The sequence below is a fragment of the Candidatus Leptofilum sp. genome (assembly GCF_965223525.1).
Lineage (GTDB): Bacteria > Chloroflexota > Anaerolineae > Promineifilales > Promineifilaceae > Leptofilum.
In genome coordinates, this window is the sequence record NZ_CBDCWX010000005.1 from 1,497,420 (window position 1) to 1,958,792 (window position 461,373).

The window sequence follows — 461,373 nt, forward strand, 5'->3', positions numbered from 1 at the left end:
AAGTTGTTTCTCAGGCTGATTTTGAACAATTCTTGATTGATTCAGCCTTCCGCTACTCCGATCTCTCAGATGAGGCCCGTGGCGAGCAATTTTATTTTGATCTGGGTTGTAACGGCTGTCATTCGCTGGACGGCTCGGTAAACGCAGGGCCGACCTGGCAAGGCGTTTATCTGCGTGAAGAACTATTGGATGACGGAACAACCGTGATTGCTGATGATGAATACATACGAGACTCTATTTTAAATCCTGATGCTCAAATCGTTCAGGGATTCAATCCTGGTATCATGTCGGCACAAGATTTTGTCACGCGAATTGCTGACTTAGAAGCGGAAATTCTAAGAAATGAAGGTGTAGAAATTGATGTCATTGCTGACCTAATTGCCTTCATGCAGACGTTGGATCAATAAGTTCTAGAGGAAAAATCTATGACTACGTTACTAAAAATTGTTCGTTCAAGATTTGCCTTTGCGATAGTCGCAGCTCTGTTTGGCGGCGTGGTTGGCCTAGTGCTGGCCGCATTGGTGCAGGCAATATTCACTTTAGAACCAATCGCTGCCTTTGTGAAGTTTATGCTGGGATTTTTGTTGATTCCAGCCTCTGCGCTTGATACCGCTTACCCAATTGTTATCAATGTTATCGCTGTCTTGATCATCATTGGCCACGTTGTCGTTGGTTTTGGTAGCGGTTTAGGCATGTTCCAAAATACACGGCTAGGCCGCTTCCTCTACTACTCATCTGAAACCTCCGTCGTGTGGGGATTGATTGGTCAAGCTATCTCCTTTGTTGCGGGCAATGCCTTTATCAACCTGTTCCGCATATTGGGTGGTGCCCAATGGGACTGGATGAACGAAGGCGCTGTTGTCTTCGGAGCCATCATCAGCATTATTGGCTCACTGTTGGGTGCTGGCGTACTTACTGACTGGCTGTTGTGGATTGGCGGGCATAAAACCCCGCTACGCCACGGCACACCAGAAGGCAAGCCAGAATGGTTCCGTTACTTCGGCGTTGATGTTAACCACAAGGTAATTGGCATTCAGTATGGCGTTACCAGCCTCTTTGTGTTGTTTGTGGGTGGTATTTTTGCCATCATCTTCCGGCTTGAGCTTTCTCAACCGGGGATGCAATTTTTGAACTTTGACCAATACAATACTCTTTTTAGTGCCCACGGCATTGTCATGATCGTCAGCATCCTGTTGGGTGTTGGAGCCATGAGCAATTACCTTGTGCCGTTGATGATTGGTGCTTCCGATATGGCTTTTCCGCGCTTGAATGCCTTTAGCTTCTGGATTGGCGTTCCCTCAATCGTTCTTGTTCTAGCGGGTATGGCGGTTGGCGGTTGGGATACTGGTTGGGTAGCCTACGCGCCACTTTCGTTGCGGGCTCCTCTTGGCGTACAGCTTTTCTTGCTGGGCTTTTACATGAATGGCTTCTCTTCTATTGCTAGCGCTATCAACATCATCGTTTCTACGTTTACCATGCGGGCCAAAGGCATGTCGCTGTTCCGAATGCCAATTTTTGTGTGGGGCGCTTTGGCTGCAGCCATTATTCAGTTTACCGCTACGCAAACAGTCGGTGTTGCTTTAAGTATGACAATTGCCGAACGAACATTGGGTTTCACATTTTTCGACCCGGCAAATGGTGGTGATCCCCTCTTGTACCAGCATCTGTTTTGGTTTTATTCGCACCCGGTTGTATATGTATTTGTTTTGCCTGGTTTGGGCATTATTAGTGAATTGCTACCCGTCTTTTCACGGAAGCCGCTATTTGGCTACCGTTGGATTGCGCTTTCCAGTTTAGGCATTGCGTTGGTGGGCTTTTTGGTTTGGGCACACCATATGTTTGTGGCGGGCATGAGTGATACGCTGCGTATCGTTTTTATGATTTCCACCATGTTTGTCGCTATTCCAACAGGCGTTAAGTTTTTCAGTTGGGTAGCCACAATTTGGGAAGGGAAGCTCTCGTTTGAAACGCCTATGCTTTTTGTGCTTGGTGCCATATCTGTATTTTTGATTGGCGGCGTAACGGGGCCAATTTTGGGAACAATCCCCACTGATATGCACTTGCACGATAGTTATTGGGTAGTCGGTCATTTCCATGCTACCATGTTTGGTGGCTTTATCTTTCCTTTCTGTGCTGCACTTTATTATTGGTATCCAAAGATTACCGGGCATATGTACAAAGAATCTTTGGGTAGGCTCCATTTTTGGTTGATGGTGCCTGGTTTTTGGGTGATGAGTTTTGGCCAAATGAGCATTGGGATTTTGGGCATGAACCGTCGTTATGCCGATTATGAACCGGGTTTAGGCATTGGCAATACCCAAATTTTAATTACCTTAACGGCCTTGGTAATTGGCTGGTCGTTGCTGATTATGGTTTATAATTTTATTGCGAGTGCCCGTACGGAACCCGTGGCAGACACGAACCCGTGGCGTTCGCGTTCACCAGAATGGCAAACGCCAACGCCGATTCCAGAATTCAACTACGATGTTCCGTTTGAAGTTGTGGGCGAACCGTATGACTATGGGTTAGCCTCGGCGGATTATTTGAATATGACGCCAGCTCATACTGGAGACTAGTGTTCCGTACTAGTACAGTCCGGCGAAAATCCTTATCAGGTTATTATGTTGAGTGCGCCGGACTGTTTAAGTATTGCGCCTCATTCGAAACCTGATACGAGTCTTTGGAGCGCAATACTAGAGGGTCAAGTTTGGAAACTTGACCTCAAGTGGAGAAGATTATTGTGACTGACGCAAAGAAAGCTGCACAGCGCACAGGGTTTTATGTTTTTCTGGCGTTGCTGGTTTTAACTATTGTTGAATCCATTGTGGGTGGATTGGAAACACCGATTACGGTCTTGCTGCTGATTATTGCTTTGGTGAAGGCCGCTTTGATTGTTTACTTTTTTATGCACGTATATCGTTTATGGCGTGAGGAGAGTCATTGATGAGTTCAGCAACTGCAGAAACGCATCATGATGATGGTCATGCTCACAGCCACGAGTTGCCCTGGCCCCAACAGCTTCGGGCAAACCGGATGGGGCTCTGGCTGTTTTGCATCTCGGAAATTTTTCTGTTTTTAGCACTGCTGGCGGCTCGTTTTTACCTGTGGGGTGGCGAACGGCCGGAATTGAGCCAGGGGCTGGGTTTAATTACCACAACAGTGCTGTTGGTGAGCAGTTATTTTGTGTTCCGTGGTGAAACAGCGATGGAGCATGGTGACCGGAAGACGTTTTTGAGCAGCTTTATGGTTGCGGCCGTTTTGGGATTTATCTTCTTCATCGGCGTGGTTGTGATGGAGTGGAATATCTTTGGCCTGGAGCTGGAGCTCTTTGGCATTGAATGGTTTGGTCACCTGAAGCCCACCGATGGTGTGTTTGGCGGTGTCTTTTTTGCCATGACGGGTATGCACGCCCTGCATGTGTTGAGCGGCTTGGTGCTGATCTTGTTTGTGTGGAACCTGGGCCGCAAGGGACATTTTTCAGCAGAGAAGCATTGGGGCGTTGAGGCTTGCGCCATTTATTGGCATTACGTAGACGTGGTGTGGGTCTTTTTCTACCCAGCGCTGTATTTGATTGGTACGGCCGTTCACTAACAGTATTCAGTAAGCAGTGTTCAGTAAACAGTTTGCTGGGCACAAGTGAGAAAAAAATGGATCCCATTACGAAAGCAATTTTGCTCTCCTGGGATTGGAAGATTGAAGTGATTATCGTCCTGGCTTTGGCCGGGACGCTTTATTCTAGGGGGTGGTGGCTGCTGCGCCAGCGGGCTGGTGGGTCGATGCGTCGTTATCGGCGGACGGGGCGATCGCGCTGGCGGCTGGCAGTAACTTGGCGACTGGTGGCTTACTGGGGCGGGCTAATTTCTGCAGCATTGGCTTTGCTTTCACCAATTGATGCTTTGGGGCAGCAGCTCTTTTTTATGCACATGATTCAACATCTGCTGCTGATCATGGTTGCGCCACCGCTGCTGCTGATTGCCAACCCAATGCCATTTGTGCTGTGGGGGTTGCCAACTGGATTGCGCCGCAGGGTTGGGGGCTGGTTTAGCCAGGCGTTGCATCGGGAATCTGGTTTTCGGCGATGGTTGCGGACGTTAACCCAGCCGGGCATTGTGTGGATGGTGTGGGTGATTTCCCTCATTGGCTGGCATGATCCGGGCATGTACAATGCCGCCTTGCGCTATGAATGGGTGCATGATGTGGAGCATCTGACCTTTTTTATTGCCAGCGTGCTGCTGTGGTGGCATCTAACGGGTGCTGGGCCGCGTGTGCATAAGCAGTTTGGTTTGCTAGGGCGTATTGGTTTGGTGATTTCGGTGGTTCCGCCAAACATGATCACGGGCATTGTGCTTTCGTTTGCCGAGCAGGGTTACTATTCCTACTATGAAAATGTGCCGCGCCTGTGGGGTTTTGATGTGTTGATGGATCAGCAGTTGGGTGGCCTGATTATGTGGGTGCCGGGGAGCATGATGTATATTGTGGCGGCGTTGATTTTGATCGGCCGTTATTTGAGCCAGGAAGATCGCAAGCCGCCATTGCCAAAGTCGGAATGGGCTTCGCAAGAGGTGGCAGGTGCGCCTGGTTTGGAACGGTCTTAAGGCTGGTGGGGAAGCGTTGAGCCAAGCATGGATTTGATCAAAAAATTATTTAGCCGCCGCTGGGTGGGCGGCACGATATTGGTTTTTGTTGCCATTGGTTTGTTTGTGCGCTTGGGTATCTGGCAGCTAGACAGATTAGAACAGCGACGCGCCGAAAATGCGGTGTTGCAGGTGGTGCTGGATTCGCCGCCGCTGGATTTAGCAGAGCCGCTGCCAGATGCACCAGAAGCTTTGGAAAATCGGCTGGCAACGGTGACGGGACGGTATGATTTTGCCCATGAGTGGGTGCTTTTGCTGCAAACGTGGCAGGGGCGACCAGGCGTGCAGTTGGTGACGCCGTTGATGATTGAGGGTAGTGAAACGGCCGTTCTCGTCAACCGAGGGTGGGTACCGCAAGCAGATTATGATGAAGGTGCATTCGACCAATATCGGGTGGAAAGTGGCGTGGTTCAGATTGAGGGTTATTTGGCACTGAGTCAGCCAAGCCGGGGAGAGGGCAATGAGGCGGCCGGGAGCGAACTGTATCGTATAGAAATTCCAGCCATCCAGGCTGCGCTGCCGTATGAATTGTTGCCTGTTTTCCTGGTGGAATCACCCGGCGAAGACGTTGAACTTAATCCGCCGCTGCGGGCAGCACGCGAGGTGGATTTATCGGAAGGGCCGCATTTGGGCTATGCCGTGCAGTGGTTTATTTTTAGCCTACTCACAGGTGGACTTTACCTGGTTTTTGTGCGGCGTTCAGAGCGGGAACGGCCGTCCTCCCCAAAAAACGAATCATGATTACAAAATTTATGAGGATTGCGGTGAGAAAATGGCAATGGCGTTTGTTGATAACGCTGCTGCTTTGCCTGTTGCCACTTAGCCAGTTGCTGGCTCACGGGGGCGGTGAGCTTAAAGCGGGCAATGTACCAGTTGGTTTCTACCTGGTTTCTGTTTGGGTTAATCCGCCGACGGTGCAGGCTGGGCAGGTGATTCACGTAACCGTGGGCATTGCTGATGAAAGCACAGGAGAACCCGTGTTGGATAGTTCGGTGGATGTGCTGATTGTGGATGAAGCGGGAGAGGTGGTGGTATGGGCTGTTGCCACGACTGAGCAATCTGTCAATCGGCTATTTTACGAAGCAGATTTGGTGCCTGTTATAACCGGCATTTACGAAATGCACGTCGTTGTGACGGGGAGCGGAGGCGCAGGAGATATTAACTTTCCGCTAGAGGTTGTGCCTCGTGCGATTTTGCCCTGGGTGGCAGGTATTGTTGCTGGTGCAGTCGTAATTGGTTTGATTGTGCGTAGCTGGCGGCAGGGGGCTTCAAGAGAGAGGGGGCGTGGGGGAACGGCCGTACCACGAAGACATCCTGTAGATTAAGCGTCAATGAAGCGTTGGTTGTTTAGGTGACATTTCGGTGACAACCATTTATAATCCCCGATGAGAAGAAGCAATAAAAAATCGCCAGGGATGTTAAGATGCAAATACGACCACGATTACAAGAAGGATGGTCCACCCTCCTGTTACTTTGGGCCATGATCCTCGTTTCTGCCATGGCCATTGCCCGTGCGGATCTCATTTTTGGTCTGCACGTCATTCCAATGGTTGGCTCCATTGCTTTGTTGGCAGGCCTCCTGCTGGCTAAGAGCCAATTTTCCCCGAATCGCGCCCATTTGTTTTCATTTGTATATGGTTTGTTTGTCGTCTTTGTCATGGTTGGCACCGTAGACACCTTTGCCACTATGCCGTGGCGAGACCGCATCCTTGATCCAGAAAATGGCATCGTGATGCGCCAAATAATTTGGCTGCAAAAGCTAATTGATGGCGGCACCAGCCGCGATGGGCTGATTTTTGTGTTCCAGACCTCTATTATTTACTGGTTGCTGGGGTATACGGCCGCTTGGTACACCTTCCGTAAGCCCCGTGTTTGGTGGGCTGTGGTGCCAACCGGATTGGTACTGCTGAGTGTGGTTTATTACTACGCTGGGCCACGGCCATTGCAAATGTATCTGGCAGTATATATGTTGCTAGCACTCTTGTTTGTGGCTCGTACCTACTTGGTAGAGCAGGAAAAAGGATGGTTGTCTGGAGCCGTGCGGTATGAAAAGCGCATCTGGTTTAACTTTGTTCGCGCTGGTTTCATTGCCTCGCTATTGGCGCTCATTTTTGCCTGGGGGTTGCCACCGCTTTCTGCCAGTGCAACGGTAGGGGATGCGCTCAACGGAGCCAGAGGGCCGTGGCGTGAGTTTCAGGATAACTGGACGCGCATGTTTTCTGCGCTCCGTTCCTACGGCACCACGGTGAGCGACCCATACCAGGACATATTGGTGCTGGGCGGCCCAAGAACGGTGGGGAATACGGCCGTTATGGACATTTTTGTTCCCCAGGAACTGCCTTACGTTTACTGGCAGGCCAAAGTGTACCATGCGTATGAAGACGGGGGCTGGCAAAGTATCGAAGAGCCATATACTGAATATTTGCCTGAGGACGGCGCGATTGATTTGCCCCTTACCGATGATCGTGAACTGATAACCCAAACCGTCGTTACCTACCTGCCCAATTCCAGCTTAATTTACGGCGCCCCCGATATTGTCAATGTGGATCGGCCAATCAACGTATATGCCAGCCCAGATGGCAGAGGCAAGCAACTGGTAAGCCAGGTACGTGCTAAATATGTTTTGCAGTTGGGTGATGAATACCAAGTAATTTCTCGCCTCTCGTTGGCCGATGCCGCCAGCCTGCGAGCTGCTTCCACCAATTACCCGGATTGGGTTACGGAAACGTACCTGCAACTGCCAGAAAGCCTCACACCAGAAACGCTGGCTTTGGCAGAAGAGCTAACTGCGCCGTTCGATACTCCCTTTGATAAAGCGATTGCCGTTCGAGATTATTTGCGGGACAACATCTCTTATAACGATCAAATTCAGGCGACACCGCAGGGTATAGACCCCGTGCATTACACTTTATTTGTTAGTCAGGAGGCCTATTGCAACTATTACGCCTCGGCAATGGCGCTGATGCTGCGCTCGCAGGGTGTGCCATCGCGGGTGGTCAGTGGCTATGCCCAGGGTAGCTTTGATGAAGAAACCAGCTCTTACCGGGTGCAGGCTAGCAATGCCCATACCTGGGTAGAAGTCTATTTTCCAAGTTATGGCTGGATACAGTTTGAGCCAACCGCGTCTATTCCTGCTTGGGATCGGCCAGAGGAGGTTGATAACAGCGGCGGCGGGGATGCGTTTAGCCAATTTTCCGCACAATCGTTTTTGGACCGCGAGGAGCTGCTGGAAGAGTTTTTAGAGCCAGAAATTCCTTTTACGGACGAGCTATCGCCAGATGATTTGCAGGCTGATGCGCCTCTGCCCACTGTAGAACCTTCATTTTGGGATACGTTCCCGGTGTGGCAAGCAGTGGGAGCAACATTGGTACTGTTGGTTGCTGTGGTGCTTTCGGTATCTGCCAATGAAATGAATAAGCGCGTTGAGGGAGATGTAGACCGGAGCTTTAGCCGGTTGCGAAGCTGGTCTGGCTGGCTGGGATTGTCTACGCGGGAAACCAATACGCCATATGAGCAAGCTGAAATTTTGGCAACGGCCGTTCCCAAAGGCAAAGAACCCATTCGCACCCTAACCAGACAGTTCGTCCTCAAGCAGTTCAGTGCCGCCAAAGAGTTTGATTTTGGCTTTAACCCGCGCCTGGAATGGAAAAAACTGCGCCCGGTACTCATAAAGCAAACGCTGGCCAAGAAGCTGCAAAACTTCCGTAATCGCTTCTCCCGCCAGCAAGACGATAAAACATAAGAGATTGGAGACTGGAGATTAGATCGCTCGTAATCCCCAGTCTCTAATCTCCCTTTCCCCATCGCCAATTTTCGCCTAAAATAGCTGGCATGATCCAGTCCAAACTCAAACAAATATTCGGCTACGACAGCTTCCGCCCATTGCAGGAAGAAATTATTCAAAACGTGCTGCGTAAGCAGGATTCGCTGGTGGTGATGCCTACCGGCAGCGGCAAATCGCTATGTTACCAGCTACCTGCACTGGAGTTCCCAGGGTTGACAGTCGTGGTTTCGCCACTGATTTCGTTGATGGAAGACCAGGTGATGCAACTACAGGCATTGGGGGTAACGGCCGTTTTCCTCAACTCTACTCTCGATCATCATGGCTACGACTGGGTTGCCGACCAACTGCTGGCTGGCTCCGCCAAGCTGCTCTACGCTGCGCCAGAAACGCTTGTGCAGCCGCGCACGCTGGAGCTGCTAGCCAAATGCCGCGTGGATTGCCTCACCATTGACGAAGCCCACTGCATCTCTGAATGGGGCCACGATTTTCGGCCGGAGTACCGTCAATTGGTGGCCTTGCGCCGCCGCTTTCCCGATGCGGTTTGCCTGGCCGTCACCGCTACCGCCACCCAACGGGTGCGGGAAGACATTAAAACCAGCCTGGAGATTCCGTCGGCGCATGAGTTTGTAGCCAGCTTTAACCGCGAAAACCTGATGCTGGCCGTCGAGCCGAAAACAGACGGCCTGGCCCAAACCATTCACTTTTTGCAGGCACATCCCGACGAATCCGGCATTATTTATTGCAACACGCGCAAGCAGGTGGACTTTTTGGCGGGTGAGCTGGCGCGGCGCGGCTGGTCGGTGCTGCCCTACCACGCCGGTTTGGACGACGTCACCCGTCGCCAAAACCAGCAGCAGTTCATCCGTGACGACGTGCCGATTATGGTGGCAACCATCGCCTTTGGCATGGGCATCAACAAGTCCAACGTGCGCTTCATCTTGCATTATGATTTGCCTAAAAATTTAGAGAGCTACTACCAGCAAATTGGCCGGGCCGGGCGGGATGGCCTGCCGTCGGACTGCTTGCTGCTATTTAGCTATGCCGACGTGCAGACGATCAACTACTTCATCAGCCAGCAGGAGCCTAGCCAGCAGCAAGGGGCGCGGGCGCGGCTGGAAGCGATGCTGGGGTTTGTGGAAGGGAATGATTGTCGGAGACGGCCGTTGCTCAACTACTTCGGCGAGTCATACCAAACCGAAAATTGTGAAACCTGCGACAACTGCACTACCGAGGTAGGCGATCTGGTGGATTTGACTATCCCGGCGCAAAAATTCCTCTCCTGCGTTAAGCGCACCGGGGAACTGTTTGGCATCAACCACATCATTGATGTGCTGCGCGGGTCGCGGAGCCAAAAGGTGTTGCAGCGCGGGCACGATAAGCTATCTACCTACAACATCGGCCTGGAGTTTAGCAAGAAGGAGTGGCAATATTTGGCGCGGCAGTTTGTGCAGCAGGGGCTAATGACGCAGGATATGGAGTTTGGCAGCCTGAAGCTGACGCCCAAGGCGTACGCCGCCTTCAAAGGGGAACCCGTGCGCGGCACGTTGCCAGACAAGCCGCAGGCCGCGCCCTCGGCTACCGATTATGCCAATTACGATCAGGCTTTGTTCCAGCAGCTGCGCCAAAAGCGCAAAGCCCTCGCCGATGCGGCGGGGGTACCGCCTTACGTCATCTTCTCAGACCGGACATTGGTGGAGATGGCGACGTACTTCCCGCAATCGCGCACCAGTTTTGGTACTTTGTACGGCGTGGGTGAGGCGAAGCTGAACAACTTTGCCGATGAGTTTTTACCTGTGGTTCAGGCGTATTGCGCGGAAAATGGGATCGAGGAAGTGCAGAAGTCGGTGCCGACCCGTGTTTCCAAAAGCAGCAGCACACCGGGTGGTCGGACGCTAGAGGTGCTGAATTTGTTTAATAACGGCCGTTCCCTTCCAGAACTGTGCCAGCAGTACAACGTCAAGCGCAGCACCATTGTCGGGCACCTGTGGGAAGCGGTGCAGGCTGGCGAAACGGTGCGGGAAAGCAACCTGCTCGAACATTCAACCCTCACGCCTGACCAGCAGCAGCAAGCCCTCGCCGCCTTCGCCAAGCACGGTACCGACTACCTGCGCCCCGTCTACCTCGCCCTCAACGAAACCGTCGATTACGAAGAGCTCCACCTCCTGCGCCTCCACTTCGTTAGCCAATCAGCATAACAGAACAGAACATTGATAGACCTTCATTCTCTGTCGATTGGGCTAATTGGGGTTCACTATTCTCGTCCCCGTAGGGGAAAAGCAAATTGTTACATCTTGAATTTTGCCTAATTGTACAAGAAAGATTATAGTCTTTTAGGTTGAGTCGGTTTGCGTGTTAGGTATATTTGCTCATCAAGTAAAAGGAGGGTTGAATATGCGTGCTGCTATATTTAATTATGTAAAGGAGCATTCGATTGTTGCTTCCATTATCGGTGCCCTCGCTCTTATTGTTACTGCCCTTATAGCTTATAACGCAACGTTAGAATCCATTCGCATTTCGGCAACTGCAACAAAACAGGCAGAAATATCTGGAACAAGTTTAGCAATTAATGTTCACGAGACAGTCAATGCAATTCCGCCAGAAGTTGTTGAGATCGATGTTACCCGATTAGTCCCCACAATAGAAGAAGTGGAAGTTACACGGGAAGTAGAAATTATACGAGAAGTAGAAGTTACGCGACTTGTAGAGACTGAGCTCGAAGTCACAAGACTCATCACTGTTGAAGTTACTGTGCAGGGGGATCCCCCTCCCACCGTTGATCCACCGGAACCTCAAAATCCAATAGTGAAGGTAAACGCTACAGCCAATATTCGGTCAGGGCCAGGAATAAATTATCCAGTGGTGGCAACTGCTAGTGATGGTGATGAGTTTGAAATTATAGGAAAAATTTGTGATAGTAGTTGGTGGCAAATATCTCTCACAGACGACCAACTCGGTTGGATTCATAATAGCGTTGTAGATGCTTCCAATCTATCGGAGGACATACCGTGTATAACGCCAGACCCGCCGCCGATAACTATACAAATCACGAATCCAAGCAATGGGTCTACTGTTGACATGAACACGAATGTTACCTTCAACGTGGTAGGTGAAATACCTGTTGGATATCGCCCTATTATCTTAGTGCATCCTTTGCTTATCCCGCCGGAAAGCGTTACATACCCTTACTACCCACATTGGCAACCCGATTCAGTAGGTTTGGGCGGATGGATCGAACCTACTGAAATTGGTGGCCCTTCCGATTCTGGTAGACAATTTGAAATCTATGTTCTCATAGTCAGTGAAAATAATATAAGTAACGCAACTGAATTAACCAATCTGCTCCCAAGCCTTGTAAGGTCTGTTGTTACAGTTACACGTCGGTGATATGTGAACATGCACAGTTTGCTATCCTTGGTCAAGGATTCAAATCGACTAAAGGTAGCTATTTTGAGGAGATATGGTGTCTACGGGTTTCTCTAAGCAACTACCAAGTCCTTATGCTAAAGTGACTAATCCATGGTTGATACTCATCATGTTATTGTTTGTGTGCTTAGGTTGCCGACAGCAAAGTTATAGCCAAGATGGTATTGATCTACAATTTACATCTACCAATGTAAATACTCCAGAATTACTACCAACATCTACCTTACGACCAGCTTCAGCGGAGAGCAACATTCCCAACTTTCCAGAGATACCAGAAAATACGGATATTCCCAATATTGAGCCGACAGTTACAACACCACAGGCACCCGTTGCTGAAAACGGTGATGCAAGTGAAGTTGATGAGGCGAAGAACTTAGATATTGATCCTACAGAGCAATTGCTAGAAGACATAGCACAACGCGCATTTGATTTCTTCTGGCAAGAAACGAACCCCGATAACGGTCTAATTAAGGATCGGGCAAATAACTTTAGCACAGATAGTTATGACGTTTCTAGTATTGCGGCGATTGGTTTTGGTCTTACGTCTCTATGTGTTGCGAAAGAGCATGGCTGGATTACAGAAAATGATGCTTATGATCGCGCTCATACGACACTTCTTACCTTTGCTAATGATGTCGAAAATGTCAATGGGTGGTTTTATCACTTTTTGGATATGGAAACTGGTCAACGCGTTTGGGAATCTGAAGCCTCCAGCATCGATACCGCCCTTTTTTTGGCAGGTGCACTAAGTGTGGCTCAATGCTTTCCAGGCACGGAGGTTGAGGTATTAGCTAATATAATTTATGAGCGTGTTGACTTTATGTGGATGCTGACAGATGGCGGTTCACTGCCTGATGAGCAGCTATTAGGACACGGCTGGAAACCTGAGACTGGATTCCTCCCATACCGTTGGGATCAGTACAGTGAGCATATGATACTTTACATCCTTGCTCTCGGTTCTCCCACGCACCCGATTCCCAGCAGTAGTTGGGAAGCATGGGAACGGCAAATTGGCACATATGCTGGTTACACAACCTTTGCTCAAGGCCCTCTTTTCACGCACCAATTTAGTCATGTATGGATTGATTTTCGCAACATGAGAGACAGTCTTCGATATGATTATTTTGAAAGCTCGGTAAACGCAACACTCGCTAATCGTCAATTTGCAATAGACAATATAGATGCGTGCGAAACTTATGACGAAAATGTTTGGGGTTTGACGGCCAGCGATGGGCCGGATGGGTATATGGCTTATGGGGCTCCTCCAGGAACCATTGTCCACGATTGTACAATTGCCCCTTCAGCTTCTGCCAGTTCCATTGTCTTTACCCCAGAACTTTCAATTGCTGCACTTGAAACAATGTATGAACTTTATGAAGATGAGATTTGGGGACGCTATGGCTTCAGTGATGCTTTTAATGTAGATAGAGCGTGGTGGGATACAGATATTATTGGTATAGATCAGGGAAACACCTTGCTCATGATTGAAAATTACCGCAATAATGGATTCGTTTGGCAAACCTTTATGTCACACCCAGCGGTTAGGTTGGGTTTGCAGAAGGCAGGGTTTACATATTCTATCTATCTTCCTCTCGTTGAAAATTGATTCGCGGCATTGAGAGAGTTTAGATGGCTTTATAAAGCGCGGGGAGTGGTGCGTCAGATACGGCCGTATTTCATCGCTTCCAATTTACCAGTGCGAAGAGTTTAGTTCAGTATCGGGTAGCACAAATTATGAGGCATCCGATGCCGATTCAGAACCTGCGCCGTTGGTGAATTTGGTGATAAGGCTGGGGGGCGTACGGCCGTATTCTCCCACAAAAACCTTATTCAACGCTTCAATAACCTGTGGCACCGCCTCATCCTCAACCAAAACCTGTAGAAATCCACCGCTGCCCAATTTTGCCCCGACGCAGCCGAGCGTGGCCCAGGCGGTGGCCGCTAGCAAGTCGAGGGCAGGATTGCTGCATTCGTAATTGTCGCGGGCGCTAAGATGGGATTGGCGCAGGAGGCGACCTAGCGCAGCGAGATCGCCATCTCGCAGGGCGGTGGCGGCGGCCTGCACGCGAGCGCATTCGCCGACGACGTGGCTGGCACGACGGCGCAGCGTCTCTGGCAGGTGGTGGCCGAGCAGCTCCAGTTCATCAGAACTTACGTCGCGCAGGGTTTTGATGTGGGGGAGGTGTGGTTGCAGAACGGCCGTTGCTTCCGCACATTCCCGCGCTCTTTGTTGCCAAACGGCCGTTTGCCCCCGCTCACCTGAATCTACCAACACGAGCGACACGTTTGGCGGCAAGGGGAGCAATTCATGGGTGAAGGTACGGCCGTCTACAAAAATCAGTTGGTTGGCGTGGCTGGCGGCACAGACGAATGGTGTGAGCAAGCCAGCCTGTGCTCCGACATAATCAGCTTCTGTTTTTTGCGCCAAATGCGCTCGGCTGAGGGTATCTAGTTCAAATCCAGCCAACGCTTCCCAAGCGCGGATGAAAGCAAGCGTAACCGCTGTTGACGAACCCAGCCCTGCACCCTGCGGCAAATCACTCACGAGCACAGCGTCCATCCCCACCAACGCCTGCCTTGCTTTTTGCAGTGCCCAGGCTGCGCCCATCGGGTAGTTGATCCAGTTGCCGCCCACGCTGGAGGCAAATAGTTCAAGGTGGGGGAGTTGGAAAGCGGCCGTTTCGCCAAAATTCAGCGCATGTACAGTTACTCGGTTATCGGTTGTTGGGGCAGCAGCCAGCCACACAGCCGCTTCAATTGCTCCACCCAATGCCCAACCTTCGCTTGGTTCCAATTCGCCACCCAGCAGCTTCACTACCCCCGGCGCACGCACGATCATGCTGGGGTTTCTCTCCACTAGCTCACGAAAAATATGCTGCACCTGCTCAACTTTTGTTGACATAAATAAAATGCGATCCAGCTTTCCTTGTCAATTTTAAATCGCTCTTTTTTGTGGGCAAATTGTGTGAAGTTGACTACGAGGTTTTTTCCATGCGTGTTGCCAAACGATCAATGAAGAGGATAACACCGATACCTATGAGTGCCAGCACGACGGCGAAAGTAAATTCGGTGAGTCCCGCGCTGCTGCCTAAGTCTGGCAGCACGTTGGCCTGCTCGATAACAATTTCATGGCCGTCGCTGTCTAGCACAAAGTTACCCGCCGCATCACGCAGCCAGTCCAAATCCATCTTCCATGGCCAGATTTTGCGTAGACTGCCCACCATCAGGCCAATCAGCAGGGCAACGGTGAGGTCATGGTATCGTTTGAATAGCCAACTGAGGATTTGAGCGAAGCTTACCAGCCCTAGCACCGCCCCAATGCCAACGAAGATCAGCGGAACGGCCGCATTCATGTCGCCGCCTCGTGCATCATTAACCGCCCCCAGAACGAACTGATACTTACCCAACAAAACCAGCAAAAATGCGCCGGATACGCCTGGCAAAATGAGGGCGCAGCTAGCTACCGCGCCGCTAAGAATGAGGAACCACCAAGCATCTGGCGTTTGTACAGGGACGAGCCCCACCAACAAATAAGCTCCCAAAGCACCAATGAGCAGCAAACCAAATAGCACAGGCTTCCATTGTTTGACGCGCTTGCTCACGACCAGTACCGAGGCCAGAACCAGTCCAAAGAAGAAGCTCCACAGGTAAACGGGCTGGTTTACCAACAGGCTTTCTAGTGCGCTAGAAAGGGCGAGGATGGCGATGAGAATGCCAATGGCGATGGAAAGTAGAAATTCCCAATTGAGAATTTGAAATACATCTTTGATGCGGAATTTGAGCACGGCCTGGATAAAGTTGGGACGGCCGATTGTGCGGATAGAGTCAATCAGCTCTTCGTAGATACCGAGGATGAAGGCCATCGTGCCACCGGAGACGCCCGGCACGATGTCTGATGCGCCCATGCAGATGCCCCGGGCAACAATGCCCAGATATTGGGGAATGGTGCGGCGTTTTTTGGTGGAAACGGCCGTTTCTTGCGATGTCGTATTTTGCATAAAGTTCTCTTTACAGTTGTGAATTTTAATCAAACAAAGCCGGAATTATAGCACAGTCGTTGCGGGCTACGAGTTGACCCATAAACTGCCTGAAAAAGAGGAGAGCTCCGGGGGAGGGGGGCCCGGAGCTCTTGATAAAAGGAGAAAAAGTTGTGTGTCCTTGCGTGCTTTGTATTATACGGATCGCCCCTTTACCGTAAATGGGACAATCGCACTAGGACATTGGTAACCAGTAATCAGTGAACGGTAAGCCATAAACCGATTACCGATTACGGATAACCGAATACCGACTACTTGCGGAATAGTTCGCGGACGATGATTTCCCGCTGAATTTGGCTGGTGCCTTCGTAGATTTGGTAAATCTTGGCGTCGCGCATCAGCTTCTCGACGGGATATTCCGACATGTAGCCGTAGCCGCCAAAGATCTGCACGGCATCGGTGGCAATCTTCATCGCTTTGTCGGCAGCGTATGCCTTGCCAAAGGCGGAGTAAAGCGTGTTGCTCACACCCTCGTCCACCGCCCAGGCAGATTTCCAGACGAGCAGACGGGCAGCCTCCACTTCCATTGCCATATCGGCAATCATGTGACCGATGACCTGGTGCTTCCAGATGGGCTGGCCCTTCACCACGCGCTCTTTAGCATAGCGAATTGATTCATCAAGCGCACGTTGGGCGACGCCCACAGCCCCAGCAGACGTGGGCGGGCGGCTGCGGTCGAACACTTTCATAGCGATGAGGAACCCTTTTCCTTCTTCACCCAGCAGGTGCGTGGCGGGTACTCTTACGTTGTCGAAGATGAGTTCAGCCGTGTCGGAGGCGTGCTGCCCCATTTTGTTGAATGGTTTGCCCACGCTCACGCCTTCCCAGTCGCGGTCAACGACGAAGCAACTCATGCCATTATACCGTTGCTCGATGTCTGTGTAGGCAAAAACGGTGAAGAAATTAGCGACAGTGGCTCCGGTGATAAATGTTTTGGAGCCATTCATGATGTAATGGTCGCCCTCTTTACGAGCTGTGGTTTTGATACCTGCTACGTCAGAACCGGCCTCTGGCTCGGTGAGGCCATAGCTGGCCATCTGCCCATCGGCCAAACGGCCGCAATACTCTTGTTTTTGCGCTTCATTGCCGGCAATGAGGACGGGGAGAATTGCTAGGCCGTTGACGCCCATCGCGGTACTCATGCCAGAGCAGCCCCAGGCAAGTTCTTCTGAAACCATGCACTCTTCAAACAAGCTGAGGCCGAGGCCACCATATTCTTCTGGCACGTTGAGGGTAGTAAAACCAAGCTCCTGGGCCTTTTTGATGACGGGCCAGGGATATTCGTGGGATAGGTCGTAATGTTCGGCCGCGGGTGCCATTTCGTTGCGGGCGAAATCGCGGGCGAGCTGTCGGATCATCTTTTGTTCATCATTGAGGGCGAAGTGGACTGTGTTGCTCATAGGTTAGCTCCTTTTGTGAAAATGAAAGCGCCCGGGCCAAGAAATTTTCAGCCACGGATTGCGCGGATTTAAGACTTCAAAAGTCTTGGTTATGTCGTGTTGATCGATTAGACAATAAGACTTTTGAAGTCTGCATGGCAAAATCTGAGTTATTTATTCGGAAGCTTCTTCCTCGGTTTCTGATTCTGCTTCTGCCTCTTCAGGTGCGGGTTCGTCGGCTGGTTCAGCGATAATCTCAATTTCTTCGGGTTCTTCAGATAGAGGGGCAGGAACGGGGTCAGCGGGGGCTTTTTCCTCAACCGCGCCGGGATTCTCGGCTTTGGTTAGGTCAACGGTCATCACGCCATCATCGCCGCCTGTGTCAATAACGGCCGTTCGCGGAATCGTCCCATTTTTCTCGATGGGGCCTTCTACATAAACACGGGAGAGCGCAAAGCCAGTGATATTGCCTTGTTCGCCCAGAATGATGTCGCCGATGTTGGCCACTTTGGTGCCGCCGGGGGTATCAATCTCGCGCTTGTTGAGCTTGCTCAGACGTACCCAGGACACCGTTTCTGGCATCTCGTTTTCTTCCCCCACAACGTCGCTGTTGCGTACCAAAATGGCATCAATGCCAAAGACGACGACATCGCCACGATTGATGAGGAAATGTTTCCGCTTGATGAGCCCCTCCGAGCCAAGATAGATACCGGTGACGTCAGTAAGCTCGCTGTTCATGTAAATATCTTTGGCGTTGCCGAGAGAACGGCCGTCTGTGATGCTAATGATCTGTTTGCCGACTAAATCTTTGCCTAAACGCATGGTTTTGCCCCTTTCTTTGAGTTTTCAGGTATTCAGGTGTGCAAGTTTGCCAATGGGCGAGGTTTTATTTGCCACTTGCAAACTTTTATGACGCATTGCGTCTTAAGAGATTATAGTGCGAGACGGGAGTTAGGTAAAGTGGGGATTTGATCTTGCACTGTGCTACTGCATTTAGTATCATTTCTTCGTAGGCAAAGCAAACGAAATTCTAAGCAAAATGCAAAATAATCCGCGAGATTGGCAGATAGATAGCCTGAAAACCGTTGCACGAGCCAATGAGATTGAATGACGGCAGCGCGGTACCAGCCATGTGGTTTTTATTCGCTCAGACGGGCAAACCTTGCCTGTGCCTGCTCGTCGCCCGATGAAGCCTATTTATGTCAAAAAGTTTATTGAGTTTGTGTTGGAATAAATTATGAGAGACTTAAAACAGTATCCATTTGAAATTCAAATTTTATCAGAAGAAGATGGCGGCGGTTATCTTATTTCTTTTCCAGACTTTTCTGAGTGCATTTCTGACGGTGACACTATTGAAGAAGCCATTCAGAATGGACTGGATGCGCTGGAAGAGACGATTGCTGCTTTGGAAAGCATGAAGTTACCTGTGCCGGAACCAGGGAGTGGCGGCAGCTACAGTGGAAAATTTGTGCAGCGTGTCCCTAAAAGCCTACATGCTCGTCTGGTGGCCCGTGCCAAGCAGGAAGGCGTTAGCATGAATACCCTGGTAAATACTTTTCTGGCCGAAAGTCTGGGCAAGAAAGAGCCTGCCTGATTACTGGCCGGGTTTCCATGATTTCTGACCTTGATCTGGCTGTACGAACGTTTGTTTACCAACATTTTGTGCAAACTGCCCGCCCGCCATCGGTGGCGGAAACGGCCGTTCATCTCAACCTGCCCCCAAACGACATCGAAAAAAGCTACCAACGCCTGCACGACAACCACTTTTTCTTTCTGGAACCGGGCACGCTTTCTATTCGGATGGCAAACCCATTCTCGGCAATTCCCACAAAATTCAAGGTACATATTGGCAAGATAACTTACTGGGCAAACTGCGCCTGGGATATGCTGGGGATACCCGCCGCAATGCAGCAAGATGCGACAATGACAGCAATTTATGAAGATTCGGGGGAAATAAGCAAATTCACTGTGAAAAATGGGCAGCTTCAACCCGGCGAGGGCGTTATTCACTTCCCGCTGCCGGTGAAGCAATGGTACGACGATTTGATTTTGACTTGAGCAACCATACTGCTCTTCCGGTCGGAAGTGAGCATTGCAGCGTGGTGCCAACGCCGCAAGATGCCTTTTGGTCAACTGCTCACTCTGCCGCAAGTTTGGCATTTATCGCAGCTTTGGTACGCAGATCGTTTATCGCCACAGTTTAACGGCCGTTCAGCAGCGGAAGTTGGGGCGATTTTCAAGCAGGTGGGTTTAACTAGCTCATTTTGGGATTTATGACCAGCCAAGCGTAAAAATGGGCTTTGGTTTGGTGCGGGAACGGCCGTTTCCAAGAAAAATCACTGTCATTTGTATGTGGTAAAATTCCTCCAACTTACTTTCACAAACAAAATTATTTCAAATCATGAATCCAAAAGAATACAAAATTGAGTCCGAAGAACAGCTAAAAAAGTTCGTTGAGAGTTTACAAGTTTATGTAAGCACAGATGATGGACAATGGACTGTGAAGGGGTTCATAGACGTTTTTCAAAACGTGTATACGATTTCCTCCGACACAAAAATTGTCTCAAAGATTTTGGAAATCCATTTGTTCCCCAAAATCTTGGACTTCGCCAAACAATACGGTTGCAAGATCGTGTTGGCTGAGCATCAAAATTATTACCCCGACATCTCATTGGTAAAAGCTGAGAATGAAAAAATCAAGTTTGTGGTAGATTTTAAGACAACATACCGTTTGCCACATAAACCCTATCTTTGTAACGGTTTCACACTTGGCTCACATGGTAAATACTTTGAAGATCGAAGTAGCACCAAGAATATACAGTTTCCTTACGGTTCGTATACTGGTCATTTTTGTTTAGGTATTATTTATAACCGCGTTGATAATGCCACGATTGATGAAACCCGATCATATGATCTAAGCGAACTCCAGTCGATCACTTCTGTTATTCAAGACTTCCAATTTTTTGTCGCAGAGAAATGGCGCATTGCCAGTGACAAAAGCGGTAGTGGCAACACCGCAAATATCGGTAGCATCAATAACATTGAGGATATCATCAATGGGAGCGGAATGTTCTCGAAATTGGGTGAAGAATGGTTTGATGATTACTGGATGAACTACCGCAAAATCACGGTTCCCGATGGCAAAGGAGGAACCCAGAAAATATCAAACCTCAAGGATTTTGTTAGTTATCGCAGGGGAGACACTTCTCTAATTGTTCCAAAACGTAATCGAGTACCTAAGGGAGACAGCCAATGAAAGTACGGGTGCCACCCATTAAATCACAAGGCATTAAAACGAAATTAGTGCCTTGGATAAATAGCGTCATTCCTAATGATTTTGACGGCGTGTGGATTGAGCCATTTATGGGTACAGGTGTGGTTGGATTTAATGTTGCAACACAACATGCTTTGATGTGTGATATAAACCCTCACCTAATTAAATTTTATACGGCTATTTCTGAAAAAAGAATAACCCCTGGAATTGTACGGCAATACTTAAATGAAGAAGGATCAAAATTACTTGAGGTTGGCGAGTCGCATTATTATGCGATTCGCAATAGATTTAACAAATATCATGAGCCCTTAGATTTTTTGTTTTTAAGTCGAGCAGGTTTTAATGGGATGATTCGGTTTAATCGCAAAGGAGAATTTAACATTCCTTTTTGCCGCAAGCCTAATCGTTTTGCTCCAGCTTACGTTACCAAAATTGTGAACCAAGTTGCTTCTGTCTCAAAATTGCTGAGAATGAAGGATTTTACCTTCAACTGTCAGGGTTTTGAAGAAACAATAAGTATGGCAACTGCATCAGATATTATTTACTGTGACCCGCCATATATTGGCCGCCATGCTGATTATTACAATGGCTGGGACGAAGTACATGAGAAACGATTATTTCAAGCATTGTCGCGTACTGATGCAAAATTTATTTTGTCCACCTGGCATCACAATGATTACAGAAAGAACGAGTATATAGATTTGTTATGGAATAGATTCAACATTCTTACACGAGAGCATTTCTATCACGTCGGTGCCAGCGAAAATAATCGAAATCCTATGATTGAAGCTGTGATAACGAACTTAGACTTATCACAATACCAATATATTGATGCGCCAAAACCCGTTCAGTTGCAATTGCTTGAAGAGTCTACAGATTACGGCAACAGTTGATCATCATCTTTATATTCTCACGGTTTTTCTACAATTTATGTTATGAGTTTACCTGTTGATTCTTCACTTCTTCCCTTTTTTGAGCCGAAGGGTATTGTGCTGGTCGGTGCGTCGCGGAACCCGATGAAGCTGGGCTTTGGTTTAGCGCGGAATCTGGTGCAGAGTGGCTACGAAGGCGCGATCCATTTTGTGAATCCGGGTGGGGGGACGTTGCTGGAACGGCCGTTGTACCCCCAAATTTCCCACGTCCCCAACCCCGTTGATCTGGCCGTCCTGCTCGTACCCGCCCCCGCCATGCCCCAAGCCATCGCCGACTGTGGCGAACGCGGCATTCGGGCGGCGATTTTGGCAGCGGGTGGCTTCCGCGAAACTGGGGCGGCGGGCGCTGCGCTGGAGCAAGAATGTTTGCGCGTGGCGCAGCAGTTTGGCATCCGCCTCATCGGGCCAAACTGCATTGGTCTGCTGGACACACACCTGCCGCTGGACACCACCTTTTTGCCCCCGCCTGGCCCCACGCCGGGCGCCGTCGCCTTTATTTCCCACTCCGGCGCGATTTGTGCGGCGGTGATTGATTGGGCGCGGGGGCAGGGGTTTGGCCTGTCGCGGCTGGTCAGCTTGGGCAACCAGCTTGATGTGCAGGAGACGGATGTGCTTGCGGCCGTTGCCGCCGATCCGCACACGCGCGTGGTCACTTTGTATTTGGAAGGGGTATCAGACGGCCGTCGCTTTGTGCAGGTGGCGCAGCAGGTGTCGCGGGAGAAGCCCGCGCTGGCGCTGAAGGTGGGTCGCTTTGCCAGCGGGCAGCGTGCCGTCGCCTCGCACACCGGGGCACTGGCTGGGGAAGAATCTGCCTTCGATGCCGCCTTTGCCCGCGCGGGTGTGATGCGCGCTGAAACCAGCGAGGAGCTATTCGATTGGGCCAAAGCTCTCGCCTGGTGTCCACTGCCGCAGGGGCGACGGGTGGCGGTGCTCACCAACGCGGGTGGCCCCGGCGTCACCGCTGCCGATGCACTGGAAGCCCACAATTTAGAGCTGGCCACCGTTGCCCCTGAAACGGAAGCGGCACTGCGGAATGTCTTACCAGCCGCGGCCAGCTTCCAAAATCCGGTGGACATGCTGGCGGGCGCATCGCCGGAGCAGTACGCTACCTGCCTGCGGATTTTGCTGGAAGATGGCGGCGTGGACAGCGTCATGGTCATTCTGCCGCCGCCGCCGATGTACTCTGCCGGGGGCGTGGCCAAGGCCATGCTGCCCATCATTTACGCCACGGGCAAGCCAGTGGTGATTGCCCTCATGGGCGAGAAGATGATTCAGGAGGCGGTGGAGCATTTTCGGGCGGCCAAAGTGCCGGAATATCGCTTCCCCGAACGGGCAGCGGCGGCTTTGGCGATTTTATCGCGCCGGGCTGAATTTTTGCAGACGGCATGTACTGAACCGGAACGGCCGTCTCCTACCGCCACTGCCAAAGCCCAACAAATTTTGGCTAATTGTGATGTAGAATCGGGGACTTTTTTGCCAACGGCCGTTTGCCAAGAGCTTCTCGCCGCCTACGACATTCCCGTTCCTGGTAGCGGCCTGGCCACGACGGCAGATGAAGCGGTAGCGATTGCGCGGCAGGTGGGGCTGCCCGTTGCGCTCAAAATTGCCTCGGCAGACGTGCCGCATAAGTCGGATGTGGGTGGGGTGGTTTTGAATGTTCGCACGGAAACGGCAGTCTCCACTGCGTTTACAAAAATGATGATGGATGTGCAAACGGCGTTGCCCCATGCCAAATTAGATGGCGTTCTCATCCAGCCCATGATTCCCGACGGGCAAGAGGTGATTGTGGGCGTGGTGCGCGACCCGCAGTTTGGCCCGGTGCTGATGTTTGGCTCTGGCGGGGTGGAAGTGGAAGGATTGAAGGATGTGGCCTTTGCCCTGGCGCCGCTGACGCAAGCCGAAGCCAAATCGCTGCTGCAAAATACGTGGGCGGGGCGCAAGCTGGCAGGGTATCGCAACGTGGCGGCTGGGGACGAAACGGCCGTGCTGCAAACCATCCTCCGCCTTGGCCAACTCGCCGCCGACTGCCCCCAACTCGCCGAAATCGAGATCAACCCCCTGCGCGTGCTGCCTACCAGTGCACTCGCCCTTGATGTCCGGGCGCGGCTGGATTCAGCTTATTGAAAATTACAACCTCAACCTTTTGTTTTTAGAGACACGTTCGATGATTATTTGGCTGTCAATCTCTAACTGCCTCAAGAAGAGAATTGTTAAGAAAACTTGCATACGTTTACATGCAACAATCATTTCTTGATAACTTAGACTTTTCTTTTTGCCCTTTTCATCATAGTGAGTGAAGTAATTTCTAGTAGCAATTATTTCTGAAATCAGTGTAGCGTAGTCTGGACTTACAAGGTCTTGTAGCGATGTTTCTAGATCTGAAAAAAGATCCTCTAATCTCTCTCGAAGTGACACTTTTTTTCTGCGTGAATAATTCTTACCCTTTATTGAGCGGTGGTAACTTTCCAAAGCTTGGGCCAAAGCTAGAAACTTAAATTCAAGGTAATTGTCAGGTTTATACAAATAGCTAAAAAAGAGATCATATGCAGGTCGGGCTTCTTCAATATTTATCAACCACCTATTAAGAATTGCAGGAAAATCTGTTGCTAGCTGAGGATATGCAAGTAACATTTCCCAGCGGTAAATATCTTTACTTTTTCTTTTCTCATAAATTCGAAAAATATCGATCCGTTTCCGATTTTCGCCACCAATATCAATGTATACTTCGATTCGACGAGGAAATGTAACGCTTGTAAACGTAAATATTAAAAACCGTTCGATGTCGAAAAAGAAGCGATTAAACCAGTCCAATTCTTGTGATGCAAATGGCCTGACTACCAAAAACGCTTGGTTTTTGATGGTAAAAGATCGGTTTCTTTCCTCCGCATTATTAAAGGCAAAACTAATATTGAGAACACCTTTTCGAGAAGGCAAAGGAATATCTACTGGCTTTGGCCGCTCAAATTTGACATTGTATCCTGAAAAGAAGCCTTCAGTATTTAACAAATCGGTCTTGTACAAGCGTTCGCCATACCACTCTTCCAAATGTTCATAACTCACGGCAAATGAAGAAAATTGCAAATCACTTTTTGTATTGAAATGATGCCCAACCATTAAATATCGCGATTCAAAATGCTGGGTCTCAAATCCAGGATACCCTCGACGAGATCCCACTAGCATACAATCAATAAGAGTGAATAAGTGTCCTTCTGTAGAGATACCTAGCATTATTGTGGGATCAATTGGATTGTCGCTGTCGATCTGGTCAAATCTTCCTATTAATTCCAAAAGGATTGAATCGTGTGCGCTATAGCTTATTCGCCCAGCAACCACATCCTCTGGAAATTCAGATAGCCACCATTTCCCAATAAACTCAAAATTGTCCAATAATGAAAGGTTGATATTTTTCATAATTTGCCTGTTCTACTCCAAACCAATTTTTAACTTCTATATGCAAGCATGGGCAACTTAATTGATTAAGAATTCAGGGTGGGTCTTGACGAATCGTTGGACGGCCATGCCAAAATATTGCGTTTCTTCAGCAAATTGCATGCCCAACTTGGTTAGCACACGCTGTGAGGCGATGTTTTCTGGATGGACGATGCCCACAATGAGCGATTGATTCAACGTTTCAAAGCCGTATTGCAAACTGGCTTGTCCCGCCTCCGTGGCAAATCCGCGTCCCCAAAATTTGGGACTCACGATGAAATCAATTTCAACTTCGTCAGTTTCCGTTATGTGCTGCAAGCCGCAGCGACCGACCAGTTCGCCGGTGGCGCGTGATTCTAATGCCCAAAGTCCGTACCCTTTTACTTGCCAATGGTCGAGCAGTCGGTTGATGGAGCGCTGCACTTGCGCCACGGTGAGCGTTCGGGGGCCAGGAAAATATTTCAACACATTCTTGGTGTTAAATATTTGGTGCATGGCGGTGGTGTCTATGATGGAAAACGGCCGTAATCGCAAATTATCTGTTTCAAGCGTAGGGATTTTCATTTTGGCTCCAAATCACTCCAGCAAAATGCCCGCAATGGACACAAGCGACTCATCTTTTTCATCGGCGGGGCAGTGGTCATAGGCAACCTGGATGCCTTCGGTGCCTTGCAGGTAGCGCAGCAGCAGGTAGATGGGGGAGAAGCCGCACACCTTGTTGCGATCTTCCACGGCAGCGATCTGGTCGTAAAAGCTGGCGTCGTCGCCGCGAATGATGGCCTGGACGAGATTTTGGTCGGTTTGGCGCAGGGCGGCGCGGCGCGTATTGTCCATAATGTAGTTGTCGTCAAAAGCGGGGCCAACGTGGGCAAAATCCACCGAGGCAACGGTGAGCACCTTTTTCCCGGCGGTGGCGCGTTGCAAGGTGGTGACGGCCGTTTCCAACAATTCATCTTCCGCCGGATGCCCCCCATTCATCACAAAATGATGAAACGAGCCGCATAAAATGGGCACCATTGGCTGGGGTTTTACCCCAGCTTGCTGGTAAATGTAATGCAGCCAAACGGCCGATAGCTCAACCGAGTGCTCCCGACGATGGTTCAACTCCTCAGCAAAAGCGGCTTCTTCACCGATGGCGGCTGCCAGTTCATCCACCAAATTGGTGTCGGTGGGCAAGACGCCGTAGGGGGTGGCGTAGGGCTGACGGGTAAGCGTGAAGGTTCCCAACCCACCTTTGTGATCGGTGCCTAAAATGATGACCAGATCGGCTTCGAGAACGGCCGTTTGCGCTCGCCGCCATACTTTTGAGTACACCTCGCCGCCCCGCTGGTAATCAATGTGCGGCGAAATGATGGCTCGGCCCCGCCAGGGCTGCCAGCCATTCAGATTATCCTCTTGGCCGTACGCATCCAGCATCATGGTAAGCTGGCGCGGGTTGGCCGGGTAGCTCAAATCGGCCAGGGCTGGGGTGCGATGAGGCTGGCTGCGAAAATCAATTTTTTGCTGCGCCAATGCTTGCGCGGCGCGTTCATTGTCTAGCAGGTAGGTGGCATCTAGCTGGGCAATTGCCTGCTCAGTAATGGCAAAGTCGAGCGGCTGGCCGATTTGCTGGCAAAAGGCGGCGTGAATTTGCTGAGGGGTGCGACGGCCGTCTAAAAACAGAAGCATTTGCGCCAGGGCGGGTGGCACAATTAGCTGTTCAGTGGACAGTTCCAGAGGGTCACGCAGATACCACATCTGTTCTCCCTGGTGGTACACTGGCTGAAAATCAAGTTGACGCAAGCGCGGGTTTTTGGTCAATTTACAACTCCTGTTGCGAGTGGTTGGCGGATAGTGGCTGGTTGCGACTCACTAACCACCAGCCACTAATTTGTTAATGCTTGATAGGCGTCATTGGTTAATCCGTTGACTTTTTGCCACTGCCAGCACAGTATGGGGAAATGAAGATGAAAATGCAAGCACTCCAAGCGAAGGTTAAGATAAACAATCCACAGATTACACAGATTACGCAGATTTTTTTGATCTTGGGATTTTTGTTGATTGGCTGTGGTGAAGAAACTGTTGCCCCTCCTACGCCAATTCAAGATGAGCCAATTCCTGCGATTTTTGCTACGCCGACGCTGATTGTTTCGCCAACGGCCGTATCACCCAATACCGCAGCCCCCACAGCCACTGCCCCGGCAGATGGATTATCCATTGGCGATCCATACGCGCCGGAATTGGGCAACACGGGCTACGATGCCCAACATTACACGCTGCAAATGACGTTAGACCCAGCCATCACTCACATTGAGGCCACTGTTCAGATTGAGGGCATCGTCACGCAGCCAAATCTGGCGGCACTCTCATTTGATTTGGTAGGGTTTGACATTGCCGACGTGTTGCTGAATGGCGAGCCAGTTTCATTTGCCTACGAAAATGACAAGCTCATTTTGTTCCCGGCACAGCCTTTGCCAGAAAATAGCCAATTTGTGGTTTCGGTTGCTTATGCAGGTGCGCCGGTGGAACGGCCGTCTCCCTACGTCGGTTTTGCGGCTTCTTTGGGCATGAGTTTTGTGAATGGTGAAAGCATTTATGTGCTGTCAGAGCCGGATGGCTCCCGTTACTGGTTCCCCAACAACGACCACCCCCGCGACAAGGCGACCTATCGCTTTGAGATTACGGTGCCGGCTGGGTTAACGGCCGTTGCCAACGGTCTCCTCATCGAGCAAATTGACAGTGAAACGACCAGCACCTTCGTTTGGGAGCATGATTTTCTGATGGCATCGTACCTGGCAACGGTAGTGGTAGGCAACTTTGAGCGGGTGGAAGAGAGGTCGCCTGACGGAGTGTTGCTGCGCCATTACGTAACAGAAGAAGCGATGGCCGAATTTGAAACGGCCGTTGCCGATGTGGGTGAGGCGATTGATTGGATGAGCGACCGTTTTGGCCCCTATCCATATGAAGCGTTTGGCTTTGTCACTGCCGATGTCTCTAGTGTGTCGCTAGAGACGCAAACAATGGTACTGCTGGCCAACAACATGATTGGCCAGCGCACGGTGATGCACGAATTGGCCCACATGTGGTTTGGCAACTGGGTGAGCCTAGATTCCTGGCAGCAAATGTGGCGCAACGAAGGCTTTGCCACCTACGTGCAGCTCATGTGGGAAACGGGGGATGATCCAGAGGATTTGCAGCTAGTGATTGAATCGTTTCGTTCGGCCGTAGAGGAAAACGGGGATGATTTTCCGCTAGGTAATCCGCCACCGGCACAGCTATTTAGCTTTAATACTTACTTTGGCGGGGCGGTATTTGTGCATGAACTGCGGCAAGAGATGGGGGATGAAGCGTTTTTCAGTGGCTTGCAGACCTATTTTGCCACCTATGGCGGCGGCACCGCCAGCGATGATCAGTTTCGGGAAATGATGGAAGCGGCTCATGGCGCACCGTTGGATGACTTTTTTGCGGAGTGGCTGGAATGAAGGGGTGAACGGGTGACAAGGTGAGGAAATCACCCGTTCACCTTGTCATATCTTTATTCGTCTAGCTCAAGAATCGGCTGATCCCAATCGGAATCTTTCACTTTTACGGCCGTTTCTGTCAAAACTGTATTCGGCACCACCAACCGCTCTTCGCCAACGCGAATTTCTGCGTTGAGCGTGCCAATCGCTTCTAAAATGCCCTCTTGGCCATCTATGACGATGCGATCCCCCATTTCGTACTGCTCGCGGGCATAGTAGCCAGCCAGCACGCCCCGCGCCACGTCGCGGCCACCCAGGCCAAACGCCAACGCCAGCCCGGCTACAATGATGGTGATCACATTGGTGAAAATATTGGTCATGATGGCGGCATTGATGCCCAACTGCTCTAGCACCACAATGACAATCATGATGATAAGCAGCACGTTGACGCCTTGCCCCACTTCCTGATGGAATTCCACCCCCATGCCACTCATGGCTGCCTGGGCGGCTCTGCCCAAAAACTGAGCCAGCAACACCCCGGCCGTCAGCGTGGCCAGCGCTGCTAGCAGCCGAGGCAAGAAAGCAATCAGGTTTCGCAATGGGTCTACGGCCGCATTCAACCCAAGACTTTCTAACCCAATGAGGATGAAGTTCAGGAAGATTATCCAGAAGAGTAATGTGCCCAATAGTTGAGTGCCAGAGCGGTTAATTTGGGCGCGTTCCAGGCCTGCTTTAATCCCCGTGCGCTCCAGTAAATCTTCCAGTCGTAGCTTTTCGCCCAATCGCTGCACCAGGCTAGAGACGCCTTTGGCCAACAGCCAGCCAACAAACAGGATGATGAGGGCGGTAACCAGACGCGGCACATAATCAATGGCGTTGGCTACCAAATTGCTAAAAGCATTTTGAATAATCTCTAAATCAATCATTTCCTCTGCGTCTCCTTCGGTTTCTTCGTTCTCGTGTTGGGTTATCCAACAACGGCCGTAACAAACTCATTGCGACATTGCTAAAGCCGCCAGTTCCCATCTTGACCACATTTTTAGCCAGGTCAGACCGATGAATTCGGTGAATGAGGCGGCGACGTACCCGCTGGGCACGTTCTGGTTCCAAGTCTGGTAATTCTACAACGGCCGTTTGCGATAGCTGTTCTTCCCACAGAGCATCCGCAAGTTCCAGGCTGGCATCATCTTCTGCTAGCTGCGCCAAAATCGCTTCATTTTCTGCATTGTTCAGCTCACCGGCCACAAAGCGGCGTAGTAGCTCTTTTGATAGTGGTTTTGGATTATTGGTCATATTCATTCACCTGCCAGCATTCGATATTGAACCTGCAAAGCTAGCCTAGCCCGCTGTACGCGCATTTTGGCAGCGCTTACACCAATGTCTAGCATGTTGGCAATCTCGTTGTACGGTCGTCCCTCCATATCCTTCATGTACAAAATCTCGCTCACGTCAGGGTCCAGATTCGCCAGCGCCTCAGCCAACATTTCTCGCTTGTATTGCACCTGGTACGCTTTTTCTACCGATTCGCTCGATGGCATAATCTCAGCAATTGTCTCCATCTCCGTTTCTGCTTCCTGTGGCCTTCGTCCACGGCGCCGAATTTCATTCTGGCAGGTGTTGATGGCTACCCGGTAAAGCCAGGTTTTAAATGAAGAACGCCCTTCAAACTGGTGCAAACTGCGATAAACCTTAAAAAATACATCCTGCGTTAAATCTTCCGCGTCTTCGCGGTTTCGCATATAACTGTAGCAAACGCGCCACACCACAGATTGATACCGCCGAAACAGTTCCTGAAACGGCCGATCGTCTTTGGTGCCACGTTGCTGACAAACTTCTATTAACGCAACATCCGATAAGTCTACAAGAGCCTGTTGCTCCATACCGATGACAATACCCCTCACAAATTGCTAGCTGCTCCCGCAACCAAGCTGCCAACCCGATGCAAGCTTGAATACACCCAGCGTAAAATCGCCAATACAGGTATTCTATTCGATTATTCTTGTCTACGCTGCTCATCGCTGCACCGCTTAGTAAAATTTACACTTTTGAACTTTTTGCATCATGATGCAAAAAGTTCAAAAGTCTTCAAGATTGGTAAGAAAACTGATTTACTTAATCGCCACTGCTGCTTTCTTCACCGCGCAAGTTGGCAACCAGCCTTTCCACCTCGCGTCCGGCAACTTCTCGGCTGCCCAGGCCAAAGGCCAGTGCTGCTGCTACGCCCAATGCGCCTAGCATAATGCCAAACGCCATATTTACAATGTCGTTGGCCACGCCAAGCTGCCGCAGCGCCATTGCTGTGGTAAGCACTAAAATAGCCACACGCGCCAGCGTCGCGGTGAAGTTGGCTTGGTTCCCACCCGCGCTCAAAATGAGATTGCGAGCCAGGTTAGCCAGGTAAAGACCAATGGCAAAGATAATTACTGCCAAGATAAGCTGCCCGCCAAAGCCAATGAACGTGGCTAAAATGTCAGACAGGAAGTCTGAGCCTAGCAGTTCGGCGGCAGACAGGGAAGCAAATAGCATGATGCCCACAATAATGAGGTAGCTCACCAGAGCGGTGGGTTGGCGTGTGCCGCTCCAATTTAATCCCAGCTTGGTGGGAATCTCGTCAAATCCGACGCCGCGCAACAGGTCGGTGATGAGATTGGCAATCATACGGCCGATATAAAACGAGATAACAAGCACCAGTGCAGCCCCAAAGATGTTGGGCAGGGCGTCTATGAGGGTTGTGAGCATCAGTGTGGCGGGTTGGGAGATGGCTTCGATGTTTAGAGAATCCAGCGCCGAAATGATGGCAAACAGCAAAATGAAGGTGTACAGAACGGTGCCAACCATTTTGGAGAGTGACCGCTCGCCGCTGAGACCCAGCCGCTCACCGAAGCTATCGCTGCCCAGGGCGGCCAAGAGGTTAGAAACAACTTGGCGCACCACACGGGCAATAAACCAGCCAATGAGCAGGGTAACGGTCGCACCGAAGATGTTGGGGATGTAGCTTAGGAACTCTTCAAACACGTTTTGGATAGGGGCAGCGATGGCCTGCACGCCGAGGGCATTTAGAATGGCAGGCAAGAAGAGCAGGAAGATAAACCAGTAAACGGCCGTTGCTAACGATTCAGCCACAGAAACCTGTTCGTCATCTTCCAGGCTGGCGTGTTTGCTGAGCCAACTGTCTACATTGAGCATGGCTGCGCCGCGCCGCACCAGCGTACGCAGCACGGTGGCAATAACAAACGCGGCCACTAGCAGCAAGGCGGCAGAACCGAGGCGAGGCAAGTATTCGGTGGTGATGCGGTCTAGCAAAGATTGCAATGGTACGGCCACGCCGGGCAAATTGATTTGCTGCAAAAAGCCAACAATAAAGAAGAGGAAGATGAGCCAGAACACCAGCTTTGCAATCACATCTTCAACGGAAAACGGCTGTACCCCATCTTCACCTTCAAACCATTTGGCTGCCCGATTATCCAGGTTGGTGCGCTTCAGCAGCCGCCGCACCAGGCTGGCAACCAATCGCGCTACGAAATACCCAACAATGAGCAATAGCACGCCACCCAAAAACGCTAAAATGGGTGCACCAACGGGGGTTGCAAAAAACTCTTGAATCTGTTCCATTTTGGTTACTCCTTCACGAAAACTTTGGTAAAATTGACCTGAAATTACAGACACCCGCATAAAATGTAGGTCACAAAACAGTTGCCTTGCACCTGGTAGTTCGATCAAAAATGGGAAGAGACGAACCAGTTCAACTGTTGTGACACAAAATTCCGCCGGATTTCAACAACGACAACAAAGAAGAACGGGATAAAAACGGTCGTTTTCATCCTAATCCTCGCTGCCAAATAATATGTGACTAATTTCCTATGCCCGTGTCTTACTTTTGTGGGTGCGTCGGGAGCATCGTTGCTTGATTTATTAACCTGGCAATTTGCCTAACCATGTTGTAGTGATTTTTTATCTTGAGGAGGTTGTAATGAATTTTTGGGTTGGCTTGATCATTGGTTTGATTTTAGGTTGGGTCATAGAGTGGGTCATTGATTGGCTCTTTTGGCGGCGCGAAGATGAGGGAACGGCCGTTGCCAGCAGGACAATGGACATAGATCTGCAAGGTAAATTGGCGGCAGTCGAGGCCGAAAAAGAGTCGCTGGCAGCCCGCTTGCAAGAAGCGCTCAGTAAAGAACCAGAAGTAATTGTGCAGGAAGTAATTAAAGAAGTGATGGTAAAGCAAGATCGTCTGCAAAAGATTCACGGCATTGGCGATGTGTTTACGCGTCGCTTTAACGAGGCTGGTGTTTATAGCTTTGCTCAACTTGCTGCGATCACGCCAGAACGCGCTCGTGAAATTATTGATCCAGAAGAGTGGCAGAACATCGAACCAGAGCAATGGATTGCTGAAGCCAAGCAGTTTGCTGAAAAAGCCCAAAATAGCTAGTACTGAAGCAAACTTTTTTTGACAGACACTTTATTTGCAAATTGCTTCAGTAAAGGATAACTAAATGATTCATCACAGAGAAAAAGGCGAAGTGAGACGCTTCGATATTTTCAAATTGATAGTTTTGATCATCCTCATTGCCCTGCTGCTGTGGTTTTGGCTATCCCCCCCGGCGTTTGTGCAAGGGACAGATGCGGGTGTAGAGGATACGGCCGTTGCCACCGATACCACCGATGATGCAGACACGAGCGCGGCCGTAGATGAGCCAATGGACGAGGCGATGCCCGAAATCGCCGTCCCCGAACTGGAAGACCCCATCCTGAGCGATGGCCAGGAACCCGGTACCGTGAGCCTGAGCGGCAGCGGCACCCCCGGCTCCACCGTGCGCCTCATTTTGGATGGTGAAGAAGTTGGCACCACCGAAGTAGATGCCGACGGCAGTTGGACTTACGACCTCGACTTGGAAGTCGGTTCCCGCTCCCTTACGCTGGAAGCGCTAGATGTAGATGGCAGCGTAGCCCACACCGTAGACCTGCCACCATTTCAGGTAGCACTAGACATCCCCACGCTGGATCTGCCGGAAGGCGACCTGCTTGCTGGGCCAGTTCGCCTGAGCGGGACGGCTACCCCCGGCAGCGAAGTGGGGATTGTCATAGACGATGAGCTGGTAGGCACCGCCACCGTTGGCGCGGACGGCACATGGTCGTTCGACACAGAATTGGCAGCGGGACTTCATGGTCTGCACGTGCAGGCTATTGACGCCAATGGAAACGTAGCTGGCGAGTCAGAAGGCTTTGGGTTGTCGTTGTCTGAGCTGACCTTGCCCGATTTTGACCTGCCCAGCCTTGACTTTAGCGCAGGGGAGGTAGATTTTGGCGGTGTCGGAACCCCAGGCAGCACGGTGGAATTGGTAGCAAATGGCGAAGTGGTGGGGACGGCCGTTGTTGGCGCAGACGGTACCTGGATGATTCCGGTTGATCTGCCTGTTGGTGATTATGATCTGAGCTTGCGTATGTTAGATGCCGACGGCAACGTATTGGCCGAATCGGAAGGGCGCAACGTAACGGTTGCTGCCACAGCACCCGCTTTTGCTTTGCCAACGTTTGATCTGCCAGAAGCAGATTTGGCGGGAGGTGATGTGACGCTGACCGGTACCGGCACGCCTGGCAGTGAGGTGGAAATTGTGGTCAACGGCGAGGTTGTGGGTACGGCCGTTGTGGCCGACGACGGCACCTGGAGCTTGCCCATCAATTTGCCTGCTGGCGACTACGAGCTGGCTCTGCGGACAGTAGATGGTGAAGGAACGGCCGTTGAGACCGATCCGTTTGCTTTCTCCCTAGCGACTGCCGCGCCGACGCTGGATGAACCCGCCGACGGCAGCAGCGCCGATGGTGGTGAACTCACCTTTAGCGGCATGGGCGAACCCGGTAGCGAGGTTGAGATTCTGGACGGGGATGAGGTTGTGGGAACGGCCGTTGTGGCCGATGACGGCACCTGGAGCTTTAGCTACACGCCTGCCGCAGGCGACCACACCTTTGGCGTGCGCGCCGCTGGTGTCAGCGAGCCTGCCGCAACGAGTAGCGTTACCGTTGCCGAAGCTTCCGATTCATCTGCTAGCAGCTCTACCGGTGCAAGCGGCAGCAGCGACGGTGCGGAAGCCTCTGTGCCAGCCGGTTTTTGCAGCGAAGCAGGGCCGGGCATTGACCAGGGCGATACCTACGTGGTGGCTCCCTGTGAATGGCTCACCAAAATTGCCAATCGGCTGGGCATTCCCTACGCCGATCTCATTAGCGTGAACCCGCAAATTGCTGATCCAAACCTGATTCATCCGGGTCAGGTCATCAATTTGCCGCCGCGATGATGAACAAAGTTAGGTGACAGGCACTTCAAAAGTGCCTGTCACCTTTTGCAACATTTGACCTGCCAAACAAACTGGCAGGTCTTTTTTGTTTAGGGGCAAGCGGGGTTAAAGCCAACCGGGCCGAGGACAGTTTCCCAGAACGGCCGTAATCCCCCACAATACAACAACTCCCCCTGTTGGTAGCTGTCTAGGAAGAAGACCGTCCCCACGCACAGCACACAGGCCAGCACCAGCAAACAGCCACAGCCAATGAGAATGCGGTTTCGGTTGGGGGATACGGCCGTTTCTGGTTCATCAAATTCGTCAAAAGTGGGGGGAGGAGCGGGGGTTGGTTCCAGCAAATCGGCTGGCTGGGCGTAGGCAGGCACCGGTTCTGGCGGCAATGCTGGCGTCACCACATCATCCGCCGGATTATAGATCACCTCTGAGGGCATCCCCGCCGCCCAAAAGCGCAGTTGCACCGTGTCGCCAAACTCCACCGAGTCGCCGTGATTCAGCATTGTGGGCTGCTCCAGGCGCAGTCCGTTTACAAATGTGCCGTTGGTGCTGCCCAAATCTTCCAGCACGTAACTGTCTGCCTGTGGGGTCAGTTGGGCATGGCGGCGAGAAATTTCTGCATCGTTGATCACAATGCCATTGTTGGCCGAACGGCCGATTGTTTGCGGCGCATTGCCTACCGTAAAGGTTTTGTCCGGCTCTGGCCCTTGCTCCACAACTAGGCGGGCAGGCAGTTGGGCAGATGGATTGTCAGCCATAGCAGTCTCCTGGAAGGTGGTGACAAAAAGATGGGGGAGTATAAAAATAAAGAAGGATGTTTGTCAATGCCATATTGCCTTGACATGACGGCAATAGTTCTGTATTCTACCTTTACCAGTATTCTTCCTGTAGTAGAATACCAATGAGGAATTTAGAATGCCAAATTTAGATGAATTGCTTGCCAAGTGGGAAGAAGGATACAAAAAAGGATTATTGTCATTCTGGATTCTGCTTCTGTTGAATCAGGAGGAGATGTATGCTTATGAAATGACGGCCGTCATCGCCGATATGAGTCAACAAACTGTATCTGTTGATGAGAAGAGCATTTACCGTGCGCTCAAGCGTTTTGAAGACAACCAGCTTATTCAAAGTGATGTACGTAAGTCGGATAAGGGGCCGCCGCGACGGTATTTTCGCCTGACTGAAAACGGCCGTCTTTTATTGGCAAAGTTTTGTGAGCGAAATATTTTAATCTTTCAAGAGCCTCGTGTCGCCGCTGCTATCCTGAAAGCTATTGCTGCTGATGAATAAAAAAGGACAAAATGATGAAACAAAATATGACTTTCTCCGATTATCCAGAATTGAATGACAAAGCAATTGCAACTGCCGCCAGCTTGCAAAAATGGCAACATTTTCTATTGATTGGTTTAGGAGCCGTCATTACTTACGCAATATTGGGAACCAGTACACCAGATAATCTCTTTGACACATTTTCCTCGGTGCTTCTATGGTTGCTGTTGCTATTGGCACCCGCAGTTGGGGGGATTGTCATCCTGAAATTCCCAGCCTGGCAGTCGCTAGCCTTGAGCCAGCGCAAAGAGACTATTTTATACTCTTTTGGCTTGAGCCTTTTAACTTTGAGCACTGTTGCTTTGTTTGGCTATCGCTTAAATCCTTACGATGTTGGCTACATATTGGTGAGTTCTCTCGTTCCGCTGGGTTACGGGCTGTTCATTCTGCGGCTGTATTTTCGCTTAAGCCAGCAGGCAGAAGCTGAGGAGGGCGATCTATTCCCGTAAGCAATATTTGGTTGGGGAACTAGCGGGGGCTAATCGTAGAAATAAAACGGCCGTTTGCCATTGAACCTCTCTCGGCGATAATCTGCAGATGATTATTTTGCACATTATGACAGAGACGGCGTGGCAAACGGCCGTTGCCGTTGGCGAATACCGTGCCGATTCATTAGAGAGCGAAGGCTTTATTCATTGCTCCACCGTTGAGCAGGTGCTCATGCCCGCCAACCAGATGTTCGCCGGGCAAACCGACCTCATCTTGCTCATGATTGATCCTACCAAACTGACGGCCAGACTAATGTACGAAGATTGTTACGAAAGCGGCCACCAATTCCCCCACATTTACGGTCCGCTTAATTTGGATGCCGTGACTGGTTTTGTAGCCTTCTCGCCCGATGCAGACGGCCGTTTCTCATTGCCAAAATCGCTCAGGAGTTCGTGAAATGAAGTTTGTACAAATTTTTCAGCAGAATCGCGCTTACATTGAACAGATTATTGACACCATGTCTGATGAGCAGATGTTGGTGATGCCTGCCGGATTTGATAACAACATCGCCTGGAATCTGGGGCATCTTATTGTGGTGCAGCAATCGCTTATTTACCGATTGTGTGGACTGCCAACGCTCACTCGGCGGGCGCATGTGCGGCTGTTTTCCCCCGGTACGTCCCCTGCCGATTGGCAAGACACACCAGATTTGGCCGAAGTACGGCGGCTCCTCACTGAAACCACCGCCCAAACCATCGCTGACGCTGCTGCCGATCGGTTCCAAAACTACAGACCCTACACCACGACGACCAGCTTTGATTTGCCCACCTTTGAGGATGCCACTGCTTTCAACTTGTACCACGAGGCGCTCCATTTTGGGGCAATCATGGCGTTGCGGAATGTGATCAGGGCGGAGTAGATGGGGAGGGTACGGCCGTTATCCTAACTGTTTTGCAATCATTTTCCCTTCCCGTCTGGTGTTTACGGTAGGGGCGCATCCCCGTGTGCGCCCAAACTGGGGCAGACACGGGGGTCTGCCCCTACTGAAAATCGTTGGCCATCTCACCACTCGCCACATATTTTCCCACCAAGTTTAGCTCTTCATTATAAATTTTGCGCGAAATGGTGGGCGTGATGAGCTTCTCGATGAAGCCCCGGACGCCGGGTGCGGTGCGGGCGCGGGTGTGCAGCGTCACTTTTGACGCCTGACCGTTGTTTACCGGGTCAACGGTAAAGGTGGTGAGAACACCGGCTTCCTTGTCCTCTTCTTGCAGCACGCGTCCCGGCTCTGGCTCGGTGACCACCATGTGGTAGGTGGCTTTAGCTCCCATCACGTTCATGTGTACGGTGATCTCCGTGCCTGCGCCAGTGCCGCCTTTTTCTACCGTCATTTTGGTGAAGTATGGTTTTGGCAAGATGGCATTGTGGCTGTGATGATAGTCGGCAAAAATGGCGTAGACGACTTCGGGTGGCGCATCTATCACGCGGGATACGGAAACTTCATACTGGTTCATGTTTACCTCCAAATTGGGCAATCATTTTCTCGACGACCTCGGCCAGTGGGTAGTTGGCTGGGTCTAATAAATATTGTTGAATCGCGCCTTCGATGACGCTGTACAGGTAATATCCTTCTAACTCTGGCTGTGGCCAGCCTGCTTGCGCCAGTTCTGCCACAAAGCAGCTACGCAGCATCGCTGTTCGCTCCCGAAACGCATCTCCCAAGACGGCCATGATGGCTGGCTGGGTACGGAGCATGTAAAAGAGTGACCAAAATTCCGGCTCGCTGGCCAACAAATCGAAAATGGCGTGTAGCAGGTTGGGTAGTACTTCACCGGGGGGGCTGGTTTGCAGAACGGCCGTTATTCGTTCATCAATCCGCGCCATCACAAAATCAAACACGGCCTGCAGCAAACTTTCCTTGTTGGCAAAGTAATGGTACATGAGCCCCACCGAGAGTCCTGCGGCCGTGGCGATGTTGCGAGTGGTGGTGTGGGCATACCCTTTTTGGGCAAACAGGCGCATGGCGCTGTTGAGAATATTGGTTCGGGTCGCTGCCCGAATCGCTTCGTTTTGTTTTTCAGTTCTTGGCATAGTTTTCTATTGAGCAAGCGTTCAATCAAAATATACACCTTCCCAATTTTTCTGTCAAGTAACCAGGCGATTAACGATTGTGTCGGTAGGGGTAGACCCCCGTGTCTACCCGCTTTTGGGCGCACACGGGGGTACGCCCCTACAAATGGTATATTTCTAAAACTGTCATTTTTTTAAGGTCACGCAAAATTGGCCAGAAAATCATCAAATCGTAGAATTGCGACATGAGCGTGATTACTTTTATTGCATCTGGAACGCGGGGAGATGTGCAGCCAGCAGTAGCGGTGGGCAAAGCGTTGCGCCAGCATGGCCACACGGTTCGGGTTTTGGCAGGGGCTAACTTTGCCGATTGGATTCAGCAACATGGCCTCATTCCGCTGCCCACTCAGATTGATATGCAGGCGATGATGGCCAGCGAGGGCGGGCGCGACTGGGTGGAAAAGGGGCACAATCCGGTGCTGCAATTGCGGATTATGGGGCGGCTTTTGGCAAAGCACGGGATGCAAATTGCCAGCGACGCCTGGGACGCTTGCCAGGGCAGTGACCTGATTGTGAGCAGCTTTACCTCGGATGTGTACGCGGTGGGGATGGCGCAAAAATTGGGCGTGCCGCACGTGAGTGCGCCGCTGCAGCCGACCTTGTTTACGACGCGAGACGGCCGTACCCTCCTCAATGCCCCGCTCCCCAACCGATCTAGCTGGATCAACTATTGGTTTGGCAAATTTTTCATCGAAACGGCCGCTTGGAGCCTGTACAGGGATATTGCCAATCGCGTTCGCAAAGAAATGCTGGGGATGCCTGCCCAAACCCGCGCCGAAAACCGGGAAGATCGGCGCAAAATGACGATTATTCACGGCTACAGCCCCAGCGTGGTGCCGCATCCAGCCGATTGGCCAGACAACTTCCATACGGCTGGCTACTGGCTTTTAGACGAAAATGAGCAGTGGCAGCCGCCTGGCGAACTGCTCGATTTTTTGGCGGCGGGCTTGCGGGCGGGCGTACCGTCTATTTTGGTGCCGCACTTTGCCGACCAGCCGTTTTGGGGGCAGCGGGTGGCTGCGCTGGGCGTGGGGTCAAAAGCAATCATGAGGCATAAGCTGACGGCGCATAAGTTGGCGGCGGCGATTGACGCTGGCGTTTCCAACCAAACCATGCGCCAAAAAGCAACCCAACTGGGTCAAAAAATCCGCGCAGAAGATGGCATTGCCCGCGCCGTGACGCTCATCGAAGAAGAATTGTGAATGAGTTGACCGGAAACACGAACCTGTGGTTGCTAATTGACGAAATTTCATTGGGCAAAGAAGCGGCGCGGTGAGACGCCGTGCCGCAGCCAACCATGAAGACCCGCCTAGAGCAGGAATGTATGGTTTATAAAGCTATCTGCTTAACCCTACCCGTAAGCCATCTTCGGTAAATTGTCATCAGTTATCGTTTGGAACGCAGTGCCAGTTTGAACAAAACCCAGGAGGTAAACATGAAAAATAGGCGTGTCCGCAAGATCATCATTGGAGTAGCTGTTTTTTTTAGCCTTTGCTGCGTTGGATTTATTGCTATTGCTTTGCTTCTGCCTGATCCAGAGCCCGGTGAGGCCACGGCTGTATCTGTTGAAGAGAGAAGTGAGCTAGCTGAAATTGTAGATGATGACCCTGTAGAAGAAGATGTCCTCGAAGAGGAAAACGAAACTGAAAATAATTTAGTTGCTGAAGAACCTGTCGAAACGTCAGCGCCATCAACCAATACCCCAGAGCCAACAGTAACCAGTACCCCAGAGCCGACTGTTACCAATCCCCCAAAAGCTACCGAAACTCAAGTCGTTACAGAAACGCCTGTGCCAACAGATACCCCAGACTCTAACGTGCTTACAGTGGAAGAAGAAGCTTATATAGATGCCATTTTGGATATTGCTTCGGTTTACGGTGAGGCATTGAATATATTAGGCGTTCAACTTTCAGCTGCCGGGGCCGACGTCAGTTTAATGTTCGATGATGATTGGAAAATTGAAGTAGTGACAGCACTGGCCTTTCTTCTTTTTGCTGGCGATGAAGTTCGCTCGTTGGAAGCACCAGAACGATTTGAGACGCTCCATGAGCATTGGTTAAACGCAGCCGAGCATTACGATTTAGTCGCTGAGTTATTAGCTGAAGGAATAGACGAATTCGACACAGATAAGATCAACAGGGCCAATGAGGAGATGTCTGCTGGCCAAGAGGATATATCGTTAGCAATAGATGAAATCGAACGTCTATCCGATGAAGGTGTTGATTTTTCCTCACCATAGAGTTCGCTTCCCTGTCCTAGCGCGGTTTTCGGCTAGCATGGAACTTGTTTGGCTGCGGCTCGGCCTCTAGCCGCGTCGCCTGCTTTGTCATGTTGAACTCTCGAATTTTAGCATAATCTGATTGGCAACGACTGCACATAGCGAAACCGAAGCAGGGCTTTTCAATCGTCACGATTTTAGGACGCGGACGAGCGCGGATGACACGGAAAGGTGTTTCAGGCCAACCAATGCGCCCAAAAGCAGCCAAATTCGGCGAAAAAATCTGTGCAGAAGATCGCATTGGACATTGTAATGGAACAGTGCTGTGCGGCCCTCCAATCTTTCAGCACATAATCTCAAAATATATTCAAACAAACGGTAGAGCAAACGGTAGCCTCTTATCTTTTAGCTCAAACATAAGTTTGTAGTTTTTCTTTTAAGAGATTCGCGCTTCAACTCCTCATTATAGTTTCTACATTTTAGCTGCACCGAATTGGGTGTATGGAGGTTACAGAAATGAAAAGGCAGGCTTCTTTAACGTTACTGATAGCAGTATTCTTGGTTTTTGTTCTGGGAATTGGCTCTGTGTTTGCAGATAGCGGAGGCAACGGCCGTACGGATGGGCCTAGTTTCGAAAAAGTAGGTCAAGATAGCAGCTTTTCCTGCTACTTTATTCAACAAAGTCCGTGCGATGGTGTTACCTATGAGGTCACTGGAAAATGCACACTCGGCGTGCGGGGAAATGTCTCAAATGCGAGAGTAGAAGAGGCACTGATTGGCATTAGATTTATCGGTCAGGGGGATGGGTACACCGTCAGAATCTCCCACGGGCAAGAATATGATGCCATCGAAGATAATTACTTTGTAGAAGGGGTGCATTATGAGTGGGACGGCAATGGGCGGCTACCTGACTTTGAATCAACCAGTTCCGGTACGGTGTTTACATCTAACGGCGTCGTAACTGGATTGAGCCTTTACACCACATCTGCTCAATGTACTAATTAATTGCCATGCTTTGCTATGGTTCAATGTAAATATGAATCCAGCGACACGGTCTTTTGGCCGCGTCGTTTTATTATCAACGATTGAAATAATCTGATTTGCTAACGGCCGTTTCCTCACTCATCACTCTCAAAAATGCGACACGGATCGGAGGGTAAACACGGATAAAAATTTGTTCAATCCGTGTTCTAAACCTCTTTATTTTGCCAGCAGTTGACGGAAGTGATAGATACGCCGTTTCTAACCAAACCATGCGCCAAAAAGCAGCCCAACTGGGCGAAAAAATCCGCACAGAAGATGGTATTGCCCGCGCCGTAATACTTGCCGTAATACTTATCGAACAAGAATTGTGAATAAGTTGACCAGAATCACGAAACGATGCAGGCTGCATTACAAGCTTGTGGTGGGTAAATAGCAGAACCAACTACACAATATCTGAGCGTTTAGCGTTTCATTCCTTTGGTGTGAAGCTCGTAATTATTAGGTTAAACTCGCCAATAAGATTATCATACTGCTCCTGCGTGGTACGGAGAGTAAAAATAATCATATCATTTTGGCGAGCTAAATATACATCTTCATCTACAGCATTACGTATGTCAACACGGTAAATTCTTCTTAAGACAGGATAGTCACCAATCATTTCTTTCTGTAAATCTGAGACCTCAAATCCTTGATAGGTTCTGTTAAGTCGCCAGCCATCCTCTCTTCGTAAATCTTTACCCCATTCAGCAACCTCTTCAAGTGTTGGGTTATTTGCTGGTTGTCGGCTAATCCTGATCCCATTGAAATCAGCAACCAAATCGCTGCTTATAATAAAGACGACTGTTTCATCGCCTCGGTATCCTCCATCGGCATATTGGCGGGCATCCCAAATTCCGGGATGAGTTACAGAAAAACCGAAGGCAGGGCTAGACGTGTTTTTCCTCTCACCTGTGATCCAAGCAATTGGGTGAAAGTCAGTAAAGATGAGCAAAAGTAAAAGTGCAAATCCAATTAAACCAGCGTATTTGGTATGTTCTTTGCTAAATTTCATTTCTTTTCCTAAATTTAGTAGAAGTTGGCTGGCATCCCATCCAACACCCTCAAAAACGCGACTGGAACATAAGCACGAATAAAAGCTCGTTCAGTCCGTGTTCTAATTTTGCCAGCAACTGGCGTGGAACTGGAGCGCCTGGACGCCAATTTGGTTGTACAGTTGGCCAAAGTTGTGGGGCACGTCAGGGACGATTTGTAGCTGGTGGGGGATGCCTAGCTGGGTGAGGAGGCCGGCAACGGCCGTACTTGCATTGACCGCCCGCATATCCAATTCACCCACCGCCAGGAACACCTCTAAACCGCTGTTTAGAACGGCCGTCGCGTTTTCTTCCCACAGGCTGGTAGCATCATCCACGCCGCTTTCTGCCAGGGGCATCGTGTTGCAATACAGGTCGGGTCGTTGGGCAGCGTAGCGCATGGCGCCGGCGGCCCCGAGTGAGAATCCTACCAGGGAACGGCCGTTCCCGTTCGGAATCGTGCGCCAGTTGCCATCTACCGCCGCAATGAATTCCTGCGTCACCAATGCTTCATTTGCCGCATTCCAGGCACCATCGGGCCGTCTGGGAGCCGCCACGATGAACGGTGGCAGCTCGCCGCTGTTGATAAGCTGCGACAGCCACGCGCCCGCATCCTCGTTGGCCGCTTCAACCTCCCGACTAATCGCATTCCAAAATAAAATGTGGCTGCCCTGGCTGCCATGCAAAAAGTAAAGCACGGGGTAATGCTGATCCGATTGATCGTAGCCGGGGGGGGTGTAGAGCGTGAAGAAGATTTCTTGTTGGCGCGATTGGCTAAAGAAGCTGTATTCCGCCACGCCTTGCCAGCGCACGACGGTAGATTGTTGGGTGACGGCGGGAATGGCCGTTTCGGGTTGGCTTGGTGTGGGTGTTGCCGTTGGCAGCGGCGTGGGGCTAGGCGTTGCCGTGGGCGTATCGCTGGGAACGGGCGTTGGCGTATTCGTAGCCGTAGCGGTTGGTGTGGGGCTAGGGGTGTTTGTGGGGAGTCGTGTCGGCGTTTCGGTGGGTGGTATGGGGGTGGCAGATGGTGTGGGTGGGGACGGCCGTTCTTCCGCCCCGCAGCCTAGCAAAAAGATCAGTAACAAAATCAGCCCCCACCGTTTCATAAATACTATTTTAGTGGCGGAAGATGCGGAATGCCAGCCCCGGCCGCCGCAAATAGCTAATTGTGTCCCGAATGCGAGCGGGCTGAAAGCCAAATTGGCGATAAACGGCGTCGTGGTCGGTAATGTCTGGTACAAAAAAGCGATCCATAAAGTAGCGGCTAACGGCAGGCCAATACCACCAGCGGAACAGCATGGGGGTGATGGGGCGGAAAATCAGCATTGGTACGGGCAGGGGCAGGCGACGGTAGCCCGCTACGTCCAGCAGCTGCTGCACCAGCGTGGCGTAAGGCAGCTGCTCGCCGCCTGCAATGGTAAGGGTTTTGCCGATGTGGGTGGAGCGACTGAGGCTTTTGGCCAGGCAACGCACAAAATCTTCTACCCACAGCGGCTGCATCATCATTTGGCCGCCGCCGGGCAGCCACACAACCGGCCATGTCCAGATGGCCAGCCCTACAATCAGTTCAAAGAAGCGGTCGTTACGGCCGTACAGCGACGAAGATCGCAAAATGGTGTACTCCAGCCCACTTTGCTGGATGAGCCGTTCCACTCTTCCCTTAGCCTGGAGCAGTGGGTGCATACTGAGTGGGTCTGCGCCAATGCGGCTGGCAAAAATGATGCGCCGTACGTTCGCCCGACGTGCTTCTTCCACTAGCCGCTCGCTGCCGTCAATATCCACATGGTTCAGCAGCCGGTTGCGGCCCCGCGCTTCTGAACTGGCCAGATGCACTACGGTGGCAACGCCTTCCAGCTCTTCGCGCAGAGTAATGGGATCATTCATGCGGCCTTCATAGCCGCGTGCGGCAATGCCTTCCCGCTCAAGCCAAGCCATCAAAGAACGGCCGACAAAGCCGCTGGCACCAGTGACAAGAATCATGGGAAATTAAATTGTAACTGTACGGGTAGCCTTACCCCCTCCCTAGCCCTCCCCCTCACAGGGGGAGGGGACTGCTCCCTCTCCCTTGAGGGAGAGGGTTGGGGTGAGGGTGAAGAGGTACACATCTGCATAACTTCAGTTTTAAGGCAGGTCTGGCACATCGCCGGGGGTTCGGTCTGGAATGCGGTCTTGCTCCATCGTTTGCTTATACACGTCCATCAGCAGCGCATACTCTTTGTGGCGCGTGCCGCGCCGCCGCCGCCGCTGCTGCTGCAGCATATTTTCCAGTTGAGCAAAGATGTCGCTTTGGATGACGCTGGGGTAGGGAATATCTTCAAAGACGAGGTTGCTTTCGGCACCGGCTGTTTCAATTTCTACATTGCCGTAGTTAAAAATGGTGTGGATGAGACCCGGTGTGAACGCATTCACATTTTGGATATTGCTCAAGAGCGCCTGTTTCCGACTTTCGCCAAAGCCAAACGGCCGTCTGTCAATATCTACAATCAGCCTGTCTGTTAGCTGGAACATATCGTTGCGCCAATCTTCCACCCGCCAAATAAGCCACAGCAAATCAATCGAGTAAAACAAGATAAGCGCAGGCAGTAGCTGCTGGAAGGTGAACTCGAAGAAGCGAATTAAGACGAAGGCAACAACGGCCCCCAGTAAAGCCAGCCCCAACGGAATGACCGATTCAATAATAACCACCAAAAAATGTTTGCGGTAGATGATGGCATTTTCTTCTTCCACCCGCCAAAAATACCGCTGTCTTAGCCGCCACCAGAGCGTATCGCGGCGAGTGGGCTTTGCCGGTGGTAATATCGTTGCTTTTTCGCCAACGGGTTGATATTGAGGCTTCACCGCAAAATGGTCGCTAAATGTTTCGCGCAGCATTGACTGTTCTAAGCTGGCATCGAGTGATTTCACTCTTTTGCTTTGTCGATCCAGCGTCTCTTTAACTTCAATGGGATTGTCAATATTGTCGAAAAAGATGGTGCCAAAGGCAGAGGCGGTGGTGATGCGGGCGGTGCCAAAGTTAAACAGGTTCGTGATAAATGTTGGTTTGGCAATTTCCACGCTTTGCACCTGGTCAATACGTGCTGTTTTTATGTCAACTCGGAAGGTGCGGAGGTCAAACTCCCGATGGACCACGCGCTTGTTGGTAATCACAAAATAATCGTTGGACCAATCAAGCGTTTGGAACAACACTACCAGCAGCAAAATCACAAAAAAGATACCCGACACCCAGTAGCGCAGGTTGAAAAGGAAGGAGTCGGCAGGCTGTGAGTTGAAGAAGGTAAAAATAAGAAGGGGCAGCAGTAGCATGGCCAACACCGGGAAGAAGGTTTGCACCAGCAGGTAAAGGCGGCTGCGCCGGGAGCTGTATTCCACCAGTTCGTCTGGCAAAATGCTGATGACGGTGCGTCTACGTTTGGCAGTGGAGAAGAGCTTTTGCGCTTCTTCGTAGGCGTATGGCGACAAGCCAGCGACGGTGACAATTTGGCCGTCTATTTCCTCTTCCTCGGTTTCCAGCAACGGTAGGGCATCTGGATATTGCAGCAGGAAGCGAACAAAGTTGGTGCCGCTGATGATGAGTACGGTGGCGGGCTTGTCGCGGTGGGATTTGGCCTTGACGTTAGCAGGATGGACGTTTGGCTCGAACAGCCAATCATCCTGGAAGTAGTCATTGACTAAGTAATCTCTCGTTTCGACGACGTAGGAGTTGTTTTCGATGTCATCCTGGCGGGTTTCGGCGTATAAACGGCCGCTTTTAACAATGTACAGGCTATCCGCCACATCCCTCTGGAACGCCACCATGCCACCATTTTCGTACTGCGCCTCATCTGTAATTTGGGCGAGGGCTTCTATATGGTAATCTTCCAATTCTTTAAACAGCGGATGTTTTTGTAAGAACTCTGCCTTTGTGGTCATACATCTTTCCCAGAGTAAATATACATAACGTTGGCAGTCATTTTAACATAATCGCCAGCGGCTGGGAAGTCGTGTGGCACAGATGCACATGGATACTTCGACTTTGCTCAGTACAAGCTTACACAGACAAAGGCAAAATCAGTGAAAATCTGTGTTTGTCAATGTCCAGTTTTTACTCATCAAACAGTTGTGCAAGTTGGCTCAGTTCGGCCGTTTTTGCCTGAATTTCGTCGGGTGAAGGGTTTACAACTTTGTATTCGTACAGCAAGAAACTAGTGGCTCCAGCCATCACCTCTGGCGCATTAAACACGTCGGTGGAAGCGCCTTCACGGTCACCCAGCCAGATGGTGCAGCCGGGATTTTGCTCGGCAAAGGCGAATAATGCCGCCTGCTGGCTGCTGGTGAGCTTGCTGGCATTTTTGGCGTTGAACGCCGTATCAAAACTGTCTAGTGGGGCGCGCTTTTTAGACCAATTTTCATGGCGGAAGATGTTGAGGTCTAACGGCCGTTCCCGCTTCACCTCAATCACCAACCGCGCTGCTGACACATGCGTGCGCCGTCGCCGTCCTTCATTATAGTAATGACGATGGAAAATGATGGGAATGTAGGCGATGAGACGGCCATTGCTCAAACGCCCCTCGTACCACTGCATTTGTTTGGCTTTGGCAGTGGGCTGCAAAAAGAGTGCCTGGGCAATCGCCTCGCTGCCTTCGCGCCGCTGCTTGTTGCGGTACATCACAAAGCCAATCGGCCCGCCGATGGCCAACGGAGGCAGGCAGCACACCAGTACAAAAATGAAAAATCCACCAAAAAAATCGTCCATAGCCACATCCTTTTAGCCTGTGGGATTTATCCCCAGATTTTTGTATGGTAACGGCCGTTCGATCAGAAACCGATCCAACACGTGTAGGGGCAGGTCTCAGACCTGCCCCTACAGACCTGCCCCTACACACACCAAACAAAATTTATGCTAAAATGCACCCACGCCGCTTATTCTCAACAATGGGAACAATAAATGCCATACTTGAACCTCAAAACAACCCACAAACCAGTGCGCGACTATTACAAAGCACTCAAAGAAACCCAGCAGCTTAGCCTGCTCCACGAAGGAGCGGTGGCTCCTGCCTTTGCCAACCTGCTTCGCGCTTGCGCCAGCCGCATGAACTGGACCTTGGCCGAGCAGTACGCCATCCCCCGCAAAGGCCGCCGTCCGCTCCGTGCCGATGGGGTCTTTCTGGACGAGTTTAAGCTGCGTCACGGCGTCTGGGAAGCCAAAGACACGGATGATGATCTGGCCAATGAGGTGAAAAAGAAGTTCAGCGACGGCTATCCCAAGGACAATATCCTGTTTCAGGCTCCTGACCGAGCGATTTTGGTGCAAAACGGCCGTACCATCTTCGATGAACCAATTACCGACCCCGACAGGCTGGTAGAAGTGCTCAAACTGTTTTGCGAATACCAGCCGCCCGAATTTGAGCAGTGGGATGTGGCTGTGGAGGAATTCAAGGAGCGCGTGCCGGAGCTGGCCCAAAGCCTGCTGGAACTGATCGAAACCGAGCGCAAGCAGAACCGCGCCTTCCGCGACGCCTTCGGCAGCTTCACCAACCTGATGCGCGACGCCATCAACCCCAACCTGTCCGACAAGGCCGTGGAAGAGATGCTCATCCAGCATTTGCTTACCGAGCGCATCTTCCGCAAAGTGTTCAACAACCCGGACTTTGCCCAGCGCAACATTATCGCCCGCGAAATTGAGAAGGTGATTGAAGCGCTCACCAGCCGCCACTTTAGCCGCCACGACTTTTTACGCAGCCTGGACCGCTTTTACGGCGCCATCGAAACCACCGCCGCCACCATCGAGGAGTTTAGCGAGAAGCAGGACTTTTTGAACACGGTGTACGAGAAATTTTTCCAGGGCTTTAGCGTCAAGGTGGCCGACACGCACGGCATTGTCTACACGCCGCAGCCAATTGTGGACTTTATGGTGCGCTCCGTGGACGATATTTTGCGGCGCGAGTTTGGCAAAACCGACGGCCTCGCCAGCGACGGCGTGGCCATTCTGGACCCGTTTGTGGGGACGGGCAACTTCATTTTGCGCGTCATGCGCCAGATGCCCAAGAGCAAACTGCCCCACAAATACAAGCACGAACTGTTTTGTAACGAGGTGATGCTGCTGCCCTACTACATTGCCAGTATGAACATTGAGCATGACTATTACGAACTGACCGGCCGCTACGAACCGTTTGACGGCATCTCCCTGGTAGACACCTTTGAACTGGCCGAAGGGCGGCAAATGCCCCTTTTTGCCCCGGAAAACACCCAGCGGGTTCAGCGGCAGAAAAACACGCCCATCTTCGTCATCATCGGCAACCCACCCTACAACGCCGGGCAGGTCAACGAGAATGACAACAACAAGAACCGTCAATATCCTGTAATTGATAATCGTGTATCCGAAACTTACGCTAAAGATTCAAAAGCGACCCTTGTCCGCAAGCTCAATGATCCCTACGTCAAAGCAATTCGATGGGCAACCGATAGGGTAGGAGATGAGGGAATTGTTGTTTTTGTTACCAATAGCAGTTTTATTGAGGATATTTCTTTCGATGGGATGCGAAAACATCTAAATCAAGATTTTGAGCGAATCTATATTCTCGATTTGAAAGGAAATATTCGCAAGGATTCTATGAAAGATGGCATACCATTAGGGGAAAAACATACGGTTTTTGGCCTTGCTGCAATGGTAGGGATTACTGTGACATTTTTTGTCAAAAGCCCTAAATTTACAGACAAAAAGCTTTATTATCATGCGGTTAATTTTAGAGCAACCCGTCAAGAAAAGTTTGATTTTGTAGATGAAGTCGGAACAGCAATAAATATCAATTGGCAGGAACTCACACCAGACAAAAAACATAATTGGCTTACTGATGACCTGAGTGATGATTTTGACACTTTTGTTCCGATGGGTACGAAAAAGCTGAAAAAATCTAAAGGACTTGATGTTGAGTCTATTTTTAAGACTTTCTCATTGGGAGTAGCAACTAATCGTGATGATTGGTTATACCTTTTTACAAAGGAAGAACTTGAAACCAATGTAAAAACATTGATCCAAAATTACAATTATGAAGTTTTTAGGCTACAACAAGCTGGGAAAGTAAATAACGTAGATGATTTTGTAAACAATGATCCAAGTTTCGTAAAATGGACAGATCGCCTTAAAAAAGCTCTTGAACAAGGTCAAACCCTTCAATTTGAGTCTAGTCAAATCCGTGCTTCTCTTTATCGTCCATTCGTAAAACAACATCTTTACTTTGATAGCTTACTAAATCAACGCCAATATCTCCAACATAAAATATTTCCAACGCAACAAACTCATAATCGAGCAATTGGAGTTGTCAATCATTCACAAATCCCTTTTGTCGCTCTGATGGTTGACGCTGCTCCGTGCCTAGATGTTGGCGGACGCCCAACGCAATGCTTCCCCTTCTACACCTACGAAACCGCCGGTAGGGGTGGGTCTCAGACCCACCCCTACAATGACGGCACTTCCCACCCCCACAATGACGACACCCCGTCATACACCCGCCGCGAAAATATCACCGACTGGGCGTTGGCCCAATTCCGCACCACCTACGCCACCGCCCAACCGTCGGTAGGGGCAGGTCTCAGACCTGCCCCTACGATGGATGACGGCGCGAATTCCACAGAAACGCCGCCACCTGCCCCCGACGAAATCAATAAATGGCACATCTTCCATTACGTCTACGCCCTGCTGCACCACCCCACCTACCGTGAAACGTACGCCGCCAACCTGCGCCGCGAACTGCCGCGTATCCCCTTCGTCCAGCCCCAGCAGTTCTGGCAATTCGTCCACGCCGGTGAACGCCTCGCCCAAATCCACGTCCACTACGAAGCCCAACCTGAATACCCCCTGCAACACACAGAAAACCCGGACGAACCATTGGATTACCGCGTCGAAAAAATGCGCCTCAGCAGAGACAAAACCAGCCTCAAATACAACGACTTCCTCACGCTAAACGGCATCCCGCCCCAGGTGTTCGACTACAAACTGGGCAACCGCTCCGCACTGGATTGGGTCATCAACCAATACCGCGTCAAAACCGACAAGCGCAGCGGCATCACCAACGACCCCAACAACCTCGACGACGAAACCTACATCCTCCGCCTCATCAAGCAAGTCATCACTGTCAGCCTAGAAACCGTCGAAATCGTCAATAACCTGCCGCCGTTGGAGATTATCGAGGCGTAGAGTGTGTCGTAGGGGCAGGTCTCAGACCTGCCCCTACCAAACCCGCCCCTACAAACGTACATACGAAATCGGAGAAGAATCATGCCATATGATCCATACAAACATCATCGTCGTTCAATTCGCCTGAAAGGGTACGATTACAGCAGCGCGGGCGCGTATTTTGTGACGATTTGCGTGAAGGGTGGCGAGTCGGTTCTGGGTGAAGTGGTGGATGGCGAGATGGTTTTGAATGAATACGGCCGTATCGTCCAAGCATGCTGGCAAGATTTGGTCAACCATTACAAGCGTGTGATTCTAGATGCTTTTGTCATCATGCCCAATCACATCCATTTTATCGTTGTCTTTGTAGAGGGTGGTCACGTAGGGGCAGGTCTCAGACCTGCCCCTACAAACAACCGAAAACGACACGGCCTGCCCGAAATCGTGCGGGCGCTGAAATCATTTTCGTCGCGCCGAATCAACGAATTGCGTGATACCATAGGCACACCATTTTGGCAGCGAAATTATTACGAACGTATCATCCGCAATGAGCGTGCCTTGAATGCCATTCGGGAGTACATTCAAAACAATCCGGCCAACTGGCTGGAAGATCAACTTCACCCGGCAGCATCACCGAATCCGTTTAACCGCAAGTAGGGCAGGTCTCTTAGGGGCAGGTCTTAGACCTGCCCCTACAATGGCAAAAATCTTATGAAAAACGGCCGTTACGTACACATTTTCTTCCTCGATGGCGTGGGATTGGGTGGGGATGATCCCACTGTGAATCCTTTTGTCACTGCCAAACTACCCAATTTGGCTGGGCTGTTGGGTGATGGCTGGTACCTCACGCGTGAGCCGATCATGACGGAGTATGCCAGTTTAATCCCCACAGATGCCAATTTGAAGATGCCTAAGAAGCCGCAAAGCGCCACCGGGCAAGCGACGATTCTCACCGGGCGCAACGTGCCGCAGCTGGTGGGGGAGCATTACGGCCCCAAGCCAAACCCCGCCGTGCGTGCTGTCATTGCCGAGGGAACGCTATTCCAGGAAGTAGTGGACGCAGGTGGACAGGCGGGACTGATCACGCCATACCCGCAGGGCTATTTTGATGCCATAGAAAGTGGTAAGCGGCTGCTCTCGTCCGTGCCGTTGGCGGCCACAGAGGCGGGTTTGGCTTTGATGACGGCAGATGATTTGCGGAACGGCCGTGCCGTTAGCCCCGGTTTTACTGGGCAAGGCTGGCACGATCATTTGGGCTATGATGACATCCCGCTGCTCACCCTGGCGGAAGCCGGGCGGCAAATTGCCCACATCGCCCCCAACTACCAGTTCAGCTTTTTTGAGCATTGGCCTAGTGACCGCGCCGGGCATCGCGGCACGTTGGCAGACGCCGCCGCCCATTTAGAGATGATTGATGCCGTGCTGGGCGGGCTGCTACACGCCTGGGACGATTCAAATGGACTGTTCATCCTCACTAGCGATCATGGTAACATTGAAGAGAAAAACCAGCGGCAACATACGCGCAATCCAGTGCCAACGTTGCTAATTGGCCCCGGACACGCTGAATTGGCTGCCCACATTCACGATTTGCGAGACATTGCCAAGATAACGCGCACCTTTTTAGGGTTACCAATTCCCAACTATGTGTAAGGGATGCTGTAACATTTTTATCCTACTGTCGCTTGACGACTATCTATTCGTTTGTAAACCACTATTTTGCAGGTCAGTTTACATCGAATTTCTTTTGTGATTTACACAACAACCAAAGGATTTATTATGACTGTTACTTCAGAGAAATACCGCGAAGCGTTGCGCCAATTTCCAGCGGGCGTCACGATAGTGACGATTAAAACGCCTGACCAAGAGCAACCACACGGCCTCACCGTCTCTGCCTTTGCTTCTATTTCCCCGGAGCCACCCCTCATCATGATTGCCATTGACCACCGGGCATCTGGTTACAAAATGCTGGAGCAGGAAGGCACGGTGTTTGCCGTGAATATTTTGTCACAGGATATGAGCGAGCTGTCGAATCGGTTTGCTTGGATCAAGGATGAGGATCGGTTTGCCATGGGAGATTGGGGAACGGCCGTTACCGGCGCACCTATCCTGAAAAATGCCCTGGCTTGGCTGGATTGCACCATTCACAATCGGTACGAAGCTGGCTCGAATACGATCTACATTGGCAAAGTAGAGGCGTCTGGCACGCCCGGCGAAGGTGAAGCCCCGCTCATCTACTGGAACCGGGGATACCGCTACCTGAAAACTGGCGAAGAACCTACTGACTAAAAATAAATAGGCATGAGCGAGCAAGAAGCGTGGCCCATAAAAATTATACGCAGCAAAAAGCGCAAAAAGACCGTCAGTGCCGAGTTGAAAAATGGAGAGTTGGTGGTGCGTGCGCCCGCCCGCATGAGCAAAAAAGAGCTCAACGGCATCATTGAGAAGCTGCAAAAGCGGCTGCAAAATAAAATGGGGCACACCCCCAAAACAGACGAAGATTTAGAAGCGATTGCCCAGCAGCTTAACGAGACTTATTTTAACGGCCGTCTTCAATGGCAATCCATTCGTTACGTCACCAACCAAAACAAGCGGTTTGGTAGCTGCACCCCCAGTTTAGGCACCATTCGCATTAGCCACCGCCTGGCAACGATGCCTGACTGGGTGCTGAAATACGTGGTTGTGCATGAACTGGCCCATTTGGAAGAGTCCAATCACGGGCCCAACTTTTGGGCACTCGTGAACCAATACCCCCTCACCGAACGCGCTCGTGGCTACCTCATGGCCATCGGCCTGGAAGAAGACGCCCCCAATTAGGTACTTGCCAACAAAATTCTTATAGTAGAAAACAAGAAAACCTGTTGATAACAAGGCTTACACAGTTGCTCTAGCCGTTCTGGGTATATCGCTTGGCCAATGAGCAGTTGGTTCGGGAGACGGTTTTGTGTGGGCGCAACGGCCGTCATGCAAACTGGATTAAATGCGTTCACCGCCTTGCCCAACGTGGAGAAAATCTCCACCACATCTGCAAACCCACCTTGCCGCAGGGCTTGCGCCACATTGGGTTGGACGGCGCAAACATTCATGTTGCTGACAGGCTCATCTACAAAAGCATCGGCCATGGTGTAAATAGCGTTCCAGCCACCCTCAGGATTGGCAGGCTGCTGATTTTTTGCCAGCGCCACCAAACTATACAACGTAAACAGCGTCGTCAGGTTGAGCCGAGGAACCCCCAGCATTTCTACAACAAGATGCGTGTGTCCAGTTGCCAAATAAGATTTGACGGTTGTGATAATTTCTTCGTAGGTTGAAGGCGTGATTGATTCATGCAAGGTCAAGATGATGGCAGATTGCTTTTTTACATTGCTAACGGGAATTGTGTTAACGGCATAACTGTTCATGATTTTCCCCTTTTACAATTATGAATTATGAGGGATGAATTATGAAAATCTGCGAAGCTGATTTTCGTTCGTGATGTTTCCTTCATAACTAAATCGTTATTGCAAAACCAAGATGGTGACGTGGGCGGCGATGCTGTCTTGCTCGCATTCGTTGAAAACTGAGACGCGATGGTGGCCGTCTTGTACATAATACTTATTGCCAACGGCAACCAATGAGATGGGGGGCAAGGAAGCGAGCTGCTGACGGGCGCGGCGTACGCCATCCAGACGACTGCGGTTGTGTTTATTGGTCATGTGGAAGTTGGCATCGAAGTCATGGCTACGGCCGTCGCTGGCGGTGCCTACGATTTGGCTCAGCGGTACTTGGCGGATGCCCTGGTAATTGCTTTCGGCGATAGAGCGGCCTGCCATTGCTTGGGACAACGTGGGCAGTGCGGTTGCTTTTTGGGCAAAACGGGAGACAACTTTGCTAACCCAGCTTGTTGATTTTTGTGTGTTGTTGGTGATTGCTGAAAACATGATTTTGTCCTTTACTTGCCAAATTTTGTGCTGAACCGTTATCTGATTTGCAGGATACGGCCGTTCCGTGACGCCAACGTGACACAATCCCTACCATCAGCTAAAATGCAGCCAATCCCCAACAACAACTCATAGATTTGTGCAAAGGACACCCTGACGCCATGCACCTGACCCTCAACTTTTTTGGTGGCTTTCACGCAGCAGTTGATGAACAACCAATCTCCGAATCACGCGCCAAGCGGATAGAAGCACTGCTCATCTTTTTGGCGATGGAGGCACACCGCCCCCACCGCCGCGAGGTTCTCATTGGCCTGCTCTTCCCAGACATGCCCGACGAAGCAGCCCGCACCAACCTGCGCCAGACGCTCAGTCGCCTGCGCCGCGCCATCAGCGATGCCAAAGCGGAGACACCCTTTTTGCACACCTCCCGCGAATCTACCCAGTTCAACCAGGCCAGCAGCCATGCGCTAGACGTACGACACTTTCAGGCGGGGCTAACCGGGTGCGAGGCGCATCGGGGTAGCCGGGACAGTGGTTGTTCAGATTGCATAGCTTTGATGGAAACGGCCGTTTCTCACTACAAAGGGTCGTTTTTAGACGGCTTCTTTTTGGAAGATAGCGCTGCTTTTGACGAGTGGGTGCTGGGCTACCGGCAGCAGTTTCAGGCAGATGCGCTGGCCGTGCTGGATGAGCTGACGCAATATCATGAGCGGCGCGGCGAATATGAGCAGGCGGCGCGATTTGCCCGGCAGCAGCTAGCCATCGAGCCGTGGCGCGAGGCCGCCCAGCAGCAACTTATGCGGGTGCTGGCGCTGCTGGGTGACCGGAACGCTGCCCTGATGAGCTATGACGCTTTTTGCCAAACGTTGCTGGATGAGCTGGGGGTGGACCCAATGCCGGAAACGGCCGCTTTGGCAGAACAAATTCGGGAAGCCACAGCGGAACGGCCGTTCCAGTTACCACCTCAAGCACAACAGTTGGTAGGGCGAGGTGAGGAGCAAGCGCAGTTGAGTGCCCAGCTAGCCAATCCAGACCAGCGGCTGCACACCATTGTAGGGCCGGGGGGGATTGGCAAAACCAGCTTGGCGCTGGCGCTTGGCTGGCAGGCGGCCACTGCCCACCTGGGACCCTTTTTGCACGGTGTCTATTTTGTGCCGCTGGCCGACGTGGCCCTGGTTGATTCTACTGAGTTTAACCCGCTGGTAACGGCCGTTGCCGAAGCGATAGGGTTCACCTTTGCCGGGTCGCGTGATCCACAAGCGCAGCTAATGGGCTATCTGAAGAACAAAAAAATGTTGCTGCTGCTAGACAATTTAGAGCATCTGATGGCGGCGGGGCGGCAGCTTATCTTGCAACTTTACCAGCAATCGCCTGAAGTGAATATTTTGGTCACCTCGCGGGAGCGGTTGAATTTGGTGGGTGAGTGGGCGCTGCCGCTGGCTGGTTTGCCTACAGACAGCGCTGACGCAACCAGCCCAGCGATGACCCTGTTTGTGCAGCGCGCGCAGCAGGTGGAAGCCCGGTTTTCGCTCACAGACGTGGGAGATTGCCCGGAAACGGCCGTTGCCCGGATTTGCCAATTGCTGGAAGGGCTGCCGCTGGCTATCGAGTTGGCTGCGGCTTGGGTGCGGCTGCTTTCTTGCCCGGAAATTTTGGATGAATTGCACCAAAATCTGGATAGCTTGGGCAGCAGCAATGTCGCCCAGCCTGCCCGCCACCACAGCCTGCGCGCCGTCTTTGACTACTCCTGGCAGCTTTTGACCTACGACGAGCAGCAAACATTGGCTCGACTTTCTGTGTTCCAGGGCGGGTTTGATCGCAAAGCGGCGGCCGAGGTGGCACAGGCTAAATTGCCGCAGCTTTCAGCACTGCTGGATAAATCGTTTTTGCGGCGGCGGGTGGGTGAAAACGGCCGTGCCGCCGCTTCCCGCTACGAGATGTTAATGGTAGTCCGCCAATTTGCGGCAGAACATTTGCCGGGTGGTGAGGCGTTAAAAGCGTTACAGGGGAGATACGGCCGTTACTACCTCGATTTAGTTGCTGCCCAGGAAGCTGATTTGCAGGGTGGCAACCAGCAACAAGCGCTGGCCATCATCAACCAGGAGATGGACAATGTGCGGCAGGCGTGGCGTTTGGCGGTTTCTCAGGGCGATGTGGCTGCTGTGGATCGAGCGACGGCCGTACTTTCCCTCTTTTTATATATGCGTAGCTGGTTCCGCGAGGGATTAGCACTGTTTACCCAGGCCGTTACTGAGCTAGTAGCGCAGGCACCCAGAGCTGTTTTGGGTAAGCTGAAGGCGCGCCAGGGTTGGTTTGCCTTTTTGTTGGGTGACCGCGGCCGAGCCGAGCGATTATTGCAAGAGAGCATTGACACGCTGCGTGTGGACGGCGAGCCGGCGGCATTGAGTTATGCGCTGAACTATTTGGCAGTGGTTCAATACGTGCAGGACAACTATGAAACGGGCTGGGCTAGCTGCCAGGAGGCGCTGGCCATTGGTGAGCAGCATGGCCTAACCTACAGTCAGGCGATTAGCAACAATATTTTGAGCCAGATAGCATTTTTGCAAAAGCGGTACGAGGTGGCGTTAACACATTCTCAAACGAGTTTGCGTTTAGAGCAAACGTTGGGCAACCGCTGGAGCATGGGTTTTTCGCTGGTGAATTTGGGACGGGTGGCTTACGCTTTGGGAGATTTTGCCACTGCCCAAACCCGCTACGAGGAAAGTTTGGCTATTCGCCAAAGCATGGAAGATGCGCGGGGGCAGGGGCTGTGCTATCTCTATTTGGGGGATACGGCCGTTGCCAGCCAAAACCTGCCCGAAGCAGAAGCCCATTACCAAAAAAGCGTCGCCATCTTCCGCCAAATCGGAGATCAGGTGACGGTAGATAGATTAGAAGAACGGTTGATGAACATCAATCAACAGCCCGGTGAATAAAGGTTGGGGGGTGAGTACTAACTAAATGAGCGCGGCGTCTGAACCTGACTTTTTGACAAAACTAAAGCGTGAACTTTCGCCCAAATTGTTGATTCCTGCTTTTGTCAGTGGCAGCATCGTTGCCCTGTTTGAAGTGGTGTTAGCAGTTTCTTTTGCTGCGCTCATTTTTACTGGCCCTCTGACGCCATTTGTGGCTAGCGGTATTGGGCTGGCATTGTTTGGGGCGATTGTCACCGTTGTGGTGACGACTCTGTTCGTTTCTTTGCCGGGCACTGTTGCTGGCAACCAGGATGCCCCTGCTGCTGTTTTAGCGGTGATTGCAGGGGCCATCGTTGTGCGTGTTTCGGGGGGGGAAGAAGCTGCTTTTGTTACGGTGGTAACGGCCGTTGCCCTCACAACACTTTTCACTGGCTTGCTTTTTTGGGGATTAGGAACGTTTAAAGCCGGCCGCTGGGTGCGCTTTTTGCCATATCCGGTTATTGGTGGGTTTTTGGGTGGCACTGGCTGGCTGCTCGTTTCAGGAGCCATTGGCCTGATGACCGACTTGCCGACAACCTGGCAGGCGTTGCCACTTTTGCTACAAGGGGATTCTTTGCTGCGCTGGCTACCTGGCTTGCTGCTGGCGTTAACCCTCTTTTTTGCCAGTCGCAGATTTACCCACTTTTTGCTGTTGCCAGGGTTGATTCTGGGCGGTGTTCTGTTGTTTTACATCGTGATTTGGTTGTCTGGACTGACCGCTGCAGATATGGCAGCAGATGGTTGGCTTTTAGGGCCTTTTCCGGATCAAAGTTTGTGGTTGCCGCTTACCAGGCTGGATTTTGCCCAAGTAGATTGGCGTGCCCTGGCTGGGCAGATTGGCAGCACGCTGACGGTACTTATAGTGAGCGTTGTATCGCTGCTTTTAAATGCCGGGGGCTTAGAGTTGAGCACGGCTGAAGATGTGGATTTGAACCGAGAGCTGAAAGCGGCTGGTTTGGGTAACATGCTTGCCAGTCTTGGGGGTGGCTTGATAGGTTACCAACAGCTAAGTTTGTCGGTTTTGAATATTAAACTTGGTGCTGCCACGCGCCTGACTGGGTTGTTTTCAGCACTTTTTTGTGCTGTTGTGTTGTTTCAGGGGGCGGCGGTGCTGGCTTTTATGCCCAAGGTGATCCTGGGAGGATTACTACTTTATTTGGGTATTGAATTTTTGGCAGAGTGGGTTTTGTCATCGTGGAGGAAGTTGCCCACCGCTGATGCGCTGATTATTGTGTTGATTGTGGTGGTCATTGCCACGGTTGGCTTTTTGCAAGGTGTTTTGCTGGGACTGGTAACGGCCGTTATTTTGTTTGGGGTAAATTATGGTCGTACCAATGTCGTGCATCATGAACTTTCTGGGCGACATGTACGCAGCCGGGTGACGCGCTCTGTGACCCAGCGTAGGCAGTTGCAAACGCTATCGGAGCAGATTCATGTCTGGCAGCTACAAGGCTACATCTTTTTTGGCACGGCCGATTCGCTGCTAAATATAATCCGTAGCCGCGTTGCTACCGATGAGCCTGCCCGTATAAAGTTTGTTGTTCTAGATTTTCAGCGGGTGACGGGATTGGACTCGACGGCCGTTTTTAGCTTCCAAAAATTGCAGCAAGTGGCAGATAAACAGCAAATCACCGTTGTGTATGCAGGCTTGATGCCGCAGTTCCAACGGCAGTTGCAAAGTGCGGTTGACGCAGAAAACAGACAGGTTTGCTGGTTTGCCAATCTGGATGAGGGGCTGGAATGGTGCGAAAATGCTTTGTTGCAGCTAGTTGAGGGTGGCGAAAACGAACCGGCAACGCTCAGGGAGCAGTTACAACAGCTTTTGCCAGACAGCCAGCTATTGGATGCGCTGTTGCCATTTCTTGCGCGACGAGACGTGCGGGCGGGTGATGTTTTGATGAGCCAGGGCAGTGCGCCAGATTCTCTCTTTTTTATTGAGGCGGGACAGGTAACAGCACAGCTAGAACGGCCGTCTAAAGACCCAATTCGCCTGGAAACGATGGGCAACGGCCGTGTGGTGGGGGAAATGGGTTTCTATTTAGAGCAGGTGCGTACCGCTTCGGTGGTGGCCGACGTGCCCAGTGTGGTGTATGAGCTGACTCGCCAAAAGCTGGCCCAAATGGAGGCAGAAGCGCCAGAAGCTGCGGCGGCGCTGCATCGCCTTATTGCTCATCTGCTAGCCGAACGGGCAACCCACTTAGTTGAAACGGTTGAAGCTTTGCAGCGATAAATTTTTTTGCCACAGAGGGTTTTGAGGGGTAGGTTCATTTTTTAAAGGCAGATGTTTAGGGCCGTTCCTTTTGGTACTGTGCCGGGCTGTCCAAATCGCGCAAAACTGAGTCTGTGGGAACTTGCACCAAATGCAATTTGTCGGCGTGGCGGCGGAGCAGGGTGCGGGGGGCATCGCCAGGGGGGAGGGCGAGCAACTCTGCAAAGTAGCGGCGTCCGATTAGCACTGGGTTGCCGCGTTTGCCTGCGAAAGCAGGTGCAATGAGATCGCCAAGACCTTGCCAGTATGCTGCTAGCAGCAAATCCATCGTGGCCGGTTCAACCATCGGCTGGTCGGCCAACACAACCAGAACGGCCGTTACCGATTCATCTAATACGCGAACGGCCGTTTGCAAAGACGAAAGCATTTCTCCGGTAGCATAATTCGAATTATGTAAAGTTTCGATTCCTGCTACCTGAGCAACTTGGCGTACTGCTTCTGCGTCATGCCCGGTGACGATGAGATGATCGTGAACGGCCGTTCCCTGCACATTCTCAACTGTTTGCCCCAAAACGGTTGTGCTGCCCCAGCGAAGTAGCTGCTTAGTTTGCTGCCCCATCCGCTTGCCTTCACCCGCCGCCAGGATAACGGCTGCCACCCGCTGATGCACCTCGCGCACCGGCTTCTCGCTTTTCACCGCCCCAATAACCACGCGCTCGATGCGGGGTGTTTGCAGCAGTTGGTGGGCAATTTGGCGGGCGGCGGTGAGCTGTGCGGCCGTTTCCACCTTGTTGATGAACGGCACCACCCGCGCCCTATCTGGCACGCCTTTCAGCCCACCCTGCGGATGCACAATCAGCCGAGCCACATCATTTACTGATAACTGATTACCGATTACTGAATACTGAAGCAATGCTTCTGCAATCTCTGGCCTGTGTGTAACTTGAGAGAAACGGCCGTCCAGCGCATCAATCCCGACTACAGGCACCACTAGCGTTGTTTTGGCCGGAATCACTGGCTCATGAGGAGCCGGAGCTTTGATGGGGCGCATTCGTGAGCCATCAGCCTCTACCAATACAAAATCCACATCTGGCCGCGCCAGCCAGCCATCGGCCATCTGGGGAGGTATCCCCGTTGCCTTTTCCCCTACCACCTCACCCACCACCAAACAGCTTCCCCGCCGATCCAACGCTGCACCAATCTTTTTCTCATTTTCCTCTGTGCCCTCTGTGGCAAAAATTAATTCTTGCGCTTGGCTCATTTGGACCGTAAAGATGCGGGTGGTGGTAGTGAGGATGCGTCGTCCGGGCAGGGCTGCACCCAGCGCAAAAAGCAGGCTGGTTTTGCCACCGCCGCCCACAAACGCGATCATCTCTTTCTGCGATTGCAAATTAAACGCGGTGAGAAGCGTGTAACGGCTCATAATTTTTGGTTTAGGTGGGTGAGAACAGCTTCCAGCACGCCCCCGCCAATCGCCAGTGCTTTGTCCGAGATGGTGAAGCAGGCAGATACGTCTGCTCGCGCATCCAAATCGCCAATTTTGAGGCCAGCGCGCACTTCAGTGCTGGGGGCAATCAAGCCACGCAGCACGCCAGCAAACGGTGCCACAATCGTTTTTCCTGCTACATTGCCAATAATTTGCCCTTTCGTCACTAAATCCCCAATCTCCAATCTCCAGTTCACCTTTCCTGCTGCTGGCGCACGCAAAACCCGCTCTGCCCCTTTGCCTGCCACAATGCCTGGCGTGCCGGTATTGGGCAGCGCACTGCCTTGCCAAATGACGCGCCCTAGCGTGTGTCCGCGCATCGTCTCAATGACGGCATGGCAATCTACCCCGGTGGTAAAACCAGGGCCGAGCGCAATTACCAAATTAGCTTGTTCCATGTTGGTGTCAATGTTGCGCTTGGCCATGCGCGCGTCAACCAGTATTCGGTAATGTCGCTGCGCGACCACTTCGTAAACAGTATTCAGTAATCGGCGTTCAGTAACCAGTGATGGTTGACTGATTACTGAATACTGTTTACTAATAACCGATAACTCAGGGGCTACTAACACAGGAATCGTTCCCAAGTGGGCGAGTTCAATAGCTTGTTCAACCGTTTCGGCGCGTTGGGCATGGAGGGTTTCGATTTGGATGTGGCCTTCGAGAACGGCCGTTGCCACTGCCACTTTTCTGCGAACGACGAGCGGCCGTTCTAGCTCCAAAACGATGACGGGAAACCCAGCATGGTGCAGGCGGAACGCCACGCCCGTGGCCAGATCACCGCCGCCGCGCAAAATGACAAGCTGGTTTGGAAATAACATGTGCTGATCTTACCTGAGGTGTAACTTTGGTGGCAAACTGTTGCCAAACTGTTGCCAAACTGTTGCCAAAATATACAGAGGCTTATGAGTTAGCGCGTTTGAGACTTTACTTTGTGGGTCAGAGTTCTGTATAATGCCGATCAGTTGCGCTCGTATTGGTATTCCTTTTTTAATTGTAGTGGCCAAATTTAATCGTTAAGTTGAAAGGCTGTTTTGGTTTGAAACGGCCAATTTTGGGGAAAGTGTGTTCCTGTTTCTCCGTTATTGAAAGCGGTTATTTTACATAACCAACCATCCGAAGAGCGTTCTGTTATGACATTGCAGACTTTTGGCCGCTACAAAATTTCCCACTTGATTGGGCAGGGGGGAATGGCTGAAGTATACGCAGCAGAAGACCCAAAGTTGGATCGACTGGTTGCACTCAAAATTATTCTAAAGCGTTTCTCCGAAGCCCCTAGATTTCAGGCTCGCTTCTTGAATGAAGCTCAAACGATCGCTGGTCTGGAACATCGTGCCATCTTGCCAGTATATGATTTTGGTCAGGATGAAAGCACCCAAAACCTTTATTTGGTCATGCGTTTGATGCCGGACGTTTTGCATGATCGTTTGGAGCGGGAGAAATTCATCCCTTTGGCAGATGCCAGCCTGATTTTAAATCGGCTGGCGGTGGCGCTAAATCGTGCTCACAGCGAAGGGATTGTGCATCGGGACATCAAGCCTGCCAACATTTTGTTGGATGAGGAAGGGACCGTTTTTCTGGCTGATTTTGGCCTGGCGGCACCACTAGACAAGATGGAAGCGGGCATTGTGCCGCAATCGTACGGTGGCTCGCCATTTTACATGGCACCTGAACAGTGGCGCGGAGAAACGGCGCAGCCCTACACGGATATTTACCAGCTTGGGGTGACGCTTTTTAAGATGATTACTGGTGAACTGCCGTTCCCTAACCCGGATCGTCGTGTTTTGGTGGAGCAACATTTGAACGGCCGTATTCCCAATGCCTGCGAGCTCAATCCCAAACTGCCGCCCAAAATTCAACCAATTTTGGAAAAGGCAATGGCTAAAGCGCCCGCTGAACGGTACAAAACGGTGCTAGAGCTGGCAGATGAAGTGGCAAATTTGTTGCGCCCCAAATTGATCAAACGTCGCTATGAGATTAAGGAGGAGTTGCAACACGGCCGTTTTGCCACCGTGTACCAGGCGCAAGATTTAATTGATGAACAGTTGATTGCTCTGAAGATTTTGAAGCAGCCGTTGATGCCCAATCATAAATACCAAAAAGAGTTTGTGCGGCAGCGAGCGGAGCTGCTACGTTTACCGGCCCATCCAGCTATTGTGCCGGTTTACGAAGTAGATTTGCATGAAGAAAAACCATTTGTTGCCATGAAATTTGTAGACGGCCCTTCGTTGCGAACCCGTTTTCGTAAAGAGGGCAGGCTGTCTGTGAATCAGGTTTGTGAAATTGCCAAAAGTTTGGCAGATGGCTTGGATGCTCTGCATGAAAATGAGCAGGTTCATGGCGACATCCACATGGGCAATGTGCTCATTGGATCAAACAATGAATGTTTGCTGACTGACTTCCAGATAACGGCCGTTACTGAATTAACTACGCTTATGATGGAGGAAGAGGCTCCGTTAGGGTATCTGGCGTGTCTGGCACCAGAGCAGTGGGCCAGAGGGTCGTTGGTTCCGCAAACAGACATTTATCAGTTTGGCATGTTGCTGTTCGAACTGCTGACGGGGCAACGGCTGTTTACCCAAACCGACTTGTTAGAACTGGAAGAGGCAATCGCTAAGGAGCCCCTGCCCCCAATTACATCATTGGCACCAGAACTGCCGACACAGTTTGATGCGATTTTTGCCAAAGCGTTGGCCAAGCGGCCAGAGGTGCGCTATGCGTCTGCTGGTGAGCTTGTGCAAATGTTAAGCGAAGCATGGCAAAGTCATGCTTTCGACTCTTCAGTGCATGAAGGAGTCATTCAGTATGAGGCCAAGCAGTGGGACGCGGCCATAGAGGCTTACAAGCAAGCACTCAAAATCAAGCCAGACAGCGGGGCTGTTGCCGATGCCCTAAGCCGAGCCGAGCGGCGCCAACAAGATGAGGTTGTCTTAAACCAGTGCCGTGAAGCAATGGCTAATGAACGCTGGCGCGACGCAGATTACTTTTTATCGCAAGCGTCTGATTCGCCAGAAAAGAAAGCATTGCAAGAGCAGGTTCAGCGCAAAATTCAAGTTGAGCAATGGTATAGCGAGGGTAAGGTTGCTATGCAGCAGCAAGATTGGCTCAAGGCCCAAAAGCTGCTGGATGAAGCCGATTCCCTAGAGCCCAACTACTTGGACATAAATGCGCTGCTGGGCGAGCTGGCAGAGAAGATTGAAGCGCATCTGCAACAAGCCCGTGAGGCCATTGCCCAGAGCGAGCATGATAAGGCGCTGATATTGCTAAAACCGGTGGCTGAACATGAAACGGCCGTTGCCCTCCGCCACCTGATTGACGAGAAAAGAAAACCTGTACCAATTATGCCTGTCAATGATACGCGTTCTCGTCGGAATTGGTTTGGGTGGGGTGCAGTTGGCTTGCTAAGTATCGTTGTCGCTGTCTTTTTTATTCTCAATGGCAGGCTGACGGATGAAGAAAAACTAGCTTGTTTGCAAACGGCCGTGCCCGAACTGCACATAAACCGACCTGGCGAGCCTGAACTTGTCTTGCCGCAAAATACCTCCGCCACTATTTCTAGCAAATGGTTAGAACTAGGCCTTTCTGTAGAGTGGACGCCAGATGAATTATCCAATGCGTGCCAACAATTTATAGCCAATGATAGCAGCATAGAAAGTAGCTGGTCGTCCGATGCTGGCGAAATTGAGAAGCAAGGAAGGTGGGAAGTCGCGTACTTATTGTCATCTTCATCAGCTAAAACCGACAGAATTGTTGTGACTTTGTTATATGATGGTCAGCCGCTGACAAATGTGTTCTTGCTACACTTTCAACCATAGCGGAATGTGTAAAAGCGGGAAAGAGCTAGATACCAAGTAAAATTGTTTCCCCTGCTTTTACTCAAGTAATCGGCCAAAATCATGGCTTGCCAAATCCTTATGCCGATTACAAAGCCAACATGGGGAAATCATGACAAAAAAAGCGAAGCATCTATTTTTGACAATTGCCACCCTCTTGTTAATTGGTTGTGGAACAGATTTGCCTACACCCACATCGCAATCAGATTCGTTGACAACGGCTCAGGCAATTGCGTGTACGTTTTCCATTCCTATCAATGAAGTTCCTGATCCGAGCCCTGGTGATACGGTCTACCTTGTGCCACAGATTGAAGAAAACACCCTGGGCTGGACATTTAGCTGGCGAGCCGAGCCAGATGTTTTGCTCGATGACGATATTGTTTCAGCCACGTTGATTGTGCCGAACGATGTGTCACAAATTGAGGTTGATTTAGAAGCTGTAAATGCCGAGGGTTGCCCTGGTGTAGGCTCTTTGCTCATTACTGTGGCTCAACCAACGTCTGCTGCCACCGAAGCTGTCGCAACTGAAAATGGGACGGAATCGGTAGCAACACTTGTGCCTACAGAAGAAGCGACGCTGCAGCCAACGGCTGTTCCCACCGATACGCGAGCGCCTTCCCCAGAACCTACGCAGGCACCAACTGCAACAGAGACATCAACCAGCGAGCCGCTGCCGACCTCGCCACCCCAACCAACAGCTACATCAATCTCTCCGCCCATTATTACCGACCTGGAATTGCTGCCCTCCGGTGCCGTCGTCGTGCGTTGGATTTGGAATGGGCAACTAACACCAACGCAAAACTTCGCCGTCCGCTTTTGGTCTGAACGCGATCCCCGTCCCGAAGCGCGCTTTAGCATCACCTGGACCAAAGAGAATCAGTATGCCTTTAGTGTTAACAATGTAGATTATCCTATTGGCACTTACTTCGTCAATGTAGCTGTAATGGAAGGGCCAAGCAATGGTGTTCATACAGAAGTCACTCGTTCAGAAGATAGACCGCTATTTGTAGATGCTCCAGACCCAACGACAACCCCACCACCGCTTCCATAAGACAATACCGTTGGCGAGGTTTGTCATGTAAGGAGCATTTGCTAACACCTTAATACCGTGAGTTTACAGGCTAGGCAGAAATTGGAATCATTTATAGCAAGGCCAGCGAAAGCGTATAAGCTTATTGCTGGCTTGTTTTGCGCTTCTTTTATGCTGGCGCTAACCTTCTTTTTGCTTCGCCCGTTGACACCAAATGCTCAAAGCTCTGGTGAAACACTTTATTTACCACTGGTTTCCCAGCCCCTTTTTGAACCATTACCGAGCGATCAGCAAGATCATATCCAATGGGTGTTGGATGAGGCTCCGTATCCTGCGGTTTCTGCTCAGGCTGTTACCCTGAGTGTAGGTGAGCATGAATATTTATTTTTGCTTGGCGGTGCAGAACAGTTTAACCCTCAAACGAAGCGCGTGGAGCAAACCAAGCGTGTGACGCGCGTGGAGCTGCATGAAAATGGGGATTTGGGCAGTTGGAGCAGTGTTGGCGATCTACAAGAACTGCCGCGACGTCTTCATGGGTTTACGGCAACGGCCGTTAATAACAGAATCTATGTGCTGGGCGGTATGTATTATCCAGCCGGTGGCGGGCTGCCGAAATTTAATAACACGGCTTACTGTGCAGAGATAAATGAAGATGGCACGTTTGCACGCTGGGAAGCAAAGCAACAGAATTGGTATTTCGATGATGGCGCTTCGTACAATTATGAAAAAAGCATGGCGTATCATGCGGCCGTTTACCTGAATGACCACCTTTATGTGATAGGTGGGCTGCGTAGAGGTCTCTATTTCAGCCAGAGCTGGGATGCCACCAAGTTTGTGTTTTCAGCAGAAGTCGGCGACAGTTGTGATGCTTTAGATTGGCAGCAAGAGCAGGGTTTGCCAGAACCACTTAGAGGCCACTCTGCCGTTGCATTGGAGCGAGCTTCAGGTTCAGAACATGACATTTACCTTTTTGGAGGGATAACAAATAACCAAAATAATCCAACGGCCGTTAGCTTACGGGCAAAGGTAGGCGTAAACGGAATAGAGGGATGGACAGATCAGCCAGTTATCCCTGGTAGCGCAGGCATTCATGCAGGTACGGCCGTCCGCTCCGACGAGTACGTGTACTTCATTGCAGGAACCACCCAGTATGATGCCACGCAAGGCCCTGCCAGAGACAATGTGTATCGAACGAAAATATTGCCCGATGGAGAGCTTCAGCCGTGGCAAGAGGCAAACAGCTTAGCACATCTTTATGGCCATGCCGCCGCCGTTTCTACTTGGGATCGCCTTTACATTGTCGGTGGGGCCATAATTACCAATAGTACACAGCTACCCACCCCACAAAACACAATTTATTGGACGCCGCTTTTGTTTTTTAGCAAAGAAAGCGAACCAGCAGGTGCTGTATTTCCTGGAGAAACAATCCAGTTCAGATTCACCATTAGAAGCAACAATGTTCGAGACTTGCCTAGTCTGGTCATTTCAGACACCCTACCGAGCAATCTGGAACTCGTTTCAGCGCCCAATTTTGTTCAGAATGGCCGATTATTGCACTCAATTTCCATTACCTTGCCTGTAAATAGCCAGGCATGGCAAACGTTAACGGCCGTCGTCATCCAACCAGAAACGCCTGTTTCAAACGATAGCCCCTCTGCCACAGCAACCGAAACTGCATTACCAACAAACACCGCCACGCTTACGGTTACTTCCACTCCTACGGCAGTTCCCCCAACAGCCACACCGCCCATTCGCCCAACGGACGACAAATCTTGTGTGCTGCCAGAGGCTGCTCCAGACAGCGGCACACCTCGCCCCAAACCAACCTGCACCCCTACGCCGGTTGTCACAGTTTCTGTCATGCCCACATCTACCATTACCGTCACGCCTACCGAGACAGACACTCCACCGCCTATTCCCACTGATACTACCACGCCAACGACCGTACCCGAACCTGTCGTGGTTATTAACGTGGCCCAACTCTGTTTTGAAGGACGCTGTATTTGGACAAGTACGGTCATCAACGCGGAGAATCGCCTGTTTCTTCCCCAGATTGCAAAATAAAAGGAGGCGTTTCAGCACCTCCTTTCAGTTACAAATTTTCGATTGCGAGCAGCAAAAACCTCAATGGTGAATGCCAGCTTCTTGCAGCTTGGCCACGACGCGGGCGGGCGCGAGCGGAATTTCGTCGAACCAGACGCCGGTGGCATCGTGAACGGCTGCTACAATGGCAGGCGCTAGTGGCAAGAATGGCATCTCCGCCATGCCCCGCGCCCCCCAGGGGCCAATGGGGTCTGGCACTTCCATGATGACCGACTGCACAATCTCTGGCACGTCTTTAATGCCGGGGATGAGGTATTGACTGAGGAAGGGGTTTTGGATACGGCCGTCTTCCACCACCAAATTTTCCATCAGCGCATACCCGTGTGCTTGCGCTACTGCCCCCTCAATTTGCCCTTCAATTTGGACTGGATTGATTGCCTTGCCCACATCGTTGGCGCACACTACTTTGTCAATCTGAATATGCCCCGTTTCGATATCCACTGTCAGCTCCACCGCTTCAGCCACATAGCCGTAAGAGAAGTTAGGCATACAAATGCCGGTTTCAGCATCATATGGCTCTGTGCCAGGTGGCCTGTAAATATGGTGGCCGATGGCTGGGCGATCCTCGTTGGTCCAGGCAGTGAGCGCCGCTTCAGCCGCGCCGCGAATTGAGTTGCCTGCCATCCACGTCAGGCGCGATGCTGATGCTGAGCCAGAGTTGCCGCTGGTAGCTGTGTCAGACATATCTAGCTCCACCAGTCTCACATCCACACCCACGGCGGCGGCAGCCATCTGCTTGAAGGCCGTATGCGCCCCTTGGCCAACGTCGGCGCCAGCGTGGCGTAAAATCACACGCTCGACTTCTGCCTCGCCATGTAGTTCAATCGTCGCTTCACAGTTCTCTGGGAAGCCAAATGAAAAACCCACATTCTTAAACGAGCAGGCAATTCCCCGACCCTTACGCAGCACCTCGGAATTTACCGGCAGCGACTGAATACTGCTAAACTGATTACCGTTTACCGATGACTGAATACTGTTCGCTGAATACTGCTCACTGTCCCAGCCCGCTTCTGCCGCACACCGCTCCACGACCTCCGCCATGCTAATGCCGGGCGGGGGCGGGGTTTGTACAGTGAGTAAACTGCCTTCGCGCAGCACATTTTTCAGGCGGATTTCTACGGGGCTGATGCCCAGCGCTTGCGCTAGCTTGTTCATCTGCATTTCGGCGGCAAAGGCGCCCTGCGGCCCGCCAAAGCCTCGGAACGCACCGCCAGGCACGTTATTGGTGCTGATGGCGTAGCTATCCAGATGGGCATTGGGAATTTCGTACGGCCCCGTGACCATGAGGTGGAAGTTGCCTAGCACTTTGGTGCTGGTATAGGCGTAGCCTCCACTGTCTAAGTAGCCGGTGGCGGAAACGGCCGTAATCTTCCCCTCTTTCGTTGCACCCCATTTGGTGTGTACAGTGGCCTGGTGCCGCTTGTGGTGGCCCACAATACTCTCTTCCCGCGTCCAGATGATGCGTACCGGGCGGTCAATGCCCTGCTCGTGCAGCCGTTTAGCGGCTAAACCCAACACAATTTGCAAGGACATATCTTCCTTGCCGCCAAACGCGCCGCCGATGGCCGGGTAGATGATGCGGACTTCTTCCTCCGGCAACCCCAGCGAATGAGCCACCTGTTGCCGGTCTTCGTGCGCCCACTGGCCACCAAATTCTACCGTCACGCGCCCGCGGTCGTCTATGTAGCTAACGCCCGCTTCGGGCTGTAAAAAGGCGTGTTCTTGATATGGCAAACGGTAGGTGCCTTCGATGATGATGTCCGCTTCATTCCAGCCAGCGCCCATGTCGCCTTTGCGAATCTGGTACTTTTTCAGCACGTTGCTACCGTGCCAGGGCTGGACGATCACCTCGTCTTTTAGTGCCTCTTCCATGCTGCTGACAATGGGCAGCGGTTCCCACTCAATTTGGATGAGGCTCCGGGCTTTGGCAGCGGCCGTTTCGCTTTCTGCAATGATCACAGCCACCTGATCCCCTTCCCAGCGGCTCACATCGGCATGGGGGTTGCTGCTGCCCAGCCCCACCAGCACCGGCTGGTCTGGCAGAATGAGACCATACTCATTTACGGGCACATCTTTGGCGGTGAGGATGGCAACCACACCAGGCACGACTTCGGCTGCCCTTGTGTCCATCGAAATCATGCGGGCGTGGGGCTGGTTGCTAAAAAGCACCTTGCCGTGCAGCAAATTATCTGGCGTAATGTCGCCAGCATACATGGTTTCTCCGGTTACTTTGCCGGGTGCGTCTACGCGGTAAACAGATTGGGCCTCAAGCATACTTTTTCTCTGAGTAAATCACTATTTTGCAGGTCAGCAGTTTACATCAAATTTCTTTTTGTGATTTACAAATCGTATTAACCAAAACGGTCATCAAATGGATCTTTATTGCGTGAATACATGGAGGCATCCCCCGTGCGGCGGCGACCTTCTGGGCTGGCAATGATGAAGCCAATGGAAAAGACAATTTGCATGACGATGACCAGCCCGAGGACGACAATTAGCTTGAGCCCAATTTCTGGCACAGAGCGGGGGATAAATAGCTGGTTATAAAAAATGCCGGGTCTGAGAATCTCTTCAGCGAACAGGTAATTGACAAAGAAGTAGGCCAACGTACCCGTGAAGAGCAGCCAAATGACCTGAATGATGGTTTTTCCTGTGAGACCTTTGCGTTGTGCTAATCTTTCTTCTTGTTTCTTTTCTAGGCGCATAAGGGATTACCTCCATTTGCTATTCGGCAACTTTCTCAACAGCTTCGATGATTTTGTAGTAGCCGGTGCAGCGGCACAGATTGCCGCTAAATGCTTGTAAAATCTGCTCGCGGTTGGGAGACGGCCGTTCCTCCATCAACTTGGCTCCCGCTACCAAAAATCCAGGAATGCAAAAGCCGCATTGGACTGCGCCCGTCTCCACAAACGCTTGTTGCAGTGGATGCAAGGTAGCGTCCTCAGCACCGTTTGCCAATCCCTCGATGGTCACAATATTGGCCCCGTGAGCGCGAGGGGCGGGCACCAGGCAAGACATCACGGCCATACCATCCAGAATGACGGTGCAGGCACCACATTCGCCCTCGCCGCAGCCTTCCTTGCTACCTGTAAACGACGCTCCGGTGAGCGTACCTTCTTCGCGCAGCCAACGCAGCAGCGTTTTGTGGTTGCCGCCTGTGGCTGTGATCGTTTTGCCGTTTACGGTGGTGGTGATCGGCGTGTCTGGGAGGTGGGTATGGCTGAATTGGGTGCCGGTGGGGAAACGGCCGTTCGTCTCTCCCCACAGCATGACCGGCTCTTGCGGCCATTGGCTGCGCTCGCTGCCGTCTCGCAAGGCAATTAGACCGCGTTTGGTGAGTACGCGCACCATTTGCTGGCGATATTCGGCCGGGCTACGTACATCATCAATGGGCGTCGCGGCAGCGGCAGCCAAATTGGCAGCATGGGCGATCACATCATCGGTGAGTGTTTTGCCCACCAAGTATGCCTCTGCGCTGGGGCTGTTGATGATGGTGGGCGCGACGCTGCCCTGGGTGATAGCCGCGCTGCTGATAGTGCCATCGTCAGCAAAGTCGAGCACAAAAGCAAGATGCACTACAGAAATGGCCTGAGCACGACGCAATCCCAGCTTAACAAAAATGCCGCGTGCCGATTTTGGCAGCGGGGCAAAGGCGATGTCGGTCACCATTTCGTCTGGTTCCAGCACCGTTTGGCGCACGCCGGTATGGAAATCGGCCAGAGAGACGACCCGCTCACCACGCACGGAGGCGAGGGTGAGGGTGGCATTAAGCGCGCGCAGTGGGGTGATGGTGTCATTGGCAGGGCTGGCGGTGATGAGATTACCGGCCACGGTGGCCCGGTTGCGTAGCTGTGGCGAAGCAACTTCCAGGCTGGCCTGGGCCAGCGGCAACGCTTTTTGCACGAGCAGCGGCGAAGCAACAACCTGGTTATGTGTCACCAGCGGCCCTAGGTGAATGGTGCCGTCCTTATCTTCGCTGATCTCTGCCAGGCTAGGAATGCGGGTGATGTCAATCAAAATATCTAGATCGGGACGGAGGCCACGTTCTATTTCTAGCAGTAAATCGGTGCCGCCAGCCACAAGGCGGGCGCGACGGCCGTATTGGGCCAATAGTTCCAGGACGGCCGTTACCGACGTGGGGGTTTCATAGTGGGAAATTTGTTGGAAATGGGTGTGCATAGGCTAAGTATAAAGTTGTGAATGGAAAGTTGGCAAGCGAATAACGATATGTAATTGGGTACTGAGCAACTAATCCGGCAAATTACTCAATTACTGGTTTTATCGTTCGGCGCAGTTGCTACGTACGACGTAGCTTGATAATTTCCGCCATGATGCTAACGGCGATTTCTTCTGGGGTTTCTGCCTGAATTTCCAGGCCGATGGGCGACTGCACCCGCGCCAAATCCTCAGCCGAGAGGCCGTCTTCCATGAGCAGCTTTTTTGTTTCTGCCCAGCGGCGGCTGCTGCCCATCATGCCGATGTAGCGGGCAGGGGAGTGAATAATTTGCGGCACAATTTCCCGGTCTACCAGGACATTGCGCGTCACCATGATGACGTAGGTTTGGGCGTTGATGGGGCTTTGCGCCAGGGCGTTGGCAAAGCTACCGGGCAGGTGCAGGTCAGCATTGGGGATGACGTCTGGGCTGGCTAAGGCTTCCCGGTCATCGGTAACGACGATGCGGTAGCCGAGAAAGTGACCCAACTCTGCCACCGCTTGCCCCACATGGCCGCAGCCGACCACCAGCAGCGTGGCGGGTGGGGCGTATGGTTCCAAGTAAATTTCCACTTCACCTCCGCAAACGCCGGGGTCGCCCCGACTAGGTTCCACTAGCGAGTAGGGCAGCACGCGGGTACGGCCGTCTTGCAACGCCCCTAACGCCTCATTTACCACCCGCGACTCCATCTCGCCGCCGCCAATACTGCCAGAGATACGGCCGTCTTCATACACCAACATTTTGCTGCCACTGTGGCGCGGCACCGAGCCACGCGCCTTGATAACCGTAGCTAAAACCACAGGAATGCCATTTTGCTGCGCGGCCAAAAGCGCTTGAACAATGCGTAAATTATCACCCATGATGAATTTATTGGTTTAGATTAACACAACTGCCTGCTACCCAATTATTGGGCCCTCCGCCCGTGGGCTGAACGGCGTAGAAGGTTAGCGTGCCCAGTGTGCCGTTGGCGTTGGTGATGTTGCGGATTTGCTCACCAGCAATAAGGATAGCACTTTCGTTTTCCAAAATGGCATTGTGATCGCGGAAGGTGGGTTGGCCGCTGTGGGCGAGGATGACGGTACGGCCGTCTGCTGCTGCGCCGCATTGACCCTGGCTTAAGCAAGATTGGCTGCAAGTGAGCGTTCCGGTTCGCTGTACAGCACCTTCCGGCGGGGCAGCTTCCTCACTGCCGCCAAAGCAAGCGGTGAGCAGCAACAAAATGAGCAGCAGGCCAGCATAAAGGCCAAGCTGCCCTTGCCGGAGATGTTTTCTCGGTATGACCTTATTCACTTGAACTCCAGTTGAAAAATGTTAGCGCGTTTCCCAAAGGCGCTCGCCGTTGAGAACTCGCTGAACCTGATTGGCAAATTCGGCGGCGCGTAGCGGTTTGCTAATAAAGCCATCGAAGCCAAATTCGCGGATGCGCCCGGTGTCATGCTCCAGTGTGCCAGCGGTTACGGCTACAATCAATGCCCCTTGCAAGCGTTCGTGCTGCCGAACTTCGGCTAGTAGATCGAAGCCGCTTTTTTGGGGCATGTTGATGTCTACCAAAAAGAGATCGACCCGGGGCAGCTTTTCAGCAAAGGCAATGGCAGAATCAACGCTGCGGCGGGAGTAGCATCGGTTGGCCCCACCCATTCGCAGCAAGTCCAGGGCTACCAGTTGGGCGTTGGGATCGTCTTCTACAAGAATGATGGTGGCGTTGGCTAATGGTATGGACATTGGTTACCTGTGTGCTTGGAGTGTATCAAAACGGCCGTTCCGGGGCAATGGTTGGCGTGTGGTTACGGCCGTTGGGTTGAATTGTGTTTGCTAGCGGCAGGGTGATGGTGAAGGTGCTGCCGTGGCCGGGTTTACTGTGAAGGGTCAGCGTGCCGCCATGCCGCTCGATTAGGTGGCGGCTGATAGACAGCCCCAGCCCCGTGCCAATGCGACGGCGGGCACTGGTTTCATACAGTTGGCGAAACTCTTGAAACACCGCCTCGTGGTGCGCCTCTGGAATGCCGATACCGGTGTCTTCTACGGCAAAGGTGGCGGCTTGCTCATGGCTGCGGACACGCAGCGCAATGTGACCTTCGTCGGTGTATTTGGCGGCGTTGCCCAGCAAATTTAGCAATGCTTGCTGGAACCGTTTGGGGTCTACTAAAACCTCAGGCCACACGTCTGGGTAGTCGCGCACCAGGGCAATCTCTGGGCTACGCAGCAGGCTGCGGACGCTGGCCATTGCCTCTTCACAAACTGAATGTAAATCTACCAGCTTCATTTTTAGGTGAAATTCGCCAGCGTTCATCTGGGCCAAATCAAGCAGGTCGTTGAGGACGCTCATGGAGTGCCAGCCAGATTTTTCGATGCGGCCCAGGTAATCTACCTGTTGGTCGCTGACGTCGCCTAGCTCACCCTGGCCCAAAATGTGGGCAAAGTTAACAATGGTGTTGATGGGGGTGCGTAGCTCGTGGCTCACCTGGTGCATGAAGCGCGTGCGTAGGTCTCGTTCAGAAACGGCCGTTTGCCTGGCATTTTCCAGTTCTTCATTGGCACTGTGCAACTTGGCATTGGCCAGACGCAGTGCTTCCTGAATGGCAAATAGTTCGTCCCGCCGCTGCTGGGCTTTAAGATGAAGCGAGCTCACCGATTCAACCGCCACCTGCCATTCCAGAGCTGAAAAATAAGCAGCACCAGCCACAAAAAAGTTCACAATGATGGGGCTGCTGATCTGTTGCAGTAACGCTGTTATCCCCTCGGTATGTGCGCTAATGCCAATGGTCGTGAGCAAGGTAGCAATGCCCCAAACCACGAAGCTGAAATCTGGCTGAATGAACATACTGCTGGCGATGATGAGTATGGCATATAGGTATGGCAGTGGGCTGCCGGGCATCCAGTTTTTGTAGATGATGAGGAAAAAGATGAGCAGGTGAACGGTCGTAAAAACGACAGTCCCTACAATCCGCCGCTCTTGCTTGAGGGCGCGCCAGCCAAACAAGCCGCTTGCGGTTGCCAGCACCACACTCAGCCACAAATGCCAGCTTGCCACAAAATCCTCTACGATAATGGCAGCAAACAGTGCGGCAACGGCTGTGGCACCAGCAATGAGTGGGATGAGAAGAACGGCCGTGTCGGCACGCAGTTCTTTGGAATATGCCTGATCCATAATAGAACATTGTAAAAGTTCTGGGGCAAGATAGCCGTATAAATTGTGTTAAGTTAACTCAAGTTGCTACCTTAAAAATATGGCTGACACTCTCAGCCAGAACAAATAATGCGATTTTCAGCTCAAAGCCTGCGGCTGTGACTGCATGAATGCTCCTCGGCATCCTGCGTGCAATGGATGACCCTGTCGTCTCCACAATCTTGCGATGCAGTTTTATCCAATAAGCGCGCCACGGTGGATACGGCCGTTTGCTGTTTTTCTTGCGTACAGGACATAGTTTCACCTGTCTTGTCTCATTGATTAAGTCTTCCATGGTGTAATCATTGTAGATTTTGTCCGCATAGATTTCTGAACCCGTCGGTAGGTCAAACTGAAAGGAGCGCAGGTGAGTCACATCGCTTTCAGAACCCGGTGTTAGGAAGAACTCAACTGGTTGACCCTGACTGGTGACCATCAAATGTAGTTTGAGTCCATAGAAGTAGCGGCGTTTGCTCGCAATCTTGCCGCGATACTTCTCTTCTCGATAGAGACGACAGCGGCGAATGCGCCAATTGTCACACACCACAATAGGAAAGGTATCGATCACGTAAATCGAATCGCTACTGACCCCTTTCCAGTGGGCGCCCAACATCTCGATAAAGGTCACGATGTAATGGCTCACTCGATGCAGACGACGTGAATACCGACTTTTGCTCAACATGGTTGGTATGTAGCCGCCTTGATGCAAGAAGGCACGGGCAAGTTCATAATTGCCGCTAAAAAACAGAGCAGCCACGATTGCTGTGGTGATGACCTCGGAATCGTTCATGCGGCATTGACTGTTTTCATGATGACCTAAACCAAGCAAAAGGTCGTTAACCAGCGTGTAAATCGCTACAATTTGTTCGTCCATGATTGTCCTCGTAAAAATGGTTTGGTGGTTCAAACCCACTTTACTTGGCTTTCATGGACTTCACCATTTTTGACTGTTAAGGTAGCAACTTAGGTTAAGTTAGTAGCCGCAGTTTCTTACTGCGTTTCCTAGTCGCGGAAGAAATCCGTAAACTCACTCATCAACCTGCCAGCCCAGAGCCTCCAGGTTAGCACTGGCTAGAATTTCGGCGGGCACGTCGGCCAGGGTCATGGTGGCTTCGGCCGCGACGGTGCCATCGGGCAGGCGGATTTCGCCTACGGCTTTGCCCAGTCGCCCGCGCAGCCGCACAATGCGGCCAACGGCCGTTAGCTCCGTCTCTGTCGGTATGGGATGGCGATATTTCACTTCTAGCTTGACAGACATCATAAAGTGGTGCGGATCGCCAATCATGGCCACACGAGCGACCACTTCATCCAGCAGAGCCGCCACAATGCCGCCATGCACCACGCCGGGGTAGCCCTGGTAGGCTTCGGGGATGGTGTGGGTGGCGGTGACTTCGTTACGGCCGTTGTCGTAAAAAGTCACATACAAGCCGCGCGGATTATTACGGCCGCAGACAAAACAGTAGTCGGAGTTAGGTTGCTTGATCATATTTTGAGTGGTTGGTAGCTGGTGGTTAGTTATTTTACTAGCAACTAACCACCAACCACTTTTAAGTTATACTAATGGTGATGGACGCTGAACGATTGATTCCCGTTAACGCCGAGGTACAAATTCCGCTGGCGGAGTTGCGCTTTCGCTTTTCCAATAGCAGCGGGCCGGGCGGGCAGCATGTGAACAAGAGTGCTACCAGGGTGACGCTGCTGTTTAACGTTGCCAATTCGCCCAGCTTGCCTGAAGAGGTGCGGGAGCGATTGCTGAGGCGGCTGGCAAATCGGATTGACAAGGAAGGGGTGCTGCAACTGAATGTGCAATCTTCTCGTAGCCAGCATCGGAATCGGGATACGGCCGTTTCCCTCTTCCAACAACTCCTCGCCGACGCCCTCAAAAAGAAAAAGAAACGCCGCCGCACCAAACCATCCAAAGCGGCCGTAGAAAAACGCCTCGCCGAAAAGAAAAAGCGCAGCGAACGCAAACGAGACCGCAGCCAAAAATGGTAATCGGTAATCAGTACGTCAGTAATCAGTAAATGGTCTGAATTTACTGATTACTGTTCACTGAATACTGGTTATTGGGAACCGGCTGCCAGAATCTCCGTATCCTTCGCGTCGGCTACTGCTTTACCCTCTGCTACGTTTACACGGGAGAGCAAGAAAATGCCAATGGCAAAGAAGAAGAACAGGCTGGCCACGCCGGGGCGACTGCTGTCGAACAAGGCCACGGACAGTACAAATACCAGCGGACTGAGGAACGAAGCAAATTTAGACATGATGCTGAAGAAGCCGAAAAATTCACCGCTCATTGTCTTAGGGGTCATGGTAGCGTACAGGCTGCGGCTGAGTGCCTGGCTACCGCCCTGCACAATGGCCACCAGCCAGGCCAGGAACCAAAATTCCACTACAGAGTTCAAAAAGAAGCCCCAAATGGCAATGATGGCGTAAGCAGAGAGTGCCAAAATGATGCTGCGCTTCGTGTCTAGGCGGTCGGCGATGCCCTGGAAAAGGCGTGGCCCGGTGAGGAAGGCAAAAAGAATCGCCACCGCTTGTGTAGCCAGCAGCAAACCGATGATGCCGCCTAGATTGCTGCTTCGCAATGGCGGCAGCACCTCAACGCCTGCTACTGAAAGCAGGTTGCCGCTGCTGTTAGCGGCGCGTTCACCCGTGTTTACCAGCGAGAGCACATGTTCCCCCTCGGCGTCCGCTTGCAGTTCGGTGGTTACGTCGTAGCGCACGGTGCTTTGGTAAGCATCAATGAGAATTGGCTCACCTGTCTCGTCCAGCAGCGGCTGGCCATCTAGCTCTACGGCCCAAATGCCGTGATCTGGGCCAATGCTGTAAGTAATTTCGAGGGGTTGACCCTGGTAGGCGAAGTCGAGACGGCCGTTCCCATCCTCCGTAGTGGCATAGGTGGCAGCTAATTCAGCCTCATCACACCAAAAGGCATACCAAGCACAGGTTTCGCCCCGCTCCGCCCCAGAAACCATCATAGTGTCCCAACTGCCCGTGAGTGCAAACCCGTCGCCGTCCACTGTGTGTGAGCCTTGGCCAACGGCCGTATCCGTCGCCACAAAATCAGCCGAAGGCGTGCCGGTAAGGGTCTTGGGCAATCGGTATCGTCCCACAATGCCCACCAGCGGCAGGGCAATAATATTGAAAATCACAAAAGCCACATAAACCGTTTGCCGCCGATTGCTTTTGGCTGGCAAATTGCCAAACACTAGACTGTAAGGAATGCCCACAAACTGGACCAGCAAAATCGCAAGCACCAGTTCTGTCGTGCCAAAGCCCAGCTCTGCCCCATAAATAACCGCCACAGAAATGATGATGCCAATGCCGTCGTTGTAAATCAAAAAGGCAATCAAATATTTGAACAGTTCACGATATTCCGTAATTTCCTTTAGGGTTTTACGAATTTGGCTAAAGCTTTGCCGCACCAAATTGCTGCCTGGCGGCAGCATCTTTTGGCTAACCCCCATAGGCTCTGGAACCTGCCTGAAGATCGGAATAGAGAAGACGAGCCACCAAATCGCCACGCTAAACAACGACCAGCGCACGCCCCAATTTTCTGGCATCTGGAAAATCATCACCACGTTGATAGCCAACAAAATCCCACCACCCAGGTAGCCTAAGGCATAGCCATACGTCGAGATACGATCTTGGTCTTCTTCTTTGGCTACGTGGGGCAGCAGGGCATCGTAAAAAACGTTGGCCGCGCCAAAGCCAATGCGCCCGATGATGAAGAAGATGGAGGCCATCAGCCAATCACCCGTGTCTACCAGCACCAGCAAGCCTGTGCCGACCACGCCAAGACCTACAAAAATTGACAGGAATTTCTTCTTGCCGCGCATAATGTCGGAAACCGTGCCTAAGATGGGGGACAAAATGGCGACGATAAAGACGGAGATTGAGAGGGTGATGCTCCAATATTGAGTGGCCGTGGCTGCGCTGAGTAGGTTAGCTCCGGCCACACTGCTGTAATACGCTGGCAAAACGGCCGCTAAAATCGTCGTGGCAAAAGCAGAGTTGGCCCAATCATACAGAGCCCAGGCACGAATGCGCCGTTTATACTCTTTTTCGCTAAGCTGATGCAATGGCAGATCAACGGGGGTAGATGTCATGAGTTCCCTTCCTTAGTTGCTCACATTATGCCTCATGCTGAGAGATGTGCAATGAAATTAGGAAGGAATTTGAGGGAATGACACTTTTGCGGATTTTATTGGTTGATGAATTCCTGTGGCTGATAAAGTTGGTTCAGGCACGGATCATAATCTTCGCCCAGGATGACCTTGTATTCGTACTCAAAACTGTCGTCTTCTGCAAGCTGGATTTGGCTGCGGAACATGTCAAAAATCCAGCTAATCATCCAGTCAAATGAATCTTTGAAATTGGGGCGATAGTAAAACATTTGGGTGAAAGGCTCTGTTTCCGGTGTGTCTTCGCCGATGATGGGTACGAAGCCGTACCAGGCCAGATTATCAGCTGCGAGCAGGGCCATATCTGGATTGCCCGTGGCGTTGATGATCTCTACCGTAATGGGGCGGCGGCCAGCGCGGTTGAGTGCAGGCACGCGGAAGAGGCGGCTGAACGTTTCTTCCAGGTTATTTTCGCCTTCCCAGACGGGTAGCTGCACCTGGGCACCTCCGGGCGTTTCCCAAGGGACAATGCCGCGCACAAGATAAAGGTGCTGCACACCATTTTCCCGAATGCCGGGAGCCAGGGTTGCGAACTGTAACATACGGCCGATATCCATATCGGTTTCTACGTTGTCTTGATAAGCCTCCCACAGCGACGGAAATTGGGAAACCAGCCCTATATCAACCCCCTGGTTAAGCAAAGCGCGCAGTAGCTGCTGCTGGCGGCGGCCCCGGTCAAAATCGTTGGTAGAAAGGCGAGAGCGGGCAAACCACAGCGCTGTGTCGCCATCTATATGGTGCAGGCCAGGTTCCAGGGCAAATTGCTCCCAATTATCCTCATCTTCTGGATCAAGTTCCGGCGAGATGAGCCGCCAATCTTGCAAACGGCAGCTCACGGCAATATCCACACCGCCGATGGCATCTACGGCCGTTTCAAACCCCTGAAAATCCACCCGCGCATAATAATGGATGGGGATGCCAAAGTTGTACAGGATGGTTTGCTTGAGCAGCTCCACGCCACCCAGCGAGAGCGCTGTGTTTAATCGATTCATCGTTTTGCCGGGGATGTAGACGTACAGATCGCGCGGTAGGGAGATCATGGAGGCAGTTGGGCCATCCTGGTTTACAGAGACGATGATCATGGTGTCGGTGCGGGTGTCATTGGAACCAATGGCGGTGTCGCTGCCCAGCAGTAAAATGTTGGTGGTGGAATCGGGGACTTCAAAAGTGGGAACGGCCGTTGGTACGGCCGTAGATGGCGTGGGAATGCCTTCGAGCAGCTCAACAGGTGCAGTCACGGTGAGGACCGGGTTTAGCTGGGGTAAACTGGTGGGCGTGTTGGTGGGAACGGCCGTGTTGGTGGGTGTTGCCGTGGCTGTGTTAGAGGGCGTGGGGCTGGGGCCAGGCGTGTTTGTGCCTGCTGGGGTTGGTGTAGTTGAGGGGGTAGGTGTGTCGGTCGGCGGCTGGGGTGTGGTGCTGCTTTCATTGGCAGCGACTTCAATGGCGACAGTTGCCGCTAGCGTTGGCAGCGGGGGGCGTTGTCCCCCGGCACAACCCGCCAAAATTAAGACAATAGCATATAAAAGAATGGCTAGACCAGTAAATTTTGCTAAGAACTTTTTTGAGATGAATGCCATAATTTCAAACTTCTAAAGTAACTATACAGCCTCTCAGGCTGTGGCCGGCGTCCTCGCCGTGCCACCTGGCGGCTCGGTCAGGAGACCGGCCGCAGCACCTGTATAATAATTATCTTCTAAATTCCCTTTTGTAAGCACCGGGGGGCATTATAACATGGACGCTCAACCCCCCGAAACCGTGCAGTTGGAACGTACAAATTGGGTACAGAAGCCGTTGGGTGGCGGACAATTTATAGCTTTTCGCCAAAGAGATGTTCTGAACGACTAAACACAATGTAGCCAATGATGAAAATGAGTACGGCCGTAATAAACGTCCGCAACAAAGCCAATGGATCCATCGCCCCAGGGCCGCTGCTGCCCACGTTGCCCCACAAAACGGTGCGATAGCCGTCAATAATCGAAGCCATCGGGTTAACCCACCGCATGAGGCGAGCCGGATTAAACACCATGCCCCAGATTTCTGCCTGGTCGCCAAATCGTTCAAACGGATAGAAAACGGGCGTCAGGAAGAACCAGGCTAGCAAACCAACTTCCAAAATCATGAGCGTATCCCGGTAAAACGCTTGCAGCGTAGAAAAGATGTACGCTAGCCCCAGCAAAAAAACGATCTGCGTGAGTAAAATGAGCGGTACCCAGAGGGCATGAATGGTTAGACCAATGCCAAAGGCGTACAGCAAGATCAAAAGAATGATGGAGGCGAGCAAAAAGTTGACGAGATTGGACAACAATGAAGCAGTTGGCAGCAAAATCCTGGGAAAATAGACCTTCTTGATGATGGCAGCGTTGTTGACAATAGACCCCGTGCTGCTCATCATCGTACTGGCATGAAATTGCCAGGGAATAAGCGCCACCAAAATGAAGATTGGATATTTTTTGATGCCGTCATTGGGAATGAGTATCGTAAACAAAACTGTGTAGACGGCCATCATCAGCACTGGGTTGAGCAAGCTCCAAACAATGCCCAAAACGGAATTCTTGTACCGCGCTTTTAAGTCTCGGATGACCAAATTCTTTAGCAAATTGCGGTAAGCAACAATTTCACGCAGCTTGTCCCATTGGGATTGAATCTGATCAGAGTCAAAGCGGTTGGGGATGGTGCTAAGCGGCTGCGGTGGTTTGATTTCTAATGACATAGCGGCCTATTTTAGCGGGTTGCGCGGCTTTTTCAATGGGGGTTGCCAGAGGCTAAATGTTGGTAGCGTTGCCAAACTTTGAGCGGGGATGAAATTGGCTCCATGAGGGCGCGTAGTTCTTTGAGGGGAAGGGTGCGGCTTTGCTGGATTTTGCGTCTTTTTTGCCACATGGCTGGTAGCTTGGGGATGGCTTGCAAACGGCCGACCAGCGGCGAAACATCCCGTCTGGCAAGCAAGGCAACGGCCACAGCCCCCAAATCATAAAGCAAAATAGCGGGCAGGTAGAGCAGCAGCAGTTGCCAAGGGTAATTTTTCACAATCGTCCACACTTTGTTGCGGCCCAACAGCCTGTTTTTGAACGGCGAACCTTCGATGGCAGTAGCGGAGTGATGGTGGTGGATAACGGCCGTATCCACAAACAAACAGTCCCAGCCCGCCAACCTGGCTCGCCACGCCAGATCCACATCTTCTAAATAGGCGAAAAAATCTTCGTCAAACAGGCCAATTTGGTTGAGCATGGTGCGCCGATAGAGCGCCGCCCCGCCGCTGGCGCCAAACACAGGAACTGGTTTTGTTTGAGAGATTTCGTTGGGGTGGCCGCCTAGCCGATCCCAGGCAATGCCCGCCCGATCCAGGCAGATGCCTGCCGAGTTGATAACGTCTGGCCGATCCCAGAACAGCAGCTTGGCGGCACACATGCCCACGTTGGGGTTCGCTTCGGCCGTTTCCACCAATGCCGTTAGCCAGTTGGGGGCAACCTTTGTATCATTGTTGATGGTGGCAATGTAGTCTGCGTTTGAGGCGCGAATGCCCACATTGTTGCCCCTGGCAAACCCCATATTTTGTGGGAGTTCAATGAGCCGAACGTCTGGGAAATGGTCGCGCACAAACGTCTGCGAGCCGTCGGTGGAACCATTGTCAACCAGGGTAACCTCGAAGTTGGGGTAGGTTTGGGCAAACAAGGCGGAGAGGCATAGGTTTAGGTGGTGACGGCCGTTCCAGTTGACCACGATTATGGAGACAGATGCAGACACAGCCCAAATTGTGACATAGATATAAAAAATCTACAAGAAGCCAACCTCCCGCAGGTTCCATCCGCAATCAGCGTTCAAGAACAAACCTGCGGGAGGTTTTGCAGATGAGACCGTATGAAAAAAACAGCCCAATTTAATCCAGAAATATATGCGCTGCGCCCCTGGTACCACAACTTCAACAAGCTGGGCTTGCAGACCGATTTTGGTGACATGGCCATGAGCCGCACAGAGCAGCTACGACGGCTGATTCTGCTGCTTTCCCCCGTCAAACCTGCCGGATTTGTGGAAAAAGGGGAGAAGCTGTCTCTAAAAACGTTGCTCAAAGGGAGTCCCAACTCGCACCAAATTAACCAGCGGCACAAAGAAACTTTCCTGATTCCATTTTTGCAGCAGGCGTTGGCCGATTTGCCCACCGAACCCCGCTGCCTGGATCTGTTTTGCGCCGATGGCTATTACAGTTGCTGGATTGGCAAGACACAGCCAGATGCCCAAATAACTGGGGTGGATTTAGACGCTCAGGAAATTGAGCGGGCGCGATTGGCAGCATCGGTGCTGGGCATTGAAAACGCCACCTTTCGGGTGCAAGACATCTGGGAAGCGGTGCAGCAGCCCGAAACATACGATTTGGTAATGTGTGCCGGCGGACTTTACCACCTCGCCAAGCCGCGCGACCTTCTGGCGGCACTGCGGCCGATTACCACTGGGCATCTGGTTATTCAAAGTGCCATCACGCTAGAGACGGAAACGGCCGATTACTTTGTGTCGCCAGCACCGGGCTGGAAGCACGGCAGCCGCTTTACCCACGCCGGACTGAAGCAGTGGTTGGCAGAACTGGGCTGGGAAGTTGTGCAGGAGGGGCGGAATGAGCTAACGGGCAATCCCCGCCTGTGCGACCGGGGGTCGAGTTACTTTTTGTGTCGCTAGGGGCGGCGGTCAATTATCGGTAATCAGTTTTGTCCATTTCTGAAATTGCGCCAATAATTGTTCCTGGTTAAAAGCTGTTGCCCGTTCAGCTTGCCCGGCAATTACTTTTTCTCGCAAGGCAGAATCTGTAACCAGTAAATGGATGAGTTCGGCCAGGACGGGGTAATTTTTCTCCTGGAGCAGGATGCCTGCGTTGCCCAGTGTGCCGGGAACGGCCGTACTGGCATAAGCCACAATCGGCAGGCCAAAACGCATGCTTTCCACCAGTGGCTGGCAAAATCCCTCATGCTCACTAAGGCAGACGTAGACAGAGGCGGTGCGATAATACGCTGCCAACTGTGCCAACGAGACGTGTCCGCTAAACTGCACGGCCGTTTCCAAACCTAGCTCCTGGGCAAATGTGCGTAAGAAACGGCCGTAGCTACCCGCACCATCTTCAGAACCCACCAGCAGCAGCCGAGCCGTTGGGTCAATCTGCCGATAAAAATAGAGCGTTTTGAGCAAATCTTCCTGCCGCTTGTTGGGCGCAATTCTTCCTACAAAGAGTAAATTGGTACAGCCGTCATGAAGCTGGTTGAGTAGGTCGAGGTCAGGCTGGGTGTTAAACAAATCATTGGGCTGGATGAGGGGGAGAACGGCCGTTTTGGGGAACTGTGCCGCTGCTAAATCTTGTTCGTTAAAAGTGGAATCTGCCAAAGCCAATGCGGTGCGGCTGGCAAAAAGCGGTAAATCGCGCCGCCCTTTTGCCGCCCCGGCCCGCAGCCACGGATTTGCCCCAACCAAAAAATGCGGCGGCGTCACGTTATGGTAGCGCAGCAGTAGCTTTTGGGGCAGTGCCAGCAAATAATCAGACAGTGCCGAGCCGAGGCTGTAATGGAACAGCAACACGTCTTCTGACTGAGGGCGATATTGGTCATAGGGCGTGACCATCTTTTGCAGACTGGGGTGGATGTGCTCAGCAAAAATATCGGAGCGAATGCCCCAGCCTCGCAGTGCCTGCTGCATGATGAGTGCCTCGTTGTAAATGGCGTTGCCGGGCGTTGCGCCCGTGACGAATTGATGAATGGTGGGCATTTCAATTGAATTGGATTTTCCGAAATATCATTCTGATTTATTCAACTCGCTAATGAGTTGCGTGATGATTTGCCGCATTTGGGCATTAATTTCGTTTTGCTGCTGCCCCAGTTTATTGACATAAAAAACGACAAGCCGATGAAACGGCCGTTTCACCCAATTCAAAAACCGCTCCGTGGCCGTTTTGGCAGGAGGCAGTTCCGGGTCTAGCCAAAGCTGGCTGGATTGTTCGTTAAGCTGCGCCAACTTTTGCAGTAGCTCCGCTGAAAGCGACCCATTTTGGGGCAAACTGTCTACCTCCAGTTGGAAAGTGGGGAAGCTGGCTGGGCTGGTGAATTGGCGCTGCGCCAGATTTTGTTCAACTTGCTGTAGGACGGCCGTTTTATCAATGCGCGTTTCGTCTAGTTGAATGAGTTCGTCCAGTTTCATGATCCCCTCTGAAAATTATGAATTATGAAGGATGAATTATGAAAAATCTGCGAATCGGTTGATGGCCGCAATGCACGCTTCTCTGTAAACGGCCGTTACTGCCGCCCAAGTATACCGCGATTCTACCTTCTGTTTACCTGCTGCCCCCAGTTTTTCACGCAGCGATGGGTTTTGCAGCAGGCGCAGCAACGCCTGCGCCAACGCTTTGGCGTCATCCACGGGAACGAGCAAGCCGTCCTGCTCATCATCCACCAGCGCGGCCACGCCACCGACGTGGCAACCCACCACCGGCTTACCACAGGCCCACGCCTCCGCCAGCACCATGCCAAACGATTCGTGGCGCGATGGTAAAGCCAGCACGTCGCAGGCAGCCAGCAGGCCGTTTTTCTCGGCGTCGGGCGGGGCATCTAGCACCAAAACTTGCCGTCGCTGGGCAGGCGGAAGCTGCTCCAGGATGGCGTGGATGGTTTGGCTGTAGCCCGTGGGCTTGCCCGCGATGACCAGTCGTGCCGCCGGGAGCGCTTGCCAAATGTGGGGCATGGCTTGCAGCAGCCTATCAATGCCTTTGTGTGCCACCTGCTGCCCCACAAAGGCGATGAGGGGTTCGTTGGTTAGTTGGTGGGCGTTGCGCCAGGAACGGCCGTCTGCCTTTGCCAATTCCGCCACGTTCACCCCCGCCCCCAAAACGGTGATCTTGCTGGGATCAATGCCCCGCTCGGCCAGATAGGTTTTTTCAAACGAGGTGGCTGCCAAAAAACCAGTGGCGTCGGCAATGGAGCGGTAAATGAGCTGTCGCTCAAAGCCCCACACATCTTCTGGGTGCAGCGCACCAAAGTAGAGCAGCGGCTTACGGCTTTGCTGTGCGCCACGCCGGGCGTTTTGCATGTGCAGCAGCGGAAAAGCTGCCGCCGTCACCACATCGGCCTCAAATTTGGCGATGGCCTGCGTGAGACCCGGCACGATGGGACCATTGTGCCAGGTGCGCGCCCAATCATGGCCAGGCAGCCGCAGCTTGTACAGCAGACGCGCCAGGTTCAGGCGCACGCCGCTAAACCGATTGAACACAAGGAAGCGGCGCACGGTGACGCCGTTGATTTGCTCGGTGCCGACGGGCACGGTGTGGTCATCTTCCTGCCAAAAATGATAGTTGCTGTAGGCGTTGGTGGTAAAAACGGTCACCTCATCGCCGTAGGTTTGCACCAGCTGCTCCGAAAGCTCCTGAAACAGCCGTTGGGTGCCGCCCATGTTGGGCGGGTAGCCGTGAACAACGTGCAGAATTCTCATGGAGCCACGGCCGTTCCTGGCAAAAAATCTCCGCCAACCACGCTTTTGTAAAGGGCTAACGTCGCCTCAATAAATTGCTGCTGGCTAAAGTCGCGCTTACCCACCGCCAGCGCATTTTGTTGGTACGTGGCATACTGATTTTGTAGCTGGTTTAGGGCTTGGAGGATGGCTGGGGGGGAAACGGCCGTTACCACCACACCACACGCTTTTTCCATCACATAGTCAGCCAGCGCCATGGTAGGGCTTACCAATACGGGCTTGCCCGCCACTAGCGACTCTAGCAGCGAGTGGGGGAAGGCCTTCACCAGTGCGGGATCATCGGCTAGGACAACGCTGGCATGGACGCGGCTCAAAGTATCGTTAACGTCTACCCGCTCGTTAAGCAGGGTCACGCGCTGACCCAGGTTGGCCTGGGCAATGCGCTGGCGCATCTCGTCGGCCAGCAGGCCGCGCCACAAAAAGATCAGGTGCAGGTCGGGGCGTTCCTGAGCGGCGGCCAGCAGCGCGTCAATCCCTTTGCTGCGGAACTGGGCATTTGTCCAGGGGGCGGAGGCCATCATGAGGGTGAAGGGGGCGTCGGCGGGCGGTGGCTGGTACTGAAATTTGGTGGTGTTGATGCCGCTGTGGATGACGGCCGTATTTTCAATGCCCCAGGCTGCCAACCGCTGTTGGCCTGCCGCTGTGGGCAGGACGACGATGTGGACGCGCCGAGCCAATTTTTGTGCTGTTGCTTTAGACGTGTAGCCGAGACCGGTAACGGCCGTGTACACAATTGGCTTTCTTAACCCGCGCAGTACCGGGAAAGGAAACAAATCTGGGTTGAAGATGTGGTGCAGCTTTATTTGTTGTTCGGCGCGGCGCAGGCTAAGTAGCTGGGTCATGCCCCAAAGCTGGCGCGGCAGGCGCGTACCGGGTCGTTTGCCAGGATGCAGGTGGTTAATTTGGCTGCCGGGAATCTGTTTTTGCAACGCCTGCACGTCTTGCATGACGGCTTCCAGAGCAGCCAGAGGGCCAGCGGGCATGGTGAGATGAAAAAGGACGCTCATCTGATTTTACCCCGCGTGACCCGGGCGTTTTGCCCGCCGAAACGGCCGTGCCAGCCATCCCAGCAGGCCAACACCGCCGCCCGCGCTCGTGGCCAGTTGCGCTGTAACAGTGCCTCCAGCCAAATGTGTCCGCTGATCAGGCTCCAATAGAGAAACAGCCGCAGCCGCTGGCTGGCGTGGAACTTTTGCACGTACAAAAAGCGGTTGCGTAGTACGTAGTAAATATGTAACTGGTGCCGTTGCCCAGCCGAGCGCTCTACTTGGTGCTGGGCGCGCGTGCCGCCCAAAACGGCCGCACCGAACCCAGCTTGCCGCACACGGGCGCACAGGTCAGCCACCTCGCCGCCAAAAAAGTAATCTTCATCCAGCAGACCGACTTGTTGTAAAACGGCCGTGCGGATGAAGATGCAGGTTCCGGGAATATAAGCTACTTCGCGCATCTCACTGTTAGCCAATGGTTCTTGATGATGCGTGCCAAGTGTTAAGCCAATATCGCCACCGCCAGCGGAGAGCATTTGCTCACCGTCCCACAGTTCGGGGCCAACCATGCCCAGGTGCGGGTGTGTTTGCAGCAGGGTGAGGAGTTTGGTGACGGCCGTTCCGTCCACCGTCGCATCGTTGTTAAGCAGCAAAACCGTGTCATGTTCTGTTGCCAGAGCCGCTTGCAGCCCCAAATTGTTACCACCAGCAAAGCCCAGATTAGCGGGGCTAAAAATAAAAATGACCTCGTCCTGCAAAACCTGCCGCAATTTGGCACGGTCTTCCGGGGCAGAATTATTGTCTATGACCCAAATATGGTCTTCCGGTTGCCGCCACGCCTGCACAGACCGGACGCAATGAATGGTGTCTTCGGCTCGGTTCCAGTTGAGGATGAGAATTGCCAGGCTCATGAGGTTTGTGGCTTGCTCAGCCAAGCGCGGACGGAGAATTTGCGAAGCTGCCAGTATGGTTTGGTAAAGCGGTTGAGCCAGCGAAAAAGCTGTACGCGGTACGGAAACAGTGCGCCTTGTTGGGCAATTTGGGCTTGGAAGAGGGAACGGCCGTATGCGTAAAGCTCCTTGTCTGCTTGATTTTGCTCCGTCAGCAAAGCCAGCACCTCTTCATTGATTCGGCTCTTTTTAGGTCGGTTACTGCCCACATTTTGGCGTTGATACCACACATTTTGCCAGCTAAATGTTTTCTGCAACAATATCAATGATTCATCAAACTGCTCGGTAAGCCCCACGATCACAAAATGATTCTGCAAATGCCGTTTGGCTTTGGCTAGCAGCGTATCTGCCTCATCGCCGAACTCATACTGTGGGTAGCCACCGGTAAGCTGGCGCGTTTGGCCGTTGGCCATGAGTGGGTCAATTTGCTGGTTGGCAAATTCGTACAAACTGAGTTCGTTTGCTGCCTGGTGATGGGGATGCTGCGGCGTGCGTTGAATAAAAGCGTAGTAGGAAATCACCCGCTCGATTGGCTCACGCAGAAAAGTGAAGTAGACGGCTGGTTGGGGCAAAAATTCATGTAGTCCGTAATCCATATGCCCTTTTAGCAAGCGAATGTTAGCGAACTGCGTTTGTTTGAGCTGCCTGAAATGGTCAAAATTGTGCCCTTTGGCGTCGATGTTGTATACTTCTGCCGCAGCATATTGGCGTCGCAGAATGGCATGTAAAGTTGTTCCCGCTGTCTTGTGGATGTGCAAAAAGATGGCTGTTTGTTGTGAATTTGTGCTCATGTTGCTTGACATAAATTACCTGCACCCCTACAGGCCAGAGGATGCGGGTGATTTTATAAGCAAAAAGGTTGGGGAGCAATTTATTTTGTAATCATCGGCAAGTAGATATTGGCGATGTCGCCGACGTAGAGGTAGACGGTGGCGGTTTGTGGGCTACCCTGAACGGGGACGCCGTTGTTGGTTCCCGTGATGGTGATGGTTCCCAGGTTGTGCCACTGGTTTTGGGCGAAGCTGTCGGTGGTTACCGTAAAAGTAAGTTGGGTGCTGTCGCTTACTGTGCCAGAAGTGCTACTGACGGTTAGCTCGGCAATGCTTTCATTGAGGATCCAATCAATTTCATCCCCCCCGCTGTTGTGGATGGCTGTTTGAAGGACGGCCGTATTCCCTGTCCCTTGCTGGTGATAAAAGCGGAGTTCATCCGTGAAGGCTAAGCGCGGTGGCTCAAAGATGCCCGTTCGGGCCATATTTTGCTGGAAGGTGGGCCAGGGCAGGCTGTCGTTGTCATTTGCACCGGTTTCTTCAAAGATGTAAACGGCCGCTTGCCCATTGTTTTCTGCGCCCATCACCGTTTCTAATAAACCGTCGTTATCCACATCGGCAATGAGGGGAGCGGCCAGAATGGTGTTGCTGTTTGCCAGCAGTGCACGGGACAGATCCCCGCTTTGGCTGCCATTATGCTCAATGATGCGTAACGCGGTGGTGCTGGCCATTGTTTGGATGATTTCCGGCTGGTCGTCGTTATCAATGTCGGCCACAACGGATGGATAAGGTTGGGCACGCTGCGCGTTTGTGCCGTTGAGCGGCTGGATGGGGAAGCCGGGCACATTGCTGCCATCCCCTTGCCAGGCGTACAGATTTTTGCATTCCTGCTGAGATTCTGCGCCACAGCCAATAATCACATCCAGAACGTTGTCGCCATTTAGGTCGGCTAGCGCGGGAGAGGATGACATATTGCCGGCCGTAGTTCGTGGCCAGCCAGAAACGGCCGTCCCCGTATGGTGCCAGGCGTACACTTTGTAGCCGTTTGTGCCGCCAATGCCCAGACCCGTGCCAACCACAATTTCCAGATCGCCATCGCCATCAATATCGCCAACGGCCGGGGAAGATTGCACCTGCTGTTCGGTAATAGTGGGCCAGCCGGGCACAAAGCTGCCGTCGCCATTAAGTGCCCAGACGGTGGCTTTGGTGTAGTCGGGGCTGTTGTACTGGCTGGGGAAGGGGCCACTGCCGTCGTCGCCGTTCCAGGGAGGGCTGTCTGTGCCGACGATGATTTCCACCAGCCCGTCGCCGTCAATGTCTGCCAGGGCGGGGGATGACCAGCCGCCGCGCAGCAGGGGAGCGTTATCACGAGAGAGGGGCCAGCCAGAAACGGCCGTACCGTTATGCTCCACGGCGTAAATGCGACGGTCTAAACCCAGCGTCACGATTTCCAGATCGCCATCCCCATTGAGGTCGCCCAGTGCAGGGGAGGACCAAATGCCATCCCGAACGCCGTCTGGGGTAGAGCCGCCGGTGCCCTGGCCACCTTCATCCAAGGCTAAATAAGGCCAGCCAGCCTTTAGCGAGAGGGAAAGTCCACCGCTGACTTCATACACAATAATGCCGCCATGTTTGTTATCCACGGGATTTTGAGCGTCTGGGAAGCCCCCGGTGGTGACTACAATTTCCAGATCGCCATCGTTGTCTACGTCGCCGATGGCGGGAGCCGATTCAATGCGCCCGGTTGCCTGGTGTTCGCTGGCCGGGAGCTTGGTGTTGAGGGCATTAGCTACCTGAACCGTGTCGGCGACGTTCCAGTTTGAGCCATTAAAGGAGAGGAGGTTTAAACGGCCGTCGTAGCCACCCACTACAATCTCCAAATCGCCATCCCCGTTGAAGTCGGCCGCTGCTGGGGAAGCGTGCTTAATGGGCGCACCGCCCAGGGAGATGACAGTGTTGGTTCCTGCTAGCACACTTTTGTTGGCGGAGGTAGCTATCAGAGTAACGAGAGACGCCAAAATGAACAAAACAACAGCAAAACGCGGATGATTTTTACTTATTAAATGAACCATGATTTATGCCTTCAATACTTTAGGATTTACGCAGTTTTCGAGCTGTCGCCGGCGTCCCGCCGTGCCACCTACCGCGACTGCGTAGCCCAATACTTTTTACTTACAATCATGAACAATACGAACTTGCACCATTAAGGCAGGAATAGCCTCCAGTTTCAATGGCTTTTTTGTCCCTTTAAGAAGAATCTCATGTTGGGGCAAGGCGGGTTAAAGCGTTTGGAAGAACCGGACGTACTGCCGGGCAATATTGTCGAGGTGGTGATGCTGCTGGATGAAGGAACGGCCGTTCTCTGCCACCAATTCCCGAAATGAGGTATCAACCGCCAACTGGTGCAGCAATTCAGTTAGCATCGCTTCGGCATAATCGTCTGGGGCAATTTTTAGGCAGCTTCCCTGTGGCAGATCTTGTAGCGGTTCAATGTCTGAGGTGAGGGTGGCAATGCCCAGCCCCATGAGCCGGATGGGGGTGTACGGCGTGCCGCCAATGTGCGGGTGGCGCAGGTGAATGCCCACGTCCAGGGCAAACATCTGCTGCACAAAAGTCGCTGGTGGTTGCCACCCAGACATATGCACCTGGCCTTCTAACCCCATCTGCTTAATTTCTCCGGTCAGATCGTAGCTGTCAGCGGCAAAACCGCCCAAAAAGTAGTGAGTTTGGGGCGTGTGCCGGGTCACTTCTTTGAAAGCAGCCAGGCACGCGCGTAAATGTTTATTGGGCACAAAAATGCCAAATGAACCGACCACGAAGCTGTCTGGGGCAAAGCCGAAGGCTGTGCGCTGTTGGTCTCGCAGTTTGGCAGGATCGGCGTTGTTTAGCTCGCTGGGCAAGAAGTAGGGGTAAGGGATGACGTTTGTGTGGCTAGACGGCCGTATTGCCAAAACCTGCGACTCAGCAAAGTGGTTCTGCACAATCACGCTCTGGCTGCTGTCTAGAATGCGTTCAATAAGCGGAAAGCGCAGAAGTACCTCGTTGCCCAAGCCTGCACTAATTTGTTGGGCAATATGGGCGGCATCGTCGCGGTAGGCATACAGCAGCTCATCTACATACGCCTGGGGGTTGTTTTGCCCCACCGTGGCGGCCAAAATGCAGCGATGCAGCGTGGTGTCGTTGAGAATAACGATGCCAGGGAAGCGATGGACGTAATCAAGCATGTAGCCGTGGAAACGGCCGTTGTCCCCCAAAGAGTAAACCGTCGCATCATAGTCAGCCTGCCGCGCCGGGAAATTTGTGTGGGGTCGGATAGTGATTTTGTCGCTGATGAAGCTGGCTTCGGGTGCGTAATCGCCACTTACAAAAATATCTAGCGCCGTGACGTCTGGCAGTGTCGCCAGCCCTCGGATCAACCCTTCGGCAAAGTCGGCCAGGGCGGACTGAATGGGCGGCAGCGGTGTGAAAATGGCAATTTGCATGGCAGATGGCTAATCCGCTTTTTGCTCAGATTGTTGGGTTTGCAGCGCAGCCACTTCCTGAGCCAGCACGGTGATGGCTTGCAGGGTGGCCTGGTTGAACTGGTTTTGCTGCTGCACAATCGGGTCAATGTACCATTGCAGGGTGCGGCGCATCACTTTTTGAGCGGCGGCTTTGATTTTAGGAACGAGGCCGGGGGGCCAACTGGGCCAGGCAATGGGTTGGTGGCTGTTGATCCAGGCGGTTTGCTCCATTTTGTGGATGGACGGCCGTTTACCTGGGTCGGTGGCAAAAAATGTGGCTTGCCGGGCTATAACCTGCTGCCGTGTTTGCTCAATGGCTTCTGCTGCCTGTTGGATATTTTGGGATAAGTTGTCCATTATGCACCCACCATAATGCCTAACCGGGCTAGAATTGCCTTGAGACCTGCTTCCGCTTTGGCCGCATCCAGCTCTTCTAGCCGAGCATATTGTTTTTGAATGACCTGCTGCCGGACGGCCGTATCGCTCACCAAAATATGCCCCATTTCTGCGGCGGCTTCATACCCAAGTTCGGTAAACATCACGCCTGCGCCCCCCAATGTTTCTGGAATGGCGCTGCTGCGGCGGGTGAGGATGGGCAGCCCGTAGGCCATGCTTTCCAGCAGCGGTACGCAAAATCCCTCATGAAAACTGGCGGTTAGATAGAGATCGGCCGTTTCAAAAAAGCGTTGCATCTCGCGGGGATCATTTACATGCCCAAGAGGGCGGACGCAGTTTTGCAGCTCTAAATCCACAACCAGTTGGTCCAATGCCTGCACGTATTTAGTGAGGCCGCGAGACCCCACCACAATGAGCTGGGAATTTTTGTTGATGGTGTGATGGTACACGGCAAAGATTCGCAGCACATCTTCCACGGCTTTGTTCGGCACAACGCGGCCTACGCTGAGCCAGGTTACCTTCTTTTGCGGGTCCGGGGAAGCTGGCGGGCGAGTTGAGTCTGGTTTGGGCAGGGTGAGGAAGAGGGGGAGAACGGCAGTTTTCGCTGGATCAAACCCTGCCTCCACCAACTCTTGCCGATTGTAGTCAGAATCGCCAATAGCCAGATCGCAATCTATCATGGTTTGTAACGCTTGCCGCCCCATGTCGCACAGAGCTGCTTGCTGCGTATCCCACACGGTGAAAAATTTGGCGGGCGTGATGTTGTGGTAAATTAAAATTTTGCGCCCGCGATACGCTTTGAACAGCCGGATGTTGGGCGAATAGATGGAATAATGAAAAATCAGCAGGTCGTCCTGGCTATCCAGGTGCGGCAAAAAGCGAGAATCTGGCAAGACGCGCCCCTGAAGCTGGGGCGCAACGTGCTGGGCGTAAATGCCTGTCTCAAAGCCCCAGCGTCGCAGCGTGGCATCGGTGGCTAAAATGTTGTTGCTGATGGCATCACCCATGATCATGCCAAAGGTAAGTTGGTGAATTCGCATCTTCCTCATGTGATTTCTTCTTTCAGGTGGGCTTCTAGCTGGGCGATGCGCTGCGCGTCCAGCTCTTGCCTCTGCGCCAATTCATTCACCGTGAGCAGCAATTTGCGGTTAATTTCGGCCTGCTGCTGGATGATGGGCAGTACGTACCATTTTGTAGACATCCAGTTCCACGCATTGCGAAAAGCGACGATGAGGGGGCCAAGCAAGGGGACATTGGAGGCGAACGGCCGTTCCTGCAGCGGTTCTTGAGCCATCAAATCAATCATCAGGCGGTTGAGGGTTTCGGTGGTGGCGAGGTAAACGGCCGTCTTGCCGGGGCGTAATGATTCCGGGCCAACCTGCGCCACATCCCGCCAACTGCTACGGGCAGCCAGTGCGTCTGCCAAGCGTTGGTGAATGGCTGTTTGGTCTATGGCACTGTCCTGAATTTCAATGCGTGCTGCTTCTTCTTCGAGTGATCTCATGCTTCTTTTCCTCTAGCCGCCAATGTTTTACGATACGCTTCCTCCAGGCGGTCAGCCATTTGGTGAATGGTGTAGTTGGCTAGGACTTTGTTACGGCCGTTTTGCCCCATCTCTTGCCGCAATGCTGGGTTTTTGAGCAAGGTGGCCAGATGCTGCTGCACAGAGTCTGCACTATCCGGTTCTGCCAGCAGCCCATCCACACCGTCGGTAATGACATTGCGAACGGCCGTTATATCGGCACCAATAACCGGTTTACCCAGTAGCCACGCTTCAAGGTAGACAATGCCAAACGCTTCGCCCACGGAAGGCAACACTAACAAATCACAAGCCTGCAACAGATGCAGCTTTTCAGCATCCGTGACTTTATCCAAAACAGTGAGATCGTCCAACTTCTCGTAACGTAGCCACAACTCTTTCGATTCGTCCGTTTCAGGGCCGGCGGCGACCAAAAAAATGTCGGAAAACTCGGCCTGCAACCCCTCAAACGCTTCTAGCACCAATTTTAGACCTTTGTATTGTGACTTTCGCCCCAAAAAAAGCAACATCGTGCCTGAGGGGGGCAGGTTGAGCCGTTGCCGTGCTTGGCTTCGGCTCATCTGCGGATAGTTGGCGGGATTTAAGCCTACCCCAATTGTGCTAACTTTCTCGCTGTTTAATGCCAAATCCATTTCGAGAAGAAATGTATGTTCAGCTTTGGTGTCGGCCAGTATGTGATCTGCACCTTGCAAAACAGTGTGCTGGAAGCCGATGTCGTAGGTTACTGATTGCTCTGGATGTAGATGGGGCGTTACGACAATCGGCACGCCCAGCCATTTTGCTGCCCAGTAGCCATAGATGACGTGGGAATAGACGAGGCAGTTGAGGTGGATGAGGTCGTAGGAACGGCCGTTTCGCAGCATCTGGGTAAACATACCGGGGGCAATTGGCCCACCACCTAAAAAGATCAGCGGCTCATAAATCCAGGAGCGATTTTGCCAATAGTGGCGCAAGCCAAAATGGAGCATCCGCCAAACGGAGCCTCGGCGGTACAGGCTCCAAAAGCGGTGAACGTTGACGCCGTTTCTCTGCTCAAATGGTGGCAATTCGTTTGCCCAAGTGTGGAAATCCACCGAACGGGAGGTGTAAACGTCCACCGTGTGCCCCCGTTCCACCAACGCCTCAGATAAATCGGCAATATATTTTTCGGAGCCGCCAATGGCGGGGGGGTACTGGTGGGTGACGTGTAAATAGCGCATGGTCTAGTTCGTTAGCCAGTTCTCCAGGATATTTTCCAGGCGGCTGATGATACGAGGCCAGGTGTAATTTTGGTGGGTGTAGGTACGGCCGTTCTCCCCCATTTCTCTCGCTTTTTTCGGTTCGGCCAAAAGCAGGCGTGCGGCCGTTGCAAACTCGCCGTAGGTCGCAAAGGCCAATCCCCCCTGGCTGCGCCGAACATGCCCGCTGGTAACTGGGCATTTCTTATGTACCAAAACGGGGCAGCCAGCCAGCCACGATTCCAGCAAAACAAGCGAAAAGCTTTCGTTGAGTGACGGCTGTACCAGCGCGGTGGCTCCGGCAAGCAGCATTCGCTTTTCTTCTTCAGATACGAAGCCACGGAGCTCAAACGGGGGCTGCGCCGGGGGGGGAAACGGGCCTTCACCAGCCAGAACGAGTTTGATGGGAGAGCCTGAATCGGCTAATCGCTGCACGTAATCATAAAGCAGGGCCACGTTTTTGCCTGCTTCCAGCCGACCCAGCGTGAGCAGGTAGGGAGGGTTTGCTGGATTTCTGGTTATTGGGGCTGCTTGTTCAGAAACGGCCGCCCCCAAAATTGCCTGCCGCTTCAAGTTTGCTTTTAGTTGGTTATTGGTGAAGGCTTGTTCTTCAGGCGTCAAAAAAAGTACGCCAAATGCTCCTGCTAAGAGCAAGCGAAACAGGTCTAAATAGGCATACGATTCATTATGTAAACACGGAATGAGAATGGTACGTTCGGGCGCAATCCAGGCGGCCGTTTGCGCCAAAATTGCTTGGTAGGGCAGCACCAGCAGAGCATCATAGCTGCTGGCTTCCTGGCTCAACGCTTCGTACAGCGGTTGGCTATGGGCACCGGCGGCCAGCCAAGCTTTTTGCTGCGGCCAGCCTAGCCCCCATTGCTGCTCCAGCCTTTGGGACAGTTCAACAAAGTGTGGCGCGTTGTAGCTGGTGATGGGAAAGCGGCGCACCGTAACTCGGTTGTCTGTTGTGGTTCCCGCTGGGTACACATTTTCCCAGAGATAATACGCTTTGGCGCAGCTTGTCCACACATGAACTTCATGGCTGTGGGCAGCTAGCTGTTCGGCCAAATTGCGGGCAAATGTTTCCGCGCCGCCCAGCACTTCCGGGCCGTAGCGAGGGGTGATGATTGCCAGGCGCATTAGTTGTTAGTTTGGGAGGTGGCGGTGAGCTGGGCTTGCAGGGTTTGGATAGTGCGCTGCTGCTGTTGGGTAACGGCCGTTAATCGCCCCACCGCTTCCCATAACTGTTTATTCACCTGCTGTTGGTGCTGCAACGCCCGGTTTGTGTAAAAAAGAGCAATGCTGTGCAGTCCGTGGCGCACTTTTTGCACCAGCCCGCCGATGAGCGGCAGTTGGCTCCATTTTGTCTCGTTTAGCAGCAGGTCACGCTCAAAGTTGGGAATGATTTCGGCTGCTTGTTGCAAATGGTTGTAGAGGGCGACATCGTACCCAATGTCAGTCGGCTTGCCGGGGAAAACAACGGGGGGAGGGACGGCCGTATCCAACTGTTCACGCCTCGCAGCCGACTCAATACGTGCCTGTATTTCATTCCAGACGGGACTTTCCTCATTCATTATTGCGTCTCCTCCCAAACAGATAAGCTGGGATTGGTAGCCAAATATAGACTCTGCTTCAACCGATAATTCCCCTTTTTTGCCACTGTTGCCGAATCCAGTGCCGAACCGATACACGCCGGATTTTTTCCAGAGATGGATAGGTGCGTTGGTGCAACTGGTGCTGGATACGGGAGAGCCAAAAGGGGAACCGCATCTGCCTTACACGCTCCTCAAACTGTTTTTGGGCAAAGGCGTACAGTTCCAAATCGTAAGCTTGCGTTTTGTGAATGATCGCCAGCGTTTGGTCGTCCAACTGCTGGCGATTTGGCCGATTTTTTGTTACGTTGCGGGAACGATAATAGGGCAGACGGGGCCAGTTAAACTGATGCTTTAAGAGCAGCAGCGTCGTATCAAACTGCTCACTCAACCCCACTACCGAAAAATCCTGCAAAATATGCTGCTTTGCCAGAGATAAGGTTTTTGCTGTGCAGGGCAAATCTTCTAGCCAGGTTCCGGCTAAAAAGCGGGTCTGATTGTTGTGCCCCAAAATATGTTTGGCAAAATCGGCAATGCTGGTTTGCCGACCGGTCATTTCTTCATGGCGTGGGTGGTCGGGAGTACGCAGAATAAAATAGTAGTAGGAGAGTACGCGCTCAATTGGGTCACGCAGTATCGTGAAGTAGGTGGCTGGCTGCGGGAGCCATTCATGCAGACCATACTCAATATGGCCTGTTAGCAGCCGGATTGATTGCTTGGCTTTGTTGCTAAGCTGCTTGAATTGGGCAACGGCCGTATCAATATGTGGGTCGCCTTTTAGATGCAGCACCTGTTCAGGAGCGTAGATTTGATTGTGAATGGCGTGCAGCGTGCTTCCCGCTGTTTTGGGAATATGCAAATAGATAACGGTTGCGGGAGTTTCATTTTTATGCGCCATTGGTCAGGATTTTAAGAGTGATGTCATCCGCAGGCAACTACACTTGAGCAACAGCAGATAAATCTGCACCAACATCTGCAAAGCCTGCCTTCGCAGGCTGGGAACCATTGATTTTTTCAGTCCGCGTAGGCGGACTTTGTAGTGATTTTAATCGCTCGCCTTGTCCAGGTTAGGGTAGTGTGAGCGCATAAACGTCGAAGGGAACCTGAAAATGGTTGACTTGAACTGGAATATGATCGCGGGGGGTTTCCATGAGGGGCACGTTGATTGTTTGGCTGAAAGCAAGCTGGCGGTTGCCCTCAGACCAGCCCGGTGGGGTAGCCCCGTTGACGGCTAGCCAATAAACTGGGCGGCCGTTTGCCTGCCAGTGGGTTACGGCCGTTTGCAGCTCAGCGGCTTCCCGCACCTCTTGCTGAATCGTGAAAACAGTCTGGTCGAAGATAAACCACAGTGGCAAATCCAGCCGTTGTGCCTGATTTCCAGTCTCCATCAGCAAGACGGCGTCTGGGGGAAAGTGGTTGGTGAACTCGGTTAGCTGAGTGGTCAAGCCATCGTATTCCACCACGCCAGCGATGGCGCGTAGATGCTGACCAAATCCGGCCAGCAGCAGCAATAGCAACCCCAACGGTGCGGCGGCCACAAACCAGTGGGCTCGGCTACGCGGCCGTAGCTGCCAAATGAGCCAGGCCATCCCCAAAATAAACAGGGGAAACGCCACCGTAATAAATCGCCGCACCACCCAAAAATGGTCTAATGCCGTGCCTGCGCCCAACAGATAAAGCGGGGCCACATTGCCCAGCAAAATAAAATGGGCTAGGCGAACGGCCGTTGCCTCTGCTTGGTAAATAAGCAGAAGCAAGCCAATCCCACCCGCAAACAGGCCGGCACGAGTGAGGTAAAGGCGGGTAAGCTGCACCGCCTGTTCCGGGTCTGCCAGCATAGAGGGGGCTAAAGTTTGGTTGAGAACGGCCGTTCCCACAATCGCCAATCCCAATCCAGTAGACAGACCGATCTGCCACCGCCTAGGTTGCCCAAAGAGCCAAGCTAGCCCCTGCCTAAACTGAGCCTGACGGTAGCGCAGCAAAATGAGAATCAATGCCAGCAGCAGCGTTGCCAGCAGCAACGAGACCCAGTGGGCGGCAAACAGTCGCCCCAGCCAATCCAGCGGATACGGATAGCCGTTAGCCGCCGCTGCCAACGGTTCCGCCAAAAAACTAGGCAGCAGCGTCCGCACCAGATGGTCTACAAAGTAAATGGTGGCGATAAAGGTGGCATGCCAAAGGGCCTGCAAATTTAGCAAAATGTAAACGCCGACGCCCCACCAATAGGCCGGTTTGAAATGCTTGCTTAGCCACAGATACAAAAAGGTGGCGATGAGCAGCGGCGGAACCAGGATGGTGTCTAGCTTGGTGAGCGAGAGCAAACCAAAGCAAGCTCCGGTTAGAACGGCCGTTGCCCGATTCCCCGATTCCAGCAACAAAACCAGCGTGTATAGCCCGCCCCAAAAGAACAGTTGCACCATCATTTCAGCCGTGGGGTAGCCAGTGAACCAAACTTGCGTCACGCTGAAGGTGAGCAGCAGCAGGGTCAGCAGGCCAACGGGTTGGCTCCACAGGCGCGTAACCGTTAGGTAGATGGCCAGGCTACCCAGCAAGGCCAGAAACATGGTGGTAAACAGTGCCAACGGTACGCCGCCAGCCGCGTAAAAAACGGCAATCAGGGCTGGGTAAAGGTGGAAGGCGTGGGGCAGGTAGATGCCTGCGTCTGTGTCGCGGATGGTGAGGCCGCTAATGCGCTGGCCTTCGCTCCAGGGGCCGGGGAAGCCAGCTTGATACAGTCGCGTTTCTGGTCGTACCAGCACCGAGCGTACTGCTTTGGGGACGGCCGTTATCTCCGCATCATAAACCAGAATGCCGCCCGTTTTGGCAATGTGAATGCCCGTGTTGACATAAACGCCATGATCGCGCCCCCCGACGATGTATTCAGATGGTCGTCCCGACAAAAAAATGGCCGCCAGAAGCAGCAGCCCCACGACCAAGTCTGGCCAGCCCCATCTTAATTGGCGCAATGGCTGCCAGCGACGGCCGTTTCGCCAGCCAAAACCGATTAAAATAATGGTGATTCCGATTACCAACCCTACCAGCAACGGTAGCGAAAATAGCTCTAACTCGGCTAGCGTGATAGACAGCCAGCTTACCGTCGCTACCCCAGCTAGGAACCATAAAAAGAGGGCTTCCAGTCCGCGCAGCGGCACTTTTTGCGCGTTTCCCAGCGTGAACCAGGCGGCCATCCCTGGCAGCAGCAGTAGCAAAAGCAGCAGCAAGCTCCCCACGATGGTCATGGTTGTTGCTTCACCTGAGATTCAATTTGATCGAGGCGTTGGCGGAGCTTGCCCAGTTCCGCCAAGAGTGCGTCGGTTTCCTGTGCCTGAATTTGCGCCTGGCTGTGTAGCTGTTCAATCTGGCGCAGTAGGTGCTGATTTTGCCGATTTTGCTGCTGCATCAGGCTGCGTACCAGCCATTTGGCGGCGATACTGCTCCAGGTGCGGCGCAGTCCGGCGGCGATTGTGCCCAGCAGCGTGCTGCTTTCCGGGAATTCAAACTCAGTCAAGTTAGGAGGTGGCTGGTTGGCTTCTGCCTTGGCCTGGATGGCAACGCGGCGCAGGTGCAGGAGGGCATTTTGTACGGCCGTCACCTGCTCCACGGGTGCTTCTGGTGAGATTAGGGGCTGGGGAACGGCCGTAGCAAAATAGGCCAGACGTAGCTGGGCAAGCTGCGTCGGGGTGGGCGTTTCTGCCAAATAAGCGGCCTCGGCGGGCACAAAATCGTCCAAAAATTGGGCGAGCGTGTAATGCTTCAGCACGTAGCGTAGGCGATTTTGGTGTAGCGTTTGCAGCTTCAGGCCGCTTACCTGCGCCATCGTAGCCGACTCATCGTGCGTAGCCACGGCTTGGGGCGCAACCACCACCCGGAAGCCCGCTGCTCTGGCGCGGGTGCAAAAATCAACCTCTTCGTAATAAAAAGGATGGAACGCTTCGTCGAGCAGCCCGATTTGGGTCAACACGTCTTGCCGCACCGCCAGCGAGGCGCCCGTGACGTAGTGCACGTCGCGCACAGCGGCAATTTGGTTACGGTCTGGCTCTTTGTAGTGGAAGTGGTGGCTGTGGGCCAGCGGATAGCTAAGTTCAGCCCCCAGGTGCTGAATCGTGCCGTCGGGGAAAAGCAGCTTGGCGCCCACGATGCCGACGGTGGGGTCTTGGGCGAACGGCCGTACCATTTCCACCAACCACTCAGGCCGCACCAGCACATCATTGTTCAGCAGCACCACCACATCGGCCGAAATTTGGCGCAGACCCGCGTTGATGCCTCGGCTAAAGCCCAAATTCTCTTCGTTTTGGATGATTTGCACCTGGGGGTAGTTGGCCTGCACCCAGCCCACCGACTCATCTGTGGAGGCGTTGTCTACCAAGACAATTTTGTAGTTGACATAAGTTTGTTTGAGGAGTGTGGGGAGGCAGGTTTCTAGCAGGGAACGGCCGTTCCAGTTCAAAACTAAAACGGCAACGGATAAATCGCTTGGTGTGCTGCTAGCTGATTGCTGGCTCATTACTATTGGTCTGTTCCCTAAATTTTTCGCAAGTTTACCACCAACCAATTCCCCCTAAAAATCATTTTTGCGCCAAATAAAAACGCGCTTCCCAATGGTTGAGAAGCGCGTAAAAATTTTTGAAAAAGGTTTTTTACGATGACAAGGCTCTAACCAGTCGGTAAATTTGCTCAGGGGTTTGGCGGCCTTTTACTTTCATGGGCTCTAATGGCTCAACAATAGCCCAATCTTTCACCTGCTCGTAGGTGCTTTGGCTAATGAGGATTTCGTCGGCCTGGGCGTTTTCCTGAATGCGCTTGGAGAGGTTGACCGCATCGCCAATGGCTGAGTAATCTTTCCGCTGGCTGCTACCGACATTTCCCGCGACGGCTTCGCCCGTATGAACGCCAATGCCAAAATGCAGCCGCCGATCTTCTGGCAGTTCCGCCAAGTAGCGCTGCATTTTCTTGCGAATCATGAGGGCGGTGCGGATGGCGCGTTCGGCATGGTTTTCTTGCGGGTTGAGCGGCGTGTTGTACAGAGCCATCACCGCGTCCCCCATAAATTTATCGGTGAGCCCTTCGTATTCGTTAATGGCGTAGACAAATTCGGTGAAGTAGCCGTTGATGATCTGGATGAGCTTTTCCGGATCCAAATGTTCGCTAAAGGTGCTGTAGCCGCGTACGTCGGCAAATAGTACGCTCATGATGCTGCGTTGCGGCCGTTGCGCGGCGTCCAGGTCTCGAATTTGGTCAACCAAAGCGGGCGGCAGATAGCGGCGCACGCTTTCCAGACGCTTTTTCTCGGTCACATCGTCCAGCACCATGGCCACGCCCAGGGTGTCGCTGTCGTAGTCGCGCAGCGGGGTGAGGGTGAGGTTGAGCGAGGTAAGGCCAGACCGCTTGTTGACGGCAACATCTACTTCTGTGTTGTGTGCGCCGCCGTTGGTCCACACATCTTGGATGAGTGGTTCTACAGGCAGGCCGAGGGTTTCCAGAGCGGTGTTGTAGGTTTGGTGCATAACGGCCGTTTCCGGGAACCCCAAAATGCGTTCAGCCGCTCGGTTGTACAGCGCAATTCGCTCTTCATCATCAATGGTAATCACACCACTCGCGATGGAGGCAAACACATTGTCCATCAGATCGCGCATTTCGGTGATTTCAGTGAGATTTTCTTGAATTTGGCGGAAGAGACGGGCATTGTCAATGGCAACGGCCGCTTGGTTGGCAAACGAGGCAAGCAAATCCCGGTCGGTGTTGCCAAACACGCCAGCGGCAATGCGGTTGTCGGCATAAATGACACCGGTAATCTCATCTTTGATTTTGAGCGGCACGCACAAAATGGAGCGCAAGTTGTAGCTGATAATGCTTTCTTGCGCGGCAAAGCGGCTGTCGGATTGGGCATTCATCGTCACCACGGGTTCGCCAGTCTCCGAAACAGTTCGCACAATGCTGCGGCTAATCTCAAACGAAGAGGATTTTTCAATTGTTTCGCGGTCTACGTTGCGGTAAAGACGCACTTCTTGCTCGCCCGTTTCATCATCTTTCAGTAACAAGATGGCGCGTTCTGCCTTGGTGAGGTCAATAATGGAATCCATCACGTAAACCAGCACTTCGTTCAGGTCTAGTGAGGAGTTGATGACCCCGCCTATTTCTTGCAACGCCTGGAGCTGTTCTTGCTCTTTTTGCTGATCTTTGAAGCGGCGTTCCAAATCTTCCAGGTTGCGCCTTACGTGCACCAGCAGCCGCGCCAGCTCGTCGCTGGATTGCGTAGCGGCACGCTGGGCAATTTCGGCGCGAGTGGTGATGAGGGTTTGGTGCTGCTGGTTGACAGTGCTGCCAAGATTATCAATTAAATCTCGCAGTTGGCGGATATTTGTTTGAATTTGGGTAATTGAAGGTAATTCGTTCAACGCTGCATCCTCTGGCTGGCCCATTTAAATTAACTTGAGGCTATGACAGACTGCAACCTCTGGTAAAAAACCGCATTGGTATTTGCAAGGAGAAAGTTCAGGCGGTCTATAATCAGTATAGCAGGTTTTATTACAATTTAGCTGACTGTCTTCTTCATTGTACCAATATTTTGGTTCTTAACTGTGTTGGATGCGCGAAAATTTTTCATAAACGTTGGGTGAATGCCCTGCGGTAAGCGTTTTGTAATCTTCTGTTAAGCTGTATGAGGTACAGTTTTCGGTATTCAGTAGTCAGTGAATCAGTAATCGCAAACTGATTACTGGCTCGCTGATTACCGATTTCTGCAAAGGAGGTATGTTATGAGATTGAAGTTGCTGGTGTGGGGTACGGCCGTATTCATCCTCCTCATCCTCGTAATGACAGCTTGCACTTCAACCGCCGCCGAGGAAGCAAGCAGCGGCGAGGTGGAAGTATTGGCCAGCGGCACGGTGGTGCCGCCCACGCGCGGGGAGGTTGTGGTGGATTTACCAGACATGGGCGAAGCGCCCGAATTTTTGAATGAGGTTTGGTTGAACAGCGATGGCCAAGTGACATTGGCCGAGCAGCGGGGCAAGGTGGTGCTGCTGGAGTTCTGGACCTTTGGCTGAATTAATTGTCAACGGACGATTCCTTGGGTCAAGGAATGGCAAGCAGCATATGAAGGTGACGATTTTACGGTTATCAGCATTCATTATCCCGAATTTGCCTATGAGCGTGAGGTTGAAAACGTGCAGGACGCGATTGAGCGGTTTGGCATCACCTACCCAGTGGCGATTGACAATGACCGGCAAACGTGGCGGGCTTACAACCAGCGGTATTGGCCAACGACGTATCTGATTGATAAGTATGGCCGTATCCGCTACCAGCACATCGGCGAATTTACGCGCGGCTCTGATTTGGAAGCCGTGGCCGCTATTGAAGCACTCATGGCAGAGCCTGAGCCGCTTGAATCTACGAGTAATTAAGCAATTGGGTAATTGAGTAATTGGATGCTTGTCGAGCAAATTACTCAATTACCTATTTACAGCCCCCTGCGGTATAAATCCCGCATGAATTTATTCCGCTCCAAAGCCAAACCAGATGCCGACGGCTACTTCACAACAGTTGCCATTGATGCGGTGCAGGCCGACCAAATGACGGCCATTTCCATCAATCGTCACAAAATCATCCTCACCACTTGGGACGGCACGCTTTACGCCTTCTCCGCCGAATGTCCCCACGCCTCGGCCGATTTCAGCAAAGGGTGGGTGAGCCGCTACAAGGTCACCTGTCCGGATCATCAATATTGTTGGGATTTGCGTAACGGCCGTATCCTCTGGCCCGATGATGAAAATTACCGCCTCAAAATGTACCCTGTCAAAGTGGAAGATGGCATTGTGAAGGTGAAAATTGGTTAGGCCACAGAGATCACAGAGGGTTAAGAGGCTGGAGTGGAGCCTGACTGGGCTGGGGGTTCTTTTTGGGGTTGTTTTGGTTCTGTTGGTTTGGCAGTTGGGGCAAACGGCCGTTTCTGTACGAGGGAAAAGTGCGCCGTTGCCGCTGGAAACAGCCATCACTAGTGAACAGCAAACGGCTCAGGTGTTGGCTTTGGCCGATGCGCGGGTGAAGGAACTTACCAACGGACAGCGCAGCGAAGTGTTTGGGGTGCGCCGGATGGGGCAGCAATTTACTGAAAATAGCGCAGCTTGTGAAACGGCCGTTTGCTACCAGGTAGAAATTTACAGCTTCGATGAGAACTTCACGGTAACAGCCGTGGTGGATACCGATGCAGGCATTGTGCGCGACGTGCTGCACCAGCCTAACATGCAGCCCGGCATCAACCAGCGGCTGGCTAACCGCGCCCTCCAACTGGCCCTCAACGACCCTGGTGTAATTGAAGCCTTAGGCTTTCAGCCCGATGAAGCCGATATGGCTCCTGTCGCCGCTGGGCTGCGTGGCTCCACCTGTGATCAGGGGCATCTCTGCGCCGGGCCAACCTTCCGCGTGGGCAACCGCATCCTTTGGGCTATTGTGGACCTCACCACCGAAACCGTCACCGCCCTGCGCTGGACCAACGTTTCTGACGACGGCAGCTTCATTCCTTACGAACCGGATGGCAGCTTTTGTCCCGCACCTGGTACGGCTAATCGAGACGGCTGGTCACTCAGCTACGAAACCACTGGAACCGATGGCCTACGTATTTACGATGTGACCTACCAGGGGCGTGATGTTCTCACCAGTGCGTCCTTGCCAGAATGGCATGTGGATTACAATGGCGAGTACACTTTTCCCGGCTTTTTTGATGTAACGGGCTGCGGCGGCAGCGGGGGCGGCTTTCCCATCCCGCCCTTTGGTGAGACGGAAGTGCGTGATTTGCTAGACGGCAGCAAGGTTATTGGTTTTGAGGTCGTGCAAGATTTTCGCATGTCGGCTTGGGGAGCGGCATGTAATTATCGGTATGGGCAGCGATACCAATTTTTTGCGGACGGCCGTTTCCGCGTCGTCGTTGGGGCATACGGCCGTGGCTGTGGCGATGATGTGCAATGGGAGCAGCCTGTCTACCGTCCGGTGATCCGCATAGACATTGCCGTCAATGGGGATACCAGCGACAGCTTTGCCATTTGGGACGGCACACAATGGTCATTCCAAAACAGCGAGACGTATCGCACCCCGTACGATTCACCCGGATTTGGCCCGCACCAGCTCACTGCCGACAACGAAGCATGGCTGCTGGTTGATGGTAGCGGGCATGGCTACATCATTGAGCCAGGGCTGGGGCAATTTAACGACGGCGGCATTGACGATATACCATTTGTTTACATAACGCAACATAAACCAGAGGAAGGCGACACCGATTTGCCCATCTTTAGCCCGCCGGGGCCAAGCTACTGTTGCAACGATGACCATTTGCAAGGCCCAGACATCTTCGTGAATGATGAGCCGATTGGCGACAATATCGTCTTTTGGTATGTGCCACAATCTGCCACCGACCGCGTTCCCGCTGCCGAAGACGGGGATGGCTTTTTCTGCTGGACGGTGAATGGCGAGCCCACCCCAGAGACCTACCCCTGCTTTGCCGGGCCCATGTTCCATCCCTTTGAGCTAACTGAGAAGACGTATTTGCCGCTGGTGGAACGGCCGTAAATCATCCTCCTCCAACGCTTTCCAATAACCTCCTATTACAAACTTTTCAATACACCCCTACGATAGGTTTGACTTGAGTACCAATTTCAATTATTATTATTGCTGTCAGTTTTGGAAGAAACTTTAAACATTTTAAGATCAAATATCAGTAATCAACTAAATACCGATTGTAAGTAGTCACAATATTGCTACCGCACTAACTATGATGAAAATTAGCCCATTTTCATACTCCAGAATGCGTGTATAACGCAACGGGGTAGGTTTTTATTGGGCTTTGTTATCCTTTAAGGAGGGATTTTATGATTCAAAAGGTAAAATTGGGATATATATTCGTATTTGGTTTGCTCTTGATTTTTAGTTCAAATGTTATGGCAAATACAAGTTCTCAAAGCAGCAGGATGCAACTACAAAGCAATGAAGAAATTAGTGTTGTTAGCAAAATAATTTCGCAAAATGAGCAACAAGCAGCTCTTGAATTTTGGACACGGGAAGCTATTAGCAATGCTGAACCAATCGGATTATTAGTCCAATATGGAATGCCCGACCCCGAACCCCTGCTGGAAAGTACAGAAAGTGAAACAATAAGCCCTGTGGGAAGTTCCCCGGCTGGGCGGGCTTTGCCCGATGCTGATTTAATTGCACAGGTAGCTTATCCCCATGATTGGGAAGGGTTAGAGGTATCGAGCGGAGAATCAAATTCTCCATTTCGTGAAACAAATGGCGAGCAAATATATGTAGAAGGTTCGGAACCAACAGAAGTGTCTGGCACTAGCCAAGTTTTTTCAAGCTACAATATTAATTCGACAGCTTCTTTACAAAAAATGTATCCCCACAATTGGGTAGGGAGGCTTAGTTTTACAACCTCTTCGGGAACTAGCTATTGTTCTGCCACCACTATTAGCGGCAACAATATTGTAACGGCAGCTCATTGTCTTTACGACACTACAAATGATCAATGGTTCTCAAGTTGGGTATTTACACCTGCATACCGTGATGGGAATGCACCTTATGGTTCTTTTCCAGCATCAGCATGCTATATATTAACGTCTTGGGTAAATTTAACAGGGAGCTACTCTATCAACAGTTGGGCGCGTTTTGATCTTGGGGTATGTTCAATGAACTCAAACTCTGCTAGCCAAACTCTTAATCAGGCTGTAGGTTGGATGGGGCGTCAATGGAATGCTTCTTATACAAAACATTTTTATGACCTTGGTTACCCTTTTAAAAATTATAATGATGATTTTATCCCCAATGCTGGACTATATCTTCGCACCTGTGTCGCAGAAAGTTTCCGACAAGCATATAATGTTCGTGGGATGGGCTGCAACTGGGGAGGAGGGATTTCCGGTGGTCCTTGGATGGTAAATTATGGGATAAATCAAGTTAGGGGCAATGTAAGCGGTGTAAACTCTGGCATATTCATAGGTACTAGAAATATTTATGGTGTCAGATTTACAGACAACACCATTGTCCCTTTATGTGATGCAGCCGACTGTTAGCGTTATTTATATTGTAGGCAAATTTGAGTTGTCATAACTAAATAGAAGCCCGTTATGTATTAATGCGTAACGGGCTTTCCTTTATTAGTTTGGGAACATTCTCTTGCTTTGCAACGTTATTTATTATAGTTAGGAGTTTCGCAGATTTGACTGATTTAAGTCGCGAACGGTCTCCGTCCTAGTTAGTAGATTAGTCTAATCTTCTGGTAAATTGCGTAAGTCTAAATAGTAATTGGTAATACTAATTGTTGAGGGTAAGCTATGAAGATTAAAGTTTTGTTTTTCGTTTATTTGTTTATCGAGTGTTGTTTGATTTGCACAGTAGGATGTACTAACTTATCAGGGCAGCTTAATGAAACGGAAACATTATCATCTAACGAAAATGAGATTAACAAAGAGGACAGCATAATCGTTGATGCGGTATCAACATTAGAAAATGATTCAATGAGTCAGAACGAAAGCAATTCACCTCCAGGAGGGGCAAGTCAGGATAATCCCGATACTTTGGCAAACAGTAATGATGGAGCCGAATCAACGCTCACAGATATATATGAAAATGATATCTATAAATTTGAAATTGAATATCCGGCCAATTTTATATACCGTATCCAAGATGGTGAACAATTTGAACTCCTAAATCCGAGGCCAACTGTATCCATTAATTTTTTGAGCCCTACGAAGGCATCAAGTGAACTAGGAGACTTGGAACTCGCAGATCTTGAAATACGTGCATTTCCAATTGAGCAATCGATGTCATTGGACAATTGGCTGGCTTCTAATGTGCAATCTCAAGGAAACACATTGAAACCATTTCAAACAGCAAACATCATTGGCCGCGAATTATGCTCTTCAACTATGGCGTTTCCGAGATGTTCATATTTTGTTTTTGGTGAAAGTGGCTGGGTGTTTCAATTAATACCAACTTCTGTCGAAGGCGAGATAATGATAAATTCATTTAGGTTTTCAGAGTAATTTCCTATCGCTTATCTGAGTGACAAAATCATTGTCATTCAAACCGCAACTGCAAACTTATCCAAAGCATGTAAGACCTACTCCACTTCCCCTCATGATAAGTGGAAGATAGACAAATTGATCTAAAACGGCTCCGGTTGGTTTTGCGCCGCTGCTGGATTGAATTTGGTAGATGGTGCCGCTGTGGCTGGCCACGTACAGCTCCCCATCACAGCCTTCGCCAAAGGTGCTGGGATTGCTCACGCCAATGCCGCCCAGTGGCGTGATGTTCCAGCCACTGCTGTTTTGTGCTAGCCAAAAGTTTCCACTGATAAAATCGGCGTAAATGTAAATTCCATTGAGATCGGGGAAGTCATTGCCCCGGTAGACAAAACCGCCGGTAATCGAATTTCCTTCGTTCATGCCAAATGGAAATGAACCGTGTGGATAATCGTCAAAAGGAAATTGGTAATTTGAGATGTCTCCACAGTTGATGGTATTGAATGTCTGATTGCCTTCATAGCAACGCCAGCCATAATTTTCGCCGCCGCCGCCGCTGGCAGGCTGAAAGTTCACCTCTTCCCATAATCCTTGCCCGACATCACCAATATATAAATCTCCCGTGTCTCGATCAAAGCTGATGCGCCAGGGGTTGCGTAGGCCTAAAGCCCAAATTTCATCCAGCGTGGAGGCATCGCCAACGAAGGGGTTATCGGCGGGAATAGCGTATGGAGAGCCGCCGTCAACGTCAATACGCAAAATTTTGCCTAGCAGAGCCTGTCTGTTTTGCCCGTTGCCGTCGTCTCCCCACGGATCGCCCCCGCTGCCGCCATCACCGGTGGGTATGTAAAGGTAGCCATCTGGCCCAAAGGCAAGATCGCCTGCGTTGTGGTTGCCTGCGGGTTGGTCAATGCGAAGGATTTCGACGGCACTGTTGGGGTCTGCCACGTTGGGATCGTTACTGACGGTGTAGCGAGCAATGATCGTATCACCGCTGCCAGAAACGGCCGTATAGTTCACATAGAAATAAGGGGTGTTCGGATAATCTGGGTGGAACGCCAACCCTAGCAATCCCCGTTCACTGTGCGTTTCGCTGTCTACAATGAGATTGATGTCCAGGAAGGGATCGGGCAGCATGTTGCCGTCGGCGTCAATGATACGAATGATGCCGGGCTGCTCCACGATGAAGAGGCGGTCATCTCCGGCGTTGGTGATGTCTACGGGTTGGATGAAGCCACTTTCGATGGCAACGGCCGTAATTCCCACGCCTTCTGGTGCTTCTGGGGTGGTAAATGGTTGGGCAGAAACGGCCGTTCTGCTTGCCAACCCAACCATCAGTATAAACCCTGCAATCAAAATCCAATACAAATGCTTCTTCATGCCAATACTCCTTCGTAAATGTAGGTCAAGTTTGCAAACTTGACTTACAGTAGGCGGAATGCCTGTGCTCCATTTACACTCATTTGGTCAATTCAGGCTAATTACAAACCCCTGCTGGTGGGGTTGTAGTGGCTGGTTTTACAACGAGAGGGAGGTAGACAAACTCATCTGCCGAGCCCAGAATGATAGGGGCCGAGATGGCAGAGCTAGCAGCACTGAAGCAAGAGAAGTGGAAACCCAGGCCAACTGCCCCCGTCGCCTGATGATATTGTGACCATTCGTGGTTTGATACTCCTGACAAGTTTGGATCATATTCGTGAGAAATCCCTAGATTATTTAGTTGAATAGACAGATCGTCGATTCCACCACCTTGACCAGCTGCTCCATCATTTGTGGCATCAACTAACCGGATTTGTAATCCGTTGGATTGAATGGCAGCAGCGTTGTTGGCGGTGATGGTAGAGATTTTGTACTCTGTTGGCAGTTCGCCAAGGCGTGGATGGTCAGAGCCTGCAGAGTTGGGAATGGACTCGAAGGCGGCTCCGGCGTAGGCGATGGTGGAGCAGAATTGATCAGGGTAGTTGAAAGCCAGCTTTACCGCTCCGCGGCCGCCCATAGAAAAGCCTTCGATGGCACGGCCGTTTCGGCTGGCAATGGTGCGGAAATTGGCATCTACAAAGGGAATCACATCGTCCATGATGACCGTCTCAGCCAGGATGGGAAAACTAGAGCTGGGGCCGTTGCCCGTGCTGTCGTCCCAATCGTCGTAAAAACTGCCCCGGCCACCATTCACAAACACTAGAATCGCCTCATCTACCATACCGTTGTCTATGAGGCTCGGCAGACTGCCGCTGCTGCCGCTAAACACGTTACTGAAGCCATTGAAATAGTTGTACTCATTGCCGCTGACGCCGTGCAGCAAATAAATGACCGGGTAAGATTGGTTGCCGCTGCTGTAGTTAGGCGGCGTGTAGACGTTAAACCCCACCACGTTGTTCGGCGTTTTTAGATTATTGCTTTCCAGTGTGCAATGTTCCAAGTTGCCCTGGCTGGTACCGGATACCGGGAGGTTGCCCGCGTTCCAATATGTGTCGGGATTTGGCGGGAAGCCGCCAGCCTCAACCAGAAAGCTACCAGAAAGCAGTACGGTGAAGAGGCCAAACAAGACAATCAGGCTAAATTGTCGGGGTTTGAACTGTCGTGTCATGATGATACTCCTTGCGGTGATGAGTAAATTGGTGTTTAGGTGTTTAAATATTCAAGTGCTCAGGTGAGCTTGTGGGTTTTGCTAGAAAACGTGAACAGTCGCTCACTTGAACGCATTGATTACGGCCGTATCTGAAAAATCTGCCCGGTGCGTGCCACCACATACAGCTCGCCGTTAATATCCTCGCCAAAGCTGTTGATGGGCAAGCCACTTTCATGCACGATGGCCGATTGCCAACTGCCGTCCGCGTTTTGGAAGATGCCCCAGATAGTGCCGCTGCAAAAATCGGCAACAAAGTAGTTGCCGTACAAACTCAAGTATTGCTGCCCTCTGTAAATGTAGCCGCCGCTAATGGAGCAGCCCAGCGAATGGTTATATTCAAAAATGGCTGGAACAAACCCCGTTGAGTCGCAGTTTTGCAGGTAGCAATAATTTCCTTCCATTGGGTTCCAGCCAAAATTTTGCCCGCTGGGAGTGTCGCTGGCTAGCCAGCTTACTTCTTCCCAGGCATTTTGCCCCACATCGGCCACGAAAAAATCGTCAGAATCACGGTCGAAGCTGAAGCGCCACGGATTGCGGAAGCCATATGCCCATACTTCCGGGCGGGCATTGGTATCGTTGATGAAGGGGTTGTCGGCGGGGATGGTGTAGATGCCGTCAGCACTGTTCACATCCAGGCGGAGGATGCTGCCCAGCAGTGTACCGGGGTTTTGCCCATGATTTTGTGGGTCGCCCTGGCTGCCGCCGTCGCCCATGCCTACGTACAGGTAGCCATCTGGCCCAAAGGCAACCATGCCGCCGTTGTGGTTGGCAAATGGTTGGGGGATGGTGAGCAGGATTTGCCCGCTGGCGGGGTCGGCCACGTTGGGGTCGTCGCTGACGCGATACCGGGCAATGTTGGTACGGCCGTTCTCGTCCGTGTAGTTCACAAAAAAGAAGCCATTTTCCTGATAGTTGGGATGGAAAGCCAGCCCTAACAACCCTTGCTCATTGCTGTTGTAGCCCACAGGCCCCGTCAGGTCTATGAATGGTGTGGCCAGCAGTGCGCCGTTCTGGAAAATCTTAATGAGGCCATCCTGCTCCACAATAAAAAGACGGTCATCAAAGGCGTGGGTCAGGTATAGGGGCTGGGTCAGGCCGCTGATGACTGGCGCTAGGCTGATACTACTGACGGGATTTTCTGGGATGGGGGTGATGGTCGGCGTGGGGGTGGGCGGCGGTTCGGTAGGTGGGGCGTTGGTGGCGGTGGGTTGGTCTGGCGCGTTGGTTGGCAACTCTTCTTCAATGACGGGCGGGGGGGGCGGCGGTGTGTTGGTGGGGGGAACGGCCGTATTTACAATGGGTGGTGTGGGGCTGTTTTGGCTTTGAACGGCCGTTTCTCCCAATTCATTGCCCTGGCACGCCGCCAAAAAAAGCAGGGTCACGCTTAAGCAAAAGATAATGAATGTACGCATAAACAGTTCCATAACAAAACCCTTCGCAAAGTGGCAAAATAGCATGAAGCGAAGGGTTATTCACAAAATAAAATCGCGCGTAAGTATAGCACAGGACCCCTACCGTCCGGTGACACTACTTAGAATCTGATAATCCAAATAAAAAGACCCCCAGCAGGGAGCTGTGGATCTTTGTTTATTCTTTATTGCGTATTGCGTAAAACATTCACTACGCAATATTTGTCTATCCAACTGTGAAAAGTATTACTGTTCCGTTTCCCAACGATGGCCATACTGCTTCTCGTAATACTCTTTGAACGCGCCGGATTTAATTTTGCGCCACCACCATTCATTTTCGCGGTACCATACGGCCGTTTTCTGCACAGCTTCAGCAGAGGTATGTTGTGGTTCCCAGCCCAGTGCCTTAATTTTGTCAATGTTTAGGCTGTAGCGACGGTCGTGTCCTTCACGGTCTTTGACATGCTTGATCAGGTCGTGCGGCCGACTGAGCGTTTTTAGCAGAATCTCTACCATCTCCACATTTTCCATCTCTTCGCCCGTGCCGATGTTGTAGGCTTCGCCCAGCACGCCTTTGTGCAGCACCAGGTCAATCGCTTCGCAATGGTCCACCACGTACTGATATTCGCGCATCTGACGGCCGTCTCCATACAGCGGCAGCGGCTCTTCATCAATGGCGTTGGTGGCAAATAGCGGTACGACCTTTTCCGGGTATTGGTACGGGCCAATGTTATTAGAGCCGCGCGTAATGGTTACGGGCAGGCCATAAGTGATGAAGTACGAATTCACTAGCAGATCGCCGCTGGCTTTGCTGGCGGCATACGGACTGCGCGGGTCCAGCTTATCGCCTTCCACGCTGGAATACCCTTCCGGGATGTGGCCATACACCTCATCCGTGGAGATTTGATGGTAGCGCATACCGTGTTTCCTGGCGGCCTCGAGCAAAACGTAAGTGCCGTACACGCCCGTCTGGATAAACGCATCAGGGTTCATGATGGAGCGATCCACATGCGTTTCGGCCGCAAAGTTGACGATGGTATCGGCATCATATTTCTGGATGGTTTCCTCAACTTGTTCAGCGTCGCAGATGTCGCCCTGTACAAAGGCGTAGCGCGGATCGTCTTTTACGTCCAGCAGATTGTCCAGATTGCCTGCGTAGGTGAGCTTGTCGTAGACGATGATGTTGTAATCGTCATATTTGTTGAGCATGTAGAGAACAAAGTTCGCGCCAATAAAACCAGCGCCACCTGTTACGATAATATTTTTCACGAGTAGACCCCTTTTGTGCTTATTGGTTTCAGATTAAATAGCGGTGCCATTGTAACGAAGGCTATTTTCACAGCAAAGGTACGGTTGTGCTATACTTTTCCTACTAATTTGCAACGCTTTTGTAACGGCCGTACCAACATCCCAGTGTAATTACGCAATCATTCATATTTTCTTACAATCTATAAATTTCTTTTTGTGATTTACACAACATTTTGGAGTTCATTAGATGGCGCAAAAATTTAATTACTTGTTTTTGAGCGATTTTCATCTTAGCGAAGGGCGCAATCCGGCCAACGGGCTGATTCATCGCAACGAAGATTTCTTCCAGGACGTGCCTTTTGCCCAATTTATTGCCCATCACGTAAAACTAAGCCGCCGCGAAACGGCCGTAGAGTACCACAACATTCCCTGGAAACTGGTCATCAACGGGGACATCTTTGACTTTTTGCAGGTTGTCACGCTGCCGCCAGAAGGCGCAGAGCTTTTCGGGGTGAAAGGGGTACGCTCACACGCGGACCTGCGCGAAAATGATCGCAAATTTGGCCTCGGCACATCCTCGCCAGAAATTGTGTGGAAAGTAACCCAAATTGCCAAAGGGCATCCCATCTTTTTTCAGGCACTGGCCTGGTTTATGGCTCAGCCGGGCAATGAGCTGGTGCTGATGAAGGGCAACCACGACATCGAGCTGTATTGGCCTGATGTGCAGCTACGAATGCGGCAGTTGTTGCAAAAAGCGTATGAAGGTTGGTGGGAAACGGCCGTACCCAACGACACCCACGCCCTGCTGCCCCATTTTGATGACCTTCCCGAAGCCCTCGACCTGGAAAAGCTGCAAAAGCAAGTTAGCTTTCCCCCCGCATTTTTGTATGAGCCGGGGCTGTTTTATGCCGAACACGGCTGCCAATTTGAGCCAGCCAACGCCTTCCGCAACTTTGAAGACCCCCGCCTCACCATCACAGATGATTTTCCTGATGCTGACAAATACATCGAGCTACCGTCCGGCTCCCTCTTTGTGCGCTACTTTTTCAACGACGTGGAGCATATTCACCCCTTCGCCGACAACATGAAGCCGATTTCCCGCTACGTCTTTTGGCTGCTGCGTCATGCCCCCGGCGAACTCACCACATTTTTATGGACGCTGCTGCCGCAATACCTGCGGGCCCGGCGTGAGGTGAATAAAAAGCTGAAAAATCGTGAAGACAAAGCACCCCAACAGGAGATGGAAGACCCATTCTTGAAAGCAATCCATGATATCCAAATTCATAGCCGAGAGTCAGTTTCATCATCTACTTGGCAAACGGTAGGCCGACTGGTGGGTAGCCTCCTGCTGGTTTTGGTAGTGATTGCGCTTCTGTTTTTAGCGGTTCGGGTGGTTGCTTTGGGGGTTTATTGGCCCGCGATTATTGCGGTGTTGCTGGCGCTCATTTTTGGGTACACTGCCTCCGGCATGGTGCAATCGCTGGATGATTTACTGGAAGGGCATTATTTGTTCACCGGGGCTGGCAGCATTGCTCGCTTGCTCAATGGGGGAACCCATCCGGGCTATGGCAGCGTGCGCTACTTTATTTTTGGTCATAATCATGAGGCCAATGCGCTCTTGCTGCCGCCCACCGATAAAAATCGGCCAAATTACCGGCAATGGTATGTGAATACGGGGGCTTGGGTGCCAGTGTTTAGCGAATCGGAACGGCTGCTGCGGGAGGACGAGCAGCTCACGTTTTTGCGGCTGGTGCCGGGGCGTGTGCAGCACGGCGACGAGGCCAAGAACAAAGATATACCGGAACTGCTGCAATGGTCTGCCCAGGCAAACGCACCGATGCCCGTGCGCCTTTTTGGTGAATGATTAGCTATTCGCTGCAACAAACGCATCCACCAACCGCCGGGCAATGCTCATGCTGGAGGGTAAATTGGGGAGCGTGTCTACCGTAAACCATTGGGCATCTTCAATTTCTTCTTCTTCTAGCACAATGTCGCCGCTGGCGTATTCAGCCGTATAGCCGACCATGAGCGAATTGGGGAAGGGCCACGGCTGGCTGCCAAAGTAACGCACGTTTTTCAACCGAATCCCCACTTCTTCAAACACTTCCCGATGCACACACTCTTCTAACGTTTCGCCCGGCTCCACGAAGCCTGCCAACACGCTGTACCAACCTTTCCGCCAACGGCCGTTTCTCGCCAAAAGCAAATGAGGCACACTATCAATCACCCTGTCTACCCGCACAATAATGGCTGGGGAAATGCGTGGGTAGGTGGTGAGGCCGCAGTTAGGGCACTTTTTAGCGCGTTCGTAACTCAGGATTTCGTTGGGGGTGGCGCAGCGGCTGCAAAATTGGTGCGTGCGATCCCAATCAATAATTTGCACGGCGCGGCCTGCTAGCCACAGATGATCCATAGGCAGGCGATTAAACAGTTGCCGCAAACCGGTAAACTGCGTTCCCGTTGGCGGCTCGGTTTCTTCGGCAACCTCGGCGGCGTAACAGTGGGTTACGGCCGTTTCCCCCTCAATCTTGCCCAAATAATGCTGCCGCAACAGGGCGAGGTTGTGGTTGCCGGTTGGGAGGGCGGCCGTCTCGGCCGTTGCCGTTTCGCCATGATCAACCACCAGCAGTTCACTGCCACGAAAGATAAACCAAAAGGCAGACGTGATTTCTTCGGTTGGCGGGATGACGGATGGCGCGAATGGTAAGTTCATAGTTGCTCCGGGAGTGGTAATTTGTAATTAGAAATGGGTAATTGTCCACAAATTACCCAATTACCCAATTATGGGTAAGAGGAGGGTGTATTGGTCGGTGCGGGAGATGTAGGGCCGGGGTAGCCGCTGCCCGGTGTGGCGGTGACAAATGATGCACTCGTGGGGGTGGGGTCGGTTGGCTCGCTGCCGGGCGTTCTGGTGGCAGTAGGTGTTGATGTGGGTGTGGCTGTGCCGGGAACGGCCGTTGGCGTGCCAGGGCCGGGCGTGGGGGTGTTGGTGGCTGTGGCTAGACTGGTTGGGGTGAAGGTGGGGTTGCCAGGAACGGCCGTGCCAGCAATAGTCGGCGTGCCAACAGGGGTATTCACAATCACCGTGCTTACAATTGTCACGTTGGGGATGGGCGTGCCGACGAGCGGGGGTTGCGTGCCGTCGGGCGGCGTTGTGGGGGTGCCGGTGCCAGGGAAAGGCGGTGGCGTGACGGACAAAACGCCAACCGGGGTTGCTGTGCCTGCCACCAGCGGATTTGGCTCGATGATTTGCTCAACTTCCAAATACCACAGCCCGCGATCTGGCTCTTTGCCGCAGCCTGCCGGGCCGGGGTAACGCCGCCAAATGCCAATCACTGTCATGGGCGTGTTGGGTGGCACTAGCGGCAGCACAATCGTCTCAAATCCGGTGGCGTTGAGCTGCAACCCATCTGCCACCAGCCCCCACTGAATGCGCGGCCCGCTAAATTGGGCGCAATTCACTGGCTCTAGCTGCAAATAGTTGCCGCTAACGCGAATGCGCTGGTTGACATAATCGGAGGGGCTATCGTTCAAGGCGTCAAACTCAACGACAATAGCTTCGGGATTGAGGGTGCTGTTGGGGGATACGGCCGTATCTTGCCAACTCTTCAACGGGCGCGAGCCACTAAACGTGATCACCAGCCAAACCAGCAGCACCAAAGCCAAACCAGCCAGCACCCACCACCAGCGGGCTGCTGTTGTAGTTTGTTCGATTTCTTGGTTGGCTTGTTCACTCATAAAAAATTGCAATCAAAATATATAGATTTACACAATGGCAGTTTTTGTTGTTTATTTGCGAAAATCAAGTTCTACTTGATTTCTGCGCCTTATCCACTCTCTCTGAAAAACTTCGAACCCCCTTCTCTCTACATCGTCGAAAGGTTTTTTAGGCTTTGCTTTTTCATAAAAATCAGATATTTGATCTGAAAAAGCACAAATCGAAGTTTTCCAATCGGCTGATGAAACATTTTTTTCTTGCCCATTTTCAGTCTTGATCAAAATATCGCTGTCGCGATGAATTACATCAAAATTAATTCCATTTGGACATTCCACAATAAAACAATCATTGCTTTTTTCATCTTGGTACATTGCATGACCACAGCATGGGAAAAGGTGATCGCCGACTGGGGATTCTGAAGTGTGTGATTTAGATAAAGTTCTCAAAAGATGTAGGGCTGCTGCACTTACACACCAGTTTCCATCGTCAGGAGAAACAATCACCAAGTCACCGATAGAGAACTCAACAGAACCATGAGCGCATAAATCAATCGTTTCATCTTTTGTTATCCAATTAAGGTTGTGTGCTGTTAAAGTAATCATTTAGACGATTCATCTTCGGATACGATTAATTACAGAAATTGGTGGCAATTTTGGCCAGCGAGTGCCGCGATAGTGAACCCACCACTCCAAAATGAGCACGGCCACGGCGATGACTAGCAGCCAGGGCCATAGTTCGCGCTGGCCGACGTCGCCTTCATCTTCGGTTTCAACTTGCGTTTGCCCCACAACCAAATCTGCCACTGGCAAAATCCGAGATTCTGCTGGGCTAAATAGATTCACGGCAAAGCTGCCTGCGGGTCGGTCTGCCGCCGCGTCGCGCAGCAAGACGGTGTACAGACCCGGTGCGTCCGTCTCAGTGAAGAACAAATCTTCCTCGCCCACTTCGGCCGTCCAGCGACTGCCATCTGGTTTTTGTACGAGAACGGCCGTACTGCTCGCCCCCGGCACCACCGCCACCGGATCACCGGGCTGGAGTCCCGTGGGGGCATCAAAGGCGCGTCCGGGGCTGAGCCAGCCTGTAATATTAGCCATTAAGATGGGAAATGCAATTTGCAGCGGCAGGTCAGAATCTCGCAAATCAAAGGTGAGTAGGGCAATCCGGTAGCCGCCGCTCTCCCCGATTTGCACCAGCGGCCCGCCTTCTGCCGCCACCAACGTTTGCGCCCACGGGGCAGACACCCGCTGCGCTTGCAGCACATCCACCTCGCTCCACTCCACAAATTGCAGCAGCGGCGACTCCTCCAGCCGCGTGGTAATCGTGTTGGAAAATGCGCCCGTCACGCTAAACAGCCCGCCTTCGCCGCCCGCCTGCGGATTGATGATGAGCATATCGGCGGCAGGTGGCGGCTCCGGCAGCGGCACGCCGTCGAAGATGACGAAATCGTAATCAAATGTTTCGGCGTCGAGTAAATCGCTGCCGGGCGGCACTTTAAACGCCTCGATGCCGGGCAGAACGGTGAACACCTGCTCCAAAAAGAGATTCCCCTCCGTCACCAGCAGAGTGCGATTGCTCACGCCCCCCTCGTGGACGGCCCAGGCTACGTCGTCCAGCAGCAAAAAATCACCTTCATTTTCGCTGAGGTGAGCGCGGATGGTGGCCGTGCCGGGCGGCAAATCCCAGGTGACGTTGACGCTGCTGCCCGCTGGCACCGTCAGGCGGCGGGAGTCGAACAGCGTGCCGTCCAAGTCGATGCTCAGCAGCGTTTCGCGGTCAATCAGCCCCTCGTTTTGCACGCTGGCAAAGAGCTGGATGCTGCCTTCTAATTCGCGTGTGGCCAGAGCGGTGATGGCTAAATTCTCTCCGCTCTCGCCAATTGGTAAATAAATTGATTCGACAGGCAGAGGCGGCAAATCATCGGGTAAGCCCCCGTCAGAGATGATGACGATACGGCCGTCCCTGAAACCCTGCGCCGCCCCGGTAGCCAATGCAAAAGCAGCGTTCCAGGCAGCATCAGCCGGGTCAGGCTGTACGATTTCGAGGGCGCGTCGGAGCTGGGTGCGATCGTTGGTGGCGGCAGCCAGCACGGTAGGCGTTTGACCCACTTTGATCAGCGTCATCTGGCTGTCCCCGCCCAGATCGCTAATCAATCGGGCAACTTCCGCCTTGGCGGCATCAAATCGGGTTGGCTCCACGTCGGCAGCCTGCATCGAGGCAGAGGCATCGAGCAAAACGACCACGCTGCCGCTGATGATGGACGGTGTGGGTAGAAACGGCCGGGCCAGTGCAAACACTAGTGCGACCAAAATAATCAGTTGCAGGATGAGGAGCAAATTGCGGCGGAGCTTTTGCCAGGGGGCGTTAGCCTCGCGGTCACGCAGCAGCTTTTGCCAAAGTAGGGTACTGCTCACCATCACCTCGCGCCGCCGCAGCCGCAGCATGTACAAGATGATAATTGGTGCGGCCAGCAGGCCTAGCAGCAGGAAGAGGGGAGTTAAAAAAGACACGCTATTTGACGACGCCCTTTACGCGCAAAGTCTGCATGACGAGCTTTTCCCAGGGTAAATCGGTGGTGAGGGGGATGTAGTGGATGTGCCGGTTGGCACAGTAGGTGGCGATTTCGGTTTGCCACGCTTGCAGCCGCTCTCGGTATAAATCCAGCGTGGTTGGATCTAGCGTAATCTCTGCATCCGCGCCCGTTTCGATGTCTACCAGCTTCAAATCGCCCGTCACGGGTGGTTCCATCTCATCGGGACTGAGCAGGTGAATGAGGCCAACTTCGTAACCACGGGCTTGCAGGGCATTGAGGCCTTCCTGGTAGCCATTGGGAGAAAGCAAATCGCTGAGAACAAAGAGCAGGCCGGGTCGCCGCCCTCGCAGCGCGTAATTTTTAAGCGATTGATTCAAATCGGTAATGCCCTCGCCGCTGCCGGTTTCCAGAAATTGCAGCAAGCGCAGCGAGTTTTGCTGACCACGAAATGGCCCCCAGGTATGGTCGCCTCCGCTGCTGAGGAGGGTAACGGCCGTTAAGTCCCCAGCAGCCAACCCAATATGTCCTAACGCCCCAGCCAGCCGCAACGCATAAGCTAACTTGTTCTCCGATTGTTCACCGTCATCCGGCCAATTCATGCTGGCGCTGGCATCAACGAGCAGGTGGATGGCTAAATCTTCCTCTTCTTCGAGCAGCTTGATGAACGGCCGTTCCAGCCGTGCATACACATTCCAATCTAGCCGCCGCAGGTCGTCGCCTTTGGTGTAGTTGCGGTAATCGGCAAACTCAATGGAGGTACCGCGCTTGCTGCTGCGCCGATCCCCCTTCATCACGCCAACGCGCACGCGCTCGGCCACGAGGGTAAGCTGTTCCAGTTTGCGTAGGGTGGTTTCGTCAAATATGGGCATGGAAGATTGGAGATTAGAGATTGGGCGATTCATTTAATCTCCAATCTCAAAAAAATTATTCTTTTGGGATCGCCTGTAGCAAATCGGCAATCACGTTGTCGGTTTGGATGCCTTCAGCTTGGCCTTCAAAGTTGAGCAGAAGGCGGTGGCGCAGGGCGGCGGGAGCAACTGTGGCTACATCATCGAAACTGACATTGAGACGGCCGTCCAATAGCGCAGATATTTTCCCACCCAACACCAAAGCTTGCGCCCCACGCGGGCTGGAGCCATAGCGCACGTACTGTTCCACCAACGGCGCAGGGCTACCGCCCGGATGCGTGGCAACGACTAGCTGGCTGATGTATTCACTCACATGGCTGGGAATGGGCACCTGCCGCGCCAATGCTTGCATGGCGATGAGTCGCTCACCGTCGGCGGCCACACCTGCCGTGGGCGTGTTTTTGCCCGTGGTGCGCGCCAAAATCTCTGTTAGCTCATCGGCAGAAGGGAAGGGGACGTTAATTTTGAAGAGGAAGCGATCTAGCTGCGCCTCTGGCAGCGGGTAGGTGCCTTCTTGCTCGATGGGATTTTGCGTCGCCAAAACAAAAAATGGTTCTGGCAAGGCGTAAGTGTGGTTGGCAACCGTCACCGTTTTTTCCTGCATGGCTTCCAGCATGGCGGACTGTGTTTTGGGCGTGGCGCGATTGATTTCGTCGGCCAAAATCAGGTTGGCAAAGACTGGCCCTTGTTGAAAGCGAAACGCGCGACGGCCGTCTGCTTCTTCCATGATTTCGGTACCGGTGATGTCCGCAGGCATCAGGTCGGGGGTGAACTGGATGCGGCTGAATTCCAGCTTGAGCACCTGCCCCAGCGTGCGGATGAGCATCGTTTTGCCCAGCCCCGGCACGCCTTCTAGCAGCACATGCCCGCCGCTCAGAATGCCCACCAGCACATGCCGCACCACATCCGCCTGCCCGACGATAACTTTGCCGACTTCATTTTCAATGTTTGCTGCTGTCTCTCGAAAATCTGCTACCGAAAGTTCAGCCAACGCTGCGTCATCAATCATAAAAACCTCTTACTTTCTCTCGTTTCCACGCCAAATGTGGAACGAACTGTGATATTCATTAACCGATCATTTCCAAATGTACGTTTTGTCAATCAAATTCTTGGAAAGAAAAATCTATTTGGCCGCTGAATCGCCATTTATTGCTTGATCTTTCCCAAATATAAGTATTTGTCGATCCCCTTCTTGATTGGTAATGAACCTGAGCTTTCCGCTCTAGCGGAATTACGTTCACATCCCAAAACAAATTTAATGTTTCATCGGAAATTTCCATACCATTGAGGAATTTTAGAGAGTCACTAATAAACTCTGAATAGCTGTGATTCGCTTGATACGATTCCGACATAAATTCATATGCTGTCTGATAATTATTCTGGCTAAGAGCGTCAGCAAAGGCTTGATGTTGCTGACGCACGATTGATCGGGAAACAAATTCAACTGCAAACAAAAGACAGTAGGTAATCGTAATTCCTGAAATAATTTTCTTGTAAGACGCTCTAAGCTTTGTCCTGGGAATAGGTTCTTCACGGAGAAAAATATATGATCCCCCAAGAACACCCGCAATAGTCGCCGGAATGTAAATTTGATAAACGATAACTGTAATCAGCGGAAAATCAAACAGTGCAAAGAAGGCTGCGAGACCTAAAATTAGTGCAACAAGAATTCCACCCAGCAGGGCGCAAAATAATGTTCCCACCACGACAAAAAGTTTGTGTTTTGTTTTTCCTGTTGTTTGAATTGCAGGATTGGTCATTTTCCTAATCTGATTTGCTTTACTTGTCATTTCGAACGATAGTGAGAAATCTTTCTACTATCGTAGCTAGCTGGCTTATAAATGGGGGAAGGATTTCTCCCTTTGGTCGAAAGGACAGGTGGTGGTTGGTTTGCTCAGCCAAGTTTGGTTTCCTTGGGCGGCTCACAAAGAAAGCGCGGCTATGGTTCCAGGGATGAGAAGTAGTCCCGAATGTACCCTTTGAGGCCGAGCGGGATGTAATCGTCGGCGAGGGCTTCGTTGGCGGCGTTGCGGTAGTCGCCAAAGACCTGCTCGTAGGGAACGATGCTTTGCTCGTCGCCAAACTCGGTGGGGTTCTCACTGAGTAAGCCGCCACAGTCGGCTGGGTTGGCAATACATTCGGCAGGCAGTTCAATATCTTCTCCCTCGAATGCACTCAAATCTACCAAATCAGGCGCGTACACATTTTCGGCATGGCCACCACCTGGGCCGGGGCCACCTTGCCCAGTGCCTTGCTCACTGCCACTGCCTTGCCCGGAGCCTTGTCCCTGGCCTTGCCCTTGACCGCTACCTTGTCCAGACCCTTCGCCCTGACTCTGGCCTTCACCTTCACCCTCGCCTTGTCCACTGCCTTCGGCCTGTTCCCCTTGGCCAGATTGATTGCCTTGTCCCGCCTGGGCAACCTCTTGCTTCCCTTCGCCAAGTTCATTGGCGGCGGCGTTGGCTTGCCCGGCGGCGGCATTGCTTTGGGCGCGCTGCTGAAGCGTGCCTGCGGCTTGCTGGAGCGCTTGCTGCGCGGCGGCGACATCGCCATTTTGCAGGGCTTCGGCAGCGGCGGCGAGTTCGTTGGCTAGTTCGCTATCTACGTCTTGGAGGGAAGCGGCCGTTTCCAGCAAATCATCCGCCAATTCCGCCAACTCCCCATCCGACAGCGTCGGCAAAGAGTCGGCTAGCTGCGCGGCGGCCGCATCGGCCTGCGCCAAATTGCCATTTTGCAGATTTTGCCCCAGCGACTGGCTGTTTTGGTTTTCGGCCAGCGGCTGCCCGGCGTCTTGCAGGGATTGTTGCAGATTGGATTGGTCGTTGTTGGCGGCGAGTTCGCGCAGCTCTGCTTCTGCTTCTGACAGCGTGGCGACCGCTTCTTCCTGGCTTAAGCTGCCCTGTTCCAGCCCTTCCAGCGCGTTTTGGATCGGTTCCAGCAGTTCTTCTTCCTGCTCATCCGTTAGCTCTGGATTTTGGATAATTTCTTCTTCCAATGCTTCTAGCGCCTCTACCTGCTCCTCGATGCTTTCCTGGATGGCACGGCTTTTGAGCAAGGCAGATTCCTGGGCGTTGGGGAGAAGTACGGCCGTTCCCAACAAAATAATCGCCAGCAAAATAATCAGCCAATCCTGCCGGTTCACTTTGAAAGGCAGCATGGCTTGTGTGTCTACGTGCCGAACGGCCGTTAACGTGTCGTTCAATTGCAGTTTGGCAAAGGTGGGATTAGTTTCTAGCTGCTGGGTTTGGATTTCAACGGCCGTACTGACCCGCTCTTTTAGCAAAAATTGTCGGTCAGCAAACCGCGCCTGCTGCAGCAAATCATATCGGCGAGCCAGCAGCACAATTGCCGCCACCAGCAAGCCAACCAGCCCCACCCCCCCAGCCACTAATCCAACTTCCTGGTTGGTAAGCAGCGGGCGGAATCGAGCAATCGTGGCCACGACCACGCCCAGAAGCAACCCCAGCAGCAAGCCACGCGGCAACCAAAGCAGGCCATCACGCATCCGGCGACGGCCGTTCCACTGCCCCAACTGCTGCTTTAATTCCTCAAATCGTTCGTTCATATTTTTTGCCATAGAGGACATAGAGATTTGTGAAACCTTTTCACTTGGAGTTTTTTCTCTTTTTCCTCTGTGCCCTCTGTGGCCAATCTTTTTATTGCGTGGCAATCTTCCGCACTCGCCGCACGCAGGCGTAAAACAAAATTACCGACAGCAAAATGTACAAAATTAAAAAGAGCGGCCACGGTGAAAAGAGCCAAATAGTGTGGCTGCTGCCAGACGCGCCGCCAACGACGGTGCTGAAATACCAAAGTGAGCCTTCTTCCACCAGCACAATGTCACTCACAATCAGTGTGGCCGGTAGATTGGTTGCTGCCAGGAATAAGAGAACATACATCAAGGCAGCTTCGGCCGTCCAGGTTAGATAAGTAGCGCCAAACAAAAATGGCCCCAAAATCATGCTAAACAGCCCTACAATCACTGGAATGCCCACGGTGACAAACAGTGCCCCGGCAAAAGTCACCACGCTGGCCGAAAGCGTCGTCCGCATTCGGGCTGAGGCATACAATCCCCACAGAGCAAACGCCATAGCGCTTACCAGCACAATAATCTGCGACAAAACCAGTTCAATCACCGCTACGCCGCCCATCAAAAAGGCAATGCTTTGCAGCGGAATCGCCACAAAAATAAGCAGCAGCACGTAGCTCAATGCCGACACCAGCTTACCCGCCACAAACGATTTTGCAGATAGCAACGTGGTGCGGAGCAAATCATACGTTTGCCGCTCCTTCTCGCCGCTGATGGCTCCCGCCGTAAACGACGGCCCCACAAAAATGACCAGCATCACCTGCAAACCCAGCACTGAGCTGAAGACGACCTTGCCCACTTCACGGGAGTCGGGGCCAAACGGGCCGCTGGCGGCTGATGCGAAGGCAGAATAGACCAGGGCAATGAAGCCGCTCATCACCAGTAGATGCACGGTGAGCACCACAAAGGCGCGTCGTCCGCGCATCCGGCTGCGGAGTTCTTTTACGGTAACGGGATTTTCCCGCAGCCGCTGGATGAAGTTTTTCTTTTTTGTGATTGGTTCTTGTGCCAGTTCGGTCATAATGCCTCTAAAAATATCTTGCTCAGAAGTTCAACTTTTGTCAAAAGTTGAACTTCTCCAGTGCAGTATTACTCAATTGCTTAACTTTCTCGCTTGCCGCACAATGCCCCACCAAAGGAGGAGGACGGCCGTTCCATAAACGGCCGTTGGTGAAAACATACTGCCACCCACAGAAAGTAAGGTATCTGCATTAAACAGATTCCAAACGCCAAGCCAAATCAGGCTGCTGTTAAATAGCTTCATCAAAACCACGCTAACGTAGCTGGCAGCCAGGGCAAATGTAGAGGAGCGTGCCCAGGTAGACAGATACATGCCAATGAAGGCAGCAAACAACACCTCCACCCACGGCCGTAACCATGCCCCCAGCCCAATGAGCAAACTAGAAACGGCCGTAGCCTCACTCGGCACCACAGTAATGACCAGCAGCAGCATCAACGCCTGAAAAAAGCTTAATACCAACATCACCTTCCAGATATTTAGACGTGCCAGCCCGCCAAACAACTTTGCCAGTAAAATGCTAGACGTTGCGTGCGGCGTCAGACGCAAAATGTCCCACGTACCCCGGTTCACTTCCATACTGATGGTGGGTGCTGTCAGCGCTGGAGCCATAAACGAGCCATAAATTGTTAACATAGACAACATCCCGCCCGGTAAGCAGACCAGGCAAATAAAATTGAACAGCTCATCATCCTCAGTTGCCCCCAGCAGTGCCGGGTTCGTCCCCGCGCATAGCCCCAGCACAATTGCGCCCATCACCACAAAGGGCGAATAGCGGCGCAGCTTCTCGTAATATGGATTTGGGTTTCCCCAGCCGCCTTTCTCGCGCAAGTAAACTGGGTTCTCGTTCAGCGAACGAAACCAACGCCACCCTGCTCGTAGCCCCGTTGGGAACCCCCACTTCAATTCACAAGCCCTTTTGTTACCTGCAGGAACACATCTTCCAAATCGCCAGTCTCTTCCTGGAAACCAACCACCTGGAAGTTGTTGGCAATCAAGCTGGCTAAAAGCTGCCCCAACGCCTCGTCGTCGCCCGTAAAGTCAAAGCGCAGTGAATCCGAGGGAATATCTGCTTCCTCAGAGGTAATGATGCCATCCACTGCTTCGTGGCGCAGCAAGAACTCTTGCAAAGGCATCAAATCGCCCAGCGCGCGCACCTGAATGAGCCTGTGCGCCCGAAGCTGCCGCTTCATCTCTGCCATGTCGCCATAGGCTACCAGGCCACCCGCCTCTAAAATGGCGATGCTGGTGCAAATATCTGCCACTTCAGACAAAATGTGCGAGGAGAAGAAAATCGTCTTGCCCATTGTCTTTAGCTCGCGCAGCAGTTCCCGAATTTCGATGCGGGCGCGGGGATCCAGGCCGCTGGCTGGCTCATCCAGAATGAGCACCTGTGGATCATGGGCCAGCGTGCGCGCTAGGCAGAGACGCTGCTTCATGCCTCGGCTCAGGCTGTCTACAAACGCATCCTTTTTGTGGCTAAGATCCACCAGTGCCAGCAAATCATCCACCATGCCCAAGCGGGTGGTTTGGGGAATGTCGTAGCAGGCGGCAAAGAAATCCAGATATTCCCACACCTTCATATCGTCGTAAACGCCAAAAAAGTCGGGCATATAGCCAATGTTTCGTCGCACTGCGCGTGGATTGCCTATGACCGATTCGCCTGCTACCCACGCCTTGCCGCTGGTGGGCTTCAGCAGCGTAGTGAGAATTCGCATGGTGGTGGTTTTACCAGCACCATTGGGGCCAATAAAACCAAACACTTCCCCTTCCTGGATGTTCAGGTTGAGGTCATTTAGGGCGGTCAGATCGCCGTATTTTTTGGTGAGTCCTTGAATTTCGATGATTGTTGACATAAACACTCGTTAGCGTCATGCTTGCCCTCACCTTCGCGAGGATAAACTTGGCAGGCATCTAGTTTTCGTGACAAATAGATTCCCGCACAGGCGGGAATGACAGTTGGAAATTGGGTTATTCATCCAAATTACCTGTCAGGATTGGATAGATTTCGCCGATGCCCAGGCCGAACTGACTGTTGTTGTCTTGCAAGCGCAGGCGAACTTCGTTGTTGGGGCCAATGAATGGTGCAAAATCATTGATGATATTGTTACCCCAAACCGGATTTTCCACGATGCGCCAAACGCTGTCCTCAAAATCCCAAATGCGTACTTCTGGGGTGATTTGGCTAGGGTCTTCAAATTGCTGCGTCAGCGAGAATCCTAATTCGGTTACTTCCATATTTTGCAATTCTGGCCAGGGAGTGTAGGAAAATTCCACCCAGCCGCCGTTCAAGTACAAATCCTGAATGGTGGGATTGTAAACATTGTTATTGCCGATTGGTTCCCAGTTGAGCAAAGAAACGGGGATAGCAATGTTACGGCCGCTTACCAAATTTTGCTCTAGTGGAATCTCTATCAGGTACAGAGTGGTGCTTTCGCTGTCGAAGTTGTCCCCACCCAGGCTGGCGTTAAGTTGTGGCTCGTTGGACCAGGCGATGAGAACGGCCGTTTCCTGCGGAACAGCAAATGTACCAGGGCCGCCAAAATTGCTGCTCTCTAACGCTTGCAGCAGTTGCCAGCGGGGGTACAGTTCCCGGTCATTGTAATAATCAAACGAGCCCAGAATGGTCTCTGCATTGGCAGAAAGCGGCGCGTTAGAGCCAAAGCTGCCGCCAAATACAATCCCTCCCGTGGTGCCACCACTGCTGCTGCTGGCGCTTCCCATTGGTAAAGAAAGCGTGGTGCGCTCGTTAGGAGCGATTTCGCCTACTGATAGCGCCCGGTTGCCCACCAAAATGGAGGCTGTTTCCAGCGTGATGTCGCTGCTGTTTAGCACGTCTAGCGCCAAAATCAGGCTGTTGCCCTCGATGGTAAGCGTGGCCGAGCCGCTGACGTTTACCGCTGGCACGGCACTCTCTGCCAGGAAAACAGAAACCTCACCAATATCTACGCGCACATCAGAGATGGTAACTTCATTGCTGTAGGTAACAGCGCCAATATCGGCTTCATTACTGCTAAACGGTGAGCCGAAGTTTTGGTTATACGGCCGTGCCAGCGAATTTTGCGGCAGCACCAGATCATACGTCTTGCGCGAAGGTGAGTAGAGACCCAGCAGACTGTACACATCTGCCTGTTCCGCGTCAGTTTGGCTATAGGCCACCGAAATCTGGTTGATGATGGTGTCGTTGCCGCGTAGCTGGAAGCCAGTGAAGTAAGTGACTGCGCTAAAAATTAGCACCAACGCCGGAATGGTGATCCAGGCGCGTTCTAGCTGGTTGCGCCGCTTCAAAATTAAGTAATTGAGTGGCCCAACCACCATGGTGTAAACAAATAAAAAGCCAATGAGTTGCAAAATGCTGGGCAGCGCCAGCGTGGGCAGGCTAGAGACGGCTTCAACGGCCGCGTAGCTGTTTTGCGGCCCTAATCCCCAACTGCTCACGTCCGGGACGCGGCTAGCAATAGCGGCCCAAATGGCTTCGCTGCCGTCCCAATCCAGCAGGGGAGCTAGACGCGGGTCTAGCGCCAAAAAGTAAACAGAACCGCGCCCTACCGACTGCCGCGCCAGCAAGGGCAGCTCATCTTGGCGGAAAATCAGTTCGCCATTGCGTAGGCTGCTGGTGGCCACCACATACGGGCCGGGATCGCGGAACGGGATGCCGATGCGCTCACGCAAGCCAGGCAAATCGTCCACGGAGCGGCTGCCGTTTATGGTGACTGGGAGGAGATCGGTGAGGGCAGCGGCCGTTTTTTGCCAATTTGCCCCGCCCGTTACAATAAGCTGACCGCCGTTCTTTAGCCAAACCTCTAGTGCCCTGCGCTGCTGGCTGGTGAGCTGGCTACTGTCTGCATCGTTGAAAATCAAGACGTCGAGCGTGCTCCAGGCAACGGCCGTTTCTGGTAGATCATCTAGCGTCAGGAGGGCAACGGCTGCATCTGCCCGCCCACCGGGAATCCGCTCCAAAAAGGCAAATTCGGCCGCATCGGGGCTAACCACACCGTAGAGCAAGTCAGATGTTGCCCCTAGGCGGCTCAAGCTGCCGCTGCTGGCTTCAGCTACCAGGGTTCCGTCATTTTGATACAGTCTCGGCTCAAGCGCACTTGTGCCCGCTGGAGCTTTAACGTAAAGCGTGACGCGCTTGTTTGATTGTGTGGGTAGGCTGATCGGGCTGCGATAGGGCGTTCGCTCTTGGGAGCCACTCTCGCGCACCAAAATTTCGACATACCCTTCAATAGCTGGGCCATTGTTTGCGGCCGTTACCTGCACGGGAACCCAATAGTCGCTTTTGAAATAGCTATCGAAGCCCACGGCAACGTCTAGCGTGATGCCGTTTTCATCATCCTGAGCGGCAACGGGCGCAATTGAAATCCCATAGATTGCAAAAAAGAGGGAAAACAGGAGAAGAAACCGGATTTTTGAGGCACTTAGTTTAACCATAGTTTGTATACGTTTTAATGCTGCTATTCGTTCCATCTGGCCGATTATACCGAAGGGAGTGGTAGTTCACACGACGATTACTGTGCGGTTCCTCGTTTTTTGCCGCAGATTACGCAGATTATTTTGTTCACGGCAAACTTAACTCACTTTACATAATCGTTCAATCATCAGAGATTTAAGAAAGAATTTCAATCTCGTAATCGGCAATCGGTACGTCTGGGCGGTGGTTTTCTAGCCAGGAAACCGCTTTTTGTAGCTGGCTGTGCAGGTGAGCAGTATCGTTACCTACTGTTACCAGGGCAATGACGGCCGTTCCCCACACATCCTGATGCTCCACCTCTGCCACCGCCACGTTGAACTTTTGCGGCAATCGTTTGAGAACTGATTTGACAATGCTGCGCTTCTCTTTTAATGAAGAGACGCCTACTAATTCCAGGGTAACTACACAACTGGCTATAATCATGAGGAGAATTGTGAAGAAAGGGAGATAAGAAGTCAAGCACGCAGGTGCTGATACCCAAAGAGAAAGAATGAGGGCATTGTGTAAAATTCATTTTGCACAATGCCTTCATTTTTAGGCAAGTCAATTCGCCTTTTCTAGAATTTAACCATATTTGCGTAAAAAAGGATCAATTGATCTCGACATCAATCTCTGCACCGATTACACCGTCAACAACAACAAATGCAATAATGAATATTAGAATTCCTGCAACAGCTGCTAACCATCCAAACTTATATTTACTGGGGAGAGATTGATCAAAGCTACCATATTGAGCCTCAAGATTAAGAATTGTATTGTAATCTAATGTGATAACTTCATTGGCAGATAAAATGAAATCATTTTCTGCGACATAATTTTTTACTGCAACATATTCAATATTTGATTTGTAAATAGGATATTGCCAAAGAGAGATAGACTTGTACTTAATGGCCATAGAATACCCCTCTATCTGTGGATAGTCTTCGAGCAACAGATATTGATCACCCGTTTTAAAATTTAATCCAAGAATGCCTATAATTAGACATACTCCAACAACCACGATTTTGACAAAATTTTTCATGACTTAGCTTTCCTTTGTTTGAGTGTATTGGTCATTTTTGATATATCGACATTGAAGAAAGGGGGTAGTTTTATAAATAGACAGCATTGTGGGTTAATCCATGGCTTAGAGAATGATGCCCTATGCTTGGGTCGCTCTCTCAGAAACACACAGAACCTTTGAGGAAATTGTATTGAACTATGTTGGTAAGGTATGGGGCTTATTTTATTTAGAGCTAATGACTGTGGCACAAACAGTGAAAACTGACTGCCAACAGGCATTATAGCAGTTTGGTTTTGGGTCAGACAATTCAAGAATGTTATAGGTGCAGATAAGATTTATGAATGAAATCATAACTCGCAAGTATGTTGGCACGACAATTAGTATAGGAGTTAATTCAATTCTGAACACCATGACTTAGTTACCCAAAAGTACCAGATTGTGCAACGAAAACGGCCGTATCTACGTTTTAAGGGTGACGCGCCCGCCTAAATGCGCGTCAAAGTAATGGAAAAAGGGCAAAATTGCCGCAAAATCGCAATTTTGCAGGAGTGAAACGCAATGCTAAAAAAATTAGCGTACCTATTTCTAATTGTCTTTTTTGTAGCGGGTGCCATTGCCGCCTACACCTTTGTGGCCACTGTGAACAAGGCCCAAACGGTTGTTCAGCCCATTGGCGACTTTGTACAGCAGCTTGTGCTGCCTGCCACGCCAGTGGTTCTGCCCAGCTCCACCACCATCGTGCGCCAAATTAATGATTTGGCTCGCCTGGAAACTGCCTCGATGGAGCTGGAAAAAAACATCATTGCTGAGCGAAACAGTGACATCATGTGGGGCATGCTGGGCGAGACGCTTATCTTTGAGGCGCACGGCCTGGCCGTGGCCGGCGTTGATTTTGCCAATATGACTCCCGCCGACATCCAGGTGGTTGATCCCACCACGGTGATGATCCATCTCCCGCCAGCGACCCTCTTTGAAGATTTGCCGCTGCTGGACACGGAAACCTCCCGCGTGCTGGATCGTGACACGGGGCTGTTTGCCAGCGTAGACCCGCAGCTAGAAACGACGGTGCGGCAAGAGGCCGAAGCCGTCTTGCGTGAAGAAGCGTACGAGACGGATATTTTGGAAGTTGCTAATTACAATGCCCAAGATTTTATGTTAACCTTCATGCAAGGGTTGGGTTTTGAAACAGTCATTTTCACAGAAGATATTCCCCCCACGGTGGAGCCATACCAGCAGGAAATTCCGAAAGGGTATGTGTTGGTGACGCCGACACCGCTTCCGTAACAGGTAATCTGTAATCTGTGTTCAGTAGGTCAGTTTTACTGAATACCGGTTGCTGAACGGTGACTCGAATGGTTTTTCCCAAAAAAATTCCCGGTTTGCGGTTGCTGTTGGTTGTGTGGATTATGTATTCGGCCGTTTGGATTAGTTTGGAAGGCGCGTTGGTGCAGGTGATTGTGATGGGGACGGCAACGGCCGTATTGCTGGTGGGGTATGGCTGGCAGCAGTGGTTGGGGGGCAAAATCGTGGGGCGTGGGATGGGCGTGGTGGTTACGGCCGTATCTGGCGGGATGTTGGGGGCTGGTAGTGCTTTGCTCACCTTTGTCTTTATGGCGGTAAAAACCGGCCTGCACGCCCACGGCCCTGAATTTACGCAGGCGGAGATTACCTGGGTATGGAATATGCTGCCGCTGTGGACGGCCGTTTGGCTGCTGGTGGGTCTGGGTGCGGGGCTAATTTGGGCTGGAAGTGGAGAATAAACTAAAAAGGCATAACCTCTTTAAAACCTCTGTGTTCTCTGTGGCCAAAAAATTATTCCCTCAATCGGTTTTCTACATTTTTGAGTGCAGCTTCTAACTGTGCTTGGCGCAGGCTGTTGGTTACATCGCCGCGCGTGCGTTCCAGCACGGCGCGGACGGTGTCTGTGCGGCGGCGCAAGCCCCCGGTGATGCTGTCGTTAAAGTCAAAGGTGACAAGCTGGCTGTAAATCTGATCCATAATGTCTAGTAGCCGCTCCGCCTCGTCGCTGTGGCCGTGGCGGATGATGTCTAAAATGCGGCGGCGCAGTTCGGTGGCGGCTTCGGCGAGGCCGTTGAGCCAGGTGTTGCCTTCGGTGCCTAATTCATCGGGCGTGGGCAGGGGGAGACCGCGCACAAGGGCGTAGGTCAGGTTCGCTTCCACAAATTCCTTCACAGCATCTTGCGTATAGCCAGCGAAATAGAGATTGGGGTGATCTTTTACACCGGCTACCAATGTGTCTGTAGCACTTTTGGCTTCGGCGATGAGGGTTTCGGCCGTTTGCCACTCCTCGCGGTGGATGGCGCGGATAGAGCGAGCGCACAGGCTGATCAGTTTGCGAGAGCGTTGGTAGGCCTGGTCGCGGGCAGCATTGACTTGTTCAAATTTAGCCCGAATCTGGTCTGTGGTGTTGTCTAGTTGATCCACAAAAAGCTCCTTTAAAAAATAAATTTGCCACAGAGACCACAGAGAAAAAAGAAAAATTTGTTAAATCTGCGAAATCTGTTGATTTTGGAAAACTTCGAATCTTTGTCCCTTTGTTTCTTCGTATAAAATTTAGGATGCTAGCCAGCTTCTTGACGTCGCCGCAATAAAGCCAAGCAGGGCGGCAATGCCAGAAGTTGCGCCTTGTTCCAGGATGAGCTTTACAGGTAGCTGCCAACCGTATCCTGACAAAAAGGCTTCGACTAGATTGTGCCACATTATCCACGCTTCGCCACGACCGGCGGCTTGCAGCCAAGCGGCCGAGAGTTGAGTGGTGCGAGGCACGGCTGTTTCCACCACAAATTTCGCTAATTCTACAACCTCATCTTTTGGGCGCGTGGCCCACAAACCAAACAAAAATCCCACCAGAAAATCATCCCCAGCGGGGGTGAAGCCGGGGCCGAAGCCAGCCAGTTTGGCAACGGCCGTTCCCCATGCTTCCGAGTCTGATTCAAAGCGGACGGCCTGCATCCGGATAACGGCGGTCTGGAATTTCTGGTTAAAGTTGGCCGGACCAAGTTCACCCAAAGTGTCGAAGCGTTGGTTAACGGCCGTTTGCATCGCCGGCAGTACGCCCAACCAATTTCCTTGCCGTTGGTTCAATAAATGCCAGTTGGGGATGGGATTCCACAGTTTGGCAGAGCCACAATCAATCTCTAGCGAGCCGATGGTGAGGGTGGTGTCTGTTTTGGTAACTGAGGCGGAGGGATGAATGAGGGTGGGAAACGGCCGTTTCTCATCCACCAGCAGCGAAAACGGCCCCGGTTTAATTTGCGACTGCACTACAGAAATGATTTCGCCATCGGCATTTATCAGATTGATCACCTCATCGAATAAGTGCAGCAGCCTCACCGCTTTGGGTTTTTGTAGCCACTGTTGCACGCTTGGCGTGAGAACAGTGCCTGATAATTGAATTGATTCCATCGTGCCAATATTGTAACTGAGATTTCAGCCAATTCGGCAAAACAAGCGTCACCCACTAAAATCCGACGCGATATGACTGTTTACGACCAAATAGTGACCTTGCTGCAAAGCAACAAGGTTGATTTTGAGATGCACGAACATAAGCCAGTGCGAACCGTGGCTGAGATTGAGGAAAAGTTGCCGTTCTTACTAGACAAGATGCTCAAGACAGTGGCGTTTCGGGTGAAGGACGGCCGTTTCATTTTAGCAGGTCTTCGCGGGCACGATCGCATTGATTATCGTCAGTTGGCAGCGTATTGCGGCGTCAATCGGCGGGCGATTGCCAGCATGTCCCCCGATGCGGTAGAAGCAAAGCTAGGATTTGAAGTCGGTGGCGTGGGACCGTTTACCCTCCAGCCAGAGGTAACTGTGCTGCTGGATGAACAGCTTGCCGAGATGGGAACTGTTTACTGCGGAAGTGGTAAAAACACAGCGACACTTGCTATCCAGTTTACCGATTTGCTGCGCGTTTGTGGTGGCGAAATGGTGAGCCTGGCGCGGGTTGATTAGTGTATAACGTTGGTAGGAGCCGGTCTCAGACTGCCCCTACAGGAGAATTTTGTGCGAAGAAGTTTATCTGTATCTATGCCCGCCTTTAACGAGGCTGAAAATATTCCCGACATGGTGGCCGATGTGCTGCACGTTTTACCCCAATTAGCGGATGATTTTGAGATTATTGTGGTGGATGATGGCAGTTGGGACGATACGGCCGTTGTCACCCAACAACTCGCCGCCCAGCAGTCCCAACTAAAACTGGTGCAGCATGATGTAAATAAGGGGTATGGAACGGCCGTCCTCACCGGACTCACCCACTCCAGCAAAGAACTGGTCTTTTTCACCGATGCGGATCGCCAATTTGATTTGGCTGAAATTGAAAAGCTGCTTAAACATATTGAAACGGCCGATTTGGTAGTGGGCTACCGTGCGCCGCGCCGCGATCCATTCATGCGCCGCCTCAACGGCAAGGGCTGGAGTTGGCTGGTGACGCTGCTCTTTGGCTACACCGCCCGCGACATTGATTGCGCCTTTAAGCTAATGCGCCGCGAAGTGGTCACACAGCTGCATGAAGAAATCAGCTCCGGTGGGGCAACATTTAGCGCAGAATTTTTGGTGCGGGCCAAAAAAGCGGGCTTCAAAATCATCGAAGTGCCGATTCGCGGACACCGCCCCCGCGTGGCGGGCAGCCCAACCGGCGCAAATCTTCGCGTCATCACTCGTGCCTTTAAGGAACTAGTGCAGTTCCGCCTCAGCTTGTGGCGCGAGGCGCGGGTGCCTGTGCCTGCAAAGGTGAAGTCTGGGAGAGGAACGGCCGTTTAGGCAGCCTGCTCCTCTTTTGGTTCATATTCAGCCACAATGGCTTGCACCTGCGCTACTTCCTCGGCTGACATTGGCCCAAACTGCAAGGTGCTGGCGTTGTCTTTCACTTGTTGCACATTTTTGAAGCCAGGAATGGGTAGCATTCGTTCGTCCAGGCCCAAAATATAGCAAAGTGCCCCTTGCGCCATGGTGCGTCCCCCATCAGTGAAAACTTCCCGCAATGCTTCTACCGTTTTTAGCCGCCGCACAATGCGATCCTCCTCAAAACTAACCTGCGAGCGTATGTCATCTTGGGGAAAAGTAGATTGGCTGTTGTATTTGCCCGTGAGGATTCCTTTGTTGAGCGGATCTTTGTTCAGGCCAGCCAAGTTGTGCTCTGAGCAAAGTTGGCGCATCTCCGGGTTGTCTGCCACAGCGTTCAGGCGGAACTGGATGGAGGTGCAATGTTGCCCATCGGCAAAAACCTGGGCGCGATCTACCAAATCTGTGCTCCAACCATACCAGTGAATTTTGCCTTCTTTTACAAGTGCTTCCAGTTCTTCTCGCAGCGTCAATGCCAACTCCGGATCATACGCGGCCTCGTGAAGCTGATAAACGTCAATATACTCAGTTTGCAGTCGGCGCAGGCTGTTTTCTACGTCTTGCCGCACGTTCTTGAGGATTTGGTCGTTGTCGCCCGTAACGAACTTTTCTGCTTCATTCACAATGTGGCCAAATTTGGTAGCAATGACGGCTTGATCTCGGCGACCTGCCAACGCCCGACCCAAGACGACCTCGCTGTGGCCTGCGCCGTAATTTGCGGCTGTATCAAACAAATTAATCCCCAAATCTAAGGCTGCGTGGATGGCTCGAATCGATTCGTTGTCATCCATTTGTCCCCAGCCAGCCGGATACGACTCTTCTTTTGATCGCCCCATGCGCCACGGGCCGCCAATAGCCCAGCAGCCCATTCCTATTGCGCTGACTTCTAAACCGCTCTTGCCAAGTTTTCGCGTTAACATCCGCTCTCCTTTTGCGTTTATGAACTTTGTAGGTGTCTGATACTGAGAAGTATACAAAAGTGAGGAGAGGAGCATGATTACCCAGAAGGGTGCATCGCAGGGTGAAATTTTGCATGGGGGGTGCTTGATATCGGTTATACTTTTAAGCAAACCCCCGTGCTTGCCATGCCTGGTAAATGAGAATGGAGCCAGCAACGGCCGCATTCAGTGATTCCACATGCCCTTTTTGCGGCAGCATCAACCGAATGTCGCAGCTTTGGCGCACTAGGCGCCGCATTCCCTGTCCTTCATGCCCCACTACAATGCCCAGCGGCATGTTCAAATCCACCTGATGCAGCGATTGGGCATCTTCGGCCAAATCCATTCCCACAATCCACACGTTGCTTGCTTGCAGTTGGCGAATGGTTTGCACTAAGTTTGTCACCTGGGCAATGAGCAGATGCTCGGCTGCACCAGCAGAGTATTGCACAACGGTGGGGGTAATCTCTGGAGCGCGGCGATCCTGCACAATGACACCGTGCACGCCGCAAATTTCGGCCGTGCGTAGCAAGCTACCGATGTTTTGGGGGCCATGTAGCAAATCCAGCAGCAGCAAAAAGGGTTTCTCTCCGCGCTGCTCTGCCAATCCTAATATTTCATCAACTTCGCTGTAGATGTATGGTCCCACCTCCAGCGCCACCCCTTGGTGGCTGCTGTCTTTTGCCAGACGGCCGATTTTTTGTTTAGCGGCCGTTTGAATGCGAACTCCCCGCTTTTGTGCTGCCTGGCGCAACGGCCGTGCTAATTTCCTGTCTAAACCCTCTTGCAGCCAAAGCATATGCAGCTCCCGGCGGCTGCCGCGCAAGGCTTCTAGAACTGTGTTGCGGCGGATGAGGAATTCGGTCATCGGTGATCCGTTATCGGTAAACTGTAAACGGTTACCAAAAGTTTTTCCGATTACTGTTCACTGTTTACCGATTACCCTAATTTCCAAATGGTGCCATCTGCGCGATCTTCCAAAACGACGCCGAGGTCACGTAGCTGGTCACGGATTTGGTCGCCAGTGGCCCAATCTTTGTTGGCGCGAGCCTGGGCGCGCAGCTCAATAAGTAAGCGGATCAGCCCCGCTTCCCGCTCGGCGTTGCTGTCCTGGGCGGTTTCGTCGGGGATGATGCCTAATACAGTGCCACCCAGTTCACGGTAAAGCTCGTCCAGCGCAGCTAGCGATTCTTGTGAATGTGGCCCCTGCTCATTGAGCAGGCTGTTAACCTGGCGGGTGTAGTCTTGCAGCACGGCCAGGGCAGCGGGGGCATTGAAGTCGTCGTTCATCTTTTCGATGAAGGTGGCTTTGGTTTTGCTGATGAGCTCTTGGACTTCGTTGCTAATTTTGCCGGGAACGGCCGTACGCATCTGCTCTCTTACTAACGTTACCGCCCCCCACAAACGCTGCCAGCCTTTGGTAGCTGCCTCCACCGCCTCATCAGAAAAATCAATGGGGTTGCTGTAATGGCTAGATAAAATGAAGGCTCGAATTGCTTCGGGCCGCCACCTTTCCAGCGCCTCTTTGATGGTGAGCGTGTTGCCCAGGCTCTTGCTCATCTTCACGCCGTCCAGCGTCAGCGAGCCGGTGAGCATCCAGGTGCGGGCGAAGGTTTCGTCGTGAGCCGCTTCGCTTTGGGCAATTTCACATTCGTTGTGGGGGAAGATGTTGTCTATGCCGCCGCCGTGAATGTCGAAGGTTTGGCCCAAATATTTGTTGGCCATTGCTGAGCATTCCACATGCCAGCCGGGGAAGCCATCGCCCCAGGGGCTGGGCCAGCGCAAAATGTGTTCTGGCTCCGCTTTTTTCCACAGGGCAAAGTCGGCGGGGTGGCGCTTTTCGCTGCGGACGGCTTCGCGGGACCCGCCTTCTTGCTCTTCGATTTTACGGCCGCTTAATTTGCCATAGTCTGGGTAAGACGTCACGCTAAAGTAGACGGAGCCATCTACTTCGTAGGCGTGGCCTTTGTCAATCAGTTCTTGCACCATTTCGATTTGTTCGGGGATGTGGCCGCTGGCACGGGGGCTGATATCTGGCCGCTGTACGCCGAGGGCATCCATGTCGGCAAAGTAGCCACGCATATAGGTTTCTACCACCTGCATGGGCAGGGCAGAAAGTTGCTCTGCTTTGCGTAAGATGCGGTCTTCGCCGGTGGCCAGCATGTGGCCCACATCGGTGATGTTTTGCACGTAAAGCACATTGTAGCCGATGTAGCGCAGGTAGCGCACAATCACATCGAAGCCGACGTAGGTTTTGGCGTGGCCGATGTGGGAATGGTCGTACACAGTGGGGCCGCAAACGTAGATGGTGACACGGCCGTCTTGGAGCGGCTCGAATTTCTCTTTTTGGCGGCTGAGTACATTGTAAATTTTCAGTGACATACAAACTCCGGATTTAGCCACAGAGATCACAGAGAAAAAAGAGGCTTTGTTGGTGCTTTTGAGAGTTATTTATCAAAGATTTCGCAGATTCAAAAGATAAAGAATCTAGCCAATTTGCGGAATCATTGATTAGAAATGTAGCAAAAGCCCACAGTGTGACTAATAAAAATCTCTTAACCCTCTGTGTTCTCTGTGGCAAGTTTCTTATAATCGTAGCGCAATGGCGGCACGTTGCAAGGAACGTTACGGTTTGGCAAAAATCATGCGGCCAGCCGAGGTTTGCAGCACTTTGGTGACGGTGACGTTGAGTGTTTTGTTGATGAGGGAACGGCCGTCTTCCACCACCACCATCGTCCCATCTTGCAAAAAGCCCACGCCCTGGTCTGATTCGCGCCCTTCCTGAATGATTTTGACTTTTAGCTCTTCACCAGGCAAGGAGGTGATCTTCACTGCATTGGCCAAGTCGTTGATGTTGAGAACACTCACTCCTTGCAGTTCAGCCACGCGGTTCAGGTTGTAATCGTTAGTCATAATAGGGCAGTGTAGATGGCGTGCCAGGGCCACCAGCTTGCTGTCGGCATCGCGCACTTCGCTCACGTCCATATCGGTAATTTGGGTAGGGAGGGGTGTTTCGTTTTGCAGTTGGGTAAGCACCTCCAGCCCCAAACGGCCGCGTCCCCGGCGCAATGGGTCAGCGCTGTCGGCGATGTGTTGCAATTCAGACAGAATGAAGTTGGGAATGAGCAGTGTGGCGCGGATGAACCCGGTTTTGCTAATGTCGGCGATACGGCCGTCTATAATCACGCTTGTATCTAGCAAGATAAATTGGTCGTTGCCGTCAGCCGTCGCACTATGTTCGGACGCAGTTGGGATCATAGGTACTCGCAACCCGCTAAAGAACGCCTGCAAATCATTTTGGCGAGATACTAAAATGACCACGCTGAGGTAACACAGCACCCCCGCCGCTACCAGGGGCAAAATTTGGCGGAACGGGGAGCCTAACAGTGCTAGCGGCAGCGAGAGCAACGCAGCAGCGACCAGCCCAATGAACAGCCCCAGCACAATGGCAATGAGGCGTTCGGCGGGCATTTTGGCCAACCGGTTGCTGGCTGCACGCAACGGCCGTATCGTGATGTATGGTGTCAAGATTAGCCCAACCAAAAAGCCCAGCAAGATAAAGACAATCACATAGGCTTCTTGAGCCACGCGTAAATATCGGGCAATAGAGCTGCCTAAAAATGCACCACCAATAGCGGTGAGAATTGCCCCCACAATACGAAAAATAAATTCAGAGCTCATAATAATGATTCCTTGCAAAAAAAAGCGCCAACAAAACAAATAATGAAAGCACTTAGAGTAGCTTCCATACAAACAAGCTACAGTCGTTGCTGCAAGTTTGTCTTGTACGGTAAGCACTACCAATGATATTTATTATTTAGATGAATGAGTAAAAGGTGGGCAAAACTTACTTTGTCAAAATGGCCTGCCATTTAATAAGCGGAAGGCCATTTCTTGGCAGATTTGTTGGCTTAATGAGTTTGACGAAGGATAAGTCCCAAATAAATGCTTGGCGCTGCAATGTTGTTTCGTTTGAATGATTGGCGCTGCGATTTTGCATTGCCGCTTTATCGGCAATGGAATGGCGCAAGTATGGAACAACAAGTAAATTAAATGCACCACTCTGGAATAATTTGGTAAGTTTTTGCCAAATCCTTTGTTGAGCAAATTTTTAGATTTGCTCGTGAATCAATTGATATAAACAGGTATAAACAAAATAAATACAGTCTACATTTTGATGTTATCACAGCGATTATTGAGGAGCAATACAACCTGACAAATAAGGGGAGAGTATTAAGATCTTTTAAGACGGCCGTTTGAATAAAAGGGCCGTCTTAAACCAGGTTTACCGACGTGGTGGGCCACTAGAGTGGCCTGGTGCCTTCATGTCGGTTCGAGAAGGTCGGCTTGGGTTGGGACGGTTGTTCCGGCTTCTTGTACGGGGACGGCCGTTTTCACGTCGAGGTGCGGCACGCATGGGGGCTGGGTTGGGCCGATACGGCCGTCCGGTGGGGGTGCGTTGTGTGGTGGCAGACGGCCGTTGCTTAGAACGCTGTGCATGTTGTAGCAGAGAACCAGCAAACATATATTCCCCGGCCACAGAGATAGCTCCGATGAACAAGATGCGTGTTAGCCACACCAGGGTCGCTACAAAAAACGGCACCCAGCGTAGCAACTGCTCCCGACTCAGCACCTCATTGCCAAAATCGTGGGATAGCAGCGTTAGTGAGATGGCCCACCAAGTCATGACGGCGTTCATGGTAGCCCCCAACAGCCAAGCACCCATGAGGTACCAAACGGCCGTTGGCTCATCCTTGCCCCGTTCTGGGGTGAACAGCCGGGCCAGCCCGGCAAAATCAATCGCACAGAAGGCAATTGCCAAAATGGTCGCCCAACCGACCCCCGCAAAGCGCACGTCTCCCAGCAGGTTTCCTAGCGCGTACCGCGTGGTGTCAAAGTTAAACAGTTCAAACGCCACTAGCGCCACCACCAGGATGATGCCCATGATGCTTTTTTGCGGCAAATTGAGTCCTAGCAAAGCGTTGCTGTCGGATTGCGTAGGGCGTGCCGCCTTATTATTCGTTGCGCCCTTTGTGTTCATGTTCTTTCTCCTGCAAATACTACTGCACTCTCCGTTTCCGCAGAAACAAAAAAAATCCGAACCATAGGTTCGTAAGCTCTTTCCTCTGTGAATTTGTTTGTTGTGATGTCCCCAGTTGTTTATTTAATGAGAGAGGATGTGGCGCTGATAAGGGTCGCTACTCATCAGCGCCACGTTTTGAGGGGAAGAGGGTATGTGTAGAGAAGAGGGAAGAGGGTTCCGTATGTCTGCTAAGAATATTAGCACGGATGTTCTAAAAAGTCAAATGGAATTTAGAACAAATTTGGGCAATTTTTCAAAATGGCAAGAAGCTGTGAGGCTTTCAGATTTGGCGGAGCTGGCTGATTTTTTGCAGCGAATTTGCCCGAATTAGCGCAAATTTTCGTGGTAATTCGCGTTCATTCGTTGCTGCTTTTCAGTAATCGCCTTCAAATGGCAGCAGGACGCGGACAAGCGCGGAAAAACGCGGATTATTCGCTTCTTCCGTGCTATCCGAGCCGCATTTATTGACAACTGAAAAACCGTGCTTTCAGGGATCCCTAACCTGGACAAGCCAGAACCAAAAAGTTTTTTATCAGCAGATTACGCAGATTGGAAAGATTAAGAATCTGTTGAATCTGCGTAATCTTTGATTTTCTTGTTCGCTGTACAAGAAATTCATTGCTAACGGACTAAAAAGTCGGAAATATTATTGTGGCTGGGGCCAACGGCGGTATGGTTGGAATGTGTAATATTTGGGTCGTGAATCGAGCCGGACGTGCAGCCAGTACACGCCCAAACCAGAGGTGCTTACCCATAACGGCCGTTCCCCCACATGATTTATCACTGCCATTCCCACCCGCTGCCAAAACTGGTGCTGCTGGGCAAGCGGTGCGCTGCGGCTAAAGGTGGCTAAATGGGTAAACGCATCGGCTGGCGTTTGCGGACAAGGCACAACCAAATGCGCGTCTCCGCCCAAGTTGGGGAAATCAACAATTGGCTCCTGGTTGAAGTAGCTGGCAAAGGCACGCCGCTGAGCAGAGACGCGGGCGAGTGAGGGAGCGTTGACGAGGACAAATTCAAACGGCCGTTCCAGTGTACTCTTTGTAATTGGCGGCGTTTCCCAAAAGTAAGCGGTAAATGGTGCATCTGCCAGCAGCCCAATGAAAAGTGTGCGGAAAACATTATCTGTTTGCCACTTTTGTAGAACTTGGGCGGTGGTGAGCGGCCGTTCTCCATCGAGGAAAGTGTGGTGGTGGATACGGCCGTTTTGCAAAACCTCAATTTGCGCGTTCATGATTTCAGGATCGGATAAACTGACATGGTTAGGCACTAAAACTATTAGAGCTACATCCAGATATGTGTTTCATCTATGAAACCATGATAGATTCTTGTTTTCTGATCATCAGGTATATGCAATGCCGCCACCTTAGCTAAGTTAACTCAAGTTGCTACCTTAAAAATATGGCTGACACTCTCAGCCAGAACAAATAATGCGATTTTCAGCTCAAAGCCTGCGGCTGTGACTGCATGAATGCTCCTCGGCATCCTGCGTGCAATGGATGACCCTGTCGTCTCCACAATCTTGCGATGCAGTTTTATCCAATAAGTGCGCCACGGTGGATACGGCCGTTTGCTGTTTTTCTTGCGTACAGGACATAGTTTCACCTGTCTTGTCTCATTGATTAAGTCTTCCATGGTGTAATCATTGTAGATTTTGTCTGCATAGATTTCTGAACCCGTCGGTAGGTCAAACTGAAAGGAGCGCAGGTGAGTCACATCGCTTTCAGAACCCGGTGTTAGGAAGAACTCAACTGGTTGACCCTGACTGGTGACCATCAAATGTAGTTTGAGTCCATAGAAGTAGCGGCGTTTGCTCGCAATCTTGCCGCGATACTTCTCTTCTCGATAGAGACGACAGCGGCGAATGCGCCAATTGTCACACACCACAATAGGAAAGGTATCGATCACGTAAATCGAATCGCTACTGACCCCTTTCCAGTGGGCGCCCAACATCTCGATAAAGGTCACGATGTAATGGCTCACTCGATGCAGACGACGTGAATACCGACTTTTGCTCAACATGGTTGGTATGTAGCCGCCTTGATGCAAGAAGGCACGGGCAAGTTCATAATTGCCGCTAAAAAACAGAGCAGCCACGATTGCTGTGGTGATGACCTCGGAATCGTTCATGCGGCATTGACTGTTTTCATGATGACCTAAACCAAGCAAAAGGTCGTTAACCAGCGTGTAAATCGCTACAATTTGTTCGTCCATGATTGTCCTCGTAAAAATGGTTTGGTGGTTCAAACCCACTTTACTTGGCTTTCATGGACTTCACCATTTTTGACTGTTAAGGTAGCAACTTAGGTTAAGTTATCAATCTGCGCTTGTAAAATTGAATTTTCGTCAATAAATTCTAAAACAACTCTCCCCCAATAATCTGGACTTATTTTCATCAGATCGGATCCATTGCGTATTGCAAACCATGAGCTACGATCTTGTTTTATGTTTCGCATCCGTTCCCCTTTTGAAAATGACAAGAACTCTTCAATTTTTTCAGATGATGACGGAAAGACACTGTATGGTACAATTCTTCTTGTAGTTTCATCAAATACATCCAGATTGTTTTGTGGAAGTATATGTTCTATTTCATTAAATGGTCTTTCCAGAGGTAAGGTGGCATTTTGATGATTCATCCAAATAGCTTCTATTGCAAAACATTCACTTAATATTTCCCTGTGATACCCTTTTCGTTTAGCTAGCTTAATCACCTGTGATATTGAATTGTGATATGTGTTAATTTTTACGTCAGTTCGCAAAATGTGATCTCTTGTGTTGTCTTTGCTAATGCGAAAACCAGTATTTAGAAACTTTTTTAAATCAGCGAGTTGGCGTTTCTGACGGATGGCACGAGTGTTTCTACTGCTACTTCTTCCTGACTTATTTTCAATAATTTCTATCAAACCATTTGACCGTATTACCGTTAGATCTCCATGCAACAAAGTGCTTGTGAGATCATTTATCAATACCATGTCTCCTGAATTTGATAAAATTTGATGAGCTATCTCGAAATCAGATTTAATACTTTCGTCCAGATGACCAGTCTGCGGATGTTCTGAAAGCAACTGAATTAATACTCTGTCATAACGAAATGCTCTCCACACTAGGGCATCAGCAATTTTCTTCAAAATTAAGATCAAACGTTTGACAAGAACAAACCTCACATGGTCTTTATTTTTCTTGAATTCAGTTTTTCGTTCCTGCCACTCAATAAGTATCTCTCCAAGAGCCGCTTGCAGCCCGAGGAGCGTCTGTGCGTTACCATCCCATTGTCTTAAAGCCTTAAATATCTCAAATAGCCCTTCACACCTTTCTTGATAGGCCGGTGCAGCTAAAATTTGAGCTCTGACTTCAATCTCATCATTGAGTCGATTCATAATTTTTTATGGACTAAGAAATCGTATTACATTGGACATTAGGGGAATAAGGTTCTTCAGAATTTGCCGGGGCTCAACTGATTTTTGCATCGAATTTACGCGAATGAACGCTAATTTTCGTGTTAATTCGCGTAAATTCGATGCAAACCCCATGAAACCCCAAAGAGCTGGGAATAATTATTGAAAGTTGTCTAAAGAAGCATGAAATCTAGCGAGCATTTTGTGCTTCAAGTAATTTTTTCGCCACATCACGGGCAATTTCCAAAGTTTTAGTAATGGTTTGTCCCTGAGCTACCAATCCAGGAATATCATCTGAAGTTGCTAGAAAATACCCTTCAGGCAGTTTCTCAATATGTAATTTCGCAATTTTTCCCATGAATTTATCTGTACCTTTTCAGTTTGCTAGAATACTCTTATAAGTTTACATGTAGAATTATCGATGTAAAGTACGATTGGCCTTAGCGTGCCCAAAAATACTTAGAGCAGCCAAGCATTTTTTCTCCTGACTGCTCTAAGCTATGTATGATACTGTATTCGGCGTGGTGCAATAACAAGAATAATTTTTACGCTTGACTCGACTCGATATAAGCAGCTAGTTTCTCGAATGCTTGGTTCCAGCCACTTGCGCCGGGGGAATCGGCGGGAACGCCTGCGTGGGTCATGGTCATTTTGGTACGGCCGTTCAAATCCTCCAGCACCACCGTTACCTGCGTGGTTTCCGGCGTGCCTTCGGGCATGCCCATTGCTGCTGGTGATAGCACATTGCCATCTGCATCTGCCATGCTGTCTGTATAAACCAGCCGCGTGGTAGGCACCACTTCCAGATACTCACCCGTCGTCCACATTTGCCTGCTGCCGTCCGGTGTCTGCATTTCCATGCAAACCAGACGCTTGCCGCCAACCTGCACATCCATTTTGGCAACGGGTATGCTGAAGCCGTGCGGCCCGTACCACTGCTTAAAATGTTCTGCACTGGCCCACATTTGCCACACCAGGTCAATCGGTGCTTCAAAAATCCGCTCAACGACGACTGCATCTTTAGACGCTGTTTGTTCACTCACTGTTTTGCTCCTTTTGTTTGAGTTGTTGAAGATAGGTGTCCATCTGGTCAAAGCGCGCTTCCCAAATGTGACGATACTGCTCTGTCCAGGTGGCTACTGCTTGCAGGGGGGCTGCATCAATGGTGCAGGGCCGGTACTGCGCTTTTTGGCCCCGCTTGATAAGCCCGGCACGTTCCAATACTTTGATATGTTTAGAGATGGCTGGCAGGCTCATGTTAAATGGTTCAGCCAGTTCATTCACGGTTGCTTCCCCTTCTGCCAAACGAGCCAAAATGGCCCGCCGCGTACTGCTTGCCAGGGCGGCAAATGTCTGATCTAGTAATTCATCATCGCTCCTTGTCATTCTTATTGCCCTTATTTAACTAACTAGTTAATTAACCTTTTGGTATAATAAGCTCTTTTACGCTGTCTGTCAAGTCGGAAACCCATTGAGGCCAAAATCGTAAAACCTGATACGATCTTTTCAGGACAAGAGGAGCTACTTGATGAGTCGATCTGAATTCAGTGTCACCAACGCCTATCGCTATGACCATCGTTCAACATTTCGCTGGCTGCAATCCCACATTTTGCGCTACAAGGGGCTGCTGATCACCTTTTTGCTAACAACCGTGGGGATGGCGGCGTCGCAGAGCATGACGGCCGTTACCGTTGGCTGGGCGTTTGACAGCGTGATTCAGAACGAGGGGCGGGCTGGATTGATTTTGGCTGCGCTTTACGTGGTGGCCGCTTACGTTGGCTATGGCTTGTTCGACATCGTCAACAGCCTTTCGATTCGCGTGCTGGCGCAGCGGGTAGAGCGCAACGCCCGCGACGAGCTGTATTTGAGCCTGCTCAGCAAAAGCCAAACCTTCCACGGCCAGCAGCGGGTTGGGGATTTGATGGCGCGGGCCACCAACGATGTGCAGCAGATCAATCTGTTTGTAAGCCCAGCACTTGGCACCACGACGGAGTCCATTTTGACGCTGCTGGTGCCGCTGGTGACCATCACCACGCTGGACTACCAGCTGCTCATCGTGCCGGTTGTGTTCCTCATCACCACCTACTTTGCCCTGCGCCGCTACAACAATAACCTGGCTCCCGTCGCCACCCAGCTGCGCGGTACCTTTGCCGAGATGAACGCTGGATTGGCGGAAACAATTTCGGGCATTGAGGTGGTCAAAGGGTTTGCCCAGGAACCGGCCGAAAACACTCAATTCAGCCACAACGCCGGGGCCTACCGCGACGCCTTCGTGCGCGAGGGTGAGGTGACGGCGCGCTACCTGCCGCTGTTGCTCTACGGCCTGACGATTGGCTTGGGTTTTGGCCATGCGCTTTACCTGTTTATGCAGGAGATTGTGACTGTGGGACAGGTGATTGCCTTCATGGCCTTGTTGGGCACGCTGCGGATGCCAATTCGCTTTTTGCTGCGAAATGTGGCTACTTTTCAGCAAAGTTTTGCCAGCGCCCGGCGCATTTTGGAGATGATTCTGACGGAGACGGAGCTGGATCAAAATGAAGCGGGCGTAGCGCAGGAAATGCGTGGGGAAGTGGTTTTTGAGGATGTGAGTTTTGGGTACGGCGAGTTTGCCAGTGGCGAGTCTGCGAGTATTGATCCCCAGTTGGCTTTGCGGGGGATTTCGTTTCGGGCGAAGCCAGGGCAGACGATGGCGATTGTGGGGCAGACGGGGGCGGGGAAGAGCACGTTAACCAAGCTGCTGAACCGAACCTTTGATGTGGGAAACGGCCGTATCCTCATAGACCAGATTGACGTGCGCGACTGGAGCCTGGACAGTCTGCGCGGCCAAATCGGCACCATCGAGCAGGACATCTTCCTCTTTTCGCGTACGATTGCGGAGAATATTGCCTTTGGTGCAAAAAGTGACGTGCCGCAAGCAGAGATTGAGGCGGCGGCCAAGCAGGCCCAAGCCCACGACTTTATCATGAGCTTTCCCGACGGCTACCAGACGATGATTGGCGAGCGGGGCGTAATGCTTTCTGGCGGGCAGCGGCAGCGGCTGGCGATTGCCCGCGCCTTCCTGAGCGACCCGCGCATTTTGGTGCTGGATGATTCCACCAGTGCCATCGACAGCAACACCGAAGACCAGATTCAGCGGGCGATGCACAACGTGCTGGCCGGGCGAACGACCCTGCTCATCACCCACCGCCTGTCCCAAATACGGCGTGCAGATTTGATTTTGTTGATGAAAAACGGCCGTCTCATTGCCCAGGGCACCCACGAGGAGCTGATGGACAGGAGTGCGGTTTACCAGCAGATTTTTGTACGATAAATTGAGGGAAAAATGCGTATTACTGGTGGCATAAATCCAGAAGAGTACGACCGAACTTACAGCGACCGAGAGCTGGTGCGGCGGATTTTGGGCTACTTTCGGCCGCACATTGGCAAGGTGCTGCTGGTGGCGGCGATGGTGTCACTCATCTCCATTTTGGCAACGGCGACGCCAATTATCATCTCGCGGGGGATTGATATGCTGGCGGCCAATCCGCAGCTGCAACTTTTGCTGACGCTGGCAGCGGTTGTCACTGTTTTGGGTGGATTGAGCTGGTGCTTTAACTTTGTCAGCCTCTGGTTTTCGGCGCGGGCCGTGGGGGAAGTGGTGCTGGCGCTGCGCGAAGATGCCTTCCGAGCCGTCATGCGGCGCGATTTGTCCTTTTATGACCAATTTGCCTCTGGCCGCATCGTCAGCCGCGTAACGTCTGACACGCAAGATTTTGCCACTGTCGTCACCTTAACAATTGATTTGCTGAGCCAAATTGTGCTGGTTTTGGTCATCGGCCTGGTTTTGCTCACCCAAAATGTGCGGTTGGCGCTCATTACCTTTACGATGGGGCCGATTGTGGTAACGATTGCCCTCGTTTTCCGGCGGCTGGCGCGGAACGCCATGCAGCAGACGCAGCGGGCTTTGGCCACGGTCAACGCTACCATTCAGGAAACAATTAGCGGCATCGGCGTCGCCAAAAATTTCCGTCAAGAAGCGGCCATTTATGATGATTTTCAGGAGGTGAATGAGCTAGCGTACCGGGTGCAGCTAAACCGCGTGGCGGTATTTGGCAGCATTTTCCCGCTGCTCAACACCGTCTCTGGCGTCGCCGTCTCGGTGATTATTTACGTCGGTGGGCTGATGGCGATTGACCAGGAAATTTCAGTCGGGGATTGGTATTTATTTGTGCAGGGGCTGACGATTTTCTTCTATCCGATTACCAGTTTGGCCTCGTTTTGGAGTCAGTTTCAGCAGGGATTGGCGGCCAGCGAGCGGGTTTTTGCCCTGATTGACGATGAGCCGCTGGTGATCCAGACGGCGCAGGAGCCGGTGCCGTCTCTTCGCGGTGCGATCGCGTTCGACAAGGTGACGTTTAATTACAGCACCGGGCGCAGTACGGTCTTGCAAGATTTTTCGCTAAACATTCCGGCGGGGGAGACGCTGGCGATTGTGGGTCACACCGGGGCGGGCAAATCGAGCTTGGTGAAGGTGCTGATGCGCTTTTATGAGTATCAGGGGGGTGATGTGTTGGTAGACGGCCGTTCTATCCGCAGCCTCGATTTAAGCCAATATCGCCGCCAACTGGGGCTGGTGCCGCAAGCCCCCTTTTTGTTTTCGGGAACGGTGGCAGAGAATGTGCGATACGGCCGTCCTGCTGCGAGTGATGTTGAAGTGGAAACGGCCGCTCGGCAGCTAGGCGACGGCAGTTGGTTGGAAGATTTACCCGATGGCCTTCAAACAGACGTGGGAGAGCGGGGAGCGCGGCTCTCGCTGGGGCAGCGGCAGTTGGTGGCTCTGGCGCGGGTACTGCTGCAAAATCCGGCCATCCTGCTGTTGGATGAAGCCACCGCCAGCATAGACCCACTCACAGAAGCGCAGGTGCAGGACGCGCTGGCGACGGTGCTGCAAAACCGAACCAGCATTATCATCGCCCACCGCCTCTCCACCGTCCGCGCCGCCGACCGCATCATCGTCCTCCGCGACGGGCAGATCATCGAGGAAGGTAGCCACGACGCGCTGCTAACCCAAAACGGCCACTACGCCGAACTGTACACCACCTACTTCCGCCACCAATCGCTTGAATATCGGCCGTGGTAGAGTATCGTCGGACGACTTCAGCCTCCGTCTAGTTGTGGAAGCCTTTCGAGCTACAAAACAGGCACTTTGAACCTTTTCATACTCCGGCGAGGTCTTCGTCGAGTGCGAGATCTCACTTGGTTGCGGTTGACATTGGCGCAGGCAGGCACGGCCATTCCCCTCCCCAACCTCCTTTTCATCAAACACACCGATAGAAAACCTGTACCACCTGAACCAAAATCAGACTACTCCTCACTAAATAGTGGGACAGTGTTAATGGTAAATAGCACTTCTGCCCTATCCGTATAAAACTTTATCAAATCAATCGAAACGCCACCCTGCCATTTATATGAACCATAAATAATTCACGTAATTGCCATGTAACAGCAAATATAGCACCTTTTGTATAGACCGAGATTTTGATAGATTAATACTCAGGAGTATACTTCAAGTAAACATAATAAAGAAACCAAAATGGTTTAACTCTGCCTAAAGTCAGATTTGGAGGAATTAGATGAATAGAATTCAGTTAAAAGGTAACAGCAGTTTGTTGTCTACATTCTCCCAAGAAGCATTTCTGTTAGTTATAATAGGCATAATAGGTTATTTGGTATCCACTTGGCTAGGTTGGGATAATGACATTAAAACTATTACTATTGGAATTTTAATTCTGACAGGCTCATTAGCTTTTTCTTACTTTAAGAGAGGCATCAGATATTTTTCGGATGATCTCGGAAAAATGTATATGAGAGAGCGCACTGGTATTATAGAGATCTATGAAAATTTGAATCAGTGTAAGGAAGATATGCAAAAAGATTTCCACGAAGCAACCAATATTTGCCTCCTTCTCCAAATTGGTCGTAAGGAATTGGGGGATGGGGAATCGTCTTTTTTCTGGTCACTTGCAAAAGAAAAGAATAGTTCTGGAACTAGCATTCGTGTGCTACGTGCTGCCCCTAATTCTCCATTTTTATCCGAGGAAAGAGCCAAATTCAGAAACACTCCTGTTAAAAGATGGGGGGAAGATATTAGGCGTTTGGACAAGCAAATAGAATTACTCAAAGATACATACGATTACAATATTGAAGGACGGGAACACTCTGAACCTTATCTATGGCGGATTTTTATTTTTGATGATATAGCATATGTCAGTGGTTATTTACACACTAGCGATAACGATAAGCATGCTTTTGTATATAAACTTGAAGAGGGGCCAGATTCATTGTATATGGTTTTTAGTAAATATTTTGAATATTTATGGGTCAAGTATGAGCTTTCAAATGAAGACCTTGCTGAGAAATGGGCAACATGGCAATGAATTTGACCAACGAAATTGAATATACTACCTTAAGATTGCAAAAAGAAGCACAAAAATATCTCGTTCCTGAGCAATTATCTGTGCTAGAAATTGCTCTCGAAATATCTTTCTCATGCTTAAAAGATATTTCAAGCTTTACTAATAGCTTCTATTTACAATCTCTTAAAGTTACATTGGATTTGGCAAAATTAAGGTTGGAAATCCCGTATTTACTTAGTGCGATATTGTACTATCCTATACGTAGTAAAGCATTAAGTTTTCAGCATATTGAAAATCTCCATAAGAGCATAGTAAACATTATTAGAAATTTACTCGAACTTCATAAGTTTGAAATTAATCGCTGGAACGCTGAAAATGTTCAAAAAAGACGCGAGAAGAAAACTACGGGAAAAGTAGAAAGAAAAAAGGGGTTCTGGAAAAAACAAACAGATGAAGCTACTATCAGAGCTATATTGAGAGTTGCCAACGATACTAAAGTTGCCCTCATTATGATCCTAGAACGATTATACATTCTGAAATACTCAGAGAGTCATCTCGATCCATCTATATTGCTTGGTATGGCAGAAGAAACACTGGTAGTACATGCGATTATTGCAGAGATACTTGGTATCTGGTTTGTAAAATGGCAATTAGATGATATGGCCTTCAAGATAATAGATCGAGAAATGTACACCAAAATTAGCAGAGAGTTAGATGAGGGTCGAACAGAGAGGGAAAAAATAATTCAAAATGTAATATGGGGAATTAAAAATGATTTAGAGAAAGTAGGTGTTATGGCTATAAAAATCACAGGTCGCCCTAAGCATATATATGGTCTTTATAGAAAAATCAAGGAGCAACATCTGTCAATTCAAGAAATTAATGACAATTTAGCTATAAGAATAATTGTTGAATCTGAGAGGGAATGCTACGAAGTACTAAGTATATTGCTGGACTTTTTTGAATATACTGAAGAGATATATGATGGTAAACCATATCGTGACTGGATCGAAAAACCCAAACCAAATGGTTACCAATCAATTCATACAACTGTTTATTATCCCATTAGTCAAGACGACATCAGACTTCTAGAGATTCAAATACGAACAGAAGAAATGCACGAAAAAGCAGAATATGGGATAGCTGCACATTGGGTATACAGAATGGCGGGCAACACCTTAAAAAGACAACGCAAATATCATAGAGATATTCAAGATGTCGATATAGTAAATGTCCGCAAAGCATTTGAGGCGCATTTAGATTTACATAAAGGCAAGAATAACAAATAAGATGCTTTTACAAGTTTTTCGCCCACGGTCCACTAGGTAAATGGATACGGCAGTTCTCACCACTACATTCCCAGCTCGATCAAAGGCTTCCATACGGAAACTGTGGCAACCTGAGTCGGGGATCGGCCATTTCCCTGTTGCCTGGATAATCACCCATGTTCCGGTGAGATCTTCTGCCAGCAAAAAATAAATCGGCCTCTGTTTTGGCACGGTCTTCGGCAATAATGATGTGACGGGACGAAACCTTTGCCATACTTGTAACCACCTCTCCTGTCTCGGTGCCAGTTGGCTAGCCGGGAAATGGGTGCCGCAAACGGCCGTTCATCCACCACGACCATTCGAACTGGAACTGGCATCTTACGCGGAGGCAAGCACCTTCACTTCTTGTTTGAGGCGATTCCCCAGACTCATTTTTGCTTTCTCAATCTTGTAGCGGGTTTGGATACCTGTCTAAAACTCAATCGACATGCCAAAATAGCGGGCTAAACGCAGTGCCGTATCAGCGCTGATGCCCCGCTTGCCACGCACAATTTTATTAATGGACACGGGACACAATCAGAGTAACGGCCGTTCCCTTTTAAAATTAAGCAGGTATCAAAGGCTGGATACGAGCCACGTCGCTTTGAATTGCTTGGGCTGCATCCCAAAGGTCTACGGCACGCTGGGCATTCAGCCAAAACTCAGGCGAATTGCCAAATAACCGCCCCAGCCGCAGCGCCATTTCTGGGCTAACACGACGACGCTCGCGCAACAGTTCATTGATCGTTTGGCGTGACACCCCAATTGCTTTAGCCAATGTAGAAATAGTTAGGTCGTAGTCGGGCAAAAAATCTTCACGCAGCATCTCCCCTGGGTGAGTAGGACGTCGCTTCATACTTTCTGTGTTTGGAATACTCATTTTTACACCTCGTTTTAGTGATAATCACAAACTTCAACATCGTAAGCATCGCCATCCATAAAACGAAAACAGATGCGCTATTGATCGTTGATGGAGATTGAAAATTGACCTTCGCGGTTGCCTTTTAGAGCATGAAGCCGATTGCCTGGTGGAACTTTTAGATCGTCCAATTTGGTTGCTAAATGAACGTACTCAAGTTTACGTGCTGCCCGTTTTGCTATGTCCTGAGGGAATCGCCTAGCTTTGCCTGTAATGAACAATTCTTGGGTACGCTTATCAGCAAACGTCTTGATCATGCTAAAAATGTACTCTGTCACGTGACGCTTGTCAACCTCTGCCCGATTGCACCTCCTTAACAATTCACAATTCCCTCCCTCGTCGGCATCCCGTCAGGCAAGCAACGAACCAGCGTTGTGCAGCCTATGCAGGCAAAAGCGTATCCTATCCATTAACGGTAATCCGTAACCAGTTATTGGTAATTGGCAACTGATTACTGATTACTGCAATTCAGGGGGTACAATCATGAACCAGCGCTTACGTTTTTTGCTCATTTGCTTTGCCATCTTTACCATTTTGGCTGCTTGTCAGGGGGAGGATTCAACGCCGCCAACGCCCGCACTGAACGGAGAAGCGGCCGTTTCCACCCAGCCCACACCGTCCATTGCCAACCGTACAGAGACAGTTGAAAGTGCGGAACCCACGGCCGTTCCTGATTATCTCGCCTGGGAATATGTGGGTGACAGTGACTCTGGTGATCTGCCGCCCTACGAACCACTGCTGATTCGCTTTAACCAGCCGATGGCGGTCTCATTGCCTCGTCCCCTGCGCTTTTCCCCACCCGTGAGTGGCGAATTTAAGTGGAGCGATAACCGCACCCTGCTCACCTTCACCCCCAACAGTGCCTTTAGCAGCAACCGAGTGTACCGGGTCGAGCTAGACCCCCGCCTGGAAAGCGAAACGGGCCTGAAGCCAACGTCCGTTACCTGGCAATTTCACACCCAATACAGCCCCCGCATTACCAGCCGCACGCCCAACAGCCTCACTCTTACCGAGCGGCAGCCCAGCTTTGATCTCACCTTCATTCGCGCCATGAACCACGAATCCGTAGCTGAGGCGTTGCAAATGGAGCCGGCTGTGCCTTACGAACTGGCTTGGAATGATGACATTCTCACCCTCAGCCTCGCCGAGCCGCTGGATTTTGAAACTGAATACACCTTCACCATTGCCAACAGCGCTGCCGATGCGGACGGCCGTCGTCTGGCGCAACCTTACAGTTGGACGGTTCAGTTAGCCAGGGCAGTGAATGCCATCTCCTGGCCCACTGCCGCCAACCACCTGGCCCCCATCACCATCCAGTTCAACTACCCCATGAACCGCGCCAGTGTCAGCAGCGCACTCAAAATCGAGCCTGCCATTAGCGGCAAGTTTGCCTGGAACGATGATGACACTCGCGTCGAGCTAACGCCAAACAGCCAGCTTCCCGCCGACACTGCCTACACCCTTAGCTTTAGCGATGACCTGCGCGACGCCGCTGGTTTTAACATTCCCGCGCCAGAAGCGATGGCATTCACCACGTCGCCTGTCATCATCTCTGCCACGCCGCGCGGCAGCAGCAATCACCCCGCTGGCACCATCAGAATTCGTTTTGATCGGCTCATGGATGCCGCCACCACTGAGGCTGCTTTCCAAATTGAACCAGCCACCACTGGTAGCTTCCATTGGGAAGAAACCACGCTCATTTTCACGCCAGAAGATGGCTATCTGGCCGAAAACAGCCGCTACACCATCACCGTTGCCGACACCGCTCTTAGTGCCGACGGCCAGCAAATCATGAACAGAGCCTACAGCTGGGAATTCAGCACCAAAGAGCTGGAAGATGTGGCCAACTTTGGCTACGGTCCCAATGCCCAGGTTTTGGATATGAACGGCCGTCGTGCCATTCAGTTCCAGGCATTTCGCCGTAGCGAACTCCAGTTTGAATTTGAGCTATACCAGCTCACCATGCCCCAATTTTTAGATCGCTACAGCTCCGGTTTTCACGGCTGGCTGTGGCAAGATCAGGGGGATGAGGGCATCAATTTGGACGGCACGGAGCTGGTGGCCGCATGGCAGATGACCAGCACCGATCCGCTGCAAGAGTGGGCCAACGTGCAAGAAACCATCCTGCCCGATGAGATCGGCCCTGGCCTCTACATCCTCAACCTCATCGCGGGCAATGTGAACGACCAGCTCATCCTCATCGTGACAGAAAACGTGGTGGCGGTGAAGCAGGCAGACGAGCAGCTGCTGGTTTGGGTAACAGACATCAACGACGCGCCCGTGCCCAATACGGCCGTAACCATCTACGCACGCAATGGCAATGTTTTGGCTAGCGGGCAGGCTAACGAAGAGGGTTTGTTTGCTACTGAACTGCTACCGTTTGAAGAAGGTGGCCCGCCCGCCACAGAGCCACTCATCGTGGCGGCGCAGGTGGGTGACGACGTAACGCTCACCGGACTTTCTGGCGAGTGGCAAAGCAGCAGCGGCCAGTACGATTGGCAATCCCGCCGACCCCGTGACGCCCAATCTGCTGCCTTCGTCTTCACAGAACGGCCGATTTACAAACCGGGCCAAACCGTCTACTTCAAAGCCATCCTGCGCCTGGACGATGATGCTCTGCTCTCCGTGCCGCCGGAAGGAACGGCCGTTACCATTCGCATTCGTGATGCCCGCAACAACGTCGTGCAAACCCAAGAACTTACCACCAACGGCTTTGGCACCGTCAACGGCAGCTTCCAGATTGCCGAAGGCGCAACGCTGGGCGTCTATACCGTCGAGGCAACGCTGAACGGTGAGGCGCACAGCCAAATCTTTAAGGTAGAAGATTACCGCAAGCCTGATTACGACGTGAGCGTTACTACCGATGCCGCTGTTTACACTCAGGGCGACACGGTTGAGGTGACCGTAGACACCGCCTACTTCTTTGGCGAACCGGTAGTGAATGCAGAAATTACGCTGCGTCGCTTCCAGGTTGCGCCAGATTGGTACACGCCCGGCCTGTACAGTTGGTATGAGCTATACGGCGTGAGTAACTTGCGCGGCACGACGGATGAAAACGGCCGTGCCACCTTCAGCTTTCAACTGCGCGGCGATGGGCTGTACTTTGGCCAGCAAGATTGGCAAAGCAGTTTGGGCAAGGTGCAGTGGGGCATCGAAGCCACTGTAGACGACGGCAGCCGCCAAACCGTAAGCGGCCACGCCATCCTCACCATCTACGACGCGACCGAATACATCAGCGTGGATGCAGGCAGCTACGTGCAGGAACCAGGCGTTCCTTTTGCCGTCAACGCCACTGTGCAAACCATCTTCGATGAGCCAGTGGCCAATCGCCAACTGGAACTTACCCTGCGCCGCTGGAACCACAGCAGCTACGAATACGACATTGTTGTTCAATCTGTTGCCCTCTCCACGAATGAAAACGGCCGTGCCAACCTCAACTTCACCATTGAAGAACCCGGCTACTACCAACTTCGCATCGCTGGCACAGACGGCCAGGGCGAGCCAATGCACTACAACACTTGGGTCTATGCTTTCAGCAACTTTTACTCAAGCTGGTACGGCAGCGACAGCGGGAACCTGAACATTGAAGCCGACCAGCCTGAATACCGTCCCGGCGATGTGGCTCAACTGCTGGTGGAATCCACCTTCAGTGGCCCCGCGCTGCTTACCGTAGAGCGCGGCACCATTCGTCGCCAGGAGCTGGTTGAGCTAACTGCCCCGGTCACCATGATTCCGCTCACCATCGAAGAAGGGGACGTGCCCAATGTGTACGTGGCTATCAATGCCTGGCAGGAGCAGGAAACCGAGCTAACGTCAAACACCAGCAGCAACCTGCCAGACAGTAACTTACTGACGAGTTATGTCAATTTGTCTGTGCCGGCATTTACCAAGCAGCTCAACGTGACGATTACGCCCGACCAGGCAGAGTACGCCCCTGGCGAAGAGGCAACCTTCACCGTGCGCGTTACCAACTATCGCGGCGAGCCAGTTTCGGCCGAGGTGTCGCTGGCGTTGGTAGATGAGGCGATTTTTGCCCTCAGCCCAGAGCTAAATGGCGCGATGTACGACGATTTTTACTACGAGCGCAGCAGCATCGTGCGAACTTATAACGGCCTACAACCGATTCGCTACTTGTGGGAAGGTGGCTTTGGCGGTGGGGGTGATGGCGGACTTTCTGGTAATGGTCCGCGCCAGGATTTCCCAGACACGGCCGTTTGGGAACCTGTCCTGTACACCGATTTCAATGGTGAAGTGAGCGTTACCGTGACCCTGCCAGACAGCCTGACAAGCTGGCGCGCCACCGCCAAAGCTACCACGGCCGATACGCAGGTGGGCGAAGCGATTGCCAACGTCATTACCCGGCAAGATGTGATTGTACGGCCGTTGCTGCCGCGCATTCTCACTGCTGGGGACACGATGGCTTTGTCTGCGATTGTGCATAATTACAGCGATGAGGCGCAGACGTTGGAGGTTACATTGGAGACTGGAGATTTGGGACTGGAGATTGGTGGGGAGGCGATGCAAACGATCATCATCCAGCCAGGGCAGCAGCAAATTGTGGGTTGGCCTGTGGATGCGGTCGAAGCAGGCAAGGTGGATGTGGTGATTACAGCCGTTCCCACCTTCGGTTCTGGGCCGGGAGATGCCATCCTGCTGCCGCTCACCATCCAGCCGCTGGCCGTGCCAGACGTAACCACCGAGGTGGGGCAGTTCACCAGCCAACACGCAACCACCGTCATCGTACCCGCCGATGCCCTGCCAATGAGCCAAGTGGAGCTGCAACTCAGCCGTTCTATTGCGGGCAGCCTGTTGGAAGGGTTGCAATATCTCACGGGATACCCCTACGGCTGCGTGGAGCAAACGATGAGCAAAGCGCTGCCCAACGCCGTCGTCGGGCGCGCTTTGAACCAGCTTGGCGTGACCAATCCCACGCTGCAAGCAGAGCTACCGGGGCAGATCAACGCCAGCATCCAGCGGCTCTATGGCTTCCAGCACACCGACGGCGGTTGGGGCTGGTGGTACGACGATGCCAGCCACGATTACCAGACGGCATGGGTCATCTTTGGCCTGGCCCAGGTTGCCGACGCAGGTTATGAAATTGATCCGGGCGTGATTGAGCGTGGCGTGAGCTGGCTAAACCAGGAACGGCCGTACATGGATAGTCGCACTCGCGCCTTTGCCTTGTACGCAATGGCTTTGGCCGGACTGCCCAACGAGGAAGCGACGTTGGCACTGCACCGTGACCGGGATGAACTGAACGGTGATGAGTTCAGCTTGGCTGCGCTGGCGCTGACGCTGCACACTATCGGCGAAGATGGGTTGGCGGCTGAACTATTGGCAGAGTTGGAGGAAACGGCCGTTTCCGAGAACAACGACATCTATTGGGAAGGGTCATCTAGCGACGGTTACTACAATAATAAGGTCATGGCCTCCGATATCCGCACTACTGCCATCGCCCTGAGTGCCTATAGCCAGATTCAACCCAACAGCGAGTTAATCCCCGGCGCGGTGCGCTGGCTAATGGCTCAGCGGCGCAGCCAGGGTTGGGGCAGCACCAACGAAACTTCTTTCGCCATCCTAGGCCTGACGGATCACCTGCTGGCGACCAGCTTTAACGAAGCCGTTGCCAGCACAGGCTATACGGTGCAGGTGAACGGCGAAACGGTGGCCAGCGGTACGCTTGATCGCGGCGCACCAGCCGTTTCCCTAACAATTCCAATAGACAATTTGCAGGTAGGTGAAAATGAGATTGTACTGACCCAAGACGGTGGGGGACGACTCTACTTTGTGCTGAACGGCCGTATGTTCCTCCCGCGCGAACAGATTGAAGCAGCAGGCAATGTGCAAATCACCCGCACCTACCTGGATGCAGAGACGGGCGAGCTGCTAGAGACTATCGAGCCGGGACAGTTGGTGGAAGTGCGTCTGAAGGTAGATTTGCCTAGTCAGGGCAGCTACATCATCATCGAAGACCAGCTACCTGGTGGCCTGGAAGCACTCAACGAAGGCTTGGCGATCACCAGCCATGCGGTGGATGCGTATTCGTACGGTAGCCCAACTTACTCCTGGCAAGAGCTAGGCTACAACTACAAAGAGGTTCGTGGGGATCGGGTGACTTTCTTCATCACGGAGGTGGACGGCCGTCCCCGCACTATCACTTACATGGCTCGCGCCACCCAAACGGGCAGCTTCACCGCCATGCCCGCCGAGGTGTATGCGATGTACGATGCAACAGTTTGGGGCCGTTCTGCCAGCGACCAGATTGTGATTGCATTCCCAGAATGATCGGGTAGGGGCGAGGCAGCGCGGATTTAGCCCTGCTCAGCGAAGCAACGTTACCCGCGCTGCCTCGCCCAAATCTTACACAAACAATCGTTTGCAATTGGCAAAATATCTGGTAATTGCAACCAGGGCGAGGCGTTTGGAAAGAGCCGACCAACCCTGGTAGCAACGGCCGTTGCCAAACCTTTCAAACAATATTTACCGGAAAATCAATCTTTGCACCGTTTAACCATAGTGAAGGCGGTGCAATTTTTCTTTAGGGGTAGAGAAACACCGTATTCCCTAGCAAAAACTGTGCCGACCCTCAATGTATCCACTCTTTTACAGTATGTTTGGAGGTATTGTCATGTTAAACAATGTTGTTGTTGAAAATGGTGTGAATGAAGCGGTAGCCCAGCGAACGGCCGTCATTAACCCTTACGCTCTGGCCGAACTAGTTGTTAATCAGCGTATCAACTGGAAGGAAGTGCCCGATGTCCCCCGGCTGTTAGAAGATATTTTGCAGACACCCTACGAAGAACTGTTTGATCCAATTTATGAAGGTCCACTTTACATGGGCCTGCGCCTTAACGAAAAGTTGCAAATTGAACCAGTTCGCTCCCCGCTTCTGGATGTTGAGGTCAAAGTTGACGTCAGTGATTTAGAAGTAACCCTCGATACTGAACAGATTCACAAACTGGCTGATCTTGGCCCCCGATTTGCAGTTGAAGATGTTGGCACCATTCCTGTTGTGCGTGCGGAGGTTGCCAATTTGAATTACCTTCACCTCGTTTTGCGCCTGCCAGACAAAGAGCGCTGGCAGCGACTGGCCCAACTGTTTACCAAGGAGATTGTTGAGACCGTAGCACCAGACCCGGAGGAGCGAGGTCAATCAAAGGATTGGACACCGCCCAACGGCACCTGGGGTGACGGCGGACGATTTTTCAATGAAACCGCCGAATTCTTCGATCCGATCCAGGGCGCTGTGGCCAACTGTTACTATATTGCCGCCTTATCGGCCGTTGCCTGGGCCATGCCCAAGCACATCAAGCATATGACCCGTGCTACCGGCCTCGGACAGGAACAATTTACTAACGCAGTTAACTTTTACAAGCCAGATAGCAACGGTACGCTTGACAAAGAAATTGAAGTCACCGAGAGGGTTCCGCTGAACGCGAGCGGAAACTTTATCTATGCACGCTCCAGCGAAGCAGGCGAAATTTGGCCTGCGGTCTACGAAAAAGCGTACGCCAAGCTGGCAACAGGCACTTCTGGCGATCAGCCAGACATAACAGCCACGGCATGGGGTGATTGTGTATGGGCAACAGCGCAGCTAACTGGGGGCAAACGTCACTACTACAACACAACTAATTACTCTAGTGACGAACTGTGGAATCTAGTTCGCGCCAATTCGCTAAGTCGGCGTACGTTCAATCCCATGACCAGTTGGACGTACTCCTCTGGGACAGCGTCGAAGAAAAAGATTGTGTACGGCGATGCCAACATTGTAGCTTCACACTGCTATACAGTTTTGGGTTGGGAATATCGCAACGACCGCAAATACATTATTCTGCGTAACCCATGGGGCCAAACCGAGGCAACGGTGCAAACTCTGAATGGCACGGTTTGGTTGTATGACATTAGTTGGTGGCGACCCATCACGATGGCAGACATTGACGGCACATTTGCAATTGAAGCATCAGCGTTCAAGACTTATTTTGCTGGTTTAGGTGTAGTTAAGTAATCTCTGCCTAAATACTTGTCCGAATATTAGCCACAGGCTTGTACTGAGCAAAGTAGAAGCCTGTGGCTTTCTTAATTCATTTTGGCTAGAAGTGCCGTGAGCGCCCAATGGGCGGGCAAATAAAATGGATCTTCAACGAGGGCCTGTTTGTAATGCTGCATGGCGGTTTGATATTTGCCTAAATTTTGGTATGCCCGGCCTAAATTCATATACGGAAATTGGCGCGTTTCATAGCGGGGGGCTTTGGTGGCTTTTTTCAGCCACGGAATCGCTTCTTTCCACTTTTCCTTGTCAATCAAGTAGGCGCCGATGTCGTTGTATGGGTTGCCATAGCTGGGGTCAACCTCAATAGCTTGCTGGCACAGGGCAATTGCCTTTTCTGTATGCCCAATTTGGCTGTAGGTCCAGCCAAGAAATGTGTATGCTTCGGCCGTAGGGTAGGTGGCGATGGAGCGTTTGTATAGCACAATAGCATCACCATACTCGCTGTCCATTTGCTTGCGGTATGCTCGCTCAAAATAAACCTTCGCTTTTTCGCGGGTAATCTCGTCGTCGCTGGCCATGGGGCAAGTTTAGCAAGGGGGAAGGATGTTTCCAAGTGTTTACGTGTTCAAGTTTTCAAGTGTACAGGCGGCCAGCTGGCGAGTGGGCGAGTGGACTTGAAAACCTGAATAGTTGAGCGCCTGATCACAACTCCCAGGAATCTAACAACGGTAGTAGCTCTGCCAAGTTTTGGATTTCGGCGTCTGGTTCGACGCCATCTGGTTTGTGGAACCGCTGGCTGGAGGGGAAGTGGATGGTTCGCATTCCGGCGGCGTGTCCGCCTACTATGTCGCTGGCTGGGTCGTCTCCAACGTAAACGGCCGTTTCCGCCCCCATCCCCAGCGCATCCAACACATGCAAAAAGGGATCTGCATTCGGTTTCCACTTGTTCACGTCGGCTGAAAAGACGGTGGCATCAAAATGTGCCAGCAAACCAAAGCGAGCCATATCTTCTTTGTGCATCTCGCCGGGGAACATGGTGTTAGAAACCAGACCCACTTTGTAGCCTGCGGATTTTACGGCCGTTACCGCCTTAACCGCCCCCTCAATGACAAACGCCTGCTGCTGAATGGCACCGCCGTAAGCATCTGCTGCCGCCAGTAAATCATCATTGCTAAAACTATTAACGCCCAACGCCGCCAGCGACTCTCCGATGAGGGCGTGAACCTGCAAATTGGCCGTCGTGCGTGTGGCTGCTTGCCACATGCGGGGCAGATTGGCAAAGCCAGCGTCACGGAACTGGGCAAATGGAGGTAGGGCACGGCCGTTTTCCACCAAAATCTCATACGCAGCAGCAAAACCCGGCGTCTCCAGCTCCGGCCAATGTTCATATTTCCCCGCATACTCAATCAGCGTCCCGCCCAAATCGAAAATTACAGTTTCAACAGCCAAAACAATCTCCTTGTGAAAATCCACAGATTACACAGATTTATATTCTTTAATCTGTCTGTGTAATCTGCGAAATCTGTGGATAGATTTCCTAAATGGTTACGGCAAAAAATAAGTTTAGCAAAAGTGATCCATTTTAGGTATTGATATTGCTGTGTGGATATGGTACGATGTACAAACATTTGATTAATCTGATTTATTGGATCATTTGGATGAGTTTGCCCACACCCACTTCTACATACTGCTTGTTTTTGCCTGTCTGTTACGGCCGTTTTCCCCATGCGTCTCAACAAATTAGATTCTAATTTCCTACGGTACCTGGTAGAAAGCCAGGTGGCTCCCGGCGAGCGACTGCCCACGCTAACCCAGATTGGGCAAGAGCTGGGCGTGAGCGTTGGCAAACTGCGCGAGCAGCTAGAGATTGCGCGCAGCTTGGGATTGGTTTCCGTAAGGCCCCGTGTAGGCATTGTGCGTGAGCCATTCGATTTTTCGCAGGCGGTTTTGGCTGGCGTGTTGTTTGGCTTAGGCAGCGGCGAGGCGCACTTCAAGCAGTTTAGCGATTTACGCCAGGCGATTGAGGTTAATTTTTGGGATACGGCCGTTCGCAACCTCACCCCCGACGATAAGCAAAAATTACAGCAGTTAGTAGATAAAGCATGGACCAGGCTCAAAGGCAATCCCATCCACGTGCCAAATGAAGAACATCGGCAGCTCCACCTTACCATTTTTAGCCGATTAGATAATCCCTTTGTCAAAGGCATGCTGGCCGCCTACTGGGACGCCTATGAAGCCAGCGAACTGACCCGCTTTTCACCCTACAGTTATTGGTTGGAGGTGTGGAGCTACCACGAACGCATTGTTGCCGCCATTGTTGCTGATGAATTTGATGAGGGGCTGGCACTGCTTGCTGCCCATTTTGACCTGCTGCCCACACAGCCGGAACTTCCCATAAGCAATAATGATCGATAACTTTTTCTTAAAGCATTTGTTAACCGGGGCATCGTAAGGTGACACCCACAGGAGGATTACTCCCATGAGTTTGAAGGAAGAATTGATGAGCGAGCGTGTGTCTCACCTCGACTTGTCGAAATTTTGCCAGATTGCCAGCGGAACGGCCGTTCGCACAGCTCTGGCAGAAATGCGACAAAGCAAAACCAATGTTTGCCTCGTCACCAGCGGCGGTAAGCTGGTAGGTATTTTCACCGAGCGGGATGTGCTGACCAAAATTGCCACCGCGCCTGAAAAGCTGGACGCGCCGGTCAACGACATCATGACCGCCAGCCCCATCACCGTCACCCCAGATACAAGCGCGGCCGACGCCCTTTGGCTGATGGATGAAAAACAGTTCCGCAACCTACCCATTGTTGGCAGAGACGGCCAAATAAAGGGCAACATGACCCATCAAGCCGTCATCAGCTTTTTGGCCGCCCGTTACCCGGTAGAAGTGCTCAACCGCCCACCCCGCCCAGACCAGTTCCCACGCAAGCAGGAAGGCGGGTAGCGGTGATTAGTAACGAGTTATCAGTATTCTGACTACTGACCTACTGAAAACTGCCCACTAAATTCAGGAGATTATTATGAGTGAAGAAACCCAATTCAAAGAATTAGACTCAATTGTCATCCGCTTTGCCGGGGATTCCGGGGATGGGATGCAGTTAACCGGTACGCAATTTACCAACACATCGGCCGTTTTTGGCAACGACATCAGCACCATGCCAGACTTCCCCGCCGAAATCCGCGCCCCGGCGGGCACGCTGGCAGGGGTTAGCGGCTTTCAGGTGAACTTTTCCAACAGCGACATCCTGACACCGGGCGACTCGCCTCAGGTGCTGGTTGCTATGAACCCCGCCGCTCTCAAAGCAAGCCTCAGAGAGCTAGAGCGAGGCGGCACCATTGTGGTGAACACCGACGCATTTACCAGAACCAATCTACGCAAAGCAGGCTACGAAACAAATCCACTGGAAGATGAATCGCTAATTGGCTATCAGGTTATCGAAGTGCCGCTAACCAGCATGAACCGGGAAGCGCTCAAAGATATCGAAACCCTCTCAACCAAAGAGAAAGATCGTTCGCAAAACTTCTTTGCCCTGGGCATCGTTTTCTGGATGTTTGAACGGCCGATGGAAACCACCCTGGAATGGGTACAGAAAAAGTTTTCTAAGCGGCCTGATGTTGTCGAGGCAAATACCAGAGCCTTGCAAGCAGGCTTCTTTTTTGGCGATACAACCCGCACCTTCCAGCAGCGGTATCGCGTTCGTCCCGCAGAGCTATCACCTGGCACTTACCGCAAAGTAACGGGTAATGAGGCAATGGCGATGGGATTAGTAACGGCCGCTTACAAAATGGGCAAACCGCTCTTCTACGGTACCTACCCAATTACCCCTGCCAGCGACATTTTGCACGCGCTGGCACCCCTGCGCCATTTTGATGTCCGTACCTTCCAGGCCGAAGATGAAATTGCGGCAATGGGATCGATTATTGGGGCAGCATTTGGTGGCGCGTTTGCCGTGACTGGCACCAGCGGCCCTGGCGTGGCTCTAAAAAGTGAAGGCATGGGGCTAGCCATCGCCCTGGAATTGCCGATGATCATTGTTAATGTGCAACGGGGTGGGCCCAGCACCGGCTTGCCGACCAAAACAGAGCAGTCGGACTTGCTCCAAGCGATGTTTGGCCGCAACGGGGAAAGCCCTATCGTGGTACTCGCGCCACAAAGCCCGTCAGATTGCTTCGATATTGCCATAGAAGCGGCGCGGTTGGCTATGCGGGCTATCACACCCGTTTTAATTTTGTCGGACGGCTTTTTGGCCAATAGCTCGGAGCCGTGGTCCGTGCCGAACCCAGATGAGATTGCACCTATTCCGATAAGCCATCCTGCACCCAGAGACAACGGAAGCGACGAGCCATTCCTCCCCTATGCCCGCGACGAAGAGACGCTGGCACGGCCGTGGGCCATTCCCGGCACGCGCGGCCTGGAACACCGCATTGGTGGGTTGAGCAAAGCGCCGCTCACTGGCAACGTTTCTTACGATCCGACGCATCATGAGCAGATGACCCAAGACCGAGCTGAGAAGATTGCGCGTTTGGCAGAATTCTTGCCAGAGCAAGAGGTGTTTGGCCCCAGTCAGGGCGATTTGTTGCTGATTAGTTGGGGTGGCACATTCGGGGCGATTCGTTCGGCAGTTACCAAAGCGTTGGCAGACGGCCGTTCCGTAGCCCACATTCATTTGCGTTATCTCAACCCGCTGCCGCGTAACCTGCGCGACATTCTTAGCAACTACAAGCAGGTGGTGGTGCCAGAGCTGAACGGGGGCCAGCTTGCCTTTTTGCTGCGCGGCCGTTTTGCCCTCAACATCCAATCCTTCCCGAAGATGCACGCACGGCCGTTCAAAATCAGCGAAATTACCGACAAAATTGAGCAGCTACTTGGCTAGCGTTAGCTGTCAGATTGGTCCAATCTCAAAGATTAGACCAATCTAAGCCTAGATTTGGAGAGAATAATGACCATTCCCTTAACACTTACCCGCAAAGATTTCGTTTCTGACCAAACCGTTCGCTGGTGCCCCGGCTGTGGCGATTATGCCATCTTGGCCTCCGTGCAAAAAACATTGCCAGAGATCGGCGTTCCTAAAGAAAATATTGTCTTTATCTCCGGCATCGGCTGCTCTAGCCGCTTTCCGTACTACATGAACACCTACGGCATTCACAGCATCCACGGCCGTGCGCCCACATTGGCTACTGGGTTGGCCATCTCCAACCCAGAACTTAGCGTTTGGGTCATCACTGGCGACGGCGATGGGTTGTCTATTGGCGGCAACCACCTCATTCATGCCATTCGTCGCAACGTCAATTTGAACATTTTACTGTTCAACAACCGCATCTATGGCCTTACCAAAGGACAATACTCCCCCACCTCACGACAGGGACACAAAACCAAATCATCGCCAATGGGGTCGCTAGAGCAGCCGCTAAACCCCATTGCCCTGGCGATGGCTGCCGAATCAACCTTCATTGCCCGATCCATTGATGCTCATACCCAACATCTGGGTGAAGTGTTGTATGAAGCCTCGCAGCACAAGGGCGTTTCATTTGTAGAAATTTACCAGAATTGCGTCATCTTCAACCCAACTGAATGGGAAGGGCTGGATGATCGGCGGGTGCGGGATGAGAACATTTTGTACCTGGAACACGGCAAGCCGATGATCTATGGTAAAGATCATGACAAAGGTATTCGCCTTAACGGTTTCCGGCCAGAGGTGGTGCAGTTAGGCAATGGCATCACGGAAGATGATTTGCTGGTGCATGACGAGACTTCCACGCAGTTGGCCTTCATTTTATCCAGCATGGAGTATCCTGAATTCCCCGCGCCAATGGGCGTGATCCGCCGCGTAGAGAAGCAAACCTACGGCGAAGGGCTGATGGGGCAAATTGCCTCGGCGCAAGAAGCGAAGGGCAAGGGCGATTTGCGGACGCTGTATGAATCGGCCGATTTGTGGACCGTAACAGCCAAAGAAAAGCCGAAAACCAAGCAGACTGGTCGCCTGTCGCTGGAGGTAGATGAAGCGTATGTGGATGACATTGACAAAGAGCCAGAGCCAACCACCGACATCCAAGATCGGCTAATTGAGGACACATTGGCCACGCTGAACCCCAAACGGCCCATTACCATTGATGCGTCGGCGTCACTGGCGAAAGCAGTTCACCAGATGAACGGTCATCGCATTGGCTGCCTGTTGGTAACGAATGCACAGGACAAGCTGGTGGGTATCTTTACGGAGAAGGATGTGCTGCACCGGGTGGTAGGCTTGGTGGATGATATGGACACGGCCGTTCTCGCCGACTACATGACCCCAGACCCCATTGCCCTAATGTCTGACCTGCCAATTGCCCAGGCTCTGCACGAAATGCACGTTCACGGCTTTCGGCATCTGCCGTTAGTAGATGAGGAACACCGTCCCGAAGGCATCATTTCTTTCCGGGATGTGGTGCGGCATTTGAAGGAGTTGCTGGCCTAGCGGCCGCTACAGATAGTGCGTAGTGCCATAGGAGGGACGAAATACGCACTATTTATTCACTATAGAGGAGTTACATTATGGATGTACAACAAATTGCCCCAGACGAGACGACCGTTGCAGAACGGCCGTCTATCGTCAACGATTTTTCAATAGTCGCAGCCACCGCCAACGGCACCGGCAGCCAAACGGCTAATCTGGCCATTTTGCGAGCGCTGTTTAAGATGGGCATTCCCGTCAACGGCAAAAACATCTTCCCTTCTAACATTCAGGGCTTGCCCACCTGGTACCACATTCGCGTCAGCCACGAGGGGTATGTTGCCCGGCGCCACACCTCTGAGGTACTTGTTGCCTTCAACGCCGCTACCGTGGACGAAGATATCGAGACGCTTCCTGCGGGTGGCATCTGCCTCTACAATAGCGACTGGCGGGCGGTGCCGCAGCGGGACGACATTACCAGCTACGGCATCCCCGTCAATCAGTTCGTGCGCGATACCGGCCTCAAAGGGAAGCGCAAGGATTACGTGGCCAACATGGTGTACGTCGGGGCTTTGGCCCAGCTACTGGGCATTCCACTGCAAAAAATTGACGAGGCACTGGATTACCATTTCAAGGGACGGCGCAAGCTGGTTGAGTCTAACATGGGGGTGGTGCAGGCAGCTTTTGAGTGGACGGCCGTAAATATCCAAAAAAGCGATCCCTACCGCGTGGCTGAAATGAACGCCACCGAAGGCAAAATCATGATCTCAGGCAATGAGGCAGGCGGATTGGGGTCAGTATACGGCGGAGCCAGCTTTGTCGCTTGGTATCCCATCACGCCATCCACCAGCTTTGTAGACGCCATGAGCCATTACCTGGCCAAGCTGCGCCGCGACCCAGAAAGTGGCGAAAAAACATACGCTGTAGTGCAGGCAGAGGATGAACTCGCCGCCATCGGCATGATTCTGGGCGCGGGCTGGGCCGGGGCGCGCGCCGTTACCGCCACGTCTGGCCCCGGCATCTCGCTCATGTCTGAGTTTGCCGGATTGGGCTACTTTGCCGAAATTCCAGCCGTCATTTGGGACGTACAGCGGGTGGGGCCAAGCACCGGCCTGCCCACGCGCACCGGGCAAGGGGACGTCATCTCGACCTATTATTTGGGGCATGGCGACACCAAAAATGTCATTTTGCTACCCGCCACCGTGGGCGAATGTTTTGATTTTGGTGCCGCCTCTTTTGATCTGGCCGAAACGTTGCAAACCCCCGTTTTTGTACTGAGCGATTTAGATTTGGGCATGAATAACTGGATGACGGAGCCATTTAGCTACCCGGACGCGCCGTTGCAGCGGGGTAAGGTTCTCACCGCCGACGAGGTGCAGGAGAAAGGGTTTGCCCGGTACAAAGACATTGATGGTGATGGCGTGGGCTACCGCACGCTGCCCGGCAATGAGCATCCGCTGGGAGCTTGGTTTGCACGAGGCACCGGTCATGATGAACATGCTGTCTACAGCGAAAGGTCAGAAGATTGGCTGAAGAATATGGCTCGCCTGGAGCGTAAGTTTGACACGGCGCGTGAATCCGTACCTGCGCCGATGGTGGACCAGGTTGAAAATGCCAGCATCGGCATTATTGCTTATGGCACCACAATGTTTGCCATTGACGAGGCGCGGGATCGCCTAGCGGCAGACGGCACGGCTACCAGCTTTATGCGGTTGCGAGCCTTGCCTATCAACGAGGCGGTGCAGCAGTTTGTGGCTGACCACGACCGAGTTTACGTGATTGAGCTAAACCGTGACGGGCAGATGCACAACATTTTGCAAACCGAAATGCCGGAAATAGCCACGAAGCTGATTTCATTGGCGTACCTAGATGGGATGCCGTTAACGGCCCATTGGGTGGTTGAAGCAATTTTGAATGGGGAGGGAAAATAATTATGAGCACAAAACGACCAGCACGCGTGAATTTGATCGGGCTTTCCAAGACAGATTACAACGGGAGGCCTTCTACATTATGTAAAGGTTGCGGCCATAATTCTATTTCCAGCCAGATTGTGCAGGTTGCGTATGAGTTAAGCATTAAGCCACACGAGATGATTAAGCTGAGCGGGATTGGCTGTTCTAGCAAGTCGCCTGCTTACTTTTTGGGACGGTCGCATGGGTTTAACTCGCTGCACGGCCGTATGCCATCCATTGCCACTGGTGCGCTGATGGCCAACCACACGCTAAACGCCATCGGCGTGAGTGGCGACGGGGACACAGCCAGCATCGGCATGGGGCAGTTCAAGCATTTGATGCGGCGCAACATTCGCATGGTGTACATTGTGGAAAACAACGGTGTGTACGGCCTTACCAAAGGGCAATTTTCTGCCACGGCCGATGAGGGGCAGGAGCTGAAATATGCGGGTTCCAACGAGCTGCCGCCGATTGATATTTGCCTGGAAGCGATTATGGCAGGGTGTGGTTTTGTGGCACGCTCGTTTTCTGGGGATGCCAAGCAAGTTCGGGAATTGTTGAAGGCGGCGTTGAGTCATCGGGGAACGGCCGTTCTGGACATTATCAGCCCGTGTGTGGCCTTTAACAACCACGATACCTCTACCAAGAGCTATGGCTACGGCAGGGAGCATGAAGATCAGCTCCATGAAATCGGTTGGGTGCCTCCGGCAGAAGAAATTATGATTGACGACTATGCGCCGGGCGAAATGAAAGTGGTAGGGCTGCACGATGGCTCCCATTTGCAGCTCCGCAAGCTGGATGAAGATTATGATCCTACTGACAAGATAGGGGCTTTAAACCGCCTAATCTGGGCGCAGGAGACGCAGGAGTTTATCACTGGGCTGATTTACTTCGACAAAGATCGGGAAAATCTGGCAGAGGCGAGCCATTTGCCCCAGACGCCATTGGCACATTTACTTGAGGAGAAGTTACGGCCGTCAGCAGAGTCGCTTGATGAGATTATGACGGGTTTGATGTAATTGGGTAATTGGTAATTACGTAATTACCAATTACCCAATTACTTTCTTCAGCTTTCTTTTTAGAAGGCGCTTCCAGGGGGCGGCCAGTTCAGGAATTTCCAACAGTTGCCGGGCAATGAGTGGGTCAAGCGCGTGATGGGCTTGCTCGTTGATGCAGTGGATGGTGTGGGTGGGATACGGCCGTTCCACCAACCGCAATTCATCCCCAACTTGTACCATGCCAGGCTCCAGCACGCGCAGATAAAACCCCGTTCGCAAAGTGACCGTCACCTCGTTTAAGAATTTGGGCAGCTTCAGCTTGCGCTGCTGCTTGGAACACGGATAGCGCGGGCCAGTCACCTGCACCACTGCCTCACCCACTCGAAATATGTCCCCAACAGCCACATCCGCCTCCGTGATGCCGCTCACGGTCCAATTTTCGCCGACACCACCGGGGCCAAGCTGGGCATCTCCTTCCAACTCATAGAAATCGTTCCAAAAAGCGTAATGTGCCAATGGATGGCAACACACGGCCTGATCCAGAGAGCCGTGATGTTTGGTGTCGGCAACTTTATCGCCAACCAGCCCTGTTGTTTCAAGCTGGAGCGGCTCCGTCACTGGCTGGCGGAAGATGGCTGAACGCCAGGTGCCGCGTTTGTCCGTGAGCGTTTGGGGTTGGCCGATGAGTTGGGTATGAATCTGGATCATCTTTACTCCTTCAAAAATAAATTTGCCACAGAGACCACAGAGAAAGAAGAGAAATCCACGGAATCTGTTGATTTTCATTCATGGTAGTTGATGCAGTCGGTGAACGCTCCTTTTGAATGCGACCATTTTAGCACAAGATTTGGTTGACAGAAGCGGCCGTTCTGCGTAGTCTTGGCGCAGTGGGCTTGACCATTTTTGATTTTGAGCTTTTGTAAACGGTCAAGCCTTAGGGTTCGTTTTCTAAATAGCAGCAATTTGTGAACGAACCCACAGGATAACAGGCATGAACGGCAAAGAGCCACCCAAATTAATTGATCCAACTGGGCGCACTCATGAATTAAGTGGTGCGGCGACAACCATTGGTCGTGCCGTCGAGAACGAAATTGTGGTGAGCAGCAAGCGCATCTCGCGGGAACATGCTCGTATTCGCCGGGAAGGTTGGCGGGTGCTGGTGGAAGATTTGGGCAGCACCAATGGGACCTTTTTGAACGGCCAGCGCCTTTCTGAGCCAATGCAGCTGCGTGACCGAGACCAGATCAAAGTGGGGGATGTGCAGTTTGTGTTTCATGATCCGGAGGTGACGCACCAGGATACGCCGCTGCCCGAGTTGGAAATGGACGTTCCTGCTGGGTTGGTGCGGGTGAATCGGCAATTGGTGGAGCTGGCTCCCAAAGAGTTTGATCTGCTTGCATATTTGTATTCGCAGCCCGGTCTGGTTTGCTCAAAAGATGAGATTGGTACGGCCGTTTGGCCAGAGTACCAAGATGGCGTGTTTGATTACCAAATTGAAAATCTCGTACGCCGCCTGCGCCTAAAACTAGAGCCAGACCCCAAAAATCCTCAGCTACTCCTCACCGTGCGCGGGCGCGGTTATAAACTCATCCTGTAATCTGCATATAACTTTCTCAAGCCATCACCGTGTCACCCCTTCACCTTGTCAAAATTTAGATAGCCAGTTGTTAGCTAGCCGTTAGGCAACCTGCCCAGGCTTCGCGTTACCATGCTTCCATACAATTTTTACTGACGCAGGTATGGAGGTAGATGATGAATCAAGAGACGGTAAGGCAAAGTGAGCCAAAGCAGAGACGATTTTGGCAAGATTTTGGTGGTGTGACGTTATTGTTGGCCGGTGTTGTTTTCCTGGTAGTGAACGTATTGGGGGTGCGGCGGCTTGAAAATTGGTGGAGCCTGTTTATTGCGCTACCGGCTGTTTTGTTTTTGGGCATGGCGCGGATGGCGTGGATTGCAAACGGCCGTTTCACCATTCTACCCCGCGTAAGCAGCGGCATTGGCATCATTATCCTGACGGCAGCGCTGATGTTTGCCCTGAACCTGAATTGGGCAATGTGGTGGCCGCTGATGCTTGTGGCGAGCGGTACGGCCGTTTGGCTGTTGGGTGGTGCAAAAGCAGGTGTGGGGGGAACGGCCGTGCTGCGCCTCGGTTACTGGTTTGGCGGCACCATGATTTTGTTGGGTCTCACCTTTTTGGCCGCTCAGCACCAACTGATTGATGTAACCGCCCTGTTTGGCGATCTCCACTGGTGGGGCTTCTTCACGCTCATTCCTGGCGTGGGTGCATTTTTTGAAGGCGTGCGCATTGCCCGCCAATCAACCTGGGCTTCAGCCATTTTGCTTATTGCTGGCGTATGGATTATTGGCAGCGGCTTGATGGAGCTATTTGACCCAAACTGGCTTTCATGGGAAGGTATGGTAGGTATTGGTTTGATTGGCACCGGCTTGCTCAGTCGCGGTTTGTTTTTCCTCAAGCCGCAATCACAATCTGATGCAAAATAGTGGGTGAGGTAACAATGACCCGAACATCTCTATCGGGGCAAAATTTGGGCAAATACCGCGTTTTAGAACCGCTGGGCAGTGGCGGCATGGCGCGTGTATATCGCGGCTATCATCCTCAACTGGATCGGTTTGTGGCTATCAAGGTGCTGCGCTCCGATCTGGTTGAGGATGAAACATTTTTGGCCCGCTTTCGGCATGAAGCACAAGCTGTCGCCGCTTTGCGCCACCCCAACATTATCCAGGTGTACGATTTTGATGTGGAAGATGGCATTTACTTCATGGTGATGGAGCTGCTGGATGGGGACACGCTGCACACGCGGCTTAACGATTATCGCGTGAGGAATGAGCAAATGAGCTGGGGCGAGATGGTTCGCATTTTGCTGGATGTGTTGGACGGCCTCACCTATGCCCATCAGGAAGGCATGATTCACCGAGACATTAAGCCAGCCAATATTTTGCTGACGCAGCGGGGCCAGGCGGTGTTGGCAGATTTTGGTATTGCCCAAATCGTGGGTGGCACGCGGCATACCGTTTCTGGTGCGTTGCTGGGGACGCTCAACTACATGGCACCCGAACAGGGGCTAGAGGGGATGAGTGATGCCCGCAGCGATCTGTACTCTCTGGGCGTGGTTTTTTATGAGATGCTAACCCGCCAGCCTCCGTTCAATGCTGATACGCCACTGGCGATTCTGCTGAAGCATGTTAACGACCCATTGCCGCTGCCGTCGGAGCTAAATCCAGATATCCCGCCAGCACTGGAGCGCATTGTGTTAAAAGCGTTGGCCAAAGAGCCAGACGGCCGTTTCCAATCCGGTACAGAGATGATCCAGGCGTTGAAAACGGCCGTTGCCGAAACCAACATTGACGTGCCAGACTTTATCTCTGCGCCGCTTTCATTTTCCACCGCAGATGCCCCGGCCGATTCGGTGGCTGTTTATTCTGGAGAGGCGCGGGAAAAACTGGTGGATGCTCAATTTGCGGCGCAGGATACGGCCGTTACCAACGTTGATGCCATATCTGAAGAGCTGGCAGCCTTAAAAGCAGAAGAACCGCCCGTGTCACCATTAGTGGATAGATCAGCAGCGCTCACCACGTCCCGCCAAAATGCTGCCTGGAAAACCATTATCAATGGCCTTATTCTGATAGCTTTGTTCAACTTGATTATTATTGTGGGGTCAGGACGTGGGGGTGCAGGCTGGTTTTTCAGTAGGGGTTGGCCAATCGAACTCATTTTTTTGGGTTTGATCTTTTGCCAATTGATGATAGCCCAGCGCAATATTTGGTTGTTTATTCCTGCCGGATTGATAATAGGTCAGGGCATTTTGTTGAGCTATTTCTCGATATCAACTGCTTGGCAAGATTGGTCTTTTTTGTGGCCACTGCAAGTTTTTATGGTCATGGTTGTGCTTTGGTACCCTATTTCTCGCACAATTGCTGCCAAAGTTACGCCAGAATTGGTTGTCTTCGCGGGCAAACGGCTACGGCTTTTCGCCATGGGCACTATCATTTTGTTGCTTTTTTTCATGTTGATAACTGGTTGATAGCTAATGGTTAGCTGGCGGTTAGGTAGGGAAACGGCCGTTCCTTTACACTCCTTAATATAGCTAGAAATAATGTAAAGGAGTGACATCGTGACAAAGAAAACGACAAATTACAGCGGGTTGTTCTTAATTTTGTTGGGGGGGCTGGCATTGTTGCAAGCTACGATCTTCCCACAGTTGGGTTGGGACTTTAGCTTTTGGCGCTTTTGGCCATTGGGTATTGGTGCTGTTGGCCTTGCCTTTATTGTCGCGCCATTTATTTACACCAACCAGCCTGGACTGAAAGCGTTGTTCATCCCCGGCTTTCCGGTGATGGTGGTGGGCACACTGCTGTTGTGGGGTAGTCTCTTTAATGCCTGGGGCATTTGGCAATATTTTTGGCCCATGATTCTTTTGGGACTGGCTGTCGGGTTTTTGGCAGCATCAGTTTTTACGCGGAACGTTTGGTTGATGATTCCAGCCATCATCATTGGCATGAACGGCCTTATTTTCCAATTTTGTGCCTTGACTGGCCTATGGGGTGCATGGGCAATTCTTTGGACGCTGGAGCCATTGGCCGTTGGCCTGGCCCTGTTGGTAGCCAGTGGCGGTAAAAATCCCGGACTAATGTGGACTGGGATGGCATTAAGCGCAGCCTCTGTGGGTGGCTTTGCTCTAATGAGCGTAACATTGTCTGGTTGGGCAGGCTCACTTGGTGCAATCTTGCTCATTGTTGCAGGTATAGGTTTAGTGGCTCGCGGTCGCGGCCCTGTTTATCTGAAGGAAAAATCACCAGATGATCTGCTGGTAGACAAAGTTAAGCTGTAGAAAATCAATCAGCAGTTATGAAAGCAAAAAACGGCCGCTTCTTCCCCAGAGGCGGCCGTTTTTTGAAAACAGCAGAAACTCGATATCTTTTGCTACGTCGGTGAATTCCGTGTATGAGAAACGATAAACGAGCCTTTTAAGACAGAAAATCCAGTGATGTCATCCATTTGCTCAAGCAAGCAAAGAATTTGTTCGCGTGCGCCGCTAATCGTCAGGTTCAGAACAACATCTTCCTGAAACGGGTTCGATTGAACGGCCGTTTTGATTTGGTTCTCTTTTTGCATAACAGTAGTTAGCTCCCCGAAAAATTTTCCTCTAGTTGGGGCTTCCAATACGACGCTTGCTGCCCCGCCCGATACTGTTTATAAGGTTATTTTGGGTACGGCCGTTACCAATACATGCTCAAGACATCCGCCGAATTATCAATAATATGAATATGAATTGCGGTTGTCAGCTCTCATAAGATGGTATTAGCCTAAAAGAAATCGCTTCGCTTGCCAATTACATAAAAGTCATGAACCGGTCTTCCTATTGGTTCGGTTGGCCAAAACTTAGCATGCCTTTTGCAAACGCCAGCCCTTTGCTAAAATGGGGTGGGAAAAGGAGAAAATCATGCAAAAAAGCTTATTTGACGAACCCAGCAATGAGTACAATTCGCTAGACGAACTCATCAATGAAATGATGCAGATGGATAACGATCCGTTGGCCAATGCTGGCACAAATGTGGTCATTTGCCGAGGTAATCCGCAAGCCAAATTAATGATTGTGGGCGAGGCACCTGGACCACAAGAAAATATTCAGGGCAAGCCGTTTGTGGGCCGCTCCGGGCAGTTGCTGGACCAAATTTTGCAGGCAGTTAACTTTGATACCGAGCAAGATGTGTTTATTAGCAACTCTGTTTTTCGGATGCCGCCAGGGGAGGGGGGTAAAAATTTCCGCAAACCCACCAACGACGAAATTGAATATTACAAACCGTACTTGTATGAAATTATCCGGCTGATAGACCCCAAAATTATGCTGCTCACGGGCAACGTGGCGACGCAATCTTTGCTGGGGCTTACGGGCATTACCAAATTGCGTGGGCAGTGGCATGAGTGGAACGGCCGTCGCATGATGCCCATCTTTCACCCCGCTTACCTACTGCGTAACCCCAGCCGCAAACCCGGCAGCCCAAAATCACTCATGTGGCAAGATATCCAGGAAGTGCGCCGCGTGTATGACACTTTGGTGAGTGGGTAAATGCAGGGATTTTCAGTAATCGCCTTTAAATGACGATAGGACGCAGACAAGCGCGGAAAACGCGGATTATTTACTTTTTAGCGCCATCCACGTTAATCCGCGTCCCATTTGTGACAATTGAAAAACTGCGTGGGTAAATAGATGAGCGTTGACAAAACGGCCGTCTTGGATTAAGATTTTCGTCAGAAACTTACGAAACTTGCGGAAGTCGGGTAATCAACTATGAGTATGATCAAAATGTCTAGCGATGAGGCACGGTCTAAATGGCGCGAGGTGATTGATACGGCCGTTGCTGGCAAGCATATTGTTATTGAGCGATATGGTAAGCCTGTGGTGGCAATTGTGGCTCACCCAGAATATGAACAGCTATTTGGGCAAGCCCAAGAAGTTGGGCGAGATGAGACAAATGTATTGCGGGAGGCAGCGGCCGTTTACCAAACCGCTCCGAGGGATTGGGACATGCAATCACTTAAAGCAGAGCTAATCACCAAAATAAAGGCAGAGCTTTTGGCAGAGCCCAAGTGGCGGGATATGATCTTGCAGTTTGAGCTAGGGCAAATGCGGCAAGATGAGCTGACCCATTTAGAAGAGGAGTTTGCAGATTATGAGCAGCGTTACCCCAAAGCCGACGTATAGTATTGATACCGTTGGCTTGGTTTTGTATTTGGAAAAACGCCGTCTCGGAGCAAATGCACAAGCTGCCTTGCAACAAGCAGAAGCTCAACAAGCAACAATTTTTATTCCCGCAATGGTTTTTGCCGAAATATTATACCTTTCCGAAAAAAAGCGAATCGCTCTCACATTCAAGGAGCTTTTCGCTTTTCTTGATGTTCAATCCAGTTTTGTTGAACTACCGCTGGATCAATGTGTGATTCAGGCGGCATATGAAATAAAAGATATTCCAGAACTTCATGATCGTTTGATTGCCGCCTCAGCAAAGGTCAAGGCGCATCCCCTCATTACAAATGATGTAACCATTCAGAACTCCACGTTTGTAACCACAATTTGGTAAAATTCCGCTATGCTGCAAACTGTACGACATTCAGACAAGGCTGCGCTGCGTGGCGAACCCGGCTACGTGTGGCGCTCCGGGCAGGAACGCCGCCTGCGTATGATCCAGAAATGGATTGACCTGACCGACGCGACAATTTTGGACAATGGTTGCGGCTTGGGTACCTACCTGGATGCGTTTGCCCCGTTTACACCCCATCGTTTTGGCCTGGAGTTAGAGTTAGAGCGGGCTCAAAAAGCGCTAGCCGTCGCCCCTGGCATTGTGCAAGCTAAAGGTGAGACGCTGCCGTTTGCCAGCCACAGCTTCGATTTTGTGTTTAGCAATGAAGTGATTGAGCATGTCGAGGATGACCATCTGGCGATGGCGGAAATGGTGCGGGTGACAAAGGTGAACGGCCGTATCCTCATCTTTTGCCCCAACCGCTGGTATCCGGTGGAGCAGCACGGCATTTACTGGCGTGGCAACTACAAATTTGGCAACATCCCCTTGGTGAACTATCTGCCGAACCCACTACGCAATCGGCTGGCACCCCATGTGCGTACCTACACCAAGCGCGGCTTGCTAGCTTTGTTGCGGGGTTTGCCCGTGCGGGTGGTGCACCACGGCCGTATTTTTGGCGGTTACGATAATATTGAAAATAGATGGCCAGGATTCGGCCGTTTGCTCAAAAAGAGCCTTTACGCTGCCGAAAAAACTCCCTTGGCTGCGCTGGGCATCTCCCACCTGCTCGTGCTGGAAAAGTCAGCGGCCAGCCAAAATCAAAGATAAATCATGCAGCGTTTTCCCCAGAGCAAACAAACTGCGAATTAGCAAATCAATCGAAACAGATGGGTCGCCCGATTCCATTTTGGCAACACGTGACTGGCTTGATTTGATCAGGCGCGCCAATTCCTTCTGCGTCAAATGATTGTTTTGACGCACCTGCCGTAAATTTTCAGCCAGCGCCAACTTCAATTCAATGTAAGCAGCTTCTTCTGGACTCAATTCCAGAAAATCTTCAGCGGAACCAACTGCCCAGCCAGCTTGCACTAACTTTTCTTTCTTTTTTGGATCCATTATTTCTCTTCCGATTTACAGTGAATCATAATGTTTGATCCGCTGTTGGCAGGTCTTAATCTCGCCATGTAACCAAACCAATGGCCTTTCGAGAGGAACCATACCATAAATTATATGTCACTTTCGACATATTTCAAGCCCGAAACTCAATTTGATCTCCGGGTTGATTGACTATCTTTGCCAATTTATTAACATAAAAAGATGTTATTTATATACGGTTTTCAAAGAAAACAATAGTGCCGATTTGCTTGAATTGCCCGTCAGCTCTTATTAAAATCGTGGTACAGAAACGCATAAGAGATGTCGAGACTAATCCGCAGGAAAGAAAATGGAGGTTCAAGATGAGCGAAAATGGAAAAATCAAGCAAAATGGGCAAAGCGAAGTCGGTAGCTTCAAAGTAAAAGCTGGGCTGGCGCAAATGCTAAAAGGCGGCGTCATTATGGATGTCGTCACGCCAGAACAAGCCGTGATTGCTGAAGAAGCAGGTGCTTGTGCCGTGATGGCTTTGGAGCGCGTCCCGGCAGACATTCGCCAAGATGGTGGCGTAGCCCGCATGTCTGATCCCGGCATGATCAAAGAGATTATTGCCGCCGTGAGCATTCCCGTTATGGCCAAAGCTCGCATTGGCCACTTTGTGGAAGCCCAGATTTTGGAAGCAATTGGCGTGGATTACGTGGATGAGAGCGAAGTGCTCACTCCCGCTGATGAGACCCACCACATCAACAAACACAACTTCAAGATTCCGTTTGTGTGTGGCTGCCGCAATTTGGGTGAAGCCCTGCGCCGCATTGGTGAAGGCGCGGCGATGATCCGCACCAAAGGGGAAGCTGGCACGGGCGACGTGGTAGAAGCGGTGCGCCACGCTCGCACCGTTTTGGGTGAAATCCGGCAGTTGCAGCTCATGCCCGATGAAGAATTGATGACCTATTCTAAAAATATCGGCGCACCTTACTCGCTGGTGAAAGAAACCAAAGAGTTGGGTCGCTTGCCAGTTGTCAACTTTGCTGCTGGCGGCATTGCCACCCCCGCTGACGCTGGGTTAATGATGCAAATTGGTGTGGATGGTGTGTTTGTCGGCTCTGGCATCTTCAAGAGTGGCAACCCGGCTGAACGTGCCAAAGCGATTGTAGAGGCAACCACCCACTTCAAAAATGCAGAGATTTTGGCCAAAGTGAGCGAGAATCTGGGCGAGCCGATGGTGGGTATTAACGTAAGTAGCCTGCCAGAGAGTGAACATCTGGCCACGCGCGGCTGGTAGCCCGGCAGGTGATCGTGTGATCGTAGCCGCGCTTTCTTAGCGCGTTTATTGCACTATCAAAACGCGGAAAGAATCCGCGGCTACAACAAGATTGTGATGAAAGTACGTGAGTTAGATTCTTCGCGGGACATGACGGAGTGGCTGCGGCTGCGGCAGGGGTTGTTTGACGACAGCACCGAGGCGGAGCATCAGCAGGAGATGGCCGAGATTTTGGCGGAGGCTGATGGTTGTGTGTTGGTAGCGGAACGGCCGTCTTCACCCAAACTCGCTGGTTATTTACACGTCGGCAGCCGCAAATATGCCGAAGGCTGCACCACCTCGCCTGTTGCTTATCTAGAAGAGTGGTTTGTAGACGCCGATGTACGTCGCCAGGGCGTGGGGCGGGCGCTTATCGCTGCAGCGGAAGCATGGGCGCAGCAAAATGGCTACACTGAACTCGCCTCCGACACACTCATTGAGAACGAGATCAGTCTAGCCAGCCACTTAGCCCTCGGCTTCACCGAAGTCGAGCGGCAAATCAACTTTATCAAAAAACTAGATTAGCCACAGAGAACACAGAGGAAAAAGAGAAAAACTCATAAATCTCTGTGCCCTCTGTGGCAAAAAATCAACTATGAAAATTGGGGTTTTGGCACTGCAAGGTGCCTTTGTTGAACATATAAAAATGCTGGAATCGCTGGGTGTGGAGGCGGTTGAGGTGCGCCTGCCGGAGCAGTTGGCTGACCTGGATGGCCTCATCATCCCTGGTGGGGAAAGTACCACTATTGGCAAGCTGGCGCGTCGCTTTGGGCTGATGGCACCGCTACACGAGTTTGCCACCGCCAAGCCAGTATGGGGAACTTGCGCGGGGATGATTTTCTTGGCGAAAGAGATTGCCAGCGGCACCGAGGGGAAAGACCAGCCGCTTTTGGGCATTATGGATATTGAGGTGGCGCGGAATGCGTTTGGGCGGCAGGTGGACTCGTTTGAGACGAATTTGGATGTGGCGGTGTTTGCCAATGGGGACAAACGGCCGTTCCCTGCCGTGTTCATTCGCGCCCCAAAATTAGTGGCTGCCAAAGCAGATACAAAAATCATTGCGACGCTGCCAGACGGTACGGCCGTTGCTGCCCAGCAAGGCCACTGGCTTGTTACCTCATTCCACCCAGAATTGACGGGAGACGGCCGTTTCCACGAATACTTTTTGTCTTTGATTGATAGAAAGTAAAAAATAGCGAGCATCTTGCGCTTGTTCGTTGCGTAGTAATTTGCTACTATCTTCGCAACGAATCCGGTTCGGTAACCAATAAACCTAAACGTTATTCAAAATTGAATTAATCGGCCATTCCGCCTGCCGGACTCGCGAGCTGTAAGTTTTAGAAAGGCCATTTTACGTTAGCCAGTTAGTGCCACAGGAGGATATATGTCAGCAGATCCAAAATTACTATATGCTGCCCTCAACCAAAAATACAGTAAGTCAGAATTGCGAAAACTCGCTTTTGAGTTAGATATCGATTATGAAGATATTGAAGGGCAGAACAAATCTGCCAAAGTATTGGCTTTAGTGCAATATGCCCAACGTCACAGTCGCCTGGAGGAAATTGCCGCCTACATACGACGCAGCCGCCCGGATGAAAAGCTCAAGCCAAAACTTACTGCACAAACTTCCCTAGAAGACGCTAATCAATCTGATTCCGGGAGAGTCACCCATATTTATCAGGCACCTGTTTATCAAGGTGATATTGGCAATTTAGCTACAGAAGGGGGAACTGCGACCGATTCGCGCAAGAAAATAGAGGTAAAAGCTGACAATATCATTGGCAACATTGGCGATGGCGAATTTCGTAACGAAGGCAATATTGCAATGGGGGATATTGTTCTTGGTGACCAGCCGCTACCTCAGACAAAAGAAGAATTCATTAAACAATTAAAAACCTTGCAAGATCTGCTAAATGAGGCAGTTAGTCAAGGTGAATTTGATAAAGAGCGGGACGGCACAAAAGTAGTTGCAGCGGCTGATGAAATTGCTGAAGAAATCGCTGAAGAAGAACCAGACAAGATTACCATCCTTACCCGATTAAAGGAACTCAAAACGAGATTAGAAAATATTGCTTCTGTGGTTGAGGCAGCAGGTAAAACTGGCAAAGCCATTCTCAAGGCTGCTCCAATTGTTGGCGCTTTAATCAAATTGGCTCAGATCGTGTTTTAAGCTTAGTCGATTAACGAGAAGTACATGAGCAAACGATCTGAACCTCCTCAATACAAAATAGATGCCGATATTATCATTGGCAATATTGGTGATGGAGATTTTCATAATGAAGGTACGATCAATATTGGATTGCCATCTTTTAGCTTTCCCATCAACAATCTCCCCCCGCCCAACCCGCGCTTTACCGGCCGTCAGCAACACTTAGAATTATTGCAGACGACTGCCGTCAAGCATCGGTCAATGAACGGCTTCGCCCAAGCCATTACTGGCCTGGGCGGTATAGGCAAGACTCAGCTAGCCCTGGCATACGCTTACCGACATCGCCAAACTTATGATATTATCTGGTGGATAAATGGTAGCGATGCTACCCAGGTGGAAAGTGACCTGCTTCTTTTAGGTCAACGGTTGCTGCTACCCTTGCCAGCTAACGATTTCCCTGCTGCCCGACAAATAGTCCTTAGCTGGTTAAGCAGCACAGACAAAAACTGGTTGCTCATCTATGACAATGTTGACACCTTGAATGCCCGTCAGTTGCGCCCTTATCAACCTAGTGGTGCCGGCCATATCCTAATTACTAGCCGAAACCCTCACTGGGCTAAACAGGCTTGGGTTCTGGATGTCAATGTCTTTACTTCTCAAGAATCAACTGCTTTCTTCCAAAAACGATTGCACGGGGCAAGTGATCCTGCCTTACTTCCGTTGGCTGAGGCGTTAGGCTACCTGCCTTTGGCTTTAGAGCATGCTGCTGCCTACATGGAAACCAGGGAGCAGACAGCGGCTTTTTATCTAAAACAGTTTAAAACTCGGCGACAGGAGTTGTGGGAACGTACTGAACCACCCGACGATTACCATGCCACCATTGCTACTACCTGGGATATAAGTTTCAAACAAGTACAGAAAACGCCTGGTGCAGCCGAATTACTGGCTTTATGTTGCTTTCTGGCTCCGAATGATATTCCACTATTTTTACTTTCTAAACATTCTGATGCGTTAAGGAAAATAGAATGGTTTGCCTTCTTCTTAAGCAGAAAGACTATTAGAAAAAATCTCCGTATTGTCCTAGAAAACAGTATGATGCGGGCTGATGCTTTATCTGTCCTTCGCAAGTATTCTCTGCTGAACGGCTCGGAAGAGAGTTTAAATATACATCAGATGGTACAAATGGTCTATCGTGATCGAATAGGACGGGAAAAGGAGTTGGAATGGGTAGAGTTGGCGTCGGAGCTTCTGATTTCAGCTTTTCCTGTTGATAATCATGACGTAATTACTAGAAAAGCGAGGCGTCAATTCCTACCTCATCTACAATGCCTTATCGTTGCTGCAAACTCGCTAGAGATCGCTGACCATAACCTTGTTGCTCTAAATCTCGGGGCGGGGACCTTGCTTAAGGATAGTTATGAATATGATGCGGCCAAACCCTACTTCGAACGTGGCCTAGCTATTAGTGAGAAAGTCCTGGGAACCGACCACCCACATACAAACATCTGCCTCATTGCCCTGGGTAAATTGCTTATGGCTAATGGGGAGTTCGATATGGCCAGACCTTACTTCGAACGTGCCCTGACTTTTTTCGAGAAAGCCATGGGAGGCGACCATCCCAATACTGCCACTAGTCTCAACATTCTAGGGTCATTGCTTCTGGAAACAGGAAAGTATGAGGCAGCCAAGCCTTACTACGAACGGGCCTTAGCTATCCGAGAAGAAATCATGGGAGCGAATCATCCGGAAACCGCCTCTAGCCTCAGAAGTCTTGGATCATATTTCATGAACATTGGTGAGTACGAGGCGGCCAGGCCTTACTACGAACGTGCCTTAGCTATCCGAAAGGAAATCATGGGAGCGAATCACCCGGAAACCGCCTCTAGCCTTAATAGCCTTGGAGTGCTGCTCTTTACCAAAGGTGAGTATGAGGAAGCTAGAAAATATTTCGAACGTGCCTTAGCCATTGAAGAAGAAGTCATGGGAGTAAACCATCCGGGTACCGCCACCAACCTCGATAATCTGGGGTCATTGTTCGAGAAAATCGGGGATTATGCTACCGCCAGACTCTATTTCGAACGTACCTTAGCCATTCGAGAGGAAGCCTTGGGAGTAAACCATCTGGATACCGCCACCAGCCTCAATAACCTTGGTCATTTATTTTGGACTACCAGGGATTATGCTGCTTCCAAGCCCTACTTCGAACGCGCTCATGCTATTTATCATAAAGTCCTAGGAGCCGACCATCCCGATACCGCCACCAGCCTCAACAATCTGGGTTCATTGTTCCTAAGAACTGGGGATTATGAAGAAGCCAAGTCTAATCTAGAACGCGCTCATGCTATTTATCATAAAGTCCTAGGAGCCGACCATCCCGAAACTGCTCTTTGCCTCAATAACCTAGGTGCATTATTCCGGAAAACTGGGGAGAGTAGGACGGCCGGACTTTACCTTGAACGCGCCCTGGCCATCTTTGAGAAAGCTCTGGGGGCTGACCATCCCAATACTGCCCTTCCTCTTAATAACCTAGGTTTATTGTTCCTGAAAACTGGGGATTATCGAGAAGCTAGGTCTTATCTTGAACGCGCCTTGGCCATTACCGAAAAAGCTCATGGAGTTGAACATTTATCCACCACCCACTGCCTCGAAGGTCTAGGCAAATTACTTAAAGCCACTGGTGAGGTCGAGGCAGCCAGGCCTTACCTTGAACGCGCCCTGGCTATTACTGAAAAGGTTCTGGGAATTGACCATCCAGACGCCCAAATAATTAAAGGAAGCCTTAACAGCTTAGCTGACATCTAAACTTGGCTTCATTCGTTTAGCCAATCCACTTACGGTCGCTGCCTTGTCCAACCTGCCCCAAACCTATCTAGCGTTTTGCGTTGGTAGAAAATACTGGACAAACTCTAGTGCTTTTTTGGCAATCAAAATTGGGAGCCGGGTCAATCACCAAGCCCCGAGCTTGTCTGGGTCCAATTTTGGTAGAGATTGCACAAACAAGCATGATCTTAAAAGATCACGCTAAAAAACTTGCATAAGCAGGATTAAATAAGAGCGCTTTAGCGTTCTTATCCACGTAGCCGCCGGTCTCGGCCGATGGCTACAGGTTTCGAGGGAGGACAACGGTGAAGGTTGCGCCGCCGAGTTCGTTGTTTTCTGCCCAGATACGGCCGTTGTGCTGCTCCACAATTTGGCGAGAGATAAACAAACCCAGCCCTGCCCCTTTGCCTAGCTGCTTGGTACTGAAAAATGGCTCAAATATGCGCTCCAGCAGGGCTGGCTCGATGCCGCTGCTGGTGTCGCTGACGGAGAAGGCGTAGGCTTCCTGGTGTGCACCGTTGCCGTTGCCGCCAGGGGGTGTCTGACCTTCGTTGATGCACCAGGAGCGGATTTCTACGGTGCCGCCGCTGGCGGGCATGGCGTCGCGGGCGTTGATGAGCAGGTTGAGCAACACTTGCGTTAGGCGATTGTGATCCAGCACAATGGTCTTTAGCTCCTCATCCAGCTTTTTCACCAGTTGAATGTTGTACTCTCCCCGGAACTGATGCTGCACCAGCACCAGCGCGTCTTCGATGATCATGTTGAGGTCGGTAACGGCCGTTTGCATTTCAGCCGCATAAGAATAATTTCGCAAAACCTCCACAATTCTGGCAGAACGCCAGGCGCTTTGCTCAATCATCTGCACGTAGTGCAGCAGCTGCTCCATGCCCAAATTGTTTTCTTCAATTTCATGCAGCAGGTTGCTACAGGTGGCGGCGATGATGCTCAGCGGCGTGTTTAGTTCATGGGCAACGCTGGCGGTGAGCAAGCCAATGCCCGCCAGCCGCTGCGTTTGCAGCAAGGCTTCGTTTAGCTGTTCAATTTCTTGCCAATGGGTAAAGGAGACCATTGTGGTGCTGGTAATGTGGTCAGAAACGGGGGTGATAGCCAGATTGACGGTGACGGAACGGCCGTCCGGCTGGCGCAAGGTGGTCTGATGAGGGGGGCATTCGGCCAAAGTTTGCTCACCAGCGCCGATGTCGGCCCAGGTGCGGCCAATTAGCTGCTCAGATTCCCAACCCAAAATGCGCCCGGCGGCCGTATTGGCCGAGGTGACGATGCCGTTGTCGTCTAAAACAAGCACACCCGCCGACACCGTTTGTAGCAAATGTTCGTAAAACGCTTCGGTTGTTGTTGGTTGGGTAATGACCATTGAATCTTTCCTATTCCTCATCTCGAAGGCGTTTTAGCGACGCATTTTTGGATGGCGAGTTGGTGCTAAACAGTACCGTCTATAGCATACGTCAGGGGGCAAATCGCGTCCGTATGTGCGCCGTAAAATCATCGTGAACACGGCGTGAACGGCCAATTTTGAGCACGTTCGTCTAGCACTTTTGCCCTACAGATTTTTGGGTGGGAATCGCGTACTATGTTTGCAGCAGAATGAGCAGACCACAGAAAATAATTTGAAGAACGGGGAGCATTTTCACTGTGGTTTGCCAAAATGGAGCAGAAAAATGAAGAAGCTGACCCGATGGAGCCTATTTGGCTCGTTCCTCATTGCTAGCCTGTTGGTCGTTTTTTTCCTGTTGAATAGGCAATCCCCACGGCCATTGCTGGCGCAAGCAACGGCCGTAAATTGCCCCCCATTACCCCCTGCCAGCGGTACGATTGTGAACGTGTCTACAGTCGCTGGGCTGCAAAATGCGGTAAATAATGCCTCAACTGGCGATACCATTCTTATTGCCGATGGCATCTACAATCTGGACGGCGTTTACTTGCGAATTGATACGTCCAACGTGACGCTGCGTTCGGCCAGCGGCAATCGGGCGGCGGTGGTTCTGGATGGCAACTACATCACCACCGAAATCATCCAAATTGTGGCTTCAGACGTGACGGTAGCGGATGTGACGTTGCGCGAAGCGTATTATCATCCTATCCACGTAATGACCACCGATGCGGGGGACACGCTGAATACGCTCATCTACAATGTCCACCTAATCGATCCAGGGGAGCAAGCGATCAAAATCAACCCAGCGGCGGATGGCACGTACCCGGATGATGGGGTGATTGCTTGTTCGCATCTTGAATTGACGGATGTGGGACGGCCGTTCATCCGCAACAATTGCTACACGGGCGGCATTGACGCCCACCAAGCCGAGGGTTGGGTGATTCGAGACAATTTGATTGAAGGCTTTTGGTGCGATGAGGGGCTGTCGGAACATGGCATCCACCTGTGGCGGGGCTGCCGCGACACGGTGGTGGAGCGCAACGTGCTGCGCGAAAATGCGCGGGGCATTGGTTTTGGCCTCGTCACCAGCGGCGAGGCGCGCACCTATGGCGACAATCCTTGCCCCAGTGCGGGGGGCGGCTACGTGGACCATTACGGCGGCATCATTCGCAATAACTTTATTTTTGCCAGCGATGGAGATTTATTTGCTTCACAGTTTGGGTTTGATTGCGGCATTTGCTTGTGGCAAGCGTGTGAGGCACAAATCTTTAACAATACCGTTGTCTCCACGCAGACACCATTTTCCTCGATTGAGTGGCGGTTTGATAACACCGAGGTGGAGATTGCCAACAATCTGGTGAGCCACAATTTGCGCGACCGGGGCGGAACGGCCGTTCTCAATAACAATCTGGAAAATGCACCCCTGTCACTTTTTGTGAATGGCGCAAATGGGGATTTGCATCTGCACAGCGCGGCGTTTGCCGCCATTGACCAAGCCACGACTCTGGCCGAAGTGAGCGATGATGTGGATGGTGAGGGACGGCCGTATGGCCCTGCCCCCGACCTCGGTGCCGACGAACTTAATGCGCCGCCTTTTGAGGCTACGAATTGGGTTTATCTGCCATTGGTTCATTCTGAATAGATTTATCCACAGATTTCGCTACACAGATTTTGTACTTTTCTCTGTGAAACTCTGTGCTTTCTCCGTGTAGCTCTGTGTTCCGCTGTTTTTATGAGGTGAACTATGAAAACGAGACAAACCATTACATTTTTGCTTTTGTTCTCGATTTTGTTGCTTGCCACTTGGCCAACCGCACAAAAATTGCTGGGCGCGCCGCAGGGTGGCACCTTTTACGTCGCTACCGACGGCAGTGACAGCACTGGTAGTGGGACTAGCGGCAATCCCTGGGCAACCATTACCCACGCTTTGGACAACGTACCGGATGGCAGCTTGATTTTGGTGAAGCCTGGGACGTATAACGGCCGTATCCGCATTCGCGGCACATTCCCCACAGGCGTTACGGTTCGGTCAGAGGTTCCTTACGAGGCAATCTTGCAAAATAACGATCGCGTCATCACCGCCTACGCCCACGCAAATGGCGTGCAGGGTATCACCATCGAAGGGTTCGAGATTCGGCATGATGGCCCCGGCGCAGCGCCGCTAGTGGTTCACATTGACGGTGGCGGCAACGGCAGCGTGAGCCACATCACCATCCGCAACAATATCCTGCACGACAGCTACGACAACGACATCCTAAAAATCAACAATGCTACTCACGATATTTTGGTTGAGGGCAACATTTTCTACAACCAGACGGGTTCTGATGAGCATATTGATGTGAACAGCGTGGAGGATGTGATTATTCAGGACAATGTCTTTTTTAACGATTTTGCGGGAAGCGGCCGTACCAATCTCAACAACACCGGCAGCTACATTGTTATCAAAGACAGCAACGCTGGGGACGATATGTTCGTGGGCAATGACCGTATTACCGTGCGGCGCAACGTATTCTTCAACTGGGCTGGCTCCACAGGCTCCAACTTTGTCCTTATTGGCGAGGATGGCCAGCCATTTTTTGAAGCGCGGAACGTGCTGGTAGAGAATAATTTGCTGCTGGGCAATGCGGCCAACGTCATCCGCGCTCCATTTGGCGTGAAGGGCGGCCAAAATGTCGCCTTCCGCAACAATACCGTCGTGGGCGATTTGCCAGCGTATGCCTACGCTTTCCGCCTCAATTCCGAAGGCAGCAATCCAGCTAATGAAAACATTCAGTTTTTCAACAACATTTGGGCTGATCCCACTGGCTCGATGGGCTCAGATGGCAGCAACAGCAATGATTTTTCCGACACGCCGCCGGGGGAAACGAGTAGCTGGACGCTGGACAACAATCTGTACTGGAATGGCGGAACGGCCGTTCCCACCGATAGTGGTGAGCTAATCAACTACACAGATGACAGTAACCGCCTGGTGGCCGATCCGCTGCTGCCGGGGCAGGGTGGGCTGGTGTTGCCGCGCTGGAACGGTAGCCAATTTGCCGATGGCTCAGCCACAATTATGGAGGTGTTCACGAATCTGGTCATGCTTTATGGCACGCCGTCTGGCAGCAGCCCGGTGGTTGATGCTGCCGATCCGACCAACGCCCCGGCTGAGGATATTTTGGGCAACGGCCGTACCAATCCAGACATCGGCGCGGTAGAAATCATCCCTCAGCTACAGCTTTTTGGTTCGCCCAATGACCAAATGATTGTGCTGAACTGGCAGGTGAACACACCGGTAGACCCCGGCACGACCTGGCAAATTAGCTACAGTGGCCCGGCTGGTGCCCAGCCCTCGCCCATCACCGGACTGGCGGCAGGCACGCGCAGCTACACGCTCACCGGGCTTACCAACTACACCACCTACGAAGTTACGCTGAATGCAATGGTTTCTGGCTCTCCAGTTCTCACCGACACAATCAGCATCATGCCTACCGATTTGCTGATTTATTTGCCGCTTACAACTCGGTAAATAGATTCGTGCATCCCAGTTGACAGTCACTTTTTAAAGTGACTGTCAACTTGCAGCCGTAATCACGTTTCCATGACGGCAAGTGCGTAAGCTGCTATCAAATTCAAGCTAATAAGGATTTGAGAGCATGAGAACAAAGAGCGCATTTATTTGGTTGTGGATATTCATTTTGCTGATTGGATGCACGCCTGCCGTTGAGGATGTTGAGCCAACGGCCGTTTCCACAACCAGCCAGTCCCAACCTACCGCAATAACTACATTAGTGTCTACGGCAACGGCCGTTCCCACCACGCAACCAGCGCCAACTCCCACTGCCACCCCCATCACCATCCCCCTACCTGCCTGGTTGTCTGATCCCGCCACGCCCGTTGTGGTTAGCGCCATCAAGGCGGGGATCTATGACGAAACCCTCCACCTGCATTTCCTCAATTTAGAAACTGGCGAAGCGTTTGAGCTACCGTTAGCAGAAGGTAGGCGCGATCTGGTTTACCAATGGGAAACAAACACGCTGTTTTCCTACTGGCAATCCATACCCGACACTGACCCAAAGGCATGGGAACACACCGCTTTAGATCTCACCACAGGCATTATCATCCAAAAATTAGAAGATGCGCCGATGAAAGACAGACGATTGTCGCCCGATGGGCAACACCTTGCCCGCATGGAATGGATTTCCCCGTGGGACGTTGAGGAAGGCGAACCGTTTGGCATGCAAATGCTCCACATCGAGGACGTGAACGGCAATATCGTTACGCTGGACGATCCCGTTGAGCCTGAATTTGACAATGACCGCCCCGATTTGAAATGGTCGCCAGACGGCCGTTACCTAATGGTAATTCACCGCCATCAAGACAATCCAGACGTGTACGAATTTTGCACCATCACCACCTTTTTCACCAATCAAGGGGAACTGGTCGGTTCGTATGATGGGTTGCATGGTGATTGGGCTACCGACGGCAGCAGTCGCGTCCAATACCGCAGCTTTGGCGAGATTTGCTGGTTCGATGTGGCGGTAGGCAGTGAAACAAGCTGCAACGGTGCTAGTTCAAGATGGGCTGATGAACGGGGCTACACCACCGACAAATACCAGCTATCGCCAGATGGCACGCGCTTGAGCTTTATTTATTGGCGGACGCCGCCAGCCTTGCTGGATGGGTTCGACAGCGGGGTTTGCTTTGTACAGCTTAGTGACGATGCGGTTGTCTGCCCCACAGATGCCGTTGCCGACACCTTCCCCGAAGCGAATGGCCCCTACTTGCTTGAAGCCAACTGGTCTCCAAACGGGGAATTCTTGCAAATTTTGGTTGATCCTGGTGGACTAAGCAGCAGCGACAGAACGATGATGGCGATGGCTGTCATTGCGGCGGATGGCTCCAACTTTTTCTGGCTTGGCCCAGCCTATTGGGGGGATTCGGTAGCGAAGTGGCGACCATAAGCGTTCTAGCGGCGCGGAAAGAATCCACGGCTACAGCGTCATTTCAATGCCTGGGTCGGGTTTGGCCTGGGCGAGTTGGAGTTTGACAAACGCCCAGGGTGCATAATATGTGACCCACAGCGTTAGCAGGGCGTAGCGCAGCAGGCGCAGCGGCAACGCTAGCCAAAGCGGGTCATCGGGGAAGAGTTGGCCTAGCCCTGCCCAAATGGCGACGGCGACGACTATCCCCAGCAGGTAGCGCACGGCTCGCTGCCAAATAGCGCCTTCCACCAAAAAGCGAATGCGGCTGCGTTCTAGCACTAGCCCAATGCCTGCACCGAGCAAGCTGGATACGGCCGTTACAAATCCCTCCACGCTCTCCAACTCCACCTCTGGCAACCGGCTGGCCCAAGCAACGGTCGTGTCTGGTTCACCAATGATGAGCCGGATGATGAGGTAAACGGCCGTAAACGCCACTGGCACCAAAACCACTGTCAGCAGCCGCTGCCCCAAAATGCGCTTCTCAAATTTAGACTGGTAACGCCGCTGCCAGATTAAATAGCCAGCCAAAACGAGTAGACCCAGCACGAAGCCCGCCGCCACGTCATGCACAAAGTGGGAACCTAGGTAAATGCGGCTCACGCCCATCACAATGATCATGAGAATGGCAAGCAGCCACATCCAACGCCGCCGCAGCCAAACGGCCGCAAACAGATAAATAGTTGTAGTAAACTGCGTATGCCCGCTGGGGATGCCATACCCGCCGTCTGTGAACTTTTCAAGCGCGGGGTCTAGCCAAAACGGCCGTGGCTGCCGAAAAGCATGTTTCAACGTCGTGTTGAACACATTCCCCACCAAAAAAACGTAGGCCAATGCCCGCCCGGCTTCCTTGTGTACGCTCCAATAAATCAGCGGAAACAGTGCCAAATAAAACTCTTCAATGCCCAATGTGCTTATGAACTGAAAAAATGCTTCTAGCTGGGGCAGGGTTTCCTGAAACCAACGTGAGGCGTCTACGCCAAATTGCAAAAGGGGATCCATTTTTTAGCTCCTATGTAAAAGCCAACAAATACCTTGAATTAGATTGAGCGCACATTTGGCTTTTACTTGAGCAAACCACAGAGAAATCGCTCGTCGGTTTTCAAGATATTTTCTGTGGTTTGCATACTTACCAGGAACATAGATGAGAGATTAAGAAACACCTGCATTGGTAGACTGGTGAATCTTGCATTTGTTACTATTATTGTTTAGAGCAAAACTTACGCAATTTTCAAAAATCGGCCGTGAAAGACGCGAATCTCAACACGGCTTCACGTTAATTCGTGAAATTCGCGGCTAAAAAAGCTTTTTCTGCGGGGTAGCAGAATTTGATGTGCAATTGAACTTTTATTCCATCTTCCCACTTCCATTGTAACCCTGCCCCGCTGATTCAGACAAACTATTTTGGAGGCTAACATGACAGTTCGCATTCTCGTGATTGAAGACGAAGAACGAATTCGACAATTTTTACAAAGAGGGTTGAGCTTTGAAGGCTACCGGGTAGATACGGCCGCAGATGGCCAAACCGGGTTAGACCTCGCCCGCGAAAATCCGCCAGACCTAGTGCTGCTGGACCTCATGCTCCCCGGCATGGACGGCATAGAAGTGTGCCGCCGCCTGCGCGCCGTGAGCGATCTGCCCATTTTGATGCTCACCGCCAAAGAAACCATTGAAGACCGCGTGACCGGTCTGGATGCCGGGGCCGATGATTATTTAGTAAAACCTTTTGCTTTTGATGAGCTGATGGCTCGCGTCCGTGCCCTGCTGCGCCGCTCCCAACCGTCCCAGCCACAGGTGTACCGCTTTGCTGATTTGGAACTGGATACTGGAACAAGGCAAGGAAGGCGAGACGGCCGTATCTTCGACCTCACCGCCAAAGAGTACGAACTGCTAGAGCTGTTCATGCGCCACCCACGCCAGGTACTCACCCGCGACCTCATCTTTGACCGTGTTTGGAATTACGATTTTGGTGGTGAAAGCAACATTATTGAAGTGTACGTGCGCTACCTGCGCCAAAAAACTGAGGAAGGTGATTTTCCCCGCCTGATCCATACCGTGCGTGGCATTGGCTACGTCTTGCGTGAAGAGTCGTAAAAATTGTCTATTCAGAACCGCCTACTTTTTGTTTATACGTCTATCTTCATGGTGGCTTTTGTGCTGTTTGCCGCCATTGTGTATTTGCTGCCGCGTAGCCGCATTGACGAAGAGGTAGATGATGATTTGCGGACGCTCAACAGCGAGTTGCGCTCGGCAAACGTGTCTACCGGGCGTGATGGCACCGTTTTCTTTGAGCTGGGCCAGGATTTGGATGATTTGGAAACGGCCGCTTCCTTCTTCCAAGTTGTGAGTACAGATCGGGACATTTCCTTGCAGTCGCGCAACATGGCGGGGTTGCCCCCCGACTTTGGCTTGCTGGATGAAGATGGCCTAAACGAGGAAGAGACGCTCAACTACGTCACCCGTGGTGAAAGTACCATGCGCGTTCTCACCACGCCAATTTTTGATGATGACGAGCTTGTTGGTTACCTGCAGGTGGGGCGGCTAGTTGACAATATCGAAAGTTTTAACCGCTTCTTAGTCATTGCCCTGTTTGTTGGCTTTGCTGGCGCGTCTGCCTCCCTCTTTTTGGCAGTTTTACTCACGCCCAGTTCCTTTAAGCCGCTGGAAGATATGGCTGCTGTGGCGCGCCAAATTACCAACGCCGATGATCTGAGCCGCCGTGTGCCCAACACCGAACGCACCGATGAAATTGGCGTGCTGGCCCGGTCTTTCAACCAGCTTCTGGAGCGGCTAGAGCGACTGTTCCAAACTCAACAGCGACTGCTGGCAGACGTGTCGCATGAGCTACGCACGCCGCTCACCGCTATTCGGGGCAACGTAGACCTCATGCGCCGCATGGGGGATGCCGACCGGGAATCGTTGGAAATCATCCAGGAAGAGATTGAGCGGATGACGCGATTAGTTGGTGATTTGCTGCTGCTGGCCCGTGCCGATGCGGGAGGTCTGCCGCTGGAAAAGCAAAAAGTGGAGCTAGACAATTTGCTATTTGAAGTGTACCGACAGGTGCGGCTACTGGAAAAAGGGGTCGAGGTCAAGGTCACAGAGGTGGATCAGGCGTGCATTATGGGGGACGTGGATCGCTTGAAGCAGCTATTGCTAAATCTGGTAAGCAATGCCATCAAATACACGCCAGGTGGCGGCACGGTAGACATTAGCCTTTCCAAGAAAAATGGCTGGGCTTACCTAAGGATTGCCGATACGGGGATGGGTATTCCGGCTGAGGATTTGCCTTACATTTTTGATCGATTTTATCGTGTAGATAAAGCCCGTGCGCGTGGCCATTCTGGCCAGGGGCAGGGGGGAGCTGGCCTGGGTTTGGCCATCGCCAAATGGATTGCCCAGGCGCATGGCGGTAATATTGATGTGATGAGCAAGGTGGGTGAAGGCACAACGTTCACCATCATTTTGCCAATTCTGGTGGAACCAAAGCCAGCCACGGCCGAATCGAACGCTGATGAGTTAAGCAAAACACGGCCTAGTCTGCGAGCGTTGGGGGCAACCTTTCGGCGTTCTTCTCCATGAAAAAACGGCCGTCTCTCGCAGACGGCCGTTCCACAAAATACGCAGTTCAGAAATTAACTTACTCTTCTCGCCGCATCAACAGGTAAATACCGCCGCCAATCAGGGCAAGCGACCAGAAAACAATGCCATTCAGCCAGTCGAACCAGCCAAACTGTGACATTAAAAAGTAAATGCCAAACAAAATCAGGATGGTGCCTACCGTGCTAGGGCGGTTTAGCCGACCAACCTTACTAGAAACGGTTTGGCTCAGATCATCGAAGTTGTCTTGTAGCACGGTGCTGCCGGATTCACCGGCGACTGCTTCGCGGGGCATAATCACCCACAAAACCAGGTAAATCGGCCCGCCAATGCCACTGGCAAATAGTAACAATACAAAAAGAAGCCGCACCCAAACGGCGTCCAGGTTCAAATATTCTGCCAAACCGCCGCATACACCGGCGAGCATTTTGTCTGTTTCGCTGCGAGTTAATCTATTTTCAGACATGGTTGCCTCCATTTTTGCAACGTTCATTTGTTGAACTATGCGCCTATACGTCTGCCAGCAGTGAAAGTTTCGTATTTATGCAACCGATTTTGCACATGAGCGTGGGCTAAATTGCACCTGAACGGCAGAATAATGTTTTGTGCTTCTGGTTGCTAACAACTGACGGTATCGGCCGTTTTTGTTATACTGGCTCGTCAATAAATTGTAAACAAATTCCGTTGGCCACAATCTGTATATTTGCCAACTGTTTTGCGGAATAAAGTAAGCAACGGCCGTCTGGGTCAACGAGAACTTGCATGTGGAAACAAAGAGCGGCCAAAATTGCAAAATGGTCGCTAGCCCGATGGGGTATGCGCCTCATGATACAGCTAACAGTGCCGCGCACGCGTGTGGGGGTGGCTGTAGTAGCAGTGAATGATAACCTTGAGGTGTTCATGGTGCGCCACGTTTTCCATCCGCTGTATGAATGGGGGCTGCCGGGCGGCTGGCTAAATAAGAATGAAGCACCAAAAGATGGTGCCTTGCGCGAATTAAGGGAAGAGACTGGATTAACGGCCCAACTTGGCCCAGCTATCTCCGTACAACATGATCCAGAAACGGTGCATATTGGCATTGCCTACCCTGCCAAGCTGAACTCTGGCGACATCCGGTTAAGCCATGAGCTAATCGAGGCGCGCTGGTTTGCCTGCGAAGCGTTGCCGCAGCCAATTACGCATCATACCCAGTTGGCAATTGATGCGGCCGTTGCTTACTATAAAAATTTGGAGAATTAGGTAAAAGATGAATCGTCGCTCCTCCCCAGGTGCAGGACAGTGGCTAACTGTCACCATTCTGGTGGGCACATCCATATTTCTTTTGATTAAACTGTTTCAGTTTGCCAGCTTGCGTGGTAACTTCCCAACTGGGCTTACCGTAGCTGGTGTGCCCATCGGTGGGCTATCCCCAGCAGAAGCAACCAATGTGCTGACGAACCGATATATCGAGGCACCTGTGATCATTTATCATGGTCAGGATCGGTTTGAGATTAGCCCGGCTGACGCTGAATTTGAGCTGGATTTAGAAGCGATGCTGAGTCGTGCCGACATCGAGCGCACCCAGCAAGATTTCTGGGCTGGTTTTTGGGGATTTTTATGGGGAAGGCCCGTAGAAGTGAGTCCCGTTGAGCTGTCGGCGACGCACAACCGGGAAGCGTTGCGCCGTGTGCTGGCAGATATTTCTGCCCTGATGGATGAGCCAACCCAGCCTGCCCAGCCAGTCCCCGGCACGTTTAGCTTTCAGTATGGCGAGACGGGTACGGTTACCAACATCGAAGCCAGCTTTGCCGATGTGGAAGGGGCGCTTTACCGAGCCAGCAACCGTGAAGCGCGGCTGGTGGTAGAACCTAGCAACCCGGAACGGCCGCAAATCAATCTACTCACCCGCCTTTTGGTAAACAGCCTGCAAGATTATGAGCAAATTACGGGCGGTGCGGCCAGCATGTTTGTAATGGATCTCAACGCTGGCGTGGATGAAATTGCCATCAATGCAGATTTGCCGATGTCGGGTATGGATTTGCTGAAGCTGCCTATTGTGCTAGAGACGTATCGCTTGCTGGATCAAGAGCCAACGCTGACGCAGGCGGCGTGGATTTCCAGCACGTTGTCGGCAGATTTGAGCAACGAGGGGGCAAACCAACTGCTCCGCTTTGTAGCCGGGCAGGATGACCCGCGCCTGGGAGCAGAGCTGGTAACGCAAACGATGCAGCGTTTGGGCTTAGTAAACACGTTCATTGTGCTGCCTTACGACAGTGAACCACCAGCAGGGACGGTACGGCCGTCTACTCCTGCCAACTCTACCGAAGAAGTACGCACATTGCCCAACCCCTACCTGCAAACCACCGCCGAAGATATGGGGACGCTGCTCTCTATGCTCTACTACTGCGCCGAGGGCAAGGGTGGGGCGCTGATGGCCGTTTTTGAGGGAGATATTACCCAGACGGAGTGCCAAACAATTTTGGCATTTATGCTGCAAAACAAGATTGGTAGCTTAATTGAAGAGGGGGTACCGCAGGAAACGGCCGTTGCCCACCGCCACGGCTGGATTAGCGACACGCACGGAGATGCAGGCATCGTTTTTTCCTCTGGTGGCGATTACGTCATCGTACAATTTTTGTATAAACCAGATTGGCTAGAGTGGGAAATTAGCTCACCGTTGCTGGCAAATTTGTCCCGCGCTACCTACAACTACTTCAACTTTGATAATCCCTATCTAACAGATGCCCGGACAAACTAGACCATGTTAAAGGTAATTCAAAGATTCCTGACATTCATTTTGCTGGCTGTTGGCTTGCTGTTTTTAGGGTATCAGGCATTTTTATACAGTTTGGTGCGTGAAAAGCTGCCGACCGCTACCACAATTGCTGGCATAGACGTGGGCGGTATGTCACGCGAGGAGGCGGCTGAGGCGTTGCGGACACACTACTGGTCGCCCATTATGCTGCAACATTTGGAAGAGAAAGTTGACATAAATCCTCAAGATGTTGGCTTTAACCTGGATGTTGAGGCGATGCTGGATCAGGCAGAGACAGCGCGTGGCGAGGTGCCCTTTTTAGAAGGATTTATTGAGTTTTTGCTCAATCGTTCGTTCGAAGAATCCTCCGTTCCCATCATAGCTGGGTATGATCAGGCTGCCTTGCGAACACAGCTTGAAAATGTAGCCAGTTTCCTGGACAAGCCTGCTACCGCGCCACAGCTTTTGCTGGGGGCAGGCAGCAATTACCAACCGGGCGAGTCTGGTTATGTGACGGATGTGGATGCTAGCTTGCCTGCGGCAGAGATGGCTCTTTACCAGGCGAACGTCGAAGATCGTCAGGTTGATCTGGTGATTGAGATGCAGGAACCGGCCGATCTGAATATGGAGGTGCTGCAAACGCAAATTGAACAGGTGATGGCCAATGACGGCCAGGGGTTGTTGGCCAGCGTGTTCATCATTGATCTGCAAACAGGCGAGGAGTTGGCTATCAATGCAGACGCAGCCATTTCTGGGTTGAGCATTTTAAAGATTGCCATTTTTGTAGAGACATACCGGCGACTGAATGGCCCACCGAATGAGTATGTGCAGGGTTTGTTGTATGATACGGCCGTACAATCTAGCAACTTTGGCGCCAACCTGCTGCTGCATGAGATTGCGGGCGAGGCTAACACTTATGAGGGCGCGGAACAGCTTACTGAATCGCTGCATCGTTTGGGGTTGGTGAACACCTTTATGGCCATTCCGTATGATGCCATTGCGGTTTCAACCCGACCTAGTACCTACACGACCCCCGCTAACACCGGTGCCAACCTCACCTTTGAACCAGACCCCGCCCGGCAAACCACCGCCGAGGATATCGGAACCCTGCTGGCGATGATTTACCATTGTGCCAACGGCGGCGGCGCATTGCTGGCCGTCTACCCTGGCGAGTTAACCCCACAAGAGTGCCAGGCCATCATTGATTTGATGGTGCTTAATGAGGAAGGTAATTTAATTCGCTTTGGCGTGCCGGAGGAAACGGCCGTTTCCCACAAACATGGCTGGGATGAGGTAACGCACGGCGACGCAGGCATCGTCTTTTCACAAAATGGCGACTACGTATTGGTAGAATATTTACACTTTCCACAGGGCGACTTCTTGCTGCATGATTTTAGCTTCCCCATTTTGCGTCAGTTTGCCCAGCTTACCTACAACTACTTCAACTTCCAGGATCCGTACACCGAAAATGTGGTAGATCGGGCGCTACGCGAGGCCGCGGCACGCGAGGCAGCAGCAGCCGCTGCGGCAGAAGAGGCTGCTGAAGAAGGTACAGAGGTTGAGATAACCCCAACCCCCGCTCCTTAATTTCAATTAATTATCATCCCTACCAAAAGAGGTACTCATGCTTAGTTCAGATGGATTTTTAGCCCCAGCCAGCTACATGGGAGCCGATCTGGCTCTGGTAGGGGAGCTGCTGTTTTACATTCTCATTTGCGTGGCTGTGGTTGCCCAGCGGCGCGGCAACTATCACTTGCACGATTGGATTCAGACACCCGTGGTGGTGCTGAATTTCTTTTTTATCATCGTCATTATGGTGTTGTCTTTGCGGTATGAGAATGTGCCGAGTGAGTTTATGCAACGGCCGTTTGAGCCATTCTATCTTGTGGTGGTCATCCACGCGGTTTTGGGCATCATTGCCCAGGTTTTGGCTACGTACTGTTTGCTGGCTGGCCACAAAATCTTGCCGCGCAAAATCGGCCGTTTGCGCTACTGGATGTGGGCGACCTTTATTGTGTGGACGGCCGCTGTGGTGATGGGCGTGTACACGTACTACATTTGGTACATTGTTACTCCAGAACGGCCGCATCTTTTTTGAGATTGGAAGGATTTTATGCTTTCCGCGCCACAATCCAGTAGATTTTATCTGCCTCGTCCCAGAGTTTTGCTTCTAATAGCTCAAAGTTGCTGCTAGCAACGGCCGTCGTGCTTTTGAATAGCTTCGTCATATGCGTACGCTCTTTTGACCCAGAATACGGCCGTCATGTTGCACTTCTCCATTTGATTTTCCGGTACGTTCGCGCCACAAAATCCACTCGACGACGAGCAGATTGAGCGAAAAGCCAAGCCAAATGACAAAACCAATCATCAAATTACTGATGCTGCCAGTGATGAAAAAGATGGGCAGCACAAACAGCCGCTGCGTGGCCGGGCCAAGCCCAAAGGCTATGGCTCGCATCATCCAGACGCGGTGGTGAGGAATGTCACGAACCAGAATGGCCCGCACGGCAATGAGCAGCGAAACGGCCAGTCCCAAACTGTTAACCATAATGCCACTGTATTTCAAGACACCGCCATATGCTGGATAAAAATGATTCATCCACAGCCCGGAAAAGGCCACCATGAAGCCCGCCACAATCAGCAAACGCCCAGACCAGCGGTGCCACTGGGGCCAACGTTGCCAGATGGCGGGTGCAAATTGGAGCGGGCCCAGCAGGTTGAACAAGATGCCACCCACAATATGTAGCACAATGGGAATGGGCATAAGGAAATATTGCATGGCGGTAAATTCATCGGGAACGGGCGGCGGCCCTTGCTGAATATTGTTTAGCTGCATGGCACCAGACAAGACGTTCAATGAGCCAAGTGCCAGCAAGAGGGCAGGGGCCAGCCATCCTTTCTTTAAATTATTCTTTTGATTTGCAGGGTTTATTTGTGGAACGGCCGTGCCGCCCACCTTCTGTAAATTATTCATTTTTTCCTCCAGTTGGTTGGGTTTTTGTTATGCAGATGACCTTATCTTAGGCCAGCGCCAGGCAAGCCAGACGATGAGAGCCAGGGTTACGATTTCTACGGCCGCAAAAAAGCTATCATCAAGATCATTCGCGCCATTCCCAAGAACGTACCCAATGCCCAGCACGCCAACGATGATGTTTGCCCAGCGATTCGGGCGGTATGGCAATATTTTTGACAAGGGAACCATGATAATGAGAAGCTCTAGCATAATGCCTGCTTGTAGCAGCAAGCCTTCTGTCATGGCCACACCATTTACCGTTCCGGTCATAATCTCGGCTAGAAACCCCGGTCTGAATAACTCGTGGATGTCCCGAAAAATGACGTTGAGCAGGCCGAACAGCCACAAGGTTGAAAGCAGCGCCTTCACATCCAGCGTGGCTTTTTCTTGGATTAAATTCATTTTGTACTCCTTTTTTGCAGTCGGGCAGTGCGGCTTCGTGGGCAACGGCCGTACTTCAACAAATGCAAAGTAAGTTGTGAATCTGATGGTTAACTTGGACTGTTTAGCGTGTTGTTTCGGTTTTCACCGAATTGGTGAATTACTAAATTGTGGGTTGCCTAAATCGGATCATCCTTGGGGTCATAAGAAAACACTTCTTCTAATGGTGAATCAAAAACGTAGGCAATGCGAAAAGCCAGTTCGAGTGAGGGCGAATATCTTGCCTGTTCAATAGCAATGATGGTTTGCCGCGTGACATCCACCTTGCTAGCTAGCTCTTTTTGCGTCATTTCGTCGTGCAAAAAGCGCAGCTTCCGAATATTGTTGCGAATAGCACTCTTGCTCATCTTAAAACCCCCGCCGATACAGAACCAGTCTGGCGATATCGCCAATAATTTGTGCCAGTAGCCCAAAAAAGATTAGCAAAGTGAACATGGTCAATGGGGGCTGCCCCAAGACATAAGTGAGCATAGCCGCAAACACCCCCAACGAAGAGACGGAATAGGTTATCTTCGTGCCCCTCAAATCAATCAGTTGGTCACGCTCATCGGCCAAATCTTCAATATCAGGTTCTTTTTCGCCTGTTTGTATTGCCTGAATGATGGCTGAAACAATGTGGGTCAGGATGGTGGCAATAATTGTGAAGATTATTGCCAACACAATGGTGATGCCCCAAAGGCGAAACACGGCCGCTTCTTGTAGACTGCCATCTTGAGACATGCCAAGCAGCCGTAGCAGGTAAAATCCCAAAATCAATATAAAACTCGCCAATGACACAGCAACATTTTTTTCCTGAAAGGTCATTATTCCCTCGATTTGTCTAGAAATTTTTACTTTTAGTAAAGTTAAGCGAACATATAGTAATATATAATTTACCTTGTGTCAACTACTTTTTACATCAAAATCTGAAATCGAGCACTTTTGGGGATTTGCTTGGGTTAAGAGCGGTGTTTGGGGAACGGCCGTAGTCATTGTTGCGAAGAAAGATCGGCGGTTGGTACAATCTTTCTGCAAATCACTTAAACTAGAGGAGAAACCAGATGAGCGCAAAAATGAACAGAGAACGCAAAATGTGGCTGTGGACGTTACTTTTATCGTCGCTTATTGGCATTTCTATTTGGTACGGCCGTAGCTTACTCAATGCGCCCGTGGCAGAATGGGGACGTGAAACAGTCAGAACGTTCAGCTTTTTTACGAACCTCAGCAACCTGATCATTATTATTATGGCGGCGGCTTTACTGATTGGGCGTGGCAGACTGGATGGCTTTTTCAAATCGCCAGCGGTGCAAGCTGCCTGCTGTTTATACATCGCTTTTGTGGGGTTGGGCTTCTGGTTTATTTTGGGCGGGCCGCAAAATGTGCCCTCCTGGCTGTTTTGGATACCGGAAATGACGGCGCATACGCTATCGCCAATTCTGGGCGTGGTGTTCTTTTTACGTGGGGTACCGAAGGGGGAACTGACCTGGAAGCACCCCTTCGTCTGGCTCGCCTACCCCATTGCTTATCTGGTTTATTGGCTCTTTCGCGGGCCAATTGTGGGCTACTATCCTTATTTTTTCGTCAATGTGGATGCTATTGGCTACTCAGGAGTCGCGGCTTGGTCTGGTGCGCTCATCGTCATATTTCTCGTCCTAGGCCTCATCATGTGGCGCATAGACAGTTGGCAGGCCAACCGGCAGGTGCGTTTGTCGGCAACGGATTGAGGCAGGGGAGATACGGCCGTCGTCTTTGTAATTCCCCTAAATATTTCAAGCTTGTGAGGTGGAAACGGTCGTTCTTCTGTAAGATTGCTGCAAATAATAAATGTTCACCAGCACAATGAAACCATTCACCACGGCCACCGGGTAGGCAGCAATCATCAGGCCATACGCTGTAAACAGCAGAGCCCCAACCAAGTTGATCACCCGCAACTTGACCAACGAGCGCATCATTAGTGACACAGCCACAAAAACTGAAGCTAAATAACCCAACATTTCAAAACTCAACAGCGCTTCCATCATAAACTCCTTTCAAGCAATATTGATTCATCAAATAATTGAGCATCACTTTAAGTTGCTGTCGTGACACGAGCGTGACGAATAGCGGATGTCGCTCGTCTCTTTTTCTAAATTTTGGACAAAACGGTTTACAAACGGCCGTAATCACGCTATCTTTTCAACCATGGAAACAGAAACCATTGCCCTCATCTTGGCACCCCTCGCCTTTTTCATCATCTTCCCCCTGTTTTGGAGCGGCATCGTCTTTTTCATTTCCCGACTTGGGGGGTGGAACCGCATGGCAGAAGCGTACACTTACCATGAACCACTCTCGGCCGAATGTCTCTCGATGCAAAGTGCCACGTTGCGCTTCTCATCCAGCTACCGGAGTGCCCTCAAAATCTGCGCTGATGATGAAGGGCTTTACTTCTCGGTACTATTTTTCTTTCGGCCTGGGCACCCCCCATTTTTTGTGCCTTGGGGAGAAATTAGCGGTGCAAAAACTAGCTTTGGTCTTTTTAGCGTCGTTGATCTTCGCTTTCAGCGGACGCCCGACATGCCTTTCCGCATTTACCCGCGCGTGGCAGATAAATTAGTTGAGGTGGCAAACGGCCGTTGGCGTTACTCAGAATAGCCAGTTGACATTCGGGGAATGTGCTTTGCATTACACTTGATATTGTGAATAAAATTGAATACAATGGGCTGGAAAAATATTCAGAGGAGCGCAAATCATGTCTAAAACAATCACCCTTCGGGTCAATGACGACGTTTACCAGATGATAAAAACGGCCGCAGACGGGCAACGACGCAACCTTTCCAACTTTATTGAGTTTGCCACACTGCAATATTTAACCTCAGCAACCTATGTTGACGATGCTGAAATGGAACTAATTCTCAATGACGCAGAGTTGGTTGCTAACTTGAGGCAAGGACTCGAAGATATTAAAAAGAGCGACTATACCGTTGTTTGATTTTAAGATTGCTGAAACAAAAACGTTTGCCAAAGTTAAGAAGAAAATCAATCCGAAATTGTATCAAAAAATCAACGATGTTGTTTATCCTCAATTAAGAAGCAACCCTTATTTTGGCGCAAATATTAAAAAGTTGAAGGGTGAATTCGAGGGATTTTACCGGTACAGAATTGGCAATTACCGTCTGTTTTACCTGATTGATAACAAGAAGGTTTTTGTGTTTATCGTCGATCTGGTGCAAAGAAAGGATGCTTATAAGTAATGAGTTGGCTGTTTTTCATTGGTCAGTTGGTTGGGGTGATGAGCGAGATTTCGAATAAAATCGAGTATAATCTTGATGTGAAAGTTGATTAGATGTAAGTTGCTGCATCAAATTTGAGCGGGGAAACAGAGATGATTGTACAAACGCTAGACCATTACATCGAAAAGACAGAAGGTGTGGTAGGCGGCAAGCCCCGCATTGCTGGACGGCGCATTGCGGTGCAAAACATTGTCATTTGGCACGAATGGTTGGGGATGAGTGCCGATGAAATTGCCACTGAATACGATTTAACATTGGCCGAAATTTATGCGGCATTAGCTTACTACCACAACAATCCAGTCGAAATTGACGAGGCAATCAAAGCCAGCGAAGCCTTCGTCGCCGAAATGAAAAAGAAGATTCCTTCCAAGCTACCTATCCAGTTTGATGAGTGAGATTAGGTTCCAAACAGATGAACATATCCCGGCTGCTGTCATCGCCGGGCTAAAGCGTCGCCGTGTGGATGTCTTGAGTACGCCACTAGCGGGCTTGCTTGGTTCTGCTGATGAAGAGCAGTTGGCTTTTGCCGCACAGGAACAGCGTGTTTTGATAACTCAAGATGACGATTTCTTGACACTTCATGCTCAGGGTGTGCAACACGCCGGGATCGTTTTTGTGCAACCCAGACAATCCATTGGTTACATGGTGCGTGGGTTGCACTTCATTTTCCAGGTGCTTTCGGCTGAGGAAATGGAAAATCACGTGGAATTTTTGTAAAGTTCACGACCGTTTCCCATTTGTCAGTTGGTTGGGGTGAGGTGTGGGGGTGGATACGGCCGTACCGTTTTGTGATTAAGCAAAAATCTATCTTGTCACAAGAGCAACACTCTGCTAATGTATTTGGCGTATAAAGCAAATCGTGAAGTTACTTAAATATGGTAAACTCACGACATGGGAAAAAAAGAAAAAATCCTGTTAAAGGTGCTGCGAGGCACATCAGATAACAATATTTCCTTCAACGACCTATGCTTGGTTCTGAATCATCTAGGTTTTAACGAGAGAATTAAGGGGAGTCATCATATTTTTACGAGAAGGGATGTAGAGGAAATCTTAAACTTGCAGCCGAAGCGCGGCAAGGCAAAAGCATATCAGGTAAAACAAGTTCGCAACATTATTTTACGCTACAAACTGGCTGACGAGGGTGATGATGAGTAGATATAAATATGAAGTAATTATTTATTGGAGCGATGAAGACGAAGCGTTTATTGCCGAAGTTCCTGAGCTGCCAGGCTGTGCCGCTGATGGCGAAACACATGAGGAAGTTTTAAGCAACCTGGAAACCATCATTGATGAGTGGATAGAAACAGCCCAAGCATTGGGACGGCCGATTCCGATACCAAAGGGTCGCTTAATGTTTGCTTAAAAACGCTATTAGGCGGCGCGATAAACCGCTAATAATAGCCATGTGAATATTCCAAAGACGGCCGTTTCCAAGCTCAAAAGTGTGTCTGGAACGGCCGTTTCCCATTTGCCAGTTGGTTGGGGTGAGGTGTGGGGGTGAGAGATACGGCCGTATCTCACAAAAAACTAGCGCACGGCAGGACGCCGACCACAGCCGGATACATGTTTTTGCTAGCAGAATACCATACCAAAGCAAGGGCTAATGTTACCAGATAGCGATCTATTACGCGGAAACAGGGAGTGACTAAACACAAAGGCATGGTATAAAAGGCACATGAACCAATGTCCGCACTGTCACCGAACAGATTCTCAAGTTAGAAATGGCAAAACTGTGGCTGGTAGCCAAGTATTCAAATGCAAAGCCTGCAATCGTAAATATGTACCCCAGCCTCAGCCAAATGGCCATCCAATTGCCATCCGCCAACAAGCCATTCGCTTGGTCTTGGATGGCAATAGCCAACGTCAGGCAGCACGACATCTAGGTGTTGCGCCACAGTCGGTCGCTAATTGGCTTAAAGCATACGCTGATAAGTTGCCATCAACCTTGCCCGGCCCTAATGAACCAGTGGAAGTAGCTGAACAGGATGAGCTCTTCACCTTTATCGGTGAGAAAAAAACGAAATCTACATCATGACCGTTGTAGACCGGCAAACCCGCTGTTTTCTAGGGATTGAGCCCGTTTTGCAACGCACGCAGGCAGTGGCACAAAAAATGATTGATGAGGCGCCTGCCGAGCAGTATTACAGTGACAAGTTCCCTCTGTACGACAGTTTGATTTATCGTCGCGGCTACCATTTATCGCTAAGAGATAAGAGCGAAACGTACTCAGTTGAAGGAGGCAATGCGGAACTGCGACACTATCTCACTCGACTAGTCAGAAAGAGCCGTTGCTTCTCACGCAGCTTGGTTTGGTTAAATCGTCATGTGAAAGCGTTTGCTCATGCCTGGAACCGACGTCAGTTGCACAATCGGATGCGGCCGTTTGACAAGAAACATGTGATTGAGTTCGTATGCCTACAGAATTAGCCACTCCCCGGAAACAAACTGTGGGTTGCGGTTGATACAATATGTTTCAGCGATTTATTGGAAGATGAATTGGCTAAGGGACATTTCAGAAAAACCAAAACGTTTTTGGATTTTTCTAAGCACGAAAAATTTCAATTCATTCGCACTCCAGATAATACCCCTTATGATGAAATACTAGAGATCCCTTCATTTTCTCCATTAAATATTGGAGATGATTACTCTTATGCAACCACTATGATTGAGTTTGACAAAGATCACGGTATGCAAACAGGGTTTCATTACGTTGAAGAATACATCATCAATGAGACCAAAAAAATGTACAATAAGGAAAATATTAGTCAATACGAGATCAACGAAATTCTTCTTGCTAATACAGTAGCATCATTTATTCCCTCAGACGATAGGGGATTATTTGACAAATTTCATGATAAACCATTGGATAAGCTAACATTCGTTACCAATCGGCAAAAACTTTTAAAAAACAGATTGTCTTTCTCCCCTCAAGCTTATACAGAAGAAATTTTTAATATTGTTAGCTTTGATGAAGCATGTGAAATTGTTGATCTTTTTTTGAAATTTAATAATGAATATCGATATACTTATAATGCCAGCCTCAGTAAGTTCCTGTTCTACTTGTATTCATTAAGAACAAAAGTCAGGAACTTTGATTTCAGTGACGGAGAACTGCAATCTCTTACGGATAGATTGATTTATTTATTAATGGCTATTGACAATTTGGGCTTTCAGTATTTCTTAAAAGTACATAACGACACATCAATCAATACAGCTTACCATTTCAACTACTTAATAACTCTGATGACAGGCATTTTTGATTACTTAGCCTTGTACACTAATAGCAAACTAGGAATTAATTTTAATTCAAATGAAGTTTCTTTAAATCCTAATGACAAAAATTTTCTTAAAGCAATCAGAGGCAAACAACCTGATTTACGTAAACATATACAAAATTATATTCAATTAATAAAGTTGATTCACGAAATTCGGAATCCAATTATTCACGGGGAGTTATTACCACAAACAGTACTGTCTAAGTGTGATTCTTTATCTTCTCAATGGAAGTTTAACACCTTACGGATCGATAAAAATATTAAGTCTCTGATTAGGCAGAATCATGATAATCCCCAAAAGATTAGCATGTTCAGCGAATGGGGTTGCTATGATCTTAACGAACATCACTTCGTTGAGCCTTACACATTCTCAAAAACCGCAGCTAAAAAGCTTTTATTATTCGTCAACAATTATCTAAAAATTCTGGGTCACAGCGATATTTTTCACAAACAAATTACAACAGATAGCGACAAAAAATTTCTTGATAGTTTAAAGTGGTTTGAAGTAACAAATCTTGGCTTTTGAAAAAACGATTTGCTGGCTAGGGATGCTCAATATCTGATACTTATACACACGATTTTCTCTACATTATTCTTCGTCACTACAGTCGCCATATTAACATAAAGCCATTGTAGCTGATACGATTGATGATGTTGAGTTGCGAGAGGTTTTAACGACCATTCCCGTTCAATCAATTTTAAAAATGCGAATAGGGATTTACTCACGGTTGATGAGGCAGACGGATACGGCCGTATTTCCTCCCTCCTCACTCTCATTCCCCGCCGCATCAACAGCAACCACGCGGAAGCTGTGACAACCCGGCCCCGGGATGTCCCACTTTTCCGTAAACGGCGGCACCGTGCTGATGGCAAACGGCACCTCCGCCCCGTCCACATAAAACTCCACCCGGTCTAGCGACACATCATCCGCCACCTGCGCCTGCACAATCACCCACTCCTCGTCGGTGAAGATTTGCTGGTCAGGCAGCGGGAACAGGATTTCGGCCGTGGGCGGCGTGTTGTCCACCGTCACCTGCACGCTGTACTCCTCGAAGCCGCCATCCTGGCGCACCACCGTCAGCAGCAGCGTGTACAGTCCTTCCAGTTCCGACACATCCCAGACGGCCAGCTCCGCGTTTTCGCGCGGCTCCGTTACGTTATCCGCCAGCGTTTGCAGGTTGTCGGGCGTGAGACCTTCAAAGTAAGCCAGGCGGTAAAAGGCAAAATTATCGCTGCGGGCGGTGCCGGTGATGACCACCTGCCCCCGTACAAAGGCAAACGGCGCGGGCGAGCTAATGCGGATGTTCTCCGTGGGGCTGTCCGGCGCGGTGATCGTGTCGTACTCGTCTGGCGGCTGCGGGATGTCGTTTTCGCGCACCCAGTCAGCGGCGGCGTCCGGGTAGACCACAAATAGCTCCCGGTCAATCAGCTCCGGCGGGGTGTAAATCGTCGCCAGCCGCCCCGTCTCCCGGTTGATGGCAAACTCCTGGTACATATTGTCAAAAATGGTTGGCTGCGTGCCGTCAATGAAAATCTCGGAGACGGTGGGGCAGAACGAGGTGGGCAGCAGGCCAGACAGATTGCACACTGGTTGCTCTACGATGCCCGTGGGGCGCGGCCAATTTTCCAGCGGTTCGTCTTGCAGCGCCCAGCTCATCAGCGCATGCCAGATAGGAGCCGCCCCCTTGGAACCGGGCACGTCTTGCATCGGGCTGTTGTCGCTGTTACCAATCCACACGCCCGTAACCAACTGCGGCGTGTAGCCGATGGTCCAGCCGTCGCGGAAATCGTTGGTGGTGCCGGTTTTGGCGGCGGCAGGGCGGTTATTGGGCAGTTCCAGCACGTTGGGACAGCCAAAGGCAGCACAGCGGGCGCTGCGGTCAGAGAGCATGTCGTTCATCACATACGCGAGTTGGGCGGTAAGAATTTCGCGGCGCTGGGGCTGGTTGTACTCGTACAGGACGTTGCCATTTTGGTCTTCCACGCGCAGGATGGCGACGGGGTCAAGCGTACGGTAACCGGGACGGATTTGCTCAGTCGGGCGGGGTTGGCCGACCATCACGCCCATGTTGTCCATGACGGAAAAGGCGTACGCCATGTCCAGCAAGGAGACTTCGCCGCCGCCGAGGGTGAGAGCAAGGCCGTAGCTGCCGCTGCCCTGGTCCAGGCTGTTGATGCCCAGGCTGTGGGCGGTGCGGAGGACTTTGTTGACGCCCACCCAGCTCATCACCTGTACGGCGGGGACGTTGTAGCTGTTGGCCAACGCCTGCCGCAGCCGCATCGGGCCATTAAATTGACGGCCGTAATTTTGTGGCACGTAGGGGATGCCGTTGTTGGCTTCGCTGAAATCGGTTTCCACGTCCAGCACCATGCTGGCGGCGGAGTAGCCTTGACTGAGTGCAGTGAGGTAGGTGAAGGGCTTGAAGGCAGAGCCGGGCTGGCGCAGGCCATCCACGGCGACGTTAAAAGAGCCATCAATGCTCTCATCCCAATAGTTTAGGCTGCCGACCATTGCTTTGATTTCGGCGGTGCGGGGGTCTAGCATGAGAACGGCCGCATTCCGCACCGCATGATCTACACCTTCGTCACCGGGTCGCAGCGGCGGCAAAAAGTCGAGCGCGGCACAGCTACTTTGTTCGTCGGCGGGCAGGCCGGGGCCAATTGCGCCAGAGAGTCGGTTAACGTGCGCCCGCGCCACACATTCGGCCTGCTGCTGGTAGGTGAGGTCGAGCGTGGTGTAGACGCGCAAGCCACCGCCCAGGACTAAATCGGGGCCAAACATTTGCTCTAACTGCTGCTGCACGTACAGGGCAAAGTGGGGGGCAATAATGTCGAAGCGGTCGGTGATGGCGTTGACGACGGGGACGGGGAGCAGCTTGGTGGCTGCGGCCGTTTCCGTACTAATCATCCCCTCCCGCACCATGGCATCCAGCACCAACTCTTGCCGCGCTTTGGCTGCTTCCGGGTTGTTGATCGGGTTCAGAGCAGGAGATTGGGGGATTGCGGCCAGCATCGTGGCTTCGGCCAGGCTGAGGTCGGCGGCGGGTTTATCGTAGTAAATGCGGGCGGCGGCTTCGATGCCGTAAGCCAGATTGCCGTAGAAGTTGGTGTTGAGATACCACTCTAAAACTTGCTCTTTACTGTAGGTTTGCGATACCTGCCGCGCCAACAGCAGCTCTTCCAGCTTGCGTTGGTAATCGTCCAGCCCCACCTCGCCCACAATGCGCCGCTCCGGTTCGATGAGGTTGTTTTTAACGACCTGCTGGGTAATCGAGGAACCGCCCTGGATGTCGCCGCCTTGCAGGATGTATTCGTTGAAGGCGCGGCCAATGCCGATCATGTCGAAGCCCTGGTTGGTGTAGAAGGTGCGGTCTTCGATGGCGATGGTGGCATCAATGAGCTGCTGGGGAATCTGGTCGAGGGGAATCCATTGGCGGTCGCCGCCGAGGGGGTCTATGATTTCGTAGATGAGGGTGAGGTCGCGCTGGCCGTCGGCGGTGGGATTGCCCCAGGCGTAGATTTTGCTGGTCTCGAAGGTGGTGCTGCTGTCTTGGCCCAGCCGCTCCAGCTCTGTGAAGTCAGGCAAATCGCGGGTGAAGCTGGCGAGTACAGCCGTTACCCCCACAGCTCCCAAAATGACGAATGTGAATACGGCCGTTGCCAAGCCTAACACAATCACACTCAGCCAACGAAAAACGTTGAGGCCGCTGCGCTGCCTGCGCTGCTGACGCCGAACGCGCCATTTGATGATGCGGGTTGGTTTTGGCATCTTTCCCTAATCCGTAATCGGTTATCCGTAATCAGTCACCGTACGCGAAGCGGTCGCACAGCGACATTACCGATTACTGTTTACCGTTTACCAAAAGCCAAATTGTCGCAGGATTGCAGGCAAGGGGCAAGCGGCGACGAGCCATTCTGAGCAACGATTTAGCCAGGAATGCGTAACTTGTTTGAGAAATGATGCGGCAAAGGATAAAATCAGGCTGCTGTTCAGGCAATTTGGCGACAGCCTGAACCACTATCTATTTGAGGAGAAATCAATGATCGGGGAAACCACGTTAAAAAAACCGGGTCTTGTGCCGGAAACTTTGTGGGATATTGAGCATTACAAAGAGGTGGGGCTCTATTTTTACCTGGAGGCGACAAAGGATATTTTGCCAAACGGCCGTGTCAATGTAGAAAATCACGGCGAGATGATTATGCTGGGGAGCTACTCCTACCTGGGACTGATTGGACATCCAGAGATTAACGCGGCGGCGAAAGCGGCCGTAGACCATTACGGCACCGGCACGCACGGGGTGCGCCTGCTGGCAGGCTCTCTCAAGCTGCATAATGAGCTTGAAGACCGCATCGCACAGTTTAAGCAAACGGAAGCAGCCATCACCTTCTCTAGCGGTTACGTTACCAACTTGGCAACCATATCTAGCCTGCTCCGCAAGGGAGATACGGTGATTTGTGACAAGCTGAACCACGCCAGCATTGTGGATGGCTGCCTATTGGCGATGGCTAAATTTGTGCGCTTTCGCCACAACGACATGGATCACCTGGAAAGACGGTTGCAAGAAGCTGGGGGGAACGGCCGTAAGCTGGTCATCGCCGATTCAGTATTCAGCATGGATGGCGACATCATCAACCTGCCAGAAATGGTGCGCCTCTGCCGCAAATATGGAGCCTATTTAATGATTGACGAAGCCCATTCCATCGGCGTTTTGGGCGAGACGGGACATGGTATTGAAGAGCATTTCGACCTGCCGCCAGACAGCATCGACATCAAAATGGGCACGCTGAGCAAGGCAATTCCTAGTGCGGGTGGCTATGTGGCGGGCAAGAAAGAGCTGGTTCAATTTTTGAAGCATGAAGCCCGCGCCTTTATTTTTTCAGCGGCGATTCCCCCAGGTTCAGCCGGGGCGGCCAAAGCTGCCTTCGACGTGATTGAAGCCGAACCGTGGCGCGTGAAGAAGCTGCAAGATAATTATGATCATTTTGCCGGACGGCTGCGCCAGGCAGGGTTTGATCTGCTGTACACGGAGACGGCCATCGTGCCGGTGGTGTGTGGCAGCACAGACCGGGCGGCGCTGCTGGCGAAGCATTGCCAGGATCGAGGCATTTTTGTGCAGGCAGTGGTGGCGCCCGTGGTGCCAGAAGGCCAGGCACGGCTGCGTGCTTGCGTCTCCGCGGCACACTGCATTGAAGATATTAACTATTGTGCCGACACGATTATTGAAGGCGGGCGGCAGCTTGGGATTATCCGGTAGGTCGGTAATCGGTGAACGGTAATCCGTGAAACCGATCACCGATTACTGTTTACCGATTACCGAAAGATGCGACTGAACGGCCGTCTCACCATCGCCGCCGTCGGCAAAATCAAAAGCAGGGCGTGGCTGGCGGCTCAAGATGATTATGTCAAGCGATTGAGGCGATACACGACGCTTGATCTGATTGAAGTGAAAGATGTGGTTGGTCGCCGCATCCCCGATGACGTGGCGATGGCCAAAGAGGGGGAGCAGCTTCTGCGGGCGACCAGCGACAGCCACCGCCTCATTGCCCTCACGCCAACGGGCAAAATGCAAACCAGCCCCAACCTGGCAAAATGGCTGCAAAAACGGGTGGAGGGGTACGGCCGTATCGCTTTCCTCATTGGTGGCCCTTTGGGTTTCTCAGACGACGTGCTGGCCGCTTGCCACGAACAAATCTCCCTCTCCCCGCTCACCTTTACCCACGAAATGGCGCGCATTTTGCTGCTGGAGCAGCTTTACCGCGCCTGCACCATTTTGGCGGGCGAACAGTATCACAAGTAGGTGGGAAGAGTTGGAAGTAAACGTGGAAATCAAGCAGATCCTGCACCTGTATTAGGTTCATCATGTCTGATGTTGATGATTTTCTTTTAGATGAATTTAAAGACCGTGAGCTAGAGATTTTGAGCTTGATGGCTGATGGGCTAACCAATGCCGCCATTGGTGAAAAGCTGTTTATCACCAAAGAGACGGTTCGTTGGTATAACAAGCAAATCTATAGCAAGCTGGGTACCAGTCGGCGCACAGAGGCAATTGCCAAAGCGCAGCGATTAGGCTTGATTAGGAGTGGAGAAACGGCCGTTTCCACTCCAACCGCCCAACCCCACAACCTCCCCACAATCGCCACCCCCTTCATGGGGCGCGACAAAGAAATCAAACGAATCACCACAATTTTAGGACAGCCAAACACCCCCCTGCTCACCGTCTTAGGCCCCGGCGGCATGGGCAAGACCCGCCTCGCCATCGAAACAGGCCATCAATTGTTAGAAACATACCCTGATGGGGTTTACCTGTTCGAGTTGGCCCCCTTGAACCATGCCAACAACATCATCACGGTGGCATTGCAGGCACTGGGCATCAATGCCAAAGGGACAGATGACCAAAAACAGCAGCTTTTCGACGCTTGCCGCGACAAGAAAATGGTTCTTATCTTCGATAACTTTGAGCATATCCTGGATGGGGCTGACCTCGTAGATGGACTGATGAAAGCGGCACCCACCTGCCGCATCCTTGTTACCTCCAGAGAGCGGCTCAACCTCTACGGCGAAACCGTTTTAGAGCTGAAAGGGCTAAAAGAAAATGGATCCCAGCTTTTTGAGGCGGTTGCCAGAACATTGAAAGCGACCTTTGTATTAAACGCTCCAGACATTGCTCATGTGCAGCAAATCGTCAATCTGGTTGGTGGGTTACCCTTGGGCATTATTTTAGCCGCCTCCTGGGTTGATTCGCTCGATGTAGACGAAATTGCGGAAGAGATACGCCAAGACTTAGACATACTCTCCACCGAAATGCGTAACATCCCTGAGCGGCAGCAAAGCATACGCACGGTGCTTTCCGCCAGTTGGGAAAAGCTATCTCGCCAAGAACAAAGAGCGTGTATGAAGCTGGCTATTTTTCGTGGGGGTTTTCGTCGCAAAGCGGCCAAAGCTGTGGCGGGTGCTTCCATTAGGCTGTTGCAATCGCTCCAGCACAAATCCTTTGTGCAGCAGGTGGCGGAACGACGGTACGATTTGCATCCGCTGGTGCAGCAGTTTGCGTTTGAGAAGCTGAAAGATAGCGGCCATCTCCAAGAAGCAAAAGCTGACCATCTTGCCTATTTTGCAGCGTATGTCACCGACACCCTTGTTGCGCTTGAGCATGGCGATTATTTGTACCCTTTACGGGAGGTAGAGTTAGAAAAGGAAAATGTAGCTGTGGCCTTGGATTGGGGATTGGGGCAACAGGATGAAATATGGGAAACGGCCGTTACCCTCACCGCCGCCATGTCTGATTATTGGTATAGTAAATCCTACTTCAATGAAGGTATTCTGTACTGCTCGCGTGCCCTTGCCCATTTACCGCTAAGTCCAGTTTGGGCAAAGCTTATCAGACGCAAGAACTATTTTCTACTGCAGCTTGGGGAAATTGAACAGGCGGCTGAGCTTGCGGAACAGTTGTTTGATTTTGCTGAGACGCAAGAAGATGTCCAGCTTAAATTATCGGCCTATGGCACCGTAACAACATCGCTTCTTGATATCAATGATTATGAAAAAACCGTTGAACTCGCCGACCAATATTGGGCGTTAAGTCAAAGCGTAGCTCACCCTGGACATATGTTTCTCGCCTTAAATCGCTTAGGTGATGCCCACAGATTGTTAGGGAACAACGAAAAGGCAATTGAAATCGCCAGGAAGGCAGTCAACATGACAAGGCAACAGGAAAATGATGCCCTGCTGGCAAGTGCCACCTATAATCTTGGGCTAATGCTGATGGAACTCGGTCATCTTGAGGAACCGCGCGCCCTTTTTGAAGAAAGCCTCGCTTTGAAAAGATTGATTGGTGAGCGAGCCGGCATCGCAAGGCGATTATACGTGTTAAGCCAATTGTCATGCTCGGCGCAGATGTTTGCGGAAGCAGAAATCTATCTCACTGAGGCGGATCAAATTATAGGGGATTTAAATGCCCCCAAGCGCACAATGGAGCATTATTTCTATGGCTGGGCTTTTTACTATGAAATGCAGTCCGATTGGGCGCAAGCCATTCGGTACACAAAGGAGGCCCTGCAAATAGCAACTCAATTCAACTATACAGGTCATAGAGCGGCACAAAATTTAATGCTTGCGCGGGTTTACGCCAAAGCAGGGTTGCCCCAGCAAGCAAAAATATATTTAGAGCGCGGTGCTGACCATTCTCTTCAACCAGATACGCCTAGCCGCTTCAATACGGACTGCTTGCTTGCTTTTAGCCGATATTGGTTAACCGTAATTGATCTAACCAAATGTGCGACCGCCTTCATCTATTTTGGGGATAGTTATAAGGGTGATCCCTATATCAAGCACGAAGTTGAACAGATACAAACTGCGCTTGACGCTCATTTTTCTACCGCTGAATTTGAGGCTTTGAAGGCTTCATTGCCCGAAAGTGACCCAAAACAGGTGATTGCACAACAACTCGCCGAACTTCAAGGCCACAAGTAACTAAATCCTAAACAGCTAGCAAAACAGAGTATGCGACTTTTATTCCAAACCCAATCAAAACTAAACCACAGCCTGAAATAATCAGTTTAGACCATTTCATGTCGATTCGTTTCATCAAATGACAGGCCAAGATAACGAGGATGCCGGCAACGGCCGTTAAGCTAATAAAAAACCCAGCCAAAAAAATCTCTGAATCAACCGGAATATTTTTTGCTTGACTACTTAGCGAAAGCCAAAACGCAATGGCAAATGGATTGGTAATGGAAATCAGGCCACCTGCAAAAAATGTGTGAATGATTGAGCATCCCGGTTTACTTCCTTCATCAACCTCTTGGAGAAACAGATTGCGATCTTTGATGCTTGAAATTCCCAAATAAAGGAGTAAACAAGCACTGAAAACCCCAAGAACCAACTGCAACTGACCCATTTTCAACAAAACCTGAACACCGGAATAGGCCAAGAGCGCATAAAACAGATGCCCAATCATGCCGCCTAATTGGAAGGAGATAGCGGCTGGAAAACCAAAAATCGTTCCTCGACGTAACGTTTCACTTGTAATTGGCCCCGGTGAAGCCATATAGGCAAATCCCATAAGTAACCCCATTGTCAGTTCCATGATGTTCTCCTTTGCAAATTCAGCGCGTGTCGTTATCTGCAAAAGAGTGTAAATTTTTGGCAGGGGGAGTTCACCCCCCCTAGGGGTAGTCTTGTGAGATTAAGGGGGAGGATTTGATGGTTTATGTAGAATTGGTCAATCTAATTCAAGATATTTGTTGGCTTTGACAAAAAAAGCCCGTGCAACCCTCGAAGCAATCATTGAGAACATTCCTGAAAGGGAGCTACGGGCTTCGTTTTTGGCGTTGCCATCTGTAAAATCAATCTTGGCTTGAGTCTGGCAATTACCGCTCGGGATAATAATCCATTGCGCCTTCATCTGCCATCACCTCAGGGAAGCCTGTGTGGTCTAATAGCTGGCGCACGGCGAACGCTTCACCCATGTGGAAAAAGTAATGATTATTGGTGCGCTGCAATACGGACCCTAGATTTTCTGGGTAAACCCAGCCAAAGTAGTTGACTTCACCCAAGAGGTCGTCCACTGTCAGTGTGACAAGATATTCGTCCACGGCTTCGGTGATTTGTTCCCAAAGGGCGCGCACTTCGCTCAATTTGGGCGTGGTTGCTGGATTGCCTTTTCCTGCCAGTTCATGCAACTGTGGGAACATCATTTCCCCAGTGAATGCGCCGAGGTTCATCATCTCATGCCAGGCCAGGTGAGCCATAAACCAGCCCAGGCTGTTGATGCGGCCAAAGCGTTTTTCGCCGTCTTCATCTGAAACCCCATCAAAAATGATGGCCCACTCTTTACGGGCGTTGCGTATTTGCCACACAAGGTGATGGATTGTGTTGTCTGCACCATTTAAATTTGCTTGTCCATTTTTAATTGCTGTTGCTGTACTCATTATGAATCTCCTTATAAAGTATTGAGTTTTAATTTTTGGGGCTATCAGTTATATTTGTGTGCCGCCAAACTTATGAAATGAACTTTATTGGCTGACCAATACCAAACCAATACCAACTTAATGGAAGCCATTACCAAACCTCTTTCAATTCACCTGCTGGGTACGCCTGAAATACGCTTTCAAGGAGACTCTTTGCGCTTTCGCAGCCGCAAAATTTTGGCTCTTCTTATTTATTTGGTGGTTACAAAACAACGCCACTCGCGGGACAGCCTGATTGCCCTATTTTGGCCGGACAGTGACCCAACGCGCGGGCGCAATTCGCTGAGAACGGCCGTTTCCCGCCTGCGCCAGACATTAGTACCCACAGAAATCACAATTATCACAGAGGGGAACTTGATCAGCTTTGATTTTGAAGCCGCTTATGTGGTTGATTTGGATGCGGTGGCGATGGGGTATGGCAATAATGCGACTGTTGCTGAGTGGCAAACGGCCGTTTCTGCCTATCGCGGTGACTTCCTTACAGGTTTTAGCCTAAAAGATGCGGTTGGCTTTGATGAATGGGCCGCCATCGAGCGTGAAGCGTGTCAGCAGCGTATTGAAGCGATCTTTGCGCGCCTCACACGACATCATTTAGATCAGTTAGCTTCAGCCCAAGCGGTGCAAACGGCAACCGAATGGTTAGCAATTGCCCCCCTAAGTGAGCCAGCCTATCAACATCTGATCGAAGCCCATCTATTGGCTAGTAATCGCTCGGCTGCGTCGCAAACTTTTGCAGCCTGTGCCAAGATGTTAGATGAGGAGTTTGGTTTAGAACCGTCGCCAGAAACGGCCGCTTTATTGAATACCTCACCGGAAAAGATGGCAGGTAACGGCCGTTCACCAACATCTCCCGCAAAAGAAACGGCCGTATTCACCCCCCCTTTTGTTGGACGGGGTGAATCACATCAAAAAATAGTCGATCGATTTCGTTATGCCACAGCAGGACAAACACAAGTTGTCCTCATTAGTGGCAGTGCGGGCATTGGTAAAACAAGATTGGTCGAGACCTTTTTTAACTGGGTCTCTGTGCAAGCGATAGAAACAGACCAGCTAAACGGCCGTGCCTTTGAGATGGGTGGTCGTCTATCCTACCAGCCCCTCATCCATGCCCTGCGGCAGCGATTAGACGCCGAAAATGCCCCCGATGATCTATTGCCAGATGTGTGGCTTGTTGAACTAAGCCGCTTACTGCCCGAACTGCGCGAGCGGTATCCAGATTTACCAAAACCGACAGAAAGCAATGATGACATCGCCAAATCGCGCTTGTTTGAATCGGTGGCACTGCTGGGCATGGCGTTAGCCAAACGCCAAACCGTCATCTTTTCCCTCGATGATATTCAATGGGCAGATGAGGGGTCGCTGGATATGTTGCAATATGTGGTGCATCGCTGGCAAGAGAGCCATACGCCAATCATGCTCTTGCTCACCGCCCGTAGCGAAGCCTTGCTGGCTGGCTCTCACTTAAATGAATGGCTCCATCTAGTGGAGCGCAACAAAGCATTAACACGGATGGCATTAGCTCCCCTAGAGCAAACTCATATTGAGCAGATGGTTTCCCAATTTGCCTCACAATCAACTCCTGTGCAGGTGACAAAACAGTTTAGCCAATGGCTGTTTAACGAATCGAATGGGTCTCCCTTTTTTATTGAAGCGATTGTTTGGATGCTGATCGAAGAGAATATTTTGTCGCCAATCGGAGAGAGCGGCAATCAACTTGATGTGGAAAAGGGATGGCAGCAGATTCAAACGGCCGTTCGTCTCCCCTTGCCCCCCACCATCCGCGAAATCATTCTAGCTCGCTTACGCCGCCTCAGTGACGAAGATAATACGCTGCTTCTAAGTGCGGCCATAATCGGCCGTCACTGCCAATTTGAGCATCTGTGCCAAATTGCGGGTATCGAGGAGTTAAGCGGACTCAACTCATTAGATAATTTGCTCAATCACTCTCTAATTTCCGAACGAGCAGGGAACAATCCCTACAATATTTCTCACGACAATATTCGCCAGGTCGTTTATGACCAAGCAGGGGAAGCACGACGGCGCATCTATCATCGTCGCGCGCTGAATGTGCTGGAAACGGCCGCCTCATCCGCCGCCGAACTCGCTTTCCACGCCCTTCAGGCCAGATTATACGAACCCGCCTTCCGCTACCTGATCCAAGCTGGCGACAAAGCCAATGCCACCTTTGGCTATGCAGATGCTATCGAGCATTACCGCAGTGCGTATGATTTGCTCATGGAAAACAGGCTCGCCAACCAACCTCCCCAACATTTCCATGATTTGTGTAGTCGTTTAGGCCGCGCTTATCAAATGAACCATCAATATGCTGAGGCGGTGCAATTTTTCCAAGAGATGCAACGGCTAGGGGTGCAAATAGGAGAGCAGGCGTTGCAGCTCGCTTCCCTCATAGGAGAAGCCACACTCTATGCCACCTCTACCCCAGTACAAGATTTGACCATCTCTGAAGCTTATGCCACACGAGCCCTCCGTTTAGCCCAACAGCTAGGGGACAAAGCAGCGGAAGCGAAAGCCCATTGGTTGCTTCTGCTCCATCACAGGTTTGCCCATCTCTATCCCGAAAAGGCACTTGCCCACGGGGAAGCCTCTATCGCCATCTCCAGAGAACATAGTTTGCGCTCGCAATTGGCCTTTTCGCTCAACGATATTGTGCAGGTATACCGAGAACTTAGGCAGTGGGACAGCGCACATAAAACCGAAAATGAGGCACGTCAACTGTGGCTTGAACTGAACAATCTGCCAATGTTGGCTGACTCATACACCTCTTTTGCTTATTGGCGCTATTGGTACGAAGGTAAATTACACAGCGCCATGGCCATGGCTCAAAAGGGACGGCAGCTTAGCCAAGAAATCAATAATCTTTACAACAACATGGCTGCATCATCCTTAATGGGATGGATATATTGGGATTTTGGGGAGTATAGGCAAGCCATAAAATATATTGAAGAAACGATAGCGATCGATAAGGAGATTGGCTTTTTTACAAACTTGCATAGCAGCCTGCTTGCGCTCATATTGGCAGATTTGGGGAAAAGTTCGCTTGCGATAGAAATGTACAAAAGCTTTATGAACGGTGACGTAGCGGTGCCAAAATGGACGCATCCTGTTGCTTGTGCTTGTGTAACGTATGCGTTGATTATTAATGGCAAGCATGAGGAAGCCCAGCAGCTATGGGAACCAATCTATGCTTCAATTCCTCTTGATGACAGTTATTATTACATTGTCAGCTATGTTATTCGGGCCCAAGCAATCAGCTTGTTGAGCCAATCCAAACCGTCGGAAGTCATAACGATGCTGGTTACATTTCTTGATCGGGTTGATCCGAATGAAACATGTGGCGTGCTGGTTAGTGAGCTTTATTATCTTTTGGGACGCGCCTATGTTGAGCTTAATCAGGATGAGGCCGCGTTGGCATCGCTCAAAAGGGCGTTAGCTGTTTCAGAAAAGCATGGAGAGCGGCGGGTTCGCTGGCGAATCCAGAAGCTAACGGCCGTATTATTAGAAAAACAGGGAAAACAAGAAAAAGCGGCCAAATTCCGCCAAGAAGCCCGCGCCACCCTCGACTTTATCATCGAACAGATTCCAGAAGGGGAGCTACGGGCTTCGTTTTTGGCTCTGCCAGAGGTAAAAGACGTGTTGAATTGGAAAAAAATGTAACGTGGGTGGCATCCTCTGGCTTATTGAAAGCTATACAACTAGGCCACTTTAGGTAATCGCATCTTATTAGGTTGGTCGCGCCAAGAGACAATCATCTCATTTTTGGTAAAGGTGAGGCGCGTTTCATCCGTGAGAGCAAAAACATCTTCCTTGATCGGTACTAAAATTTGGTCAAACATGGGAGACTGATAACGAAGGTCACGCCCATTTTCCAGGATAACTTTGCTCTGCCCATACTCACCAACATATTGGCTTGGGTTGTCTACGGCAATGGGTGCTTGATTGGCTCGTACTGTCTCTAGCTCCCATTGGCGAAAAGCCTGTAGATCAGCCGGTGCCTCTTGTGCCAACAAGCTTTCTAGGGCGTGAGCATGGGCCACAGGCAAAGCCTCTGCCGCATCGGTAGCGATGTGGGGCTGTACGCCCACGCCTTGCCACCCTGTACCAGAGATGGGATTAATCGGCCGCCCGCTGGGCACGTGTATCAGGAAACCATCATCGAGGGAAACGGCCGAAATCGTATGCCCAGCCCCTACCGTCGTTTCGCCAACAAGCGTTGCTCGCTCCATTTGTTGTAAATCATAAGCAAATTCCTCGGCCGCCGATCCGGTTGTGTGGCTAATCAGCACATAGACGGGGATGTTAATGAGCTTTTTTCCCGGCACAAATGGCAATGTCCATGATTGGCGGTGTTCATCCGTCACACGCTCATAAAATGTGTTGATGAGGGTGGGTTCCGCCACGAGATAGCTAATAATGAGCTGGATCATTTGGGGCATCCCACCGTGGTTTTGCCGAAGATCAAAGATGAGTGCGTCACTGTGAGCCAGGAACCCAAGGGCGGCAACGGCCGTTTCCATAGCGGCCTGACTGCCAGCAAACATCCGCATATCCAAGTAGCCAATATTGCCCGCCAGTCGTTTGGCTTCATAAAAGTAATGGTTGTGGCGCGCACTTTGGGCAAAAAGGTCGAGTTGATTTGGGGCGGGAACGGCCGTTTCCGGCACGTGCATGAGGGCAAAATGATTGTCATTCGTTATCTCGCGCAAAATCTGAGTCAGCTTCATGGCCACATGCTGTGGCGACGGTTGGGCTTCTACTGTTTCCCGATGTGTTTGTAGTGCCGCAATGACATTTTCTGCCTCATCAACCAAAATGTACCGTTCCCGAATGGCATCAGCGATTTGTTCTAGTAATTGCATCTGTTTCGTCTCCTTCTGAACTTCCACCTTGTAAAAATTTGCGGGTCTTCAGGATTTCGGGAGACCGGCACCATTTGTAGGGGCACGCCCCCGTGTGCGTTGTAGGGGCGCATCCCCGTGTGCGCCCAGAGTGGGCAGACACGGGGGTCTGCCCCTACCCCAAGAATCCAAAGAACCAAATTTGCATGACGGCAATACGATACGGTATAGTTTATACGCGAATCAACTATTTAACTAAACAGTTAATCAGATGAGCATTAAACTCCATCTAGACAACTTACCTGTTACCCGCATGGCTTACAGCTACTCGGTTCTCAATGAATTGCTGTTAAGCCTAAAGGTGCTGGGCGACCACAAACATTATCCCTTGCACATTGGTTGGGCTTTGGCCACGCGCCGTCAGTTGCCGGACGGTATGCGGCGGGAACATCGCTTTTTTTCCCTTATCTTTCAATCAATGCTTACTTTTCTGTGGGAAACAGGGCAGGTTGAAGAAGCTGATTTTGCTATCGAGCTGGAGATGTTGGCAAAACGGCCGTTAGCCCACTTCACCGACGCCATTATTTCTGCTTTGCTCATTGGCAGCACGCCTACGGGCAAACGCATCGTGCAACATTTCACCACGCTAGCAACATTCCAACAAGAGCCAACGCTGCAAAGCCAAGCCCGCGATTGGCTCGCCACCTACTATCCCGACTCAATTGAGATCGTTGACCTGCTTTTAACGAACCCAACTGCGCTGAAGGAACGCTTTATCACCTTCATAAAGCAATATTGGGAATTGGTTTTTCATGCTTCCTGGGCTGAAATAGAGTCGTTTTTTCTGCAAGAAATCGGCCGTCGTGGGCAGCGTCTCTATGCGGAGGGCGTGATTCAGGGGTTGGCAGACCTAATGCCTAAAATGCACATAAATGAAGACAGTGGGGAAGTGATTTTCTTCAACAATAGTGAGGATGAGGAAAGATGGCTGGGCAGCAAGGACACCTTGAATCTTTACCCATCTTATTTCACCTACCCTAGCTCCCTTTTCACCTTTCACCGAGATCAAGATGAACGGCTTTCTGTTTCCATCACCTACCCCCTCCCAGAAATTCGCCATATTGGGCAATCGCCATTGCCGCCGGAACAATTATTAACGACATTACGCGCCATTGGGGACGGCACGCGCTTACAAATTTTACAGCTTGTGGCTCAAACACCCCGTTCAACCCGTGAACTTGCTCCGATTATTGGCCTATCGGAAGCGGCCGTTTCTAAACATCTCAAATTGCTGCACCAGGCTGGCTGGGTATCGGCAGAGCGAAATAGTTATTATGTGCTTTATCGTGCTTCCATACGGCCGTTAGCCAACATGACCTTTGCGCTTAATCAGTTGCTCAAAAAAAATTAGGGCTCTTTGCTAAATAATGAAGCCGCCGATCGCAACAACATACTCACCGCGCGGCTCTTCATCTTCAAAATGGGCAATGAGCTCTGAAAGGCAACCCCGATGGACTGTTTCGTACAGCTTGGTGAGTTCGTTACAAACGGCCGCATCTCTATCCCCATACACCGCCAACGCATCCTCTAAAAATGGTTTAAGCCGATACGGACTCTCGTAAAAAATGAGCGTGTGCGGAGATTCCGCATCCACTGCCAAAAAACGCTGCCGCTTGCCGCTTTTTCGGGGGGGAAAGCCTCGAAAGGTGAAGGCGTGGGCGGGCAAGCCAGACAAGACCAGGGCCATGATTAGTGCCGTCGGGCCAGGAATCATGGTGACAGGCAGGTTTTCGGCCACGGCTCGCTGCACAATCGAGTAGCCAGGGTCTGAAATGCCCGGCGTACCCGCGTCTGTCACCACCGCCACCGACTTGCCTTCTTGCAGTAGGCTGATGATTTTGTTGCCTGCCTTCGCTTCGTTGTGTTCATGGAAGGCGATTTGCGGTTTGCTAATCTTAAAATGTTTGAGCAAGCGGCCTGTTTTGCGCGTGTCTTCGCTAGCAACCGCATCCACTTGGCGCAGTGTTTCTAACGCGCGCAGCGTAATATCACCAAGATTACCGATGGGGGTTGCTACGAGGTAAAGCATTATCAAAACCCAATTAGATTATGTCTAGTTCGTGCAAAATGAGGGCAGCAGCCACGAGTGCGGCCGTTTCTGCCCGAAGAATGCGCCTACCGAGTGTGATAGCGCGAATGCCCACCGACTGAGCGGCTTCTACTTCTTCACTAGCAAAGCCGCCCTCTGGCCCAATGAACAATGAGATGTGGGACGGCCGTTTTACACTCACCAGTCCCTCACGCAAACCAAGCTGCTTTTCTTCCTCCCAGGCAATCAAACCGGGCTGGTTTGGCTGGTTTGCCAACGCCTGCGCCAGCGTTTGGGGCGGGTGTAGTTCAGGAATGCGCCCCCGGCGCGATTGCTCGGCCGCTTCGGTGATTATTTTGTGCCAGCGGGCCTGCTTACTTGCTTTTATGTCAATACCCTGCACTAAACTGCGCTGCGTGACGATGGGCACAAAGCGGCTCACGCCAATCTCCGTGCCTTTTTGCAGCACGCACTCAAATTTATCGCGCTTCATCAAGGCTTGATAAAGGGTAAGCTGCACAGAAGGTTCGTTGGGAGACGGCCGTTTAGCCACTGCCTCCCCCACTACCTGCTGCCTGTCTACCTGCCGCAGCAACACCTCGAATTCATTACCGCTGTTGTCTAGCACCAAAATCGCTGCACCCGGCCGCAACCGCAACACATTGCGAATCTGATGAGCAATTTGGGCAGGCAACACAACACGTTCGCCCGAAAAATGTTGCGGTTCCATAAAAAAGCGGTGCATGATGCTATTTTAACAGAAAATGGGGGGATTTTTTGATTTCTGCCACAGAGGGCACGGAGTTTAAAGAGAAAAACTCTTGATTCTCTGTGTCCTCTGTGGCCAATTCTTTTAATAGAGGAACATCGGTTTGCCCATAACGTGGCGGACGCGAGGTAGGTAATTTTTCACGTCGTACAGTTCGTCCACGTCCACCCGCTTGATGCCGCTGGTAACGGTGTTCATAGGGATATGCGTGTATTTACCATCACGCAAAGCTACCATACGGCCGCTCACATCATTTTTTATGAGATCAACCGCCATGTTGGCATAGTTGGTAGCCACCATCAAGTCGAGCGCATCAGGCGCGCCAGAGCGCATCAGGTAAGAAACTTTCTGATTAATGATGTTTTCGCCAGTAATCTTTTTGATTGCTTCACCCGTGATTTCACCAATGCCGCCTAATTTGCGGTGACCATAAGCGTCAGCCTCGCCATATTCAATGATCTTGCCACCAACCATGTGCGCCCCTTCACTCACAGTGACCATAGCGTAATTGCTGGGATTGGCTTGCTTATCCTTCAAAACAAGTTCAGCTAGCTTTTCTGGATCAAACGGTACTTCAGAGATGAGGGCGCGATCTACCCCAGCCAGGTAGGAACTGATGAGGCTGGTTTCTCCAGAATTGCGGCCAAATAGCTCAATAACGGCAATTCGCTCATGAGAACCAGTGCTAGTGCGGAGTTGATGAATAAATTGGACGCTGCGGGTAACGGCCGTACTAAACCCAATGCAGTAATCTGTGCCATAAACGTCGTTGTCCATCGTTTTAGGAATTGCCAGAACCCGAACGCCTTCGCTATGCAGCCGCTCGCCATAGCTCAATGTGTCGTCGCCACCAATGGGAATGAGCGTATCAATACCCAAAAATTCCAGATTTTTCATGACGTGTGGCGTAAAATCACGCAAGCTTTGGTCGGCTGCTTCCGCTTCAGGATGTTCAGGGTCGCGCAGAAAGTCAGGTACAGAATCGGGCTTTACCTTGCCTGGATGGGTACGGCTGGTGTGCAGCATTGTGCCGCCCGTGCGGTCAATAGTGCGAACCACGTTTTTGTTGAGTGGCAGCACATGCTTTTCTACCGAAGCAGGATCATTTGTGTTGAGTTCTAGCAAGCCTCCCCAACCACGCCGAATGCCTACAATTTCGTACCCTTCATCAATGGCTCGGTTAACAACGGCCTTAATACACGGATTTAGGCCAGGCACGTCGCCGCCGCCAGTTAAAATGCCAATTTTTGTCATCATTTGCTCCTTTTACGTATAAAAATATATATTATTCCTAGTGGGGTGCGGGCTTGGCCAGCACATGGGCAATTGGGCGTAAATTCATCCACCATTGCTTTTTCGGCCGTTTCTTTTCCATATCATACATGCGTGGCACATCCTCCATATTGGTAAAAACTAGCGAGCCTCCAACCTGACCCAAGCAAAAGCAGGTTGGGTCTTCTGCATCAATTTGCTTTTCTAGATGGTTAATGGCGTGAGATGCAAGTCGCGTAGCCAAAATCCGGTCGAAGGGCGAGGGATCGCCACCTTGTTGCAGGTGACCTAAAATGGCCTCCCGTACATCAAAGAGATCCCCTCCTTCTTCTTGAAACAAAGCGCTGATAAATGCTGTTGTATAAACCTGGTTGGCATTTTCATTGCGAATTATTAACCCCAGCCGCTTGCCCTTGTTAAAACCGGTAATGAGCTGCTTTACGTCCTCGATCAGGTTGCTGGAGGTGATACCATCTTCATTGGTGTAGAAACGTTCTGCGCCTGTGGCCAGAGCGCTCATTAAGGCCAGATAGCCGCAGTTACGCCCCATTACCTCCACCACAAACACGCGGCGGGAGGCAACGGCCGATTGCTTGATTTTGTCTACCGCCTGCACGATGTTGTTGAGGGCTGTATCGGCCCCAATACACAGTTCTGCCCCTGGCAAGTTGTTGTTGATAGTGGCCGGTACGCACACCATTGGAATGTTGTTCGCTGGGAACGTTTGCCGCTGTCCCATCAATTTCAAAACGCTTTCATACCCTGTCCAACCGCCGATCATTAGAATGCCATCAATGCTTTGTTCTTCCAGGTTGCGCGCGATGGCATAGAAATCACTGCCGTGGGGGATATAGCGATTGGTGCCTAGCTCTGCGCCGCCTTGTGAGGCCCAGCCAGAGACGCTCATCCAATTCATCTCTTTAATATGCCCATCAATGAGGCCATGTAGCCCATTGCTAACGCCAAGCATGATGTGCCCTTTGTCGGTTCCTAAGCGCACGGCCGTTCGTACGGCCGTATTCATACCTGGGGCTGGCCCGCCTGCATTGAGCACGGCTATACGCATCCGCCGCTGGCCTGGAGCGGGCGGGTGAGGCAAGACGCGAACCATGGTGCGTACAATTCGGAACGATTCGTTAAAACCTTTGCCCCGCAGCCGCATTGCTTCTTCAAAATTTCCTTCCTGGCTGGCTTGTGCGACAGCGTGGGTAATTTGCAGTGCCTCATCAAGCGGCGTGCGCGTGATCTTGTTGCCACGAATGCCCATTACAAACGGTTTTTCGTGTCCGTCAGCCGTCAGTAGTTGCTCTACGGCCGCTGCGCCCAGCAGCGTGCTTAAGTTTCGGTCGAAGGCACTGGGAGCACCACCCCGCTGCACATGCCCCAACACGGTAATGCGGGTTTCTTCACCCAGGTGGCTTTCTAGTACTTGCTTCACATATTCACTGGTAATGGGTTGTCCCTGGCGATCCTGAGCACCTTCGGCCACCATCACGATAATGTCGCGCCGACCCGCTTCGCGCCCCAGGCGCATCACCTCACACATTTTGTCTTCCCAATTGTCCAGGTCGGGTGGGTTTTCGGGGATGAATACCCAATCGGCACCACCGGCCATGGCACCCATGAGTGCCAAATAGCCGCACCGTCGCCCCATTATCTCTACTACAAAGATGCGCTGGTGGCTGGCGGCCGTACTAGAGATGGCATCGGTGGCTTCGATGATCCGGTGCAGCGCCGTATCGGAACCGGTGGTCACGTCGGAGCCGTACATATCGTTGTCTATGGAGCCAATGATGCCTGCAACTTGCACATGGGGATGATTGACGGCCGTTTGTTGGGTAATTTGCCCGGTTTCAGCCAGTTCGTTTACCAGGCTAGGCCACTCATCGTAAAGAAATTGCGCGCCAGACAGGCTGCCATCGCCACCAATAATGACCAAGTTGTCAATGCCATGCGCCAATAAATTTTGCACCGCCTGCAAACGGCCGTTGCGTTCACGAAATGCTTGGCAGCGGGCAGAGCCAATAACCGTGCCCCCCTGGTGCAAAATACCGCCTACATCGTTCCAGCCGATAGGGCGTATCTGCGTACCCCCATCTACCATGCCCTGGTACCCTTCATAGATGGCAAAAACTTCCACGTCATTTTCTAATGCCATTCGCACCACAGCGCGCACGGCGGCATTCATTCCCTGGGCGTCACCGCCACTGGTTAAAACACCTAATCGTTTCATTTAAATTGCTCACTTATATTGTTGCTGACAGCAATCGGCCAATCTTTTTAGAGGAAATAGTAAGAATGGTTCAGGTTGGCTGACTAACTATTTGTTTCCCATAAGGTTCGCTCACAAATAACTTTTGTTCAAGACACGAACCCTAAGGCTTGACCGTTAACCGAAACTCAAAAGTTAAAAACGGTCAAGCCCATAATAGAGAATACACGGTTAGTGGGGGAACCGTGAGGTGACAAATATCACAACCTTTGCTTTGTATTGTAACAGCATTTTTTACAGTTTGTCGATGATGAAGACAAGTTCGCCTTCGAATAGTCGTTCGGTGAGCGACCAGTTGAGGCCATCAATAAGTTTGTGCATAAAGTCGCGGTAGCGATTGGTGAGGTTGCGCCCCCCGTGGGTGCTAATGCTGGGGTAGGAGATGACCAGCCAGCGGACGTTAAGGGCTTGCAACAACGGCCGTCCCAAATCGCCATAATTTCGGGTAAAGCGGGGCATCTCCTTAAGGAAGAGAGCTATATCCGCCCGCTCCTGCGGGAATTGCATGGCCACATCCTGCACCCGCGCTAGCGGTGCCAACCCCTCTAGCTGAAAATAGTGGTTAATAAACCGAACGCGCGGCTCATGAATATCATACGCATAAAACTTCAACCGATTACCGTTTACTGAATACCGTGTCGGGTACATCCAGCGCAGGGCAAGTGGGTTGAGGGCGCAGGCAATGTCTAAGATGGTGCGGGGTTGGCCGGTGATGGCGAAGATTTGCTGGTAAAAGTCGGCCATGATGGGCAGCCGCTCGCGGGTGGAGAGGTGAGCGTTCAGACTCTGCAGGCACAGTTGGTTGATCTGTTCCTGGTCATTGTTGGCAAAGGCGTGGCTGAACTGCCAGGCCATCGCCTCATAATCTGGGTCGCCCAGATAGGGGGCCATGATGCTGTGCAGCCGGGCGCGTACGGCTTTGATGGCGGCTTTGGGTTTTTTGTGCTGGCGGGCTGCTTCTTCTGCCAATTGCCGGATGGTAACTTCGCTGGTGTCACCATACTTTTTGGATTGTTTGATGGCGGTGGTAACGGCCGTAATCAGTGCTTCATCTTGCTTGCTCATGTGATGATCATATCAGGATTGTGGATGCCTGCGAACTATTATTTCTCGAAAGCGGTGCCAATGACGACGGTCCACGGCCGTATTTCCCAGTGGGCAATCAGGCCATTTTTTACATAGGGGTCATTTTTGACGAAGTTTTGGATGACGACCGTATCCGCCACACGCCAAACCAGCAAAGCCATATCTGCCGGGTCGCTGTAAGCACCGCCTAGCACCAGTTGGTCCCGCTCTTCGGCATCTTTCGCCAGTTGCAAATGCTCGGCGCGGTAGGCAGGGCGACGTTCCAAATAATCGTCAGTCAAATGATAAATCAAGACATAGTAGTTCATTTCATGTGGTTCTCCACAAACAGAGTCTATTTTAGGTTTGATGAGTTACTGCAGTTCTGAATAACCGATCAGCAAAAACAAAATGCCCGCACCCCACACTGGTAAAAAGACAAATTGACCACCCACTTTGCCGGAAAAGAGCTTGCGCCACCCCGACGCATTTTTGCTGTGCCAGCGCACAATCAAGTCTAGCCCAATCATCAAGCCACCAATTAAAAAAATGGCAGTGGTGGTTGCCAGATCAAGCAGTGCCGTGACAAGCACGGCCAGGAAGAGACTGCCAAATAAAAGCGAAAATCCCAGCCCGTTACCGCGATATAGCCCCATTACGATAGATATTTTTCTGCATAGGCAATGAGCGCATCTTCAAAGACGTTGGCAGGGGGCAAAACCAAGCCTGCGCCAACCTGCCCCACGCCTGCATCCTTGTGGGCAATGCCAGTGTTGATTTGCGGTCGTATGCCCAACTCCACCACCTTGCGAATGTCCACACCGACGGGGGTACCCCGGAAGCCCAGCACCGGAATAGTGAACGCTTTGTGTTCGCCAACCGTGATTTCGTACATCCGCATCGTTGTGTCTACCGCCATTTCTGGCGTGCCGCTGATAAAAGTGACGATGGCGGGAGCCGTGGCCATCGCAAAAGCACCAATCCCGGCCGTCTCCGTAATCGTGCTGTCGCCGATGTCGCCGCTGGCATCGTCGGCGGTGAAACCAGAGAAATAGAGGCCGTCTGGCTGGCCGACCGGACCAGTGAACCATTGGTCGCCCAAGCCGCTGACGCGAATGCCCAAGTCGGTGCCGTTGCGGGCCATCACGGTCATAACGGTGCTGCCTTCCACACCGTGTCCGGCATCGGCCATTGCTTTACATGCTGCCATGACGGGGTTGAGCACACTAAGCGCATTTTCACCCAGAAAGCGTAAAATCGTTGAGGCCACAATGCGATTGTTGGTTGCTTTGCCAATCGCCGGGGCCAATTTGGTTGTGAAGAGGATGGAGCCAGCTTTATTGCGGTTGTGGCCTTCATCACCCATGTGCAGGGATTCGGCCAGCAAGGCGCGAACGTCAATACCGTCGAGCATTTCCAGGGCTTCGGCAAGAACGGGCCCCATTGTGTCGTTCATCCAGCGTAGCTTCTTAAGCACATTCTCACTGTACGCGCCGTAGCGTAGCACTTTGCCGTACCCTTCGTTGAGATTTGAGTAGGCCATGTTGCCGTGTGTGACGTTTTCTACCACGTACACCTTCATCGAGGCGGAGGTCACGCCCGCCATTGGCCCCACCGAATTGTGTTCGTGGCATGGCTCCAAATCAATTTGGCCACTGGTGACCAGCTTTTCGGCACTTTCCCAATCGGTAGCTTTGCCCTCGAAGATGAGTGCGCCCACAATGGCCCCTCGCATCGGCCCGGAGGCGCGTTCCCAGGTGATGGGTGGCCCGGCGTGCAGCAGTAAATTCTCGCGCATGCCGGGAATTACATCGCGGGCGGTGGCGACGGTTTTGAGGATTGGTCGCGCTTCCATCATACGGGAAACGGCCGTTTCGTTTGCTTTTTCTATATCAATCATTATTTACCCTCCAATTGTGGCGATCTGTGCGCCAACTTGTTCAAAATAGCGGTTTGTTACGCCTCGTGCCGTTGGATGCGGGATGACAAAAAAGTAGGTGCCATCCTGAACGGCTACTAAACATTTAGGATTTTCTTGCTGGGTAAACGGCCGTTCTACCACCTGCTGCCACCAATCTCGGTAGCTCCAACCGTAAAAGATAACAGTTTGGGGACAATGTTCTTGCAGCCGTTGCCGTAGATGGGCAATCCTGGTTAGGGCCAACTGTTGGCGGTATGCTTTCCGGCTTTGTAAAGACGGTAGTTTACTGTACTGAGCATAAATCCAGTGACTGGTTGAAGGTGCTGGCAGCGGGAGAAGCTCGAGTAGGCAGTGATTGCTGTTGTATCTACCTAATTTTTCTCGCTGAAACTGTTTGACGACGGCCGTATCCACTTTTCTTATCCTTTCCGCTGCCAAAATCAAACGAATAAGTTTTCCCCAGGTTCGCTGCCATTTGGGCTTTTTGCCAAAATATTTCTCACCCCAGCCTTGTTGCTGAGCGTGAGTGGGTAAATCTTCTAGCTCAGAACGGCCGTTTTTTTGCCATTGGGTCAACCTGGACTGAATTGCTTCAACGGTTTGTCCCCCTGCTTCCTCCATGCCAACCAGCCAATATTTTCCAGCGTAGTTGCCAAATCCGTAAAAGGTTTCCATGAATTCCATTAGGAGGTGATCGTTGAGTTTGCTTTTAGCCATTGACAAATTGCTGGGGGGATACGGCCGTTTCTGGGAAGTTTCTCAAAATTTGTTTGTCGGCCGTTACCAACAATACACCAAAACGTTGTGCTAGCGAAACAAATTCACAATCATATGCCGAACAGCTACTTTTATTTACCAAGCGCAGAATCCAATCTGAATCAACCTCATACACTTTATGTTTCAGAATAGTTTCGGCTTCCTTTTCGAGGGCTTGTGTTTCCGATAGAGAGAGCTTTTTATGCCTTAAACATTGAGCCAATATGTTTCGAAATTCACTTTTCCAAAGGGGAGGCACAATCCAATTTGGGTCTTTTTGCCAAACGCCCTCTGCTAGAGCCATTTTTTCCCCTGGCAAAAGCCAATAAGCAATAATGTTTGAATCAACGACAATCATGGACGTCCTTCATTTTTAGCCGCAGTGATTTCATCCTCTGTTACATAAATGTCCAGCTTTTCCCGTAATATCCTGACACGCTCCAGCACCTCATTTGGGTCTTGCACCTGATATTGAACGGCACGCTCAATAAGAACAATGACTTCATTGTTAACGCTCCGCCGGTTAGCTGCTGCCCGTTGTTTGAGTTCTTCATATAATGCATCAGGAATATTTTTGATTGTCATGGTAGCCATAAATTACCTCCAGAATACGAAGAGCTTGTAATGTGGAATCATTATGCAATCATTTTGGAATACGGTCAACCTTTTTGCTTCATTTTTGCCAAAATCGCCATCAGCTTTTCATTGCCGCCAGCCGGGGGACGCCACTCGACCTGAACGGCCGTTCCCCCCTGTGCTTTTATGCTTTCGTAAAAAGATTCCAACCCTACATTAATTGCCGACAAGGTGCCGCCAAAGGCAGCTGCAGAAACTGGCGGCACGTTGCCTTCCGGTTCCGGCAGCCGATTGAAAATGTAATCCACCGCCTCATTTGTGCTGGGGAATACAATCGCCCCCGCCGCTGCTAGCTGTTCGATTTGACTGTTCAAATCCTGCGGATCCTCGTCCGTGCCAACTACGATGGCGATTACTTTTTTGCCTGCTTGCACCGCATCGGCAATGGCTGGGCTTAGCTCTCCCGCCGGGTTGGGATGGGCCCCTTCACCCAGCACCACGTCCAGCAAAATGAAGCCGACCTCGGGATCGGCCGTTTCCTGGCGCAGTCGTCTCAGGCGCAAATCATTGTCCATCATCGGGTGCAGGCGACCTTGCGTGAACTCGTCTTCGCCCATGTCAATAATGGTGTGCCCCTGGCTGCGGTTGAGGTCGTCCAACTGCTGGTCGGGGCGGATAGGGATGTTGGTGTAGAGCTGGTCGAGAACGGCCGTTAACCCCAGAACCGTCTCATACGCCAATGTGCCACCAGAAAACAGTCCGCGCACGTACCCTTGCACCGACTGGCGCACGGGCGACAGCAGCGAAGTTTCTACGGTGGTGGCCAGATGCACAGCCAGTTCGGCCGTTTCCACCAGGCTGGTGCCGAAATGAATATTGCCCAACTTATGTCCTGGCGGCGGGAAGCCGATGAAGTTGACCACAATCTGCTTGCCCGTGGCCTGCGCGGCTTGCAAAAGCTGTGTCGCCACTTTAGGTGACGGCGGCTTGGAGACTAGCACAATGACGCGCGTGGTGGGGTCTTTGCCGAGCAAATTGACTGCTTGCAGGGCAGTAATAGCCCCAACCTCCGCCTTCAGGTCGCGCCCGCCAGTGCCAATTGCTTGCGATAAGCCGCTGCCCAAATTATGCACCTCGCTGCTGACGGCCTGCAAACCGGTGCCGGAGGCGGCCACCAGCCCAATGCGACCACGCCGCACCCGGTTGGCAAAGCCCAGCCCAACGCCGTTGACAATTGCCGTGCCGCAATCTGGGCCCATAAGCAGCAGCCCTTTGCGTTGCGCTTTTTGTTTCAGACGCACTTCGTCGGCCAGTGGCACGTTGTCGCTATAAAGGAAGACGTGCTTGCCTAAATCTAAGGCTTCTTCAGCCACGCGTGCGGCATAGCGACCGGGCACGGAGATGAGCACCCAGCTGGCTTCAGGGAGCTGCTTGGCGGCGGCGGCCAGGCTGTGGGGGCGGTATTCGCTGCTGCCAGATGCTTTGCGGCGGGTGAGCAGTTCGTCTACCTGGTTGATGGCTTCAGTAACGGCCGTTTCCGTCTCACCCTTTACCACAATTAGCAAATCATCCGCCTTGGCAGTCACGTTGGCGGGTAGCAGATCGCCCGCAGCGAGCAGTTCTTTGTTGGCCTCCGTTGCCATCACCACCCCCGCGTCGGCCACATTTGGTAGCTCTGCCAGCGCCTTTTGTAGCTGCATCAGTACCACAGAATCATAGTAGGCCCCTTGCCTCACTTCACTTTTCATTACATTCATTTTTTGCCTGTCTCCCATATATTTCTCTCACGTCTGACCGTCAAGAAATGCTTTCAGCTTCAAAGCCGCTATCTTTCGCATTGATACAAACTCAGCCCCATCTTCCAGGGTCATTTCTCCGAAAGTTTTCGTCCAGCCTTTAGGAACAAAAATGGCATCCCAGCCAAATCCGTTGTTGCCTCTTGGGCTTCGCGTAATGCACCCTTCGATCATTCCTGAAAATGAGAAAAAGTTTTCGCCATCAAAGTAACCCAGACTGGTTTCTGCAGTGGCTTCAAGCTGCTCATACGCTTGCAGCATGCGACAAATGCCATCATTGCCGACTGCTTCGAGGAACCAACGCACCAATGCACCGGGCAAGCCGTTCCATGCGTGTATTGCCAAACCTGTATCTTCCACTAACACCGCCTTACCAACAAGGCCATAAGCGACTCGCGCTTTTTGTTCGATAACATCCTTCACATCAATCGCCTGAATTTCTGGTAAATCCAGGTTGATAATCTGCACTTGTCGGCCAAGGGCTGCCTGAATTTCTTTCGCTTTATTTTTATTGCTTGTTGCCAGTAAAATTTCCATGAAAGAACGTTCCATCCGCAAAACCTGTGCTAATCTGTGAAATCTGCGGATAGTTTATATACGATCTACGCGGCGGGGGTTTTGGCGAAATTTGATGATCGAATCGGCCGCATGATGCCCTTTTCGCAGGCTGAGGTTGGCGTAAACCAGCGTGCGTGGCCCAATGAGCGTACCGGGGTTCAGCACGGCATTGCAGCCACTCTGTGCATCGTCGCCCAGAATGGCTCCCATTTTTGCCAAACCCGTGTCGTAGGTTTGGCTGTTGATGGTGAGGTGGATAGACGGCCGTTTCCCCGTCATCGCATCTTTTTCACTCATTATCCCTAAATTACTTAGCTTGGTGCCTGCTCCTAGGTTTACCCGATGTCCCAAAATAGAGTCGCCGACGTAGTTGAAGTGTGGTGCATGGGCACCGGGTAAAAAGAGCGCATTTTTGGCTTCGCTGGCGTGGCCCAGGCCGCTGCCCGGCAGCAAAATCACATTTTCCCGCACGTACGCCCCGTGCCGCACCGTCGCCCCCGCACCGATGTACGCTGGCCCTTGCACATACGCCCCCGGCTCAATCACCGCGCCTTCGCCAATAAAAATGGGGCGGTCACTGAGGTAAGCCCCAGGCATGACATTGCCCAAAATAGTTTGCTTATCACCCGCCAACCGGGCCGTGTGAGTCTCAATTTTGGTAATGGCCTCCCAAACAAACGTACAGCCATCAAAAAACGAGGCCACAAATTCATCTTCCAAAGCAAAAAATGCAGTAGGCGCTAAATCAATCTCCAATCTCTAATCTCCATAATTTGCCACAGAGAGCACAGAGGTAAAGAGAAAAACTTGGCGGCCTCTGCGCCTCAGCGGTTTAATACTTAGGCGAACTTATCCACATCAACAACTGGTTCGATTTGGCTAGCAAAGCTCAACATCGCCTCATCGCCAAACCGGCGGCCGGTAAGCTGCAAGCCCAGCGGCAATCCAGCTTTGTTTTTTCCAGCGGGGAGGGTTAGCGTTGGCAAGCCGCTGTGTGTCCAGGGCAGGTTCATCACCGGGTCACCTGTGCTGTCCAAACCAGCCGGAGCTGCGCCCAACGCGGGTGGTGAGAGCCACAAATCGAGGCGGTGTTTGTCCATGATCTGCATTAAATATTCGCGGAGAGCGGCACGCCCCCTGATGGCCTTTTTGAGCTGGCTATCCGTTACTTTTTGGCCGCGCTGGATGAGTTCGGCCGTTTTTGGATGGTATTTTTCGGCATGTTCGGCAAACCACGCTTCATGGAATCGCGCTGCCTCAGCCGCCACAATCAGGTTGTGTCTGGTGTAAATCTTGTCAAAATCGGGCATGGCTTCCACCGATTTCACCACAAAGCCAGCCTCATGTAGCCGACGGCATAGCTGCCGAAAATGTTTACGTCCTTCTTCAGATGCTTTTTGCAAATAAAGCCCTTCGGGAATGCCTAGCACTGCCTTTTTCTCGGTTACGACGAGTTGCCAATGTTGACATAACAAACCTGCGACCAGCTCCATTCCGGCCACATCATTGGTGAAGCAGCCAACGTGATCTAGCGAAACAGAGAGCGGCAAAACGCCAGATTTATCAATGCGATTGTAGGTGGGTTTGTAACCAACGGTGCCGCAAAATGCTGCCGGGCGGTTCACGGAGCCGATCGTTTGTGTGCCAAAGGTGAGGGGAGCAATGCCTGCACCTACGGCCGCTGCCGATCCGCTGCTGCTGCCCCCTGGCGTGTGTGCCGGGCTGTGCGGATTGCGGGTGGGGCCAGGGCCAAAGTAGGCAAATTCGGTGGTGACTGCTTTGCCCAAAATAAGGGCTCCTGCTTGCCGCAATGCCGTCACGCTGGGGGCTTCGCTGCCCTGCAAAATATCGGGGGGCAATTGGCTGCCTGCTCGCGTGGTGAAGCCATCCACCTGGAAAATATCTTTCACGCCTAGCGGAATGCCAAATAGTGCGGGGCGTTCGGCTGGGTTGGGATATTTTTGCAGAAGTTCCTGGGCTTGTTGTTGCAGGCGATGGAAACGGCCGTTTTCCGGCAAAAAGGCCAGCACATCGGGTTCGCGCTCGTTGAAACGTTGCTCAAGTGCGGTCAAATAATCGGGCAAAGGCCAGCCGCCGCTGCGTAGCTCGCTGGCAATAACGGTCAGCGACGCATCCAGATTGATTGGCCTGCTCATGCAGCACCATGCACTTTTTTCGCCGCAATTTGCACCGCCTGAACAATGTGCTGGTAGCCGGTGCAGCGGCACAAATTACCAGAAATCGCCTCCCGAATCTCTGCCTCAGTGGGGTTTGGATTGGCTTCCACAAACGGCACTAGCGTCATGAGGAAGCCCGGCGTGCAAAAGCCGCACTGCAAGCCGTGAGCTTCCCAAAACGCCTCCTGGATGGGATGCAAATCTGCCTGGCTTTCGGCTAGCCCTTCCACGGTGGTGAGTTCGTGGCCGTTAGCCTGCACGGCAAACATTAGGCAAGACCGAATCGGCTCGCCGTCAAACAAAATGGTACACGCGCCGCACACGCCCTGCTCGCAGCCTACATGCGTTCCCGTTAGCCCCAGCTCATGCCGCAAAAAGTCACTCAGTAACAACCGCGGCTCTACTTCTTTTTCGTACGTCTTTCCGTTGATTGATAACTCAATATTCATGATTGCGAATCCATCATCGTGTAGCCGCGGATTCTTTCCGCGAAACTACGGAGGGTTATTGACCTGCTCGCTCAAACGCTTGTTTAAGGGCACGGGCGGTGAGTACTTTGGCAAGGTGGCGTTTGTAATCAGCGGTGGCATGGATGTCGCCAACGGGATCAATTTCGTTTTGGCTGGCAGCCACGGCCGTTTCCCAAAAAAGCTCTTCAGACGGCCGTTCCCCCACCAAAATCTTCGCCGCCTCATCAGCCACCATCGGCACTTCGCCTGCATTCAGGTAGACCAGCCGGGCGGCTGTGCAGACGCCGCTTTCGCCCACCGTTACCACAACAGCAATGCCAGAAAGTGCATAATCACCGTGCCGTCGCGCCATCTCCGTAAATGCGGTGCCAGTGTGTGCAGGCAATGGTGGCAGGGCAATCTCTACCAGCAGTTCCTCATCACCCAAATCAGTGGCGAACAGGCTGGTGAAAAAGTCACGGGCAGCTACCCATCGGTCACCATTGGCAGATTGGATTTTGATACGACCGTTCAGCGCCACGGCAATCACAGGCAACTCGGCTGCTGGATCGGCGTGCGCCAAACTGCCGCCAAACGTACCCCGTGCCCGAATTTGGGGATGGGCAATGTAGGGCAGTGCCTCCGCCAGCAGCGGCTGGTGTTGGGCCACCAATGGCTCTCGCTCTAGCCGACTTTGGCGCACCATGCTGCCAAAGTGGAGCGTGCCATCGCTAGCTTGCCAGATGCCGTCCAATCCCGGTACATTGTTCAAATCAATGAGTACCCCCGGCTGTGCTAGCCGAAAGTTCATCACCGGAACCAAACTCTGGCCACCCGCCAGCGGCTTAGCGTCAAAGCCGTGCTGCTGCATCGCCGCCAGCGCACCGTCTAACGAATCCGGTGCTACATATTCAAAGGGAGCTGGTTTCATGCGAATTTCCTTATCTGCTTGCGTAAAAATGAGGGGGTTCTTATCATCTAACCCACGGCAACCAACCTCTTTTACGCCTTGTGTTGAGAGGAAAAAAGATTATCTTGGAACGGCCGTATCTTGTCAAACTGCCGGTTATTCGGTAATCGGTGGAAACCGAATACCGATTACGGATTACCATCACAATAGAGGGAATTACCATGAGTCACAAACCCGGCCTGCTAGACGGCATCCGCATAATTGACCTAACCCGCGTGTTGGCGGGACCATACTGCACCCAAATGCTTGGCGATTTAGGTGCAGACGTTATTAAAATTGAGGCACCGGGGCGTGGAGACGACACCCGCCACTGGGGACCGCCCTTCACGGCTGCACCAGATGGCGAGCGTGGCGAAGCCGCCTATTTCCTTTCCGCCAATCGCAACAAGCGCAGCCTCACCCTCAACCTCAAATCAGAAAAAGGGATGGAAATTCTCAAAGGATTGATTCGCCAGGGGGACGTGCTGGTAGAAAATTTCCGTACCGGCACGCTGGCACGCTGGGGGCTGGATTACGAAACGCTTCAGGAATTGCGCCCTGGCCTCATCTACTGTGCTATTACCGGCTACGGCAACGATGGCCCCTACAAAGACCGCGCGGGCTACGACTTTATGGTGCAGGCGATGGGCGGCTTTATGAGCGTCACCGGCCCCGCCGACGGCGAGATGAACCGGGCAGGCATCGCCATTGCCGATTTGGCGACGGGCATGTTTGCCAGCAGCGCCATTCTGGCCGCCCTGTTTGCCCGCGAGCGCACGGGCGAGGGACAGTACATTGATATGGCGCTGCTCGATTCGCAGGTGGCGCTGATGTCTTACGTCGCTAGCAACTATCTGGTCTCTGGCGAATTGCCGGGGCGATTTGGCAACGGGCATCCCAACATTGTGCCTTATCAGGAGTTCCAGGCGCGGGATCAGCAATTTGCCTTTGCTTGCGGCAACGATAACCAGTGGCGGAAGTTTTGTACGGCCGTCTCCCATCCCGAATGGATCACCGATGAACGCTTTGCCACCAACACCGCCCGCCTGGCCAATCGCAGCACCGTGGTCGCTATGCTAAACGAGCTTTTCGCTACCCGCGACGCGGCAGAGTGGATGGCCCTCTGCGATGAAGTGGGCATCCCCTCCGCACCCATCAACAACATGGCCCAGGTATTTGAGAATGAGCAGGTGCAGGCACGGCAAACCCGGATCGATGTGCCACACCCCACCGCTGGCAGCGTGCCGCTGGTCAACTCGCCGCTCAAAATTCCCACCACGCCTACCAGCGTCCGCTACCCGCCGCCCACCCTCGGCCAGCACACGACCGAAATCCTGCAATCCTTGTTGGGGTATGATGGGGCGGCAATTGAAACACTAAAGAATGAAAACGTGATCTAATTGGATTTGAAAGGATAAGATTAATTAGTTGAGCGCCAATAAACGCTTATTAACCGCTACATTTTTAATAGGTATTATTCTCCCAGCACTCTATCTCTACTATTTTGCCCTTTTGGGTTGGGATAGACCTGGCCGAGGTCCACTGCGTTCTTCAATATTCACATTGCCCATTATTTTGATACCGTTTTTCATGGTTTTTGTGCTTCCATTAACAACTATTTTCTTTCGTTTAAGCCAGCTAAAAAGGCAAAATAAAGATGGCCGCGTCTACACAATCGCACTCGTTGTTTTTCAAATTATCTGGGGCTTCTGGAACTTCTATCTTGTTTTTTACTTGACGGATTAACGAACTGCTTGCGGTAAAAAGAAGCAGGCAATTTGGAGGAAATAACAATGAACCAATGGGAATACCTCACACAATTTCTGGAAGCGAATAAGTCTGCAACAGACTCCATGAATTTTGCAATGGAGGAAGAAGAATTGGCTAGCTACAGTCCGCAGCTACTGATGCCAGAGCTTAATCGGCTGGGTGCCAAAGGGTGGGAATTGGTCCACATGGAACCCGTCTTTGTGGGTAAAAATGAAGATATTTTGATGCACGAAGGTGGCGGCAGCCGTCGCTGGACGAATAAATATTTTTGTGTTTTCAAGCGACCTGCATAGAGCGAAGTGACAGGCACTTTCAAAGTGCCTGTCACTTTTGGGAGAGGTATGAGACAAGTAAGCATCGTTGGCATTGGGCAGCTGCTCGTACAGAAGATTTATGCCCAGAGTTTAAGGTGGCTAGGGGCAACGGCCGTTCGCCAAGCCATGTCCGATGCAGGAGTAAGCCAGGTAGACGCGCTGTTTGCCGGGAACATGCTCAGCGACGAACTGCAAAACCAGAAGCACCTGGCCGCGCTCATCGCCGACGAGGCCGGATTGCGTGGCGTTGAAGCCTTGCAAATTCGTGCCGCTACCGCCACCGGAGCCGCCGCGCTTCGCATGGCCTACCTCGCTGTGGCCAGCGGTGAAGCCGATTTGGCCGTCGCAGTGGGCGTGGAAAAGATGAGCGAAGGCGCGGCCACGCCCGCCCTGGCCAAAGCACTGGATGCACGGCAAGAGGTAGTTTCCGGAGCTACGCTCATCAGCAAAAATGCAGATTTGATGCGCCTCTACATGGAGCGGTACGATATGCCAGAGGATGGACTTGTTAACTTTGCCGTTAACGCGCACCAAAACGCACTCACCAATCCCAACGCGCTCTTCCACAAAAAGATTTCGGCACGCGACGTGCGCCAATCCCGCCACATTGTGCCACCTATTCGCTTGCTAGACTGTTCGCCTATTTGCGATGGCGCGGCAGCCGTGGTGCTGGCTCCGCGCAACGAAGCCCGCGCCTACACCGACAAACCCGTCCATATTCTCGCCTCCAGCGTCGCCACCGACCGCTTTCGCATTGCCGAACGCCCTAACCCGCTCACGCTGGAGGCGGCTCGGCTGTCGGCGCAAAAAGCGTTCCGGCGAGCCAATGTAAACGTGCAGGACATTAGCTTTTACGAAGTGCATGATGCCTTTAGCATTATGGCCTGCTTGCTGTTAGAGGCCGTGGGCTTTGCCGAACCGGGCGACGGCTGGCGGCTGGCCGCAGACAAAAAGATTGGCTTGCGTGGCCAAATTCCCATTGCCACACTGGGTGGCCTAAAGGCACGAGGGCATCCCATCGGGGCGACTGCCCTTTACCAAACGGCCGAAATTGTGCAACAGCTTACTGAGCAGGCAGGTAAAAATCAGGTCAAAAATGCCCAAATTGGCCTGTTGCAAAGCGTCGGTGGCGCAGCGGCAACGGTACTGACCCACGTTTTCGGCGTTTGAGCAAGAGACAGCACCGACTACCGGAACTTGGTGGCACGGCGAAACGCCGGCCACGGCTAGAGAGTCTGTTTAGATACGACTTTTCTTTGAAGGATTGATAAATGAACTATTTCTTGTGGGGAGCCATTGTAATCTTTTCGGTGGCGTTCATAGAAATTTTTTTGAACAGGCTGGTTGATGATTTAATTCCACCAGCAACCACAAAATGGGTGCGTATTCTGTATCTTGGCATCATTGTTGTGCTGGTCTTGATTGCGCTTTCAGCAACTATTCGTGGTGGCGAAACAGCTCCTGAAGAGCAGGGGCTCATCACACACCAAATTCGCGTACTAACAGCAGATGAAGCCCCCATTGTTGGGGCGAGCGTCGCTTTAGATGTTTCAGGTAGCACCCCAATTTTGGCCACATCAGATACCGCTGGCGTTGCTGTTTTGCAGGTGCCTGAAGCTTATTTAGGTGAAACGGCCGTTCTGAATGTAAGCGCCCCCGGTTTTGAAGGTCACCGACAGTTTGTTACCATTCGCCAAAGCCAGATGCCGCCGTTAATCATTTTGCAGTCAGAATAATTTTTGGAGAGCTTATCGTGCATTATCGCATCGCCTGGCAAAAAATTAACGAAATGGAAACCCGCCTGGGAAAGATGTTGGCGTTTTGGCGTATTTTTGTGTTGGGAACGGCCGTGTTCATGCTGGCAGCCTGTGGGTCAAATGAATCACAGGTGCTGCGTCTGGCAACCACCACCAGCACAGAAGATTCAGGCTTGCTACAAGCCATCTTGCCCGATTTTGAGGCCCAATTCAACGTGCGTGTGGATGTGGTGGCTGTGGGCACGGGCCAGGCCATTGCCCTGGGTGAAGCGGGCGACGCCGATGTGATTCTGGTACATGCCCGCAGCCGCGAAGATGCGTTTGTAGCCGATGGCCACGGCACTGCGCGGGCCGACGTGATGTACAACGACTTCATCATTGTGGGGCCAGCAGATGACCCGGCAGGCATTCTGGGGATGGAACTGGCGTCTGAGGCGTTGACGGCGATTGCTGGGGTTGAAGCCACGTTTGCCTCGCGCGGGGATGACAGCGGCACCCATTCCAAAGAGCGTGCGCTGTGGGAAGCGGCAGGCCTGCCCCGTGACCCGGAAGGCGGCTGGTACAAATCGCTGGGGCAGGGGATGGGCGATACGCTGCGCTTTGCCAATGAGAGTGGTGCCTACACTATGACAGACCGGGGCACCTTTTTAAGCCAGCAGGAAAATCTGCCCAATTTAGCTATTATGGTGGGTGGCAACAGCATTGATGAAAATGCCGACCTGTCGCTATACAATCCATATGGGGTCATCCCGGTGAATCCTAACAAGGGCAACGTCAACAACGGTTTAGCCGACGATTTTGTGGCCTGGCTCACCAGCATTGCTGTGCAATCTGTGATTGCTGAGTATGGCATTGATACTTTCGGCCAGCCGCTGTTTTACCCGGATTCGCAGGTGTGGCGCGACAGATAGAACAAGACTGGAGACTTTTTTGCGTTCAGCCTCTAATCTCCAGTCTCCAATCTCCCATTTATGCAGACGCTGCTAGACGCCTTCCTCAACGCTTTTCAACTACTGGTTTCGGGTGATCCGGAGCTTGTGGCGATTGTGGGGCTAACGTTGCGGGTGACGGGGATTGCTTTATTGCTGGCGCTACTGCTGGGGCTACCCGTGGGGGCGTTGCTGGGGCTGCTGGGACGATTTCCGGGCGGCGGCTGCGTGATTCCGTTGATTTACACGGGCATGGGTCTGCCACCGGTGGTGGTGGGGCTGTTTGTGTATTTGCTACTGTCTAACCAGGGGCCGCTGGGTGAGTTGGGCTGGCTGTTCACGCCGTCGGCGATGGTGATGGCGCAGACGATTATTGCGCTGCCGTTGGTGGTGGGATTGACGTTAACGGCCGTTCAGTCCCTTGATCCTTTGCTACCGTTGCAACTCCGTTCGCTGGGAGCTACCCGTTGGCAACTGGCATGGACGATGCTGCTGGAGTCGAAGCTGGGAGTGTTTGCGGCGATTGTAGCGGCGTTTGGCAGTATCATTTCGGAAGTCGGCGCGGTGATTTTGGTGGGAGGCAACATTCGCGGCGAGACGCGGGTGCTGACAACAGCCATCGTGCTGGAAACGCGGCGGGGCGAGTTTGCTCTGGCCATTGCGCTAGGGCTCATTTTGCTGCTGCTGGCACTACTGGCTAATTTGGCACTGTATCGTTTGCAGCAGCGGGGGGTGCGCCGATGAGTGAGCCAATCTTTGAACTGGAACAGGTACAGCAGGTTTATGACGGCCGTACCGTCCTCGATATTTCTCAACTCACCATTCACAAAGGCGAGATTTTGGCGTTGGTGGGGCCGAGCGGGGCGGGCAAAAGCACGCTGTTGCGGCTGCTCAACTTTTTGGAGCCAGCCTGCAAAGGCACTATTCGGTTCGATGGGCAGGTGGCGACGCCAGAGCTAGATTTGGTTCAGCGGCGGCGGGTGACGACTGTTTTTCAACGGCCGTTGCTCCTCCAACGTTCGGTGCGGGCTAATTTACGCTACGGGTTGGGGCTGCGCGGGCAAAAGCTAGCTGAAGCGAAGGAAGAAGAGTGGTTGGCGCGGCTGGGTTTGGCAGAGCTAGCCGATCAGGCCGCGCCGAAGCTCTCGGCAGGGGAGGCGCAGCGGGTGGCGCTGGCGCGGGCGGTGGTGACCCAGCCAGACGTGCTGTTGCTGGACGAGCCGACGGCCAATTTGGATCCCAGCAACGTGGGTATTATCGAATCAATTATTCAGGAGGAGAACCAGTGCAGCGGCATGACAGTGGTGTTGGTGACGCACAATATTTTCCAAGCGCGGCGCATTGCTCATCGCACGGCACTGCTCTGGGCTGGGGAACTTATCGAGGTAGCGGAGACGGAGCAGTTTTTTAGTGCGCCAGGGCGGGAAGAAACGGCCGCTTTCGTGCGTGGCGATACGGTTTATTAGGGGATGGGACACTAATTGACACAGATAAACGCTGATTTTATAGTTAAATCATTGTGGATATATGCGAATTGAACACTATGTTTTGGGTTTTTAAATTAACTCATTCATCATTCTAATGAGGGAAAAATGAAGCGGTTTGTAATACTTTTAGGTTTTCTCTGGGTTGCTTTGTTACTTGTCATGCTACTAAATTTGTTTGTAGCAAACGAGGAAAATTTCGGTACTGGAGAATTCATAAATAGTTTGCTGGGCTTTGGATTCTTTACGCTAATACTGCTTTTTATGTTAGGGGTTGGAATGGTCAGACGCGCTTCTTTTCCACTACCCACGACTGATAACGAAGGATTTTATCTACAGTTTGACGGTTACAAAAGCCAGTTGATTCATTGGCAAGAGATTGCAAATTGTGAACTTGTGCGACTAGGTTCTTTTTACAAACAACCTATATATGGGATTAGTCTTTACACGCCGGTTAATCAAATATTTTCTTTTGTGGGAACTATGTACGGACTAGGAACCCACGGCTTCCTAATCGATTTAAGGGCAACTGATTCCGAAAAGTTTTTTAATACCCTTAAAAACATGAGGCAGGATCTGTTTTTGAAACAGACATGATGATTTGCACAATTATTTCGTCTTAATCCTCTGTGCCCTCTGTAGCAAACAAATCACCGTGTATAATCGGGGTAACTACTAAGATTTCCAGTAAGTGAGAGTGACAAATGAATAGCGCACGTTGGATCCGGCGGGGGGTGCTGCTGGTCTTGTTTTTGCTGTTGGGGATGTTGTTGTTTGGTGGCGAAACGGCACCTTCGGCAAGCTCAGTACAGGCTGTACACGCTCAAACCGAGCCATTGAGCAACGTAATCAGCCCACCGCCCGGACAGTTCCCCGTGGAAGTGTATGTTGATCTCTATGGTCTGAACATCTTCCGCATTGACGAACAGGAAGAGACGTTTGAAATTGAGGCTTTTTTGTATGCCGACTGGTTTGATGACCGCTTGGTTTTTGATCCAGAGGTTGCAGGTACAGATATAAAAGTGTTTCAGGGGGAAACGGCCGTTGAAATGCTAAAAACCGAAGTGTGGTGGCCTGATTTGGAGGTTGTTGATTCGAGAGGGTCGCGTGATCGGCTGCACATTACGCTCACCATTGATTACGATGGCTTTGTCACCTACACCGAGCGATTTCATGCTAATATTTGGCAGCCCTTTTTCTTTGAAGAATTTCCCTTCGACTATCACGAACTTAGCTTCACCGTTGCCCCGTTTTTCTATGAAAATACAGAAGTGATATTTATTGGCCCCGAGGATTTTGCCACTGAGATCGAGCGAGAAGAACAGCTTGATCTGGATTGGACGACCAACGAGTGGCTGATCGAGAGTGTGCAAACTAGCGTAGACCCAGGCGAAGAGTTTGATTTTTCGACAAGTACGTTGTTCATTGAAATTAGTCGGTTGCCTCAGTTTTACATTAGCAATGTGATCATCCCGCTTGTTTTGATTGTGGCCATCTCTTGGGCTGTGTTCTGGATGGATTTTGGCAATATGCACCTGGCAGACCGGCTGAGTGTCTCTTTCACCAGCGTCCTCACGGTGGTTGCGTTTGACTTTGTGACTGCCAGTAATTTACCCCGCTTACCCTACCAAACTGTCCTGGATCGAGCTATCACTTTTAGCTACATTATTTTGACGCTCTCGGTGCTGGAAAATGTGCTGGCTTATTTACAATACAAGAAAAATGAGGCTGAAATCCAGCGCATAGACCGAGTGGCTCGCTGGCTCTTTCCCTTAGTATATTTAGCAGGATTTGTCATCATTCTGATACTTTTCTAAATCCACTTATACGGATCAGGGGACATCCTCGGTTTGTTTTTGTTGTTTCAGCTCCAGCTTTTTTAGGCGGTAGAGCGTTTCCTGCGTCATTTGGCGATGCTTGCTGGTGATGTCTGCCTGCACGCCGAAGAGGAAGATGAGCAGGCCGACCAGCAGCAGGCCGGTGCCAATGGTGACGGACTGGATGAACTGGTTGACGGTATTGTTGAAGTAAGCGTAGAAGAAGCGTCCCCACAGCACCAGTCCAGCCAAAATGAAGGGCAGAGCAATATAGCTGAAGGTGCGTAGCGGTTCATAAAAGGCGTAGAGGCGGATAATGGTGCTGGCCTGGGCCTTGATGAAGTGCCACATGCTACTTTGCAGGCGAGACGGCCGTATCGGGCCATTTGTCTCTACGGGAATACTTTTGATGATAAGCCCCTGCTTGCCTGCCTGAATAATCGTATCCAACGTGTAGCTAAAGTTAGTGAGGATGTTCAGCCGCAGTGCCGTGTCCCGACTGTAGGCGCGGAAGCCGCTCACTGCATCTGGCACGTCAGTGCCGCTCACCGTCCGCACCGTCCAACTGCCCAGCTTTTGCAACAGTTTTTTCATCGGTGAAAAATGTTCGATATGTTCAATCTGGCGGTTGGCAATGACAATATCTGCCTTACCAGCCAGAACAGGAGCCACCAGCTCTGGAATGTAGCGGCCGGGGTATTGGTTATCGGCATCGGTGTTGGCAATGATGTCTGCACCCAGCCGCAGAGCCGCATCTAACCCGGTTTCGAAGGCGCGGGCCAGCCCCAGGTTTTGCCGATGGGCAATGATGTGGTTGATACCCAAACTACGGGCGATTTCGGCCGTGCCGTCGGTGCTGCCGTCGTCAATGACGAGTGTTTCGATGCAGCTAATGCCGGGGACGTGACTGGGCAGTTCGGCCACGGTGATGGGCAGCGATTCCGCCTCGTTATAGCAGGGAATTTGGATGATCAGTTTCACGCAGCCATTTTAGCGCAGATGATCGGTAATCGGTAATCCGTTGTCAGTAATCGGTAAACATAAAGCCGATTACCATTCATCAGTTACTGATTACTGGCTTTAAAGTCAACGGCGACGCGCTGGGGATTGTTAGGGTCTACTTTTACCATCACCATCATGCCAGGGACAATGCGGGAGAGATCGAGTAGGTGGAGTTGGTCGCGGGATTTAACCTGGTACGGTTGGCCGCCTTCTGGGTAAACTTCCAGCACAAAGTTGACTCCCTGCATATTCCCGCCTTCGGGGCTGCTGCTGGTGCCGAAGGTGAGCCCGCTGGGTTTGATTTGAAGGATTTTGGCCTGGGCAGGACGGCCGTTCCGCAACAATTCCCGCCGCTTTGCCTTATATCGCCACACAAAAAGCCAGGGCACTATAAAAAGTAGTAGCGAACCAACCACGACCAGAACAATCCAGTTTTGGCTGAAAAATTGAGTTATTTGATCCATTTTGTCTCCTGAAAAATTATGAATGATGAGGGATGAATTATGAAATTTGCGAAATGGTTTGGCTTTGCTCAACATTGTTGGTAGCGTGCCGCATTCATAATAGCTCTTTTGATAAGTCGTCAAGATTTGTAATGGTTGGGTGAGCGGGCGGTAGGATGATGTTATGGGGGTCGGCGGGGTCTATGTGGACGGTGATGGTTTGGCCGGGCTGTAGCTGAACGAGTTGCAGGGGGCTAGCCATGATTTTGATTTCAGCTTCGTAGGGTGTTTGATTGGGGGGCGCGACGGTGAGGCGTAGGCCAAGTTGCGGGTCATTGTCGAGGCTGTGGCGCACACCTGTTTCCCAGACGTCCAAAATGGTCGCGTCGGCAGTGATGCCCTGTTGAATAATCTGTTGTTCGGCCGCTTCGGCCTGCTGCAGATTGCCGACCATGCGTTTGACGGTACGGTAGGCAAAGGCGAGCAGTATTATGGTTACGCCTGAAAAAATTAGGATGAAAATAGTTGAATCGTCCATTACAACCTCCAAAAACATCTTTTGCTTCTAGTTCAATTTTTCCAGTGAAACAATGTGCTTTTCCTCGTTATCCAAGTAATACACAGCGTAACGAGCCCCATTTTCCAATGCTTCAAACTGCTGTTTATTGAATAGTTGAAAGGTGTGATTTTTGATTTCTAGCCGATAGCGGCGAGATGCGTTGTGCTCATCGTACTCGATTTCATCTGTTAATTTGGCAATGCCCTCTGCGCGACCAACAGCGGGAATTTGTGGGGGTACGGCCGTTTGCTCACGCCGCATCCCCAACCAAACCCCACCACCAACTAGCAGCGCCAAGACCACACTTGCCAAACTCCCTATCAGCGGCTGATTGGCAGCCAGACTTATGACAATGCCCACAATGAGAATGAGTAGAAAAATGCCTAGCGGAACGGCCGTTTGCACCACCGATTGCGACCATTGATCTGCTTCTACCCACCGGGCTTGCTGGTTTGGCGATAAACGGCCGTTTTGATTTGCACGTAAATCTGAGAGATCGTATTTGAACAAGGACATCAGGTTCTCCGATGACATTTCTTTAATCCTTCGGAAGTAGAGCGTATTGCGTGTTTCGTATATTACGCACTACGAAATACGCAATACATTTTTCCAACTGGTCTGTTATTTGATGATGAATGGAATATAAACATGATTGCTAAAGTTCAAGACATTGTTTTCGTAGACAAATACATCTAACTCATCATTGTTGTCGCCGCTTACAAAATTGGGTTCCGAAGATCCGAAGGCAATAAATTGGCCATTGCCTGAAACAACTGGCAAGATGGCTTCGTAATCTGTGCCGTTGCCCAATAGTGTAACCGATATGAGCTTTGTTGTGTTGAGGTGTTGATCGTAGAGAAATACATTTTCCTCGTCGTGAGTTTCTTCGGGAGTTAATGAGTTTGCTGAGGATTGATAAGAGATGAAACGGCCGTCATCTGAAATATTTGGATATCTTGAATCACTATTCCCTTTGGAGCCATCGTCAGCGCGGGAAATAAGCGTGGTTGTACTTGTTTGCGTGTCATGGAGGAAAATGTCCTCGGTGGTGCCGTTTTCGTCATCAGCAACCAGGGTTGTGGCTTCAGAGGAAAAAGTGACAAAACGGCCGTCTGCCGAAATAGCGGGATATTCTGAGTTCCAGTTACCTTCTGTGCTGTCAGAAGCCACGGAAACGCGGCTGGTTTGCCCCGTTTGGGTGTCGTGGACAAACACATCTCTCCGGCTATTGGTGTCGTTGCTAACTAGATTGGTGGCTACGGAGTCGAAGGTGACGAAACGGCCGTCTGCTGAGATGTCTAAATCAGTCGAATAATCGTTGGCTTCTGTGCCGTCAGAGGCAATGGAAACGCGAGTTGTCTGCCCCGTTTGGGTGTCGTGGACGAAAATGTCGTATTCATTGTTGGTGTCGTTGGGGACGAGGGTAGTGGCGGCGGAGCGGAACGCGATATAACGGCCGTCTGCCGAAATGGCCGGGAAGCGGGATTCACCATCTCCTTCTGAACCCCCAGAGGAAATTGAGACGCGGGTTGTTTGCCCGGTTTGTCGATCGTGGAGGAAAACGTCCCGAGCATTATTGGTGTCGCTGCCTACAAGGTTGGTTGCCGAGGATTCAAAAGTGACAAAACGGCCGTCGCCTGAAATGGCGGGATTTTGTGAATCGCTATCTGCTTCTGCGCTGGTTGATGAGAGTGAGGCGCGGCTGGTTGTGTTGGTTTGGGTGTCGCGCACAAAGATGTCATCCCGGTCATTGGTGTCGCCACTCACCAGGTTGGAGGCGCGTGAGGAAAATGCAATGTAACGGCCGTCTGCCGAAATAGTGGCATCGTCTGAGTAGTCGTTTCCTTCTGTGCCGTCGGATGCAACAGAGACACGCACAATGTCCCCCGGTGCGGCATGGGAGCGGCTGGGCAGCACCCACAGCGCGGCGATGATGAAGATTGCCAACAAGAGTGGTTTTTTGGATGGTTTAAGCATGGTGGCCTCCAAAATTATGAATTTAGGAAGGATGAATTATGAAAAACTTGAACCTTTCCTGCGAGGATATTGCGTATTTCGTATTGCGTAGAAGCTGACGGAATACGCAATACGCACTACGATCTGGTTTCCCGCATGACCCCCACAACTAAATAGTAAGCATCCCGCCAGGCTTGTTCCGCTTCGGGCGTGAACGGGTCACCGACGGTTTCTACCAAAGCCAGGCAGAGCGCGTTGGCAAAGGTGTGGTAATGGGTGGGCTGAATGTTGATTTGGGCATGTGCCTGTCCTAGCGGTTTGAGCAACTGTTGGGTGAGGGGATACGGCCGTTCTAACCCCGCCACAATTTCTGCCAAAACAGCCATAAACTTTTGCTTGTGTGCATCAATCTCCCTGGGAAACAGGTAGCACAAACAAGGGTCAAGCCGAAAAAGCTGGTCATACAATCTGGTCACAAACAAATCTGCCTTTTTTTCTACAAGCGCAAACGTTGCCTGCACCAGATGTATTTGATGCAACTGCATGTTGTTCATCCGTTTTTATGGTTTATAGGAGCTTACAAGGGGTGCGTCCGAAAAACGTCCGAAAGAGTAGAAGGAGATTAGAAAAAAATCAAAGATTCCGCAGATTCAACGGATTTTTAATCTTTTCAATCTGTGAAATCTGCTGATAAAATCATTTTTGGGGTCTGGCTTGCCCAGGTTAGGTTATTGAGAAATTATTCAATGACTTTGTTCTTCGAGGGCTAGGGCATAAAGTTGATCGAGGGTGAGATTACGGCCGTTTCGCCAAGCCACCTGGTAATCATGTTCACCTAATTTTGTGCGGGAAAGGGCTAACTCTTCCTGCCGGTCTTGTTCATCTCGTGCCGTGAGGACAATGCTACGCCGCTGTTCCCAGGTAATGGTGGCGCTGTGCATGAGGACACAACGTTCATACTGCTGCAAATTTTGTGCCAAACTTGCCAATACGCTGGCGGCAACGATGATGGAATAGGGTGAATGGGCTTCGTGAAAGGCGGTTATCGCTTCACGAAGATAACCACTTGCTTTTTCAAGATCACCACTGTTCAGGGCAACCACGCCTAAGTTGTGGTACGCGCCACCAATGTCAAAATGGTAGCCTCGTTCTTTGCCGGATTCCAATTGCAAAAGCATGTATCGTTCTGCTTCTGCGTAATTGCCCAGCAGAAAATAGGCGATACCTATCGAACCATACACTCTGGCCTGCAACTGGACATAATTTTTAATGTCAGATGCAGAATTCTCCAGCAAATCTTGCGCCTCTTGTGAGGCAAGTAAGCCTTCTTCAAATTCACCCAGATTTTGGCAAACACCACTGAGTAGTTGCAAACAATGAATCAAGTCATCGGGGCTATTCGTTTGTTCGGCATGTGAACGGGCGGCAAGTATGTAGCTTTTTGCCATCTCAAAATCGCCCCGTTCCGAGGCTTGATGCCCAGCGGAGATGGTTAGACGGTAGCACAATGAGACGGGGAGCTGTTCTGCATGAGCCAGCACCATATCGGCGATGGGTTGGACGGTGTGTAAATCACCCGTTGCCAACCAATGGTTTTTGTAAGCTGCAATCGTTCCGGCTGCTTCGATAAGTGCCAGAGGGGCTGCTTCTAAATTGCGTATGTGTTCCAAAACGGCCGTTATATTCTCATACTCAATCTGAAAGCTGCGTCCCCAATTGGCCGCCTCGTCCGTGCCTTCTGCCTGGATGATGGCGGGTTCCCATTGGGCAAAGTAGGCTGCCAGCTTTGCCAGCAGCTGATGTTTTACGGCCGTCACCAATTTTTGGGCGGCAAAGGAGCGGATAATCCGTAGCATACCAAAGCGCAGTTCGCCCTCCATGCGGTTGGCAGCGGGGTAGATGAGGCTCTTATCGGCCAGGCTGGTGAGCAAGGTGGTGGTTTCGGCATCAATGTCGGTGATGGTGGTGAAGGGCTTGTTGAGCAGGGTATAGGCAACGGCCGTTACCGAAAACCCATCCTCAAACAGTGAAAGCCCCGCCAGAAGCTGCTTTTCTGCCTCGCTCAACAAATCGTAGCTCCACTGCAGAGCCGCTTCCAGACTGCGGTGGCGGTCTGGCACATCCTGCGCCTGGCTGGTTAACAGCTTCAGGTTTGTGGTTAGCTGCTTGAGCAGCACGTCCGGCGGAAAATGTTTGCTGCGCGCTGCCGCCAGCTCAATGGCTAGGGGTAGGCCGTCCAACCGCTGGCAAATTTGGGCGACGCTGGGGCTGTTTTGTGTGGTTAACTCAAATTGGGGGTTGGTGCTGCGGGCAACGGCCGTAAAGAAGGTGATCGACTCAATGTTTTGTAATTGGGTAATTGAGTAATTGGGGTATTGGCTGTCGTCAGTGGGCAATTCTAGTGCAGCAACGGGGTAGAGTTGTTCACCGTGCAAACTGAGAGGGACGCGGCTGGTGATGAGCAGTTGTAGCTGTCGGGCTGTTTGCAGCAAGTTGTGAATGTGGCCCACGGCGGGCAGCAGATGTTCAAAATTGTCGAGGATGAGCAGACATTGACGGTAGCGTAAATGTTCTCGTAACCCTTCTACCGTTTTGGCTGGCACGCTAAGCGCATCGGCAACGGCCGTAACCACCTGTTCCGGTTTTTGTAGCGGGGCGAGGGAAACAAAGAAGATGCCATCGGGAAAATGGGACGCAGATTGCGCGTACAGTGTCTGCGCCACGGCAATGGCCAACCGCGTTTTGCCAATGCCGCCCGTGCCCGTCAGGGTCAGCAGGCGAGCGGGTGATTTGCTGATGAGCAGTTGGCAAATTTGGGTTTTCTCATTGCTGCGGCCAACAAGCTGCCGCAGCGGGGCTGGCACTTGGTACGGAATCGGCGGCTTTTCTGCACCAGCAGACGCAGATTGAGATTCCGCTTGCGCCTCAAACCCGGCCAAAGTAAAGACGCGCTCTAGATTCTGATTTTGCTGGATGGCTTTGTAAACGGCCGTTGTCTCTGGCAAAGGCTCCACATCTAACTCGGCGGCTAACTGTTGGGCAAAATAGTTAAATTGGGAAACGGCCGTAGCTCGCTCTCCCAAAGCGTAATGCAAAGCCATCAACTGGCGCAGCACCGTCTCATTAAAGCCATCTTCGGCTAACGCTTGCTGGGCATAAACGGCCGCTTGCCGCCAATCGCCCAACCGCCACTGCTTGTTCAGTAAATGTCCCAACGCCGCGATAAACTGCATCTGGAGGCTTTGCCGCTGCACAGTCAGCCACGGCTCATCCAAATCTGGCAATAGCTGCCCCAAGTAGATGGTAATCGCCTCTGCCAGCCGCTGCTGGCGGTTTAGATGGGTAAAGGCCGCCACATCCAGCCAGTAGGGTGCGGCTGGGTTCCACTGTACCGTTTTGGCGGTGACTAGCAGCCAGGGAGCCGCTTCTGTTGTCGGGGGCAAAGCCTGGCGCAAATCATACAGATGGCGGCGCAGGCGGCTTTTGGCCTCTTTTTCGGTGGCGTCTGGCCACAGGGTAAAGGCAAGCTGGTCACGCGGGATGGCTGTGTCTGGGTGCAGCAGGCAGTAGGCCAGCAGCGATTTGGCTTTGGGCAGCGTTTTCAGGGGAAACGGCCGTTCCCCCACAAACAGCCGCATATGTCCCAATAAATAAATTTGTAATTCTGCTTCAACAAATTCACGCATCGCTAAAGTCATTTTTGCATAATATTACATGCGTTTGTCATGCCTGCGGAGGCAGGCATCCATATTTGATTGAAGGTATGGATTCCCGCCTGCGCGGAAATGACGTGAACAGATTACCGGCCCCGCAAAATATCATCCAGCTCTACCAAATGTAGCCCTTCCCACAGGTAAACAGACAGGTCAATACGGCCGTTCTCATCCACTTCCACCCCCTCTGCCCGCAAAATCTCAGCTTGTCGGTTGGCCGTCTGCTCGCGGTGGCGAATGCTGATGCGTCCCTGGCTGTTGACCACTCGCTGCCAGGGCACATTAGCCGAGGTGTAGCTACCTTTCTCTGGCTGGCGCAGGGCGCTAAGCGCGTACCCTACCGCACGGGCAGCCCGCGGATGACCCAACATGGCGGCGATACGGCCGTAGCTGCTCACCTTACCGGGCGGAATGCAGCGCACAACTTTGTAGACTTGTTCAAAGAAACCGGGAGCCTTTACGTCCATTTGCAAATCATACCGAGGTCAGGTTAAATTGGCTACCTAGAGTAACCGTCCAAGAATAATTTATTTTTCAGGAGGGACGATTACTCGAAGGTCATCCACTAATTCCAAGAACTCGTTTGTGGGTGACTACTTGGCGATACGGCCGTTTTGTTCACCAATTATTCACGATTCATTCATGTTTCCCGACAGATGCCAGTGCTATAAATCAGAGGTGAGCGCAAGCGCTTAAGGAGTCCAATGCGTATTGTTAGGAAGCGTTTCACGGGAACGCCTCACCTCTTCCTACAAATAGGAGTTTTGCATGAGTTGGTCAGTATTGATTGTAGATGATGAGCCTTTGACGCAGGATTTGCTGCGCCTAATGTTAGAGCCAGCCGGATTTCGCGTTTCTGAGGCCGAACATGGCTTAGATGCTCTGGAAAAAGTAAAAGAAAACAAGCCAGACATCATGATTCTGGACGTGATGATGCCCCACATGGATGGCATCACCGTCTGCAAAAAGATACGCAACAACCCAGAAACGTCTGACCTGCCTATCATCATGCTCAGCGGCAAGACGCATCTCAACGCTGTGGAAGAGGGCTTGGAAGCTGGTGCCAACCGCTACTTACCCAAACCAACCTCCCGCGCCGACCTGATTCAAAATTTAAATGAGGTTTTGGCAGAAACGGCCGCAATCCGCCACTGACCCCACCCTTTGCAACAAAATCAAATTAGATGAGCCACCTCTATTGGTGGCTTTTTTATTGTTTGTTGGTTGAAAACGGCCGAATTTGGGGACTGTTGAAATTGCTCGTTACTTTTTACGAGTAAGTTGCACTTTATAGGCAACAACATAACTTTCATAATGTTTTTTAGTTAAAAGGAGTCAAGAAAATGAAACAAATGATTCGTTCAAAATATGGTATGGCTATTCTGTTTTTAATTCTCATGATGCTCACCGTTGCTTGTACACCCACTGGCGACCTGCCGGGTGACACGGGAGGCAACGACAACACGCCGGGCGAAACCGATGAAAACAGCAATGATGATCCGGCAAATAGCAACGATGATGATGCAAATGCGAATGATGAAGACAGCAACAGCAACGATGATGACGACAGCGCCAACGACAGCGATGAAAGCAATATGAATGACGACGATGATGACATGAACGACAACGACGACGACGATGACGACATGAACGACAACGACGGTGATGATGACAACAGCAACGACGACGATGACAGCAACGACAACGACGGTGATGATGACAACAGCAACGACGACGATGACGACATGAACGAAAACGACGATGACGGCAACGACAACGACGGTGATGATGACAACAGCAACGACAACGACGGTGATGATGACAACAGCAACGACGATGACGACATGAACGACAACGACGACGACGACATGAACGACAACGACGACGATGACAGCAACGACAACGACGATGATAGTGACAATGACAACGACGGTGATGATGACAACAGCAACGACGATGACGACATGAACGACAACGACGATGACAGCAATGACAACGATGGTGACAATGACAACGACGGTGGTGATCACAACAGCAACGACGATGACGGTAACGACAACGACGACGGCAATGACAACGATGATGATGACGACAACGACAACTCTGGCGGGGGCGACGATGACGATGATGACGACGACGATGATGACTAAATAATTCATCAATCATCTTTTGAGTCTTAGAAAGTGATGAAGGAGGTCTGTGAAAAGACCTCCTTTTCACAAATTACCTTCATCGTCGCGGTCGTGGCATTGGTCTATAATTAGGGGCTATGCTGCGGCAAATTATTTTACCTGGCCGCGCACAATCTTTGGAGTTTCTGGAATCGTGCAGGATGAACTTCTGTTGCTACATCGTGCAAAATCATATGATCAAGATGCTTTAGCCCAAGTGCACGAGCAATATTACGGTGCGATTTATCGTTACATGACGTTTCGGGTGAATGATTTACAAACGGCCGAAGATTTAACGAGCGAGGTGTTTGTCCGATTTTTACATGCCATCCAGCAAAAGAATGCACCGCAAAAAACAATCCGAGGTTGGTTGTTTGGCACCGCTTCGCTCATTTTGAAGGAGCATTACCGTAAAAAGAAACGGTCTCAGTTAACTGAATTGACCGAGGCGTTGCCGGGGGAAACGGCCGTACCAACCGAGAAGTTGGAAGTACAGGAAAGTAAAGAGGCCTTGCGACAGGCAATGGCCAATCTAACCGAAGAGCAACGGCAAGTATTAGCCTTACGATTTGGTTATGAAATGCCCGTGCGCGACGTAGCGGAAACAATGAACAAAAGCGAAGGGTCTGTCAAAATGTTGCAGATGCGTGCCATCGCAGCCTTGACCCGAACGATGACAGGCTCGGAGAGACGCGAATGAACAATGTACCAGAGGCTTTGCTGCAAGAAAGTTTAGATTTGCTAGAGCAAGGCGAAACGGTTGAAACAATCCTGACGCGCTACCCGGAACATGCCGCAGACTTACGGCCGTTCCTGGAAACGGCCGTCCAGCTAACGACTCTAGCTCCTCAACCATCGCTGGCTGCCAAGCAAACCTCACAAAAAGCGTTTTTGGCCCATGCCGAAAGCCTAAAAGTGAGCCCGGTACGGCCGTCTCCCTGGTATCGCCTGCGCCAAATATTGCTCCCCATCGCTTCGCTGGCTTTGGTATTGATTTTGTTTGCCACAACGGCCGTCTCGGTTTCTGGGTCGGCCATTCCTGGGGATGCCCTGTACTCGGTGAAGCGACTGGTGGAAACCGTGCGGCTAAACTGGGCAGATGATCCAGAAACGGCCGCTACCTTAGCAGAAACATACCGCCAGGAACGCATCCGCGAAGTACAGGCTCTGCTGCGTACAGGCCGCAGCGCCGAGGTTACCTTTGAAGGTGAAGTGATGGCCATTCAACCCAATGAATGGCTGGTGGATCTGATTGAAGTCCAACTGGACGAGGCAACCGCCATCGAAGGTCAGCCGCAGGTGGGTGAACAGGCGCGGGTAAACGGCCGTGCCGACAACGGCATCCTAGCCGCTACAACCATCATCATGCTCACAGGCACATCTGTCCCAACCGAGCCAGAACAGACGCCAACGACCGTACCAACGGCAACAGTTGAGCCAACCGCCACAGTTACCCAAGAGCCAACGCCTGAACCAACGGAAACGGCAAACCCCACTTCAATCCCAACGACGGAGCTTACAGCGACGCCAATGCCAACCACAACCCCAGCTATCACGGAAACGCCAACTGGTGCGCCGCCACCATCGGCCACCCCGCCGCCAACTCAGCCTCCGCCAGACGATGACAACGGCAATGATAATGGCAACGATAATGATGATGATGACGACGGGGACAATGGCAATGGTAATGATAACGACGGTGATGAAGATAGCAACGACAATAGCGGCAATGGCAATGATAACGACAACGAAAACGACGATAATGACAATGACAACGATGACGACAACGACAATGACTAGGATGCGCTAATCCCTCTTGTATTTTGCTTGCAGCCCTAGCTGCAGGCATAGTAACGTCCGGATTTCTGGGCGTTACTTTTTTATGGCCAAAGTCACTTACAAGTATCAAGAATTTGGAGACAAAATGATGCAAGTGACAACCCGTATGACCACCCAGATGCAAACAGTAAAAGCGCGTATTCAGACAAAATGGGATGAGAAAGTTGTGGCAACGGCCGTTCTCCTCTTCCTCGTTTTCATTACTGGTTTTGCGGTTGTGCAATACGCTACGCCCGGCCTGGCAGGCAACGATGGCTACTACCACATGAAGATGGGCTACCTCATCCGCACCGAGGGACTTACGCCAGATTTTCCTTACCTACCCTACACCATCCTCAACGAAGCAGCCTATTATGACCACCACCTTCTGTACCACCTGTTCCTGGCAATTTTTGCCACCACCGATCCCGCACTGGACGGCGGGCTGGCGTTGACGCAGGGAGCCAAACTGGGCAGTATCATCATGCCGTCGCTAGCGTTCTTAGCGATTTGGTGGCTGCTGCGTGGGCAAAAGGTGCCGTATGCGGCCGTTTGGGCCGTGGGTCTCTTTGCCGTTTCAGAAGCGTTTTTGTACCGAATGAGTATGCCGCGTGCTCAATCACTATCTCTGCTGCTGCTGGTTCTGGGGCTGCACTGGCTGTTGCAAGGGAAGTATAAGCTGTTGCTGCCGCTGGGCTTTGTCTTTGTGTGGGCCTACAATGCTTTCCCGCTGCTGTTGGTTGTGGCAGGCACCTACGCTATTGCCGCCTTTATGCTAGAGCGACGCATTGCCTGGCAAGCGATTGTCTATCCGGCCGTTGGCATTGGGCTGGGGTTAATCATCAATCCCTACTTCCCCCAAAATATTGAGTTCATTGTGGGACATCTGCTGCCCAAAGTGGGCGAATCTAGTACGCCAGTGGGTAATGAATGGTCGCCCTATCGCACCTGGACGCTGGTAACAAATTCTGGCGTGGCGTTTACGGCCGTTCTGGCAGGCATCCTGGCGTTGGGCTGGCGCGAAAAGCGGATTGACGGGCCCACATTGGTAGCGCTGGGGCTGATGGTGCTGTTTGGCTACATGCTGTTTGAATCGCGCCGCTTTGTGGAATATTTTCCGCCTTTTGCACTGATCTTTTTTGCCTTGAGTGCGGCTCCGATTTTGCGGGAGTGGCTGGAAAAGTGGGGTGAGAAACGGCCGTACTTGCACCAACTAGCTCCCCTGATCCTGCTTCTGCTGCTGGCTTACCCGCTTTACGTTACGCTGAATGACGCCCGCGGATTGCTGGCCGACAGCAAGCCCGCCGACCGCTACGCCGACGCCACCATCTGGCTGCACGACAACACGCCAGCCGGTACAATGGTTTTCCAAACGGATTGGGATGATTTCACTCGGCTCTTCTTTTACAATACAAACGCTATCTACACGGCCGGATTAGACCCCACGTTCATGGAACTGGAAGATGAGGCGTTGTTCAACCGCTGGGTAGACATTACGCGGGGTCGTGTAGAGCAGCCGGGTGCTGCTATTCGGGATGAATTTGGTGCCGCCTACGTTTTTAGCGACTTGAACCACGACAACTTCATGGAGGAAGCGGAGGACGATCCGCTGCTGCATGAACTGTACCGGGATGCGTACGCGGTGATTTATCGAGTAGGGGAACAGTAATCGGTGGTCAGTAACTGATTACTGCTCACTGAATACCGATTTCCGAGCAAGTTATGTCAACTGTTGAGGCTGAACAATTCGATCGCGGAATGCGCTGGATGGAGCGTTGGGGAATTGGTCATTTGCGGCGGGAACTGCTACATGATGTCACGGGGCAGGTGTTGGAAGTGGGTGCAGGGACGGGTGCCAATTTGCCACTTTACGGCCGTTCCGCCTACACTACACTCATTGACATAAAATCAGACCGCTTGCTTCTTGCTCGACAAAAATCGGGCGAATCCGACACACCCGCTAGCTGTGCTGACGCACAAAAGCTGCCATTTGCCAGCAGCCAATTCGATGCCGTTGTCGGGACACTGGTTTTTTGCTCCATTCCCCAGCCGGAGCTTGCCTTGGCAGAAATCAAGCGGGTGCTTAAGCCAGACGGCCGTCTCCTTCTACTCGAACACACCCGAGGTCACGGCCCCATCTCTCGCCGCTTCACCGATTGGCTGCAACCGCTGTGGTTTGCTTTGCAAGGGGAGTGCCATCTGAATAGAGAAACGGCCGTTGCCGTACAAATCGCGGGCTTCACTATTGAACACAGTTCCGTTCACGGCTACGGGCTGCTACAAATGATGAAAGCGTCTATTGCCAGTAATCGGTAATCCGTTATCTGTAATCAGTACCTGTCACCGATCACTGTTTACCGATTACCATTCACCGTCTGCTACTCACCACCCCATACGCCAAAAACACAATCCCCAGACCAATGAAGACCCAATTACCATCGTAAAGACCGAATAAAACCCCTGCCAGCCCCATCATGCTGTTAAATGGATTGTCGCGCAGCGATTGCCACAGGGTGGGCTTGGGCACGGTGTAGCCTAGGGATTTCAGCTTCTTTTGCAGAACGGCCGTACTTGGTTCCGTCAATGTGCTACCATCCGGGAAAATTAGCGTGGGTACGCTGGCATTGCCGTCGTTGATGGCCATCACCTTGCCTCGGCTCTCCGCATCTTCAGTGATGTTGATGTAGTCGAAGATCACCTGCGCCCGCTCCAGCATCCCGCGCACGGGTGGCACCATTGGGCAGGTGGGCGTACCATACATCAATACTTTTTCAGTTTGAGTTGAGGTTGAATTCTCCATAGCTTTTATAGAGTACCGCAGGCAAAGAAAAGTTACGAGCGCGGGTAGTTACTGAAAACCGATTACTGAATACTGCCTCACTGCTTAATACGCCGTGTCCGCTTTTTCCTGCATCTTGCGCCAAACGCGATGGTAATGACGGCCGTCCATCAGTTCCAAGCTGTTACCGTCCGGGTCGCGGAAGTAGATGGAGTGGGTGCCCAGCGACCAATCCTGCTCATGCTCAATCTCGATGCCGTGCGCCAGCAAGCGAGCGCGCCAGCCATCCATTTGCTCTGGGGGAATAGCCAGGCAAACATGCCCCTGCCCGCGTGCGCCATGTGCCGGAATGATGCTTTGGCGCGTCGCTAGCTTATTTATGTCAAATAAAATCAGGGTCGAGTTTTGCCCCGTTTGTAAGAAGATGGCATCTTCAAATTGTGCGCTGATAGGTAGACTCAATACCTCGGTGTAGAATTTTTCGGCGTGGGAGATGTCGGTTACGTACAGCACGGCCTCAGCCACACTCAAAATTTCCGTGCCGCCACGCGTTGCTGCCTCAGCCTCCTGCAAAATGCGGACGCCACTGCTCACGCCCAGGCGGTTAGCGCCAGCCGCTACCATGCGCCGCGCGTCGTCCAGCGAGCGAATGCCGCCTGATGCCTTGACCCCCATTTGCTGCCCGACGGTGTGCCGCATCAAGGCTACATCTTCTACCGTAGCTCCGCCGCCGCTGAAGCCTGTTGAGGTCTTTACAAAATCGCTCCCGGCGTCTTTAGCAATTTTGCAAACGCGCACTTTTTCTTCGTTAGTGAGGTAGCTGGTTTCGATAATTACTTTACATAATACATCGTTTTGGTGGCAGGTTTGGGTAACGGCCGTAATCTGCGCCAACGTAAATTTATCATCCTTACTTTTTACCGCCCCAATATTGATCACCATATCAATTTCCGTCGCACCATTTTCGATGGCTGTCTGCGCTTCAGACACTTTCTCTTTGGTGGTGGTGGCCCCAAGCGGAAAACCGACCACGGCACACACCTTCACCGCGCTGCCTTGTAGCTGTTCTGCGGCAAAGCGCACATTTGTTGGGTTCACACAAACCGAAAAAAAACTGTGTCGGATCGCCTCGCGGCAAATTTGGGCAATCATCGCCTCGGTTGCGTCTGGTTTGAGCAAGGTGTGATCAATCATTCCCGCCAGGCGGGTTGGATCTTCATCAATAAGCTGAATGAGCTGTTCTGTTGTTGCTTCAGATAAATTTGTCATGCTATTTTCCTCTGAAATACGAGTTCGTCGTTTTGAAACCACTTAAGACTTACGCAATTTACGCGCTGTGGCAGGCGTCTCGCCGTGCCACCTACCCGGTACGGTCAGGAGAGCAGCCCTTCGGGACTGAGAGGCGGCTGGAGCAACTGCGTAAGTCCTGCCACTTTTACTTGTCGTTCCCGTGAAAACGGGAATCCACTTTTCATGACGCATGGATGCCCGCGCAGGCGGGCATGACAAGCTGCGCCAAGCATAGCACCAGCTAGCCGTCAGGCAAACCAAAAGATTGGCTCAATTTGAGCCTGATGGTCACTATCTTTTCACAAAATATATGCTTGACCCGCGATCTATCATCGTGTAGGATTCTGCACACATGAAACAGACCTCTCTTACTGGCCTAGTCCTTACGTTACTTATGTTACTGTTGGTGCTTATTGCGGCTTTTGTTTTTTTGTTTCAGGGGCGGCAAACGGTGATTGACCAGCGGGACAATTTGGAATCGGAAACGGCCGATCTCCAGCAAGATTTAGCCCAAACTGAACTCGATTTGGCGGCGGTGGAAGCAACCCGCGCCATTACAGCCGATGCGCTGGCCACGGCCGAATCAAACGCGCTTTTGCTGGATGGCGAATTGGTACACAGTCAGCAGGAAGTGGATGCGCTCACCGCACAGCTTGACGCTGCTAGCCAAACCATCACAACCCTGCAAGATGAGCAGGAAGCGGTGTTGGCACAGCCGCCGGATGTGGCGATTTTGTCCCCGGCAAACGGCCGTTTGCTATCGCAAGGTGCTCTGGTCAACATTGTTTTGGTTGCCACCGATCCCAAAGGCATCTCCTCTGTGAATCTAGCCATCAATGAAGAGCCATTTGAAACTTACCTGCCGAACAATGAAACGTTGTTTACGGCCGTTGCTCCCTGGGAACCAGCTGTGCCAAACGAGTACGTGATCCAGCTAACGGCCGTCAACAGTGAAGGCATTACCAGCCGCAGCGCCACCGTGACGGTGACGGTGGCTTTGGCCGATACGGTGAGCCGCCCTGCCAATGACAGCAACGCTGGTTTACGCCAAGACATTGCCGAGTTGGTTAGCGGTCTGCGCCAGTTGCCCATCCCAGATGATCTGAACGAGCTGCTAGTTTCTGGCGTGCAGCTACGCCAGGCGCAAACGGATGTGGCGCGGACATTGGTAAACGGGCCGATGTGGCTAGATGCCGGGCTTATCGGCCAGGCGTTTGATTTTGCTCCGGCAGAATTTGATTATGAAGATATGTTGGCACTGGCTGGTGGCGATTCGACCCCTGCATTTTATCAGCCGCTGTCTGGCGAGATGCTGCTGATTGAGCAGGCAGACACGCTAACGGCCGTTGCCCAGCTAGGGTACGTACGCCAACTGCTTTACCTGCTCCAAGACCAGAATTTTAGCCTGGATGCGCTATACACCGGGGAACTAACGCTTGATGGGGCCCTTGCGCTGGCTGCGCTGAGTGAGGGAGAAGCAACAGTTTTGCAGGAAAATTTCCTCACGGCGCGCTACTTGCCCTTAGAACCAGCCGTCATCCCTGAAACCTTTGTGCTGGATACGGCCGCCTTCGCCGACACCCCTACCCCCATTGCCAACTGGGTGCGGTTTCCCTACGAATTTGGCGACGACTTTGCCCGCACCCTGTTTGAATCTGGCAGCTACCCTGCGCTAGATGAGGCATGGGCCAATCCACCACAATCTACTGAGCAAATTTTGCACCCGGAACTGTACCAGGAACAAGCGGGGCCCCTACTGGTAACAATTCCCGATTTGGTGCCTGTTTTGGGGGATGCGTGGACGCTGGCAACGGAAAATGTGCTGGGTGAATTTTTGCTAGGGCAATATTTATTGCAGCAGCTAAACGAGACGCAGGTGGAAACGGCCGTAACTGGCTGGGGCGGCGACCGTTTTGTCATCTACACCAATGAGGCCGACGACAGCTTTGCAATGGCGCTGCACACCGTCTGGGACAGCACCGAAGACAGCACCGAATTTGCGGCCCTCTACCCCAACTACCCCACGCGCCTTTTTATAACGGGCGGCGAACTGCAAGAAAATGGCGGCGAATGTTGGCCAGGCGAGGACGAATTCATTTGCCTTTACCAATCTGAGCAAGAAACCCTCATCGTGCGCGGCCCAGAGCTAGAACTGGTTCTCGATGTCGTTGCCGCCATCTTCCCTGCGGAATAAGAACAATTAGAGATGTTGTAAATTGCCATTACCCTGCTGAAAGAATGTCAAAGCATTTGATTGTCGTTGGCCGAGGTCTGCAGAAATGGATAAAAGACAAGAGTTATTGCTTGAAGAATACAAACTATGTAAATCCAGAGTAGCTAGAATTGACAGTATGATATGGCAAATCGCAGGAATTGTATTCCCAATCACATTAGCTGGGTTAGGGTTACTGGGGGTCGTTTCTCAGCACAATTTTGAAACGTTTTTTACGGTTCTAGTTACAGGAGTAGGCTCAATTTGTCTTTTGCTAACGTGGTATTTCATTTCGCAAAGATGGTATGCACATCAGAAAATCACACTTCATAGAATTGTTGAAATTGAACCCCAACTTGGATTTTGGATATTTAGATATAACAGATATCTCAGATTATCTCAGGAAGAAAAGAAAAAGTTTCTTGAAACGCTCTCCCCAGAAGAAAAAGAGCAGCTTGAAGAACTGTCTGCTAAACACAAAAATCTCTTTCCTAATTTCACATTCCGAAATAGTCGAAAAGCGATTACAGCCTTATTCATTCTTGGGTGGGTAGTTCTCATTGTCAGAGAAATGATTATGACTTTTTAGTTAAGCCCAAAAATTAAACTGAGAGATGTTTGAGGTTACAGAATTTGTATGTCGTCCACAATGCCAACGATGACGGCGCGGATGGGTGCGACTTTCATGTTAAGCACTTGGCGTGCACCGTTGCCTTCATCTAGCACCAGCACCGTGTCCCCCACGCCTGCTTGAGCCATGTCTACGCAGATGTCATAGCCGCCGCTGGACTGCCCATCTTCCCCCAACTTATCCACAATGAGCAGTTTACGGCCGTTAAACGCCGCATGTTTAATCGTTGCTACTACCGTGCCTGAGACGCGTCCAACATACATAAGCTCGCCTGATTCCTGATTTTTGCTTCTAAAACAGCAGAACTTACCCATTGTGATGAAATCTAACAGGTTTTGCAAATGATTGTTGTTTTCAGCGGAAATCTGTCAGGTTTTCGTAAGTTCTCAAAAATCAATTTTGAATACAGAACAACTATACTGTTTTTATTCTGAGTTTCAAACTGTATTAGCCCGAGCAGTAGCGTACCTCATAAGGAGAAGATGTATGTCATTCAAGCACCTGTTTCTCCGCTTAGTTTTTATCCCGGTTCTTCTTATCTTGGTTTCTTGTGGCGGGACTGACTTACCCCCAACCGTATCTTCGCAAGATGTAACAGTAGTAGGTTTAGCAGACAGAACACCAAACAATATAGATATTCGTATTGACTGGGTAGAGATCGGTGAAAATATTGGGGATTTAGTCGGACAAGGTGAGCTGACGTTGGAACTGCTTGTCATTCGAGAGAATGGTGATTCCAGAGTTTTAGAGGCTCCAGGATTAAGAGAATATAAGATCGACGGCAATAATCGAATCTTTCTGGAAGGTTTTTCTTTAACAGTCAACGATGTTGCGCCAGACGAGAAAATCCTCGTTTATCTAATTGCCTTTGAAAATGATGAATTAAGCTTTTTTGCTGGACGAGGAGCCTCTTTAGCCCTGGAGGGCGCAGCAGAGGCTCTTGAACATGCTATCGAAAAAGGTCTAATTGCCGGGAAGGCAATAACGAATACAACATTGTTAGGGATTATTTTGAATACGGTTACAGGTGGTGCGTTAGAATGGTGGCAACAGGCAGAAATTATTGGTGGATATGGTGTGTTACTAGAACCGGAGAACAATTGGCAGGCAAATTTAACAATTGAAGGTGAAAGTGATGATGGTAATTTGCTTTTACAATATTCTATTTTGCCCCAATACACACCCCAACAAAACGAAGAAGCTGCTGATGGTGATGAAGGTGTGCCAGATGAAGAAACATCTAATGCAGAAGAGCCTAAAAACACGCCTGAACCTACGAGAAGGACAATCACAGCGACTGCAACCCCACGGGTTCTGCCTACAGCAACGTCTATCCCTCCAATTTCACGTTTGATTCTGGTTAACGCTGATACAAACCAAGATATATTTACGTTGTCCAATAATTCCCAGATTAATCTTTCGTCGCTATCAACAAGAAATCTGGATATTCGGGCGGAAGTGAGCGCGAGCGCAGATTGGATACAAAGCGTTATATTTTATTTAGATGGTCGCCAATTTGAAATGAATGGCAGAGACGCGGAAAATGCGCCACCTTATGCGATGGCAGGCGATATCAATGGAGATCACTACAATAACTGGAACTGGGAAAATATGGTGGGTACTCATACAATTTCAGCAAAGGCTTGTTCTGAGCAATATGGTGCAGGGTTCTGCAGTCAACAATTGACAATTTCTATTTCCGTTTCAAACTAATCTTTTATTTTATAAGAGGTATTGGCAGATATTTTGCCCTATGCTATCCTGTCACTATTGTTTGGTTCAGCACTCGGAGAAACAAGGTGATTTTTGCAGGCATTGTTGGTGCAGGATTGGTGTGGGGCTGGTTGCTCGTTTTGTTTGTGGATCAGCGTCCACTCAGAACGCGTACCCAGCCTGAGCCTGAAACCAAATCCAAATTCTCCAAACTGGTTCACTATTTCAAACTGTTTTTGCAAAAGTGGCAGGTTGAGCGACGGCCGTATCTAAACCTCCTCGCCGTTGCCATTTTTACCATTTGGTTTGCCTGGCTCATTTACTCATTTACCAGTACTGTGCAGCTCATTATCTTCTTTGTTGCCCTCATCATTGCCTTTGCCATTCATTTCGCCTGGCGGCAGCAGCTTCGCCAGAACCAAAAAATTTAGCCACAGAGAACACAGAAGTTTAAGAGACAAATCTCATAATTCTTTGTGTCTTACTTCGACAACGCTCAGCACAAGTCTGTGGCAAAAAATAATCGTTCAACAGGAGGAACGACCCATGTATTTTCAAGCAGAAGCAACAGAAGCCGCATCACAACTGCAAATTATCGGCGCAGTTGGCTTTGGTACCATCATTGGCTGGCTGGTTTATTACATCAACCGATACCGCAAAAGCGATGTGCAGTTTAGCGACCTGGCAACGGTAATTGGCATTTTGGGCGGTGGTGCAATTTTGGCCTTGTTTCCGGCTGGAACTGATCTGTTTGGCGGCTACGGTATTGGCCTGTTCATCGGGTTTTTTAGCTATTTTGCTTTTCTCATGCTGTGGGTGCGTATTTCCGGCAACTTCTCAGTGGATTGGTTTCTGGACGGCCGTTCCACCAAGCTAGGCGAGAATGAAATTGCCCGTGACGAATCTAATGGTGGCGTTGCTATGAGCTCAGGTTCTGGTGACGATAGTGGTCGCGGATAGATTCGGTACAGGTCAATCTTGAAATTTACATAAAGTTGGAAGCTGCAAATAGCCGCAGCTTCTGGTTGCCCCAAAAGCAGGTAAAAAATGGCAGATTCCCAAGAAATTCGTGTGGAAATTGTTACGCGGCTGCTGAACGATGCCGCTTTTTTTGATCGCTTTTTGCAAGATCCCGATGCAATTCTGGCGGAATTTCCCGACTTAGACAAGTATGACGGCCGTTACCTCAAAGACAAAATCAGTGATTCGGCTAGCCTAACGGCCGCTGCTGAACGGTTTGGTGTGGCTGTTCCGGAACGGCCGCCTGCTGCTCCCGAAAGTGCCACTGATGATACCGAACCCCGCCTGCAAATGGCATTGCACTTACGAAATGATGCCGCCTTTTTTGCGCTTTTCCGCAAAGACCCCGCAGCGGCACTCTCTGCCTACCCTGATTTGGAAGAAGACGATGCCCAATACATTCAAGGGCGTGTCACCGATGCCGCCAGCCTGGAAGCTGTAATTGACCGCTTCCAAACCACCGTGCAAAACGTGAATTTACCAAATTCTGGAGAAAAAGGGTTAGAAGATTTTCTAAGCGAATCAGAAGCACGTTATGTAAATACAGGCTTTGCCAGCCAGGATGTCCCAGAAGCAGAAATTAATAGCTTCAACACGCCGCTGCCTGCGGCACAGCCCCACTATTTTTGGCTGGAAATTGGCGAACTGCTAGAAAGCGGCCTGGCGCAGGAAGGCATCGCCTTGCCCTCCGACAAGCTGCCGCCCGAAGCGCGCCTAAAAATTGCTCTGTTTGCTTTTGAGGGAGAAATTGCCCTAACCGGCGCAGAAGTTGGCGAAGTTCAGCTAGCCCCTCAAGGAGCAGTGCGGGTAACGCGCCGCGCCGATGAACCAACCGGTGCTTCACCAGATATGTTGGACACGCGCCTCTTTTTTGCGGTGCAAACGATGGTTGATGAAGGATACGGCCGTCTCCGCTGCAACATCTACTACCAAAACACGCTCGTGCAATCCCACCTCATCGTGGCCCGCGTCTCTGCCACACCGACTGAGCAGCCTTACCGCATGATGTGGCATGCCTCCGACTATACGCTCTCTAAAAACCTGAACGGACACCAACTGCAAGCAATGGGTGAAAATAGCCTCAGCATCATGGTCAACGACAACGGCAGCGGCAGCCATGGCTTTCGCTTTGTGGGGCAAAACGAGTTCAAAAATGATGCCAGCCTGGGCGAAGATGCCGTGGCCAATCTACAAAATTGGGCGCGGGGGGCTTTGCGTAACGCTGCCTGGGGAGATGAAGAGCCATATAAAGAAGGCAAAAAATATTCATATGGCGGCAAGCTCAACAAGCAAAAGCTCAAAGACGACTTGCTAGAGATGGCTCAGAATGGCCATCGCGCCTTCGATGCGCTTTTTGATCCGCTAGTTGGCGATTCAGAAAAATCGTGGGAGGTAATGGATTGGATGGTGAAGCCAGGGCAGGTGCAGATTGCCACCAAAGAAAATGCCCAAATCGTCGTTCCCGCCGCCATGTTCTACGATTATCCTTACCTGGACGGCAACGTACCTAAAGATTATTCGCTCTGCCCGGAATTTGAGAAGGCACTGGATGGTAGCAAACCGCTGGAAAAGTGTATTTGCTTTCAGGGTAACTGCCCTACCTATGATGATTTACAGATCGTTTGCCCCAGCGGATTTTGGGGCTTTCGCCACTCGTTGGGCTTGCCGATGTCTGTTAAATCTGCGCCGGATGCGCCCTTGAAGATCGGCGGGAGCAGCCCACCTAAGATGGCAGTTTCTGTTTCGACCGATCCGAACTTTAAGCAACGGCCGTCCCACGAAAAACGTCTGCAAAAGATGGGTGTGGGCTGGGAATACGCCGACAGCCGCGATAAATCTCTAGACATGCTCAAGACGACCGAATCACAGGTGGTTTACTTTTATTGTCACGGCGGATTGACCGACAGAAGGTTCCCCTACCTTAGTTTAGGCAGCAAAGATGGGGATTGGTTCACGCGGGGAAATTTACGCGCGCGTCGCATTCGTTGGCAAAAAATACGGCCGCTCGTCTTCATCAACGGCTGCCACACCACCCAAATCACCCCGGAACGCGCCCTCGACTTTGTAACCGGCTTCGTGCAAACCAGTCGGGCAGCAGGCGTCATCGGCACCGAGATTACCATCTTTGAATCCATTGCTACCCAGTTTGCTGAAGAGTGTTTGCGACGCTTTATGTTTGAAGACGAAACGCTGGGTGAAGCCGTGCGCGGGGCGCGTTTGCACATGCTCAAAAATGGCAACCCGCTAGGGCTTGTCTACATTCTCTATGCCCTGCCCGCCCTCAAGTTATCTTGAGGATACGGAAATGAAACATCGTGCTAAATTTATGATTCTTAGATGAAAATTCATTATGTCTAAAATAGGATATGCTCTACTTTGTATATTACCTGCAGTCACCTGTTGGTTATGTAGTTTTCCTGTGATTAGTTTTGTCCCACCTGGCAATGAAGAATACGATGAATTTGCTATTTCTGATCCCCCTTCATTTGGGGTAACAACTTCTTCATCTAATTGGTATGATAAACTCCCCGCTTGCCCCTGTGAAATTGCTATTCCTCAAGAAGGCGAAACGCCTCCTCAATTAAATCTAGGTGAAGGTTGGAGTTTAACAGCAAATAAACTTGACGAAAAATTAATCAATTTCCATCCAGGAGCAACATGGGAAATTAGATGGACAAGTAGCAATGTGGAGATTGTACCAGGGCAACAATGTACATATGACATTAATGGGTTACTGATTACAGAAGGTATCGTGGCGGGAACTCCGGACAGATGGGGATTTTCCGATAAATCGAGTAACAGTGATTACATAGGTCATACGTTTTTTGATGTTCTTCCGTATCTTCCTGGTTTTATAGCTTATCAGTTTGGCAGAGAGGATGAGTTGAATTGGTATCTAGAAGGCTGGCCACCCAATAATGGAAACAATTGTGCCTCATGCAATACGCTTGAAGATGGTTCTTGTAATTCAGTTGAGAGTTCCCAATCATCAATTGGAAATTCAGCATCTAGAACGCCTTGGCTTGTATTAGGCTGGTTTGTATTAGTATCCATAGTAGTTCTTATACTTCTTCGTTCTATTCTCAAAGTAGTTTGGAGCATATTCAAATTGACAAAACAAACGCTTTTTTAATGATAAAAGAGTTCATAAGTTGATATTGATAAAGATAAGTTATGATGAAAACGCCAACAAGTGTAAAGATAAGATCACTTGTTTATCGCGATTATGAAAATTCAGCAAATTGTATGAATTGTGAAGATTGCAAAATCAAGCTCATGACATAACTTTATTCGCCCCAAAAACATGTGGTGAAGCAAAATTAATCTTTGGTCACGCTTCCAGATTTGCACTGTAAATTAAGGGTATTGGTTGCGGAGAAATAAATTGCCTCAATTTACAGGCAACGAATATCCATCTGGAAACATTGTGGGAATTACTCCACCGACAAGCAAAATTGTTTTGCGGAGGCATTCATCTTCTAAAAGTGGTAGATACGATCGTTACTTTAGCAAATAAGCATACAAATAAGGAGTAACATATGAACCGAAAAATTTCAGTTTTTGTACTGTTCATAATGACAATTTTCCTCTTGGCTGCCTGTGGTGGGCCTTCTCAGGAATATCAAACGAATGACGTGCTGCTTACTGAATCATTCAATGATGCCAATGCCTGGGAAACATTTGTTAGCGGCGACGTAGATTTGCAAGTGGACGACGGTGAATACCGCGTGCAGGCAGGTGGCGGTGGCTATATTTGGGGGCTAAACGACGAGGAACATAACGATGTAGTCATTGAGGCGACGTCAGAGCAGCTTTCCTCCTATGAAAACAATGCCTATGGCGTAATGTGCCGCGCCGATGTTAGCAATAACGGAGACGGATACTACTTCCTTATCAGCGGCGACGGCTATTACTCCATTTCTAAGGGGGAGGGGGATGATGTGAACCCGTTGGTTGAGTGGACACGCAGTTCTACCATCAATGATGGGCAGGCAGAGAATACTATTCTGGCCGTTTGTATTGGTAACTATTTAGCACTTTATGTCAATGGCGACTTTGTGGCAGAGGTGGAAGACAGCGACTACAGATCCGGGTATGCTGGATTTGCTGCTGCCGCCTTTGAGGATGGCAATGTAGATGTTACCTTCGACGATCTAACAATTTCATCCGCTTCACTTTCTGGTGAATAATGATTTCGTTGGGTCAGCCATTTAGCAAGCTGGAGATTGTGGAGGCGTGGGTGGTGGAGGTAACGGCCGTTCACAACCACTTCGCCGCCATTGAGCCACATACCTTTTTTGCATCCCCACCCGGCGTTTGGTCACCTGCAGAAAATTTGGTGCACCTTATCAAATCCTGCGCCCCGGTGGTGATGGTCTTGAACATTCCCAAAACCTTCTTGCGTATCCGCTTTGGCTGGGCTAAACACGATTCGCGCCCACTGGCACAGGTGCGCTACACTTATCTAAACGATGCTCTTGCTAACGGAGGACAGGCAGGCGGCCCATTTGTGCCAGAAGTTCGAGAAGATTTTTCAGCAGCACACCAGACCCGTATTTTGGCCAAATGGCAAGAAAAAGGAGACGCACTTCATGCTGCCCTGCAAAAATGGGATGAAAAGGCACTGGATAACTATTTGTTACCCCATCCCCTGCTGGGCAAGCTAACAGTGCGTGAAATCTTGTTTTTCACGCTTTACCACAATCTCCACCATGTTAACGATGTACAGCGGCTGCTTGACCAGCCAGAAATGGAGTGGTTTGCCTGATTGAAACGAAGCGATTGCAGCTGTGCCACTTTTGCCTGGATGATGCCCCGTTTGTGCTAAAGCTCGTCAACGAGCCCGGCTGGATTCGTTTTATTGGCGACAGGGGAATTCGCACTGTTGCTCAGGCGGAGGCGTATTTGCGGGATGGACCAATGGCCAGCTACGCGGCCAATGGGTTTGGCCTTTATCTGGTGCGGCGCACCGCAGATAATGTGCGCTTGGGGATGTGTGGCTTGGTAAAACGGCCGTCCCTCCCCAACGTAGACATCGGTTTTGCGTTTCTCGACCAGCACACAGGTCAAGGATACGCATTAGAAGCAGCAATGGCCGTTCTCAACCATGCCCACACCGACTTGAAACCAGTGGTCGCCATCACTGCGCCAGACAACGTTCGTTCAATTAAACTGCTGCGGAAATTGGGGTTACAGTTCAAGGAGTTTGTTTCAGTTGGTGAAGGCCAGCCGCAGGTGAAGCTTTTCTATCCCACAAACCATTCAGAAGTTGCCGATTAAGGCGTGGCACTACGCCAGTTGCACATCGTCCACAATGCCAACAATGGCATGATCTACGGGGACAAAGGTGATGGGCATGGCCTGGGCAGCTTCTCGGCTGCCAACAATGAAGACAAGATGATCTGGCCCGGCTTGAGCCGTGGCGTCGGCCGCGACCACAGGCTGCCCAACGGCTTCCTGCGTTTTGCTTAAGGGCTGCACCATCAGGAATTTGATACCCTCTAGCCCTTCATATTTTTCGGTGGCTACCACTGTGCCAATAACGCGTGCTAATTGCATGATTTTTCTTTGGGTGAGGGCGAGGCAATTGGATGAATGGTTATTTGCTACCCAAAGATGATGACCAATTGCCTCGCCCCTACCGGTTACTGATTACCGAATACTGACCACTGACTACTGCTCACGCTGCTTCCCAGCCGAAATGTTGGCCAAATCGGCCGTATCTATTCACATTTTCCCACATCTCGGCATGTAGCTGGGGGATGACCATTTGCTGAACCAGATGATTGTGGGCGACGTTGCTGCCGATGGCAACGGCCGTTTCCACATCTGCTACCAAGCCGTGAAAATAAACCAGCCCTTTCCCGCCCAAGCCATCGGCCAAGCGTAGCCGAAGCAACGAAACCTCTGCACCTTTTAAACCCGCATCTGCTACCTCAATAGCTGTTGCTACACTCGTCGTCTCCACAATGCCCAGCGCATCTTCCTGTGCTGCTTTCTGTTGCCCACTTAACGCCTCCACAACACCTGGATGCACATTAGGCAAAAAGAGACAGTCAGCCAGCGCGTCGCGCCCCACGTCCTTGCCAGCCGCAAACGCCTCTTCAACCGATGCCACATCCCCGACCACCAGCACCAGATAATGCCCTGGTTGCACCGTCCCCGACTGAATTTTTTGCACGGGCGCACGCTTCACCATCGCATCACCCGCCTCAATACCGGCGGCGATGCTGCTAAATTCGAGTAAAGCAATTGCGGGAAATGTCATAAAAAGTGTTTAGGCGATCAAGTTTTCAGGTTTTCAGGTAGTTATATGACACTTGAGAACTTAAACACTTGAACACAATCAAAGGCTTTTCGTTGAAACGCGCTGCCAAATTGCCTCAGACATACGGCGCACCACGTTGGGTAGACCCGATTTGGCCGAAGTGAGAGTGAGCGGAACGCCCTGAGCAATGGCCCGCGCCTGGTTGATATCGTAGCCAATCTGGAAGGCAACTTTGTTATTGAGACCACGCTCTACGGCCGTTTGGGGCAATTGGGCTTCTGGCGTGTGCTGGTTCAGGATGTGTGATTTGCGCTTTACCTGGATACCAGATTTGTTGAGCAGGCGGTTGAGCTGAACGGCCGTTTGCACCGAAACCACCTCAGGCGTGATGATATGTAGCCCCATATCTGCCATAGAAACTGCCTGAAGGAACGCAGGCGAAAAAACATGTGGGGCATCAATCACCGTAAAGGCCACATGATGCTTCAACAAATTCAAAATATATTGAACACGGTCGCCAGAAATAGCAGATGGGTCTTGTGGTTTGGCCGGTGCAGCCAACACCCGCAGGCCAGATGGATGAATGATGAGCCGATTTTTCAGAACGGCCCAATCCAGTTCATTTTCTGTAGGTAGATCGAGCCAGGAGGAACGGGCTTGCAGCCGCATGTGCATAACTGCCTGTCCGCCAGAGGGAGAGAGGTCTACTAGACAGACTTCCTGCTGGCTAGCGCGCCGCAAAGCGGCAGCCAAATTCACCGCCAGCGTCGTTTGCCCTACACCCCCCCGCAGCCCAAAGGCAGTAATAACAATACCAGTTTCTGGGCTGGACTGCCCCCCTTTTTTAGCCAATAAATCATCCACCCGTTCCATGAGCTCCTGCGAGGTGACTGGCTTACTCAGGTAATCATCTGCGCCACTTTTTAGGGCTGTGGTGCGATCTACTTCCTGGGAGCGGGCAGTGAGGATCAAAATGGGTAAATCTTCAACATTGGCATTATTCCGAATCTCCCGCGCCAAATCGTGCCCGCTCATGTTGGGCATCATCACATCTAGAACCAGCAAATCCGGCTTGTCGGCTTTGATCTGCTCCAGGCCATCCAGCGGATTGTTGATCAGGGTGATGTTGTGGCCGCCACGCTCCAACATGAGGCCGACCATGCGTAAAAGTTGTTCATCATCATCAATTACAAAGATTCGGGCCACCGCACCGTCTCCTTACTCAAATTACAATACAAATGTTATTTTTTGTTGTTGTCTAAACAGAAAATGCCAATGCGATCTTTATGCACCAAAATCAGATCGCCACTGTAAGAAATATTTGGATAAAGCGATGCCGATGCTTTAGCAGAAAATACAAGCTGAAAGCTCCCCATGGATTGTACCAAAATTTCTCGCGCCGAGAATTTACCTTCGTGCATCGCTTCGCCTACAATTTCAAAAGAAGGCACCGTGAGGAAAATTGGGATGATGCGACCACGGGTGAATATAGAACGGCCGTGTTGCGTCCCCACCGGAATTCCTTCACGCCTGTCTTGCAAGACAATAAAGTTGATATTGTCCTTGCGAAAAGCAGCTACTTGATAGTTGGCAACGATGTCGCCCGGCGTGTGAATGCGAGAAATGTACGCATCTTGCAGTTCCAGATATTTAGAGTTGGGGTTGCCCAGTTCAGCATGGATGCCACCCATGCCAACAGAAGCTCTGCCCGTCACGCGGTAAGCATCGGTAAATAAATCCAGGTTGATTAGATTGCGTTTGCCAAAGGCTGTAGACATTGCTTCACTTCTCTCTTTACAGTTACAAAAATAATGCCATCCATACTTTACTATACAATTCTGAAGGAATCTACTAACGTACAGCGGCGCAAGCGACTAAAACTGCGCGGCCCCGTTAATCCTTCCCCAGTGGGACTAGCAATGGTAAAGGAACAATACCCTTCGCCGCCATAGCCTAATCCGGCCAAACAGGGGCCATTTTTCACAAAAATACTGCAATTCATTTCACGGGCCATGCGGCTGAGGTTGTCTAAATTTTTGGAGTGCATAACGGCCGTATGCCTAAACCCATGCTCAGCCTCAACGGCCAAATCAATCGCTGCGTCTGCATTTGGCATTCGTACTATGGGCATGATTGGCATCATTTGCTCTGACCACACCGCCGGGTGGTCTTCCGGCACTTCCACCACAATTTGGCGTACTTCTGGCCCAGCAGAGATGCCAATTTCGGCCAGCAGTACGCTGGCGTTTTTGCCGATGAACGCCTTGTTCATGTCGGCATATTTGCGCGGGCCGCGATCTTTGACGGTAACAGCTTTCCATAGGCGGTTGAACTGCCAACTGTTCAGCTTGACGGCTCCGTGATGCGTCATCACCTGAATCAGCTCATCCACAATGCTATCTACAGCAATCGTCTCTTTTTCTGTGGTGCATACAATGTTGTTATCGAACGAGCCGCCAATGACGATGTCGCGGCCTGCTTGGGCAAGATTGGCCGTTTCGTCCACAACTACTGGCGGATTGCCCGGCCCGGCGCAGACGGCGCGTTTGCCGCTACGCATGGCGGCACGCACCACGGCCGCTCCGCCAGTGACGGTGAGCAAGCGCACATCTTTGTGCTGCATGAGCGCGGTGGCGCTTTCGATGGTGGGGTGGGCAACGGCCGTTAGCAAATTCGCTGGGCCACCCGCCTTCTGAATTGCCTCGTTCAAGATTTGCACCGTGTAGTTGGAGGCGTTTTGCGTGCTGGGGTGGGCGTTGAAGGTAACGGCGTTCCCCGCTGCCACCATCGCTATTGCATTGCAGATGACGGTGCTGGTGGGGTTGGTGCTGGGCGTTAACGCCCCAATGATGCCGTAAGGCGCCCACTCAGTGATGGTCAGGCCGCCGTCTCCACTCCAGGCGGTGGGTTCTAAATCTTCCACGCCCAATGTTTTGTCTGCATTCAGAATGTTTTTGAGCGTTTTGTCTGCCACGCGCCCCATGCCAGATTCGCTGTGAGCCATTTCTGCCAGCACCTGGGCATGTTCGCGCCCGGCCTGACGCATGTGGGCCACCATATGTTTGCGAATTTCTACAGGCAGCTTGTTTAGCTGGTGAAAGGCGGTTCCTGCTGCCGCGACGGCCTCATCCAATGTGGGGAATACGCCGCTCTCGCCACCAGCCGGGGCTTGGGGTGGGGTAGTTTGTTGGTGGCGTCGGGAAACGACCGTTTCCCTCGTCACCGGCATCGTCCCCCCTACTTCTCGGTTTACCCGCTCAATAATTGCCTTAATATCGCTTTCGTTCATGGCTTTTAATCCAAAGATCAAAGATTACGCAGATTTAACAAATTAAATATCTCTTGAATCTGTGCAATCTGTTGATAGAAATGTTGCTAATGACTAATTCGTTCCTGCCGTTTGGCATTCCACTCCGCCATGTTCCAAGCTCTGCCAGGCTCTTCGTGGCTGCGAATAAAGGCTTCGCCAACTGGGTCTTGGTAAGTGCCATCGGCAATTAGCTGCTGCTGGAAAGCTGTAAAGTAAGTGGTGAGCTTATCTACCCGCGCCATGTAGCCAGCGTAGTCCAGGGATGGGGCGTTGGCAAGCAGCAAAATATCTTCTGACAAACCGGATGGCAACCACGGTAACTGTAGTAAGCCGCTCATTTGCCGGTTGCGCCAGATGCGCCAGCGGCGATTGTAAGCAAACAATCCGTCTACTAAATAATCATATGCCGATTGAAGCCTGTCATGGGCAATGGCTGAGCCTAGATTGTTCCAGTTCTTTTGGGGCGATCCCCAGCCGAGGTGTTGATCTAATCCCGTAATTGCCTCATCTAACCGAATTTGACGCACGTTACTGGGGTAAACTGCGCGTTCTTGAATTTGCTGGGTTACCTCGCCATGTCGGTCATAGACAATCCAGCTATTAACCAGCGCAGATACCTGTTCTTCAGGCCAATGAAAGGCCGGGTCACGCCACTGCTGCCAATCAACGCGCATAAAATCAAGCTGTAGTCCCTGCTGGATGGCTTTGTCTTCGCTGAAGATACTGTGGAAACTGTTGTCTTTTTCTAGCCAATACGCTTCAGCAGGAACGATATAAAGATCATACGGGTCGAGGAAGAGGATGATGTCAATGTCGGAATCGGGGCGCATGCGTCCGGTGGCGATGCTGCCAACGCCAATGATGGCCTGCACGGCCGTTTCCGGCAGCAACACTTTTTCCATAAATGCAAGAAACTGGGCGCGTTTCTCCTGAGTAGCAGGTGTCACTTCCGGTACTTTTCTTCGCCAGCCACTTCCCAGCTATCTACAATGGCCATGATGACGGCGTCGCACGGCCGTTTGTCTGTGAACTTGGTTTGGCGGGCGGAACTGCCGGTGGCCACCATTACCACCTCGTCCAGCCCTGCGCCCACCGCATCGGCAGCAACGACATAGCCGGACTCTTCTTCATTTTCGGCCGTTAGCCGTCGCACCACCAGGAACTTAAGCCCATCCAGCGACGCCTCTTTTTGCGTAGACACCAGCGTGCCAACTACTTTGCCTAGGAACATTTTTCTGTAATCCGTGTTCGGTAAACGGTAATCGGCGAACGGTAATCGGATTCTTTTACTGATGACCGATTACGGATAACTGATTACCGATTACTGTCACTCAGAGGCGTCTTGGCGACCCAAAGGCAGCACAGAATCCACATTGGCGTGGGGTCGGGGGATGACATGGACGGAGACGATTTCGCCAACTTTTTCTGCGCCGCGTGTGCCGGCTTCAACGGCCGCTTTCACCGCCGCCACATCACCGCGCACAATGGCTGTTACGTGGCCACCGCCTGTCTTCTCGTAGGCAACTAGCTCCACTCGCGCGGCTTTCACCATTGCGTCGGACGCCTCAACCATGGCGGCAAAACTACGACATTCAATCATTCCAAGTGCTTCTGTCATAAGATTCTCCTGTTGTTAGTGGCTGGTGGTTGGTGGCTGATTACTAGCAACCAGCCACTAAAACTATTCACCTTTTTTGCTTTCCGAGGAACGGCCGCTTACGCTTTCGATAGCGTTTATGGCAGCCTGGTATCCGGCCATAATATCTTTTTCATCACCGCCCAAATAGATGCGGCCAAAGCTACCCACTGCGCGTACTTCCAGGATGTTGAGATCGGCCCGTTTTTCGGCCTCGTTGGCAGCCAGGGCAGCATAGGCCGCAGGCTGAACTTCCATAACATACAGCGTCTGCCCAGCCAAAATCATATGTCCGTGGCGCATCCGGTTAATGAGCTGCACCTGATGCGGATCAATATTGCGAATAATTTGGCTGGAAACGACGCGCGGTTTCAGGCGATCTTCTTCTTTCAAATCCAAGGCTTCTAAAATGGCTTCCCCGGCAGCGCGCACGTCGGCCTGGCTGCTGGAATGCACTTCCAGCAAGCCATAGAGCCGCTCGACAATTTGCATGCCGGGCTTTACGCCCACCGATTTCAATGCGACATCGGTAATGCGATTGATTTCAATGCCTGGCGAGATTTCAATCCAGAGAGAAGCATCGCCAGGAAGGGGGAGGAAACCACGGGCGACAGTGCCTAAAAAGGCAGAATGTTGCGGCTGAAGATTATCTAAAAAAACGTAGCTACGCAGTTCAACGGACACGTTAACGACTCCTTTCCGGCTGCCATTGGTGGGTGGGTTCAGGTCGTGGCTGCCAATCGTCAATTTCTAAATCAGGTTCTTTACCTGTCAGTTTGTCAATGAGGTAATGTAACCGGAGCGTGAATATCTCATCATAGTCGGTAATGCCACAAACGTCACACTGGTAGGCGGGAACATGGGGGATAACCATGAGGTGCTCGTTGAGCGGGCTGTAGTAGGCGATTTTTGTGGGTTGGAACTTTCCTATTCGACAATGATGACAATCCATAAATAATTTCCTTAACCGATTGCACAAATTCTCTAAATCTCTGTGCTCTCTATGGCTAATAATTTGCGGTAGAAACGGCCGTTTCCGAAACCTCACCATCTGCTTCTTTGACAATGCGTACCCCGGCGCTGGCACCCAAACGCGTTGCGCCTGCTGCAATCATCGTTTTGGCATCTACCAGGTTACGCACGCCACCAGCGGCTTTTACGCCAATATCTGGGCCAACCACCTTTCGCATCAGAGCCACATCTTCGGCCGTAGCCCCGCCAGGGCCAAACCCGGTGGATGTCTTTACAAAATCAGCTCCGGCCAGCTTAGAGAGATGCGAGGCAATCACTTTTTCTTCATCCGTCAGCAGTGCGGCTTCGATAATCACTTTGACCACTGCATTGTTTGCGTGGGCAGCACGCACCACTGTGCCAATATCTTCTTTTACCCTCACGTAATCTTGCGATTTCAGCGCACCCACGTTAATCACCATGTCAATCTCTGTGGCACCATCCCGAATGGCTTGCTGCGTTTCATACGCTTTTACCGTGCCTGCTGTGGCTCCCAGCGGGAAACCAACAACGGTGCACACTTTCACCGGCGACCCTTTGAGTAACTGGGCGGCCAATTTTACCTGCGCCGGATTAACGCAAACGGAGGCAAATTCGTAGGTGCGGGCTTCATAACAAAGCTGGGCAATCTGGTCTTGTGAAGCGTCTGGTTTGAGTAGGGTATGGTCAATGTAGCGGGCGATGCTGCTGTCTTGCGGCCGTATGCCCAGCGTAGCCGTGACCCGACTTGCACCTGCCTGAACCACCGACTGCACTTTGTCGGCACAGTTTTGCACGCAAGAGCCATCCGTGCAATTGCAGCCGGAACTCGCGCTGCCGGCTTGGGGCTGGTTTAGCCGCAACAGCACCTCGCGGGTAATCTCTTCTATGATTTGTTCGATGGCTGCTTGGTTTTGCATTTTTAGTTTGTTAGTAGCTTGTGGCTGGTTGCTAGTGGCTTGTTACTAACCACCCGCAACTAACAACTAACCACTAGTTCGCTTGCTAAATCGCTTTTCAATCGCCCAAATTTTATCTACGCGGCGGGCGTGGCGGTCACCACCAAAATCGGTGGCCAGCCATGTTTTTACAATTTGCTGGGCCAGATTGGGGCCAATGAGCCCAGCACCAAGGGTAAGAACGTTGGCGTTATTGTGTTCTCGACTGTTAACGGCCGTTGCCTGATCATAACACATGGCCGCTAGCACACCGGGGACTTTATTGGCCGTCATGCAGCTACCTATGCCTGCACCATCAATGATGATGCCGCGCCAGGCGCGTCCGCTGCCTACCAGTTGGGCCACCGCGTAGGCGAAGTCTGGATAGTCTACCGAATCCGTGCTGTGTGTGCCACAATCCACTATCTCGTAATCCGGGTGTGTGGTAGCTAGCATCTTTTTGAGCGTTTCTTTGAGAGTGTAACCACCATGATCAGCGCCAATGGCGATGGCTGGCTTGTTGGTTTTTTGTGCTGGCTGGCTGGCGCTGCCTTCTTCCAGGCGGATGTGCCGCTCCAGGGCAGCTTGCCGAGCCAGTGGGGTAATGAGGGCGTTGGGCGGAATGGCGTAGGTTGAGTTGGGGGGGAGCTGCTGGATGAGATTGGCATCAATAAGCGGCCGTTTGTTAGTAGCTGCGGGGGTGGATACTGCTTGCTCTGAGCTGCTCAACGGGGTTGAGCTTATCGAAGGTGCCGTTTGCCCATCACCCAACACCCGGTTAACCACTTTGCGTACCAACGCCTCAATCTCTTTTTCGCTGTAGCTCATACTCAATTTACAGGATGATCAACATGGGGAACCAGTTCCCAGTCGGCAACAGGCCAGTAAACCACCATCGCCTTGCCAATAATATTTTCTTCCGGCAAAAAGCCCCAGGAATGAGAATCGCTAGAGCTGTTGCGATTATCGCCCAACACAAAAAATTCGTCATCAGGTACGAGCCAGTCCCCCGTGTAGGTTGGCGCTGCTTGAATGTATGGCTCGTTGAGCTCTATCCCGTTCACCAGAACAACGCGGCGACTGACTTCTTGATCATTTACTACTTCTACAAGTTGGCGAACCTCGACATGATCGCCAGGGACGCCAATGACGCGCTTGATCAGGTTGAGATCGCTGTTCGGATGCTCAAAAACCACAATATCCCCATGATTTGGTTCGTTTAAATAGTAGCTAAAATTATTGATGAGCAAATATTGGCCATTGTCCAAGGTAGGGTTCATGCTGCTGCCATCAATACGATAGCGACCCACAAAGCTGTTGACCAGCCAGAAAATGAAAAAGGTCAGGAGTAGGGTTTCTATAATTTCACGCACGACCAGTTCTGTTGGCTGTTTTCGTTCGTCAGCGACGGCCGTTGTGTCGTGGAATGGGGGTTGTGTGGCATTGGACTCAGTTAGAGCCATGAATTTATTCTCCTGAAGATGGTTGAAATTATAAACGACCCCAAATAGTGGGGCAAACCACCTTTCGGGAATATAGCTTGGGTATCCTAGTCAAGAATTGTTTATTCGTAAAGTGTTTGTCCAATTTATTACACAAACAATAACGGAAATTTGACCAGGATTTTGCTGAAAAATTGCCGGAATTGGTTTGCACGCCGTTTGGGGGGCGGCTATACTTAGGGCTTGACCGTTAGTAACTTTTGATTTTGGTAAACGGTCAAGCCTCGGGGTTCGTTTTCTTAATCAGAAGTTATTTGTGAGCGAATCCTTACGGTCTGTCTGTTGCGGCTCCGTAGCTCAGCTGGCAGAGCAGGTGACTTTTAATCACTTGGTCGCAGGTTCGAATCCTGCCGGAGTCATTCAGATTGGCCCTCACAGCAACAGTTGTGGGGGCTTTTTTCTTTGGTAAGATAAGGCTAATTATGGCAAAAGAAACGCACAAAAGAGATGTTTATTTGGAAGATATTCCGCTGGACGAAGCGCGGGCAGCTTTTCAGGCAGCATTGGCGGCGGCGGGCTGGTGGCAGCCATTAGAAGCAGAAGAAATTCCTGTAGCCCAGGCAAACGGCCGTATCACCGCCACCGCTATCTGGGCAAAACTCTCCTCACCTCATTACCACGCCAGTGCGATGGATGGGTACGCATTGCGAGCCAGTGACAGCGAAGGTGCCACCGAAACCCAGCCGCTCCACTTTACATTGGTGGAAGATTGGGACAGTATCCCCAGCGAGCCACGCCCAATCCGCCTTGTGAACACGGGCCACCCACTACCGCCATGGGCCAACGCCGTGGTGATGATTGAACATACTCAGCAGGTGGAACTGGCAAACGGCCGTCTCGGAATCGAAATTCGCGCTAGTTTGCCTCCCTGGAACCATGTGCGCCCAATGGGGGAAGATATGGTGGCTACCGAACTGGTACTGCCCGCCAACCACAAGCTGCGCCCGGTGGATTTGGGCGCGTTGGCCGGGTCTGGTCACGCCACGGTTTCTGTTTACCGACAGCCCCGCGTGGCCGTCATTCCCACTGGTTCCGAGCTGGTTTCCGCAGAAAACGTGGCCGAGAGCGGCATTCAGCCAGGGCAGATTATTGAGTACAACAGCATGGTGCTAGCAGCACAGGTGGCCGAGTGGGGCGGACTGCCCACCCGCTGGCCCATTGTGCCAGATGAATTTGAAGCGATTCAAACGGCCGTGCGCCTGGCTGCACAACATCACGATCTCATCCTGCTCAACGCTGGCTCCTCCGCCGGTAGCGAGGATTACACGGCACACGTTGTGCAGTCGCTGGGGCAGCTTTTAGTGCATGGCGTTGCCGTGCGGCCAGGGCATCCGGTTATTTTGGGTATGTTGGAGATTGGAGACTGGAGACTGGAGACTAATGAGCAATCTCCAATCTCCAATCTCCAATCTCTAGTCCCAATAATTGGCGTCCCCGGTTACCCTGTTAGTGCCGCCCTGACCGGCGAAATCTTCGTGGAACCACTTTTGGCACGATGGCAAGGGCAACGGCCGTACCAACCGCTGACTATCCAAGCTACGCTTACCCGCAAGGTGAACTCACACACGGGAGATGATGATTTTGTGCGGGTGGCGGCGGGGGAAGTGAACGGCCGTTACGTCACCACACCGATTAGCCGAGGAGCCGGGGTTATTACTTCGCTGGTGCGGGCTGATGGCATTGTGCGAATTCCCCGCTTTAGCGAAGGAGCCGAGGCGGGCAGCGATGTAACCGTGCATTTGTACCGGGATGCCCGCGACCTGGCGCGAACCATTCTGGCCATCGGCAGCCACGATCTCACACTCGATCTCATTGCCCAATTTTTGGCAGAGCGTAGCGGCACGCGGCTGGCCTCCGCTAACGTGGGCAGTTTGGGTGGATTGGTGGCTCTGCGCCGTGGCGAATGCCATCTGGCAGGTAGCCATCTGCTAGACCCTGAAACAGGCACCTATAACCAAAGCTACGTCCATCGCTATCTGCCCAACGAAGACGTGGTGCTGCTGACGCTGGTGGGGCGGGAGCAAGGCTGGCTGGTTCCACCAGGCAATCCCAAAAATATTCAGGGTTGGGAAGCAGCCGCACGAGAGGATGTGCAGTTGGTAAACAGGCAGCGTGGCGCGGGCACGCGGGTGCTGCTGGATTATCAACTAGGTAAATTGGGCATCCAGCCAGAACAGGTGCGTGGCTACGGCCGTGAGGAGTACACGCATTTGGCGGTGGCGGCGGCGGTTGCCTCTGGCACGGCCGATTTTGGCTTGGGCATTCGGGCAGCAGCGCGGGCGCTCAAGCTGGATTTTGTGCCACTGGCGCACGAGCAGTACGATCTGGTGATGACCCACCAAACGTACGAGAGTGACCGGATACGGCCGTTGCTAGACTTGCTGCAAAATGATGAATTTAGAACGGCCGTTGCCGCCCTGCCAGGTTACGATGTTTCGGTGATGGGGCAGGTGGTGGAAATAATCGGCCGTTAGCCCACCTGACAGGTTCCCATGTTGAAATAATCGCTGCAAATTTATAAACCACAGGAGTTGCAAATGTCACTTTCCTTTATTGCAGATTTACATAATCACACAACCGCCTCCGACGGCGAATACAGCCCCACCGAACTGGTGCAGGCGGGCAAAGCGTTGGGCCTGCAAGCGATTGGCGTAACCGACCATGATACGCTCAACGGGCTTGATGAAGCGTTAGCTACTGGCAAAGAGCTAGGCATTCGGGTGGTGCCTGGGGTAGAGGTATCGTTGCGGTTTAGACGGCCGTATTTCACCGGCACTCTCCACTACTTGCTCTACATCCCCTACGACCTTTTGCAAGATGATGAATTTCGCCAAATGGCCACCGAGATTTTCCGCCAGGGACGGGGAGCTGGATTAGTCCGTGCCCGCGTGCAGGCCATCAATGCCGAATTTGGCCCCAACGGCAACCAGCCGCTGCTCAAGCAAGCCCTTACCGCCGAAGAAATTGAGGCACTCGCTGTCAATGTATCTCGCCGTCACTTTGCCGTGGCCCTCAAAGAAAATCACGGGCTAGACAAAGAACAGGTGAATATGCTTATTGGCAACGACAGCGTAGCCTACGTGCCATCCGGCATTGACCCCAAACAGCTAACGCCTTTGCTAAAGAAATATCCGCAACTGGTACGCATTTTTGCCCACCCGGCGGCCGGTTCTTTCCCAGGCAAAAGCCTCTACAATGAAGTTCTCCCTGACATCGAAGTTGTCGAAATTTTGATGCCTGAATTTCTGGATGACGATCTGTTGGGTCTGGACGGACTGGAAGTAGAGTATCCGGGTCACGCGCCGGAGCATCGCAAACTGATGGCTGCGTGGGCCGAAAAGTATGGCCTTATTACCAGCGGCGGCTCCGACTGCCATGACCGGGTGGATCGGCCGTTGGGCGTGGCGGGCGTTTCGCGGGCAGAGCTGAACACATTGTTAGCCCGGCTGCTGCAACCCGAAGCCACGCGCTAAACAAAGAACGGTCATACAGGCGATATAAGCCCATCCAGCAACCTGGATGGGCTTTTTTACGCAATTTTTATGCTTTTGGGACCAAATTGCTATGACTACTATGTGATATACGATCCCGGCAGTGCCTCCTACAATTAGTTGAACTTACGTTGAACTAGGTGGAACGGGTCAATAGTGACGCAACCTTCATAAAATTAATCTGCGTCAAAACGGCCGTTTCCACCCATCAAGCAAAATTTAGGAAGGCATTTATGTTGCAATTGCAGCGTCTATTTCATCTAATAAGTCAACAAACGGCACTCTTTACTCAGCGCTACTTTTCCCATAACCAAACCATTGGCAATCAATCGTCCAAAATTCGCAAAATGGTTATTTTGGCTGTTGTGCTCACTTTGTTTATGCCAATGACTGTTTTCGCGGCGGCCCCTGTATTTACAGCCAATGGGCCGTTCACCATTACAGAAAACAGCTCAACAGGAACCTTTGTAGGGCAAGTGGTAGCCACCGATGCGACCACCTACGCCATTACAGCCGGTAATGGGACGGGCGGCGGTGCGTTTACCATAGATAACAGCGGTATCATCAATGTTGCCGACGGAACGCAACTTGATTTCGAAGTGACCCCCCAATTTTCATTAACCGTTGCAGCAACCAATACAGATGGCACAACTTCTACAACAGTCATAGTTAATATACAAAATGTCAATGATTCACCACAAATGGATCAGGCTTCTTACGAATTTGCAACTGATGAAAATTTGCCCAATGGTAGCTTGGTAGGAACTGTCTCCGCCACAGATAGCGATCCGGGCGACAATATCGTTTACATGATTTTACCTGGCCCCGTTACTGCTTTTGCGATTGATAGTGATGATGGTGAAATAAGAATCGTGGACGCAAACCAAATTGATTTTGAGTCGGGTACGACCATGTATACCATTTATGTGTTAGCCAGTGATGGTGGTTTGTTTGACATGGCACCTGTTGAAATTACGATTAACGATGCGAATGATGCACCTGTTGCGGTAGATGACGGCACGTATAATGCGACAGAAGATACATTGCTGAATGTCAGCATAACGGCTAATGGTGTGTTGGCCAATGATACTGACCAGGATCAGAACCCGGTTGATGTGTTAACGGCCGTACTGGATACGCAAGCAGCTAACGGAACAGTGAACCTAAATGCTGATGGTACGTTTACCTATATGCCGGATTCTCAGTTTGACGGTACAGATACGTTCACCTACCATGCGAATGACGGCTCTGACGACTCCAATATTGCTACAGTGACCATCAGCGTTTCTGGTACCAATGACGACCCCACTGCCAACGACGACACATACGCAACCGACGAAGATACAGTGTATACCGTGTCTCTTCCTGCGGATGGCTTGCTTGACAACGATACAGACCCAGAAAATGATTCTCTGTCCGTTACAGCTTCTGACGCCACAAGTTCAATGGGAGCGGCCGTTTCGGTCAATTCTGATGGCACTTTCAGTTATGATCCAACTGGTTCAGCCACCATTCAAGCCCTTGATGCAGGCGATAACACGGCAGACACTTTTGATTACACAATATCCGATGGTGACACAGGAACAGATACCGGAACTGTCACAATTAACCTAACTGGTGTGAATGACGCTCCTGTTTCAACAAATGATGGCGCTTATAATGCTACCGAAGATGTGCAACTGAATGTTAATAGAGCCGCTGGCGTGTTGGTCAACGATACTGATGTAGATGCGGATGATATAGGAAACCTGACGGCCGTAGTGAACACAACAACCAGCAATGGAACCTTGACCCTTAACGCCGATGGCAGTTTCACCTACATGCCCAATACCAATTATAATGGCTCAGACTCCTTCACCTATTTTGCCAACGATGGAACAGTTAATTCCGGCAGTGCTACGGTAACAATCAACATCGCCAGTCAGAATGATGATCCCAACGCGATAGACGATGGCTACACCGTTGATGAAAATTCCAGCAACAACACGCTGACGGTGTTGAGCAACGACACCAACCCCGACGACGGCGAGACATTAACGATTACTGCCGTTGGCGCAACCAGCAACGGCGGGACGGCCGTCAACAACTCACCCACCATTACATATACACCAGCGCCGGGCTATGTAGGCCAGGAAACGTTCACTTACACCATTTCAGATGGCAACGGCCGTACCGACACAGCCACCGTCACCATCACCGTAAATGACGTAAATGAGGCGCCCATTATCACAGAAGGCACATCCACCAGCGTAATAATGGATGAGGACGCCAGCCCAACCGCCTTTAGCCTGACGCTCAATGCAACGGATGGCGATGGTGACACCATTACCTGGAGCATTCAGAGCCAGGGAACCATTGGCACGGCCAGCGCCAGCGGCACAGGGGCATCCAAAGCAATTGGATACACGCCCAATGCCAATATGAATGGTTCCGACTCCTTTGTGGTGCGCGTTAGCGACGGGCGTGGCGGCATGGATGACATCACCGTTAATGTGACCATCAACGAACAAAATGATGACCCGGACGCGGTTGACGACAGCCCCAGCGTGAATGAGCAAAGCAGCGACAACTCACTGTACCCATTGGTGAACGATTCAATCTACCCAGACACGGGCGAGACGTTAACCATTACGGCCGTTGGCCCCACAGACAACGGCGGCACGGTGGTTAATAACGGCACTAGCCTCACCTACACGCCAGACGTCGCCTTTATTGGCACAGAAACCTTTACCTACACCATCGGCGACGGCCGGGGCGGCACAGACACCGCCACCATCAGCGTAAACGTAGATGATGTGAACTTCTCGCCAGTAATTACCGAAGGCACCACGATCAGCGTCACGATGGATGAGGATGGTAGCCCCACACCATTTAACCTAACGCTCAACGCCACCGACCCAGACGCAGACACGATTACCTGGAGCATTCAGAGCGGCGCTAGCAACGGTACGGCATCTGTAAGCGGTACAGGCACATCCAAAACAGTTAACTACACGCCCACAACCAATTACAACGGCAGCGACAGCTTCATGGTGCGAATAACAGACGGGCAAGGGGGCGTAGATGCAATTACCGTTAATGTCACTATTGACCCAATCAATGATGACCCGACGGCCGTGGATGATACCCAAGCAACACCCCCGGATACGGCCGTTACCATCAACGTGCTAGATAACGATACCGATCCTGAAGATGATGGTTTGACAATTACGGCCGTTACCCAGGGTAGCAAAGGCAGCGTTAGCCACAACGGCAGCACCGTCACCTACACCCCCAATCCTGGTGAAATTGGCACCGATACCTTCACCTACACCATCAGCGACGGCACGACCGGTAACGATACCGGCACAGTCACCGTGCAGCTTGGTTTGTACAAGGTGTTTATGCCCGCCATCGTCAATAACTTTGTTAGCGCCCCGGATTTGGTCGTCACCAACATCAACGCCAGCAGCGATTTGATTGAGGTAACCATCGAAAATCAGGGAACGCAAGCCACCAGCAGCGGCTTCTGGGTTGATTTTTACATTGCGCCAGACCCTATGCCAACGCAAGCCAATGAACAATGGTCAGACGTGGCGGCCGAAGGCATTGTGTGGGGTGTAGATGTGGCCATTCCCGCTGGCGGCTCACTAACGTTGAGCTATAGCACGGCCCCTGGCGCACTCAATCTGTACTACTCAGAGGCAGACAGCAGCTACAGCGGCAATCTGCCAGACGGCACCTCGGTCTATGCCCAAGTAGACTCTGCCCACCTGGGCACTACCTACGGCGGGGTGCTGGAAACGCACGAAATTTTGGGCGAAATTTATAACAACGTAAGCGCAGAATTTATCGTTGGCACAGCTTTGCCACCAACGGGGGACGACGAGGCGGCAGCTCAATTTATTGGGCAGCCATTGGCCTTGCCCCTGCGCTAAATCAATTTTGTAACAAATTCATCAATTTGATGAGGGAGAATTGAACATGAAACAAGGACAGTATGGATTCAGCCGTATCGGCATTTATTATCTCATGGCCCTGCTTGGCCTGGCAGCAGTGGGTTTGCTGCTGGTGGCGGCTGGTTCAGCTACCGCCAATGGGTACGATCTGCCCCCGCGCGACGATATGCCCAACACCCCTGGCACCGACGGGACAATTGTGGCGACGGGGGAAGGAGCGCGCATTCATTTGCAGGCACACTTTAGCCAAAATTGGCCCTGGGAGAGCCTGCATTGGCAAGAAGATTTGTGGCTGAAGGTGCAGTGGCTGGATGAAGATGGTGTCTGGCAAGATGTAGCGGGTTGGCAAGGCTCGCTGGAGGCCATTCAGCAAAAAGAAGATTGGGTGGGCGTGAAGGAGTTTTGGTTTGCCGATGCCCAGCTTGGCACCGGGCCATACCGTTGGCAGATGTTTGCGGTTGATGACGGCCGTTTGCTTAAAACTAGCGATCCATTTTACTTACCTACCAAAAGCGGCGATCTCATGCCGCTGGATTTGATGCTGGAGCCATAAGATCATACTTAAAACGTGATTTACCATGGTTTTCACTTAGCTACAGAATTCGTTCTGTAGCTATTTTGTTGCCTGCCCAACTGTTGAGTTGTGTTAAAATCACCCCTAGATTCAACATTAAGCAAAAGGGGCAACAAATGACGATATTGGATGCAGAGATTGGCGTGGTGTTGGGTACGGCCGTACTGCTCTATGGGCGTGGCTGGCAACATCAGTCGCCGCATCCCGGCCGCATTCTCACCTTTGTCATTGCCATTTTACTGCTTGTCGGTGCTTTGCTTTCACCACTGCACGGCCTGGCCGCTGGCACCTTTTCTTTCCATGTTTTGCAACGATTGCTGTTAATATCCCTTATCCCTCTCTGCTTTCTTAGCGGGAACCCATTGCCGATTTTGCATGCTGGCTTGCCCCGGCGGGTTCAGGTTGAATTGCAGCGGCTTCCTCAAAAGGCTCCCAAATTTCATTCTGCGCTGATCGCTGTTCTGCATCCCGTGCCAGTCTGGTTTTTATTTGCCGCCACGTTTTGGCTGTGGCACGATGTGCAGCTAAATCGTTTGGTGCTGCAAAATAGCTGGCTGCATCGTTTGGAGAATGTGACGCTTTTGGGAACGGCAGTTCTCTACTGGTGGCACATTTTGGCGGCGTCCCCACGGCTGCATTTGCCAATGCCACCGCTGTGGCGGGTGGGGTATGCTGCGTTGGGTGCATCCCCTGTTAAGCTGGTGGGGCTCGTGTTGCTGTTTTCGGAAACGGCCGTTTACCAATACCCCGCTGAAATTCATTTGAACACCACCACGTTAGACATTACCGACCAAAGTTTGGGGGCTGCGCTTATCTGGATTATGGGAGGCATTGTGTTTACGTGGACGGCCGTCCTGCTCATGCGCGACTGGTTAAAAAATGAAGATGAAAAGCCTAAACTACCCGAATCTGCCTGGTCAACCAAAGAGATGATGCTTGCCCCTGGATTTGGGAATACACCCACCTCAAAATAGCTTGTCAAAAACCGTCAAATCGTCTAATGTATCAACTGCTGGCAAAGAATTGAAACAGTTTGGTGGAATGCAAAACTGCTTCTCACTTTTACCTGTGCAAACCAAAGAAATGAGGATCAAACATGTCTAAGTATGAAGAGTTGATGCGAAGTTACAGCTTTGCAAGAAAATCATTTCGGGATTACGAAGAAACGTGTCGCAATTTTGCCCGCGATCTGGTTTTTGGCATGGTGGAATATTTTGAATGGCCGCAAGAGCGCGAAATAACCTACATTCCGCTTGGTGAAGAGCTAGACCCTAACAACAAATTTTATGCGCTGGCAGGAGCGATGCGTATGGACGCTGAATCCTTTTGGCATTTCGGTGTAGAGCTAAACCTGATGGAAGCCTCAGGCGCGTATCCACTCTCTTTAGTCCTCAGCTTTTTTATTAAAAAAGTAGGTTCAAACTTCATTGTTAAACTGGGGCCAAACGGCCGTGAAATTAAAATCCCGGAAGATAAGCGGGGCGAACTGCAACCATTCTACGACGCTGTGTTTCGGCAAATTAAAGAGTTTCTGGCTAAACGGTATGTGCAGGCGTTGGCAGGTCAGGAAAAGGAATATGGCTTTATAACTTTACTGTAAATATTGGTAAGGTAAATGGCAACGGCCGTTCACCAACTCTAAAAAGTATCACACAGAAGACAGAGTAGTTCAGTTTACATGACCCAAAAAACGCATGACGACCTTATTGACGAGCTTGCAAAATGCTCGCATCAAAAACATTCTAAAGCTGCAAAATCGGCGACACCGGGATGCTCAACGACGGACCGTTGTTGAAGGAATCCGTGAAATAAACTGTGCCCTGCAATCGGGCATTGTCCCCCATGAAGCATATATTTGCCCCGAACTTCTTGCCGATGCGGAGGGAACGGCCGTTTACCACCAGCTTCAATCCTTAGCCCAAACCACTAACATGGCGCTATTCACCATCACGCCAGCGCTTTTTGCCAAAGCTGCTTACCGTGGTCAAAGTGGCGGTATTTTGTTGGTCATCCCCTACCTTGACCAAACGCTTGCCTCATTATCGCTTTCTGAAGCCCCTTTGCTGCTCATCATTGACGGGGGCGAAAAGCCAGGCAATCTGGGTGCCATTTTACGCACGGCCGATGCTGCAGGTGTAGACGCAGTGATTGTTACTAGCCAACCAGAGAATCGCGGCACCGATATCCACAATCCAAACGTGATTCGCGCCAGCCTGGGGGCGTTATTTACCCGCCCCATTCTAGAAGCACCAGCAGATGATCTGCTTGCCTGGCTAAACCAAAACCAGATTTCAGTTGTCACCCTTACCCCAGATGGGGAACGGCCGTACACGCAAACCAACCTTCGTGGCAAAATTGCGCTGGTTATGGGCAGCGAAGCTTATGGGGTGCATCCTTTCTGGTTAGCCAATGCCCACATCCGGCTAAAAATCCTCATGCGCGGTACAGTAGATAGTTTAAATTTATCGGCGGCAACGGCCGTTGTTGTTTTCGAAGCTGTTCGTCAGCGTCAAGAAACCATACCTGATTCAGCTCAGGTACATTGAGTAAAAATCCATGCAAATTGCTTTAATCTCAGACATCCATGGGAACCTGGTTTCTTTTGAAGCAATTTTGGCTGATATTGAACGCCAAAACGTCAACGAAATTATTTTTCTAGGTGATGCAGCCACATTGGGGCCACAGCCACATGAAGTACTACAACGCCTGCGCCATTTAGGCTGCCCCTGCATCATTGGCAACCACGAAACATACCTGTTTAAACCTTCATTGGGGCAAGCCTACATGCGCGGCACGCAATGGTTTAACGACGTCCTAACATGGTGTCGTGCCCGCCTAACCCCCGAAGATTACCAATTCATGCGCTCTTTCCAGCCAATGCTCAAAGTTAAGTTAGAAGGAGAAAGCACCCTCATCTGTTTTCACGGCTCCCCACGCCGGCACACCGACAACATTTTTGCTACCACCCCGGCCAAAGAAGTCAACGAAATGCTGGCAGGCCGTCGTGCAACGGTCATGGCTGGTGGACACACACACGTACAAATGCTCCGCCAGTATAACGGCGTCTTGCTTGTCAATGCCGGCAGCGTGGGAATGCCCTTTGAACAAATGCCTTTTACAGAACGAGGGCCTCGCGTTATGCCTTGGGCAGAATATGCAATCATTACCTCAGAGGGTAATGCCATTAGCGTAGATTTGCGCCGCATTCCTGTTGATATGAAAGCAATTCGACAGGCAGGCATTGATGCCAGAATGCCAGAAACAAGTGATTGGTTGCGTAACTGGATATCCATTACAGAATTGCTAAACGAATAAAAATGACTCAAAAAAAGGTTGCCAGTTTTGGCACCTCAGCGATAATTGTTCTGGGTTGTGAACCTCAATTAACAAACAATAAAAATTAGTTTCGCAGCTTAATATAGTTTTTACTCTGAAGGAGAGTTTTATGTCAAGAAATAATGTGAAAGTAGCCGTCACTGGCGCGGCGGGCCAAATTGGCTACTCGCTTCTATTCCGCCTTGCTTCCGGCGAAGTGTTCGGTGCAAACACAAAAATATCGCTGCATTTGCTAGAAATCACGCCAGCATTGCCCGCTCTGGAAGGTGTTGTCATGGAATTGAATGACTGTGCTTTTCCGCTCCTGGAAAATGTGGTTGTTACAGACAATCCCGAAACCGCTTTTGACGGCATTAACTGGGCTTTGCTAGTTGGCTCAAAGCCTCGCGGAGCTGGCATGGAACGTGGCGATCTCATCCGTGAAAATGGCCCCATCTTTGTAGGGCAAGGGCGTGCCTTAAACAAGGCCGCAAGCGATGCGCGCGTTGTGGTGGTCGGTAATCCGGCGAATACCAACTGCCTGATCGCCATGAACAACTCTGACTTACCGAATAATCGGTTTGGCGCGCTTACGCGTCTGGATCAGAACCGCGCCTATGCTCAACTGGCACAGAAGGCACATGTACCAGTTAGTGCTGTGAGCAATGTCACCATTTGGGGCAACCACAGCGCCACCCAATACCCGGATGCAGAAAATGCCAAGATCAATGGCCAACCTGCTATGGAAGTCATTACTGACCAGGATTGGCTACGCGGTGAGTTTATTACCACAGTTCAAAAGCGTGGTGCGGCAATTATTAAAGCGCGCGGCAAATCATCCGCCGCATCGGCAGCCAATGCCACCTTAGACCATGTGATGAGCTTTGAGAGCAAAACGCCAGAGGGTCACTGGTTCTCTGTGGCCGTTCCTTCTGATGGCAGCTATGGCATTGAAGAGGGACTCATCTTCTCCTTCCCGGTAACAAGTGATGGCGCTGGTGGTTACGCTATTGTGCAGGGCTTAACCTGGAGCGACTTTGCCCGTGAGAAAGTATCACTCACTGAAGAAGAGCTAAAAAATGAGAAATCTGTTGTGGCTGATTTGCTGAAGTAGCGGCCCGTACAAGGCAGCTCCATTTTTACAAAAGCATCCGATGCGTTACCAAGCGCATCGGATGTTGTTTTTTAGACAAAACAGGCTCTGAAACACAAAAAGCCTCGCTTAGCGAGGCTCTTTGCGGGAAGAGGAGAAGAAGGAGAAAAGAGGAAATTAAGAGGATAAATAATTAAAAATACATTTTTGTTACAAATACCTTTACAAAATTGAATCCAATAAAACTCAACTACATTCAATAGCATAAATCAGTTTTATTGAGTTGGTTGGTGGCCTGGCTACAAGCAAAATGTAAACTCTTTTACACTGAAATTAGAGTGTAAGGATTGGTTAAAGAAAATGATAAAAAAAGTAAATCATATTGCAGTTGTTGTAGAGAATTTGGAGGACGCCACGGCGTTTTGGGTTGACGCCCTTGGTTTAGAATTGGCTCATAAGGAGCATGTGGCTAGCCAAGCGGTGGATGTTGCCTTTTTGCCAGTTGGCAACACCAAAATTGAACTGTTGCAGCCTACTGATGATGAGAGTGGCGTGGCTAAATATTTGCAAAAGCGCGGGGCTGGGATGCATCATATTTGTTTTGAGGTGGATGATATCGAGGTTGCTCTAGCCAAATTGAAATCGGCCGAAATTCAATTAATTAATGAGGTGCCTGTTGTGGGGGCAGACGGCCGTAAATTTGCCTTTATTCACCCAAAAGCAGCAAATGGCGTACTGGTTGAATTGTATGAACTGAACGCGACTTGAGCTGAATAGTTGTCGCTGAATTGTTACTTGAAGAATGTCACAAATTGCTTGTGACAAATGGCACTATTGGTTTTGTCCAAAGTTGGTATTATTAGCCTATAAGCCGCCGTTAAAGATGAAACGGCAGAGTCAAAACATACTGTGTAATCTGGATTGTCTTGGTTTGTTGAACACATTTGTGGCAGCGCCAGCATCCTAAAATTTGTGGTTGTGATTGCACTCCACAGCGTAAAATCTTACGCCGGCTTAACATTTGGCCTTATGGCCAAGAGAAACTGCCTCTTCTAAGATAGTAGTTTTGGGTGAGCCAGTATCCTGCCAGGGATACTCTTACAGCGAGTTGTTGAATCGGGTTGTTGTAAACAGGTGCCCTGCCTCGTTTACTTCATAGTAGGTGTTTACTTCCATAGTGAGAGGCCAGACGAAGGTTTGGCCTCTCTTTTTGTTGCTAGTAGTGTGGCGGAACTCCCCTTGCAGCATACTCGTCAAAGACCGGCTTGGAACAGAATAGTAACGGCCGTTCCCACCCAACTTATGCTAAAATTTGAGCGTTCTATAATGTGCCAGAAATTGGCGTTTTTTATCCCCGTGTATTGACTTACGAAATCGCGGGCTGTGGCCTGTCTCCTGATAGTGCTATCTTCCTTTCTCGTCCCGTACAGGTTGGTGGGTAAGCGGCAAAGGTAACAATGCCTTCAAGAAGGAATGAATTTGGGGGTTGTTATTGTGTGGAACGGCCGTTCCTACCAACGCACATTTCTTCAAGGCACACCAAAAACTACCGAGTAGCGGAGGAAAAGAGATGCAAAAAGAAATCACTTCACAATATTTGGCAGTGTTAGAAATGATGAAGCAGGTCATTGCAAAATGCCCCGATGATTTGTGGCAAGACGCCAGTCATACCAATCCCTTCTGGCACGTTGCCTACCATGCCCTCTTTTACACCCACCTTTACGCCCAGCCAGAAGAAGCTACTTTTGTCCCTTGGGAAAAGCATCGGCCAAATGTCAACGGGTTTGGCCCACCCCCGTGGGCGCCGGATGAGCCATGGGAACGGGGCGAACCGTACAGCCAGGCTGATTTGCTGGATTACTTAGCCATTTGCCAAAATGAGGTTACAAAACAAACTAGCCAGCTTAATCCAGAAGCCCCCTCTGGCTTTAGCTGGATTCCGCTCAACAAACTGGAGCTGCAATTCTACAACATTCGCCACCTGCAACTGCACATTGGCGAACTGTGCGAGCGGCTCTGGGCTGAGGCGGGCGCCGAAATAGGTTGGGTAGGCAAGTTCCCCAACGATTAACGAGCAGCTACTTTTTGAGATTGGAGATTAGAGATTGCCAGTCTCCAATCTCCAGTCCCCTACAATCCCCCAAAACCTTGTTGACGTATTACAACAATTAGTACTTGACATATGCTAAGTTTTGTTGTATTGTTGCAACAGTTGTAATTGTTGTAGTATCCCGCATTTGTGAGGATGCTTCTTCAAAATGATGAGAAGCAATGAGTAAAGACGATTTAATTGAAAATTATGCGGGTGTGGCAGAGGTCAGCAAGCGGCTGAACATTCATCCAGAATCTGTGCGCCGCCTGATCCGCCAGGGGAAGCTGCCAGCCATCAAATTTGGCAACAAATGGCTGGTAGAAAAAGCAACGCTCGACCAGTACGCCAGTCGGTATGACCCACGGCCTGGTAACAAAGCGACCTTGTTTTAACCGTTGAGAGCAGGGGGCAAACCCGGGAAGAGGCTATGTTTGCCCTCTGCTTCTCAATTTTTTGATCTGTTAGCTGTTAGTAAGAGGGTATTCACATGCAAAGAGCGCCTGAGTTTGAAAATGTAGCCTGTATTCGCGTGGTCGGTGTTGGTGGCGGTGGCTGTAACGCTGTTAACCGCATGATTCAAGAGGGCATCAATGGCGTAGATTTTGTCGCCGTTAATACAGACAATCAGGCGTTGCTGCTTTCAGATGCTCCTGTGCGGGTTCGCATTGGCGAGAAGCTGACGCGGGGCTTGGGCGCAGGTGGGCACCCTGAGCAGGGTGAAAAAGCGGCCGAAGAGTCTACCGAGGATTTGCACGAGGTGCTCACCGGCTCCGATATGGTGTTTATCACCGCTGGCATGGGTGGTGGTACGGGAACTGGTGCGGCTCCGGTTGTGGCCAAGATTGCCCGTGAGCAGGGGGCTCTGACGATTGGTGTAGTGACACGGCCGTTTCTCTTTGAGGGAAGCAAGCGTGCCAACTCCGCCGAATCTGGCATCGAAAAGCTGAAAGAGCATGTAGACACCCTGATTGTGATTCCCAATGACCGCCTGCTGGAACTGACCGATCGGCGCGTTTCCCTGAAAGATTCCTTTAAGATGGCCGATGACGTGCTGCGTCAGGGTATTCAAGGCATTAGCGAACTGATTACGGTGCCTGGCCTCATCAACCTGGACTTTGCCGATGTGAAGGCAATTATGTCGGAAGGTGGTGCGGCGTTGATGGCTGTGGGTCATGGTGAAGGTGAAGAGCGGGCGCGACTGGCGGCCGAGCAAGCAATTAGCTCGCGCCTGCTGGACGTGACTATTGACGGGGCACAGGGCATCTTGTTCAATGTTACTGGCGGGCCAAATATGAGCCTGTACGATGTGAACATAGCTGCGGCCATCATCCGCGAGACGGCTCACCCGGATGCCAACATGATCTTCGGTGCGGTGATTGACGAGAGCATGGGTGACGAGATGCGGATTACGGTTATCGCTACTGGCTTTGAGCGTACCATTTCCCGGCGACAGGTTTTGCAGCAGCAGTACGGCCGTAAAACCAGCCCGCCGACCCATCGTCCCCAAACAGAGGCCAGCGTGGCTGCTTCACGGCAGGTACCCGCCCGTGAAAAAGAAGAGCGGGAACTGGAACCGGTGCAGCCCAAATTTGCACCTAATAACTTGGAAATCCCGGCGTTCCTACGCCGTCGCTAATAAAAAGCCACAGAGGTCACAGAGAAATAAGAGATAAACTATCTTCTCAAAACTCTCTGTGACCTCTGTGGCAAATTAAAAATCTATCAACTCCGAGGAGTTGACAGTCCACAAAGCCGAACAGTGGCTTGGTGTGATTGTGTCGCCAACACCAATTACCGTGAGGTAATTGTTATGGGCAGTAATTGTTAGAGCAGGTATCGGACAACACCTAAACAGCAATTACTGTGCAGCGCTCCTTTTTGTTTTCGTTGGTGAAGTCCCTCATCCTATAACCTCACCAACAACATCCCCTCTGCACGCGCCCCCTGTTAATGCAGGACAGGGGGCGCACTTCTTTTTATTCATTAGCCACAGAGAACACAGAGTATTTTGAGCCCAGCTTATTAACGCATTGCCCAAATTAGGAATAATCAAAGGTTTCGCAGATTTAAATTTTTCAATCTGCGAAATCTGCTGATCTAATTCTTAAGGTGTCCAAACATCAAAGACGGCCGTATCCTCCCCAGTTTCCCCCACATCTTGCATATTTCCAGCCAAGTCTCCTGTGAAGAATTGCCAATAGCCGTTGTTGTTTACGGCCGTTACAAACGCCCCGTCCGTTAGCCACATTTGGCTCCCCACGCCGCCTGCAATTAGCACTTCTAGCGCGGGTTGCCCAATTTGGCCTATGCCCAGATAACCTGGGCCAGCGTACAAAAAGTGGGAACCAGTCTGGTTCCAGCCAGCAAATGTTAGCTGTTGGTTGTTGGCTGTCTTAACCAGTACTGGACTGTCACCGTCGCCATCTGCCACAACCACAGATTGCTCATTGGCAGACCCTACAATAAGCTGTACATAGCCCAGATTGCCGCCCGATGTTGTCCAATCCAGCGGTGAGAACAGCGTGTTACCCAACACGGAGCCGATTTCCACGGCTGGGCCACTAACCGGAATTTGGTAGAGGGTAGCTTCTGCTTCGGCTGTCCACGGATCGGCATCGGCGATGGCTACGTACGCCTGGCTGCCGCTGGGCAGCCATTGGGCGGTTGGCACCCAGGCATATTCGCTGGCGGTGTTTACAAAGGGGAATTCAATCACCGTTTCGCGGTTGCTGCCGTCCAGGTTCACCCGCGTCACGCTTTCCGGATTGCCAAAAATGACGCGGCTGCCGTTTGGAGAAAGGGCAAAAGCGTGGCCGGCATCCCCCGCAGCAAATTGTTCTGTTAGCGTACCGCTGGTGCTTACAAGCCATAAATCAGCTTGTGGGCCATAGCCGGGGGCTTCCAGAGGGATAACGGCCGTACTAAATGCAATTGTTTGGCTAGTTGGTAGCCAGGCAACTTCGTCAATTACGAGGGCAAGTCCTTCGCCAACTTCATTGGGCAGGTCGGTTGCTGTCACCAACGTTTGCGCCCCTCCTGCCAAAGAAACAAGACCCAAACGGCTGCTCTCGAACATCCCCGCCGTGAAGGCCACATATTGACCATCGGGGGAAACAAAGAGACGGTTCACATCGGCAACGGCCGTAAGCTGCACGGCTTCTCCGGCTGCTGTTGGCGGCGATTGGCTACTGTTTAGCGGTATTTGCCAGATGCCGTCTATGTCGCTGTACACAATGTAGCTGCCTGGATCGCCGACTACGGCCGTATCCGCCGCAGGTTCTGAAGTAGCTGTCGCGGTTGGTACAGGGGTTGGTGTGGGGGGAACGGCCGCTACAGGCACACCCTCGATGTTGCTGCCCAGCGTGTACTGCGACCCGCCAGAAACCCAACATTGCGGCGCAGAAATGTCGCTGGGGCAGGCCACCAGCCACCAGCCAGAGACTGGGTCTTGACCCAGCACCTGTGCCGTGGAGTTCTGCAAAAAGAAACCGAGTCGATCATAAACCACACCTGGCCCGGAGCGGATGTTGAGGTCTACCAGAATCGTTACGAATGGATTGCCATTGGCAACGGCCGTGCCATCCCCTGCATCACCGCCGGGCAGGGTGGCTGTGGGGGCAATGTCGGCAATGGGGGCTTCTTCGTTGGGAACGGCCGTGCCGTCCACCACCGTCACCGCAGGGGGCGGCACCGAGATGGCTGGTTCTGCCTCCCCCGCAAAAGCGTTGCAGGCCAGCGTTGCCAAAAAAAGAATGGAAATGAAGAACAATAAAGGATGTTGGCGCAACATGCAGTCACTCCTTACAATAAATTTTTAGGATAAACCCAAACAGTTTACAATAGATTACGCTACGACGCGATCCAACTCTGCACGGGAACACAGCGGAATTTCTACGCAACCGCCCCGTTTGCGTCAATTTTGTGTGAAGAGGAATCATGAGCTTTCGGAAATTTTTAGGTCAGGCTGCCCAATCGGGTAATCTCATTGAAATTGAGAAGCCTGTCAATGTCAATTACGAGCTGGCCAACGTCGCCCATGCGTTGGAAGGACGCCCGGTGCTTTTCAACAATATTGTAGATTACCCCGATTGGCGCGTCTGCGCTGGGCCATGCTCAGATCGCAAATATTTCAGCATGGATTTAGGTGTGCCCGTGCCAGACCTCATTGCCCATTTGGCGCAAGCCACACAAAACCCGCAAACGCCGCCACTGGTAGAAAGCGGTGCTTGCCAGGAAGTTGTTTTGGAGCAGTTTGATCTGAACGACTTGCCCATTTTGTTCCACTTGCCGCAAGATAGCGGGCATTACATCGCTAGCAACGTGGTTATTACCGAAGATCCGGAGCTGGGGCGAAATATGTGCTACCATCGCCTGCTGCGGTTGGATGAACGTCGCTTTACGGCGCGCATCATTGAGCGGCGCGGCACCTGGACGGCCATGCAAAAAGTGGATGGCGATCTGCCCATCGCCATTTGCATTGGCGTGTCGCAGGCGGTGCATTTGGCGGCGTCTATGTCGGCCGCACCGGAGGTGGATGAGCTGGCAGTAGCTCACGCGCTGGCGCCCACGCCGCTGGTAAAGTGCATCACTAATAATTTGGCCGTGCCTGCGGATGCAGAAATTGTGCTAGAAGGGCGCATCACCAAGCAGCAAACGCAAGAAGGGCCGTTTATGGATCTGACGGAGACGATGGACATCACCCGCGACCAACCCATCATCGAGATTGATTTGATTACGCACCGTCGCAATCCGATCTACCATGCGCTGCTGCCCGGTGGTTTGGAACACAAAATTTTGATGGGGATGCCCAAGGAGCCAACGATTTTTGCCGAGGTGAACAAGGTGACGCGCTGCACAGGGGTGGTGATTACGCCAGGGGGCAGCTCTTGGCTGCACGCAGTGGTGCAAATTGAGAAGGGTGGGGTGGAAGACGGCCGTCTGGCCATCGAAGCCGCCTTCAGAGGGCATGGGTCACTCAAGCACGTTTGGGTGGTAGATAGTGATGTAGATATTTACGACTCCGCTCAAATTGAGTGGGCGTTTGCTACCCGCTTCCAAGGGGATAAAGATATGATGCTGTTTGAAAACCAGCCTGGCAGCTCGCTCGACCCTTCCGGCATTCATGTGCCGGGGCAAAAAAGCCGCACCGCCAAGCTCGGCTTCGACTGTACGATTCCCTGGGGTGCAAATAGGGGTAAATTTACGCGGGGGGAATATGGGGCTGTTAATTTGGATGATTATTTTTAATGGCTAGTGGCTGGTTGAACGTTCACGCCACTAGCCGCTAACCACCAGCAATCAACTTTCAGGAGTGAATATGGACACGCTCGTCCTTACAGAACAATTACCCAAGCTCTTTTTTGCCGAAGAAGGTGGCCTGGTACAGCAGGAACTCAGCTTCATGGTGCTGCTCTTTATTGCGGCGATGGTGGCCATTGTGGTGCGCCGCATCCGGCTGCCGTACACGGTGGCCCTGGTGCTGGTGGGGTTGGTGCTTTCCTTCTTCCCTAACTTTTTGGGCTTTACGGTCAGCTCTGACCTGATTTTGGCCATTCTGGTGCCGCCGCTCATTTTTGAGGCGACACTGCATATTCCCTGGCGTAAGCTAAAGAAAGATTTGCTGCCGGTGCTGCTGCTGGCGGTGGGCGGTACGCTGGTTGGTACGTTTTTAGTCGGTGGCTTGGTGGTGCAATTTTTAGGCATTTCGTGGGCGGCGGCGTTGGCTTTTGGTGCGCTCATTTCAGCCACAGACCCGGTGGCGGTGATTGCCTTCTTCCGCAGTTTGGGCGTGAGCAAGCGGCTGACTATTTTGGTGGAGGGCGAGAGCTTGTTCAACGACGGCGTGGCCATCGTCATTTTTAATTTGGCGCTGGCGGCAGGCACGCTTTCTGGGTCGTTTGGGCTAGCCGAGGCGCTGCAGGAGTTTTTCATCGTGGCCTTTGGTGGCCTGGCGGTGGGGTTGGTGATGGGGTATGTGGTTTCTTACATCATCCTCAAAAATGTAGATGACCATCTGATCGAAACGGCGACCACGGTGGCATTGGCGTTTGGCTCGTTTGTGGTGGCGGAATCATTCGGGCAGTTTGTGGGCGTGGACGGGCTGCATTTTAGCGGCATCCTAGCGGTGGTGGCGGCTGGTTTGATGGTGGGCAATATTGGTCTGGAAAACACCTCGCCAACGACCAAGCTAACGCTGGACAATTTTTGGGAGTTCTTGAGCTTTGTGGTGAACTCGCTGGTCTTTTTGCTGATTGGCCTGGAGATTGAGCTGGCGCAGCTAACGCCGAACATCATTCCGATTATTGTGGCTGTGTTGGCGATTATTTTGAGCCGGGGGTTGATAATTTACCTGTTTAGCTGGATTTACGGCCGTTTCCAACCACGCAACCGCATTCCCTTCAAATTTCAGCATGTGATGTATTGGGGGGGCTTGCGTGGTGCTATCAGTTTGGCGCTGGCACTGTCCATCGAGAATGCTGTGTTTGGCTCTGATGTGGCCTTGGAATTGCGGGTGATGACCTTTGGCGTGGTGCTGTTTACGCTGCTGGTGCAGGGCATGACCATCGAAAAGTTGATTGATCGATTGAAGCTAGCCGACAAGCCGCCGCAGCGGGTGGAGCTGCAGCGACGACAAGCTACCCTCTTTGCCAAATGGGCGGGCAAGCATGAACTAGACCGCCTGCGTGAAAATGGTATCTTGTTTAAAGATATTTGGGAATCAATGGGGCAAGTGTACGACGAAGAAATCTTGGATAAGAAAGCGGATTTACGTACGCATTTGCAAGATTTCCCTGAGCTGGAGCAGGAGATGTATTTGCAGGCGCGCGAAGATGCGCTGAATGCGGAGCGCAGCGCCATCGGCGAGGCGTCTCGGCGGGGGCTTATCGCGAATGAAGTGCATGATGAACTCATCATTGAGCTAAACAACCGCGTGGCGGCGTTGGAACTCATCAAGAAAAACAGGGGACTGGATGTAGAGAATAAGGAGGTGCATCATGGGTAGTATTGTGTGCGCCACGCGCGGTGGCGAAGGCAGTCGTGCTGCTCAGATGGCCGCGATTGAACGCGCCAAGACATTAGACAAGCCGCTCATCTTTTTGTATGTGGTGGATCCGCATAGCCTGGATGACGATATTGATGCCAGCATGAAAGATGCGCTGTTCACGGAGCTGAACTGGATGGGGGAGACGCTATTGCGTATCGCCCAGAAGCGAGCAGACGCAGCCTATCTGGGCACAGAGGTTCGCATTCGCAAGGGCAAGGTGCGGGATGAGATTACGCGCTTTGTGAAGGATGCCCAAGCAGAGCTGTTGGTGCTGGGTGCACCGCGTGGCACCACGGCCAACGTGTTTGGTGATGATGCAATTGAGCGGTTGGCAGAGTGGGTGGAGGCGCAAACGGCCGTCTCCGTAGAAATTGTTCGCCCAGATTATGTAAACAATGAAGGAGCACCAATCTCCCCATGATTGAAGAAATCAACCAAGCCTTCACCAATTTTTTGGCTAACTTCAATATTGATCTGACGAACCCTATTCAGCGAAACTTGCTGGTGACCATCCTCATTCTCATTGTGCTGGGCGTGGTGCGCTGGTTGGCCACTCGGCTCATTGACCGCCGCTACGCCAACAGTCCCCGTACCTTGTACAATTTGAGAAAAACGGTGGAGTACGCCTCGGTGGTGCTGGGTGTTTTGCTGGTGGGGCGGCTCTGGCTGGAGGGAGTTGGCACACTTGTTACCTACCTCGGTTTGTTGTCGGCAGGTATTGCTATTGCGCTGCAAGATTTAATTGTGGCCTTGGCTGGCTGGGTTTTTATTGTGTGGCGACGGCCGTTTGTGGTGGGTGATCGCATCGAAATTGACGGGCAGCTAGGGGACGTGATTGATATCCGACTCTTCTCGTTTAGCATGTTAGAAATCGGCCGTCGCATCAACGCAGAGCAAAGCACGGGCCGCATCATCCACGTGCCCAACGGCAAAATCTTCTCCGAAGTGCTCAACAACATGCACCAGGGCTTCCCCTTCATCTGGAACGAAATCCCTGTGATGGTTACCTTTGAAAGTGACTGGGAGAAAGCCAAAGCGATTCTTGTTAACATCATCAACGATTTGGCGCCAGATGTTTCTGAGGCCGTGCGCCGTGCCCGTCGCTCCGGGCAGCGATTTGTCATCAGCTATTCCAACGTCTCACCTACCGTTTACACTAGCGTCGCCGACAGCGGCGTGGTGCTAACCATGCGCTACATGGTAGACCCCCGCAAGCGGCGCGGCAGCGAGCAAGACATCTGGGAAGCGATTTTGCGTGCCTTTAAGCATCATTGGAACATTGATTTTGCCTATCCCACCCAGCGCGAATATCTGCACTTTGAGGAAGGCAAAAAGCCGCCTGACCCTCAAGAAATGACCACCGTGGTGGCAGATCGCAAAAAGCTCCAGCGGGAAACTGGCTACCTGCCCACCACACCCAGAGACCAAAGAGAATCCAAAGACCAAAGAGGGAAAGACTAAAGAGAGTAAGACCAAAGAGAGTAAGAAAACCATTTGGATTTCTCACTAAAAGAGTAGCTAATGAGCCAAATTAAATTAAATGAAGCACAACAAGCCATGCTGAATGGCCAGCAGGGTACGGCACGCCAAATGGGGATGCGCCTGCTGCTGGATTTAGCCGCCACGGCAGGGGCAACGGAGCTGGTTCCCATTCGCAGCGCCCATCTGTCTGGCGTGTCACCTCTAACAGGGGGGCTTGGCTTGCGCCAATTCCTGGCGCGTTTGGCCGAAGACCCACAGGCCAAAGTGGCAGTGCCCACCACGCTCAACGCCGCTGGCTGCGACGAAGCCCAGTTTGAGGCAATGCGTATTGTAGCGCCGAATTTCAAGGAACATAATTCAGAAATTGTGGCGCGGTATGCTCAACTGGGCGTGCGCCCTACGCAGTCGTGCATTCCCTACGAATGGGAGGGTGTGGTGACCACAGGCGAAGCGGCCTGGGCAGAATCGAATGCAATTTGCTTTGGCAATTCGTACACGGGGCTGGTGACCAATCGTGAATCGGGACTATCGGCGTTGGCGGCAGCACTGACGGGCTACACGCCCAAATATGGCCTGATGCTCGCCGAAAATCGCAGACCCAACCTGGAAGTGTTGGTCAGCACACTGTTGGCAGACCCGACTGATTTTTCGGTGTTGGGGGATTGGATTGGCAAGCAGCGTCGGCCGTCCTGGCAGATTCCGTATGGGCCGATTCCGCTGATTAAAGGATTGCCCACTGAGTTAACCCACGAACAGAAGAAAGCACTCACGGCCGCAGCCGCCAATTATGGTTGCCCACTGTTGTATCTGGATGGTCATGGCGAGATTCCACCTGAAAATTTTCAGGCAAAACTAGCGTTTGGTGAGGCTGAATTACAGAAACGGTATGAGGAATTGGCGCCGGAAACGGCCGTATCCCTTATCACCATCGGCTGCCCCCAAGCATCACTGGGCGAACTCCGCGCCACGGCCGAACTGCTGCAAGGTAAGCAGCTTCACCCAGATGCTCCACCATTGTGGGTATTCACTTCTGCCGCGAACAAAGACATTGCCCAGAAAACTGGCTTGGCCGAGATCATCACCCACAGCGGCGCACTGCTGCTAGAAAACACCTGCCCGGAAGTAGTGCCCTACGACCAAAGCTGGGTACACCAGGTTCTCACCAATTCGTTAAAAGCAGAGCATTACATCAAATCGGGGCTGAATGGCATTCCAACGGCCGTGATGCGTTTGGCGGATTGTGTTGCCCTGGCCACTGGTGAGTTAGAGATTGGAGATTGGAGATTGGAGACTGAGGTGCGGAAAACGGAAACAATCAGCAAGAAACAAACTGTCACCCCTTCAACCAGCGATGCTCGCATAGCCCACCCGGTCACCGAAACTTTCACCGCCACCGGTCACGGCCTCCCTTCCCAAAGTGACTTTAGCGTAACGGCCGTCGCCTTTGTCACCGACACACCCATTACCCTGCTGGGCTTTGTCAATCGGGAAAGTGGCGTCATCGAAGAACCTGGTCATCCTGCCGACGGGCAAAGCATGGCAGGCAGGATTGCCATCTTCCCCAAAGGCAGTGGCTCCACCGTGGCCCCCTACGTGCTGCTAGAATTGTTCTATCGCGGCAACGCCCCCGTTGCCGTCGTCAATACAGAAATTGACCAGCAAAGTGCCCCTGCTTGTTCGTTAGAAAACATTCCCTACGCTTACCAGTTTGATGCGAATATTATTGCTGGCATTCAAAATGGGGACACCGTGCAGCTCAAGCGAGAAGGTGAGCGGGTGACTATTGACGTTACTAAACGTCTTGCGGTATAAATCATCTATGAGCCAATTTGCGTTCTTGTAAATCACATCGTGGCTCATTTTCTATCAAAATGCTTTTTGTGATTTACATTGACGTGCTCCTGACAAACCTAATAAAAGTGTCCCCCAAGAACCTTTCGCAACCAATCAAGGACTTCCGATGGAAAGTGAATTTTTAGAGTTTATTTTGGCAATTGTCATCATCATTGTGGCAGCCAAATTGGGCGGGTTTATTAGCACCCGCTTCAACCAACCTTCTGTTTTGGGTGAGCTGTTGGCTGGTTTGATTTTAGGGCCAACTGTGCTGGACATGCTGCACAACTGGACGCTTTTTTTTCATCATGCGGAAACATTAGAAGAGCTTTTGGCACTCATGGCGGAGCTAGGCGTTATTTTGCTGATGTTGCTGGCAGGGCTGGAGTTACATTTGCCAGATTTGCTGAATGCGGGCAAGGTGTCGGCGCTATCTGGCGTGTTGGGGGTGCTGGTGCCGCTGGGGTTGGGGTTTGGTGCGGCCGTATTATTTGATGCCAGTTCCCAAGAAGCACTCTTCCTGGGGCTGACGTTGGCGGCAACCAGCGTTAGCATCTCAGCCCAAACGTTGATGGAGCTAAAGGTATTACGCAGCCGAGTGGGGCTTGCTTTGTTGGGAGCGGCCGTTTTCGATGATATTTTGGTCATTTTAGTGCTTTCGATATCGTTTGTGCTGGTTGGGGATAGCGGTGGCGGTTTGTCTGGCGTGCTGCTTACCGTGGTGAACATGATTCTGTACATAGCCGCTGCATCAGCCATCGGATTTTGGGTGTTGCCTTGGTTAGCCCAGCGAATCAATCGCCTGCCAATTAGTCGCGGTACATTGGCCTTTGTGCTGGTGGTCTGCCTGCTGTTTTCCTACGCGGCCGAAATTATTGGCGGCATGGCTGCTATCACCGGCGCATTTTTGGCAGGGCTCTTTTTAGGCCGCACGCCCATTCGGGAAGAGATAGAAGAAGGTATCTCGGCAATCGCCTACGCCTTTTTTGTACCAATCTTCTTTGTGGATATTGGTCTACAGGTGAATCTGCGGGCGATTAGCGGGAATGCGTGGTGGTTTGCGGCCGTTTTCACCGTTATCGCCATTATTAGCAAAATTGGGGGTAGTGGTTTGGGTGCCAGAATCACCGGGTTCACCAACAAAGAAGCATTCCAGTTGGGCATCGGCATGGTGTCTCGTGGGGAAGTTGGGCTGATTGTTGCTTCGTTTGCCTTAACGGCGGGACTGATTAGTCAAGAGAACTTCTCAATTGCTGTCTTTATGGTCATCATGGCCACTTTGGTGACGCCACCCATGCTTAGAGCCGCATTTGCCAACCAGTCACAGTGAGACGGCCGTGCAAATCCCAGCCCGCCATAAGCGCCATGCGTACAAAATCACGGAATACGCATTACGCAATACTTTTGTAGGAGAACCATATGTACCACATGATTATGCTTGTTTTGGACGATGTGAATCACTGTTCCACCATTTTGGAGGCGTGGGATGCTCAAGGTGTAGGGGGCATCACCATTTTTGAGAGTACAGGCATGGGGCGGGTTAGAAAGTTGAGCATCCGGGATGATATTCCCCTCATGCCTAGCCTGAGCCGTTTGCTACAAACCCGTGAAGAGCGGCACCGGACGCTGTTTACCGTGGTGGAAACGGAGGAAATGGTAGACCAGATTATTCACGTCACCGAGGAAATCTTGGGCAATATGGAAGATCCGCACAACGGGGTGATTTTTGTTTTGCCAGTCTCCAGGGTGGTGGGTTTACACGGTGGCCAGATGCGAGCCAAGGGTGGTTCAAGCAGTTAGCAAACAAAAGAGGATAGCCGCTGACGATTCATCATCTGCCGTCACTTCCGCTTCTTGGAAAGCCTTCAGGATTTACATAAACCATCAGTAGGACTGGCAGCCCTAGGGGTGTTATCTTCTAAAACGACCAAATTTAGGACTGCCAGTCCTGGCCTTAATTGACGCTCTGCAAAAATTGAATGATACGCGGGTTGGTAACGTCCGGCACTTCCGTTTGAGGGTAGTGCCCAGCCCCTTCAATCAGCGCCACTTGACCCCCTGTTTTTTCGACGATGTACTTTGCTTCGGCAACGGGGTCAGGAAAATCGGGATCGGCCGTTCCCATCACAACGAGGGTCGGAACTTGGACTTTCGTCAGTCGCGCATCAGATGGTTGACGATTGGCAGCTACAAACCCTTTGACGGCATCAAAGCGTCCATTTTCTTTCAGGTTCGCGGTTAGCTGGTCGAGATAATCTTCAAAATCATCGGGTTTTTGGCTAGGGTACAAGGTTGCGTAGAACATGCGCCACGTTTGGGCACGCCAGGGATTGTTCATCATGAGCCATATGCCACCCTTCATAATCAGGTTTGGTTTTGCATCGCGCACAAACGGCCCGATCAATGTGAGCGATTTGATACTTTGGGGTGCCTCCACAGCAGCCCAAACGAATGCTGCACAGGAGAAAGAAGAGCCAATGACGTGGACAGGCTCGCCGCTGAAATGCTGGAGCAGCGCCAAAATATCGCCGCCGACGGACGGCACATCATAAGCCGCCCATGCGGTGCTAGATTCCCCTTGTCCTCGTAAATCAGCAGCAACGGCGTGATAACCGGCTTCCACCAACGCCGGCCCAAGAAAACGATATTCTTGGCGGAGCGCACCCAGGCCCGGTAGCATTAGAACCAGCTCACCCATGCCGCCATAGTCGGTGTATGCCAGCTTGCCCTGTTCGTGTAACATGTATTGCGTTTTCATCGTGGGTTCCTTACGCTCTAACCGACTGGGCGACGCGCCCAATAAATGGGGCAAATTATAGCAGTGTGATACTAGGTTACAAGGGAAACGGCCGTTGCCAAACTGCCAACTTTTGCTCGCTCAGGTATAATGCCCCAAATTATTGATATTTGGCGAGGAATATTTTTATGAAAGCGTTTGTAACAGGTGGGTCGGGGTTTATTGGACAATACTTGGTAAAAAAACTCATTGCCCGTGGCGATACGGTACACGCTTTGGCGCGTTCAGAAGAAAGTGCCAGCTTTTTGCGCCAGCTAGGAGCCACCGTCTTCATGGGCGACATTACCGATGCTGCCTCACTGCGCCCGGCCATGGAAGGATGCGATGTGGTTTTCCACGTTGCTGCCTGGTACAAGGTGGGCGCCCCAGACTGGAGCCAGGCAGAAGCAATTAACGTTGGCGGAACCCGGCGCGTTTTGCGGCTAGCGTATGAGCTGGGCATTCCCAAAATTGTGTATACCAGTACAGTGGCCGTCTTTGGCGATACGCAAGGCCAGTTGGTGGATGAAACGTACTATAAGGAAGGCCCTTTTCTCACAGAGTACGACCGCACCAAATGGCTGGCGCACTACAAAGTGGCGCTGCCGCTCATTGAGAAAGGCGCGCCGATTGTGATTGTGATGCCGGGCGCGGTGTACGGCCCTGGCGATAGCAGCTTTGTAGCCCAAATGATGCGTATGTTTTATCGAGGCTTACCGCTGCTGCCGGGGTCAGATTTAACGGTGACGTATGCCCATGTGGACGATATTGCCGAAGGGCATTTATTGGCGGCGGAACAAGGGACGCTGGGAGAAAGCTACATCCTCACGGGCCCAGCCATCCCCCTGAATGAGATGGTTGATTTTTGGGCGCACCTGATTGGCCGCAAGCCGCCGTCGTTTCGGCTGGCAGGACGGCCGTTACGCAAATTTGCGCCAGTGGTGGGGGCGGTTGGCTCGGTGCTGCCGTTGCCTGAACTATTCTCTGAAGAAGCGGTGGGTAGCCTGGGTGCTACCTACATGGCGCGGTCTGATAAGGCACGGACAGAGCTGGGTTGGAAAACACGGCCGTTGCAAACTGGCCTGCTAGAAACATTCGACTGGATCGCCCGCACCGAACCGCAGCAAACTGCCCCACCTGAGCGCAAATGGGCGGGATATGCTTTGTTGGCTGCGGCCGTTTTGTTTTTGCTATGGTTCCTTGGGCGAAAGAGGGAATAAATTGCCCAAGATGGGCGAACGAGTCATTGAGGTTAAACAAAAACAGGCAGGTTCCCATCGGGAACCTGCCTGAACTGTTTTATTGCGAAATGTAAAATTAAAAGCGGTTGTGCTGTTGTTGGCGAAGTCGTTGTTGGCGTCTCTTGGCAATGGCAATTGTTTGTGCTTGAAGCTGACGACGACGTTTCTGAACAAATGCCACAATTAAGATGTAAAAGAAGATGGATGCCAACAAAACCAACATAATTTAGCCTCGCTTTAAAAAATTGCAATTAACGTTCCTAACAATAATGGTTTTTACTAAAAATATCAAGATGCAATTTATAGGAACTTTGTAATCGGCCAAAAGTTTTTAAAATTAACAAACCTTCGTTTTGGCCGATTACTTGAGTAAAAGCGGGAGAAATGACTCTGCCTATTTTCAAAAACTTTCCCGCTTTTACAAATATCTATCTCATCCAAAAGTTGCTCTTGTGGGACGATTTCCTTACGTGTAAAGCGTAGTCAAAATTTATTACGATCTTTGTTACTGTGTAAAAACCAAAAGGAATCTATCAAATAACTTTCTGTGATTTGCTACGCTTGCTAGGGAGCCTCTGCAGAGGAAGCACTGGGTTCTACGATGACTTCTGGCGTGAAATCGCCGAGACGGCCGTTTTCATCCAAAGCGGTTAAGCTGACGGCATACCGAGTGGCAGGGTTTAGGCCAGTGAGGGCAACATTGCCTGCCTCGTTGGCCCGTACAAAGCGGAAGGTGGTGAAGCTGCCTTCTGTAATTGGCCGGAAGGAGATAGCATACCCGGCCGCGTTTTGGTCTGTGGGCCAGCGCAGCCAAAAATCGCCAGGCGAATCTAGCGTTTGAATGATAGGCGTTTGAGGGGTTGGGGGTGCGCCTGCTAGATTAGCAACGACAGCAATATTCATTTGCACAATCTGTTCCAGGTAGCTGTAATCAATGCGATCCCAGGTGTCCAGCCTTGAGTTCACCAGGTCTGGGTCTTCGACGGATTCGATGACGCGGATACCTGGCATTCCTGCATTCACAAATTCCCGATGATCCCCCCAACGCCCTTCCCGATCCAGCGCATCAATTACCTGGATGGGGAAGGTTGGCAGGTAAAGACCGACAATGTATTCGTAATAGCGGGCTAGTTCGCCAGAGGGGGATTCGCGTAAATTGGGGGCAAAGAGGCGGGCATATTGGGGAATGCCGCTGCGTCCACCAATGGCGTCGTAGTTGATGGCGGCGATGACGTTCATGCCGTCCAAAAAGGCGGTTTGCACAAAGTGGCGCGAGCCGAACGTGCCTTGCTCCTCGGCTGCTGCGGCGAGAAAGACGATGGTTTGATTCCACTCGTAGGCACTGAGCAGGCGGGCAGATTCTAGCAGCAGAGCGATGCCGGAGCCGTTGTCGTTGGCACCAGGGGCGTAGGTTTCGCCATCGGTGGGTTCTGGGGCACGGTTGTCGTAGTGGGCTATTATCACGATGATGTCGTTGTTTGAGTTTAAGCCGGGCAGGGCAGCAACGACGTTGGCTGGCGTAGTGGAAAGTCCGTTGTAAAAGAGAGGAAATTCCTGGATGGTGACTTCGAGACGGCCGTTTCCCACCCGCACAAATTCATCTACCAGCCATTGCCGGGTGGCGCCAATGCCAAAGTTGGGATCGTCTGTGACGCTAAAGACGTTGCGATTGCCAAAGCTTTGCATTGTTTGCACGTAGCCCATAAGCTGCTGCTGGGAGACGGCGTCAACCAATCCAGCAATTTGCGGATCAATTTTTGGCACCACATCGCTCACGGGGTCATTCACCATCTCGCCAGCCGGAAATTGGGAGACGTCCCAGGAAACGGCCGTAGCCACTGGCGTGGGTACAGGGGGCGTTTCTGGTGCTTCCACTAGGCCACACCCAACCAACAGAATTATCATGATGAGGAAATTGAGCCATCGCTTGCCTAACTGCATGGTTCTATTTTCTGGAGAATGATAGTATGTGCCAACTCTGCCAGTGTTTCGGTATGAAATTCTAAGATTCTTCTGGGAAAAGTGGCGTGGCGAGCGGCACAATCCAGTCTACCACCCACGGGGTGCGGGGCTGGGCGGCCAGGTCTACGGTGGGGTCGAGGAGTAGTTGCTCGGAACGGCCGTTCAAAGAAGCCCAAATTTCCGCCCGTACCTCAACACCCTCATGCCCCTGGGCAGTCGCATCCTCGGCCAAAAAGTGAGCATATTGCAAAATCATGTAGGGGCGGTTGGACATTTTTCGCAGTTGCCGTGCCGTCAGGTGCTCCAGCGGATCAATTTGCCACGATTCGCCTGCTGCATTTGTGAGGGTGAAGGTGGCAGTGGCATCCTTGTCGCGGAGCTTCATGTGCCAGGCAAAGCGGTGTCCCTCTTCAGTCCAGCTAACGTTGCCGGGGATGATGAAGTGGCGCAGCGGCAGCAAAATTTGCACCAGCACGTACACCGTCAGCAGTGCCAGCCCCCAATTGGGCAGCTTGATTTTGGCAGGCGGCGCAGACTCTTTTTGACCCACTCCAAACAAGTTTAGTGCTTGTCTGGGCCAACTGGGATCAAAAAATACGGCCGTTGCCGCAATCATAAACCAGGGGAAGATGCCAATGGAAAAGAGGCGGGCGTTGGTGAGATGGAACAAGAGCGCGGCCAGGAAGGCGAACGGCCGTGTTTTGCGCCAAATCAAAAAAGGAACCACCAGCAAATCGAGCAGCAAGCCACCGTAGGCAAAGCTATAGGCCATCCACTTTTCGGTAAAAAATTGGCCGATGAGCGGGAAATCGGTGCGAGACGCCAGCCAAAATTCAATGGGCTGGGCGCGCAGCCAGTCGCCGTTGATTTTGGCCAGACCACCAAAAAAGTAAGGCACGCCAATTTGAAAGCGCAGCAGCCACAGGCTCCAGTTCGGCATCCAGTCGGAACGGCCGTTTGGCCGCCGCCACGCATCCACACACCACATTTTGTTGGCTGGCAAAAAGATCATGATGAAGGCGATGAGGCAAACGAGGTAAAAATGATTGAGGTACTGCGCTTGCTCCAGCAAAAAGATGTAGGTAAAGCCCAAAAAGAAGAGCGTGGCACTGAGCTTGTACCACAGCCCCACCAAAATAAAGAGCGCCAGCAAGGCCATCACTCCGAAGTGAATGTACATGCCAATGCCGGGCCAAGGCCGTACCCAATCAAAGCCGAAGTAGGTAAAGTGGAACGATGGCTCAATCCAGTAGCGGCTAATCCAGCCGTAGCTGCTGTAGCGCCACATCTCCCACATCATAATCGCGCCAAAGGCCACGCGGAAGTAAACCAGCACGGCGATGTCTGCGGGTGATTGAAGCCAATCATGAACGGCCGTCCACGATCGCATTTTTTCACTTTGAGGTGTCTGAATGGAGGCAGTAGTTGAGACGGACGTGTCCATGTCGCTAAGTTTGCCAAATTTTTGGCGATTTGGCTACTCTCTTATCTGCCGTGTTTTCAGCCGATAGCACCGATTAGCGATTTCTAACGCCTATGAAAACACCTCGTTATGTTGCTCTTGGACGCGGATGAAGGTGGTGCGTTTGGTGAGTTCTTTGAGTCGCTTAGCTCCCACGTAGGTGCAGGTGGAGCGCAGACCGCCCAGCATGTCCTGCACGGTTTCCGTGACTGGCCCACGGTAGGGAATGTTGACCGTTTTGCCTTCCGAGGCGCGGTATTCGGCCACGCCGCCCGCATGTTTTTTCATCGCGGTTTGTGAGCTCATGCCGTAGAACTGCTTGAACGGCTGGCCGTCAATCTCAATCAGTTCGCCGCCAGATTCATCGTGTCCGGCCAACATGCCGCCCAGCATCACAAAATCGGCACCGCCGCCAAACGCTTTAGCGATGTCCCCTGGCACTTTGCAGCCACCGTCGGAGATGATTTGGCCGCCCAGGCCGTGGGCCGCGTCGGCACATTCGATGACGGCCGAAAGCTGCGGGTAGCCCACACCCGTTTTGATGCGCGTGGTGCAAACGGAGCCTGGGCCGATGCCCACTTTGATGATGTCTGCTCCGCCCAGAATCAACTCTTCAACCATTTCGCCAGTTACCACATTGCCTGCCATGATCGTTTTGCCTGGGTGCTTGTCTCGCACGCGCTTGACGAAGTGGACAAAGTGCTCGGAGTAGCCGTTGGCCACGTCAATGCAGATAAAATGGAGCTGGGGGTATTCGCGCATCAAATAATCGAGCTTGTTGGCATCTTCTTGCCCAGTGCCAGAGCTAACGGCGATATGCTGAGTAACGGATTCATCGGCCGTTTGCAGAAAATCATGCCACTGTTGGCGGGTGTAATGTTTGTGAACGGCCGTCATCATATGAAACTTGCTCAACTCTGCAGCCATCTCAAACGTGCCCACCGTATCCATGTTGGCTGCAATGATGGGCACGCCTTCCCAGGTGTGCTCACTATGCCGGAATGTGAAGGTGCGTAGCAGTGAAACCTGCGACCGGGAGCTGAGTGTAGACCGCTTGGGTCGGATCATCACATCTTTAAAGCCCAATTTAACATCTGCTTCAATTCTCATGAGATTTCTTGTCCTTAAACTGTTATTTGCGTAGCAAATTCCTGGATGGTGTTTCCAGTTTACACAACCACTATTTTTTGGCTACTGTTTTGTTGCTGTTTTTAGTGGGGAAATTTGGAAGTTTATCAGTTTTAGAAGTTCAACTTTTTCAAAAAGTTGAACTTCGACTGCATGAAAACCTCTGTGAACTCTGTGGCTGAAATGCTAACTGCGGCCCATGACGAGCTGCACGCCGTCGAGGACGCTTTCTAGGATGAAGGGGGGGACGGTGCCGACGTATTTTGTGAGGAAGCGACGGTCGATGGTGATGATCTGGGCAACGTTGGCGACGCACGCTTTGGGGAGGCCCGAATCGGCCTGGGAAATGAGCACGTTACCAGGGGCAGGAGCCAGTTTCCAATCTGGGCTGAGGGTGACGCACACGGCCGTTTCCAGCAAACTCCGGTTAAAGGCATCACTTTGAATGACGAGGATAGGTTGGGGGGTGGGCATTTCTGGTGGCTGTGTCCACCAAATTTGCCCCTGTTTTAGGCTAACGTCGGCTACCATGATTCTTTGTTATACAGGGTAAGCTGTTGAGCCACGCGCCAGGCGGCGGCAATGCGCGAAACGCGGTATTGGTAAATTTCGTCTAGCTGGCGGGCCACCGTTTCGCTATCAGTACGTTCTAGCTTGCGGCTGATGGCTTGCTTGGTTTGGCGAGATTGCTGCCCGTGTTTTTGGGCGGCCGTTTCTGCCTGTTGTAAAAGGGTGTTGAGTAAAGCAGCGTTGTTGTCCATAAGCATCTTCGGCCAGTATGTCTCAAAAACGGCCGTTGCATCCATCTCGACCGTTCGCCAGAAGTGTAAACAGATTTGTCACTTCCCAACATAGTACCAAAGGGCCAGGAGCCTGCATTCGGTATTCAGTAATCAGTGAGTCGGTGTTCAGTAGCTGTTTACTGATTACTGAACACTGACCTACTGATTACTTTCCCACCAATTCGTGCTCCACTCAACCGCTTTGTGAATCCCGTCCCGCAAAGAGGTTGTGGGTTGGTAATCCAGCAGGGCGCGGGCTTTGCCAATGTTTGCCACATAATGCGTCACTTCGCCCACGCGGGCGGGTTCAATCGTCATATCTGGTTCAATCCCCAGCGCCTCGCCGATGAATTTGGCCATGTTTACCAGGCTGTTGCCCTGCCCAAACGCCAGATTGATGGTGTGGTTTTCAATCTCGCCAGCGACCAGTCGTTCCAGCCCGCGCGCCACGCCGTTGATGCAGTCATCAATGTAGGTGAAGTCCAAAACCTTGTCTTTACCGTAGACGGTAATTGGTTCCCGACTGCCAATTTTGCGAATGAAGAGGGGGATAACGCGCTCCATTCGCTCCAGATCGTTGTCGTAGCGGCCGTACACATTGCTAAACCGGAACACCAAATAACGCAGACCATAACATTGTGCATAGCTGTAGATCAGCGCCTCGCCAGAAATTTTGCTGGCGGAGTAGGGACTTTCTGTAAAGGCAAAGTCGGCGTAGCTTTCCTCCGTGATGTAGCGGTGAATGTCGCCATACACCTCGCGGGAACTGCTAAAAATGAGCGGCAGATTGTTCTGGCGGCAAAATTCCAGCACGTTAAACGTCATCGTAATATTTTCCAGAGCGCGGTCTGGCTGTTCCACCAGTTCATGCACTTTGGCATGGGCGGCAAAATGAACCACCGCATCCAAGTCTGGCGGGTATTCGGCGTGGCCGATGCCTTGGGTGAAGTTGCTTTGGGGCGCGCTTAAATCTTGCAGCAGCGTCTCGATTTCGGTCGTCCAGGTATTTGGTCGCTTATCAATGCCAAAGACATAATGTCCCTGAGATTGCAAATGAAGTCCTAAATTGGTGCCAATCTGACCGCTGGCGCCAGTGATGAGTATACGCATGAGTGCCTCTTTTGAAGTAAAAAGTGAATAGTGCTGAAAAAACTTGGATGCGAGTATACAATAGTTTGGAAACGGCCGTTACCGCAAGTTCTAAATTTGTTCAGTCCCGAATTAGGAGGGGAAATTACAGTGTACAAGCAAAGTTTGTGGATTTGCCTTTTTCTTTTGGCAGCTTTGTTGGTGGGGTGTTTTGCTGAACCTGAAACGATTACCTCTGAAATAAACCCAACGGTGACAATTGAAATCGTTGCGGATGTACCGCAGCCCACTGTGTTGCCAACTTCAACGAGCTTGCCAGTGACACCAACTATTGCTTTTGATCGGGAAACGGCCGTTAATCCCACAATTTCACCCATGGAAACACAGGTTCCCCAGCCTGCTGCCAAACTAAGAGATTGCCCAACGGTTTTGCCTGCTGACGCTCCCCCGCTGCTGTCCAATGGAAGCATTTTGTATATCATTGGACAAGCTGACGAGGCGAATCTGCATTTTTTTGCATTGGAAGAACATTCAGATGTCTTAGCTCTTTCAGCAAATTCTCTTACCCCAATGCCAGTTTATACGATTCCCTCTTCTAACCCCATTCGCGTGTCTATCTCACCTGATGGGACTAAGTTGTTAAGATTTGAGTGGGCTGACGAGAATGGGTCTTATGCTGTTGTTTACGATCTTATCTCCAAGGAAGAAATCTACTCTGACGAGCCGCTGCCTCATTTTTCAGGGAATTGGTTGCCAGACGGCCGTATTGAGCAATCGAGGAACTGGCCACTCCCTAAACAGGAGCAGGCTCACCATTTTGAGTTTGCTTTTTTTGATATGAATACACAGTCAACAGAATCATTGGAATTTGACTTGCTTTTACCCAACTATCATTATTATCAGGAACCTTTATACGCGGGTATTGCTTCGATAGACCCAACTAGACAACTTATTCTGTATTCAGCATTTGGAGAGGGGAGCACTTCTGATGTGGTTTTGCGTGATATTGGAAATGGGATAGATATTTGGTATCAAAAAGGCAGCTTTCGTGTAGGTTATCTGTACCCTTTTCCTCTATGGGTCGAAGACGGAAGTAGTGTGGTCTTTAGTATGCCCGTAACCGAAGATCAATTCAGTTACGATAGAATATTTAGCTTGACCCGTAACGGCACGGAAATGACGCTACCAGTTCAACCTTATCCTGGATTAGACCAAAATTACGTACGCTACCTCAATTTTCCCTCGACGCAGAATTATATCCATTATACCTTGCAGGAAACTCTGGAGACAGGTTCAGGCTATATTGTGGATATTCATGAAAGTTGGGTCGGCGAAATCTGTTCTGACAATGGGGATTTTATCGTAGGTCGATGGATGGCAGAGGATCAATTTGCTTATACGGTTTTCTTGGAAGGCGGTGGGCAATCTTTGCATCTGCTTGATATACCAACCTGGACAAGCCAAAAACTTGCCCAACTACCTCCAGGGGAAGGGTTTGTCGTTTACGGTTGGACACCCCTTGAACTCCCTTCACCCCAATGACAAAGACTAGGTAACAAAAAACTTAGGAGAACGACATGCTCAACTGGACGCCCCCACAAAATTGGCAGCAAATCACTGCCATAGATGCCCATACAGGCGGGGAACCGTTGCGAATTTTTACTAGCGGCCTGCCAGATATTCCCGGCGACACCATTTTAGCCAAGCGGCGTTACGCTCAGAAGCATCTAGATTGGCTACGAACGGCGACGATGTGGGAGCCACGCGGCCATGCGGATATGTATGGCTGCATCCTCACCGAGCCAGTGACGCCAGACGCCGACCTGGGCGTGCTTTTTTTGCACAATGAGGGGTTTAGCACGATGTGTGGCCACGGCATTATTGCCCTCACAAAGGTGGCGTTGGATACTGGGATGATCGAAAAGCCGGGAAATAAACTAGTTTTGAAGGTAGACACGCCAGCCGGAAGAGTGGTAGCGACGGGGGTAAGGGAGAACGGCCGTATCACTTCCGTCTCTTTCCAAAATGTGCCCTCCTTTGTGCTGGCGCTTGATCAAACTGTTGAGGTGCCGGGTTTGGGCAGCGTCCGCTACGATGTTGCCTACGGTGGTGGCTTCTACGCTTTTGTACAGGCAGAATCGGTGGGCGTGGGGTTATCGGGCGACGATTTTCGCCAACTCATTGATTTGGGCAAGCGTATCAAACTGGCGGTAATGAACAGTCTGCCCATCGTGCATCCGTTTGAGCCAGATTTAGGCTTTTTATACGGCACTATCTTTGTAGGCGCAGCGCATAATCCGGCAAACCACAGCCGCAATGTTTGCATCTTTGCCGACGGCGAGGTGGACCGCAGCCCGACGGGCACGGGGATAAGTGCCCGCGCCGCGCTGCACTTTGCCAAAGGGGAAATTGGCCTGAATGAGCCGTTTGTGGTGGAAAGCATCTTGGGCAGCACCTTCACGGGGGAAGTGGTGGCCAAGACGGATTTTGGACCGTATACGGCCGTTATTCCCCAAGTTGCAGGCACAGCACACATTTGCGGCATCAACCAGCTTCTCATTGATCCGGAAGACCCGCTGCGGCATGGCTTTTTGCTGCGATAATTTTCTATTGCGTATTTCGTATTGCGTAGGATTGCCAGCCAATACGCAATATTTTCAATATGAACCTACCCCCACACTTTACCAAAACAGTCACCAGCACCTTTACTGGCGGTGCAGAATGGCTGACGCATCTGCCCAATTTGCTGGCAGAATGCGAGCGGCGCTGGGATTTGACGGTACAGCCAACCAATTTCACGCTCTCATACAATTATGTTGCGCCTGCCACGCTGGCCGACGGCACGGAGATTGTGCTCAAGGTGGGCGTGCCCAACAGGGAGCTACGCACTGAAATTGAGGCGCTGCGACTGTACGCTGGGCGTGGCTGTGTGCGTTTGCTAGATGCTGATCCAGAGCAGGGCGTTTTGCTGCTGGCGCGGCTGCATCCTGGGGAAATGCTCACAACGTTGACGGATGACGATGAGGCGACGCGCATCGCGGCTCTGGCAATGCAAACGTTGTGGTGGCAGTTGCCCGCAGAACACAATTTTCCCTCGGTGGCAGATTGGGGAGATGGTTTGGCGGAACTGCGCGAGGCGTTTGGCGGGGGGACAGGGCCGTTTGAGGGGAGGTTGGTGGATACGGCCGTATCCCTCTTCACCGATCTCCTAGCTTCCAGCGACGAACCAGTGTTGCTCCATGGTGATTTGCACCATTACAACATCCTCTCTTCCAGCGACGGCTGGCAAGTGATTGACCCCAAAGGTGTGGTGGGCGAACCGGCCTACGAGGTGGGCGCATTGCTACGTAACCCCATCGCCACCATTTTTGATGAGCCAGACCTGAAGGGTATCACGGCACGGCGGCTGGACATTCTGGCGGAAACATTGAGCATAGATCGTGAGCGAATGCGGCAGTGGAGTCTGGCCCAAGCTGTCCTCTCTGTCTGGTGGAGCTACGAAGATGGCGGCGACTCGGCGGACTGGGAACTAACGATGCGTTTAGCAAACGTGCTGTTGGAGGTGTCCTAAAAACAAATCACGAATTTTGTGAATGGACGAATGATACGAATATTTGTTGAATTCGTTTATTCGGGTCATTCGTGGTGGTTTTCTTCCAGCGTGTGTAGCAATTGCACGGCCGTTTCCTCCCATCTAAACCGTTTCACATTCTCAAACCCGCGCTGCACCAATGTTTGTCGGTACGCTTTGTCCTGCACCAGCCTTTGCATCCCCTGGGTTATGGCCATCGTATCCAAGGGGTTGACCAGCAGGGCAGCATCTCCAGCCACTTCGGGAAGGGAACTAGTGGTGGCGGTGAGGACGGCCGTGCCGCACGCTTGCGCCTCCAACACGGGAAAGCCAAACCCTTCGTACAATGATGGATAGAGAACGGCCGTTGCCCCTGTAAGCAGCGCAGCTTTATCCACCTCATCCACAAAGCCCGTCACCACAATTCGCTCACGGATTACTGATGACTGATTACCGATAACCTCTAAAATGGGTTGCGAGAGCCAGCCGGGTTTGCCAGCAAGGACGAGTTGGTGGGGCAAGTTGCTGGCACCGTACGCTTGGATGAGCCGCACCAAGTTTTTGCGGGGTTGGAGGGTGCTGAGGTAAAGCAGGTAGGGTGGGGTGATGTTGTGTTTCTGGTGAACGGCCGTCAGCACGGCCTCATCCGTTACAGGCTGCAAAGCGGGGTCTACGCCAGGGTAAATCACGTCAATCTTGTGGGCGGGGATGCCATCTAGCTGAATGAGGTCTTGTTTGGTAGCTTGGGAATCGGCAATCACTCGGCGGGCGCGACGGCCGTTGTGCCGTGTGCTCCAGCGCAGATAAGCAAGCTGTCGCCACGGGTGTGCTTCCGGGAAGTGATGGTAGCCCAAATCATGAATCGTGGCTACGGAAGAGCCAAAATAGCTAACTGGAATGACGTGCGCGGGCGTGAAAAAGACGTCCGGTGGGCGGCGGTGCAGTTCAGCCGCTAGGCGCAGGTGCGTCCACAGGCGTGGGAAGGGAATGATGACGTGCTCAACCTGGGGTGATTGGGGGAACAGTTTGGCGGGCGATGGCTTGTTAAAGTAGAGCCGAATTTGATGGTTTTGGGCAGTAGCCACAGGAATAAGTGCTTGCAGCAAAAAGGTGGCGTATGCCTCGGTGCCGGTGCGTTGCCTGGTAATGGTGCGGCTGGCGTCAATACCGATTAGCATGAGGATGTATTGCGTATTCCGTATTGCGTATGATCTCCTCTACGAAATACGCAATACGCAATATTAAAATATGAACAACCTACACTTTGCATCTTATTCACAGCCGGGGCCAAGCGAGAGGAAATCTTCGGCCACCCAGCCTTCGTCACCAGAGATGTTGTCCCGAATTTTGCGCCAGACGAGGCCGTTAGCCTCTTGTGGTGCTTCATCTTTGATGAGCGTGACAAAAGTGGCCTCTGGCAAGACGCCTAAATCGGCACCGCCGGGTGCGTCGCGCAGCGTTAGCCCGTTGCCAGACGTGCCTTCTACGATGGCGCGGCACAGGATGGCGGTAGCCGTGGCGGTGGGAATGGCGGCATCTACCGTGGGGCTGGGGGATGGTGTAGGCGGGAAAACACCCAGCTCCGGTGTGGAGGTTGCCTCTACCTCACCTTCCAGCACGGCCTCTGTTTCAGCTTCTGCTGCCTGAGACTGCAGTTCCTGGGCGGCCATGTAGCCAACGGCGGCAATAAAGAGCAGGGTGCTGACTAGCAAAGTCAGCATGGCGCGGCGCAAAACGGCTTCGCGCTCCAAGGTGTAGAATCGCGCTCCCCCGCGCCGGATGCCCTGGTAGGTGGCAATGGCCAGCAGCAACCCGGCAGCGCTCAGGGCGATAGGAATAATTAGTGCACTCATAAACTTATTTTACACCGAGCAGCGATTGGGCTGAGATTGGCCCTTCGCGCAGGACTTTTAGCTCGTATCCGGTACAGTCCAGAATGGTGGAGGCGGCACCGTGTGGCGCGGGGCCATCGTCTGCCACGGCCGTTACCCAGCCAGCGAGTTTATTTTGGGCGTCTACGGCCGTTTCCGCTGGTTCTTGCCCGGTAAGATTGGCGCTGGTTACGGCCAACGCGCCACCTGCAGCCCGAATAATTGCCCGACCCACCTCGTTGTTTGGGATGCGAACGGCTACACCGTCGTTGTTAGAAATTTCATCAGGTAAATCAGGATGTTTGGGTAGCAAAATGGTGAGCGGCCCCGGCCAATATTGGTGGATGAAGGCTTGGGCTATGGGCGGCACATGCCGCACCACCCGGAGCAAATCAGAGTGGTCGGCCAGGAGAATGGGAATGGGTTTGCTGTACGGCCGTTGCTTGGCTGCATAAATTGCCCGCACCGCTTCTGGATTAAACGCATCACAGGCTACGCCATACAGTGTGTCTGTCGGGATCACAATCAGGTTGCCTGACCGTGCCTCAGCAGCCGCCTGCATAATGGCACCGGGCCAGTTGGCAGGCAACAGTTGTGTGTGGTCGAGTGGATACGGCCGTTGCAAACTGTTCAAACTTCCCTCTTCCCTATAATCTTTACAATCCGGTCATGCCTGGCGAAATCGGGCAAAACGGTAATTTCGGCTTCTGGAAAATGTGTTTGAGCAGCGTTTTTAGCCTGTTTGCCCTGCTGCCATCCAATTTCCAAAAAAATAGCGCCGCCGGGTTGGAGCTTGGTTGCGGCTTGCTGCAATAGCTGTCTGATGAAATCCAGGCCGTCCACACCGCCATCCAGTGCCAGCGTTGGCTCGTGCAATTTTACCCCATCGGCCAACGACTGCCACTCGCTGCTAGTGACGTAGGGTAGGTTGGCCACAATCAAATCCACTGGCTCAGTAATCGCTTGCAGCAAATTACTTTGGCAAAATTGAATGCGGCCTGATGCCAACCTCGCGCCGTTTTGCTGGGCAATAGCACATGCTTTTGGGGAAATGTCTACGGCCGTTACCTGCAAATCTGGCAAAAACCGGGCCAAAGCGATGGCAATGCAGCCGCTGCCGGTGCCCACGTCTACGGCCGTTTTAGCATGATGGGTTTTTACCCACGCCACAGCCAGTTCCACAAGCTGTTCTGTCTCTGGCCGGGGGATGAGCACTCCAGGAGCCACATGCAGCTCAAAATCGAAAAATGGTGCGTGACCGATGATGTAGGGAATTGGCTCCGCTTGGGTAGCGCGGGCTACCAACTGGCGATAGCCATCTTCTTGTTCGGCTGTGAGCCGTTGTTTGTGATGAATAATCAGGTAGCTGTGTGGCACGTTTAGCAGATATTCCAGCAGCAGCCGAGCATCTAGTTGGGGTGTAGGGGAGGAGGGGGTGAGTTGGAAACGGCCGTATGCTAACGCTTCTTGAATATTCATGACGGGGAAGCATAAAGGGTGCTGCCGGATAAAGCAAAAAAGAGACCGGAGATTAGAGATTTTTAATCCCCAGTCTCCGGTCTCCAATCTCTAAATTCTTGAAGAAAGGATGATGGACTGTTTACGCCAGCTCTGCTACCGGAATCAGGCCGCGTTTTTCAAGCTCGCCGATGATGAAGGCTGCGCTTTCTTCAACCGTTTGCTTGTCGGTGCGGACGTGGATATCAGGGTTTTCTGGCGCTTCAAACGGATCAGAAATGCCGGTAAAGTTCGGGATTTCACCTGCCAGTGCCTTTTTGTACAATCCTTTTACATCCCGATCAATCACTACGTCCAGGGGCGCGTCAACAAAAACTTCCAGGAAGTTGGTGGTGTTGGCCCGCACATCGTCACGGATGGACTGGTAGGGGGAGATGAAGGAGCAAACGCAACCCACGCCGTTGCGAGAGAGCAGTTTAGCCACAAAGGTGATGCGCTCAATGTTTTTGGTGCGGTCTTCTTTGCTAAAGCCCAGGTCGCGGGTCAGGCTCTCGCGCACTACATCGCCATCCAGCCGCTCCAGGCGCAGGTTACGGCCAGCCAGTTGGTCTAATAGCTCTAAAGCAATCGTGGTTTTCCCTGCCCCAGACAGGCCGGTCATCCACAGTACAAATCCTTGTTGTTTAGTCATGTTAAATCCTCTTTTAGGTAATTGAGTAATTAGTAATTGGGTAATTGCTCAATTATCCAATTACTAGTTACAGATTTTTCAATGGTTGGGGCGAATGAACCCTTTTTCGAGCAGGAAGGCCACAATTTTGTGGGCATTTTCTTCGGCACTGTTGTCAATGGTGTCAATGCGAAGTTCTGGATGACGCGGTGCTTCATAGGGATCGTCAACGCCAGTGAATCCTTTGATCTTGCCGCTGCGGGCTTGAGCATACATCCCTTTGGTATCACGACTTTCGCACACATCTAGAGGGGTATCTACGAAAATTTCGATGTAATGATCATTTTCCATCATGCTACGCACGTCGTTGCGGGTGGCGCGATAGGGGGAAACGGCCGCACACACAGCCAACCCACCGTGTCGCACAATCTCGGAGGCGACGTAGCCCATACGGCGCACATGGTCGTCACGGTCTTCTTTGCTGTAGCCAAGCCCTTCGGAGAAGTGAGTACGGACGACATCGCCATCGAGTAGGGTTACATTACGGCCGTATTCCTGCAGCAGCGTTGTGAGTACATTGGCCGTGGTGGATTTGCCCGCATTGTGCAAACCAGTTAGCCAAATACAAACACCCTGGCGATGACGCGGTGGGTATGTTTCCGACAAAATTTCGGCCACGGGCGGGCGGGTAAACCATTGCGGCAGCAATTTGCCCTTGTGCAAATACTCCTCACGCACCTGCGTACCTGAAATTTGAGCCGTCTCCATATCATCGGTCACTTTGGTAATCTCTTCATACCGCGCTTCATCTGGCAGGTAAACCAACATGCGGAAGGGTACAACGGTAACGCCAATCTCTTCGCTGAAGCTCTCAACCAAATCTTGCGCGTCGTACGGGCCGTAGAATGGGTTGCCCTGCGAATCTTTGCCGGGGCCGGCGTGGTCACGCCCCACAATCAGGTGGTTTGCGCCGTAATTGCGGCGAATAATGGCGTGCCACAACGCTTCACGCGGGCCACCCATCCGCATGGCGAGCGGCAATAGAGAAAGCAGGATGCGATCCTCGTCATAAAAGTTTTTAGCCAACGCTCTGTAGGTGCGAACGCGGGTAAAGTAATCTACATCCCCAGGTTTGGTCATGCCCACCACGGGGTGCAGCAACAAAACGCCATCTTTTTCGGCGATGGCGCGTTTGGTTAACTCTTCATGGACGCGGTGCATAGGGTTGCGCGTTTGGAAGGCGACGACGTTTTGATGGCCAAAGGTTTCTAGTGCAGCGCGGGTTTGGGCTGGCGTCATGCGAATGTCTTTGAAGTCGTAATGGGTGGGCAAGCTCAACACTTGCATAGGGCCAGAGATGTTCCGTTTGCCCCAGCGGTGCATCTCAGCCACGATTGGATGACGCAAATCTGTAGAGCCGAATGCTTTTACGGCCGTTTCTTCCAAATCCCACTCATAAACCTCTTCTACAGTCATGATGGCCAGCAGCTCATTCTGCGGGTCGCGCAAAGCAATGTCTTGCCCAATCGTCACATCCACATCATCATCAACAGGCAGTGGAATTGGCATTGAGAAAACGTACCCGTTGGCCAGACGCATATTATCTAGCACGCTCTGGTAATCTTCTTGCCCCATAAATCGGTCAAGTGGCGAAAATGCGCCAACGGCCAACAATTCAAAATCGCAAACAGAGCGATCAGAAAGGCGAATAGAAGGCAGCTGACTGGCGTAAGCAGTTCTTTCTTCCAACATTTCTGCTGGAACAAAAAGGTCAACAAGTTCACCACCATAGGGTGGAATAAGTGAGGTTGTTCTTTCTTTAGTTGCTAACATAACAATGGTACATGCCCCTTTGAATAAAAATGGAAGCAGCATTCATAAAAAAACGGCCCTGAGCCGTTCGCATTATCAAAAATGCGCTCTGCTCCGGGCTGCTTTCTGGTTTTTGAAAGTTGCTTCTATGCTTGTAAAAAATGAATCATCCGCAAACAATTGTAGCAATTGTGAGGTGAAGAATGAATGCGAACTCCGTCCTAGTCTAGAAATGGTTCCTTACGGACTGTGTTAAGGATTACAATGATCGTCAATCTATTTGAACAAGCCAATATTCTATCATAAAGTTACGTGCTGGTAACATAAAAATAAACCAATATAATGCCAGACAATATGTGCAAATCTGCTTAACTTTGGAAAAATATTAGAATGAATGCTATTACAGAAAAAAATAAATCAAAAGATCACAAACCAGATGTTTGGGTTGTAGTTTTAAATTGGAATGCGTTTGAGGATACCCATGAATGTTTGCTTTCGTTACAGGGTGTAACTTACCCAAATTTTCAAGTTGTTGTGGTAGATAATGGCTCTACAGATGATAGCCCTCAGCAACTTAACACGTATCACCCTGAACTTTCTTTTGTTGCCTGTGAAACAAACAGGGGCATTGCAGCTGGATACAACCGGGGTATTGAATTTGGTTTGCAGGCAGGTGCAGATTATGTTGTTGTTATGAACAATGATCTCATCTTCGATCCTGATTTTTTAACAGAAATGGTAAATACTGTTCAGAGATGGCCCAAGTGCGGTGTTGTGATGCCAAAAATTTATTATTACGATGAGCCGGATATTATTTGGTCTACAGGTGGCCGTACTCGGTGGATGCCATCCAATATTTTACTGCGTGATCGGCAAAAACAGGACGACCGTTCCCTACAAACGGAAGAAATCATTGCATTTGCACCAAGCTGTTGTTTACTCATAACAAGAGAACTTTGCCAGCAGGTTTTGTTCGATGAAAGTTACTTCTTTTACTACGATGACTGGGATTTTTGTTTGGAAGCTAGAAAAGATGGCTGGGAAATCGTGTTTTCTCCAGCTTCGCGTATTTGGCACAAGGTTTCACGCAGCACGCAAAATAGTCCCAAATCATTGCGTTGGTGGAAGATTTTGGGGCAGAGTTGTGTGCGTTATCATCGTAAACACCATTCGCTTGGCTTGTTGGCAACATATGTTAGCTGGGTGTTACTGCGAGAGATGATCAAAGGCAATTTCAAAAGCTTGCCCACCTTTTTGCGTGGCATCCAGCTAGGGTTGCAGGCAAAAACTGTTGATGATATGCAGCCAGGGTGGAGCGTATAAATGGCAAACAATTTCACAACTGCAAAATATGATAATGGTTTTGAAGAAACAGCATGTGAAATTTGTGGTCAATCTTCTCGCAAAGTTGTAGCTAAACGAACTGATTTATTACTTGGTGGGCAGGACATATATTTTATGTGCGAATGCCAAGAGTGTGAAAGTCTTTATTTAACACCTAGGCCGACACCTTCAAGAATGGCTGAGTTTTATCCTGATGAGTATCAGCCATATACAGTCGGCGTTCATGCAGAGAGTTTCCTGAATCGGTATGTGCGAAGATATGGCTTGAAGAAAAGATACAAAATAATTGAAAAATATGTAAAGCAAGGGGATTTGCTGGACGTAGGGTGTGCAACTGGTGATTTTTTGGCTGAAGTGACTTTACAATCTGGATGGCAGGTTGTTGGAATTGAAACAAGTGTATCAGCGGTTAGGTATGCACGGGAGCAAGTTGGGTTGAATGTGCTGGTAAGTACCTTAAACCAAGCCTCGTTTCCAAAAGAATCTTTTGATGTGATTACAATGTGGGATGTGTTAGAGCATGTTTATGATCCTTGTGTTGTTTTAGATGAAGTGGGGCGCTTGTTGCGTCCGGGCGGGATTTTTGTGGTCAATCATCCAAATCTGGACAGCATAGATCGCTATCTGTTTGGACGCTTTTGGGCTGGCTTTGAACTGCCTCGCCATTTGTATTTGTTTCCCACCAAGTTGCTGAATGATTTGATGGAGCAGCGGAATTTTCGGCAGGTAGAGCGAAATTGTTTGTATGGAAGCCATGCAGGTACTAGTACAAGCCTGCGATTTTATATACAGTATGTTTTTGGTTCTGGTGTCCTAAGCAAGATATTTACGCGAATAGCTTTAAGTAAAGTGGCTCGAATTCTGTCGGTTCCCTACTTTAAAGTTATTGATGCGTTGAAAATGGGTTCTAATGTAACGGCCGTTTTCCAAAAACAAAACCTAAATCTATGATAATGTTTCCTCAGGATTGTATTATTTTATGAATGAAAGAATAGGTCTTTTACCTGCTGCAGGCCGTGGTTCTCGGCTTGGCCCAATACCTTGCAGCAAAGAAATAATGCCATTAGGATTTCAATCGCCTACTTCAAAAGAGGCTGATTGGATACCTGTTACAACAATCGAAAGACATTTGCAGGCATTTTCTTTAGCACAAGTTCAACAAGTTGGCATTATTGTGGGAAATACTAAATGGGATATTGTGAGCTACTTGGGTAATGGAAAGCGACTAAACCTTTCCCTAGCTTATTTCTTTCAGGAAAGCCTAAATGGTATGCCCTTCGCATTAGATTTGACCTACTCTTGGATAAAGGAAGCGACCATTCTTTTTTCTATGCCCGATACCTTAATTACGCCTATTGATGCAATGACCAAGTTAGTAGAGCATCACGAGACAACAAAGGCAGATGTTACACTTGGGCTATTTGAAACTGACACACCAAAAAAATTTGGAATGGTTGAACTAAATGATAAAAGGGAAATTATTGGATTTGTAGATAAGCCAGAAAAAACAGACTTGTCACTGATGTGGGGATGTGCTGCTTGGTCTCCCGTGTTTACTCGATTTATGCACCAATATCTTAAGGATATCAACCTGCCTGGCAAAGAGATTGTTCTAAGCGATCTGTTCTTAGCTGCTCTTGATAAAGGGTTGACATTTGAGCCGCTTCTTGTAGAAGGGCAGTATCATGACATTGGTACGCCGGATAGTTTTCAAGCGGCCGTCTATGATCTAGCTCGTCAGCAAATAGCAAATTAGTCCAGTTAACATAAATCACTGCCTCATGAACTTACAGGAGAAATAACCCGAAAGGATTATCGTATTATTGCCAAAAGCTTTGCTCTTTTAACTGTGCTCAACAAAGGGGTTATTGACTAAGCTTGAGCATTGTATAGAATGCAAGGTGCAATATTGCTAAAAAATTCTTTATTCATGAATAGCATAGGAGACAGTACAAATGATGAGAAAAATTCGTAGAGCATTCGCGTTAAGTATTTTCTTTTTAGGAGCGCTAGCCCTTTTTGTGTTTACAAGTCAGCCAGCTGCCGCCCAGACGAATGCCCCTGGTGTTTGGAGTAGTGCAATCAACTTACAAAACACTACAACTTCGCCTGCCACAGTTGTCATTACTTTTTATGATACCAGTGGCAATGTGGTAACGACATATACCCCCGAAACGTTAGCTGGTGGAGAAGCCCTTTCAATTTTTGTTCCCTCAATTACTACCTCACCTGCATTGCCGTCTGGACAATACTCTGTTGTGGTAAGTAGTGATGTACAAATTTTGGCTTCCGTGAACACGGCTTCAACAAGCAGCACCTCAGCTCCTTGGACTGCATTTGCTTATGACGGTTTTGACTCTTCACAAGCCGGAACGAGTCTGTATTTCCCCGGAAACTACAACAACTACTTCAATTTCTTCTCAGAATTGGTTATTCAAAATACTGATCCTTCAACTACAGCAAATTTGAAAGCTACTTTCCGTGATCAGAGTGGTAGTGTGATTGCTTCTGATGTTTCATTGGGTTCCGTAGCGCCAAACGCAGCTCGTACAGTGGCTATGTCGTCTGTTGCTGGTTTGCCTTCTGGTAGCAGCGGTATTTTTGGTGCTGTCGTAACATCTGATGAAAATGTGAACCTTGTCGGTGTGGCAAATATCTGGCGCACTACGCCAACAGCCGGTACAGCGAGCTACTCTGGATTTACAAGCGGTAGCACTGAGCTATATGCTCCCAGCTTGTTGAATAATTATTTTGGTTTTAACTCCGCAATAACGATTCAGAATGTGCATTCGACCGATAATGCAATTGGAACTTTAACTTACTCAGATGGGACTATTGAGAACTTTAATTTGGTTCCTGGAGCAGCTATTGATTACTTCCAGCCCAATAATCCGAGTTTGCCCTCTGGTAATTCTAATGGCTTGCTAGCAGCTGAAGTCCAAGTTACTCAAGGTTCTGTGGTTGGCTTAGTGAGTCAAAGTGTGCCGTCTGGTACGGGTTCTTTTGCTAGCTACAACGTCCCTGCATCCGCGGCTTCCTCAGTCAATATTCCAAGTGTGTTGAGCGATTACTACGGTTATTTCTCTGCCGTAACTGTTCAAAATACCGGGAGCACTTCGACTAATGTTACTATTGATTATGCCAATGGTGATTCCCGAACCATCAATAATGTGGCAGCTGGCGCAACGGTTAACTTTATTCATCTGGATAATGCAAGCGATGTCTTACCGTTCCGCACTGCGACTTCAGCCACTGTTTCTTCCTCTAATGGGAACCCGCTAGTAGCTGTGATTCAGCATAACACTTCGCCAAATGTAGCTGGTTACAATTCTGCCAAGACCCCAAGTGATTACTTGCTGGCAGTCACAGGTGTTGCTGAGTAATCTGAGGTAGTGAAGCAGATTTGATCTTGTTGCACAAGATTTGATCCAAGAGAGAGATGTAAATTGCAGGGTTATCCATTGCGATAATCCTGCAATTTTTTTGTTTTGATAAAACAGGATGAATATCATGCAAAGAAAAGTGATGAAAGTGGTCACTGCTATATTTTTGTTGTTGCTATTGGCTGCTTGTGGGGCGGCTCCAGAAGCGCCCGATGATTTGGCGTTTTCCACAACTCCAGTGGTTGGTGGGGCTCCTGAATTTTTAGAAGAAGCTCCGGAAGGATATCCGGTTGGGGGTACGAGTGATACAGGGAATGAGGGTTATCCTGCGCCAGCAGGGACTGTAGAGGGTCAATCTGTAGACGGCCGTAGCCAAACGGCCGTTGCTGCTTATGAGCTGGCCCTGTTTGTTGCCTTAGATGAATTTAGCCCGGATGCGTACCTGCACACAATTGCGCCCTCTCACATTATGCTATCTAATTTAGGCAATCCCCCCGTTTTACCGGGCTGGTTTTATATTTTTAAGCGTCCTGAATCCCGCCGAGAGCTGATTGTTCAAGTTGTAGATAACTTGGTTACCGGAACCACGCTGACAGAATCCGTTAGCGATATTCAGCCAGCACCATTGCCGATTGATATGAGCCAAGTCGTACTAGATAGCGATGATGTATTTGCACGGTTTGACGAGGTAGGTGGCCGACAAGAGGGAGTTCCTTACGATTTAGAGCTCATTTACCTAACTGGCAGCGAGGCACCAATCTGGAGCGTGGTCGATCCATTTAGCCAACAATGGATTGCATCATTTAATGCCGTAACAGGTGAGGAAGCTCCGAATCCATACGGGCAGTAAAAATTGAGGAAATCTGCGATTTAAGAAGCTGTGCCTTTGCCAGGGCGCAGCTTTTTCTTTTATTGTGGATGTTTAGGTAGTTGCTTGCTACTGCGCCAAAGTAGGTAAGAGGTTGCCAGTAGCAAAATTGTGTCGCTTACCACATAGACGACGGAAACCCCTGCAAGACCGAAAGGCAAAATGAAAATCAAATTGGCAGCAACATTGAACCCGGCCACTACTATCTGAACCCGCGTATTGAGCGTTTGGCGTTCGCTGGCGGCCAGCATGGTGCCGACGCCAAAGTTTAAAGCCCGCAAAAATGGAATGGGACTTAGGAGCTTCAAATATCGGGCTGACCCCAGGTAAGCCTCTTGGAAGATTAAAGTGAGCAACTCATCGGCAAAAAGAAACAGAGCGATTGAAATGAGGCCGCCAACTGCTCCTTGAATGCCAATTTGCACAATGCCTTGTCGGTTAAACTTGTTTAAATCTCGCTTGAAAGTTTTGGAAAGCAAAGGCAAAATGAGCAAAAACAGGGCTCTGGGAGCTAAAAATGAGGCTTGTAATAAATTGATGGCCGGGCCGTAGAGCGCGGTCGCAGATTTGCCGAGAATCAGGGAAACGATGGAAACATCGGCACGAACGTAAACAGCGCTAGCTAATTCTGCTAGCATAAACGGCCGTCCCTGTCGCAAAACCTCCCCATTTGCCAACGGCCGTTGTTGATTTGTTGTTTGGTAGTTGCGGAATCGGTAAATCAGGATGAGGAGTGCCAAAAGGAGTGACAATGCCATACGGCCGTTGGCAAACGTGACTAGATAATTTTCAGAATTTGGTAGCCAAAGTGCAAAGGCAAAAAGCGCAACCGCAAAGATAGCTTGCCAGACGGTGACTAATTTGTGCCGATTTTGCGTCCGCAAGGCTGAAAATGAGAGGAGAGAAAAACTGTCACAGGCAACGCCAACGGCCGTTGGCAGCCAAAGAGCCCACGGGTATGTATCATGCGGCAATGCAAAGCCCAGCAATCCCATCAGCCCCAGCCAAAGCAGCAAGGCTACACTCCGAAGGCGCAAAGATTGTTGCCAATAGGCGGTAAACTGCTCACGAGTTGGCAAATATTGAGCCAAAAGCCAGGTGTCTAGCCCCAAGCCGGGCAGCACGACCAAAAAACTCAGTAACGCATAAACAGCCACGTATTGCCCATACGCATCTGGATGAACCTCACGCGCAACGATGAAAAGGGTAATTGCTGACAATCCATTATGCAGGAGCAAACCAACGAGAATAACCCCCCAATTGGTAACCGCCTGCTGCAATGATTGACGCTGAATTAGCTCACGCACGCGCGGCATCATACCAACTCACCCACTATTGCCACCCTAAATCCCGGCCTAAAAATTCGTAAAGTGCTTTGTTGGCAGGCTGAAAATGATAGCTGAGATTTTCCCGTAACGAAGGTGGCATCTTGTTATAGTCACCAGGGTTGTATTGCTTAAAAATGGCGGGATTGGGTTGCCAGGAAGGTAATCCTAGAAACGTAACAACCTCTGACACAATTTCTTGCGGACGCTCGTAAAAATTCTCGCTTTTTAGGATGAGCATTTGTTCGGCTGGGAAAAATTGCCGCCAGCGCTTGAGCTGGGTTATATAGTCGCCACGTAGCAAATAGCTGAAATGCGCCAGATTCAGGCTGTGAAATCGGGGATTGTCAACTGTTTTTTGCAAATCGTTTCCCAAACGATTTGATTCTTGGGCAATAGCTTCTTCGAAAGATAGCGTTTCTAGGCCGCGCCGCACCTGATGATGGTAATTAGAGAATGCCCGCGCTACTGGGTCACGCAGCAGTACAATAAGCTTTACCTGCGGCATCATTTGGTAAACTCTCTGTGGTACGAGAGGGAAGAACAGGTACGAAGGACTTGCTTCGCCCGTTAGCCGCTGCCCTCTAGCCAGGTTCGTGGGAAAATGGCCTCGATACCAGCGTTCCCCCTTAAAATAGAGATCGGGAATTGTAAAGTAGTGAATCTCTTTTTGGTAGGCGGGCAGCACAGATGGATGTTGCAGCAGATATTTGTATAGCGAGGATGTGCCTGCTTTTTGTGCGCCGATGATGAGGAAATCTGGCAACGGCCGTAAATACCACATCGCCTGGCCGAAACCAATTAACAACCGCTGCGCCAACTGACTGAAGGCGCTGACTTCTGGATTAACGGCCGCTTGTTTGTATCGTGTTTCTAGACGATTGCTAGGGTTACTCATTTCACCAATTATTCTCGTAAATTTTCACAAAATTGTGGATTAAGCGGTCCCAAAACCATTGCTCCCGCTGTTGGTAGGCTACCTGCGCCATCTTGTCTCGCTGGGCACTATTTTGCAGCAACGTTAAGATGCCAGCGGCCAATGCGTCTGGACTGCCTGGCTGCACAGCCAGCCCCAGAGTGCCATTTTGCAGCACTTCTCGACGATCACCCACATCCCCGGTAACAACGGGTGTGCCAACCGCCAAACTTTCCACAATTTTGAGAGGTGATCGCGCTTTAGCAATGAGATCATCACGCACAGGATCGATTGAAACTGCGCCTAATCTCAAGTAATTGGGGATTTCCTCTGGTGGCACGCGCCCTGTAAAAACTGTATTTGAAGCGACGCCGAATGATTGAGCCATCGCTTTTAACTTGTCATAATCCTCGCCGCCACCAACTAGGAGTAGTTGAGCTTCGGGTACGGCCGTTTGCACCTTTACAAATGCCTGCAACAACAAATCAACTGGATGGCTCAACAACCCCATCGTGCCCATGTACAAAATGATCGGTGCATTTGGGTCAAGGTTCCATTTGGCATGAAGGTTCGTCTCGGTGGGAGAATGATTAAACCGACTGCGTTCAACGCCATTTGGCACGAGCCTGATCTTTTCTGCGGGAAAGCCCAACGATTGGTATCTTGCCTGAAGAAAGTGCGTGTTTACCGTGAGCCCATCCGCCAAACGGACAATTGAATCTTCAAAATAGCGTACGATGCTTTTTTGCCAACCACTGCTAAATTTATTCGTTTCAGCTTCGTAATCATCACAGTCGCAAAAGATCGGGCGGCCGCGACGGCCGTATCGCGCTGCCAGCACGTTAAACGGTTGAGGTTTGCCCAAATGGATAACATCTGCTTGGGAACGGGCTACCGCTTGAGCCAATTTTGCCGTGGCGTTTAGCGATACCTGGAGCAGCTTGCCAGGACTAAAATATGTTTTACGAGAGCCTGACTTTTGAACGTGCATTTGCCCAACGTAATGCACCTGCACGCCTGCCTCGTCATATGATTTTTGCGGAAGATTCGCCCAATCGTAATGCAGGGTCAGCACCTCGACCTGATGCCCCAGTTTAACCAGTTCGCGGGTTAAAGGGCCATAGCGCCCCAATCCGCTAGGGCTGTCCAAACTTTGGGTGAGAACGAAGGCAATTTTCATGCGGCAAGCTGTTGTAACGTTGTGGTGAGCTTTTCCCAACCGAAACGGCCGTTCCCCTCCACCACATTTTCACCAAAAATGTCTTCCAACCCTTCAGCAAAATAGCGTTCGATGGCTGCTGCCATGGCGGGTGGATTTTCTGGGGGGACGATGAGCCCGGTACGGCCGTCCTCAACCGCCTCTGCCAGGCCGCCGACGTTGGTGGTGATGACTGGCTTGCCCCGGCCAAACGCGGTTTGCACCACCGCGCTCTGCGTTGCACTGCGGTAGGGTAGCACCACGACATTGGCCCGATCAATGCAGGCTGCCAGTAGCTCATCTGGCAAATAGTTGTTGATGATAGTAACGCAGTTGGCAAGGCCAAGTTGTTCAATTTGTGCTTGATAACTTGCTTGCCCGCCCTGCCAAAATTCCCCGGCAATGAGTAAATGAACCGGTCGCTTCAAAAGTGCCATGGCTTCCAACAAGATATCTACTCCTTTGTACGGCCGTACCAGCCCACAAAAAAGCATCAATGGCCGATCTGTTGGCAAATCAACTGGCAGTTTGGTGGAGCCTTCACTTCCTAATGCCGCGTAGGTAGGTAATGGAGAGACTGCCACTGTTGCCTGAGGCAGCACGTCCAGCAATATTGCCTTATCCGCCTGAGAATGCACGATGAAGCCGTTGGCGCGGCTCAGCACCGTTTTGAGGATGCGAGGAAGCAGAATTTTGCTGAAGCGGCCTTGTTCATGCGGCCGTACGTTGTGGCAGATAAAAATGAGCTTGGAGCGTGGCTTCAGCCGCCGGATGCCGTACCCTAATGCCGTCCAAACTGGGGCAAAGTAGGGATGCCACCAGGGAATAATGACCACATCGGGTTGCCAAATGCCGATTTGGCGCAGCGTGCGCCGCCAGGTGAGTGGATTGAGTGGATCAAGTTCGTAGTAGGCTTCGGTTTGCAACGGCCGTTCACTTGGGTCCTTATCGCTTTTGCCAGGAAACAGCCAGGCTGGATATTGGCGCGAAAAGGAGAGCAACAGCACCTCGTGTGCTTCCTGTAGGTGCTGTGCCAGCAGCGTGGTGTAGTGGGCAATGCCGCCCCGGTATGGGTACGTCGGCCCAATTAAGCAAAAGCGCGTCATGAGCAGGATTATAGTTGCCAGTTGAACAGTTTGCGAGTTTGCGCCCGACATGGCTGAATTGGAAAGTTCTACACTTGCCCATGACCCCATTCCGCAGATAATTGAGCCTCATGACTGAATTACAGATTGTTACCCTGCCCGATGAGGTGCTGCGTAAAAAGGCGCGGCCCGTCACCAAATTTGACGACGACCTGCAAACACTCGTTGACGATATGATTGAAACGATGCGCGCCGCCAGTGGCGTGGGGCTGGCCGCGCCACAAATTGGGCAATCGCTCCAGCTAGCCGTTATCGAAACCTTGCCCAAAACAGATGAAGATGGTGAAGATATTCCAGACTCCCGTGAACTTTTTGTGATTGTAAATCCGCGCATTGTGTGGGAATCTCAGGAAGTGAGCGACGGTATTGAGGGCTGTTTGTCCATTCCTGGTTATGTGGGAGAGGTGGAACGGCCGTATGCCGTGCGTGTTCGTGCCCAAGACCGTCGGGGCAAGCCACTCAAGCTGCGCCTCAAAGGGTGGACTGCCCGCATCTTCCAGCATGAAATTGACCATCTCAACGGGGTGCTTTACATTGACAAGCTGACCGACCGCGAAAATTTCTGGACCGACGAAGAATATTTTCAAATGCGCCAGGCCGAGATTGAAGCGGAAGAGGCTGAAGATAATGTGGAAGAAACGGCCGTTACAGAAAATAGTGATTAGAGAATGGAGATTGGTTTAGTCTCTAATTTCCACTCTCCAATCTCCCCAAAGGAAATTCCATGTCGCTTACCCTTGCCGATGTTGAAAAAATCGCCAACTTAGCTCGTTTAGAGTTGACGGAGGCTGAAAAGAAGCAATACCAGGAGCAGCTTTCTGCCATTTTGGATTATGCCGAGCGGCTCAATGAGCTAGACCTCAGTGACATTCCCCCCACGTCCCACGCCATCGCCCAGCAAAACATTATGCGGTCCGATGTGGCCGAGCCTTCGCTGCCGATGGAAGAGTTGTTGCACAACGCCCCGCAGCAAAAGGAGAACCAGTTTGTGGTGCAGGCGGTGCTAGACGATTCTTCAAGCTAGGGTATTTCCTGTTGCGAAAGCGTAAGTTGCTGCTGTATGCGTGTCTGTTAGGTTTTGCAGTATTGCTTTCGCCATTTATTTGGCGCAAAGGGGTGCAGTGGGTTTACGGCCGTTCCATTTACACTGTTGAAGATGTACCGGCTGAAAAGGTAGCGATTGTGTTTGGGGCAGCGATTTATGGCAACGGCCGTCTCAGCGACATTTTGCGTGACCGAATGGATACGGCCGTGCAGCTTTACCAAGATGGCACTGTGCAAAAAATATTGGTCAGCGGCGACAATCGCTTTGAAAACTATGATGAACCAACCGCCATGATGGATTACGCCATCGGGCAAGGGGTTGCAGCAGAGGATATTCAGCCAGATTTTGCAGGGCGGCGAACATATGATACCTGCTATCGAGCCCGCGAGATTTTTCAGCTAGAGTCCGCCATTTTGGTAACGCAGCGATTCCATCTATCCCGCGCCTTGTTTACTTGCCAGCAGCTAGGCATTGAGGCGGTGGGTGTTGCCTCTGACCCGCAGCTTTACCGGGATGCTGGCTGGTATGAGGCGCGAGAAACGTTGGCAACGGCCGTTGCCCTTTGGGATGTGATTCAGGAACAGCCCGCTCCCGTGTTGGGCGATCCCATTCCCATCGAATAAAAAAAGCGGGACTTGGGTATTTAACAAAAATTAACCGCAAAGGCACGAAGAACGCGGAGATTTTTCTCCAAAGAATTACTTTGCGCTCTCTGCGCCTCTGCGGTTTATCTTGAGGCAGTATGAATGTATCTGATTTAACTTTAACTGAACTCCGCACCGCGCTACGCCAGGGGGAAATTAGCAGCGTCGCCGCCACTGAAGCGATGCTGGATCGCATCGTGGCCGAAGATAACGAGCTGCAAAGTTATCTCACGATTACGGATGAGATGGCGCTGGAACAGGCCAAAGCTGCGGATGAGCGTCTGGCCAAAGGAGAGCAAACACCGCTGCTAGGCGTGCCCGTGGCGGTGAAAGACATCATTTGCACACGCGGCGTACCGACCACGGCAGGCAGTAAAATTTTGGAAGGCTTTGTGCCGCCGTACGATGCGTTTGTGGTAGAGCGACTCAAAGCAGCCGGGGCCGTCATCTTGGGCAAAACCAACACCGATGAGTTTGCCATGGGTTCTTCCACCGAAAACTCGGCTTACGTGACCACGCGCAATCCGTGGGATCATGAGCGGGTGCCAGGTGGCAGCAGTGGGGGCAGTGCGGCGGCGGTGGCGGCTGGATTGGCCTATGCCGCGCTGGGTACAGACACGGGGGGCAGCGTGCGCCAGCCTGCGTCATTTTGTGGATTAGTGGGATTGAGGCCGACATACGGCCGTATCTCCCGCTGGGGTGTCGTTGCTTTTGCTTCCACGCTCGATCAGGTGGGTACGTTCGGTCGCACCGTGGCCGACACCACTGCGCTTTTCCAGGCCATCGCAGGGTACGATCCCAACGACAGCACCTCGCTCAACGTGCCTGTGCCCGATTTTGAAGCGGCCTTGACGGGCGACATCAAGGGTTTGCGGGTGGGCGTACCTAAAGAATATTTTATTGAGGGGATTGATGCAGAGGTGGAAACGGCCGTTCGCACCGCCATCGCCAAAATGGAAGAATTGGGCGCAGAAATTGTGGAAATCAGCCTGCCGCACACCAGCTATGCCCTACCCGTCTACTACCTCATCGCTCCCGCCGAGGCCAGTGCCAACCTGGCCCGCTACGACGGCATCCGCTTTGGGCCGCGCATCACAGGTAGCGACATGATTGACAGCGTGAAAAAGACCCGCGCCCTGTTTGGCTCTGAAGTGAAGCGGCGCATCATGCTGGGGACGTATGCGCTCAGTGCGGGCTACTACGATGAATATTACGGCCGTGCGCTCAAAGTGCGGACGCTGCTCAAGCAAGATTTCCAAAAAGCGTTTGAGAAAGTGGACGTGATTGCCACGCCCACCTCACCCACCACTGCCTTCAAAATTGGCGAAAACGCGGACGATCCGCTGGCGATGTATTTGCAAGATATTTTCACCTTGTCGGTGAACCTGAGCGCAAGCTGCGGCCTCTCGGTTCCTTGCGGTTTTGACAGCAAAGGATTGCCCATTGGCCTGCAACTCATCGGCAATGCACTTAAAGAAGCCACGATTTTGAACGCAGCGTTTGCCTATGAACAAGCCGTGAAGTCGTGATTTCTTTTCCGTAAATGTTTGGGTAAGGAGGCGTGATAATGAAAACAGATGAATCAGTCGTTGACAAGAATGAAAACGGCCGTTTGCCCTGGATTAATCATAGATTTTTTAAAGCACTTATATTTGGATTGGCTCTTGGCTTAGGTTTTTTAGTTGCTGCTGAGTTTAGAGAAAGTTTTATGATTGAGCCGCAAACAATGGTGGCCATATTTATTGCAGATGTTGGGGTTCCTATAATAGCCATAATAGCCATTTATGTGGTCGCCAATTTGATCAAATCGTTTTTGTCGCGCTATGGGTTTGAAGGCTTTTATAACAGAAATGAAAAAGTAACGATTGCCCAACTTGCCATTTCATTGGTGGGACTTTTTTTAGGTCCATTGATTCTAATTGGGCCATTCTTGTTTGGGATTGAATTATTAGAAAAGATCGGCGGGGATAGCTTCGCTGCTTTAGTGGGGCTCTTTTTGGTTGGCGCTCTTGCGCTTATTGCGCTTCTCCGTCGTGTAGCCCAACAAAGGGAATCGCCTCAATCGTGAGGGGCTCTGTTGAGATTAGTTTCGTAATAGTTTTAGCCAGGTGAAAGATACCTTGGAGTTGGAGTAACATGAAGATCATCATCCCTCTTGCTGGATTTGGAACAAGAATGCGGCCGCACACCTGGAGCCGTGCAAAACCGCTGCTAAACGTGGCGGGCAACACAATTATTGGCCATTTGCTCAATTTAATGGCGGAAATCACCACGGAAGAAGTCATTTTTGTGGTGGGCTACAAAGGTGACGAGATTGAAGCGTGGATTCGAGCGCATTATCCGCACCTGAACGCCCATTTTGTGATGCAGGAAGAGGCACTGGGACAGGCTCACGCCATCTGGATGTGCCGAGACTTTTTGGATGAAGGCGAGGTGTTGGTTGCCTTTGGGGATGGCGTGGTCAATGCCAAGTATGCTGAAATCCCGGAAGCGGATGCCGATGGCGTGATTTTGGTACAGGAGATGGAAGATCCGCGCACCTTTGGCGTGGTGGTGACAGATGAAAACGACGTGGTGCATGATTTCATCGAGAAGCCGAGCGGGTTTGAGCATAAGCAGGTATTGGCGGGGATTTATTGGTTTAGAAACGGCCGTCTCCTTCACGACGCCATCCAAACCATCATCGAACAGGATCGGCGCACCAAGGGGGAATTTTATCTGGTGGACGCCTACCAGGTGATGTTGGAGCAGGGCGCAGTGATTAAAGCAAAGCCCACCATTTTCTGGCTGGATGCAGGCAAGCCAGACTTTATGTTAAGCACTAATCAAAGGCTGCTGTCGCTGGGCTACGGCACGCAGGATGCCATCGAACGCAGCTATGCTGGAGACTTTACGGCGGTGCCGCCCGTGTTTTTGCATGAAACGGCCGTAATTGACCAAAGTGTCATCGGCCCATTTGTCAGCATCGAGGCGGGTGCAGTTGTAAAAAACAGCGTCATCCGCAACACTATCATAGACGCAGGCGCACACATCGAAAACTGCGTGCTGGACGGCGCACTCATTGGCGAAAACACCCGCATCATCGGCCAGCCCAAAGCAATGTTTATTGGCGATAATTCCCACGTGGAAATTGGATAACTGAGCAACTGGAGTTAGCAAGAGTGAATACTCTAAACACAAGTTTTCACAAACTGATTGAAGGTTGGCGGGCATGTAAATTAGACAATTCGCCATATCTTTTTCCAGGGGATGAGTTTTTACTCGAAAATAAATACCAGAAATATTGGCAAAATATCTCATCGTTTAAAGAATATATTGAAAGCCCAGAATTTGGTTTAAAAACCCAAAAAAAGCTTCATCTTGGCCTTATTCCCATCCCTTATATTGGTGACTTGAAAAATGCCACCATTTTTATCTTGATGTTGAATCCCGATTTAGCAGCGGGCGATTTTCGTGCTGAAGAAGATAACGATAGTTACAAAAGAACCCTTATTGAAAACCTGCACCAGAAAAATCTTGATGTAAAGTATCCATTGTTCACTTTAAACCCCTCTTTTGCTTGGCACCCCGGATTTGGATATTGGCATAAAAAATTGGGACAAGTTATCAGATTATTAGCTCGCCAGCGTAAAATCTCTTATTTAGATGCCCTCAGTGTTTTTGCAAAAGAATTAGCATGTGTGGAGTTAGTTCCATATCATTCGAAATCATTTGGTGTCCATTCAATAATCAAGCATCTAGCATCAAGCAAAGCAGTGCTAGAATTTGTCCATGATGTTTTAGTGCCGCAAGCTCTCTCAGGAAAAGCATTGATAATTGCAACAAGGAGAGGACGGGACTGGGAATTACCAGAACATGAAAAAATAGTGGTTTATAATCAATACGAGAGCCGTGCTTCTCATTTAACTATAGGAAGTCGGGGTGGCAAAGCAATTCTTCAACATCTGGGAATGAGCTAAATTCTGTTTCAGGGTGAAAAATTAGGAGGAAGTCATGCGTAATTTTATTTCAGACCGGGTCGCGGCCACGCCGCCTTCAGGCATTCGCAAATTTTTTGATATTGCTGCTACGATGAAGGACGTGATTTCGTTGGGCATTGGCGAGCCGGATTTTGTGACGCCGAAGCCGATTTTGCAGGCGGGCATTGACAGCTTACAGCGCGGCGAGACGGCGTACACGTCCAACAGCGGTACGGTGGAGCTGCGGACGGCACTCAGCCAGCATATCAACAAGCTGTACAAGGTGAATTACGATCCGGCTGACGAGATCATTGTGACGGTGGGGGTGAGTGAGGCGCTCTATTTGGTGATGACGGCCGTTCTCAATCCCGGCGACGAGGTCATCATTCCCGAACCCAGCTTTGTAGCTTACGGCCCAGAGGTGACCTTCGCCGGGGGCGTGCCCGTGGCCGTGCCCACTTATGTGAAAGACAGTTTCCAGGTGACGGCCGAAACGATTGAAGCCGCCATCACGCCCAAAACGAAGGCAATCTTGCTGGGTTACCCCAACAATCCTACCGGGGCTGTGATGACCAAAGAGGTGATGTTGGAGGTAACGGCCGTTGCCGAACAGCACGACCTCCTCATTATCTCCGACGAAATTTATGACCGACTGGTCTACGGCATTGAGCACGTTTGCGTGCCAGCCCTGCCGGGGATGCGTGAGCGCACCGTCCTGCTAGGCGGCTTCAGCAAAGATTACGCCATGACGGGCTGGCGCATTGGCTACGCTTGCGCCCCCGCCGACATTTTGGCCGCTATGCGGAAAGTGCATCAATACACCATCATGTCTGCGCCTACCACTGGGCAAGCCGCCGCCTTGGCCGCTTTAACTGCCGAGGGTGACAATTACGTGGAGGAGATGCGCCAGGAGTATGACCGTCGCCGCCGCCTCATTGTCGATGGCTTCAACACGCTGGGAATGGACTGCTTTGAGCCACGCGGAGCCTTTTATGCCTTCCCTTCCATCGCCAAAACCGGCATGAGCAGCGACGACTTTGCCATGACGCTGCTGGATGAGGAAGAAGTGGCAATGGTTCCCGGCGATGCCTTTGGTGCTAGCGGCGCAGGCTTTGTCCGCGCCAGTTACGCCACCGCCTACGAAAAAATTGAAGAAGCCCTCAACCGCCTGGAGAGCTTTATGAGAAGACATGGGTAGGCAAGATGAGTTTACTTAATCACGTTTCGCGCAGAATTAAATCAATGGAATGGTCTAATGACCAAAATTTATCTACGGAAGCTCGATTGGCCTATGATGCAGGCATTGATTTGATTGATGGGTATCGAGGTGATCCAGAAGTTATCGTAGAGGCGTTAAATAAGTTTCAGGCCGCACAATCAAGGCAGTATGCCTATGCAGGTTGGGCTTATGCTTTAATGGCCGCATCGTACATTGGCGGTGGTCGTAAGTACGATATGGATGGGTTACGTGAGGCGCAAAGCTGGTTGCATGAAGCAAACAAACTTGCAACTCGCAGGCCTGAGATTCAATTTGTTCAATTGTTGATTCAGTTAAGCCTTGAACAGTATGATGCCTACTTAGAGACAAAAGAAGAGATAGATCCTGCCGCAAGTGAAACAAACTTTCATGTGCAGTTTGCATATTTAGATTACTGTTTACAAACTCAGAGCTTGAAAAAGGCAGAAGCACAGTTCGCCAAAACGTTGTCATTAACCCAGACTGAAAATCAAAAACAAAAAACATACATCCGTATGACGCACCATTTCCTTTATGCTGTGGCCATGTTCAAGGTTCTAGGCGATACACTCAAAACTTCTTCAAAATCACAAATGCGTCATTATGCAAAAAGGGCAGATCATTATTTTCAGTTAATGTCAGAAAATGCTCAAGATGATCCCTGGTTTTGGCACAATTACAGCTTGCTTCATTATAATTTGGGTAACTATTGGAAAGCGGCCAAGTACAACAAAAAAGCGTTGTCGCTGATGCCTTTTGGTGCAGCGCAAAAGATACAAGCAGAGTTAAAGAAGAAACTCGGCACGATTCTTTATCGATTTGCTCGATAAATGAGTTTTGCGGCAAAAACGCCCGAATTTCAACTGGTAACCCCAAACTCACAAGGAGAAACCATGACCACCCTTGCCGACATGATTGCAAATGCCAAAACAAAATTTGATCTGACCGAAACGGCCGATCAGCACAGCCTTTACCAACTCACCGAAAAATTGCTGGAGTTGCCGCTGAACGAGGTGCAAACGGCCGCTCGCCAAGACGATACGCCGCTAGAGTTCAAAATTGCAGCCAAGCTGGCCGATTCACGCCAGTTTTTAGTGAGCAATCAGCAGTTGGTAAAGATTGGCGTGGTGTTTGCCATGTGGGGGGAACAAAATCGGCTGCGGCCCAAAACGGCCGAAAACCCTAACGGCGAAGATGCTTTGCGGGTAAAACTGCAGCAGCTAGATTGGGCGACGAAGGATACGGCCGTTTCTTGGCAGCTCTACGCAGTGGACGATGGCGACCCCAACGACAGCGGTGCGCTGGCAGCCCAAATCGCCGCTGGGCATCCGCTGGGCGAGCAGGTGCAGGTGCTGTGGCTGGACAAAGCCCTGCCTGCCGCCGCTGGCCCGCTGGCCAACCTCGCTTCCGCTAATGATTCACGCAAGGGTGGGGCGGTCATTTATGGCTGTATGCAGGCGTTGGCCGATGGCGTGGACGCCGTGATTTACACCGATGCCGATAACTCGGTGCATTTGGGGCAGATTGGGTTGTTGTTACGGCCGTTCCTCCAAAAAAATCGCCGCGTGGTGTTGGGCAATCGCAAGCATCCCGACGCCGTGCTGGTGAAGCAGGAAGGGCGCTGGGGCATTGGCATCAAGGTACTGCGTCACATGCAACGCATGATTGGCCAGGCCATCTTCTCCCGCGACATCCGCGATACCCAGGCCGCCTTCAAGCTGTACGAAGCCAATCTGCTGCGTAAAATTATCGCCGACCCCACCGTCTACGACTTCTCGTTTGACACCGACTGGATTTTGGCTGCCATCGCGCAGGGTGAATCGCTGGAGAAAGTGCCTTTTGCCTTCATTGATTCGGCCGCGGAATCAGCCTCCATCACGCAGGGGCCGATGACTACTTGGGAAACGCTGCTGCTGGGGCTGACTAAAGCCGTCCGCAAGCATGGCGTGCCCCACAACGAGGCGATGGCGCGCGTTCTGGATGAAGAAATTCACGACTACCGCGACCTGGAGCTGTTGATCAACCATCTGCCACCGGAACTGGAAAATGCCACCGATGCAGATTTTGGCGATCCTGCTATCATGTCGCCAGAGGCGATGCAGGCGTGGATCCGTGAGCGGAAGGCCAGTAATCGGTAATCCGTTATCGGTAAACAGTAAACCGATTACTGACTACCGATTACCGATTACGAAAGAGTAGGAAATAAAAACATGACACAGTACGAACCCGTCATTGGCTTGGAAATTCATGCTGAGTTGATGACTGAATCGAAGATGTTTTCAAAAGCAAAAGTGGTGGATAGCGTGGAAGCTGCGCCGAATACGGCCGTTTCTCCCCTCTGCCTCGGTATGCCCGGTACGCTGCCCGTCATTAACCAAAAAGCCGTCGAGTACGCTTTGCGTGTGGCGCTGGCGCTGAACTGTGAGATCAACCACCACAACATCTTCGCCCGCAAAAATTACTTCTACCCCGATCTGCCCAAAGGCTACCAAATTAGCCAGTATGAGCAGCCGCTGGGCGTCAATGGCTGGCTGGATATTGAACTGGAATCGGGCGAGACAAAGCGCATCGGCATTCGCCGTGTTCACATGGAAGAAGACACCGGCAAGCTCACCCACCAGGACGACGGTACCTCGCTGGTGGATTACAACCGAGCAGGCGTGCCGCTGCTGGAGATTGTGACGGAGCCAGACATTCGCTCTGGCGAGGAGGCGCGGGCCTACGCCATGAAGGTGCGCCAGATTTTGCGTTATCTGGGCGTGAACTCTGGCGACATGGAAAAAGGTGTCCTGCGCGTGGAGCCAAACATCAGCATCCGCCCGGTGGGCAGCCGCGAATTTGGCACGCGTACTGAGCTGAAAAACCTGAACAGCTTCCGGGTGTTGGCCGACGGCACGGCGTATGAGATTGAACGGCAAACGGCCGTTCTCCAATCTGGCGGCACAGTTATCCAGGAAACGCGCGGCTGGCACGAAGGCCGTCGTGAAACGTTTAGCCAGCGCACCAAGGAAGAAGCAGAAGATTACCGCTACTTTCCAGAGCCAGACCTGCCGCCGCTGCATTTGGACGATGCCTGGATTGAAGAAGTGCGTACCAGCCTGCCGGAGTTGCCCGATGCCAAGATCGCCCGTTACCAAGCCAAGTATGGCTTATCGGATTATGATTCACGGGTTTTGGCTGAAGAGCGAGCGGTGGGGGAATGGTTTGATACGGCCGTTGCCGCAGGCGGCGCCCCAAAAGCAGTCGCCAACTGGATGATTAACGAACTATTCCGCCTGATGAACGAAGCCAAACTGGGCATTGATGCGATTCAGGTAACGCCAGCCGCCCTAGTGGAGCTAATTGGGCTAGTAGAAAAGCAAACCATCAACAACAACACTGCCAAAGAGGTGCTGGCCGAGATGTTCAGTAGCGGTGCGGCTCCCACCCAAATTGTGGAGGCCAAAGGGCTGGCCCAAATCTCTGATGATGCCGCCATCCAAGCCATCATCGAGCAAATTTTGGACGACAACCCGGAGCAGGTGGCGCGCTACCTGGACGGGCAAACCAAGCTGCGTGGCTTCTTCATTGGCCAGGTAATGCGCCAAACCAAAGGCAAAGCCAACCCCGGTTTGGTTAATAAACTGCTGGATGTGACTTTAAACGGCCGTCACTAACCGCCTATCACCATTCCTCGCTCAAAACTCACGTTACGTAGCATAGATTTCAAAAGTCTCGTATCTCTCTGGCAAATAGCGAGACTACCTGCAAGACTTTTAAAATCTCTTCACTGGAAGTGCGTGACATCAGCGCATAATTCATATATCCCAGTCGCGGGACTATTTTCTTACCTGGTTTTCAGGGAGCCTTACGCTTTCTTCACGTCTCGCCAACCAGCATATGCTATGATGATAGTATATAAAAATTGTATAAAGTAGCTTTGCCAGATGCGCCGAAAGTACCATTCTACTAGGGAATATGACCTTGTAGAATACAACTATTGGTCGGCTCTTGCGTCTGACCCCCTACCTGTTGCATGTTTATGTAAATCACAGAAGCTATTTTGTTGAAAACAGAACATAACACGGAGTAACAATCCGATGACTGCCTCTCAACCGGAACAGCCCTCAAAACCGTCTGAAATGGTAACAAAACGGCAAAAACGTGCTGCCAACATTGCGTCGCTTTCGCTGTCGGTGGCTATGGGGCTTTCGGCCGTTTTTAACATATATGAATATTTATCGGGTATGGCTGAACTATTCCAGTTGGTGCTGATAAGTTTGCTGGCACTTTACAGCATTATTGGCTATGGGTTTGTTCGCGCAAATAAAACGGTCAGAGGTATTCTGATCATCGTTATATCGCAGCTAGTAATTATTCCACTCTATATTTTGCAAATTCAGGGCATTGGCTTATTGGTGGGTGCTTTTGCCATCATTTTGCCCACAAGCGTGGCGAGCTTGGCGTTGCCTACCAAATATTTTCGACGCGTTCTGATAGCGGCCGTTTTTTCCACCATGTTCGCTATTATTGGCGATCTTTATTGGCCGTTTGAGCGTCAGGCAACGGCTCCCTCTACAATCAACCTCATTGCCATGGGAATTGTTGTTGTTGCCGTTCTGGTTATTGGGTTTATTCTCGCGCGAAATTTCACGACCTACTCACTAAATACAAAATTGATCGCAGGTACAACGGTTGTGGTTGCCATTGCAGTTATTGGCATTGGGGTTACGCTGAGTCAGTTGTCGAGCAGTGCTTTGGAGGAAAGAACAGGGCAAAATTTGCAAACGATTGCCCAGGCGCAGGCTTTGGCCGTGGGTGAACTTTTGTTCCGCGAAACGGCTACGCTGCGTACCCTGGCTCTGAATGAACCGCTTGTTCAGGCTGTACAGATGCAGAATGCACTTTATGGCGAAAGTGAATCGGCCAATTTAGCCAATATTGAGGAGTTAGATATTCAGTGGCAAGGCGCAGAGGATGATGATGCTTTAATTACGGCCGTCTTGCAAAACAGCATCGCCACTGAATTATTACAGTACCAGGATGTTTTCCCCAATAATGTTGAGGTATTTCTGACGGATCAGTACGGTGCGCTTGTTGCCGCTACCAACCGCACAACCGATTATTACCAGGCTGATGAAACCTGGTGGCAAGTGGCTTACAACGATGGACTGGGCGGCTTTTACATTGGCAACCCCGAATTTGATGAAAGCAGCGGCGTCAATGCTTTCAATATGGCCATTGCTATGCAAAATGAAACCAATGAAACCATTGGCGTATTACGCACAACGGTTCAGTTGAACGCGCTTGAAGATGTGCTGGCCTCTGCCCGCTTTGGTGAAACAGGTCGGGTTGATATTTATTCACCTGGGGAGTTTGAAATTGAGATAGAAGACGAACAGCTCGTGATTGAAGAAGAAGGCATTCTAGCTGCGGATGTTTTATCTGAGGCGCAAGCATCACCATCAGGATATATCTTTATTTCTTATGACGAAGAAGCGAGCGTCTTAGCGACAGCACCGATCCAAACATTGACCCATGAACCTATTGTGGATGCGTTAAATTGGATTGTGGCAGTTCATCAAACCGAGGCAGAGGCGTTGGCTGGTGTGGAGGCGCAGCAGAGATTAAATATTTTGTTGGGTTTGGCTATGGTTCTGATTGCGGCAGGCTTAGCTTACACTTTAGGTCAGCGGCTTACAGCACCTATTGTGGCCTTAACCAATGTTGCCCAGCAGGTTACAGGTGGAGACCTGACTGCACGAGCGGCCGTTCAATCGCAGGATGAAATTGGCACGCTGGCTGAAGCGTTCAACACAATGACCGCCCAAGTAAGTGATGCCATTGTCACCCTGGAGGATAGGGTGCAGGCCAGAACGCAAGCTCTGGAAACAAGCATTGATGTTGGGCGGCGTATTTCTACCGTGATGGAACCCCAACAGTTGGTTGTGGAAGTTGTGAACCAGGTGCGGCAGGCCTTTAACTATTACCATGCACATATTTATTTGCTAGACCATCAGGATAAAACGATTTTGCATATGGCCGGGGGCACAGGCACTGCGGGCCGAAAGATGTTAGACAAAGGGCATAAACTAAGCCTGGGGCAAGGGTTGGTTGGGCAAGCTGCTATAACGCAGACCCCTGTTTTGGTACCAGATGTTACGCAGGAAGCCAACTGGCTGCCGAATCCGCTGCTGCCAGATACCAAATCTGAGATTGCCGTTCCCATTTTGAGTGGTAAGGAGCTTTTGGGTGTTTTGGATGTGCAGAACAATGTAAAAGATGGATTAAGCCAAACGGATGTTGATCTGCTTGAATTAATTGCTAGTCAGGTTGCTGTGGCGTTGCGAAATGCCACTTTGTACCAGGGTGTGCAAGAGCGTGCCAACCGGGAACTTCAGATTAACGAGATTAACCAGAAAATTTTGGGGACGATGAATGTTCAGCAGGCCATGCAGGTGGCGGTTCGTGAATTGGGCCAAATTGTAAATGCCAAACAGGTTCGCGTGCATCTTCAGGCTACTGAGAACAGCCGTAACCACCGAGGGAAAACCGAATGATTCAATGGCTAAAACAAAACCTTTACCCAATTGAATACCAGGACGAGGATTTAACCCGAAAATCCCGTTTGCTCAACATTGTTCTGGTCACCGTCAATACCGGGTTAACCTTGCTGCTGGTGCTACGCACCGTTGCTGATCTAACTTACCTTACTTCAAGGACTGGGCTGATTCTTCTTGGGTTTATTGGTCTATTAACCGGTACCTTCATTTTGACCCGATTGCGGCGGCTGCAGCTCAGTATTTACACGCTGGTGTTCATCTCTTGGTTTGCCATCACTTTACTGGCCTGGAATGCCGATGGCGTAAGAGACTCAGCCTTTTTAGCCTATTTCGCCGTTATTTTGGTGGCTAGCCTGTTGGCTGGCTGGCGTTTGGCCTTATTATTTGCCGGCCTCACTATTTTGTCTGGCTGGGGGAATGTTTATGCAGAATCGGTAGGGTGGATTCCTCCTCTCTCGTCAGATGCCTCATCATCAATAATGACTGATTACACTGTCATTTTGAGTATAAGCGGCGTTCTCATTTATTTGCTAATTAACAGTTTGCAGACGGCCGTAAAGAATGCACAGGAAAGTGAGCAAGCGTTGCAGCTTTTTAGCCAGCAGCTAGAAAAGAAAGTTCAAGACAGAACGCAAATTTTGGAAACCAGTATCCAGATTGGACAAACCCTGACGGCCATTTTAAACCAAGAACTATTGGTAAACGAAGTGGTGAATCAAATTATCGCTGCGTTTGATTATTACTATGTACAAATCTATTTGCTAGATGAGGCAAGCGGCCGTTTGTATGTGGCAGGTGGCACAGGTGAAGCCGGTGCACTACTAAAAGCGCAGGATCATGCGCTTGGCCGGGAGCAGGGGCTTGTGGGGCAAGCCGCCAGAGAAAACCGGGTTATTTTAGTGGCTGATACAGGTTCGGATACAAATTGGCTACCAAATCCACATTTGCCCAATACCAGATCAGAAATTGCGGTACCCATTACGGTGGAAAACCAGGTTTTAGGCGTCTTGGATGTGCAGCACGATGTTGTTGACGGCCTAGATGAGAATGATAGCTTGTTGCTCCAATCTGTGGCGGCACAGGTGGGCATTGCTTTGCGTAATGCGCGTTTATACGCTCAGGCCCAGCAGCGAGCAGAACAGGAAAGTGTGGTAAACGAGATCGGCCGTCAGATTCAGTCGGCTGCGAATGTGGAGATGGTTTTGGAAATTGCTGCCCGCGAATTGGGGCAGAAGCTGGGTGCGTCTCGTACCAGCATTGGGGTTGGCCGTGACTATGTTGGTAGCAACGGCCGTATGACAAAGAGATCCTGATATGAATATGCAAAATTATCAACCAGATGAATCTGACCAGATGAACGCCACCCAAATCAGTTGGTGGCAGCGACTGATTCAACCGCCTGCCAGCCTAACACACCTTACTGACCAACGACGTGCCCAACTGTTGTTTGGGTTGAGTTCGATATTTTTTGTAATGATTGTTTTTGGGGCAATATTTTCCGTATCAAAAGCTGTATTTGCAATAATGACTGTTGTTTCCTTTGTAACGGTTTGGATAAGCCGCACACGCTATTATCAATTAGGTTCCAGCTTTATCGTTGCCGCATTAACCCTCCTCACTTTTTATCGCACTTTAAGCAATGCAGATGCCCCCGCTTTTCTTGTTCCTTTTACTTTTCTGTTAGCCACGTTTTTATTGCCTTTTCGTTGGGCCACTATAGCTGTTTTGCTAAATATTGTTGGCATATTTATGGTTCCCCTTACTGGCACAATAACCTTTAGCCAGCTATTACCAGCCGGGGGTACAGTAACTGTTATTGGACTCTTATTCATATTTACCACCGCTTTTAGAAACAACCTGGAACGAGATCGCTTGAAGGAAACACAAGAAGCGAATGCGGCTCTAGAAGAATTGCAAGCGCGTTTGAACGAACAAGTAGAAGAGCGCACGGCCGAATTAGCTATAGCTGCCGAAGTTGGGCATAGTTTGTCGCAAGTGAACGAATTAAATGCTTTACTAAACCAAGCCGCTGAGCTGATTCGTGATCGGTTTCAGCTTTATCACGTAAATATTTATTTGGCCAATTTACAAACCCAAACATTGAGCTTGCGGGCCGGTAGTGGCCAAATTGGACAAATATTGTTGCAAAAGGGGCACACCTTGCTCATTGGCGTTGACTCTATTAACGGCAACGTGGCTCTCAGCAAAACACCCGTTATTGTGCCAGACACAAAGCAAAGCACTCTGTTTAAGCCAAACCGTTGGTTGCCAGAAACGCGCTCAGAAATGGCTGTGCCTTTGTTGGTGGGTAACCAACTTCTTGGTGTGTTAGATGTTCAGGCCAGCGAAGCAGGGGCGTTAACAGCCAGCAGATTGTCTGTTTTTGAAACGGTTGCCAGCCAACTAGCTATTGCCGTTGACAATGCAAATTTGTTTGCAGAAGTGATCCAGGCGAAGGCTAGCTCAGACGCCTATTTGAGCAGGCTAACTCGTGAAGGGTGGGAAAATTACTTGGATGCTATCCAACGAAGCGAACAAGTTAGCGCAGTATATGACGTGCGGACTGAAAGCGTAGGGCAGGAAGCTGACGCCAATTTGCCACCGTCTGAGCAGGTTGAAGTGCCGCTGGTTGTTGCCAATGAACCTATTGGGCTCATTCAGGTTGAAACGGCCGAAAGCCAACCCTGGACAGAAGAGATGAAAGCCTTGGTTGACAAAGTAGCAACCCAGGTGGCACAACAAGTTGAAAATTTGCGCTTGATTGATGAAGCACAAAAATATCGTTTGGAGGCAGAAACGGCCGTACAGCGCCTAACAGCAGAAGGGTGGGAAAACTACAAGGAACAAAAATCATTGCCCGCCTACATGTATGACAGCCAACAAGTTCATGAACTAGACACCGTTGCCGAGGCGGAAATGCTAGCCACAGTTCCGCTAACGGTGCGCGGCGAGACTATCGGGTTCCTTGAACTGGATGGCCTTGATGAAACATTAGACACGGCCTCGCAACAAATGTTTGAAGTTGTTGCCCAACAGCTTAGCAACCATATTGATAACCTGCGCCTAACTGAAAGTTCACAAATGGCACGCGCCAATGCCGAACGACGGAATCAAGAGTTGGCGCTTATTAACCGCATGATGTCCTCTGTGACGGCATCATTTGATCTGGAAAACAATATGGACATTATTGCCCAGGAGCTGGCACAAGCCATTGATGTCTCTCATGTGGGCATTGCGCTTTTAACAGAAGATAAAAAACATCTCGAAGTTGTTACAGAACATCCTGGCCCAGCTACTGATGTCATTGGCACATTGATCCCTATCGAAGGCAATCCGCTGACCGAGCAGGCTATTGAGACAGGAAAATTTGCCATTGCCTATGATGCCCAAAACAATCCGTTGACAGCCCCAATTCACGACCTTATGCGCCAACGGGGGGTGCACATGCTGGCCGTGCTGCCCATGATTATTGGCAACGACTTCTTTGGTACGGTTGGCTTCGATTTAACAGACCCCGACCGTACCATGAGCGAACAGCAGATGCGCTTGGCAGAAACTATTGTGTTCCAGGCGACTACTGTGGTGCAAAACGCTCGTTTGTTCAAACAAACAGAAGACGCACTGGCTGAAACCAACGAACAGGCGCGCCGCCTAGCCCTGCTCAATGAAATGAGTGACATTGTTTCACGACAATTATCGGTGGAAGACATTGTTGCCGTTGCAATGGCGAAGGTAACGAGCATCCTAAACGCCAAACGGATAAGCCTGCACTTGATTGATGACGATGATGAAACAATGCTGCGTGTTGTTGGCATTGCTGGGGAAGTTGCCGATGCGGGCTTGAATGAACAAGTACCTATTGAAGATTCTCCAATGGGCAAAGCTTTAGAAACGCGGCAAATCGCGCAAGGGTATTTCCAAATTGAAGATGTCTCTTTTCCGGCGTTTTTTATACCAATGCTCATTGGCGAGAAGAAATATGGCACCTTTAATTTTGTCTTGATGGATAAAGACGGCCAGTTAAAGGAAAATGATCGCCAAATTATTGTGCAGATTGCGGCCGTTCTATCTTCTGCATTTGAAAATCTACGGTTATTTGACCAAACACGGCAGCGTGCTGAACGTGAGCAGCTACTCAATAAGATTGTTACCCAGGTGGCTGCATCGCTGGATTTGCAACATTCGCTGCAAACCATTGTGGATGAAATGGTTGCCGCCTTAAATGTAGACCAAGTGCGCGTGGCGCTTATTCAACCGGATGGCAAGGAGTTACTGATTATTGCTGAGCATTATGATCCTAAAATGCCTTCGGCTGTTGGCAGGAGCCTGCCATTGGAAGGAAACGAACTGTCTCTGGAAGTGATTGAAACACGGGAGATGGTTGTTATAGAGGATGCCCAAAACAACCCGCGCACGGCACCAGTCCATGAGATTTTCCGAGAACAGGGTATCGAAACATTTGTATTATTGCCGCTGGTTGTTAATGATGAGGTGCTGGGAACAATTGGCTTAGACATTTTAGATAGCCGGAAGTTTGACCCTGATACTTTGCAATTGGCTGAAACCATTGTGTACCAAGCGGCCGTTGCCATTCAAAATGCACGCTTGTTTGAGCAGTCGCAGGCAGCGTTGGCAGAAACAGAAACATTATATTCTTACACCTCTCAGCTTAACACGGCCACCAACCTGGATGACGTGCTTGACTCAGCAGCGGCACCTGGGTTTCAGGTGGGTGCTGCTGATGCCCTACTGCTGGTGTACGACCAAGATACAGCAGGGCAGACACGGTATGGTCAATATGTGGCCTCATCCCCTAAAAATAGCGTACCGCTGGGCGAGAAGATTTCATTGCGAGACCAACCATATGCACGCCTTTGGCCTTCGGGCGGGAAGAATATCCTTTTTGTGGGAGATGTGACCAGTGATGAGCGGCTACGTGAAGCAGATAAACAGCGGATTTTGGAGATGAAGTTCAATGCGCTGGCAATTATGTTTTTGTCTGTTGGCAATTTGCAGTTGGGGCAAATTTTAATTCGTTGGCACAACAAGCAGACATTTACTCGTGCAGATGAGCGATTGTATAGTGCCATTGCCCAGCAGGCTTCGTCCGTTGTATACAATCGGCTGCTGTTCAACCAGACGGAAGAGGCTCTGTCTGAAACGGCCGCTCTTTACCAGGCCAGCGTTGATCTGAATGCAGCAGATACATATGAACAAGTGCTAGACGCCCTGCGCCAACATACTATTCTGGGCCAGGGCAGCAGCGATATAAGCGTAAACTTGTTCAATCGCGTTTGGGAGCCAGGCGACATGCCCGAAACGGTGGACGTACTGGCACGCTGGAGTACATTGCCAGCCAAATTGCCCAAGCAGTACCCGCTGTCTGCCTTCCCCGAGGCTGAAACTGTGCTTAAACCAGATGAATGGCTCATTTGTGCCGATGTAGCTACCGATGAGCGTATGGGTGAAAAAACCAGAGCCGTTCTTCTGAAGCGGTTCCAGGCAAAAAGCTTGCTTTATGTGCCGCTGGTAGTGGGTGGGCAATGGATCGGTTTCTTGGGGGGTATTTATTCGCAACCACGCGCGTTCCCGGAGGCACAGATTCGCCGGTTGAATGTGTTGGCGCGGCAGGCGGCCGTTTCTATTCAATCTTTGCACTTGCTGACCCAAACTCGCCGTCGAGCCGACCGAGAAGCGCTTATCAATAGCATCAACCAAAAGATTCAGGCGGCTCCGACGGTACAATTTGCATTGCAAACGGCCGTAACCGAACTGAGCCAGGCACTCAAGCTTAAAAAAGCAGCTATTGAGTTGGTTAGCACATCCTCCGAAAATGGAAACGGCCGTGCAGACAACAATGGAAGCAAAAAATTATGAGCGTAGACCACACGCAAACCGTTCTTTCTGCATTGACTCAGCCCGTAGTTATTGCACGGGTAACTGATGGCCACCTTTTGTTTGCCAATGATGCTTTTAGTCGTCTGATAGGTGTCAGCCGAGAACAACTAATCGGCAAAAGTAGCTTGAGCCAAAGCATTGGCTCTGCGGACTACCAGAAAATATTGCGCCAAATCGAAACAGAGGACACCGTTCATGAACTAGAAATGGAGATTGCCCGCCAGGATAAAGAAAAAATTTCGGTCATGCTCTCTTGCCGTTCTATTACGTACGATGATACGCCTGCTATTCTTATCTCAATGGTGGATACAACCAGCCGCAGAGAAAATGAGCGCCTACTTGAACAGCGCGCAAGAGAGATGGAAGCAGTCTCTCAGGTAAGCACCTTCGCCTCTTCCATCTTGGACACAGATAAATTGCTGCAAACGATGGTAGACCTCACCCAAGATCGGTTCGGTTTGTACCATGCCCACGTCTACCTGCTAAACAAGCGTCAAAATATGCTCAACCTGGCTGCCGGATCAGGGGAGGTGGGGCGACGAATGGTGGATGCAAAACAGGCCATTCCCCTTGCCACAGAACAATCATTGGTAGCCATGGCTGCCCGAACACGCCAAGGTGTTATTGAAAATGATGTCCGTGCTAATCCAACCTTTTTGCCAAATGCGCTGCTGCCCAATACAAAAGCAGAAATGGCAGTGCCTATGATGGTCGGGGAAGTTTTGTTAGGGGTATTGGATGTTCAGTCTGATGAACTGGATTATTTCAACCAGGAAAGTATTCATATATACACCACATTGGCTGCCCAACTTGGGGTTGCTATCCAAAATGCGCGCTCATTTGGCAGAGCCCAAAAATCGCTGACTGAAACCAGGGCATTGTTACAAATCACAAACGAAACTGGCAACCTGCTAGAGGTAGATAAGATGCTGACTTCGGTTTTGAACCAGGTTTTAGCCACCACCAAGTTTGAAGCAGGGCTGGTAAGCATTTACAACCCGCAGCGGGATGATTTGGATCTGCTGGTAAATGAGCTGCCCCAAATGATGTTTGAGAGCATTCAAGAGGGTGGCCTGAAAGGATCATTGTGCGATCTTGTCTATCGTGGACAGAAGCCAATTGTTGTAACTGATTTAATGCAAGAGGCTCCGGTGGATGTTACCGGGCTGGTAAATTTAGGATACCAATCGTACCAGGGGGTACCGCTGCGGTCTGGGGATGAGGTGTTGGGAACATTGTGCATTTTTTGCAGTGAGTCTCTAACCCTTGAAGAGGCAAACACTGACTTTTTATTGGCAGTTGGTCAGCAGGTGGGGGCGGCAATCCGCAATGCCCAAGCATTTGAACGTTCGCAAGCTGCGCTTGCCGATGCTAAATTGTCTCAAGAGGCGCTGGAATTGCGTACCCGTGAGCTGGATGAGCTGACACGCCGCCTGACCCGTGAAGGGTGGGAAGATTTTCTTGAAAATGAACCTGACGAGGACCTGCGCTTTTTGTTTGACGGGGAATCCATCCACGGGGCTGAGAATTTGTCTGAAGAGACGGCCGTTAGCCTTGATGCCGATGCACCCATTGTGCAGCCGATCGCTGTGCGTGGTGTGCCAATTGGTAAGATGGCAATTGTGCCAGAGGAGGACACAGGTGAGGTTGAAGAGGTGGTTGGTGCTGTCATGCAGCAGTTGGCAGCCCATATTGAAAATTTACGCCTGACAGATCAGGTGCAATCTGCTTTGGCTCAAACAGAATCTTTGTACACAGGTAGTGAGCGGATTGTTCTCAGCTCAACAGAAGCGGATGTGCTAGACGCCCTGATCAACTCAACGCAGCTACGTACCCTGGATCGAGCGAATATTTTCTTGTTTGACCAACCCGTTGAAGATGGGGTGCCGCGTGATGTGGCAGTTGCTGCCATTTGGGAGAATGAAGGCGTGCCGCGTATGGTGGCAGTTGGAACCCGCTTTGCTGTTGAACAAGTGCCGTTTATGAATTTGCTAACGCCAGACCAGGCTATGATCATATCCGACATTCGAGAAGATGACCGCATTGATCCTGCTACCCAGCAGATTTTAGAGGGATTTGGCATGATGAGCTTTGTGCTGTTTCCTATGGTGGTTGGTTCTCAATGGTTGGGCATTGTTTCTGGCCAGTCATCACGGCCGTTGCACATGAATGAGGTACAGCGTCGCCAGACCAGTAGTTTGGTAAACCAGGCGGCCGTGGTGTTGCAAACGACCATCCTCTTCCGCCAGGAGCAAGCGCGCGCCCACCGCGAGCAGTTACTGCGTGAAATTACAACCAAAGTGCGTAGTTCTGTTGATGTGGATACCGTGATGCGAACGGCCGTTATGGAAATCGGTCGGTCGTTAGGTCGTCGAGCCTTTATAGAGCTGGGCGGGAACCGGGTTGAGAATAGCCAAGATTTGAGCGGAGCAAGCTGATGAGCCTGGATAACGAAATTTACCGCGCCCTGGCGGATCAAACCGCCGACCATATTTTAGTGACAGACCCAAATGGAACAATTCTTTATGTAAACCCCGCCTTTACAACGGTTACAGGCTTCACAGCCAAAGAAGCGTTGGGCAAAACGCCGCGAATCCTCAAATCGGGCGCACATGATGACGCTTTTTACGCCGAACTGTGGGATACGGTGTTGTCTGGCGATGTGTTCCGGGGCATGACGATTAACAAAAAGAAAGACGGAGCACTGTATTACGAAGAGAAAACCATTACGCCCGTAAAAGATGAAAACGGCAATATTACCCATCTCATCTCCACTGGCAAAGATGTAACCGAGCGTGTAAAAGCCGAACAAGCATTAGCGAAGAGTGAAGCGCATAGCCGACACATTTTAGACAATGTGCTGGATGCTGTCATTAGTATGGATGCAGACGGCCGTATTGTTGGTTGGAATAATGAAGCAGAGCGGATATTTGGCTGGCCCGCAGACAAAATTCTCGGCCAAAAAATGTCTGAAACCATTGTTCCGCAACAGCATCGTCGTGGCCACGACAAAGGGTTAAAGCATTACAACAAGACAGGGAAAGGCCCTATCCTCAATAAACGCCTGGAAATTACCGGTTGGCATGTAGATGGGTATGAGTTTCCCATTGAACTGACCGTGACCCCGACTGAGCAGGATGGGCAAAAGGTTTTTCACGCTTTTGTCAGAGACATACAAGCGCGTAAAGAGGCAGAAGATGCGCTGCGCCAATCTGAACAGTCGCTCCAGCAAAAGGCAGACTCATTGGCGACCATTAACGCCATTGCAAACTCACTCCACCGTGCGCCAGACTACCAATCGGTGGCCGAACGAGCAACCGAAGCGATTGTTGAATACAGTCAGGCACCCTCCGTAGCTCTTTTTGTTTTAGATGAGGCCGCTGAGCAACTAACACTTTTAGCAGGGCATGGGTTTAGCGATGAAACTTTGGCTCGTGGCTCTACATTGCCTGTAAAAGGGAGCCTGTCAGGCATTACCGTTGCCCAAAAGCAGCTTGTGGTCAGCAAGGATATATTGAATGATGATCGGCTAGAACCAGATGTGAAGGCAGCGCTCGTTGCACAGGGTTTGCAGCATGCAATTTCTCTGCCGCTGTGGTTTCAATCCAGAATGCTGGGGGTGATGAATCTGGTCTATACAGAAGAAAAATCATTCACAGAGCAAGACCGGGAGACGTTAGAAACTATCGGGCGCACGATTGGTTTGGCCTTGATTAACGCCGAACGTTTAGACCGCATTCAGCGCAACGAAAAGGCGGCTCAGCGTCGCTTGTCAATTAGTCGTGCCTTGGTTGCAGCACAAGGTCCAGAAGACATTATAGAGATTATTATTCAGCAATCTAATAACTTCCCGCAAACGGCCGTTTCACTCTTTACCATAAAAGGGCACGGAAAAACGGCCGTGATGCAATTACAGAAAAATGCTCCCGCAGAAAGTGGCCTGGATCCCTTGCCAGAAGGCTTGGAAATTCCACTTAACTTTTTGACCCATATCTCTGCCCCAGATCGAATGTTTGTTTCTGCTGACATTGCTACCGACGAGCGCTTGAGCGATGAGGCCAAAATGATGACCAATCAGTTTGGGGCTGCAAGTTTGGCAATATTTCCCTTACAAGCTGCCGGTGAACAGTTGGGCGTTATGGTTTTGGCTAACGCCGAAAAAGGATATTTTACAGAAGAACACCTCACCATTTACCAGGATTTATCTGAACAGGCTGCATTGGCTCTGCGAGCTTCTGTACTAAAAGAAGCCGCGCAAGCAGCGTTGCAACGCCGTGAGCGAGAAGTATCCCTCACAATTCAAGTTGCCCAGGAAATTGCCTCCGCTCACGACTTACACGATCTGTATCAACGTGTGGTTACTCAAGTTCAAGAGCAGTTTGGATATTACTACACACAACTGCTCCGCTACGACGAAACCATGGATATAATGGGCTTGGTTGTAGGGTATGGCAAGACCGGGCAGCAAATGTTGGAAATGAATCACTCAATGCCCATGGGCGTTGGCCTCATTGGTAGGGCTGCCAAGCTTAAACGCTCTATCTTGCAAGCGGACGTTGTGAATGATCCCAACTGGCAATCTAACCCACTGTTGCCTGAAACAAAAAGCGAGTTGGCCGTACCTATTCGTCTGCGTGATCAGGTGCTTGGGGTGCTAGATGTGCAGAGCGACCAAATTGGCGGCATTGGGCAAAATGATCAGCTTATTTTAGAAGGTTTGTGTGGACAAATTGCGATTGCAATAGAAAGTACGACATTACGGCAAGAGATGGAAGGACGTCTGCGCGAGCTGAGCTTGCTGCAACGTCAAATGAGCCGAGAAGGGTGGAATCAGTATAAGCAAACAGAGCAGGCTGGTTATCGGTTTGACCTGTTTGGGATACAAAAGATGGAAAGTTTGCCACAGGCAACAACCTTAGAAAATGGCAATGCCTCCCAAAATAATACATCCCAACCTATTCAAAAATCTTTAGAGATACGTGGCGAAACAATTGGCAGTTTTGGCGTAGAAGATGATCCAGAACGGCCGTTAACTCAGGAAGAGCGGGAAATAATTGACGCTGTGGCCCAGGAGTTGGCCGAAGCGTTAGAATCGGCCCGGCTTTTTGAGCAGACCCAAATAGCGCTGTCTGAGCAGGAACGTCTGGCAGCGGAACTAGAAACTGTGGCTAAGGTAAGTACGGCTGCTTCCACCATTTTAGAAGTAGATGAGCTACTCCAATCTGTTGTAGATTTGGCAAAATCCAGCTTTGATCTTTACCATGCCCACATCTACCTGCTAAACAATACTGGCAAAAAATTGCTACTCAAGGCTGGGGCGGGCAACATTGGCCGCCTCATGAGCCTGGAAGGGCGCGAAATTGGCCTCACCGAAGATTCCATTGTGGCCAGAGCTGCTCGCACGCTTAAAGGTGTGCTGGAAAACAACGTGCGCCGCACGGTAGACTTTTTACCCCATCCGCTGTTACCGGACACACAGGCAGAGATGGCATTGCCCATGTTGGTGGGCGGTAAGCTCATCGGCGTACTGGACTTACAGTCAGATCAGAAAGATTTCTTTACAGAAGAGGATTTGACTGTACAAACCACTTTGGCCGCCCAGATTGCCGTTGCGGTAGAAAATGCCAATCAGTACGCAGCTCAGGTGCAAACGGCCGTAAAACTGCGCGAAGTTGACCAGCTAAAATCAGAATTCTTGGCCAGAATGAGCCATGAACTGCGGACGCCGCTTAACTCCATCATTGGCTTTGCCGACGTACTGCTAGAAGGATTAGACGGCGATCTGAATGACCGTATGGAAGAAGATGTCCGGCTGATTCGAGAAAGCGGCAGTCATCTAAAAGGGCTCATCGGCGATATTATGGATATGTCCAAGATTGAAGCCGGACGCATGGACTTGCGTTACGAAGAGATAGACATGGTACAATTTACCAGTGATTTGGTGGCCACCGCATCTTCGCTAGCGCAAGAGAAAAACCTGTACCTGCATTTGGATATTGACGAAACCGGGCCAACCGTTCAGGCAGACCGCACTCGGCTGCGCCAGATTATGTGGAACATTGTAGGCAACGCCATTAAGTTTACCGAGAAAGGTGGCATCACAATCTCGATCCAGCCGCGAAACAATCATCTTCTTTGCTCCGTGCGCGACACCGGCATCGGCATTAAAGAAGAGCATGTGGCAGTAGTCTTTGAGCAGTTCCGCCAAATTGACGGTGGTTTGAATCGGACAGCAGGTGGTACGGGCTTGGGGATGCCAATTACGAAAAAGCTGGTAGAGTTGCACGGCGGCGAGATTTGGATTGAGAGTGTGTACGGGCAAGGCAGTACCTTCTTCTTTACCGTCCCATATCAACCGCCGGAAACAACACCAAAATCGGCAGAACAGGTTGCTAGCTCTGCGTAAATATTTTACTTACTGATAGATTGAACTAAGAATCTGAAAAGCCACAGGCTTGTGCTGAGCTGCTCAACGCAGTTGAGCTTGGCCGAAGCAGGAAAAAGAGAAATCTGAGAAATGAACCTTCGCTTCAAAACTCTCTGTGGCTAATATTCGGATAGGTATTAAGGTAATTGATATGTCAAAGACAGATAAAAAAGTTCTTTGTGTGGAAGATAATCCAGTAAATATGCTTCTGGTTTCGCGCATTGTAGAAGCTGAGGGCCACGAATTGATTAAGGCTACAGATGCCACTGCTGCTGAAGCCATCCTGGCAGATACAGTACCGGACATCATTTTGTTGGACATTAACCTGCCGGGTAAAAGTGGCCTGGATTTGGCTCGTGAGTTCAAGGATGATGATCGGTTAGCGCCGGTGCCGCTGATTGCCACCACAGCCCAGGTGCTGGTGGGCGATCGGGAACGCTGCCTTGAGGCAGGGTGTGACGATTACTTGCCCAAACCGCTGGATATTCGCAAACTACGCGAGGTGCTGCGGACGTATTTGAACAATGGTGTAGCGTAACATTGTTGTTGCGTAGCTACGCAATACGAAACACACAGTAACTCAAGCCTTCATCTCTTCCGTCGCCACAATGACCGACGGTTCCCCCAAAACGTGCGTCAAAAACAGAAAACGGTGATTTTCTTTTGGGCCGCTCAGGCGTAGCTGACGCTGTAATTTGTCTGGCTCCAGTGGCGACCCACGCTTTTTGATGGTGACACTGCCCACCTGCCGCTCCCGCAAATAGTAGCGAAGCTGTTTTAGCTGAAAGGGAAACCAATCTTCGATGGCGAAACAGCGGGCAAAGGGGGTGGCTACGGCCGTTTCCCCCGTCAGATACGCAATCGAATCATCAACCTGGTTTGCCCCCAACTGCGCCGCCACCGCTTGCACCAAATGCGCCCGAATCACCGCACCATCCGGTTCGTACAGATACGCTTTGGGTTCTGTGCTGGGAATGGGTTCTGAGGGTAAATCGGCCGTGGTGAGCGTGTGACCATCTGGCAGTAAAGTTGCTCTTCGGGACACGCCAGAATGAAAATGACCGTACCACAACACACCTTCCTTCATCTCCCCACCTAGCGACACAAATTCCACTTCAGCATCATCGGGTAGCTCGGTGTAGTTAACACCGGGGCTGATTTTTACGGCCGTATCTGGCACCACCTTTCGCCACGCATCAATCAGGCTTAGTGGTGGCCGGTACTGCGCCAATGAAAAAAAGCGGCGACCCTGCCCATCCCGGCGTGCCGGGTCAAAGAAGAAGGCATCCATGTCGGCCAATGGTGTCAAATTGTGCAAGTCTGCTTGCAGCGGGTGGAATTGATCCCCATAACCATACACGCGCACGTTTTCCTGCGCCATTGCCAACCGTACTGGTTCCCACTCCACACCTGTCACCTCTGCGATGGCTGCCAACGCAATCGCATCGCCGCCAATGCCGCAGCCCAAATCGGCAATTTGCGCGCAGCCTAAATTGGCAAAGCGGCGCGCCCGGTGCTGCGCCACCATCTCTGCCGACGCTTGCTCCAGGGCAGCCCGCACAAAATACATCTCTGCAGCGCGGCTAAATTTAGCGACGGCGTGCTGCCGCAGAACCACGGTTTCCAGCACCGCCTGCGCCTGCGTTCTGGGCAATTTTTGGCGCAGCCAACTGGCAATTTGCAAGTGCGTCTGGGGCGAAATCTCCATCTGGCCAACGTCAGCTAGCCAGCGCTGGCCTTCATCTGAAAGCAAAAAAGCGAGGTCATCCAGGGTCATATGCTAGGGTAGTTCTGGCGTGAGCAGACGGCCGTTGGGGATGTCTGGTTCTTCCGCTTCGTCCAATTCAGGGATAGCTGTGCCAGCCCCCTGCCGACCACAGTAATTTTGGTAGGCACATTCACGGCAATGGCTCCAATCTTCAGTTAGCGGCCAAGCATCTTTGGCAAATGCTTCATCAAGCTGGGCGGCCATTTGCTGCAATTCGCCCCAATTTGTGGCATGTGCTGCCGCACTGTAGCCAATGGTTACGGGCGTGTCTGGCTCCTGCACAAACCAGTAGGTTAGCCGAATTTGTTCTGGCGAAATTTGCTCACCTTGCGGCCAAAAGGCGTTGCCCCCTTCGGCCAGCAGGGCCAGGTAGAGTCGCGTTTGCCAGCGATTTTTCAACTCGCCAGCCTCGATGGGTCGTCCGGTTTTCCAATCAAACAGGTGGGCAAACGGCCGTCCCGCATCATCTTCACCAATCACCAGCAGATCGAAACGGCCGTACAGCAAATGACTCCCCAGCGGCACGGTCAGACCAGTTTCTGGCAAAAAGCGGGCGTTGTTGGGTAACTGTTGCACTAGGTTATGAGACTGAAACGTTTGCCACCATTGGCGAACACGGCCGTCTTCAATCGTCTCCAGGGAGATCTTTAGCCCTAAAAAGTGACGTTCCAGCAGTCGGTGAAAATCTTGCCCCTGCTGCAGTAGTTGCTCAGTGCGGGCTGGCAGCGGGTTGGCAGGCCAGGGCAAACGGCGCACATAACGTAGCTGGAAGCGTCGCTGGCAGGCCAGGAAGTTTGTGAGTTTGTATTGGCTAAGGGTGAGGCGGTTGTTCATAAAGTAATTGGGTAATCGGGTCATTTGTATCAATTTCACAATTACCTGTTTTTAGACCCAAATGTTGCCGTCTGGCGAGCGCATAAACAGTACTGGAATGCCCCAAAACGGACTTTCAAAGATGGCAAAATCCAGGCCGATGCGCGCTTCGGTAACGGCCGTATCCAACGGATTACCCAACGCCAGAAATTCGTACAGGGTTTGCATAAATGGCTGAGCCGCAATATTTGGCAAATCGTATTGCATTGCCACCACCGCTGGCAGACCACCCCAAACCAGCTTGGGCGCCAGGCCCATAAATGCCTGCGCCGAACTGGATTTCTCTGATTTGTCTGATGTCGCCCCAGATTGGCAGGCACTCAGGATGATTAACTTGGTATCGTCCCCCTGGAACAGCCGCAGCATCCGATCCCCATCCAGCATGACGTGAGATTTACGGCCGTTGTCTAAAGCCAATCCCCCGCCGCCATTCGGCAGCAGCGCCCCGTGCCCAATGAAATGGAAAATATGCGGCGGGTTTTGCCGCACCTTAGATACCAATGATGTGGGCGACACATTTGGCAGCTCCTCAATCACGACCTTCCCCTCATCCTCAAACGTTTTCAGGGCATTTTTTACTGCATCCAATTCGCTTTGCACGTCCAGCTTGTCCAAATCTTCAGGATTAGCCCAGGCCAGCAAAATTTTCACAGGGAATGGTACCGAAATCGGGGCAGGGGGGCGGTTAGTGGGCATGTAGCGCACCAGCGGTGTATCTTTATTCAATGAAAGGAATGATTTGTCATCTCGGCAATATTCCCACGGCACCTGATACAGTTCGCTCGATTCCTGATTGATGTTAATCCGTACACGGATGCCCTCTTTGCCCTGCGCCCGCGAGACGTTTAACGTTGTACTAAATAGCTCTTGAATCGGTGCCGGGAACAAGAACTTACGCAAAATTTCGCCCATGTCGGTTGCAAACTGCGGCTCAGAAATCTGCACATCTCGTAGGGAGCGTGCCAGATATTGGTAATTCTCATCCTCAAACGGAAAGGTTTGGGGTGCGGTTGCCGATGCTTCACCATTGGGTGATTCAGCTTCTAAGCGGTAGGAATTGGGGGTGCCAGACGGCCGTATCGTAATGTCAAAATTATCGTAAACAGTTTGCGGCGAGTCTGGTACGGCCGCTTCGTCATTGCCTGCATCAGCAGGCCGATCAGGCTTAGATAAATCAGGCTCCGGCCCGCCAAACTTTGTCAGGTCGATGCGCGGCTTCAGGCTGTGAATCATCTGCAAAAGCTCAGGCGTGATGCCATTGCGCCGGGCAAACTCTTGCAGTTCCTGTGCTTTGCGCCGAATCGTATCCCCAGCTAGATTTTCATAACTAATATCAACACCCGTTTCAAACTTCAGCTCTATACAAAGCGTACGGATGCCGTCTAAATCAAAAACATCTTCGATGAGGCTATACAAATGGCGGTATTCAGACATGGAAATACTCTCTTTTTATAATGGATTGGTTGTAGTTGGCGCGGACATTTGCATCATACAAGCCTTGCTACAGATGTCAAGCAATTTCGCAAATAACCGAGGAGTGAGCATCCTTAGATGCGAACGGATCGCGGTTTGTGAAGGCGCATCTGACGATGCTTTCTCCTCACAGGGGAACCTGAGCTTAATGCGTCAAAATCTTGCTCAAGAACAACTTGGTGCGGTCACTTTGCGGATTGTTGTACAAATCATGCGGCGAGGCGATTTCCACGACTTGCCCGCCATCCATAAACACCATCCGGTCCGCAGCAGAGCGCGCAAAGCCCATCTCGTGCGTCACCACCACCATCGTCATCCCTTCTTTCGCCAAGTCCAGCATCACATCCAGCACCTCTTTAATCATTTCCGGGTCTAGCGCACTGGTCGGCTCATCAAACAACATGATTTTGGGGTTCATCGCCAACGAGCGGGCAATCGCCACACGCTGCTGCTGCCCACCAGAAAGTTGGCGCGGGTAAGCATCAGCCTTTTCCGGGATACCAACGCGAGTTAACTGCTCCATGCCGATACGATCTGCTTCCGCTTTGCTGCGTTTGCGTACCAGCCGCTGGGCGATGGTTACATTTTCCAACGCAGTGAGGTGTGGGAACAGGTTGAACTGCTGAAACACCATGCCCACTTCGGCGCGCACGGTGTTGATATTGGTCGCTTTATCTTCCAGATGCACCCCCTCAATATAAATGGCACCGTTTGTTGGTGTTTCCAGGTGATTGATGCAGCGCAAAACCGTGCTTTTGCCTGAACCGCTAGGGCCAATGATAATAACCACTTCCCCTTGTCGAACAGTTAAATCAACCCCTTTTACCGCTTCAATCTGGCCAAAATATTTGTGCAAATCATTAATGACAATCATTTCGTTGTTCATAATTACTGTTCTCCCACACGAATGCGTCGTTCATACCAGCGCAAGAATAGACTGAGGGTGATGGTCATGGCCAAGTATAAGAATACGATGACCAGATACGCTTCTGGAAAGCGAAAGGTACTGCCCGCGTGCAGCCGGGAGCGTTGGGTAAGTTCACGCACGGCCAACACCGAGGCCAGCGAAGAATCTTTGAGCATGGCGATAAAGTCGTTGCCCAGTGCAGGGGAAATGTTGCGGATGGCCTGGGGCAAAATAATATATTGCATCGCTTGCCGGGCGGTCATGCCCAATGAGCGGGCCGCTTCCATTTGTCCTTTGGAGATGGATTCAATGCCGGCTCGGAAGATTTCGGCCAGAAAGGCCCCATAAATAATCGCCAAAGCCAAAATAGCGCGTAGTTCAATGGAAACATCCCGATTGTCAATACCAATACTGTCGCTAACGGCGGGCACGATAACAAAGGCCAGAGTGAGGATGAGCACCAGCGTGGGGACGCCGCGAATAAATTCCACATAGGTAATGGCAACGTTGCGAATGGCTCGATTACGGCTAATGCGGCCAAGACCAGCCAGCAGACCAAAAACCAAAGCCAGGCCAAAACCGCCTAATGTTAGGTATAAAGTGGTGGTTATGCCAGGAAAAATAAAGATAAACGCTTCATTGTACGCATTAGGAACGGCCAAGACAGAGGTTAAGGCATCTTCATTTTCGGCTACAAAAGATTGCGCTGCACGCCTGTCTAGTAAAATCGCATCAATGTCCCCGCTTAATAAAGGTTGAATCGCATCTTCTAGCTGCGTGAACGTTTGAATGCGCTCTTCTGGTAATTCTTCACTGGCCAGATCGAACGCCTCACCACTTGTGGGTGCACCCACAATGGCTTCATCGTCTCTGACGAAAATCCGAAGAGTCTCAAATTCTGCTTCACTTGCTTCTTCTGCATCCGCTTCTTCCACTTCTGCAATTCGGACGAGCAGGTGCGGGCCGGGTTGCCGAATAATGAGGAAGGCCATGATGCCAAGAAAGGCGAGTATGGCCACCAGCCACCAGGGAAAATCGCGCCAATCGGTGGTTGCTGCTTGACGACTGTTAGAACTGTTGAGCGATGAAGGGGAAGCCGGGTCGGGTCCAGCCATGTTTTGCCTCCTGAGGAAATGTAGCAAATCACAAGAAGATATTAAAAATAAGCACGCCTTCTTAATTGTGATTTGCTCAAGTAAAAGCGGGAGAAATGAGTCTGCTCATTTTCAAAGAATTTCCCGCTTTTACATAAAGTCGCTGATTTTATACAAAGAAGCGCCAATTATATGAAATAACTGACGCTCCTAAACTTATCTCATTTGTAAGGGGTTACAAATGGTCTGTTTTGGGTTGAAACGGCCGTTACTCTTCCGGGAACAAATCGTCGTATGTGATGGTGAAGTTCGGGCCAAAGTATTGCAGGTTGACCTCTTCCAGGAAGCCATTGCTGGCCAGTTCCGCCAATGCGGCATTGACCGGTTCAACCAGATCGCTACCCAGCGGGTAGATGAAACCTAGCTGGTCGCTAGACATGGACGGGCCAACGAGCTGCAAGGCATCAGCATTTTCGCCCAGGTAGCCCTGGCCAGCCACCTCATCAATAATCACGGCATCAATATCGCCAGCGATGAGTGCTTGTACAGCGAACGGGAACTGCTCAAACGCTTGAATGCGCTCTTCTGGCAGGTATTCCAGGGCAGTTTCGTAGTTGGTGGTGCCGGTTTGCGTACCCAAGAGAAGGTCTTCATTGTTCACAATATCATCAATGCTTTCAATGCGGTCTTCATCAATGCGAACCAGCAGACGCTGTTCGATGTTGATGTAGCCATTGGAGAAGTCTACGATTTCGGCGCGGTCTTCGGTGATGGTGATGCCATCGGCGGCAGCATCATACTGACCATCGGCTACAGCCTGGATCATGCCTTCCCAACCCGCTTCGATGTAAACGGGGGAGCAGTTTAGCAAGCTGCAAATTTCGTTCCAGACGTCATAATCCCAACCGGCCGGTTCGCCCGTGTCAGGGTCAATGTAGTTAAAGGGGAGATAGGCATTTTCAACAGCGATGGTAACTTCGCGGCCACCCAAATCGGGCAAGGCTGCGCCTTCATCCTCTGAGCCTTCTTCTGGTGGGAACAGGTCATCATAAGTGATGGTGAAGCCAGGGCCAAAATATTGGGCGTTGACTTCTTCTAGGAAGCCGTTGACAACCAGTTCGCCAAGAGCGACATTGACTGGTTCAACCAGATCGCTACCCAGCGGGTAGATGAAGCCCAACTGGTCGCTAGACATGGACGGGCCAACGAGCTGCAAGGCATCTGCGTTCTCGCCCAGATAACCCTGACCAGCTACCTCGTCAATAATCACGGCATCAATGTCGCCAGCGATGAGTGCCTGCACAGCGAACGGGAACTGCTCAAACGCTTGAATGCGTTCTTCTGGCAAATACTCTAGAGCGGTTTCATAGTTAGTGGTGCCGGTTTGAGTACCCAGAATCAGCGATTCGTCATTAACGATGCTTTCGATGCTTTCAATGCGGTCTTCATCAATGCGAACCAGCAGACGCTGTTCGATGTTGATGTAGCCATTGGAGAAGTCTACGATTTCGGCGCGGTCTTCGGTGATGGTGATGCCGTCGGCGGCGGCATCATACTGACCATCAGCTACAGCTTGGATCATGCCTTCCCAACCCGCTTCGATGTAAACGGGGGAGCAGTTTAGCAAGCTGCAAATTTCGTTCCAGACGTCATAATCCCAACCGGCCGGTTCGCCCGTGTCAGGGTCAATGTAGTTAAAGGGGAGATAGGCATTTTCAACAGCGATGGTAACTTCGCGGCCACCCAAATCGGGCAAACCGCTTTCGTCGTCCATGGTTTCGTCATCCATGGCTTCATCATCCATCCCCTCCTCATCGTCCATCGCCTCTTCGCCGTCGCTATCAGCTTCGCTGCTGCTGTCGGTGTCGGCTGGTTCATCGGAGGCGGGTTCATCCCCACCGCCGCAGGCAACGAGCAGGAGGCCCAACAGGAACAGAGCCAAAACCCAAATTAAGTTTCGTTTTTTCATGTGAATTTTCTCCTCGTGATTGTGTAAAAACCAAAAAGACATTTGAATTAGAAGGGTATCGAAATTGGTTTTTACTTAAGCAAGTCACAGAGAAATCGCCCTTCGTAATTCAAACTGCTTTCTGTGGTTTGCTTAGAGAGCCAGATGATTCTGGCGGCGTCTTTTAGGGGTCTCAATTATGACATGGCTTATGGAATAAGCCAATTTTGACAGGAGAAAATGGTGGAGGGAAACGGCCGTTAGACAATTTGCCTAAAGTTTGGCTGAAATTAGAGGGCTTTGTTGGCTTGTTTGCCCAAATTTGGCATCAGCCGCTAAACATACGCAGCAGGGCGACGGCCGCAACGATGATAAAAATCGTTAGGCAACCGATACGCATTAGTGATGCGGTAAGTTTGAACGCCAACCGCGCTAAGAAAAGCACAATGAGCAAAACGGCCGCAATCACAATCAGTTGGGTAATATCTTCAGCTTGTAGGTTTTGTATGATTTCCATTACAGTGCCTCGTTATCGGTAATCGGTGAACGGTTATCGGTAATATTACCACCGATTACAGATTACGGATGACCGATTACCGTTCGTTTGCTTCACGAATCCACAATGCCAGCAGCAGGGTGGCAACGGCCGTAATCATAGCAGAAACCCAGCCATTGCTGGAAAAACCAAACTGGCTAAACAAAAATGGCCCCAGCCAAGAGCCAAGGGCACGCCCCAATGCGCCAGCAGCGATGACGCTAGACATCACTACACTGCGGGCAGAAGGCACAATCTCTGTCATCAGCGGCACGCCGCCTACGATGGTGATCTCAAAAGTGAGGAAGAGGGCAAAGTAGGCGGCCAATGCAGACGTGAGGTTGCCGCTCGTGAGCGGGATGAGCAGGCAGATCAGTGCGTTGAGCAGCCCGGTGGTGATGATAACGGGGCGTTTGCCGAAGCGGTCTACCGACCAGCCTGCAAACAGTTCGCCCGTAATTTCTGCTCCACCAATCACCCCCGCTGACGCGCCTAAGGCCAGCAGGCTGAGACCAAAACTAAGCTCCATCCAGTCGCCAAACACCAGGAAGATGGTCTCGTTCCCGGCCATGACAAGGACGTTGTACAGCATGGCGGCCCAAATGACGGGATGCTGCCACATCACACGGCCGTAATCCACCAAACTGGTGCCACGCCCACCAGTGGTTTTGTTGGCGGAGGGCAAAAATTTGCGGAGGGAAACGGCCGTAATTACCCCAAATAGCCCCAGCCAAAAGAATGCTGCCGACCAGCCCTGCCGCTCGATGGCAATGCCCAGCAGCGGGCCACCCACCAGCAATGCCCCTGCCCAGGAAAGCTCCGTAACCGCCAATGCCTTGCCCCGCTGCTTGTACGGCACATTCTCACCCACGTAGGCCTGCATGGCCGGATCGTACACCACTTTGGCTACCGAGATGATGATGAGCGCCGCGCCAAACAGCCAATAGCTGGGCTGCAGCCACACCAGCAGGCAGCCTGCGCTAAAGAAAATCATTGACCCAAACAGGATGGCTCGACGGCCGAATCGCTCTGAAAGTGGCCCAAACAGCGGGCTAAGAAAGCCTGCCAAATTGCGTATTGTGACCAGACGGTAAACGGCCGTTACCGGCACCCCAAGCTGGCGGGCAAAGGCAGGGGCAAACGGATACACCATTCGCAAGCCTGTGTTCAGGCAAAGCCGCGCTAGCGAGATGAGTATCAACTGCCAGATCATTCGGGTCGGTTTGGGTTCCATAACGGGCGAGAGTGTAACGAAGGAACGTGAAATTGGGTAATTGGGTAATTCAGTAATTTGCCAACCCAATTACCCACTTACTCAGTTACCCAATTACCCACCACACCAGTGCCTCCCCCTAAATTCAATGCTACAATCAGATCATATGGCAAAAAAATCAAAACGAAAGCAACAAAACAAACTGGCGGCTCGAACTGCACTGCCCGTTTTAGCGCGGATTGTCATTATCCTGCTGCTGCCCTTGGCGTTTATCCTGCTTCTGGGTGGCAGCGAGGGCAGCAACGCCCCAATTTTGGGTGGCGTTGGCGTAGCGAGCTGGTTTTTGGGGCTGTTTTGGGTTGGTTTACCGGGAATGGGTTTGCGAGGCGGACGGCCGTTATTCGCCGGGATTGGCTTTGCCACGCTGGGCTGGCTGGCGTTTTTGCTCTTTCGCTTCTCCTTCATTGCCCTCAACCTAAACGCCGCCGACTCGGGTCGCAGCTTCGTTTACCTGCTGCTGTTCGAGGCGTTTGCCACGCAGCTATGGGCATTTGGCCTGCTATTTCGCAACCTGGTCGAGTGGCGCGGTGGCCTGACGGCCGCCGTGGGCAGCGGCGTTGCCTTTGGTGCCGTCGCTTTTGTGCTGTTCCAGGAAGCGTATGCCGGCGATTTGCCCAGCTTGCTCTACTTTATGGTGTGGGGCCTGTTTTACGGCATTATTCGCTTACGCACCGGCAGCTTTTTGGGTGCTATGCTCATCCAAACCTTGCATAGCTTTACCGCTTGGGTAGCGTTGGGGCCACTGCCCGCCCTCACTCCGCCAGACCGTTTGCCCACGGTCTACTTGCTGTCTGGCCTGGTTTATTTAGTGGTGATTTGGCGGCTTTGGCCGAAAGAAGAAGCGGATTACCGCGTTTAGTTGGTAATCCGTGATCAGTAGTCGGTAATCCGTAACCGTTTACGAATTGCCGTTCGCCGATTACCAGAGTTGAGATTGTTATGTCTACTCTTTCTGTTGCAATTGATGAACGAATGCGGCTGGTAACGGCCGTTCTTGCAGTAAGCGATTGGCCTGTAGAGGAACAAAATCGGCTTACCCATGCTGTGCACCCTCACGCCAAGCAGGTCCGGCACTTTATGCAGCATTTTGCTAGCCATCCAGCAGTGAACGGTGTGAATGAAGCGCTGCTCAACGGCGTGAACGTTGCCGATTTGTTTAGTGCTGCCCTCCGCTGCACCTGGCCAGATTTCACCCCTGAAGCCGACCTGCCCAATGTGCTAAAAATTGAAGCGTGGGTGGCTTCGCTGGCCGGTTTCGCCCAGCAAACGGCCGTTGCCACCGACTTTTGGCCGCAGCACACGGCCGTTTGGCAAGAAGCCCAAACGGCTCTGGTAAAAATCTTTAACGATGGTGATTTATTGGCAGCGTTGGGGCAGTTGGGGGATGTGGCGGTTACGGCCGTTACCCTCATGCCCAACCTTGTTTTCCCAGCTCTCACCCCCGTTGTTGCCACTGCCGATAGCACAGTGACGTTGTTACTGCCACCGCCCAAAGCCGTGGGCGAATCCCCGCCCTGGCCCTTTGATGAAGACCCTGGCTGGGTGGTCGCCACCGTTGCTGGGCAGTTGGCACAGCACCTGCTGGCAGCGGATTTGAACCAGCTAGATGAGGCAGAACGGCCGTTAGCCATTCACTTAGCCACCGCTCACTGCCTAGCGCAGCTACTTGATGAATTTGAAGCCCAAGCCTACCTGCTCCGTGCCAAAAAAGCGCACAATCTACCCCAGCTCCCCGCCCTTTTTGCCCAGTTGCAGGAGGAGGTATTGGGGGGAAACGGCCGTTCCCTAAGCACTATTCTTCAAAATTAAACAGACCACAGATTACACGGATTTCGCAGATTAAAGAACCAAAAAATCTGTGTAATCTGCGAAATCTGTGGCTAAAACATAAGGAGAACCCCTTGTCCTACGAATTTATTCTCACCCGAACCGAAGGGCGCGTTGGCATTGTGCAGTTCAACCGCCCCAAAGCACTCAACGCACTAAACAGCAACCTGATGCGTGAATTAATGGATGCCCTGGAAGCCTTTGATGCCAATGATGACATCGGCTGCCTAATAATCACAGGCAATGAACGCGCCTTTGCTGCTGGGGCAGACATTAAAGAGATGGCCAACGCCACACCGGTTACCATGCTAGACAGCCCAAACATTGGTTACTATGATCGCTTACGCAAAATTTCAAAACCAATCATTGCGGCCGTTTCTGGCTTTGCCCTCGGCGGTGGATGTGAGCTGGCGATGTCCTGCGACATGATTGTGGCTAGCGAGAGTGCTAAATTTGGTCAGCCTGAGATCAATCTTGGCGTGATTCCCGGTGCTGGTGGCACCCAACGCATGACCTACGCGGTAGGTAAAGCATTGGCAATGGAAATTTGCTTGAACGGCCGTTTCCTATCCGCCACCGAAGCCCAACAGTATGGACTCGTTAATCGGGTTGTGCCGGTAGAACTTTACCTGGAAGAAGCCATCAAATTTGCCGCCGAGATTGCCGCCCGCGCCCCAGTTGCCATTCGCTTGGCCAAAGAAGCCATCAACGCCGTCTTCGAGACTCCGCTGCAAGCCGGGCTGGCTCACGAACGCCGCCTCTTTTACATGCTGTTCAGCACCGAAGACCAAAAAGAAGGGATGGACGCCTTCATCAACAAACGCCCCCCCACCTGGCAAGGCAAATAGCCCACCCCCGGTAGGGGCAGGCCCCCGTGCCTGCCCTTTACCCCCGTGCCTGCCCTCATTGGGTTGGCACGGGGACCAACCCCTACAAAAACGCCCCAAAACTGATAAAATACGCCTCGCCAACCCACAATAAAAATTTAACCAGGAAATTCATTTCCAAAAGGTCCAAGCGTGATTTCACGACAACAAGCCCGGCAGCAGATTGAAGAACTGATTCAACAGTACGAGAAGATTCCCAAAGCCGAACGGCCGAATCTCACCGAAGCCAACGTCCTGCACCAATTTATAGACCCCCTGCTGCAAGCCCTCGGCTGGCCCATTAACGACCCGGCACGCTGCAAATACGAACTCAACACCCAGGTTGGCCGCCCCGATGTGGTGCTGCTGCCCGAAAGCGGCGGCAACGTCTACGTCGAGGCCAAGCGCTTCGGCATTATTGACAAACTGGCCCAATCCAAAAATCGGCTCGAAGGCATCGTCACCCCCGGCCAGCTTTCCCTACCCGGCATGGCCGCCGACCGCACCCCCGAAGAGCAGCAAGCCATCAACTACGCCTTTAGCAACGGCGGCACCTGGGCCATTCTCACCAATTTTGAGCGGCTGCGCCTTTTTAATGCCCGGCGCGACTGGCTGGTGCTTTCTTTTGAAGAACCCTCTGCCTTTTTGGATGAGTTTGACCAGCTTTGGCAGCTTTCTTACGACAGCATCCGCAACGGCCGTCTCGACCAACTTTCCAACCAGCGCCACCGCGAAGACGTAGACACCGATTACCTCAACTTCATCAACACCTGGCGCGAGCGGCTGGCGCAAGACATTTTAGATAAGCGCAATGAAAATTGGTGGGTGCTGGATGAGGACGGCCGTATCCAACTCCCAGAATTACGCGCTGTTGTCCAAAGAGTCCTCGACCGCCTCGTCGTGGTGCGCTTTGCCGAAGACCACCTCATCGTGCCCCCCGGCACCCTGCTGGGCATGGCCGAAATGCGCCGCACCAACCCCTACAGCTTCAGCCTCACCCAATTTTTGCAGCAGCTCTTCCGCCGCTTCGACGAAGACCACAACTCTGCCCTCTTTGCCCCTGGACTGGCCGACCAGGCCGTCTTTAGCGACAAAGTCCTCGACGGCCTCATCGACAAGCTGTACGAAGCCCGCTACCGCGCCATGACCGCCGACATCATGGGCAACACCTACGAGCAATATTTGGGCAAAGCCCTGGTGCTGCGCGGCAGCGAAGTGCAAACCAGCGACAATTTGGAGACGCGCAAAAAGCAGGGCAGCTACTACACTCCCCAGGTTATCGTCCGCTATTTGGTAGACAATTCGCTGGGCAAAATTTTAAGCGGCGATGGGCAAGCCGCGCCGCCAACGGCCGCAGATATTCAAAATTTGCGCGTCATAGACCCCGCCTGCGGCTCCGGCGGCTTCCTCATTTACGCCTACGAACTGCTGGCAAACTTTTACCGGGGCGAAATGGCCCGGCTGGAAGCCGAACGCCAAGCCCGCTACGACGAACTCGTCGCCGAGGGCATCACCACCCCCTTCGATTTGCAGCTACAGCTCACCCCATACACCCAGGAAATGGAGCGGCTCCAGCAATACCCCCGCTTCATCTTGGAAAACCACCTCTACGGCGTCGATTTAGACCCGCAAGCCGCCGAAATTGCCACCGTCAACCTCATCATGCGCGCCATGGCCGACCAGCGGCGTGGCGACAAGCGGCTACCCCTCATCCTCAACCAAAACATCAAGGTGGGCAACGGGCTGGTTGGTGCGCCGCCCAATGATGTGCGACTGAGTGAACACGAGGCGGCGCTGGGCGAACTGGCTCGCCTGCGCCGTGAAGCCGTGGGCGGCGGCAAAAACCACGCCGCCCTCCAGCAGCAAATTGCCGACCTGAGCCAGCAGGTCAATGACGCGCTTAACGCCGACCTGATTGTGCATTTTCCCGATGGCGCAGGTGGGCTGGACGAAACCGTACGGCCGTTCAACTGGGCTGTCGAATTCCCCGAAGTTTTTGCCAATGGCGGTGACCCAACTGCGTTGGGTTTTGACGTGGTACTGGGCAACCCGCCCTGGGAAATTGTGAAGCCCGACCTGCGCGAATATTACGCCCAGTTTGACCCCAACATCGAGAGCAAGCTGACCCGCAAAAAGGCCGAAGCCCGCATTGCCCAGCTAGACGCAGGCGACCCCACCCTGGCCGATCGCTGGGCCGCCCAAAAAGCCCGCATAGAAGCCGCCGCCACCTACTACAAAAAAGCCCCCGACTACAGCCGCCAGGGGCGCGGCGACACCGCCACCCACAAACTGTTCCTGGAGCGCGGCTACGACCTGCTGCAAGATGGCGGGCGGCTCGCTTTCGTCATCCCCTCCGGCATTTACACCGATTTGGGCACGATGGAACTGCGCCAAATGCTTCTGGAAGAAGGCCAAATTGAATATCTCTACAGTTTCAGCAATGAACGTTTCTTTTTCCCTGGCGTAGATCATCGCTTCAAATTTACGTTGCTTGGTGCTCGAAATGGTGTGAAAAGTGAAGGTTTTTGGTCTACGTTCCGTTTTAACCCGCGTGTTGCAGTGGCTCCAGATGATTTGCCCTCTTTTCTGGCCAATCGTAAAAATTTAGTTTTCTCTCGCAAAGATTCGATCAAGAAATTTAGCCCGGATAGCTTAAGCATAATGGAGTTCCAAAGTCAGCTAGATTATGAAATAGCAAGCACAATTTACGGAGACAGAACATTTTTAGGTGATGAAGCTGGTTGGAATGTGAAATTTTATCGAGAGTTTGATATGACAAATTCTCGAAGTTTATTTAATCAGATCAAGCAAGGAACCCCATTGTTTGAAGGCAAGATGATTCATCAGTTTGATGCCTATTTTGCGGAAGCAAGATTCTGGCTGGAAGAAAAATATTTAAAGTATTCCCATGTGCGACCGGGAGTTAGGGCGGTTGCGTCTAATACGAATGAACGAACACTGATTTCTGCTGTACTTCCTCCAAATGTAGGCGCAGGAAACTCGATACTTACAATTCCTGATATTTCCTCCGAACAGGATGGGCTTTTTCTAGTATCTCTTTTTAATAGTTTAGTGTTGGATTGGATAATTAGAATGAAGGTGACGAGTAACCTCAATATGTTTATTCTGTACCAACTGCCCGTGCCGCGACTGACGGCGGGGCATCCGGTTTTTGACGCCATCGTCCCCCGCGCGGCGCGGCTCAGCTGCACCAGCGCCGCCTTCGCCCCGCTCTGGCAAGCCGTCATGGGCACCCCATACCCCCAAGTGACAGGCACTTCCAGCGCCACCAACCAACCCGCCACCGACCCCGCCACTCGCCAGCAGCTCCGCCATGAACTAGATGCCCTCGTCGCCCACCTCTACGGCCTCAGCCGCGACGAATTTGCCCACATCCTGGGTACCTTCCCCCTCGTCTTCCCACCCACGCCAGAGGGCAACGCCAAAAAAGCCACCCTCCTCCAAATCTTCGACGAGATCGATTTGTAGGGGTTGGCCCCCGTGCCAACCCCACGCGGCACGGGGATTGGGGCAGGCACGGGGGCCTGCCCCTACCGGGGGAAATATCGTCAAATGTAGGGGTTGGTCTCCGTGCCACCCCCAAAATGGATGCGAATATGAAATACGATCCGCACAAACATCATCGGCGATCCATTCGCCTGAAAGGGTATGATTACAGTTTGGCAGGTGCCTATTTCGTTACCATCTGCGTCCAAGGCGGGATTTCCCTGCTTGGGGAGGTTGTAGACGGCGAAATGGTGTTGAATGACGCAGGCAAAATAGTAACCGCCTTTTGGGATGAGATCACGATCAAATATCCTACCGTCATCCTGGATGCGTTTGTCTGTATGCCCAACCATATTCATTTTATTGTGATATTGACGGGGGAGGTGTCGCTATTTGATGTTATCCAATGGTACAAATCCATCACCACTACCAAATACCGCCACGGCGTGCAGGATGGCAAATGGTCGCCATACGAAAAACGGTTTTGGCAACGCAATTATTACGAGCATATCATCCGCAACAAACGCGCCCACAAAGCAATTCGGGAGTACATTTACAACAATCCAGCCAATTGGTTGGCCGATCAATTGCACCCCGACGCCCCAAAAAACCAATTCAACCAAAATTGGTAGGGGTTGCCCAACGATGTGTACGGGTTGGCCCCCGTGCCAACCCAATGTGGGCAGCCACGGGGCGAGGGCAGGCACGGGGGCCTGCCCCTACATGGAAATTGATTAAATGATTCAGGTACACCTAGCATACCCGCCTGCGCCGGAGGATTTGGCGGTTTTGCGAGGGCAATTGCACCCCAATGTGCAGCTTACCATTGGTGAACTGCCTGATCCCGCGCAGTATGAGATTTTGGTAAACGGCCGTCCCACCCCCCAAGAACTCAGTGCCAGCCCCAATCTGCACACCGTCATTATTCCCTGGGCAGGCTTGCCAGAGGTTACGGCCGAACGTTTGAAACAGTTCCCTCACCTCAAACTGCACAACCTGCACCACAATGCCGCCGTCGTTGCTGAGGGGATGCTCATGCTGCTGCTAAGCGTGGCGCGCCTGGCTGTCCCCGCTGACCGTGCCTTGCGGAAAGGGGATTGGCGACCTCGGTACGAACGGCCGTTTCCCGCCCAGCTACTCCATGGCAAAACCGCACTCATCCTCGGCTACGGTGCCATTGGTCAACGCCTTGCCCAACTTTGTCGCGCTCTGGGCATGAACGTCCACGCCATCCGCCGCCGTATTGAAAAACCGATAACCGATAACAGCATTATGGGTAATGCCATCACCGTTCACCCAGCAGATTCCTTGCTGACTTTACTACCCCAGGCCAACGTTTTGCTCATCTGCCTGCCCCACACGCCCAAAACCGATGGCTTACTGGGTGAGGGTGAGCTGGCGTTGCTGCCGCCCAAAGCCATTTTGGTTAACGCAGGTCGCGCTGCCATCGTGGATGAAGATGCTTTGTACGAAGCGTTGGTCAGCGGCCACCTGCACGGGGCGGGGCTGGATGTTTGGTATCGCTATCCCAAAGATGAGGCGGCGCGGGCAAATACATTTCCAGGAGAACGGCCGTTTCACCAGCTAGATAACGTGCTACTCAGCCCCCACCGCACCGGCCACGTCGCCGAAACAGAGTCGCTACGCCTGGCCGCCCTGGCCGAATTGCTCAACGCGGCAGCAGAAGGCAAGCCGTTACCAAATAAAATTGACATAACGCGAGGGTATTGATTGATTCCACCCTCGTAGGGGCAGGCCCCCGTGCCTGCCCTTTTTGGTTGGCACGAAGCCAAGGTTGGCACGGGGACCAACCCCTACCAAAATAAAAATAATTTGTATGTTTTTGCGGTAAAATGGGTTTACAACGGTGGGAACGGCCGTTGCGTACAGGTTCCGTAGTAAAAAGTGGAAAGTACGAGAATCAAGAATTTTTACTTTTCACTAATCACTTTTCACTCGTTTTTTTAGGCAAAAGGAGCATTTCAGATGAAACATAGTCACGAAGTAGATTACCAAGTGTTTGGCGATGATTTGCAGTTTGTAGAGGTTGAACTCGACCCTAGCGAAACCGTCATTGCCGAAGCAGGCGCGATGATGTACATGGAAGATGGCATTGGCTTTGAAACCAAAATGGGGGATGGTTCCAAGCCAGATCAGGGCTTTTTGGGCGCATTGGGCAGCATGGCTAAACGCGCCTTTACAGGTGAATCTGTTTTCATGACTCACTTCACCAACAACGGTCAGGGCAAAAAGCACGTGGCCTTTGGCGCACCCTATCCTGGCAAAATAATCGCCATTGATCTGGATGAAGCCAACGGTGAGCTAATTTGCCAAAAAGATTCATTCCTCTGCGCTGCGTTGGGCACAGAGGTGAGCATTGCCTTTAACAAAAAGCTGGGTGCGGGCTTCTTTGGCGGTGAGGGTTTCATTTTGCAGCGGCTGCGTGGGGATGGCAATGTGTTCATCCACGCTGGCGGCACGATTGTGGAGCGTCAGCTAAATGGCGGCAAAATTATGGTAGATACGGGCTGCATCGTCGCCTTTGAATCCACCATCAACTACGACATCGAGCGAGCGGGCAACTTAAAATCTATGATTTTTGGTGGCGAAGGGCTGTTCTTGGCCACGCTACAGGGCACCGGGCGCGTTTGGCTACAATCGCTGCCGTTTAGCCGCCTGGCAGACCGCGTGCTGCAAAATGCCAAATTTAGCAGCAGTGGCGGCGGCAAATCTTCTGGCGAAGGCTCCATTCTGGGCCGCACCGTCACCGATCTATTGCAAGGTTAACTTAGTTGCCACAGAGAACACAGAGTTTTTACTCTTGATCCTCTGTGTTCTCTGTGGCCAAAATCAGCGTGGCCCATACTTTTTGTAGAACGGCCGTCTTCTCAAATGAAAAGTAAATGGTGCGGGGTTTCAGATGGTTCAGGTCATCTGCTGCCCCGCCCTGCACGTAATACAACAGCGAACTATCCTCATCCTGCCCCCACACCTCTAAAAAAGTGATTGCCAGTGTTGGGATTGGCTCTTTGCCAAATAAAATCCAGCCGCGCTGCACTTTTTGCAGCGTGCGCGGCGCAAAAAATTGGTACAAGAACCGCTTTGGTCGGTACTCTACCATGACGATGTGGTCGCCTAGCGGCACGCGCCAGTAGTGGGCTGGCTTTTGCAGCAATACCGTGTCTGCCTTGCCACTAACGGCGTAGCGACCCGAGGCGTAGACGGCCGTTCGCTCGTTTGGCGCGATGGGTTTGATAGTGGCTGGTGGGGAAACGGCCGTTTCATCCGCCACAAATTTGTTGTAATCCTCCCGCCGCGCACACCAGTACACAAAGCTCACGATCAGCCACAGCAGCACCGTCAGCAAGATGGCCACCCAGCCCCAGCGCCCAATCAACGCCGCTATAAACAGGGCAAAGATGCCTAGCCGCAGCCAACCGCTCTGTGGAATGCCCAAAAAGGTGCGCTGCCGGCTGGTATAGGCAAAGGCATAGAGCTGCCCCAAGAAGCTATAGTAAAACTGTTTGGTGGGGGAAAGATGATCCATGCGGGAATTGTACGTGGTGGGCGTGAAAAGCAAAAAATGAAGCGGCAGATAAATCTACACTAACAATTGCAAAGGCGACCTCCATCGCCTATTTCACTAAAACACCCACCAAATGAATCTTCCGTCCGGCGGGTAGAGCATCTTCCACCAGAGACATCAGTTTAAAAAGCGGACGGTTGAAGGCAAGGTAGGTGGGGTCTGGGATGGCGTGTAGCTTGGCGAGGCGAAGGCTACTTTGGGTCGCCAATTTCTTCAGAGCGGCTTGGCTGTTGGCGCGGTAATGGGTGGTGAAGGTGTCGTCGGCGGAACGATCGTACAGCCCTGATACCAATCTTCCCTGCAACATTCCCAGCCTGCCCATCGTTTTGTTCAGCAGTGCCAACGGATGACGGCCGTTTGGCGTAATAAACACAAACACGCCCCCCGGTTTTAGCACGCGGGCGATGGATTGAAAGGTGAGAAACGGCCGTGCCAAATGTTCCAATACCCAACTAGCAAAAGCCACGTCAAATGTCTCTGGGGCAAACGGCAAATCATCACTAAAGGCCACCGCGCTGCTCAAATTGAGCCGATGCTCCCGCAGCGACAGCCAATCTGGGTCTATGCCCACCACTTGCCCCAGCGGATGCTCCAATTGCTCGACCAGGCCACCCCGCCCACAGCCTATGTCTAGCACCCGCGCCTCAGGCGTCAGGTATTGCCGCACCAAATCGGCATAAAGCTCCGTGGCAGGTCGCCAGCCAGGATGGGTCGCCCGATACTGTTCGCGCCATTCATTTTGCTTATCCAGAGAGAGCATGGGCGTTCTTTTGCACTGAACTTACGATCAAACAATTGGCCACGAATTTTAATACTTTTTCGCGCTAATTCGTGAAATTCGCGGCGGCAAATTGTGGTTTTTCTTTATGGTGCAGGGGCGATACCTACCAACAACGTCAGCCGCTCAGAGCCTTCATTCTTCACGCCGTGTGCGACGCCTGCGGGGGCCAAAACGACATGACCCTTACCCACAACCCTCTGGTCATCGCCTAGCCAAAAATGCCCTTGACCTTCAACCACGTAATAAAATTTGTCCTGGTCGCTGTGGTCGTGTGGCGTTTGCACCTGACCCGGTTCCAAGCAGTTGAGGCCGAGCAGCAGCCTCTCGCTGTGGAACAGGGTGTTTTTGAAGAACTTTTCAGGGCGAGAACCTACGTAATCCTGCAAATTTTTGATCAAATCCATATCGTTTCCACCATTGAGTGCGTTTTTCTTGTAAGCGTTCAGGTGACAGTCACTTTTTTTCAGAGGTGATGGCAACATCCAAGCCATTTCGAAGTGACTGTCACCTCTGGGATTGAACAGTTACTTTTTCTTTGGGGAATTTGGCTATAGAACAAGGGATGGAGATCGGAGATTAGAGATTGTGTTGCTTTCAATCCCCAGTCTCTAATTTCCAATCTCCTTGTTAGGCGGGAGTGAATGGGAGTCGAACCCACCGCCGCCTGCTCCGCGCAGCCGGCCACCAGTTTTGAAGACTGGGGCGCCCACCGGGACACAATCACTCCCACCAATGAGTTTAACGCAGAGCGACTGATTTGGGTAACAGAAGATAACGGTTAATTGTGAATAGTAAATGGTTATTTGTTAATGGGGGACGGCCGTTTTCCAAATAGATTGTTTTGGCAAAGAAACTATATCCGCTCTACCATAGGTGGTGATGATTGATTGGGGAAAAATGCGGGCTTGGTGGCCGTGGTTGGCGGTATTTATGCTCACTGCACTGGCGGCGCAGCCGCTGTGGGGGTTGCCCCCGCAGGGAGATGATTTGCTGCTGCATTACTTTCGTATTCCGTTGGTAAACGCCCAATGGGCGGCGGGCGTGCCGCTGGCGCGCTGGCAGCCGGACCTCATTTATGGCTATGGCTCGCCGCTGTTCAATTTTTATCCGCCGCTGAGTGCCTGGCTGCTAACGGCGCTCTACTGGCTCGCTGGGCAGCAGGCAGATGTGGCGATCAATTTGCTGTTCGCTCTGTGCTTACTGCTAGGCGCGGTGGGCATGTTTGGCCTAGGGCGGGCGTTGGCTGGGGAGGTTGGCGGTTTGGTGGGAACGGCCGTTTTCACCCTGTCTCCTCACATCGCCGACCAAATTTACAGCCGGGGCAGCACCTCCAACAGTTTAGCGTTGGGGCTGGTGCCACTGGTGGCGTGGCTTGTGTGGCGTTTGGCGGAACGGCCGTCCCCACGACGAACTGTTTTTGCTGCCTTAAGCATTTCTCTGCTGCTGCTTTCACACACGGCCGCTAGTTTGCTGCTGCTGGCGCCACTGCTGGTGTGGGGCATGGTTGTGGTGGTTCGTTGGGGCGGTTCGCGGCGACGTTGGTTAACCTTGCTGTCCGCTTTTGGCTTGGGGCTAGCCGTGGCCGCCTTTGCCTGGTTACCTGCCTTCACCGAAATCCAGTTCACGGGCTACGCGGCTGAGGCAAGCCAAGTGTGGTATGGCGATCATTTTGCGTCGCTGTGGGCTTGGCCAGGAACGGCCGTTGCCGAACTGCGCGGTGCCTATCTACCCAAAACGGTGGGCTTGGTGGCCTTGCTGCTGGGGGTGGGGGGAACGGCCGTTTCCGGCTGGTCACTGCTACGGTGGTGGCGCAAGCGGGGGGATTTCCCCGCGCGGGAAGCCGTCTTTTTCACGGCTGGGCTGCTGGGCTGGGGCGTACTTTTCCTCACGCTGCCCGCCTCTGACTTCGTTTGGCGGCTGGTGACGCCACTGCGTGGCTTGCAGTTTCCGTGGCGGCTTTTGGATGTACCGACCTTCTTTTTACCAATTGCCGGATTGGGTATTTTTTTTCACCACAGAGGTCACGGAGAACCCGGAGAAAAAGATATATCTATAAAATCTCTGTGGCCTCTGAGACCTCTGTGGTTCAACAGATTGGCTGCTATTTTGCTGCTAGCTGTGATTTTAAGCAGTTATGTCAATTTGGTGCCGTATTTGTACCCGCCGCGCTGGGTAGATTTGCCGCAGCAGCCGACGTTAGGTGACGTGACGGCCGTTCAGCAAACCTACCAAATCATCGGGCTAACGGCGTGGGGAGAGTACAGCGATGCGCGGGTAGCGGAATGGCCGACTGGCCCGGCTATGCCTGCTGGTTCCGCGCTGGCAGACAAATTGCTGACGACCGTTCCCGATTCCGACCTCACCTTGCAACAAAGCGATCCGTGGACGGCCGTTTGGCAAACCAATTTTGCCCAAGCCACCATGCTTACCTTTGCTAGCCACATCTTCCCTGGCTGGCAGGCGCAGTTGGATGGTGATGATTTGGCGGTGGGTGCGGATGAGAACGGCCGTTTGCAACTCACCGTCCCCCCAGGTGCACACACGCTCAAACTTTGGTTTGGCCGCACACCCATTCGCTGGCTGGCAGATATGCTTTCGGTGGCTGGTTTGCTGGTTTGTTTGTGGCTGACGATGCAGCGGGACGCAATGATTTTTACCGCAGAGAACGCAGAGGGAAAAGCAAAAACTCCGCGCCCTCTACGCTCTCCGCGGTTAATTCCTGTTTTGGTTATTGGGCTAGCAATTTTACTGTTGGGCAAGGTTTTCTGGCTGGATCGGTCGGATTCGCCGCTGGTGGTGCATGTGGCAGACGGCCGTCTTCCCCACATCCCCGCGCCACCCGCAGGCAACTTCAATGACGAGATTCAGCTCATCGGCGTAGAAACTGCCTTGCCGAATGAGCTAACGCTTTATTGGCAAGCGTTGCAGCTGCCAACGGCCGCATACGAGGTGGTGCTAACCTTGCTAGATGGTCGGGGCGTGCCGCAGCAAACAGTCGTCAATCCCAACCCTGGCTTCACGGTGTTTAGCAATCTCTCTGCCGGGCAGCTCTTGCGCGATACCTACACCCTGCCCCTGCCCGATGACGCGCCCGCAGCCTACACCGTTCAGCTCGCCCTGCGCCAGCCAGATACCGAATTTCCGCTGCCCATCCGTGATGCTAACGGTAACGTGACACTCAACATTGCCCGCTTGAAAACGCCGCCAGAGGATACGGCCGTTCCGCCCCAGGCCACCCCCATCGGCACCCAGTTTGGTGAAGGGATTGTGCTTTCCCACGCCAGCCTGCCGCAGACCGTATCGCTGGGCGAGCCATTGGAACTGACGCTGTTTTGGCAAGCTGTTGGCTCCATTCCCGAAGATTACACGGTCTTTGTTCATCTGCTCACGCTCGAAGGTAACTTTGTAGCCGGACAAGATGGTCAGCTGCTGGGCGGTCTTTACCCAACCTCGTTTTGGGATGCGGGGGAGATGGTGGTGGACGGCCGTTCCTGGATCACAAACGCACCGCCGGGAGAGTACCAGCTACAGGTAGGGCTTTACCTGCTGGCAACTGGTCAACGCCTGCCCACCAGCGGCTCCCACAGCCAATTAGGCGACCGCGTGATTGTGGGAACCGTTCAACTCATCGAACGCTAATTGAATCTGCTGGGAAAAGAGTCCTGTGCCTTTTATCCTACAAAATCGGCACAATAACACTTGGAATTAGCAAGAGCGTATGAAATACGCGGACAAATCACGAATAGGACGAATGAACGAATAACACGAATCTTTAAAAAAACATTTGTCTATTCGTGCCATTCGTGATTATAAAAGTGCGAAGAAGAACTGAACGCGAAAATAACAAAGGATTATCCTATGAAAGTTCGGCTGCTGTTTGTGATTGGTTTGATGACTTGGTTTATTTGGGGAAGTGCTATTTCAACTGAACAGTTAGATTCCATAGACGATGTGACTGCGGCTGAACGGTTTATTCCAGAAACGGCCGTACTCGCAACCATCAGCGGCGAGATGAAAACATGGCATCCGCTTACCCTTAGCTTCAATGGCCCGGATACCGATGAGCTAGCGACCAACCCCAACCCGTTCACCGATTATCGGTTGCAGGTCACGTTCACCGGGCCGCAAGGGCAAATTTACGAAGCCCCCGGCTTTTACGCCGGAGACGGCAACGGTGGCGGGGTGGGGTCTGCGTGGCAAGTCATCTTTGCCCCAGACACGCATGGCGTTTGGAGCTATGAAGCCTCCTTCCGCACCGGCGATGATGTGGCTGTTGATTTGAATCCGTTGGCGGGAACGGCCGTACATTTTGACGGCGAAACCGGACAATTCACCATAGACCCCGTGAAATGTAATGCCCCCGGCTTTTTGGGGCTGGGACGGCTGGAATACGCTAACAATCATTATCTGAAGTTCCGGGACGGTGGCTACTGGATAAAAGGCGGCACAGACAGCCCCGAGAACTTCATGGGCTATCATGGCTTTGACAACACTGTGGATCAGGGCGGCCTCGTTCCAGATTTTCTGCACGCCTACAGTAATCATGTGGCCGATTGGCAGCCCGGCGACCCAAACTTTGTCAGCGAAGACAGCGGGGCGGATGCCAAAGGCATCATCGGCGCACTCAACTATTTGTCTGAAAAGCATGTTAACTCTATCTACTTTTTGCCCATGAATTTGGGCGGCGATGGGCAGGAGACCTACCCATTTGTATTTGCCGATGGCACCGCCTACAGCAACACCCATTACGACATTAGCAAGCTGCGGCAGTGGCAAACCGTGCTGGAACACGCCCAGCGCAAGGGCATTGCCATTCAAATGGTGCTGGCAGAAACCGAAGTGCCAAACTACAACTTTTTGGATGATGGTGGCTTTGGCGTGGAGCGCAAGCTCTTTTTCCGCGAAATGATTGCCCGATTTGGCTACCTGCTGGCTATCAAATGGAATCTAAGCGAAGAAAATCGCTTTCCCGTGGAAACGCTGCGGGCTTATGCAGATTACATTCAGGCACTGGATTGGGCAGGGCATCCCATCACGGCACACACCTATTTAGACACACCGGGCAGCCCCCATTACAGCTATGCCGACATGGTAGGCGATCCCCGCTTTTCAGCGACTTCGTTCCAATACAAATGGGAAACTGCCAATGACTTTCTGGAGACCTGGCGCACCAATTCAGCCAATGCGGGTCGCCCCTGGGTGATTGACATGGATGAAAACAATAACAGCCTGATCAGTTCCAACGAGGATGTTTTGCGGAAGTCGGTTTTGTACCAGGTCTATTTTAGTGGCGGAAACATTGAGTGGTACATGGGGTATTGGGACTTGCCGCTGGGGGGCGACATGCGCCTGGAAGATTTTAGCACCCGCGAAAAGATGTGGGATTTTATGTGGTATGCTCGGCGGTTTATGCAAGAAAATCTGCCGTTTTGGGAAATGCAGCCAGCAGATCATCTACTTTCTGGCGAGGCTGACACGTACAACGGGGGGCAGGTGTTTGCCAAAATTGGGGAAATTTATGCCATCCACCTACCGGAAGCGTCTCAGGCTGCTACTTTGGATTTAACGGCCGTTTCTGGCACGTTCACTCAGCAATGGTTTAATCCGCGGACGGGTGAATTTGAAGGGAGCGCAAAAAATGTGGCTGGCGGTGGCCTTGTCTCGTTGGGCTTCCCGCCTAATAACAGCGCCGAAGATTGGGTGATCTTGCTCAAAAACACAAGCCCTCCTGGTTTGCGGGTTGAGGGTGCTGCTTCCTTCGCCACCTATTTACCGCTGGTAACTTACCAATGTGATTTTGGATATTGAGCTAGCGCATATTGCTTGGCGCAGAATACAAAAGTCTAGGTTCTTCCCTGTTTTTCAGCCATCTTCCATAGACTTTTGTATTCTTATTCTAGAGTAAGTTATGTTGCGTTTGTGGAGGACGGCCGTATACTTCGCGGCTATAAAGTAAAAGTAGAGGAAATTTTGTAATGGAAAGTTGGCGTTCATTGCGTTGGCTCATGAACTGTTTGACGGTTATGCTTTTGCTGGCGATAGCAATTGCAACCCAATCCGCCCCGGCTTCAAGTTCGCACTTTGTTTACCTACCGCTCATTCAGTCACCAGACATCTTGCTGCCCTCAGAAGAAGTAACCGTGCAAATTACGCCCGGCACTGGCTTAAACGCCAGCACGTTCAATGTTGGCTCATTTGTTATCACCAATTCTGCGGCCAACAGCGAGCGCATCAGCAAAATTCGCCTGGATTTAAGCAGCGCCTTTTTACCAGACATGGTTTTTGATCCCAACGGGGTGGCGGGGGACACGACGGCCAAAAATTTACAGGTGGATAGCAACGCCTCGGCATACGTCAGCCACGCCTTTCTCTCGCCGCACGACGGCGGTTTTGACATTTTAGAAATCAACTTTACCGGGTTTGGCCCTGGCGAAACGTTCACTTTTTCTTTGGATGTGGACCCAACTAGCATCAAGGGAACGGCCGCACCGGGGCCCAATGAGTCTGGCAGCGTGTCTGGGCTGGAACTGGTGGGTACGGCCGTTACCGTAACAATGGCAGATGGAACGGTGCTGAACGGTGAGATTTTCCGGGAAGAGGGCAGCAACGGCGGGGGCGAACTGCTGCTGCGCGAAGGGCTGCTGGCTGCCCCAACATTGGAACTGGTGGGCGGCACAACCCCGCCCGCCGTGGTGATGCAGGCCAACCAAACCGTGCGCGTAACCGGGGAGCCAGGCCGCACGGTGCGCTTGCTTTTGGTAGAAGGGGGGCTGTTTACAACGGCCGTTCCCAACGGTGGCTTCGATCTAGACCCCTTTGAAGCCAATAGTGCGCTCAAAATAACAGAAGCCTCCGGTGTCATTAGCTATGATGGCTATGTTGATCTGCCCATCACGCTTTCGCGTTCCCAGGCAGAGGGCGGGCTCAACTATATTGTGGCCGTCCAGGAAGATAGTTTTGGCAATAAAGGCTTTGTATCTGCACCAATAGTTTTGGAATATGTAGTGCCCTGACCTGGATAAACTAGAAAAGCTTTTTAGATGTAACTTGTCTGCATTCAAGTTGGAGGGGAATCACATTTATGAACCATAAAAATTACCGACTTCACGGGCTTATTTTAATGGCCCTGTTTTTGATGATGGGGATTGTCATTGCGCCTACGGAAAAAGTAACGGCCGTAACCCCAGCAGAAACAACCGGCAGCTCAGAAACGGTGTATCTTCCCATTGTTGAAAGTTTTAGAGCGCCATCCAGCCTCTCATTTGAACCGTTTGCTACAGGCTTCACCACCAGCGCCATCACCGATATTGCCCACGCGGGAGACGGCCGTTTATACGTAGCCGAGCGCGAAGGTAGAATCCGTATTGTGGAACCCAACGGCACGCTTGTGGCCACACCGTTCCTGGAAATTACGGATCGTGTTGCTGCCGCCGAAAATTGGGAATTGGGGCTGCTTGGGCTTGCCTTTCATCCCAACTACCCAGCAACGCCTCAAATTTTTGTTGCCTATACCAGAGAAGGTGATTTTAGAATTGTCATTTCCCGCTTCGATGTTGACCCCGGCAATTTGGATCAAGCTATTAAATCAAGTGAAGCAAACTTGCTCACCATTGCCAAAACGCCAGACAGCGGCGAACCGTCTGGTATAAGCCCGGTACACAATGGGGGAGACCTCAGCTTTGGCCCAGACGGGTATTTGTATGTGGGATTTGGCGATGGCGGCCCTGATCCCCACTTTGGCAGTACAGATCCTCATGACCCGGCCAATCATGCCCAGCGAACAGACGTGCTTTTAGGCAAAATCATTCGCATAGATGTAAATCCAAACACGTCCGGCAATCTTTCGCCAGATTGCCCGGGGTTTAACCCAGCCAACAATTACTCTATCCCGCCGGATAATCCATATATTGGCAAAGATGGTTGTGATGAAATTTGGGCCGTCGGTTTGCGTAACCCCTGGCGCATGAGCTTCGACGCGCTCACGGGGGATCTATACATTGGGGACGTTGGTGAATGGATTTTTGAGGAGATTGACTTTATTCCGGCTGGCGAGAGTGAGCAAAACTTTGGCTGGCGCTGCTGGGAAGGTACCTTTGACCAAACTGTGCCCGGTGAGGGTCATCCGGTTTATGCCGATAAATGTGGCCCCGCCGGAGATTATGATTTTCCCATTTTTGAATATGATAGTTCTGGTGCCCATTGTGCTGTAACGGGCGGCTTTGTCTATCGCGGAACCGAGCATGAAAGTTTGCAAGGATTTTATGTGTTAGGCGATTTTTGTACAGGCGACTTGTGGGGAATTAAGCAGGTAAATAGTGGTAACTGGGTTTCGGTTTCCCTGGGGAAGGCGGAGTTTTTGTTGAGCACCTTTGGCGAAGGGGTAGACGGCGAGCTGTATGCAGGTGGCTACCTGGAAGACACCTTGTACAAAGTCACTGTTCCCTAGTGCTGTGTAAGCCACCTTTTGTGATTGTCATGCCTGCGAAGGCAGGCATCCATCTTTAGTGAAGGAGTGGATTCCCGCATTCGCGGGAGCAACTGTGATAAAAGTCAAGAGCAAAAAGCGCATTTCGTTAAGCTGATATCCAAGCAGAGCCATCACGGACGATGGCATTCAAAATGGTTAACAATTTACGCATACAGGCCGTGAGAGCGACTTTGGGGAGTTTTCCTTTCGCAATCAAACGGTCATAAAAGGCTTTGAGAACCGGGTTATAACGAATGCCTGAAAGAGCAGCCATGTACAAAACAGAACGAACATCTGAACGTCCGCCAAAAATATGGCGTCGTCCGCGAGAACAGCCGCTGTCCCGATTGAAGGGAGCCAGGCCAACTAAGGCGGCGATTTTTTGTCGAGACAATGTACCCAATTCGGGCAATTCAGCCAGCAACGTAAAGGAGGTGACCTGGCCCACGCCGGGCACGCTTTCTAAACTGGTTCGTTTTTCGCGCCATTGGGCATTTTTGTTGGTCCAATCATTGAGGTCTTCCTCAATTTCAGCTAATTCAGTAGCTAACCAATCCAGGTGCTTCTCCAAACGAGGCCGCAATTCTGGATTGACCGTGGTGTGCCGATTCTTCTCGGCTGTTTGCATATCGATCAGTTGGCGACGACGCGTGACCAATGCTTTGATGAGCTGCTGGTCTTGCGTCTTCAAAGTACGTACCTCTGGACGGACCGCCTGGGCAAAGCTGGCAATCATCTGGGCATCGATCTTGTCTGTCTTAGCTACTTGCCCTTTGGCACGAGCAAAGTTACGCACTCGTGTCGGGTTGACGACGACAATGGGCAGAGAGGCAGCGGCCAGTTCTGTAACCATAACTTGCTCGAATCCACCGCTGGCCTCAACCACTATCAAGGTGACAGCCGTTTTCGTTGACATTATTTCCACCAGGGTGGCGATACCGGTTGCGTCATTATCGTGTCGCAACACTTCTTCGATTCCCCACTGGGCTAAATCCAGGTGGTTTTTGGAAACGTCAATGCCAAAAAAGGTTTCTTCGGTTTGCTTTGCCATCAGGTACTCCTTTGTGACCCGCACTAGCAATGATACGGACTGCAATGTCCCAACAACTGTTCGGGTTCTCGCTGAATCTCTTGGCTCGGTGACCTGCGCTCCTGCGCGGCTGGTTGCCAATGACATCGGCCTACCAAGCTGGAGCAATCCTAACAAATGGTCGCTTTTTTGGCTGCTTGTTTTATCTTTTTCACGATGGGCCACATCTCCCGCACGGTTTCTTGCACCTAATGACAGTCGGCCTTTCGTCTTTGCTTTATCATACTAATGACAGTTTGTACGAGGATTTGGTTTGCAGAATACCAGAAAGTTTATCTATTAGGCGAGGTGATAGTTAAAAAACCGACCTGGTAAGCCGCAAATGGTTGGGCCTGGTTGTTGATGCTCACGGGGAGTCGCACGGCCGTTTCAGAATTATACAAGCCAACGTAAAGTGGGTAGCTGCCGGAGGGTAGCTCCGGGGGCAGGATGAGCCGGTACGTGTCCGTAAACTGCTCGCCTGCTTCCCAGAAGTCGGTGGGATAATCGCCATTGAGCGGGATGCCATCCGCCTGTGCCAGCGGTGGCTGCGTCTGTTCCCCCAGGTGAATGAAGGTGGTTAACTGTTGCTGCGGCGGTGAGATAATTTGCCACATCAGCGTTATGCCAATCTGATCGCCGACCACGGCCGTTTCCTGTGAAAGCTGTACGCCAACCAATTCAATACCGTCACCCAGGGTGGCAACGGCCGTTTGCGCCGCTGGCTGTGTGCGAGAAGTTACTTTGAACGGTGGCAGGGCGGTTCTATCCGTGCCGTCCAACAAATGCACAAAGGGGCGCACCAGCGTGGGCGTGCTCATCTCCGGCGAGAGTTGTACCCAAAAACTGTCTTGGTAAATTTGGTTTGGTTGCCACAGGTTGGCGGGTAAACGGCCGTTGCCATGATAAGATAACAGCTTCCCCACCAGCTCCTGTTCTCGCCCAAAAAGTTCAATAACCAGCGTAGGCGGTTCAGTGGGAATGGCGTCCGCGCGCCAAGTAAGCGTGATGCCTACGTAGTCGCCGGGATGTGCGGCCGTTTGCTCGATGTGGGCGGCTAACAGCTCAATCCCCTCGCCGACTGGCTGGTTGAGAACGGCCGTTTCCACCATCTCCAGCTCAGATAAAGTTGTTGCGATAGGTTGCGGCGATCCCAGGGCAGACGGGATCACAATCCCCAGACTGTAGAGCGTCGTCAATAATGCAACCATCGCCAAAAGAGGAAACAGCCAGCGCTGCCGCCAGCCAGAAAGCCCAGCCACCAGCAGCTGCACAACTGCCGCCAACGCTGGAAACAGCAAACGCCCCTGGTCGGCAGACGTTTGCCGCGTGAACTGCACCCAGCCCACAAAGACCAGGCCAAACCAGCTACCCAACACGAGCCACAGCAGCGACCTTGCTCTGGAGCTATTGCGCCAGCCGCGTAGCTGCCACGCGCCGCCCACAACCGCCAGGGCGACGATGCCCCCCCACAGCCAATGAATCCAAATTGGCGGCCGTACCGTCATCCAGCCAAAAAAGGCGATAAACGAAAGCCACACGCGATCCAGATCGGCCAGTACTTGTCCCAAACTGTACGCTCGATTGCCCCCAGCCAAAGCCACAAATTGGTTAACGGCCGTTACATCCCCATAAAGTAGCCAGTTCCGCACCAGCCACCAACCGCCCACCAGCAATGCAGGCAGCACAACCGGCACGGTCGCCTGCCAGACCAGCCGCTTTTTTTGCCAGCTTTGCCGCAAAACCAGCCAGCCCACCGCCCACGCCAGCAGCAAAATACCCGTGGTCTTAGCCAGCAAGCCCAGTCCCAGCGTGATGCCCAGCACCAGCAAACGGCCGTTTGTCACCCGCACCTGCCACAAAAAGAGGAGTTGGTAGAGAACGGCCGTTGCTACCAAAATCATCAGCGGGTCGTTGGAGACGCTGCCGTGCAAAAAGCCAAACTGCGGTAAAAACGCCACCAACGCCGTCGCCAGCAGCCCGTTCTGCGGCGTATCGGGCCAGATGAGTTGGGCAGATTGGTATAGAAAAATGAGCGTCCCTAGCCCTAGCAGTACCGATAAAAAACGCACCAGATGCACCGCCAGCGCCATCCCCTGCCACGGAAAATTCCTTTCAGTTGCGAGATGAATAAAGACGTTGGCGTTGTCGGGCGTATTGGCGTTGCCCAACTGCACATACGGGTTCGGCCATAAGGCGTCTTCGGCATCTCCTACGTCTACCGGAGCGATGATTAGGGCTGCCAGCAAATAGTAAAGTGGCGGCTGGGCCGCTTCCTGCCGCGCCAGCCCCGGATTTTGGTCACTGCGGGGCAGCTCGCCCGTTTGCCGAATATTCAGTGCGTTGAAGAAGTGATGATGCTCGTCCGGCGCCTCAAACAGCGGCGTAATCACGCTGTACCCCGCGCCAATAAGCAGATAAAGTCCCAAAATGAGCCATAGCCAACCTTTTTTCACCGCGCTTTTTGGTTGTTGTTTCATACGGCCGTTACGCGTCCCCGCTTGCCTTGTCTAATTTGTTTGCTTTAATACTGTCTATAAAAAACAGGTTCCGGTAGGGGCAGACCCCCGTGTCTGCCCAATATTTGGGCGCACACGGGGATGCGCCCCTACCACACAATCATGCCTTCGGGAGAGGAGATTTGCAATGAATTCAACCGATAGAAGATCGCTTGGCAAACTAATACCTTTACTGGTTATCTGTATAATTACCATTTTTACTGTCACTCTATTTAGTCAAATGGCAAATGCTAGGTCTAGTGGCATCGCTGGCTTATCTGGTGCAAGCGGTAGTCACTGTAGCGTTTGTCATGGAGGCGGTACAGAACCAACCGTCACTATTTCCGGTCCAGCGGTTGCCTTTACTGGTGAGGTTTTTACGTACACTTTAACTGTCGCAGGTGGGCAAGAGATTGCCGCTGGGCTTGATGTGGCTGTTACTGGCGGCGTACTGACCGATACGCTGGCCGGTTCTCTTTACACTAAAATTCTCAGTGGTGAAATCGTTCATGAAAATGGAGATGATACCCAAAAATCGTCTCCCAACTTCCCTAGCTACGACGGCCATGACGGTGGGCCAAAATGTATCAACAGCAGTTGCACCGAGGTTCCTGGTGGTGAGGTAACCTTTACTTTCAACTGGGTGGCTCCCGCAACGGCCGAAACCGTCACCATGTATGGTGCAGGCAACTCGGTTGATCTCAGCGAGGACACCTCAGGCGATGCTGCCGCCACCGACACGCTCACCATCACCGTCATTGACCCCGCCACGCTGACAGAGAGCCTTTATTTGCCGCTGATTGTGACTGATTAAGGGTTTTGGGTCGTGATATTGCGTAGCCAGCGGTTTTACGCAATACGCACTACGCAATTCGTGAAATTCAAAGTTACGGATTAACGATTTCTAACCAGCCAATTTGCAGCAGATCGGCGGGTTGGCGCGTGCCAGCGACTGTTAGCGGCAGCCGCTCAACTGTGTCGCTGTTGTACATGCCCAGCCAGAGTGGGTAACGGCCGTTCTCCAAATCCCCCGGCACTGTCAACTGATACTGATCGCTGAACCGCTGCCCCGTAGCCCAGACGCGAGTGGGGTAGTCGCCAGCCAGCGGCGGGCTGTCCCCCGTGGCCAGCGGTGGCTCGCCCGGCTGCGCCAAATGCAGCAGCGTGGACGACGCTGCCTGGGGCGGGGCGATGACCTGCCACGCTACCTTGACCGTGATTGTTTCGCCCGGTTGCGCCCGCATCGTTGAGACGATCACGCCAGTCACCTGCACCGCGCCCCCAATTTCTGCCAAAACCATTTCGGCTGGCTCTGGCCAACGGGTAGGCAGCACCACCACCTCGCCCACCCGCACGCTGGGCGCATCCGGCGTCGTCTTGTCTACCAGACGCACAAAAAGCTGCGCCAGCACGGGCACTTCGGCCACATCTGTCAAGCGAACCCCCATCTGGTCAGCCACAATTTTGCCAACGGGCCATTCTGTAGCGGGGAACAGGCCGCGTCCGTGGTAGCTGTGGCTGTTTGCCAGCGGTTCCAGTCCGCGACCCAGCACATCTACCACCAACTCCGGTGCGATTTCAGGCACCGCGTCTGCCTGCCAGTAGAGGGTGAAGTTGATGGTATCAGAAGGAACGGCCGTTTCTGTCTCCATCTCAATCCCCAGCAGCGATAACTCATCGAAGCGCAAATTTAGCGGCACGGCAGTCATGGGCAAGCTATCTACCAGCGGCGGTAGGGCATATGCCGGGCGGATAACCCCAAAAAGGCAAAAAAGCGTGGTTGCCAACGCTGCCACCGGAGCCAGCCAATCGAGCTGCCGCCAGCGGTTTAGTCCCGCCGCCAGCCCCAGCGCCAGCGGCACAATCGCCGGAAACAGCAGACGCCCTTGCGCGGCAGGCGTTTGCAGCATGAACAGCAGCAGCCCAGCATACACCGCCGCCAGCCAGCCAAACAGCAAAAAAGGCAAGGAGATTAGAGATTTTTTCCAGTCTCTAGTCTCCAGTCTCCAGTCTCTAATACCTCTCACAAGTCCCAATAAAGCCACTCCTGCCACCACATTCCAAACCGCATACACCCAGGCGGGTGCCAACAAGTTGAACCAACCAAACACGGCAAAGGTGGAACGCCACAGGCCGCCACTTTCGCCCAAAACTTGCCAAAGCGTAAATTCCCGGTCGCCCCCAGCAATGCGGATGAACTGATTGGTGGCCGTCCAGTCGCCGTAAAGCTGCCAGTTGCGCCACCACAGCCAGCCCGCAATGAGCAAAACGGGGAAGATGATGTAGACGGCCGTTTCCCCCATAAAAATCAATAATCTGCGTCCATCTGCGAAATCTGCGGATTTCTCTTGGAAATGGCGCACGAACAAAAACCCAACGGCAAAAACCAGCAGCAGCACCCCTGCATTTTTGCTCAACGCCGCCAGCCCAATAGTAATACCCAGCAGCAGCAACCGTTTAGGCGTGGGCTTGTGCTGCCACAGCCAAATAAGCTGCCACAGCGCCAAGCTGCACAAAAAAATCACCAGCGTGTCGTTGCTAACGGCCGCATGTAAAAAGTTAAACTGGGGCAAAAAGGCAACGATGGCCACGGCCAGCAGCGGCAGCCGCGCATTTTGCGGCCACAGCAGCCGAGCGCAGCCGTAAATCGTCAGCAGCGTCCCCAGCCCCAGCAATGTGGAAAAAACGCGCAGCAGGTGCGCCGCCAGCACATACCCCCGCCACGGCCACTGCCGGGCGGCCGTATGCACCACCTGATTTTTGTTCACTAGCGCAGCCGCATTGCCAATGCCTTGCGTACCAAATGGATTCAGCCAGACTTCCTCACGGGCAGTGCTGGTGTCAATCGGGGAAATCAGTGCCGCGCCGAGGATGTAGTATAGTGGCGGCTGAGCTGCTTCCTGGCTCAGCCAGGGGTCATATTCTTCTTCAACAATTGGCAAAGATTTATTTTCGGCGATGTAGACGGCCGTAAAAAAGTGCCAATGTTCGTCCGGGGCTTCAAACAGCGGGTTCACCACCCCATAAGCCAGCGTGATGAGCAGGTACAGCCCCAAAATGAGCGTCAGCCATCGTTTAGAACTCATGGCAGGCTGATCTCTGTAAGGATGAGCTGGTTGTCTGGTACGGGCTGGTCATTTTGGGTGACAGACGGCCGGGCAAACGTTTCCGGCTCAAATAAGCCCATGCGGAGGCTGTATGTTCCCGGTGGTAAATCGGGCGGCAGCGGCAGCCTGTGCGGGTCGGTGATGATTTCACTGGCTCGCCAGCCGGTGGTGGGACGCAACCCGTCGGCGGGAACCAGATCGCGCTGGACCACAATTTCCCCAGCTTCATCTACCAAATGTACAAAAACAAACCAGCCTGTTGTAGGCGGCGTCACGGTTTGCCAGTAGAGCGTCACGTCTACCGCCTCTGCCGTGGCGTTCAAATAGTAGCTGTGAAGCAGAATGTTGGGACCAAAGCTGGCGTTTACCGGAATGGTTTCTGAGGGCAGTGCGGTTTCCAACTGCCAAGGGGTCACGTCAATCTCCCCAATCCCCACACCCTCCTGGGCAAATGGCCACCAGGACGGCCGTCCCGCCACAATTTCCTCATTTTCAAACAGACGCATCTCCAGTTGGTACGTGCCCGGCTCCGTTTCTGGTGGAAAGTATAGTCCGGTTGGCTCGCGCAGTAATTGGCCCGGCTGCCATTCCGTCAACCAACTTGCGCCAGGATGTCCACTTTGCTGCCGCAAAATCGTGCCATCGGGGGCAGTCACTGTCAGTTCGTAACGCAAATTGGTGAGCAGCGTCTTATTTTCCATTTGCCAAAAGAGGGTGAGGGGCAGGTTGTGACCGGGGCGCACGGCCGTTTCAGCTAGTTCAAATTCTTGCAGGTGCACCCCGTTGCCAAAGCTGGCGACGGCAGGCGGACGGGGCCAATCTGCCTCGGCGCGTAGGTCGGCGGGCAGGGTCAGGGTGGCCAACGGCTGTGGATCAGCCAAAATCTGAGGGATGTCGCTGCGCCAGATAGGTTGGGCCAGTAGCGAAAATTCGCCCGGCGGCATCCCGGTTGGCAGGGGGATGATGGTGCTGCGGCGGTTGATTGCGTTGGGTTGCCACGTTTCTGGTGGGTTAACGGCCGTTTCCGTCACTTGCCAAATCGAGCCATCTACCGTCGCTTGCAAGCTCAAGCGCAGGCCGTGCAAATTGGCAGGTGGACTGCCTTGCCAAAACAGATCGAGCCAAAGGGCTGCCTCTGCTAGCCGGAGGTTGCTGCTGAGAAGGGCGGGGTAGTTTTGCCAGAGGATGTTGTGGGAACGGCCGTCTGCTGGCAACCCATCTAGCACAAATGCAGCTGTGCTATAGGCGCGGGCGCGTACCTCCACCGTGTGCGAGTCGAAGAAGGTACTTTCTACCAGCAGCAAGTTCTCATCCAGCCAGCGGCGCACTATCCCGTTGGCGTCCCGCTCGTCGGCGGGCGGATCGGTGACCAGCCAGATGGTATCGTAAAGTTGGGCGAGTTCGGCTAGCTGGGCTGGGCTGGTAGTAGCCTGTCTCGGGTAAACGGGAGAGGCGGTCACGGCTAAATCAGGTCGCGTTTGGTAATGGGCGTGCAGCGGCAGCAGGATGGCGTTGTTGTACACAATCAGATCGTTGGTTCCGGCGCGGGCTTCCACATGCTGAATCAAGCTGCGAAAATCATCCTTGCCGAAACGGCCGTTAAAATAATTATCCACCGCCAAAAACGGACCAACCATCACCACTGCCAGCCCAATTGCCAACCCTACGCCCCAGGCCAGCCGCTGCAAACCTACCTTTTGGCGCATGAGACCTGTCAAGCCCACCAGCCCGTAGCCTAGCAGCAGCAAAAAGGCGGGGCTGCCCAGCATGATGTGGCGCACCCCCTGATACATTGGCTTGAAGAGCGAGCCTGCCATCAGCCCAAACACAATTGCTAATAGCCAGATGAGCAGAAACGGCCGTCGCCACCCCCCTTTGGCCTGCCAAAGTCCCACCATCAGCAGCAAAAACGCCCCAATGTTCAGCCCAATGATGGATGCGGCTTCAAAATCAACGCTGCGCCCCAGGGCAAAAAAGCGGATCACATCTTGCAGCATAATCCAGGGGGACACATCGTAAAAGTTAGCTTCGTAGCCGCTGAAAAAGCGGGGCAAGGTGTAGGGCACCAGCGGCGCAGCGATGAGCAAGCCCAGCACCAGCATCCCGCCCAGCAGTCGCTTGTACCCTTGCCGCCACAAAATGAGCAGCCAAAACAGCCCTTGCCCGGCAATGAGCAAAGCGGCGGTGTAGTGGGTGTAAAATGCCAATCCCGCCAGCAGTACGTAACTGAGCAACGGCCGTACTAGTTCTTTCACGGTTACAGTTTGGTTGTGGGCTTGCTGAATGGTGCGCCAAAGGACGAAGGAAGCGGCCGTTACCAGCAAAACAGCCAGCGTGTACATTCGCGCCTCATTGGCGTACCAAATTTGTAGGGGATTGATTGCCGTCAACCCCGCCACCGCCAAACCCAGCCAAACGCCCTGCATCCGCCGCCCCACCTGCGCCAGCAGGGGCAGCAGCAGCACCCCCGCCAGCAGTGACGGATAGCGGTAAGCAAAATCAGTTTCGCCCAAAAGCTGCCGCGTAAAATGAATAATTAAAAAGAAAAAGGGAGGATGGGTGTCGTTGGTAACCCCTTCCTGGATGATGATACGGTTGCTCAAAATTTCGGGAACGGTGTAGCTAGCCCTCAGCGGCGTCAGCCCTTCATCCGTCCAAAAGCTGAAAAAATCGGCATTTTGCAACCGTAACCCAAACGCCAACAAAATAAAGAGGACAGTTATCCAGCGGAATGTTCGCATTTTCTCCTGAAAATAGGACGCAGATTTCTCTGATTTACCTGATCGCAAAGCAGTTGTTTCATGACATCTTGGAAATCAGGTAAATCAGCGTTCCATTACAATATCTGGGGCAAGTTTATCCACACCGCGCTTAATCTGCACGTTGACGCAACCGCATACTTGTGATAAAAAACACAATCAAACAACTCACCCAAACAACAATGCTTCAAAACGGCCGTTTTTGATTGTGAATCGTTGGACAAATGGCCTGAGGTAAGGTATATTTTTGGCGCATTCCAGGGGTTCTGGCAGGTGTTGCCTGCAATCTTGATGAATGAGCTTCGCTGTTGTGGCGGGAAGACCACGCAGATAAAACGCAAAATCACTTGGTTAACAAAATCCAAAGATAAACTCTTCAACATATCTGGACAACACCTGCATATTTTTTCGTTGGCTAGGTAGGGAATTTTCAATTTATAGGAGGTTGGTGGATGGCAACCCTTGCCCCAGATTTTAAGAACATCACAGATTCACTTTTACAGCAAATACAAGATTTTGATCATCAAATTGAAGCACGGAGCGTTGGAACGGTAACGGCCGTTTACGACGGTGTTGCTTTGGTAGATGGTCTGGAGGACGTAAAGGCCAGTGAGCTGGTTGAATTTGCCAATGGCGTCGCCGGGCTGGCACTCGACCTTCAGGACGAAGTCGTCGGTGTCGTGGTCATGGGCGACTACGCCGAGATCGAAGTTGGCGACGAAGTACGCGCCACGGGCCGCATTGCTTCTGTTCCCGTTGGCGATGCCCTCATTGGCCGCGTGGTAGACCCGCTGGGCAACCCCGTTGATGGCAAAGGCCCCCTCAACACCAACAAAATTCGTCCCATTCAACGGACGGCCCCTGGCGTCATTGAGCGCAAGGGTGTAGATACCCCGGTACAGACCGGTATCATCGCCATTGATGCCATGTTCCCAATCGGCCGTGGCCAGCGTGAACTAATCATTGGCGACCGCCAGACGGGTAAAACGGCCATCTGCCTCGACACCATTATCAACCAGAAGGGCGGCGATATGCTTTGCATTTATGTTGCCATTGGCCAGCGCGTGGGGCAAGTTGCCCAAGTTGTAGACACGCTGGAACGGTACGGCGCGATGGAATATACGACTGTCGTCGTCGCTGGCGCATCTGATCCCGCACCGCTGCAATATTTTGCCCCGTACACCGGCTGCACCATCGGTGAAGAGTTCATGGACACCGGACGGGATGCGCTAGTGATTTACGACGACCTGTCCAAGCATGCTTGGGCGTACCGCCAGATGTCCCTTATTTTGCGCCGCCCACCAGGTCGTGAAGCGTATCCTGGTGATATTTTCTCCTTGCACAGCACTTTGCTGGAACGCGCCGTTCGTCTGCGCGACGAATGGGTCATCGTTGAAAAAGGCACCGAAGTGACTGCCGAGACCGAAGGTGTGAATGGCGAAGTTTACTTTGGTAATCTGGAAGAAGAACATTACGAAAAAGCCCTCAAAGAGATGAACGATGACAAGTACGAAGTTGTCAAGCGTCCGGGTACGGGTGGTTCCCTAACCGCACTGCCCATCATCGAGACTTTACTTGGTGACGTGTCTGCCTACATCCCCACCAACGTAATTTCCATTACCGATGGCCAGATTTTCCTGGAAACAGATTTGTTCAACGCTGGTCAGCGTCCTGCTATTAACACAGGTCTATCAGTATCCCGTGTGGGTAGTGCCGCTCAGAAGCGTGCTATGAGTAAGGTGTCTGGCGGTTTGAAGTCTGACCTCTCGCAGTATCGTGAACTGGCTGCTTTTGCCCAGTTTGGTTCTGATTTGGATGCGGCAACCCAGCGCCAGCTGTCTCGCGGTGAACGCCTGATGGAATTGCTCAAACAGGCACAGTACAGTCCGTGGCCATTGGAGCACCAAATCATGCTGATTTACGCAGGTGCCCGGGGTTATTTAGACAATGTAGCCGTGAGCGACATTGATCGTTGGCAACGTGAACTGGTGCGCTATGTTGATACCGCTCGCGCAGATGTCTCTGACCCGTTGAAGACAGGTGCCTGGAACGACGAAATTGAAGGCAACCTGCGGCAGGCGATTGAGGACTTTAACGCCAACTGGACGAGTTAAGCAATTAGGAGAGATTTGTGGCTACCGAACGCGAGTTAAGCAAGCGTATTAAAAGTATCAAGAATATCTCTCAGGTGACGAGTGCGTTAGCGGCCGTTTCTGCCTCCAAAGCGAATAAAGCGCAGCGGCAGGTTGAGGCGACGCGGGATTATGCTGGTAAAGCGTTTGAGATTTTGAACAATCTGGCGTCTCAGCCCGGCGTTAGCGAAAATGGACACCCATTGCTGACGGCACGTCCAAAGATTAACAAGATTGCCCTCATTTTGATGACGGGAAATCGTGGTTTGGCGGGTGCGTTTAACAGCAACATGGTGAGCTATGCTGAACGCTTTTTGTCTGCCTGGGATGTTCCCGTGGAAATTATTTCAGTCGGGCGAAAAGGGCGCGATTTGATGATTCGTCGTGGGTACAATGTGGTGGCGTCTTTTGACAACATCCCGGATTCTCCTTCGATTTTAGAAGTAACGCCGATTTCGCAGCTTGTGACAGATGACTTTTTGTCTGGCAAGGTAGACCAGGTTTTTGTTGGGTATACCGACTTTATTAATCTGATTGCGAGACGGCCGTCTATCAAACAGCTACTCCCCCTAAAACCAACCGACTTTAGCGATATGGCCGTGTCTGAATACGTCTCAGATGTAGATTTGACAGGTGTTTCAGACCGGATTTATGGGTATGAACCTGGGCCAGAGGCACTGCTAAACACAGTGGTTCCTCGGTTTACCGACTTGCAGGTGTACCAATCCGTTTTGGAATCACAAGCAAGTGAGCATAGCGCCCGGTACGTTGCCATGAACAACGCAACGGACAACGCGGCCGAATTGGTAGAGATATTGACATTAGAGCGCAATAAAGCGCGGCAAAGCAGCATTACCAGCGAAATTTTGGACATCGTCGGTGGTGCAGAGGCATTGGCACAAGGCTAGCAAGACAAAGAAGTTCAACTTCTCACGGAAGTTGAACTTCTAATATTTAGTTGGAGGATTACATGGCTACAGGCAAGATTTCTGCAATTCGTGGTGTGGTTGTAGACGTTGAATTTGCAGAAGAAGAAATTCCTGAAATTTACGAAGCCCTGAACGTCGCTACGGATGAAGGGGATTTGGTTTTAGAAGTACAGCAGCATCTGGGTGGTGGCCTGGTACGTACCGTGGCAATGGGTTCCACAGATGGCCTGCCGCGCGGGTTGGATGTGGTTTCTACTGGTGCACCAATTAAGGTTCCCGTTGGACCCGTTACGCTCGGCCGTATTTTTGATGTGGTTGGTAACTCGATTGACGGCCATCCCACGCCAGATTCCGAGCATTACTATCCCATTCACCGTGATGCGCCAGAGTTCCAGGATCAAAGCACAGTAATTGAAACTTTTGAGACCGGAATGAAAGTGATTGACCTGATTGCTCCCTTTATCAAAGGTGGTAAGACCGGTATCTACGGCGGTGCTGGAACTGGTAAAACAGTAACCATTGCTGAGCTAATTCGCTCCGTGGCGCGTGAGCATGAAGGTGTGTCCGTATTTGCAGGTGTAGGCGAGCGTACCCGTGAAGGAACTGATCTGTTCTACGAAATGCAGGAGTACGGTGTACAAGATTCCGTAGCCATGGTTTTTGGCCAGATGAACGAAACGCCTGGTGTCCGCCTTCGTGTGGCGTTAACTGGTCTGGCAATGGCCGAATTCTTCCGCGATGAAGGGCGCGATGTACTGCTCTTTATCGACAATATTTACCGCTACGTTTTGGCCGGGTCTGAAATGTCCGCTCTGCTGGGTCGTATGCCTAGTGCTGTGGGTTACCAGCCAACATTGGCAGCCGAAATGGGTGCATTGCAAGAGCGCATCACCTCCACCAAAAAGGGTTCAATTACCTCCTTGCAGGCAATTTACGTACCAGCGGATGACTATTCTGATCCTGCTCCCGTGGTTACCTTTGCTCACATCGACGCCAGCTTAACGCTGGATCGTGGTGTATTTGCTAAAGGTATTTTCCCTGCGGTTGATCCGTTGTCATCTTCTAGCCGTGCTTTGCAGCCAGACGTTGTTGGGGAAGAACATTACCGGACCGCACGCGAAGTGAAGCAGGTTTTGCAAACCTACAACGACCTTCAAGACATCATTGCCATTTTGGGTATTGATGAGTTGAGTGAAGACCAGAAGCTGTTGGTTGCTCGTGCTCGTAAGATTGAGCGGTTCTTGGGTCAACCGATGTTTGTAGCTGAGAAATTCCACGGCTTGAACGGGCAGTATGTACCGATTAAGGAAACCGTGCGCGGCTTCCGAGAAATTTTGGATGGCAAGCATGATGATTTGCCGGAACAGGCTTTTTATATGGTAGGTACTATTGACCAGGCAGTAGAAAAGGCAGAAAAACTACGCGCAACAGCATAAGCAACATTCATAGAAGAAAATAGCGTAATCAGTAGCAGGTAGCCAACCACTGGTTACTGGCTACTGATTACTGTCTAATGGTGAGTCTATGACAATTCAATGTGATATTGTGACACAAGAACGAACGGTGTTTAGCCAGCAGGTGGCGTCTGTCTCTTTGCCAGGCACGGAAGGGCGGATGGGAATTTTGCCCAATCACTCAGCCTTGTTAGCCACGTTAGATTTTGGTGATGTCTGGATACGTCATCCCGATGGTGAAGAGGAACATTTTGCCATTGGTGGTGGCTATGCCGAAGTGCAGCCGGATAAAGTGGTTATTTTAGCAGATTCTGCTGAACAGGCGGAAGAAATTGACCTGGAACGGGCTGAGAAGGCGCGTGAAAGAGCGCAGAAGGCGATGGAAACAGGCGTTGTTGATGATCCAGATCGGTATGCGCAAATTCAGGCTTCGTTGATGCGGGCACAAATTCGCCTGGATGTGGGCCGCAAACATGCGGGCCGTCGGCGACGTGAGTTGGCAACCGGGGCAATGCCTCCTCGACGGGATGAAGAATAATTGTGGCTATTTTTACGCCGTATGTGGCCATTGATTTGGGCACGGTGAATGTTCTGGTACATGATCAGGGTCGTGGCGTGGTGCTCCAAGAGCCTTCGGTTGTGGCAATTCAGGAGCATGAAAACAAAACAACGATTGTGGAAGTTGGTCGGGCAGCTAAAGAGATGTACGGCCGTACCCCCGAAGCAATTGAAGTGATACGGCCGTTGCGCGATGGCGTTATTGCCGATTACTTTGTCACCCAGGGAATGCTGGAATATTTCATTGGTAAGGTAGCTGGGCGGCTGCGCCTGCGTAAGCCAGTGGTGATGATCAGCGTGCCTTACGGCGTTACCAGCGTCGAGCGACGCGCTGTGAAAGAAGCGGCTCTGGCGGCTGGAGCGCGTGATCCGGTGCACCTCATTCCTGAACCATTGGCAGCAGCGATTGGGGCTGGGCTGCCCATTGGCACCCCAACTGGCAACATGATTGTGGATATGGGGGGCGGCTCTACGGAAGCGGCCGTTGTTTCCATGAATGGTATCGTCTGTGCCGAATCGGTGCGTGTGGGCGGTGTACACCTGGACGAAGCCATCATCAACTACATCCGCAAAAAGTACAATCTGGTTATTGGTGAACCTACGGCCGAAGCCATCAAAATCAAAATTGGGTCTGCCATTGATCTAGATGATCAGCTAGATATGCAGGTTCAGGGGCGTGATCAGGTAGCAGGCTTGCCCAAAACAATCACCATCAGCTCTAGCGAAGTGGTTGAAGCTATTTCTGAGCCGCTGGCTGCTATCGTGAACGTAGTACGCGCAGTTTTGGCCAAAACTCCGCCAGAACTCTCTTCTGACATTATTGATCGAGGGATGGCGTTGGCTGGCGGTACAGCCCTGCTGCGCGAAGTAGACACTTTGCTTACGCAAGAAACTGGCGTGCCAGCATATGTGGCAGATAATCCCATCGCCTGTACCGCGTTGGGTGCTGGTAAAGCACTCCGTGAACTGCCAATTTTGCAGCGGAGCGTAGAACTATAGTTATTACCCTAGCACAATTTGATCGAATTAAAAATTAAAGCCCCGGCATTTGCCAGGGCTTTTTCATTTACAAATATTTACTGGGAAAGCTATAAATAGTATGTCATGCGTTGTAGCTGGATGACCGGATCACTGTAGCTAATTTCTACACCGTCTGGAACATTGAGATGTATGGGAGCATAGCTCAAAATGGCGCGTACCCCAACGGTGACTAATCGGTCGGTGATTTCCTGGGCATAGCTAGCGGGAACAGCAATAACAGCGACTTTGACATTGTTCTGGGTGATAACGGTTTCCAATTCATCTACAGATTGCACGACAAGCTCACCCATTTGTTCGCCAATTTTGGTTGTGTCACTGTCAAAAATCCAGGAGATACGAAACCCTCGGTGCAAAAACCCGTGGTAATTGGCCAGGGCATGGCCTAAGAAACCAGCCCCAACCACGGCAACATCCCACTCTTGCGTAAGTTTTAGGATGTCACGAAGTTGATCGGTTAAGTAATTGATATGGTAGCCGGTACCTTGTTTACCGAATTCACCAAAATGGGACAAATCTTTGCGTATTTGGGCAGAACTGATGCCCAAACGTTTTCCCAGTTCATGGGAGGAAGTATTGAGCTTGCCTTCATCTTCAGCCAGCCGGGTTAGCTCACGCAAGTAGATGGGTAAACGGCCAATGACAATGTCTGGTATTTCCCTTGTCACAGCGTATATTCCTTATACAAGAAATGGAGAACTGAATAAATAGAAACAGTGCAATCAGAATATGGTAAGCTTGCTAGTTTCAGCTATCATTTTGTGATTTGCTTCACAATTTTAGCATAAGAAAAAATGCGTAGCAACTGCATAGGTTCTTCTGGAAATATGATAAATTGGAGAAAAATCTGTGCAATTTGCAACAATCTTGTATAATTTAAGGGATGGTTTTGCAAAGGTTTTGCCCAGGTATGGAGTGGTTTAAGCGATCAGCTAACAAGCATTAAGCAGCAAGGAAATGGTTAAAGACAGATGCGTAGAATAGCAATTATTGGCGGTATTATTGTTCTGGCTCTTATTGGTTTTTTTGTCATTCGTCAACAGCGGCAAGCGTCTGAAGAAAATCAGCTAGAGATATTGCGAGAGGCCACTGTTGAGCAGGGGGAAGTAACTGCGACGGTGAACGCGGTTGGCTCCATTGAGCCAGAGGCGTTGGTTTCTCTCACGTTTGGGCTGTCTGGCACAATCCAGCAGGTGAATATTGTGCGAGGACAAGCGGTGGCTGTGGGTGATGTGCTGGCTACGCTCAACACAGATGAACTGGCGTTGGCGGTGCAGCAGGCTGAGGATGCCTTGCTGATTCAGGAATTGACCTTACAACAGCGGCTAGATTCTGAACCAACGGCCGCAACGTTGGCAAGCGCAGAGGCAGATATTGCTGCGGCAGAGGCAAACTTAGCGGTGGCTGAGGCAAATCTGGCTTCGGCGGAAGCGGCCGTTTTACAAGCAGAGGCTCAAAAAGCACAATTGTTAGCCGGGCCGACGCCGGGCCAGGTTGCCCAAGCTGAGGCGAACGTAGCTGCGGCCGAATTGGCGCAAAAAAATGCCCAGGATGCCTATGATCAAACAGTTGAATGTTTTGAGGATCCGGCTGGGAATGAAGTGTGCCCCGGTTTAGGGGCACCGGAGGAAGCCGCGCGGGCGGCTTTGCAAAATGCCAATGCATCGCTGGTGGCGGCACAGGCAGCTTTGCAAGATGTGCGTACCTCAGCGCGTCCGGCTGATATTCAGTTGGCAGATGCGGCGATTGCGAATGCCGAGGCGGGGGTACAGGCGGCACAGGGGAATGTGCAGGCGGCTGAAGCCAATTTGGCGCGTGCAGTCGCGGCATATGACCGCTTGTTGGAGCCACCAAGTGACAATGAGATCGCAGTTTTGGAGGCGCAGGTGGCGGCTGCTCAAACAAACCTGGATTTAGCAGAACTACGGCTGGAGCAGTCGCAAATTGTGGCTCCGATTGCGGGGACGGTGGCCAACGTGATTATCAATGAAGGGGAGATTGCTTCTCCAGGTGCGCCCGCGATAACCGTTGTGAACGAAGAAGCGTTTCACATTACCGTGAGTGTGGATGAAATTGACATTGATGAGATTGCGTTGGGGCAGGAGGTTGCGGTGAGTGTGGATGCACTACCGGATACGGCCGTTACTGGCACGATCTCCGAAATTGCGCCCACCTCTGCCACATCTGGTGGGGTTGTAACTTATCTGGTTACCATCAACATTGACTCTGCACAATCAGATGCGCTGCGCCCTGGTATGAGCGCCAATGCTTCCATTGTGGTGGATGAGGTGGCAGACGTGCTTGTGGTGCCAAACTGGGCCATTCGGCTGAACCGGGAAACAGGCGAGGCGTTTGTGAATTTGCAGCAGGCCGATGGCACAATTGAAGAGGTTGTCATAGAAACTGGACTGCGGAATGAGCAGTTTAGCGAGGTGCTGGCTGGCCTAGACGTGGGTGACACGGTGGTGCTAACCAACGACCGCGAAGGGTTTAGCCTGTTCGGGTCTGAAGAATGATTTTTTTGCCACAGAGGGTACGGAGAGGAAAGAGATCAAACCTCTAAAATCTCTGTGCTCTCTGTAGCAAATTATAAGGTAGAGATGAACGAAAACGGCCGTAAACCCGTCATCGCCATTCAAGACCTCACCAAAGTGTACGCGATGGGTGAGCATGAAGTGCGCGCCCTCAACGGCGTGACGCTTTCCATTTACCAAGGTGAATTTTTATCAATCATGGGGCCTTCTGGCTCTGGCAAATCCACCATGATGAACATGCTGGGGGCGTTAGACAAGCCCACCAGCGGCACTTACCTGCTAGATGGCAGTGACGTGAGCAATTTAAGCGAAGATGACCTGGCCGATGTGCGGAATCGCAAAATTGGCTTTGTGTTTCAGAGCTTCAATTTGCTGCCGCGCACGCCTGCGCTGCAGCAAGTGGAGTTGCCGCTCATCTATGCAGGGGGGCGGCAGCGGGGTGCAAAGGCAAAAGCTGCCCTGGAGATGGTGGGTTTAGGCGATCGGCTGGATCACAAGCCAAGCGAACTGTCTGGCGGGCAGCAGCAGCGTGTAGCCATTGCCCGCGCTCTAGTAAATGAACCAGCCATCATTCTGGCAGATGAGCCGACAGGGAACCTGGATAGCAAATCCGGGATTGAGGTGATGCAGATTTTCCAGCAACTCAACCAGGAGCGGGGCATCACGGTACTGTTTGTAACGCACGACCCCTGGATTGCCCGGCACACCGGCCGGGTTGTGACCCTGGCCGATGGCAAGATTGTGCGGGATGAAGTGATAGATGAACCGTTAGTAGCTGGGCAGACGGAACGGCCGTCTGATACCCTGTTGCAGTAAAGTTTTCAAATGTTCAGGTGTTCACATGAGCAGTTGAGGCCCTGAATACTCTCTGTACGATTATGAATCTAATTGAAAGCATTCGCCTGGCCCTGGTTGGGCTGGCTGCCAACAAATTGCGCGCCTTCCTCACCATGTTGGGGATCATTATTGGCGTGGGGGCTGTTATCACACTCATTTCGGTTGGGCGGGGCGTTGAGGCTGTGGTGATTGATGAGTTTCAGGGCTTGGGGAATAATCTGCTTTTTGTATTCCCAGGCAATATTGACCCTACAGACCCCGCCGCCCCGGCAAGAGCAGGCGGCGCAGGGCTAACATTGGACGATGCCGAAGCGCTGGCCGACCCTTTTTTGGTGCCAGACGTGCTTGGTGTTGTGCCTAGCTACGACCGCCCCGCCATTGTTTTGCGGGGCAGGCAAGAGACGCGCACCACCATCTCTGGCACCAATACAGATTTCCCACAGGTGCGGAACTTTTATCCTGTGTTGGGCGACTTCTTCACAGAAACGGATTTGGCTAGCGGCAGTCGCGTTGCTGTAATTGGCCAAACGGTGTACGAAGAGCTGTTTGAGCCAGGTGAGTTTCCCATTGGCGAAGATATTCGGATCAACAACGTGAACTTCCGTATTATTGGTTTGTTGGAAGAAAAGGGTGGGTCTGGCTTTAACGACCAGGATGATTTGGTACTGGTGCCAATTAGTACCGCGCAACAGCGGCTGTTCCCAGCCCGACGTGCTGATGGCGAATTGCGTGTAGACATCATTTATACACAAGTTTTGGATGAGGATAGGCAGGAAGCTGCCATTATCCAAATGGAGGCGGTGTTGCGTGAACAGCACAATATTACCTTCCGTGATGAGGATGATTTTACTATCTTGAGCCAGTCGGAACTGCTGGGTGCTTTTGGCGAGATTACCAGCGTGTTGACGATTTTTCTGGGGGTGATTGCGGGGATTTCGCTGCTGGTGGGTGGCATTGGCATTATGAATATTATGCTGGTTAGCGTGACTGAGCGGACGCGCGAGATTGGTTTGCGAAAAGCGGTAGGAGCCAAATACAGGGATATTTTAACGCAATTTTTGGTGGAGGCGGTTGTTATTGCCAGTGTGGGCGGAGTGATTGGGTTGATTGTTGGGGCCATTGGTGCGGCGGTGATCAGTGATTTATCGCCGCTGCTAGAAACATCGGTAGATTGGAATTCTGTGGCGTTGGCGATTACATTTTCGGCAGGTGTGGGTCTATTTTTTGGGTTGTATCCGGCTACGCGGGCGGCCCGCCTGAACCCAATTGATGCTTTGAGGTACGAGTAGTTAAATAATGACTGAATTCTTGGTTCCGATAACGCAGAATGGGCAAATTAGCAAAATCGGCGGCAAAGGGGCGCAGTTGCGTGCGCTTATGGCGTTAGAGGCACGAGTGCCCAAAACGTTTGTGGTGCCGTGGGATGTGTGGACAAGGGGGATTGTTGATGAAACGGCCGTCCTCACCCAACTCCGCGCTGAGTTTTCCCAAAAACTGGATTTGTCTAAAGCATATGCGGTTCGCTCGTCGGCTAACCTGGAGGATGGCGGCGAATTTTCTTTTGCCGGGCAGTTTGCTACGGTGCTGAATGTGCAAGGGCTGAATGCGTTGGTAACGGCCGTTCAAACCGTGTGGGCCAGCAGCAAAACAGATGGTGTAAAAACATATTTGGCACAAGCCGGTATGGCCGATGACGTACTTAAAATGGCTGTGATCTTGCAGGAAATGGTGCTGCCAAAGGTTTCTGGCGTTGCCTTTAGTAAAAACCCAATGACAGGTTTTGATGAGCTTATTGTGGAAGCCGTTCCGGGTAGCGGCGAGGGGTTGGTGCAAGATGGCACAACCCCGGATCGCTGGGTTTATAAGTGGGGAGACTGGATTGCCAAGCCGGAACAAAGCCAAATTGGCCTCTCACTCGTTCAAACAGTAGTTGACGAGACGCGGCGGTTAGCAAAATTGGTGAAAGCCCCTATTGATTTGGAATGGGTGTACGATGGTACGGCCGTTTACATTGTGCAACTCCGCGAAATTAGTACCGCACGCCAGCTTAACATTTACTCTAACCGCATCTCGCGTGAGGTGCTGCCCGGCATCATTAAGCCGCTCATTTGGTCGGTAAACGTGCCGCTAGTGAACAGTGCCTGGATTGATATTTTTACCGAGCTGATTGGCTCCAACAAGATTGAACCCAACCATCTTTCTAAATCCTTTTTCTATCGCGCTTATTTTAACATGGGGGTGATTGGCCAGGTTTTTGAGGCGCTAGGAATGCCCAAAGAAACGCTGGAACTGATGATGGGGATTGATGAAGGTGGTTCTGAACGGCCGTCTTTTCGCCCCTCGCTAAAAGTAATGCGTCATTTGCCCCGCATGATTCGTTTTGGCTTGAGCAAAAGCCGTTTTAGCCGCCAGATTGATGCCTTTTTGCCGAAACAGTGGGCTGCGTACCGCACCTTTGACCAAAGTCGCATTCCCAACCTAAACGAAACCGAACTGCTGGCTGAGATTGATCGGTTACACCAATTAACGCAAACCTCGGCATACTTCAATATTGTGACCCCCTTGCTCATGCAGCTATACAGTGCCATGTTGAAGCGGCGACTGGAAAATCTGGGCGTCGCTTTTGAGACGTTTGATTTGAAAGAGGACATTTCAGAAGCGTTGGCACAATATGATCCCAATGTGCATTTGCAGCGGCTTCATCAACTTTTTATGGTGCAGGATACGGCCGTACAGCAAAAACTCCAGCAAGGGCAATATGAGGCAGCACCGCAACTGGTTGCCAAAGTAAATGCGTTCATCGAGCAGTTTGGGCATCTCAGCGACAGCGGCAACGATTTTTCGGCCGTTCCCTGGCGCGAAAATGAATCTTTGGTGTGGCAAATGGTGGCGAATTTTGCTCAACTCAGCGGTTCCGGAGAGAAGAAAACAACCCTAGCCAGCCTGCCAATTTCTGGCTGGCAGCGATTCCGCCTGACGCGGTCGGTGCGTCGCGCCGCCAACTTTTTACTGTATCGGGAAGCGATTGGCTTTTTGTATACCTATGGCTACGGTTTGTTCCGCCTTTACTTCCGAGCCTTGGGCGGCCGTTTTGCCAAACGTGGCTTGTTGGTACAAGCAGACGATATTTTCTATTTGTATTTGGCGGAGGTACGGCAGTTGGTGGCAGGTAAGCAAATAGATGGTGAGCCTAGGCAACTGGTCGCTGACCGGCAAGCAGATATTGAAGCAAACCGAGAGGCGGTGCTACCGGACATCATTTTTGGGGATGTGCAGCCACCGCTGGAGACGGCCGTTGAAATTGCCCAAACTTTGTACGGTACACCAACGTCTCCGGGATATTACAAGGGGCCGCTGCGCGTGGTTTCTGGGTTGCAAGATTTCGAGAAGCTACAGGCAGGGGATGTGCTAGTAATTCCATTTTCAGATGTTGGCTGGACGCCCCTGTTTACCAAAGCGGGCGCAGTAATTGCCGAATCGGGCGGTATGTTGTCGCATAGCTCCATTGTGGCGCGAGAGTATCAGATTCCGGCAGTCGTCTCTGTAACCGATGCGTGCCGTCTGCCAGATGGGGCAATCGTTTCTGTTGATGGGTACAAGGGGGAGATTTGGGTGCATGATGGCGCGGTGGAGTGATTTGTGATGAACATTTTTATTGCGGTGTTGGCCGCAATTATTGGGTATTTGCTAGGTTCCATTTCGGTAGCGCGTATCATGGCGCGGCTCTTTTTGCCGGGCGAGGATATTACCACCACTACGCTGCAAATTCCGGGCGCCGACGATAAGTTTGAAATGACTTCTGTAAGCGCGACGAGCCTCTCGCTGCGCGAAGGGCCGCGCATTGGCTGTACCACAAGCATTCTGGATATGTTGAAGGTGGCCCTGCCAACGCTGGCCTTTCGCCTGTTGTTCCCAGAGACCAGTGCCTACTTTTTAATTGCCGCCGGCGCTGGCGTGTTGGGGCACAATTTTCCTATCTATCATCGTTTTGTGGGGGGACGGGGCATTACGGCCGTTTGGGGCGGCTTGTTTGTTATAGATTGGTTGGCTGTGCCTATAACCACGGTGCTGGGTACGATACTGGGTTTGGCTGCCAAAGATGTGCTGCTAGCGTACTCTGGCGGCATTTTGCTGCTTATTCCCTTGATGTGGTTGCGGTTTCAAAGCTGGGAATTTGTGGCCTACGCCCTGTTTGTGAACGGCATGTATTGGTGGGCAATGTGGCCCGATCTGGTGAAATATTTGGAATTCAAGCGGGCAGGCAAGGCTGACGACATGATTGCCGTGCTAGAGCAAACAGATATGGGGCGCGGCCTCAAATACATGCGTAAGTATGGCCTCATTAAAGATAAAAAAGAGGATGCGTAACTGGGCGCTTTCCTAATGATGAACTTGACTGAAAACATCAAAATTGCATTTTTCAGCCTGGCTGCCAACAAGCTGCGGGCTGCCTTGACCATGCTGGGTATTATGATTGGCGTGGCGGCAGTGATTACCTTGCTTTCTATTGGGGACGGCGTGACGCGTTTTATTGCGGAACAGTTTTCTGGTTTGGGCAGCAATCTGGTCTTTATTATCCCCGTCCAAGAAGAACCGGGACGACCTGGGGCTGATCCACTTACTGAATCAACATTGACCTTGCGTGATGTGGAGCTATTGTCTGATACGGCGCGCGTGCCGGGTGCGGCGCAAGTGTCGCCGACGGTACTGCGTGATGTTGAATTGCAATACCAGGGCGAGGTGCATAATGTGACGCTACGGGCCTCTACGCCAAATTATGGTGAGGCGTTTGGTTTAGATGTTGCTAGGGGCACGTTTTATTCAGGGACAGATTATAACGGCCGTACCCGCGTAGTTGTCATTGGGCCAGATACCGTCAGTGCGCTGTTCCCAGAAGATATTGATCCGCTAGGTGAAGATATTCGCATCAACGGCTTGAGCTTCCGGGTGATCGGCATTTTAGAATCGGTGGGTGCCAGTAGCTTTGGCGGTAGTCAAGACGATGTGGCGATCGTGCCTTTGACCACGGCGCAAGAGCGGCTGTTTAACAACCGTAGCCAGCGCACAGGCGCATATTTGGTGGATGCCATCTTGATTCAAGCGGTGGATGAAGCTGCCATTGACGGCACCATCATTGATGCTTCCGAGGTGCTGCGCCAATCCCACAACATCAACTTCCGGGATGAAGATGATTTCCAGATTCTGACGCAGCAAGATTTTCTGAATGCGTTTGGCTCTGTTACCAGCGTGCTAACCGTCTTTTTGGGGGCGATTGCCTCGATTTCGCTGCTGGTGGGGGGCATTGGCATTATGAACATCATGTTGGTGAGCGTGACGGAGCGCACGCGGGAGATTGGATTACGCAAGGCGATGGGGGCCAAGCGGCTGGACATTTTAGGGCAATTTTTAACGGAAGCGGTGATTATGGCCGTGTTGGGTGGGGTATTGGGCATTATTTTTGGGCTGATCGGGGCGTTTGCGGTGCGTACGGCCGTACCTGAACTAGACACCTCGGTAACGTTTAATTCCATCGCGCTGGCTGTGGGTTTTTCTGTAGCGGTGGGGCTGTTTTTTGGCATCTACCCCGCCTCTCGCGCCGCTGCGCTAAACCCAATTGATGCGCTGCGCTTTGAGTAACGTTCATTCCTCTTTGTTTTGCTGGAAGCGTTTAGGTGACAGTCACTTTTTTCCAGAGGTGATTACAATATCCAAACCATTTTGAAGTGACTGTCACCTCTGGGACTGAACGCTTACGTTTTGTACAAAAAACATAAAAAATTGTGAATCAGATTTGAAGCCGCTGTCTGGCTCTTCATAAATGTAGTTGATATGCTGTGCGGCCAAAATTGGCCAGTTGGGGTGATTCTTGGCGAAAAATTGCTTGAGCTGTTGCTCTTTTGTTTTGGATTTATGAACAAAAAGGCAAATCAGCCCGCCAGGGTTGAGCCGTGTGGTAAGCGTATACAGCAACGCCAATTCCTTTTTCAAATCCTTCTTGTAAAAATGCAAAATTGAGTTTAGCACGATGGCATCGTAGCTTTGCTGGAACGCATAGTCGAAAAAGTTGGCAACGATGCCGTTGATCGCAAGATTTTTGGCTTTGGCAGCGACTAACATTTGGCTAATCCCTTGCTGGGAAGCGTCGAGGCCGGTGACGTTGTAGCCCAACTCGGCCAAGAAGAGTGCGTCTCGTCCCTGGCCGCAGCCAACGTCTAGAACGCTCCCTTTTGGTTCCCAGTCGTGCATGAAGGCAACAAATTGAGGATACGGCCGTCCAAAAAGATTTTCCTGCTGATAATGCGTGTCGTAACTGCTCATCGTCTGATCATACCGTCCTCAAATCGTTTCGTCTAACTGATCGCGGCACAGTTTTGGACGGCCGTTTCTGCTATAATCGGCGGCTCATAAAAAGGATTTTGTTTATGCACGTAGCCATCAATGCCGCGTTTTGGAATCGGCCAAATTCAGGGAGTGGACAGTACACGCGCCAGCTTGTGTATCAGTTGAATCATTTGGTTTCTGACCTGACGATTACGCTGATATACCCGCAGGTGATTGGGGAATCAGAGCCAGAAATGGTGCCACCAAGTGTGAATGTGAAGCTAGTGCCTGTGCGCCCCGGTAACGTGGGCAAGGTATGGTTTGAGCAGCGGCTGTTTCCTCGTGCCTGCCGCGAGGTGGGGGCGACGGTGGCGCATGTGCCGTACTGGGGTGGCCCATTGCAATCCCCCATACCGCTGGTCGTCACCGTGCATGATCTCACAACGCTGCTGGTGCCTGAATATAGACGGCCGTTCCGCACCCGTCTTTACAATGCCCTTGTCGCTACATCTGCCCGCGGGGCCACCCGCATCATCACCGATTCAGATGCCAGCAAGCAGGATATCATCGAGCATCTGCACATTCCCGAAGACAAAATCGAGCGGATTTATCTAGCGGCTGGATCGCAGTTTAGCACGCAAGACAGTGGGCTGTTGGAGATGGCCGTACTGCGGAAGTACGATCTACCTGAATTCTATGTGCTTTACCTCGGTGGGTATGAACTGCACAAAAACGTGACAACCTTACTGCTGGCCTGGACATACGTGGGGCAGGCGTTGGGAGAAGATTATCCGCTGGTGCTGGCGGGCAAAAAACCAACGCAGGCCAACGAAATTTATCCAGATTACGATAATTACATCAAGCAGTTGGGCATTGAAGGGTATGTACGCTGGATTGGCTACGTGGAGGAAGAAGACAAACCTGTACTTTACCGGAATGCAGAAACGTTTGTGTTTCCGAGCCGCCGCGAGGGGTTTGGACTGGGCGTGCTAGAAGCGATGGCCTGCGGCACGCCTGTGGTAACGACAACGGCCGCATCCTTGCCAGAAGTTGTTGGCGACGCCGGGTTTGCGGTGGCACCTGATGATGCGCGAAACATGGCCGGAGCTATTATCTCCACTATTATTCAAGACAATCTGCGGGCGGAGCTGCGGCAAAAAGGGCCACAGCAGGCGGCCAACTTCTCTTGGGAAAAAACCGCCACGGAGACTCTGTTGGTGTATGATGCGGTGGTCGGTAATCGGTAATCCGTTATCTGTAATCGGTATTTTACTGATTACTGTTCACCGATTACCGATTACTGTCCTTGCCCAAGCTGAATTGAGTTCACAATGTCGGCCATGAGCTGACCGTATTCATTGTTTTGATTTGCATCATGCACGGCGGCGACAACGGCCGTTAAGTTCACCGTTAAATTTTCTATCACCACATAGCGGAGAATGATCTCATTGCCGTCGCTGTCTTGCCCGCGCAGCACTGTTTGTACGGCCGTTTGGGCATTGATGTTGGTGGTTTCAACCTCTTGAAGCAGCTCTGTCCATTCCTGATTGCGGAATGTGCGAACGGCCGCTTCCACCATCTCTGTGGCGTTGGCCGCACCAGTAAACAGAGAAGGTGTCACGGTGATGTTAACGCGAGCACCTTCTGCAACCCCGCTTGTCAACAGCGCTTCCTCAGATGCTATCGTAATCGAATCTTCGTTGTCGCTAATAGTCCAGCCTTCTGGCATGTCAAAGCGAATGGCGTAATTTGGGCTACTGTAAGGCACCATTGTTACTTCACTTGCGCCACACGCCAGCAAAAAGAGGGGAACCAACAAGATAAAAACCAGACGTTTCATGCAAAAATCTCCTTCGAAAATAAATTAGCCACAGAGACCACAGAGGAAAAAGAGAAATCTGTTGGATATTCTGATTTTCATTCATGGTGGCCGGCGCAGCCGATGAACTCTCCTTCAAAAAGAGCAGATAACTGTACCGACAGTAGCTTGCCTGCACAAGCTAACCAAACCAATTAAGCCAAATTGGCGCACTTTTCACTTATACGGGTTGCGATCCGATTCTGGGGCATGTAAAATCCGCCGAATTTTGGTACACAACGCACAGTAAACAACTGGAGTTTTATGACAGTTCATCATCAATTAGCGGCCGTTTTGCAAGAAGCAGTTCAGACCGCCCAAACTGCCGGGGCGTTGCCCTCTTTTGATCCGCCAGAAATTACCATTGAACGGCCGCGTGATGCCTCGTTTGGTGATTATGCCTCCCCCACGCCGCTAAAGCTGGCGCGAGTTGCCCGCATGGCGCCCATCAAAATTGCCCAGGCAATCGCCGATCATTTGCCCGCCACCGACTACATTGCAGAAGTGACCGTTGCGCCACCTGGATTTATCAATATTCGCCTTACCAATGAGCGGCTCCAGCAGGTGTTGGTGGATGTGTTGGCAGAAGGGGAGGAGTACGGCCGTATCCACCTCGGCAACGGCAAAAAAGCCCAAATAGAGTGCGTGAGTGCCAATCCAACGGGGCCAATTCATATTGGCCGAACTCGTGGTGGCGTGATGGGTGACACCCTCGCCCGTGCCATGCGCCTGGCTGGTTACGATGTGGTGCTGGAATATTATTACAACGACGCGGGTCGCCAAATCACCATGCTGGGCGAATCCACCAAAATTCGTTACCTGCAACTGCTCGGCCAGGATGTGGAACTGGGAGCAGACCATTACAAAGGCGACTACATCATCGACATTGCCCGCGAACTGCAAGCCGCGCATGTTGACGCGCTACAAAACGAACCAGCCGACTATTTTGGCAATTATGCCAAAGATAAAATTTCCCAAAGCCAAAAAGAGACACTACGCCGCATCAACATCGTGTTTGATGTTTACTTTAACGAGCAAAGTTTGTATGAAAACGGCCGTGTCTGGGAAGCGCTAGAAACCCTACAACAAAAAGGGCATGTCTACGAAAAAGATGGTGCCCAATGGTTCAAAACCACTGAATTTGGCGACGACAAAGACCGCGTACTTGTCAAAAAAACCGGCGAACCCACCTACCGAATGCCAGACATCGCCTACCATTGGGACAAAGCCCAACGCGGCTTCGACCTCGTCGTAGACATTTTTGGCCCAGACCACCATGCCACCGCCCCCCAAGTGCTCATGGGTGTTCAGGCACTCGGCTACCCCACGAATTTTGTGCGAACCGTCCTGCACCAAATCATCAGCATCATCAAAGATGGCCAGGAAATGAAGATGAGCACCCGCGCTGGCACCTTTGTTGCCCTCGACGACGTGCTAGACGAAGTGGGTCCAGACCCCATCCGCTATTTCATGATCTCTCGCTCTGGCAACAGCCCTATAGACTTTGATCTCAATTTGGCGCTGGAAAGATCAGACAAAAATCCGGTTTACTACGTCCAAAACGCTCACGTTCGCTGTGCTGGCATCTTCCGCAAATGGGCCGAAGCAGGCGGTGCACCGGATGCCGATGCCGAAGCTGATCTTAGCCTGCTCACCCATGAAAATGAGCTAGCGTTTATGCGGAAAGCGATGGAGCTTTCTGCAGTCATTGAGCAAATGACCCTCACGTCTGAACCGCACCACATTGCCTTTTACGCTTATGATTTGGCTGCAGCCTTCCACCCAGCCTATGAAAAATGTCGGGTTCTACACGATGATGTACCGGAGCCGCTTCGTCTGGCACGTCTACGTTTTTACTGGGCGGCCAAGCAGCTTTTTGCCCACGTGCTTAACCTGATGGGCATGAGTACACCAGAGGTGATGTAATTTCTCAGTTACCCAATTACTATAAAAGCAATTGGGTAATTATAAAACTTATGTAAAGGATTTTGTATGGCTATTAAAGCAGATAGTTGGATTCGCCGCATGGCAAAAGAACACAGAATGATTGAACCTTTTGTAGATGGACAGGTTCGGGAAGGCGTCATCTCTTACGGATTGTCATCCTATGGCTATGACATTCGCGTAACCAACGAATTTAAGATTTTTACCAATGTGCATTCGGCCGTTGTCGATCCCAAGCATTTTGATCCCAAATCATTTGTTGATTTTAAGGGGGACGTTTGTGTCATTCCGCCCAACTCCTTTGTTTTGGCACAAACGGTGGAATATTTCCGCATACCGCGTGATGTGCTAACGGTTTGTTTGGGGAAATCCACCTACGCTCGTTGCGGTCTCATTGTCAACGTAACCCCCTTCGAGCCTGAGTGGGAAGGTTACGTAACGCTAGAAATTTCTAACACCACGCCACTGCCAGCACGGGTTTATGCCAACGAAGGCATTGCCCAGGTGCTCTTCTTCCAGTCCGACGAAATTTGCGAAACATCCTATGCTGATCGCAAGGGAAAATACCAAAAGCAGCAAAGCATTGTTCTGCCGCGAATTTAGTCATACTGGCAACCCAAAAATTGGGTTGCTAGCTCGATGAAATTGCGAAAACAGACGATATATTTGCTTGTTAGAAAACACCCGATATAATTCGGGTCTTCCCTGATTTAGGGCGCTTAGCTCAGTTGGTTAGAGCACTTCGTTTACACCGAAGGGGTCGGGGGTTCGAGTCCCTCAGCGCCCATTTTCTCCCCTTGTTATCCATCTACATTTTGCTATAATCCCGATTGTGACAAAAAGCACACAATTACCCATGTTGTTTTCCGTCAACTGGTGATAAATCGCTGGAACAATCTTCGTGAAGAAATAAAAAGTAGGAGAATAGCCTCATGGCAAATGCAGCCGTAAGTGCCGAAGCAAAAGGCGGCGGTATCTCAAGACGAGAATTTCTTTATTACATTTGGGGAGCTTCCATTGCTCTTTATGCTGCCCAATTCACTGGCTTGTTGGTTTGGTTTTTGCTGCCTCGTTTTCGTGAAGGCGAGTTCGGTGGCAAGTTCACTATTTCAATTGATGAACTGCCAGCGGTCAATGCTGAACCAACTAATGTTCCTGCGGGTCGTTTCTGGCTTGTAAACCTAGATACAAGGCAAGGAAACGAGCTGATGGCAAAAGCACCGGATGAGTCAGAAGAAATTGTAGGGGTGGCGGCGATTTATAAGGTTTGCACCCATTTGGGCTGTATTTATGCCTGGACGCCTGCCAACAATCGGTTTGAGTGCCCTTGTCACGGTTCCAAGTATCGGTTAGACGGCCGTCGCATTGAATCTCCCGCCCCTCGTTCCCTGGATCGATTCAGTATGGAATTTTTAGATGCCGACAAAAACCCGATCCCTGGTACTCAATCTGAGTTAGTAAACGACTTTATTGCCCCAGTGCCATTGCCTGACAACGCTGCCTTTATCAGCGTTGATACCGGTGACCGCATAGTGGGACCAAGACAATGTTTGCTTGGCGACCTTACACAAGAGTGTCCATAGAAAAGTACCCATAAATAAAGAGGAATTAAGGAGTTAGAGAATGGCTACCTTTTTTGAACAAGTTAGCGAAATGGGGGTAAAGCAAGCCATCGTCACCAAAGCCGATGACGTGGTAGAACGGCTGACCGCTGGGATGAACATCAGCGACATTCGTGGTGCTTTGCGCGGGGATGAGCCTCGTCGTCCCAACCCCCGTTTACGACCTCATGCAGATAGCTTCTGGTTCCATATTCGGCCCAGCTTTTATCATACCGAGGTAACACATATTTACCCTACCTTCCGGTTGGGTTGGCTTTCCACCTTCATGTTTGTATGGGAAACCATCACGGGTATTATTTTGATGGTGTTTTACACACCCAGCCCCCTTGTTGCGTACGACAATATGTGGAATATTTTGAGCAATGTGCCGCTTGGTCAGCTTATGCGTAACATGCATCGTTTGGGTGCAGAAGCAATGGTATTAGTAGTGGCTTTGCACATGCTCAGGACGTTTATAACAGGCAGCTACAAAAAGCCGCGCCAGTTCACCTGGGCAACTGGCGTAATTTTGCTAACCTTTACCGCTTTATTGAGCTTCTCAGGGTATTTGCTTCCCTGGGATCAGCTAGCTTATTGGGCTTTAACAGTATTCCTTTCGGGGGCTGAGGCAGCTCCTGCACCAGCGGAATTTAATGCCAACGTGCTGCTCATTTTACAAGGTGCGCCATCGTTGGGTGCAGGCGGTTTGCTGCGTTGGTATCTTTTCCATGTTTTGCTATTGCCGTTGCTTACTGCAATATTCTTTTTTGTGCACTATTACAAGGTGGTGCTTTACGGGATTTCCTTACCCCCTGGGCGAGAGGAAATTGGTGAAGATACGGCCAAGCGTGTGCCCAGGAATGAACGCACCTATTTTACGCCTGATATTTTGACAAGTGAGTTAATGTGGACAGCGCTTACCACGCTGTTCCTGGTGGCCGGGTCGTTATGGTTCTGGGATGCGCCATTAGAGACTCACGCTGATCCTGTTGTGACGCCGCTGCATGTGGTAGCACCCTGGTATTTGTCCTGGTCACAGGGGTGGTTGAAGCTGGCTCCCAAGACGGTTGTTATTGGGTTCATCCCGGTACTCATTGTGATGTTTATGCTGATGCCTTATGTAGAGGTTGGCAAAAGCCGCCGTTATGCTGACCGTCGGGTTGGTTTAACGGTCGCCTCTCTATTCTTTGCGGCCATGCTGGTTTCCAACTGGATGGGGTCACCTGAATACGCTGTAGAGTCCTCACCAGAGTTAGAAGTTGCTCAAGAAGTTATGCCTGAAGAGGGACCGAATGTGTTGAAAGGTGTACCTTACGAATATCTGACGCCAGGTCTTTACGAACCAAATGAAGAGGTTGCTGATAATCCCTATCTAACGCGCGCCTTAGAAGAGTTTGAGGCCGCTATGCAGAACCATAGCTGTGTTTTGAATGGCAACCCCAATATGCAGCGAGACGGTGTTTGGGATGATTGTCGGATAATTGTAAATGAAAATACGGGAGAAGTATCGTATGGCAACGATTTTGGTGATAACGCCATGCCAGACCCGTATGCTTTGCTGCGAATTAGCCAGGAACAGGCCAATATGGTGCGCTTAACGCTCATCTTTGAAGTACCTGATCCTGAAACCCCCGGTGAGTTTTTAGTGCAATCTGGTGATTCTATTTATGCTTTCCGGCATGAAGGGTCTTTCTATGAAGAGGAATGTCGGTTCATAAATAAAGATTGCTAAGTAGCCGTTAAGCCCATTCGCCATTTCCGTAGCGCATTCATGCGCCTTTATTCTGCGAATGGGCACTAAACACAAATTTGTAGGTCTGTTAAAAGTTTAAGACAGGTTTGCAATGATTCGTTAAAAGCGATATGAGGATACGCTTATGCAAGTAAAAATTGTGATTGGGACGATCGCATTTATGTTGACGATGATCATTTTGGGTTACGCAGCCCTGCGTGAGCCGGAGCGCCTGGAGCATTTTACACATGCGCGTGAGGGTCGCACGATTGAGACTGGGGCGAAGATTTATATTGATAACTGTTCAACTTGTCATGGCGTGGCGGCAAAGGCTGAAGAGTGCTACGATGCTGGTGGGGAATTGACGGGTTGCCAGGGTGTGCCATTAAACAGTTACTGGCTGGTTTGTGGTGATCAGCCAGAGCAGTTGGTGAACGCGCGCTTTGAGGGCACAAAAGAGCAGTTTATTGAGCGTACGATTGCTGCCGGGCGATCTGGCACAGTGATGCCTGCCTGGGCTGCTCAGTTTGGTGGGCCGTTCCGGGATGATCAGGTGAAAGACGTAGCAGCTTATGTCTTAAACTTTGCTGATGATGATTTTTGTTCTGTGGAGCCAAGCCGGTTTGCTTGGCCAGAGGCAGTTGCTGATCTTTTGGTTATGGATACAGAAGAGTTTACGGCCGTACCCGGCGATCCTGAAAATGGGGCTGAACTGTATGCGAGCACTTATGGCTGTTCTAGCTGCCACGGAACGATTGATGAGCCGGGTTCAAATACCCAGGGTCCGTGGTTAGGTGATATTGCAGAGGTCGGTGCAACCCGCGTTGAAGGTCAAACGGCCGCTCAGTATGTTTATGCTTCTATTTTGAACCCCGATGCCTTTATTGCCCCGGATTGCCCGAATGGCCCGTGTACTTCTCCAAGTGCCATGTCTGCTGGCTTTGGGTCTAGAATAGGTGCGAATTCACCACAAGATATGATTGACTTGCTTGTCTATCTAGTTGGCGAATAACCAGATTTTGAAATAGTTTGCTGAATTAAAGAGGACCCAGCCAAGCGGCTGGGTCTTTTTTGTTGAATCTTAGCTAAAATCTTTCACTTTTGTGCCGCAATTACGACAAAACTTATCGGTGGCTTGCAGCGATTCGCCGCATTGGTGGCAAAAGTTTGCTTTTGTGGAGGAAGGTTTTGGGGCGGCAACGGCCGTTTTCTTTGCAGGTTGTTTGCGGGCGCGTTGCGGCTTGGGCTTGGCGGAGCGGCGACTTTGGCTGGCGTTGCGCTGGTTGATGATGTACCAAACGGCCGTTCCCACCAAAATGAGTACGCCTAGACCAATTAGTAGTGTAGGCCAATCAAAAGCAGTTTCCTCATCCTGTACCGGCACGGCATCTAAAATCGGAACGTCTTCCTCATCCTGCACCAAAAAATCTACCGTTAGCGTGGCTACACTCATCGTATACCCAACCTCCAAATTGTAGCTGTCGCCAGCAGCAACGGCATGGCTAGGCAGCACATGGTAGGTTAAGCCATCTTGCCCCTCCACGACGTTGCTTGCTGGTGGTACAGTATTGACCTCTGTGGCGGCAAAAGGCTGTTGCAGCGTAACGTTCATCTGCTCGATAGCCATGTCTGATTGCCAGGAAAAGGTAAAGCTGCGTTGCGTGTTGGAAGCTGCGTACGGTTGATAATACTCTACCCGAAAACGAAGGTTTGGGGTAGTGAAGGTGACTTGATTGTCAGTTACTTGTGGCGTGATGCCCTGATCCGTCAAATTGCCCTGAGGCGTAAAGTGCGCCGCCACATTAAAATCGGTGCCTTCTGGCAAAGGGAAGGTGAGCGTGGCGGGCAATGCCGTATCGGCCGGCAAAGCTCCCGTGAGCAAAACCAACACTGCTTCCCTGTCATAATCCGGCCAAAGTTCAACATCCAATGATTGTAGAGTAACGGCCGTTTGCGCCTGAACCATCATCGTGGGTAAAAATAAGAAAGCAATCAACAAAAATAGCGTTCGTTTCATCAAAAATCCTTTTCTACATTAGGCATGGCCACGCAGCCGAATGCGGTTGGCACGGCAGTGGGGGCATTCCAACTCGGTGTAGTCGCGCCCACAGGTGCGGCAGGTGCGCGTCTGTACCGGACGCTCATCTTCCAGTGAGCCAAGAACGAGCACCATTTCTTCCCCTTGGTGCTTTTCTAAAAATGTGGTGAGGTCATGACCGCCAATTTGCCAACGGCCGTCTGCCGATTGTGTCACCACACCATTCATCACGTCCAGCTTCATTTCATAAGCCGCTGAGGCTAGCTTCAAGATCGCGGCACGTCGAATTGATGCCATAATCGTTTCCTTTACCCTTTTATCCAGTGAACAAAAATCTGCAACGAATTAACGCAAATTTGTAATTCGAGAAAATTCGTGCTAATTCGCTGCCACGATCTTTTTGGCTTGCCCAGGTTAGCGTCATCGCATTGCCTGATTATTCTGTGTAGCCTATTATACCGGAGCAAATACGTTGTGGCTGGTGGTTGGCAGTTGCAATAACCAGCCGCTAACCGCCAGCCACTATTTTAAGGAGAATCGCGTGACGGATAGCAACGAGAAGTTGACCCACGATTTGGCCGTTTTGCAAGAGATGGCTGCTCAAATGAGCGATTATTTGAAGAGCGAGACGCTATTTTGGCCGATGGGGCATGGCGGAATGCCCAAACTGACGCTAGGCGGCTACTGGCTGCGGCAGCATCGGCTTACTGCGTTGCACCACCTGCTAACTGGTGAACAGCAGGCACAGCTTTCGGCGGCGATTAAAACGTTTGAAACGGCTGTCTCCCCCTGGGTTGTCCGCACTGAGCAGCGTGCCCACACCGAACTCGCCGCCCGCATCCGGCAATGGGATGAATATTTGCGCGATTTGCGGGAGAAGCGCGGCGAAAACACAGGTGCCTACCCAGCACAGGTCGAAGTTCGTGCTATCATTGCCGCTTTAGTAGCGCAACTGCAACAAGCCCCCTATCAGCTTGATGGCAAGCTGCTGCAATCTGTCCTTACCCAAGACAAAGGATTGCGCGCCCGTTTCGCCAGCGGCAATGTTGTCTGGCCTGATGAATGGCAACCTGCTTACCCAGAACCGGAATTTTGGTGGCTATACGGCCGTCCCAAATAACCCATACCACACCGCCACAGAACACCTCTTAAAACTCTGTGTCCTCTGTGGCAAAAAAAGAGGAAAAATGACCAAACCAACCTTCAAATGGGCCGATCCCTTCCTGCTCAACGACCAACTCAGCGACGAAGAGCGCATGATCCGCGACTCCACCCGCGACTACTGCCAGGGCAAGCTCCTGCCCCGCATTCTGGAAGCCAATCGGCACGAAACCTTTGACCGCGCCATTTTCAATGAGATGGGCGAGATGGGTCTGCTCGGCGCCACCATCCCCGAAGAATACGGCGCGGCCGGACTCAACCACATTTGCTATGGTCTCATCGCCCGCGAAGTAGAGCGTGTAGACAGCGGCTACCGCAGCACCATGAGCGTGCAAAGCTCCCTCGTGATGTACCCCATCTACACCTACGGCACCGAAGCCCAGCGGCAAAAGTACCTGCCCAAGCTGGCCAGCGGCGAATGGGTCGGCTGCTTTGGCCTCACCGAGCCAAACCACGGCAGCGACCCCGGCAGCATGGAAACCCGCGCCACCAAAACGGCCGACGGCTGGATTCTGCACGGCAGCAAAATGTGGATTACCAATTCGCCCATCGCCGATGTTTTTGTGGTTTGGGCCAAAGCGTATGGCCACGATGAAACTGAAGATGGCAAGATTCGCGGCTTCGTTTTGGAGCGGGGCATGAAAGGGCTCACCACGCCCAAAACGGAAGGTAAATTTAGCCTGCGTGCCAGCATCACTGGCGAAATTGTGATGGACGAGGTGCCGGTACCGGATGAAAATCTGCTGCCCAACGTGCAGGGGCTAAAGGGGCCGTTTGGCTGCCTGAATAAAGCCCGCTACGGGATTAGCTGGGGGGCACTCGGCGCAGCCGAATTTTGTTGGCACGCGGCGCGGCAGTACACCTTGGATCGGACGCAGTTTGGACGGCCGTTAGCTGCCAATCAGCTCATCCAGCTCAAACTAGCCAACATGATGACCGAAATCAGCCTCGGCTTGCAGGCTTCGCTGCGGGTAGGGCGATTGCTGGACGAAGGCAAAGCCACGCCGGAAATGATCTCTATCGTCAAGCGCAACGCTTGCGGCAAGGCGCTGGACATCGCCCGTACCGCCCGCGACATGCACGGCGGCAACGGCATCTCCGACGAATTCCACGTTATCCGACACATGATGAACCTGGAAGCCGTCAACACGTACGAAGGCACTCACGACATCCACGCCCTCATCCTTGGCCGCGCCCAAACCGGCATTCAAGCATTTATGTAAACAAAGACGCAGGTAGGGACAGGCACGGGGGCCTGTCCTAATTTGGACAGACACGGAGGTCTGCCCCTACACAAAAATTTGCCGTTTTTCTAGAATGAAATGAGAAATACTGTATCTGACAAAAGGTGAACCGATGACAAATAAACCTAACTGGCAAACCGTCAAAGAGTATGAAGATATTACCTACAAAAAATCAGACGGCGTCGCCCGCATTGCCTTCAATCGCCCCGCCGTACGTAACGCCTTCCGCCCCAAAACCGTCGGCGAACTGTACGAAGCGTTCCTCGACGCGCGCGAAGACACCGCCATTGGGGTGGTGCTACTGAGTGGCGAAGGGCCGTCACCCAAAGACGGCGTCTACGCCTTTTGCAGCGGCGGCGACCAAAACGCGCGCGGTCATCAAGGTTATGTAGACGACGAAGGGATGCCCCGGCTGAACATTTTGGAAGTGCAGCGGCTAATGCGCTTCATGCCTAAAGTGGTCATTGCCGTTGTGCCCGGCTGGGCGGTTGGCGGCGGTCACAGCCTGCATGTGGTCTGCGACCTCACCTTGGCCAGTAAGGAACACGCCATCTTCAAACAAACCGATGCTGACGTCACCAGCTTCGACGGCGGCTACGGCTCTGCTTATCTGGCCAAAATGGTGGGCCAAAAGCGCGCCCGCGAAATTTTCTTCCTGGGGCGCAACTACTCGGCACAGGAGGCGTACGAAATGGGCATGGTCAACGCCGTCATCCCGCACGACGAGTTGGAGGATACGGCCTACGAATGGGCGCAGGAAATCCTGGCCAAGTCACCCACCTCCATCAAAATGCTCAAGTTTGCCATGAACCTGACGGACGACGGCATGGTGGGGCAGCAGGTGTTTGCCGGGGAAGCCACCCGCCTCGCCTACATGACCGACGAAGCCAAAGAAGGTCGCAACGCCTTCCTGGAAAAGCGCAAACCCAACTTCAAAAACATCAAGTGGATTCCGTGACACAGTGACCAACCTCCCGGAGGTTTCTCGGCACAAAGTCCTCAAGAAAGAAGCCTCCGGGAAGTTTGCAGTAATCATTCTGCGTAGAACAAGGAATTTGTCGACACAAATATTATTATGACAAGTGATGAAATGAAGAAAACAATTCTGATAAGAATCAATGCGCTTGTAGAAATCGACGACATTGAATTGGATAAAGACGTCAATCAGCTTGATAAGCTAATATATGGACTGAAAGAAAATGCCGATGACCTGTTGGGATATGATAGAGCTTCAAATTTAGGGTGGATATCAACACAGACAATTGCTCTTGATGAAAATACAATGAACTGCGGCAAATGTTCTGTATGTAATTCATGGGTTACCGATAGAGAAAGACCAAACCCTGTGATTGGACTACAAAATGGTTCTATTTACAACGGCAAACTGCTTTGTGATGACCATCTTCCCGATGGACACAGGTGGGCTTTTTAACAAATAATCAAATAACGATAGCGTAGCCGCGGATTCTTTCCGCGGCTACGGTTCTGAACTCGGGCTTTTGCCAATGTTAAAAGTGGGCAAGAGTCTGATTTGGCGTTTTAGTCTGGTTTTCTTCATAAACATTCACATTAGCAGGCAGGGATTGCACTATAATCGGAGAAATTCTGACCATTTCATGATCCCTTTTTGCTAATGGAAGAGCAGACCCGTTCGGTAACAAGAGAAACAGATTTCCACTTTGGGCGCCTGCGGGCGCAGGCCAAAGCTTGGCTGCGGCGCGGCTGGCCGTTTGCGGCAGGCATTGTGGCGGCTTTTCTGGGCATATTGCTCTATTTCAACCTCTACCCTAACCCTATCCCCCTGACAGATGATGAAGTTGACCAAGTTGTGGTGAACGCGATGGCTTCGGCCACGCCACCACCATCTTACTCCTCGCAAGTTTACCAGGTAATTTTGCCGTCAATGGTGCTCATTCGCACCACGGGCGAAGATGCGGATGGTGAAGAGGGGAATGGTGTGGGCAGCGGCGTCATTGTGAGTGCCAATGCAGATATTTTGACCTCGCTGCATGTGGTGGCGGGGGCTACCGAGATTGAGATTTTTTATGCGGATGGGAGTGAGAGCACGGCCGTTCTCACCGCCGCTGACCCCGAAAATGATATTGCCGTCCTTACGCCTGCCCAACTACCAGAAGTGGTCGTACCGGCCGTGCTGGGCAACCCCAATGCCATGCGCGTGGGGGATGAGGCGTATGCCGTGGGCAACCCCCTGGGGCTAGCTGGCTCTATGAGCGCGGGCGTCATCTCTGGCTTTGACCGCACGCTGCCCATCAATGATGAGTTTGCGTTAACGGGGCTGATTCAGTTTGATACGGCCGTAAATCCCGGCAACTCTGGCGGCCCACTTTTGAACCGCAGAGGCGAAGTCATCGGCATCGTCACCGCCCTAGCCAACCCATCCGAGCAAAACTTCTTCATCGGCATCGGCTTTGCCGTACCAATTAACACCGCCGCCAGCGCAGCAGGCGCACCGCGCTATTAACGATTTTCGATTGACGATGTTGCAATCAAGATTTTCATAATTCATCCCTCATAATTCATAATTCCCAGAGGAGCGTCATGGAATTTTCGGCAAAACCAAACAGCGATAAACCAATGGAACGGGTGCTTTACGAGGTCAAAAAGATCATCGTAGGGCAAGATAATTTGCTAGAGCGGCTCATCGTCGCCCTGCTGGCGCGGGGGCATATTTTGGTAGAAGGCGTGCCTGGCCTGGCCAAAACGATGGCCATCAAAACGTTGGCGGGCGCAATTGGTGGGCAGTTCCAGCGCATCCAGTTCACCCCGGATTTGGTTCCGGCCGATCTCATCGGCACCCGCATCTACAACCAGAAGAGCGGCGAATTTAACACCTCGCTTGGCCCCGTCTTCACCAACCTGCTGCTGGCCGACGAGATCAATCGCGCCCCGGCCAAAGTGCAAAGCGCCCTGCTAGAGGTGATGCAGGAGCGGCAGGTGACGATTGGCCGCGAGAGCCATAAAGTGCCCAATCCATTTTTGGTGATGGCTACCCAAAATCCGATTGAGTCCGAAGGCACCTATCCCCTGCCGGAGGCGCAGGTGGACCGCTTCATGCTCAAGGTGCTGGTGGGCTACCCCAGCCAGACCGAGGAATTTGTGATTGTGGAGCGGATGACCAGCGCGGTGCAGGCGGTGCAGCGAATCGTCAGCACGGAAGATCTGTTGGCATTGCAAAAGGAAGTAGATGATGTGTACGTGGATCCGTCGTTGATGGAGTATGCCGTGAAGCTGGTGACGGCCACGCGGCAGCCCCAGTCAGTGGGGCAGGGCGATTTGGCGCAATATTTAACCTTTGGCGCCAGCCCACGCGCCTCTATCAATCTGATTTTGGCAGCGCGGGCGTTGGCCTTTTTGCGGGGACGAGGCTATGCCCTGCCGCAGGACGTCAGCGATTTAGCCTTGGACGTGATTCGCCATCGGCTGGTGCTTTCTTATGAGGCGTTGGCCGATAACGTGACCAGCGATGAACTGTTGAAGCGCATTTTGGCCGTTGTGCCCCAGCCGGAGGTGCCGCTGCATGAGCGGGCTTACAGCCGACCCCAACTATAAGCAGAAATCGCCCGACGAGATTTTGCAGCGGCTGGAGTGGCGCGTCATCCGGCGGCTGGATGGCCTGCTGCAAGGGGATTACCGCACCCTGTTTTACGGCACGGGCATTGATTTTGCCGACATTCGGGAGTATCAGGCCAACGATGACATCCGCCACATTGATTGGAACGTGACGGCGCGAATGGACAGCCCCTACGTGCGGCAATATGTGGAGGATCGGGACGTGACGGCCTGGTTTTTGCTCGACCTCAGCCCGTCTATGGGGTTTGGCCCGGCAGCGCGACCCAAGCGGCTAGTGCTGACGGAGTACGTGGCCACGCTGGCGCGGCTGCTCATTCGCAGCGGCAACCGAGTGGGGGCGATTTTGTACAACAGCCAGGTGGAGCAGACGATTCCGCCGCGTGGCAGCCGCAATCAGGTGCTGCGAATGATGCGCTCGATTTTACAGCAGCCCGGTGAAGCCAGCGGCCACGCCACCAATTTGACGCAGCTTTTGGAGGCAGGGCTGAACAGCTTCAAGCGGCGTTCATTGGTTTTTGTGATTTCTGATTTTATTAGCGAACCGGGCTGGGAACGGCCGTTAAACCTCCTCAATCGCCGCCATGAATTGGTGGGCATACGACTGTGGGATCCGCGCGAAGTTGAGCTGCCCGACGCAGGTATGATTGTGGTGGAAGATGCGGAGACAGGGGAGCAACTGCTGGTAGACACAAGCTACCCTGAATTTCGTCGCCGCTTTTTTGCTGCGGCAGAGCAGCGCGAAGCGGAACTCAAGGCAACGTTGAAGCGGGCTGGCGTGGATTTGTTTGGCATCTCTACGGAAGAAGAGTTAGTGGGGGCGATTGTGCGGATGGCCAGCTTACGCAAAAGGCGGCGGCGATGACATTTATCTGGCCGATCATGCTGCTTTCTTTGCTGCTGCTGCCGCTGCTGGTTTTGTACTACTTGCGGCAGGTGCGGCTGCGCGATCGTGACACGGCCGTACTCGGCCCGCTGGGTATTGTGCAAGGTGGGGATGGAACGGCCGTTGGCCGTCGCCGCCACTGGCCGCCAGCTTTTTTTGGCGTGGGATTAACTCTGCTGCTGTTCAGCCTCTCTCGCCCCGAAATGCCCATCAGCTTGCCCCGTATCGAAGGCACGGTGATTTTGGCGTTTGACGTTTCTAGCAGCATGTTGGCCGACGATTTGGAACCAAGCCGCATTGAGGCGGCCAAAGAGGCGGCTCGCACCTTTGTGGAAAACCAGCCCAGCACCGTTCGCGTGGGCGTGGTGGCCTTTAGCAATGGCGGGCTGGTGGTGCAGCCACCCACCGACGTGCAGGCTGATGTGCTAGCCACCATTGATCGCCTCACGCCGCAGGGTGGCACCTCGCTAGGCCAGGGCATCTTCACCGCGCTCAACGCCATCGCGGGGGAAGCCATCGTGCTGGATGAGGATGCACTAGAGGAAGGCAATCTGGCTGAAAGTGTGGAGGCGCTGCAAATTGAAGAATTTTCTTCGGCGGTGGTTGTGCTGCTTTCTGATGGGGAAAATACGGAGTTTCCGGAACCGCTAAACATTGCTCAGATTGCGGCTGAGGCGGGGGTGCGTGTCTACACGGTGGGCATCGGCAGCCAGGATGGGGCACAGTTAGAGCTGGATGGCTTTAATGTAGTGACGCAGCTCAATGAGACCACCCTGCAAGAGATCGCTAGTTTGACGAACGGCCGTTACTACGTAGCCACCGATGAAGAGGAACTGCGCGACATTTACCAGAACATTGATTTGCAGTTGACGATTCGCGGCGAAAGCATGGAAGTGACCTCGATTTTGGCTGGAATCAGCCTGCTATTCATGCTGGTCAGCGGAGCATTGTCGCTGTTCTGGTTTGGGCGGGTGCCGTGATTTTTAGATGCACTCTCGCTGTGGCCGGTCTCCAGACCGTGCCACCAAGCGGCACGGCGAGGACGCCGGCCACAGCCCAGTGGTGGGTGTTATGAATTTCCTTTGGCCTTGGCTGCTTTTGTTACTGCTCATTATTCCGTTGAGCATTGCCATTTACATTTGGATGCTGCGACGGCGGCGCAAGTTTGCCGTGCGCTACTCCAGCCTGTCGCTGATTCGGGCGGCGTTGCCCAAGCGGGCACGCTGGCGGCAGCATCTGCCGTTTGCCCTCTTTTTGCTGGGGCTAACGAGCCTGATTTTGGCACAAGCTCGCCCCGTGGCCGAGGTGGAAGTGCCGTTGAGCCGCACAACAATTATTTTGGCACTAGACATTTCACTGAGCATGTGTGCTACGGACGTGCCGCCTAATCGTCTAACAGTGGCGCAGGAGGCGGCCTTGGCCTTTGTGGATGAGCAAGCAGACGGAACGCAAATTGGCCTGGTTGCTTTTGCCGGATTTGCTGAACTGATCGTGCCGCCGACCAACGATAAGGAAGTGCTGCGTGATGCCCTCTCCAACCTTACTACCTCTCTGGGGACGGCGATTGGGAGCGCCACCTTGAAATCTATTGACGCCATTTCTGAGGTGAATACGGCCGTTTCGCCCAGCGGCCTCAATCTACAAACCGACGAGACGGTGACAGAGCTGGCCGAGACCTACCAGCCAGACATCATTGTGCTGCTGACGGATGGAGCCAACAGCCAGGGGCCACGCCCGCTAGATGCGGCCCAGCAGGCGGCCGATCGGCAGGTGCGCGTCTACACCATTGGCTTTGGCACGGATGAGATTCCAGAGATGGTTTGCACCCAAGAACAGCTAGGCGGGGACGCTTTCAACGACAGATTTGGGGGAGGCTTTGGCGGCGGATTCGGGGGAGGCTTTGGTGGGGGCAACTTCCGTCGCTTTTTGGTGATTGATGAGGAGACGCTGCAAGGCGTGGCCGATTTGACTGGTGGCGAATATTATCGTGCTGAAAGTGCCGACCAGCTTCTGGAAGTGTTCCAGGAGCTGCCCACCCAAATTATTTTGCAGAAGGAAGCCATTGAAATCAGCGTCTTTTTTGTGATAGTGGCGACTGTTTTTGTGGGAACGGCCGTTTACCTCTCCCTCAAATGGCGGCGCTACCCGTAGGCAACAACGAATTGGAATAACTACGAATTTTTCTGCTTAAAGAAGCTGTCATTCCCGCGAAAGCGGGAATCCACTTTGGCAACCACCTGGATGCCCGCCTGTGCGGGCATGACAATTGTTAAGGAACCTCACTTGAAACCATATGAACAGTTGACATTGAAAGGAAAATTGCGGCTGCTGCGGGGGTTGGCATTGGATGCGCTGGGGCGGTTTGGCGTTACGGCCGTTCGCCTCAAGCTTATCGGCACGGATACCAATCTTATTTACCGCGTTTGGGCAGATGATGGGCAGCAGTTTGCACTTCGGTTGGCTAATCCACAGTGGCGTGGGGCGGAAACGGCCGTTTCTGAAGCAATGTGGCTCGATGCCCTGGTGCAGGATACTGACATCCCCGTGCCAAAGATGTGCCGTTCGCCAAATGGGGACGCCGTCGCCTTTCCCCAGGCTGCGGGTGCGCCCACGAACCGCCATGCCGTGCTGATCTGCTGGCTGCCTGGCGTACTGCTGGAATTGTAAACCCTAGTTAACTTTTGCATTAACCACTGCTTGAATTTGGATGAACGGCTGTCAAACTTTTTGGATACGGCCGTTCACTTTCAAATGATCCCCTGCCATTGTTTACCTTCATCTTTTCGGCATAATCCCGCTTATGCAGAACTAACAGGTTTTTGCTGGATGCAAACTACATTATAAACGAACCTGGGGTCTCAAATTAGTTCAAAGGAGAAGTTTTATGTTAACCAAACAGTCCAGACAGTTTGTCTTGATACTTTTGCTTTTACTGCTGGCAGCTTGTGGTTCCGGTAGTGAGGAACCCGCCACAGAAAATGATGCTGCTTTTGAAACGGAAACGGCAGGTGATCTTGTTATCTATTCAGGCCGCAGCGAGAGCCTGGTGCAGCCGATTATTGATCAATTTGCGGCCGAAACGGGCATCAATGTGCAGGTGCGCTACGGTAGCACCTCAGAGATGGCAGGTGTGCTGCTGGAAGAAGGTGAAAACAGCCCGGCCGACCTTTTTTATGCACAGGACCCAGGCGGGCTCGGTGCAATCGCCAACGCAGGCATGTTTTCCACCCTGCCAGAGGCCACGATTGCTTTGGTACCGGATCGCTTTACCCCAGATAGTAACAATTGGGTTGGCATTTCTGGCCGCGCCCGCGTCGTGGTTTATAGCACCAGCCTGATTAATGATCCTGCGGGTGAGCTGCCAGCGGACATTTTTGATTTTGTGGGGGAAGAGTGGAACGGCCGTATTGGTTGGGCACCCACCAATGGCTCATTCCAGGCAATGGTTACCGCCATGCGCGCTACCTGGGGCAACGACAAAACACGCGAATGGCTGCAGGGCATTCAGGCCAATAATCCTGTCGTTTATCCTAAGAATACCCCAATTGTGGCAGGCGTAGCGGCTGAGGAAGTGGCTGTTGGCTTTGTAAACCATTACTATTTGCACCGCTTTTTGGCAGAAGAAGGTGAAGGCTTCGCAGCGCGTAACTACTTCTTGCCCGGCGGTGGGCCAGGATCGCTCATTATGGTGTCTGGCGCGGGTATTTTGAACACTGCACCCAATGCCGAGAATGCTCAACGCTTCATTGACTTTTTGCTCTCGGTTGAGGCACAGCAATACTTTGCCGATGAAACATTTGAGTATCCCGTGGTGGCAGGTATCAATATTAACCCTGGCCTTGCCGCTTTCGCTGACTTGGATTCAGTTGCTCTTTCCATTTCCATGAACGATTTAGCCGATTTGGAAGGCACGCAGGACATGCTGTTGGCGCTAGGCATCATCGAGTAAACGCAAAGACTTTTGAAGTTTCCCCGAAAATTGCAAAATGGGACAAAAAAACTTCAAAAGTCTCGTAACAAATCAAAAACCGGATGTTGAGCTGCATTTTCACTCAACATCCGGTTTTTGATTAAGGTGGAGATGGCGGGAATCGAACCCGCGTCCGAAAAATTCGGCCTCTAGACGTCTACAAGCTTAGTTGGCCTATTTTAGGGTTTAGCTGATAGGCACCCCGACCAACTGGGTCAGCTAACAGCCCGCTGCTGACTCCCGAAAGAGTCGCTTAAGCATCTTTAGCAGCATCAAGACGCAGCACGTTGGCATTGATGTCGCCTAACACTCACCCGGCCAACGAGCGAATAAGGTAGACGAAGCTTCCGTCTTTGGAAGCCGCACGCTAGGTTTTAGCTGGGATTAAGCAGCCAAAGGCATAGCGCTGTAGTTTGTGCGTGTATTTGCACTTATTGTTTGCTTCCAGTTTTACGAGGTGTAAAGCGTGCTCGGCTTGCAGTCCAGGACCAGCCTTCCCCGTCGAAGCCAGTCATCCCCAGACAAATTAAAGTATAGCATAGGGGGAAACGGCCGTCTATTTGAGGAACGTAAAAATTGACTAGGTGAAGGGATGAACGGCTGCTCGCTCAACTAACCCAGTCAAGGAAGCGATAATAGTGACCCAGCAGCGGGGCGAAGCGGGCGCGTTGGCGATAGTAGAAGTGAGTGACGGGTCGGATGGCAACGAAGGGGCTGGTTCGCTTCTGCCCAGAAAGCAGCAAACCCGCCTCGCGGCCCAGATAGGCAGAGAGCGCCACGCCCTGCCCGCTGTAGCCCAGGGCAAAATGCACCCCGTTCAGCCGCCCGATGTGTGGCACCATGTCGAAGGTCTGCCCCAGGTTGCCACCCCACACATTCGCGACTGGCACATCTGCCAGCAAGGGGAAGCGGTTGACCATTTGCTGGCGCAGCGTCTCGGCACAGTCCAGCAAATCCTGCTCTAACCGCCAATGACGATGACTGCCAAACAGGAAACGGCCGTCTGGCGTCAATCTAAAATAGTGGGGCAACCAGCGGGAATCTTGCGCCGACCAGCCATTGGGGTTCAACAACTGCTGCTGGGCTGCCGTGAGCGGCTCGGTGACGATGGCGACGCTGTTCATGGGGAACACCAGCCGCTGGATGGGACGCACCAGCTTGCCGCTGTAGCCGTTGGTTGCCAGCAGCACCTCCCGTGCCTGCACGGAGCCTTGGCTGGTGTGAATGTTGAACCCTTGGGCGATTTTTTCCAGGCGGGTGACAGCCGTTTTCTCACACAACAGTCCCCCATGCCGCGCTACTGCCCCTGCCAGCCCGTACAAATATCTGGTTGGGTGCAGGCTGGCACTCCACTCATTGACCATTCCACCATAATATGTTTGGGAGCCAACGGCCGTTTCTACCTCAGTAGCAGAAAGCACAGTCACCGAAAAATCCATCTCTTTGTCCAGCCAGTCGGCTAGCGTTTTCATTGAGCTGTAGTGGGATGGCTTGGCGGCCAGCGTGAGATGGCCGCGCCGGGTGAAGTCGCAGGCGATTCCCTCGTCGGCCACAATTTCGCCGACTAGATCAACTGCTTCCAGCGACGCTTGCCAAAGCTGCCGCCCCAACGCCTCGCCGTGCAGATCAAACAAGTTGGCCAGGCTTTGCCGGAACCCGGTGGTGACGATGCCTGCGTGACGCGAACTGGCTCCACTGCCAATGCGATCTTGTTCGAGAACGGCCGTTTCTGCCCCACTTTTTGCCAACGTGTATGCTGCCGCCAATCCGGTTCCGCCACCGCCAATCACAGCCACATCCACCCGCTGCGGCAAGACAGACACCGGCAGCGTGTCTGGGCGGGGGAAATCATCTTGCCAAAAGGGAATTGTTTTCATGGCTCACGGCTCAATGTTGTCTGGATTTTCGCCACAGAGGGCACAGAGATTTTTGAGAACTCATACGATCGTCTCTGACCCGCTTCAGGCAAGTTTCTGTGCCTCTATTTTGGAGGAGTGTAGACGGCGGGTCAAGTGACCAAAGTGCCAGGCACAAGGCGCACGATTTTTGTTAACGTAAATTTACTGCCCTGTGCTTGGCGCTTCAAAGCGTGACGCGAAACTGGGGAAAGGTTTTGGCTTTTAGTGAGCCAGAGCTGGGGTAGGTGGTGAGCGGTTCGGCCGTTTCAATCGTGACAATGTGGGTCTGACCGCCGCTAGCCTGGAACTGCACTTGCCAAACCCCTTCGCCGAGCGTTTGAGTGGCGGTGTGTTGGTAAGTATCCAAACGAAAATCGGCCGTTTCCTGACGCAAATATTGTTCTGCCACCTGCACCACGGGTTCGTAGCAGACCCGCCCGCGCAGCTTCTCTAACCAAAGGGTGCGGTTTTGCAAATGGGTGAGGAATTGGGGGACGTCTTGGGGATGGAGAAGGCCGTAATTCACGCCATCAGGCAAGGTGAGCAGCGTTGGCGCAAAGCGATGGCCGCCGAGATGTGTGGTCTCCCACAGGTTGGGCACGTTGGCACTAGCTAACGCACGCAGCAGCGCCACGCCGTGCAGCGCACAGCAGACATCCCGCTTGCCGTTGGTGCAAACCAAGATGTGCGCTTCTGCGGTGCGATTGGCATCGTAACGGGCCTTTCCCGCTACAATGGCGGACAAATCCAGCGCGAACAGATCGTCGTAGCTGGGCAGATCGAAGCGGTAAATGCGGGAATCAGCGTCGCTAAAGCAGGCCACGAAGAAAGCCCAATGGGTGCGCTCTCCGCGTGGCTGCTTGATGAATTGGAGACGGCCGTTTACCAACCCACCCTGTCCTGCCAACCAATCTTGCACGGATTGGGGCAGGCTGTTGTCGCTAGTGGCATTGGCCGCCCACGGTTGGTTGTATTCCAGAAAGAGCCAAACTTTGTTGGAAACGGCCGTGCCAGCCAGCGGTTCATCAATAGCCAGCGACCAGTCGGTACAGTAAAAATCGGGGGATGGTTGAGTAAGCATCTTTGCTTCTTTAAGAGGTAGTGGGGTTGTAAACTATTTCGTATTGCGTATTTCGTGTTTTCTAGCTACGCAATACGAAATACGCAATATTGTTACTCAGCTTACTCTTCGCCTTCGTCAAAGTGGCCAGCCGCCATCGTGCGCCGCACAAAATCTTCTACTAGCAGCAGCACGCCCCCCGCGTGCTTGATCGTATCTAGCAGGGTGGTCATTGAATCCACTTCTTCTACCTGCTCAGTAACAAACCACTGCAAGAACTGAATGCTGGCATAATCCTTTTCTGCTTCAGCAATAGAAAGGATATTGTTGATTTGGTTCGTTACCTTAATTTCCTGATCCAAGGCAAACTGTACGGCATCGCTGGCGCTCTCAAATTCGTTTCGCATGTCTGGCAAGCCGGGGATGATGGGCTTGGCGCCTGCTTCCAGCATGAAATGGATAAACTTCATGGCGTGTTCCCGTTCTTCTTCTGCCTGGCGATAGAAAAATGCGGCCAGATCAGGCAGGGTTTCTTCATCAAAGTAAACAGCGATGGCCACATACTGCGCCGAGGCTGCAAATTCGCTTTGGATTTGGGCATTCATGGCCTCAACAACTTTTGGTTTAATGATCATTTTGATCTCCTTTTGCAATTAGTAATTGGGTAATTAAGTAATTATGTCAATTACCTAATTACATAATTACTCAGTTACCTACCGTATTTATTATACAAACAAAGTGAGCTTTGTTCAGCGACTTTTGTCGGGAACAACGTGGTTTTGGTGGAAGCAGGGCAAGCTGTGAGGGGAAGCAAAGTGGACAGAAACGGCCGTTCCCTCCACAAAACTATTCTCATGCGGCTGCCAACTGTGGACGAGCGTGCCGTCGTTCAGGCGCACGCCGTAGACGAAGGCGATACCCACAAATTGCCGTGAGACGATACGGCCGTTCCCCGCATCATCTGGCAGCACCTGCAAATCATCGGGGCGGATGGCAACCTCAATGGCCGTGCCGTTGGGCAGGAGCAAGGTTTGGGGCAAGATGCCTAGCGGCGTCTGCACACCCTGCTTAGTGACTTGGCCCGGTAAAAAGTCGGTCTGGCCTAAAAATTCAGCCACAAAGCGTGAGCGGGGCTGGTGGAAGATCGCTTCTGGCGAGCCAACTTGCTCCAGCCGCCCGCCGTTCATTACCCCCACCAGGTCGCCCATAAACAGAGCCTCTTCCTGATCGTGCGTAACGAATACGGCCGTTGTGCCACTCGCCTTGAGCAAACGCCGCACCTCTTGCCGCATCTCTACCCGCAACGCCGCATCCAGGTTAGAAAATGGTTCATCTAGCAGCAAAACAATGGGTTGCGGCGCCAAGGCTCGCGCCAAGGCCACGCGCTGTTGCTGCCCACCAGAAAGCTGATGCGGCATCCGTTCACCCAGGCCATCCAAGCCCACAAAATTCAGCATCTCGTCCACCCGCGCTGACTGGCCGCGCTTAAGACCAAAACCTACGTTTTGCGCCAAACTGAGGTGGGGGAAAATGGCATAATCCTGAAATACAATGCCGATGCGTCGCTTTTCTGGCGGGACGTGGTGCGTGGCGTCGGCCATGAGCTGGTTGTTGATTTCGATACGGCCGTCATCCAACCTCTCAAACCCCGCAATCAGGCGCAGGGTGGTCGTTTTGCCGCAGCCACTTGGCCCCAGCAGCACCAAAATCTCTCCCGGCGCAACAGACAAGCTCACATCTTGCACCACTGGCAAATTATCAAACGATTTGTGGAGATTACGGCAGATGACGGTGGACATGGGGAATTGTGAATTATGAATTGTGAATTATGAATTGTGAATGAAAACCAAGCTCGTTCACAATTAAAACTTCACAATTCACCATTAATTATTCCTAAAGGTCATCCAGGCGAGGGGGATGGAGGAGAGCAGCAGCAGCAGCAGGGTGGGGGCGGCGGCGCGGGCGAAGAAGGCTTCGCCGATGTTGGACCAAATTTCGGCCGACAGGGTGTTGAAGCCGAGCGGACTCAAAATGAGCGTGGCGGGCAGTTCCTTCATGCAGGTGAGGAAGACCAGTGCTGCTCCGGCCAGCATTCCTGGTTTAACCAGTGGCAGGGTGATGCGGCGGAAAATGGTAGACGGCCGTTTTCCCAAACTTTGGGCTGCTTCTTCCAAACTAGACGACACCTGCAGCAACGAACTGCGCTGTGCCCCAACCGCCTGCGGAATGAACAAAATGACGTAAGCGATGAGCAAAATCGGCAAGGTTTGGTAAAGGGAGGAGGCGTAGTTGGTGCCAAAAAAGACGTAAGCCAACGCCACCACGATGCCCGGCAGGGCAAAACTGGCGTACGACAGCCGCTCAAACAGTCGGCTGAGGCGACCCGGACGGCGCACCACCAAAATGGCGATGGGCAACGCCAGCAGCATGGCCAAGCCCGCTCCCAGCAACGATGCCGAGAGAGAGTGCCAGGCGGGTTCCACCAGCGACAGCAGCGAGGCTACATTGGTTTGGGTTGCGCCCAGCGTTTTCACTGTCCAGTCCTGGTTGAGGCCGCGCCAAAACCAGTAGGCCAACCCCAGCGACGGTGCAATCAACGCCCAAAATGAGAGCAAACCCGTGAACCCTAGTCCCAGCCAACGCCAACGGCCCAGCCTAACTGGCGTTTGGGTGCGGGCCACGCCAACGGAAACGCGGGCGTAGCGAGCTCTGCCTTGGCTGCGCTGCTCCAGGATGAGGATAACGGCCGTAACCAAAACCAGCACCAACGCCATCGCCGCCGCCATGTCCAGCTTGTAGCCCAGATAGCGATTGTAGATGATGCGGGTGAAGGTGGAGTATTGCAACATTGTCACGGCACCAAAGTCACGCAGAGTGTAGAGCATGACCAGCAAGCCACCAGCGGTTATGGACGGCCGTAAATAAGGCACCGTCACCCGCCAAAACGCCCGCCACGGCGACATGCTCAAGCTGCGAGCCGCTTCCACCAATGCGGGGTCCATCTTCTTGAGGGCGCTCCGCACGGTGAGGAAGATGAATGGATAGCTTACCAGCGTCAGCACTAAAAAGGCACCAGGGAAGCCGTAAAAATTGGGCAGTTGCTCAATGCCGAATATAGGCTGCAAAATTTGTTGGAGCAATCCCTTGGGGGTAAGAATTGAAGCAAAAAGATAGGCGGCCACGTAGCTGGGAACCACCAGCGGCAAGGCCACAATGACTGCCCAAAAACGCTTGCCGGGCAGATCGGTGCAGGTGGTAAGCCAGGCCAACGGCACGGCAATCAGTGCGGAAGCGGCCGTTACCGACACAGCCAATCCCAGGGTATTCCCCAGAATCTCCAGCGTACGGGTTTGGGAGAGGGTTTGCCACGCCTCCGCCCAGCCGGTACCCACGCGCAGTAACAAATAAGCAGGAACTAGCAGAATCAGGGCGGCAACCAAGCCAGCACTGCCCACCAGCAGCCAATGGAACGGCGACCAGTTCTGCTGCTGTAGCCAATCCAGATTTACATTCAGTTTGATTCTGGGCAGTGTGCGGACGTTTCCCTGTACATTGCCAAAATCAGTAACACCCATTTTGTTATCCTACAATTTGGTTGGAAAGTTTGTGCCGAAAAAGATCAGCTACCCTCTCTAAAATTATGCAGTAATTAGGATATGAAACAAGGGGGGGCGGTCAACTTTTTAATTAACGAGCGATCAAGCCAAAAAAGCGGCACGTTAAGTCAAAAGTTAACCGAGGTTAAACTAATTGCTAAAGCAGATAGCCAGCGGCAATGAAGGCACCGCTGAGGAGTTCAATACCGACTTCCAGGAAGCCAAACGCTTTGATGTTGCTGACGGGGCGGGGCTGTTGGAATGCCCACAGGGCGCGGAGCAAAAAGCCCGCAAAAGGCACGATAGCCAGCCAGGGAATCAGTCCAGCCACGGCCGTTCCTCCCACAATCAACAACCCCACTACATGACTCCACAAGACGGGCTGCCGATTAAACGGCCGTTCATGCGTATCGGCGATGCGCTGCCGCACATAAAAGACGCCCAGCACGTTTTGTGCGGCCATCAAGCCCCATACCAGCCACACCGTTGGGTAGGATGTGCCAATGGCGGCTAACATGGCGGCTGGAGCCATCAGCGCCAGCGCCGCCCCGCCGATTAGCTCCATCGGTAAGGAGCGGCTGCTTTGTGGTTGCTGCGCCACCTGCATATAGGCCACCATCAGCACAGCAAACGGGAGCAGCAGCCAGACCATGACGAAACGGCCGTACCACACCAACCCGATGGCGCAAACCAGCATCACCCCGCTCAAAATCCAAAGCAAACGCTGTGCCAGCGGGCCATCGCTGCGGCGACCTTTGCCCTGCCGCACGCGCAGCAACACGGTAGCGGGTTGCCGTAGCAGGAAAAAAGCCAAACCACCCACCAACACTAGCAGTATGGGCAAATTGATCAGTTCAGCAACGGCCGTTCCTACCAAGAACGGCACCAGCAACCAGCTCCACGAGCCGTGTTCGGCGGGTAAAAGTAGCTGTTTGCGGAAGCGAGACGGCCGTTGAGCCTGCGGCTGCGAGTCGGTCATATTGCTCATTTTATCGTGTGTGTCATCTTCGTGAAAGTTGGAATGAAAGATAGGACGCTGATCGCCCTGATTTTCCTGATTTATTAAATAACTTCTTCAAAATCAGGGCAATCAGGCAAATCAGCGTCCTAATTTGACAACCTTTTGGGTGTGGCGGCCAGATACGCCATTTGGCCCATGAACCACAGGATGGCTACCGCGTTCAGCAATCCACCCCAGGCGCGCACCGGCTGCCAGCCGCCTGCGTCCCCAATTACCCGCAGTAGCAGTGCCAGATGCAAGAAAATCGTCGGGCCGTACAAAATAGGATGAAACCGTACCTGAATGGGCAATATCGAGGGCAAAATGATGGGGGCATGGGCAAAAATCATGCCAAACACAAAGCCTACAAAGATGGCGTGCAGCATAAAATCATAGCGAGGCCCGGCGACGACTTGGCCTAACCAGACGGCCGTTACCCCACCAATCAGCAGCCACGCATAACCCAGCAATAAATTCACGGCGATAAAGCGTGTCAATCCAGACCGCCGCACCGTTTTTCGGGCAATATCAAACAATCCCAGCCAAATTGCTAACGAAATGAGCCCTAGCCCGATGAGCCGTGTACCCAAACTGCCCCAGACCAACACACCAAACAGCCCTGCCACAAACAAGGCCACTGCCGCCACAAACAGCCGGGTGGTGTTGGCAGACAGGCGTGCCACTCGGCTTAACTCCAGACGCTCACCGACAATCGTCAACACTAAAAAGCCCGCCCACCAAAACACAATGCGGAAAATGGGACAGCCGCCCAGCCACAGGGCGTTGCCAACCAGCCAGCAGATTGCACCCAGTCCCATCGTTATTGTGTAGCTGGCGGTATGTTGGCGGACGATGCGGATGAAAACGGCTGTTAAACCCACACTCCCCAGCAACAGCAGCCATTGGCCCACGGCAATGGGAAGCCCCACCACCAGCCAAATGGCCCCGATACCGCTTAGCACCGGGCCAATGAAAGTAAACGGCCGTTTCATGGCCACTGCCCGCTCCAAACTGATCAATGTTCCCAAAAAGCCAGAAATCATCAATGGGCCGTGCAGTGTGGGCAGCATCGGTTGGATGGCGGGCCATCGCCACCCCACGCGGATAAGCCCCGCCCACAGGCCAGCCAGCAAAGCCAGGAGCACGCCAATCATAATTGGGATTTGAATGCGGGGAATCTTGTTTTTCATAAGACAACTAAAGAATTTATCCACAGATTCACGCAGATTATCACAGATTTTCACCCAATCTGCGTGAATCTGCGAAATCTGCGGATTGTTTTTTATTTGGTAATGGTGAGGGTTAGCAGCATGGTAACGGCCGTTTTCGCCAAAACGCTGTGCGGCAAATGGGCAGGCATCTGTACCCAGGTGCCCGGCTGGGCTTCCACCGAGTCTTTACCCAGGGTCAGCGTGGCTTCACCACTTAAAAAATGGAGGGTAGCTGGGAAAGCGGCCGTATGCTCCGTTAGCTCCTCGCCTGCGGCAAAGCCAAACAGCGTCACCTTCAATAAATCATCACTGTAAACCTTCCGGCTCACAATTGATTCCGCTGGAATTTCTGGCAGCAGCGTCGCCACGTTTTCAACAAGTCCGTAAGTTGGTTTGCTCATCATTTTCTCCAGGATTGGTTTGTCCAGCCTTATTGTACTAAATGGTCATTGTGGCATGGTTAGGAGAGCGGCCACGCCGTCTGAAAAAACACCTTTGCAGCTATGAGGAATCGAACTTAAGCATCGAGGCTGCCAGCGATTTGCATCGCTTCCAGCATAAGCTTAGGCACATCAACACTGAGCGGCAGCCGAGCACTGTTATATTGAATCACTTCACCCGAAACGACATTGCCGACGGCGAGCGCTTTGCGTACAGAAAGACCCCTCCTTCTCGCCACGAGGAAGGCGCCAAGGAAAGCATCGCCTGCTCCGGTGCTGTCTACCACTTCAATTTCCTGTGTAGGCATTAAAAACGCCTCATCACCGAACCGAGCAAAGGCACCATCAGCGTCCAAGGTCACAATCGCATCAATGGAACTCTTAGCAAGCTCGATTCTTACTTCGTTAAGGGTTACTTCTGGCTCAAGACCTACCAGCACGGCCGTTTGCTCAAGGTTTCCTGCCACCAGCTGAGCCTTTGGCGCAAAGGCATCGTAGAAAGCACGGTAGCCAGCAACAATTCGGGTGCTGGCAAGGGTAAGCACAAAAGGAACACCTGCCGCCTCTGCAGCTAGTGCACAATGCGCCATTGCTGCTTCAGATTCTGAACCAAAAGAGAGTACAGAACCATCAAGCAACAGTAACTCTGAGCTTTGAACTGCGCCGAGGTCAATTCGAGCGGGGCTCAACAGAGCGTTTGCGCCATGAGTCAAGACGATAGTGCGTCCACCATCCTCATCGAAAAGATAGAAGTCATACCCCGTTACTGCGCCATCTTCAAGTTCGGAGAGGAATGCAAGCGAGACTCTCTCACAATTAGCGACAAAAGCTCTGCCGAAGGCGTCGTTTCCACCCATGCCCATCATGCCACAGCTTACGCCAGCACGCGCTATTAGGTTTGCACTGTTTCCAACTGAACCACCGCTACGCGGCTCGGGAAGCGTTCCTCGACTATTTTCAAGTGCAAGGCGGAGTTCCTCCATTCGAGCCACAGAGAGCTCCGTATAACCACCGGGCGCAAGACCCGATTCGCGGAGCTCCGCGTAGCTAACGATAAGATTTATACCAACGGTAACAGCACCAAGTGCTACGATAGAACTCATTCAGAACCTTTATTTAAGTTAATCTAGCGCCTAACGGCCGCTTTTTGAGCCGATTTGTACTGTATTCATATTCCCTCCTGCATGAAGGAGGATAGGTTGTCAACTAAATGTTGACTATGCCCTTTGCCCAATTGAACCTCAAATTATATCATAGGTGAGACAAGATGTGTTGCTTATGACAGAAGAATCCGTAGCCCCAATTGCATTACCCGCCCATTGGTTCCCTTATACCAAACTGCTCCCGCCACAGGGTGGGAAACAGTTCGTCCAGCGCACCGGTCTGTATAACCAGTTCAGCCAAACGATTGTGCAGCATAAATTAATATTGATTTCAGCCCCGGCCGGCTCAGGGAAAACGGTGCTGGCGGCTACTCTATTGGACGACCAGCCAAACGGCGCCTGGATCGCGCTTGACCCAACGGATGACGATGTGCCTGTGTTTGTGGCGCTGTTTGTGACGGCTTTGGAGAAACAGCTTCTGGACAATGGGCAAGCTATTTTGCGGTTCTTGCAAACAGTGCCTTATGCGGATGAGGTCGTGGCGCAGTTAGCCAGTATGGTAATCAATCAGCTCCAACCAGTTGATGATCAACCGCTTATTCTTGTTTTGGACGATTATCATACGATTCAAAACAGCGCTGTCCATGAGTTTGTGACCTATCTATTGGATTATGCTCCCCCTGCGTCTCGGATCATCATCACCACGCGACACGATCCGCCATTGCCGTTGGCGCGGTGGCGAATGCGGGGGCAATTAGCGGAAGTGCGGCTTGATGATTTACGTTTTGATGTCGAAGAAACGGCCGTTTTTCTCAATCAGCTCCGCGCCCTCCAGCTATCCGATGCCGAAGTCGCGCATTTGGCGCAACATACCGAGGGGTGGATTGCGGGTCTACAACTGCTGGCTTCCGTGCTGGGAACAATGACCCAACAGGAAGCTCGCTCCAGCTATATTGATCAGCTCGGCCCCGTCAGCCGCTCGATTTTTGATTTGCTGGCGGCAGAGGTGTTTGCCCTTCAGCCAGTCGAGATTCAACAGTTTTTGCTGCAAACGGCCGTTTTACCCGAATTAACCCCCGAAGCGTGTACGGCCGTTACCCAATCAGAAGCCGTTGTTCCCCTACTAGCTGCCGTCTACCAACGCAACCTCTTTTTACGCGCGCTATCCAACGACTCGCGGCTAGGCCCCTTTCGCTATCACGACCTCTTTGCCGATTTCTTGCAGCAGCGGCTGCGCGAAGAAAATCCTCAACAGTGGCGCGAAACCCATCAGCGGGCGGCAACGGTTGCCAAAACGGCCGAACAAAAGCTGTACCATCTGCAACAGGCACACTGCTGGGATGAAGCCGCTGATCTTTTAGAAGAGATTGGTCAAAAAGATGTGGCACAGCGTTTTGTGCGTACGGTGGTAGCCAAAGGCATTGAGCAACTCCCCCAAGCAATTTTGGAAAAACGGCCGTGGCTATCGCTGATTGTAGCCCAATATTACAGTGCTCGAGGGCAGCTAGAAACGGCCGTTCCGTGGTGGGAACAGGCGGATCGCGGCTTCGCTGAACAAGAGAACGAGCTTGGGCAGTTTGAAGTTTTGGTTGCCCGTGCGATGACTGATCCGGTGGAAACCGATGCGCTTGTTATTAATTTTCGGGACAAAATCGAGCGTATTGGGGATCAGCTTCGCCCTGACCAATGGATCGTCTATCATGGCATTGAGCTATGGGAAGCTGGAGAAAAATATGATTGGCCACAAATGACGGTGCATCTGAACGCTGTCTTGCGTAAAGCGTTACACAGTGAGGATTCAGGGGCAATGTCCATTGCGGGCATGATCGTCACTGCTCCTCACATGGTATTCAATCTTGATGGGCTGTCGCTATTAGAACGCTTTGCACGTCAAGGTAGCCAACAAAGCCGCGACGAAGACCACGTTTTACGCACTTGTGCCTACGGCATTGCCGGATTCATTCATTTTTACCGAGGCGAGATCAACCTAGCAGCAGAGTCGCTGGAAAAATCGCTCAAACATTTAGACCAAATGGGTGGACGCTTGGCCTTTGTTGACGATCATATTCAGTGGGTGGCACTCAACATACCGCTGGTCAAACGCGCCTATCCGACGTTTGAGGCAAAATTTGCGGAACAGTTGGCTCGCTCGGAAACGCATACGATTTCGGAAGCATACAAACACGGGTTCTTGTATTTGCAGGGTCGTACCTTCTGGCTCCAAAACAGAATTGATGAAGCAGCAGAGGTCTTTCGCCAAATGGAAGCAAGGGCAATGCAGATGCGCGTACCGGGGGAACGAATGCGTAATCTGCTGCTCTCCAGTCTGCTGGCAATGTCGGCTGAAGCGTGGCGCAAAGCGGAAGAACAGCTACGAGAAGCGGATGCACTATACAAGCAGGTGCGGCACACGGCGTTTTCGACCCATCCGCAGTTAAGCTTGGCAACGCTATACGGCCGTCAACAGCGCTGGGATGAAGCACTCCACACCTTTCGCATCGCGGCGGCCGAGATTCGTTCAAAGGGTCTGCCCGGTATTATCCTACAAGAAGGGGAGAGCATCGTCCCTATCTTGGAACGAGCCGTGGCGGCAGATATTGAAGTGGAAATGATACGGCCGTTGCTTGCCATCTTAAAACCAGACGACAAGCCACAACCTATCGCTATCCCCAACTCACAAGCGTATCTCACCCCACGAGAAGCAGAAGTGCTTCAGCTTTTAACCACAGGAGCTACAAACCCCGAAATCGCCGCCCAGTTAGTAATTACCGAGCGCACCGTCAAAGCCCACGTCACCCGAATCTTAGCGAAGCTCAGCGCCACAACCCGCACCGAAGCGGTCGCCAAAGCTACCCAGCTAAACTTACTATAAGCTGTGTAACAGCGTCGAGCTTTCTAGCTTCATCCTTTTGCCTTCTGCCTTTTGTGTACTCTCCCATTGCCCCATTGTGTACCATCGTACAATGTATTGCCCCTCGCGCCACCCTATCATTGTTTCTAAATCAACCAATAAACAGATTGAACAAGGAGTAAATGATGACATCTCAAACATTAAACCCCAAAGTCGTTGCGCTTGACGAGGTAAGCGTTCTCAACTTCCCCGGAGGGGAACAAATCAGCATCCCGCTGAGCCGAGAAGATACAGGCGGCGCATTCACCCTATTTCGCGGCACTATGCCACCCAATGCTGGATCGTCACTCCACGTTCATCGTTTTGAAGATGAGGTTATTTACATCCTCCAAGGTGAAATCACCATTAAAGTCGGTGATGATAGCTATACCGCCAAGGCAGGAACGGTTGCTTTGTTACCCAAAGGCATTCCTCATGCCCACCATAATCATTCCGACCAAGAAGCACACATATTTGTTATTGCCACCCCGTCTGGGTTTGAAGGCTTTATCACTGAATCTTTCGCGCTGATGACCGCAGCGGAGCCTGATATGGAAGCGTTAGGCGCATTATCCGCAAAATATGGCATCGAAATGACTGGCAATCCGGCACACGCATAAAGGGAGACAAAAATGAAACGCATTTTGAAATGGCTTGGCATCATCATCGGCGGCTTGCTTGGCTTGGTGCTCATCGCCTATCTCATTATTGCCCAAATTAGCCGCAGTCGGCTTAATCGTACCTATGAAGTCACGGCCGATTTTAACCTCGACGTTTCCCACGATCCCGAAAGCGTGGCCGAAGGGGAGCGTCTCTACACCATTCTGTGCCAATCGTGCCACGGCGAGGATTTGGCGGGGACGACGTTTAGCGATTTTATGTTTGGGCAGCTTCAGATGGCCAATCTAACCAGTGGGGCGGGCGGCATTGGCAGCAGCCATAGCGACGAGGATATTGCCCGCGCCGTGTGGTATGGGGTCAAGCCAGATGGCTCACCAACGTTTTTTATGGCCCCCGAGCTAAGTCCCGGCATCACTGTTGAAGATATGGCGCAAATCATCGCCTATATCCGCAGCGTTCCGCCCATGGACACAACACCTGTCGAAATGCGGCCAGGCCCGATGGCGCGGGTGATGCACGCCACCAATCAAATGCCGCTGGTGACGGCCGAAACGGTTGAGATGGACGCGCCGCCCAGAAGCAACGACGCCAGCGAGGATGTGCTGGCACTAGGTGAGCGATGGGCCACGTTCTGCACCGCTTGCCACGGGGCCGACTTTACAGGCAATAGCATGATAGGCTCGCCAAACATCACGCCGCACGAAACGGCCGTTGGCGGCTGGACTGAAGCCGAATTTGCCCGCGCTATCCGTGAAGGCGTCCGCCCCGACGGCAGCACCATTAGCACTGAGATGCCATGGGAGACGATGAGCCGCTATAGCGATGAAGAGATCCACGCCATCTGGACCTATTTACAGACGGTTGAGCCAGTCGCACGCGAGCAATAAGGATTGACGATAAAAGGAATATCAGAGTGAACAATATACAAATGAATCAAACAGCCAGAATCGGGGGAATCACGCTGATTGCTGGGGCAACTGTGATGTTTATCGGGGCAGGATTTTACTTTTCAACGGGCATTGACCTGTGGGGTGCGTTGGCGACGAACACCATAGCAGATTATTTGGTAGCAACGGCGGCTGTACAAACGCAGCTCATTACCAATCTCACCCTGTGGATAATTGGCATACTTTTGTTAGGCATGGGCGGGGCGCAACTTGTCACTTTAGGCAAAGAGCGTCCAGCTTTGGCAAGAATGGCGCGGGTTTGTCTAACAACGGGCGTTCCCTTAGCCATTCTTTCATTTATTGCCATGCTCTCTGTTGTGGTGCAACTGGGGGGCGATGGATCGGAAACGGCCGTTGTCCTTGCCAAAACCGTTGGCTGGATTGGCACACGCACCGACGACCTTGCCACAGCCTTAATTGTCGGCATTGCCCCATTATTTATCGCTCTAGCGGCAAAAAAGGCGTGGATGCCCAACTGGCTGTTTTACTGGGCAATAGCCGCCTTCATAATCGGGGTCATCTCACTGGTGGGTATCTACCTCCCAGCACTGGCCGATATTGGCTTCTTGATTGTTCCAGTCGGGCTTGGCTGGATGATCGCCACTGGTGTGACACTCTTACGTCTTAGCCCCGCTTAACGGCCGTTTTGGACCCAGCGGGTCGTCAGCTATTATCGCGATTGAATCGCGTTGATTTACTGTTGTTGGGATGGTCACTGATAGTCACTGTACCAGCCATTAGCTTTGCAGCCAGCCAAATTAAAATTCAGCAGTTAGCCTCACCTCTCGAAGAACATGTGGCCGCTGGTCATTGGGTATTGATGGCCGGCTATACAATTTCAGTGGTATTGCTTGCCTTCTTAGCCAGTTTACGACCGTCTCAATGGCGTGTCCCCACATGGAGTGCAGGCATCTTAGCTGTCCTCTTTGGCTTGGTCTCCCTGTTTCTGAATGGCGCGTCGGCCGTCTCACTATTATGGAGCGGGTTCGCCATTATTTGGGGTATCACCTTTATCGGCCTCGCCGAATGGCGTCAATAAACCGGCTATAACGAGAACCGAGGCGCGTTAACTTGTGCATTGTGGTGTAAATTGGGGCTGGTAGCTTAGAAACGGCCGTTGTAGCCTTGCCTAACGGCCGCTTCAGCCGCGTTTTGCGTCGGCAGCAAGCTATGTTGGGCGGCAATAGCATCCCTGTAATTGTAATTACTGAGAACCATTTGCAATTATCCCTTCTTTTAGTGGGCTGGATTTGACCGTATTATGTATGAAAGGTGGTGCAAAATTTGTGGGTTTACCCAATGTTTTAATATTCAGTCGCGTAGCAATTATTGATCGCCGTTCTTTGCAGAAGCCTACCTTTCCTTACTAAGTGCGGCTTTTGTGGAGTTGTGTTAAGTTGTGCTTTTTCGGCCTAGCACAATGGAGCAAAGGCGGCGCCTATGTGTTTTTCAACCTCAAACAGTTAATTTGAGGTCTTGAATTTATTGAACACTTTGGCGATTATCTTTTTGCAATCGCAAGTTCTTCATTGAGCCATTTCAACGACCAAAATTTAGCCAACCAAACTTGCGTAATTTTAGAGTGCTATATAGGTCAACTGCTGGCCCAATTGGTGCTAATAATAATCCAAAAGGACTACCCATAATGACATCAGCAATTGCAATAGGTAGGGAAATATAGCCAATTAACCGAGCAAACTTTTGATATTCCCCTAATTTGCTTATTTCTGAGGTTGCCTTGTTAATATCTCTACGTATTTCCTCGATTGCTTTCAGATCGTCCCCTTGCGATATCTCCATCCATGAATTCAATACTTTTCGGAAGGTTTTAAGTCGTTTGTCTTCACGTAGCCGCAGCACATCTTCTAAGCACGTTACATTTGGGAGCATTCTTCGCTCAGTTAGATACAATCTGTAAAGTTGTACTGCATCCATTGAATTGTTCATATATTCTGGATTATGTGACACTTTAATTTCTGCAGTTGATGGAACGAATAAAGGGGAAGATGAAGCCTGACTAAAATGTAGCATATTTGTCAATTCGAATATTGACTTCCATACAGAGTGGACTGAAACAAAATCGTTGAAATCCCATCCACAATCATTCCCACTCGCACGCAATTGTTCCATTTGGGAATCGGCTGAAGTGGTAGTCAGAATTTCATCAACTATTTCGAAGTTTGAAAAGTGTTCCGGCCTATAAGACCTTGGCCAAAAGTTAAGCTCTGTACTTATATCAAGACCCATCAGCTTATATAACAAACCAGGGGAATATTTCCCGAAGATGCCAAGATCATCAGACATATACGAAGGCAACCAAACATCTTCGATTTCCTTTACATCATGTTCCTCCAGATATGAAGCGAAATACCAATTTGCATTTTCACCGACATAGAACTTGAAAATACCACTGAGGCCAGTTGTGATAGGCTGCAATATTTTATCAAGATGCTGATGATGCCATTTGATTTCATCAACTAGGAGTTGTCGGTCAAGATTCTGTGAAGATTTAAAAGCATTATTAAGGCTACCATCAAAAGACTTGAGATCCCATAAAGATAAATCTTCAATCTCTTCTAACCCAAAGGATGAAGATAAATTCCTCAGAATATTTATATCTGATACATTGAACAAATCCCCAACTGCGGGATCTGACTCAAGACTACGACAAATCTCATACCCTTTTTCATAGTGAGCTGATAAAGAATGACGAGTGTTTCGGATATTTTCAAATGAGTTCAGGTCGATAAATTCAATTAAGTCTTCCTTTACCAATTCCTCGGCATCAATTTCTTTTGATAAATAGGGAGGTAGAGAAACTTTAGGTGTTCCAAATAGTAAAATTGCTGCCAAGAGATCATTGTAATTTATTAGATTTGTTTTTGTTTGGGTGAATTTCAAGGTTATAGCATCATTACCAGAAACTTTATAGCCTTCGCGTTTTACATATTCAAAAAAGCGAAGGAATTGTGATGTGGAAAGAACTGGACCGTTAAGCTTTTTCATTTGGTATTAGCCAATCAGTAAATAGACAGTTATTATTCAATACGCATTTTCTCTACCAAAGTTTTGAGAAGAATAGGTGCCTTAAAATGATTGGCATTGATGTTTTATATCACTCAACTTAATCCTCTTGTATAAGAAACAATTTTAACCGCGTCTCCTTAATGCGGACTGGTAAATTCACATCAAATTATTTGAAATGTATAACAATGGTTACGCATTTATGGTTGCCGTTCAGTTGCTTAAGCTGCGCTCGTTTCCTTTAGCGCGTCAGCTTTAAGCTGTTGTTAGGGAGGCGTTTTGGTTTGTAGAATGGCCTTGAATCACCAAGATTTTTGATGCTCGGCACAAGGAAACTTTACATAAGCCACCCTAGCATACTATTATCCTGCATGAAGTTTTGAGCAAATCCGCTCATTGGCAAAACAAAACGCCGCTGCCCAAGCAGGCAGCGGCGCAAAAATAATAGGCTGACGCGATTCTTTAGTTAGTACGTTCTACTAGTCGCTCGCGGGGAAATAGCTTTCTCTGCTCATGCTCTGCTTCGTCGGCACGAAGTGGCGGAACGCCGGGGCTGCTAGAGGCTTTGGGCAGCGGGACGTTCACCGACTCGCTGCTGCTGGCAACAGAGAACGGGGCTTCATTGCCGGGCAGTAGCGCAATTGCCAATACCTCATGCAAATGGCTCACCGGAATCAGTTCTAGCTCTTCCCGGATTGAATCTGGCAGTTCAGGAATGTCTTTGGCGTTGTCGTTGGGCAAAATCACTGTTTGGATGCCCGCGCGGTGGGCGGCAATGGTCTTTGACTTGAGGCCACCAATGGCCAGCACCTTGCCCCGCAGCGTTACCTCGCCCGTCATGGCTACGTCTCGGCGCACGGGGCGGCGGGTAAAGGCAGAGATGATGGCTGTGGCCATGCTGATGCCTGCACTGGGGCCATCTTTTGGCGTGGCGCCATCCGGCACATGCACGTGGATGTTTACCTTGTCGAAGATGGTCGGTTCCAAACCAAGCGTCCGGGCGTTAGCACGGGCATAGGTTAATGCTGCCTGTGCTGATTCGCGCATGACGTCACCTAAGGAGCCGGTGAGGGTAATTTTGCCATTGCCTTCGCTCAGGCTTACTTCAATGGGCAGCGTGTCGCCGCCAAAACTGTTCACCGCCAGGCCCGTCACTACGCCAACCTCGTCTTGCTCCTCAGCCATGCCGTAGCGGAACTTGGTCGGGCCGAGAAATTCTGTGATGTCTTCTGGCGTGACTGTAAACGGCCCTGCTTCCCCACCAGCCACCTTGACCGCAACTTTACGCACCACAGAGCCGATGCTGCGCTCCAGGTTACGTACGCCTGCTTCGCGGGTGTAGTAGCGAATAAGATACTGCAGCGATTCTTTATCCAGCGTCACGTCTACATCGCCAATGCCGTGCCCGGTGAGCTGCTTGGGCAGCAAGTAGCCTTCGGCGATGGCGACTTTTTCTTCTTCAATGTAGCCAGGCATTGTGATGGTTTCCATACGGTCCAGAAGCGGTGCCGGGATGGTGCTGAGCTGGTTGGATGTCGTGATGAAGATCACTTGGCTCAGATCAAACGGCACTTCCAGATAATGGTCAGTGAAGGTGCTGTTTTGTTCTGGGTCCAGCACTTCCAGCAAGGCGGAAGATGGATCGCCGCGCCAATCGGTGCCGACTTTATCAATTTCGTCTAGCACGATGACGGGATTGCGCGTTTCAGCATCCCGTAAGGCGCGGATAATGCGACCTGGAATTGCGCCGATGTAGGTGCGCCGATGGCCGCGAATTTCGGCCTCGTCGCGCACGCCGCCCAGGCTAATGCGCGCCACTTCGCGCCCGATGGCGCGGGCGACGGAGGTGGCGATGGAGGTCTTGCCAACCCCCGGTGGGCCGTTCAGGTTGATGATAGCGCCGCGCATATTGGTGCCTGCTAGTTTGCGGACGGCTACGTATTCCACAATGCGATCTTTCACGTCCTCAAGGCCGTAATGGTCTTCATCCAGTACTTGCCGAACGTGATGAATGTCCAGGTTGTCTTCGGTGGCGTTGTTCCAGGGGAGCTCTGTTAGCCATTCCAAGTAGGTGCGAATAACGCTGGCTTCGGCGGATTGCTGACCTTGATACTCAAGCCGCTTGAGCTCTTTCATGGCGCGTTCATGCACATCTTCGGGCATCTTGGCGTCTTCGATTTTTTTACGTAGCTCGTCGGGGACGCTTTCGCCATCTTCGCCGAGTTCTTTGCGGATGGCGCGCATTTGTTCGCGCAGTAGGTATTCGCGTTGGGCTTTGTCTGCGCCTTCGCGGGCATCTTGCTGGATTTTGTTGCGAACTTCGGTGATACGCAGCTCTTGCTTGAGGAATTGAATAGTGATTTCTAGTCGCTTTTCGCCATCGGTGGTTGCTAACAGTTCGACCTCGGTTTCAAACGGAAGGTTGAGCAAGCCGGCGATGTAGTCGGCCAGATCGCCGGCGCTGGTTTTGCTGCGGGTGGTGGCCATCACTTGTTGGTTGGCTTCTCCGAGTGCGTCGGCGTACTGTTCCAGGTAGGCGATGGCTTCGGTAATGGTGGGACTGTTTTCCCCTTCAGAGGCGTTAGCGATTTCGCTGTATAGGCCGGTAAGGAAGGGTTCGGCCGTTTCTAAGCCTTCAAACTGGACGCGCCGGTGTAGCTCAACCAGCATTTGTACGCCCATGTGCGGCGTGCGTAAAACGTCGCGCACGGTAGCCAAAATGCCAACGGGTACTAAATCCTCTTTTTTGGGCAATTCTACTTCGGCATTGTACTGTACAAGGATTAATAGTTTGCCACCGCGCTCTACAGCAGCCTGGGCTGCTGCCAATGAGCGTCGCCGACCGATGGAGATTGTGGTTGTGACGCCAGGAAAAACCACGCCCCCCCGCAGCGGCACTATTGGTATAGTTACATGGTTTTTTTGTTCCATGAGTTTGTCCTTTGTTGACGCGAATCTTA

General features: G+C 51.6%; 412 protein-coding genes, 3 tRNA genes, 1 other RNA gene and 3 pseudogenes (1 of these 419 cut by a window edge). 220 read left to right on the forward strand and 199 right to left on the reverse strand.

The window, feature by feature from the left end:
* The 11 genes from coxB to ACOQPM_RS12015 form a co-directional block, all read left to right on the forward strand.
* Positions 1-407, forward strand: the 3' end of a protein-coding gene (gene coxB, locus ACOQPM_RS11965) for a cytochrome c oxidase subunit II (RefSeq protein WP_420629494.1). Its footprint begins 655 nt before the window's first position; the window shows 407 of its 1,062 coding nt (coding positions 656-1,062); the start codon falls outside the window, past its left edge; its stop codon occupies positions 405-407.
* Positions 408-425: 18 nt separating this feature from the next.
* The gene (locus ACOQPM_RS11970) at positions 426-2,576 is read left to right on the forward strand and encodes a cytochrome c oxidase subunit I (protein ID WP_420629495.1); all 2,151 of its coding nucleotides are present in this window, start codon (positions 426-428) and stop codon (positions 2,574-2,576) included.
* Between the two features lie 149 nt (positions 2,577-2,725).
* Positions 2,726-2,944 (forward strand): cytochrome C oxidase subunit IV family protein, encoded by a 219-nt coding sequence (locus tag ACOQPM_RS11975; protein WP_420629496.1) that lies wholly within the window; start codon positions 2,726-2,728, stop codon positions 2,942-2,944.
* Positions 2,944-3,591, forward strand: coding sequence for a cytochrome c oxidase subunit 3 (locus ACOQPM_RS11980; protein WP_420629497.1), 648 nt, complete (start codon positions 2,944-2,946; stop codon positions 3,589-3,591). Before ACOQPM_RS11975 ends, ACOQPM_RS11980 begins: the two co-directional genes overlap by 1 nt.
* Positions 3,592-3,647: 56 nt before the next feature.
* Entirely contained in the window at positions 3,648-4,595 is a 948-nt protein-coding gene (locus ACOQPM_RS11985; protein ID WP_420629498.1) for a cytochrome c oxidase assembly protein, read from the forward strand.
* Between the two features lie 27 nt (positions 4,596-4,622).
* Entirely contained in the window at positions 4,623-5,375 is a 753-nt protein-coding gene (locus ACOQPM_RS11990) for an SURF1 family protein (protein WP_420629499.1), read from the forward strand.
* Positions 5,376-5,398: 23 nt separating this feature from the next.
* Positions 5,399-5,959 (forward strand): hypothetical protein, encoded by a 561-nt coding sequence (locus tag ACOQPM_RS11995; protein WP_420629500.1) that lies wholly within the window; start codon positions 5,399-5,401, stop codon positions 5,957-5,959.
* A gap of 98 nt (positions 5,960-6,057) precedes the next feature.
* Positions 6,058-8,376, forward strand: coding sequence for a transglutaminase domain-containing protein (locus ACOQPM_RS12000; RefSeq protein ID WP_420629501.1), 2,319 nt, complete (start codon positions 6,058-6,060; stop codon positions 8,374-8,376).
* A gap of 89 nt (positions 8,377-8,465) precedes the next feature.
* Complete coding sequence (gene recQ, locus ACOQPM_RS12005) at positions 8,466-10,613, forward strand: DNA helicase RecQ (RefSeq protein ID WP_420629502.1); 2,148 nt, start codon at positions 8,466-8,468, stop codon at positions 10,611-10,613.
* Positions 10,614-10,809: 196 nt separating this feature from the next.
* Positions 10,810-11,802 carry an SH3 domain-containing protein gene (locus ACOQPM_RS12010; RefSeq protein WP_420629503.1) on the forward strand — a complete coding sequence of 331 codons (993 nt, stop codon included), beginning with the start codon at positions 10,810-10,812 and terminating at the stop codon, positions 11,800-11,802.
* A gap of 148 nt (positions 11,803-11,950) precedes the next feature.
* Positions 11,951-13,447, forward strand: a complete 1,497-nt coding sequence (locus ACOQPM_RS12015) for a glucoamylase family protein (RefSeq protein ID WP_420629504.1) — start codon at positions 11,951-11,953, stop codon at positions 13,445-13,447.
* Between the two features lie 126 nt (positions 13,448-13,573).
* Here the strand turns inward: ACOQPM_RS12015 and ACOQPM_RS12020 are convergent, their stop codons facing one another.
* From ACOQPM_RS12020 to ACOQPM_RS12035, 4 genes are all read right to left on the reverse strand, one after another.
* On the reverse strand, positions 13,574-14,743 hold the full coding sequence (locus ACOQPM_RS12020) for a galactokinase (RefSeq protein WP_420629505.1): 1,170 nt from the start codon (positions 14,741-14,743) through the stop codon (positions 13,574-13,576).
* 73 nt (positions 14,744-14,816) lie between these two features.
* Entirely contained in the window at positions 14,817-15,839 is a 1,023-nt protein-coding gene (locus ACOQPM_RS12025; protein ID WP_420629506.1) for a DUF368 domain-containing protein, read from the reverse strand.
* A 290-nt stretch (positions 15,840-16,129) separates the two neighbouring features.
* Positions 16,130-17,278, reverse strand: coding sequence for an acyl-CoA dehydrogenase family protein (locus ACOQPM_RS12030; RefSeq protein WP_420629507.1), 1,149 nt, complete (start codon positions 17,276-17,278; stop codon positions 16,130-16,132).
* 153 nt (positions 17,279-17,431) lie between these two features.
* Positions 17,432-18,079 (reverse strand): PRC-barrel domain-containing protein, encoded by a 648-nt coding sequence (locus tag ACOQPM_RS12035; protein ID WP_420629508.1) that lies wholly within the window; start codon positions 18,077-18,079, stop codon positions 17,432-17,434.
* Between the two features lie 415 nt (positions 18,080-18,494).
* On the opposite strand from ACOQPM_RS12035, the gene ACOQPM_RS12040 reads away from it, so the two are divergent.
* From ACOQPM_RS12040 to ACOQPM_RS12065, 6 genes are all read left to right on the forward strand, one after another.
* Entirely contained in the window at positions 18,495-18,851 is a 357-nt protein-coding gene (locus tag ACOQPM_RS12040) for a toxin-antitoxin system HicB family antitoxin (protein WP_420629509.1), read from the forward strand.
* 17 nt (positions 18,852-18,868) lie between these two features.
* Positions 18,869-19,315: an organomercurial lyase gene (gene merB, locus ACOQPM_RS12045; protein WP_420629510.1), complete on the forward strand. Its 447-nt coding sequence runs from the start codon at positions 18,869-18,871 to the stop codon at positions 19,313-19,315.
* A gap of 60 nt (positions 19,316-19,375) precedes the next feature.
* Complete coding sequence (locus tag ACOQPM_RS12050; RefSeq protein ID WP_420629511.1) at positions 19,376-19,534, forward strand: hypothetical protein; 159 nt, start codon at positions 19,376-19,378, stop codon at positions 19,532-19,534.
* Positions 19,535-19,658: 124 nt separating this feature from the next.
* Positions 19,659-20,513 (forward strand): type II restriction endonuclease, encoded by an 855-nt coding sequence (locus tag ACOQPM_RS12055; protein ID WP_420629512.1) that lies wholly within the window; start codon positions 19,659-19,661, stop codon positions 20,511-20,513.
* A complete protein-coding gene (locus ACOQPM_RS12060; RefSeq protein ID WP_420629513.1) occupies positions 20,510-21,424 on the forward strand; it encodes a Dam family site-specific DNA-(adenine-N6)-methyltransferase in 915 nt (304 codons plus the stop codon). The genes ACOQPM_RS12055 and ACOQPM_RS12060 overlap by 4 nt, the downstream gene beginning before the upstream one ends.
* 42 nt (positions 21,425-21,466) lie before the next feature.
* Positions 21,467-23,587, forward strand: a complete 2,121-nt coding sequence (locus tag ACOQPM_RS12065) for an acetate--CoA ligase family protein (protein ID WP_420629514.1) — start codon at positions 21,467-21,469, stop codon at positions 23,585-23,587.
* A gap of 3 nt (positions 23,588-23,590) precedes the next feature.
* Here ACOQPM_RS12065 and ACOQPM_RS12070 read toward each other — a convergent pair whose 3' ends face one another.
* From ACOQPM_RS12070 to amrB, 3 genes are read right to left on the reverse strand one after another with little or no spacing between them, the layout of a single operon-like run.
* Positions 23,591-24,874 (reverse strand): HEPN domain-containing protein, encoded by a 1,284-nt coding sequence (locus tag ACOQPM_RS12070; RefSeq protein WP_420629515.1) that lies wholly within the window; start codon positions 24,872-24,874, stop codon positions 23,591-23,593.
* A 57-nt stretch (positions 24,875-24,931) separates the two neighbouring features.
* Positions 24,932-25,456, reverse strand: coding sequence for a GNAT family N-acetyltransferase (locus ACOQPM_RS12075; RefSeq protein ID WP_420629516.1), 525 nt, complete (start codon positions 25,454-25,456; stop codon positions 24,932-24,934).
* 12 nt (positions 25,457-25,468) lie between these two features.
* Positions 25,469-26,692: an AmmeMemoRadiSam system protein B gene (gene amrB, locus ACOQPM_RS12080; RefSeq protein WP_420629517.1), complete on the reverse strand. Its 1,224-nt coding sequence runs from the start codon at positions 26,690-26,692 to the stop codon at positions 25,469-25,471.
* A gap of 146 nt (positions 26,693-26,838) precedes the next feature.
* Between amrB and ACOQPM_RS12085 the strand changes: the two genes are divergently transcribed.
* Complete coding sequence (locus tag ACOQPM_RS12085; protein WP_420629518.1) at positions 26,839-28,353, forward strand: M1 family metallopeptidase; 1,515 nt, start codon at positions 26,839-26,841, stop codon at positions 28,351-28,353.
* A gap of 53 nt (positions 28,354-28,406) precedes the next feature.
* Here the strand turns inward: ACOQPM_RS12085 and ACOQPM_RS12090 are convergent, their stop codons facing one another.
* The 4 genes from ACOQPM_RS12090 to ACOQPM_RS12105 all read right to left on the reverse strand — a co-directional run bounded on the left by ACOQPM_RS12090 (position 28,407) and on the right by ACOQPM_RS12105 (position 31,944).
* Complete coding sequence (locus ACOQPM_RS12090; RefSeq protein WP_420629519.1) at positions 28,407-29,258, reverse strand: mechanosensitive ion channel family protein; 852 nt, start codon at positions 29,256-29,258, stop codon at positions 28,407-28,409.
* Positions 29,251-29,625, reverse strand: coding sequence for a hypothetical protein (locus ACOQPM_RS12095; RefSeq protein ID WP_420629520.1), 375 nt, complete (start codon positions 29,623-29,625; stop codon positions 29,251-29,253). The genes ACOQPM_RS12090 and ACOQPM_RS12095 overlap by 8 nt, the downstream gene beginning before the upstream one ends.
* 2 nt (positions 29,626-29,627) lie before the next feature.
* Positions 29,628-30,212 carry an RNA polymerase sigma factor gene (locus ACOQPM_RS12100; protein WP_420629521.1) on the reverse strand — a complete coding sequence of 195 codons (585 nt, stop codon included), beginning with the start codon at positions 30,210-30,212 and terminating at the stop codon, positions 29,628-29,630.
* Positions 30,213-30,444: 232 nt separating this feature from the next.
* Positions 30,445-31,944 (reverse strand): mechanosensitive ion channel, encoded by a 1,500-nt coding sequence (locus tag ACOQPM_RS12105; RefSeq protein ID WP_420629522.1) that lies wholly within the window; start codon positions 31,942-31,944, stop codon positions 30,445-30,447.
* Positions 31,945-32,302: 358 nt separating this feature from the next.
* Here ACOQPM_RS12105 and ACOQPM_RS12110 point away from each other — a divergent pair, with 358 nt between their 5' ends.
* On the forward strand, positions 32,303-32,761 hold the full coding sequence (locus ACOQPM_RS12110; protein WP_420629523.1) for a hypothetical protein: 459 nt from the start codon (positions 32,303-32,305) through the stop codon (positions 32,759-32,761).
* A 64-nt stretch (positions 32,762-32,825) separates the two neighbouring features.
* Positions 32,826-34,622, forward strand: a complete 1,797-nt coding sequence (locus ACOQPM_RS12115) for an Ig-like domain-containing protein (protein ID WP_420629524.1) — start codon at positions 32,826-32,828, stop codon at positions 34,620-34,622.
* An 89-nt stretch (positions 34,623-34,711) separates the two neighbouring features.
* Here the strand turns inward: ACOQPM_RS12115 and ACOQPM_RS12120 are convergent, their stop codons facing one another.
* Positions 34,712-35,377, reverse strand: a complete 666-nt coding sequence (locus ACOQPM_RS12120) for an FHA domain-containing protein (RefSeq protein WP_420629525.1) — start codon at positions 35,375-35,377, stop codon at positions 34,712-34,714.
* 157 nt (positions 35,378-35,534) lie between these two features.
* Here ACOQPM_RS12120 and ACOQPM_RS12125 point away from each other — a divergent pair, with 157 nt between their 5' ends.
* From ACOQPM_RS12125 to ACOQPM_RS12140, 4 genes are all read left to right on the forward strand, one after another.
* Positions 35,535-35,909: a PadR family transcriptional regulator gene (locus tag ACOQPM_RS12125; protein WP_420629526.1), complete on the forward strand. Its 375-nt coding sequence runs from the start codon at positions 35,535-35,537 to the stop codon at positions 35,907-35,909.
* Between the two features lie 11 nt (positions 35,910-35,920).
* Positions 35,921-36,397: a hypothetical protein gene (locus ACOQPM_RS12130; RefSeq protein ID WP_420629527.1), complete on the forward strand. Its 477-nt coding sequence runs from the start codon at positions 35,921-35,923 to the stop codon at positions 36,395-36,397.
* A gap of 88 nt (positions 36,398-36,485) precedes the next feature.
* Complete coding sequence (locus ACOQPM_RS12135; protein WP_420629528.1) at positions 36,486-36,833, forward strand: DUF952 domain-containing protein; 348 nt, start codon at positions 36,486-36,488, stop codon at positions 36,831-36,833.
* 1 nt (position 36,834) lies between these two features.
* Complete coding sequence (locus tag ACOQPM_RS12140; protein WP_420629529.1) at positions 36,835-37,296, forward strand: DinB family protein; 462 nt, start codon at positions 36,835-36,837, stop codon at positions 37,294-37,296.
* Positions 37,297-37,417: 121 nt separating this feature from the next.
* Here the strand turns inward: ACOQPM_RS12140 and ACOQPM_RS12145 are convergent, their stop codons facing one another.
* Both ACOQPM_RS12145 and ACOQPM_RS12150 read right to left on the reverse strand, forming a co-directional pair.
* A complete protein-coding gene (locus ACOQPM_RS12145) occupies positions 37,418-37,891 on the reverse strand; it encodes an SRPBCC family protein (protein ID WP_420629530.1) in 474 nt (157 codons plus the stop codon).
* Complete coding sequence (locus ACOQPM_RS12150; protein WP_420629531.1) at positions 37,878-38,468, reverse strand: TetR/AcrR family transcriptional regulator; 591 nt, start codon at positions 38,466-38,468, stop codon at positions 37,878-37,880. Before ACOQPM_RS12150 ends, ACOQPM_RS12145 begins: the two co-directional genes overlap by 14 nt.
* Before the next feature lie 224 nt (positions 38,469-38,692).
* Here ACOQPM_RS12150 and ACOQPM_RS12155 point away from each other — a divergent pair, with 224 nt between their 5' ends.
* From ACOQPM_RS12155 to ACOQPM_RS12165, 3 genes are all read left to right on the forward strand, one after another.
* Positions 38,693-39,709, forward strand: a complete 1,017-nt coding sequence (locus ACOQPM_RS12155; RefSeq protein ID WP_420629532.1) for a glycosyltransferase — start codon at positions 38,693-38,695, stop codon at positions 39,707-39,709.
* A gap of 233 nt (positions 39,710-39,942) precedes the next feature.
* Positions 39,943-40,746, forward strand: a complete 804-nt coding sequence (locus tag ACOQPM_RS12160; RefSeq protein ID WP_420629533.1) for a hypothetical protein — start codon at positions 39,943-39,945, stop codon at positions 40,744-40,746.
* Positions 40,747-41,241: 495 nt separating this feature from the next.
* Positions 41,242-41,730 (forward strand): hypothetical protein, encoded by a 489-nt coding sequence (locus ACOQPM_RS12165; RefSeq protein WP_420629534.1) that lies wholly within the window; start codon positions 41,242-41,244, stop codon positions 41,728-41,730.
* A 448-nt stretch (positions 41,731-42,178) separates the two neighbouring features.
* Here ACOQPM_RS12165 and ACOQPM_RS12170 read toward each other — a convergent pair whose 3' ends face one another.
* The 5 genes from ACOQPM_RS12170 to ACOQPM_RS12190 form a co-directional block, all read right to left on the reverse strand.
* The gene (locus ACOQPM_RS12170) at positions 42,179-42,760 is read right to left on the reverse strand and encodes a hypothetical protein (protein ID WP_420629535.1); all 582 of its coding nucleotides are present in this window, start codon (positions 42,758-42,760) and stop codon (positions 42,179-42,181) included.
* A 102-nt stretch (positions 42,761-42,862) separates the two neighbouring features.
* Positions 42,863-43,885, reverse strand: a complete 1,023-nt coding sequence (locus ACOQPM_RS12175) for an alpha/beta hydrolase (RefSeq protein ID WP_420629536.1) — start codon at positions 43,883-43,885, stop codon at positions 42,863-42,865.
* Between the two features lie 10 nt (positions 43,886-43,895).
* A complete protein-coding gene (locus tag ACOQPM_RS12180; protein WP_420629537.1) occupies positions 43,896-44,759 on the reverse strand; it encodes an SDR family oxidoreductase in 864 nt (287 codons plus the stop codon).
* A gap of 141 nt (positions 44,760-44,900) precedes the next feature.
* The gene (locus ACOQPM_RS12185) at positions 44,901-46,688 is read right to left on the reverse strand and encodes a hypothetical protein (protein ID WP_420629538.1); all 1,788 of its coding nucleotides are present in this window, start codon (positions 46,686-46,688) and stop codon (positions 44,901-44,903) included.
* A gap of 172 nt (positions 46,689-46,860) precedes the next feature.
* Positions 46,861-47,511, reverse strand: a complete 651-nt coding sequence (locus tag ACOQPM_RS12190) for a hypothetical protein (RefSeq protein ID WP_420629539.1) — start codon at positions 47,509-47,511, stop codon at positions 46,861-46,863.
* Between the two features lie 192 nt (positions 47,512-47,703).
* On the opposite strand from ACOQPM_RS12190, the gene ACOQPM_RS12195 reads away from it, so the two are divergent.
* The 5 genes from ACOQPM_RS12195 to ACOQPM_RS12215 all read left to right on the forward strand — a co-directional run bounded on the left by ACOQPM_RS12195 (position 47,704) and on the right by ACOQPM_RS12215 (position 53,745).
* Positions 47,704-50,952: a type ISP restriction/modification enzyme gene (locus ACOQPM_RS12195; RefSeq protein ID WP_420629540.1), complete on the forward strand. Its 3,249-nt coding sequence runs from the start codon at positions 47,704-47,706 to the stop codon at positions 50,950-50,952.
* 81 nt (positions 50,953-51,033) lie between these two features.
* Positions 51,034-51,588: a transposase gene (locus ACOQPM_RS12200; protein ID WP_420629541.1), complete on the forward strand. Its 555-nt coding sequence runs from the start codon at positions 51,034-51,036 to the stop codon at positions 51,586-51,588.
* A 54-nt stretch (positions 51,589-51,642) separates the two neighbouring features.
* Positions 51,643-52,581 (forward strand): hypothetical protein, encoded by a 939-nt coding sequence (locus ACOQPM_RS12205; RefSeq protein WP_420629542.1) that lies wholly within the window; start codon positions 51,643-51,645, stop codon positions 52,579-52,581.
* 126 nt (positions 52,582-52,707) lie between these two features.
* The gene (locus ACOQPM_RS12210) at positions 52,708-53,217 is read left to right on the forward strand and encodes a flavin reductase family protein (protein ID WP_420629543.1); all 510 of its coding nucleotides are present in this window, start codon (positions 52,708-52,710) and stop codon (positions 53,215-53,217) included.
* A 12-nt stretch (positions 53,218-53,229) separates the two neighbouring features.
* Positions 53,230-53,745, forward strand: coding sequence for a M48 family metallopeptidase (locus ACOQPM_RS12215; protein WP_420629544.1), 516 nt, complete (start codon positions 53,230-53,232; stop codon positions 53,743-53,745).
* Here the strand turns inward: ACOQPM_RS12215 and ACOQPM_RS12220 are convergent.
* Together ACOQPM_RS12220 and ACOQPM_RS12225 are read right to left on the reverse strand one after the other, a co-directional pair.
* Positions 53,742-54,329 carry a hypothetical protein gene (locus ACOQPM_RS12220; RefSeq protein ID WP_420629545.1) on the reverse strand — a complete coding sequence of 196 codons (588 nt, stop codon included), beginning with the start codon at positions 54,327-54,329 and terminating at the stop codon, positions 53,742-53,744. The two genes, ACOQPM_RS12215 and ACOQPM_RS12220, sit on opposite strands and share 4 nt — an antisense overlap.
* 96 nt (positions 54,330-54,425) lie before the next feature.
* Positions 54,426-54,848: a hypothetical protein gene (locus tag ACOQPM_RS12225; protein WP_420629546.1), complete on the reverse strand. Its 423-nt coding sequence runs from the start codon at positions 54,846-54,848 to the stop codon at positions 54,426-54,428.
* Positions 54,849-55,009: 161 nt separating this feature from the next.
* Here ACOQPM_RS12225 and ACOQPM_RS12230 point away from each other — a divergent pair, with 161 nt between their 5' ends.
* On the forward strand, positions 55,010-57,784 hold the full coding sequence (locus ACOQPM_RS12230; protein ID WP_420629547.1) for an AfsR/SARP family transcriptional regulator: 2,775 nt from the start codon (positions 55,010-55,012) through the stop codon (positions 57,782-57,784).
* A gap of 25 nt (positions 57,785-57,809) precedes the next feature.
* Complete coding sequence (locus tag ACOQPM_RS12235; protein ID WP_420629548.1) at positions 57,810-60,032, forward strand: SulP family inorganic anion transporter; 2,223 nt, start codon at positions 57,810-57,812, stop codon at positions 60,030-60,032.
* Between the two features lie 55 nt (positions 60,033-60,087).
* Here the strand turns inward: ACOQPM_RS12235 and yqeC are convergent, their stop codons facing one another.
* Entirely contained in the window at positions 60,088-61,434 is a 1,347-nt protein-coding gene (yqeC, locus tag ACOQPM_RS12240; protein WP_420629549.1) for a selenium cofactor biosynthesis protein YqeC, read from the reverse strand.
* Entirely contained in the window at positions 61,431-62,315 is an 885-nt protein-coding gene (yqeB, locus tag ACOQPM_RS12245) for a selenium-dependent molybdenum cofactor biosynthesis protein YqeB (RefSeq protein ID WP_420629550.1), read from the reverse strand. The genes yqeC and yqeB overlap by 4 nt, the downstream gene beginning before the upstream one ends.
* 312 nt (positions 62,316-62,627) lie before the next feature.
* On the opposite strand from yqeB, the gene ACOQPM_RS12250 reads away from it, so the two are divergent.
* The 3 genes from ACOQPM_RS12250 to ACOQPM_RS12260 all read left to right on the forward strand — a co-directional run bounded on the left by ACOQPM_RS12250 (position 62,628) and on the right by ACOQPM_RS12260 (position 68,421).
* Positions 62,628-65,309, forward strand: a complete 2,682-nt coding sequence (locus tag ACOQPM_RS12250; RefSeq protein WP_420629551.1) for a protein kinase domain-containing protein — start codon at positions 62,628-62,630, stop codon at positions 65,307-65,309.
* Positions 65,310-65,439: 130 nt separating this feature from the next.
* Complete coding sequence (locus tag ACOQPM_RS12255) at positions 65,440-66,378, forward strand: hypothetical protein (RefSeq protein ID WP_420629552.1); 939 nt, start codon at positions 65,440-65,442, stop codon at positions 66,376-66,378.
* Positions 66,379-66,528: 150 nt separating this feature from the next.
* Positions 66,529-68,421, forward strand: coding sequence for a hypothetical protein (locus ACOQPM_RS12260; RefSeq protein ID WP_420629553.1), 1,893 nt, complete (start codon positions 66,529-66,531; stop codon positions 68,419-68,421).
* Between the two features lie 60 nt (positions 68,422-68,481).
* On the opposite strand, the gene ACOQPM_RS12265 is transcribed toward ACOQPM_RS12260, so the two are convergent.
* From ACOQPM_RS12265 to ACOQPM_RS12305, 9 genes are all read right to left on the reverse strand, one after another.
* A complete protein-coding gene (locus ACOQPM_RS12265; RefSeq protein WP_420629554.1) occupies positions 68,482-70,734 on the reverse strand; it encodes a xanthine dehydrogenase family protein molybdopterin-binding subunit in 2,253 nt (750 codons plus the stop codon).
* 77 nt (positions 70,735-70,811) lie between these two features.
* Positions 70,812-71,165, reverse strand: a complete 354-nt coding sequence (locus ACOQPM_RS12270; protein WP_420629555.1) for a hypothetical protein — start codon at positions 71,163-71,165, stop codon at positions 70,812-70,814.
* A 19-nt stretch (positions 71,166-71,184) separates the two neighbouring features.
* Entirely contained in the window at positions 71,185-72,639 is a 1,455-nt protein-coding gene (locus ACOQPM_RS12275) for an FAD binding domain-containing protein (RefSeq protein ID WP_420629556.1), read from the reverse strand.
* A gap of 118 nt (positions 72,640-72,757) precedes the next feature.
* A complete protein-coding gene (locus tag ACOQPM_RS12280; RefSeq protein ID WP_420629557.1) occupies positions 72,758-73,534 on the reverse strand; it encodes an XdhC family protein in 777 nt (258 codons plus the stop codon).
* Between the two features lie 7 nt (positions 73,535-73,541).
* Positions 73,542-73,964: a hypothetical protein gene (locus tag ACOQPM_RS12285; RefSeq protein ID WP_420629558.1), complete on the reverse strand. Its 423-nt coding sequence runs from the start codon at positions 73,962-73,964 to the stop codon at positions 73,542-73,544.
* Between the two features lie 21 nt (positions 73,965-73,985).
* Complete coding sequence (locus tag ACOQPM_RS12290) at positions 73,986-74,396, reverse strand: response regulator (RefSeq protein ID WP_420629559.1); 411 nt, start codon at positions 74,394-74,396, stop codon at positions 73,986-73,988.
* 25 nt (positions 74,397-74,421) lie between these two features.
* Positions 74,422-75,822 (reverse strand): sensor histidine kinase, encoded by a 1,401-nt coding sequence (locus ACOQPM_RS12295; protein ID WP_420629560.1) that lies wholly within the window; start codon positions 75,820-75,822, stop codon positions 74,422-74,424.
* 58 nt (positions 75,823-75,880) lie between these two features.
* Complete coding sequence (locus ACOQPM_RS12300; protein WP_420627656.1) at positions 75,881-76,714, reverse strand: IS982 family transposase; 834 nt, start codon at positions 76,712-76,714, stop codon at positions 75,881-75,883.
* Between the two features lie 153 nt (positions 76,715-76,867).
* On the reverse strand, positions 76,868-77,326 hold the full coding sequence (locus tag ACOQPM_RS12305; protein WP_420629561.1) for a PaaI family thioesterase: 459 nt from the start codon (positions 77,324-77,326) through the stop codon (positions 76,868-76,870).
* Positions 77,327-77,406: 80 nt separating this feature from the next.
* Here ACOQPM_RS12305 and arfB point away from each other — a divergent pair, with 80 nt between their 5' ends.
* Positions 77,407-77,835, forward strand: coding sequence for an alternative ribosome rescue aminoacyl-tRNA hydrolase ArfB (gene arfB, locus ACOQPM_RS12310; RefSeq protein ID WP_420629562.1), 429 nt, complete (start codon positions 77,407-77,409; stop codon positions 77,833-77,835).
* 68 nt (positions 77,836-77,903) lie between these two features.
* Here the strand turns inward: arfB and ACOQPM_RS12315 are convergent, their stop codons facing one another.
* The 4 genes from ACOQPM_RS12315 to ACOQPM_RS12330 all read right to left on the reverse strand — a co-directional run bounded on the left by ACOQPM_RS12315 (position 77,904) and on the right by ACOQPM_RS12330 (position 83,771).
* Entirely contained in the window at positions 77,904-79,952 is a 2,049-nt protein-coding gene (locus ACOQPM_RS12315; protein WP_420629563.1) for an MFS transporter, read from the reverse strand.
* Positions 79,953-80,047: 95 nt separating this feature from the next.
* Complete coding sequence (locus ACOQPM_RS12320; protein ID WP_420629564.1) at positions 80,048-81,604, reverse strand: LCP family protein; 1,557 nt, start codon at positions 81,602-81,604, stop codon at positions 80,048-80,050.
* 230 nt (positions 81,605-81,834) lie between these two features.
* Positions 81,835-82,737, reverse strand: a complete 903-nt coding sequence (locus tag ACOQPM_RS12325; protein WP_420629565.1) for an ABC transporter permease — start codon at positions 82,735-82,737, stop codon at positions 81,835-81,837.
* Positions 82,738-82,769: 32 nt separating this feature from the next.
* The gene (locus tag ACOQPM_RS12330; protein ID WP_420629566.1) at positions 82,770-83,771 is read right to left on the reverse strand and encodes a glycosyltransferase family 2 protein; all 1,002 of its coding nucleotides are present in this window, start codon (positions 83,769-83,771) and stop codon (positions 82,770-82,772) included.
* A 114-nt stretch (positions 83,772-83,885) separates the two neighbouring features.
* On the opposite strand from ACOQPM_RS12330, the gene ACOQPM_RS12335 reads away from it, so the two are divergent.
* Entirely contained in the window at positions 83,886-84,695 is an 810-nt protein-coding gene (locus ACOQPM_RS12335; protein ID WP_420629567.1) for a class I SAM-dependent methyltransferase, read from the forward strand.
* 9 nt (positions 84,696-84,704) lie between these two features.
* Here ACOQPM_RS12335 and ACOQPM_RS12340 read toward each other — a convergent pair whose 3' ends face one another.
* The 18 genes from ACOQPM_RS12340 to ACOQPM_RS12425 all read right to left on the reverse strand — a co-directional run bounded on the left by ACOQPM_RS12340 (position 84,705) and on the right by ACOQPM_RS12425 (position 104,870).
* On the reverse strand, positions 84,705-85,769 hold the full coding sequence (locus ACOQPM_RS12340; RefSeq protein ID WP_420629568.1) for a glycosyltransferase: 1,065 nt from the start codon (positions 85,767-85,769) through the stop codon (positions 84,705-84,707).
* 27 nt (positions 85,770-85,796) lie between these two features.
* The gene (locus ACOQPM_RS12345) at positions 85,797-86,198 is read right to left on the reverse strand and encodes a hypothetical protein (RefSeq protein ID WP_420629569.1); all 402 of its coding nucleotides are present in this window, start codon (positions 86,196-86,198) and stop codon (positions 85,797-85,799) included.
* A gap of 36 nt (positions 86,199-86,234) precedes the next feature.
* The gene (locus ACOQPM_RS12350) at positions 86,235-87,482 is read right to left on the reverse strand and encodes a glycosyltransferase family 4 protein (protein ID WP_420629570.1); all 1,248 of its coding nucleotides are present in this window, start codon (positions 87,480-87,482) and stop codon (positions 86,235-86,237) included.
* Positions 87,479-88,528 (reverse strand): glycosyltransferase, encoded by a 1,050-nt coding sequence (locus ACOQPM_RS12355; protein ID WP_420629571.1) that lies wholly within the window; start codon positions 88,526-88,528, stop codon positions 87,479-87,481. Before ACOQPM_RS12355 ends, ACOQPM_RS12350 begins: the two co-directional genes overlap by 4 nt.
* A complete protein-coding gene (locus ACOQPM_RS12360) occupies positions 88,525-89,418 on the reverse strand; it encodes a glycosyltransferase family 2 protein (RefSeq protein ID WP_420629572.1) in 894 nt (297 codons plus the stop codon). Before ACOQPM_RS12360 ends, ACOQPM_RS12355 begins: the two co-directional genes overlap by 4 nt.
* Entirely contained in the window at positions 89,415-90,260 is an 846-nt protein-coding gene (locus ACOQPM_RS12365) for a sulfotransferase family 2 domain-containing protein (protein ID WP_420629573.1), read from the reverse strand. The genes ACOQPM_RS12360 and ACOQPM_RS12365 overlap by 4 nt, the downstream gene beginning before the upstream one ends.
* Before the next feature lie 68 nt (positions 90,261-90,328).
* Entirely contained in the window at positions 90,329-92,299 is a 1,971-nt protein-coding gene (locus ACOQPM_RS12370) for an FG-GAP repeat domain-containing protein (RefSeq protein ID WP_420629574.1), read from the reverse strand.
* A gap of 207 nt (positions 92,300-92,506) precedes the next feature.
* The gene (locus tag ACOQPM_RS12375) at positions 92,507-93,709 is read right to left on the reverse strand and encodes a hypothetical protein (RefSeq protein WP_420629575.1); all 1,203 of its coding nucleotides are present in this window, start codon (positions 93,707-93,709) and stop codon (positions 92,507-92,509) included.
* Positions 93,710-93,718: 9 nt separating this feature from the next.
* On the reverse strand, positions 93,719-94,087 hold the full coding sequence (locus ACOQPM_RS12380) for a hypothetical protein (RefSeq protein WP_420629576.1): 369 nt from the start codon (positions 94,085-94,087) through the stop codon (positions 93,719-93,721).
* A complete protein-coding gene (locus ACOQPM_RS12385; protein WP_420629577.1) occupies positions 94,087-95,175 on the reverse strand; it encodes a glycosyltransferase family 4 protein in 1,089 nt (362 codons plus the stop codon). Before ACOQPM_RS12385 ends, ACOQPM_RS12380 begins: the two co-directional genes overlap by 1 nt.
* Positions 95,172-95,630 carry a hypothetical protein gene (locus ACOQPM_RS12390; protein ID WP_420629578.1) on the reverse strand — a complete coding sequence of 153 codons (459 nt, stop codon included), beginning with the start codon at positions 95,628-95,630 and terminating at the stop codon, positions 95,172-95,174. Before ACOQPM_RS12390 ends, ACOQPM_RS12385 begins: the two co-directional genes overlap by 4 nt.
* Entirely contained in the window at positions 95,627-96,865 is a 1,239-nt protein-coding gene (locus tag ACOQPM_RS12395) for a glycosyltransferase family 4 protein (protein WP_420629579.1), read from the reverse strand. Before ACOQPM_RS12395 ends, ACOQPM_RS12390 begins: the two co-directional genes overlap by 4 nt.
* A gap of 3 nt (positions 96,866-96,868) precedes the next feature.
* The gene (locus tag ACOQPM_RS12400) at positions 96,869-98,023 is read right to left on the reverse strand and encodes a glycosyltransferase family 4 protein (protein ID WP_420629580.1); all 1,155 of its coding nucleotides are present in this window, start codon (positions 98,021-98,023) and stop codon (positions 96,869-96,871) included.
* Positions 98,023-98,457 (reverse strand): hypothetical protein, encoded by a 435-nt coding sequence (locus tag ACOQPM_RS12405; RefSeq protein WP_420629581.1) that lies wholly within the window; start codon positions 98,455-98,457, stop codon positions 98,023-98,025. The genes ACOQPM_RS12400 and ACOQPM_RS12405 overlap by 1 nt, the downstream gene beginning before the upstream one ends.
* 58 nt (positions 98,458-98,515) lie before the next feature.
* Entirely contained in the window at positions 98,516-99,373 is an 858-nt protein-coding gene (locus ACOQPM_RS12410; protein WP_420629582.1) for a sulfotransferase family 2 domain-containing protein, read from the reverse strand.
* A gap of 169 nt (positions 99,374-99,542) precedes the next feature.
* Positions 99,543-101,714 (reverse strand): ArnT family glycosyltransferase, encoded by a 2,172-nt coding sequence (locus ACOQPM_RS12415; protein ID WP_420629583.1) that lies wholly within the window; start codon positions 101,712-101,714, stop codon positions 99,543-99,545.
* Positions 101,711-102,979, reverse strand: a complete 1,269-nt coding sequence (locus tag ACOQPM_RS12420; protein WP_420629584.1) for a glycosyltransferase — start codon at positions 102,977-102,979, stop codon at positions 101,711-101,713. Before ACOQPM_RS12420 ends, ACOQPM_RS12415 begins: the two co-directional genes overlap by 4 nt.
* 133 nt (positions 102,980-103,112) lie before the next feature.
* Positions 103,113-104,870 carry an adenylate/guanylate cyclase domain-containing protein gene (locus tag ACOQPM_RS12425; protein WP_420629585.1) on the reverse strand — a complete coding sequence of 586 codons (1,758 nt, stop codon included), beginning with the start codon at positions 104,868-104,870 and terminating at the stop codon, positions 103,113-103,115.
* A 360-nt stretch (positions 104,871-105,230) separates the two neighbouring features.
* Here ACOQPM_RS12425 and ACOQPM_RS12430 point away from each other — a divergent pair, with 360 nt between their 5' ends.
* The 6 genes from ACOQPM_RS12430 (at position 105,231) to ACOQPM_RS12455 (ending at position 110,504) form a co-directional block, all read left to right on the forward strand.
* Positions 105,231-105,518 carry a hypothetical protein gene (locus tag ACOQPM_RS12430; RefSeq protein ID WP_420629586.1) on the forward strand — a complete coding sequence of 96 codons (288 nt, stop codon included), beginning with the start codon at positions 105,231-105,233 and terminating at the stop codon, positions 105,516-105,518.
* 18 nt (positions 105,519-105,536) lie between these two features.
* Entirely contained in the window at positions 105,537-105,875 is a 339-nt protein-coding gene (locus ACOQPM_RS12435) for a redoxin family protein (protein WP_420630530.1), read from the forward strand.
* Positions 105,876-105,899: 24 nt separating this feature from the next.
* A complete protein-coding gene (locus ACOQPM_RS12440) occupies positions 105,900-106,307 on the forward strand; it encodes a Rieske (2Fe-2S) protein (protein ID WP_420629587.1) in 408 nt (135 codons plus the stop codon).
* A 73-nt stretch (positions 106,308-106,380) separates the two neighbouring features.
* Positions 106,381-108,033 (forward strand): hypothetical protein, encoded by a 1,653-nt coding sequence (locus tag ACOQPM_RS12445; RefSeq protein WP_420629588.1) that lies wholly within the window; start codon positions 106,381-106,383, stop codon positions 108,031-108,033.
* A 299-nt stretch (positions 108,034-108,332) separates the two neighbouring features.
* The gene (locus ACOQPM_RS12450; protein ID WP_420629589.1) at positions 108,333-109,532 is read left to right on the forward strand and encodes a trypsin-like serine peptidase; all 1,200 of its coding nucleotides are present in this window, start codon (positions 108,333-108,335) and stop codon (positions 109,530-109,532) included.
* Between the two features lie 261 nt (positions 109,533-109,793).
* Positions 109,794-110,504 carry a hypothetical protein gene (locus ACOQPM_RS12455; RefSeq protein ID WP_420629590.1) on the forward strand — a complete coding sequence of 237 codons (711 nt, stop codon included), beginning with the start codon at positions 109,794-109,796 and terminating at the stop codon, positions 110,502-110,504.
* 57 nt (positions 110,505-110,561) lie between these two features.
* On the opposite strand, the gene ACOQPM_RS12460 is transcribed toward ACOQPM_RS12455, so the two are convergent.
* The 4 genes from ACOQPM_RS12460 to rfbB form a co-directional block, all read right to left on the reverse strand.
* Positions 110,562-111,863: a PQQ-dependent sugar dehydrogenase gene (locus tag ACOQPM_RS12460; RefSeq protein WP_420629591.1), complete on the reverse strand. Its 1,302-nt coding sequence runs from the start codon at positions 111,861-111,863 to the stop codon at positions 110,562-110,564.
* 97 nt (positions 111,864-111,960) lie between these two features.
* Positions 111,961-113,070 (reverse strand): alpha/beta hydrolase, encoded by a 1,110-nt coding sequence (locus ACOQPM_RS12465; RefSeq protein ID WP_420629592.1) that lies wholly within the window; start codon positions 113,068-113,070, stop codon positions 111,961-111,963.
* A 119-nt stretch (positions 113,071-113,189) separates the two neighbouring features.
* Positions 113,190-114,524, reverse strand: coding sequence for a PQQ-dependent sugar dehydrogenase (locus ACOQPM_RS12470; RefSeq protein WP_420629593.1), 1,335 nt, complete (start codon positions 114,522-114,524; stop codon positions 113,190-113,192).
* Between the two features lie 243 nt (positions 114,525-114,767).
* Positions 114,768-115,790: a dTDP-glucose 4,6-dehydratase gene (gene rfbB, locus ACOQPM_RS12475; RefSeq protein WP_420629594.1), complete on the reverse strand. Its 1,023-nt coding sequence runs from the start codon at positions 115,788-115,790 to the stop codon at positions 114,768-114,770.
* Positions 115,791-116,016: 226 nt separating this feature from the next.
* Here rfbB and ACOQPM_RS12480 point away from each other — a divergent pair, with 226 nt between their 5' ends.
* Complete coding sequence (locus ACOQPM_RS12480; RefSeq protein ID WP_420629595.1) at positions 116,017-117,633, forward strand: hypothetical protein; 1,617 nt, start codon at positions 116,017-116,019, stop codon at positions 117,631-117,633.
* Here the strand turns inward: ACOQPM_RS12480 and nudC are convergent, their stop codons facing one another.
* The 14 genes from nudC to ACOQPM_RS12550 form a co-directional block, all read right to left on the reverse strand.
* Positions 117,634-118,482 carry an NAD(+) diphosphatase gene (gene nudC / locus ACOQPM_RS12485; protein WP_420629596.1) on the reverse strand — a complete coding sequence of 283 codons (849 nt, stop codon included), beginning with the start codon at positions 118,480-118,482 and terminating at the stop codon, positions 117,634-117,636. It lies immediately after the preceding gene.
* A 68-nt stretch (positions 118,483-118,550) separates the two neighbouring features.
* Positions 118,551-119,507 (reverse strand): hypothetical protein, encoded by a 957-nt coding sequence (locus ACOQPM_RS12490; protein WP_420629597.1) that lies wholly within the window; start codon positions 119,505-119,507, stop codon positions 118,551-118,553.
* A gap of 51 nt (positions 119,508-119,558) precedes the next feature.
* Complete coding sequence (locus tag ACOQPM_RS12495; protein WP_420629598.1) at positions 119,559-120,089, reverse strand: hypothetical protein; 531 nt, start codon at positions 120,087-120,089, stop codon at positions 119,559-119,561.
* A gap of 9 nt (positions 120,090-120,098) precedes the next feature.
* Entirely contained in the window at positions 120,099-121,994 is a 1,896-nt protein-coding gene (locus tag ACOQPM_RS12500) for a vWA domain-containing protein (protein ID WP_420629599.1), read from the reverse strand.
* 1 nt (position 121,995) lies between these two features.
* Complete coding sequence (locus ACOQPM_RS12505) at positions 121,996-122,919, reverse strand: DUF58 domain-containing protein (RefSeq protein ID WP_420629600.1); 924 nt, start codon at positions 122,917-122,919, stop codon at positions 121,996-121,998.
* A gap of 22 nt (positions 122,920-122,941) precedes the next feature.
* Positions 122,942-123,934, reverse strand: coding sequence for an AAA family ATPase (locus tag ACOQPM_RS12510; protein ID WP_420629601.1), 993 nt, complete (start codon positions 123,932-123,934; stop codon positions 122,942-122,944).
* An 88-nt stretch (positions 123,935-124,022) separates the two neighbouring features.
* Complete coding sequence (locus ACOQPM_RS12515) at positions 124,023-124,685, reverse strand: hypothetical protein (RefSeq protein ID WP_420629602.1); 663 nt, start codon at positions 124,683-124,685, stop codon at positions 124,023-124,025.
* Between the two features lie 179 nt (positions 124,686-124,864).
* Positions 124,865-126,490: a hypothetical protein gene (locus ACOQPM_RS12520; protein WP_420629603.1), complete on the reverse strand. Its 1,626-nt coding sequence runs from the start codon at positions 126,488-126,490 to the stop codon at positions 124,865-124,867.
* A 91-nt stretch (positions 126,491-126,581) separates the two neighbouring features.
* Positions 126,582-127,535: an ABC transporter permease gene (locus ACOQPM_RS12525; protein ID WP_420629604.1), complete on the reverse strand. Its 954-nt coding sequence runs from the start codon at positions 127,533-127,535 to the stop codon at positions 126,582-126,584.
* Positions 127,536-127,607: 72 nt separating this feature from the next.
* Positions 127,608-128,438: an ABC transporter permease gene (locus tag ACOQPM_RS12530; protein WP_420629605.1), complete on the reverse strand. Its 831-nt coding sequence runs from the start codon at positions 128,436-128,438 to the stop codon at positions 127,608-127,610.
* Positions 128,435-129,388, reverse strand: coding sequence for an ATP-binding cassette domain-containing protein (locus ACOQPM_RS12535; RefSeq protein ID WP_420629606.1), 954 nt, complete (start codon positions 129,386-129,388; stop codon positions 128,435-128,437). Before ACOQPM_RS12535 ends, ACOQPM_RS12530 begins: the two co-directional genes overlap by 4 nt.
* Before the next feature lie 115 nt (positions 129,389-129,503).
* Positions 129,504-131,966 carry a DUF7408 domain-containing protein gene (locus tag ACOQPM_RS12540; protein ID WP_420629607.1) on the reverse strand — a complete coding sequence of 821 codons (2,463 nt, stop codon included), beginning with the start codon at positions 131,964-131,966 and terminating at the stop codon, positions 129,504-129,506.
* Positions 131,967-132,141: 175 nt separating this feature from the next.
* Positions 132,142-132,429, reverse strand: coding sequence for a DUF503 domain-containing protein (locus ACOQPM_RS12545; protein WP_420629608.1), 288 nt, complete (start codon positions 132,427-132,429; stop codon positions 132,142-132,144).
* Positions 132,430-132,595: 166 nt separating this feature from the next.
* A complete protein-coding gene (locus tag ACOQPM_RS12550; RefSeq protein ID WP_420629609.1) occupies positions 132,596-133,027 on the reverse strand; it encodes a hypothetical protein in 432 nt (143 codons plus the stop codon).
* Between the two features lie 540 nt (positions 133,028-133,567).
* On the opposite strand from ACOQPM_RS12550, the gene ACOQPM_RS12555 reads away from it, so the two are divergent.
* Together ACOQPM_RS12555 and ACOQPM_RS12560 are read left to right on the forward strand one after the other, a co-directional pair.
* Complete coding sequence (locus ACOQPM_RS12555) at positions 133,568-134,293, forward strand: DUF4230 domain-containing protein (protein ID WP_420629610.1); 726 nt, start codon at positions 133,568-133,570, stop codon at positions 134,291-134,293.
* Positions 134,294-134,361: 68 nt separating this feature from the next.
* Positions 134,362-134,769 (forward strand): hypothetical protein, encoded by a 408-nt coding sequence (locus ACOQPM_RS12560; protein ID WP_420629611.1) that lies wholly within the window; start codon positions 134,362-134,364, stop codon positions 134,767-134,769.
* Between the two features lie 52 nt (positions 134,770-134,821).
* Here ACOQPM_RS12560 and ACOQPM_RS12565 read toward each other — a convergent pair whose 3' ends face one another.
* Together ACOQPM_RS12565 and ACOQPM_RS12570 are read right to left on the reverse strand one after the other, a co-directional pair.
* On the reverse strand, positions 134,822-135,454 hold the full coding sequence (locus ACOQPM_RS12565; protein ID WP_420629612.1) for a haloacid dehalogenase: 633 nt from the start codon (positions 135,452-135,454) through the stop codon (positions 134,822-134,824).
* A 129-nt stretch (positions 135,455-135,583) separates the two neighbouring features.
* Positions 135,584-136,435, reverse strand: coding sequence for a DUF2877 domain-containing protein (locus ACOQPM_RS12570; protein ID WP_420629613.1), 852 nt, complete (start codon positions 136,433-136,435; stop codon positions 135,584-135,586).
* A gap of 72 nt (positions 136,436-136,507) precedes the next feature.
* Here ACOQPM_RS12570 and ACOQPM_RS12575 point away from each other — a divergent pair, with 72 nt between their 5' ends.
* Positions 136,508-136,984 carry an aminoacyl-tRNA deacylase gene (locus ACOQPM_RS12575; protein WP_420629614.1) on the forward strand — a complete coding sequence of 159 codons (477 nt, stop codon included), beginning with the start codon at positions 136,508-136,510 and terminating at the stop codon, positions 136,982-136,984.
* Between the two features lie 51 nt (positions 136,985-137,035).
* On the forward strand, positions 137,036-137,791 hold the full coding sequence (locus ACOQPM_RS12580; RefSeq protein WP_420629615.1) for a glycosyltransferase family 2 protein: 756 nt from the start codon (positions 137,036-137,038) through the stop codon (positions 137,789-137,791).
* On the opposite strand, the gene ACOQPM_RS12585 is transcribed toward ACOQPM_RS12580, so the two are convergent.
* The 5 genes from ACOQPM_RS12585 to ACOQPM_RS12605 form a co-directional block, all read right to left on the reverse strand.
* Positions 137,788-138,792, reverse strand: coding sequence for an aldo/keto reductase (locus tag ACOQPM_RS12585; protein WP_420629616.1), 1,005 nt, complete (start codon positions 138,790-138,792; stop codon positions 137,788-137,790). The two genes, ACOQPM_RS12580 and ACOQPM_RS12585, sit on opposite strands and share 4 nt — an antisense overlap.
* 142 nt (positions 138,793-138,934) lie before the next feature.
* Entirely contained in the window at positions 138,935-139,678 is a 744-nt protein-coding gene (rlmB, locus tag ACOQPM_RS12590) for a 23S rRNA (guanosine(2251)-2'-O)-methyltransferase RlmB (protein WP_420629617.1), read from the reverse strand.
* Between the two features lie 71 nt (positions 139,679-139,749).
* Positions 139,750-141,192, reverse strand: a complete 1,443-nt coding sequence (cysS, locus tag ACOQPM_RS12595) for a cysteine--tRNA ligase (RefSeq protein WP_420629618.1) — start codon at positions 141,190-141,192, stop codon at positions 139,750-139,752.
* Between the two features lie 243 nt (positions 141,193-141,435).
* On the reverse strand, positions 141,436-142,491 hold the full coding sequence (locus ACOQPM_RS12600; protein WP_420629619.1) for a PIN/TRAM domain-containing protein: 1,056 nt from the start codon (positions 142,489-142,491) through the stop codon (positions 141,436-141,438).
* A gap of 604 nt (positions 142,492-143,095) precedes the next feature.
* Positions 143,096-143,851 carry a hypothetical protein gene (locus ACOQPM_RS12605; RefSeq protein ID WP_420629620.1) on the reverse strand — a complete coding sequence of 252 codons (756 nt, stop codon included), beginning with the start codon at positions 143,849-143,851 and terminating at the stop codon, positions 143,096-143,098.
* 223 nt (positions 143,852-144,074) lie between these two features.
* On the opposite strand from ACOQPM_RS12605, the gene ACOQPM_RS12610 reads away from it, so the two are divergent.
* Positions 144,075-144,224, forward strand: coding sequence for a hypothetical protein (locus ACOQPM_RS12610; protein ID WP_420629621.1), 150 nt, complete (start codon positions 144,075-144,077; stop codon positions 144,222-144,224).
* Positions 144,225-144,539: 315 nt separating this feature from the next.
* Here the strand turns inward: ACOQPM_RS12610 and ACOQPM_RS12615 are convergent, their stop codons facing one another.
* From ACOQPM_RS12615 to ACOQPM_RS12640, 6 genes are all read right to left on the reverse strand, one after another.
* Positions 144,540-145,127, reverse strand: coding sequence for a DUF6940 family protein (locus tag ACOQPM_RS12615; protein ID WP_420629622.1), 588 nt, complete (start codon positions 145,125-145,127; stop codon positions 144,540-144,542).
* Between the two features lie 146 nt (positions 145,128-145,273).
* On the reverse strand, positions 145,274-146,107 hold the full coding sequence (locus ACOQPM_RS12620) for an IS982 family transposase (protein WP_420627395.1): 834 nt from the start codon (positions 146,105-146,107) through the stop codon (positions 145,274-145,276).
* Between the two features lie 89 nt (positions 146,108-146,196).
* Positions 146,197-147,270: a hypothetical protein gene (locus tag ACOQPM_RS12625; RefSeq protein WP_420629623.1), complete on the reverse strand. Its 1,074-nt coding sequence runs from the start codon at positions 147,268-147,270 to the stop codon at positions 146,197-146,199.
* A gap of 208 nt (positions 147,271-147,478) precedes the next feature.
* Positions 147,479-147,646, reverse strand: a complete 168-nt coding sequence (locus tag ACOQPM_RS12630) for a type II toxin-antitoxin system HicB family antitoxin (RefSeq protein ID WP_420629624.1) — start codon at positions 147,644-147,646, stop codon at positions 147,479-147,481.
* Positions 147,647-147,833: 187 nt separating this feature from the next.
* Positions 147,834-148,331, reverse strand: a complete 498-nt coding sequence (locus ACOQPM_RS12635) for an SRPBCC family protein (protein WP_420629625.1) — start codon at positions 148,329-148,331, stop codon at positions 147,834-147,836.
* Positions 148,324-148,674 (reverse strand): ArsR/SmtB family transcription factor, encoded by a 351-nt coding sequence (locus ACOQPM_RS12640; protein WP_420629626.1) that lies wholly within the window; start codon positions 148,672-148,674, stop codon positions 148,324-148,326. Before ACOQPM_RS12640 ends, ACOQPM_RS12635 begins: the two co-directional genes overlap by 8 nt.
* 142 nt (positions 148,675-148,816) lie before the next feature.
* Here ACOQPM_RS12640 and ACOQPM_RS12645 point away from each other — a divergent pair, with 142 nt between their 5' ends.
* The 4 genes from ACOQPM_RS12645 (at position 148,817) to ACOQPM_RS12660 (ending at position 154,972) form a co-directional block, all read left to right on the forward strand.
* Positions 148,817-150,598 carry an ABC transporter ATP-binding protein gene (locus ACOQPM_RS12645; protein WP_420629627.1) on the forward strand — a complete coding sequence of 594 codons (1,782 nt, stop codon included), beginning with the start codon at positions 148,817-148,819 and terminating at the stop codon, positions 150,596-150,598.
* Positions 150,599-150,610: 12 nt separating this feature from the next.
* Positions 150,611-152,407, forward strand: coding sequence for an ABC transporter ATP-binding protein (locus tag ACOQPM_RS12650; RefSeq protein WP_420629628.1), 1,797 nt, complete (start codon positions 150,611-150,613; stop codon positions 152,405-152,407).
* A gap of 493 nt (positions 152,408-152,900) precedes the next feature.
* On the forward strand, positions 152,901-153,704 hold the full coding sequence (locus ACOQPM_RS12655; protein WP_420629629.1) for a hypothetical protein: 804 nt from the start codon (positions 152,901-152,903) through the stop codon (positions 153,702-153,704).
* Positions 153,695-154,972, forward strand: coding sequence for a hypothetical protein (locus ACOQPM_RS12660; protein WP_420629630.1), 1,278 nt, complete (start codon positions 153,695-153,697; stop codon positions 154,970-154,972). The genes ACOQPM_RS12655 and ACOQPM_RS12660 overlap by 10 nt, the downstream gene beginning before the upstream one ends.
* Before the next feature lie 357 nt (positions 154,973-155,329).
* Here ACOQPM_RS12660 and ACOQPM_RS12665 read toward each other — a convergent pair.
* From ACOQPM_RS12665 to ACOQPM_RS12675, 3 genes and pseudogenes are all read right to left on the reverse strand, one after another.
* Positions 155,330-155,521: pseudogene (locus ACOQPM_RS12665) on the reverse strand (helix-turn-helix transcriptional regulator); the annotation flags it as partial.
* A gap of 34 nt (positions 155,522-155,555) precedes the next feature.
* Entirely contained in the window at positions 155,556-155,870 is a 315-nt protein-coding gene (locus ACOQPM_RS12670) for a HigA family addiction module antitoxin (RefSeq protein WP_420629631.1), read from the reverse strand.
* A gap of 14 nt (positions 155,871-155,884) precedes the next feature.
* Positions 155,885-156,166: pseudogene (locus ACOQPM_RS12675) on the reverse strand (type II toxin-antitoxin system RelE/ParE family toxin).
* 226 nt (positions 156,167-156,392) lie between these two features.
* On the opposite strand from ACOQPM_RS12675, the gene ACOQPM_RS12680 reads away from it, so the two are divergent.
* Both ACOQPM_RS12680 and ACOQPM_RS12685 read left to right on the forward strand, forming a co-directional pair.
* Complete coding sequence (locus ACOQPM_RS12680) at positions 156,393-162,194, forward strand: Ig-like domain-containing protein (RefSeq protein WP_420629632.1); 5,802 nt, start codon at positions 156,393-156,395, stop codon at positions 162,192-162,194.
* Between the two features lie 343 nt (positions 162,195-162,537).
* Complete coding sequence (locus tag ACOQPM_RS12685; RefSeq protein ID WP_420629633.1) at positions 162,538-163,914, forward strand: C2 family cysteine protease; 1,377 nt, start codon at positions 162,538-162,540, stop codon at positions 163,912-163,914.
* Positions 163,915-163,985: 71 nt separating this feature from the next.
* Here the strand turns inward: ACOQPM_RS12685 and ACOQPM_RS12690 are convergent, their stop codons facing one another.
* Positions 163,986-164,477: a tetratricopeptide repeat protein gene (locus ACOQPM_RS12690; protein WP_420629634.1), complete on the reverse strand. Its 492-nt coding sequence runs from the start codon at positions 164,475-164,477 to the stop codon at positions 163,986-163,988.
* A gap of 124 nt (positions 164,478-164,601) precedes the next feature.
* Complete coding sequence (locus ACOQPM_RS12695; protein ID WP_420629635.1) at positions 164,602-165,348, reverse strand: HAD family hydrolase; 747 nt, start codon at positions 165,346-165,348, stop codon at positions 164,602-164,604.
* A 276-nt stretch (positions 165,349-165,624) separates the two neighbouring features.
* Here ACOQPM_RS12695 and ACOQPM_RS12700 point away from each other — a divergent pair, with 276 nt between their 5' ends.
* The 6 genes from ACOQPM_RS12700 to ACOQPM_RS12725 all read left to right on the forward strand — a co-directional run bounded on the left by ACOQPM_RS12700 (position 165,625) and on the right by ACOQPM_RS12725 (position 173,304).
* Positions 165,625-166,314, forward strand: coding sequence for a FadR/GntR family transcriptional regulator (locus ACOQPM_RS12700; RefSeq protein WP_420629636.1), 690 nt, complete (start codon positions 165,625-165,627; stop codon positions 166,312-166,314).
* Positions 166,315-166,378: 64 nt separating this feature from the next.
* Positions 166,379-166,846 carry a CBS domain-containing protein gene (locus ACOQPM_RS12705; protein ID WP_420629637.1) on the forward strand — a complete coding sequence of 156 codons (468 nt, stop codon included), beginning with the start codon at positions 166,379-166,381 and terminating at the stop codon, positions 166,844-166,846.
* A gap of 76 nt (positions 166,847-166,922) precedes the next feature.
* On the forward strand, positions 166,923-168,776 hold the full coding sequence (locus tag ACOQPM_RS12710) for a 2-oxoacid:acceptor oxidoreductase subunit alpha (RefSeq protein WP_420629638.1): 1,854 nt from the start codon (positions 166,923-166,925) through the stop codon (positions 168,774-168,776).
* Positions 168,777-168,842: 66 nt separating this feature from the next.
* Positions 168,843-170,357, forward strand: a complete 1,515-nt coding sequence (locus tag ACOQPM_RS12715; RefSeq protein WP_420629639.1) for a thiamine pyrophosphate-dependent enzyme — start codon at positions 168,843-168,845, stop codon at positions 170,355-170,357.
* Positions 170,358-170,434: 77 nt separating this feature from the next.
* Positions 170,435-172,264 carry a 2-oxoacid:acceptor oxidoreductase subunit alpha gene (locus ACOQPM_RS12720; RefSeq protein ID WP_420629640.1) on the forward strand — a complete coding sequence of 610 codons (1,830 nt, stop codon included), beginning with the start codon at positions 170,435-170,437 and terminating at the stop codon, positions 172,262-172,264.
* 2 nt (positions 172,265-172,266) lie between these two features.
* Positions 172,267-173,304 (forward strand): 2-oxoacid:ferredoxin oxidoreductase subunit beta, encoded by a 1,038-nt coding sequence (locus ACOQPM_RS12725; RefSeq protein WP_420629641.1) that lies wholly within the window; start codon positions 172,267-172,269, stop codon positions 173,302-173,304.
* Between the two features lie 30 nt (positions 173,305-173,334).
* Here ACOQPM_RS12725 and ACOQPM_RS12730 read toward each other — a convergent pair whose 3' ends face one another.
* Positions 173,335-173,991: an MOSC domain-containing protein gene (locus ACOQPM_RS12730; RefSeq protein ID WP_420629642.1), complete on the reverse strand. Its 657-nt coding sequence runs from the start codon at positions 173,989-173,991 to the stop codon at positions 173,335-173,337.
* Between the two features lie 283 nt (positions 173,992-174,274).
* Between ACOQPM_RS12730 and ACOQPM_RS12735 the strand changes: the two genes are divergently transcribed.
* From ACOQPM_RS12735 to ACOQPM_RS12750, 4 genes are all read left to right on the forward strand, one after another.
* The gene (locus ACOQPM_RS12735) at positions 174,275-174,880 is read left to right on the forward strand and encodes an FHA domain-containing protein (RefSeq protein WP_420629643.1); all 606 of its coding nucleotides are present in this window, start codon (positions 174,275-174,277) and stop codon (positions 174,878-174,880) included.
* Between the two features lie 152 nt (positions 174,881-175,032).
* A complete protein-coding gene (locus tag ACOQPM_RS12740; RefSeq protein ID WP_420629644.1) occupies positions 175,033-175,785 on the forward strand; it encodes a hypothetical protein in 753 nt (250 codons plus the stop codon).
* Positions 175,786-175,799: 14 nt separating this feature from the next.
* Positions 175,800-177,326: a protein kinase domain-containing protein gene (locus ACOQPM_RS12745; RefSeq protein WP_420629645.1), complete on the forward strand. Its 1,527-nt coding sequence runs from the start codon at positions 175,800-175,802 to the stop codon at positions 177,324-177,326.
* A 90-nt stretch (positions 177,327-177,416) separates the two neighbouring features.
* Positions 177,417-178,133 carry a hypothetical protein gene (locus ACOQPM_RS12750; RefSeq protein WP_420629646.1) on the forward strand — a complete coding sequence of 239 codons (717 nt, stop codon included), beginning with the start codon at positions 177,417-177,419 and terminating at the stop codon, positions 178,131-178,133.
* Positions 178,134-178,225: 92 nt separating this feature from the next.
* Here ACOQPM_RS12750 and ACOQPM_RS12755 read toward each other — a convergent pair whose 3' ends face one another.
* Positions 178,226-178,417, reverse strand: a complete 192-nt coding sequence (locus ACOQPM_RS12755) for a hypothetical protein (protein WP_420629647.1) — start codon at positions 178,415-178,417, stop codon at positions 178,226-178,228.
* Positions 178,418-178,745: 328 nt separating this feature from the next.
* Between ACOQPM_RS12755 and ACOQPM_RS12760 the strand changes: the two genes are divergently transcribed.
* The 4 genes from ACOQPM_RS12760 (at position 178,746) to ACOQPM_RS12775 (ending at position 181,152) form a co-directional block, all read left to right on the forward strand.
* A complete protein-coding gene (locus ACOQPM_RS12760; RefSeq protein WP_420629648.1) occupies positions 178,746-179,372 on the forward strand; it encodes a uracil-DNA glycosylase in 627 nt (208 codons plus the stop codon).
* Positions 179,373-179,594: 222 nt separating this feature from the next.
* Positions 179,595-180,008 carry a type II toxin-antitoxin system Phd/YefM family antitoxin gene (locus ACOQPM_RS12765; protein ID WP_420629649.1) on the forward strand — a complete coding sequence of 138 codons (414 nt, stop codon included), beginning with the start codon at positions 179,595-179,597 and terminating at the stop codon, positions 180,006-180,008.
* Complete coding sequence (locus ACOQPM_RS12770) at positions 179,977-180,384, forward strand: PIN domain-containing protein (RefSeq protein ID WP_420629650.1); 408 nt, start codon at positions 179,977-179,979, stop codon at positions 180,382-180,384. Before ACOQPM_RS12765 ends, ACOQPM_RS12770 begins: the two co-directional genes overlap by 32 nt.
* Before the next feature lie 9 nt (positions 180,385-180,393).
* Entirely contained in the window at positions 180,394-181,152 is a 759-nt protein-coding gene (locus ACOQPM_RS12775) for a class I SAM-dependent methyltransferase (RefSeq protein ID WP_420629651.1), read from the forward strand.
* Here ACOQPM_RS12775 and ACOQPM_RS12780 read toward each other — a convergent pair.
* Positions 181,126-181,440: a helix-turn-helix domain-containing protein gene (locus ACOQPM_RS12780; protein ID WP_420629652.1), complete on the reverse strand. Its 315-nt coding sequence runs from the start codon at positions 181,438-181,440 to the stop codon at positions 181,126-181,128. The two genes, ACOQPM_RS12775 and ACOQPM_RS12780, sit on opposite strands and share 27 nt — an antisense overlap.
* Positions 181,441-181,781: 341 nt before the next feature.
* Here ACOQPM_RS12780 and pdxS point away from each other — a divergent pair, with 341 nt between their 5' ends.
* From pdxS to fxsT, 5 genes are all read left to right on the forward strand, one after another.
* The gene (gene pdxS / locus ACOQPM_RS12785) at positions 181,782-182,699 is read left to right on the forward strand and encodes a pyridoxal 5'-phosphate synthase lyase subunit PdxS (protein ID WP_420629653.1); all 918 of its coding nucleotides are present in this window, start codon (positions 181,782-181,784) and stop codon (positions 182,697-182,699) included.
* 96 nt (positions 182,700-182,795) lie between these two features.
* Complete coding sequence (gene aac(6') / locus ACOQPM_RS12790) at positions 182,796-183,242, forward strand: aminoglycoside 6'-N-acetyltransferase (protein ID WP_420629654.1); 447 nt, start codon at positions 182,796-182,798, stop codon at positions 183,240-183,242.
* 70 nt (positions 183,243-183,312) lie between these two features.
* Positions 183,313-183,906 carry a pyridoxal 5'-phosphate synthase glutaminase subunit PdxT gene (pdxT, locus tag ACOQPM_RS12795; RefSeq protein ID WP_420629655.1) on the forward strand — a complete coding sequence of 198 codons (594 nt, stop codon included), beginning with the start codon at positions 183,313-183,315 and terminating at the stop codon, positions 183,904-183,906.
* Positions 183,907-184,101: 195 nt separating this feature from the next.
* Positions 184,102-184,887 (forward strand): hypothetical protein, encoded by a 786-nt coding sequence (locus ACOQPM_RS12800; RefSeq protein ID WP_420629656.1) that lies wholly within the window; start codon positions 184,102-184,104, stop codon positions 184,885-184,887.
* A gap of 24 nt (positions 184,888-184,911) precedes the next feature.
* A complete protein-coding gene (gene fxsT / locus ACOQPM_RS12805; RefSeq protein ID WP_420629657.1) occupies positions 184,912-187,668 on the forward strand; it encodes an FxSxx-COOH system tetratricopeptide repeat protein in 2,757 nt (918 codons plus the stop codon).
* 298 nt (positions 187,669-187,966) lie between these two features.
* On the opposite strand, the gene ACOQPM_RS12810 is transcribed toward fxsT, so the two are convergent.
* On the reverse strand, positions 187,967-189,058 hold the full coding sequence (locus ACOQPM_RS12810) for a two-component system sensor histidine kinase NtrB (RefSeq protein ID WP_420629658.1): 1,092 nt from the start codon (positions 189,056-189,058) through the stop codon (positions 187,967-187,969).
* 304 nt (positions 189,059-189,362) lie between these two features.
* On the opposite strand from ACOQPM_RS12810, the gene ACOQPM_RS12815 reads away from it, so the two are divergent.
* The 3 genes from ACOQPM_RS12815 (at position 189,363) to ACOQPM_RS12825 (ending at position 194,019) form a co-directional block, all read left to right on the forward strand.
* On the forward strand, positions 189,363-190,718 hold the full coding sequence (locus tag ACOQPM_RS12815) for a hypothetical protein (protein ID WP_420629659.1): 1,356 nt from the start codon (positions 189,363-189,365) through the stop codon (positions 190,716-190,718).
* Between the two features lie 102 nt (positions 190,719-190,820).
* Positions 190,821-192,584 carry a hypothetical protein gene (locus ACOQPM_RS12820; RefSeq protein ID WP_420629660.1) on the forward strand — a complete coding sequence of 588 codons (1,764 nt, stop codon included), beginning with the start codon at positions 190,821-190,823 and terminating at the stop codon, positions 192,582-192,584.
* Between the two features lie 127 nt (positions 192,585-192,711).
* Entirely contained in the window at positions 192,712-194,019 is a 1,308-nt protein-coding gene (locus ACOQPM_RS12825; protein WP_420629661.1) for a hypothetical protein, read from the forward strand.
* A gap of 30 nt (positions 194,020-194,049) precedes the next feature.
* Here the strand turns inward: ACOQPM_RS12825 and ACOQPM_RS12830 are convergent, their stop codons facing one another.
* The gene (locus ACOQPM_RS12830) at positions 194,050-195,039 is read right to left on the reverse strand and encodes a phosphatase PAP2 family protein (protein ID WP_420629662.1); all 990 of its coding nucleotides are present in this window, start codon (positions 195,037-195,039) and stop codon (positions 194,050-194,052) included.
* Positions 195,040-195,453: 414 nt separating this feature from the next.
* Here ACOQPM_RS12830 and ACOQPM_RS12835 point away from each other — a divergent pair, with 414 nt between their 5' ends.
* The gene (locus tag ACOQPM_RS12835) at positions 195,454-196,131 is read left to right on the forward strand and encodes a response regulator transcription factor (protein ID WP_420629663.1); all 678 of its coding nucleotides are present in this window, start codon (positions 195,454-195,456) and stop codon (positions 196,129-196,131) included.
* 3 nt (positions 196,132-196,134) lie between these two features.
* Positions 196,135-197,619: a sensor histidine kinase gene (locus ACOQPM_RS12840; RefSeq protein WP_420629664.1), complete on the forward strand. Its 1,485-nt coding sequence runs from the start codon at positions 196,135-196,137 to the stop codon at positions 197,617-197,619.
* Positions 197,620-197,677: 58 nt separating this feature from the next.
* On the opposite strand, the gene ACOQPM_RS12845 is transcribed toward ACOQPM_RS12840, so the two are convergent.
* Positions 197,678-198,103 (reverse strand): PspC domain-containing protein, encoded by a 426-nt coding sequence (locus tag ACOQPM_RS12845; RefSeq protein WP_420629665.1) that lies wholly within the window; start codon positions 198,101-198,103, stop codon positions 197,678-197,680.
* A gap of 296 nt (positions 198,104-198,399) precedes the next feature.
* On the opposite strand from ACOQPM_RS12845, the gene ACOQPM_RS12850 reads away from it, so the two are divergent.
* From ACOQPM_RS12850 to ACOQPM_RS12865, 4 genes are read left to right on the forward strand one after another with little or no spacing between them, the layout of a single operon-like run.
* Complete coding sequence (locus ACOQPM_RS12850) at positions 198,400-198,876, forward strand: NUDIX hydrolase (protein WP_420629666.1); 477 nt, start codon at positions 198,400-198,402, stop codon at positions 198,874-198,876.
* A gap of 7 nt (positions 198,877-198,883) precedes the next feature.
* Positions 198,884-200,374 carry a serine hydrolase gene (locus ACOQPM_RS12855; protein WP_420629667.1) on the forward strand — a complete coding sequence of 497 codons (1,491 nt, stop codon included), beginning with the start codon at positions 198,884-198,886 and terminating at the stop codon, positions 200,372-200,374.
* A 3-nt stretch (positions 200,375-200,377) separates the two neighbouring features.
* Positions 200,378-201,958: a serine hydrolase gene (locus ACOQPM_RS12860; RefSeq protein ID WP_420629668.1), complete on the forward strand. Its 1,581-nt coding sequence runs from the start codon at positions 200,378-200,380 to the stop codon at positions 201,956-201,958.
* Positions 201,959-201,995: 37 nt separating this feature from the next.
* Entirely contained in the window at positions 201,996-202,469 is a 474-nt protein-coding gene (locus tag ACOQPM_RS12865; protein WP_420629669.1) for a DUF420 domain-containing protein, read from the forward strand.
* Between the two features lie 126 nt (positions 202,470-202,595).
* Here the strand turns inward: ACOQPM_RS12865 and ACOQPM_RS12870 are convergent, their stop codons facing one another.
* From ACOQPM_RS12870 to ACOQPM_RS12885, 4 genes are all read right to left on the reverse strand, one after another.
* On the reverse strand, positions 202,596-203,345 hold the full coding sequence (locus tag ACOQPM_RS12870) for a DUF2306 domain-containing protein (RefSeq protein WP_420629670.1): 750 nt from the start codon (positions 203,343-203,345) through the stop codon (positions 202,596-202,598).
* A gap of 27 nt (positions 203,346-203,372) precedes the next feature.
* On the reverse strand, positions 203,373-203,786 hold the full coding sequence (locus tag ACOQPM_RS12875; RefSeq protein WP_420629671.1) for a DUF6326 family protein: 414 nt from the start codon (positions 203,784-203,786) through the stop codon (positions 203,373-203,375).
* Positions 203,787-203,944: 158 nt separating this feature from the next.
* Positions 203,945-204,172, reverse strand: coding sequence for a helix-turn-helix transcriptional regulator (locus ACOQPM_RS12880; protein WP_420629672.1), 228 nt, complete (start codon positions 204,170-204,172; stop codon positions 203,945-203,947).
* Position 204,173: 1 nt separating this feature from the next.
* Complete coding sequence (locus ACOQPM_RS12885) at positions 204,174-204,629, reverse strand: hypothetical protein (protein ID WP_420629673.1); 456 nt, start codon at positions 204,627-204,629, stop codon at positions 204,174-204,176.
* 236 nt (positions 204,630-204,865) lie between these two features.
* On the opposite strand from ACOQPM_RS12885, the gene ACOQPM_RS12890 reads away from it, so the two are divergent.
* Entirely contained in the window at positions 204,866-205,528 is a 663-nt protein-coding gene (locus ACOQPM_RS12890) for a Pr6Pr family membrane protein (RefSeq protein ID WP_420629674.1), read from the forward strand.
* A 45-nt stretch (positions 205,529-205,573) separates the two neighbouring features.
* Here the strand turns inward: ACOQPM_RS12890 and ACOQPM_RS12895 are convergent, their stop codons facing one another.
* Complete coding sequence (locus ACOQPM_RS12895; protein ID WP_420630531.1) at positions 205,574-205,822, reverse strand: hypothetical protein; 249 nt, start codon at positions 205,820-205,822, stop codon at positions 205,574-205,576.
* Between the two features lie 88 nt (positions 205,823-205,910).
* On the opposite strand from ACOQPM_RS12895, the gene ACOQPM_RS12900 reads away from it, so the two are divergent.
* The 10 genes from ACOQPM_RS12900 to ACOQPM_RS12945 all read left to right on the forward strand — a co-directional run bounded on the left by ACOQPM_RS12900 (position 205,911) and on the right by ACOQPM_RS12945 (position 210,874).
* Entirely contained in the window at positions 205,911-206,435 is a 525-nt protein-coding gene (locus tag ACOQPM_RS12900) for a hypothetical protein (protein ID WP_420629675.1), read from the forward strand.
* A 97-nt stretch (positions 206,436-206,532) separates the two neighbouring features.
* A complete protein-coding gene (locus tag ACOQPM_RS12905) occupies positions 206,533-206,772 on the forward strand; it encodes a CopG family transcriptional regulator (RefSeq protein WP_420629676.1) in 240 nt (79 codons plus the stop codon).
* Positions 206,765-207,034, forward strand: a complete 270-nt coding sequence (locus ACOQPM_RS12910) for a type II toxin-antitoxin system RelE family toxin (RefSeq protein ID WP_420629677.1) — start codon at positions 206,765-206,767, stop codon at positions 207,032-207,034. The genes ACOQPM_RS12905 and ACOQPM_RS12910 overlap by 8 nt, the downstream gene beginning before the upstream one ends.
* A gap of 131 nt (positions 207,035-207,165) precedes the next feature.
* Positions 207,166-207,468: a DUF433 domain-containing protein gene (locus ACOQPM_RS12915; RefSeq protein ID WP_420629678.1), complete on the forward strand. Its 303-nt coding sequence runs from the start codon at positions 207,166-207,168 to the stop codon at positions 207,466-207,468.
* Positions 207,461-207,790: a DUF5615 family PIN-like protein gene (locus ACOQPM_RS12920; protein WP_420629679.1), complete on the forward strand. Its 330-nt coding sequence runs from the start codon at positions 207,461-207,463 to the stop codon at positions 207,788-207,790. The genes ACOQPM_RS12915 and ACOQPM_RS12920 overlap by 8 nt, the downstream gene beginning before the upstream one ends.
* 174 nt (positions 207,791-207,964) lie before the next feature.
* Positions 207,965-208,228: a type II toxin-antitoxin system HicA family toxin gene (locus ACOQPM_RS12925; protein ID WP_420629680.1), complete on the forward strand. Its 264-nt coding sequence runs from the start codon at positions 207,965-207,967 to the stop codon at positions 208,226-208,228.
* Complete coding sequence (locus tag ACOQPM_RS12930; protein WP_420630532.1) at positions 208,221-208,436, forward strand: type II toxin-antitoxin system HicB family antitoxin; 216 nt, start codon at positions 208,221-208,223, stop codon at positions 208,434-208,436. Before ACOQPM_RS12925 ends, ACOQPM_RS12930 begins: the two co-directional genes overlap by 8 nt.
* 312 nt (positions 208,437-208,748) lie before the next feature.
* On the forward strand, positions 208,749-209,108 hold the full coding sequence (locus tag ACOQPM_RS12935) for a helix-turn-helix domain-containing protein (protein ID WP_420627217.1): 360 nt from the start codon (positions 208,749-208,751) through the stop codon (positions 209,106-209,108).
* A complete protein-coding gene (locus ACOQPM_RS12940) occupies positions 209,105-209,500 on the forward strand; it encodes an IS1 family transposase (RefSeq protein WP_420627216.1) in 396 nt (131 codons plus the stop codon). Before ACOQPM_RS12935 ends, ACOQPM_RS12940 begins: the two co-directional genes overlap by 4 nt.
* Before the next feature lie 69 nt (positions 209,501-209,569).
* Positions 209,570-210,874, forward strand: coding sequence for a hypothetical protein (locus ACOQPM_RS12945; protein ID WP_420629681.1), 1,305 nt, complete (start codon positions 209,570-209,572; stop codon positions 210,872-210,874).
* Positions 210,875-211,066: 192 nt separating this feature from the next.
* Here the strand turns inward: ACOQPM_RS12945 and ACOQPM_RS12950 are convergent, their stop codons facing one another.
* Entirely contained in the window at positions 211,067-214,117 is a 3,051-nt protein-coding gene (locus ACOQPM_RS12950; RefSeq protein ID WP_420629682.1) for a penicillin-binding protein, read from the reverse strand.
* Between the two features lie 271 nt (positions 214,118-214,388).
* Between ACOQPM_RS12950 and ACOQPM_RS12955 the strand changes: the two genes are divergently transcribed.
* The 3 genes from ACOQPM_RS12955 to ACOQPM_RS12965 all read left to right on the forward strand — a co-directional run bounded on the left by ACOQPM_RS12955 (position 214,389) and on the right by ACOQPM_RS12965 (position 218,818).
* Positions 214,389-215,603, forward strand: a complete 1,215-nt coding sequence (locus ACOQPM_RS12955) for an aminotransferase class I/II-fold pyridoxal phosphate-dependent enzyme (protein ID WP_420629683.1) — start codon at positions 214,389-214,391, stop codon at positions 215,601-215,603.
* Between the two features lie 66 nt (positions 215,604-215,669).
* A complete protein-coding gene (locus tag ACOQPM_RS12960) occupies positions 215,670-216,146 on the forward strand; it encodes a 23S rRNA (pseudouridine(1915)-N(3))-methyltransferase RlmH (RefSeq protein WP_420629684.1) in 477 nt (158 codons plus the stop codon).
* A 62-nt stretch (positions 216,147-216,208) separates the two neighbouring features.
* Positions 216,209-218,818, forward strand: coding sequence for a tetratricopeptide repeat protein (locus ACOQPM_RS12965; RefSeq protein WP_420629685.1), 2,610 nt, complete (start codon positions 216,209-216,211; stop codon positions 218,816-218,818).
* Between the two features lie 7 nt (positions 218,819-218,825).
* Here the strand turns inward: ACOQPM_RS12965 and ACOQPM_RS12970 are convergent, their stop codons facing one another.
* The 3 genes from ACOQPM_RS12970 to ACOQPM_RS12980 form a co-directional block, all read right to left on the reverse strand.
* Positions 218,826-219,434: a LysE family translocator gene (locus ACOQPM_RS12970; RefSeq protein WP_420629686.1), complete on the reverse strand. Its 609-nt coding sequence runs from the start codon at positions 219,432-219,434 to the stop codon at positions 218,826-218,828.
* Positions 219,435-219,569: 135 nt separating this feature from the next.
* Positions 219,570-219,752, reverse strand: coding sequence for a hypothetical protein (locus tag ACOQPM_RS12975; protein ID WP_420629687.1), 183 nt, complete (start codon positions 219,750-219,752; stop codon positions 219,570-219,572).
* On the reverse strand, positions 219,718-220,278 hold the full coding sequence (locus tag ACOQPM_RS12980; RefSeq protein WP_420629688.1) for a DinB family protein: 561 nt from the start codon (positions 220,276-220,278) through the stop codon (positions 219,718-219,720). The genes ACOQPM_RS12975 and ACOQPM_RS12980 overlap by 35 nt, the downstream gene beginning before the upstream one ends.
* Positions 220,279-220,365: 87 nt before the next feature.
* Here ACOQPM_RS12980 and ACOQPM_RS12985 point away from each other — a divergent pair, with 87 nt between their 5' ends.
* A complete protein-coding gene (locus tag ACOQPM_RS12985; RefSeq protein ID WP_420629689.1) occupies positions 220,366-223,992 on the forward strand; it encodes an AAA family ATPase in 3,627 nt (1,208 codons plus the stop codon).
* Positions 223,993-224,030: 38 nt separating this feature from the next.
* Here ACOQPM_RS12985 and ACOQPM_RS12990 read toward each other — a convergent pair whose 3' ends face one another.
* Positions 224,031-225,194, reverse strand: a complete 1,164-nt coding sequence (locus tag ACOQPM_RS12990) for a S41 family peptidase (protein ID WP_420629690.1) — start codon at positions 225,192-225,194, stop codon at positions 224,031-224,033.
* A 250-nt stretch (positions 225,195-225,444) separates the two neighbouring features.
* Between ACOQPM_RS12990 and ACOQPM_RS12995 the strand changes: the two genes are divergently transcribed.
* Positions 225,445-226,584: a DUF5937 family protein gene (locus ACOQPM_RS12995; RefSeq protein WP_420629691.1), complete on the forward strand. Its 1,140-nt coding sequence runs from the start codon at positions 225,445-225,447 to the stop codon at positions 226,582-226,584.
* Positions 226,585-226,593: 9 nt separating this feature from the next.
* On the opposite strand, the gene rsmI is transcribed toward ACOQPM_RS12995, so the two are convergent.
* The 17 genes from rsmI to ACOQPM_RS13080 all read right to left on the reverse strand — a co-directional run bounded on the left by rsmI (position 226,594) and on the right by ACOQPM_RS13080 (position 241,804).
* On the reverse strand, positions 226,594-227,262 hold the full coding sequence (gene rsmI, locus ACOQPM_RS13000) for a 16S rRNA (cytidine(1402)-2'-O)-methyltransferase (RefSeq protein ID WP_420629692.1): 669 nt from the start codon (positions 227,260-227,262) through the stop codon (positions 226,594-226,596).
* Positions 227,263-227,275: 13 nt separating this feature from the next.
* Positions 227,276-228,007: a 16S rRNA (uracil(1498)-N(3))-methyltransferase gene (locus ACOQPM_RS13005; protein WP_420629693.1), complete on the reverse strand. Its 732-nt coding sequence runs from the start codon at positions 228,005-228,007 to the stop codon at positions 227,276-227,278.
* Positions 228,008-228,115: 108 nt separating this feature from the next.
* Positions 228,116-229,285, reverse strand: a complete 1,170-nt coding sequence (locus tag ACOQPM_RS13010; RefSeq protein ID WP_420630533.1) for a 6-phosphofructokinase — start codon at positions 229,283-229,285, stop codon at positions 228,116-228,118.
* 37 nt (positions 229,286-229,322) lie between these two features.
* Positions 229,323-231,536, reverse strand: coding sequence for a 6-phosphofructokinase (locus tag ACOQPM_RS13015; protein ID WP_420629694.1), 2,214 nt, complete (start codon positions 231,534-231,536; stop codon positions 229,323-229,325).
* Positions 231,537-231,809: 273 nt separating this feature from the next.
* A complete protein-coding gene (locus ACOQPM_RS13020) occupies positions 231,810-232,640 on the reverse strand; it encodes a hypothetical protein (RefSeq protein ID WP_420629695.1) in 831 nt (276 codons plus the stop codon).
* Positions 232,641-232,678: 38 nt separating this feature from the next.
* Positions 232,679-232,969: a YciI-like protein gene (locus ACOQPM_RS13025; protein ID WP_420629696.1), complete on the reverse strand. Its 291-nt coding sequence runs from the start codon at positions 232,967-232,969 to the stop codon at positions 232,679-232,681.
* A gap of 45 nt (positions 232,970-233,014) precedes the next feature.
* Positions 233,015-233,296 carry a hypothetical protein gene (locus ACOQPM_RS13030; RefSeq protein ID WP_420629697.1) on the reverse strand — a complete coding sequence of 94 codons (282 nt, stop codon included), beginning with the start codon at positions 233,294-233,296 and terminating at the stop codon, positions 233,015-233,017.
* A complete protein-coding gene (locus tag ACOQPM_RS13035) occupies positions 233,296-234,540 on the reverse strand; it encodes a DUF1116 domain-containing protein (protein ID WP_420629698.1) in 1,245 nt (414 codons plus the stop codon). The genes ACOQPM_RS13030 and ACOQPM_RS13035 overlap by 1 nt, the downstream gene beginning before the upstream one ends.
* A gap of 3 nt (positions 234,541-234,543) precedes the next feature.
* Positions 234,544-235,278 (reverse strand): hypothetical protein, encoded by a 735-nt coding sequence (locus ACOQPM_RS13040; RefSeq protein WP_420629699.1) that lies wholly within the window; start codon positions 235,276-235,278, stop codon positions 234,544-234,546.
* The gene (locus tag ACOQPM_RS13045) at positions 235,271-235,675 is read right to left on the reverse strand and encodes a type II toxin-antitoxin system VapC family toxin (RefSeq protein ID WP_420629700.1); all 405 of its coding nucleotides are present in this window, start codon (positions 235,673-235,675) and stop codon (positions 235,271-235,273) included. The genes ACOQPM_RS13040 and ACOQPM_RS13045 overlap by 8 nt, the downstream gene beginning before the upstream one ends.
* Positions 235,672-235,911 carry a FitA-like ribbon-helix-helix domain-containing protein gene (locus ACOQPM_RS13050; RefSeq protein ID WP_420629701.1) on the reverse strand — a complete coding sequence of 80 codons (240 nt, stop codon included), beginning with the start codon at positions 235,909-235,911 and terminating at the stop codon, positions 235,672-235,674. Before ACOQPM_RS13050 ends, ACOQPM_RS13045 begins: the two co-directional genes overlap by 4 nt.
* 65 nt (positions 235,912-235,976) lie before the next feature.
* Positions 235,977-237,650 carry an acyl-CoA synthetase FdrA gene (gene fdrA / locus ACOQPM_RS13055; protein ID WP_420629702.1) on the reverse strand — a complete coding sequence of 558 codons (1,674 nt, stop codon included), beginning with the start codon at positions 237,648-237,650 and terminating at the stop codon, positions 235,977-235,979.
* 27 nt (positions 237,651-237,677) lie between these two features.
* Entirely contained in the window at positions 237,678-238,226 is a 549-nt protein-coding gene (locus ACOQPM_RS13060; RefSeq protein WP_420629703.1) for a non-canonical purine NTP pyrophosphatase, read from the reverse strand.
* A 54-nt stretch (positions 238,227-238,280) separates the two neighbouring features.
* Positions 238,281-239,003 (reverse strand): glucose-1-phosphate thymidylyltransferase, encoded by a 723-nt coding sequence (locus tag ACOQPM_RS13065; RefSeq protein WP_420629704.1) that lies wholly within the window; start codon positions 239,001-239,003, stop codon positions 238,281-238,283.
* Between the two features lie 83 nt (positions 239,004-239,086).
* Positions 239,087-240,403, reverse strand: a complete 1,317-nt coding sequence (locus tag ACOQPM_RS13070) for an amidase (protein WP_420629705.1) — start codon at positions 240,401-240,403, stop codon at positions 239,087-239,089.
* Positions 240,400-240,873 (reverse strand): (2Fe-2S)-binding protein, encoded by a 474-nt coding sequence (locus tag ACOQPM_RS13075; RefSeq protein ID WP_420629706.1) that lies wholly within the window; start codon positions 240,871-240,873, stop codon positions 240,400-240,402. The genes ACOQPM_RS13070 and ACOQPM_RS13075 overlap by 4 nt, the downstream gene beginning before the upstream one ends.
* A gap of 55 nt (positions 240,874-240,928) precedes the next feature.
* Positions 240,929-241,804 (reverse strand): FAD binding domain-containing protein, encoded by an 876-nt coding sequence (locus ACOQPM_RS13080; RefSeq protein ID WP_420629707.1) that lies wholly within the window; start codon positions 241,802-241,804, stop codon positions 240,929-240,931.
* A 200-nt stretch (positions 241,805-242,004) separates the two neighbouring features.
* Here ACOQPM_RS13080 and ACOQPM_RS13085 point away from each other — a divergent pair, with 200 nt between their 5' ends.
* The 10 genes from ACOQPM_RS13085 (at position 242,005) to ACOQPM_RS13130 (ending at position 249,893) form a co-directional block, all read left to right on the forward strand.
* The gene (locus ACOQPM_RS13085; RefSeq protein ID WP_420629708.1) at positions 242,005-243,222 is read left to right on the forward strand and encodes a CaiB/BaiF CoA transferase family protein; all 1,218 of its coding nucleotides are present in this window, start codon (positions 242,005-242,007) and stop codon (positions 243,220-243,222) included.
* Positions 243,223-243,250: 28 nt separating this feature from the next.
* Entirely contained in the window at positions 243,251-243,568 is a 318-nt protein-coding gene (locus ACOQPM_RS13090) for a hypothetical protein (protein WP_420629709.1), read from the forward strand.
* Positions 243,569-243,615: 47 nt separating this feature from the next.
* Entirely contained in the window at positions 243,616-243,885 is a 270-nt protein-coding gene (locus tag ACOQPM_RS13095; RefSeq protein ID WP_420629710.1) for a hypothetical protein, read from the forward strand.
* 48 nt (positions 243,886-243,933) lie between these two features.
* Complete coding sequence (locus ACOQPM_RS13100) at positions 243,934-245,076, forward strand: thiolase C-terminal domain-containing protein (protein ID WP_420629711.1); 1,143 nt, start codon at positions 243,934-243,936, stop codon at positions 245,074-245,076.
* 101 nt (positions 245,077-245,177) lie between these two features.
* Positions 245,178-245,642: a hypothetical protein gene (locus tag ACOQPM_RS13105; protein ID WP_420629712.1), complete on the forward strand. Its 465-nt coding sequence runs from the start codon at positions 245,178-245,180 to the stop codon at positions 245,640-245,642.
* 17 nt (positions 245,643-245,659) lie between these two features.
* On the forward strand, positions 245,660-246,574 hold the full coding sequence (locus tag ACOQPM_RS13110) for a substrate-binding domain-containing protein (protein WP_420629713.1): 915 nt from the start codon (positions 245,660-245,662) through the stop codon (positions 246,572-246,574).
* A gap of 60 nt (positions 246,575-246,634) precedes the next feature.
* A complete protein-coding gene (locus ACOQPM_RS13115; RefSeq protein ID WP_420629714.1) occupies positions 246,635-247,336 on the forward strand; it encodes an ABC transporter permease in 702 nt (233 codons plus the stop codon).
* On the forward strand, positions 247,333-248,058 hold the full coding sequence (locus tag ACOQPM_RS13120) for a phosphate ABC transporter ATP-binding protein (protein ID WP_420629715.1): 726 nt from the start codon (positions 247,333-247,335) through the stop codon (positions 248,056-248,058). Before ACOQPM_RS13115 ends, ACOQPM_RS13120 begins: the two co-directional genes overlap by 4 nt.
* A gap of 126 nt (positions 248,059-248,184) precedes the next feature.
* The gene (locus tag ACOQPM_RS13125) at positions 248,185-248,673 is read left to right on the forward strand and encodes a hypothetical protein (RefSeq protein ID WP_420629716.1); all 489 of its coding nucleotides are present in this window, start codon (positions 248,185-248,187) and stop codon (positions 248,671-248,673) included.
* A gap of 107 nt (positions 248,674-248,780) precedes the next feature.
* On the forward strand, positions 248,781-249,893 hold the full coding sequence (locus ACOQPM_RS13130; RefSeq protein ID WP_420629717.1) for a hypothetical protein: 1,113 nt from the start codon (positions 248,781-248,783) through the stop codon (positions 249,891-249,893).
* A 15-nt stretch (positions 249,894-249,908) separates the two neighbouring features.
* Here ACOQPM_RS13130 and ACOQPM_RS13135 read toward each other — a convergent pair whose 3' ends face one another.
* From ACOQPM_RS13135 to ACOQPM_RS13170, 8 genes are all read right to left on the reverse strand, one after another.
* Positions 249,909-250,874: a glycosyltransferase family 2 protein gene (locus ACOQPM_RS13135; protein WP_420629718.1), complete on the reverse strand. Its 966-nt coding sequence runs from the start codon at positions 250,872-250,874 to the stop codon at positions 249,909-249,911.
* 83 nt (positions 250,875-250,957) lie between these two features.
* Positions 250,958-251,359, reverse strand: coding sequence for a hypothetical protein (locus tag ACOQPM_RS13140; RefSeq protein ID WP_420629719.1), 402 nt, complete (start codon positions 251,357-251,359; stop codon positions 250,958-250,960).
* A gap of 94 nt (positions 251,360-251,453) precedes the next feature.
* A complete protein-coding gene (locus ACOQPM_RS13145; protein ID WP_420629720.1) occupies positions 251,454-251,876 on the reverse strand; it encodes a hypothetical protein in 423 nt (140 codons plus the stop codon).
* 27 nt (positions 251,877-251,903) lie between these two features.
* Positions 251,904-252,413: a hypothetical protein gene (locus ACOQPM_RS13150; RefSeq protein ID WP_420629721.1), complete on the reverse strand. Its 510-nt coding sequence runs from the start codon at positions 252,411-252,413 to the stop codon at positions 251,904-251,906.
* A 105-nt stretch (positions 252,414-252,518) separates the two neighbouring features.
* Positions 252,519-253,874, reverse strand: a complete 1,356-nt coding sequence (locus ACOQPM_RS13155; protein WP_420629722.1) for a hypothetical protein — start codon at positions 253,872-253,874, stop codon at positions 252,519-252,521.
* Between the two features lie 116 nt (positions 253,875-253,990).
* Complete coding sequence (locus ACOQPM_RS13160) at positions 253,991-254,398, reverse strand: globin domain-containing protein (RefSeq protein WP_420629723.1); 408 nt, start codon at positions 254,396-254,398, stop codon at positions 253,991-253,993.
* Between the two features lie 198 nt (positions 254,399-254,596).
* Positions 254,597-257,539: a BTAD domain-containing putative transcriptional regulator gene (locus tag ACOQPM_RS13165; RefSeq protein WP_420629724.1), complete on the reverse strand. Its 2,943-nt coding sequence runs from the start codon at positions 257,537-257,539 to the stop codon at positions 254,597-254,599.
* A 113-nt stretch (positions 257,540-257,652) separates the two neighbouring features.
* Positions 257,653-258,033 carry an MGMT family protein gene (locus ACOQPM_RS13170; protein ID WP_420629725.1) on the reverse strand — a complete coding sequence of 127 codons (381 nt, stop codon included), beginning with the start codon at positions 258,031-258,033 and terminating at the stop codon, positions 257,653-257,655.
* 301 nt (positions 258,034-258,334) lie between these two features.
* Between ACOQPM_RS13170 and ACOQPM_RS13175 the strand changes: the two genes are divergently transcribed.
* The 6 genes from ACOQPM_RS13175 (at position 258,335) to ACOQPM_RS13200 (ending at position 263,871) form a co-directional block, all read left to right on the forward strand.
* A complete protein-coding gene (locus ACOQPM_RS13175; protein ID WP_420629726.1) occupies positions 258,335-258,721 on the forward strand; it encodes a response regulator in 387 nt (128 codons plus the stop codon).
* A 188-nt stretch (positions 258,722-258,909) separates the two neighbouring features.
* Positions 258,910-259,716, forward strand: a complete 807-nt coding sequence (locus ACOQPM_RS13180; RefSeq protein WP_420629727.1) for a hypothetical protein — start codon at positions 258,910-258,912, stop codon at positions 259,714-259,716.
* A gap of 175 nt (positions 259,717-259,891) precedes the next feature.
* Positions 259,892-260,437, forward strand: a complete 546-nt coding sequence (locus tag ACOQPM_RS13185; RefSeq protein ID WP_420629728.1) for a sigma-70 family RNA polymerase sigma factor — start codon at positions 259,892-259,894, stop codon at positions 260,435-260,437.
* Positions 260,434-261,537: a DUF5667 domain-containing protein gene (locus ACOQPM_RS13190; protein ID WP_420629729.1), complete on the forward strand. Its 1,104-nt coding sequence runs from the start codon at positions 260,434-260,436 to the stop codon at positions 261,535-261,537. The genes ACOQPM_RS13185 and ACOQPM_RS13190 overlap by 4 nt, the downstream gene beginning before the upstream one ends.
* 124 nt (positions 261,538-261,661) lie before the next feature.
* Positions 261,662-263,224: a hypothetical protein gene (locus ACOQPM_RS13195; RefSeq protein ID WP_420629730.1), complete on the forward strand. Its 1,563-nt coding sequence runs from the start codon at positions 261,662-261,664 to the stop codon at positions 263,222-263,224.
* 53 nt (positions 263,225-263,277) lie between these two features.
* Positions 263,278-263,871 (forward strand): class I SAM-dependent methyltransferase, encoded by a 594-nt coding sequence (locus ACOQPM_RS13200; protein WP_420629731.1) that lies wholly within the window; start codon positions 263,278-263,280, stop codon positions 263,869-263,871.
* A gap of 52 nt (positions 263,872-263,923) precedes the next feature.
* On the opposite strand, the gene ACOQPM_RS13205 is transcribed toward ACOQPM_RS13200, so the two are convergent.
* The 3 genes and pseudogenes from ACOQPM_RS13205 to deoC (ACOQPM_RS13215) form a co-directional block, all read right to left on the reverse strand.
* On the reverse strand, positions 263,924-264,355 hold the full coding sequence (locus ACOQPM_RS13205; protein WP_420629732.1) for a glutaredoxin domain-containing protein: 432 nt from the start codon (positions 264,353-264,355) through the stop codon (positions 263,924-263,926).
* Between the two features lie 84 nt (positions 264,356-264,439).
* A complete protein-coding gene (locus ACOQPM_RS13210; protein WP_420630534.1) occupies positions 264,440-264,928 on the reverse strand; it encodes a VOC family protein in 489 nt (162 codons plus the stop codon).
* A pseudogene (gene deoC / locus ACOQPM_RS13215) lies at positions 264,902-265,528 on the reverse strand (deoxyribose-phosphate aldolase); the annotation flags it as partial. The gene ACOQPM_RS13210 and the pseudogene deoC (ACOQPM_RS13215), both read right to left, overlap by 27 nt.
* Before the next feature lie 448 nt (positions 265,529-265,976).
* Between deoC (ACOQPM_RS13215) and ACOQPM_RS13220 the strand changes: the two are divergent.
* Together ACOQPM_RS13220 and ACOQPM_RS13225 are read left to right on the forward strand one after the other, a co-directional pair.
* Positions 265,977-267,818, forward strand: coding sequence for an Ig-like domain-containing protein (locus ACOQPM_RS13220; protein ID WP_420629733.1), 1,842 nt, complete (start codon positions 265,977-265,979; stop codon positions 267,816-267,818).
* A gap of 85 nt (positions 267,819-267,903) precedes the next feature.
* On the forward strand, positions 267,904-268,425 hold the full coding sequence (locus tag ACOQPM_RS13225; RefSeq protein WP_420629734.1) for a hypothetical protein: 522 nt from the start codon (positions 267,904-267,906) through the stop codon (positions 268,423-268,425).
* A 35-nt stretch (positions 268,426-268,460) separates the two neighbouring features.
* Here the strand turns inward: ACOQPM_RS13225 and ACOQPM_RS13230 are convergent, their stop codons facing one another.
* Positions 268,461-268,730, reverse strand: a complete 270-nt coding sequence (locus ACOQPM_RS13230; RefSeq protein WP_420629735.1) for a EutN/CcmL family microcompartment protein — start codon at positions 268,728-268,730, stop codon at positions 268,461-268,463.
* A gap of 223 nt (positions 268,731-268,953) precedes the next feature.
* Between ACOQPM_RS13230 and ACOQPM_RS13235 the strand changes: the two genes are divergently transcribed.
* The 8 genes from ACOQPM_RS13235 (at position 268,954) to ACOQPM_RS13270 (ending at position 276,480) form a co-directional block, all read left to right on the forward strand.
* Complete coding sequence (locus ACOQPM_RS13235; RefSeq protein ID WP_420629736.1) at positions 268,954-270,180, forward strand: hypothetical protein; 1,227 nt, start codon at positions 268,954-268,956, stop codon at positions 270,178-270,180.
* Between the two features lie 86 nt (positions 270,181-270,266).
* On the forward strand, positions 270,267-270,611 hold the full coding sequence (locus ACOQPM_RS13240) for a hypothetical protein (RefSeq protein WP_420629737.1): 345 nt from the start codon (positions 270,267-270,269) through the stop codon (positions 270,609-270,611).
* Between the two features lie 115 nt (positions 270,612-270,726).
* Entirely contained in the window at positions 270,727-271,140 is a 414-nt protein-coding gene (locus tag ACOQPM_RS13245) for a hypothetical protein (protein WP_420629738.1), read from the forward strand.
* Between the two features lie 87 nt (positions 271,141-271,227).
* Positions 271,228-273,495: a hypothetical protein gene (locus ACOQPM_RS13250; protein WP_420629739.1), complete on the forward strand. Its 2,268-nt coding sequence runs from the start codon at positions 271,228-271,230 to the stop codon at positions 273,493-273,495.
* Positions 273,496-273,550: 55 nt separating this feature from the next.
* Positions 273,551-274,333 (forward strand): hypothetical protein, encoded by a 783-nt coding sequence (locus tag ACOQPM_RS13255; RefSeq protein WP_420629740.1) that lies wholly within the window; start codon positions 273,551-273,553, stop codon positions 274,331-274,333.
* Between the two features lie 406 nt (positions 274,334-274,739).
* The gene (locus ACOQPM_RS13260; RefSeq protein ID WP_420629741.1) at positions 274,740-275,390 is read left to right on the forward strand and encodes a hypothetical protein; all 651 of its coding nucleotides are present in this window, start codon (positions 274,740-274,742) and stop codon (positions 275,388-275,390) included.
* Positions 275,390-275,968 (forward strand): DinB family protein, encoded by a 579-nt coding sequence (locus tag ACOQPM_RS13265; protein ID WP_420629742.1) that lies wholly within the window; start codon positions 275,390-275,392, stop codon positions 275,966-275,968. Before ACOQPM_RS13260 ends, ACOQPM_RS13265 begins: the two co-directional genes overlap by 1 nt.
* Positions 275,956-276,480: a GNAT family N-acetyltransferase gene (locus tag ACOQPM_RS13270; protein ID WP_420629743.1), complete on the forward strand. Its 525-nt coding sequence runs from the start codon at positions 275,956-275,958 to the stop codon at positions 276,478-276,480. Before ACOQPM_RS13265 ends, ACOQPM_RS13270 begins: the two co-directional genes overlap by 13 nt.
* A 9-nt stretch (positions 276,481-276,489) precedes the next feature.
* On the opposite strand, the gene ACOQPM_RS13275 is transcribed toward ACOQPM_RS13270, so the two are convergent.
* The 13 genes from ACOQPM_RS13275 to lepB form a co-directional block, all read right to left on the reverse strand.
* On the reverse strand, positions 276,490-276,759 hold the full coding sequence (locus ACOQPM_RS13275; protein ID WP_420629744.1) for a EutN/CcmL family microcompartment protein: 270 nt from the start codon (positions 276,757-276,759) through the stop codon (positions 276,490-276,492).
* 121 nt (positions 276,760-276,880) lie between these two features.
* Positions 276,881-277,468 carry a BMC domain-containing protein gene (locus tag ACOQPM_RS13280; protein ID WP_420629745.1) on the reverse strand — a complete coding sequence of 196 codons (588 nt, stop codon included), beginning with the start codon at positions 277,466-277,468 and terminating at the stop codon, positions 276,881-276,883.
* Between the two features lie 78 nt (positions 277,469-277,546).
* Positions 277,547-278,674 carry a response regulator gene (locus ACOQPM_RS13285; protein ID WP_420629746.1) on the reverse strand — a complete coding sequence of 376 codons (1,128 nt, stop codon included), beginning with the start codon at positions 278,672-278,674 and terminating at the stop codon, positions 277,547-277,549.
* Positions 278,675-278,709: 35 nt separating this feature from the next.
* On the reverse strand, positions 278,710-279,246 hold the full coding sequence (locus ACOQPM_RS13290; protein ID WP_420629747.1) for a hypothetical protein: 537 nt from the start codon (positions 279,244-279,246) through the stop codon (positions 278,710-278,712).
* Between the two features lie 50 nt (positions 279,247-279,296).
* The gene (locus tag ACOQPM_RS13295; protein ID WP_420629748.1) at positions 279,297-280,757 is read right to left on the reverse strand and encodes an aldehyde dehydrogenase family protein; all 1,461 of its coding nucleotides are present in this window, start codon (positions 280,755-280,757) and stop codon (positions 279,297-279,299) included.
* Positions 280,758-280,843: 86 nt separating this feature from the next.
* Complete coding sequence (locus ACOQPM_RS13300) at positions 280,844-281,725, reverse strand: nucleotidyltransferase domain-containing protein (RefSeq protein ID WP_420629749.1); 882 nt, start codon at positions 281,723-281,725, stop codon at positions 280,844-280,846.
* Complete coding sequence (locus ACOQPM_RS13305) at positions 281,722-282,009, reverse strand: EutN/CcmL family microcompartment protein (protein WP_420629750.1); 288 nt, start codon at positions 282,007-282,009, stop codon at positions 281,722-281,724. The genes ACOQPM_RS13300 and ACOQPM_RS13305 overlap by 4 nt, the downstream gene beginning before the upstream one ends.
* A 96-nt stretch (positions 282,010-282,105) precedes the next feature.
* Entirely contained in the window at positions 282,106-282,396 is a 291-nt protein-coding gene (locus tag ACOQPM_RS13310; protein WP_420629751.1) for a BMC domain-containing protein, read from the reverse strand.
* Positions 282,397-282,459: 63 nt separating this feature from the next.
* On the reverse strand, positions 282,460-283,098 hold the full coding sequence (locus ACOQPM_RS13315; RefSeq protein WP_420629752.1) for a hypothetical protein: 639 nt from the start codon (positions 283,096-283,098) through the stop codon (positions 282,460-282,462).
* Between the two features lies 1 nt (position 283,099).
* A complete protein-coding gene (locus ACOQPM_RS13320) occupies positions 283,100-283,366 on the reverse strand; it encodes a YgiT-type zinc finger protein (protein ID WP_420629753.1) in 267 nt (88 codons plus the stop codon).
* A 55-nt stretch (positions 283,367-283,421) separates the two neighbouring features.
* On the reverse strand, positions 283,422-284,129 hold the full coding sequence (gene deoC / locus ACOQPM_RS13325; RefSeq protein ID WP_420630535.1) for a deoxyribose-phosphate aldolase: 708 nt from the start codon (positions 284,127-284,129) through the stop codon (positions 283,422-283,424).
* A gap of 261 nt (positions 284,130-284,390) precedes the next feature.
* Positions 284,391-285,170, reverse strand: a complete 780-nt coding sequence (rpiB, locus tag ACOQPM_RS13330; RefSeq protein WP_420629754.1) for a ribose 5-phosphate isomerase B — start codon at positions 285,168-285,170, stop codon at positions 284,391-284,393.
* A gap of 2 nt (positions 285,171-285,172) precedes the next feature.
* Positions 285,173-285,805, reverse strand: a complete 633-nt coding sequence (gene lepB / locus ACOQPM_RS13335) for a signal peptidase I (protein ID WP_420629755.1) — start codon at positions 285,803-285,805, stop codon at positions 285,173-285,175.
* 325 nt (positions 285,806-286,130) lie between these two features.
* On the opposite strand from lepB, the gene ACOQPM_RS13340 reads away from it, so the two are divergent.
* From ACOQPM_RS13340 to ftsZ, 14 genes are all read left to right on the forward strand, one after another.
* Positions 286,131-286,203 (forward strand) — tRNA-Lys (locus tag ACOQPM_RS13340).
* A 63-nt stretch (positions 286,204-286,266) separates the two neighbouring features.
* Complete coding sequence (locus tag ACOQPM_RS13345) at positions 286,267-288,318, forward strand: molybdopterin biosynthesis protein (protein ID WP_420629756.1); 2,052 nt, start codon at positions 286,267-286,269, stop codon at positions 288,316-288,318.
* A gap of 63 nt (positions 288,319-288,381) precedes the next feature.
* Entirely contained in the window at positions 288,382-289,317 is a 936-nt protein-coding gene (locus ACOQPM_RS13350; protein WP_420629757.1) for a PHP domain-containing protein, read from the forward strand.
* Positions 289,318-289,568: 251 nt separating this feature from the next.
* Complete coding sequence (locus tag ACOQPM_RS13355; RefSeq protein ID WP_420629758.1) at positions 289,569-293,252, forward strand: Ig-like domain-containing protein; 3,684 nt, start codon at positions 289,569-289,571, stop codon at positions 293,250-293,252.
* A 46-nt stretch (positions 293,253-293,298) separates the two neighbouring features.
* Positions 293,299-293,826, forward strand: a complete 528-nt coding sequence (locus ACOQPM_RS13360; RefSeq protein ID WP_420629759.1) for a hypothetical protein — start codon at positions 293,299-293,301, stop codon at positions 293,824-293,826.
* Between the two features lie 137 nt (positions 293,827-293,963).
* A complete protein-coding gene (locus ACOQPM_RS13365; RefSeq protein WP_420629760.1) occupies positions 293,964-294,821 on the forward strand; it encodes a cytochrome c oxidase assembly protein in 858 nt (285 codons plus the stop codon).
* Between the two features lie 122 nt (positions 294,822-294,943).
* A complete protein-coding gene (locus ACOQPM_RS13370; protein ID WP_420629761.1) occupies positions 294,944-295,447 on the forward strand; it encodes a hypothetical protein in 504 nt (167 codons plus the stop codon).
* A gap of 94 nt (positions 295,448-295,541) precedes the next feature.
* Positions 295,542-296,393 carry a TrmH family RNA methyltransferase gene (locus ACOQPM_RS13375; RefSeq protein ID WP_420629762.1) on the forward strand — a complete coding sequence of 284 codons (852 nt, stop codon included), beginning with the start codon at positions 295,542-295,544 and terminating at the stop codon, positions 296,391-296,393.
* A gap of 10 nt (positions 296,394-296,403) precedes the next feature.
* Positions 296,404-297,162 (forward strand): metallophosphoesterase family protein, encoded by a 759-nt coding sequence (locus tag ACOQPM_RS13380; RefSeq protein ID WP_420629763.1) that lies wholly within the window; start codon positions 296,404-296,406, stop codon positions 297,160-297,162.
* A gap of 130 nt (positions 297,163-297,292) precedes the next feature.
* Positions 297,293-298,276, forward strand: coding sequence for a malate dehydrogenase (locus ACOQPM_RS13385; protein ID WP_420629764.1), 984 nt, complete (start codon positions 297,293-297,295; stop codon positions 298,274-298,276).
* A 339-nt stretch (positions 298,277-298,615) separates the two neighbouring features.
* A complete protein-coding gene (gene mce / locus ACOQPM_RS13390; protein WP_420629765.1) occupies positions 298,616-299,023 on the forward strand; it encodes a methylmalonyl-CoA epimerase in 408 nt (135 codons plus the stop codon).
* 802 nt (positions 299,024-299,825) lie between these two features.
* Complete coding sequence (locus tag ACOQPM_RS13395; RefSeq protein ID WP_420629766.1) at positions 299,826-300,326, forward strand: DinB family protein; 501 nt, start codon at positions 299,826-299,828, stop codon at positions 300,324-300,326.
* Positions 300,327-300,526: 200 nt separating this feature from the next.
* Positions 300,527-300,739, forward strand: coding sequence for a helix-turn-helix domain-containing protein (locus tag ACOQPM_RS13400; protein WP_420629767.1), 213 nt, complete (start codon positions 300,527-300,529; stop codon positions 300,737-300,739).
* A gap of 95 nt (positions 300,740-300,834) precedes the next feature.
* Positions 300,835-301,983, forward strand: coding sequence for a cell division protein FtsZ (gene ftsZ, locus ACOQPM_RS13405; RefSeq protein ID WP_420629768.1), 1,149 nt, complete (start codon positions 300,835-300,837; stop codon positions 301,981-301,983).
* A gap of 468 nt (positions 301,984-302,451) precedes the next feature.
* Here ftsZ and ACOQPM_RS13410 read toward each other — a convergent pair whose 3' ends face one another.
* Positions 302,452-304,137 (reverse strand): hypothetical protein, encoded by a 1,686-nt coding sequence (locus ACOQPM_RS13410; protein WP_420629769.1) that lies wholly within the window; start codon positions 304,135-304,137, stop codon positions 302,452-302,454.
* A gap of 146 nt (positions 304,138-304,283) precedes the next feature.
* Here ACOQPM_RS13410 and ACOQPM_RS13415 point away from each other — a divergent pair, with 146 nt between their 5' ends.
* The 7 genes from ACOQPM_RS13415 (at position 304,284) to ACOQPM_RS13445 (ending at position 312,507) form a co-directional block, all read left to right on the forward strand.
* On the forward strand, positions 304,284-305,594 hold the full coding sequence (locus ACOQPM_RS13415) for a UbiD family decarboxylase (protein ID WP_420629770.1): 1,311 nt from the start codon (positions 304,284-304,286) through the stop codon (positions 305,592-305,594).
* 70 nt (positions 305,595-305,664) lie between these two features.
* Positions 305,665-307,350: a Na+/H+ antiporter gene (locus ACOQPM_RS13420; protein ID WP_420629771.1), complete on the forward strand. Its 1,686-nt coding sequence runs from the start codon at positions 305,665-305,667 to the stop codon at positions 307,348-307,350.
* Entirely contained in the window at positions 307,343-307,813 is a 471-nt protein-coding gene (locus tag ACOQPM_RS13425) for a universal stress protein (RefSeq protein WP_420629772.1), read from the forward strand. Before ACOQPM_RS13420 ends, ACOQPM_RS13425 begins: the two co-directional genes overlap by 8 nt.
* A complete protein-coding gene (locus ACOQPM_RS13430) occupies positions 307,810-308,853 on the forward strand; it encodes a mechanosensitive ion channel family protein (protein ID WP_420629773.1) in 1,044 nt (347 codons plus the stop codon). Before ACOQPM_RS13425 ends, ACOQPM_RS13430 begins: the two co-directional genes overlap by 4 nt.
* A 60-nt stretch (positions 308,854-308,913) precedes the next feature.
* Positions 308,914-310,686, forward strand: a complete 1,773-nt coding sequence (locus ACOQPM_RS13435) for an aconitase X (protein ID WP_420629774.1) — start codon at positions 308,914-308,916, stop codon at positions 310,684-310,686.
* A gap of 148 nt (positions 310,687-310,834) precedes the next feature.
* Positions 310,835-312,037, forward strand: a complete 1,203-nt coding sequence (locus ACOQPM_RS13440) for a cation:proton antiporter (RefSeq protein ID WP_420629775.1) — start codon at positions 310,835-310,837, stop codon at positions 312,035-312,037.
* Positions 312,038-312,126: 89 nt separating this feature from the next.
* Positions 312,127-312,507, forward strand: a complete 381-nt coding sequence (locus tag ACOQPM_RS13445) for a P-II family nitrogen regulator (protein WP_420629776.1) — start codon at positions 312,127-312,129, stop codon at positions 312,505-312,507.
* A gap of 154 nt (positions 312,508-312,661) precedes the next feature.
* Here the strand turns inward: ACOQPM_RS13445 and ACOQPM_RS13450 are convergent, their stop codons facing one another.
* Positions 312,662-313,519: an alpha/beta fold hydrolase gene (locus ACOQPM_RS13450; protein ID WP_420629777.1), complete on the reverse strand. Its 858-nt coding sequence runs from the start codon at positions 313,517-313,519 to the stop codon at positions 312,662-312,664.
* Positions 313,520-313,632: 113 nt separating this feature from the next.
* On the opposite strand from ACOQPM_RS13450, the gene ACOQPM_RS13455 reads away from it, so the two are divergent.
* Complete coding sequence (locus ACOQPM_RS13455) at positions 313,633-314,703, forward strand: NAD-dependent epimerase/dehydratase family protein (RefSeq protein WP_420629778.1); 1,071 nt, start codon at positions 313,633-313,635, stop codon at positions 314,701-314,703.
* Between the two features lie 585 nt (positions 314,704-315,288).
* On the opposite strand, the gene ACOQPM_RS13460 is transcribed toward ACOQPM_RS13455, so the two are convergent.
* From ACOQPM_RS13460 to ACOQPM_RS13485, 6 genes are all read right to left on the reverse strand, one after another.
* A complete protein-coding gene (locus ACOQPM_RS13460) occupies positions 315,289-316,665 on the reverse strand; it encodes a M28 family metallopeptidase (RefSeq protein ID WP_420629779.1) in 1,377 nt (458 codons plus the stop codon).
* A 61-nt stretch (positions 316,666-316,726) separates the two neighbouring features.
* Positions 316,727-318,076 carry an HTTM domain-containing protein gene (locus ACOQPM_RS13465; protein WP_420629780.1) on the reverse strand — a complete coding sequence of 450 codons (1,350 nt, stop codon included), beginning with the start codon at positions 318,074-318,076 and terminating at the stop codon, positions 316,727-316,729.
* Between the two features lie 144 nt (positions 318,077-318,220).
* Positions 318,221-319,258 (reverse strand): GMP reductase, encoded by a 1,038-nt coding sequence (locus tag ACOQPM_RS13470; RefSeq protein ID WP_420629781.1) that lies wholly within the window; start codon positions 319,256-319,258, stop codon positions 318,221-318,223.
* Positions 319,259-319,462: 204 nt separating this feature from the next.
* Entirely contained in the window at positions 319,463-319,807 is a 345-nt protein-coding gene (locus ACOQPM_RS13475; RefSeq protein WP_420629782.1) for a type II toxin-antitoxin system PemK/MazF family toxin, read from the reverse strand.
* Complete coding sequence (locus ACOQPM_RS13480) at positions 319,801-320,037, reverse strand: hypothetical protein (protein ID WP_420629783.1); 237 nt, start codon at positions 320,035-320,037, stop codon at positions 319,801-319,803. Before ACOQPM_RS13480 ends, ACOQPM_RS13475 begins: the two co-directional genes overlap by 7 nt.
* A 180-nt stretch (positions 320,038-320,217) precedes the next feature.
* Positions 320,218-321,168 (reverse strand): NAD-dependent epimerase/dehydratase family protein, encoded by a 951-nt coding sequence (locus tag ACOQPM_RS13485; RefSeq protein WP_420629784.1) that lies wholly within the window; start codon positions 321,166-321,168, stop codon positions 320,218-320,220.
* A gap of 129 nt (positions 321,169-321,297) precedes the next feature.
* On the opposite strand from ACOQPM_RS13485, the gene ACOQPM_RS13490 reads away from it, so the two are divergent.
* From ACOQPM_RS13490 to ACOQPM_RS13500, 3 genes are read left to right on the forward strand one after another with little or no spacing between them, the layout of a single operon-like run.
* On the forward strand, positions 321,298-322,689 hold the full coding sequence (locus ACOQPM_RS13490) for a hypothetical protein (protein ID WP_420629785.1): 1,392 nt from the start codon (positions 321,298-321,300) through the stop codon (positions 322,687-322,689).
* Positions 322,690-322,724: 35 nt separating this feature from the next.
* On the forward strand, positions 322,725-323,750 hold the full coding sequence (locus ACOQPM_RS13495) for a proline racemase family protein (RefSeq protein WP_420629786.1): 1,026 nt from the start codon (positions 322,725-322,727) through the stop codon (positions 323,748-323,750).
* A gap of 59 nt (positions 323,751-323,809) precedes the next feature.
* Positions 323,810-324,718: an aminoglycoside phosphotransferase family protein gene (locus ACOQPM_RS13500; protein ID WP_420629787.1), complete on the forward strand. Its 909-nt coding sequence runs from the start codon at positions 323,810-323,812 to the stop codon at positions 324,716-324,718.
* 65 nt (positions 324,719-324,783) lie between these two features.
* Here the strand turns inward: ACOQPM_RS13500 and ACOQPM_RS13505 are convergent, their stop codons facing one another.
* The 6 genes from ACOQPM_RS13505 to ACOQPM_RS13530 all read right to left on the reverse strand — a co-directional run bounded on the left by ACOQPM_RS13505 (position 324,784) and on the right by ACOQPM_RS13530 (position 330,550).
* The gene (locus ACOQPM_RS13505) at positions 324,784-325,896 is read right to left on the reverse strand and encodes a glycosyltransferase family 4 protein (protein WP_420629788.1); all 1,113 of its coding nucleotides are present in this window, start codon (positions 325,894-325,896) and stop codon (positions 324,784-324,786) included.
* A gap of 93 nt (positions 325,897-325,989) precedes the next feature.
* A complete protein-coding gene (locus ACOQPM_RS13510) occupies positions 325,990-326,571 on the reverse strand; it encodes a hypothetical protein (RefSeq protein ID WP_420629789.1) in 582 nt (193 codons plus the stop codon).
* A gap of 4 nt (positions 326,572-326,575) precedes the next feature.
* Positions 326,576-327,223 carry an L-threonylcarbamoyladenylate synthase gene (locus ACOQPM_RS13515; RefSeq protein WP_420629790.1) on the reverse strand — a complete coding sequence of 216 codons (648 nt, stop codon included), beginning with the start codon at positions 327,221-327,223 and terminating at the stop codon, positions 326,576-326,578.
* Entirely contained in the window at positions 327,220-328,068 is an 849-nt protein-coding gene (gene prmC / locus ACOQPM_RS13520; protein WP_420629791.1) for a peptide chain release factor N(5)-glutamine methyltransferase, read from the reverse strand. The genes ACOQPM_RS13515 and prmC overlap by 4 nt, the downstream gene beginning before the upstream one ends.
* A gap of 121 nt (positions 328,069-328,189) precedes the next feature.
* Complete coding sequence (gene cysC / locus ACOQPM_RS13525; RefSeq protein WP_420629792.1) at positions 328,190-328,738, reverse strand: adenylyl-sulfate kinase; 549 nt, start codon at positions 328,736-328,738, stop codon at positions 328,190-328,192.
* A gap of 78 nt (positions 328,739-328,816) precedes the next feature.
* A complete protein-coding gene (locus tag ACOQPM_RS13530) occupies positions 328,817-330,550 on the reverse strand; it encodes a bifunctional sulfate adenylyltransferase/adenylylsulfate kinase (protein ID WP_420629793.1) in 1,734 nt (577 codons plus the stop codon).
* A gap of 369 nt (positions 330,551-330,919) precedes the next feature.
* On the opposite strand from ACOQPM_RS13530, the gene ACOQPM_RS13535 reads away from it, so the two are divergent.
* The 5 genes from ACOQPM_RS13535 to ACOQPM_RS13555 all read left to right on the forward strand — a co-directional run bounded on the left by ACOQPM_RS13535 (position 330,920) and on the right by ACOQPM_RS13555 (position 336,106).
* Complete coding sequence (locus ACOQPM_RS13535) at positions 330,920-331,852, forward strand: glycosyltransferase family 2 protein (protein ID WP_420629794.1); 933 nt, start codon at positions 330,920-330,922, stop codon at positions 331,850-331,852.
* Positions 331,853-332,824 carry a class I SAM-dependent methyltransferase gene (locus tag ACOQPM_RS13540; RefSeq protein WP_420629795.1) on the forward strand — a complete coding sequence of 324 codons (972 nt, stop codon included), beginning with the start codon at positions 331,853-331,855 and terminating at the stop codon, positions 332,822-332,824.
* A 28-nt stretch (positions 332,825-332,852) separates the two neighbouring features.
* The gene (locus ACOQPM_RS13545) at positions 332,853-333,629 is read left to right on the forward strand and encodes a nucleotidyltransferase family protein (RefSeq protein ID WP_420629796.1); all 777 of its coding nucleotides are present in this window, start codon (positions 332,853-332,855) and stop codon (positions 333,627-333,629) included.
* A gap of 199 nt (positions 333,630-333,828) precedes the next feature.
* Positions 333,829-335,256 (forward strand): hypothetical protein, encoded by a 1,428-nt coding sequence (locus ACOQPM_RS13550; RefSeq protein ID WP_420629797.1) that lies wholly within the window; start codon positions 333,829-333,831, stop codon positions 335,254-335,256.
* 127 nt (positions 335,257-335,383) lie between these two features.
* Positions 335,384-336,106, forward strand: coding sequence for a hypothetical protein (locus ACOQPM_RS13555; protein ID WP_420629798.1), 723 nt, complete (start codon positions 335,384-335,386; stop codon positions 336,104-336,106).
* 59 nt (positions 336,107-336,165) lie between these two features.
* On the opposite strand, the gene ACOQPM_RS13560 is transcribed toward ACOQPM_RS13555, so the two are convergent.
* From ACOQPM_RS13560 to ACOQPM_RS13575, 4 genes are read right to left on the reverse strand one after another with little or no spacing between them, the layout of a single operon-like run.
* The gene (locus ACOQPM_RS13560; protein WP_420629799.1) at positions 336,166-337,443 is read right to left on the reverse strand and encodes a lipopolysaccharide biosynthesis protein; all 1,278 of its coding nucleotides are present in this window, start codon (positions 337,441-337,443) and stop codon (positions 336,166-336,168) included.
* 13 nt (positions 337,444-337,456) lie between these two features.
* Positions 337,457-338,347, reverse strand: a complete 891-nt coding sequence (locus tag ACOQPM_RS13565) for a sulfotransferase domain-containing protein (RefSeq protein ID WP_420629800.1) — start codon at positions 338,345-338,347, stop codon at positions 337,457-337,459.
* 1 nt (position 338,348) lies between these two features.
* Complete coding sequence (locus ACOQPM_RS13570; RefSeq protein WP_420629801.1) at positions 338,349-339,545, reverse strand: glycosyltransferase family 4 protein; 1,197 nt, start codon at positions 339,543-339,545, stop codon at positions 338,349-338,351.
* On the reverse strand, positions 339,542-340,720 hold the full coding sequence (locus ACOQPM_RS13575) for a glycosyltransferase (RefSeq protein WP_420629802.1): 1,179 nt from the start codon (positions 340,718-340,720) through the stop codon (positions 339,542-339,544). The genes ACOQPM_RS13570 and ACOQPM_RS13575 overlap by 4 nt, the downstream gene beginning before the upstream one ends.
* A gap of 59 nt (positions 340,721-340,779) precedes the next feature.
* On the opposite strand from ACOQPM_RS13575, the gene def reads away from it, so the two are divergent.
* The 17 genes from def (at position 340,780) to ACOQPM_RS13660 (ending at position 366,998) form a co-directional block, all read left to right on the forward strand.
* The gene (gene def, locus ACOQPM_RS13580; protein ID WP_420629803.1) at positions 340,780-341,373 is read left to right on the forward strand and encodes a peptide deformylase; all 594 of its coding nucleotides are present in this window, start codon (positions 340,780-340,782) and stop codon (positions 341,371-341,373) included.
* 59 nt (positions 341,374-341,432) lie between these two features.
* Positions 341,433-341,732, forward strand: a complete 300-nt coding sequence (gatC, locus tag ACOQPM_RS13585; RefSeq protein ID WP_420629804.1) for an Asp-tRNA(Asn)/Glu-tRNA(Gln) amidotransferase subunit GatC — start codon at positions 341,433-341,435, stop codon at positions 341,730-341,732.
* An 11-nt stretch (positions 341,733-341,743) separates the two neighbouring features.
* Entirely contained in the window at positions 341,744-342,376 is a 633-nt protein-coding gene (locus ACOQPM_RS13590) for a SanA/YdcF family protein (protein ID WP_420629805.1), read from the forward strand.
* Between the two features lie 119 nt (positions 342,377-342,495).
* Positions 342,496-343,926, forward strand: coding sequence for an Asp-tRNA(Asn)/Glu-tRNA(Gln) amidotransferase subunit GatA (gene gatA, locus ACOQPM_RS13595; protein ID WP_420629806.1), 1,431 nt, complete (start codon positions 342,496-342,498; stop codon positions 343,924-343,926).
* 38 nt (positions 343,927-343,964) lie between these two features.
* Positions 343,965-344,465: a hypothetical protein gene (locus tag ACOQPM_RS13600; RefSeq protein ID WP_420629807.1), complete on the forward strand. Its 501-nt coding sequence runs from the start codon at positions 343,965-343,967 to the stop codon at positions 344,463-344,465.
* 68 nt (positions 344,466-344,533) lie between these two features.
* Positions 344,534-345,535, forward strand: coding sequence for a sugar phosphate nucleotidyltransferase (locus ACOQPM_RS13605; RefSeq protein ID WP_420629808.1), 1,002 nt, complete (start codon positions 344,534-344,536; stop codon positions 345,533-345,535).
* Positions 345,536-345,558: 23 nt separating this feature from the next.
* Positions 345,559-346,356: an SGNH/GDSL hydrolase family protein gene (locus ACOQPM_RS13610; RefSeq protein ID WP_420629809.1), complete on the forward strand. Its 798-nt coding sequence runs from the start codon at positions 345,559-345,561 to the stop codon at positions 346,354-346,356.
* 34 nt (positions 346,357-346,390) lie between these two features.
* Positions 346,391-347,554 (forward strand): aminotransferase class I/II-fold pyridoxal phosphate-dependent enzyme, encoded by a 1,164-nt coding sequence (locus ACOQPM_RS13615; RefSeq protein WP_420629810.1) that lies wholly within the window; start codon positions 346,391-346,393, stop codon positions 347,552-347,554.
* Positions 347,555-347,559: 5 nt separating this feature from the next.
* Positions 347,560-348,423 (forward strand): hypothetical protein, encoded by an 864-nt coding sequence (locus tag ACOQPM_RS13620; protein ID WP_420629811.1) that lies wholly within the window; start codon positions 347,560-347,562, stop codon positions 348,421-348,423.
* 63 nt (positions 348,424-348,486) lie between these two features.
* Positions 348,487-349,731 carry a glycosyltransferase gene (locus ACOQPM_RS13625; protein WP_420629812.1) on the forward strand — a complete coding sequence of 415 codons (1,245 nt, stop codon included), beginning with the start codon at positions 348,487-348,489 and terminating at the stop codon, positions 349,729-349,731.
* A 72-nt stretch (positions 349,732-349,803) separates the two neighbouring features.
* Positions 349,804-351,249, forward strand: a complete 1,446-nt coding sequence (gene gatB / locus ACOQPM_RS13630) for an Asp-tRNA(Asn)/Glu-tRNA(Gln) amidotransferase subunit GatB (protein ID WP_420629813.1) — start codon at positions 349,804-349,806, stop codon at positions 351,247-351,249.
* Positions 351,250-351,672: 423 nt separating this feature from the next.
* Entirely contained in the window at positions 351,673-354,132 is a 2,460-nt protein-coding gene (locus ACOQPM_RS13635; RefSeq protein WP_420629814.1) for a GAF domain-containing protein, read from the forward strand.
* Positions 354,129-355,448: a GAF domain-containing protein gene (locus ACOQPM_RS13640; protein ID WP_420629815.1), complete on the forward strand. Its 1,320-nt coding sequence runs from the start codon at positions 354,129-354,131 to the stop codon at positions 355,446-355,448. Before ACOQPM_RS13635 ends, ACOQPM_RS13640 begins: the two co-directional genes overlap by 4 nt.
* A 1-nt stretch (position 355,449) precedes the next feature.
* Positions 355,450-360,012: a GAF domain-containing protein gene (locus ACOQPM_RS13645; protein ID WP_420629816.1), complete on the forward strand. Its 4,563-nt coding sequence runs from the start codon at positions 355,450-355,452 to the stop codon at positions 360,010-360,012.
* A complete protein-coding gene (locus ACOQPM_RS13650; RefSeq protein ID WP_420629817.1) occupies positions 360,009-362,471 on the forward strand; it encodes a GAF domain-containing protein in 2,463 nt (820 codons plus the stop codon). Before ACOQPM_RS13645 ends, ACOQPM_RS13650 begins: the two co-directional genes overlap by 4 nt.
* Positions 362,471-366,439: a GAF domain-containing protein gene (locus ACOQPM_RS13655; RefSeq protein WP_420629818.1), complete on the forward strand. Its 3,969-nt coding sequence runs from the start codon at positions 362,471-362,473 to the stop codon at positions 366,437-366,439. The genes ACOQPM_RS13650 and ACOQPM_RS13655 overlap by 1 nt, the downstream gene beginning before the upstream one ends.
* Positions 366,440-366,611: 172 nt before the next feature.
* Positions 366,612-366,998, forward strand: a complete 387-nt coding sequence (locus tag ACOQPM_RS13660) for a response regulator (RefSeq protein WP_420629819.1) — start codon at positions 366,612-366,614, stop codon at positions 366,996-366,998.
* A 42-nt stretch (positions 366,999-367,040) separates the two neighbouring features.
* Here ACOQPM_RS13660 and ACOQPM_RS13665 read toward each other — a convergent pair whose 3' ends face one another.
* The 8 genes from ACOQPM_RS13665 to ACOQPM_RS13700 form a co-directional block, all read right to left on the reverse strand.
* Complete coding sequence (locus ACOQPM_RS13665; RefSeq protein ID WP_420629820.1) at positions 367,041-368,237, reverse strand: class I SAM-dependent methyltransferase; 1,197 nt, start codon at positions 368,235-368,237, stop codon at positions 367,041-367,043.
* A 3-nt stretch (positions 368,238-368,240) separates the two neighbouring features.
* Complete coding sequence (locus ACOQPM_RS13670; RefSeq protein WP_420629821.1) at positions 368,241-369,086, reverse strand: PD-(D/E)XK nuclease family protein; 846 nt, start codon at positions 369,084-369,086, stop codon at positions 368,241-368,243.
* A gap of 27 nt (positions 369,087-369,113) precedes the next feature.
* The gene (locus ACOQPM_RS13675; RefSeq protein ID WP_420629822.1) at positions 369,114-370,535 is read right to left on the reverse strand and encodes a CHAT domain-containing protein; all 1,422 of its coding nucleotides are present in this window, start codon (positions 370,533-370,535) and stop codon (positions 369,114-369,116) included.
* 184 nt (positions 370,536-370,719) lie between these two features.
* Positions 370,720-371,448 carry an amino acid ABC transporter ATP-binding protein gene (locus ACOQPM_RS13680; protein ID WP_420630536.1) on the reverse strand — a complete coding sequence of 243 codons (729 nt, stop codon included), beginning with the start codon at positions 371,446-371,448 and terminating at the stop codon, positions 370,720-370,722.
* A gap of 14 nt (positions 371,449-371,462) precedes the next feature.
* A complete protein-coding gene (locus tag ACOQPM_RS13685) occupies positions 371,463-372,596 on the reverse strand; it encodes an ABC transporter substrate-binding protein/permease (protein ID WP_420629823.1) in 1,134 nt (377 codons plus the stop codon).
* A gap of 247 nt (positions 372,597-372,843) precedes the next feature.
* A complete protein-coding gene (locus ACOQPM_RS13690) occupies positions 372,844-374,544 on the reverse strand; it encodes a transporter substrate-binding domain-containing protein (protein ID WP_420629824.1) in 1,701 nt (566 codons plus the stop codon).
* Positions 374,545-374,851: 307 nt separating this feature from the next.
* Positions 374,852-375,040, reverse strand: coding sequence for a hypothetical protein (locus ACOQPM_RS13695; protein ID WP_420629825.1), 189 nt, complete (start codon positions 375,038-375,040; stop codon positions 374,852-374,854).
* A 76-nt stretch (positions 375,041-375,116) separates the two neighbouring features.
* A complete protein-coding gene (locus ACOQPM_RS13700) occupies positions 375,117-376,271 on the reverse strand; it encodes an MFS transporter (RefSeq protein WP_420629826.1) in 1,155 nt (384 codons plus the stop codon).
* Positions 376,272-376,437: 166 nt separating this feature from the next.
* On the opposite strand from ACOQPM_RS13700, the gene ACOQPM_RS13705 reads away from it, so the two are divergent.
* From ACOQPM_RS13705 to ACOQPM_RS13735, 7 genes are all read left to right on the forward strand, one after another.
* Positions 376,438-377,190: a type II CAAX prenyl endopeptidase Rce1 family protein gene (locus ACOQPM_RS13705; protein WP_420629827.1), complete on the forward strand. Its 753-nt coding sequence runs from the start codon at positions 376,438-376,440 to the stop codon at positions 377,188-377,190.
* Positions 377,191-377,270: 80 nt separating this feature from the next.
* On the forward strand, positions 377,271-378,140 hold the full coding sequence (locus ACOQPM_RS13710) for a hypothetical protein (RefSeq protein ID WP_420629828.1): 870 nt from the start codon (positions 377,271-377,273) through the stop codon (positions 378,138-378,140).
* Between the two features lie 92 nt (positions 378,141-378,232).
* Positions 378,233-379,006 (forward strand): enoyl-CoA hydratase-related protein, encoded by a 774-nt coding sequence (locus ACOQPM_RS13715; protein ID WP_420629829.1) that lies wholly within the window; start codon positions 378,233-378,235, stop codon positions 379,004-379,006.
* 171 nt (positions 379,007-379,177) lie between these two features.
* Positions 379,178-382,513 carry an Eco57I restriction-modification methylase domain-containing protein gene (locus ACOQPM_RS13720; protein ID WP_420629830.1) on the forward strand — a complete coding sequence of 1,112 codons (3,336 nt, stop codon included), beginning with the start codon at positions 379,178-379,180 and terminating at the stop codon, positions 382,511-382,513.
* Positions 382,514-382,641: 128 nt separating this feature from the next.
* Complete coding sequence (locus ACOQPM_RS13725; protein WP_420629831.1) at positions 382,642-383,163, forward strand: transposase; 522 nt, start codon at positions 382,642-382,644, stop codon at positions 383,161-383,163.
* Positions 383,164-383,269: 106 nt separating this feature from the next.
* Entirely contained in the window at positions 383,270-384,262 is a 993-nt protein-coding gene (locus ACOQPM_RS13730) for an NAD(P)-dependent oxidoreductase (protein ID WP_420629832.1), read from the forward strand.
* Between the two features lie 255 nt (positions 384,263-384,517).
* The gene (locus ACOQPM_RS13735; RefSeq protein ID WP_420629833.1) at positions 384,518-385,318 is read left to right on the forward strand and encodes a TIGR00266 family protein; all 801 of its coding nucleotides are present in this window, start codon (positions 384,518-384,520) and stop codon (positions 385,316-385,318) included.
* A gap of 28 nt (positions 385,319-385,346) precedes the next feature.
* Here the strand turns inward: ACOQPM_RS13735 and ACOQPM_RS13740 are convergent, their stop codons facing one another.
* From ACOQPM_RS13740 to ACOQPM_RS13755, 4 genes are all read right to left on the reverse strand, one after another.
* Entirely contained in the window at positions 385,347-386,078 is a 732-nt protein-coding gene (locus ACOQPM_RS13740) for a hypothetical protein (RefSeq protein WP_420629834.1), read from the reverse strand.
* A gap of 88 nt (positions 386,079-386,166) precedes the next feature.
* Positions 386,167-386,877, reverse strand: a complete 711-nt coding sequence (locus ACOQPM_RS13745) for a class I SAM-dependent methyltransferase (RefSeq protein ID WP_420629835.1) — start codon at positions 386,875-386,877, stop codon at positions 386,167-386,169.
* A gap of 104 nt (positions 386,878-386,981) precedes the next feature.
* Positions 386,982-387,302: a cupin domain-containing protein gene (locus ACOQPM_RS13750; RefSeq protein ID WP_420629836.1), complete on the reverse strand. Its 321-nt coding sequence runs from the start codon at positions 387,300-387,302 to the stop codon at positions 386,982-386,984.
* A 228-nt stretch (positions 387,303-387,530) separates the two neighbouring features.
* Positions 387,531-387,626, reverse strand: a tRNA-Sec gene (locus ACOQPM_RS13755).
* A gap of 151 nt (positions 387,627-387,777) precedes the next feature.
* Here ACOQPM_RS13755 and ACOQPM_RS13760 point away from each other — a divergent pair.
* From ACOQPM_RS13760 to ACOQPM_RS13775, 4 genes are all read left to right on the forward strand, one after another.
* The gene (locus ACOQPM_RS13760; protein WP_420629837.1) at positions 387,778-390,537 is read left to right on the forward strand and encodes a 6-pyruvoyl-tetrahydropterin synthase-related protein; all 2,760 of its coding nucleotides are present in this window, start codon (positions 387,778-387,780) and stop codon (positions 390,535-390,537) included.
* Between the two features lie 219 nt (positions 390,538-390,756).
* Positions 390,757-392,706 (forward strand): DUF5060 domain-containing protein, encoded by a 1,950-nt coding sequence (locus ACOQPM_RS13765; protein WP_420629838.1) that lies wholly within the window; start codon positions 390,757-390,759, stop codon positions 392,704-392,706.
* 167 nt (positions 392,707-392,873) lie between these two features.
* The gene (locus ACOQPM_RS13770; protein WP_420629839.1) at positions 392,874-393,911 is read left to right on the forward strand and encodes a hypothetical protein; all 1,038 of its coding nucleotides are present in this window, start codon (positions 392,874-392,876) and stop codon (positions 393,909-393,911) included.
* A 68-nt stretch (positions 393,912-393,979) separates the two neighbouring features.
* Positions 393,980-395,344: a PQQ-dependent sugar dehydrogenase gene (locus ACOQPM_RS13775; RefSeq protein ID WP_420629840.1), complete on the forward strand. Its 1,365-nt coding sequence runs from the start codon at positions 393,980-393,982 to the stop codon at positions 395,342-395,344.
* A 127-nt stretch (positions 395,345-395,471) separates the two neighbouring features.
* Here ACOQPM_RS13775 and ACOQPM_RS13780 read toward each other — a convergent pair whose 3' ends face one another.
* Together ACOQPM_RS13780 and ACOQPM_RS13785 are read right to left on the reverse strand one after the other, a co-directional pair.
* Positions 395,472-396,416, reverse strand: a complete 945-nt coding sequence (locus tag ACOQPM_RS13780; RefSeq protein WP_420629841.1) for an IS110 family transposase — start codon at positions 396,414-396,416, stop codon at positions 395,472-395,474.
* Between the two features lie 311 nt (positions 396,417-396,727).
* Positions 396,728-398,914, reverse strand: coding sequence for a glycosyltransferase family 39 protein (locus ACOQPM_RS13785; protein ID WP_420629842.1), 2,187 nt, complete (start codon positions 398,912-398,914; stop codon positions 396,728-396,730).
* A 166-nt stretch (positions 398,915-399,080) separates the two neighbouring features.
* Here ACOQPM_RS13785 and ACOQPM_RS13790 point away from each other — a divergent pair, with 166 nt between their 5' ends.
* Positions 399,081-399,746 (forward strand): choice-of-anchor V domain-containing protein, encoded by a 666-nt coding sequence (locus ACOQPM_RS13790; RefSeq protein WP_420629843.1) that lies wholly within the window; start codon positions 399,081-399,083, stop codon positions 399,744-399,746.
* A 73-nt stretch (positions 399,747-399,819) separates the two neighbouring features.
* Here the strand turns inward: ACOQPM_RS13790 and ACOQPM_RS13795 are convergent, their stop codons facing one another.
* Both ACOQPM_RS13795 and ACOQPM_RS13800 read right to left on the reverse strand, forming a co-directional pair.
* Positions 399,820-402,018, reverse strand: coding sequence for a glycosyltransferase family 39 protein (locus tag ACOQPM_RS13795; protein ID WP_420629844.1), 2,199 nt, complete (start codon positions 402,016-402,018; stop codon positions 399,820-399,822).
* The gene (locus ACOQPM_RS13800; RefSeq protein WP_420629845.1) at positions 402,015-404,780 is read right to left on the reverse strand and encodes a glycosyltransferase family 39 protein; all 2,766 of its coding nucleotides are present in this window, start codon (positions 404,778-404,780) and stop codon (positions 402,015-402,017) included. Before ACOQPM_RS13800 ends, ACOQPM_RS13795 begins: the two co-directional genes overlap by 4 nt.
* A gap of 470 nt (positions 404,781-405,250) precedes the next feature.
* Between ACOQPM_RS13800 and atpA the strand changes: the two genes are divergently transcribed.
* From atpA to ACOQPM_RS13825, 5 genes are all read left to right on the forward strand, one after another.
* On the forward strand, positions 405,251-406,912 hold the full coding sequence (gene atpA, locus ACOQPM_RS13805; protein WP_420629846.1) for a F0F1 ATP synthase subunit alpha: 1,662 nt from the start codon (positions 405,251-405,253) through the stop codon (positions 406,910-406,912).
* 17 nt (positions 406,913-406,929) lie between these two features.
* The gene (atpG, locus tag ACOQPM_RS13810) at positions 406,930-407,838 is read left to right on the forward strand and encodes an ATP synthase F1 subunit gamma (protein WP_420629847.1); all 909 of its coding nucleotides are present in this window, start codon (positions 406,930-406,932) and stop codon (positions 407,836-407,838) included.
* A gap of 62 nt (positions 407,839-407,900) precedes the next feature.
* Positions 407,901-409,295: a F0F1 ATP synthase subunit beta gene (gene atpD, locus ACOQPM_RS13815; RefSeq protein WP_420629848.1), complete on the forward strand. Its 1,395-nt coding sequence runs from the start codon at positions 407,901-407,903 to the stop codon at positions 409,293-409,295.
* A gap of 88 nt (positions 409,296-409,383) precedes the next feature.
* On the forward strand, positions 409,384-409,851 hold the full coding sequence (locus tag ACOQPM_RS13820; RefSeq protein WP_420629849.1) for a F0F1 ATP synthase subunit epsilon: 468 nt from the start codon (positions 409,384-409,386) through the stop codon (positions 409,849-409,851).
* An 8-nt stretch (positions 409,852-409,859) separates the two neighbouring features.
* Positions 409,860-410,870, forward strand: coding sequence for a rod shape-determining protein (locus ACOQPM_RS13825; protein WP_420630537.1), 1,011 nt, complete (start codon positions 409,860-409,862; stop codon positions 410,868-410,870).
* Positions 410,871-410,959: 89 nt separating this feature from the next.
* Here ACOQPM_RS13825 and ACOQPM_RS13830 read toward each other — a convergent pair whose 3' ends face one another.
* Positions 410,960-411,577, reverse strand: a complete 618-nt coding sequence (locus ACOQPM_RS13830) for a redox-sensing transcriptional repressor Rex (RefSeq protein WP_420629850.1) — start codon at positions 411,575-411,577, stop codon at positions 410,960-410,962.
* 303 nt (positions 411,578-411,880) lie between these two features.
* On the opposite strand from ACOQPM_RS13830, the gene ACOQPM_RS13835 reads away from it, so the two are divergent.
* The 6 genes from ACOQPM_RS13835 (at position 411,881) to ACOQPM_RS13860 (ending at position 419,917) form a co-directional block, all read left to right on the forward strand.
* Entirely contained in the window at positions 411,881-413,425 is a 1,545-nt protein-coding gene (locus ACOQPM_RS13835; RefSeq protein ID WP_420629851.1) for an efflux RND transporter periplasmic adaptor subunit, read from the forward strand.
* Positions 413,426-413,509: 84 nt separating this feature from the next.
* Positions 413,510-414,259, forward strand: a complete 750-nt coding sequence (locus ACOQPM_RS13840; RefSeq protein WP_420629852.1) for an ABC transporter ATP-binding protein — start codon at positions 413,510-413,512, stop codon at positions 414,257-414,259.
* A gap of 62 nt (positions 414,260-414,321) precedes the next feature.
* A complete protein-coding gene (locus ACOQPM_RS13845) occupies positions 414,322-415,569 on the forward strand; it encodes an ABC transporter permease (RefSeq protein WP_420629853.1) in 1,248 nt (415 codons plus the stop codon).
* A gap of 7 nt (positions 415,570-415,576) precedes the next feature.
* On the forward strand, positions 415,577-417,916 hold the full coding sequence (locus ACOQPM_RS13850) for a PEP/pyruvate-binding domain-containing protein (RefSeq protein ID WP_420629854.1): 2,340 nt from the start codon (positions 415,577-415,579) through the stop codon (positions 417,914-417,916).
* A 6-nt stretch (positions 417,917-417,922) separates the two neighbouring features.
* The gene (locus ACOQPM_RS13855; protein WP_420629855.1) at positions 417,923-418,648 is read left to right on the forward strand and encodes a glycerol-3-phosphate acyltransferase; all 726 of its coding nucleotides are present in this window, start codon (positions 417,923-417,925) and stop codon (positions 418,646-418,648) included.
* 15 nt (positions 418,649-418,663) lie between these two features.
* On the forward strand, positions 418,664-419,917 hold the full coding sequence (locus tag ACOQPM_RS13860) for an ABC transporter permease (protein ID WP_420629856.1): 1,254 nt from the start codon (positions 418,664-418,666) through the stop codon (positions 419,915-419,917).
* A 93-nt stretch (positions 419,918-420,010) separates the two neighbouring features.
* Here ACOQPM_RS13860 and ACOQPM_RS13865 read toward each other — a convergent pair whose 3' ends face one another.
* The gene (locus tag ACOQPM_RS13865) at positions 420,011-420,598 is read right to left on the reverse strand and encodes a class I SAM-dependent methyltransferase (RefSeq protein WP_420629857.1); all 588 of its coding nucleotides are present in this window, start codon (positions 420,596-420,598) and stop codon (positions 420,011-420,013) included.
* A gap of 104 nt (positions 420,599-420,702) precedes the next feature.
* Here ACOQPM_RS13865 and ACOQPM_RS13870 point away from each other — a divergent pair, with 104 nt between their 5' ends.
* Positions 420,703-421,848, forward strand: coding sequence for a glycosyltransferase family 4 protein (locus ACOQPM_RS13870; protein WP_420629858.1), 1,146 nt, complete (start codon positions 420,703-420,705; stop codon positions 421,846-421,848).
* A gap of 50 nt (positions 421,849-421,898) precedes the next feature.
* On the opposite strand, the gene ACOQPM_RS13875 is transcribed toward ACOQPM_RS13870, so the two are convergent.
* Positions 421,899-422,441 carry a hypothetical protein gene (locus tag ACOQPM_RS13875; RefSeq protein ID WP_420629859.1) on the reverse strand — a complete coding sequence of 181 codons (543 nt, stop codon included), beginning with the start codon at positions 422,439-422,441 and terminating at the stop codon, positions 421,899-421,901.
* Between the two features lie 282 nt (positions 422,442-422,723).
* Between ACOQPM_RS13875 and argS the strand changes: the two genes are divergently transcribed.
* The 6 genes from argS (at position 422,724) to ACOQPM_RS13905 (ending at position 428,748) form a co-directional block, all read left to right on the forward strand.
* Positions 422,724-424,385, forward strand: coding sequence for an arginine--tRNA ligase (gene argS / locus ACOQPM_RS13880; RefSeq protein WP_420629860.1), 1,662 nt, complete (start codon positions 422,724-422,726; stop codon positions 424,383-424,385).
* 66 nt (positions 424,386-424,451) lie between these two features.
* Positions 424,452-425,006 carry a dCTP deaminase gene (gene dcd, locus ACOQPM_RS13885; RefSeq protein ID WP_420629861.1) on the forward strand — a complete coding sequence of 185 codons (555 nt, stop codon included), beginning with the start codon at positions 424,452-424,454 and terminating at the stop codon, positions 425,004-425,006.
* A gap of 110 nt (positions 425,007-425,116) precedes the next feature.
* Positions 425,117-425,190, forward strand: a tRNA-Val gene (locus ACOQPM_RS13890).
* A gap of 145 nt (positions 425,191-425,335) precedes the next feature.
* Complete coding sequence (locus ACOQPM_RS13895) at positions 425,336-425,986, forward strand: ubiquinol-cytochrome c reductase iron-sulfur subunit (RefSeq protein WP_420629862.1); 651 nt, start codon at positions 425,336-425,338, stop codon at positions 425,984-425,986.
* A gap of 40 nt (positions 425,987-426,026) precedes the next feature.
* Complete coding sequence (locus tag ACOQPM_RS13900; protein WP_420629863.1) at positions 426,027-427,736, forward strand: cytochrome b; 1,710 nt, start codon at positions 426,027-426,029, stop codon at positions 427,734-427,736.
* A gap of 145 nt (positions 427,737-427,881) precedes the next feature.
* Positions 427,882-428,748 carry a c-type cytochrome gene (locus tag ACOQPM_RS13905; RefSeq protein WP_420629864.1) on the forward strand — a complete coding sequence of 289 codons (867 nt, stop codon included), beginning with the start codon at positions 427,882-427,884 and terminating at the stop codon, positions 428,746-428,748.
* Between the two features lie 69 nt (positions 428,749-428,817).
* Here the strand turns inward: ACOQPM_RS13905 and ACOQPM_RS13910 are convergent, their stop codons facing one another.
* Together ACOQPM_RS13910 and ACOQPM_RS13915 are read right to left on the reverse strand one after the other, a co-directional pair.
* Positions 428,818-429,753, reverse strand: coding sequence for a zinc ribbon domain-containing protein (locus ACOQPM_RS13910; RefSeq protein WP_420629865.1), 936 nt, complete (start codon positions 429,751-429,753; stop codon positions 428,818-428,820).
* A gap of 18 nt (positions 429,754-429,771) precedes the next feature.
* A complete protein-coding gene (locus ACOQPM_RS13915; protein ID WP_420629866.1) occupies positions 429,772-430,071 on the reverse strand; it encodes a hypothetical protein in 300 nt (99 codons plus the stop codon).
* A 244-nt stretch (positions 430,072-430,315) separates the two neighbouring features.
* Here ACOQPM_RS13915 and ACOQPM_RS13920 point away from each other — a divergent pair, with 244 nt between their 5' ends.
* The 11 genes from ACOQPM_RS13920 to ACOQPM_RS13970 all read left to right on the forward strand — a co-directional run bounded on the left by ACOQPM_RS13920 (position 430,316) and on the right by ACOQPM_RS13970 (position 440,602).
* Entirely contained in the window at positions 430,316-430,894 is a 579-nt protein-coding gene (locus ACOQPM_RS13920; RefSeq protein ID WP_420629867.1) for a hypothetical protein, read from the forward strand.
* A gap of 67 nt (positions 430,895-430,961) precedes the next feature.
* Complete coding sequence (locus ACOQPM_RS13925) at positions 430,962-432,158, forward strand: acyl-CoA dehydrogenase (protein ID WP_420629868.1); 1,197 nt, start codon at positions 430,962-430,964, stop codon at positions 432,156-432,158.
* Between the two features lie 133 nt (positions 432,159-432,291).
* Positions 432,292-433,137, forward strand: a complete 846-nt coding sequence (locus ACOQPM_RS13930) for a 1,4-dihydroxy-2-naphthoyl-CoA synthase (RefSeq protein WP_420629869.1) — start codon at positions 432,292-432,294, stop codon at positions 433,135-433,137.
* Positions 433,138-433,254: 117 nt separating this feature from the next.
* Positions 433,255-433,611: a hypothetical protein gene (locus tag ACOQPM_RS13935; protein ID WP_420629870.1), complete on the forward strand. Its 357-nt coding sequence runs from the start codon at positions 433,255-433,257 to the stop codon at positions 433,609-433,611.
* Positions 433,612-433,812: 201 nt separating this feature from the next.
* The gene (locus tag ACOQPM_RS13940; RefSeq protein WP_420629871.1) at positions 433,813-434,661 is read left to right on the forward strand and encodes a S1C family serine protease; all 849 of its coding nucleotides are present in this window, start codon (positions 433,813-433,815) and stop codon (positions 434,659-434,661) included.
* A gap of 77 nt (positions 434,662-434,738) precedes the next feature.
* Positions 434,739-435,749, forward strand: coding sequence for an AAA family ATPase (locus ACOQPM_RS13945; protein WP_420629872.1), 1,011 nt, complete (start codon positions 434,739-434,741; stop codon positions 435,747-435,749).
* Positions 435,718-436,632 carry a DUF58 domain-containing protein gene (locus ACOQPM_RS13950; protein WP_420629873.1) on the forward strand — a complete coding sequence of 305 codons (915 nt, stop codon included), beginning with the start codon at positions 435,718-435,720 and terminating at the stop codon, positions 436,630-436,632. Before ACOQPM_RS13945 ends, ACOQPM_RS13950 begins: the two co-directional genes overlap by 32 nt.
* The gene (locus ACOQPM_RS13955; protein WP_420629874.1) at positions 436,629-437,633 is read left to right on the forward strand and encodes a vWA domain-containing protein; all 1,005 of its coding nucleotides are present in this window, start codon (positions 436,629-436,631) and stop codon (positions 437,631-437,633) included. The genes ACOQPM_RS13950 and ACOQPM_RS13955 overlap by 4 nt, the downstream gene beginning before the upstream one ends.
* A 91-nt stretch (positions 437,634-437,724) precedes the next feature.
* Positions 437,725-438,804, forward strand: coding sequence for a VWA domain-containing protein (locus ACOQPM_RS13960; protein WP_420629875.1), 1,080 nt, complete (start codon positions 437,725-437,727; stop codon positions 438,802-438,804).
* 132 nt (positions 438,805-438,936) lie between these two features.
* Positions 438,937-439,320: a hypothetical protein gene (locus tag ACOQPM_RS13965; RefSeq protein WP_420629876.1), complete on the forward strand. Its 384-nt coding sequence runs from the start codon at positions 438,937-438,939 to the stop codon at positions 439,318-439,320.
* 217 nt (positions 439,321-439,537) lie between these two features.
* Entirely contained in the window at positions 439,538-440,602 is a 1,065-nt protein-coding gene (locus ACOQPM_RS13970) for an iron ABC transporter substrate-binding protein (protein ID WP_420629877.1), read from the forward strand.
* Positions 440,603-440,726: 124 nt separating this feature from the next.
* On the opposite strand, the gene ssrA is transcribed toward ACOQPM_RS13970, so the two are convergent.
* The 10 genes from ssrA to ACOQPM_RS14020 all read right to left on the reverse strand — a co-directional run bounded on the left by ssrA (position 440,727) and on the right by ACOQPM_RS14020 (position 450,931).
* Positions 440,727-441,142, reverse strand: a transfer-messenger RNA (tmRNA) gene (gene ssrA / locus ACOQPM_RS13975).
* Between the two features lie 89 nt (positions 441,143-441,231).
* A complete protein-coding gene (locus ACOQPM_RS13980) occupies positions 441,232-442,500 on the reverse strand; it encodes an NAD(P)/FAD-dependent oxidoreductase (RefSeq protein WP_420629878.1) in 1,269 nt (422 codons plus the stop codon).
* Between the two features lie 205 nt (positions 442,501-442,705).
* Positions 442,706-443,602: a sucrase ferredoxin gene (locus ACOQPM_RS13985; RefSeq protein WP_420629879.1), complete on the reverse strand. Its 897-nt coding sequence runs from the start codon at positions 443,600-443,602 to the stop codon at positions 442,706-442,708.
* A 101-nt stretch (positions 443,603-443,703) separates the two neighbouring features.
* On the reverse strand, positions 443,704-444,216 hold the full coding sequence (locus tag ACOQPM_RS13990) for a ferritin (RefSeq protein ID WP_420629880.1): 513 nt from the start codon (positions 444,214-444,216) through the stop codon (positions 443,704-443,706).
* Between the two features lie 114 nt (positions 444,217-444,330).
* Positions 444,331-445,380 carry an ABC transporter ATP-binding protein gene (locus tag ACOQPM_RS13995; RefSeq protein WP_420629881.1) on the reverse strand — a complete coding sequence of 350 codons (1,050 nt, stop codon included), beginning with the start codon at positions 445,378-445,380 and terminating at the stop codon, positions 444,331-444,333.
* Positions 445,381-445,464: 84 nt separating this feature from the next.
* Positions 445,465-447,156: an ABC transporter permease gene (locus ACOQPM_RS14000; protein WP_420629882.1), complete on the reverse strand. Its 1,692-nt coding sequence runs from the start codon at positions 447,154-447,156 to the stop codon at positions 445,465-445,467.
* Positions 447,157-447,334: 178 nt separating this feature from the next.
* Entirely contained in the window at positions 447,335-448,156 is an 822-nt protein-coding gene (locus ACOQPM_RS14005; RefSeq protein ID WP_420629883.1) for a YwiC-like family protein, read from the reverse strand.
* Positions 448,157-448,284: 128 nt separating this feature from the next.
* Positions 448,285-449,367 (reverse strand): hypothetical protein, encoded by a 1,083-nt coding sequence (locus ACOQPM_RS14010; protein ID WP_420629884.1) that lies wholly within the window; start codon positions 449,365-449,367, stop codon positions 448,285-448,287.
* Between the two features lie 92 nt (positions 449,368-449,459).
* On the reverse strand, positions 449,460-449,792 hold the full coding sequence (locus ACOQPM_RS14015) for a cupin domain-containing protein (RefSeq protein ID WP_420629885.1): 333 nt from the start codon (positions 449,790-449,792) through the stop codon (positions 449,460-449,462).
* 113 nt (positions 449,793-449,905) lie between these two features.
* Entirely contained in the window at positions 449,906-450,931 is a 1,026-nt protein-coding gene (locus ACOQPM_RS14020; RefSeq protein WP_420629886.1) for a carbohydrate kinase family protein, read from the reverse strand.
* 175 nt (positions 450,932-451,106) lie between these two features.
* Between ACOQPM_RS14020 and ACOQPM_RS14025 the strand changes: the two genes are divergently transcribed.
* From ACOQPM_RS14025 to ACOQPM_RS14045, 5 genes are all read left to right on the forward strand, one after another.
* On the forward strand, positions 451,107-453,803 hold the full coding sequence (locus tag ACOQPM_RS14025) for a LuxR C-terminal-related transcriptional regulator (protein WP_420629887.1): 2,697 nt from the start codon (positions 451,107-451,109) through the stop codon (positions 453,801-453,803).
* Positions 453,804-453,964: 161 nt separating this feature from the next.
* Entirely contained in the window at positions 453,965-454,441 is a 477-nt protein-coding gene (locus ACOQPM_RS14030; RefSeq protein WP_420629888.1) for a cupin domain-containing protein, read from the forward strand.
* 12 nt (positions 454,442-454,453) lie between these two features.
* Positions 454,454-455,329, forward strand: coding sequence for a c-type cytochrome (locus ACOQPM_RS14035; RefSeq protein ID WP_420629889.1), 876 nt, complete (start codon positions 454,454-454,456; stop codon positions 455,327-455,329).
* Positions 455,330-455,355: 26 nt separating this feature from the next.
* A complete protein-coding gene (locus ACOQPM_RS14040; RefSeq protein ID WP_420629890.1) occupies positions 455,356-456,027 on the forward strand; it encodes a hypothetical protein in 672 nt (223 codons plus the stop codon).
* Between the two features lie 41 nt (positions 456,028-456,068).
* On the forward strand, positions 456,069-456,428 hold the full coding sequence (locus tag ACOQPM_RS14045; RefSeq protein ID WP_420629891.1) for a hypothetical protein: 360 nt from the start codon (positions 456,069-456,071) through the stop codon (positions 456,426-456,428).
* Positions 456,429-456,928: 500 nt separating this feature from the next.
* On the opposite strand, the gene ACOQPM_RS14050 is transcribed toward ACOQPM_RS14045, so the two are convergent.
* On the reverse strand, positions 456,929-458,395 hold the full coding sequence (locus tag ACOQPM_RS14050) for a hypothetical protein (protein WP_420629892.1): 1,467 nt from the start codon (positions 458,393-458,395) through the stop codon (positions 456,929-456,931).
* Positions 458,396-458,875: 480 nt separating this feature from the next.
* Complete coding sequence (gene lon, locus ACOQPM_RS14055; RefSeq protein ID WP_420629893.1) at positions 458,876-461,344, reverse strand: endopeptidase La; 2,469 nt, start codon at positions 461,342-461,344, stop codon at positions 458,876-458,878.
* Positions 461,345-461,373: the final 29 nt, after the last annotated feature.

What these genes read in the sequence shown, in the direction of transcription:
- ACOQPM_RS11970 (WP_420629495.1), top strand. Translation starts at nt 426, where the DNA reads ATGACTACGTTACTAAAAATTGTTCGTTCAAGATTTGCCTTTGCGATA.
- ACOQPM_RS11980 (WP_420629497.1), top strand. Translation starts at nt 2,944, where the DNA reads ATGAGTTCAGCAACTGCAGAAACGCATCATGATGATGGTCATGCTCAC.
- ACOQPM_RS11985 (WP_420629498.1), top strand. Translation starts at nt 3,648, where the DNA reads ATGGATCCCATTACGAAAGCAATTTTGCTCTCCTGGGATTGGAAGATT.
- ACOQPM_RS11990 (WP_420629499.1), top strand. Translation starts at nt 4,623, where the DNA reads ATGGATTTGATCAAAAAATTATTTAGCCGCCGCTGGGTGGGCGGCACG.
- ACOQPM_RS12000 (WP_420629501.1), top strand. Translation starts at nt 6,058, where the DNA reads ATGCAAATACGACCACGATTACAAGAAGGATGGTCCACCCTCCTGTTA.
- recQ (WP_420629502.1), top strand. Translation starts at nt 8,466, where the DNA reads ATGATCCAGTCCAAACTCAAACAAATATTCGGCTACGACAGCTTCCGC.
- ACOQPM_RS12010 (WP_420629503.1), top strand. Translation starts at nt 10,810, where the DNA reads ATGCGTGCTGCTATATTTAATTATGTAAAGGAGCATTCGATTGTTGCT.
- ACOQPM_RS12015 (WP_420629504.1), top strand. Translation starts at nt 11,951, where the DNA reads ATGTTATTGTTTGTGTGCTTAGGTTGCCGACAGCAAAGTTATAGCCAA.
- ACOQPM_RS12020 (WP_420629505.1), bottom strand. Translation starts at nt 14,743, where the DNA reads ATGTCAACAAAAGTTGAGCAGGTGCAGCATATTTTTCGTGAGCTAGTG.
- ACOQPM_RS12025 (WP_420629506.1), bottom strand. Translation starts at nt 15,839, where the DNA reads ATGCAAAATACGACATCGCAAGAAACGGCCGTTTCCACCAAAAAACGC.
- ACOQPM_RS12030 (WP_420629507.1), bottom strand. Translation starts at nt 17,278, where the DNA reads ATGAGCAACACAGTCCACTTCGCCCTCAATGATGAACAAAAGATGATC.
- ACOQPM_RS12035 (WP_420629508.1), bottom strand. Translation starts at nt 18,079, where the DNA reads ATGCGTTTAGGCAAAGATTTAGTCGGCAAACAGATCATTAGCATCACA.
- ACOQPM_RS12040 (WP_420629509.1), top strand. Translation starts at nt 18,495, where the DNA reads ATGAGAGACTTAAAACAGTATCCATTTGAAATTCAAATTTTATCAGAA.
- merB (WP_420629510.1), top strand. Translation starts at nt 18,869, where the DNA reads ATGATTTCTGACCTTGATCTGGCTGTACGAACGTTTGTTTACCAACAT.
- ACOQPM_RS12050 (WP_420629511.1), top strand. Translation starts at nt 19,376, where the DNA reads ATGCCTTTTGGTCAACTGCTCACTCTGCCGCAAGTTTGGCATTTATCG.
- ACOQPM_RS12055 (WP_420629512.1), top strand. Translation starts at nt 19,659, where the DNA reads ATGAATCCAAAAGAATACAAAATTGAGTCCGAAGAACAGCTAAAAAAG.
- ACOQPM_RS12060 (WP_420629513.1), top strand. Translation starts at nt 20,510, where the DNA reads ATGAAAGTACGGGTGCCACCCATTAAATCACAAGGCATTAAAACGAAA.
- ACOQPM_RS12065 (WP_420629514.1), top strand. Translation starts at nt 21,467, where the DNA reads ATGAGTTTACCTGTTGATTCTTCACTTCTTCCCTTTTTTGAGCCGAAG.
- ACOQPM_RS12070 (WP_420629515.1), bottom strand. Translation starts at nt 24,874, where the DNA reads ATGAAAAATATCAACCTTTCATTATTGGACAATTTTGAGTTTATTGGG.
- ACOQPM_RS12075 (WP_420629516.1), bottom strand. Translation starts at nt 25,456, where the DNA reads ATGAAAATCCCTACGCTTGAAACAGATAATTTGCGATTACGGCCGTTT.
- ACOQPM_RS12085 (WP_420629518.1), top strand. Translation starts at nt 26,839, where the DNA reads ATGAAAATGCAAGCACTCCAAGCGAAGGTTAAGATAAACAATCCACAG.
- ACOQPM_RS12090 (WP_420629519.1), bottom strand. Translation starts at nt 29,258, where the DNA reads ATGATTGATTTAGAGATTATTCAAAATGCTTTTAGCAATTTGGTAGCC.
- ACOQPM_RS12095 (WP_420629520.1), bottom strand. Translation starts at nt 29,625, where the DNA reads ATGACCAATAATCCAAAACCACTATCAAAAGAGCTACTACGCCGCTTT.
- ACOQPM_RS12100 (WP_420629521.1), bottom strand. Translation starts at nt 30,212, where the DNA reads ATGGAGCAACAGGCTCTTGTAGACTTATCGGATGTTGCGTTAATAGAA.
- ACOQPM_RS12105 (WP_420629522.1), bottom strand. Translation starts at nt 31,944, where the DNA reads ATGGAACAGATTCAAGAGTTTTTTGCAACCCCCGTTGGTGCACCCATT.
- ACOQPM_RS12110 (WP_420629523.1), top strand. Translation starts at nt 32,303, where the DNA reads ATGAATTTTTGGGTTGGCTTGATCATTGGTTTGATTTTAGGTTGGGTC.
- ACOQPM_RS12115 (WP_420629524.1), top strand. Translation starts at nt 32,826, where the DNA reads ATGATTCATCACAGAGAAAAAGGCGAAGTGAGACGCTTCGATATTTTC.
- ACOQPM_RS12120 (WP_420629525.1), bottom strand. Translation starts at nt 35,377, where the DNA reads ATGGCTGACAATCCATCTGCCCAACTGCCTGCCCGCCTAGTTGTGGAG.
- ACOQPM_RS12125 (WP_420629526.1), top strand. Translation starts at nt 35,535, where the DNA reads ATGCCAAATTTAGATGAATTGCTTGCCAAGTGGGAAGAAGGATACAAA.
- ACOQPM_RS12130 (WP_420629527.1), top strand. Translation starts at nt 35,921, where the DNA reads ATGATGAAACAAAATATGACTTTCTCCGATTATCCAGAATTGAATGAC.
- ACOQPM_RS12135 (WP_420629528.1), top strand. Translation starts at nt 36,486, where the DNA reads ATGATTATTTTGCACATTATGACAGAGACGGCGTGGCAAACGGCCGTT.
- ACOQPM_RS12140 (WP_420629529.1), top strand. Translation starts at nt 36,835, where the DNA reads ATGAAGTTTGTACAAATTTTTCAGCAGAATCGCGCTTACATTGAACAG.
- ACOQPM_RS12145 (WP_420629530.1), bottom strand. Translation starts at nt 37,891, where the DNA reads ATGAACCAGTATGAAGTTTCCGTATCCCGCGTGATAGATGCGCCACCC.
- ACOQPM_RS12150 (WP_420629531.1), bottom strand. Translation starts at nt 38,468, where the DNA reads ATGCCAAGAACTGAAAAACAAAACGAAGCGATTCGGGCAGCGACCCGA.
- ACOQPM_RS12155 (WP_420629532.1), top strand. Translation starts at nt 38,693, where the DNA reads ATGAGCGTGATTACTTTTATTGCATCTGGAACGCGGGGAGATGTGCAG.
- ACOQPM_RS12160 (WP_420629533.1), top strand. Translation starts at nt 39,943, where the DNA reads ATGAAAAATAGGCGTGTCCGCAAGATCATCATTGGAGTAGCTGTTTTT.
- ACOQPM_RS12165 (WP_420629534.1), top strand. Translation starts at nt 41,242, where the DNA reads ATGAAAAGGCAGGCTTCTTTAACGTTACTGATAGCAGTATTCTTGGTT.
- ACOQPM_RS12170 (WP_420629535.1), bottom strand. Translation starts at nt 42,760, where the DNA reads ATGAAATTTAGCAAAGAACATACCAAATACGCTGGTTTAATTGGATTT.
- ACOQPM_RS12175 (WP_420629536.1), bottom strand. Translation starts at nt 43,885, where the DNA reads ATGAAACGGTGGGGGCTGATTTTGTTACTGATCTTTTTGCTAGGCTGC.
- ACOQPM_RS12180 (WP_420629537.1), bottom strand. Translation starts at nt 44,759, where the DNA reads ATGATTCTTGTCACTGGTGCCAGCGGCTTTGTCGGCCGTTCTTTGATG.
- ACOQPM_RS12185 (WP_420629538.1), bottom strand. Translation starts at nt 46,688, where the DNA reads ATGACCACAAAGGCAGAGTTCTTACAAAAACATCCGCTGTTTAAAGAA.
- ACOQPM_RS12190 (WP_420629539.1), bottom strand. Translation starts at nt 47,511, where the DNA reads ATGGACGATTTTTTTGGTGGATTTTTCATTTTTGTACTGGTGTGCTGC.
- ACOQPM_RS12195 (WP_420629540.1), top strand. Translation starts at nt 47,704, where the DNA reads ATGCCATACTTGAACCTCAAAACAACCCACAAACCAGTGCGCGACTAT.
- ACOQPM_RS12200 (WP_420629541.1), top strand. Translation starts at nt 51,034, where the DNA reads ATGCCATATGATCCATACAAACATCATCGTCGTTCAATTCGCCTGAAA.
- ACOQPM_RS12205 (WP_420629542.1), top strand. Translation starts at nt 51,643, where the DNA reads ATGAAAAACGGCCGTTACGTACACATTTTCTTCCTCGATGGCGTGGGA.
- ACOQPM_RS12210 (WP_420629543.1), top strand. Translation starts at nt 52,708, where the DNA reads ATGACTGTTACTTCAGAGAAATACCGCGAAGCGTTGCGCCAATTTCCA.
- ACOQPM_RS12215 (WP_420629544.1), top strand. Translation starts at nt 53,230, where the DNA reads ATGAGCGAGCAAGAAGCGTGGCCCATAAAAATTATACGCAGCAAAAAG.
- ACOQPM_RS12220 (WP_420629545.1), bottom strand. Translation starts at nt 54,329, where the DNA reads ATGAACAGTTATGCCGTTAACACAATTCCCGTTAGCAATGTAAAAAAG.
- ACOQPM_RS12225 (WP_420629546.1), bottom strand. Translation starts at nt 54,848, where the DNA reads ATGTTTTCAGCAATCACCAACAACACACAAAAATCAACAAGCTGGGTT.
- ACOQPM_RS12230 (WP_420629547.1), top strand. Translation starts at nt 55,010, where the DNA reads ATGCACCTGACCCTCAACTTTTTTGGTGGCTTTCACGCAGCAGTTGAT.
- ACOQPM_RS12235 (WP_420629548.1), top strand. Translation starts at nt 57,810, where the DNA reads ATGAGCGCGGCGTCTGAACCTGACTTTTTGACAAAACTAAAGCGTGAA.
- yqeC (WP_420629549.1), bottom strand. Translation starts at nt 61,434, where the DNA reads ATGAGCCGTTACACGCTTCTCACCGCGTTTAATTTGCAATCGCAGAAA.
- yqeB (WP_420629550.1), bottom strand. Translation starts at nt 62,315, where the DNA reads ATGTTATTTCCAAACCAGCTTGTCATTTTGCGCGGCGGCGGTGATCTG.
- ACOQPM_RS12250 (WP_420629551.1), top strand. Translation starts at nt 62,628, where the DNA reads ATGACATTGCAGACTTTTGGCCGCTACAAAATTTCCCACTTGATTGGG.
- ACOQPM_RS12255 (WP_420629552.1), top strand. Translation starts at nt 65,440, where the DNA reads ATGACAAAAAAAGCGAAGCATCTATTTTTGACAATTGCCACCCTCTTG.
- ACOQPM_RS12260 (WP_420629553.1), top strand. Translation starts at nt 66,529, where the DNA reads ATGCTGGCGCTAACCTTCTTTTTGCTTCGCCCGTTGACACCAAATGCT.
- ACOQPM_RS12265 (WP_420629554.1), bottom strand. Translation starts at nt 70,734, where the DNA reads ATGCTTGAGGCCCAATCTGTTTACCGCGTAGACGCACCCGGCAAAGTA.
- ACOQPM_RS12270 (WP_420629555.1), bottom strand. Translation starts at nt 71,165, where the DNA reads ATGCGCCTAGAAAAGAAACAAGAAGAAAGATTAGCACAACGCAAAGGT.
- ACOQPM_RS12275 (WP_420629556.1), bottom strand. Translation starts at nt 72,639, where the DNA reads ATGCACACCCATTTCCAACAAATTTCCCACTATGAAACCCCCACGTCG.
- ACOQPM_RS12280 (WP_420629557.1), bottom strand. Translation starts at nt 73,534, where the DNA reads ATGGGTGATAATTTACGCATTGTTCAAGCGCTTTTGGCCGCGCAGCAA.
- ACOQPM_RS12290 (WP_420629559.1), bottom strand. Translation starts at nt 74,396, where the DNA reads ATGTCCATACCATTAGCCAACGCCACCATCATTCTTGTAGAAGACGAT.
- ACOQPM_RS12295 (WP_420629560.1), bottom strand. Translation starts at nt 75,822, where the DNA reads ATGGATCAGGCATATTCCAAAGAACTGCGTGCCGACACGGCCGTTCTT.
- ACOQPM_RS12300 (WP_420627656.1), bottom strand. Translation starts at nt 76,714, where the DNA reads ATGGACGAACAAATTGTAGCGATTTACACGCTGGTTAACGACCTTTTG.
- ACOQPM_RS12305 (WP_420629561.1), bottom strand. Translation starts at nt 77,326, where the DNA reads ATGATCAAGCAACCTAACTCCGACTACTGTTTTGTCTGCGGCCGTAAT.
- arfB (WP_420629562.1), top strand. Translation starts at nt 77,407, where the DNA reads ATGGACGCTGAACGATTGATTCCCGTTAACGCCGAGGTACAAATTCCG.
- ACOQPM_RS12315 (WP_420629563.1), bottom strand. Translation starts at nt 79,952, where the DNA reads ATGACATCTACCCCCGTTGATCTGCCATTGCATCAGCTTAGCGAAAAA.
- ACOQPM_RS12320 (WP_420629564.1), bottom strand. Translation starts at nt 81,604, where the DNA reads ATGGCATTCATCTCAAAAAAGTTCTTAGCAAAATTTACTGGTCTAGCC.
- ACOQPM_RS12325 (WP_420629565.1), bottom strand. Translation starts at nt 82,737, where the DNA reads ATGTCATTAGAAATCAAACCACCGCAGCCGCTTAGCACCATCCCCAAC.
- ACOQPM_RS12335 (WP_420629567.1), top strand. Translation starts at nt 83,886, where the DNA reads ATGAAAAAAACAGCCCAATTTAATCCAGAAATATATGCGCTGCGCCCC.
- ACOQPM_RS12340 (WP_420629568.1), bottom strand. Translation starts at nt 85,769, where the DNA reads ATGCCCACCATTCATCAATTCGTCACGGGCGCAACGCCCGGCAACGCC.
- ACOQPM_RS12345 (WP_420629569.1), bottom strand. Translation starts at nt 86,198, where the DNA reads ATGAAACTGGACGAACTCATTCAACTAGACGAAACGCGCATTGATAAA.
- ACOQPM_RS12350 (WP_420629570.1), bottom strand. Translation starts at nt 87,482, where the DNA reads ATGAGAATTCTGCACGTTGTTCACGGCTACCCGCCCAACATGGGCGGC.
- ACOQPM_RS12355 (WP_420629571.1), bottom strand. Translation starts at nt 88,528, where the DNA reads ATGAGCGTCCTTTTTCATCTCACCATGCCCGCTGGCCCTCTGGCTGCT.
- ACOQPM_RS12360 (WP_420629572.1), bottom strand. Translation starts at nt 89,418, where the DNA reads ATGAGCCTGGCAATTCTCATCCTCAACTGGAACCGAGCCGAAGACACC.
- ACOQPM_RS12365 (WP_420629573.1), bottom strand. Translation starts at nt 90,260, where the DNA reads ATGTCAAGCAACATGAGCACAAATTCACAACAAACAGCCATCTTTTTG.
- ACOQPM_RS12370 (WP_420629574.1), bottom strand. Translation starts at nt 92,299, where the DNA reads ATGGTTCATTTAATAAGTAAAAATCATCCGCGTTTTGCTGTTGTTTTG.
- ACOQPM_RS12375 (WP_420629575.1), bottom strand. Translation starts at nt 93,709, where the DNA reads ATGCAAATTGCCATTTTCACACCGCTGCCGCCCATTCAGTCCGCCCTG.
- ACOQPM_RS12380 (WP_420629576.1), bottom strand. Translation starts at nt 94,087, where the DNA reads ATGGACAACTTATCCCAAAATATCCAACAGGCAGCAGAAGCCATTGAG.
- ACOQPM_RS12385 (WP_420629577.1), bottom strand. Translation starts at nt 95,175, where the DNA reads ATGAGGAAGATGCGAATTCACCAACTTACCTTTGGCATGATCATGGGT.
- ACOQPM_RS12390 (WP_420629578.1), bottom strand. Translation starts at nt 95,630, where the DNA reads ATGAGATCACTCGAAGAAGAAGCAGCACGCATTGAAATTCAGGACAGT.
- ACOQPM_RS12395 (WP_420629579.1), bottom strand. Translation starts at nt 96,865, where the DNA reads ATGCGCTATTTACACGTCACCCACCAGTACCCCCCCGCCATTGGCGGC.
- ACOQPM_RS12400 (WP_420629580.1), bottom strand. Translation starts at nt 98,023, where the DNA reads ATGCGCCTGGCAATCATCACCCCTCGCTACGGCCCGGAAGTGCTGGGC.
- ACOQPM_RS12405 (WP_420629581.1), bottom strand. Translation starts at nt 98,457, where the DNA reads ATGAATGAGGAAAGTCCCGTCTGGAATGAAATACAGGCACGTATTGAG.
- ACOQPM_RS12410 (WP_420629582.1), bottom strand. Translation starts at nt 99,373, where the DNA reads ATGGCGCATAAAAATGAAACTCCCGCAACCGTTATCTATTTGCATATT.
- ACOQPM_RS12415 (WP_420629583.1), bottom strand. Translation starts at nt 101,714, where the DNA reads ATGACCATCGTGGGGAGCTTGCTGCTGCTTTTGCTACTGCTGCTGCCA.
- ACOQPM_RS12420 (WP_420629584.1), bottom strand. Translation starts at nt 102,979, where the DNA reads ATGAGCCAGCAATCAGCTAGCAGCACACCAAGCGATTTATCCGTTGCC.
- ACOQPM_RS12430 (WP_420629586.1), top strand. Translation starts at nt 105,231, where the DNA reads ATGAGATTGAAGTTGCTGGTGTGGGGTACGGCCGTATTCATCCTCCTC.
- ACOQPM_RS12440 (WP_420629587.1), top strand. Translation starts at nt 105,900, where the DNA reads ATGCTTGTCGAGCAAATTACTCAATTACCTATTTACAGCCCCCTGCGG.
- ACOQPM_RS12450 (WP_420629589.1), top strand. Translation starts at nt 108,333, where the DNA reads ATGATTCAAAAGGTAAAATTGGGATATATATTCGTATTTGGTTTGCTC.
- ACOQPM_RS12455 (WP_420629590.1), top strand. Translation starts at nt 109,794, where the DNA reads ATGAAGATTAAAGTTTTGTTTTTCGTTTATTTGTTTATCGAGTGTTGT.
- ACOQPM_RS12460 (WP_420629591.1), bottom strand. Translation starts at nt 111,863, where the DNA reads ATGAAGAAGCATTTGTATTGGATTTTGATTGCAGGGTTTATACTGATG.
- ACOQPM_RS12465 (WP_420629592.1), bottom strand. Translation starts at nt 113,070, where the DNA reads ATGACACGACAGTTCAAACCCCGACAATTTAGCCTGATTGTCTTGTTT.
- ACOQPM_RS12470 (WP_420629593.1), bottom strand. Translation starts at nt 114,524, where the DNA reads ATGCGTACATTCATTATCTTTTGCTTAAGCGTGACCCTGCTTTTTTTG.
- ACOQPM_RS12480 (WP_420629595.1), top strand. Translation starts at nt 116,017, where the DNA reads ATGGCGCAAAAATTTAATTACTTGTTTTTGAGCGATTTTCATCTTAGC.
- nudC (WP_420629596.1), bottom strand. Translation starts at nt 118,482, where the DNA reads ATGAACTTACCATTCGCGCCATCCGTCATCCCGCCAACCGAAGAAATC.
- ACOQPM_RS12490 (WP_420629597.1), bottom strand. Translation starts at nt 119,507, where the DNA reads ATGAGTGAACAAGCCAACCAAGAAATCGAACAAACTACAACAGCAGCC.
- ACOQPM_RS12495 (WP_420629598.1), bottom strand. Translation starts at nt 120,089, where the DNA reads ATGATTACTTTAACAGCACACAACCTTAATTGGATAACAAAAGATGAA.
- ACOQPM_RS12505 (WP_420629600.1), bottom strand. Translation starts at nt 122,919, where the DNA reads ATGAATCGCCCAATCTCTAATCTCCAATCTTCCATGCCCATATTTGAC.
- ACOQPM_RS12510 (WP_420629601.1), bottom strand. Translation starts at nt 123,934, where the DNA reads ATGATTGATGACGCAGCGTTGGCTGAACTTTCGGTAGCAGATTTTCGA.
- ACOQPM_RS12515 (WP_420629602.1), bottom strand. Translation starts at nt 124,685, where the DNA reads ATGACCAATCCTGCAATTCAAACAACAGGAAAAACAAAACACAAACTT.
- ACOQPM_RS12520 (WP_420629603.1), bottom strand. Translation starts at nt 126,490, where the DNA reads ATGAACGAACGATTTGAGGAATTAAAGCAGCAGTTGGGGCAGTGGAAC.
- ACOQPM_RS12525 (WP_420629604.1), bottom strand. Translation starts at nt 127,535, where the DNA reads ATGACCGAACTGGCACAAGAACCAATCACAAAAAAGAAAAACTTCATC.
- ACOQPM_RS12535 (WP_420629606.1), bottom strand. Translation starts at nt 129,388, where the DNA reads ATGTCAACAATCATCGAAATTCAAGGACTCACCAAAAAATACGGCGAT.
- ACOQPM_RS12540 (WP_420629607.1), bottom strand. Translation starts at nt 131,966, where the DNA reads ATGGTTAAACTAAGTGCCTCAAAAATCCGGTTTCTTCTCCTGTTTTCC.
- ACOQPM_RS12545 (WP_420629608.1), bottom strand. Translation starts at nt 132,429, where the DNA reads ATGATTATAGCCAGTTGTGTAGTTACCCTGGAATTAGTAGGCGTCTCT.
- ACOQPM_RS12550 (WP_420629609.1), bottom strand. Translation starts at nt 133,027, where the DNA reads ATGAAAAATTTTGTCAAAATCGTGGTTGTTGGAGTATGTCTAATTATA.
- ACOQPM_RS12555 (WP_420629610.1), top strand. Translation starts at nt 133,568, where the DNA reads ATGCTAAAAAAATTAGCGTACCTATTTCTAATTGTCTTTTTTGTAGCG.
- ACOQPM_RS12560 (WP_420629611.1), top strand. Translation starts at nt 134,362, where the DNA reads ATGGTTTTTCCCAAAAAAATTCCCGGTTTGCGGTTGCTGTTGGTTGTG.
- ACOQPM_RS12570 (WP_420629613.1), bottom strand. Translation starts at nt 136,435, where the DNA reads ATGGAATCAATTCAATTATCAGGCACTGTTCTCACGCCAAGCGTGCAA.
- ACOQPM_RS12575 (WP_420629614.1), top strand. Translation starts at nt 136,508, where the DNA reads ATGACTGTTTACGACCAAATAGTGACCTTGCTGCAAAGCAACAAGGTT.
- ACOQPM_RS12585 (WP_420629616.1), bottom strand. Translation starts at nt 138,792, where the DNA reads ATGTTAACGCGAAAACTTGGCAAGAGCGGTTTAGAAGTCAGCGCAATA.
- rlmB (WP_420629617.1), bottom strand. Translation starts at nt 139,678, where the DNA reads ATGACCGAATTCCTCATCCGCCGCAACACAGTTCTAGAAGCCTTGCGC.
- cysS (WP_420629618.1), bottom strand. Translation starts at nt 141,192, where the DNA reads ATGTCACTGAAAATTTACAATGTACTCAGCCGCCAAAAAGAGAAATTC.
- ACOQPM_RS12600 (WP_420629619.1), bottom strand. Translation starts at nt 142,491, where the DNA reads ATGAGCTCTGAATTTATTTTTCGTATTGTGGGGGCAATTCTCACCGCT.
- ACOQPM_RS12605 (WP_420629620.1), bottom strand. Translation starts at nt 143,851, where the DNA reads ATGAACACAAAGGGCGCAACGAATAATAAGGCGGCACGCCCTACGCAA.
- ACOQPM_RS12610 (WP_420629621.1), top strand. Translation starts at nt 144,075, where the DNA reads ATGTCTGCTAAGAATATTAGCACGGATGTTCTAAAAAGTCAAATGGAA.
- ACOQPM_RS12615 (WP_420629622.1), bottom strand. Translation starts at nt 145,127, where the DNA reads ATGAACGCGCAAATTGAGGTTTTGCAAAACGGCCGTATCCACCACCAC.
- ACOQPM_RS12620 (WP_420627395.1), bottom strand. Translation starts at nt 146,107, where the DNA reads ATGGACGAACAAATTGTAGCGATTTACACGCTGGTTAACGACCTTTTG.
- ACOQPM_RS12625 (WP_420629623.1), bottom strand. Translation starts at nt 147,270, where the DNA reads ATGAATCGACTCAATGATGAGATTGAAGTCAGAGCTCAAATTTTAGCT.
- ACOQPM_RS12630 (WP_420629624.1), bottom strand. Translation starts at nt 147,646, where the DNA reads ATGGGAAAAATTGCGAAATTACATATTGAGAAACTGCCTGAAGGGTAT.
- ACOQPM_RS12640 (WP_420629626.1), bottom strand. Translation starts at nt 148,674, where the DNA reads ATGACAAGGAGCGATGATGAATTACTAGATCAGACATTTGCCGCCCTG.
- ACOQPM_RS12645 (WP_420629627.1), top strand. Translation starts at nt 148,817, where the DNA reads ATGAGTCGATCTGAATTCAGTGTCACCAACGCCTATCGCTATGACCAT.
- ACOQPM_RS12650 (WP_420629628.1), top strand. Translation starts at nt 150,611, where the DNA reads ATGCGTATTACTGGTGGCATAAATCCAGAAGAGTACGACCGAACTTAC.
- ACOQPM_RS12655 (WP_420629629.1), top strand. Translation starts at nt 152,901, where the DNA reads ATGAATAGAATTCAGTTAAAAGGTAACAGCAGTTTGTTGTCTACATTC.
- ACOQPM_RS12660 (WP_420629630.1), top strand. Translation starts at nt 153,695, where the DNA reads ATGGCAATGAATTTGACCAACGAAATTGAATATACTACCTTAAGATTG.
- ACOQPM_RS12670 (WP_420629631.1), bottom strand. Translation starts at nt 155,870, where the DNA reads ATGAGTATTCCAAACACAGAAAGTATGAAGCGACGTCCTACTCACCCA.
- ACOQPM_RS12680 (WP_420629632.1), top strand. Translation starts at nt 156,393, where the DNA reads ATGAACCAGCGCTTACGTTTTTTGCTCATTTGCTTTGCCATCTTTACC.
- ACOQPM_RS12685 (WP_420629633.1), top strand. Translation starts at nt 162,538, where the DNA reads ATGTTAAACAATGTTGTTGTTGAAAATGGTGTGAATGAAGCGGTAGCC.
- ACOQPM_RS12690 (WP_420629634.1), bottom strand. Translation starts at nt 164,477, where the DNA reads ATGGCCAGCGACGACGAGATTACCCGCGAAAAAGCGAAGGTTTATTTT.
- ACOQPM_RS12700 (WP_420629636.1), top strand. Translation starts at nt 165,625, where the DNA reads ATGCGTCTCAACAAATTAGATTCTAATTTCCTACGGTACCTGGTAGAA.
- ACOQPM_RS12705 (WP_420629637.1), top strand. Translation starts at nt 166,379, where the DNA reads ATGAGTTTGAAGGAAGAATTGATGAGCGAGCGTGTGTCTCACCTCGAC.
- ACOQPM_RS12710 (WP_420629638.1), top strand. Translation starts at nt 166,923, where the DNA reads ATGAGTGAAGAAACCCAATTCAAAGAATTAGACTCAATTGTCATCCGC.
- ACOQPM_RS12715 (WP_420629639.1), top strand. Translation starts at nt 168,843, where the DNA reads ATGACCATTCCCTTAACACTTACCCGCAAAGATTTCGTTTCTGACCAA.
- ACOQPM_RS12720 (WP_420629640.1), top strand. Translation starts at nt 170,435, where the DNA reads ATGGATGTACAACAAATTGCCCCAGACGAGACGACCGTTGCAGAACGG.
- ACOQPM_RS12725 (WP_420629641.1), top strand. Translation starts at nt 172,267, where the DNA reads ATGAGCACAAAACGACCAGCACGCGTGAATTTGATCGGGCTTTCCAAG.
- ACOQPM_RS12730 (WP_420629642.1), bottom strand. Translation starts at nt 173,991, where the DNA reads ATGATCCAGATTCATACCCAACTCATCGGCCAACCCCAAACGCTCACG.
- ACOQPM_RS12735 (WP_420629643.1), top strand. Translation starts at nt 174,275, where the DNA reads ATGAACGGCAAAGAGCCACCCAAATTAATTGATCCAACTGGGCGCACT.
- ACOQPM_RS12740 (WP_420629644.1), top strand. Translation starts at nt 175,033, where the DNA reads ATGATGAATCAAGAGACGGTAAGGCAAAGTGAGCCAAAGCAGAGACGA.
- ACOQPM_RS12745 (WP_420629645.1), top strand. Translation starts at nt 175,800, where the DNA reads ATGACCCGAACATCTCTATCGGGGCAAAATTTGGGCAAATACCGCGTT.
- ACOQPM_RS12755 (WP_420629647.1), bottom strand. Translation starts at nt 178,417, where the DNA reads ATGCAAAAAGAGAACCAAATCAAAACGGCCGTTCAATCGAACCCGTTT.
- ACOQPM_RS12760 (WP_420629648.1), top strand. Translation starts at nt 178,746, where the DNA reads ATGCAAAAAAGCTTATTTGACGAACCCAGCAATGAGTACAATTCGCTA.
- ACOQPM_RS12765 (WP_420629649.1), top strand. Translation starts at nt 179,595, where the DNA reads ATGAGTATGATCAAAATGTCTAGCGATGAGGCACGGTCTAAATGGCGC.
- ACOQPM_RS12770 (WP_420629650.1), top strand. Translation starts at nt 179,977, where the DNA reads ATGAGCAGCGTTACCCCAAAGCCGACGTATAGTATTGATACCGTTGGC.
- ACOQPM_RS12775 (WP_420629651.1), top strand. Translation starts at nt 180,394, where the DNA reads ATGCTGCAAACTGTACGACATTCAGACAAGGCTGCGCTGCGTGGCGAA.
- ACOQPM_RS12780 (WP_420629652.1), bottom strand. Translation starts at nt 181,440, where the DNA reads ATGGATCCAAAAAAGAAAGAAAAGTTAGTGCAAGCTGGCTGGGCAGTT.
- pdxS (WP_420629653.1), top strand. Translation starts at nt 181,782, where the DNA reads ATGAGCGAAAATGGAAAAATCAAGCAAAATGGGCAAAGCGAAGTCGGT.
- pdxT (WP_420629655.1), top strand. Translation starts at nt 183,313, where the DNA reads ATGAAAATTGGGGTTTTGGCACTGCAAGGTGCCTTTGTTGAACATATA.
- ACOQPM_RS12800 (WP_420629656.1), top strand. Translation starts at nt 184,102, where the DNA reads ATGTCAGCAGATCCAAAATTACTATATGCTGCCCTCAACCAAAAATAC.
- fxsT (WP_420629657.1), top strand. Translation starts at nt 184,912, where the DNA reads ATGAGCAAACGATCTGAACCTCCTCAATACAAAATAGATGCCGATATT.
- ACOQPM_RS12810 (WP_420629658.1), bottom strand. Translation starts at nt 189,058, where the DNA reads ATGGTCATTACCCAACCAACAACAACCGAAGCGTTTTACGAACATTTG.
- ACOQPM_RS12815 (WP_420629659.1), top strand. Translation starts at nt 189,363, where the DNA reads ATGAAGAAGCTGACCCGATGGAGCCTATTTGGCTCGTTCCTCATTGCT.
- ACOQPM_RS12820 (WP_420629660.1), top strand. Translation starts at nt 190,821, where the DNA reads ATGAAAACGAGACAAACCATTACATTTTTGCTTTTGTTCTCGATTTTG.
- ACOQPM_RS12825 (WP_420629661.1), top strand. Translation starts at nt 192,712, where the DNA reads ATGAGAACAAAGAGCGCATTTATTTGGTTGTGGATATTCATTTTGCTG.
- ACOQPM_RS12830 (WP_420629662.1), bottom strand. Translation starts at nt 195,039, where the DNA reads ATGGATCCCCTTTTGCAATTTGGCGTAGACGCCTCACGTTGGTTTCAG.
- ACOQPM_RS12835 (WP_420629663.1), top strand. Translation starts at nt 195,454, where the DNA reads ATGACAGTTCGCATTCTCGTGATTGAAGACGAAGAACGAATTCGACAA.
- ACOQPM_RS12845 (WP_420629665.1), bottom strand. Translation starts at nt 198,103, where the DNA reads ATGTCTGAAAATAGATTAACTCGCAGCGAAACAGACAAAATGCTCGCC.
- ACOQPM_RS12850 (WP_420629666.1), top strand. Translation starts at nt 198,400, where the DNA reads ATGTGGAAACAAAGAGCGGCCAAAATTGCAAAATGGTCGCTAGCCCGA.
- ACOQPM_RS12855 (WP_420629667.1), top strand. Translation starts at nt 198,884, where the DNA reads ATGAATCGTCGCTCCTCCCCAGGTGCAGGACAGTGGCTAACTGTCACC.
- ACOQPM_RS12860 (WP_420629668.1), top strand. Translation starts at nt 200,378, where the DNA reads ATGTTAAAGGTAATTCAAAGATTCCTGACATTCATTTTGCTGGCTGTT.
- ACOQPM_RS12865 (WP_420629669.1), top strand. Translation starts at nt 201,996, where the DNA reads ATGCTTAGTTCAGATGGATTTTTAGCCCCAGCCAGCTACATGGGAGCC.
- ACOQPM_RS12870 (WP_420629670.1), bottom strand. Translation starts at nt 203,345, where the DNA reads ATGAATAATTTACAGAAGGTGGGCGGCACGGCCGTTCCACAAATAAAC.
- ACOQPM_RS12875 (WP_420629671.1), bottom strand. Translation starts at nt 203,786, where the DNA reads ATGAATTTAATCCAAGAAAAAGCCACGCTGGATGTGAAGGCGCTGCTT.
- ACOQPM_RS12880 (WP_420629672.1), bottom strand. Translation starts at nt 204,172, where the DNA reads ATGAGCAAGAGTGCTATTCGCAACAATATTCGGAAGCTGCGCTTTTTG.
- ACOQPM_RS12885 (WP_420629673.1), bottom strand. Translation starts at nt 204,629, where the DNA reads ATGACCTTTCAGGAAAAAAATGTTGCTGTGTCATTGGCGAGTTTTATA.
- ACOQPM_RS12890 (WP_420629674.1), top strand. Translation starts at nt 204,866, where the DNA reads ATGAGCGCAAAAATGAACAGAGAACGCAAAATGTGGCTGTGGACGTTA.
- ACOQPM_RS12895 (WP_420630531.1), bottom strand. Translation starts at nt 205,822, where the DNA reads ATGGAAGCGCTGTTGAGTTTTGAAATGTTGGGTTATTTAGCTTCAGTT.
- ACOQPM_RS12900 (WP_420629675.1), top strand. Translation starts at nt 205,911, where the DNA reads ATGTCGCTCGTCTCTTTTTCTAAATTTTGGACAAAACGGTTTACAAAC.
- ACOQPM_RS12905 (WP_420629676.1), top strand. Translation starts at nt 206,533, where the DNA reads ATGTCTAAAACAATCACCCTTCGGGTCAATGACGACGTTTACCAGATG.
- ACOQPM_RS12915 (WP_420629678.1), top strand. Translation starts at nt 207,166, where the DNA reads ATGATTGTACAAACGCTAGACCATTACATCGAAAAGACAGAAGGTGTG.
- ACOQPM_RS12920 (WP_420629679.1), top strand. Translation starts at nt 207,461, where the DNA reads ATGAGTGAGATTAGGTTCCAAACAGATGAACATATCCCGGCTGCTGTC.
- ACOQPM_RS12925 (WP_420629680.1), top strand. Translation starts at nt 207,965, where the DNA reads ATGGGAAAAAAAGAAAAAATCCTGTTAAAGGTGCTGCGAGGCACATCA.
- ACOQPM_RS12930 (WP_420630532.1), top strand. Translation starts at nt 208,221, where the DNA reads ATGAGTAGATATAAATATGAAGTAATTATTTATTGGAGCGATGAAGAC.
- ACOQPM_RS12935 (WP_420627217.1), top strand. Translation starts at nt 208,749, where the DNA reads ATGAACCAATGTCCGCACTGTCACCGAACAGATTCTCAAGTTAGAAAT.
- ACOQPM_RS12940 (WP_420627216.1), top strand. Translation starts at nt 209,105, where the DNA reads ATGACCGTTGTAGACCGGCAAACCCGCTGTTTTCTAGGGATTGAGCCC.
- ACOQPM_RS12950 (WP_420629682.1), bottom strand. Translation starts at nt 214,117, where the DNA reads ATGCCAAAACCAACCCGCATCATCAAATGGCGCGTTCGGCGTCAGCAG.
- ACOQPM_RS12955 (WP_420629683.1), top strand. Translation starts at nt 214,389, where the DNA reads ATGATCGGGGAAACCACGTTAAAAAAACCGGGTCTTGTGCCGGAAACT.
- ACOQPM_RS12960 (WP_420629684.1), top strand. Translation starts at nt 215,670, where the DNA reads ATGCGACTGAACGGCCGTCTCACCATCGCCGCCGTCGGCAAAATCAAA.
- ACOQPM_RS12965 (WP_420629685.1), top strand. Translation starts at nt 216,209, where the DNA reads ATGTCTGATGTTGATGATTTTCTTTTAGATGAATTTAAAGACCGTGAG.
- ACOQPM_RS12970 (WP_420629686.1), bottom strand. Translation starts at nt 219,434, where the DNA reads ATGGAACTGACAATGGGGTTACTTATGGGATTTGCCTATATGGCTTCA.
- ACOQPM_RS12975 (WP_420629687.1), bottom strand. Translation starts at nt 219,752, where the DNA reads ATGAAGGCGCAATGGATTATTATCCCGAGCGGTAATTGCCAGACTCAA.
- ACOQPM_RS12980 (WP_420629688.1), bottom strand. Translation starts at nt 220,278, where the DNA reads ATGAGTACAGCAACAGCAATTAAAAATGGACAAGCAAATTTAAATGGT.
- ACOQPM_RS12990 (WP_420629690.1), bottom strand. Translation starts at nt 225,194, where the DNA reads ATGCAATTACTAGAACAAATCGCTGATGCCATTCGGGAACGGTACATT.
- ACOQPM_RS12995 (WP_420629691.1), top strand. Translation starts at nt 225,445, where the DNA reads ATGAGCATTAAACTCCATCTAGACAACTTACCTGTTACCCGCATGGCT.
- rsmI (WP_420629692.1), bottom strand. Translation starts at nt 227,262, where the DNA reads ATGCTTTACCTCGTAGCAACCCCCATCGGTAATCTTGGTGATATTACG.
- ACOQPM_RS13005 (WP_420629693.1), bottom strand. Translation starts at nt 228,007, where the DNA reads ATGCACCGCTTTTTTATGGAACCGCAACATTTTTCGGGCGAACGTGTT.
- ACOQPM_RS13010 (WP_420630533.1), bottom strand. Translation starts at nt 229,285, where the DNA reads ATGACAAAAATTGGCATTTTAACTGGCGGCGGCGACGTGCCTGGCCTA.
- ACOQPM_RS13015 (WP_420629694.1), bottom strand. Translation starts at nt 231,536, where the DNA reads ATGAAACGATTAGGTGTTTTAACCAGTGGCGGTGACGCCCAGGGAATG.
- ACOQPM_RS13020 (WP_420629695.1), bottom strand. Translation starts at nt 232,640, where the DNA reads ATGAGCAAGCAAGATGAAGCACTGATTACGGCCGTTACCACCGCCATC.
- ACOQPM_RS13025 (WP_420629696.1), bottom strand. Translation starts at nt 232,969, where the DNA reads ATGAACTACTATGTCTTGATTTATCATTTGACTGACGATTATTTGGAA.
- ACOQPM_RS13030 (WP_420629697.1), bottom strand. Translation starts at nt 233,296, where the DNA reads ATGGGGCTATATCGCGGTAACGGGCTGGGATTTTCGCTTTTATTTGGC.
- ACOQPM_RS13035 (WP_420629698.1), bottom strand. Translation starts at nt 234,540, where the DNA reads ATGATTGATATAGAAAAAGCAAACGAAACGGCCGTTTCCCGTATGATG.
- ACOQPM_RS13040 (WP_420629699.1), bottom strand. Translation starts at nt 235,278, where the DNA reads ATGGCTAAAAGCAAACTCAACGATCACCTCCTAATGGAATTCATGGAA.
- ACOQPM_RS13045 (WP_420629700.1), bottom strand. Translation starts at nt 235,675, where the DNA reads ATGATTGTCGTTGATTCAAACATTATTGCTTATTGGCTTTTGCCAGGG.
- ACOQPM_RS13050 (WP_420629701.1), bottom strand. Translation starts at nt 235,911, where the DNA reads ATGGCTACCATGACAATCAAAAATATTCCTGATGCATTATATGAAGAA.
- fdrA (WP_420629702.1), bottom strand. Translation starts at nt 237,650, where the DNA reads ATGAATGTAATGAAAAGTGAAGTGAGGCAAGGGGCCTACTATGATTCT.
- ACOQPM_RS13060 (WP_420629703.1), bottom strand. Translation starts at nt 238,226, where the DNA reads ATGGAAATTTTACTGGCAACAAGCAATAAAAATAAAGCGAAAGAAATT.
- ACOQPM_RS13070 (WP_420629705.1), bottom strand. Translation starts at nt 240,403, where the DNA reads ATGAGCAGGCCAATCAATCTGGATGCGTCGCTGACCGTTATTGCCAGC.
- ACOQPM_RS13075 (WP_420629706.1), bottom strand. Translation starts at nt 240,873, where the DNA reads ATGAATATTGAGTTATCAATCAACGGAAAGACGTACGAAAAAGAAGTA.
- ACOQPM_RS13080 (WP_420629707.1), bottom strand. Translation starts at nt 241,804, where the DNA reads ATGAAACCAGCTCCCTTTGAATATGTAGCACCGGATTCGTTAGACGGT.
- ACOQPM_RS13085 (WP_420629708.1), top strand. Translation starts at nt 242,005, where the DNA reads ATGAGTCACAAACCCGGCCTGCTAGACGGCATCCGCATAATTGACCTA.
- ACOQPM_RS13095 (WP_420629710.1), top strand. Translation starts at nt 243,616, where the DNA reads ATGAACCAATGGGAATACCTCACACAATTTCTGGAAGCGAATAAGTCT.
- ACOQPM_RS13100 (WP_420629711.1), top strand. Translation starts at nt 243,934, where the DNA reads ATGAGACAAGTAAGCATCGTTGGCATTGGGCAGCTGCTCGTACAGAAG.
- ACOQPM_RS13105 (WP_420629712.1), top strand. Translation starts at nt 245,178, where the DNA reads ATGAACTATTTCTTGTGGGGAGCCATTGTAATCTTTTCGGTGGCGTTC.
- ACOQPM_RS13115 (WP_420629714.1), top strand. Translation starts at nt 246,635, where the DNA reads ATGCAGACGCTGCTAGACGCCTTCCTCAACGCTTTTCAACTACTGGTT.
- ACOQPM_RS13120 (WP_420629715.1), top strand. Translation starts at nt 247,333, where the DNA reads ATGAGTGAGCCAATCTTTGAACTGGAACAGGTACAGCAGGTTTATGAC.
- ACOQPM_RS13125 (WP_420629716.1), top strand. Translation starts at nt 248,185, where the DNA reads ATGAAGCGGTTTGTAATACTTTTAGGTTTTCTCTGGGTTGCTTTGTTA.
- ACOQPM_RS13130 (WP_420629717.1), top strand. Translation starts at nt 248,781, where the DNA reads ATGAATAGCGCACGTTGGATCCGGCGGGGGGTGCTGCTGGTCTTGTTT.
- ACOQPM_RS13140 (WP_420629719.1), bottom strand. Translation starts at nt 251,359, where the DNA reads ATGGATCAAATAACTCAATTTTTCAGCCAAAACTGGATTGTTCTGGTC.
- ACOQPM_RS13145 (WP_420629720.1), bottom strand. Translation starts at nt 251,876, where the DNA reads ATGGACGATTCAACTATTTTCATCCTAATTTTTTCAGGCGTAACCATA.
- ACOQPM_RS13150 (WP_420629721.1), bottom strand. Translation starts at nt 252,413, where the DNA reads ATGTCCTTGTTCAAATACGATCTCTCAGATTTACGTGCAAATCAAAAC.
- ACOQPM_RS13155 (WP_420629722.1), bottom strand. Translation starts at nt 253,874, where the DNA reads ATGCTTAAACCATCCAAAAAACCACTCTTGTTGGCAATCTTCATCATC.
- ACOQPM_RS13160 (WP_420629723.1), bottom strand. Translation starts at nt 254,398, where the DNA reads ATGCAGTTGCATCAAATACATCTGGTGCAGGCAACGTTTGCGCTTGTA.
- ACOQPM_RS13165 (WP_420629724.1), bottom strand. Translation starts at nt 257,539, where the DNA reads ATGCGTGAATTTGTTGAAGCAGAATTACAAATTTATTTATTGGGACAT.
- ACOQPM_RS13170 (WP_420629725.1), bottom strand. Translation starts at nt 258,033, where the DNA reads ATGGACGTAAAGGCTCCCGGTTTCTTTGAACAAGTCTACAAAGTTGTG.
- ACOQPM_RS13175 (WP_420629726.1), top strand. Translation starts at nt 258,335, where the DNA reads ATGAGTTGGTCAGTATTGATTGTAGATGATGAGCCTTTGACGCAGGAT.
- ACOQPM_RS13180 (WP_420629727.1), top strand. Translation starts at nt 258,910, where the DNA reads ATGAAACAAATGATTCGTTCAAAATATGGTATGGCTATTCTGTTTTTA.
- ACOQPM_RS13190 (WP_420629729.1), top strand. Translation starts at nt 260,434, where the DNA reads ATGAACAATGTACCAGAGGCTTTGCTGCAAGAAAGTTTAGATTTGCTA.
- ACOQPM_RS13195 (WP_420629730.1), top strand. Translation starts at nt 261,662, where the DNA reads ATGATGCAAGTGACAACCCGTATGACCACCCAGATGCAAACAGTAAAA.
- ACOQPM_RS13200 (WP_420629731.1), top strand. Translation starts at nt 263,278, where the DNA reads ATGTCAACTGTTGAGGCTGAACAATTCGATCGCGGAATGCGCTGGATG.
- ACOQPM_RS13205 (WP_420629732.1), bottom strand. Translation starts at nt 264,355, where the DNA reads ATGGAGAATTCAACCTCAACTCAAACTGAAAAAGTATTGATGTATGGT.
- ACOQPM_RS13220 (WP_420629733.1), top strand. Translation starts at nt 265,977, where the DNA reads ATGAAACAGACCTCTCTTACTGGCCTAGTCCTTACGTTACTTATGTTA.
- ACOQPM_RS13225 (WP_420629734.1), top strand. Translation starts at nt 267,904, where the DNA reads ATGGATAAAAGACAAGAGTTATTGCTTGAAGAATACAAACTATGTAAA.
- ACOQPM_RS13230 (WP_420629735.1), bottom strand. Translation starts at nt 268,730, where the DNA reads ATGTATGTTGGACGCGTCTCAGGCACGGTAGTAGCAACGATTAAACAT.
- ACOQPM_RS13235 (WP_420629736.1), top strand. Translation starts at nt 268,954, where the DNA reads ATGTCATTCAAGCACCTGTTTCTCCGCTTAGTTTTTATCCCGGTTCTT.
- ACOQPM_RS13245 (WP_420629738.1), top strand. Translation starts at nt 270,727, where the DNA reads ATGTATTTTCAAGCAGAAGCAACAGAAGCCGCATCACAACTGCAAATT.
- ACOQPM_RS13250 (WP_420629739.1), top strand. Translation starts at nt 271,228, where the DNA reads ATGGCAGATTCCCAAGAAATTCGTGTGGAAATTGTTACGCGGCTGCTG.
- ACOQPM_RS13255 (WP_420629740.1), top strand. Translation starts at nt 273,551, where the DNA reads ATGTCTAAAATAGGATATGCTCTACTTTGTATATTACCTGCAGTCACC.
- ACOQPM_RS13260 (WP_420629741.1), top strand. Translation starts at nt 274,740, where the DNA reads ATGAACCGAAAAATTTCAGTTTTTGTACTGTTCATAATGACAATTTTC.
- ACOQPM_RS13265 (WP_420629742.1), top strand. Translation starts at nt 275,390, where the DNA reads ATGATTTCGTTGGGTCAGCCATTTAGCAAGCTGGAGATTGTGGAGGCG.
- ACOQPM_RS13275 (WP_420629744.1), bottom strand. Translation starts at nt 276,759, where the DNA reads ATGCAATTAGCACGCGTTATTGGCACAGTGGTAGCCACCGAAAAATAT.
- ACOQPM_RS13280 (WP_420629745.1), bottom strand. Translation starts at nt 277,468, where the DNA reads ATGACATTTCCCGCAATTGCTTTACTCGAATTTAGCAGCATCGCCGCC.
- ACOQPM_RS13290 (WP_420629747.1), bottom strand. Translation starts at nt 279,246, where the DNA reads ATGTCTACAGCCTTTGGCAAACGCAATCTAATCAACCTGGATTTATTT.
- ACOQPM_RS13295 (WP_420629748.1), bottom strand. Translation starts at nt 280,757, where the DNA reads ATGAACGAAAGCGATATTAAGGCAATTATTGAGCGGGTAAACCGAGAA.
- ACOQPM_RS13305 (WP_420629750.1), bottom strand. Translation starts at nt 282,009, where the DNA reads ATGTTCCTAGGCAAAGTAGTTGGCACGCTGGTGTCTACGCAAAAAGAG.
- ACOQPM_RS13310 (WP_420629751.1), bottom strand. Translation starts at nt 282,396, where the DNA reads ATGACAGAAGCACTTGGAATGATTGAATGTCGTAGTTTTGCCGCCATG.
- ACOQPM_RS13320 (WP_420629753.1), bottom strand. Translation starts at nt 283,366, where the DNA reads ATGGATTGTCATCATTGTCGAATAGGAAAGTTCCAACCCACAAAAATC.
- rpiB (WP_420629754.1), bottom strand. Translation starts at nt 285,170, where the DNA reads ATGAGCTACAGCGAAAAAGAGATTGAGGCGTTGGTACGCAAAGTGGTT.
- lepB (WP_420629755.1), bottom strand. Translation starts at nt 285,805, where the DNA reads ATGGCTCTAACTGAGTCCAATGCCACACAACCCCCATTCCACGACACA.
- ACOQPM_RS13345 (WP_420629756.1), top strand. Translation starts at nt 286,267, where the DNA reads ATGGCAAAAGAAACGCACAAAAGAGATGTTTATTTGGAAGATATTCCG.
- ACOQPM_RS13350 (WP_420629757.1), top strand. Translation starts at nt 288,382, where the DNA reads ATGTCACTTTCCTTTATTGCAGATTTACATAATCACACAACCGCCTCC.
- ACOQPM_RS13355 (WP_420629758.1), top strand. Translation starts at nt 289,569, where the DNA reads ATGTTGCAATTGCAGCGTCTATTTCATCTAATAAGTCAACAAACGGCA.
- ACOQPM_RS13360 (WP_420629759.1), top strand. Translation starts at nt 293,299, where the DNA reads ATGAAACAAGGACAGTATGGATTCAGCCGTATCGGCATTTATTATCTC.
- ACOQPM_RS13365 (WP_420629760.1), top strand. Translation starts at nt 293,964, where the DNA reads ATGACGATATTGGATGCAGAGATTGGCGTGGTGTTGGGTACGGCCGTA.
- ACOQPM_RS13370 (WP_420629761.1), top strand. Translation starts at nt 294,944, where the DNA reads ATGTCTAAGTATGAAGAGTTGATGCGAAGTTACAGCTTTGCAAGAAAA.
- ACOQPM_RS13375 (WP_420629762.1), top strand. Translation starts at nt 295,542, where the DNA reads ATGACGACCTTATTGACGAGCTTGCAAAATGCTCGCATCAAAAACATT.
- ACOQPM_RS13380 (WP_420629763.1), top strand. Translation starts at nt 296,404, where the DNA reads ATGCAAATTGCTTTAATCTCAGACATCCATGGGAACCTGGTTTCTTTT.
- ACOQPM_RS13385 (WP_420629764.1), top strand. Translation starts at nt 297,293, where the DNA reads ATGTCAAGAAATAATGTGAAAGTAGCCGTCACTGGCGCGGCGGGCCAA.
- mce (WP_420629765.1), top strand. Translation starts at nt 298,616, where the DNA reads ATGATAAAAAAAGTAAATCATATTGCAGTTGTTGTAGAGAATTTGGAG.
- ACOQPM_RS13395 (WP_420629766.1), top strand. Translation starts at nt 299,826, where the DNA reads ATGCAAAAAGAAATCACTTCACAATATTTGGCAGTGTTAGAAATGATG.
- ACOQPM_RS13400 (WP_420629767.1), top strand. Translation starts at nt 300,527, where the DNA reads ATGAGTAAAGACGATTTAATTGAAAATTATGCGGGTGTGGCAGAGGTC.
- ftsZ (WP_420629768.1), top strand. Translation starts at nt 300,835, where the DNA reads ATGCAAAGAGCGCCTGAGTTTGAAAATGTAGCCTGTATTCGCGTGGTC.
- ACOQPM_RS13410 (WP_420629769.1), bottom strand. Translation starts at nt 304,137, where the DNA reads ATGTTGCGCCAACATCCTTTATTGTTCTTCATTTCCATTCTTTTTTTG.
- ACOQPM_RS13415 (WP_420629770.1), top strand. Translation starts at nt 304,284, where the DNA reads ATGAGCTTTCGGAAATTTTTAGGTCAGGCTGCCCAATCGGGTAATCTC.
- ACOQPM_RS13420 (WP_420629771.1), top strand. Translation starts at nt 305,665, where the DNA reads ATGGACACGCTCGTCCTTACAGAACAATTACCCAAGCTCTTTTTTGCC.
- ACOQPM_RS13425 (WP_420629772.1), top strand. Translation starts at nt 307,343, where the DNA reads ATGGGTAGTATTGTGTGCGCCACGCGCGGTGGCGAAGGCAGTCGTGCT.
- ACOQPM_RS13430 (WP_420629773.1), top strand. Translation starts at nt 307,810, where the DNA reads ATGATTGAAGAAATCAACCAAGCCTTCACCAATTTTTTGGCTAACTTC.
- ACOQPM_RS13435 (WP_420629774.1), top strand. Translation starts at nt 308,914, where the DNA reads ATGAGCCAAATTAAATTAAATGAAGCACAACAAGCCATGCTGAATGGC.
- ACOQPM_RS13440 (WP_420629775.1), top strand. Translation starts at nt 310,835, where the DNA reads ATGGAAAGTGAATTTTTAGAGTTTATTTTGGCAATTGTCATCATCATT.
- ACOQPM_RS13445 (WP_420629776.1), top strand. Translation starts at nt 312,127, where the DNA reads ATGTACCACATGATTATGCTTGTTTTGGACGATGTGAATCACTGTTCC.
- ACOQPM_RS13455 (WP_420629778.1), top strand. Translation starts at nt 313,633, where the DNA reads ATGAAAGCGTTTGTAACAGGTGGGTCGGGGTTTATTGGACAATACTTG.
- ACOQPM_RS13460 (WP_420629779.1), bottom strand. Translation starts at nt 316,665, where the DNA reads ATGCAGTTAGGCAAGCGATGGCTCAATTTCCTCATCATGATAATTCTG.
- ACOQPM_RS13465 (WP_420629780.1), bottom strand. Translation starts at nt 318,076, where the DNA reads ATGCGATCGTGGACGGCCGTTCATGATTGGCTTCAATCACCCGCAGAC.
- ACOQPM_RS13470 (WP_420629781.1), bottom strand. Translation starts at nt 319,258, where the DNA reads ATGAGAATTGAAGCAGATGTTAAATTGGGCTTTAAAGATGTGATGATC.
- ACOQPM_RS13475 (WP_420629782.1), bottom strand. Translation starts at nt 319,807, where the DNA reads ATGGTAGCCGACGTTAGCCTAAAACAGGGGCAAATTTGGTGGACACAG.
- ACOQPM_RS13480 (WP_420629783.1), bottom strand. Translation starts at nt 320,037, where the DNA reads ATGGACAACAACGCTGCTTTACTCAACACCCTTTTACAACAGGCAGAA.
- ACOQPM_RS13485 (WP_420629784.1), bottom strand. Translation starts at nt 321,168, where the DNA reads ATGCGTATACTCATCACTGGCGCCAGCGGTCAGATTGGCACCAATTTA.
- ACOQPM_RS13495 (WP_420629786.1), top strand. Translation starts at nt 322,725, where the DNA reads ATGCTCAACTGGACGCCCCCACAAAATTGGCAGCAAATCACTGCCATA.
- ACOQPM_RS13500 (WP_420629787.1), top strand. Translation starts at nt 323,810, where the DNA reads ATGAACCTACCCCCACACTTTACCAAAACAGTCACCAGCACCTTTACT.
- ACOQPM_RS13505 (WP_420629788.1), bottom strand. Translation starts at nt 325,896, where the DNA reads ATGCTAATCGGTATTGACGCCAGCCGCACCATTACCAGGCAACGCACC.
- ACOQPM_RS13510 (WP_420629789.1), bottom strand. Translation starts at nt 326,571, where the DNA reads ATGAGTGCACTAATTATTCCTATCGCCCTGAGCGCTGCCGGGTTGCTG.
- prmC (WP_420629791.1), bottom strand. Translation starts at nt 328,068, where the DNA reads ATGAATATTCAAGAAGCGTTAGCATACGGCCGTTTCCAACTCACCCCC.
- cysC (WP_420629792.1), bottom strand. Translation starts at nt 328,738, where the DNA reads ATGACTAAACAACAAGGATTTGTACTGTGGATGACCGGCCTGTCTGGG.
- ACOQPM_RS13530 (WP_420629793.1), bottom strand. Translation starts at nt 330,550, where the DNA reads ATGTTAGCAACTAAAGAAAGAACAACCTCACTTATTCCACCCTATGGT.
- ACOQPM_RS13535 (WP_420629794.1), top strand. Translation starts at nt 330,920, where the DNA reads ATGAATGCTATTACAGAAAAAAATAAATCAAAAGATCACAAACCAGAT.
- ACOQPM_RS13540 (WP_420629795.1), top strand. Translation starts at nt 331,853, where the DNA reads ATGGCAAACAATTTCACAACTGCAAAATATGATAATGGTTTTGAAGAA.
- ACOQPM_RS13545 (WP_420629796.1), top strand. Translation starts at nt 332,853, where the DNA reads ATGAATGAAAGAATAGGTCTTTTACCTGCTGCAGGCCGTGGTTCTCGG.
- ACOQPM_RS13550 (WP_420629797.1), top strand. Translation starts at nt 333,829, where the DNA reads ATGATGAGAAAAATTCGTAGAGCATTCGCGTTAAGTATTTTCTTTTTA.
- ACOQPM_RS13555 (WP_420629798.1), top strand. Translation starts at nt 335,384, where the DNA reads ATGCAAAGAAAAGTGATGAAAGTGGTCACTGCTATATTTTTGTTGTTG.
- ACOQPM_RS13560 (WP_420629799.1), bottom strand. Translation starts at nt 337,443, where the DNA reads ATGATGCCGCGCGTGCGTGAGCTAATTCAGCGTCAATCATTGCAGCAG.
- ACOQPM_RS13565 (WP_420629800.1), bottom strand. Translation starts at nt 338,347, where the DNA reads ATGAGTAACCCTAGCAATCGTCTAGAAACACGATACAAACAAGCGGCC.
- ACOQPM_RS13570 (WP_420629801.1), bottom strand. Translation starts at nt 339,545, where the DNA reads ATGAAAATTGCCTTCGTTCTCACCCAAAGTTTGGACAGCCCTAGCGGA.
- ACOQPM_RS13575 (WP_420629802.1), bottom strand. Translation starts at nt 340,720, where the DNA reads ATGTCGGGCGCAAACTCGCAAACTGTTCAACTGGCAACTATAATCCTG.
- def (WP_420629803.1), top strand. Translation starts at nt 340,780, where the DNA reads ATGACTGAATTACAGATTGTTACCCTGCCCGATGAGGTGCTGCGTAAA.
- gatC (WP_420629804.1), top strand. Translation starts at nt 341,433, where the DNA reads ATGTCGCTTACCCTTGCCGATGTTGAAAAAATCGCCAACTTAGCTCGT.
- gatA (WP_420629806.1), top strand. Translation starts at nt 342,496, where the DNA reads ATGAATGTATCTGATTTAACTTTAACTGAACTCCGCACCGCGCTACGC.
- ACOQPM_RS13600 (WP_420629807.1), top strand. Translation starts at nt 343,965, where the DNA reads ATGAAAACAGATGAATCAGTCGTTGACAAGAATGAAAACGGCCGTTTG.
- ACOQPM_RS13605 (WP_420629808.1), top strand. Translation starts at nt 344,534, where the DNA reads ATGAAGATCATCATCCCTCTTGCTGGATTTGGAACAAGAATGCGGCCG.
- ACOQPM_RS13615 (WP_420629810.1), top strand. Translation starts at nt 346,391, where the DNA reads ATGCGTAATTTTATTTCAGACCGGGTCGCGGCCACGCCGCCTTCAGGC.
- ACOQPM_RS13620 (WP_420629811.1), top strand. Translation starts at nt 347,560, where the DNA reads ATGAGTTTACTTAATCACGTTTCGCGCAGAATTAAATCAATGGAATGG.
- ACOQPM_RS13625 (WP_420629812.1), top strand. Translation starts at nt 348,487, where the DNA reads ATGACCACCCTTGCCGACATGATTGCAAATGCCAAAACAAAATTTGAT.
- gatB (WP_420629813.1), top strand. Translation starts at nt 349,804, where the DNA reads ATGACACAGTACGAACCCGTCATTGGCTTGGAAATTCATGCTGAGTTG.
- ACOQPM_RS13635 (WP_420629814.1), top strand. Translation starts at nt 351,673, where the DNA reads ATGACTGCCTCTCAACCGGAACAGCCCTCAAAACCGTCTGAAATGGTA.
- ACOQPM_RS13640 (WP_420629815.1), top strand. Translation starts at nt 354,129, where the DNA reads ATGATTCAATGGCTAAAACAAAACCTTTACCCAATTGAATACCAGGAC.
- ACOQPM_RS13645 (WP_420629816.1), top strand. Translation starts at nt 355,450, where the DNA reads ATGAATATGCAAAATTATCAACCAGATGAATCTGACCAGATGAACGCC.
- ACOQPM_RS13650 (WP_420629817.1), top strand. Translation starts at nt 360,009, where the DNA reads ATGAGCGTAGACCACACGCAAACCGTTCTTTCTGCATTGACTCAGCCC.
- ACOQPM_RS13655 (WP_420629818.1), top strand. Translation starts at nt 362,471, where the DNA reads ATGAGCCTGGATAACGAAATTTACCGCGCCCTGGCGGATCAAACCGCC.
- ACOQPM_RS13660 (WP_420629819.1), top strand. Translation starts at nt 366,612, where the DNA reads ATGTCAAAGACAGATAAAAAAGTTCTTTGTGTGGAAGATAATCCAGTA.
- ACOQPM_RS13665 (WP_420629820.1), bottom strand. Translation starts at nt 368,237, where the DNA reads ATGACCCTGGATGACCTCGCTTTTTTGCTTTCAGATGAAGGCCAGCGC.
- ACOQPM_RS13670 (WP_420629821.1), bottom strand. Translation starts at nt 369,086, where the DNA reads ATGACCCGATTACCCAATTACTTTATGAACAACCGCCTCACCCTTAGC.
- ACOQPM_RS13675 (WP_420629822.1), bottom strand. Translation starts at nt 370,535, where the DNA reads ATGTCTGAATACCGCCATTTGTATAGCCTCATCGAAGATGTTTTTGAT.
- ACOQPM_RS13680 (WP_420630536.1), bottom strand. Translation starts at nt 371,448, where the DNA reads ATGATTGTCATTAATGATTTGCACAAATATTTTGGCCAGATTGAAGCG.
- ACOQPM_RS13685 (WP_420629823.1), bottom strand. Translation starts at nt 372,596, where the DNA reads ATGGCTGGACCCGACCCGGCTTCCCCTTCATCGCTCAACAGTTCTAAC.
- ACOQPM_RS13690 (WP_420629824.1), bottom strand. Translation starts at nt 374,544, where the DNA reads ATGAAAAAACGAAACTTAATTTGGGTTTTGGCTCTGTTCCTGTTGGGC.
- ACOQPM_RS13695 (WP_420629825.1), bottom strand. Translation starts at nt 375,040, where the DNA reads ATGGAAATCATACAAAACCTACAAGCTGAAGATATTACCCAACTGATT.
- ACOQPM_RS13700 (WP_420629826.1), bottom strand. Translation starts at nt 376,271, where the DNA reads ATGATCTGGCAGTTGATACTCATCTCGCTAGCGCGGCTTTGCCTGAAC.
- ACOQPM_RS13705 (WP_420629827.1), top strand. Translation starts at nt 376,438, where the DNA reads ATGGCAAAAAAATCAAAACGAAAGCAACAAAACAAACTGGCGGCTCGA.
- ACOQPM_RS13710 (WP_420629828.1), top strand. Translation starts at nt 377,271, where the DNA reads ATGTCTACTCTTTCTGTTGCAATTGATGAACGAATGCGGCTGGTAACG.
- ACOQPM_RS13725 (WP_420629831.1), top strand. Translation starts at nt 382,642, where the DNA reads ATGAAATACGATCCGCACAAACATCATCGGCGATCCATTCGCCTGAAA.
- ACOQPM_RS13730 (WP_420629832.1), top strand. Translation starts at nt 383,270, where the DNA reads ATGATTCAGGTACACCTAGCATACCCGCCTGCGCCGGAGGATTTGGCG.
- ACOQPM_RS13735 (WP_420629833.1), top strand. Translation starts at nt 384,518, where the DNA reads ATGAAACATAGTCACGAAGTAGATTACCAAGTGTTTGGCGATGATTTG.
- ACOQPM_RS13740 (WP_420629834.1), bottom strand. Translation starts at nt 386,078, where the DNA reads ATGGATCATCTTTCCCCCACCAAACAGTTTTACTATAGCTTCTTGGGG.
- ACOQPM_RS13745 (WP_420629835.1), bottom strand. Translation starts at nt 386,877, where the DNA reads ATGCTCTCTCTGGATAAGCAAAATGAATGGCGCGAACAGTATCGGGCG.
- ACOQPM_RS13750 (WP_420629836.1), bottom strand. Translation starts at nt 387,302, where the DNA reads ATGGATTTGATCAAAAATTTGCAGGATTACGTAGGTTCTCGCCCTGAA.
- ACOQPM_RS13760 (WP_420629837.1), top strand. Translation starts at nt 387,778, where the DNA reads ATGATTGATTGGGGAAAAATGCGGGCTTGGTGGCCGTGGTTGGCGGTA.
- ACOQPM_RS13765 (WP_420629838.1), top strand. Translation starts at nt 390,757, where the DNA reads ATGAAAGTTCGGCTGCTGTTTGTGATTGGTTTGATGACTTGGTTTATT.
- ACOQPM_RS13770 (WP_420629839.1), top strand. Translation starts at nt 392,874, where the DNA reads ATGGAAAGTTGGCGTTCATTGCGTTGGCTCATGAACTGTTTGACGGTT.
- ACOQPM_RS13775 (WP_420629840.1), top strand. Translation starts at nt 393,980, where the DNA reads ATGAACCATAAAAATTACCGACTTCACGGGCTTATTTTAATGGCCCTG.
- ACOQPM_RS13780 (WP_420629841.1), bottom strand. Translation starts at nt 396,416, where the DNA reads ATGGCAAAGCAAACCGAAGAAACCTTTTTTGGCATTGACGTTTCCAAA.
- ACOQPM_RS13785 (WP_420629842.1), bottom strand. Translation starts at nt 398,914, where the DNA reads ATGAAACAACAACCAAAAAGCGCGGTGAAAAAAGGTTGGCTATGGCTC.
- ACOQPM_RS13790 (WP_420629843.1), top strand. Translation starts at nt 399,081, where the DNA reads ATGAATTCAACCGATAGAAGATCGCTTGGCAAACTAATACCTTTACTG.
- ACOQPM_RS13795 (WP_420629844.1), bottom strand. Translation starts at nt 402,018, where the DNA reads ATGAGTTCTAAACGATGGCTGACGCTCATTTTGGGGCTGTACCTGCTC.
- ACOQPM_RS13800 (WP_420629845.1), bottom strand. Translation starts at nt 404,780, where the DNA reads ATGCGAACATTCCGCTGGATAACTGTCCTCTTTATTTTGTTGGCGTTT.
- atpA (WP_420629846.1), top strand. Translation starts at nt 405,251, where the DNA reads ATGGCAACCCTTGCCCCAGATTTTAAGAACATCACAGATTCACTTTTA.
- atpD (WP_420629848.1), top strand. Translation starts at nt 407,901, where the DNA reads ATGGCTACAGGCAAGATTTCTGCAATTCGTGGTGTGGTTGTAGACGTT.
- ACOQPM_RS13820 (WP_420629849.1), top strand. Translation starts at nt 409,384, where the DNA reads ATGACAATTCAATGTGATATTGTGACACAAGAACGAACGGTGTTTAGC.
- ACOQPM_RS13835 (WP_420629851.1), top strand. Translation starts at nt 411,881, where the DNA reads ATGCGTAGAATAGCAATTATTGGCGGTATTATTGTTCTGGCTCTTATT.
- ACOQPM_RS13840 (WP_420629852.1), top strand. Translation starts at nt 413,510, where the DNA reads ATGAACGAAAACGGCCGTAAACCCGTCATCGCCATTCAAGACCTCACC.
- ACOQPM_RS13845 (WP_420629853.1), top strand. Translation starts at nt 414,322, where the DNA reads ATGAATCTAATTGAAAGCATTCGCCTGGCCCTGGTTGGGCTGGCTGCC.
- ACOQPM_RS13850 (WP_420629854.1), top strand. Translation starts at nt 415,577, where the DNA reads ATGACTGAATTCTTGGTTCCGATAACGCAGAATGGGCAAATTAGCAAA.
- ACOQPM_RS13855 (WP_420629855.1), top strand. Translation starts at nt 417,923, where the DNA reads ATGAACATTTTTATTGCGGTGTTGGCCGCAATTATTGGGTATTTGCTA.
- ACOQPM_RS13860 (WP_420629856.1), top strand. Translation starts at nt 418,664, where the DNA reads ATGATGAACTTGACTGAAAACATCAAAATTGCATTTTTCAGCCTGGCT.
- ACOQPM_RS13865 (WP_420629857.1), bottom strand. Translation starts at nt 420,598, where the DNA reads ATGAGCAGTTACGACACGCATTATCAGCAGGAAAATCTTTTTGGACGG.
- ACOQPM_RS13870 (WP_420629858.1), top strand. Translation starts at nt 420,703, where the DNA reads ATGCACGTAGCCATCAATGCCGCGTTTTGGAATCGGCCAAATTCAGGG.
- ACOQPM_RS13875 (WP_420629859.1), bottom strand. Translation starts at nt 422,441, where the DNA reads ATGAAACGTCTGGTTTTTATCTTGTTGGTTCCCCTCTTTTTGCTGGCG.
- argS (WP_420629860.1), top strand. Translation starts at nt 422,724, where the DNA reads ATGACAGTTCATCATCAATTAGCGGCCGTTTTGCAAGAAGCAGTTCAG.
- dcd (WP_420629861.1), top strand. Translation starts at nt 424,452, where the DNA reads ATGGCTATTAAAGCAGATAGTTGGATTCGCCGCATGGCAAAAGAACAC.
- ACOQPM_RS13895 (WP_420629862.1), top strand. Translation starts at nt 425,336, where the DNA reads ATGGCAAATGCAGCCGTAAGTGCCGAAGCAAAAGGCGGCGGTATCTCA.
- ACOQPM_RS13900 (WP_420629863.1), top strand. Translation starts at nt 426,027, where the DNA reads ATGGCTACCTTTTTTGAACAAGTTAGCGAAATGGGGGTAAAGCAAGCC.
- ACOQPM_RS13905 (WP_420629864.1), top strand. Translation starts at nt 427,882, where the DNA reads ATGCAAGTAAAAATTGTGATTGGGACGATCGCATTTATGTTGACGATG.
- ACOQPM_RS13910 (WP_420629865.1), bottom strand. Translation starts at nt 429,753, where the DNA reads ATGAAACGAACGCTATTTTTGTTGATTGCTTTCTTATTTTTACCCACG.
- ACOQPM_RS13915 (WP_420629866.1), bottom strand. Translation starts at nt 430,071, where the DNA reads ATGGCATCAATTCGACGTGCCGCGATCTTGAAGCTAGCCTCAGCGGCT.
- ACOQPM_RS13925 (WP_420629868.1), top strand. Translation starts at nt 430,962, where the DNA reads ATGACCAAACCAACCTTCAAATGGGCCGATCCCTTCCTGCTCAACGAC.
- ACOQPM_RS13930 (WP_420629869.1), top strand. Translation starts at nt 432,292, where the DNA reads ATGACAAATAAACCTAACTGGCAAACCGTCAAAGAGTATGAAGATATT.
- ACOQPM_RS13935 (WP_420629870.1), top strand. Translation starts at nt 433,255, where the DNA reads ATGACAAGTGATGAAATGAAGAAAACAATTCTGATAAGAATCAATGCG.
- ACOQPM_RS13940 (WP_420629871.1), top strand. Translation starts at nt 433,813, where the DNA reads ATGGAAGAGCAGACCCGTTCGGTAACAAGAGAAACAGATTTCCACTTT.
- ACOQPM_RS13945 (WP_420629872.1), top strand. Translation starts at nt 434,739, where the DNA reads ATGGAATTTTCGGCAAAACCAAACAGCGATAAACCAATGGAACGGGTG.
- ACOQPM_RS13950 (WP_420629873.1), top strand. Translation starts at nt 435,718, where the DNA reads ATGAGCGGGCTTACAGCCGACCCCAACTATAAGCAGAAATCGCCCGAC.
- ACOQPM_RS13955 (WP_420629874.1), top strand. Translation starts at nt 436,629, where the DNA reads ATGACATTTATCTGGCCGATCATGCTGCTTTCTTTGCTGCTGCTGCCG.
- ACOQPM_RS13960 (WP_420629875.1), top strand. Translation starts at nt 437,725, where the DNA reads ATGAATTTCCTTTGGCCTTGGCTGCTTTTGTTACTGCTCATTATTCCG.
- ACOQPM_RS13970 (WP_420629877.1), top strand. Translation starts at nt 439,538, where the DNA reads ATGTTAACCAAACAGTCCAGACAGTTTGTCTTGATACTTTTGCTTTTA.
- ACOQPM_RS13980 (WP_420629878.1), bottom strand. Translation starts at nt 442,500, where the DNA reads ATGAAAACAATTCCCTTTTGGCAAGATGATTTCCCCCGCCCAGACACG.
- ACOQPM_RS13985 (WP_420629879.1), bottom strand. Translation starts at nt 443,602, where the DNA reads ATGCTTACTCAACCATCCCCCGATTTTTACTGTACCGACTGGTCGCTG.
- ACOQPM_RS13990 (WP_420629880.1), bottom strand. Translation starts at nt 444,216, where the DNA reads ATGATCATTAAACCAAAAGTTGTTGAGGCCATGAATGCCCAAATCCAA.
- ACOQPM_RS13995 (WP_420629881.1), bottom strand. Translation starts at nt 445,380, where the DNA reads ATGTCCACCGTCATCTGCCGTAATCTCCACAAATCGTTTGATAATTTG.
- ACOQPM_RS14000 (WP_420629882.1), bottom strand. Translation starts at nt 447,156, where the DNA reads ATGGGTGTTACTGATTTTGGCAATGTACAGGGAAACGTCCGCACACTG.
- ACOQPM_RS14005 (WP_420629883.1), bottom strand. Translation starts at nt 448,156, where the DNA reads ATGACCGACTCGCAGCCGCAGGCTCAACGGCCGTCTCGCTTCCGCAAA.
- ACOQPM_RS14010 (WP_420629884.1), bottom strand. Translation starts at nt 449,367, where the DNA reads ATGAAAAACAAGATTCCCCGCATTCAAATCCCAATTATGATTGGCGTG.
- ACOQPM_RS14015 (WP_420629885.1), bottom strand. Translation starts at nt 449,792, where the DNA reads ATGATGAGCAAACCAACTTACGGACTTGTTGAAAACGTGGCGACGCTG.
- ACOQPM_RS14020 (WP_420629886.1), bottom strand. Translation starts at nt 450,931, where the DNA reads ATGAGTTCTATCGTAGCACTTGGTGCTGTTACCGTTGGTATAAATCTT.
- ACOQPM_RS14025 (WP_420629887.1), top strand. Translation starts at nt 451,107, where the DNA reads ATGACAGAAGAATCCGTAGCCCCAATTGCATTACCCGCCCATTGGTTC.
- ACOQPM_RS14030 (WP_420629888.1), top strand. Translation starts at nt 453,965, where the DNA reads ATGATGACATCTCAAACATTAAACCCCAAAGTCGTTGCGCTTGACGAG.
- ACOQPM_RS14035 (WP_420629889.1), top strand. Translation starts at nt 454,454, where the DNA reads ATGAAACGCATTTTGAAATGGCTTGGCATCATCATCGGCGGCTTGCTT.
- ACOQPM_RS14050 (WP_420629892.1), bottom strand. Translation starts at nt 458,395, where the DNA reads ATGAAAAAGCTTAACGGTCCAGTTCTTTCCACATCACAATTCCTTCGC.
- lon (WP_420629893.1), bottom strand. Translation starts at nt 461,344, where the DNA reads ATGGAACAAAAAAACCATGTAACTATACCAATAGTGCCGCTGCGGGGG.